At 59.1% G+C, this 461,373-nt stretch carries 386 protein-coding genes, 28 tRNA genes, 5 rRNA genes, 17 pseudogenes and 5 riboswitches (2 of these 441 only partly in view); of the genes and pseudogenes, 315 read left to right on the top strand and 121 right to left on the bottom strand.

All coding sequences use genetic code 11. The features are described 5' to 3' along the window. The 15 genes from PM3016_RS03155 to rnjA form a co-directional block, all read left to right on the top strand. A 23S ribosomal RNA gene (locus tag PM3016_RS03155) occupies nucleotides 1-1,168 on the top strand; it begins 1,762 nt to the left of the window's first position. A 96-nt stretch (nucleotides 1,169-1,264) separates the two neighbouring features. Further along, nucleotides 1,265-1,381 (top strand): 5S ribosomal RNA (rrf, locus tag PM3016_RS03160). A gap of 43 nt (nucleotides 1,382-1,424) precedes the next feature. Further along, a tRNA-Ile gene (locus PM3016_RS03165) sits at nucleotides 1,425-1,498 on the top strand. A gap of 11 nt (nucleotides 1,499-1,509) precedes the next feature. Beyond that, nucleotides 1,510-1,584, top strand: a tRNA-Glu gene (locus tag PM3016_RS03170). Nucleotides 1,585-1,589: 5 nt separating this feature from the next. Then, nucleotides 1,590-1,665 (top strand) — tRNA-Val (locus PM3016_RS03175). Between the two features lie 5 nt (nucleotides 1,666-1,670). After that, a tRNA-Met gene (locus tag PM3016_RS03180) sits at nucleotides 1,671-1,747 on the top strand. Nucleotides 1,748-1,751: 4 nt separating this feature from the next. Further along, a tRNA-Trp gene (locus PM3016_RS03185) sits at nucleotides 1,752-1,825 on the top strand. 9 nt (nucleotides 1,826-1,834) lie between these two features. Further along, nucleotides 1,835-1,909: transfer RNA gene (locus tag PM3016_RS03190), tRNA-Gln, on the top strand. 8 nt (nucleotides 1,910-1,917) lie between these two features. Next, nucleotides 1,918-1,990: transfer RNA gene (locus tag PM3016_RS03195), tRNA-Lys, on the top strand. Between the two features lie 18 nt (nucleotides 1,991-2,008). After that, nucleotides 2,009-2,092: transfer RNA gene (locus PM3016_RS03200), tRNA-Leu, on the top strand. A gap of 7 nt (nucleotides 2,093-2,099) precedes the next feature. Beyond that, a tRNA-Gly gene (locus PM3016_RS03205) sits at nucleotides 2,100-2,174 on the top strand. An 11-nt stretch (nucleotides 2,175-2,185) separates the two neighbouring features. Next, nucleotides 2,186-2,259, top strand: a tRNA-Arg gene (locus PM3016_RS03210). A 12-nt stretch (nucleotides 2,260-2,271) separates the two neighbouring features. Then, nucleotides 2,272-2,348: transfer RNA gene (locus PM3016_RS03215), tRNA-Pro, on the top strand. Between the two features lie 577 nt (nucleotides 2,349-2,925). Beyond that, nucleotides 2,926-3,120 (top strand): helix-turn-helix domain-containing protein, encoded by a 195-nt coding sequence (locus PM3016_RS03220; protein WP_013914441.1) that lies wholly within the window; start codon nucleotides 2,926-2,928, stop codon nucleotides 3,118-3,120. A 24-nt stretch (nucleotides 3,121-3,144) separates the two neighbouring features. Continuing rightward, nucleotides 3,145-4,953, top strand: coding sequence for a ribonuclease J1 (gene rnjA, locus PM3016_RS03225; RefSeq protein WP_014368398.1), 1,809 nt, complete (start codon nucleotides 3,145-3,147; stop codon nucleotides 4,951-4,953). 358 nt (nucleotides 4,954-5,311) lie between these two features. On the opposite strand, the gene PM3016_RS03230 is transcribed toward rnjA, so the two are convergent. Together PM3016_RS03230 and PM3016_RS03235 are read right to left on the bottom strand one after the other, a co-directional pair. Beyond that, nucleotides 5,312-6,775, bottom strand: a complete 1,464-nt coding sequence (locus PM3016_RS03230) for an RICIN domain-containing protein (protein ID WP_014368399.1) — start codon at nucleotides 6,773-6,775, stop codon at nucleotides 5,312-5,314. A gap of 320 nt (nucleotides 6,776-7,095) precedes the next feature. Continuing rightward, on the bottom strand, nucleotides 7,096-7,287 hold the full coding sequence (locus tag PM3016_RS03235; protein ID WP_013914445.1) for a hypothetical protein: 192 nt from the start codon (nucleotides 7,285-7,287) through the stop codon (nucleotides 7,096-7,098). A 175-nt stretch (nucleotides 7,288-7,462) separates the two neighbouring features. Here PM3016_RS03235 and PM3016_RS03240 point away from each other — a divergent pair, with 175 nt between their 5' ends. The 4 genes from PM3016_RS03240 to PM3016_RS03255 all read left to right on the top strand — a co-directional run bounded on the left by PM3016_RS03240 (nucleotide 7,463) and on the right by PM3016_RS03255 (nucleotide 12,197). Continuing rightward, nucleotides 7,463-8,278 (top strand): LytR/AlgR family response regulator transcription factor, encoded by an 816-nt coding sequence (locus PM3016_RS03240; RefSeq protein WP_013914446.1) that lies wholly within the window; start codon nucleotides 7,463-7,465, stop codon nucleotides 8,276-8,278. A 15-nt stretch (nucleotides 8,279-8,293) separates the two neighbouring features. Then, entirely contained in the window at nucleotides 8,294-9,163 is an 870-nt protein-coding gene (locus PM3016_RS03245) for a GGDEF domain-containing response regulator (RefSeq protein WP_014368400.1), read from the top strand. Then, nucleotides 9,160-10,923 (top strand): sensor histidine kinase, encoded by a 1,764-nt coding sequence (locus PM3016_RS03250; RefSeq protein WP_014368401.1) that lies wholly within the window; start codon nucleotides 9,160-9,162, stop codon nucleotides 10,921-10,923. The genes PM3016_RS03245 and PM3016_RS03250 overlap by 4 nt, the downstream gene beginning before the upstream one ends. Nucleotides 10,924-11,075: 152 nt before the next feature. Next, a complete protein-coding gene (locus PM3016_RS03255; protein WP_014368402.1) occupies nucleotides 11,076-12,197 on the top strand; it encodes a DUF4303 domain-containing protein in 1,122 nt (373 codons plus the stop codon). Between the two features lie 139 nt (nucleotides 12,198-12,336). Here the strand turns inward: PM3016_RS03255 and PM3016_RS03260 are convergent, their stop codons facing one another. Then, nucleotides 12,337-12,672 (bottom strand): hypothetical protein, encoded by a 336-nt coding sequence (locus PM3016_RS03260; protein WP_013914450.1) that lies wholly within the window; start codon nucleotides 12,670-12,672, stop codon nucleotides 12,337-12,339. Between the two features lie 255 nt (nucleotides 12,673-12,927). Here PM3016_RS03260 and melA point away from each other — a divergent pair, with 255 nt between their 5' ends. Further along, nucleotides 12,928-14,433, top strand: coding sequence for an alpha-glucosidase/alpha-galactosidase (melA, locus tag PM3016_RS03265; protein ID WP_014368403.1), 1,506 nt, complete (start codon nucleotides 12,928-12,930; stop codon nucleotides 14,431-14,433). Between the two features lie 215 nt (nucleotides 14,434-14,648). Here melA and PM3016_RS36990 read toward each other — a convergent pair. The 4 genes and pseudogenes from PM3016_RS36990 to PM3016_RS03285 form a co-directional block, all read right to left on the bottom strand. Further along, nucleotides 14,649-15,211 (bottom strand): annotated as a pseudogene (locus PM3016_RS36990) (GNAT family N-acetyltransferase). Between the two features lie 100 nt (nucleotides 15,212-15,311). Then, the gene (gene msrA, locus PM3016_RS03275) at nucleotides 15,312-16,274 is read right to left on the bottom strand and encodes a peptide-methionine (S)-S-oxide reductase MsrA (protein ID WP_014368405.1); all 963 of its coding nucleotides are present in this window, start codon (nucleotides 16,272-16,274) and stop codon (nucleotides 15,312-15,314) included. A gap of 173 nt (nucleotides 16,275-16,447) precedes the next feature. Further along, nucleotides 16,448-16,780 carry a DUF1904 family protein gene (locus PM3016_RS03280; protein ID WP_013914454.1) on the bottom strand — a complete coding sequence of 111 codons (333 nt, stop codon included), beginning with the start codon at nucleotides 16,778-16,780 and terminating at the stop codon, nucleotides 16,448-16,450. A gap of 129 nt (nucleotides 16,781-16,909) precedes the next feature. Further along, nucleotides 16,910-17,383: a GNAT family N-acetyltransferase gene (locus PM3016_RS03285; protein ID WP_014368406.1), complete on the bottom strand. Its 474-nt coding sequence runs from the start codon at nucleotides 17,381-17,383 to the stop codon at nucleotides 16,910-16,912. A 121-nt stretch (nucleotides 17,384-17,504) separates the two neighbouring features. Between PM3016_RS03285 and PM3016_RS03290 the strand changes: the two genes are divergently transcribed. Next, on the top strand, nucleotides 17,505-20,177 hold the full coding sequence (locus tag PM3016_RS03290; protein WP_238540424.1) for a putative bifunctional diguanylate cyclase/phosphodiesterase: 2,673 nt from the start codon (nucleotides 17,505-17,507) through the stop codon (nucleotides 20,175-20,177). A 226-nt stretch (nucleotides 20,178-20,403) separates the two neighbouring features. Then, nucleotides 20,404-21,030: an NUDIX hydrolase gene (locus tag PM3016_RS03295; RefSeq protein ID WP_013914457.1), complete on the top strand. Its 627-nt coding sequence runs from the start codon at nucleotides 20,404-20,406 to the stop codon at nucleotides 21,028-21,030. Nucleotides 21,031-21,149: 119 nt separating this feature from the next. Here the strand turns inward: PM3016_RS03295 and PM3016_RS03300 are convergent, their stop codons facing one another. The 3 genes from PM3016_RS03300 to PM3016_RS03310 all read right to left on the bottom strand — a co-directional run bounded on the left by PM3016_RS03300 (nucleotide 21,150) and on the right by PM3016_RS03310 (nucleotide 24,344). Further along, entirely contained in the window at nucleotides 21,150-21,662 is a 513-nt protein-coding gene (locus tag PM3016_RS03300) for a hypothetical protein (RefSeq protein WP_013914458.1), read from the bottom strand. A gap of 164 nt (nucleotides 21,663-21,826) precedes the next feature. Next, nucleotides 21,827-23,398 carry an FAD-dependent oxidoreductase gene (locus PM3016_RS03305; protein WP_014368408.1) on the bottom strand — a complete coding sequence of 524 codons (1,572 nt, stop codon included), beginning with the start codon at nucleotides 23,396-23,398 and terminating at the stop codon, nucleotides 21,827-21,829. A gap of 475 nt (nucleotides 23,399-23,873) precedes the next feature. Continuing rightward, complete coding sequence (locus PM3016_RS03310) at nucleotides 23,874-24,344, bottom strand: MarR family winged helix-turn-helix transcriptional regulator (protein ID WP_013914460.1); 471 nt, start codon at nucleotides 24,342-24,344, stop codon at nucleotides 23,874-23,876. 187 nt (nucleotides 24,345-24,531) lie between these two features. Here PM3016_RS03310 and PM3016_RS03315 point away from each other — a divergent pair, with 187 nt between their 5' ends. Further along, nucleotides 24,532-25,914 carry an MFS transporter gene (locus PM3016_RS03315; protein ID WP_014368409.1) on the top strand — a complete coding sequence of 461 codons (1,383 nt, stop codon included), beginning with the start codon at nucleotides 24,532-24,534 and terminating at the stop codon, nucleotides 25,912-25,914. A gap of 92 nt (nucleotides 25,915-26,006) precedes the next feature. On the opposite strand, the gene PM3016_RS03320 is transcribed toward PM3016_RS03315, so the two are convergent. Beyond that, entirely contained in the window at nucleotides 26,007-26,381 is a 375-nt protein-coding gene (locus tag PM3016_RS03320) for a YkvA family protein (protein WP_013914462.1), read from the bottom strand. A 159-nt stretch (nucleotides 26,382-26,540) separates the two neighbouring features. On the opposite strand from PM3016_RS03320, the gene PM3016_RS03325 reads away from it, so the two are divergent. Beyond that, on the top strand, nucleotides 26,541-27,128 hold the full coding sequence (locus PM3016_RS03325) for a type 1 glutamine amidotransferase family protein (protein ID WP_013914463.1): 588 nt from the start codon (nucleotides 26,541-26,543) through the stop codon (nucleotides 27,126-27,128). A 201-nt stretch (nucleotides 27,129-27,329) separates the two neighbouring features. On the opposite strand, the gene PM3016_RS03330 is transcribed toward PM3016_RS03325, so the two are convergent. The 4 genes from PM3016_RS03330 to PM3016_RS03340 form a co-directional block, all read right to left on the bottom strand. Continuing rightward, nucleotides 27,330-29,906 (bottom strand): rhamnogalacturonan lyase, encoded by a 2,577-nt coding sequence (locus tag PM3016_RS03330; RefSeq protein ID WP_013914464.1) that lies wholly within the window; start codon nucleotides 29,904-29,906, stop codon nucleotides 27,330-27,332. A 243-nt stretch (nucleotides 29,907-30,149) separates the two neighbouring features. Continuing rightward, on the bottom strand, nucleotides 30,150-32,078 hold the full coding sequence (locus PM3016_RS03335) for an LTA synthase family protein (protein ID WP_014368410.1): 1,929 nt from the start codon (nucleotides 32,076-32,078) through the stop codon (nucleotides 30,150-30,152). Continuing rightward, nucleotides 32,006-32,758, bottom strand: a complete 753-nt coding sequence (locus PM3016_RS39270; RefSeq protein WP_238540425.1) for a hypothetical protein — start codon at nucleotides 32,756-32,758, stop codon at nucleotides 32,006-32,008. The genes PM3016_RS03335 and PM3016_RS39270 overlap by 73 nt, the downstream gene beginning before the upstream one ends. Nucleotides 32,759-32,936: 178 nt before the next feature. Then, nucleotides 32,937-33,989 carry an RluA family pseudouridine synthase gene (locus PM3016_RS03340; RefSeq protein ID WP_014368411.1) on the bottom strand — a complete coding sequence of 351 codons (1,053 nt, stop codon included), beginning with the start codon at nucleotides 33,987-33,989 and terminating at the stop codon, nucleotides 32,937-32,939. A gap of 161 nt (nucleotides 33,990-34,150) precedes the next feature. Here PM3016_RS03340 and PM3016_RS03345 point away from each other — a divergent pair, with 161 nt between their 5' ends. The 6 genes and pseudogenes from PM3016_RS03345 to PM3016_RS03370 all read left to right on the top strand — a co-directional run bounded on the left by PM3016_RS03345 (nucleotide 34,151) and on the right by PM3016_RS03370 (nucleotide 41,525). Further along, entirely contained in the window at nucleotides 34,151-34,579 is a 429-nt protein-coding gene (locus PM3016_RS03345; protein ID WP_013914467.1) for a cell wall hydrolase, read from the top strand. 258 nt (nucleotides 34,580-34,837) lie between these two features. Next, nucleotides 34,838-35,756, top strand: a pseudogene (locus PM3016_RS03350) (ABC transporter ATP-binding protein). Then, on the top strand, nucleotides 35,753-36,970 hold the full coding sequence (locus PM3016_RS03355) for an ABC transporter permease (RefSeq protein WP_013914469.1): 1,218 nt from the start codon (nucleotides 35,753-35,755) through the stop codon (nucleotides 36,968-36,970). Before PM3016_RS03350 ends, PM3016_RS03355 begins: the two are co-directional and overlap by 4 nt. 175 nt (nucleotides 36,971-37,145) lie before the next feature. Continuing rightward, nucleotides 37,146-37,376 carry a hypothetical protein gene (locus PM3016_RS03360; protein WP_013914470.1) on the top strand — a complete coding sequence of 77 codons (231 nt, stop codon included), beginning with the start codon at nucleotides 37,146-37,148 and terminating at the stop codon, nucleotides 37,374-37,376. A 574-nt stretch (nucleotides 37,377-37,950) separates the two neighbouring features. Next, on the top strand, nucleotides 37,951-39,579 hold the full coding sequence (locus PM3016_RS03365) for an alpha/beta hydrolase (protein WP_013914471.1): 1,629 nt from the start codon (nucleotides 37,951-37,953) through the stop codon (nucleotides 39,577-39,579). A gap of 179 nt (nucleotides 39,580-39,758) precedes the next feature. Next, entirely contained in the window at nucleotides 39,759-41,525 is a 1,767-nt protein-coding gene (locus PM3016_RS03370; RefSeq protein ID WP_013914472.1) for a B12-binding domain-containing radical SAM protein, read from the top strand. A gap of 232 nt (nucleotides 41,526-41,757) precedes the next feature. Here the strand turns inward: PM3016_RS03370 and PM3016_RS03375 are convergent, their stop codons facing one another. The 4 genes from PM3016_RS03375 to mnmL all read right to left on the bottom strand — a co-directional run bounded on the left by PM3016_RS03375 (nucleotide 41,758) and on the right by mnmL (nucleotide 45,258). Further along, complete coding sequence (locus PM3016_RS03375) at nucleotides 41,758-42,723, bottom strand: type I phosphomannose isomerase catalytic subunit (protein WP_013914473.1); 966 nt, start codon at nucleotides 42,721-42,723, stop codon at nucleotides 41,758-41,760. A gap of 308 nt (nucleotides 42,724-43,031) precedes the next feature. After that, on the bottom strand, nucleotides 43,032-43,613 hold the full coding sequence (gene mnmM / locus PM3016_RS03380; RefSeq protein WP_013914475.1) for a tRNA 5-(aminomethyl)-2-thiouridylate-methyltransferase MnmM: 582 nt from the start codon (nucleotides 43,611-43,613) through the stop codon (nucleotides 43,032-43,034). A 17-nt stretch (nucleotides 43,614-43,630) separates the two neighbouring features. Then, nucleotides 43,631-44,218 carry a hypothetical protein gene (locus tag PM3016_RS03385; RefSeq protein ID WP_014368413.1) on the bottom strand — a complete coding sequence of 196 codons (588 nt, stop codon included), beginning with the start codon at nucleotides 44,216-44,218 and terminating at the stop codon, nucleotides 43,631-43,633. 80 nt (nucleotides 44,219-44,298) lie between these two features. After that, nucleotides 44,299-45,258, bottom strand: coding sequence for a tRNA modification radical SAM protein MnmL/YtqA (gene mnmL / locus PM3016_RS03390; RefSeq protein ID WP_013914479.1), 960 nt, complete (start codon nucleotides 45,256-45,258; stop codon nucleotides 44,299-44,301). 197 nt (nucleotides 45,259-45,455) lie between these two features. Between mnmL and PM3016_RS03395 the strand changes: the two genes are divergently transcribed. From PM3016_RS03395 to trmB, 3 genes are all read left to right on the top strand, one after another. Then, nucleotides 45,456-45,974, top strand: coding sequence for a WGxxGxxG family protein (locus PM3016_RS03395; protein ID WP_014368414.1), 519 nt, complete (start codon nucleotides 45,456-45,458; stop codon nucleotides 45,972-45,974). A gap of 3 nt (nucleotides 45,975-45,977) precedes the next feature. Then, nucleotides 45,978-46,181 (top strand): hypothetical protein, encoded by a 204-nt coding sequence (locus PM3016_RS03400; protein ID WP_013914481.1) that lies wholly within the window; start codon nucleotides 45,978-45,980, stop codon nucleotides 46,179-46,181. A gap of 126 nt (nucleotides 46,182-46,307) precedes the next feature. Beyond that, complete coding sequence (gene trmB, locus PM3016_RS03405; RefSeq protein WP_013914482.1) at nucleotides 46,308-47,072, top strand: tRNA (guanosine(46)-N7)-methyltransferase TrmB; 765 nt, start codon at nucleotides 46,308-46,310, stop codon at nucleotides 47,070-47,072. A 101-nt stretch (nucleotides 47,073-47,173) separates the two neighbouring features. Here trmB and PM3016_RS03410 read toward each other — a convergent pair whose 3' ends face one another. Both PM3016_RS03410 and PM3016_RS03415 read right to left on the bottom strand, forming a co-directional pair. Continuing rightward, nucleotides 47,174-48,295 carry a UDP-N-acetylglucosamine--LPS N-acetylglucosamine transferase gene (locus PM3016_RS03410; RefSeq protein ID WP_014368415.1) on the bottom strand — a complete coding sequence of 374 codons (1,122 nt, stop codon included), beginning with the start codon at nucleotides 48,293-48,295 and terminating at the stop codon, nucleotides 47,174-47,176. A gap of 72 nt (nucleotides 48,296-48,367) precedes the next feature. Further along, nucleotides 48,368-48,895, bottom strand: coding sequence for a phosphatase PAP2 family protein (locus tag PM3016_RS03415; protein WP_014368416.1), 528 nt, complete (start codon nucleotides 48,893-48,895; stop codon nucleotides 48,368-48,370). A gap of 431 nt (nucleotides 48,896-49,326) precedes the next feature. Here PM3016_RS03415 and PM3016_RS03420 point away from each other — a divergent pair, with 431 nt between their 5' ends. The 5 genes from PM3016_RS03420 (at nucleotide 49,327) to rplT (ending at nucleotide 53,472) form a co-directional block, all read left to right on the top strand. Next, nucleotides 49,327-50,499 (top strand): glycosyltransferase family 4 protein, encoded by a 1,173-nt coding sequence (locus PM3016_RS03420; protein WP_013914485.1) that lies wholly within the window; start codon nucleotides 49,327-49,329, stop codon nucleotides 50,497-50,499. Nucleotides 50,500-50,844: 345 nt separating this feature from the next. Further along, nucleotides 50,845-52,080, top strand: coding sequence for a glycosyltransferase family 2 protein (locus tag PM3016_RS03425; protein ID WP_013914486.1), 1,236 nt, complete (start codon nucleotides 50,845-50,847; stop codon nucleotides 52,078-52,080). Nucleotides 52,081-52,321: 241 nt separating this feature from the next. Then, the gene (infC, locus tag PM3016_RS03430; protein ID WP_013914487.1) at nucleotides 52,322-52,822 is read left to right on the top strand and encodes a translation initiation factor IF-3; all 501 of its coding nucleotides are present in this window, start codon (nucleotides 52,322-52,324) and stop codon (nucleotides 52,820-52,822) included. A gap of 31 nt (nucleotides 52,823-52,853) precedes the next feature. Next, on the top strand, nucleotides 52,854-53,051 hold the full coding sequence (rpmI, locus tag PM3016_RS03435) for a 50S ribosomal protein L35 (RefSeq protein WP_013914488.1): 198 nt from the start codon (nucleotides 52,854-52,856) through the stop codon (nucleotides 53,049-53,051). A 61-nt stretch (nucleotides 53,052-53,112) separates the two neighbouring features. Next, nucleotides 53,113-53,472 carry a 50S ribosomal protein L20 gene (rplT, locus tag PM3016_RS03440; RefSeq protein ID WP_013914489.1) on the top strand — a complete coding sequence of 120 codons (360 nt, stop codon included), beginning with the start codon at nucleotides 53,113-53,115 and terminating at the stop codon, nucleotides 53,470-53,472. Between the two features lie 330 nt (nucleotides 53,473-53,802). Here rplT and PM3016_RS03450 read toward each other — a convergent pair whose 3' ends face one another. Beyond that, the gene (locus PM3016_RS03450) at nucleotides 53,803-54,915 is read right to left on the bottom strand and encodes a metallophosphoesterase family protein (protein ID WP_014368419.1); all 1,113 of its coding nucleotides are present in this window, start codon (nucleotides 54,913-54,915) and stop codon (nucleotides 53,803-53,805) included. A gap of 216 nt (nucleotides 54,916-55,131) precedes the next feature. Further along, entirely contained in the window at nucleotides 55,132-56,313 is a 1,182-nt protein-coding gene (locus tag PM3016_RS03455) for a metallophosphoesterase family protein (protein ID WP_238540426.1), read from the bottom strand. 875 nt (nucleotides 56,314-57,188) lie between these two features. Between PM3016_RS03455 and ilvB the strand changes: the two genes are divergently transcribed. From ilvB to PM3016_RS03475, 4 genes are all read left to right on the top strand, one after another. Then, on the top strand, nucleotides 57,189-58,931 hold the full coding sequence (gene ilvB, locus PM3016_RS03460; protein ID WP_014368421.1) for a biosynthetic-type acetolactate synthase large subunit: 1,743 nt from the start codon (nucleotides 57,189-57,191) through the stop codon (nucleotides 58,929-58,931). Further along, entirely contained in the window at nucleotides 58,928-59,410 is a 483-nt protein-coding gene (ilvN, locus tag PM3016_RS03465; protein ID WP_014368422.1) for an acetolactate synthase small subunit, read from the top strand. Before ilvB ends, ilvN begins: the two co-directional genes overlap by 4 nt. A gap of 185 nt (nucleotides 59,411-59,595) precedes the next feature. Further along, nucleotides 59,596-60,588, top strand: a complete 993-nt coding sequence (ilvC, locus tag PM3016_RS03470) for a ketol-acid reductoisomerase (protein WP_014368423.1) — start codon at nucleotides 59,596-59,598, stop codon at nucleotides 60,586-60,588. Between the two features lie 176 nt (nucleotides 60,589-60,764). Next, nucleotides 60,765-62,312, top strand: coding sequence for a 2-isopropylmalate synthase (locus tag PM3016_RS03475; RefSeq protein ID WP_014368424.1), 1,548 nt, complete (start codon nucleotides 60,765-60,767; stop codon nucleotides 62,310-62,312). Between the two features lie 110 nt (nucleotides 62,313-62,422). Here PM3016_RS03475 and PM3016_RS03480 read toward each other — a convergent pair whose 3' ends face one another. Beyond that, the gene (locus PM3016_RS03480; RefSeq protein ID WP_014368425.1) at nucleotides 62,423-63,073 is read right to left on the bottom strand and encodes a glycoside hydrolase domain-containing protein; all 651 of its coding nucleotides are present in this window, start codon (nucleotides 63,071-63,073) and stop codon (nucleotides 62,423-62,425) included. A 287-nt stretch (nucleotides 63,074-63,360) separates the two neighbouring features. Here PM3016_RS03480 and PM3016_RS03485 point away from each other — a divergent pair, with 287 nt between their 5' ends. From PM3016_RS03485 to PM3016_RS36995, 3 genes are all read left to right on the top strand, one after another. Then, nucleotides 63,361-65,112, top strand: coding sequence for a methyl-accepting chemotaxis protein (locus tag PM3016_RS03485; protein ID WP_014368426.1), 1,752 nt, complete (start codon nucleotides 63,361-63,363; stop codon nucleotides 65,110-65,112). 241 nt (nucleotides 65,113-65,353) lie between these two features. Then, on the top strand, nucleotides 65,354-68,923 hold the full coding sequence (locus PM3016_RS03490) for a non-ribosomal peptide synthetase family protein (protein WP_041619024.1): 3,570 nt from the start codon (nucleotides 65,354-65,356) through the stop codon (nucleotides 68,921-68,923). A gap of 149 nt (nucleotides 68,924-69,072) precedes the next feature. Beyond that, the gene (locus PM3016_RS36995; RefSeq protein ID WP_013914500.1) at nucleotides 69,073-69,228 is read left to right on the top strand and encodes a DUF1540 domain-containing protein; all 156 of its coding nucleotides are present in this window, start codon (nucleotides 69,073-69,075) and stop codon (nucleotides 69,226-69,228) included. Nucleotides 69,229-69,468: 240 nt separating this feature from the next. Here the strand turns inward: PM3016_RS36995 and PM3016_RS03495 are convergent, their stop codons facing one another. Next, nucleotides 69,469-70,668, bottom strand: coding sequence for an aminotransferase-like domain-containing protein (locus PM3016_RS03495; RefSeq protein WP_014368428.1), 1,200 nt, complete (start codon nucleotides 70,666-70,668; stop codon nucleotides 69,469-69,471). A gap of 329 nt (nucleotides 70,669-70,997) precedes the next feature. On the opposite strand from PM3016_RS03495, the gene PM3016_RS03500 reads away from it, so the two are divergent. The 4 genes from PM3016_RS03500 to gcvH all read left to right on the top strand — a co-directional run bounded on the left by PM3016_RS03500 (nucleotide 70,998) and on the right by gcvH (nucleotide 74,846). After that, nucleotides 70,998-71,852 (top strand): hypothetical protein, encoded by an 855-nt coding sequence (locus tag PM3016_RS03500; RefSeq protein WP_238540427.1) that lies wholly within the window; start codon nucleotides 70,998-71,000, stop codon nucleotides 71,850-71,852. 603 nt (nucleotides 71,853-72,455) lie between these two features. Then, on the top strand, nucleotides 72,456-73,535 hold the full coding sequence (gene leuB, locus PM3016_RS03505) for a 3-isopropylmalate dehydrogenase (RefSeq protein WP_014368431.1): 1,080 nt from the start codon (nucleotides 72,456-72,458) through the stop codon (nucleotides 73,533-73,535). 258 nt (nucleotides 73,536-73,793) lie between these two features. Next, the gene (locus tag PM3016_RS03510; protein WP_013914506.1) at nucleotides 73,794-74,342 is read left to right on the top strand and encodes a peroxiredoxin; all 549 of its coding nucleotides are present in this window, start codon (nucleotides 73,794-73,796) and stop codon (nucleotides 74,340-74,342) included. A 120-nt stretch (nucleotides 74,343-74,462) separates the two neighbouring features. Further along, a complete protein-coding gene (gene gcvH, locus PM3016_RS03515; RefSeq protein ID WP_014368432.1) occupies nucleotides 74,463-74,846 on the top strand; it encodes a glycine cleavage system protein GcvH in 384 nt (127 codons plus the stop codon). Between the two features lie 126 nt (nucleotides 74,847-74,972). Here gcvH and PM3016_RS03520 read toward each other — a convergent pair. The 5 genes and pseudogenes from PM3016_RS03520 to PM3016_RS03540 form a co-directional block, all read right to left on the bottom strand. Continuing rightward, nucleotides 74,973-76,953, bottom strand: a pseudogene (locus PM3016_RS03520) (glycoside hydrolase family 15 protein). A 352-nt stretch (nucleotides 76,954-77,305) separates the two neighbouring features. Beyond that, nucleotides 77,306-77,515, bottom strand: coding sequence for a KTSC domain-containing protein (locus tag PM3016_RS03525; RefSeq protein ID WP_013914509.1), 210 nt, complete (start codon nucleotides 77,513-77,515; stop codon nucleotides 77,306-77,308). Nucleotides 77,516-77,663: 148 nt separating this feature from the next. Beyond that, a complete protein-coding gene (locus PM3016_RS03530) occupies nucleotides 77,664-80,069 on the bottom strand; it encodes a sugar phosphate nucleotidyltransferase (protein ID WP_014368433.1) in 2,406 nt (801 codons plus the stop codon). A gap of 15 nt (nucleotides 80,070-80,084) precedes the next feature. Continuing rightward, the gene (locus PM3016_RS03535) at nucleotides 80,085-83,075 is read right to left on the bottom strand and encodes a 1,4-alpha-glucan branching protein domain-containing protein (protein WP_014368434.1); all 2,991 of its coding nucleotides are present in this window, start codon (nucleotides 83,073-83,075) and stop codon (nucleotides 80,085-80,087) included. Nucleotides 83,076-83,087: 12 nt separating this feature from the next. Further along, nucleotides 83,088-83,588 carry a DUF4912 domain-containing protein gene (locus PM3016_RS03540; protein ID WP_014649352.1) on the bottom strand — a complete coding sequence of 167 codons (501 nt, stop codon included), beginning with the start codon at nucleotides 83,586-83,588 and terminating at the stop codon, nucleotides 83,088-83,090. A gap of 524 nt (nucleotides 83,589-84,112) precedes the next feature. Between PM3016_RS03540 and PM3016_RS03550 the strand changes: the two genes are divergently transcribed. The 5 genes from PM3016_RS03550 (at nucleotide 84,113) to PM3016_RS03570 (ending at nucleotide 88,258) form a co-directional block, all read left to right on the top strand. Continuing rightward, complete coding sequence (locus PM3016_RS03550) at nucleotides 84,113-84,541, top strand: hypothetical protein (protein WP_014368435.1); 429 nt, start codon at nucleotides 84,113-84,115, stop codon at nucleotides 84,539-84,541. A 428-nt stretch (nucleotides 84,542-84,969) separates the two neighbouring features. Next, nucleotides 84,970-85,767 carry an RNA polymerase sigma factor SigI gene (sigI, locus tag PM3016_RS03555; protein ID WP_013914515.1) on the top strand — a complete coding sequence of 266 codons (798 nt, stop codon included), beginning with the start codon at nucleotides 84,970-84,972 and terminating at the stop codon, nucleotides 85,765-85,767. Then, entirely contained in the window at nucleotides 85,764-87,266 is a 1,503-nt protein-coding gene (locus tag PM3016_RS03560) for an anti-sigma-I factor RsgI family protein (protein ID WP_014368436.1), read from the top strand. The genes sigI and PM3016_RS03560 overlap by 4 nt, the downstream gene beginning before the upstream one ends. A gap of 309 nt (nucleotides 87,267-87,575) precedes the next feature. After that, nucleotides 87,576-87,881 carry an antibiotic biosynthesis monooxygenase family protein gene (locus tag PM3016_RS03565; RefSeq protein ID WP_013914517.1) on the top strand — a complete coding sequence of 102 codons (306 nt, stop codon included), beginning with the start codon at nucleotides 87,576-87,578 and terminating at the stop codon, nucleotides 87,879-87,881. Then, on the top strand, nucleotides 87,878-88,258 hold the full coding sequence (locus PM3016_RS03570) for a hypothetical protein (protein WP_014368437.1): 381 nt from the start codon (nucleotides 87,878-87,880) through the stop codon (nucleotides 88,256-88,258). Before PM3016_RS03565 ends, PM3016_RS03570 begins: the two co-directional genes overlap by 4 nt. Before the next feature lie 86 nt (nucleotides 88,259-88,344). On the opposite strand, the gene PM3016_RS03575 is transcribed toward PM3016_RS03570, so the two are convergent. Next, nucleotides 88,345-88,836, bottom strand: coding sequence for a DinB family protein (locus PM3016_RS03575; protein WP_013914519.1), 492 nt, complete (start codon nucleotides 88,834-88,836; stop codon nucleotides 88,345-88,347). 202 nt (nucleotides 88,837-89,038) lie between these two features. Here PM3016_RS03575 and PM3016_RS03580 point away from each other — a divergent pair, with 202 nt between their 5' ends. The 4 genes from PM3016_RS03580 to PM3016_RS39280 all read left to right on the top strand — a co-directional run bounded on the left by PM3016_RS03580 (nucleotide 89,039) and on the right by PM3016_RS39280 (nucleotide 92,551). Further along, nucleotides 89,039-89,605 carry a CGNR zinc finger domain-containing protein gene (locus PM3016_RS03580; protein WP_014368438.1) on the top strand — a complete coding sequence of 189 codons (567 nt, stop codon included), beginning with the start codon at nucleotides 89,039-89,041 and terminating at the stop codon, nucleotides 89,603-89,605. 243 nt (nucleotides 89,606-89,848) lie between these two features. Next, nucleotides 89,849-90,880, top strand: a complete 1,032-nt coding sequence (locus tag PM3016_RS03585) for an aldo/keto reductase (RefSeq protein ID WP_014368439.1) — start codon at nucleotides 89,849-89,851, stop codon at nucleotides 90,878-90,880. Between the two features lie 95 nt (nucleotides 90,881-90,975). Next, nucleotides 90,976-91,716 carry a M17 family peptidase N-terminal domain-containing protein gene (locus PM3016_RS39275; protein ID WP_238540428.1) on the top strand — a complete coding sequence of 247 codons (741 nt, stop codon included), beginning with the start codon at nucleotides 90,976-90,978 and terminating at the stop codon, nucleotides 91,714-91,716. Continuing rightward, a complete protein-coding gene (locus PM3016_RS39280) occupies nucleotides 91,664-92,551 on the top strand; it encodes a peptidase M17 (protein WP_238540429.1) in 888 nt (295 codons plus the stop codon). Before PM3016_RS39275 ends, PM3016_RS39280 begins: the two co-directional genes overlap by 53 nt. Before the next feature lie 92 nt (nucleotides 92,552-92,643). On the opposite strand, the gene PM3016_RS03595 is transcribed toward PM3016_RS39280, so the two are convergent. After that, nucleotides 92,644-93,222, bottom strand: coding sequence for a hypothetical protein (locus tag PM3016_RS03595; protein ID WP_014368440.1), 579 nt, complete (start codon nucleotides 93,220-93,222; stop codon nucleotides 92,644-92,646). A gap of 328 nt (nucleotides 93,223-93,550) precedes the next feature. On the opposite strand from PM3016_RS03595, the gene PM3016_RS03600 reads away from it, so the two are divergent. The 5 genes from PM3016_RS03600 (at nucleotide 93,551) to PM3016_RS37005 (ending at nucleotide 99,802) form a co-directional block, all read left to right on the top strand. Further along, nucleotides 93,551-94,489, top strand: a complete 939-nt coding sequence (locus PM3016_RS03600) for a Gfo/Idh/MocA family protein (protein ID WP_014368441.1) — start codon at nucleotides 93,551-93,553, stop codon at nucleotides 94,487-94,489. A 95-nt stretch (nucleotides 94,490-94,584) separates the two neighbouring features. Next, the gene (locus PM3016_RS03605) at nucleotides 94,585-96,780 is read left to right on the top strand and encodes a PAS domain S-box protein (RefSeq protein ID WP_014368442.1); all 2,196 of its coding nucleotides are present in this window, start codon (nucleotides 94,585-94,587) and stop codon (nucleotides 96,778-96,780) included. A gap of 79 nt (nucleotides 96,781-96,859) precedes the next feature. Next, the gene (locus PM3016_RS03610; protein WP_013914526.1) at nucleotides 96,860-97,453 is read left to right on the top strand and encodes a sulfite oxidase-like oxidoreductase; all 594 of its coding nucleotides are present in this window, start codon (nucleotides 96,860-96,862) and stop codon (nucleotides 97,451-97,453) included. Between the two features lie 678 nt (nucleotides 97,454-98,131). Further along, nucleotides 98,132-99,094 (top strand): helix-turn-helix transcriptional regulator, encoded by a 963-nt coding sequence (locus PM3016_RS37000; RefSeq protein WP_014368443.1) that lies wholly within the window; start codon nucleotides 98,132-98,134, stop codon nucleotides 99,092-99,094. Nucleotides 99,095-99,169: 75 nt separating this feature from the next. Then, the gene (locus PM3016_RS37005) at nucleotides 99,170-99,802 is read left to right on the top strand and encodes a type 1 glutamine amidotransferase family protein (protein WP_014368444.1); all 633 of its coding nucleotides are present in this window, start codon (nucleotides 99,170-99,172) and stop codon (nucleotides 99,800-99,802) included. Between the two features lie 671 nt (nucleotides 99,803-100,473). Here PM3016_RS37005 and PM3016_RS39285 read toward each other — a convergent pair. Next, nucleotides 100,474-100,953, bottom strand: a complete 480-nt coding sequence (locus PM3016_RS39285) for a transposase (RefSeq protein ID WP_238540430.1) — start codon at nucleotides 100,951-100,953, stop codon at nucleotides 100,474-100,476. Beyond that, entirely contained in the window at nucleotides 100,940-101,701 is a 762-nt protein-coding gene (locus tag PM3016_RS39290; protein WP_337999632.1) for an IS110 family transposase, read from the bottom strand. The genes PM3016_RS39285 and PM3016_RS39290 overlap by 14 nt, the downstream gene beginning before the upstream one ends. Nucleotides 101,702-102,295: 594 nt before the next feature. Here PM3016_RS39290 and PM3016_RS37995 point away from each other — a divergent pair. Further along, on the top strand, nucleotides 102,296-102,520 hold the full coding sequence (locus tag PM3016_RS37995) for a hypothetical protein (protein WP_128758891.1): 225 nt from the start codon (nucleotides 102,296-102,298) through the stop codon (nucleotides 102,518-102,520). Between the two features lie 484 nt (nucleotides 102,521-103,004). Here PM3016_RS37995 and PM3016_RS03635 read toward each other — a convergent pair whose 3' ends face one another. Both PM3016_RS03635 and PM3016_RS41275 read right to left on the bottom strand, forming a co-directional pair. After that, on the bottom strand, nucleotides 103,005-103,523 hold the full coding sequence (locus tag PM3016_RS03635) for a CBO0543 family protein (RefSeq protein WP_014368447.1): 519 nt from the start codon (nucleotides 103,521-103,523) through the stop codon (nucleotides 103,005-103,007). After that, nucleotides 103,520-103,900 carry a CBO0543 family protein gene (locus PM3016_RS41275; protein ID WP_148279658.1) on the bottom strand — a complete coding sequence of 127 codons (381 nt, stop codon included), beginning with the start codon at nucleotides 103,898-103,900 and terminating at the stop codon, nucleotides 103,520-103,522. The genes PM3016_RS03635 and PM3016_RS41275 overlap by 4 nt, the downstream gene beginning before the upstream one ends. Nucleotides 103,901-104,236: 336 nt before the next feature. Between PM3016_RS41275 and PM3016_RS37010 the strand changes: the two are divergent. From PM3016_RS37010 to PM3016_RS03655, 3 genes and pseudogenes are all read left to right on the top strand, one after another. Next, nucleotides 104,237-105,330, top strand: a pseudogene (locus PM3016_RS37010) (L-dopachrome tautomerase-related protein). A gap of 279 nt (nucleotides 105,331-105,609) precedes the next feature. Further along, nucleotides 105,610-105,939 (top strand): PadR family transcriptional regulator, encoded by a 330-nt coding sequence (locus tag PM3016_RS03650; RefSeq protein ID WP_014368450.1) that lies wholly within the window; start codon nucleotides 105,610-105,612, stop codon nucleotides 105,937-105,939. A gap of 14 nt (nucleotides 105,940-105,953) precedes the next feature. Then, nucleotides 105,954-106,820: a pentapeptide repeat-containing protein gene (locus tag PM3016_RS03655; RefSeq protein ID WP_014368451.1), complete on the top strand. Its 867-nt coding sequence runs from the start codon at nucleotides 105,954-105,956 to the stop codon at nucleotides 106,818-106,820. 127 nt (nucleotides 106,821-106,947) lie between these two features. Here the strand turns inward: PM3016_RS03655 and PM3016_RS03660 are convergent, their stop codons facing one another. After that, nucleotides 106,948-108,360, bottom strand: coding sequence for a methyl-accepting chemotaxis protein (locus PM3016_RS03660; protein ID WP_238540431.1), 1,413 nt, complete (start codon nucleotides 108,358-108,360; stop codon nucleotides 106,948-106,950). A gap of 508 nt (nucleotides 108,361-108,868) precedes the next feature. Here PM3016_RS03660 and PM3016_RS03665 point away from each other — a divergent pair. From PM3016_RS03665 to PM3016_RS03685, 5 genes and pseudogenes are all read left to right on the top strand, one after another. Further along, nucleotides 108,869-109,291 (top strand): DMT family transporter, encoded by a 423-nt coding sequence (locus PM3016_RS03665; RefSeq protein ID WP_013914537.1) that lies wholly within the window; start codon nucleotides 108,869-108,871, stop codon nucleotides 109,289-109,291. Nucleotides 109,292-109,305: 14 nt separating this feature from the next. Then, nucleotides 109,306-110,009 (top strand): annotated as a pseudogene (locus PM3016_RS03670) (Crp/Fnr family transcriptional regulator). Between the two features lie 12 nt (nucleotides 110,010-110,021). Further along, the gene (locus PM3016_RS03675) at nucleotides 110,022-110,489 is read left to right on the top strand and encodes a DMT family transporter (protein ID WP_014368454.1); all 468 of its coding nucleotides are present in this window, start codon (nucleotides 110,022-110,024) and stop codon (nucleotides 110,487-110,489) included. An 82-nt stretch (nucleotides 110,490-110,571) separates the two neighbouring features. Next, on the top strand, nucleotides 110,572-110,979 hold the full coding sequence (locus tag PM3016_RS03680) for a GNAT family N-acetyltransferase (protein ID WP_238540432.1): 408 nt from the start codon (nucleotides 110,572-110,574) through the stop codon (nucleotides 110,977-110,979). 36 nt (nucleotides 110,980-111,015) lie between these two features. Beyond that, nucleotides 111,016-111,327: a hypothetical protein gene (locus PM3016_RS03685; protein ID WP_014368456.1), complete on the top strand. Its 312-nt coding sequence runs from the start codon at nucleotides 111,016-111,018 to the stop codon at nucleotides 111,325-111,327. A 103-nt stretch (nucleotides 111,328-111,430) separates the two neighbouring features. On the opposite strand, the gene PM3016_RS03690 is transcribed toward PM3016_RS03685, so the two are convergent. Both PM3016_RS03690 and PM3016_RS03695 read right to left on the bottom strand, forming a co-directional pair. Then, on the bottom strand, nucleotides 111,431-112,708 hold the full coding sequence (locus PM3016_RS03690; protein WP_014368457.1) for a sensor histidine kinase: 1,278 nt from the start codon (nucleotides 112,706-112,708) through the stop codon (nucleotides 111,431-111,433). Next, nucleotides 112,698-113,384, bottom strand: a complete 687-nt coding sequence (locus PM3016_RS03695) for a response regulator transcription factor (protein ID WP_013914543.1) — start codon at nucleotides 113,382-113,384, stop codon at nucleotides 112,698-112,700. The genes PM3016_RS03690 and PM3016_RS03695 overlap by 11 nt, the downstream gene beginning before the upstream one ends. Nucleotides 113,385-113,567: 183 nt before the next feature. On the opposite strand from PM3016_RS03695, the gene PM3016_RS03700 reads away from it, so the two are divergent. The 3 genes from PM3016_RS03700 to PM3016_RS03710 are packed head-to-tail and all read left to right on the top strand — an operon-like array spanning nucleotide 113,568 to nucleotide 116,923. Beyond that, complete coding sequence (locus PM3016_RS03700; protein WP_014368458.1) at nucleotides 113,568-114,308, top strand: polyphosphate polymerase domain-containing protein; 741 nt, start codon at nucleotides 113,568-113,570, stop codon at nucleotides 114,306-114,308. After that, entirely contained in the window at nucleotides 114,301-114,984 is a 684-nt protein-coding gene (locus PM3016_RS03705) for a DUF4956 domain-containing protein (protein WP_014368459.1), read from the top strand. Before PM3016_RS03700 ends, PM3016_RS03705 begins: the two co-directional genes overlap by 8 nt. Before the next feature lie 22 nt (nucleotides 114,985-115,006). Further along, nucleotides 115,007-116,923: a carbohydrate-binding domain-containing protein gene (locus PM3016_RS03710; RefSeq protein ID WP_014368460.1), complete on the top strand. Its 1,917-nt coding sequence runs from the start codon at nucleotides 115,007-115,009 to the stop codon at nucleotides 116,921-116,923. Nucleotides 116,924-117,088: 165 nt separating this feature from the next. Here the strand turns inward: PM3016_RS03710 and PM3016_RS03715 are convergent, their stop codons facing one another. After that, the gene (locus tag PM3016_RS03715) at nucleotides 117,089-117,610 is read right to left on the bottom strand and encodes a GNAT family N-acetyltransferase (protein WP_014368461.1); all 522 of its coding nucleotides are present in this window, start codon (nucleotides 117,608-117,610) and stop codon (nucleotides 117,089-117,091) included. Nucleotides 117,611-117,936: 326 nt separating this feature from the next. Here PM3016_RS03715 and PM3016_RS03720 point away from each other — a divergent pair, with 326 nt between their 5' ends. After that, nucleotides 117,937-118,251 (top strand): hypothetical protein, encoded by a 315-nt coding sequence (locus PM3016_RS03720; protein WP_013914548.1) that lies wholly within the window; start codon nucleotides 117,937-117,939, stop codon nucleotides 118,249-118,251. 397 nt (nucleotides 118,252-118,648) lie between these two features. Beyond that, entirely contained in the window at nucleotides 118,649-119,605 is a 957-nt protein-coding gene (locus PM3016_RS03725; RefSeq protein ID WP_013914551.1) for a GDSL-type esterase/lipase family protein, read from the top strand. Nucleotides 119,606-119,879: 274 nt separating this feature from the next. Here PM3016_RS03725 and PM3016_RS03730 read toward each other — a convergent pair whose 3' ends face one another. The 4 genes from PM3016_RS03730 to PM3016_RS03750 all read right to left on the bottom strand — a co-directional run bounded on the left by PM3016_RS03730 (nucleotide 119,880) and on the right by PM3016_RS03750 (nucleotide 125,908). Beyond that, complete coding sequence (locus tag PM3016_RS03730) at nucleotides 119,880-121,322, bottom strand: sugar porter family MFS transporter (RefSeq protein ID WP_014368462.1); 1,443 nt, start codon at nucleotides 121,320-121,322, stop codon at nucleotides 119,880-119,882. 814 nt (nucleotides 121,323-122,136) lie between these two features. Then, the gene (locus tag PM3016_RS03740) at nucleotides 122,137-123,468 is read right to left on the bottom strand and encodes an AraC family transcriptional regulator (protein ID WP_014368463.1); all 1,332 of its coding nucleotides are present in this window, start codon (nucleotides 123,466-123,468) and stop codon (nucleotides 122,137-122,139) included. Then, nucleotides 123,465-124,895, bottom strand: coding sequence for a sensor histidine kinase (locus tag PM3016_RS03745; protein WP_014368464.1), 1,431 nt, complete (start codon nucleotides 124,893-124,895; stop codon nucleotides 123,465-123,467). Before PM3016_RS03745 ends, PM3016_RS03740 begins: the two co-directional genes overlap by 4 nt. After that, nucleotides 124,892-125,908 (bottom strand): substrate-binding domain-containing protein, encoded by a 1,017-nt coding sequence (locus tag PM3016_RS03750; RefSeq protein ID WP_014368465.1) that lies wholly within the window; start codon nucleotides 125,906-125,908, stop codon nucleotides 124,892-124,894. Before PM3016_RS03750 ends, PM3016_RS03745 begins: the two co-directional genes overlap by 4 nt. 177 nt (nucleotides 125,909-126,085) lie before the next feature. Between PM3016_RS03750 and PM3016_RS03755 the strand changes: the two genes are divergently transcribed. Continuing rightward, nucleotides 126,086-127,288, top strand: a complete 1,203-nt coding sequence (locus tag PM3016_RS03755; RefSeq protein ID WP_013914556.1) for a MerR family transcriptional regulator — start codon at nucleotides 126,086-126,088, stop codon at nucleotides 127,286-127,288. A 19-nt stretch (nucleotides 127,289-127,307) separates the two neighbouring features. Then, nucleotides 127,308-128,261, top strand: coding sequence for a GDP-mannose pyrophosphatase NudK (gene nudK, locus PM3016_RS03760; RefSeq protein ID WP_014368466.1), 954 nt, complete (start codon nucleotides 127,308-127,310; stop codon nucleotides 128,259-128,261). A 189-nt stretch (nucleotides 128,262-128,450) separates the two neighbouring features. Here nudK and PM3016_RS40655 read toward each other — a convergent pair whose 3' ends face one another. Next, complete coding sequence (locus PM3016_RS40655) at nucleotides 128,451-128,582, bottom strand: hypothetical protein (protein ID WP_013914559.1); 132 nt, start codon at nucleotides 128,580-128,582, stop codon at nucleotides 128,451-128,453. A gap of 135 nt (nucleotides 128,583-128,717) precedes the next feature. Here PM3016_RS40655 and PM3016_RS38000 point away from each other — a divergent pair, with 135 nt between their 5' ends. The 16 genes from PM3016_RS38000 to PM3016_RS03835 all read left to right on the top strand — a co-directional run bounded on the left by PM3016_RS38000 (nucleotide 128,718) and on the right by PM3016_RS03835 (nucleotide 143,602). Further along, entirely contained in the window at nucleotides 128,718-128,948 is a 231-nt protein-coding gene (locus PM3016_RS38000; protein ID WP_128758893.1) for a hypothetical protein, read from the top strand. Nucleotides 128,949-129,706: 758 nt separating this feature from the next. Further along, on the top strand, nucleotides 129,707-130,066 hold the full coding sequence (locus PM3016_RS03765; protein WP_014368469.1) for an IDEAL domain-containing protein: 360 nt from the start codon (nucleotides 129,707-129,709) through the stop codon (nucleotides 130,064-130,066). A gap of 96 nt (nucleotides 130,067-130,162) precedes the next feature. After that, nucleotides 130,163-131,287, top strand: coding sequence for an NADH-dependent flavin oxidoreductase (locus PM3016_RS03770; protein ID WP_014368470.1), 1,125 nt, complete (start codon nucleotides 130,163-130,165; stop codon nucleotides 131,285-131,287). Nucleotides 131,288-131,703: 416 nt separating this feature from the next. Then, a complete protein-coding gene (locus PM3016_RS03775) occupies nucleotides 131,704-133,035 on the top strand; it encodes an ABC transporter substrate-binding protein (RefSeq protein ID WP_014368471.1) in 1,332 nt (443 codons plus the stop codon). Continuing rightward, entirely contained in the window at nucleotides 133,032-134,831 is a 1,800-nt protein-coding gene (locus PM3016_RS03780) for a sensor histidine kinase (RefSeq protein WP_014368472.1), read from the top strand. The genes PM3016_RS03775 and PM3016_RS03780 overlap by 4 nt, the downstream gene beginning before the upstream one ends. Further along, complete coding sequence (locus PM3016_RS03785) at nucleotides 134,806-136,434, top strand: response regulator (RefSeq protein ID WP_014368473.1); 1,629 nt, start codon at nucleotides 134,806-134,808, stop codon at nucleotides 136,432-136,434. Before PM3016_RS03780 ends, PM3016_RS03785 begins: the two co-directional genes overlap by 26 nt. Nucleotides 136,435-136,517: 83 nt before the next feature. Further along, the gene (locus PM3016_RS03790) at nucleotides 136,518-137,864 is read left to right on the top strand and encodes a GntP family permease (protein ID WP_014368474.1); all 1,347 of its coding nucleotides are present in this window, start codon (nucleotides 136,518-136,520) and stop codon (nucleotides 137,862-137,864) included. Nucleotides 137,865-137,919: 55 nt separating this feature from the next. Further along, nucleotides 137,920-138,822 (top strand): phosphogluconate dehydrogenase (NAD(+)-dependent, decarboxylating), encoded by a 903-nt coding sequence (gene gnd, locus PM3016_RS03795; protein ID WP_013914568.1) that lies wholly within the window; start codon nucleotides 137,920-137,922, stop codon nucleotides 138,820-138,822. Between the two features lie 21 nt (nucleotides 138,823-138,843). Then, entirely contained in the window at nucleotides 138,844-140,382 is a 1,539-nt protein-coding gene (gntK, locus tag PM3016_RS03800; RefSeq protein WP_014368475.1) for a gluconokinase, read from the top strand. Nucleotides 140,383-140,693: 311 nt separating this feature from the next. Beyond that, nucleotides 140,694-140,918, top strand: a complete 225-nt coding sequence (locus PM3016_RS03805) for a hypothetical protein (protein WP_013914571.1) — start codon at nucleotides 140,694-140,696, stop codon at nucleotides 140,916-140,918. Nucleotides 140,919-140,945: 27 nt separating this feature from the next. Further along, nucleotides 140,946-141,305 carry a spore coat protein gene (locus PM3016_RS03810; RefSeq protein ID WP_013914572.1) on the top strand — a complete coding sequence of 120 codons (360 nt, stop codon included), beginning with the start codon at nucleotides 140,946-140,948 and terminating at the stop codon, nucleotides 141,303-141,305. Nucleotides 141,306-141,325: 20 nt separating this feature from the next. Further along, nucleotides 141,326-142,462 (top strand): zinc-dependent alcohol dehydrogenase, encoded by a 1,137-nt coding sequence (locus PM3016_RS03815; protein ID WP_013914573.1) that lies wholly within the window; start codon nucleotides 141,326-141,328, stop codon nucleotides 142,460-142,462. A 13-nt stretch (nucleotides 142,463-142,475) separates the two neighbouring features. After that, entirely contained in the window at nucleotides 142,476-142,679 is a 204-nt protein-coding gene (locus PM3016_RS03820; RefSeq protein ID WP_013914574.1) for a hypothetical protein, read from the top strand. 17 nt (nucleotides 142,680-142,696) lie between these two features. Further along, entirely contained in the window at nucleotides 142,697-142,990 is a 294-nt protein-coding gene (locus tag PM3016_RS03825; RefSeq protein ID WP_013914575.1) for a spore coat protein, read from the top strand. Between the two features lie 38 nt (nucleotides 142,991-143,028). Continuing rightward, nucleotides 143,029-143,253 (top strand): hypothetical protein, encoded by a 225-nt coding sequence (locus PM3016_RS03830; RefSeq protein WP_014368477.1) that lies wholly within the window; start codon nucleotides 143,029-143,031, stop codon nucleotides 143,251-143,253. Between the two features lie 22 nt (nucleotides 143,254-143,275). Further along, nucleotides 143,276-143,602 carry a spore coat protein gene (locus tag PM3016_RS03835; RefSeq protein WP_013914577.1) on the top strand — a complete coding sequence of 109 codons (327 nt, stop codon included), beginning with the start codon at nucleotides 143,276-143,278 and terminating at the stop codon, nucleotides 143,600-143,602. 68 nt (nucleotides 143,603-143,670) lie between these two features. Here PM3016_RS03835 and PM3016_RS03840 read toward each other — a convergent pair whose 3' ends face one another. Beyond that, on the bottom strand, nucleotides 143,671-144,129 hold the full coding sequence (locus PM3016_RS03840) for an Lrp/AsnC family transcriptional regulator (protein WP_013914578.1): 459 nt from the start codon (nucleotides 144,127-144,129) through the stop codon (nucleotides 143,671-143,673). A gap of 340 nt (nucleotides 144,130-144,469) precedes the next feature. Between PM3016_RS03840 and PM3016_RS03845 the strand changes: the two genes are divergently transcribed. The 7 genes from PM3016_RS03845 (at nucleotide 144,470) to PM3016_RS03875 (ending at nucleotide 153,633) form a co-directional block, all read left to right on the top strand. Continuing rightward, nucleotides 144,470-145,816 (top strand): amidohydrolase family protein, encoded by a 1,347-nt coding sequence (locus PM3016_RS03845; RefSeq protein ID WP_014368478.1) that lies wholly within the window; start codon nucleotides 144,470-144,472, stop codon nucleotides 145,814-145,816. Between the two features lie 39 nt (nucleotides 145,817-145,855). After that, nucleotides 145,856-147,007, top strand: coding sequence for an ABC transporter permease (locus PM3016_RS03850; RefSeq protein ID WP_014368479.1), 1,152 nt, complete (start codon nucleotides 145,856-145,858; stop codon nucleotides 147,005-147,007). Next, nucleotides 147,004-149,574, top strand: coding sequence for an ATP-binding cassette domain-containing protein (locus PM3016_RS39105; RefSeq protein ID WP_014368480.1), 2,571 nt, complete (start codon nucleotides 147,004-147,006; stop codon nucleotides 149,572-149,574). The genes PM3016_RS03850 and PM3016_RS39105 overlap by 4 nt, the downstream gene beginning before the upstream one ends. Before the next feature lie 151 nt (nucleotides 149,575-149,725). Beyond that, a complete protein-coding gene (locus PM3016_RS03860) occupies nucleotides 149,726-150,745 on the top strand; it encodes a BMP family protein (protein ID WP_014368481.1) in 1,020 nt (339 codons plus the stop codon). A gap of 30 nt (nucleotides 150,746-150,775) precedes the next feature. Continuing rightward, entirely contained in the window at nucleotides 150,776-151,774 is a 999-nt protein-coding gene (locus PM3016_RS03865) for an aromatic ring-hydroxylating dioxygenase subunit alpha (RefSeq protein ID WP_014368482.1), read from the top strand. Nucleotides 151,775-151,970: 196 nt separating this feature from the next. Beyond that, nucleotides 151,971-152,534 carry a TetR/AcrR family transcriptional regulator gene (locus PM3016_RS03870; RefSeq protein ID WP_014368483.1) on the top strand — a complete coding sequence of 188 codons (564 nt, stop codon included), beginning with the start codon at nucleotides 151,971-151,973 and terminating at the stop codon, nucleotides 152,532-152,534. 10 nt (nucleotides 152,535-152,544) lie between these two features. Then, nucleotides 152,545-153,633 (top strand): DUF418 domain-containing protein, encoded by a 1,089-nt coding sequence (locus PM3016_RS03875; RefSeq protein ID WP_014368484.1) that lies wholly within the window; start codon nucleotides 152,545-152,547, stop codon nucleotides 153,631-153,633. Between the two features lie 205 nt (nucleotides 153,634-153,838). On the opposite strand, the gene PM3016_RS38385 is transcribed toward PM3016_RS03875, so the two are convergent. Next, nucleotides 153,839-153,985 (bottom strand): hypothetical protein, encoded by a 147-nt coding sequence (locus PM3016_RS38385; protein WP_013914587.1) that lies wholly within the window; start codon nucleotides 153,983-153,985, stop codon nucleotides 153,839-153,841. 231 nt (nucleotides 153,986-154,216) lie between these two features. On the opposite strand from PM3016_RS38385, the gene PM3016_RS03880 reads away from it, so the two are divergent. The 3 genes and pseudogenes from PM3016_RS03880 (at nucleotide 154,217) to PM3016_RS03890 (ending at nucleotide 157,855) form a co-directional block, all read left to right on the top strand. Next, complete coding sequence (locus tag PM3016_RS03880; protein WP_014368485.1) at nucleotides 154,217-155,854, top strand: alkaline phosphatase D family protein; 1,638 nt, start codon at nucleotides 154,217-154,219, stop codon at nucleotides 155,852-155,854. A gap of 122 nt (nucleotides 155,855-155,976) precedes the next feature. Next, nucleotides 155,977-156,767: pseudogene (locus PM3016_RS03885) on the top strand (SDR family oxidoreductase). A gap of 293 nt (nucleotides 156,768-157,060) precedes the next feature. Further along, on the top strand, nucleotides 157,061-157,855 hold the full coding sequence (locus tag PM3016_RS03890) for a CPBP family intramembrane glutamic endopeptidase (RefSeq protein WP_238540433.1): 795 nt from the start codon (nucleotides 157,061-157,063) through the stop codon (nucleotides 157,853-157,855). Nucleotides 157,856-157,959: 104 nt separating this feature from the next. Here PM3016_RS03890 and PM3016_RS03895 read toward each other — a convergent pair whose 3' ends face one another. Further along, nucleotides 157,960-159,405, bottom strand: a complete 1,446-nt coding sequence (locus PM3016_RS03895; RefSeq protein ID WP_014368488.1) for an aminotransferase-like domain-containing protein — start codon at nucleotides 159,403-159,405, stop codon at nucleotides 157,960-157,962. Between the two features lie 125 nt (nucleotides 159,406-159,530). On the opposite strand from PM3016_RS03895, the gene PM3016_RS03900 reads away from it, so the two are divergent. The 3 genes from PM3016_RS03900 to PM3016_RS03910 all read left to right on the top strand — a co-directional run bounded on the left by PM3016_RS03900 (nucleotide 159,531) and on the right by PM3016_RS03910 (nucleotide 164,359). Next, complete coding sequence (locus PM3016_RS03900) at nucleotides 159,531-160,172, top strand: LysE/ArgO family amino acid transporter (protein ID WP_014368489.1); 642 nt, start codon at nucleotides 159,531-159,533, stop codon at nucleotides 160,170-160,172. A gap of 150 nt (nucleotides 160,173-160,322) precedes the next feature. Beyond that, the gene (locus tag PM3016_RS03905) at nucleotides 160,323-162,371 is read left to right on the top strand and encodes a molybdopterin-containing oxidoreductase family protein (RefSeq protein WP_014368490.1); all 2,049 of its coding nucleotides are present in this window, start codon (nucleotides 160,323-160,325) and stop codon (nucleotides 162,369-162,371) included. Nucleotides 162,372-162,928: 557 nt separating this feature from the next. Then, entirely contained in the window at nucleotides 162,929-164,359 is a 1,431-nt protein-coding gene (locus PM3016_RS03910) for a transposase (RefSeq protein WP_014368491.1), read from the top strand. 858 nt (nucleotides 164,360-165,217) lie between these two features. Here the strand turns inward: PM3016_RS03910 and PM3016_RS03915 are convergent. Then, complete coding sequence (locus PM3016_RS03915) at nucleotides 165,218-165,724, bottom strand: methyl-accepting chemotaxis protein (RefSeq protein ID WP_013914596.1); 507 nt, start codon at nucleotides 165,722-165,724, stop codon at nucleotides 165,218-165,220. Between the two features lie 144 nt (nucleotides 165,725-165,868). Next, nucleotides 165,869-167,236 carry an APC family permease gene (locus PM3016_RS03920; RefSeq protein WP_014368492.1) on the bottom strand — a complete coding sequence of 456 codons (1,368 nt, stop codon included), beginning with the start codon at nucleotides 167,234-167,236 and terminating at the stop codon, nucleotides 165,869-165,871. Nucleotides 167,237-167,319: 83 nt separating this feature from the next. Continuing rightward, nucleotides 167,320-167,424: riboswitch (guanidine-I (ykkC/yxkD leader) on the bottom strand. Between the two features lie 160 nt (nucleotides 167,425-167,584). Beyond that, a riboswitch (guanidine-I (ykkC/yxkD leader) is annotated at nucleotides 167,585-167,691 on the top strand. Between the two features lie 65 nt (nucleotides 167,692-167,756). Here PM3016_RS03920 and PM3016_RS03925 point away from each other — a divergent pair. The 10 genes and pseudogenes from PM3016_RS03925 to PM3016_RS03965 all read left to right on the top strand — a co-directional run bounded on the left by PM3016_RS03925 (nucleotide 167,757) and on the right by PM3016_RS03965 (nucleotide 185,403). Continuing rightward, a complete protein-coding gene (locus PM3016_RS03925) occupies nucleotides 167,757-168,473 on the top strand; it encodes an urea amidolyase associated protein UAAP1 (protein WP_014368493.1) in 717 nt (238 codons plus the stop codon). Between the two features lie 86 nt (nucleotides 168,474-168,559). Beyond that, complete coding sequence (locus PM3016_RS03930) at nucleotides 168,560-169,210, top strand: urea amidolyase associated protein UAAP2 (protein WP_014368494.1); 651 nt, start codon at nucleotides 168,560-168,562, stop codon at nucleotides 169,208-169,210. Between the two features lie 29 nt (nucleotides 169,211-169,239). After that, nucleotides 169,240-172,872 carry an urea carboxylase gene (gene uca, locus PM3016_RS03935; protein ID WP_014368495.1) on the top strand — a complete coding sequence of 1,211 codons (3,633 nt, stop codon included), beginning with the start codon at nucleotides 169,240-169,242 and terminating at the stop codon, nucleotides 172,870-172,872. After that, a pseudogene (gene atzF / locus PM3016_RS03940) lies at nucleotides 172,872-174,687 on the top strand (allophanate hydrolase). Before uca ends, atzF begins: the two are co-directional and overlap by 1 nt. Before the next feature lie 464 nt (nucleotides 174,688-175,151). Beyond that, on the top strand, nucleotides 175,152-175,697 hold the full coding sequence (locus PM3016_RS03945; RefSeq protein ID WP_013914603.1) for a hypothetical protein: 546 nt from the start codon (nucleotides 175,152-175,154) through the stop codon (nucleotides 175,695-175,697). 594 nt (nucleotides 175,698-176,291) lie between these two features. Further along, nucleotides 176,292-177,473 (top strand): MFS transporter, encoded by a 1,182-nt coding sequence (locus PM3016_RS03950; RefSeq protein WP_014368496.1) that lies wholly within the window; start codon nucleotides 176,292-176,294, stop codon nucleotides 177,471-177,473. A gap of 99 nt (nucleotides 177,474-177,572) precedes the next feature. Beyond that, nucleotides 177,573-178,616 (top strand): FAD-dependent oxidoreductase, encoded by a 1,044-nt coding sequence (locus PM3016_RS39295; RefSeq protein ID WP_238540434.1) that lies wholly within the window; start codon nucleotides 177,573-177,575, stop codon nucleotides 178,614-178,616. Further along, nucleotides 178,558-179,943 carry a (2Fe-2S)-binding protein gene (locus tag PM3016_RS39300; RefSeq protein WP_238540574.1) on the top strand — a complete coding sequence of 462 codons (1,386 nt, stop codon included), beginning with the start codon at nucleotides 178,558-178,560 and terminating at the stop codon, nucleotides 179,941-179,943. Before PM3016_RS39295 ends, PM3016_RS39300 begins: the two co-directional genes overlap by 59 nt. Nucleotides 179,944-179,948: 5 nt before the next feature. Then, nucleotides 179,949-182,093: an assimilatory nitrate reductase catalytic subunit NasC gene (gene nasC, locus PM3016_RS03960; RefSeq protein ID WP_014368497.1), complete on the top strand. Its 2,145-nt coding sequence runs from the start codon at nucleotides 179,949-179,951 to the stop codon at nucleotides 182,091-182,093. Nucleotides 182,094-183,345: 1,252 nt separating this feature from the next. Continuing rightward, nucleotides 183,346-185,403: an LTA synthase family protein gene (locus tag PM3016_RS03965; RefSeq protein ID WP_016362292.1), complete on the top strand. Its 2,058-nt coding sequence runs from the start codon at nucleotides 183,346-183,348 to the stop codon at nucleotides 185,401-185,403. Between the two features lie 86 nt (nucleotides 185,404-185,489). Here PM3016_RS03965 and PM3016_RS03970 read toward each other — a convergent pair whose 3' ends face one another. Continuing rightward, complete coding sequence (locus tag PM3016_RS03970) at nucleotides 185,490-185,786, bottom strand: hypothetical protein (RefSeq protein WP_014368499.1); 297 nt, start codon at nucleotides 185,784-185,786, stop codon at nucleotides 185,490-185,492. A 111-nt stretch (nucleotides 185,787-185,897) separates the two neighbouring features. On the opposite strand from PM3016_RS03970, the gene PM3016_RS03975 reads away from it, so the two are divergent. After that, a complete protein-coding gene (locus PM3016_RS03975; RefSeq protein WP_014368500.1) occupies nucleotides 185,898-187,463 on the top strand; it encodes a copper amine oxidase N-terminal domain-containing protein in 1,566 nt (521 codons plus the stop codon). A 246-nt stretch (nucleotides 187,464-187,709) separates the two neighbouring features. On the opposite strand, the gene PM3016_RS03980 is transcribed toward PM3016_RS03975, so the two are convergent. After that, nucleotides 187,710-188,834, bottom strand: a complete 1,125-nt coding sequence (locus tag PM3016_RS03980; RefSeq protein WP_014368501.1) for a glycoside hydrolase family 88/105 protein — start codon at nucleotides 188,832-188,834, stop codon at nucleotides 187,710-187,712. Nucleotides 188,835-189,093: 259 nt separating this feature from the next. Here PM3016_RS03980 and PM3016_RS03985 point away from each other — a divergent pair, with 259 nt between their 5' ends. Next, a complete protein-coding gene (locus PM3016_RS03985) occupies nucleotides 189,094-191,064 on the top strand; it encodes a sensor histidine kinase (protein WP_014368502.1) in 1,971 nt (656 codons plus the stop codon). Nucleotides 191,065-191,200: 136 nt separating this feature from the next. On the opposite strand, the pseudogene aspA reads toward PM3016_RS03985, so the two are convergent. Further along, nucleotides 191,201-192,638 (bottom strand): annotated as a pseudogene (aspA, locus tag PM3016_RS03990) (aspartate ammonia-lyase). Between the two features lie 33 nt (nucleotides 192,639-192,671). Next, nucleotides 192,672-193,937: a cation:dicarboxylate symporter family transporter gene (locus tag PM3016_RS03995; protein WP_014368503.1), complete on the bottom strand. Its 1,266-nt coding sequence runs from the start codon at nucleotides 193,935-193,937 to the stop codon at nucleotides 192,672-192,674. A 297-nt stretch (nucleotides 193,938-194,234) separates the two neighbouring features. Between PM3016_RS03995 and PM3016_RS04000 the strand changes: the two genes are divergently transcribed. From PM3016_RS04000 to PM3016_RS04040, 9 genes are all read left to right on the top strand, one after another. Then, on the top strand, nucleotides 194,235-195,518 hold the full coding sequence (locus PM3016_RS04000; RefSeq protein WP_238540437.1) for a sensor histidine kinase: 1,284 nt from the start codon (nucleotides 194,235-194,237) through the stop codon (nucleotides 195,516-195,518). A 6-nt stretch (nucleotides 195,519-195,524) separates the two neighbouring features. After that, nucleotides 195,525-196,460 carry a response regulator gene (locus PM3016_RS04005; RefSeq protein WP_014368505.1) on the top strand — a complete coding sequence of 312 codons (936 nt, stop codon included), beginning with the start codon at nucleotides 195,525-195,527 and terminating at the stop codon, nucleotides 196,458-196,460. 465 nt (nucleotides 196,461-196,925) lie between these two features. Beyond that, nucleotides 196,926-198,371, top strand: coding sequence for a pectate lyase family protein (locus PM3016_RS04010; protein WP_014368506.1), 1,446 nt, complete (start codon nucleotides 196,926-196,928; stop codon nucleotides 198,369-198,371). A gap of 1,351 nt (nucleotides 198,372-199,722) precedes the next feature. Then, a complete protein-coding gene (locus tag PM3016_RS04015; protein WP_014368509.1) occupies nucleotides 199,723-200,697 on the top strand; it encodes an ABC transporter permease in 975 nt (324 codons plus the stop codon). 30 nt (nucleotides 200,698-200,727) lie between these two features. Further along, the gene (locus PM3016_RS04020; RefSeq protein WP_014368510.1) at nucleotides 200,728-201,600 is read left to right on the top strand and encodes a carbohydrate ABC transporter permease; all 873 of its coding nucleotides are present in this window, start codon (nucleotides 200,728-200,730) and stop codon (nucleotides 201,598-201,600) included. A gap of 158 nt (nucleotides 201,601-201,758) precedes the next feature. Continuing rightward, nucleotides 201,759-203,291, top strand: coding sequence for an extracellular solute-binding protein (locus PM3016_RS04025; protein WP_014368511.1), 1,533 nt, complete (start codon nucleotides 201,759-201,761; stop codon nucleotides 203,289-203,291). Nucleotides 203,292-203,525: 234 nt separating this feature from the next. Continuing rightward, the gene (locus tag PM3016_RS04030; protein ID WP_014368512.1) at nucleotides 203,526-204,518 is read left to right on the top strand and encodes a bile acid:sodium symporter family protein; all 993 of its coding nucleotides are present in this window, start codon (nucleotides 203,526-203,528) and stop codon (nucleotides 204,516-204,518) included. 267 nt (nucleotides 204,519-204,785) lie between these two features. Beyond that, nucleotides 204,786-205,562 (top strand): hypothetical protein, encoded by a 777-nt coding sequence (locus PM3016_RS04035; RefSeq protein ID WP_014368513.1) that lies wholly within the window; start codon nucleotides 204,786-204,788, stop codon nucleotides 205,560-205,562. 283 nt (nucleotides 205,563-205,845) lie between these two features. Next, nucleotides 205,846-209,100, top strand: coding sequence for an S-layer homology domain-containing protein (locus PM3016_RS04040; RefSeq protein ID WP_014368514.1), 3,255 nt, complete (start codon nucleotides 205,846-205,848; stop codon nucleotides 209,098-209,100). Between the two features lie 66 nt (nucleotides 209,101-209,166). Here PM3016_RS04040 and PM3016_RS04045 read toward each other — a convergent pair whose 3' ends face one another. The 4 genes from PM3016_RS04045 to PM3016_RS04060 are packed head-to-tail and all read right to left on the bottom strand — an operon-like array spanning nucleotide 209,167 to nucleotide 213,369. Further along, nucleotides 209,167-210,273, bottom strand: coding sequence for a GerAB/ArcD/ProY family transporter (locus tag PM3016_RS04045; protein ID WP_014368515.1), 1,107 nt, complete (start codon nucleotides 210,271-210,273; stop codon nucleotides 209,167-209,169). 18 nt (nucleotides 210,274-210,291) lie between these two features. Continuing rightward, the gene (locus PM3016_RS04050) at nucleotides 210,292-210,534 is read right to left on the bottom strand and encodes a hypothetical protein (protein ID WP_013914630.1); all 243 of its coding nucleotides are present in this window, start codon (nucleotides 210,532-210,534) and stop codon (nucleotides 210,292-210,294) included. Between the two features lie 7 nt (nucleotides 210,535-210,541). After that, entirely contained in the window at nucleotides 210,542-211,789 is a 1,248-nt protein-coding gene (locus PM3016_RS04055; RefSeq protein ID WP_014368516.1) for a Ger(x)C family spore germination protein, read from the bottom strand. Beyond that, nucleotides 211,786-213,369, bottom strand: a complete 1,584-nt coding sequence (locus PM3016_RS04060) for a spore germination protein (protein WP_013914632.1) — start codon at nucleotides 213,367-213,369, stop codon at nucleotides 211,786-211,788. The genes PM3016_RS04055 and PM3016_RS04060 overlap by 4 nt, the downstream gene beginning before the upstream one ends. 117 nt (nucleotides 213,370-213,486) lie before the next feature. Between PM3016_RS04060 and PM3016_RS04065 the strand changes: the two genes are divergently transcribed. From PM3016_RS04065 to PM3016_RS04125, 13 genes are all read left to right on the top strand, one after another. Then, nucleotides 213,487-213,756, top strand: coding sequence for a YciI family protein (locus PM3016_RS04065; protein WP_014368517.1), 270 nt, complete (start codon nucleotides 213,487-213,489; stop codon nucleotides 213,754-213,756). A gap of 299 nt (nucleotides 213,757-214,055) precedes the next feature. Next, nucleotides 214,056-215,141, top strand: coding sequence for a putative 2-aminoethylphosphonate ABC transporter substrate-binding protein (locus tag PM3016_RS04070; RefSeq protein WP_014368518.1), 1,086 nt, complete (start codon nucleotides 214,056-214,058; stop codon nucleotides 215,139-215,141). A 17-nt stretch (nucleotides 215,142-215,158) separates the two neighbouring features. Continuing rightward, complete coding sequence (locus PM3016_RS04075; RefSeq protein ID WP_013914635.1) at nucleotides 215,159-216,223, top strand: ABC transporter ATP-binding protein; 1,065 nt, start codon at nucleotides 215,159-215,161, stop codon at nucleotides 216,221-216,223. Between the two features lie 41 nt (nucleotides 216,224-216,264). Beyond that, nucleotides 216,265-217,992: a putative 2-aminoethylphosphonate ABC transporter permease subunit gene (locus PM3016_RS04080; protein WP_013914636.1), complete on the top strand. Its 1,728-nt coding sequence runs from the start codon at nucleotides 216,265-216,267 to the stop codon at nucleotides 217,990-217,992. Between the two features lie 77 nt (nucleotides 217,993-218,069). Beyond that, nucleotides 218,070-218,867: a phosphonoacetaldehyde hydrolase gene (gene phnX / locus PM3016_RS04085; RefSeq protein WP_013914637.1), complete on the top strand. Its 798-nt coding sequence runs from the start codon at nucleotides 218,070-218,072 to the stop codon at nucleotides 218,865-218,867. Beyond that, the gene (locus tag PM3016_RS04090) at nucleotides 218,864-220,075 is read left to right on the top strand and encodes a 2-aminoethylphosphonate--pyruvate transaminase (RefSeq protein ID WP_014368519.1); all 1,212 of its coding nucleotides are present in this window, start codon (nucleotides 218,864-218,866) and stop codon (nucleotides 220,073-220,075) included. Before phnX ends, PM3016_RS04090 begins: the two co-directional genes overlap by 4 nt. A 44-nt stretch (nucleotides 220,076-220,119) precedes the next feature. Continuing rightward, complete coding sequence (locus PM3016_RS04095; protein WP_014368520.1) at nucleotides 220,120-221,310, top strand: saccharopine dehydrogenase family protein; 1,191 nt, start codon at nucleotides 220,120-220,122, stop codon at nucleotides 221,308-221,310. Nucleotides 221,311-221,450: 140 nt separating this feature from the next. After that, complete coding sequence (locus PM3016_RS04100; protein WP_013914640.1) at nucleotides 221,451-222,245, top strand: DeoR/GlpR family DNA-binding transcription regulator; 795 nt, start codon at nucleotides 221,451-221,453, stop codon at nucleotides 222,243-222,245. A gap of 87 nt (nucleotides 222,246-222,332) precedes the next feature. After that, on the top strand, nucleotides 222,333-222,704 hold the full coding sequence (locus PM3016_RS04105) for a DUF2512 family protein (RefSeq protein WP_013914641.1): 372 nt from the start codon (nucleotides 222,333-222,335) through the stop codon (nucleotides 222,702-222,704). A 309-nt stretch (nucleotides 222,705-223,013) separates the two neighbouring features. Then, the gene (gene motA, locus PM3016_RS04110) at nucleotides 223,014-223,808 is read left to right on the top strand and encodes a flagellar motor stator protein MotA (RefSeq protein WP_013914643.1); all 795 of its coding nucleotides are present in this window, start codon (nucleotides 223,014-223,016) and stop codon (nucleotides 223,806-223,808) included. Next, the gene (gene motB / locus PM3016_RS04115) at nucleotides 223,801-224,643 is read left to right on the top strand and encodes a flagellar motor protein MotB (protein WP_013914644.1); all 843 of its coding nucleotides are present in this window, start codon (nucleotides 223,801-223,803) and stop codon (nucleotides 224,641-224,643) included. The genes motA and motB overlap by 8 nt, the downstream gene beginning before the upstream one ends. Before the next feature lie 354 nt (nucleotides 224,644-224,997). Next, entirely contained in the window at nucleotides 224,998-226,860 is a 1,863-nt protein-coding gene (locus PM3016_RS04120; RefSeq protein ID WP_014368521.1) for a heparinase II/III family protein, read from the top strand. A gap of 88 nt (nucleotides 226,861-226,948) precedes the next feature. Further along, nucleotides 226,949-228,334: a phytase gene (locus PM3016_RS04125; RefSeq protein ID WP_014368522.1), complete on the top strand. Its 1,386-nt coding sequence runs from the start codon at nucleotides 226,949-226,951 to the stop codon at nucleotides 228,332-228,334. 524 nt (nucleotides 228,335-228,858) lie between these two features. Here PM3016_RS04125 and PM3016_RS04130 read toward each other — a convergent pair. The 4 genes from PM3016_RS04130 to PM3016_RS38390 form a co-directional block, all read right to left on the bottom strand. Continuing rightward, nucleotides 228,859-229,536, bottom strand: a complete 678-nt coding sequence (locus PM3016_RS04130; RefSeq protein WP_014368523.1) for a hypothetical protein — start codon at nucleotides 229,534-229,536, stop codon at nucleotides 228,859-228,861. A 342-nt stretch (nucleotides 229,537-229,878) separates the two neighbouring features. After that, complete coding sequence (locus PM3016_RS04135) at nucleotides 229,879-231,852, bottom strand: hypothetical protein (protein ID WP_238540438.1); 1,974 nt, start codon at nucleotides 231,850-231,852, stop codon at nucleotides 229,879-229,881. Between the two features lie 60 nt (nucleotides 231,853-231,912). Continuing rightward, nucleotides 231,913-232,863 carry a hypothetical protein gene (locus tag PM3016_RS04140; RefSeq protein WP_014368525.1) on the bottom strand — a complete coding sequence of 317 codons (951 nt, stop codon included), beginning with the start codon at nucleotides 232,861-232,863 and terminating at the stop codon, nucleotides 231,913-231,915. Then, nucleotides 232,860-233,009: a hypothetical protein gene (locus tag PM3016_RS38390; RefSeq protein WP_013914653.1), complete on the bottom strand. Its 150-nt coding sequence runs from the start codon at nucleotides 233,007-233,009 to the stop codon at nucleotides 232,860-232,862. Before PM3016_RS38390 ends, PM3016_RS04140 begins: the two co-directional genes overlap by 4 nt. Nucleotides 233,010-233,372: 363 nt before the next feature. Between PM3016_RS38390 and PM3016_RS04145 the strand changes: the two genes are divergently transcribed. Continuing rightward, a complete protein-coding gene (locus PM3016_RS04145) occupies nucleotides 233,373-235,142 on the top strand; it encodes a vWA domain-containing protein (protein WP_014368526.1) in 1,770 nt (589 codons plus the stop codon). Between the two features lie 1,077 nt (nucleotides 235,143-236,219). Next, nucleotides 236,220-239,607: pseudogene (locus PM3016_RS04150) on the top strand (tubulin-like doman-containing protein). Between the two features lie 451 nt (nucleotides 239,608-240,058). Here the strand turns inward: PM3016_RS04150 and PM3016_RS39310 are convergent. Further along, the gene (locus PM3016_RS39310; RefSeq protein WP_014368527.1) at nucleotides 240,059-240,703 is read right to left on the bottom strand and encodes a hypothetical protein; all 645 of its coding nucleotides are present in this window, start codon (nucleotides 240,701-240,703) and stop codon (nucleotides 240,059-240,061) included. A 1-nt stretch (nucleotide 240,704) separates the two neighbouring features. On the opposite strand from PM3016_RS39310, the gene PM3016_RS39315 reads away from it, so the two are divergent. From PM3016_RS39315 to PM3016_RS04185, 7 genes are all read left to right on the top strand, one after another. Then, on the top strand, nucleotides 240,705-242,219 hold the full coding sequence (locus PM3016_RS39315) for a hypothetical protein (protein WP_014368528.1): 1,515 nt from the start codon (nucleotides 240,705-240,707) through the stop codon (nucleotides 242,217-242,219). Continuing rightward, the gene (locus tag PM3016_RS04160; protein WP_014368529.1) at nucleotides 242,216-243,505 is read left to right on the top strand and encodes a vWA domain-containing protein; all 1,290 of its coding nucleotides are present in this window, start codon (nucleotides 242,216-242,218) and stop codon (nucleotides 243,503-243,505) included. Before PM3016_RS39315 ends, PM3016_RS04160 begins: the two co-directional genes overlap by 4 nt. A gap of 48 nt (nucleotides 243,506-243,553) precedes the next feature. Further along, nucleotides 243,554-244,189: a hypothetical protein gene (locus tag PM3016_RS04165; RefSeq protein ID WP_013914659.1), complete on the top strand. Its 636-nt coding sequence runs from the start codon at nucleotides 243,554-243,556 to the stop codon at nucleotides 244,187-244,189. A 34-nt stretch (nucleotides 244,190-244,223) separates the two neighbouring features. Then, nucleotides 244,224-245,486 (top strand): TRAFAC clade GTPase domain-containing protein, encoded by a 1,263-nt coding sequence (locus tag PM3016_RS04170; protein WP_014368530.1) that lies wholly within the window; start codon nucleotides 244,224-244,226, stop codon nucleotides 245,484-245,486. Continuing rightward, entirely contained in the window at nucleotides 245,486-248,251 is a 2,766-nt protein-coding gene (locus PM3016_RS04175; RefSeq protein ID WP_014368531.1) for a GAP1-N2 domain-containing protein, read from the top strand. The genes PM3016_RS04170 and PM3016_RS04175 overlap by 1 nt, the downstream gene beginning before the upstream one ends. Nucleotides 248,252-248,563: 312 nt before the next feature. Then, nucleotides 248,564-251,329, top strand: coding sequence for a putative bifunctional diguanylate cyclase/phosphodiesterase (locus tag PM3016_RS04180; RefSeq protein WP_014368532.1), 2,766 nt, complete (start codon nucleotides 248,564-248,566; stop codon nucleotides 251,327-251,329). A gap of 233 nt (nucleotides 251,330-251,562) precedes the next feature. After that, complete coding sequence (locus tag PM3016_RS04185; protein ID WP_013914664.1) at nucleotides 251,563-251,790, top strand: hypothetical protein; 228 nt, start codon at nucleotides 251,563-251,565, stop codon at nucleotides 251,788-251,790. A gap of 170 nt (nucleotides 251,791-251,960) precedes the next feature. Here the strand turns inward: PM3016_RS04185 and PM3016_RS04190 are convergent, their stop codons facing one another. Beyond that, on the bottom strand, nucleotides 251,961-252,791 hold the full coding sequence (locus PM3016_RS04190) for a helix-turn-helix domain-containing protein (protein WP_014368533.1): 831 nt from the start codon (nucleotides 252,789-252,791) through the stop codon (nucleotides 251,961-251,963). 135 nt (nucleotides 252,792-252,926) lie between these two features. Between PM3016_RS04190 and PM3016_RS04195 the strand changes: the two genes are divergently transcribed. Together PM3016_RS04195 and PM3016_RS04200 are read left to right on the top strand one after the other, a co-directional pair. Continuing rightward, a complete protein-coding gene (locus PM3016_RS04195; protein WP_014368534.1) occupies nucleotides 252,927-253,700 on the top strand; it encodes a sugar phosphate isomerase/epimerase family protein in 774 nt (257 codons plus the stop codon). An 80-nt stretch (nucleotides 253,701-253,780) separates the two neighbouring features. After that, nucleotides 253,781-254,800 (top strand): Gfo/Idh/MocA family protein, encoded by a 1,020-nt coding sequence (locus tag PM3016_RS04200; RefSeq protein WP_013914667.1) that lies wholly within the window; start codon nucleotides 253,781-253,783, stop codon nucleotides 254,798-254,800. Nucleotides 254,801-255,030: 230 nt separating this feature from the next. On the opposite strand, the gene PM3016_RS04205 is transcribed toward PM3016_RS04200, so the two are convergent. Next, complete coding sequence (locus PM3016_RS04205) at nucleotides 255,031-255,531, bottom strand: CcdC family protein (RefSeq protein ID WP_014368535.1); 501 nt, start codon at nucleotides 255,529-255,531, stop codon at nucleotides 255,031-255,033. A 136-nt stretch (nucleotides 255,532-255,667) separates the two neighbouring features. Here PM3016_RS04205 and PM3016_RS04210 point away from each other — a divergent pair, with 136 nt between their 5' ends. The 5 genes from PM3016_RS04210 to PM3016_RS04230 all read left to right on the top strand — a co-directional run bounded on the left by PM3016_RS04210 (nucleotide 255,668) and on the right by PM3016_RS04230 (nucleotide 261,055). Next, nucleotides 255,668-256,099, top strand: a complete 432-nt coding sequence (locus PM3016_RS04210; protein ID WP_013914669.1) for a universal stress protein — start codon at nucleotides 255,668-255,670, stop codon at nucleotides 256,097-256,099. 185 nt (nucleotides 256,100-256,284) lie between these two features. Then, the gene (locus tag PM3016_RS04215; RefSeq protein ID WP_014368536.1) at nucleotides 256,285-257,337 is read left to right on the top strand and encodes a BMP family lipoprotein; all 1,053 of its coding nucleotides are present in this window, start codon (nucleotides 256,285-256,287) and stop codon (nucleotides 257,335-257,337) included. Between the two features lie 149 nt (nucleotides 257,338-257,486). Continuing rightward, nucleotides 257,487-259,022 carry an ABC transporter ATP-binding protein gene (locus PM3016_RS04220; RefSeq protein WP_014368537.1) on the top strand — a complete coding sequence of 512 codons (1,536 nt, stop codon included), beginning with the start codon at nucleotides 257,487-257,489 and terminating at the stop codon, nucleotides 259,020-259,022. Continuing rightward, nucleotides 259,015-260,091: an ABC transporter permease gene (locus PM3016_RS04225; RefSeq protein WP_013914672.1), complete on the top strand. Its 1,077-nt coding sequence runs from the start codon at nucleotides 259,015-259,017 to the stop codon at nucleotides 260,089-260,091. The genes PM3016_RS04220 and PM3016_RS04225 overlap by 8 nt, the downstream gene beginning before the upstream one ends. A gap of 1 nt (nucleotide 260,092) precedes the next feature. Then, on the top strand, nucleotides 260,093-261,055 hold the full coding sequence (locus tag PM3016_RS04230) for an ABC transporter permease (RefSeq protein WP_013914673.1): 963 nt from the start codon (nucleotides 260,093-260,095) through the stop codon (nucleotides 261,053-261,055). 162 nt (nucleotides 261,056-261,217) lie between these two features. Here the strand turns inward: PM3016_RS04230 and PM3016_RS04235 are convergent, their stop codons facing one another. Both PM3016_RS04235 and PM3016_RS04240 read right to left on the bottom strand, forming a co-directional pair. Continuing rightward, nucleotides 261,218-261,952: a nucleotidyltransferase domain-containing protein gene (locus PM3016_RS04235; protein WP_014368538.1), complete on the bottom strand. Its 735-nt coding sequence runs from the start codon at nucleotides 261,950-261,952 to the stop codon at nucleotides 261,218-261,220. A gap of 192 nt (nucleotides 261,953-262,144) precedes the next feature. Then, entirely contained in the window at nucleotides 262,145-262,867 is a 723-nt protein-coding gene (locus PM3016_RS04240) for a class I SAM-dependent methyltransferase (RefSeq protein ID WP_013914675.1), read from the bottom strand. A 214-nt stretch (nucleotides 262,868-263,081) separates the two neighbouring features. On the opposite strand from PM3016_RS04240, the gene PM3016_RS04245 reads away from it, so the two are divergent. Together PM3016_RS04245 and PM3016_RS04250 are read left to right on the top strand one after the other, a co-directional pair. Then, on the top strand, nucleotides 263,082-264,230 hold the full coding sequence (locus tag PM3016_RS04245) for a hypothetical protein (protein WP_014368539.1): 1,149 nt from the start codon (nucleotides 263,082-263,084) through the stop codon (nucleotides 264,228-264,230). Nucleotides 264,231-264,529: 299 nt separating this feature from the next. After that, the gene (locus PM3016_RS04250; protein WP_014368540.1) at nucleotides 264,530-265,936 is read left to right on the top strand and encodes an MFS transporter; all 1,407 of its coding nucleotides are present in this window, start codon (nucleotides 264,530-264,532) and stop codon (nucleotides 265,934-265,936) included. 101 nt (nucleotides 265,937-266,037) lie between these two features. Here PM3016_RS04250 and PM3016_RS39320 read toward each other — a convergent pair whose 3' ends face one another. The 8 genes and pseudogenes from PM3016_RS39320 to PM3016_RS04280 form a co-directional block, all read right to left on the bottom strand. After that, nucleotides 266,038-266,622: a DUF3231 family protein gene (locus PM3016_RS39320; RefSeq protein WP_238540439.1), complete on the bottom strand. Its 585-nt coding sequence runs from the start codon at nucleotides 266,620-266,622 to the stop codon at nucleotides 266,038-266,040. 9 nt (nucleotides 266,623-266,631) lie between these two features. Continuing rightward, nucleotides 266,632-266,754 (bottom strand): annotated as a pseudogene (locus PM3016_RS41280) (DUF3231 family protein); the annotation flags it as partial. Nucleotides 266,755-266,876: 122 nt separating this feature from the next. After that, a pseudogene (locus PM3016_RS41055) lies at nucleotides 266,877-267,068 on the bottom strand (DUF3231 family protein); the annotation flags it as partial. Beyond that, nucleotides 267,069-268,172, bottom strand: a complete 1,104-nt coding sequence (locus PM3016_RS04260) for an NAD(P)/FAD-dependent oxidoreductase (protein ID WP_014649433.1) — start codon at nucleotides 268,170-268,172, stop codon at nucleotides 267,069-267,071. Between the two features lie 145 nt (nucleotides 268,173-268,317). After that, nucleotides 268,318-268,857: a hypothetical protein gene (locus PM3016_RS04265; protein WP_014368542.1), complete on the bottom strand. Its 540-nt coding sequence runs from the start codon at nucleotides 268,855-268,857 to the stop codon at nucleotides 268,318-268,320. 193 nt (nucleotides 268,858-269,050) lie between these two features. Then, nucleotides 269,051-269,455: a hypothetical protein gene (locus tag PM3016_RS04270; protein WP_014368543.1), complete on the bottom strand. Its 405-nt coding sequence runs from the start codon at nucleotides 269,453-269,455 to the stop codon at nucleotides 269,051-269,053. 91 nt (nucleotides 269,456-269,546) lie between these two features. Continuing rightward, complete coding sequence (locus PM3016_RS04275; RefSeq protein WP_014368544.1) at nucleotides 269,547-270,959, bottom strand: hypothetical protein; 1,413 nt, start codon at nucleotides 270,957-270,959, stop codon at nucleotides 269,547-269,549. Nucleotides 270,960-271,224: 265 nt separating this feature from the next. Next, the gene (locus PM3016_RS04280; protein ID WP_013914685.1) at nucleotides 271,225-272,028 is read right to left on the bottom strand and encodes a Cof-type HAD-IIB family hydrolase; all 804 of its coding nucleotides are present in this window, start codon (nucleotides 272,026-272,028) and stop codon (nucleotides 271,225-271,227) included. Between the two features lie 210 nt (nucleotides 272,029-272,238). Here PM3016_RS04280 and PM3016_RS04285 point away from each other — a divergent pair, with 210 nt between their 5' ends. Beyond that, nucleotides 272,239-274,581 (top strand): putative bifunctional diguanylate cyclase/phosphodiesterase, encoded by a 2,343-nt coding sequence (locus PM3016_RS04285; protein ID WP_014368546.1) that lies wholly within the window; start codon nucleotides 272,239-272,241, stop codon nucleotides 274,579-274,581. 267 nt (nucleotides 274,582-274,848) lie between these two features. Next, nucleotides 274,849-275,880: an HD-GYP domain-containing protein gene (locus tag PM3016_RS04290; RefSeq protein ID WP_014368547.1), complete on the top strand. Its 1,032-nt coding sequence runs from the start codon at nucleotides 274,849-274,851 to the stop codon at nucleotides 275,878-275,880. Nucleotides 275,881-276,058: 178 nt separating this feature from the next. On the opposite strand, the gene PM3016_RS04295 is transcribed toward PM3016_RS04290, so the two are convergent. Both PM3016_RS04295 and PM3016_RS04300 read right to left on the bottom strand, forming a co-directional pair. Beyond that, complete coding sequence (locus PM3016_RS04295) at nucleotides 276,059-278,233, bottom strand: 5'-nucleotidase C-terminal domain-containing protein (protein ID WP_014368548.1); 2,175 nt, start codon at nucleotides 278,231-278,233, stop codon at nucleotides 276,059-276,061. 202 nt (nucleotides 278,234-278,435) lie between these two features. Further along, entirely contained in the window at nucleotides 278,436-279,827 is a 1,392-nt protein-coding gene (locus PM3016_RS04300) for an MATE family efflux transporter (RefSeq protein ID WP_013914689.1), read from the bottom strand. 174 nt (nucleotides 279,828-280,001) lie between these two features. On the opposite strand from PM3016_RS04300, the gene PM3016_RS04305 reads away from it, so the two are divergent. The 4 genes from PM3016_RS04305 (at nucleotide 280,002) to PM3016_RS04325 (ending at nucleotide 284,512) form a co-directional block, all read left to right on the top strand. After that, nucleotides 280,002-280,871: a helix-turn-helix transcriptional regulator gene (locus PM3016_RS04305; RefSeq protein WP_041617734.1), complete on the top strand. Its 870-nt coding sequence runs from the start codon at nucleotides 280,002-280,004 to the stop codon at nucleotides 280,869-280,871. A 137-nt stretch (nucleotides 280,872-281,008) separates the two neighbouring features. Then, a complete protein-coding gene (locus PM3016_RS04310; protein WP_014368550.1) occupies nucleotides 281,009-281,782 on the top strand; it encodes a DODA-type extradiol aromatic ring-opening family dioxygenase in 774 nt (257 codons plus the stop codon). A gap of 564 nt (nucleotides 281,783-282,346) precedes the next feature. Then, nucleotides 282,347-283,006: a hypothetical protein gene (locus PM3016_RS04320; protein WP_014368552.1), complete on the top strand. Its 660-nt coding sequence runs from the start codon at nucleotides 282,347-282,349 to the stop codon at nucleotides 283,004-283,006. Between the two features lie 187 nt (nucleotides 283,007-283,193). Continuing rightward, nucleotides 283,194-283,279: riboswitch (cyclic di-GMP riboswitch) on the top strand. Between the two features lie 108 nt (nucleotides 283,280-283,387). Further along, nucleotides 283,388-284,512 (top strand): endo-1,4-beta-xylanase, encoded by a 1,125-nt coding sequence (locus tag PM3016_RS04325; protein WP_014368553.1) that lies wholly within the window; start codon nucleotides 283,388-283,390, stop codon nucleotides 284,510-284,512. 104 nt (nucleotides 284,513-284,616) lie between these two features. Here PM3016_RS04325 and PM3016_RS40660 read toward each other — a convergent pair whose 3' ends face one another. Next, on the bottom strand, nucleotides 284,617-285,162 hold the full coding sequence (locus tag PM3016_RS40660; RefSeq protein ID WP_014368554.1) for an acyltransferase: 546 nt from the start codon (nucleotides 285,160-285,162) through the stop codon (nucleotides 284,617-284,619). Between the two features lie 238 nt (nucleotides 285,163-285,400). Here PM3016_RS40660 and PM3016_RS04335 point away from each other — a divergent pair, with 238 nt between their 5' ends. From PM3016_RS04335 to PM3016_RS04420, 19 genes are all read left to right on the top strand, one after another. Continuing rightward, a complete protein-coding gene (locus tag PM3016_RS04335) occupies nucleotides 285,401-286,471 on the top strand; it encodes an acyltransferase family protein (protein WP_014368555.1) in 1,071 nt (356 codons plus the stop codon). 163 nt (nucleotides 286,472-286,634) lie between these two features. After that, complete coding sequence (locus PM3016_RS04340; protein WP_014368556.1) at nucleotides 286,635-287,351, top strand: hypothetical protein; 717 nt, start codon at nucleotides 286,635-286,637, stop codon at nucleotides 287,349-287,351. 281 nt (nucleotides 287,352-287,632) lie between these two features. Further along, nucleotides 287,633-289,030: a sugar transferase gene (locus PM3016_RS04345; protein WP_014368557.1), complete on the top strand. Its 1,398-nt coding sequence runs from the start codon at nucleotides 287,633-287,635 to the stop codon at nucleotides 289,028-289,030. Nucleotides 289,031-289,087: 57 nt separating this feature from the next. After that, entirely contained in the window at nucleotides 289,088-289,969 is an 882-nt protein-coding gene (gene galU, locus PM3016_RS04350; RefSeq protein WP_014368558.1) for a UTP--glucose-1-phosphate uridylyltransferase GalU, read from the top strand. Nucleotides 289,970-290,044: 75 nt separating this feature from the next. Beyond that, nucleotides 290,045-290,251, top strand: coding sequence for a hypothetical protein (locus PM3016_RS39340; protein WP_238540440.1), 207 nt, complete (start codon nucleotides 290,045-290,047; stop codon nucleotides 290,249-290,251). Next, complete coding sequence (locus tag PM3016_RS04355) at nucleotides 290,238-291,350, top strand: alginate lyase family protein (RefSeq protein ID WP_238540441.1); 1,113 nt, start codon at nucleotides 290,238-290,240, stop codon at nucleotides 291,348-291,350. The genes PM3016_RS39340 and PM3016_RS04355 overlap by 14 nt, the downstream gene beginning before the upstream one ends. A gap of 25 nt (nucleotides 291,351-291,375) precedes the next feature. After that, nucleotides 291,376-292,401: a polysaccharide deacetylase family protein gene (locus tag PM3016_RS04360; protein ID WP_014368559.1), complete on the top strand. Its 1,026-nt coding sequence runs from the start codon at nucleotides 291,376-291,378 to the stop codon at nucleotides 292,399-292,401. Nucleotides 292,402-292,415: 14 nt separating this feature from the next. After that, nucleotides 292,416-293,684, top strand: a complete 1,269-nt coding sequence (locus PM3016_RS04365) for a lipopolysaccharide biosynthesis protein (RefSeq protein WP_014368560.1) — start codon at nucleotides 292,416-292,418, stop codon at nucleotides 293,682-293,684. Between the two features lie 26 nt (nucleotides 293,685-293,710). Next, on the top strand, nucleotides 293,711-294,859 hold the full coding sequence (locus PM3016_RS04370; RefSeq protein WP_014368561.1) for a glycosyltransferase: 1,149 nt from the start codon (nucleotides 293,711-293,713) through the stop codon (nucleotides 294,857-294,859). Nucleotide 294,860: 1 nt separating this feature from the next. Continuing rightward, a complete protein-coding gene (locus tag PM3016_RS04375) occupies nucleotides 294,861-296,225 on the top strand; it encodes a hypothetical protein (RefSeq protein ID WP_014368562.1) in 1,365 nt (454 codons plus the stop codon). A gap of 17 nt (nucleotides 296,226-296,242) precedes the next feature. Next, a complete protein-coding gene (locus PM3016_RS04380) occupies nucleotides 296,243-297,307 on the top strand; it encodes a glycosyltransferase family 4 protein (RefSeq protein WP_014368563.1) in 1,065 nt (354 codons plus the stop codon). A 30-nt stretch (nucleotides 297,308-297,337) separates the two neighbouring features. Continuing rightward, complete coding sequence (asnB, locus tag PM3016_RS04385; protein WP_014368564.1) at nucleotides 297,338-299,212, top strand: asparagine synthase (glutamine-hydrolyzing); 1,875 nt, start codon at nucleotides 297,338-297,340, stop codon at nucleotides 299,210-299,212. Nucleotides 299,213-299,234: 22 nt separating this feature from the next. Then, nucleotides 299,235-299,693 (top strand): PssD/Cps14F family polysaccharide biosynthesis glycosyltransferase, encoded by a 459-nt coding sequence (pssD, locus tag PM3016_RS04390; RefSeq protein ID WP_013914706.1) that lies wholly within the window; start codon nucleotides 299,235-299,237, stop codon nucleotides 299,691-299,693. Then, nucleotides 299,690-300,178 carry a PssE/Cps14G family polysaccharide biosynthesis glycosyltransferase gene (gene pssE, locus PM3016_RS04395; protein WP_014368566.1) on the top strand — a complete coding sequence of 163 codons (489 nt, stop codon included), beginning with the start codon at nucleotides 299,690-299,692 and terminating at the stop codon, nucleotides 300,176-300,178. Before pssD ends, pssE begins: the two co-directional genes overlap by 4 nt. A gap of 19 nt (nucleotides 300,179-300,197) precedes the next feature. After that, nucleotides 300,198-301,520 (top strand): UDP-glucose dehydrogenase family protein, encoded by a 1,323-nt coding sequence (locus PM3016_RS04400; protein WP_014368567.1) that lies wholly within the window; start codon nucleotides 300,198-300,200, stop codon nucleotides 301,518-301,520. Nucleotides 301,521-301,541: 21 nt separating this feature from the next. Then, on the top strand, nucleotides 301,542-302,186 hold the full coding sequence (locus tag PM3016_RS04405) for a YveK family protein (protein WP_014368568.1): 645 nt from the start codon (nucleotides 301,542-301,544) through the stop codon (nucleotides 302,184-302,186). A 150-nt stretch (nucleotides 302,187-302,336) separates the two neighbouring features. Beyond that, nucleotides 302,337-303,131, top strand: coding sequence for a thymidylate synthase (gene thyA, locus PM3016_RS04410; RefSeq protein ID WP_014368569.1), 795 nt, complete (start codon nucleotides 302,337-302,339; stop codon nucleotides 303,129-303,131). A gap of 62 nt (nucleotides 303,132-303,193) precedes the next feature. Beyond that, the gene (locus tag PM3016_RS04415) at nucleotides 303,194-303,703 is read left to right on the top strand and encodes a dihydrofolate reductase (RefSeq protein WP_013914711.1); all 510 of its coding nucleotides are present in this window, start codon (nucleotides 303,194-303,196) and stop codon (nucleotides 303,701-303,703) included. Nucleotides 303,704-303,797: 94 nt separating this feature from the next. Continuing rightward, complete coding sequence (locus tag PM3016_RS04420) at nucleotides 303,798-304,121, top strand: hypothetical protein (RefSeq protein WP_014368570.1); 324 nt, start codon at nucleotides 303,798-303,800, stop codon at nucleotides 304,119-304,121. A 118-nt stretch (nucleotides 304,122-304,239) separates the two neighbouring features. Here PM3016_RS04420 and PM3016_RS04425 read toward each other — a convergent pair whose 3' ends face one another. Continuing rightward, on the bottom strand, nucleotides 304,240-305,091 hold the full coding sequence (locus tag PM3016_RS04425; RefSeq protein ID WP_014368572.1) for an AraC family transcriptional regulator: 852 nt from the start codon (nucleotides 305,089-305,091) through the stop codon (nucleotides 304,240-304,242). A 165-nt stretch (nucleotides 305,092-305,256) separates the two neighbouring features. Here PM3016_RS04425 and PM3016_RS04430 point away from each other — a divergent pair, with 165 nt between their 5' ends. From PM3016_RS04430 to PM3016_RS04440, 3 genes are all read left to right on the top strand, one after another. Continuing rightward, complete coding sequence (locus PM3016_RS04430; protein ID WP_014368573.1) at nucleotides 305,257-306,648, top strand: family 4 glycosyl hydrolase; 1,392 nt, start codon at nucleotides 305,257-305,259, stop codon at nucleotides 306,646-306,648. Between the two features lie 155 nt (nucleotides 306,649-306,803). Further along, the gene (locus tag PM3016_RS04435; protein WP_013914715.1) at nucleotides 306,804-307,334 is read left to right on the top strand and encodes a DUF1572 family protein; all 531 of its coding nucleotides are present in this window, start codon (nucleotides 306,804-306,806) and stop codon (nucleotides 307,332-307,334) included. Nucleotides 307,335-307,566: 232 nt separating this feature from the next. Further along, nucleotides 307,567-308,067, top strand: coding sequence for a copper amine oxidase N-terminal domain-containing protein (locus PM3016_RS04440; protein ID WP_013914716.1), 501 nt, complete (start codon nucleotides 307,567-307,569; stop codon nucleotides 308,065-308,067). Between the two features lie 590 nt (nucleotides 308,068-308,657). On the opposite strand, the pseudogene PM3016_RS04445 reads toward PM3016_RS04440, so the two are convergent. Beyond that, a pseudogene (locus PM3016_RS04445) lies at nucleotides 308,658-309,826 on the bottom strand (IS3 family transposase). Nucleotides 309,827-310,334: 508 nt separating this feature from the next. After that, nucleotides 310,335-311,579 carry a glycosyltransferase family 2 protein gene (locus tag PM3016_RS04455; protein ID WP_013914720.1) on the bottom strand — a complete coding sequence of 415 codons (1,245 nt, stop codon included), beginning with the start codon at nucleotides 311,577-311,579 and terminating at the stop codon, nucleotides 310,335-310,337. 176 nt (nucleotides 311,580-311,755) lie between these two features. On the opposite strand from PM3016_RS04455, the gene yyaC reads away from it, so the two are divergent. The 3 genes from yyaC to PM3016_RS04470 all read left to right on the top strand — a co-directional run bounded on the left by yyaC (nucleotide 311,756) and on the right by PM3016_RS04470 (nucleotide 314,727). Continuing rightward, on the top strand, nucleotides 311,756-312,313 hold the full coding sequence (gene yyaC, locus PM3016_RS04460; RefSeq protein ID WP_013914721.1) for a spore protease YyaC: 558 nt from the start codon (nucleotides 311,756-311,758) through the stop codon (nucleotides 312,311-312,313). Beyond that, the gene (locus PM3016_RS04465; protein ID WP_014368577.1) at nucleotides 312,313-314,136 is read left to right on the top strand and encodes an ABC transporter ATP-binding protein; all 1,824 of its coding nucleotides are present in this window, start codon (nucleotides 312,313-312,315) and stop codon (nucleotides 314,134-314,136) included. Before yyaC ends, PM3016_RS04465 begins: the two co-directional genes overlap by 1 nt. A 300-nt stretch (nucleotides 314,137-314,436) precedes the next feature. Beyond that, nucleotides 314,437-314,727, top strand: a complete 291-nt coding sequence (locus PM3016_RS04470; protein ID WP_013914724.1) for a hypothetical protein — start codon at nucleotides 314,437-314,439, stop codon at nucleotides 314,725-314,727. A 259-nt stretch (nucleotides 314,728-314,986) separates the two neighbouring features. Here the strand turns inward: PM3016_RS04470 and PM3016_RS04475 are convergent, their stop codons facing one another. Beyond that, nucleotides 314,987-315,754, bottom strand: a complete 768-nt coding sequence (locus PM3016_RS04475; RefSeq protein WP_013914726.1) for a sulfite exporter TauE/SafE family protein — start codon at nucleotides 315,752-315,754, stop codon at nucleotides 314,987-314,989. A 218-nt stretch (nucleotides 315,755-315,972) separates the two neighbouring features. On the opposite strand from PM3016_RS04475, the gene PM3016_RS04480 reads away from it, so the two are divergent. The 3 genes from PM3016_RS04480 to PM3016_RS04490 all read left to right on the top strand — a co-directional run bounded on the left by PM3016_RS04480 (nucleotide 315,973) and on the right by PM3016_RS04490 (nucleotide 317,986). Continuing rightward, entirely contained in the window at nucleotides 315,973-316,356 is a 384-nt protein-coding gene (locus PM3016_RS04480) for a VOC family protein (RefSeq protein WP_014368578.1), read from the top strand. Between the two features lie 147 nt (nucleotides 316,357-316,503). Next, a complete protein-coding gene (locus PM3016_RS04485; protein WP_013914728.1) occupies nucleotides 316,504-317,127 on the top strand; it encodes a DUF3298 and DUF4163 domain-containing protein in 624 nt (207 codons plus the stop codon). A gap of 187 nt (nucleotides 317,128-317,314) precedes the next feature. Beyond that, nucleotides 317,315-317,986 carry an NAD-dependent epimerase/dehydratase family protein gene (locus tag PM3016_RS04490; RefSeq protein WP_014368579.1) on the top strand — a complete coding sequence of 224 codons (672 nt, stop codon included), beginning with the start codon at nucleotides 317,315-317,317 and terminating at the stop codon, nucleotides 317,984-317,986. Nucleotides 317,987-318,109: 123 nt separating this feature from the next. On the opposite strand, the gene PM3016_RS04495 is transcribed toward PM3016_RS04490, so the two are convergent. The 7 genes from PM3016_RS04495 to PM3016_RS04530 form a co-directional block, all read right to left on the bottom strand. Further along, nucleotides 318,110-318,424, bottom strand: coding sequence for a hypothetical protein (locus PM3016_RS04495; RefSeq protein WP_013914730.1), 315 nt, complete (start codon nucleotides 318,422-318,424; stop codon nucleotides 318,110-318,112). Between the two features lie 72 nt (nucleotides 318,425-318,496). Further along, nucleotides 318,497-319,615 (bottom strand): GerAB/ArcD/ProY family transporter, encoded by a 1,119-nt coding sequence (locus PM3016_RS04500; RefSeq protein ID WP_013914731.1) that lies wholly within the window; start codon nucleotides 319,613-319,615, stop codon nucleotides 318,497-318,499. A gap of 19 nt (nucleotides 319,616-319,634) precedes the next feature. Next, nucleotides 319,635-320,738 (bottom strand): GerAB/ArcD/ProY family transporter, encoded by a 1,104-nt coding sequence (locus tag PM3016_RS04505; RefSeq protein ID WP_013914732.1) that lies wholly within the window; start codon nucleotides 320,736-320,738, stop codon nucleotides 319,635-319,637. Then, nucleotides 320,735-320,983 carry a hypothetical protein gene (locus tag PM3016_RS04510; RefSeq protein ID WP_013914733.1) on the bottom strand — a complete coding sequence of 83 codons (249 nt, stop codon included), beginning with the start codon at nucleotides 320,981-320,983 and terminating at the stop codon, nucleotides 320,735-320,737. Before PM3016_RS04510 ends, PM3016_RS04505 begins: the two co-directional genes overlap by 4 nt. A gap of 3 nt (nucleotides 320,984-320,986) precedes the next feature. Further along, entirely contained in the window at nucleotides 320,987-322,192 is a 1,206-nt protein-coding gene (locus tag PM3016_RS04515; RefSeq protein ID WP_014368580.1) for a Ger(x)C family spore germination protein, read from the bottom strand. A 104-nt stretch (nucleotides 322,193-322,296) separates the two neighbouring features. Beyond that, the gene (locus tag PM3016_RS04520; protein ID WP_014368581.1) at nucleotides 322,297-323,874 is read right to left on the bottom strand and encodes a spore germination protein; all 1,578 of its coding nucleotides are present in this window, start codon (nucleotides 323,872-323,874) and stop codon (nucleotides 322,297-322,299) included. A 358-nt stretch (nucleotides 323,875-324,232) separates the two neighbouring features. Then, a complete protein-coding gene (locus PM3016_RS04530) occupies nucleotides 324,233-324,844 on the bottom strand; it encodes an HPP family protein (RefSeq protein ID WP_013914737.1) in 612 nt (203 codons plus the stop codon). Between the two features lie 161 nt (nucleotides 324,845-325,005). On the opposite strand from PM3016_RS04530, the gene PM3016_RS04535 reads away from it, so the two are divergent. The 10 genes and pseudogenes from PM3016_RS04535 to PM3016_RS04575 all read left to right on the top strand — a co-directional run bounded on the left by PM3016_RS04535 (nucleotide 325,006) and on the right by PM3016_RS04575 (nucleotide 334,198). After that, the gene (locus PM3016_RS04535) at nucleotides 325,006-325,905 is read left to right on the top strand and encodes a LysR family transcriptional regulator (protein WP_014368583.1); all 900 of its coding nucleotides are present in this window, start codon (nucleotides 325,006-325,008) and stop codon (nucleotides 325,903-325,905) included. Nucleotides 325,906-326,185: 280 nt separating this feature from the next. Then, nucleotides 326,186-326,812: an undecaprenyl phosphate transporter UptA gene (gene uptA / locus PM3016_RS04540; protein ID WP_013914740.1), complete on the top strand. Its 627-nt coding sequence runs from the start codon at nucleotides 326,186-326,188 to the stop codon at nucleotides 326,810-326,812. 221 nt (nucleotides 326,813-327,033) lie between these two features. Next, nucleotides 327,034-327,599: pseudogene (locus PM3016_RS04545) on the top strand (thioredoxin family protein). 3 nt (nucleotides 327,600-327,602) lie between these two features. Beyond that, entirely contained in the window at nucleotides 327,603-328,238 is a 636-nt protein-coding gene (locus PM3016_RS04550; protein WP_013914742.1) for an MBL fold metallo-hydrolase, read from the top strand. Nucleotides 328,239-328,534: 296 nt separating this feature from the next. After that, the gene (locus tag PM3016_RS04555) at nucleotides 328,535-328,846 is read left to right on the top strand and encodes a hypothetical protein (protein ID WP_014368584.1); all 312 of its coding nucleotides are present in this window, start codon (nucleotides 328,535-328,537) and stop codon (nucleotides 328,844-328,846) included. Between the two features lie 361 nt (nucleotides 328,847-329,207). Beyond that, entirely contained in the window at nucleotides 329,208-329,465 is a 258-nt protein-coding gene (locus PM3016_RS04560) for a hypothetical protein (RefSeq protein WP_238540442.1), read from the top strand. Further along, nucleotides 329,392-329,700 carry a hypothetical protein gene (locus PM3016_RS38005; RefSeq protein WP_128758897.1) on the top strand — a complete coding sequence of 103 codons (309 nt, stop codon included), beginning with the start codon at nucleotides 329,392-329,394 and terminating at the stop codon, nucleotides 329,698-329,700. Before PM3016_RS04560 ends, PM3016_RS38005 begins: the two co-directional genes overlap by 74 nt. 88 nt (nucleotides 329,701-329,788) lie before the next feature. Continuing rightward, complete coding sequence (locus PM3016_RS04565) at nucleotides 329,789-330,559, top strand: alpha/beta hydrolase (protein WP_013914747.1); 771 nt, start codon at nucleotides 329,789-329,791, stop codon at nucleotides 330,557-330,559. Between the two features lie 247 nt (nucleotides 330,560-330,806). Continuing rightward, on the top strand, nucleotides 330,807-332,390 hold the full coding sequence (locus PM3016_RS04570; RefSeq protein WP_014368586.1) for a response regulator: 1,584 nt from the start codon (nucleotides 330,807-330,809) through the stop codon (nucleotides 332,388-332,390). 5 nt (nucleotides 332,391-332,395) lie between these two features. Beyond that, nucleotides 332,396-334,198: a cache domain-containing sensor histidine kinase gene (locus PM3016_RS04575; RefSeq protein ID WP_014368587.1), complete on the top strand. Its 1,803-nt coding sequence runs from the start codon at nucleotides 332,396-332,398 to the stop codon at nucleotides 334,196-334,198. 225 nt (nucleotides 334,199-334,423) lie between these two features. On the opposite strand, the gene PM3016_RS38400 is transcribed toward PM3016_RS04575, so the two are convergent. Continuing rightward, nucleotides 334,424-334,570 carry a hypothetical protein gene (locus PM3016_RS38400; RefSeq protein ID WP_016362310.1) on the bottom strand — a complete coding sequence of 49 codons (147 nt, stop codon included), beginning with the start codon at nucleotides 334,568-334,570 and terminating at the stop codon, nucleotides 334,424-334,426. Between the two features lie 139 nt (nucleotides 334,571-334,709). On the opposite strand from PM3016_RS38400, the gene PM3016_RS04580 reads away from it, so the two are divergent. From PM3016_RS04580 to PM3016_RS04610, 7 genes are all read left to right on the top strand, one after another. Then, nucleotides 334,710-335,675, top strand: coding sequence for an ABC transporter permease (locus PM3016_RS04580; RefSeq protein ID WP_013914750.1), 966 nt, complete (start codon nucleotides 334,710-334,712; stop codon nucleotides 335,673-335,675). After that, nucleotides 335,669-336,529, top strand: coding sequence for a carbohydrate ABC transporter permease (locus PM3016_RS04585; RefSeq protein WP_013914751.1), 861 nt, complete (start codon nucleotides 335,669-335,671; stop codon nucleotides 336,527-336,529). The genes PM3016_RS04580 and PM3016_RS04585 overlap by 7 nt, the downstream gene beginning before the upstream one ends. A 58-nt stretch (nucleotides 336,530-336,587) precedes the next feature. Continuing rightward, nucleotides 336,588-338,111 carry an extracellular solute-binding protein gene (locus tag PM3016_RS04590; RefSeq protein WP_014368588.1) on the top strand — a complete coding sequence of 508 codons (1,524 nt, stop codon included), beginning with the start codon at nucleotides 336,588-336,590 and terminating at the stop codon, nucleotides 338,109-338,111. Nucleotides 338,112-338,135: 24 nt separating this feature from the next. Then, nucleotides 338,136-338,975: a phytanoyl-CoA dioxygenase family protein gene (locus PM3016_RS04595; RefSeq protein WP_014368589.1), complete on the top strand. Its 840-nt coding sequence runs from the start codon at nucleotides 338,136-338,138 to the stop codon at nucleotides 338,973-338,975. A gap of 327 nt (nucleotides 338,976-339,302) precedes the next feature. Then, nucleotides 339,303-340,580, top strand: coding sequence for a fibronectin type III domain-containing protein (locus PM3016_RS41285; protein ID WP_274379994.1), 1,278 nt, complete (start codon nucleotides 339,303-339,305; stop codon nucleotides 340,578-340,580). Then, on the top strand, nucleotides 340,507-341,343 hold the full coding sequence (locus tag PM3016_RS41290; RefSeq protein ID WP_041619029.1) for a glycoside hydrolase family 18 protein: 837 nt from the start codon (nucleotides 340,507-340,509) through the stop codon (nucleotides 341,341-341,343). The genes PM3016_RS41285 and PM3016_RS41290 overlap by 74 nt, the downstream gene beginning before the upstream one ends. Before the next feature lie 164 nt (nucleotides 341,344-341,507). Further along, a complete protein-coding gene (locus PM3016_RS04610) occupies nucleotides 341,508-342,059 on the top strand; it encodes an acyltransferase (RefSeq protein WP_014368590.1) in 552 nt (183 codons plus the stop codon). 231 nt (nucleotides 342,060-342,290) lie between these two features. Here the strand turns inward: PM3016_RS04610 and PM3016_RS04615 are convergent, their stop codons facing one another. The 3 genes from PM3016_RS04615 to PM3016_RS04625 all read right to left on the bottom strand — a co-directional run bounded on the left by PM3016_RS04615 (nucleotide 342,291) and on the right by PM3016_RS04625 (nucleotide 345,572). Next, on the bottom strand, nucleotides 342,291-343,694 hold the full coding sequence (locus PM3016_RS04615; RefSeq protein ID WP_014368591.1) for an ABC transporter substrate-binding protein: 1,404 nt from the start codon (nucleotides 343,692-343,694) through the stop codon (nucleotides 342,291-342,293). 97 nt (nucleotides 343,695-343,791) lie between these two features. Further along, complete coding sequence (locus tag PM3016_RS04620; RefSeq protein WP_014368592.1) at nucleotides 343,792-344,610, bottom strand: carbohydrate ABC transporter permease; 819 nt, start codon at nucleotides 344,608-344,610, stop codon at nucleotides 343,792-343,794. After that, a complete protein-coding gene (locus tag PM3016_RS04625; RefSeq protein ID WP_013914759.1) occupies nucleotides 344,607-345,572 on the bottom strand; it encodes a carbohydrate ABC transporter permease in 966 nt (321 codons plus the stop codon). Before PM3016_RS04625 ends, PM3016_RS04620 begins: the two co-directional genes overlap by 4 nt. Before the next feature lie 259 nt (nucleotides 345,573-345,831). Here PM3016_RS04625 and PM3016_RS04630 point away from each other — a divergent pair, with 259 nt between their 5' ends. The 12 genes from PM3016_RS04630 (at nucleotide 345,832) to PM3016_RS04670 (ending at nucleotide 355,538) form a co-directional block, all read left to right on the top strand. Then, the gene (locus PM3016_RS04630; RefSeq protein ID WP_014368593.1) at nucleotides 345,832-346,752 is read left to right on the top strand and encodes a serine/threonine-protein kinase; all 921 of its coding nucleotides are present in this window, start codon (nucleotides 345,832-345,834) and stop codon (nucleotides 346,750-346,752) included. A 154-nt stretch (nucleotides 346,753-346,906) separates the two neighbouring features. Then, entirely contained in the window at nucleotides 346,907-347,833 is a 927-nt protein-coding gene (locus tag PM3016_RS04635) for a CpaB family protein (protein WP_014368594.1), read from the top strand. Next, a complete protein-coding gene (locus tag PM3016_RS04640) occupies nucleotides 347,830-349,074 on the top strand; it encodes a CpaE/TadZ family protein (RefSeq protein WP_014368595.1) in 1,245 nt (414 codons plus the stop codon). Before PM3016_RS04635 ends, PM3016_RS04640 begins: the two co-directional genes overlap by 4 nt. A 14-nt stretch (nucleotides 349,075-349,088) precedes the next feature. Further along, nucleotides 349,089-350,525, top strand: coding sequence for an ATPase, T2SS/T4P/T4SS family (locus PM3016_RS04645; RefSeq protein ID WP_014368596.1), 1,437 nt, complete (start codon nucleotides 349,089-349,091; stop codon nucleotides 350,523-350,525). Beyond that, entirely contained in the window at nucleotides 350,513-351,526 is a 1,014-nt protein-coding gene (locus PM3016_RS04650; protein WP_014368597.1) for a type II secretion system F family protein, read from the top strand. The genes PM3016_RS04645 and PM3016_RS04650 overlap by 13 nt, the downstream gene beginning before the upstream one ends. 19 nt (nucleotides 351,527-351,545) lie before the next feature. After that, entirely contained in the window at nucleotides 351,546-352,463 is a 918-nt protein-coding gene (locus PM3016_RS04655) for a hypothetical protein (protein ID WP_014368598.1), read from the top strand. Between the two features lie 40 nt (nucleotides 352,464-352,503). After that, the gene (locus PM3016_RS38405; protein ID WP_013914767.1) at nucleotides 352,504-352,644 is read left to right on the top strand and encodes a hypothetical protein; all 141 of its coding nucleotides are present in this window, start codon (nucleotides 352,504-352,506) and stop codon (nucleotides 352,642-352,644) included. A 65-nt stretch (nucleotides 352,645-352,709) separates the two neighbouring features. Next, on the top strand, nucleotides 352,710-352,886 hold the full coding sequence (locus tag PM3016_RS38410; RefSeq protein ID WP_013914768.1) for a hypothetical protein: 177 nt from the start codon (nucleotides 352,710-352,712) through the stop codon (nucleotides 352,884-352,886). Between the two features lie 7 nt (nucleotides 352,887-352,893). Further along, the gene (locus tag PM3016_RS38415) at nucleotides 352,894-353,055 is read left to right on the top strand and encodes a hypothetical protein (RefSeq protein WP_013914769.1); all 162 of its coding nucleotides are present in this window, start codon (nucleotides 352,894-352,896) and stop codon (nucleotides 353,053-353,055) included. Beyond that, nucleotides 353,042-353,572, top strand: a complete 531-nt coding sequence (locus tag PM3016_RS04660) for a hypothetical protein (RefSeq protein WP_238540443.1) — start codon at nucleotides 353,042-353,044, stop codon at nucleotides 353,570-353,572. The genes PM3016_RS38415 and PM3016_RS04660 overlap by 14 nt, the downstream gene beginning before the upstream one ends. Further along, the gene (locus tag PM3016_RS04665) at nucleotides 353,565-354,131 is read left to right on the top strand and encodes a hypothetical protein (protein ID WP_014368600.1); all 567 of its coding nucleotides are present in this window, start codon (nucleotides 353,565-353,567) and stop codon (nucleotides 354,129-354,131) included. Before PM3016_RS04660 ends, PM3016_RS04665 begins: the two co-directional genes overlap by 8 nt. Nucleotides 354,132-354,356: 225 nt before the next feature. After that, on the top strand, nucleotides 354,357-355,538 hold the full coding sequence (locus PM3016_RS04670) for a M24 family metallopeptidase (RefSeq protein WP_014368601.1): 1,182 nt from the start codon (nucleotides 354,357-354,359) through the stop codon (nucleotides 355,536-355,538). Nucleotides 355,539-355,582: 44 nt separating this feature from the next. On the opposite strand, the gene PM3016_RS41065 is transcribed toward PM3016_RS04670, so the two are convergent. Further along, nucleotides 355,583-356,080, bottom strand: coding sequence for a DinB family protein (locus tag PM3016_RS41065; RefSeq protein ID WP_238540576.1), 498 nt, complete (start codon nucleotides 356,078-356,080; stop codon nucleotides 355,583-355,585). After that, nucleotides 356,069-356,575, bottom strand: a pseudogene (locus PM3016_RS41070) (YfiT family bacillithiol transferase); the annotation flags it as partial. The pseudogene PM3016_RS41070 and the gene PM3016_RS41065, both read right to left, overlap by 12 nt. A gap of 202 nt (nucleotides 356,576-356,777) precedes the next feature. Between PM3016_RS41070 and PM3016_RS04680 the strand changes: the two are divergent. Next, nucleotides 356,778-357,653 carry a LysR family transcriptional regulator gene (locus PM3016_RS04680; protein WP_013914774.1) on the top strand — a complete coding sequence of 292 codons (876 nt, stop codon included), beginning with the start codon at nucleotides 356,778-356,780 and terminating at the stop codon, nucleotides 357,651-357,653. A gap of 197 nt (nucleotides 357,654-357,850) precedes the next feature. Next, nucleotides 357,851-358,225, top strand: coding sequence for a hypothetical protein (locus PM3016_RS04685; RefSeq protein WP_014368603.1), 375 nt, complete (start codon nucleotides 357,851-357,853; stop codon nucleotides 358,223-358,225). A gap of 183 nt (nucleotides 358,226-358,408) precedes the next feature. On the opposite strand, the gene PM3016_RS04690 is transcribed toward PM3016_RS04685, so the two are convergent. Continuing rightward, nucleotides 358,409-359,461, bottom strand: a complete 1,053-nt coding sequence (locus PM3016_RS04690; RefSeq protein WP_014368604.1) for an EAL domain-containing protein — start codon at nucleotides 359,459-359,461, stop codon at nucleotides 358,409-358,411. Nucleotides 359,462-359,639: 178 nt separating this feature from the next. On the opposite strand from PM3016_RS04690, the gene gatC reads away from it, so the two are divergent. The 4 genes from gatC (at nucleotide 359,640) to PM3016_RS04710 (ending at nucleotide 363,520) form a co-directional block, all read left to right on the top strand. Next, entirely contained in the window at nucleotides 359,640-359,927 is a 288-nt protein-coding gene (gatC, locus tag PM3016_RS04695; RefSeq protein WP_014368605.1) for an Asp-tRNA(Asn)/Glu-tRNA(Gln) amidotransferase subunit GatC, read from the top strand. Between the two features lie 30 nt (nucleotides 359,928-359,957). Then, entirely contained in the window at nucleotides 359,958-361,412 is a 1,455-nt protein-coding gene (gene gatA, locus PM3016_RS04700; protein WP_014368606.1) for an Asp-tRNA(Asn)/Glu-tRNA(Gln) amidotransferase subunit GatA, read from the top strand. Nucleotides 361,413-361,430: 18 nt separating this feature from the next. Then, the gene (gene gatB / locus PM3016_RS04705; protein WP_014368607.1) at nucleotides 361,431-362,882 is read left to right on the top strand and encodes an Asp-tRNA(Asn)/Glu-tRNA(Gln) amidotransferase subunit GatB; all 1,452 of its coding nucleotides are present in this window, start codon (nucleotides 361,431-361,433) and stop codon (nucleotides 362,880-362,882) included. A 191-nt stretch (nucleotides 362,883-363,073) separates the two neighbouring features. Continuing rightward, nucleotides 363,074-363,520, top strand: a complete 447-nt coding sequence (locus PM3016_RS04710; RefSeq protein WP_013914780.1) for a GNAT family N-acetyltransferase — start codon at nucleotides 363,074-363,076, stop codon at nucleotides 363,518-363,520. Here PM3016_RS04710 and PM3016_RS04715 read toward each other — a convergent pair. Further along, on the bottom strand, nucleotides 363,495-365,210 hold the full coding sequence (locus tag PM3016_RS04715) for a hypothetical protein (protein ID WP_014368608.1): 1,716 nt from the start codon (nucleotides 365,208-365,210) through the stop codon (nucleotides 363,495-363,497). The genes PM3016_RS04710 and PM3016_RS04715 overlap by 26 nt on opposite strands. 183 nt (nucleotides 365,211-365,393) lie before the next feature. Here PM3016_RS04715 and PM3016_RS04720 point away from each other — a divergent pair, with 183 nt between their 5' ends. From PM3016_RS04720 to PM3016_RS04750, 7 genes are all read left to right on the top strand, one after another. Continuing rightward, on the top strand, nucleotides 365,394-366,086 hold the full coding sequence (locus tag PM3016_RS04720; RefSeq protein ID WP_013914782.1) for an MgtC/SapB family protein: 693 nt from the start codon (nucleotides 365,394-365,396) through the stop codon (nucleotides 366,084-366,086). Nucleotides 366,087-366,195: 109 nt separating this feature from the next. Further along, a complete protein-coding gene (locus PM3016_RS04725; RefSeq protein WP_014368609.1) occupies nucleotides 366,196-366,798 on the top strand; it encodes an RNA polymerase sigma factor in 603 nt (200 codons plus the stop codon). Further along, a complete protein-coding gene (locus PM3016_RS04730; RefSeq protein WP_014368610.1) occupies nucleotides 366,749-367,234 on the top strand; it encodes an anti-sigma factor family protein in 486 nt (161 codons plus the stop codon). The genes PM3016_RS04725 and PM3016_RS04730 overlap by 50 nt, the downstream gene beginning before the upstream one ends. A gap of 14 nt (nucleotides 367,235-367,248) precedes the next feature. Next, entirely contained in the window at nucleotides 367,249-367,884 is a 636-nt protein-coding gene (locus tag PM3016_RS04735; protein WP_013914784.1) for a hypothetical protein, read from the top strand. Nucleotides 367,885-367,896: 12 nt separating this feature from the next. Then, nucleotides 367,897-369,132 (top strand): DUF4097 family beta strand repeat-containing protein, encoded by a 1,236-nt coding sequence (locus tag PM3016_RS04740; RefSeq protein ID WP_014368611.1) that lies wholly within the window; start codon nucleotides 367,897-367,899, stop codon nucleotides 369,130-369,132. A 64-nt stretch (nucleotides 369,133-369,196) separates the two neighbouring features. Continuing rightward, on the top strand, nucleotides 369,197-369,646 hold the full coding sequence (locus PM3016_RS04745; RefSeq protein ID WP_014368612.1) for a Fur family transcriptional regulator: 450 nt from the start codon (nucleotides 369,197-369,199) through the stop codon (nucleotides 369,644-369,646). 134 nt (nucleotides 369,647-369,780) lie between these two features. Further along, entirely contained in the window at nucleotides 369,781-371,505 is a 1,725-nt protein-coding gene (locus PM3016_RS04750) for a glycosyl hydrolase family 18 protein (protein ID WP_014368613.1), read from the top strand. Nucleotides 371,506-371,578: 73 nt separating this feature from the next. On the opposite strand, the gene PM3016_RS04755 is transcribed toward PM3016_RS04750, so the two are convergent. Next, complete coding sequence (locus PM3016_RS04755; protein ID WP_014368614.1) at nucleotides 371,579-371,932, bottom strand: DUF2614 family zinc ribbon-containing protein; 354 nt, start codon at nucleotides 371,930-371,932, stop codon at nucleotides 371,579-371,581. Nucleotides 371,933-372,066: 134 nt separating this feature from the next. Between PM3016_RS04755 and PM3016_RS04760 the strand changes: the two genes are divergently transcribed. From PM3016_RS04760 to PM3016_RS04875, 24 genes are all read left to right on the top strand, one after another. Beyond that, entirely contained in the window at nucleotides 372,067-372,951 is an 885-nt protein-coding gene (locus PM3016_RS04760) for a nucleotidyltransferase-like protein (protein ID WP_013914789.1), read from the top strand. A gap of 20 nt (nucleotides 372,952-372,971) precedes the next feature. Beyond that, nucleotides 372,972-373,112, top strand: a riboswitch (TPP riboswitch). 98 nt (nucleotides 373,113-373,210) lie between these two features. Next, complete coding sequence (gene thiS, locus PM3016_RS04765; protein WP_013914790.1) at nucleotides 373,211-373,411, top strand: sulfur carrier protein ThiS; 201 nt, start codon at nucleotides 373,211-373,213, stop codon at nucleotides 373,409-373,411. Nucleotides 373,412-373,440: 29 nt separating this feature from the next. Further along, a complete protein-coding gene (locus PM3016_RS04770) occupies nucleotides 373,441-374,214 on the top strand; it encodes a thiazole synthase (protein WP_014368615.1) in 774 nt (257 codons plus the stop codon). A gap of 377 nt (nucleotides 374,215-374,591) precedes the next feature. Further along, nucleotides 374,592-376,128: ribosomal RNA gene (locus tag PM3016_RS04775) — 16S ribosomal RNA — on the top strand. Nucleotides 376,129-376,399: 271 nt separating this feature from the next. Beyond that, nucleotides 376,400-379,329, top strand: a 23S ribosomal RNA gene (locus tag PM3016_RS04780). A gap of 170 nt (nucleotides 379,330-379,499) precedes the next feature. Continuing rightward, nucleotides 379,500-379,616: ribosomal RNA gene (gene rrf / locus PM3016_RS04785) — 5S ribosomal RNA — on the top strand. Together the 16S, 23S and 5S rRNA genes with 17 tRNA genes alongside form the textbook arrangement of a ribosomal RNA operon. Before the next feature lie 9 nt (nucleotides 379,617-379,625). Next, nucleotides 379,626-379,701 (top strand) — tRNA-Asn (locus PM3016_RS04790). 6 nt (nucleotides 379,702-379,707) lie between these two features. Further along, nucleotides 379,708-379,796: transfer RNA gene (locus PM3016_RS04795), tRNA-Ser, on the top strand. Between the two features lie 38 nt (nucleotides 379,797-379,834). Further along, a tRNA-Glu gene (locus PM3016_RS04800) sits at nucleotides 379,835-379,906 on the top strand. Between the two features lie 11 nt (nucleotides 379,907-379,917). After that, nucleotides 379,918-379,993 (top strand) — tRNA-Val (locus tag PM3016_RS04805). A 17-nt stretch (nucleotides 379,994-380,010) separates the two neighbouring features. After that, nucleotides 380,011-380,087: transfer RNA gene (locus PM3016_RS04810), tRNA-Met, on the top strand. Between the two features lie 13 nt (nucleotides 380,088-380,100). Beyond that, nucleotides 380,101-380,177 (top strand) — tRNA-Asp (locus tag PM3016_RS04815). A 49-nt stretch (nucleotides 380,178-380,226) separates the two neighbouring features. Next, nucleotides 380,227-380,302: transfer RNA gene (locus tag PM3016_RS04820), tRNA-Phe, on the top strand. Nucleotides 380,303-380,306: 4 nt separating this feature from the next. Then, nucleotides 380,307-380,382 (top strand) — tRNA-Thr (locus PM3016_RS04825). Between the two features lie 13 nt (nucleotides 380,383-380,395). Beyond that, a tRNA-Tyr gene (locus tag PM3016_RS04830) sits at nucleotides 380,396-380,481 on the top strand. Between the two features lie 8 nt (nucleotides 380,482-380,489). After that, a tRNA-Trp gene (locus PM3016_RS04835) sits at nucleotides 380,490-380,560 on the top strand. A 13-nt stretch (nucleotides 380,561-380,573) separates the two neighbouring features. Further along, nucleotides 380,574-380,649, top strand: a tRNA-His gene (locus tag PM3016_RS04840). Nucleotides 380,650-380,675: 26 nt separating this feature from the next. Further along, nucleotides 380,676-380,747, top strand: a tRNA-Gln gene (locus PM3016_RS04845). 9 nt (nucleotides 380,748-380,756) lie between these two features. Next, nucleotides 380,757-380,831, top strand: a tRNA-Gly gene (locus PM3016_RS04850). A gap of 12 nt (nucleotides 380,832-380,843) precedes the next feature. Beyond that, nucleotides 380,844-380,917, top strand: a tRNA-Cys gene (locus PM3016_RS04855). 10 nt (nucleotides 380,918-380,927) lie between these two features. Further along, nucleotides 380,928-381,016 (top strand) — tRNA-Leu (locus PM3016_RS04860). A 20-nt stretch (nucleotides 381,017-381,036) separates the two neighbouring features. Continuing rightward, a tRNA-Arg gene (locus tag PM3016_RS04865) sits at nucleotides 381,037-381,113 on the top strand. A 3-nt stretch (nucleotides 381,114-381,116) separates the two neighbouring features. Further along, a tRNA-Leu gene (locus PM3016_RS04870) sits at nucleotides 381,117-381,196 on the top strand. Between the two features lie 150 nt (nucleotides 381,197-381,346). Continuing rightward, on the top strand, nucleotides 381,347-381,973 hold the full coding sequence (locus PM3016_RS04875; protein ID WP_013917218.1) for an SGNH/GDSL hydrolase family protein: 627 nt from the start codon (nucleotides 381,347-381,349) through the stop codon (nucleotides 381,971-381,973). 85 nt (nucleotides 381,974-382,058) lie between these two features. Here PM3016_RS04875 and PM3016_RS04880 read toward each other — a convergent pair whose 3' ends face one another. From PM3016_RS04880 to glpX, 3 genes are all read right to left on the bottom strand, one after another. After that, the gene (locus tag PM3016_RS04880; protein ID WP_014368616.1) at nucleotides 382,059-383,096 is read right to left on the bottom strand and encodes a polysaccharide deacetylase family protein; all 1,038 of its coding nucleotides are present in this window, start codon (nucleotides 383,094-383,096) and stop codon (nucleotides 382,059-382,061) included. Nucleotides 383,097-383,213: 117 nt separating this feature from the next. Further along, nucleotides 383,214-384,032 (bottom strand): sulfite exporter TauE/SafE family protein, encoded by an 819-nt coding sequence (locus PM3016_RS04885; RefSeq protein ID WP_014368617.1) that lies wholly within the window; start codon nucleotides 384,030-384,032, stop codon nucleotides 383,214-383,216. A gap of 614 nt (nucleotides 384,033-384,646) precedes the next feature. Next, nucleotides 384,647-385,642, bottom strand: a complete 996-nt coding sequence (gene glpX, locus PM3016_RS04890) for a class II fructose-bisphosphatase (RefSeq protein WP_013917221.1) — start codon at nucleotides 385,640-385,642, stop codon at nucleotides 384,647-384,649. 254 nt (nucleotides 385,643-385,896) lie between these two features. On the opposite strand from glpX, the gene PM3016_RS04895 reads away from it, so the two are divergent. The 8 genes and pseudogenes from PM3016_RS04895 to PM3016_RS39360 all read left to right on the top strand — a co-directional run bounded on the left by PM3016_RS04895 (nucleotide 385,897) and on the right by PM3016_RS39360 (nucleotide 392,956). Further along, nucleotides 385,897-386,523 carry a helix-turn-helix transcriptional regulator gene (locus PM3016_RS04895; RefSeq protein ID WP_041619030.1) on the top strand — a complete coding sequence of 209 codons (627 nt, stop codon included), beginning with the start codon at nucleotides 385,897-385,899 and terminating at the stop codon, nucleotides 386,521-386,523. A gap of 25 nt (nucleotides 386,524-386,548) precedes the next feature. Further along, nucleotides 386,549-387,358, top strand: coding sequence for a pyruvate, water dikinase regulatory protein (locus PM3016_RS04900; RefSeq protein ID WP_013917223.1), 810 nt, complete (start codon nucleotides 386,549-386,551; stop codon nucleotides 387,356-387,358). 143 nt (nucleotides 387,359-387,501) lie between these two features. Then, a complete protein-coding gene (locus PM3016_RS04905; protein WP_041619031.1) occupies nucleotides 387,502-388,845 on the top strand; it encodes a molybdopterin-dependent oxidoreductase in 1,344 nt (447 codons plus the stop codon). A gap of 64 nt (nucleotides 388,846-388,909) precedes the next feature. Next, nucleotides 388,910-389,565: pseudogene (locus PM3016_RS04910) on the top strand (MOSC domain-containing protein). A gap of 323 nt (nucleotides 389,566-389,888) precedes the next feature. Next, nucleotides 389,889-390,554, top strand: a complete 666-nt coding sequence (mobA, locus tag PM3016_RS04915; RefSeq protein WP_014368623.1) for a molybdenum cofactor guanylyltransferase — start codon at nucleotides 389,889-389,891, stop codon at nucleotides 390,552-390,554. 124 nt (nucleotides 390,555-390,678) lie between these two features. Beyond that, nucleotides 390,679-391,686 (top strand): GTP 3',8-cyclase MoaA, encoded by a 1,008-nt coding sequence (gene moaA / locus PM3016_RS04920; RefSeq protein WP_013917227.1) that lies wholly within the window; start codon nucleotides 390,679-390,681, stop codon nucleotides 391,684-391,686. A 6-nt stretch (nucleotides 391,687-391,692) separates the two neighbouring features. Continuing rightward, nucleotides 391,693-392,415: a molybdopterin molybdotransferase MoeA gene (locus PM3016_RS39355; RefSeq protein ID WP_238540444.1), complete on the top strand. Its 723-nt coding sequence runs from the start codon at nucleotides 391,693-391,695 to the stop codon at nucleotides 392,413-392,415. After that, nucleotides 392,396-392,956 carry a molybdopterin-binding protein gene (locus tag PM3016_RS39360; protein WP_238540445.1) on the top strand — a complete coding sequence of 187 codons (561 nt, stop codon included), beginning with the start codon at nucleotides 392,396-392,398 and terminating at the stop codon, nucleotides 392,954-392,956. The genes PM3016_RS39355 and PM3016_RS39360 overlap by 20 nt, the downstream gene beginning before the upstream one ends. 125 nt (nucleotides 392,957-393,081) lie before the next feature. Here PM3016_RS39360 and PM3016_RS37020 read toward each other — a convergent pair whose 3' ends face one another. The 3 genes from PM3016_RS37020 to PM3016_RS04935 form a co-directional block, all read right to left on the bottom strand. Beyond that, a complete protein-coding gene (locus PM3016_RS37020) occupies nucleotides 393,082-393,174 on the bottom strand; it encodes a sporulation protein YjcZ (protein ID WP_014368624.1) in 93 nt (30 codons plus the stop codon). Nucleotides 393,175-393,322: 148 nt separating this feature from the next. Then, nucleotides 393,323-394,543 carry a C40 family peptidase gene (locus PM3016_RS04930; RefSeq protein WP_013917229.1) on the bottom strand — a complete coding sequence of 407 codons (1,221 nt, stop codon included), beginning with the start codon at nucleotides 394,541-394,543 and terminating at the stop codon, nucleotides 393,323-393,325. A 606-nt stretch (nucleotides 394,544-395,149) separates the two neighbouring features. Continuing rightward, nucleotides 395,150-396,781, bottom strand: coding sequence for a copper amine oxidase N-terminal domain-containing protein (locus PM3016_RS04935; RefSeq protein ID WP_013917230.1), 1,632 nt, complete (start codon nucleotides 396,779-396,781; stop codon nucleotides 395,150-395,152). Between the two features lie 218 nt (nucleotides 396,782-396,999). Between PM3016_RS04935 and PM3016_RS04940 the strand changes: the two genes are divergently transcribed. The 5 genes from PM3016_RS04940 to PM3016_RS04960 all read left to right on the top strand — a co-directional run bounded on the left by PM3016_RS04940 (nucleotide 397,000) and on the right by PM3016_RS04960 (nucleotide 401,842). Then, on the top strand, nucleotides 397,000-397,581 hold the full coding sequence (locus tag PM3016_RS04940; protein WP_013917231.1) for an RNA polymerase sigma factor: 582 nt from the start codon (nucleotides 397,000-397,002) through the stop codon (nucleotides 397,579-397,581). Next, nucleotides 397,574-397,984: an anti-sigma factor gene (locus tag PM3016_RS04945; RefSeq protein ID WP_014368625.1), complete on the top strand. Its 411-nt coding sequence runs from the start codon at nucleotides 397,574-397,576 to the stop codon at nucleotides 397,982-397,984. Before PM3016_RS04940 ends, PM3016_RS04945 begins: the two co-directional genes overlap by 8 nt. Before the next feature lie 83 nt (nucleotides 397,985-398,067). Then, a complete protein-coding gene (locus PM3016_RS04950) occupies nucleotides 398,068-399,252 on the top strand; it encodes a GNAT family N-acetyltransferase (protein ID WP_014368626.1) in 1,185 nt (394 codons plus the stop codon). A 182-nt stretch (nucleotides 399,253-399,434) separates the two neighbouring features. Further along, nucleotides 399,435-400,856 carry an extracellular solute-binding protein gene (locus tag PM3016_RS04955; RefSeq protein WP_014368627.1) on the top strand — a complete coding sequence of 474 codons (1,422 nt, stop codon included), beginning with the start codon at nucleotides 399,435-399,437 and terminating at the stop codon, nucleotides 400,854-400,856. Nucleotides 400,857-401,050: 194 nt separating this feature from the next. Next, nucleotides 401,051-401,842, top strand: a complete 792-nt coding sequence (locus tag PM3016_RS04960; RefSeq protein ID WP_014368628.1) for a VOC family protein — start codon at nucleotides 401,051-401,053, stop codon at nucleotides 401,840-401,842. A 54-nt stretch (nucleotides 401,843-401,896) separates the two neighbouring features. Here PM3016_RS04960 and PM3016_RS04965 read toward each other — a convergent pair whose 3' ends face one another. Then, nucleotides 401,897-402,391, bottom strand: a complete 495-nt coding sequence (locus tag PM3016_RS04965) for a hypothetical protein (protein ID WP_013917236.1) — start codon at nucleotides 402,389-402,391, stop codon at nucleotides 401,897-401,899. An 856-nt stretch (nucleotides 402,392-403,247) separates the two neighbouring features. On the opposite strand from PM3016_RS04965, the gene PM3016_RS04970 reads away from it, so the two are divergent. The 9 genes from PM3016_RS04970 to PM3016_RS05010 all read left to right on the top strand — a co-directional run bounded on the left by PM3016_RS04970 (nucleotide 403,248) and on the right by PM3016_RS05010 (nucleotide 409,576). Further along, on the top strand, nucleotides 403,248-403,547 hold the full coding sequence (locus PM3016_RS04970; protein ID WP_014368629.1) for a LiaF transmembrane domain-containing protein: 300 nt from the start codon (nucleotides 403,248-403,250) through the stop codon (nucleotides 403,545-403,547). An 85-nt stretch (nucleotides 403,548-403,632) separates the two neighbouring features. Next, nucleotides 403,633-404,313 (top strand): PspA/IM30 family protein, encoded by a 681-nt coding sequence (locus tag PM3016_RS04975; protein WP_013917238.1) that lies wholly within the window; start codon nucleotides 403,633-403,635, stop codon nucleotides 404,311-404,313. After that, nucleotides 404,310-404,807, top strand: coding sequence for a PspC domain-containing protein (locus PM3016_RS04980; RefSeq protein ID WP_014368630.1), 498 nt, complete (start codon nucleotides 404,310-404,312; stop codon nucleotides 404,805-404,807). Before PM3016_RS04975 ends, PM3016_RS04980 begins: the two co-directional genes overlap by 4 nt. A gap of 2 nt (nucleotides 404,808-404,809) precedes the next feature. After that, nucleotides 404,810-405,508 (top strand): PspA/IM30 family protein, encoded by a 699-nt coding sequence (locus PM3016_RS04985; protein ID WP_013917240.1) that lies wholly within the window; start codon nucleotides 404,810-404,812, stop codon nucleotides 405,506-405,508. Between the two features lie 169 nt (nucleotides 405,509-405,677). After that, on the top strand, nucleotides 405,678-406,343 hold the full coding sequence (gene liaF / locus PM3016_RS04990; RefSeq protein ID WP_014368631.1) for a cell wall-active antibiotics response protein LiaF: 666 nt from the start codon (nucleotides 405,678-405,680) through the stop codon (nucleotides 406,341-406,343). Nucleotides 406,344-406,397: 54 nt separating this feature from the next. Beyond that, the gene (locus PM3016_RS04995) at nucleotides 406,398-407,474 is read left to right on the top strand and encodes a sensor histidine kinase (protein ID WP_013917242.1); all 1,077 of its coding nucleotides are present in this window, start codon (nucleotides 406,398-406,400) and stop codon (nucleotides 407,472-407,474) included. Then, nucleotides 407,455-408,102, top strand: coding sequence for a response regulator (locus PM3016_RS05000; RefSeq protein ID WP_013917243.1), 648 nt, complete (start codon nucleotides 407,455-407,457; stop codon nucleotides 408,100-408,102). The genes PM3016_RS04995 and PM3016_RS05000 overlap by 20 nt, the downstream gene beginning before the upstream one ends. 237 nt (nucleotides 408,103-408,339) lie before the next feature. Beyond that, nucleotides 408,340-409,038, top strand: a complete 699-nt coding sequence (locus PM3016_RS05005) for a hypothetical protein (protein WP_014368632.1) — start codon at nucleotides 408,340-408,342, stop codon at nucleotides 409,036-409,038. A gap of 226 nt (nucleotides 409,039-409,264) precedes the next feature. Beyond that, nucleotides 409,265-409,576, top strand: coding sequence for a hypothetical protein (locus tag PM3016_RS05010; RefSeq protein ID WP_013917245.1), 312 nt, complete (start codon nucleotides 409,265-409,267; stop codon nucleotides 409,574-409,576). 244 nt (nucleotides 409,577-409,820) lie between these two features. Here PM3016_RS05010 and PM3016_RS05015 read toward each other — a convergent pair whose 3' ends face one another. Then, the gene (locus tag PM3016_RS05015) at nucleotides 409,821-410,516 is read right to left on the bottom strand and encodes a hypothetical protein (protein WP_014368634.1); all 696 of its coding nucleotides are present in this window, start codon (nucleotides 410,514-410,516) and stop codon (nucleotides 409,821-409,823) included. A gap of 369 nt (nucleotides 410,517-410,885) precedes the next feature. On the opposite strand from PM3016_RS05015, the gene PM3016_RS05020 reads away from it, so the two are divergent. Both PM3016_RS05020 and PM3016_RS05025 read left to right on the top strand, forming a co-directional pair. Beyond that, on the top strand, nucleotides 410,886-411,332 hold the full coding sequence (locus tag PM3016_RS05020; protein ID WP_014368636.1) for a GNAT family N-acetyltransferase: 447 nt from the start codon (nucleotides 410,886-410,888) through the stop codon (nucleotides 411,330-411,332). Nucleotides 411,333-411,617: 285 nt separating this feature from the next. After that, complete coding sequence (locus PM3016_RS05025; protein ID WP_014368637.1) at nucleotides 411,618-415,178, top strand: S-layer homology domain-containing protein; 3,561 nt, start codon at nucleotides 411,618-411,620, stop codon at nucleotides 415,176-415,178. A gap of 345 nt (nucleotides 415,179-415,523) precedes the next feature. Here the strand turns inward: PM3016_RS05025 and PM3016_RS05030 are convergent, their stop codons facing one another. Next, nucleotides 415,524-415,868: a hypothetical protein gene (locus tag PM3016_RS05030; protein WP_013917250.1), complete on the bottom strand. Its 345-nt coding sequence runs from the start codon at nucleotides 415,866-415,868 to the stop codon at nucleotides 415,524-415,526. A 283-nt stretch (nucleotides 415,869-416,151) separates the two neighbouring features. On the opposite strand from PM3016_RS05030, the gene zwf reads away from it, so the two are divergent. From zwf to PM3016_RS05080, 10 genes and pseudogenes are all read left to right on the top strand, one after another. After that, entirely contained in the window at nucleotides 416,152-417,672 is a 1,521-nt protein-coding gene (zwf, locus tag PM3016_RS05035) for a glucose-6-phosphate dehydrogenase (RefSeq protein ID WP_013917252.1), read from the top strand. Nucleotides 417,673-417,721: 49 nt separating this feature from the next. After that, nucleotides 417,722-418,345: a cyclase family protein gene (locus tag PM3016_RS05040; RefSeq protein WP_013917253.1), complete on the top strand. Its 624-nt coding sequence runs from the start codon at nucleotides 417,722-417,724 to the stop codon at nucleotides 418,343-418,345. Nucleotides 418,346-418,719: 374 nt separating this feature from the next. Then, nucleotides 418,720-419,796: a metallophosphoesterase family protein gene (locus tag PM3016_RS05045; protein WP_051044955.1), complete on the top strand. Its 1,077-nt coding sequence runs from the start codon at nucleotides 418,720-418,722 to the stop codon at nucleotides 419,794-419,796. A gap of 55 nt (nucleotides 419,797-419,851) precedes the next feature. Continuing rightward, complete coding sequence (locus PM3016_RS05050) at nucleotides 419,852-421,435, top strand: peptide chain release factor 3 (RefSeq protein ID WP_013917256.1); 1,584 nt, start codon at nucleotides 419,852-419,854, stop codon at nucleotides 421,433-421,435. Between the two features lie 323 nt (nucleotides 421,436-421,758). Continuing rightward, nucleotides 421,759-422,877: a glycosyltransferase family 4 protein gene (locus PM3016_RS05055; protein ID WP_014368639.1), complete on the top strand. Its 1,119-nt coding sequence runs from the start codon at nucleotides 421,759-421,761 to the stop codon at nucleotides 422,875-422,877. A gap of 6 nt (nucleotides 422,878-422,883) precedes the next feature. After that, nucleotides 422,884-423,639, top strand: coding sequence for a YheC/YheD family protein (locus tag PM3016_RS05060; RefSeq protein WP_014368640.1), 756 nt, complete (start codon nucleotides 422,884-422,886; stop codon nucleotides 423,637-423,639). Nucleotides 423,640-423,889: 250 nt separating this feature from the next. After that, nucleotides 423,890-425,042: pseudogene (locus PM3016_RS41295) on the top strand (LacI family DNA-binding transcriptional regulator). A 50-nt stretch (nucleotides 425,043-425,092) separates the two neighbouring features. Continuing rightward, complete coding sequence (locus PM3016_RS05070) at nucleotides 425,093-426,256, top strand: Gfo/Idh/MocA family protein (protein ID WP_013917261.1); 1,164 nt, start codon at nucleotides 425,093-425,095, stop codon at nucleotides 426,254-426,256. Nucleotides 426,257-426,301: 45 nt separating this feature from the next. Further along, nucleotides 426,302-427,024 carry a ThuA domain-containing protein gene (locus tag PM3016_RS05075; RefSeq protein ID WP_014368641.1) on the top strand — a complete coding sequence of 241 codons (723 nt, stop codon included), beginning with the start codon at nucleotides 426,302-426,304 and terminating at the stop codon, nucleotides 427,022-427,024. A gap of 24 nt (nucleotides 427,025-427,048) precedes the next feature. Continuing rightward, the gene (locus PM3016_RS05080; RefSeq protein ID WP_014368642.1) at nucleotides 427,049-428,155 is read left to right on the top strand and encodes a Gfo/Idh/MocA family protein; all 1,107 of its coding nucleotides are present in this window, start codon (nucleotides 427,049-427,051) and stop codon (nucleotides 428,153-428,155) included. Between the two features lie 149 nt (nucleotides 428,156-428,304). Here the strand turns inward: PM3016_RS05080 and sspI are convergent, their stop codons facing one another. Beyond that, nucleotides 428,305-428,508, bottom strand: coding sequence for a small acid-soluble spore protein SspI (gene sspI, locus PM3016_RS05085; protein WP_013917264.1), 204 nt, complete (start codon nucleotides 428,506-428,508; stop codon nucleotides 428,305-428,307). Nucleotides 428,509-428,706: 198 nt separating this feature from the next. Between sspI and PM3016_RS05090 the strand changes: the two genes are divergently transcribed. Together PM3016_RS05090 and PM3016_RS05095 are read left to right on the top strand one after the other, a co-directional pair. Next, nucleotides 428,707-429,366 carry a potassium channel family protein gene (locus tag PM3016_RS05090; RefSeq protein WP_013917265.1) on the top strand — a complete coding sequence of 220 codons (660 nt, stop codon included), beginning with the start codon at nucleotides 428,707-428,709 and terminating at the stop codon, nucleotides 429,364-429,366. Between the two features lie 13 nt (nucleotides 429,367-429,379). Next, nucleotides 429,380-430,216 (top strand): TrmH family RNA methyltransferase, encoded by an 837-nt coding sequence (locus PM3016_RS05095; RefSeq protein WP_013917266.1) that lies wholly within the window; start codon nucleotides 429,380-429,382, stop codon nucleotides 430,214-430,216. Between the two features lie 111 nt (nucleotides 430,217-430,327). Here PM3016_RS05095 and PM3016_RS05100 read toward each other — a convergent pair whose 3' ends face one another. Further along, entirely contained in the window at nucleotides 430,328-431,434 is a 1,107-nt protein-coding gene (locus PM3016_RS05100) for a glycoside hydrolase family 88/105 protein (RefSeq protein WP_014368643.1), read from the bottom strand. Between the two features lie 127 nt (nucleotides 431,435-431,561). Between PM3016_RS05100 and PM3016_RS41300 the strand changes: the two genes are divergently transcribed. Continuing rightward, the gene (locus tag PM3016_RS41300) at nucleotides 431,562-431,798 is read left to right on the top strand and encodes an ATPase P (protein WP_041619032.1); all 237 of its coding nucleotides are present in this window, start codon (nucleotides 431,562-431,564) and stop codon (nucleotides 431,796-431,798) included. A gap of 103 nt (nucleotides 431,799-431,901) precedes the next feature. Here the strand turns inward: PM3016_RS41300 and PM3016_RS05110 are convergent, their stop codons facing one another. Further along, entirely contained in the window at nucleotides 431,902-432,207 is a 306-nt protein-coding gene (locus PM3016_RS05110) for a hypothetical protein (RefSeq protein WP_013917270.1), read from the bottom strand. Then, on the bottom strand, nucleotides 432,197-432,655 hold the full coding sequence (locus PM3016_RS05115; protein ID WP_013917271.1) for a MarR family winged helix-turn-helix transcriptional regulator: 459 nt from the start codon (nucleotides 432,653-432,655) through the stop codon (nucleotides 432,197-432,199). Before PM3016_RS05115 ends, PM3016_RS05110 begins: the two co-directional genes overlap by 11 nt. Nucleotides 432,656-432,785: 130 nt before the next feature. Between PM3016_RS05115 and PM3016_RS05120 the strand changes: the two genes are divergently transcribed. The 5 genes from PM3016_RS05120 to PM3016_RS05140 all read left to right on the top strand — a co-directional run bounded on the left by PM3016_RS05120 (nucleotide 432,786) and on the right by PM3016_RS05140 (nucleotide 437,352). Next, nucleotides 432,786-433,478, top strand: coding sequence for a response regulator transcription factor (locus PM3016_RS05120; RefSeq protein WP_014368645.1), 693 nt, complete (start codon nucleotides 432,786-432,788; stop codon nucleotides 433,476-433,478). Then, nucleotides 433,475-434,602: a sensor histidine kinase gene (locus PM3016_RS05125; RefSeq protein ID WP_014368646.1), complete on the top strand. Its 1,128-nt coding sequence runs from the start codon at nucleotides 433,475-433,477 to the stop codon at nucleotides 434,600-434,602. Before PM3016_RS05120 ends, PM3016_RS05125 begins: the two co-directional genes overlap by 4 nt. Next, nucleotides 434,599-435,597, top strand: a complete 999-nt coding sequence (locus tag PM3016_RS05130) for a F510_1955 family glycosylhydrolase (protein ID WP_014368647.1) — start codon at nucleotides 434,599-434,601, stop codon at nucleotides 435,595-435,597. The genes PM3016_RS05125 and PM3016_RS05130 overlap by 4 nt, the downstream gene beginning before the upstream one ends. Before the next feature lie 14 nt (nucleotides 435,598-435,611). Beyond that, entirely contained in the window at nucleotides 435,612-436,940 is a 1,329-nt protein-coding gene (locus PM3016_RS05135) for a cell wall-binding repeat-containing protein (RefSeq protein WP_013917275.1), read from the top strand. Nucleotides 436,941-437,022: 82 nt separating this feature from the next. Next, nucleotides 437,023-437,352: a four-helix bundle copper-binding protein gene (locus PM3016_RS05140; protein ID WP_013917276.1), complete on the top strand. Its 330-nt coding sequence runs from the start codon at nucleotides 437,023-437,025 to the stop codon at nucleotides 437,350-437,352. A 140-nt stretch (nucleotides 437,353-437,492) separates the two neighbouring features. On the opposite strand, the gene PM3016_RS05145 is transcribed toward PM3016_RS05140, so the two are convergent. Further along, nucleotides 437,493-438,734: an MDR family MFS transporter gene (locus tag PM3016_RS05145; protein ID WP_014368648.1), complete on the bottom strand. Its 1,242-nt coding sequence runs from the start codon at nucleotides 438,732-438,734 to the stop codon at nucleotides 437,493-437,495. Nucleotides 438,735-438,883: 149 nt separating this feature from the next. Here PM3016_RS05145 and cls point away from each other — a divergent pair, with 149 nt between their 5' ends. After that, a complete protein-coding gene (gene cls, locus PM3016_RS05150; RefSeq protein ID WP_014368649.1) occupies nucleotides 438,884-440,332 on the top strand; it encodes a cardiolipin synthase in 1,449 nt (482 codons plus the stop codon). A gap of 89 nt (nucleotides 440,333-440,421) precedes the next feature. Then, nucleotides 440,422-441,747 (top strand): TrkH family potassium uptake protein, encoded by a 1,326-nt coding sequence (locus PM3016_RS05155; RefSeq protein WP_014368650.1) that lies wholly within the window; start codon nucleotides 440,422-440,424, stop codon nucleotides 441,745-441,747. A gap of 107 nt (nucleotides 441,748-441,854) precedes the next feature. Here the strand turns inward: PM3016_RS05155 and PM3016_RS05160 are convergent, their stop codons facing one another. Genes PM3016_RS05160 through PM3016_RS05175 form a run of 4 tightly spaced genes read right to left on the bottom strand, consistent with a single transcriptional unit; the run spans nucleotide 441,855 to nucleotide 444,602 of the window. Further along, nucleotides 441,855-442,721 carry an energy-coupling factor ABC transporter ATP-binding protein gene (locus tag PM3016_RS05160; protein ID WP_014368651.1) on the bottom strand — a complete coding sequence of 289 codons (867 nt, stop codon included), beginning with the start codon at nucleotides 442,719-442,721 and terminating at the stop codon, nucleotides 441,855-441,857. After that, nucleotides 442,722-443,546, bottom strand: coding sequence for a cobalt ECF transporter T component CbiQ (cbiQ, locus tag PM3016_RS05165; RefSeq protein WP_014368652.1), 825 nt, complete (start codon nucleotides 443,544-443,546; stop codon nucleotides 442,722-442,724). It lies immediately after the preceding gene. Further along, complete coding sequence (locus tag PM3016_RS05170; RefSeq protein WP_014368653.1) at nucleotides 443,543-443,839, bottom strand: energy-coupling factor ABC transporter substrate-binding protein; 297 nt, start codon at nucleotides 443,837-443,839, stop codon at nucleotides 443,543-443,545. The genes cbiQ and PM3016_RS05170 overlap by 4 nt, the downstream gene beginning before the upstream one ends. Then, nucleotides 443,832-444,602 (bottom strand): energy-coupling factor ABC transporter permease, encoded by a 771-nt coding sequence (locus PM3016_RS05175; RefSeq protein WP_014368654.1) that lies wholly within the window; start codon nucleotides 444,600-444,602, stop codon nucleotides 443,832-443,834. Before PM3016_RS05175 ends, PM3016_RS05170 begins: the two co-directional genes overlap by 8 nt. 144 nt (nucleotides 444,603-444,746) lie before the next feature. Then, a riboswitch (cobalamin riboswitch) is annotated at nucleotides 444,747-444,941 on the bottom strand. A gap of 94 nt (nucleotides 444,942-445,035) precedes the next feature. Between PM3016_RS05175 and PM3016_RS05180 the strand changes: the two genes are divergently transcribed. From PM3016_RS05180 to PM3016_RS05200, 5 genes and pseudogenes are all read left to right on the top strand, one after another. Next, complete coding sequence (locus tag PM3016_RS05180) at nucleotides 445,036-446,652, top strand: ABC transporter substrate-binding protein (protein WP_014368655.1); 1,617 nt, start codon at nucleotides 445,036-445,038, stop codon at nucleotides 446,650-446,652. Beyond that, the gene (locus tag PM3016_RS05185) at nucleotides 446,640-447,665 is read left to right on the top strand and encodes an ABC transporter permease (RefSeq protein WP_014368656.1); all 1,026 of its coding nucleotides are present in this window, start codon (nucleotides 446,640-446,642) and stop codon (nucleotides 447,663-447,665) included. The genes PM3016_RS05180 and PM3016_RS05185 overlap by 13 nt, the downstream gene beginning before the upstream one ends. Next, nucleotides 447,662-448,516, top strand: a complete 855-nt coding sequence (locus PM3016_RS05190) for an ABC transporter permease (protein WP_014368657.1) — start codon at nucleotides 447,662-447,664, stop codon at nucleotides 448,514-448,516. The genes PM3016_RS05185 and PM3016_RS05190 overlap by 4 nt, the downstream gene beginning before the upstream one ends. 87 nt (nucleotides 448,517-448,603) lie before the next feature. Beyond that, nucleotides 448,604-449,533, top strand: a complete 930-nt coding sequence (locus PM3016_RS05195) for an oligopeptide/dipeptide ABC transporter ATP-binding protein (protein ID WP_014368658.1) — start codon at nucleotides 448,604-448,606, stop codon at nucleotides 449,531-449,533. After that, nucleotides 449,523-450,207, top strand: a pseudogene (locus tag PM3016_RS05200) (ABC transporter ATP-binding protein). The gene PM3016_RS05195 and the pseudogene PM3016_RS05200 overlap by 11 nt, the downstream one beginning before the upstream one ends. Nucleotides 450,208-450,334: 127 nt before the next feature. Here PM3016_RS05200 and PM3016_RS05205 read toward each other — a convergent pair. Both PM3016_RS05205 and PM3016_RS05210 read right to left on the bottom strand, forming a co-directional pair. After that, entirely contained in the window at nucleotides 450,335-450,580 is a 246-nt protein-coding gene (locus PM3016_RS05205) for a hypothetical protein (protein WP_013917289.1), read from the bottom strand. Between the two features lie 87 nt (nucleotides 450,581-450,667). Further along, nucleotides 450,668-453,343, bottom strand: coding sequence for a YhgE/Pip domain-containing protein (locus tag PM3016_RS05210; protein ID WP_014368660.1), 2,676 nt, complete (start codon nucleotides 453,341-453,343; stop codon nucleotides 450,668-450,670). Nucleotides 453,344-453,571: 228 nt separating this feature from the next. Here PM3016_RS05210 and ymzB point away from each other — a divergent pair, with 228 nt between their 5' ends. Next, entirely contained in the window at nucleotides 453,572-453,907 is a 336-nt protein-coding gene (gene ymzB, locus PM3016_RS05215) for a protein YmzB (protein ID WP_013917292.1), read from the top strand. 427 nt (nucleotides 453,908-454,334) lie between these two features. Here ymzB and PM3016_RS05220 read toward each other — a convergent pair whose 3' ends face one another. Beyond that, a complete protein-coding gene (locus tag PM3016_RS05220; protein ID WP_013917294.1) occupies nucleotides 454,335-454,529 on the bottom strand; it encodes a DUF3309 family protein in 195 nt (64 codons plus the stop codon). Nucleotides 454,530-454,635: 106 nt separating this feature from the next. Next, nucleotides 454,636-455,157, bottom strand: a complete 522-nt coding sequence (locus PM3016_RS05225; protein ID WP_013917295.1) for a C40 family peptidase — start codon at nucleotides 455,155-455,157, stop codon at nucleotides 454,636-454,638. A gap of 275 nt (nucleotides 455,158-455,432) precedes the next feature. Between PM3016_RS05225 and PM3016_RS05230 the strand changes: the two genes are divergently transcribed. The 5 genes from PM3016_RS05230 (at nucleotide 455,433) to PM3016_RS05250 (ending at nucleotide 461,271) form a co-directional block, all read left to right on the top strand. Next, nucleotides 455,433-456,410, top strand: a complete 978-nt coding sequence (locus PM3016_RS05230) for a LacI family DNA-binding transcriptional regulator (protein ID WP_014368661.1) — start codon at nucleotides 455,433-455,435, stop codon at nucleotides 456,408-456,410. Nucleotides 456,411-456,593: 183 nt separating this feature from the next. Beyond that, the gene (locus PM3016_RS05235; RefSeq protein WP_014368662.1) at nucleotides 456,594-457,913 is read left to right on the top strand and encodes an ABC transporter substrate-binding protein; all 1,320 of its coding nucleotides are present in this window, start codon (nucleotides 456,594-456,596) and stop codon (nucleotides 457,911-457,913) included. A gap of 135 nt (nucleotides 457,914-458,048) precedes the next feature. Further along, nucleotides 458,049-458,933: a carbohydrate ABC transporter permease gene (locus tag PM3016_RS05240; protein ID WP_013917299.1), complete on the top strand. Its 885-nt coding sequence runs from the start codon at nucleotides 458,049-458,051 to the stop codon at nucleotides 458,931-458,933. Continuing rightward, complete coding sequence (locus PM3016_RS05245) at nucleotides 458,933-459,766, top strand: carbohydrate ABC transporter permease (RefSeq protein ID WP_014368663.1); 834 nt, start codon at nucleotides 458,933-458,935, stop codon at nucleotides 459,764-459,766. Before PM3016_RS05240 ends, PM3016_RS05245 begins: the two co-directional genes overlap by 1 nt. 20 nt (nucleotides 459,767-459,786) lie before the next feature. Further along, nucleotides 459,787-461,271, top strand: coding sequence for a glycoside hydrolase family 32 protein (locus PM3016_RS05250; protein WP_081484358.1), 1,485 nt, complete (start codon nucleotides 459,787-459,789; stop codon nucleotides 461,269-461,271). A gap of 75 nt (nucleotides 461,272-461,346) precedes the next feature. Here PM3016_RS05250 and PM3016_RS05255 read toward each other — a convergent pair whose 3' ends face one another. Then, nucleotides 461,347-461,373, bottom strand: the 3' end of a protein-coding gene (locus tag PM3016_RS05255) for an FMN-dependent NADH-azoreductase (protein ID WP_013917302.1). Its footprint extends 609 nt past the window's final position; the window shows 27 of its 636 coding nt (coding positions 610-636); the start codon falls outside the window, past its right edge — the gene reads right to left on this strand; its stop codon occupies nucleotides 461,347-461,349.

The raw sequence follows: 461,373 nt of genomic DNA on the forward strand, positions 1-461,373 counted from the left end.
CGGTAGGGTGAATAGCCCGAGGGGGCCGCAGTGAAAAGGCCCAAGCGACTGTTTAGCAAAAACACAGGTCTGTGCGAAGCCGCAAGGCGAAGTATACGGGCTGACGCCTGCCCGGTGCTGGAAGGTTAAGGGGAGCGGTTAGGAGCAATCCGAAGCTGTGAACCGAAGCCCCAGTAAACGGCGGCCGTAACTATAACGGTCCTAAGGTAGCGAAATTCCTTGTCAGGTAAATTCTGACCCGCACGAATGGCGTAACGACTTGGGCGCTGTCTCGACGAGAGATCCGGTGAAATTTTAATACCTGTGAAGATGCAGGTTACCCGCGACAAGACGGAAAGACCCCATGGAGCTTTACTGCAGCTTGATATTGGACTTTGGTACGATCTGTACAGGATAGGTGGGAGCCTGAGAAGCCTGAGCGCCAGCTTGGGTGGAGGCGCCGTTGGGATACCACCCTGATCGTATCGGAGTTCTAACCTGGTACCGTGATCCGGTACGGGGACAGTGTCAGGTGGGCAGTTTGACTGGGGCGGTCGCCTCCTAAAGCGTAACGGAGGCGCCCCAAGGTTCCCTCAGAATGGTTGGAAATCATTCGAAGAGTGCAAAGGCATAAGGGAGCTTGACTGCGAGACAAACAGGTCGAGCAGGGACGAAAGTCGGGCTTAGTGATCCGGTGGTACCGAATGGAAGGGCCATCGCTCAACGGATAAAAGCTACCCTGGGGATAACAGGCTTATCTCCCCCAAGAGTCCACATCGACGGGGAGGTTTGGCACCTCGATGTCGGCTCATCGCATCCTGGGGCTGAAGTAGGTCCCAAGGGTTGGGCTGTTCGCCCATTAAAGCGGTACGCGAGCTGGGTTCAGAACGTCGTGAGACAGTTCGGTCCCTATCTGTCGCGGGCGCAGGAAATTTGAGAGGAGCTGTCCTTAGTACGAGAGGACCGGGATGGACGTACCGCTGGTGTACCAGTTGTTCCGCCAGGAGCACGGCTGGATAGCCAAGTACGGACGGGATAAGCGCTGAAAGCATCTAAGCGTGAAGCCCCCCTCAAGATGAGATTTCCCAGTATGTAAGACCCCTTGTAGACGACGAGGTTGATAGGTTCGGGGTGGAAGCGCGGCAACGCGTGGAGCTGACGAATACTAATCGGTCGAGGGCTTATCCACAAGCTTCTGCAAGGAAGCGGTGGCAGTAATATAGATGTTAGGTTTTCAGCTAGCAGTTTCGTTTCCAGTTTTCAAGGTACAAGCCTTGAACAACCGTTTGGTGATGATGGCGGAAGGGAACCACGCGTACCCATCCCGAACACGAACGTTAAGCCTTCCAGCGTCGATGGTACTTGGACCGCAGGGTCCTGGGAGAGTAGAACGTCGCCAAGCGGTCCCGCTTAAGTGGGGAAAAGGTATCAATGAGAATTTATGAGGGCCCTTAGCTCAGCTGGTTAGAGCGCACCCCTGATAAGGGTGAGGTCGGTGGTTCGAGTCCACTAGGGCCCATTTACAAGCAAGGCCCGTTGGTCAAGGGGTTAAGACACCTCCCTTTCACGGAGGTAACAGGGGTTCGAATCCCCTACGGGTCACCATAGATGAACGCTTAGCTCAGCTGGGAGAGCATTACCTTGACAGGGTAAGGGTCGGCGGTTCGATCCCGTCAGCGTTCACCAACTATCGCGGGGTGGAGCAGCCCGGTAGCTCGTCGGGCTCATAACCCGAAGGCCGCAGGTTCAAATCCTGCCCCCGCAACCAATATAGGGGCATAGTTTAAAGGTAGAACAAAGGTCTCCAAAACCTTTGGTGTGGGTTCGATTCCTGCTGCCCCTGCCAACTTTTTATTGGGGATTAGCCAAGCGGTAAGGCAACGGACTTTGACTCCGTCATGCCTAGGTTCGAATCCTAGATCCCCAGCCATTCAGTTTGAGCCATTAGCTCAGTCGGTAGAGCACCTGACTTTTAATCAGGGTGTCGTAGGTTCGAGTCCTACATGGCTCACTTTTTTCTTTACTTCATGCGTTCGTGGCGGAATTGGCAGACGCGCTAGATTCAGGTTCTAGTGGGGTAACAGCCGTGGAGGTTCGAGTCCTCTCGAGCGCATCAAGTTGCGGAAGTGGCTCAGCGGTAGAGCATCGCCTTGCCAAGGCGAGGGTCGCGGGTTCGATTCCCGTCTTCCGCTCCATTTTTTTCTTTGTTCCCTTAGCTCAGCTGGATAGAGCGTTTGACTACGAATCAAAAGGTCGGGAGTTCGAATCTCTCAGGGAACGTTTTTATTTTCTCGGGACGTAGCTCAGCTTGGTAGAGCACCTGGTTTGGGACCAGGGGGTCGCATGTTCAAATCGTGTCGTCCCGACCATCTTTGAACCTTTTGGTCAGCTGATGAGGACCCTGGCATATAGATAGGAAACCACAAACGTGCTCTGTTCATAGGGCACGTTTTTTTGAGTAGATTGGAACCCGGTACATACTGCTGCAAGCCCCTTCCTGATCAGCGTGACAAGCGGTAACGGTTAGGGGTCGCATACTGCCGCGTAAGACGCCTTAGGAGTTCCGGCGATTCATGGATCCTTGGTCTGGTGAAGGAAAGGTAATGGGGGAAAGCGGCATTTAATTTGTAAGCGCTTCTTGGGCAGATATAAAAGATCCGCAGCCGGATTGGCACAGGGAAAAACAGGGAAGACTAAGAACATGCTGGCCCTTGAGGCCATAGGCTCGGATCCAGGGAGTTCGTACATCGGTTAAGCGAATCAGAGCCCGATTCTGCGCACTTTCAGTCGATTGTTTTTATCCTCATTATAACTGAGTATAAGGCTTTGAAATGTAAATATCTCTTTTTAGCCGGGGGCCTGTCGGATTTACTTTGACGTTGTCCAATTAAACCCATATAATGAAATGGTATTGTTACAGGTACGTACGAAAGGGTGCTCCCCCCGATGGATCAGGATCACGAAATCATGACGGTTGCCCAGGTAGCCAAATACTTGCAAATCAGTGAAATAACCACATATAAGCTGGTGAATGAAGGAGCCATCCCCGGATTCAAGATCGGTAGACACTGGAGAGTGAAGAAAGAAGACTTACAGGAAGTCATTGAGAAATTGAAGCGAGGCGAACGGCTCTCATACTAAATAGAGCAGGTGAAAGGATTGCACATGGACGAGATCAGCGCAAAGGCTCAAAACGCAGAAGAACGCGGAACACCGAAACATAACGTAAAAATCATCGCTCTCGGCGGTTTGGGCGAAATCGGAAAGAACATGTATGTCATCGAGTACGGCGAAGAGATTGTTGTCGTGGATGCGGGAGTCAAATTCCCAAGAAGCGACCTGCCCGGTGTCGACTATGTGATTCCGAATATCGAGTATTTGGTGCAGCATCAGGATAAGGTGAAGGGAATCTTCCTGACGCACGGCCATGAGGATCATATCGGCGGTCTGCCATTCATCCTCAGGGAGCTGAAGGTGCCGGTCTATGGCGCTCCTCTTACCATCGGCTTGGTAAGAGCCAAGCTTGAAGAACACAAGCTAGACAAGCTGGTGCATCTGCAGGTCGTGAAGGAAGAGACTGTGATCCAGCTCGATAAGCTGCGGGTGCATTTCTTCCACACCAACCACAGTATTCCCGATTCGCTCGGGGTGGCTGTAGATACACCGGAAGGTATTATTGTCCATACGGGGGACTTCAAGTTCGATATGACACCGGTAGGGCACCGGGCCAACATCTTTAAGATGTCGGAGCTCGGCAGCCAAGGAGTTTTGGCTCTGCTGGCGGACAGCACGAACAGTGAGAAGCCGGGCTATACGCCGTCCGAGAAATCCGTCGGCGCGGCCGTGTATGACACATTCCGGACGTGCGAAGGCCGGATCTTGTTCGCAACCTTTGCGTCGAACGTCCACAGGCTTCAGCAGGTTGTCGAAGCCGCGGAAGCAACCGGCCGGAAGATTGCTATTCAGGGACGGAGCATGGAACGCGTATTCCGCATCGCGCAGGAGCTGGGGTATATCCGCATCCCTCAGGGAATGCAGATCGATATCCAGCAGCTGGACAAGTTTGAAGACCGCCGCATCGTCATTATCTGTACGGGCAGCCAGGGTGAGCCTAATGCAGCCCTGTCCCGGATTGCCAGCGGTGCTCATTCCAAGGTGCAGATCCATCCGGGCGATACGGTGATTTTCTCTTCCTCGCCGATTCCGGGGAATACCCAGAACATCAATAAAAATATCGATCTCCTGTTCCGTGCAGGAGCAAACGTGATTTACGGCTCGGTAATCGATATCCACGCTTCCGGTCACGGCTGCCAAGAGGATCTGAAGCTGATGCTCAGCCTGATCAAGCCGAAGTACCTCGTTCCGATTCACGGCGAATACCGGATGCTGCTCAAGCATGCACAGCTGGCAGAAGAGCTGGGCATAACGCAGGACCGTTCGTTCGTACTCGATATCGGGGAAGTCCTGCACTTGAACCGCAGACAAGCGCGTAAGGGCCGCAAGGTGCCTGCCGGGGAGATGCTTGTCAGCGGGAACAAAGTAGGTCAGGTGCGCAGCGATATTCTCGCCGACCGCCGCCACATGTCGAACAACGGGGTTATACTGGTGCTTATGGTCGTGAATGAGGATTGGACCGCAGTCCTCTCGGGGCCCGAGCTCATCTCCCGCGGCTTCGTCTTCGTGAAGGAAGCCAGCGAGATTATCCAGAGAGCCACGGCGCTGACCCGCAGGGCCGTCTCGCGTCTCATCAAGCAGGGCGTGAATACGGAGGAAGGCTGGAAATCGAGAATCACCGAGGTCCTGTCGTCCCACTTGGAGAAGACGATGCAGCGCACCCCGCTGATCGTGCCGATCCTCACTCACCTGGAGCGTCAGGAGAAGGGGCCGAGCCGCAAGCCGTCCCGTCCAAGAAGAAAGCGGGCCACGATTGCTCCGGCTGCCGCACAGGAGCCGACAGGAACGCCGCAGAAGTAGGGGACCATCCCCCCAGGCTGCGGCTTCAAGTAGACAAGCACCTGCTGCAAACCAAAGAACCTTCAATCCACTAGAAGTGGAGCTGAAGGTTCTTTTTTGCATAGGGAAGTGCAGCGGCAGTCATAGCGAGTTGGAGCAGAAGTCCCAAACCAAACGGTAAGCTACAACAAAACCGTAAGCCGCATTGGCTATAGGGATCTCACGAGGAATCCGGTTCACAAGCGGCAGAGAAAATCCGGTAAGCCGGCAGCTCCACTACTGAAGTGGTCGATAGTGCCCATATTCATATGGGCAGTCCGGTTGCTTGGGCATTTCTGAAGGAGAGCCAGACCGCAGGCTTATAGATAGCGGGTGTGGGCTACTCGCTTTTGACAATCTGGAACTGCTGGTTGGTCCCGCCGTTATCGGTCCACTGGATGGCGTTGGCTCCATCACTGAGGGAGGCGTCCGAGATATCAATCAGTTTACCTGTGGCACGGTTCTTGAGCTTATAGTAGCCGCCGCCGACATGGATAGGCTGCCAGTGCTGGCTGGTCCAATTGCCGTCGGTCCATTGAACGATGGCCGTTCCATCGGTGGTCGCTCCATTGGAAACTCCGGCGATCTTGCCGGTGAGTACATTCTTCAGCTTGTAGTACCCGCCGCCCGCATCGACCAGCTGCCAGTGCGGACTGCCGGCGGTGTTTTCGTTCCACTGTTCAAGCGCTGCTCCGTTCGTGGCCGACCCGTTCTCGACGATGAGGGCTTTGCCGCTCTTGCGGGAGATCAGCTTGTAGACCGCATTCGGCTCCCAGCTGTGAGGGAGGCCCTGAACGATGCCGGCTGCGGCATCCATGGAGAGGCTGTGGGAGAAATCCATAGCGAGCGTCGTATTCGACGGGAAACGCAGCGGAAGCCACACATACTTGGAATCGATGACCGGCCCGCTCCAAGCGCCCGCCCAACGGTCACCCATGTACAGATACGTAGTGGACTGCGTTCCTTCGACAGGGATGACGTAAGCCGATTGGGAGCCGTACGTCGTGCTGTCCGCAAAGTTGGCGAGGGCGCTCCACGGGCCGGAAATGCTGGAAGCGGTTGCGTACTTGGCCTGGTTCGGATTCCAGCCTGTCGCACCGGAGGTAACAAGGAAGTAGACGCTGCCGCGCTTGAAGAGTGCTGGAGCTTCACGGTAGGCCCCGGGCCACAGGGTCTGCACAAGTGATTCCACTCCGAGAAAGTCCGGCGTCAACTTGTAGATGTTGAGGTCGGCATTCACCTTGGTCGCCGAGATCAGGTAAGCCGTGCCGTTGTCGTTATACACTGTCATATCCCGCGAATCATAGCCCAGCGGACGGAAGCTGCCGTGGTACGAATAATTCCCATCGACGGTTGGGGACGAGGCAACGGCAACGCGGGCTTCCCCATAGTCGGAGCCGTTTTCCTTGTGCATCCACAGCACATATTGGCCGGTTGCCTGATTATACAGAAGTTTGGGGCGTTCGATATTCGAGATGTTGAGCTCGGCTGCCGAGGCGCTCGTTAGAATATTCGAACGGAATTCCCAGTTCTTCAGGTCGGTGGAACGGTACATCGAAACGGCCTTGAAGGTACCATTCGGGTTGCGGTTCTCACCGTACCAGTAGTAGTAGCTGCCGACCTTGATCATCCCGCCGCCATGCGCATGGATGGCCGTGCCGTCGGCGGCTTTGAACTGGATGGCGTTCGTTACGGTTACCGCGGCGGCATTCGCCTGATGGGGCAGAACGCTGCAGAACGTGAGCAGCAGGCACAGCCACAGGGCTGCCGCGCGGGACATCCATCGTACCTTCATTTGGACCATAAAACAGCCTCCTCATCTCTTTGAGCGTTGCACCAGCATTCTAACGTTCGGTGTACAGGGTATATCAGAGCGTTTCCCGCTGTAAAGAAAGCACCTCCTTCGAATGGGAATGAAGCCATTGTAGTAAAAAGAGGGAGGACGGGGTAGTGAACAATGAAGATATTCGTGTACATTCCGGAGCATCAGAGTAAATCATTTGGGGAAATGTCTGAACCATGACGGCAGATTCTCCGGTGCCTGCTGGAACAAGGGAGATCAGGGGGATAAAGTGAAAAACGCAAAAAAAAGCCTCCATCCTGTCGGATCGAGGGGAGCTTTCGTTAGGCCAATAGATCGTTCCTAATGGTGAGCAGCTGAATCGCGACACTCACTTCCAATTCCGACAGTTTGCTGAGAGCGGCAATCTGGGCAACATCGTTCGTCGTTAAGTGCGGATGGCCCACCATGATATCATATACGATTCGTTCAGCAGCGGAAACTTCCCCCGGCCGCAGCCTGCTCACTTTGTCCATTGATTCACCTTCTTGTTGTCAAAAGTACGCTTGCTTAAGAGTTCATTACCCGATTAGGGACATGTCGAAACAGCTCGGAAATCCACAAAATGGAAACCGAATCTCGCCCGCAAAACTTTACATTTTTCTGGTATACTAGATTCCGGTTGATAGATGCAGAGAGGAACACAGGCAGATGGATCAATACAAATACCGCGTTGTGATCGCTGATATGAACCGGGAAAACCGGGAAGCGATCGAGAGACACATCAAGTCCAGGCATCCGGATCTGTACGTGATCAGATCCGTCAGCTCGGGAAACCGGCTGGTTGAGGTATGCGACCGTCATCAGCCGGAAATCGTGATCCTGAATGTGAAGCTGAAGGCCAAGGACGGCCTCTCCGCCGCCAAGGAAGTCATCTCCCGGGGACATTCTCCAGAGTGGATCGGCATGGCGGATCAGGAGCATCTTCCCGTCCTGCTGGGCAACCATGAACTTAAATTCGCCGATTATCTCATGGTCCCCTGGATCGGAGAACGGCTGTCGAAGTCTCTGGGAGAGGCGGTTGCCCGCTGCGGGACGGCATCCGGGAGGCCCTTCCTCCAAGAAGGAGGAGGGTTCGTCAATACGGTGAAGAGCTATTACAAGGCCAAACCGATTGAAATCCCCGAACGGGTACTGGTTTTCGCCCAAAAGAAGGACAAATACGTTACGCGCTTGTTCCTGTCCAACGGCAAGGTGCACCACATTAATTCCACACTAAAGGACATCCAGAGCCAGTGTACCCTGGGCGTATTCAAGGCTCACAAGAGTTTTCTCGTTAACATCAAGTATATCGAATATGTCGTTGCGAGTACGCAGGTATCGGGTAATTATGATATCCACCTGGTCAAGAACCATTACGGGCTTGCCATCCCGCTCTCGAAGAAAATGTACCCGAACTTCGTCCGGGCGAAGGAATTCTCGAACACACTCATGAGCCGGATTCTGCTCGACGGCATTGCGCACTAAAAGGAGCGAACAACCTTGCAAAGAAGCGAAGAAGTAATGAAGGGTACAGGCAGGCAGCCGACGATCCTGGTCGTCGATGATGAGCGAAGCAATCTGGAGATTCTCCGGGTATTTCTTTCTTCACTCGGGTACCGGGTGCTGCTTGCGGACTATCCGCTGGATGCGGTGCGAATGGTTCACCACGACAGGCCGGATATCCTTCTGCTGGATGTGATGATGCCGGATGTGGACGGCTTCGCCCTGGCCAGGGTGCTGGGGGATTTCGGCATCCCGATCCTGTTCATCTCGGCCAAATCGCAGAAGGAGGATATTCTGCTGGGTCTCTCCTCCGGCGGCCTGGATTATATCACCAAACCGTTCGATCTCGACATCCTGTCCCATAAAATCGCGCTGCATCTGGAATCGGCCCAACAGATGAGAGCGCTGCAGCGGGAGAATGACCAGCTTAAGCAGCGGATGTACATGGACCCGGAGACCGGATTGTTCAACCGGACCTACTTGGAAGGCGTGCTCGGTGCGCTTAACGAAAAATACAATGCGGTGCTGACCCTGCAGCTGGGCAATCTGGAAACCCATTCAGAGATGGAGCGGGAGGAACACAGCGGGTTCTTGAAGGAAATCGGCGGGCTCTGTTCGGCTCATATCAAAAAGCATCAGGGCATCTTGTTCCGGCTCAGTCCGGATGTCTGCTGCGCCATTCTCCGCACAAGCCGGCAGGGCTGCGAAGAGCTGGCGGTACGCGTCCGCGCCGAAATCAGTCAGTACAACGAGAGCCGGCTGCTTGCGGGCCTCCGCCCGGTAGAAGCTTCCGTCGAAGCCAAGCTGATTCCCTATGCGTCCATGAGGAGCTTTCTTCTGGGCGGCGGTTCGGAGGCGAACATATGAGCACGGCCCAGCTGCGCAATGTCATCGACATGACCAAGGTGATTCACTCGCGCTTTGACATCGCGGAGATCATCCAGGTGCTTGTGAATACCCTGGCTGCCGAGATTACCCAGGCGGATCTGGTCAGTTTTTTCGTCAGGGAGGGACGGGGTTACAGGGGATTCAAATGCAACATCCTCCATGACGTGGTGGTGCAGCAGTATATTGATCCGGAGCTGGACGTCTTCGCCCGGGGGATTCTTGACACCCGAAGAACGGATTATATTCCTCATGTGGCCGCCGATGACCGGATCGACAGCACGAAGAAGAAGAACTTCGATATCCAATCGATCCTCGGCATTCCGCTGATTCTGGATGACGAAGTCTGGGGGATGGCCTTCGCCCATGATTTCGGCCGGCCGATGAATATCACCCGGGAGCAGATTGAACTGGCCGAAGCCTTCGTCAGCATGGCAGGCGTCGCGATCCGCAATCATTATATGTTCGAGCAGAAGAAGAGATGGATTCAGCAGCAGCAGAATCTCCTCGACCTGTCGGGCCGGCTTTCCGTATCGACCACCATCGAGCAGGTGGTTAAGGTGTGCGCCGAGGGGATGCTGCAGGAGGACCGGGCTACCAGCCTGTTCGTTCATTTGTATGATGAGCCGACGGAGAGCCTGAGGCCCTTGTTCCATGGGACAGGGAGCGGGCAGGAGGCACTGTTCTGGAGAGAGAGCAGCGAGGAGCTGTTCGAGAGAATCCCGCGGCTGAGCGAAGTGCCTTATATGGAGCGCTACAATCCCTGGGCGGAAGGGGCTGCACTCCCGCTTCGACAAGGATTCTGTTCCAAGCATGGGGTAGAGAGCGCCATGCATCTTCCCTTGATCACGAAGGACCGGACGATCGGACTGCTGACTCTGCTTGGGCCGGCCGATACGTCAGGAACGCCCGAGGAGCTGGAGGTCTGCAAGCTGATCTCCGAGCTGACGGCGGCCGCCCTCTCCAATGTCATGCATACTGCCCAGCTCGACCAAGCGGTCAAGCTGAGCACATCCGAGCTCGTCCAAGCCAACATGAAGCTCGAAGAGCTGGTCCGTGAGCTGCGCAGCGCAGATGAGATCAAGAACGGCTTCATCTCCTCGCTGTCCCATGAGCTTCGCACGCCGATTACTTCGATCAAGGGCACCATCGATATTCTGCTGCGCGATATTCTCGGGGAAGTGAACCGGGAACAGAGAGAGCTGCTCCAGATGGCCGCAGGTTCGGTGACCCATCTGCTTGAACAGATCAATGACCTGCTGGACTTCGCCAAGCTCGGCAGCGGCAGGCTGGATCTGACATGGAGCGAGACGGCATTCGATGAGGTCGTGAAGGAGGCGGTGACGATGCTCGAGCCCCTCTTCCTAAAGAAAGAGCAGCAGATCCGGGTTATGGGGAGGCCGGGGATCCGGGTGAGGCTCGACCGGCTGCGCATCCGGCAGGTGCTGATCAACCTGCTGTCGAACGCGAACAAATTCACACCGCATTACGGCCGGATCGAAGTGGTCTACGAAGAGCAGGACGGGATGCTGAAGGTGGCGGTACGGGATAACGGCATCGGCATTCCTCACTCGAAGCAGCCGTTGATCTTCACCAAATTTTATCAGGTGGATAATGGGGCGCATGGGACAGGCATCGGGCTGTCCTTCTCGAAGGAGCTGGCCGAGCTCCACGGGGGATGCCTGACGTTCGAAAGCCTGGAGGGTGCAGGCAGCACGTTCACGCTCACACTGCCCATATAAGGATATTTTTTCCTGTTTTTCGACATGGGCTTGCATTATCCTATCCAAACTGCGTATTATTCCGAGGTGCTTCCCTATCCATCCGGAATGGATATGATGGAGGTAACAACCATTAGGCTGCCTCCACCCGGAAGGCTTCAGGAGGACTGCACGTGAACAGGCAGGATATTGCTGTATCCCGGATTTTTAAAGGAAAATGGGAAAGAGACGAACACCTGTTCCTGGTGGTTACACATGCCAGGGACGTCTATATGACAAATGCAGTGCCCAAAGGCCACCAGGCGATCGGAAGACAAGGCTTCGAAACGGCCTTAACTGACGCTTTCTATGAGCATATCCGTTCTTTCGCCCGTACGGCTCATAACCGGAATGTGTATGCGCTGTCGGTCTACACCGACGAACGGCATAGCTTCCTGCTGTATCTCAATACCCTGGAAGGGTTCGAACGGACGATCACGGAGAGTCCTTATTATTGCAGCTATTCTGAAGAACAAAAGCATGATCTGAAGTATTCGCTGGGCGATTTTGCCTTCAGCTATGCCACGTTCCAGGGACCGTTCGCCTCGCAGTATGCGGCTTATCATGATGCCGTGAAGGCGCTGTCAGCCGCAGGAGGCCCGGATGGCCTGGAACCGTACAAGGGCAGCCCGGACCTGGTGCGCTATGTCTACAAGGCGGAACTGTTCGAAGGCGGACAGTTCTTGACGGCGCTGCACGTGACGAAGCGGCTGCTGGCCCAGTCGGTATGGCTGCTGCAGACGACGCCCGACTTTGCAGCCTTCGCGAGCAGCGGCAGCGAGTATATCGATTACAGCGTGGTTATGCGGCAGACGATCGATACGGAACGGTTCTATCGGATATTCCCTGAGATGAAAAGCTGCGATGAAGCGTTCCAGGCGGCTGTCGAGGAGGCCAAGGGTCTGCCGTACGGCGAACAGGTGACATACTGGTGGCAATGCGTCAGAGAGAACCGGAACCGGCAGCCGGACGCATTGCTGACCGCGACGGTTCGAACCGATTACCAGGCGGTGGAGGCGCTGGCCGATGTCGGAGCTCCCATTCTGCCGGCCGTCATGCAGGCGCTGAGATCCTCGGTACAGCAGGGGGATCAGGAAAAGGCCGCTTTCCTGTGCGAGGTGCTGCTGGAATCAGGCGGTCTGAGCAGGGAGGTCCTCGGAGAGATGGCGGCGGCTGTCGAATATGCTCCGCCGGGCGATCAGGAGATCCGTTCCCTGCTCACCCGAACCCGGCAGAAGCTGACCGGACGCTTATAGTTTGAGGCGCAGACACCAAAAGACCATGATGCCGAAGAGGCTCATGGTCTTTTTTTGGAGTGCGAGTAAGTATAACCCGCATGAGCTCAGAGCTGCAGGGGCGAGGAGTGCCGCTGCTTGGCGCACTCTCATGAGAAGGTTATCCCGGTGCGCTGCCGGATTCTCCGGGAAGCGGAAGCAATCGAAAGCGGCGCACGTGTTCCGTCAGCCCTTCCTTCATAAGAATCTGCCGCTGTCTGGGGCCGATCAGATCGAAGTGGGGATACGGAGGGCGGTGATGAATATAACGCGGGTCCAGGTCATGAGAGAGGCACCAGGCGGCAAGGCGGTCCAGATCGCTGCATCCGACCTTGGTCACGGTGGTAATGCCGGGAAAGCGCGGGTCCAGCCAATAGTGGGTCAAATAGGCGATATCGCCCCGCGAGACGGTTTTTTTCCACTCGGTAAGCTCAGCTCGGGTGATCCCGAAAGCCATAGGGCCATGCCTCCTTCTGCGGACTCCTGTTGTTGGATTCATTATAGCAGGAGCGGAAGGTGAATTCACGCACCCCGGCAAGAGGGGCACCGGTTGAGAAGCAGAGAGGGCGCCTCACCAAAAAGCTAGGATTCTTTCCATGGCCGCCGCGAAGGAGTCACGATATTGATAACGCTTACGCATTTCCGCTGATACAATGAAGGACAGACGGACCCATTGTGGATGCCGGGTCCATATCGTGAAGGGGGAAATCGTATGAGCTTCAAAATTGCTTTTATCGGTGCCGGCAGTGTCGGATTTACTCGGGGGCTGCTGCGTGATCTGCTGTCCGTGCCGGAGTTCCATGAGGTGGAGATCGCTTTTATGGATACGAGTGAACGGAACCTGGAGATGGTCCGCCAGCTCTGTCAGCGGGATATTCTGGAGAACGGGCTTCAAATCCAAATCCAGGCGACTACAGACCGCAGGGAAGCGCTGAGGGATGCCAAGTATGTGCTGTGCACGATCCGGGTCGGCGGGCTGGAGGCGTTCGCGACGGATGTGGACATCCCGCTGAGGTACGGGATCGACCAGTGCGTCGGGGACACGCTCTGTGCGGGCGGCATTATGTACGGTCAGCGGGGCATTGCCGAGATGCTGAAGATCTGCAAGGACATCCGGGAGGTGGCGCGGGAGGACGTGCTGCTGCTCAACTATGCCAACCCGATGGCCATGCTGACCTGGGCCTGCAATGCGTACGGCGGCGTGCGGACCGTCGGTCTGTGCCATGGCGTGCAGAATGGACACCGGCAGATTGCGGAGGCCTTCGGGCTGGAGAAGGAAGAGGTCGATATCATCTGCGCGGGCATCAACCACCAAACCTGGTATGTGCAGATCCGCCATAACGGAGAAGATCTTACCGGCCGGCTGCTGGAGGCCTTCGAGGCGCATCCGGAATTCAACCGAACGGAGAAGGTGCGCATCGATATGCTGAGGCGCTTCGGTTATTACAGCACGGAATCGAACGGCCACCTCAGCGAGTACGTGCCGTGGTACCGCAAGCGTCCGGAGGAGATCGGGGAGTGGATCGACCTCGGCTCCTGGATCAACGGGGAGACCGGCGGTTATCTTCGCGTCTGCACGGAAGGGCGGCGCTGGTTCGAGACGGACTTCCCGAACTGGCTGAAAGAGCCCGCACTGGAATATACGCCGGAGAAGCGCGGGGAGGAGCACGGTTCTTATATCATCGAGGGCCTCGAGACCGGCCGGGTCTACCGGGGGCACTTCAACGTAGTCAACCGGGGCGTAATCTCCAATCTGCCGGACGATGCCGTCATCGAAGCGCCGGGCTATGTCGACCGCAGCGGCATCTCGATGGCGCATGTCGGAAGCTTGCCGCTGGGGCCGGCCGCCGTATGCAATGCAAGCATCTCCGTTCAGCGGCTTGCTGTGGAAGCGGCGGTCCACGGGGATGATCAGCTGCTGCGGCAGGCGATGCTGCTGGACCCCCTCGTGGGGGCGGTCTGCAACCCGCGGGAAGTGTGGCAGATGACCGACGAGCTGCTGGTCGCCCAGGAGGCGTGGCTGCCGCAGTACGGCGCAGCGATCGCCGAGGCCAAAGCGCGGCTCGCCGAGGGACTGAAGGTGCCCGTACGCGACTACCGCGGAGCGGCCCGCCTCCACGTGAAGACCGTGGAGGAGATGGAAGCGAACCGCGAGCAGGCCAGCCGGAATGCGGGAGAGTCCGACAAGGGCAAGGAGCGGGCGGCAGCGGCGCAGTAAGGGGCGGCGGGCTGGCGGGCGAAGCCGTCTTGGCGCTCAAGCGCCAGGATGCGCAGCAGCCGGGCCAGCAGCAGTCAGCCAGCAGCAGGAGACGGTGGCGGCCGGATACAAACCAAAAGAGCAGGAAATCCGATGTCTTCGGATTCCTGCTCTTTTGGTTTTGCAGGGCAGCGGCTGCCCAAGCGCCCTGGGCTTCTCCCGGGACAGCGCACGCCTTAGGCTGGGCCGCCCGCTTCGGCAACGGCCACTCCGTGGCGAGCATGCTGTAGACGGCGAGGTCGATATACACGCCGTACAGCCGCTGGGCGCCCCGGGCCACGCCCTCCAGCGTGAAGCCAAGCCGCTCAGGGACGGCCCGGCTGCGCCGGTTGTCGACACCGGCGCGGATCTCGATCCGGTGCAGGCCGAGGCTGCGGAAGGCATAATCGACCATCCCGCGGCAGGCGCGCGTCATAATGCCGCGGCCCTGGTGGGATTCCGCCAGCCAGTAGCCGATCGCCGCCGACCGGTTCAGCGGACTCAGCCCGTGATGGTCGATCACGCCGCACAGGCTCCCGTCCGCGAGGATCCCGGCCGTAATGCCTTCGCCCCGGGCCCACCGCTGGCGGGCATGTTCGATGAAGGCGCGGGTGTCTTCCACGGTCTGGGTGCCGTCGATCCAAGGCATCCACTGCCGCAGGCAGCGCCGGTTGGCGTCTGTAAGCAGGAACAGTTCCTCGGCGTCTCCGGTCTCGAGAACTTTGAGCTCCACTTCGCGGTCAATCCGGTAGTTGAACATGCGTCAGACCTCCTTGGATGATCTCCGGCCGGCTTCAACCGGTTCAGCAGGATACCTATTCGGGCCTCCGCAGGCGCTATAGCAGCCGTTCCACGGTTCCTTATTCGAAGAGGGAGAGGTAGGCGCCGTAGCCTTCCTTCTCGAGATCCTCCTTCGGGATGAACCGCAGGGCGGCAGAGTTGATGCAGTAGCGCAGTCCCCCGGTTTCGCGGGGGCCGTCGTTGAACACATGCCCGAGATGGGCATCGGCCTTGGAGCTGCGTACTTCCGTCCGTACCATGAAGTGGCTGTAGTCCGCTTTCTCCGTCACGCCTGCCGCGCGGACAGGGCGGGTGAAGCTTGGCCAGCCGCAGCCGGAGTCGAACTTGTCTCGCGAGCTGAAGAGAGGCTCCCCGGAGACGATATCGACGTAGAGGCCCTCGCCCTTGTGGTTCCAGAACTCATTCTGGAACGGAGGCTCGGTGCCGTTCTCCTGCGTGACCTTCCACTGGATCGGCGTCAGCCGCTGGCGCAGGGCTTCCTTGTCTTCTTCCGTGTTCCAATGATTGCGGATGAAATCGACGCGGCCCGACGCCTTGCTGTAGGCGTTGTAGCGCTGCGGATTGGTTTTATAGAAACCCTGATGATACTCCTCGGCCGGATAGAACACGGAGGCGGGCAGAATCGGCGTAACAATCGGGGCGTCGAACCTTCCGCTGGCATCCAGGCGGGCCTTGGACGCTTCGGCGATCTGGCGCTGCTCCTCCGAATGATAGAAGATGGCCGTCTGGTAAGAGGTGCCGCGGTCAGCGAACTGGCCGCTCGGATCGGTCGGATCGATCTGCTGCCAGAAGATCTCGACCAGCTCTTCATAAGGAAAGACCTCCGGTTCGAACGTGATCTGTACCGCTTCCAGATGACCTGTCGTTTCGGAGCAGACCTCCTGGTAGGTCGGATTCTCCTTATGCCCGCCGGTATAACCGGAGATGACGCTGTGAATGCCGGGCTGTTCATCGAACGGCTTGACCATGCACCAGAAGCAGCCTCCGGCAAAGGTAGCAAGTTCGGTACGTTTATCCGTCATGGGATCACCTCATGGATTAGAAATTAGAGGGGGAAGGAGGAAAAAGGAATCCGCCTGGCCGCCCTGTTCTTCCATTATAACGCAGGAAAGGAGGGGAACCCAAACCTTCGGGCGGCCGGCGGGTCCGTCCACCGTGTAAAGAAGCGGGCATGCGCAGCTGCCCCGCCTTAACTCTATTTGGAGCAGGGCACCCCGTTGATGTAATAGCTCTCCTCCCGGTAGGCCGTGAACACCGTCTCCACTTCGGGGTAGCCGAGCGAGAGAATATGGCGGGTGACGGTCTGGGCGAAGCGGTCACGTACGTCCGTTCCCCGCTCGAACCAGCCTACCTCAACAAAGGGAAAGGAGGGGACGATCTCTCCGCCGGCGACGGCTGTCGTTTGCATGCATTCGAGCGTGAAGTTGTCCGTTCCGCAGTCGCAGAGGGCGGCGAGTTCTTCAAGGAGCGGGATGCTGACGGTGCGCAGGCGTTCGGCGGGAACGCCGCGGAACAGCAGATGGGGCATGATAAGTTCCTCCTGTTCAGGAATAGGTACGGACGAAGCCGTTCTTTTTACAATCGGGGATGAGCGGTCCGAAGGCCGCATTCCGGCCGGAAGCAGGTCAAGCGGCCGCCGGGTTTTGCACAGACGCGCTTAAGGTGCGGGAAGCAGTTCTTTTTCCATACACACACTGCTGGGGCAGTCCACATACTCCCCGAAACGGTCGATATGCTTGTAGCCGCACTTGATGTACAGCGCAATGGCCTCGGGCTGCTCCCACCCGGTCTCCAGCCGGATGAAGCGGAAGCCGCCCCTTCTCGCATGATCTTCGAGGGTACCGATCATCCGTGATGCAATACCCCGGTTGCGGTAAGCAGGGTCCACATAGAAACGCTTCAGTTCCGTGCATTCGGCATCCAGGGGACGGACCGCACCGCATCCGGCAGGCGTGCCGTCCATATAAGCGACGACAAAGGTGGCCTGCGCGACACCCGGATCGTTGAAGTCGATCACGTGAACCTGATCGCTCGGGTAACGGCTCAGCAGGTCCTCGTCCAGGCGGGCAATCAGGCCGTGCAGTACGGCATCGGTATGGCTGACTTGCTTAATCTCCAATAAAGCTTCCACGGGTTCTTCACTCCTTAGACGCTAAACTTGATCATTGACAGGATGGAAAGGGGGCTACATATTTCCAGCGTATGAAGGCTACCCTATACCAAGGTGGATTGTGCCTGCGGGTGCCGGGGGAGTGCAGCGGTTTGCGGACCGTGTTACCGAAAGAGCCGTCCGGTCAAAGATCGAGAGGAAGGATTCTTGGCCCGCAGGCAACCCGCCGATCCGGCCGGAGCCGCCCTACCATCCGCAGTTATGCAGGAAAGTGAGGCACGGGGTGCTGATGTCGATCCGGTTCAAATTGTCCATGGTGTTCTCGATTACAGTGGCCGTCATCCTGATCATACAAAATGTACTCTCTTACTTCACCGTAAAGGATCTGCTGCGCGACAACCTGGCCCGCCAGCATGAAGTCCTCTCGAAGCAGCTCAGCCTGGCCATTGAACAGGCGGAGTATTCGGCACGGGCGGTCGAGGACCGGGTCGGCGAGCAGATCCGCTCGGCTTCCGTTGCCGCTCTTCATGCCCTGCCTCCGGACTACCGCGAGGTATCGAATGAGCAGCTTGCCGCATTGAGCAGGAAGGTGGGCGTCTCCCATATTACCCTGCTCGCACGCACCGAAGGGGATATTGTCGGGGTCAAATCCTCGGATCCCCTGGAGCTCAACCTCAGCACGAAGGAGTGGGGATACTGGTACACCGCTTTCGAACAGCTCTTCGACAAGCATGAGGTCACGATTGCGGAAGGCCAAAAGCTCCCTCACTACTGGGCCGGACCCGCGGAGGTATCCTCGTCGGACCCGAACTATGTAGATAAGTGGGGATACTATTATGACGGCACGACCAATTATATCATCAATCCCTATGTGAGGGATGAGGGGATTGTCTCTTTCCGGCAGTCCGTCGGACCGGACCATTACGTCCGGGAGCAGCTCAAATACAGTCCTTATACATTGGAAATTACGGGAATGAACCCCCGCACCTTCGGCCAGCCGCCGGTGTATTCGGAGAACAACGGCCGCAGATTCATCGAGCTTGCCAACCGGGCCATCCGGTTTGGGACTTACGAATACAAGGATGAGGGCCGGGACCTGGAAGGCGTCCGCAGTGCCATGGCTGCCGGCCAGCCGGTGAGCTTCATTACCCGGGCGCAGGGCCTGCGGGTGCTCAAGAGCTTTATTCCGGTGCTGGATGCTCCCGATCCGTTCGTGATCTCAATCGTGGCCGCTTACCGGATGATCGATGAGGTGGTGAACCACCAGCTGCTCCATGACCTGATGCTGTCCGCGCTGGTGCTGGCTGTCGTATCGGCCGGGAGCTATGTGCTCTGCGGCTATCTGATCCGCCCGCTGAGTGTCATTATCCGGAAGGTGAACGAGATTGCCCACGGTGACTTTGACGCCCAAATCCGCATCGACCGGAAGGATGAGCTGGGTCTGCTGGCCGGCAGGGTGAACGCCATGGCGGGCAGTCTGGCCTCCTATACCCGGGAGCTGCAGGAGAAGAACCGGGAGATCGGGCGGCAGGCCTCCTATGATCCTCTGACAGGGGCCAAGAACCGCTTCGCTTTCAATGCGGACATGGAACAGCAGCTGGCCAGGCTTCGTCACGAAGGGGGGAGCCTGTCCCTGGTGTTCATCGACTTTGACCGCTTCAAGGAAGTCAACGACATCTTCGGCCACTCCCTAGGGGACCGGCTGCTCACGGAGGCTGCTGCCCGCATGGAAGGGGTAGTGGGAAGCGCGGGCGGCGTGTACCGGATGGGCGGGGACGAATTCATCCTGCTGCTTCCGGAGCTGGGCCCGGAAAAGTCGGCAGCCTTGGTCCGGCGGGTCATGGAGGCGCTGGCAGGGACTTATCTCTACGAAGGCAGCGAGATCCTGCTGACCCCGAGCATGGGCATGAGCACGTATCCGCAGGATGGGGATACTGCGGATCTCCTGGTCCGGTCGGCGGACGCGGCCATGTACAGGTCCAAGCTCGGCGGAGGCAATGACTTTCAGCTCTTCTCCTCCGAGATGAAGGAGGAGATTCAGCGCCGCGTCCAGCTGGAGCTTGGCCTGCGCCGGGCCCTGGAACGGGAGGAGCTCTTCCTCCTCTACCAGCCGCTGCTTGATCTCGATGCGGGCCGGATCCAAGGGCACGAGGCGCTGATGCGCTGGAATCACCCGGAGCTGGGGATCATCGTGCCGGCCGAGTTCATTCCCATCGCGGAAGAAACCGGCCTCATCGTACCGATCGGGCAGTGGGCGCTGCGTGAGGCCTGCCTGCAGAACCGGAGGTGGGAGGCGGAGGGGGGCCAGGGGCTCGGAATCTCCGTCAATTTGTCCGCACGACAGTTCCAGCAGCGCGGTCTGGTGGAGGACATTCGGGGGATCCTGGAGGAGACCGGAATCGACCCGGGCCTGGTGACCCTGGAGATTACCGAGAATCTGGCGATGAACAAGGAGGAGTACATGATCTCCAGGCTTCGGGCGCTCCGGGAGACCGGCGTGCGTATGGCCATCGACGACTTCGGTACCGGTTATTCCTCCCTCATGTACCTCAAGAAGTTCCCGGTCCAGATCCTCAAGATCGACCGTTCCTTCGTCAGCGATATGCTGAGGGATGAGGACGACGCGGAGATCGTGCGGACCATCATCGCGATGGCCCATCAGCTGAAGCTCCGGGTAACCGCCGAAGGGGTGGAAACCGAAGGACAGCTTCAATATCTGAGAGGACTCGGCTGCGATATGGTACAGGGGTATTACATCTCCCGCCCTCTGCCGGCCGAGCAGTGCATCCGCCTGGTCAAGCAGTATGACGAGTAAACGCCGGGCTCACCCCGGTGTAAACGGCCGAAGCGGGAGCCGGAAGGGGCTTCTCCTCCGAGGGAGAGCTCAAACGGGCTGTTTCGGGACGAATGAGCTTCTGCGGTTCTGAGGCTTTCCCGGCCGCCAGATTAGGTAGATTGGCAGAAGCTGGATGGACAGCCCTGCGGTATAATGGGTCCTATAAGGGAGTCCTACAGGACCCATCCGCAGAGGAGGAAGCAAGATGGAACCCCAGTGGCTGACATGGGCCAAGCAGATTCAATCGATCGCTCAGGCGGGCCTCGCCTATTCCAGGGACGTGTATGATCTCGAACGGTTCGGCATGCTGCGGGACCTGGCTGTGGAGATCGTGGAGAATCATACGAAGGCCGGGAGGGAGCCGATCCGGCTTGCCTTCGCAAGCGAGGAGGGGTACGCCACCCCGAAGGTCGACGTCCGCGGCGTGGTATTCCGGGAAGGGCGGATCCTTCTCGTCCGCGAGAAAATCGACGGCGCCTGGTCGCTGCCGGGAGGCTGGGCCGATATCGGGCTGTCTCCCTCGGAGATTGCCGTGAAGGAGATCCGGGAGGAAGCCGGTTACGATACCGAAGCGGTGCGGCTGCTCGCGGTGATGGACAAGAAGTTCCACGACCACCCGCCGGACCTCTGGCACATCTACAAAATCTTCATTCTCTGCCGTCTCACCGGGGGAGAGGGGATCGGCAGCGAGGGCACTCTGGAAACCTCGGATGTCGGCTTCTTCGGACCGGACGAGCTTCCGGAGCTCTCGGTCGGCCGGAACACCAAGGCACAGATTCTCACGATGTTCGAGTTTCTTCACGATCCCCACAAAGCGGTTCTGCTCGATTAGCTGCTGCTCCTCAGGGCCTGTCGTCCGATTGGACCGGATCACCTGGACATGACAATACCCCAGTCTCTCCTGAAGGGAGACTGGGGTGTCTTGTTTTTTCGCCGCTGGATCGGCCTGTGCTACTTGTTGACTTCGTGAACGATCGTTACGTTCGTCGTCCGGTCGGACTCCATATCCTTGGACACCGTAAAGTGAAGACTGAGCCCTTCTTTCTTGCCGGCAATCAGGAAAATGGCCTCATCCGTCAGGCGTGTGGACTCCGTATAGCCGGAGCTTTTGAAGAACGATTCCACCCCGCTCTTGGTCTCCTCGAAAGGCTGTTCGATCTCGTAGGCTACGGTGTATACCTCACCGCCCTCCTTACCCTCGGATTTCATCGAGGCCTGAATGGCGGCTTTGCCCGGGATGGGAATGTCCTTCGGAAAGCCCTCCGGAAGCTGGTTCTCGCTGGACAGGGTGACCTTTCCCTGGTCCGTCGTGATGGTGGATACTTCCTTGTCACCGCTGATCACGGCTTTGCCTCCGTCAGGGGTGGGGATCGTAACGCTATCTCCGGTACAGCCGGCGGCAAGAACAGCGGCTCCTGCCAGGACCAGCGCGAGGGTGAAGGTTCTATGTGTTCTTTTTGTCATGGGGAAATGACTCCTATCTGAAGGGTAGAAATGGATTAAGCTTCTCTCTTCATGATAGGGAGACATCCGTCATATGACCAGTGTTCAGGGTCATCCTCTTGTCATGTGACCGTCGTTAAGGCGCTCTGTCATTGAGGGGCCGTCCCTCCAGAAAACAGCATCGGTCAGACGGCGCCGATCTTCGGCCAGGCGAGCTCCACCCCGAAACCCGTCAGCAGGCTCTGGAAAGCTTCCAGCTTGGAGGCATCGCGGCGGACCTGAAGAGGCTCCGTCTTCTGATCCAGGCAGTAAGCGGCCAGCGCCCCGGTGGACTCCCCGATGTTCCATTCGACCGGATGAAGCCGGTAGCAGCCGTTCGTGATGTGGGTCGTGCCGATATTCTTGCAGGCCGGCAGCAGGTTGCGGACCCGTATGGGCAGCAGGCTGCCGAGCGGGATCTGGAAGGGAAGGGACGAGATGTCCAGATAGTTCCGGCCAGCGGTGCTCGGATGAAGATCGATCCGGTAGCAGCCGACGCCGACGCTGTCAGGAAAGGGCACGGCTCCCTGCTCCCCGCGTACCGCCGCACTGACATGCTGCTCCAGGACCGTGAATTGGGCCCGGATGCGGCGGGACTCCCGGATATATGGGGCTTTGGCGAGCCCATCGGGGGTTCCGATCACGTCCGGGCGCAGCCGCAGTCCCGGGTAGCCTGTCCCGCCGTCCGGCCGGGGAGCCTCGGTCTGCAGCCAGTACAAGAGAGAGAGGCTGAGCTGCCGGGAGCCCTCGAGATGCCGCTGCGCCTCGTGCGGCGGCACATCGTAGATCCGCCCGAGCCAATAGTCGTTCTGGGACCAGTTCACGACCGAGATATCGCTCGGATAGGTCCCCGGGACGAAATTGGATCTGTCGAGGATCCGCCGGTAAATGAAGAGAGGGTACTTCTCCGTGCCCCAGAAGAGTGTTTCTTCGGTAGGCTCCAGCGTCACGGGATTCGGCGATACCCAGCTCAGCTGCCGGTCCGGCCAGAAGTCGGCCTGATAGCTCCGCCAGAACGCATAATCCCGGGGCTTGTCGATGATATGGTTCTCCCCTTCGAGATAATCCATGGCCAGGCACCAGGTGAAGGCTTGGATATCGTGAGGGTCGGCCGGCCCTTCCAGAGCATGGGGCTCATTCGTATCGCTCCGGGATTCCGCTCCCGTCACATATTCCACGCCGGCCAGCGGCAGAAGGTCTCCGCATTCGGTGGCGTCCAGGAAGTAAGGGGCGCGGAGGGTCAGACGGGACCCGAAGGCTTCCTGTACGGTGACGGATCGAATCCGGTCCCCGTCGGTCTCCGCATGGACAGGCCGGTAGCGCAGCAGCACGGTCAGACGGCCGCTGTGCACGTAAGGGGCGATCATCCCTTGCAGCACCTCCAGCATGGCACGCGGCTCCGCGCAAAGGCGGCTGACCCCGCCGTTGCCGGGGTTCAGATGATAAACGGCACGGGCTTCGGCCGTGAGAGGGAAGTGCTGTCTGTAGAAGGCGCGTACGCCTTCGCGGAACTGACGGTAGCTGCGCGTGCAGCCGAACTGCTCGATCCACCGGTGCTCATCCGGGGGAACGGCCTGGCTTGTCAGCTGTCCGCCGATCCAGTCGGTCTCCTCGGTCAGGACAACCCGTTTGCCCATGCGGCAGGCCGAGAGCGCAGCGGCAAAGCCGCCTACGCCGCCGCCGATGATGGCAATATCCGTTTCGGTTTCGCGATGCATGTCGAGCAGCCTCCTTGGTAGTGGGATGAAAGGAAGGGTAGTATGCAATGGTTGCTGCATACACCCTTTAGACTTCAATCCATCCCAAAAAGTTACAGATCATGGGAGAAAAGAAGGTGGAATCCCTTTTCGCGGGAGAATTAGGATTGAAGGGAGGATTAGGATAGAAGGAATCACTCGGGCATCGCTTAGCGAAGATGCGGATAAGACAAAGAGAAGGCTGGGCTTCCTGATGGGAAGCTCCGGCCTTGAAGGCTGTACTGCAAGCTGGAGGCGTTCGGCCGCCGGGAAGAGAAAAAACAAACCTGCCGGCACTGTATAAAGTGTGGATGCCAGCAGGAGCACCCGGCCGGCTGCAGGAGGCAGGCCGTCTCTTTTGATTCGTACTGCTCGTCATCGGGGGCTTCGGCTATCTCGCCGGAGCGAAGACTTGCCCGTGTTGTGGGATTTACAGCCACAGGCAGGGTTCAAGCGTTCACTTGGTGTTCTTCCCCTCTTCGTAGGACGCATTATATTCGCTTAAGTAGAGGGAGATATCGCTTACAGCCTCAGCCAGCGCTTCAATCCGCTGCGGGTCGAGCTTCCCGAAGATCGCTTCCGCATGGCCGGCGAAGCGGCTCCTCCAGGCCAGCAGCTGTTCCATCCCCTGCGGGGTCAGGTTCACATAAGTGATGCGGCGGTCCTCTTCGGAACGCAGGCGCTGGGTCCAGCCCTTCTCCTCCAAGCGGTCGAGCAGGTTGGAAGCGGCACCGATGGTCATGCCGAGGTATTCGGCCACGCAGTTGATTTTCATGCCGGTATCGTGCTCCATTTTGAAAATGAGGGAAACGGCCGAAGGCGGAACTTCCGCTTCCGTACTCAGCAGGCAGAGTGTCTGCTTCAGGGTGCGGTTCAATTCCAGCAGTGAGCGCCAGAAGGGATTGATCAGGTTCGGGTTGGAAGTCATAGGAGAGAACCACCTTTAATCATTCATACCCCGATTGTACTACAGCCTCCCGCAAAGCAAAAGGGAAGGAGGCGGTGCAGCAGAGGGAGGGATTGACAGCAGGGAACAATTGGGATATATTTCGATAATACTATTATTATAATACTATTATGGGAAAAGTAAATGTACGCCAAAGGAGGCCTTCCCCGTGAGTTCCCCCATCTCCTCTTCGTTCAAGGAATCGCTCATTATTCCGCTCTGGAGTCTGACGGTTCTGCTGGTGGTGATGAATACCACCATGTTCAATGTGGCGCTGCCCACGGTAGCTGCCGATCTCGGTCTGTCGACCACGAGTGCCTCATGGATTGTGACCGGCTATTCCATTCTGTTCGCCATCGCTTCCATCACGTACAGCCGCCTGTCGGATTTCCTGCCGATCCGCACCCTGCTTACCGCCGGTCTGCTGCTGCTCGGTACAGGGTCGATCGTAGGCCTGCTCTCGCACCACTTCTACGGCGTACTGGCCGCGAGACTGCTGCAGGCAGTCGGGGCAGCGTCGGCTCCCGGTCTGGGTGTCGTGCTCGTTACCCGGTACGTCCCCCTGGAGCGCCGGGGCAAGGCGATGTCCACCATCATCTCGGCGGCCTCGTTCGGTTTCGGTCTCGGTCCGATCGTGGGCGGCACGATGTCGCAGTATATGGGATGGAATATGCTGTTCATCGTGACGGCTATGGTGCTTCTGCTGCTGCCGGTGTTCTACCGGAACCTGCCTCAGCAGACGGCGGCCCCGGTACGCTTCGACTGGACCGGCGCTCTGCTGATCGGCGCCGGTGTAACCGGCCTGCTGCTCTTCCTGACGAATCGCCAGTGGTTGACCCTGGCGGTCGGGGCCGCTGCACTGGCGGGCTTCTGGGTTCGGATTCACCGGACCGACGCTCCGTTCGTGCAGCCCTCGCTGCTGCGAAACCGGAACTATCTCGGCCTGCTCTCCATGGGCTTTATCGCTTACATCCTGAACTTCTCCTCCCTGTTCCTGATGCCGATGATGCTCTCGCGTCTCTTCGGCACCAGTTCTACGGTTACGGGGTTCCTCATCTTCCCGGGGGCCATCCTCACCGCCCTGCTGTCCCCAAGGATCGGCAGGTGGATCGACCGTGCCGGGAATACGCCGGTCATCGCTGCCGGCCATGCGGGCCTGATCCTGGCGGCAGCCGGGTTCGCGATGTTCTCCGCCCAATCCGTGTACGCCATCGCGGGCGCGTATGTGGTGCTGAGTGTCTCGGTCTCCGCCATCGGCTCCAGCGCTTCCAATGAAATGTCGCGGATCCTGGCCTCCAGCGAGATTGGTGCGGGCATGGGCCTGTCCCAGCTCACGCAGTTCTTTGGCGGAGCCCTTGGAGTCGCCCTGACGAGCACGGTACTCGCCTGGCCGACTTCCCGGCCCCTTGCCTCTGTCTTCTCCGGCCTGTACTGGGTGATGGCGGCGGCAGCTGTAGGCTCAGCCGTGCTCTGCTTCCGGTACATCAAGCGCCGGAAGGGGAGCGGGGCCCTGCCTGAAGGAGCCGAGGCCGCAGAGCCCGCCCGGGGCTGAACCGCAAACAGCCTTGATCCTTTCCCCAAGGGGGAGGATCAAGGCTGTTTATGTTATCCACCGGAGCACAGCCGGCCTTCCGCTGTCCACGGTCAAAAGAAGCGGAGCAGCCAGCGAAAGAACCAGAAGGCGAGGAAGATCCAGACCAGGATGAACAGTGCACCGGTTATCCAGTTCGTCGGTCGGTTCTTCAGTTCTTCCGCCCGCCGGCGGTTATCCTCCAGCACGTGCTTCGGGATCCAGCGCAGCACAAGCATGATGCCGAGAGGCACCAGGATCAGGTCATCAAGGTAACCGAGCACCGGAATGAAGTCGGGGATCAGATCGATGGGGCTGAAGGCGTAAGCGGCGACGAGCAGGGCGAAGAGGCGTACCCCGGCCGGTACCCGGGGGTCTTTGGCACAGAGATAGAGCGTCATGAGCTGTGATTTGAGGCGGCGGGCTTCCTGTTTCATCCGGTTAAGCATCGGACTCCTCCTTGGCTGTAGTAAGTTGAATGGTCTCCTAGCAGTCAGTCGTACTTTATTGTCTATGAGCCTTGTTTTGCTGACACCCTGTTGTCAGGGTAGGGGTGTTACAATCAATCATAAGAACTATAACCCAAGAGGTACAGGGAGGATATAAATATGAAAGATGTACTGCTGCTGCTTACCGACGGATTCGCGGATTGGGAGGCTTCGTATGTTACGGCGGTGCTCAACAAGCCCGGCACAGGCTTCCGGATCCGCACGATTGCACTTGATCTGGAACCGAAAGTGTCGATGGGCGGTCTTCGTGTGCTGCCCGAATACAGTGTAAAGGATTACCAACCGGATGCCAAGCCGGCGATGCTCATCCTGCCGGGCGGAACCACCTGGTTAGAGGAGAGGAATGTGCCGGTCAAGGAGCTGGTAGCTTTCTGTGTCCGTGAGTCTGTTCCGGTCGCGGCGATCTGTGATGCCACCACGTTCCTGGCCCGGTATGGATTCCTTGACCATGACCGGCACACAGGCAACTCTCTTGCTTATCTCAAGGAAGGGGCGCCGGAGTACCAGGGGGAGGCGCGGTATGTCGATGCCCAGTCGGTCAGCGACGGGAATTGGATTACCGCCAACGGCACGGCGGCCGTGGAATTCGCGGCGCATATTCTGGAGAAGCTCGGCGTGATGGAAGGCGAGGGCTTGCAGGAGTGGTATACCATTTTCAAAAAGGGGTACGTTCCACAGCCTGAGTAAGGAGCAGCGGGCTTTGGTTCTCTCGGAAAGAGTCGGTGAGGTGACAGGACGCCAAAAAAAGCCGTCCTTGGTCGATGCCAAGGGCGGCTTTGCTGCAAGTATAAGAAATAATGTGTCACCGAGGCTAAATTCTGTAATCTTCTATTTCTTATAAACGTGCATTTTCCTTATAGGACGGCGAAGCCGTTTACTTGGTTATGATTAGTTCTTCGCGTTCCATGTCTGGAGGAACAGGTTCGCATGGTAGATCAGGTTCTTCTCCGCCTCTTCGGAGAGGGCTGCCTTATTTCCGTGCTTGCGCAGCTGCTCGAGGAATTTCTCCACGTGCCTGGCGGCTGCACCGGCAGAGCCCTTGCCGAACTGGTGCTCAGCCTGCTTCAGCGTCTCTTTGAGCTGGGAAGCGAGGGAACCCTGCAGCTCGCCCGAAGCTTCGTACTTGTCTAGGAGTCCCTTCAGCACGTTCAACAGCCCGGGTGTCCAGTAGGAAGGAACCGGCACCTTGCGGAAATCCGTATCCGACGCAAAATAGAAGCTGGTGTACGACGGCTGATTGTAGCCGGTGTTCTGGCGGGCGACTTCCGCGCGGTACTGCGGATCGTGCATCAGGGTGTACAGCTTGCGGTTCGTAACTTCCGTGCTGAGGTAGATGCGGATCGCCGTACTGTCGGCGGTGCGTACCAGCAGCTCTTCGCGCCAGTCCCCGAAGATGTCGGCGACCAGGCCGGGGTTGCCCTTGGTGTAGTTGTTGGTCCGGGTGCCTTCCGCAGTCAGCAGGCGGCCCCGCGTCCAATCGTCGATGGACGGCGTCGCTTCAATGGCTCCGTTCACGATCTGGGTCGTCATGTCCGCGGCCCATTTGATGTTCATGTTCGTACCCGGCGCCGTCGTGCCGATCTTCTCGCCTTGGGCCGTCCAGAGACCTACCGCCCACGTCTCCAGTCCCCGCCGGGCAGGATCCACGTCGCCGACCATGCCGCGTCCGGTATCTTTGCCGGTGTAACCGCCGTAGATGACTTTGCCGGTCTTGGCATCTTTCAAGGCATAGCCGTAGGGAGCATAGGCGCCGCCTTCGTGCACCATGAAGATCTCCTGGCCCGGGCGGTCCGGATCGATGTCCGTGACATGCAGCGCATCCCCGTGGCCGAGTCGGGCTGTGGTGCCCGGCGTGGCACTACCTTCCGGCATGATGTCCATCGAGCTGTACAGCAGCCTGCCGTCGTGGTCGATCGTCGCGGAGCCGTAGACGATCTCCTGCGCGCCGTCCCCGTCCACATCGGCCGCACTCAGGGTATGGGCGCCTTGCGTGGTCAGGGTACCGTATACCGGATCCCGTCCGTCACGGCCGTGCGGGCCGTCGTTGAACGGATTGGTCATCGGCACCCAGCCGCTGTCCACGTTCCAGTGCTCCTTAAGCTGCTTGCCGTCCCAGCTGTAGGAGATAAGCGTCGAGCGGGTGTAGTAGCCGCGCGCGAGCACCGCATAAGGCTTCTTGCCGTCCAGGTAAGCAACGCCTGCAAGGAACCGGTCCACCCGGTTGCCCGGCTCGATCCGGCCCATGGCATAGTCGCCCCACATAAGGCCGTCGTCCGTTCTGCCCGGTTTGTATGGAATCGTCCGAAGCTCCTCACCTGTGGCGCCGCTGAACACGGACAGGTACTCCGGACCGCTCAGGATGAAGCCTTCGAAGTTCCGCAGGTTGTTGCGGGCGCTGCGGCTCGGAGCATACACATCCATGAAGTAGTCCGTCAGGCTCTGTGCATCAACGCGGGACAACGGGTAATCGTACTTTTGGGGAAGGCTGAAGCATTCTTCGAGCGTGGCAGGCCAGTTCCCGGCCACCACTTCTTCGTGCTTGTGCCAGTTCATGAACATGTTCACGACATGCTCATAGTAGCCCTGCTTGCTCAGGCGGTAGTCATCCGTGTTGCTGTATCCGGCGAGCAGGTCCTCCTGCGGCATGGTGATATAGGTGGAGGAAGTGACGGTGCCCTGGCTGTCATACTGATGTACCTTGGTACCGGGAGCTGTCTTGAACATCAGCTCCGCTTTGCCGTCGCCGTCGAAGTCATACACCATGAAGTCGGTATAGTGTGCACCTGCACGGATGTTTACGCCAAGGTCAATGCGGTACAGCAGGGTGCCGTCAAAGCGGTAGCAGTCGATGTAGGTTTGGCCGGTGTAGCCGACCTGCGAGACGTCCTTGGAATTGGAAGGATCCCATTTGACAAAAAACTCATACTGCCCGTCCCCATCCACGTCGCCGACGCTCATGTCGTTGGCCGAGTAAGTATACGCTTCCCCGGCAGGGGTGACGCCGTCAGCCGGCTTGTTAAGCTTGAGGTCGTAGTAAGCCTGCGCCCAGGGCGAGACGGATTCGCTGCGGTCCACTTCCCGTCCGTTCACCACGGCTGCCACCTCATAACGGGAGGCGGAGGAGCCGGACGCGTCGAGGAAGTTCGTGCTGTCCGTAACGGCTGCAAGCTTCTGGCCGTCGCGGTAGACATGGAACGTGGCGCCGGTCAGGCCGCTGGCGGAAGCACCGGTCACTTCACCGGCACGCAGCCGCCAGCTGAGAAATACGCCTTGGGAGGTCGAGGCGGCCACGAGCCCGCGGTCCAGGTATTCGAGCTGTACTCCCTTGCCTTGAACGGCCGGGGCGGGCTTGCCGCCCACGACCTCGGCTGCGGAGGCGCCGCTCACGCCGCTGAACAAGAGGGGGAGTGCGGCAGAGATCGCCAGAGCGCGGCGGGCCAGAAGAGATTTATTTTTGGGAGACATGAAGAGTCACCATCCTTGAAAGAGTTTGAAAGCCTGCATTTGATTGCGCTTACAATATGTCGTCTGCGGTCCCCCTTTCTTCTTTGGAAGCTGCGGTCCGGTGTTGAAAATTCTTCCTCATTATAGGGGAAACCCCGGACAATCCCCACTCAAAAATCAGTCATGTTTCGTTTAAAATTCAGTGGTTTTCATAGAGAAAAACCGACTCCTGCTGTATGCATGAGCCGGTTTGTAGGGAAGTCATTAGGGCTGTCTTTCGGTTGTTATGCCCTCTATGGTCAAGTTAAGGCTGCGGAGCTCCCTGAGACGGAATTCCATGTTCTCTCGCTGGTGTAATTCGGAAACAATTTCAAATGGTACTTGCGCTGTGTAATATTCTCCGTCATATTCCAATTGATTGAATGTGAAGATTTTTTCCGTTAGTGGCGGACCACTCGCACCATCCGTTTGTACATCAATCGCAAATAAAGGATGGTCGTCTTTAACTGCTTCGTCCATTTTGAATTTATATCTAAGCACATACCGGCCGTTCGGATAAGTAAGATAAGGACCATACACCATGATTTCGTTCTGGTTTGAAGATTTAACTCGAATTTCTGTATTCGAAGCTGGGTAAGCACCTATTCCTGTCGTATGCATCAACGGAATTAAGTTTCCACCGTTAACCAGACTGTTCTTATCATAGGTTTCAAAACTATCCGTAGTATCAATTGCAAAATGCACAGATAAATTGGAAATATGAATCTTACCCAGATTGTTGTTAGTTTCCTTTGTATTTCCGTAAGGATGAAGTGCCAAATAAAAGGAATATCTAACGATTTCATTCGGATTATAAAATTTATATATGAGCGTGCCCTTTTTATTGTTTCCATCTACTATTTTGGTGAGTTCTTTACTGGGGTCATTGACGCCCAAGTTAAACTTGATCGTATTCAATTGATCGGACTCTATCTCGTAATCAAACTTCAGAGTCACCATACTTTTAGCTGGGAGCGTCAAGTACTGTCCATCCGTCACTCTTACCGGCTTGTTGCGCTCCAGGTCGAAGATCGCATGTTCAATAATCGATATATCACTCGGTGTTCCTTCTTTAATTACAGATTGGTCGGCCATTTCTTTATAGGTTTCAATGTCGGACTTTAGCTCAACATCGGTTGATTTTTCTGTATTGTACTTATCAGAGAACATTTGGCCATTTGACGAAGTCAGGGTATAAAGTTCCCCACGATTATTAATTTGGTTGATGGTTCCTTTCTTGTTCGAAAAATAAAGATCACCGGAGTAGTGACTGGAGAACAATATGGATCTCTCATCCGGATAACTTCGGAATATGCTTCGACCTGGAAGGTCTTTAGACTTTTCAGGTGCAACATAATCCACAATGGACGGCAAAAGATCTAGGTGTCCGAAAACGCCCTCGTTGGTAATAGAAGTTGTAAAGTCCGGTGAGTAGGCCAGACATAACCCCCAATTGGAGCCCAAAGTTTGATTATCCACCCCATGCGACTCATCCGAAATAAACATGACCAAAGTATCTTTGGCGATACCGGAAGTATTTAAAAAATCGATAAAGCTATCTAAAGCCCTATCCAAATTGCGTACAGCCGCTTCTTTGCGGTCAGGGTACTCTTTTTCTAAATCCTCTGGCACGGCATAAGGATGATGAGTGCCTACTGTTAATAAAGTTGCAAACCAGGGTTCCGTTTTCTGGTTGAGTTCCTTCAGGTAATTCTGACTCTGTTCAAAGAATGCTTTATCATCAATACCCCAAGCAAAGGGGATATAATGGTGTGGGAATCCTTCCTGCCCGACGACTTGGCTGAAACCGGAAGCCTTCATAAAGCGATCCTTTGACATGAACTCTAACGGGGAGGCCTGGATAAAAGCCGTATTATAGCCTTGTTCTTTTAAAAGAACAGGAAGATGCTTATCTCTGCTGTTTTCGGCTATCTGATCATATTCATAAGCTTTAGGGGTGGAGGCATCCAGTTTGGGGTAATCCCCGCTAAGAATGGAATATAGGCCTCGAATCGTTTGATTATTATGTGTTATAAAATTGGGCACCACCAGGGAATGATCGACAATCTTATTCAAGCTGTTCAGTTTGATCGGATTTTGAATGCCGGTATAAATCTGGTTCTTCTCGAGGTAAACACCGGGTATTCCTTCCATGACCACGAAGAGAACATTTTTTTTCCTACTTTGATTTGCTGTAGCTGGTAATAATGATTCACCGGCCTGCAGCTTATCCGAAAGGAAGGTCTCTTGGTAGCGTTTTTGATCCTGAAGGTCCAAGGATTTCTTGTTTTGGCTTCAGACATGGAATATAATGTATTGCTGAATGATTCAACTGTGAAGTTGCTCTCTTTCCATGATGCAGCGGAAGGAAAGACGATGGCATGGAACAATAAAAATACAATAGAAATGCCGGATACTACCAAGGAACGTTTCATAAAGATCTTGGAAGCCGGTCTTGCAAAAATACTCAGCAAACCACTTAAAATAAGCAGTACACTATACAATGGGAAGTTAAAATGAGATAACGTACCAGCTAGAAACTGTTTATCACCCAAAAATTTAAAGTCTGAGAGATTGATCGTATGATCCATTGCGAATATGTATTCCATGTTGGCAATATGAAACAGGCTGAAGACAAGCATGAAAACGATCCCTGCTAAAGAATGCAGTTTTTTTAATAATAAGCTTACAACGATAATCAGTACGCCAAGGAGCAGGTCAAGGATCAACGGAATAAAAGAAAGCTTTATGTCTTCGACCAATAAATATCGCCCCGAAATATAAACCCCAATATAGACCAACATTGAAAATAAAGATAAATCATCTCGTTTCATAATCCACACCTTATATAGTTAGTCTTGGTACCCTGTTGTTTTACATGGGGGCTACTGAAAAAAGGTTTGTCTGCTACGTAAATGTAGCACATTATAAAGGTTTTATAAAGATTTCGTAAAGATTTCATGAGCATGTATATATAAAAAAAGAGCAGGTTCCCGGCACCTGCTTCTTCTTCTATTTAAGAGAACTGCCCTTGAGCGGCCCGAGAAACGCCTTCGGTATCTCGGTCTCAAACCGCATCAGCTCCCCTGTCATGGGGTGGGTGAAAGCAATGACCCGCGCATGCAGGCCGAGACGGTTCAGCGTCCGCGACTTCGAGCCGTATTTGCGGTCGCCTGCGATCGGGTGGCCGATATCCTGCATGTGCACGCGGATCTGGTTTTTGCGTCCGGTTTCGAGGTTGACCTCGAGCAGAGAGAAATCCTTTGCCGCCTGCAGCACCTTGTAGTGCGTGATGGCCAGCTGCCCGTCGTTCGGGTACGGGCTCGAATACATCTTGAGCGTGCTGCTCTCCTTCAGCCACGACTTCACGGTGCCTTCCGGCTTCTTCACCATGCCGTCGACCAAGGCGACATAGGTGCGCTCCTGCACCATCTCCTGCCACGCATTCTGCAGGGTCTGCTGCGCCTGCTCGCTCTTGGCGAAGAGCATGACACCGGAGGTGTCCCGGTCGAGCCGGTGTACGACGAAGATACGGCCCGAAGGGTCCTGGTGGCGGACATGGGCCATCAGCTGGCGGTACGCCGTCAGCTCCTCCTCCTGTGCCTGGGCCGAAGCAATGGAGAGCAGGCCCGCCTCCTTCCGCACAACGATAATGTCGCTGTCCTCGTGAAGGATGGTCAGCCCGATCAGCGGAGGGGCTTCCACGATCCGCTCCTTACTGACGGTCACACTTTGCCCGGGGAGCAGGGGATGGTTGTATACTGTTACGGTCCGGCCGTTCACTGAGACCTGCCCGCGGGCGAGCAGCGATTTGACGGCATTGCGTCCCATGTTGAGATGGGCGAGCAGGAAGTTCAGCAGTTCTCCCGCTTCCTGGACGGGCAGGATCCGGGCTTTGGGCGCCTGCCGCGGGGCTCCCGTACCGGCGGCGGCCTGCCGGGCGCCGGTGGATCTGGCTGCCGGGCGGGACGGACGGGCGGGACGCGCCGGCTTGCCGCCGCGGCGTTCCTTGGAGCCGCCCGAAGGGCGGCCTGTCCAGCGGGAGGATGTAGGTTTGTTGGTCACAGCAGGTTCACTCCGTTCTGTAGTTCAGGCTGCCTTTACTATACCACGACCGGCCGCCGATCGTGAAACCGGGGGAATTTCCCCGTGAGTGGTATCAATTCCTTAGGCCCTTAATAATCTATGGTAGAAACCGAATCCCCACATCGAATGAGGTGAGAACGATGGCGGTAGTAAAAGCCAGAGAGCAGGACATCGATCTGCTGGCAAGGCTGCTCCGGGCGGAAGCGGAAGGCGAAGGCGAACCGGGCATGCTGATGGTCGGCAACGTGGGCATTAACCGGATCCGCTCCAACTGTTCCGATTTTAAAGGCATCCGTACGATCGAACAGATGGTTTATCAGCCTCATGCCTTTGAGGCTACACAGCATGGGTATTTCTACCAGAGGCCCAGGGAGAGAGAGAAGCGTCTGGCCCGCCGTGCGGTGAACGGGGAGAGAATCTGGCCGGCCAAGTACAGCCTGTGGTACTGGCGTCCGCCGGGTGATTGTCCGCCCACCTGGTATACCCAGCCTCATGTGGCGCGGTATAAGAAGCACTGCTTCTATGAACCGCGGGCGGGGATTTGCGATGCGATTTACAGTACGTATTAATGAAGAAAAGCTGCTCAAACGGAGGAGCCGGAAGGCTCCTTTGGTTTGAAATATAAGAATTTTCGCCCAAGCTCGGCCCCGTTATATTGTTAATAAACGCGAATCGTCCATTAAGGACGGGCGAAGCCGTGTATCTCAATCCCGCGGAAGATGCACCCTCCGGCAGCCGAATGGTATACTTCAAGATATGCTTGGCGATATCTGGACAGCAAAGGAGTTGAGTATGTGACGGAAGCAGTCATCCGGGCCCTGGGCCTGATGAAGCGGTATGGGAATTTTACGGCGGTACGGGGGGTGAGCTTTGACGTATACCGCGGGGAAGTGTTCGGGCTGCTCGGTCCGAACGGCGCGGGCAAAACAACGACGATGGAAATGATCGAAGGGCTTCGCCGTCCCGATGAGGGACATGCCCTGGTTGCCGGATACGATACCCGGACACAGCAGGATAAAGTCAAGGAAGCGATCGGTGTCCAGCTGCAGTCGACCTCGCTGTTCGATCTGCTCACGGTGCGTGAGATGGTGCGTATGTACGCCAGCTTCTATCCGAAGAGCGTGCCGGTGGATCCGCTGCTGGAGGATATGATCCTGACGGAAAAAGCGGAAGACCGCGTGAAGCATCTTTCCGGCGGGCAGAAGCAGCGGCTGGCCATTGCGCTGGCGCTGGTGAACGACCCGCAGGTCGTTTTCCTCGACGAGCCGACGACAGGGGCTGGACCCCCAGGCGCGCCGCACCCTGTGGGATATCGTCCTGCGGCTGAAGGAGCGGGGCAAGACGGTCGTGCTCTCGACGCATTACATGGACGAAGCGCATGTGCTATGTGACCGGATCTGTCTGATGGACAGCGGTCAGGTGATCGCCTTGGACACGCCCCGGAGCCTGGTCCGCAGCCTGCAGTCGGAAAGTGCGGTGGAGTTCCGTTTGGCGGGGGCCGAGGGAGCCGAGGCGGAGGAACAGGAGCGCAGACGGCGGCGTCTGCAGGCGGTGGCTGAAGTGAAGCAGGTGCAGCAGCGGGGCGAGGTGTTCGTCCTCTACACCGACGCGCTGCAGCCGACGCTGGTGGACCTGATTGCCGCGGCGGAGGCCGAAGCGTGGAGCGTGCTCGACCTGCAGACCCGTACGGCAACACTTGAAGACGTATTCATCCATATGACCGGAAGGAGCTTGAGGGAAGCATGAGAGCCTACATCCAGTTAACCCTCGCCCAGCTCCGGCTGTTCTCCCGCAACCGGCAGGTGCTGATCTGGTCGCTGGCGTTTCCGGTGTTCTTCATGGTGATGCTCGGCACCTTCCTCGGCAAGGGGAATCCCGTATCGGTGAACGGCGCGGTAGTGGATCTGGACCGGACCCTGGCTTCGCAGAAGCTGGTGACGGCCCTGCGGGAGAGCCCGGTTCTGAAGCTGAAGGAGGGCGGGGCGGTGGAAGCGGAATTGGACGCCCTGAAGAAAGGGGACAACCAGCTCGTCATCGTCATTCCGCAGGGGTACGCCATGGCCGTGGGCGCGGCTGCAACGTCTGTAGATCTGCCGGAAGAGCCAGTAAGCTCGGAGCGGGGCTCCAAGATCAAGCTGGAGGACGGAACTGTGGTAACGGTTAGTAGTTCGCAGGTCACGACTCTAATCATACGGGAAGAAGGCGCAGCTTTCCCGCTGAAGGTCTATTATGACGAAACGAATGCGACCGTATCGACCGTGGGCCTGCAGCTGCTTGGACCGATTGTCGACGGCATCGACAAGGAGCTGTCCGGCTATAAGCCGAGGCTTGCCCTCGAGCCTGAGGGTGTGCAGGCGCTGAAGCTGGCGTATATCGACTTTCTGGTGCCGGGCATTCTGGCGATGATGATCATGTCGAACAATCTGAACGGGGTCGCCGGCCAGATTGCTTCATGGAGGGAACGAGGCATCCTGAGGCGGATGCAGAGCACTCCGCTGCGCGCCTCGACCTTCATCGCCGCACAGATTACGGCCCGGCTGCTGATGAACGGCGCGCAGGCCCTGATCGTCCTGCTCGTCGGGGCGCTGGCTTTCGGCACCCAGGTTCGCGGCTCGTGGCTGCTGCTCCTGGGCTTCGTGGTCCTGGGCACGCTGGCCTTCATGTCCATCGGTTTCATTATCGCCGGACTGGCCAAGACGCCGGAGAGCGCAGGGCCGCTGGCAGGGGTGATCTCCTTCCCGCTGCTGTTCCTCGGCGGCGTGTTCTTCCCGATCGGCAGCATGCCGGGGATCGTCCAGAGCATCGTGAAGCTGCTGCCGATCGCCCACCTCACGACGGCACTCCGCCAGGTGATGAACGTCGGCGCCGGCCTCGATACGCTTTGGGGCGAGGCGCTGCTGCTCGGCGGATGGATGGCGGCCGCCTTTTTGCTGGCGAGCTTTACGTTCAAGTGGGAGTAAAACGGGCGGAATGAGCCGCATGATTTACACAATTATGGGAAATGCTACTTCTTGAAGCTGCATATCGTGCTATGGGGAATTTTAACGGTAGGTTTATGTTCCTCTAATCTTGTCTTAATGTTCGCAAGGTACAGTAAGGACAAGAAAATATGAAGCGAAGGGAAGTAGGACGCGCATGATCTTGTATCAAATGGCCAAGAGGCTCGCGGAGCGCAGCCGCCTGAAGAACACCATCGAGCGGTCCGAAGGCAGCGTGGCGGATGAGCTCCGGACACAGAAAGACCAAGTGGAAGAGCAGCTGATGAGCCAGGCGAGCATCTGGACGGAGGAAGGGCAGGACGAATTCATGCTGACCGAGCTGCCTCCGGAAGGCGAATGGAATGACATGCAGCAGGCCTGGACATAAGTCCCCGGAGGTTACGGGGATGGGTAGAGAACGGAGCGGTCACCCCGGATTGGGGCAGCCGCTCCGTTTTTGTGTGCGGGGGAGAGCGAGTGCAGCCGGCAGTTGCTCGTTTCTATCCTGTACCCATCCACACGCGACGTGTCTCTTATAAGGAAGGCGAAGCAGTCAGTCTTCCGGGGCAGGAGCACTCCCATCACGAACGGCTCGCCGTGAAGCCGTCAGGCGGGTTATCTGATGTTTTACATCGCATCATCTCTTTCGGCCGGTCCCAAGGACGGATCTCCTCACATTTATGATGTTTTGAATCATATACCGTTCACTTTACACTTATCAAGCCGGTTATCTGATGTTTCACATCACATCATCTCTTTGGGCTACTCTCAACCGGCGGATCTCCTTTCACTTTCATCACATCATGCCACTCGGTCTACTCCTCGGAGGACACCCAATATCCCGCATCGAGTAATCCGTTTACAAAAAATTAAGTCCCCCCGTATACAGCGAAAATACATTTCCCTTATACTATGAGAGGAAGTTATTCCAAATTAAGGAATAGTTGAGAGGAGATGTATTCATGTTTCGCCGTCCTGTCCTTCGCACCGCCATCGTCCTGATGACCGCCGCCGCGCTCGCCGTTCCCTCGGCCGCCGGGGCCGCCGCCCCCACTCCCGTTCTCCACGATGAGAACCCGAGCGGGAATTTTGGAGATTGGTACACCGGGGCCGTCCCTCCCGGAGCAACGGCGGACAAGCCGGTCATTCTCTTCGTCCAGGGCCTTCATTCCGACTACTCCACATGGCTCGGCACGGACAAATACTACGAAGCGGCATACAATGCGGGTTACCGCACGGCCTTCGTCCAGCTCAAGGATGCGGACGGGACCGGCGGTAATATGTGGACCAACGGCGCTAAGCTGGCGGAGGTCATCCGCAAGGTCGCACAGCATTACGGCGTGTCCAAAATCAACATCATCGCGCACTCCAAGGGCGGCATCGATACGCAGACGGCTCTCGTGCACTACGGCGCCGCTTCTTACGTGAATGTGGTGCATCAGCTCTCGACGCCGAACAAGGGCTCGGAGCTTGCCGATCTGGCGTACAGCTCCTGGGCATCCTGGCTGGCCGATCTTCTTGGCAAAAACGACGACGCCGTATATTCGCTGCAAACTTCGTATATGGCGAACTTCCGCTCCCAGACGGATGCAAGGACAGAGAACAAGGCGACTGTTACATATATGTCGGGCGGCATGGGAGATGACGGCTGGTTCACGAGCTACTGGTTCGCCCATGCGATTCTTCCGGGAGAAGACGATGGGGCGGTCTCGCTCGATTCGGCCTTCGGGCTGCCGTACGGCATCCGCAGCTTCACCAAGGACATCTCGCACAGTGCGATGGTAAAAGCCTCGGAGACGTGGTCGCTGGTACGGCCGAAGCTGAGCACGGGCAGTGCTGTACAAGCCATGGCGCTGACTTCGGCGGAAGGCGGCAAGCTTCCGGTAGCTCCGCGCCTTGGCGGCACCAACACCGCATCCGAAGCGAATGGTGAGGTCGGCTTCATCTTCCGCGGCGGCGAGGTGAACGGCACGGTAGAAGCCCAGCTGCCGCTGGAGAGCGGCCTGCAGTCCATGACCTTGGAAGTGCTGACGGCCAAAGCAGATACGGCTCTCGTGCTGCGGGCTCCGTCCGGCCGCACCTACAGCCCGTCCGACGCGCCTGCCGCGCCGGAAGCGGATGACGTGTTCCAAGGGGCAATCCGCCGCACATTCCAGGTGGAGAAGCCGGAAGCCGGCAGCTGGACGCTGGAGGTGTCGGGAACAGGCGACGCGTATTTCGCTGCGGCGCGCCTTGTCGAAGGCGGCCAAGTGAAGACCCGCGTGACAGCGGGCAAGAAGGTCTACCGCCAGGGAGAGCGCGCCCAGCTGAACGTGGATCTCGGCAGCCGGGTTCAAGGCTCGCTGAAGCGGGCGGACCTGCATGCCGCAGGCGAAGGCAAGTCGGCGCAGCGCAAGCGCCAGGACGGGGAGCTTCAGGGATCGGGCGAGCTGAAGGACGGCAAGCTGGCCGTTTCGTTCGAGACACCGCAGCAGCCCGGTGTGTACAACCTCTCGCTGGACGTGGAAGGCACGAACGAGCGCGGGGAGAAGGTAACACGGTCCGTTATCTATAATTTTGCGGTGACGGATGCGGCGGGCAAGCTGAAGTAAGCTGACCGGCGGGCGCCGGGTATTTTCTTAAGGTACATGCATGATGATGAACTAAGCACAGAGGGAGCCGGCGTACGGCTTCTTCTTTGTGTTCCCTGGGGATTCGGTGTAGAATAAAAGGCATACTGTTCAGCAAAACGCGCCAACAAAAACGGGAACGAAGAGGTATGACCAAACCCATGAAATCCATCGTCTTATCGACGCTTAACGCCAAGTATATTCACACGTCCCTGGCCCTGCGCTATCTGAAGTCGTTCAGTGAGAAGGACTTCCCGGACATCCGCATTGCCGAGTACACGATCAAGGATCCCGCGATGAACATCGTAATGGATCTGTACCAGAAGCAGCCGGATGTGGTGGGCTTCTCCTGTTATATATGGAACATCGAAGAGACCATCGTGGTCGTCTCCATGCTGAAGAAGATCATGCCGCAGGTTACGGTCGTGCTCGGCGGTCCTGAGGTCTCTTACGACACCGAGTATTGGATGAACCGGATTCCCGAAGTGGACTTTATCGTCGTCGGCGAAGGGGAAGAAACCTTCCATCATCTTCTGACGGAGCTCTCGGGCAGCCGATCTTTTTACAGTGTGTTCGGAACGGCCTACCGCAAGGAGGGCCGGGTGATCATCAACCCGCCGCGTCCGAAGCTGGATCTCAATGCGATCCCTTCTCCGCACCGGTTCCCGGAGGACATTGCGTCCCTGGCCAACCGCGTGGTTTACTTCGAAACTAGCCGGGGCTGTCCGTTCTCCTGTCAATTCTGCCTCTCTTCCATCGAAGTCGGGGTCCGTTACTTCGATATCGATCGGACGAAGAGCGATCTGCTCTATCTGATCGACTCGGGGGCGAAGCTGATCAAGTTCGTAGACCGCACATTCAACATCAAGCGGGATTACGCGATGGACATGTTCCAGTTCCTCATCGAGAACCACCGGGGCTGTGTGTTCCAGTTCGAGATCACCGCGGACATCATGCGCCCCGAGGTGCTCGACTACCTGGCCGAGCATGCGCCGCCGGGCATCTTCCGCTTCGAGATCGGCGTCCAGTCGACGAACGACCTGACGAACTCACTGGTGAAGCGCCGGCAGAATTTCACCAAGCTGACTCGCACCGTGACCAAGGTCAAGGAGAGCGGCAAGATCGATCAGCATCTTGATTTGATCGCCGGCCTGCCCGAAGAGGATTACAACTCCTTCCGCAAAACGTTCAACGACGTGTTCGAGCTCGGTCCCGAAGAGCTGCAGCTCGGCTTCCTGAAGATGCTGCGCGGTACGGGGATGCGGCACGATGCGGAGAAGTACGGCTACATTTACATGGACCACGCGCCTTACGAGATTCTCGGCAACGACATCCTGCCGTTCTCCGATCTTGTGCGGATCAAGCGGGTGGAGGATGTGCTGGAGAAATATTGGAATGCCCACCGGATGGACTATACGGTAGGCTACCTGATCCGCCGGGAATTCGCCTCGGCCTTCGACTTCTTCCAGGAGTTCGGGGATTATTGGGAGGCGCGCGGCTGGCAGAAGATCGGTCACCAGCTCGAGGATCTGTTCACCCGCCTTCATGCGTTCCTGAAGGACCGCGGGACGAAGGAGCTGCAGGTGATCGAGGGGCTCATGAAGCTGGATTACTACGGCAATCACAAGTACAAGCCGCGCAAAATCTGGTGGGACTTCTCACTGGACAAGGCGAGACAGGCCGACCTATACCGTCTGCTTGCCGAGCAGCCTGCTCTGGTCTCGCAGACGTTCGCTGAGCTTCGGATCAGCGAGAAGGATCTCCACAAGCACGTGATGGTCGAAGTGCTCCCCTTCCGCCTCGAGACTTATCTGCAGTCCGGCGAGACCGATCCGGCCGAGCAGCTGCTCATCGTGTACTTCCCGCCGGATACATCGCTTGGCGTGCAGTACTTTACGATGGATCTGCAGGAAACCTTCGCGCTGTAATGCGGCTGGAGGCAGCTGCGCTTCGAAGTCATTAGAGGCATCGATCTTTCACCGTGTGAAGCATGCCGCAGGGGGATAGCCCATGCCCGGAATGGTTTGGCTCCCTAATCCTTTGTGCCACGAATCAGCCTGAGATCGGGCTGCCCGCCCATACCAAATACCCCATGGCTCCGCGTCCGGCGGATCGATGGGGTATTTGCTTTAGAGCCTATGGGCGAAGCGGGAAAGTGGCTTATGGCAGATAGCTGCGAAGAATCGTCAGGGAGCCTTCGAAGGAATATTCGCCGAGATTGGCAGGGAGGAGGTAGCACTCGCCCGGCTTTACGTTCAGCTCGCCGTCAGCCCAGCGCAGTTTGCCGGTACCTTCGCATACGATGTGGATCACGAAGCTCTCCGGCGACGTCTGCAGACTCCAGGAGCCCTCGACTTGTCCTTTTTCGGTTACGAAGAAGGGGGATTGGGCCAGGGTCAGCCATTCATTCGAGGAAGTGAGGTTCGTCTTCATGTAAGTGGAACCGGCATTCTCATAAGCAATGACATTCAGGGAATCTTCGATGTGCAGCTCGCGGGGCTTGCCGTCCAGTCCGAGGCGGCCGTAATCGTACAGCCGGTAAGTGCTGTCGGAGTTCTGCTGGATTTCCGCTACGAGTACGCCTGCGCCAAGCGCGTGAACCGTACCGGAAGGGATATAGAAGGAGTCGCCGGCTTCGACAGTAATCTCATTGAGGGCGTCCATGATGCGGTTTTCTTCGATAGCGGCGGCGAGGGATTCGCGGGTAACGCCGTCTTTCAGGCCGTAAATGATTTTGGCGCCCGGCTTGGCATCCAGGATGTACCACATTTCGGTCTTGCCAAGCTCACCTTCGGGAAGACGGTCGTAATGGTCATTCGGGTGCACCTGTACGGACAGGTCGTCCTGGCAGTCGAGCAGCTTGATCAGCAGCGGGAAGCGCCCATTTTTCTTCGAGAAGCCTTTGCTTCCGAAGAAGGCTTCGCCGTACTGCTCGCGAATCTGGTCGAGGCCCAGGCCGGCGAGCTCGCCGTTGACCACTTTGGTCGTGCCGTTCGGGTGGTCGCCGATCATCCAGCCCTCACCGATCGGTCCTTCGGGCAGCTCGTGTCCGAATTGTTCGAGGGCCCGGCCGCCCCATACGCGTTCCTTGAATTCCGGTTGGCATTGCAGCGGATATGGTTTCATCTATTCCACTCTCCTGATTCTATTGGGGTTTAAGACCACCGGGTACAGAACCCGGCAGACTCCCCATGTTTTTCTATCAAGCATTATATCAACCCCTGCCCGGGTTTGGCTATAGGAGAGAAGCCGTAAGAATGCGGGGCGGGGATGTCGGGTTCTGCGGACGGGAGGCAGGAAGCGCAGAATGCATGAGAATGGAGAAGAGGGCGGGTCAGCCGGTAATAGATTTACAACGAATACAATAAAAGCCCGGTTCCCGTGTGCGGTGCACATCGACGGAACGCCGGGCTTTGCTGCTTACTTTTGGTTCTTCATACCCGCTTCTCAACGGCGATCAGGTAAGGGGGCGAATGCACCTGATTCACAAACCGGTACTGCAGCACCTGAAACTCGCGCTGGGACAGCCCGGCTGCCCACTTTTCCACGGCATCGGCTTCTTCGCGGCCGCCCGGGTGTCCGGTGTACAGGACCGCGGTGATGATGCCCCCGCGGCGCAGCAGTTTGGCGGAGGCCTGAAGCGCCTCCAGCGTCGATTCCGGCAGGGTCACAGTGGCATGATCATCGCCGGGAAGGTAGCCGAGGTTGAACATGACGGCAGCCACCCGGCCGCGGGCCTCCTCCGGCAGCACCCGCTCCATCTCCCCGTGGCTGCGCAGGTGCAGGTGCACCCGCTGCTGGCCCTCCGGCAGCTCCCGGCCGAGCCGCAGTGCCGTCTGTTCCAGGGCCCGCGGCTGAACATCGAAGGCATGCACCGTTCCGGTACCGCCGACGAGACGGGCCAGGAAGAGCGTGTCATTGCCGTTGCCGGCGGTGGCATCCACGGCGGTGTCGCCGGGATGCAGCCGTTCTTCCACAAGCTTGTGGGCAAAGCTAAGTATCGAAAGAAATCCCAATGGGGCGAAGCCTCCTTCTAGTTGGCGGTGGGCGGCTCCATGAGCTCCCCGGTCGGCACTTCGATGACGGCGTCGCCCGGAGGCGCTGCGGCTGTCGGGCCGGCAGTCGCCGGGTCGCTGACGCCCGCTGCCGGGGGCTGTGCCGGCTCCTGCGGCGTCACGGGAGGCGCCGGCTGAACCGCCGGGGGCTTCGGCGCGGTCGGCTTCTTCGTTCCGCCGCTGCTCGTGCCGCCCCCGGCGGCGGGCTTGCTGCCGGTCCCGCTTCCGCCGGACGTACTGCCGCCGCTGCCCGCTGCCGGGGCGGTACTCGTCCCGCTTCCGCCCGCCGCCGTGCCGGAACCTTCGCTGCCGTCCGCAGGCGGCGCTGTGCTGCCGCTTCCCGCGGCACCCGCATCCGCGTTCGTGCCGTCTTCTCCGGGCTGCACCGCCCCGCTTCCGTTCTCCGGGGCGCCGCTCCCGGCGGGAGCGCTGCCTTCCTCCGGCTTCCCGGTCTGCGGGGAGGGGGCAGGCGGCACTTCCACTGCGGGGGTGTTCGGCGTCGGTTCCTTGCTGCAGGCCGGTGCCGCCAGCAGGGCTGCCATCAGCAGCCAGTGCACCTTCTTCATCCTGTCTCCTCCTCCGCATATCCGGTGTTATCTATTTAACCATGTATTTCTACTATAATCATCGTCGCCTGAAGGGTAAGCTAGCCGACGACCGGCTGCCACTTCTTGCCCTGCCAGGTATTCCGGCGGCGGAGCTCTTCATCGAAGCTGTTGAGCACTTCCCACTTCTTCAGGCTCCACATCGGGCCGATGAGCAGGTCGCGCGGCGCGTCCCCGGTCAACCGGTGCACGATCATCTCCGGCGGCAGGAACTCCAGCGTATCGACGACAAGGTTCACATACTCGTCCTTATCCAGGAAGCGGAGCAGCCCGGCCTCGTACTGTTTGACCATGGGCGTCTTGCGCATAAGGTGAAGCAGATGGATCTTGATGCCCTGCACGTCCATGGCGGCCACGGCACGTCCGGTATCCAGCATCATCTCGTGGGTTTCCTGCGGCAGGCCATAGATGATATGGGCGCATATCCGAATGCCGCGGGCTCTGAGCTTCGCAACGGCCTCAAGATAACAATCGGTATCGTGAGCCCGATTGATGAGCTGGGACGTCGATTCGTGCACGGTCTGCAGCCCCATCTCCACCCAGAGGTAGGTGCGTTCGTTCAGCTCCGCAAGATAATCGATCACGTCATCGGGCAGACAGTCCGGGCGGGTGGCGATCGATAAGCCGACGACTCCGGGCTGGGCGAGAATCGCTTCATAGTACTCACGCAGTTCCTCGACGGGAGCGTACGTATTGGTGTAAGCCTGGAAGTAGCCGATATATTTGGCCTCCGGCCATTTGCGGTGCTGCAGATCCCGGATCTTATTGAACTGCGTTACGAGATCGTCGCGGCGCGAGCCCGCGAAGTCGCCCGACCCCCTGGCACTGCAGAAGGTGCAGCCGCCTGTGGCGATCTTCCCGTCACGGTTCGGGCAGGTAAAGCCGGCGTCGAGCATGACCTTGAATACTTTGGTGCCGAACTGCTCGCGCATTTCATAGTTCCATGTATGAAAACGTTTATCTCCCCACAACTGCTGCGGGAGCTCCATCGTTTTTTCCATAAAGAATACTCCTTCTATAGGCCTGAGCCATGCTGATCGTACCTTCTTATTCTACCGAAAAATGACCCCAAAAGCGAACCTTTCCCTTGACAACATACACCTGCGGCGCACACCGGATAAGAAGCAGGTCCCGTGTCCATGCTATGGTTGCAAGGCGGCAACACCATTCCAGCTTGAGAAGGGAGAATACTCACGACATGAACAAGTTCGGTAAAACGGTGGTTGCACTGGCGTTGACGGCGTCTATCGGCTTTAGCGGTCAGGCACTGGCATCGACTACGACTGGCACGGGCACAGGGACAACGTCGACTTACGGTACAACCGGCACGGGCACCACGGGTACGACTACGGGCACGGGTACGACAACCGGCACAGGTACGTATGGTACGGGTACGGGAACAACCGGCACAGGTACGGGAACATACGGAACCGGCATGGGCACGGGGACTACCGGCACGTACGGAACCGGTACGGGTACGACAGGTACAGGTACCGGGACGAACCGCGGCGGCCTGCTTGACCGCATGAACATGAACACCAACGCCAACGACCGTACGGGCTACGGCTACGGCGGCAACTACGGCACCAACACTTACCGTACGGCAGCTGCCAACAACAATGACGACGGTATGGATTGGGGCTGGCTGGGTCTGATCGGTCTTCTGGGTCTTGCCGGCATGCGCGGCAAAAACCAAAATCAACAGCAGCAGCGTTAAGCCATGCTCAACTCACGGACCCTGAACGGGGAGCAGCGGATCATGGTGGAGCTTACGCTTAAGGAAGCCATGGCCCTGGCCTCGGGCATTCATTTTCATGCCCAGCCGCAGATCGCGGCCGGTGCCCGCAGGAAAGTGCGTTCCAAGCTGGAGACGATCCTTCTTCCGGAAGCCGATAAGCTTGCTTATCAGCTGCTTGAAGTCTAGCAGTCCGCCTTGTAGGCCGTTATCAGGCCGGCCCCTCTGCCTACCTGCAGGGTGGGCCGGTCTTTTCATTCCCCGGAATAGAGAGTATAATCGAGCCATATCAAGAGCACCTGGAGGAGCAATTCAATGCGGTTAAGAGGACGTAAGGGGATCAAGGAAGCACTGGAGGCCCAGCCGGAGCTGGTCGTACTGGAACCGGAAATGTATAAAGGGAAATGGTCCGAGGTATTCGGCAACGACAGACCGATTCACGTGGAATTCGGCATGGGCAAAGGGCGGTTCATCTCCCAGCTCAGCGCCTTGAACCCGGAGATCAATTACATAGGCGTCGACATGTACGACGAACTGATCCGAAGGGGCAGCGAAAAAGCTAAGGAATCGCGCGAGGAACACGGCGGAGATCTCAGCAACCTTCGGTTGGTCCGGTTTAACATAGAGCATATCGAGAACATGTTCGAGGCCGGCGAGATTGAGCGGATCTATCTCAATTTCAGCGATCCGTGGCCGAAGAAGCGCCATGCCAGACGCCGATTGACCCATGCCGGCTTTGTGAACAAATACCGGGTGATCCTGAACGAGCGGGGAGAGATTCATTTTAAGACGGACTCGCGTTCCTTGTTTGAATTCTCTTTGAATTCCTTCTGCGATCTCGGTATCCGGCTGCGTAACATCTCTCTGGACTTGCATGCCGAAGGGCTGCGGACGGACCTCGTGATGACCGAGTATGAGACCAAGTTCTCTGGCAAAGGAATGCCGATCTTCCGCCTTGAGGCGGTCATCGGCCAGCAGGCGCTGGACCAGCATCTGGATTCTCTGCAGCGGCGCGAACGGGAAGAAGCGGATGAAGCCGCCCGCAGGGGCACCGACGACGAGCAGAACGACGAAGAATAAGCCGCGTCGGTCTGCCGCGTGCGAGCGGATAGATTCAAAGTACAAGCCCCCGTCTTTCCTATTGGGAAGGGCGGGGGCTTTTGCTGTGCAGCCTGGGGGACTCAGGGCACCATCTCCATAATGGCCTGTGAGCACAGGGAAGGGGAATAGGCGGCCCCGCCGGCGGCTGACCGCGACGACCTGGCTTGCTCGATCTCGGGGTAATGGTCGATGAGCTGCCGGAACCAGAGGTCGACGGTCTCGGCCGACCGGATCGCTTCGCCGAAGCCCATCTGCGTGAAGTATTGAAGATTGCGCTCTTCCTGTCCGGGAATCGGCTTGTGGAACAGCATCGGTATTCCCTTGGCGAGGGCTTCGGTACAGGTCATGCCGCCCGGCTTTGTGATCAGCAGGTCCGACACGTCCATCCACTGCGAGACTTCTTTGGTGAAGCCGAGCAGACGAATGTTCGGATGGCGGAAGCGCGGGTCTTCTGCGAGTTCACGGAGCGACGAGTGATTGGAGCCGAGGCAGAGAACGAGCTGGATCTGTTCCCGCCACCGGAGCAGATGATGGAGGAAATTGCGGTCCTTGAGCAGCCCCCAGCCTCCACCCATCACAAGTACGGTCGGAAGCTGCCGAAGCCCGAAACGGGCACGCAGCTCATCCCGGTTATGCGGCTGCCAGAAATTCGGGTGGACGGGAATACCGGTCACCTGAACCGCCTCGGGGGGAATGCCGAGACTCTCCAGCTTATGCTTGACTCCGGGGGTGGAGACAAGGTACGTATTGACCTCACTGCTGACCCAGGTGCCGTGCGCATCGTAATCCGTAATGACGGTGTACAGCGGCACCTCGAGCCCGAACCGTTTGAGCCGCGAGATCACGGCGCTGGGAAAAGGGTGGGTGCAGACGATGGCATCCGGCTTCAGCTGCCTGACGATCGCCGCCGTCTGGGCGTAACAGATCCGGTGAAGGGCGAGCCGGGTGAGGCGGTTCAGCGTCTTCCTGTCCTGGGATCGATAGACCAGGCCGTAGAGCTTCGGCTGTGTCGTCACCGTCCTGCGGTAGGCGCCGATCACCAGCGGGGCGAGTGTGGGATGGAGGAAGGTGCCGAGCTCCAGGACCCGGCTCTGGATGTGCGGGGCCAGGAGGCGAAGGCTGTCGGACAGGGCATAGGCGGCCTGGGTATGGCCGGCACCGAAGCCTTCGGACAGAATCAGAATCCTCTTCTTTTTGCGCATGATCCTTACCACACCTCATCTAACCGTAATAGTCATTGAGTCATGCAGCCGCAGGCCCGGCAGGCCGCGGGATTAACCGATGAACGCTGCGGCCGCAAACGCGGCGCCCGTACCGATCACCGAGCCGGCCAGGCAGTCGGAAGGGTAGTGAAGTCCGAGATACATCCGCGATACGCCGACCAGTATGGCGATCGGCAGGAGCAATGCTACGCACCAGGGAGACATCAGCATAAGCGGGACGGTCACCGAGAAGATCGCGGTGGTATGGCCCGACGGGAAGGAATGATCTTTCAGCGGATTCTTGTATGTGATGGTATCCGGCAGAACAAGATAAGGGCGGAGCCTCGGGTATTTCTTCTTGATGACGGCTACCGGGATATGGCTTACGGCGAGCGCGATGCAGCTCTCCAGACCTGCGAGCTTCCAGGAGCCCCTTCCGAAGATGGCCATGCTCAGCGCGATCACAATCATGGCGGTTGCGCCACCCAGATGGGTAATGCCGTTAAAAAACAGATCCAGCCTCCGGTGCTGCATCCGGCGGTTCACAAAGTTGAACATCCGCCTCTCATGCCGCACCAGCCACGAAACGACGCGATCCATTCGAACCCCTCCTTTGGAAAGTGGGATAAGCTCCTCTTCGGATTCATATACATTCATTGTACATAGATTTGTTATAGGAGTATCAACCGGATATGAAACCCTCGAAAGCAAAAAATTAACGCTCCCTTGACGCTCCCTTAACAATATTCCGTTACGATGGCATGGAATCCGGGCGCTACCGTGTGCCCGCATATTAATTATAGTAAGAAGGCGTTTTCGGCGTACAGGCAATAAGGAGATTTTCGTTCCCTCAGCCATGTTCTACGTGCAAAGTCTCCCTGTGTTTCATTAACTCAAAAGGACAGGAAACGAAGCACTTTCTCCGCAGCTCTTCACGATCCCAGGTGCCAAAGCGCACAGCTTCCGATGCAGTTTTGTTCACAATCTCATCACATTAGAGGTGTTTCAACAAAACTTGTGGGAGGTTAATCATGAGAGTAGCCCTGTTTACGGATACGTTCGTGCCGGATGTGAACGGTGTGGCGAAGACGCTCGGCCGGTGGGTGAAGTATCTTGAAGCGAGGGGAGCGCAGTGCCGGGTGTTCGCGCCTCAGAGCCCTGCCGCTGCCGAAGCGGACCAGTGGATGGTAGAGCGGTTCTACAGCATTCCATTCTCCCTGTATCCGGAATGCCGGATGGCCATTCCCAATCCCATGAACCTGAAGAAAGCGCTGAAGGCTTTCTCGCCGGACCTGATTCATCTGGCGACGCCGTTCAATCTGGGACTTGTGGGCCTTCACTATGCGAGGCGCAAAGGCATTCCCGCGGTGGCCTCTTACCACACTCATTTTGATCAATACCTTGCCTACTATAAGCTGCAGTGGATGGAGCCCATGCTGTGGAAGTACATGCTTTGGTTTCATCAGGACTGCCGCCGTATTTTTGTACCGTCCCATTCGACGATGAAGCACCTGCAGAACAAAGGGCTCAAGGAATTGGAGATTTGGTCTCGGGGGGTGGATGTCAAACGGTTCCACCCGGTGGTGAACCGGGAGGAGGTGCTCCGGACATGCAACATTCCGCCGGAGAAGTTCGTCTTGCTCTATGTGGGAAGGCTTGCTGTCGAGAAAAGCGTGGATCTGCTCTTCAGCACCTTCGATTCGCTTCCGGAACCCATCCGGAGCCGGGCCCATCTGGCGGTGGCCGGGGACGGTCCTCTGCTGCGCCCCCTTCAGGAGCAGTACGCAGCGAGAAGCGATGTGACCTTCACCGGCTTCCGGGAAGGAAAGGCCTTAAGCGACCTGTATGCCGCAGCGGATCTCTTCCTGTTCCCTTCGGCAACGGAGACGTTCGGCAACGTGGTGCTTGAAGCCATGGCATCGGGAACGCCCGTCGTCGGTGCCGATGCGGGGGGCGTCGCAGATACGGTCCGGCATGGTTCGACAGGCATACTCTGCCGTCCGGGAAGTCTATCGGATTTTGTCGAAGCGGTGGAGCGGCTGTATAATAACCCTAGTCAGCGTGCCGAGCTGGCCGGTGCGGCGAGAGCCTACAGCCTGGAGCAGTCGTGGGACTCCATATTCGACAGGTTGTATGCGAGCTGCAGGGAAGTTTTGGCGGCCGGCACCGCCCAGGAGAGCCCGAATGAGGCCCTGCCGAAGTAACGGAGGGAACGTCCCGGATTCCCTGGAGGCTGAACTTGCGGTGTACCCCTGAGTTCCTTATGCAGAAAGTTTTTTCCAGCGGCGGCTTATAAAATGATTGAAAATCGATGAAAATAAGACGTAAAAAGCTGGATGCCGGAGCGTCCGAGGGGAATAACGGCCAATTTTGCCTGAAAAGCCCCGCTTTGAGGGCTGGAAGGTCTCTGAAGCTTTTGACAAATGCATGCAAAGAGAGGAAAATCATATTCGGCGACCCTCGCAGCGGGGGATTCCCTATCGAAATGGATGTAAAGGCGCTATCAAAAAAAGACATAAGGGGTACATACAAAAAAAGGGGGATGTTGCATGTTAGACAGTTTACTGTTAGGCCTGCAGATTGTGCTGGCTTGCATCGGGGCCTATCAGCTGGTTCTGACGTTTTTCGGCTGGTATCGCCGCAGAAACCGGGCCGAACACGCTCCGCAAAAGTCGTTTGCCGTATTGGTCGCCGCTCACAACGAGGAGCAGGTGGTTGGAGCGCTGATTGAGAATCTCAAAAACCTTGACTATCCGAAAGAGCTTTATGATATATTCGTCATCTGCGACAATTGTACGGACCAGACGGCTCAGATCGCCAGGGATGCCGGCGTGCATGCCTGCGAGCGCCACAATCCGCAGCTTCGCGGTAAGGGCTTTGCCATCGAGTGGATGCTGAAGGAGCTTTGGAAGATGCCCCGCCAGTATGACGCGGTGGTCATGTTCGACGCCGACAACCTTGTCAATCCGGACTATCTGAGTCATATGAACAACGATCTGTGCAACGGTTCCCGGGTTATCCAGGCGTATCTCGATACGAAGAATCCTCATGATTCCTGGATTACGGCCGCTTACGCGATCACGTACTGGTACTGCAACCGTCTGTGGCAGCTGCCCCGTACGAACCTCGGCCTCGCCAATTATCTCGGCGGGACGGGCATGTGCTTTGAGACCAACCTGCTCAAGGAGATCGGCTGGGGGGCGACAAGCCTGGTCGAAGACCTGGAGTTCACGATGCGCTGCGTAATGCGGGGCATTAACCCGACCTTCAACTACGATGCGAAGGTGTATGACGAGAAGCCGCTGACCTTCAAGGCTTCGGCTCGCCAGCGCCTGCGCTGGATGCAGGGTCACTTCGATGTCGCCAGACGCTACTTTTTCCCGCTGTTCTGGAGAGGGATCAAAGAAGGTAGCTGGGCGAAAATCGATACGGCCGTCTACGCGCTGAACGTTTACAACCTGTTCATCGGTTCGATCGTTACGGTCATCCTCTGGATCAATACCGTTCTTCCGAATGTGGAGAAGTTCCCGTCTTTGTACGAGATGGCGCCTTATGCGTTCGGTATTTTCTCTGTTCTTACTTACGCCCAGTTCCTGGTCGCGCTCGTTCTTGAGAAGGCGCCGCTCAAAACTTACAAGTACCTCTTCGCATTCCCGGTTTATCTGCTGTCCTGGTGGCCGATTACGTTCTATGCTTTCTTCACCCAGAACAACAAGCAGTGGAGCCATACCGAGCATACCCGCGTCATCCGTCTGGAAGAGATGCAGAGCAAGCAGGCTTCCTAAAATCAGGTTGACATCGATTGGTTCAGTGTGATATATTGTTTTGGTGCGAAAGAAGAAGCGCCCGCTTCTCACCTGTCCGACCCCGGTTGGCTGGTTATGTTAGAGTGACCTTGAACAGTCTGTCTGCTATTGTTTGTGCCGGACAGCGATCACTTGAAACCAAACCGACGTGGGCGTACCAAGCGCCCACGTCTTTTTTTATAATCCCTTTTGGAGGTGGCAGGTTATCAGTACAGAGCACATGATTAACGAAGAAATTCGGGCGAGAGAAGTTCGTATGATTGGTGCGGACGGAGAGCAGCTGGGCATCATGCCGATTCGCGAAGCGCTTCAAATGGCGCAGGACTTGAATCTGGACCTGGTGAACGTGGCTCCTACGGCCAAACCACCGGTATGCCGGGTGATGGACTACGGGAAGTTCCGCTATGAAACGCAGAAGAAAGAGAAGGAAGCCCGTAAGAACCAGAAGATCGTCGACCTGAAGGAAATCCGTCTGAGTGCAACGATCGACGAGCACGACTTCCAGACGAAGCTGCGCAATGTCGAGAAGTTCCTGAGCGATGGTGACAAGGTCAAGCTGTCGGTCCGTTTCCGCGGCCGGGAAATTGCCCATGCATCCATCGGTCAGAAGGTTCTGGAACGTATGGCAGCCACAGTGGAAGAACTCTGCGTAGTAGAGCGCAGACCGAAGCTCGAAGGACGCAGCATGATCATGATTCTGGCTCCGAAGCAACAGCAGTAGCATTTACTTATTCTTTAAGGAGGAACACCCCATGCCTAAGATGAAGACCCACAGCAGCTTGAAAGACCGTTTCAAAATTACCGGTACCGGTAAAGTAAAACGCTATAAAGCGTACAAAAACCACCTGCTGTCCGGCAAGTCCGGCCGTCAGAAGCGCGTACTGGGTACGAACCCGGTTATGGCTCCCGGCGATGTAAGACGCCTGAAGCAGCAGCTCGGCAACATCTAATTCATATCCGCTTTACGTTTGCACGTTTTAGATACTTAGACCACTTTGGAGGTAGAATTTCATGGCAAGAGTGAAAGGCGGTTTCATCCGCACGCGTCGTCGCAAGAAGATCCTGAAACTTGCAAAAGGTTACTTCGGTTCCAAACATAGATTATTTAAAACAGCTAAAGAACAGGTTATGAAATCCCTGGTCTACGCATACCGTGACCGCCGTCAGAACAAGCGTGACTTCCGCAGACTGTGGATCGTGCGGATCAACGCGGCTGCTCGTCAGAACGGCCTGTCCTACAGCAAGCTGATGCACGGCCTGAAGCTGGCTGAAGTACAAGTAAACCGCAAGATGCTCGCTGACCTCGCAGTCAACGACATCACGGCGTTCAACTCCCTCGCTGATACGGCGAAGCAAAAGCTGAACGCTTAATTTCAGCTCAGAACAATCCCCCGCAGAGGTGCTCCCGAGAGTGCCGGATGCGGGGGATTTTTTGCGTTCGGGAAGGGGGCGAAAGCCGTCGTGCCCGCAGACGAGGAGGGAGCCACAGGATGGAGAAAGCCGTGGGTGCGCGCAGACGAAGAAGGATCCGCAGGATGGAGAAAAAGCCGTCGTGCGTGCAGACGAAGAAGGATCATCAGAATGGGCTTGGCCCTGGCGGAACAAACGGTAAAGAGCCCCTGCGGCCCGGCCGACAGGAATCTCAGGATTCGTTTCGACCGGGGCCCGCAGGGGCTGGGCTGCTCAGGGAGAGCTATGGTATCAAGATTCCGGGGTCACGGTAAACTGGGCCTCGGGAACCCAGCTGTGGCGGTAAAAATCGCGTCCCTTGATCTGCACGCGGTCGGGATAGACCTCCACATAGAGCCCTTCGCTTTCCTCGGGCCCGTTGATCTGGTCTCCGCCGCCCGGTTTTTCTCTCCACGTCTCTATCACGGCGGACGAATTCACCATCGTAAATTTGTCCTGCACAAGGGTCTGCGGATGCTTCAGCTCCCAGTGGGTATGACCGGAGAACAGAATGACCTGCGGATATCCCGAGAGGATCTTCTTCAGCTCTTCATGCTGGATGACGGCACGGTTATTCGTGCAGCAGAAGTGGGTCCCCGATACGGTGTAGGGGAGGGGCTGGTGCAGGAAGACGAAGATCGGCCTGCCGGGCTCCGAGCTCTTCAGGGTGCTCTTCAGCCAGTTGAGCTGCGCATCCGACAAGTAGGCGTCTTCCCCGTTGTTCGGGTCGGACTGGCGGTACCGCTCCGAGCCCAGGAAGATGAATTGATAGCCGCTCAATACCTGGCTCGTGTAGATCTGCTCCCGGCCCGCGAACGTAAGGAAGCGGGAGATCGAAGCCTGCTCGGTCTCGCCATTCGGAAACGTGCTGCCGTTCCACTCCCGGTTTCCGTCGTACCAGGCCTTGAAGAACTCGTGATTACCGATTGAGGTGAAGATGGTATCCGGGTGAGGGTTGTCCTGCAGCAGGTCCTGGAGCTTCACGTAATCTTCCGTCAGGCCTTCGGTCAGGTCGCCGTTCAGGATCAGGGCGGCCGTGTCCGGATTGATCGCTTCGATATCGTTCAGGGCCTGGCTCAGCTTACGGTGTGAAGCCTTGTTCCATGCCTGGACATGAACGTCGCTGAGAACGGCGAATGTAAATGACGGCTGCGCTTGAGGGATGGGCGGCGCGGGCACACCCGGTTTGCCGGCGGAAGCCGAGAGGGTCTGGACGGAGCGGGAATCCGGCTTCAGGCTCCCGGTCCCGCTGCCGGCCTGGGCAAGTATACCTGGACTATGCAGAAGAGGAGCGGCTGCAGAGGAGGCGATGAGGGCGGGCAGCAGGGAAATGGACAGCATGGTGTTTTTAAAGAAACGTCGCAATGGGAAATCACTCCTTCTGTTGATGTTAGGATGCTTCTATCCAATAACCTTTAATCTCGGGGTAAGAATCATCCTTCGGAGAGGCCGGGCTTCAAAAGCGGCCAGGTCAGCAGGTCACTCTATGGGCATCGGACGCCGGCCTTGGCAGGACAAAGAGAGAGCCGAAGGGCTGCGGCTCCTTCGGCTCTGCCTTGACATTCCACCCTGTGCCTTGCACTACCGCTCCATAGGAATCGTGAAGTCCGCTTCGGGGATCCAGCGGTGGCGGTAGAAGTCGCGTCCCTTAATGGTGACACGGTCTTTGTACACCTCGACGTACAGACCTTCGCTCTCCTCCGGAGCGGTCAGCATCTCTCCTCCGCTGCCGTTGTCGGTCCAGGGCTGCACGACCGAGGAAGTATTCACCATGGTAAACTTCTCCTGCACAAGCGTGCCGGACAGCTTCAGTTCCCAGTGGCTGTGACCGGAGAAGAAGACGACCTGCGGATATTCGGAGAGAATGGCTTTGAGCTCTTCGTGCTGCACGACGGCCCGGTTGTTCACGCAGCAGAAGTGCGTGCCGGCCACCGTGTAGGGAAGCGGCTGATGCAGGAAGACGAAGATCGGCTTGTCGGACGAGGCTCCCTTGCGCAGCGTCTTCTTGAGCCAGTCGAGCTGTTCGCTGGAGAGATAGGCGTCCTCGAGGTTGGCCGGGTCGGATTGGCGGTATTGTTCGGAGCCGAGGAAAATAAAGTGATAACCTTTGACCATTTGGTCATAATACACTTTGTTCTTCTGCCCGGTCAAATCCAGGAAGCGGGCGATCGAGGCTTCCTCGGTTTCTCCGTTCGGGAACGTGGCGGGATTCCAGTAGCCGTCCGCATCGAACCACGCTTTATAGAACTCATGGTTGCCGATCGTGTAGAAGACGCTCCTCGGATGCGGCTGCTGACCGATCAGCTCCTGAAGCTTGGCGTAATCGGCCGGCATGCCGTTCGTCAGATCACCGTTAATGACGAGCGCATCGGACGCGGGATTGACAGCGTTCAGGTCCTGCAGTGCCTGGGTGAACTTCATATGCGACTCGGTATGCCAGGACTGAATATGAATATCGCTGATAACCGGGAAGGAAAGCTTCGGCTTCTCGCCCGGCTCGCCGGTGCCGCCCGGGGAAGGGTCCGCGTCCCTGCCGGATGCCGCTGCAGACTCCTTGCTGCCGGCCGGGGCGTTCTTAGGCAGGCGGGAAGCATCACGGGCCGGTTCGGCAGCTCCCGGGTTCTCAAGGGCCTTGCTGCCGCCGGCCGGTCCGGAGTTCGGCTGGGAGGCCGGCGGGGCTGCGGAAGCTGAGGCGAGGACACCGCCCAGCAGGACGGCGGTCATAGCGGCGGACAGGAACATTTTGCGCACGATGGATTTCACTCCTTGGATTCTTCTTGGCTTTCCGGTCACTTCCGGTAACTCCTGGTAACCTTCGGGTTCAGCTCTACCTTAACGGTTCATTGTCATAAGGAGGTTAAGGCGGGGAGAAGGTTTTGTGAAGAAACGGCGGGTGTCCACATGCGCTTAACGCAAGCCGACAGGGTACGACAGCCGTTTCGTCCGGATCGGACGGTAGGAATGTCCCCCGGAACGGCAGCGGCTGCGGCCTGGACGAAAGGGTCCGCAGGGCCAGGCAGGGCTTTCCAACCGGATGCGAAGTGCCGCTTTCTGAAGGGCTCCGACTGCAAAATGACGCCGTCAATGTCCTGCAGACTGCAGAATGAAGCTTGGTGTTGTTTGGAAGGGCCAGATTGACCCTTGACTAAACGGGGGATAGGGCATATAATTAGCAAAAAGTACAACAGTACTAACGGCTATGAAGAGGACGAAGTGATAGGGGCTCTTATGCTCAGAGAGCAAATGGAGATGCTGAAACCATTGCCATAATCCCTTATATACGAGCTCACCTCGGAGCTGTTTTCCTGAAAGGTACTCGTTTTTTTAAATGCGGGCTTTACCGCTGGAAAGCGATGTAGTTATTAGGGAGAATCGGAAGGGCACACGTTACCGTGCCGAAGGTTCCTTGAAGCGTTCTTTGCGCTGTCTCTATCGTGCTAGCCGGTAGCTGCAGCTGTGACGAACGGTCTTTAAGACCTGCTAAGGTTGGATGCTGAGAGGCGTCTGACAAACTTTGGGTGGTACCACGGAAGATCAACCCCTTTCGTCCCTTCAAATGCACATGCTGCATTTGGGACGAAAGGGGTTTTTTGATGCATATTTGTCGGACTGTCGGAATATCGAGAGGAGGCCATAAGATGATCGTTCAAACAACACAGAAGTCAAAGGAGCAGCTGCGAGAAGAGCTGCTGAAGCCTGATGTCATCACCGGATCCGAAGCACTCCTGAGGAGCCTGCTGCTGGAGGACGTGGACTGCGTCTTCGGCTATCCGGGCGGTGCGGTATTATATATTTACGATGCGATGCACGGCAATCCGGATTTCAACCACCTGCTGACAAGACATGAGCAGGGCGCGATTCACGCGGCGGACGGCTACGCCCGTTCCACCGGTAAGGTGGGGGTCTGTATCGCCACCTCCGGACCGGGTGCGACGAACCTGGTCACGGGGATTGCAACGGCGTACATGGACTCGGTACCGCTCGTAGTTATCACAGGCAACGTGGCGACGACGGTGATCGGAACGGATGCATTCCAGGAAGCGGACATTACGGGGATCACGATGCCGATCACGAAGCACAGCTACCTGGTCCGCGATGTAAGGGACCTGCCGCGCATCATCAAAGAGGCGTTCCATATCGCCTCGACGGGACGCAAAGGGCCGGTGCTCATCGATATTCCGAAGGACGTCTCCAACGACGCTTCTCCGTTCTACTATCCGGAGAAGGTCGAGATCCGCGGCTACAACCCGACGGTGCAGCCGAACCGCCTTCAGGTGGACCGGATGCTCGAGGCGATCGCGGAAGCGGAGCGCCCGGTTATCCTGGCCGGCGGCGGCGTAGTGTACTCCGGTGCGGCGGATGAGCTCATCAAGTTCGTAAATGCCACACGGATTCCGGTGACCACGACCCTGCTCGGTCTCGGCGGCTTCCCAAGCGCCCATGAGCTGTGGCTCGGTATGCCGGGCATGCACGGAACGCACACGGCGAACCACGCGCTGCAGAACTGCGATCTGCTCATCGGCATCGGCGCCCGCTTCGACGACCGGGTGACGATGAAGGTCAACGGCTTCGCTCCCAAGGCGAAGAAGATCGTTCATATCGACGTGGATCCGGCGGAGATCGGCAAGATTGTCGAAACGGCGATTCCGGTTGTCGGCGACGTGAAGATCGTTCTCGAGATGGCGAACCAGAAGGTGAAAGCCGGCGACACCTCCGCCTGGGTGGACTGGGTGAAGGAGAATAAGGCTAAATATCCGCTGACCTACAAGGACTCGGATACGGAGCTCAAGCCGCAGTACGTCATCGAGATGCTGCATGAGACGACAAATGGCGAGGCGATCGTCACGACGGACGTAGGCCAGCATCAGATGTGGTCGGCACAGTACTACAAGTTCAACAAGCCGCGCTCCTGGATTACTTCCGGCGGCCTCGGCACGATGGGCTTCGGCTTCCCTTCGGCGATCGGCGCCCAGGTGGCCAACCCGGACCGTCTCGTCATCTCGATCAACGGCGACGGCGGCATGCAGATGTGCTCCCAGGAGCTCGCGATCTGCGCCATCAACAAGATCCCGGTGAAGATCGTCGTCATCAACAACCAGGTGCTCGGCATGGTTCGCCAGTGGCAGGAGATCATCTACGACAACCGCTACAGCCACATCGACCTCGCGGGCTCCCCGGACTTCGTGAAGCTGGCTGAGGCCTACGGCGTGAAGGGTCTGCGCGCAACGAACAAAGATGAAGCACGCACCGCATGGAAGGAAGCGCTGGATACCCCAGGTCCGGTCCTCGTCGAATTCGTCGTCCGCAAGCACGAGAATGTGTTCCCGATGGTTACACAGGGCTCGACGATAGACCAAATGATAATGGGGGATTCGGAATGAGTTACAAACACACCATATCCGTACTAGTGAACAACCAGCCCGGTGTGCTGCAGCGTGTGTCCGGCCTGTTCGGCCGCCGGGGCTTCAATATCGAGAGCATCACGGTCGGGGAGTCCGAAGAGAAAGGGCTCTCCCGGATGGTCATCGTCACCACCGGGGACGATAAGACGCTCGAGCAGGTATCGAAGCAGCTCTACAAGCTCATCGATGTCATCAAGGTCGTCGACCTCAGCGCCAACCCGATGGTCGGCCGCGAGCTCGCGCTGATCAAGGTGAACGCCGAACCGAGTGCCCGTCCCGAGATTCTCGGCGTCGTCGAGACGTTCCGCGCCGCGGTGGTCGACATCGGCCCTAGCTCGCTGATCGTGCAGGTGGTGGGCGACTCCGAGAAGATCGACGCGATGACCGAGCTGCTCAAGCCTTACGGTATCAAGGAATTGTCCCGCACCGGCGTTACCGCCATGATCCGGGGCAAGTAACCGGTTCAGGCAAGCGGGCCGGCCGGATGTAACGAAGCGAAGTACCAGCAGCACCCCAATTCATGATCGATCCCGTGTGAGCGGGAGCCCAAGCGGATGGCCGCAGATGGCTCAAAGCAAGAGGCCGGGCAGTCCCTTTGGGCACCCGCTCACAGGGTTTAACTAAAAGGAGGAGCAATTATCCCATGGCAGTTACTATGTACTATGAAAAAGACGCAGACCTGAACGTTCTGAAGGGCAAGACCATTGCAATCATCGGTTACGGAAGCCAAGGCCACGCTCAAGCGCAAAACCTTCGCGACAGCGGCCTGAAAGTAGTCATCGGCCTTCGCCAGGGACGCTCTTTCGAGCAGGCGAAAAACGACGGTTTCGACGTATACTCCGTTGCGGAAGCTACGAAGATCGCCGACGTGGTTCAAATCCTGATGCCGGATGAGACGCAAGCAAGCGTATACCGCAACGAGATCGAGCCGAACCTGAAGCAGGGCGCAACCATCATGTTCTCCCACGGCTTCAACGTTCACTTCGGCCAAATCAAGCCGTCCCCGGACAAGGACGTACTCCTCGTCGCTCCGAAGTCCCCGGGCCACATGGTTCGCCGCGTATACGTGGAAGGCTTCGGCGTTCCTGGTCTGATCGCTATCCAGCAGAACGCAACAGGCCAAGCTCAGGCTATCGGTCTGGCGTATGCCAAAGGGATCGGCTGCACCCGTGCAGGCGTTATCGAAACCTCCTTCCGTGAAGAAACCGAAACCGATCTGTTCGGTGAGCAGGCCGTACTGTGCGGCGGCGCATCCGAGCTCGTTAAAGCCGGCTTCGAAACGCTCGTGGAAGCGGGCTATGCTCCGGAGATGGCTTACTTCGAGTGTCTGCATGAGCTCAAGCTGATCGTGGACCTGATGTATGAAGGCGGTCTGGCTTCCATGAGAAGCTCGATCTCCAACACAGCCGAATACGGTGACTATGTAACGGGTCCTCGCATCATCACAAGCGAAACCAAAGCCGAAATGAAGCGCGTACTGTCCGACATCCAGCAGGGCAAGTTCGCCCGCGACTTCATCCTCGAGAACCAATCCGGCTTCGCCTTCATGACGGCAACCCGCCGCCTGGAGTCCGAGCACGGCATCGAGAAAGTCGGTTCCCAACTGCGTGAACTGATGCACTGGATCAAGAAGTAATCGGCCAATACCGTTTCCCCTCAGGGGATCCCAGAAGAAGGTCGGTTTTGGAGCGGGCAGGAAGCGAACGGGCAGCCGGGGCGTTTCCCCTCGCCCGGGCCGTACCTTTTTCTGCTTCATGAAGGCCAGTCCATACAGAAAGAAATGAAACCAATATAAAGCGCAGGTGAAACCTTATGAGGAAAATTTATATTTTTGACACGACGCTGCGTGACGGAGAGCAGTCTCCCGGCGTGAACCTGAATATGCAGGAGAAGGTGGAGATCGCGCTGCAGCTAGAGAAGCTCGGCGTGGACCGGATCGAGGCCGGCTTCCCGGCAGCATCCCCAGGCGACCTGGCCGGCGTGAACGCCGTGGCACGGGCGGTCAAGAATGCGACCATCGTCGGACTCTCCCGCTCCCGCACCCAGGATATCGATGCCGTACGGGAGGCGCTCAAGGATGCGCAGGATCCATGTATCCACCTGTTCCTGGCATCGTCGCCGATTCACCGCAAGCACAAGCTGCGGATGGAGAAGCACCAGGTGCTGGAGGCGGCGGAAGCGGCGATCCGCTATGCGAAGCAGTACTTCAGCAAAGTGGAGTTCTCGCCGGAGGATGCAGGCCGGACGGAGCTCGACTTCCTCTGCGAAGTCACGGAGATGGCCATCCGCGCCGGAGCTACGGTCGTCAATATTCCGGATACGGTCGGTTACCTGACGCCTTACGAATACGGCAACATCTTCAAGACCCTCAAGGAGAATGTGAACGGCATTGAGAAAATTCAGCTCAGCGCCCACTGTCACGATGACCTGGGGATGGCTACGGCCAATGCCTTGGCGGCTATCCTGAACGGGGCCGACCAGATCGAGGGCACGATCAACGGGATCGGCGAGCGGGCCGGCAACACGGCCATCGAGGAAGTGGCCCTGGCGCTTGAGACGCGTCAGGACTTCTTCCAGGCGAAGACGGGCCTGGTCCTCTCGGAGATCGCGCGCACGAGCCGTCTGGTCAGCAAGCTGACCGGTATGCCGGTGCCCGGCAACAAGGCGATCGTCGGCGCCAACGCCTTCGCGCATGAGTCCGGTATCCACCAGGACGGCATGCTCAAGGAGAAGACGACGTACGAGATCATGTCGCCGGAGACGATCGGCCTCAAGGAAAGCAAGCTCACGCTCGGCAAGCTGTCCGGCCGCCACGCGTTCCGCGAGAAGCTCGTCGATCTCGGATATGACCTCGGGGACGAGCAGCTCAACACGGCGTTCGGCAAGTTCAAGGCACTTGCCGACAAGAAGAAGAACGTCACGGACGAGGATATTCTCGCCCTGATCGAAGAGAAGCTGATCGAGACGCCGGAAGTGTATGTGCTCGAGACGATTCAGGTGTCCTACGGCAACCAGTCGACGCCTACGGCGACGGTGCGCCTGAAGCTCCAGGACGGCAGCTATCTGGACGAAGCGGCTGTCGGCAACGGCTCCGTCGATGCGATCTACAAAGCAATCGACAAGGCGACCCAGGAAGAAGTGGAGCTTGGCGACTACTCCATCCAGTCGGTCACCCAGGGCAAGGACGCGCTCGGCGAGGTCCATGTCGTGCTCAGCCAGGGCGATTATTCCGTCCAGGGCCGGGGCGTCAGCACGGACATTCTGGAAGCCAGCGCCCGCGCGTATGTCGATGCGCTGAACCGTTTGATCGAGAAGCGCAAGACACCGGCCCGCGGCCGCGACAACGTAACCCTGATCTAACGATATCATCCTGTGAGGATGCCTTAACGGCGCCCTCCGGATTCCTTGACGGCTGTGGCCGTGGAGGGAACCGGAGGGCTTTTTTGTTGTGGGTGCAAGGCCCTCGGTCCTCAGAACAACTGGCCGAACAGCCGGGTATCCATCAGATTCGTATCCACGGGGCAGCCCTGCACGTCCCGGCTGTACTGCCAAGCCCAGACATTCGCGCTGCAGTGAGGCTTCTTCGGCGCATAGATCGGCGGCGCATCGGGACCGGATGCCGGGCGCTGAGGCTCGGCGCTCCAGAGCGCCGTCTCCGAGGTGACGCGGTAGTCGCGGCGGACGGCTTCGCAGAAAGCGGCCGAGAACCCGCCCTGTACGGGATCATGATAGATGCCGGATTTGTACCCGGTGGTTCGGATCGTATTCACCCATCCGAGAATCCACAAGGTATCGACCGCGAAGAACCGCTCCACGTTCGCGAAGAGGAACGTGCCGCGCGGGATACCAAGGCGCCGCGCCTGCTGTGCCGCCTCCTGGGCGGTTTTTTTGCCGTTCTCATAGCCCGTTGCGGCCCGGAACTCATTATAGATCGGCAGGATCCGAATGCCCTGCCGGTGCAGCAGCGAAATCTCCCCCTTGCTTAGTCCGGAGGCGACACCTTGGATGGTCGTCAAATATCTCCCCCAGAACCGCGGCTTCCCGAACTGCTCCGTCACACAACGCAGCAGCTTCTCATCCACCGGCGAAGCCGAATCCACTCCCCATACGTAGGTTGCCATCGTTCACTCCTCCATTAGGCAGGCTATCACAGCATATTCAGCTGCTGTCACGGCAGTCCCTAGTCAAACGTCCAAATTGTATCCTAAGGTCATAGGGATATAGGTCCGCGGACTCATGCATTAGAACTGGGATCGGATGGTTATTGTCGAAAAACATAGTCTTCCTCTAACGTTTGGGAGCTCCCTGAACGATATATATACAGGAAGCATGATAGAGGACTTGAAGGAGGCAGCGGAGCCTCCCGGTTCCACAAAAAAGTCAAATTGATACTTGGAGGATGAAGTACATGCAAAGAAGGCGAATGTCGTTTTTTGCCAAGAACTTCTTGTTTACTTCGATCAATATCGCATTGATCGCCGTTATTCTCATCGCATCAAGCTATTTCATCCAAAGAAACGTCCTGGTCGGCCAGCTGCACAACTCCATCGAAACGGTCACCGGCAGCTGGAACAAGCAGATTGTTCCTTCTGATGTCGAAGCGGCTGTCAAGGAGAAGAGCTACGAAGGGACGGTTCAAGCGAAGATCCGCGAGCTGATGGATCAGGTAAGCAAGTTCAATCCGAATATTGCTCAAGCGTACATCTTCGGAACCGAACTGCAGGACGGCAACAAAACCTCGGTAGTCGCCATGCCGAGCCACATTATGGAAGTGTTCAAGAAGGATAACCTGCTGGTCGGCACGATGTACGAGCAGCCGGCTGAGATTGCCCGCACCGTGCAGAAGATGCTGGATTCCGGGAAGCCGGAGCTGTCGGATTTTTATAAGGACGATTACGGAACTTGGGTTACCATCGTATATCCGATCAAAGACAGCAGCGGCAAAGTCTTCGCTTACTTCGGGGTAGACACGGATGCAAGCATGGTGGCCAAGGGGATGAACTCCCTGATCATCAACAGCAGCCTGATCCTGGCCGTCTTCATGATTCTCACGCTGATCGCCCAGTATCTCATCGCGCGCAAGACCTTGTCGCCGATCAAAGATCTCATCAACGGGATTGACCAAGTCAGTGAAGGCCGTCTCGATGTGGAGATCAAGACAGGCAACGACGATCTTGGAATTATCAACGATAAGTTCAACCTCATGGTCAAAAAGATGAACGATACGATGCTGAAGGTTCAGGAGACTTCGCACCAGGTTGCCGACTCCGCAAAGGCACTTTACACGAACTCCGACCAGAGCAGCAAGAGCGCGGAAAGCATCAACGGCAACATCAAGGAAATTGCCGGCAGCATCAAAATTCAGGAGCAGTCCAGCCTTGAGACTTCCCGTTCCATCACGGAGATGGCCGCGGTCATTCAGATGATTGCTACCAATTCGGCCGATGTATCCGACGAGGCATACGCGGTAGAGAAGAAGTCGATTCAAGGAGACGAAGTCGTTCAGACGATGGCTGACCAGATGGCGCTCATTACGGAGACGGTGAAAAGCACATCCACCGCAGTGAACTCCCTGGAGAAGCGTTCGCAGGAGATCGGCAGCATCCTCGAGATGATCACGGGCATTGCCAACCAGACGAACCTGCTGGCGCTGAATGCTGCGATCGAAGCGGCTCGTGTAGGTGAACACGGCAAAGGGTTTGCCGTTGTAGCCGGCGAAGTGCGCAAGCTTGCAGAGCAGTCCCAAACTTCGGCCAACCAGATCTCGGTGCTCATCAAGGAAATCCAGAACGAAATCCGCAGTGCAGCCGTGGCTATGGATCAAGGCACACAGGTAGTGGAGAAAGGGATGCAGGTGGCGGAAGCGACCGGCCAGCTGTTCACCGAAATCCGCAACGCCACGAAGCGCGTGTCCTCGCAGATTCAGGAGGTTTCCGCGGCAGCCCAAGAAATCTCGGCAGGTACCGACCAAATCTCGGCTACAGCCGGCGAGCTGACCTCTTCGGTGAGCAAAACGGCAGCGAATGCGGAACAAATCGCGCAGTCGGTCGACGATCAGAAGGGATACATGGAGTCAATCGTAGAGGCTTCGAACACGCTCTCCAGCATGTCCGAAGAACTGAAAGAGCTGCTTGAGCAGTTCCATGTAAAGAAGAATTAAAACAGATCCACCCACAAGAACCCCTCCTCCGTTTGGGGGAGGGTTTTTGCTGACTGTACCATCTCTATAGTTCGTTATCCATCCATTCTCAAGGTTACCCATAGAACTTATATCAAGGGAGACAAGCATCATGATACCCACATTCCATTCTAAGCTGCCCCAAGCGGCTGAACGGGCCCTGCTGCCTTTTCCTGCTGATTATCCTCGGCGCGGCCGAACTTTCACTTATGGAAGTCTTACCATGGAGCTGCCAGGCCGATTGAACGAACGATGCCTTGTGGAAAGCCCGCAGGTCCCGTTCTACCGATCGCTCACGGTCTTTGCAGCCTGGTTGTACCGTCTGTCCGGTGAGAAGGATCTGACCATCGGAGTCGATCCCGGTACGGGGGAGACGGCAGAGCTTGTGCTGGAATTGACCTCAGGTCAGTCATTCACTTCTCTCGAGCAAACGGTGCGGGATCTGCTTTCTTATGCCCAAAAGAGTGATGCCGCCGCTTACGATACCGTGTTTCATTGGAATGGGGCGGAGGGGCAGTTCTCTTCGCAATCGCTTCGATTCGGGATTGTGAGACGGGAAGACCGTTTCCTGCTTCTAGCCGAATTCGATGCCTCGCTCCTTAAGGAAACGACGGTCCGGCGGTATGCCGGATATTACGTGACGCTGCTCGAGGCAGCCTTGGATACGCCTGAGGTTCCGTTCGGCGCTGTTCCCATACTTACGGCAGAAGATGCCGAACTTTACCGGCGGATGAATGACACCGCGGCGGCCTATCCGGAGGAAATGACGATACACGGTATGATCGAGGAGGCCGCGGTCAAGTTCGGCAGCCGTCCGGCTCTGTCCTCAAGGGAAGGCCGCTATACTTACGAGGAACTGAACACCCGGGCGAACCAGGTGGCCCATCTGCTTCTCGCCAAGGGTCTGCGCAAAGGAGACTGCGTTGCGATCTATATGGAGCGCAGCCTGGATACGGTCGTATCGCTCCTCGGCATTCTGAAGGCCGGGGGTGCTTATGTACCTGTCGATCCCGAGCATCCGGAAGAGCGGTGCCGGTATATCCTGGAGGATACGGCAGCCCCTCTGGTGCTGACGAAAGCCGCGCTGCTGGACAAAGCGGTAAGTCTCGCATCTTCGCTCGGCAGCATCCGGGAGCTTGTAGCTGTGGACACGGAGGAAGTCGGACGGTACGAAGGCACCGATCCGGATGCAGGCACCCAGCCTGACGACCTGGCTTATATCATCTATACTTCCGGTTCCACAGGCAAGCCCAAAGGGGCGTTGATCGCGCACCGCGGAGCCGTCAATCTCGGGGCTGCCATCCGGCGGGATTACGGGATTACGGAGCGGGACGTGCTCACGCAGTTCGCGACCTACAGCTTCGACGCATCCGTATGGGATACGATCGGTGCGCTCTTCACCGGGGCGGAGCTGTATCTGCTCTCTCCCGAGGAGCGGATCTCGGCGGAAGCTTTCGCCGAGGCGGTGGAGCGGACCGGAACCACGATCATTGCCATTCTGCCGACGGTCTTCTTCAATCAGCTGGCGGCCTACCTGTCCGAGGAAGGGTTCCGGAAGCTGTCCGGGGTACGGACGATCATGGTCGGCGGCGAAGCGCTCTACGGCGAGCAGGTTCGGGCGTTTCAGTCCAAGTCCGATACGGGGATCCAAGTGGTGAACCTGTATGGACCGACCGAAACGACGGTGGTCGCCACTTCTTACAAGGTGAATGGTCGGATCGAGGAGGGGATAGCCAATGTTCCGATCGGGCGCCCGCTGCCGAATTACCGGATCTATCTCGTCAACGAGGAAGAGCAGCTCTGTCCTGTGGGCGTGCCCGGAGAGATGTACATCGCTTCGGTGGGCTTGGCCCAAGGGTATCTCAAGCAGCCGGAGAAGACGGCGGAGGCCTTCCGCATCAGCCCGGCAGCCGGCGGAGAACGGGTCTATCGTTCGGGCGATATCGCGAAGCTGCTGGCGGACGGCTCCATCGAGTATGTCTCCCGCCGCGATACCCAGATCAAGATCCGCGGGCAGCGGATCGAGATCGGGGAGATCGAGGACAGCTTCGCCCAGATGCCGAACGTGAAGGATGCCGTGGTGGTGCCGAAGAAGGACGCCGACGGACAGAACATGCTCGTCGGCTACTTCACCTCGAAGGATGGGGCGGCCGTCGAACCGGCGGAAGTGAAGGGCTTCCTGGCGACAAAGCTGCCGGCCAGCTATGTGCCGAAGCTCGTATGCCAGCTGGAGGCCATGCCGCTGTCGCCCACCGGCAAGATTGACCGGAAGAAGCTGGCGACCTATGAGCATGCGGAAGCTGCGGAAACCAGGGAGGTGTCCGCTGTTCCGGTGACTCCGATGCAGAAGCTGGCGGCCGAAGCCTGGAAGGAGACCCTGCACATGAATCAGGTGGGGCTGCATGATTCCTTCTTCGAGATCGGCGGCGACTCGCTGATGGTCATCCAGGTGCTCGTGCTCCTGAAGCCGCAGGTGCCGGGTCTGACCATCGGCGATCTGTTCCAGTACAAGACACTCGAAGAGCTGGCGGCGCGGATGGAAGAGCTGGCCGGAGTCATGGAGGAAGAAGAGCAGGAGCAGGCGGTCTGGCAGGTCACCGACCTCGGCGAGCACCCGGCCGCCGCACCGGTTCCTGCCGATTGGAGAGGAACCGCCGCACCGTCGCACATCCTGCTGACCGGCGGCACCGGCTATCTCGGCTCCCACCTGCTGTATGATCTGCTGCAAAACAGCAGCGCGAAGATCTATGCCCTGGTGCGCAGGCCTTCCGCGGGAAGCGCCCGTGAGAAGCTCAAGCAGCTCATGAGCTGGTACTTCGGGGGCAGCGTGCTGCAGGCGATGATGGGCCGGGTGGCCGTCATTGAAGGCGATCTGGAGCAGCCGGGCCTCGGCTTGTCGGCAGAGGACCGGCGGGTGCTGGAGAAGCACGTCGATGCCATCCTGCATGCGGCGGCCGATGTGCGCCACTTCGGGGACAGCGCCCAGTTCGAGAAGACGAATGTGCGCGGGACGAAGTCGCTGCTCGAGCTGGCCGAGTCGAAGCCGGGCGTACGGTTCCATCATGTGTCGACCCTCGGGGTGCCGGAGGATCTGTTCCTGAGCGGGCAGTGGGACCGCGTGCTCGATCAGGGGGGATTCGCACCGGAGCTGAGGCTCGACAATCTGTACACGAACAGCAAGCTGGAAGCGGAGAAGCTGGTCTTCGAGGCGGCGGAACGCGGGCTGGCCGTCAACATCTACCGGGCGGGCAATCTGACCTGCCACTCCGTTACAGGGAAATTCCAAAAGAACATCGACAGCAACGCGTTCTACCGGATGTTCAAGGCGATGTTCCTGCTCGGCAGGGCGCCGAAGGCCAATTGGTACGTGGATTTTACGCCGATTGATTATGCGAGCCGCGCAGTCGTGAGCCTCGCGACCCGCACGGATACCGTCGGCCGGACGTTTCATATCTGCAACCCGGAACAGATTCTCTACTCCGATCTGATCGGGATGATCCGTGAATGCGGTTATGAGGTGGAGACCCTGGAATTCCGCCGGTATATGGACTGGCTGTTCGATGCGGCGGTTCCGAAGCCGGCCGAAGCGCTGCAGCTGGCCATGGCTCAGCTGGAAGGCGATGGAGCGAAGGATTCGGATGTCCGTTACGGCTGTACCGTAACGGCAGCCTTCCTCCGTGAGGAGGGCATCACCTGTCCTCCGGCCGACAGGGAGTTTATCCGGCGGATGCTCGCTTATGCCGCAGGAATCGGGTATTTCCCGGCCGGAACGGGACGTCTGCAGCAGGCCTGAGCCCCACGGGGCCGGGTGACCACGAATGCAGCAAAAAAGGCATGCTTCCGGCATGCCTTTTTTGCGTTATTTTGGGGCTGCGGAGGCTGGGCAGGTATGAAATGCCGGGGGAAAAGCCCATCCTAGAGAGTAGAAAGGAGGTGTATCCCATGGCACAAGACGTACTTTGCGAAGTCAACTCCTGTAAATACTGGGCCAACGGCAACAAGTGCAACGCGTCCTCGATCTATGTCGTAAGCCACCGCGGCAGACAAGCGAGAGATTCGGAAGAAACGGATTGCAAGACGTTCGAACCGAAGCTGTAGTTCACATCAGCGGCGTTTGGATCTAACGGGAACCTAATCTTGACAGCGGCAGCCTGAGGGCTGCCGTTTTTTTTGTATGATCAGCAAAGGATGGACGGGTATAGGATTTTATCTTGCTTGGCGTGATGTTGTTCCCGGCTGTCCTCTCCTAGTTTAACCAAGAATGATTCTTATTATCATCTGCGGATCTAAAAAGCCCCGTTCCTGCAGGCAGCAGGCACGGGGCCAGGAGGAGCGGGATCAGCTGACGGCGGCCTGCATCTTCTGCAGCGCGCGGTCGAGACGGTCGAAGGCTTCCACCATCTGCTGGCTGTCCGTGTGCGTAAAGTTGAGCCGCATCGTATTGTGCTGAGGCTGGTCGGCGAAGAAAGGAATGCCCGGCACGAAGGCGACGCCTTCTTCGACGGCGTACTTCATGAGCACCCCGGTATCGACCGACTCCGGCATTTCGACCCATACGAACATGCCGCCCTGCGGCTCGATGAACTGCATGCCCTCCCAGTTCTTCGAGCGGAGGAGGCCGACCATCTGGCGCATCCGTGCTTCATACTCGGTGCGGATCAGGTCGATGTGGGCGTAGAGATCGAAGTTCTCCAGGAGCACATGGAGCGCCTGCTGGTCCATCGTGCTCGAGTGCAGGTCGGCCGCCTGCTTGGCGCGGGTCATATGGGTGATCACGTTCTGATCGCCCACGACCCAGCCGGTACGCAGCGCGGGAGCGACGATTTTGGAGAAGGTGCTCGTATACACGACCGGAGAGCCGTTCGCTTCGCCGGCCAGCGAGAAGATGGACGGGAACGTGTCTCCGCCGCCGAACCGCAGTTCGCCGTAGGGGTCATCCTCGAGGATGAGCACGCCGTGGCGGGAGCAGATGTCAAGCGTCCCCTGGCGCCGCTCCAGGCTCCAGGCCTTGCCGGTCGGGTTGGCGAAGGTGGGGATGACATAGACCATCTTCGGCGCCTGCTCGAGAATTTTGCTCTCGAGATCCTGAAGGTTCATTCCGTCCGCATCGCAGTCTACGGAGATGATCCGGGCCTTGCGGGACTGGAACACCTGAATGGCGGCCAGGTATGTCGGCTTCTCGACGAGGATCACGTCGCCCGGATCGATGTATACGCGGGTAAGCAGGTCAATCGCCTGCTGGGAGCCCGTAGTCAGCAGCATGTTGTCGACGGAGGCACGGATGCCCTTACGCTCAAGGTGCTTCGACAAGCTTTGGCGCAGGGGAGTGAATCCTTCGGTCAGTCCGTACTGCAGGACGCCTTTGCCCTGATCGAACACCTGGGCGAAAGCCGATTTGACCGCATCAATGGGGAAGAACTGCTCGTTGGGCAGCCCGCCCGCCAGGGAGATGATCGATTTGCCCTGCGTCAGCTTTAGAATTTCGCGCACGGCGGAGGATTTGAAGCTCTCGATGGTATCGGAGAAACGGTATTCCATGGCGTAAGGCTCCTTTATTGTGACTTTACGTAGCGTCAGAGAGAATGGGTTCGTTCATCGGTTTGGCATATGAGTATCATTTTAAAGCTTTCCCTGGGGAAAGACAACTTGCCCCGCGGCGCCGCAGCCCGTCCTTCCTAAAGCCCGCGGGGCTCTCTTGGAGAAGGAGGTAAGGATGCGGGCATCCATCCGATGGTGGTACAATAGCAGCATATTCGGCGGCCGGCCCAGGGGAAACCAAGCAGGGTCAGGCTCCATAGGAGGTGCGGAAGAGCATGGCTGCGGACAATGTGCAGGGAAGTCGGTTTTGGGAACTTGGAAGGGGTTACATGCGGATGAAGGCCCGTCCGCTGGAGCGGGCCCTGTTCGCATATGAGTTCGAGGGAGGACCTGCCTCGGAAGTCATCGCAGCGCTTGGAGCCTACCGCAATGAGGACGGAGGCTTCGGGAGAGGCCTTGAGCCTGATATCCGCTGCCGGGCCTCCTCCGTCCTGGCCACGACCGTGGCCCTGCAGCATCTGGCGCTGCTGCCCAAGCAGGACGGGGAGGAGCTGATCCGCGGGGCGCTCGGGTACCTTACGGCCGTGTATGATCCCCACCTCCCGGGCTGGGAGAAGGTGCCGCCGGCCGTCCATTCGGCCCCGCGGGCTCCGTGGTGGGACTATCGGGCGCCCGGGACCGACTGGGGGAACCCGAACGCGGAGATTGCCGGTTACTTCAAGGCGTACGAGGAATGGGCCGTATCGTCCGAGTGGGTGGACGGGCTGGTGGAGCAGGCGGTCCGCCATCTGAACGAGAACTCGACGCTGGACGAGTTTCATGAGCTGCTGTGCTATCTGCGGATGGCGGAGCGGGTGCCGCTGGCGGTGCAGGCCCGCATGTCCGGCAAGCTCGGAGAGATGGTGGAGCGCTGCACGGTGAAGGAGCCGCAGGGCTGGGAGGGCTACGAGCTCCAGCCGGTGGGAGCCGTCCCTACGCCGCAGTCCCCATACTATGAGCGGTTTGCGGACGTACTTCCCGCCAATCTGGATTGGCTGCTTGACCGGCAGACGGAGGAGGGGGCCTGGGAGCCGGCCTGGTCCTGGGGCAGAGACGAAGACGAATGGGCTGCCGCAAGGGAAGAGTGGAAGAGTGTGATTACACTGAACAACCTGCGAATCCTCCGCGCTTACGGCAGAGGCTGATGAGCCCATGCCGGACCGACAGGCTCTATCAGCATTCCTATGACTCCAATGTATCTGCCTGTAAAGTAGTGTGTGGTATAAATTATCCTTGATAGGAGGAGAACAAGATGGATGTGCAGGACCGGAAGGACTTAGCGGCTGCCATCTTCTGCGCAGGGGGAGGCAGCTCCACATCCATCAGCCTGTGATGAAGAATATCCAATACACGGATTACATGTTTTTCTTGCTTGCCGTCATGTATCTTCTGGATACGGATTTCAATGAAATGACGGGGGTCACATGGGCTGCGGTCATCGCCATAGGACTCTGGCTTGTCCTTACCATCAGTAGACTTATTCTTAGGAAGCGGCCGAAATGAAGCTCAAGCTTAAGGCGGTTAAAATGTTGGACAAGGGCCGGTTATTTCTCCGGTCCGACGTCCTGCCCGAAAAGCTGAAATTGTGATGACAAGCGTCGATATAAACCCCAATTGATATAACTCCCAATAGAAATAAAATAGAATTATAGCTTTTGTCTATGAAGATGATAGATTTTATATCTTTGTCAGCCCGGGCTGAAGTATGCTACAACTGAGGTAATGACAACCATTAGGAGTTGAATCGCATGGCAGAAGTAAAGAAAATCGCCGTGATCGCAGGGGACGGCATCGGTCCTGAAGTGGTCGCGGAAGCAATCAAGGTCATGAAGAAAACCGAGGAAGTGTTCGGTCTTTCCTTCGAATTCGAGCACGGTCTCTTCGGCGGGATCGCGATCGACGAGAAGGGTACTCCGCTTCCTGAAGATACGCTTGAGATGTGCAAGAAGTCCGATGCCGTACTGCTCGGCGCCGTAGGCGGACCGAAGTGGGACAACAACTCGAAGGAGCTTCGTCCGGAAACCGGCCTGCTCGGCATCCGCAAGGCGCTCGGCCTGTTCTCCAACATCCGTCCGGCGAACGTATTCGACTGCCTCAAGGAAGCTTCCACGCTGAAGCCGGAAGTGCTTGAGGGCACGGACCTCATCGTCGTGCGCGAGCTTACGGGCGGCATCTACTTCGGGGAGAAGTTCCGCCGTGAAGGCGAGAACGGTCAGGAAGCCGTAGATACCTGCGTATACAACGTAGCCGAGATCGAGCGGATCGTCCGCCAGGCCTTCGAGATCGCCCGCACGCGCAGCAAGCGTCTGGCATCCGTAGACAAGGCCAACGTGCTGGAGACCTCCCGTCTGTGGAGAGAAACGGTGAACCGTCTGGCTTCCGACTATCCGGATGTGGAAGTGGAGCACGTGCTCGTCGACAACTGTGCGATGCAGCTGCTTCGCCGTCCTTCGTCCTTCGACGTCATCGTGACGGAGAACATGTTCGGCGATATTCTCAGCGACGAAGCGGCGATGCTGACGGGCTCCATCGGCATGCTGTCCTCCGCTTCCCTCGGCGAAGGCGCGTTCGGTCTCTATGAGCCGGTCCACGGCTCCGCGCCGGACATCGCGGGCCAGGGCATCGCGAACCCGATCGCGACGATTCTGTCCGTTGCGCTCATGTACCGCCTGACGTTCGGCTACCATGAGGCGGCGGAAGCGATCGAGCGTGCGGTGAAGGAAGTGCTGGATGCCGGCCACCGTACGGGCGATATCGCCGTTGACAAGGCTTCGGCCATCGGCACCACAGCGATGGGCGACCTGATCGTTAACACGGTCCGCAAGTAAGACAGACAAGGGTTAGGGCTGCGAACCGTTAACGCCGTGAGTCATTAACCTTCTATAGAAACAGCAGGAAAAACTCTTGAGAACGAAGGTTCTTGAGAGTTTTTCTGTTTAGGGATAATTGTGTCAAAAGTGTGCCAGATTATAATTATTATCAAAATAAAATGACTATAAGAATTGACTGGCATTCATGGATAGTGGTAGGATTTATATCGTGATCACCACATCGGTAAATCTTATATTCCAAGGAGGAATTTACTCATGACTCAACGTTTGGTTGGTAAAACAGCTCCGGACTTCACTATGCAAACCGTATCCGGCGACGGTAAAGAATTCGGCCAAGTCTCCCTGTCCGATTACAAAGGCAAATGGCTCGTTCTGTTCTTCTACCCGCTCGACTTCACGTTCGTTTGCCCAACGGAAATCACGGCAATCAGCGATGCGGCTGCACAGTTCAAAGAAGTGGACGCTGAGATCCTCGGCGTATCCGTGGACAGCATCCACTCCCACCGCGCTTGGATCAACACGCCTGTTGACCAGAACGGTCTCGGCCAGCTGAACTTCCCACTGGCTTCCGACATCACGAAGCAAGTTGCCCGTGACTACGGCGTACTGATCGAAGAAGAAGGCATCGCGCTTCGCGGTCTGTTCATCATCAACCCAGAAGGCGAGCTGCAGTACCAAGTGGTACACCACAACAACGTGGGCCGCAGCGTAGAAGAAACGCTCCGCGTTCTGGAAGCTCTGCAGTCCGGCGGCCTGTGCCCGATCGGCTGGAAGAAAGGCGACCAGCACCTGGTTGCGAAGTAAGACAAGCCTTCCCATATAGGTACCGATCTCCCTCGGCCTGCCCTTTTTTGAAAGGGGCGGGTCTGAGGGTTTTTGGCTTCAAGCTGGTTAAGATAGAAGAGAAGGGAGCGGTGCCACCATATGGAAATCATACCGGGATTAAAGTACAGTGAGACTCATGAATGGATTCGCGTCGAAGGCAACCGTGCGGTCATCGGCCTGACGGATTTCGCCCAAGAGGAGTTCGGGATGATCGTCTTCGTCGAGCTGCCGGAGCCGGGAGACGAACTGAAGGCGGGAGAGCCGATCGGCAGCATGGAATCGGTAAAAACGGTGACGGAGATGTACGCGCCGGTCAGCGGAAAAGTACTGGAGATCAATCCGAAGCTGACCGCCAATCCGAGCCTCATTAACATGTCGCCTTACGGTGAGGGGTGGCTGGTCATCGTGGAGATGAGTGATCCGGCCGAGCTGGAACGCCTCTGGGATGCGGACAAGTACGAACAAACCTATGTGCATGAGTAAAGAGCAGCCTGACCCTCGGTCGGGTTGCTTTTTTTAGTGCGCAAAATGCCCCAGCTCCAAGTAAGGCTCGGAACTGGGGCAGGAGGCATTGCGTCAGGCGGGCAGAGAGCCTTCTGATGTGGCTCCTTACGCCTGCTTGCCGGCGGCGGCCAGCAGCTTGTTGTACTTCTCCGTGTACTTCACCACGCTGAGGACGTAGGTCGCATGCGACCAGGTCAGCGGGGCGACGGATACCGGCCCGCCGTCGAACGGGTCCAGCTGCTCGGGGAGCACGCCGCTCTCCATCGCGTGCTTCACGACCCACTCCAGTGTCCTGCGCGGGGACTCGAGATCATCGAGCGTCTTCGCGCATTCGATCTCCCATTCGGCGATCCACAGGGTGCAGATGATCCAGGGGTTGCCGGGGATGTTCTCGATATCCGAGGAGCGCTGGAAGTAGTAATCGTGATGGTAGCGCGCCACGCCGCCGATGTCCGTCTTGATGGTGAGGCCTTCGCGGTTCGCCTTCATCGTGGAGACGACGCGGGGGTCATCGGCCGGCAGCACGCCGAACTCGAAGATGCCGTACACGCTGCTCTCGAGCGTCTTATCCTTGGTCCATACGCCGCCGTCGAGATACAGCCCCCGGACGAACCGGCATTCTTCCTCGTCGTACAGATGCTTCAGGATGCCGGTCTTGATCTTCTCCGCCGTGTGGCGGTACCGGCTCGAGCGTTCCTCGTCGCCGAACAGGGAGCAGAAGTTCGCTGCGGCAATCAGGCCGCCGTACACCGCAGAGGCCGTGAAGGTGAAGATGCCGTAGCGTTCCTCCCACAGGTCGTAGCTCGGCTTCGGCAGGCCCAGATCGTGCTCCATGTAGCTGGACATGAACCGTGCCGCACGCCGGATCAGGGTCCGGTAGAGCGACTGGGGCAGCTCGATCACGCCGTGCCGCTCATAGTCCTGCCACAGGGCGAACAGTACGAGCGCCGTTTCGTCCTCCTGGATCGGCAGCTGCATGTTGCCTCCGTTGAGGTAAGGATGCCAGGACGAGCCGACCGTTCCGTCCGGATTGTATTTGTGGTGCAGATAGCCTTCGGGGGAGAGGGCGTTCGCACAGAAGTGGAAGAACGGCGTAATCATGCCCTGGTAGCCGGCCATCGACATCGCATACGCGATCAGGGCGCCGTCCCGGGGCCACGATGTAGCTGTAATGGTCGCGGTTCGACTGCATGATGTCCGAGTCGTTGGCGGCGATGATCGCCCCGTTGACATCCGTCTGTGTCCGGACCATGAGCAGGCTGAACTTGTAGAGACGGATGACCTCCTCCGGCAGGTTGCCGTAATCGCGCTCGGACTTGTTCACCCAGCGCTGCCAGTAGATCTGCGTCCGGTCGAGCAGCTTGCCGGGATGGCTGTCTTTGACGTAGGCGTCGAGCTTCTTGACCTCTTCGAGGTTCTTGCCCGCCGTCATCCAGTAATACAGCGTCTCTTCCTGCCGGGGCGGCACATGCATCCGCACGGAGACCGTGCTGTCCACGGAGCCCTGCGCAATGGCATTGCCCATGAGGTGGCCGTCCTCGGCATCGCGCCAGGTGCCTTCGGCATTATAGAAGCGCTTGACGCCTGTCGTATATTGAAAGAGTCCTTCCGTTCCGGCCAGGCCGTTGAACATGAAGTACCGGTCTTTTTTATAATGAAACACGGTGTTGTTCTGGGGGTAATAGGCCGCCGTATCGCCGACTTCGGTCTCGTTGATGACCAGATCCTGGTTGAAGAACATGCGCACCTCGCGCACTTTGTCCCAGTGGTTATAGACCGAGATGCGCTTGAGATAGATGTCCTCCCGCTGGTGGACGCCGTCATTGATCACAAGCGAGATCCCGAGGTGGTAGTGCGACGCCTTGACCTGCGTCACGAGCGAATCCTCGACGTACGAAAGCTCGAAGCTCCAGTCCGGGTCCGACAGCCAGCTGAACGCGCCGTCCACCCAGAGACCGACTCTGCATTGATAGCCGCCGATGTGGTTCAATTGCCCTACATAAGGATAATACAGGTCGCGCATATACGTATTGCGGTCCAGGTTGATCAAAAACTTCCCGTTTCCGATGACTAAATGTCTAGGCAATGGATCCACATCCTTTTCTATCGCGAATGCTTTCTCTCTCATAGAGTACCTTTTTATGACAATCGGGTCAATGTATGAAACCCGGATGAAAACGTGCGGTATCAGGCCTTTCAGGCCGCCTGCGGATGTGCGGCAGTCCGGAACGAGGCCCGCAGCCGTGCCTATTCTTCCACGCTTACCTTTCCCTATTAACCTACTATTGCCCCTTTGAAGAAAACTATACCGGCGAAAAAAAGAATCCCCGGTCCGTGAGCGGGGATTCAGGCGGGGAGCGGCGGCTTCCTCCCCGAACGCGCCTCAACTGTGATGGAGCCCCCTCGGAAGCCGATGCCCGCAGGAAGAGGCGGCGCCTTCAGCCTTGGCGGAGCGAACCGTCTACAGCGGTCATCTTCATCACGAGGTCGTAGCGGTTGGGGGACTGCAGCAGGAGCTGGTACTGGTCCGGCATCACGCCGCTGCAGGTGTACGTCTGGCCGGTATGATACTGGATGTGCATTTGCGAAGCCTGGTCGTCGTACCTCACATAAGCAATCTGCTTGGAGGGGATCGGAATCAGCTTCATGAAGCCATCTCCTTCCGGGGACTCTGGAATTCTTCCGTACGTGCGCTAGGGCATGGCAAACAGGCAGGACAGCGGGAACGAGCGCTTCCGCCTCCCCGGCAGCGGCAGAAGCCGCCCGCCGCGGTCGCCAGGTTACTATACCGTATGCTTACTGAAGAAAATTTAGAATATGGTCCCGGTACCGCTCCAGCAGTTCGGCGGCATGGGCTTCATGCTCTCCCTGGGCGACGACATTAAAGTGGGGCTCGTCCGAATCGGGCAGCAGCAGCACCCAGCCTCCGTCATCATAGAACTTGATGCCGTCGATGAGCTCGACCCGGCGGCCCCGGGTCCGCTCCATCATGCGCCGCATGACCTGTCCCTTGCGGTCCCAGGGGCAGTCCACCGTCTCCCGCTGCAGGTATACCGAGGGGATGAGCCCCAGCAGGCCGTGGAGCGCAGCACCGCTGCGGTGGAGGTTGCGGAGCACGAGGCCGGCGGCAAAGAGCGCGTCATAGAGCGGGTGGAGCGCCATCGCTTCCGAGACCTCCATGATGCTGCGGAGGTTCTCCTTGGTGCGGACCACCCGGCATCCCAGCCCGGCGGCCAGGCTCTCCAGCAGCTGTGGGGCGCTGACCGGCACACCGATGGCGCTGCCGGGGTAGCTGTGGAAGAACGAGAGATACTGCAGCAGGGTGAGCCGGTCCCCGGTGACAGGCGTACCTTCGGCGGTCACGAGGCCCATCCCGCGCCCGTCGCTGTCGACCCACAGCCCCAGGTCCGCCTCAAGGCGGGGAACCAGGGAGGCGAGCTGACCGCGCTGCGCGGCCTCCGGCAGGTGGATGGGTTCGCAGGCCAGGGCCCGCAGCAGCGGATGCAGCAGGCGGAACACGTCGGCCCGTGCCGCCACCGCCACCCGCAGGGGGGCCAGGCCGTCCGGCTGGCTCTCCAGGGCGGTGGAGCCGGCCACGGACTGGACATACAGCCCGCTGAGCGAATCATCTTCATGATAGCTGCCGACCGCTTCATGCGGCGCTCTGCCGTAGTCCTCCTGCCAGAAGGCGTTATCGACCTTGCGTTCGGCGCTTCTCGTCAGCGGCAGTCCGGTGCCGTCGAAGCATTCGAAGGTGCAGCGGCTGCCGTCTTCGCTGAGCCGGATATGGATGCCGCCGGCTGTGCTCAGCTGCCGGACGGCGAACCGGGCCACGGGCGGAAGCACCACGCCGAGGTCGATGACATGGACGCCGACCGAGCGGAATGCCGCGGTCGCGGCGTCCTTCATCACCTCCGCGAAGCCGTCCTCCGAGCTCGAGACCGTCAGCGCCCGGCCGGCCGCCAGTACCGAGCCGTAAGCGGTGGCGAAGCGGGCGGCGAACTCCGGCGTGATCTCCACGTTCGGGGTGCCCGATACGCTCCCCGAGCGATACAGGGAGCTCCGCGCCGCGTCGCCCCAGATCAGCGAGGCATTCAGCTGCGTATTTTCCCCAATGCTTTTCTTGGGCCAGATCTTGACGCCGGGATGCACGACCGCCTTCGGGCCGATAATGCAGTGGCTGCCCACTACGCTGCCGTCCGACAGCCGGGCGGCTTCACGGCAGACGATGCGGGAGGCCAGCGTGGAGCCGAGCAGCTCGCTGCCTTCCGCAACCCGGTTGTGGTCCCACAGCACGGTGCGGGAGAGCACGGTGCCGCGCGCCACCTTGTTCCCTCGGCCGAGAATGCAGTATTCACCGATCTCCGCTCCGTCCTCGACCTCCGTCCCGTCTCCCAGATACGCCGGTCCGCGCAGCGAGGCGTCCGGAGAGACGGACACCGAGCCTTCCGCGAAGACGCCCGGAGCAATCTCACGGCCCCGGATACGCACCTTCGCCCGTCCGTCCAGCATATCGAACTGGGTCTGCCGGTACTGCTGGAGACTGCCGATATCCGACCAGTAGCCGTCCGCCACGTAGGCATACAGCGGCAGTCCTTCGCTGAGCAGGGAGGGGAAGAGCTGGTTGCTGAAGTCATATTCGATGCCGGCCTCGAAGCGGTCCAGCACCTCCGGCTCGAGAATATAGATGCCGGTATTCACCGTGTCGCTGAACACTTCCCCCCAGCCCGGCTTCTCCAGGAACCGGACCACCCGGCCGTCTTCTCCGGCCATGACCACCCCGTACTCCAGTGGATGCTCCACCGAGGTCAGCACCAGGGTGGCAAGCGCCCCTTTCTCCTTATGGAAGGCGACCGCCGCGGAGAGATCGAAATCCGTCAGGGCGTCGCCGCTGATCACCACGAACGGTTCGTCCAGAAACTCCTGCGCATTTTTGACGCTGCCGGCAGTGCCGAGTGGCGCCGTCTCCTCGAAATAATGCAGAGAGACCCCGTGGGCTTGTCCATCCCCGAAGTGGTCCCGGATGACATCGGGAAGATACTGGATCGTGACGGCAATCTCTCCAATCCCGTGCTGCTTGAGCAGCTCGATAATATATTCCATGCAGGGGCGGCCGGCCAGAGGCACCATGGGCTTCGGGACGTGACAGGTCAGGGGGCGCAGCCTCGTCCCTTTGCCCCCTGCCATAATGACGGCTTTCATTCGCAAACACTCCCTTTACGGATTTGGTGCCAGAGCCGCTTCCGTCTCGGAGGGCTCAGACGGTTCAGCCGGCTCGGAAGCGGCGGTACGGGTGCCGGCCCTTACCGGCGTCTGGTCATGGGTCAGGCTGCGGTAAGCCAGGGCGGTGTCTTCAGCGATCCGGTCCCACGTGTAGGCGGCCTTGAGCTTGGCGAAGGCTCGGTCCGCCATGCGCGCGCCCAGCTCAGGATGAAGCAGCAGCTCGCTGACATGCCAGGAGAGCGAATCCACATGGCCCGGCAGCGCCCGGTACCCGTCGATGCCGTGTTCGACCATATCGGCGAGGCCGCCCGTATCCGAAAGAACGACGGGGCGCCGGTGCTTCATCGCTTCCAGCGCCACGATGCCGAACGGTTCATAGTGGCTCGGAATGACACATACATCCGCCGCCCGGTAGAGCAGCTCCTTCGTTTCGTCATCGACGAAGCCCAGGAAGCGGACCTTCTCGCCAAGGGGGGCGGCCAGCGCCCGCAGCTGATCTTCCATCGGCCCGGCACCGCCGATGAACAGCACGGTGTCCGGGGCGGCGGAGAGGATCGCGGGCATGGCGTGAATCAGCGTCTGCACGCCCTTCTCGAAGACCAGCCGCCCGATGAAGAAGAGAACGCGCCGGCCCTCGGCGCCGAGCCGCTTTTTGGCGTCTGCTGCGTCATTCTTCGAGGCTCCCGGTGCAACCTTATCCAGCCGCACCCCGTTAGGGAAGACATAGAGCTTGTCGTCCGGCAGATGGAACAGTCCCTGTACTTCGCGCTTCATATAAGGACTGCAGACGATCACCCGGTCGGCGTCATAGGTCAGCCCTCCCTCCAGGCGGTGGATCGCTTCGGACAGGGGGGAGCTGAGGCGCCCGTGATTGCGTCCCCATTCGGTCGCATGGACGGTCGCCACCATCGGCACGGCGTAGCTCATCTTGATCTCGCGGGCCGTGTGGTAGACCATCCAGTCATGGGCATGAAGCAGATCGATCCGTCCGCCGTGTTCTTTCCAATTCACAAGATAATCGGTCATCGCCAGATTCATCTCGAAGGTCCAATGATAAAAGTCGGTATCGTAAGAGTGCTGTACCGGAACCCGGTGGATATACACGCCGTTCTTCCGCTCGAAGTAAGGAGCGCCATAATGTGAGCTGGTGAGGACATGGACGATCTCCCCTTGGGCGGCCAAGGCCTCCGACAGGTCGCACACGGCGCGGGAGAGCCCGCCGACAGACTTCGGCGGATATTCCCAGGCGAGCATGAAGATGTTCGGCCGGCGGGCTGTGTCTGCCAGGATCTCCTGCCACTGCCCGGGATCCGGGATCAGCGGATTCGGCGACGTGCGGCAGATGCTGGCGTAATCGCGATAATCGATCACCGGGAAGGGGTTATCCTTCTTCTCGAGCTCAGTCACGTAGGCTTCGTCGAGGCGTCCGGCTTCGATCCCGTCGCACAGGAGATGGAAGCAGCCGAGATGATCCTTAGTCCGGCGGCAGGCATACTCCACGACGGTCTTCGAATCCATGATGAACGCCCAGTCGCTGCTCTGCGCGAGCATCAGCTCGCGGGCCGCCTGGTTCAGCGCCCGCTTCAGGAGCCCGGCGCTGAGACCTCTGCGGCTCTCCAGGTGCTCATGCTGTGAAGCCAGTTTCACCATCCGCATCTCCGCCTCGTGCAGGTGGGGGTAGATCCAGTCGTTCGCCCCCTGCAGCCAGACTTCGGCCGTGGAGCTGCGGCCCCAGCTCGATTCGTTCAGCTTACCGGTATCGGCCACAGGATATTCCTTGAGATAGCCCGAAGGGGTAATGAGGGCGAGCTCGTGCTGGTCATGGAAGATTTTGCGGCAGAGCATCTCGATCCACAGCGGCCCTTCGTACCACCAGTGGCCGAACAATTCGGCGTCATAGGGGGAGACGATCATCGGACGACGGTCCAGATGGGCATACCAATGCTCCGCCTGCTTCCGGCGGTTCAATAGAAAGTTGCCGGCGTGCTCGGCGGCCCGCTCCCGGGCCCAGTCGGGGTTATACGGCTCCTTGTGGCTGCCCCTGCCTGTAATACGGTAGTACTTGATGCCCGTATTGACGCGTTCGTGGGTAGGCAGGACATAGGGGCGGATGTACTCCCATTGCTCGGGGTCGTTCCAGCCGAGATCCCAGCCGATGTCCCGGTAGTATTCACGGTAGTTAAAATCGCCCGGATATCCGTTCTGCGAGCTCCACACCTGCTGGGACGATTCGGGATCCCGCGGGAAGGCCGTCACCCCGTACGGCGTCATCAGCGGCGCATAGAGCTCCCGGTTCGGCCGCGGGGTGGCATAAGCCACCGCCGAGGAGTCCGAGATGAAGAAGTCGATGCCGCAGTTCTTCAGGATCCGGTCGATGCCGGGGGTGAAGCCGCACTCCGGCAGCCAGATCCCCCGGGGGCTGCGCCCGAAGTGGCGCTCGTAATCCCGTACGGCGGTCAGGAGCTGGGCGCGGATCGCTTCTTCGGTCTTCATCAGCGGCAGGAAGCCGTGGGTGGCCGCGCAGGTGAGGATCTCTATCTTCCCGAGATCCTGATACTCCCTGAAGCGCCGGATGATATTGCGGCCGGCGTGCTCGTAGACCCGCTTCAGGGTCCGGAACCGGTCCGCATACATCCGGGCAAGCGGCAGCAGGCGAGGATCCTTCTGCAGCCGGACCTTCTCCTTATCCGCGAGCTCGATCAGCTTGTCGAGATGGCCGGCGTACCGCTGCTGCATCAGCGGATCCTCACACAGCGACAGCAGGGTAGGGGTCATGGAGAAGGTAAGCCGGAAGTCGACGCCGTCCGCACTGAGGCGGTCAAACATCTCGACGAGCGGCAGATAGGTCTCCGTCATCGCTTCATGGAACCAGCGCTCCTCGAGATAATCATCCTTGTCGTAGTGGCGTATGTAGGGCAGATGGGCATGCAGAACCAAAGCCAGGTAGCCTTTCAGCTCAGGCTTCGGCTTGACGCGGTTGATCATAAACGCACGACCTCATTTCATACAGTTGGAGTAAGCGTTAAAGTTCTCGAAGTCGTGCGGCCGGATCGGCACATGAATCACCCCGGGCTCGCGGACTTCAGGGACGGTGGATACGAGCGGGGCTCCCCATCCGGCGGCGCTGTCCCTGGGCGTCATGACGGCATTCGAGCGCAGGAGGGGGACAAACTGGCCTTCGGGTGTGGAGATGCCGAAGTCGGCCATATACGTGGTACCGGCCTGGACCCCGTGGATATACCATGAGGAGGCTTCCGGGGTCGTTCCCAATTCCCGGAACCCGTTCGCATTGTTTCCGTTGAAATAAACGGCGGTGACGTCATAGATTCTCAGCGTCTTGGGGAGTGCCCCGTAATCGCATGCGAAGTGCTGCGAGCAGAGCCAGCGCTTGCGGTTGCTTACTTCCCAGTAGGTGAAAAGGGTGTGCGGTCCCTGTACGAGCAGCTGAAGCCTGTCCTGATGATACCTCTCCGGCAGTTCAAAGCCTGAAACAGGCATGGAGTTCACTTGAGGTCCTCCTTATTCCTTCCGTCCGGGGAAGGCCATCCGAAAATGAATAACGGTCCCTTACAGAATTTGCAGGCGGATGGCAATTTATACAGGGCGGCTGTCCGTCTCGTCGGGGCAACCGGGACATCGGATGAGAGGCTGAAGGGGATGAAGTCCCGGGAAAACGGGACGGCAGTACCTCATTGGATGGTTTTCCCAGTCTCATTTTTGGCATAAAAAGAGGATTTTTGGAGGGGGAAGTCGAATACGTGTGACGGTGCCCAGTTCAGGCGGGACTCTATCCAGAATCTAGACCCGCGTTTGCTCTGAAAGAACCTGCCGACTTGTCCGATATAAATAGTGAGAGCAATCACGGAACGCGGGAGCAGCCAAGGGCTGCTTGCCGGGACCGGGACGGACTCATGCAAAGTCCGCCGGAGTTCTCATAAACCAAATCAATCGATCAGGGATTCCGGAAGAAGCTTGAGGCTTCTCCTGCATGACCTGTCATAGAAGAACAGGGGGCAATATCGATGAGTTTCTGCTGTGGCGCCAGTATGCTTGGAACGAAGGGGACACTGAAGCACATCCGTACCCAAATTCACAATGTGCCGCTTTTATTTTGCCCGGTATGCCACCGTGTAGAGGTACACCATCTGGTAGAGAACGAATATGAGATTCTGGCCGAGTACGCGCATGGCGACGGGGCGCCGGAAGTTGATTTTCACGAATATGTGGAACAGAGGGACCACACGGAGCTGTATGAGAACTGTGTGAACCATGAGAACGAGGATCCGCTCGAGGTGGTCCGCAGCCAAATCGATATGGCCCTGGACCTGCTCACCGTAGCCAAAGAGATTGGGGATGCGGAGTGGGAAGAGCAGCTCAAGAAGAGATTGAACGTGCTGAGCCAGCGGCGCAGCCGATTGAAGAACAAGAAAACCATGCGGGGCCTCTCTTAGGATTCCCGCAGGATCCTGACATATGTCCCTTCCGATCGCCTGTCTGTGGGGCGGACGGGCAGCGGCCCAAGAAGGGCTTCTGCACGTCCGTCCGCTCTGCGCTTCCGGAGCATTCATGACAGCCATGATGCCCGTCTGCGTATTCAGCGGCCCTGCCCATCCAGACCAGCGGCCGAAAAGGGACATTTTTGTTTGTGTAAAGAAGGGACATTGTTTCTGTAGGGAGTCCCACCTCCCTTGACGCTTGAGACATACCGACACGGCCGCGCCTTCGGGCAGGAGGAACGCTTCCTGCAAGCAGAGAAGGCGGCAACCGGCCCAGGCGGAGGACGGCCGATTCCAGCTTTAAAATATTGGCCGTGCCCCCGCCCGCTGACCCCCGTAATCGACATCGGGCCAGCGAAAATCTGTAGTGTGAGGTGGAACGATTGCTGCTCGTTTTATTCAAGAAATTCTTAGGAAAACGCCAGTCTCACCACCCGGAACCCGCGGATACACCGGAGGAAATCGTCATTCGCATTCAAGAGGGTGATTTGCGCCTGCGCAACCAGTTCATCACGGATTATCAGCCGTATGTTGCGAAGGTAACCAGTCGATTCTGTAAACGCTACGTGGACCCGTCCCGGGACGATGAATTCAGCATCGCGCTCAGCGCGTTCAACGAAGCGATCAATCAATTCTCTCCGCAGGCCGGGCGTTCGTTCCTCGGATTTGCGGAGCAGGTGATGCGCCGCAGGCTCATTGACTATGTCCGCAAGGAACAGCGCTTCTCCCAGCAGCTGCCGTACAGCGCCTTCGAGGTGGAGGACGAGGAAGACAACATCGTCAACCCGGTCGAAGTGCATCAGGCGATCGAGCAGTACGAGAAGCAGCGGGGCATGGAAGAGCGCCGCGGCGAGATTATGGATCTGAACCGGGCCCTGTCCGATTTCGGCATCCAGTTCGCAGATCTCGTCGACGCTTCCCCGAAGCACGACGACTCGCGGCAGGCGCTGTTCGGCATTGCGAAGAAGCTGTCGGCAGACACGGAACTGATGCGCCTCATGCTGACGAAGCGGATGCTCCCGATCAAGGAGCTGCTCGACATGGTGAGCGTATCGCGCAAAACGCTGGAACGCAACCGCAAGTTCATTATTGCCGTTGCGCTGGTCTATCACGGACCGTTCCCGTACCTTAGAGATTATCTGCACATCAAAGACGAAGAAGAAGGGGGGGACGCACATTGAACAAAGGAATCGTGATGGAAATCACGGGGAAAGACCTGATCGTTATGCGCCGGGACGGCAAGTTCGACCGGGTGCCGCGCCGGGGGCGCTCCTGTGAGATCGGGGAAGAGATCGTATACGCCGAGGAAAGCCGGGGCTGGCTCAGACCGTCGGTGGCTGCCCGCTCGGCCATGGCTGCCGCAGTGGTCTTCTGTATCGTGCTTTTCGCTTCCTGGGGCGGCAAGCTCGGCAGCCCGAGTGTGGTTGCCTACGTATCGATGGATATCAATCCGAGCGTGGAGATGGGCATCGACAAACAAGAGAACGTGCTCGAGCTCCGCGGGCTTAACGATGACGGCAAAGCATTAATCCAAGGGCTAGAGTACGAAGGCAAGCCGCTGAGCAGCGTCACCGAGGAGCTGCTGGACCAGGCGGAAGCCAAGGTGCTTGCCGCAGGCGAGGCGGAGATCGTCATTGCTTCTACCGTAGTCGATGCCGATGCAGCAGTAGACGATACCGTCATCGCCGAGAAGGTCAAGCAGCAGGTGACGAAGCATATGGAGGCCGCCCATCCGGAGCAGGCGCAGGCCTATCAGGTGGCCGCCTTCGCGGCACCGCAGGAAGTTAGGAAAGCCGCCGAAGAGAGCGGAGTCTCCACAGGCAAATACACGGTTTATCTCCATGCCAAGAGCAATGGGGCGGATGTGACCCTGGACGAGATCAAGCAAAAGTCCGTATTGAGCATCTCGAAGGAGAAGCCGGAGGTGGCTGAGGTCATCAAGCCAACCCGTCTGCCGAACAAGTCGGATATGAAAAAGCTGGTTGAGGAAGAGAAGGCCGGCGAGCTGGACAAGAAGCTCAAGGAGAAGAAGAGCGGCTCCAAGAACGGTTCTACGGCCAAGCCGGTGACGGACAAAGAGGAAGAGGACGACGAGAAGAACAATTCGGCGAAAAAGCCGGAAAACTCCGGCTCGTCCGGCTCCTCGAACGGCAAGCCGAAGGCCACTGAGAAGGAAGAGGAGAAGAAGAGCAGCGGCACCAAGAACGGTGCGGGCTCTTCCTCCGGCAAACCGAGCGGCAAAGCGGAAGATGAGAAGGAAACCAGCGGCAGCAGCAAGACGGATGCAAAGAAGGAAGAGGAACGCCGGAAGGAAGAGGAACGCCGGAAGGAAGAAGCCGCGCGTTCCGAAGCATTGAAGAAGAAGCAGGAAGAGCAGGACAAGAAAGCGGAAGAAGCCCGTGAAAAAGCGGCGGAAGCGCTGAAGAAGCAGCAGGAAGAAGCGCGCAAGGAGCTCGAGAAAAAGAAAGAGGAGCTCAAGAAGCAGGAAGAGAAGAAGAAAGAAGAGCAGCAAATGAAGGAAGAGCAGCAGAAGAAGGAAGAGCAGAGCAAAAAGAACGAGGAAAAAGAAAGCAAGAAGAAGGAAACAGAGGGAAAGAACGAGGATTCCAAGAAAGAGAAAGAGGAATCGAAGAAAAGCATGAGCTTGTCCGAACGGCTGAATCTCTTATTCAGCAGTTAGAAACCGGGGTATCGCGTTGGACGATCCAGCCCGGTTGGAAGGCGGCGCAAGTTCCTGGATGGATAGCGAAGCCGCTGTTCCCAGCCTCCCTCTGATTCTGTTTTTTGACGGCCTGTCGGTGCTTTAAGTGCTTCTTTATCCCTTACCCCCTCCTTGGCCCTGTACAGGGAGGATAGGGGTAATTTTATTTGAAAGCGGTTTCAATCCATCGCGACTATCTCTTGTCATGAAGTGCATGAAGACCTGTGATAGAATAATAGGAAGAAACGCACGGACAGGCGGGTTGTTCAGGAAAAGGAGAGATGGCTGATGTATATTGTGCATTCCATGGTGGAGGTGCCGGAGGGTAAGGCTGACGAGGTCATCGGGCTGTACCGCAATCGATCCCGTCTCGTGGACCAGGCTCCAGGCTTCGTCGGATTCCAGCTCTGGCAGAATGAAGTGAAACCCGGTGAGCTTACGGTGCATATGCAGTGGGAGAACAAAGAGAGCTACGTCGCATGGGTGACCAGCGATGATTTCAAACGGATTCATGAGCTCGAGAAGAAATATCCGGATCAGGAGCTCGCCTCGATCAAGCCGGTGGTCCGGCGCTTCGAAGTGGTAGCCGAGTGAACGGGGTTATCGGGCGTCTGATCGATGAGGTCACGTCGGCGGTCTATGAGAACGATCCTCAGCTGCTTGAGAGGTATGGAGAGAGAGGCAGGGTCAAATGCAGGGAGGATAACGAACATCACTTCCGTCATTTGGAGACGGCCTACCTCATGAAGGAAAAGGCGATCTTTACGGACTATGCGCTCTGGCTCAGCGAGATCCTCAGCCGGCACGGCATGGAGCCAGGGCATCTCATCGACAATTTTCGGGAGATCGACGCGGCGCTTCAGCGGACCCCCGAGCTCTCCGTGGAGCTGAGGGAAGGCTACGGTCTTCTGCTCGATGCGGCCGTCCACCGGCTCCGGCAGCTGGAGCGGCAGCCGGGCGGAGGAAGCTGACGAAGCTCCCGAAGCTCACAAAGCGGAGGCGGACAAGCGGGCCGGTATTTCTGTGGTTCTCTGCAGAAACACCGGCCTCCCGTCCATTATTCGAAGGAGCGGCGGGCCGGCCAGGAGCCGCGGAGCTTGCGGAGGAGCACAATCTGGCCGGTATGGTATGCGTCATGGAGGGTCAGGGCTTTGACCCACAGGTCCAGCGGCTTGCCCGGAGTGCGGTTCTCCCAATCGCCGTCGCTCAGGGAAGCGATCTCCTGCCGGATGGCGGCATGGACTTTCTCAAGCCGCGAGAACACGGCATCCCACGACGCTTCCCCGGATGTCTCCGGCCGGAAGGTGTCGTCATTGGTCACCCCGTCCGGATATTCGGTTTCTTCGCCGGTCAGACGCTTCAGGAGGCGTTCCTTGTAGAAGAGCAGGTGTTCCAGGTTCTCGCGGATCGTATTGGCCGCTGCGCCCTCGGGACGCCAGGAGGCCTCTTCCTCGGTCATATCCTTGAGTACGTCGCGGAGAGGAGGGTACCAATCCTCCCGGTCGATACAGTGATCCCATCCGTGAAGCAGCAGGTCGGTTTTGTTCATGGCTCAGTTACCTCCTTGGCTTAAATAAAAGAATGGATGATGAAGACCTTGCGGTTGCGGTTGTGTAACTTGTCATATTGAATTATGATCGTTACACAGTGAGTTTAGCATAATTTGGAACAGGGATTCAAGTAACGATTGTAATTATTTTTTGGTCGTTACAACAGAGGTGTACATCAAGTATAAACGGGGATGAAGGCAGATGTTGTGGGATGACTTTCTGAACAGCGAGTGGCATGACTGGCGGGGCAGCGGGAGAAGCGAGGACCGGCTGGATCAGCCGGAGTGGATCCGGAAGTGGCAGGAAGCGCACGGGCTTGCGGTGGAGCGGCTGCCGGACGCCCGGCAGCTCGAGGCGCTCAAGCGGCTGAGGAGCCTGATGCAGAGCATGGTGAAGCTCCTGGCGGCGGAGGAGCCGGTTCCGGAGCTTCTGATTGAAGAGCTCAACCAAGTGATGGAGGGCGGGCCGGTGCTCCGGCGCCTCGTGTGGAACGGGGAGCAGTACCGGGTGCGGCTGGAAGCGCAGCGCTCCACCTGGGAGGCCGTCATGGCGGAGACGGCAGCCTCGCTTGCCCGTACGCTGGCCGAAGGCGATCCGACGCGGATCCGGATCTGCGAGAACCGGGACTGCTTGTGGATCTACTACGACGATACACGCAACCGCTCCAAGCGCTACTGCGATGACAAGCTGTGCGGCAATCTCATGAAGGTGCGCCGGTTCCGGGCGAAGAAGAAAGCGGAGGCGGAGGAGCCGGAGGAGCCGGAGTAGGCGGGTAGAGCCGCGGATGTCCCGGCAGCAGTCCTGCCCTGCGGCCGGAGGATTGACGAGCTTCAGGGCGGCGGGCGCACAGGGTCCTGAAGGGCGGCGAGGCCGTTTATCTTAAGGCAGGGAAGCGGGAACCGCCCGGACCTCCGGGCTCGGCAGCGTCTGTTTTTTTGGCATGGATTGGACTATAATGAGGTCAAGAGTGCACGGGCACATGCAAGCGGAGAGAAAAGGAGCGTTGTCTACATGCGTTACACGATGTTCGGGAACACGGGATTCCGCGTATCCTCCCTCGGTTTCGGGGCGATGAATCTGCCCGGCGTGCCGCTGGAGCAGGCCAGAGAGACACTGAATTATGCGCTGGACCACGGCATTAACTATATCGATACGGCGGCGGGGTACCGCAACAGCGAAGAGATTATCGGCGAATGCATCTCGCACCGCCGAACTGAATATTTCCTGGCGACGAAGACGGCGAGGCGGGACTATGCCGGGGCAATGGAAGAGATCGAACGCAGCTTGACCCGTATGAAAACGGATGTCATCGATCTGCTGCAGATTCATTATGTCAACACAGTTCAGGATTTTAAAGCGGCAATGGGGGAGAATGGAGCTTACCAGGCTGCTCTTGAGATGAAGCGCATGGGGCATGTCCGGTTCATCGGTCTTACGGGACACCGTCCGGATCTGCTCACGAAATGGATTGCCAAGGACCAGTTCGATCAGGTGCTGTTCCACCTCAGCCTCGTGCAGCCGTTCGCCCTGGACGAATTGATTCCGGAGCTCATTCGGCGGAATATGGGACGCACGGCCATGAAACCGCTCTCCGGCGGCTTCGTGCAGCCGGTATCGAAGGCGATCCGGTATCCGTACAGCCAGGACGTACATACGACGATCTCGGGCATGGTCTCCATTGCAGAAGTGAAGGAGAACATGGCAGCGATGGAAGCGGAGATCGGTGAGAGGGAGAAAATCGAGCTGGAGGCGCTGGCTAAGGAGCTCGGCAGCCATAACTGCCGCCGGTGCAACTACTGCTCCTGTCCGGTCGAAGTGAAGATTCCGGACGTGATGATCTCGAGCCAAGTGCGGCGCACCTTCGGTCTGCTCCCGAAGGGCAATGAATTCTACGAGAAGCAGCAGGGGCCTATTCTCTCCTGTGCGGAGCATGAACCCTGTAAGGAGAAGCCGCTCTGTGAGCAGCAGTGCCCGTATCACCTGCCGATCCAGCAGATGGTGACGGAAGCGTCCCTTCTCTATAACAAAGTAAGCCCTGCTTAGGCGTCATCATAAAGGCGGCGCGGATGGGGCATACGAACCCATAAACTATATACAGCAAGGCCCGTCAGCAGACGGATGGGCCGAGGAGGAAGGGCATGCAGCAGCAGGAGCTGAAACGTTTGGTTACACAGGAGCTTGAGCTGGGCATCCGGATCATCCCGGATGCGTCCCATCTCACAGAAGGGGAGGAGCCGGGCACAGCCCGGGTTCTCTTCCTGGCGCAGGGCGAAGGCGAATCGCTGGCAGCCGCGGCCGAAGGCCTGCCGGCGGCGCTGCAGCGCGAGGTCCGCTCGCTTGCCGCGCGCGGCGTGTTCTCGGGCCGCCTGGGTCAGACGGCGGCCGTGCCGACCCTGGGCCTGATGCCGGGCTATCAGGCCGTGCTGCTCTGCGGGCTGGGCGAAGCCGCCCGCAGCGAGGGCACCGACGCCTGGCGCGACGCAGGCGTCTACGCGGTCCGCGCCGCGCACGGGCAGGGCCTCGTGCGCCTCGCGGTGCCGCTGCCGCGCGCCGGGCGCGCGGTCTGCCGCCGGCGCACGCAGGCGCTGGCGGAAGGGCTCTGGCTCGGCGCGTACCGCATGCCGAGCTATGCCCGCGGCAGCGGGGCGCCGCAGCCGCCCGCCCTGCGGGAGGCCGTCCTGCTCGCCGGCACAGCCGAGCAGGACGCGCCCGGCGGGCTGGAGCCCGCGCTTCGCGCCGCAAGGGCCAAGGCGCTGGCGGTGTACGCCGCGCGCGACCTGACCAACCTGCCCGGCAACTATCTGGTGCCGGACACGGCTGGCCGGGGTGGCGCAGGGCCTCGCCGCCCGTTACGGGCTCGAATGCACGGTGCTCGATGAGCGCGCAATCGAAGAGCACGGCATGGGCGGACTCGCCGGTGTCGGCGCGGGCAGTGCGAACCCGCCGCGCATGGTAGCCGTGCGGGTGCGCGGTACGGCCGGAGGCGGGGAAGTGCTCGGTCTGGTCGGCAAGGGGATTACCTTCGACACCGGCGGCATCTCGCTGAAAAAGCCGGAGGGCATGGAGGAGATGATCAGCGATATGGGCGGCGCGGCCGTTCTGCTCGGCCTGCTCCATGTGCTGGGGACGCAGCCGCCGCGCGACGATGTGGTCATCGTGATCCCGTGTGCCGAGAACATGCCGTCGGGCACGGCCTTCAAGCCGGGCGACATCCTCACCGTGATGAACGGCCAGACGATCGAGGTGCTGAACACGGATGCCGAAGGCCGGGTCGTCCTGGCGGACGGCGTACTGTATGCCAAGCAGCTGGGGGCGACGCGGCTGATCGATGTCGCAACCCTGACCGGCTCCGTGCTCATGAGCTTCGCGGATGTGGCCACAGGGGCTGTAGCCAACAACGAAGGGCTGCTCGGCGAGGTGCTCTCGGCGGCCCAGCGGGCCGGGGAGAAGGTGTGGCCCCTGCCGAACTATCCGGAGTACCATGAGATGCTCCGCAGCTCGGTGGCCGATATCAAGAACGCGCCGTCGAAGGACCGCTGGGCGGGCTGCATTACCGCCGGTCTGTTTATTGGCTACTTCGCAGGTGAAACTCCGTGGGTTCACCTCGATACGGGCGGTACCGCCTGGCTGTGGAGCCCGCGGGGGACCGAGCCCGTCGGCGGGACCGGCGTTATGGTGCGGACCCTGGCCGAATACATCTACCCGGAAGCGTAGGAACAGAGCCGGCTGAGCGGTTTGGATGGAAAAGAAAAACAGCGGACCCGGTCACGCCCTATCGCGTAAAACCGAATCCGCTGTTCAGGGGGCTAGGCCTGCAGGCGCTCGCCCGCCGAAGCCGGCTGGGGACGGGCCCCTTCTTTGGCCGCTGCCGCCGCATCCAGATCGCTGACCCGAATGACAAGCCTCGAGACTTCATGCGTTGTAAAGGATAAGCTGCGGGTTCTCTCGGCCAGCTGGCCGAGATCGATGCCTACCCATCCCTTCTTGGACGGGTGGGGCGCCAGATCGTAGGCGAGTACGGGGAGGGAGGCGGCAGGTTCGCCGTTCCCTTCCCGGGCAGCCTGCTCTCTGCCGGCAGCCGTTGGGTTCAGCTTGCGGAGGGACTTCAGCGGCAGATACAGCCTGCCGCGAGTCCAGCGCAGATCCTCCGGCTCGAAGGAGACGGAGAGGACAGGCTCTTCACCCAAAGACTCCAGCCGGAAACGGAAGCGCTTGGAGGGCTTGATGTATTGGTACGCTTTTCTCTCCGGAAGCAGCATCGTAATAACGAGCGGCATGGCGCTGGCCGCGTACAGGAAGTAGATCGATTCAAAACGGTACGACAATCCGAGCAGGGACAGGAAGACCAGCACGGACAACGCAAAATACATATTTAATTTGGACATGGTTTGTTTTTTCCTCCAGGTCGATTCGGACGAGAAATCAAAAGGGTTTGAGCATCATAGGCTTGATATACAGGCCATTTATACGGCAGCCCGCTGCATCCGGGCAGCATTCCTATTTTACCACACGGGTCAGTGGCTTGAAAGCAGGATAAAGCCGGCCTGGATGTCAATTTTTTGTAAGGGCGGGGGACTATCGGACCCTGCCGCGAGGCTCATTTTATTATCTATATCGGCCGGCCCGGCTGCAAGCGTTAGCGGTTACCGGCAGGTGGACCCAGAGACGACGTGCAGCTGGAGGAACGGTTCGTTCAGGCAAAGGGGAACTGAGATGCGTACGAGAATCGGAATCATAGGATTAGGGGATATCGCCCGCAAAGTATACCTGCCGCTGCTCTCGACCGACGAGTCCGTCGAGATCGCAGGGATCGCCTCCCGGTCGGAGGCTACGGTCGAACGGCTGGGAGACCAGTACCGGATCGCGGGCCGCTTCGGGTCCGTGTCCGAGCTGCTGGAGCGCGCTCAGCCGGAGGCGGTATTCGTACACAGTCCGACAGGGACGCATGAGGAGATCGTTACGGCGTGTCTGCAGGCCGGGGTCCACGTCTATGTGGACAAGCCGCTGTCGTATGAACTGCAGGCTTCGGAGCGGATGGCCGCCTTGGCGGAAGAGAGGGGGCTGCTGCTCGGCGTAGGGTTTAACCGCCGGTTCGCGCCGCTGTATACGGCGGCCAAAGCGTGGCTGGAGGAAGCGGGCGGCTTCGATCAGGCGGTCGCCGTGAAGCACCGGACGAAGCTGCAGAGCTTGAGCGCCAAGGAGACGCTGTACGACGACCTCATCCACATGCTCGACCTGCTGCTCTGGCTCGACGGTGAGGAAGCGGAAACCGCCGCTTACCTGGAACGGTGCAATGCGGCTGGACAGCTGCTGCACTGCACGGGGACCTTGTCCTTCGGCAGGCCGGATGGGCGGGGGCGCGTCGGACAATTCGGCATGGTACGGGAGGCGGGCAGTGACCTGGAACGGCTTGAGCTGCACGGCGCATACCGCTCGGCCGAGGTGGTCAATCTGGAGCAGGCGGTATGGATGGAGGCCGGGTCGTCTCCCAGGCACCAGTCGTTCGGGACATGGGATACGATTCTGCACCGCCGGGGCTTTGCGGGGGTTGTCTCGCATTTTCTGGAATCGCTGTCCGACCCGCAGGGCTGTACGATTCGGGCGGACCGGGTGCTTGCGGTCCACAGGCTGGTCGAGAAGCTGCATCCATAGGCACTCGGGAAGACGGGACGAAGCCAGTCGCGAGGAACTGGGGCGAAGACAAGCATCATGAGAAGAGGATAACCGGGGAGGCAGATCGGGTGGAGATGCAATCTTTATTCGAACGGGTATTTACGCAGTTGTCTTCGGGCGCAGCGCTGCTGACCGGGGACGGGAAGTTCGTTCGTGCGAACAAGGCCTTCTGTGCCCTGCTGGGCTATCCCGAAGGCGGCCTTCAGGGGGTGTGGGAGGCGGAGGTGACGGCCGGTGGAGAAGAGGCTGCTGCCCGTCAGCCCGGAGCCTGGGCTCCGGACAGCTTGACGCCGTCTTGTACCATGGAGAAAAGGTACCTGCACCGCCTTGGACACCAAGTTTGTCTTTCTGTGCAGCAGACCCTGCTGACCCAGGCTGCGGAGCTGCCGGAAGGCTTCGAGGCGGGGAGCGGAAGCGTCTATCTGCTCGAAGCACGCGAAGTGAAGGCTCTTCCTTCGGCTGGACCGTCCGCCTGTGCCTCGGAGCTCCACCACCTGATCTCCGGCTACTCCAGAGATATTATCGCCTATGGCGTGAACGGTATCCTCGAGTATGTGTCTCCTGCTTCTCTGCACGGGCTGCTCGGTTATACGCCCGAGGAGATCGCGGGGGTTCATGTGACGGAACTGGTGCATCCCGACGACTGCAGGAAGCTGCACAGGGAAAATTTCCGGGACTCCGTTCTCATCAACTGCCGGCTCCGCCACAAGAAAGGACGCTACATCCCCTTTGAAGTGGCTGTCAATCGGATGCCTACTGCCATTGACGGATTCCATAAGGATGTCTACATCGGACGGGATATGACCGAGTCCGAGCGGGTGCAGCGGGCTCTTCGTACCAGTGAACGCCGTCTGGCGCAGACCCAGGAGCTGGCGCGGATCGGTGGCTGGGAAGGGGATCTGGCCGCAGGAGAAGTCATTTTGTCCCCGGAACTGCTCCGGATTCTGGATCGGCCGTTCTCCTTCCGTCCCAGCTTCCGGGGACTCGTGAATCTGCTTCACCCGGAGGACCGCTCGCACGCCATTGGCAGCCTGCGCAAGACGCTCGAAGGGGCGGCCTTCCACTTCGAGGGACGGGTTCTGAACCGCGACGGCTCGGTGAAGTACATCCGGGCCCAAGGGACAGCCGCAGCCTGGGAAGAGGGCAGCCCGCCCCGACTGCAGGGCACCGTCCAGGACGTCTCCGGGCAGAAGCTGATGCTGCAGATGCTGGAGGAGAGCGTGGACCGTTACACGTCGCTGAAGCGATATAACCTGGACGGTATCGTCTCCTTAAATGTAAGCGGTATTATTACTTCGGCCAACCCGGCTGCCGAGCGGATCACCGGCTACTCAACCCTGGAGCTGATCGGGATGCACTTCAAGGATCTGCTCCACGAGAGCGAGCATGACCGGGTTCAGTCCGTGTTTCCTCGCATCATGAATGCGGAGACGCTCGAGGCCAGCGAGATCCGGATCCGGCACCGGACCGGCCGGACGCTTCATCTGCTGGTGACCCCGGCGCCGATCTTCGTGAGCCGCAAACAGGTGGGCTGCTATATTCTCGCCAAGGACATTACCGAGCAGAAGCGCAAAGACGAGCTGCTGCTCAAGTCCGAGAAGCTGTCCATTGCCGGGCAGCTGGCGGCGGGGGTGGCCCACGAGATCCGCAACCCGCTCACCGCCCTCAAGGGCTTCGTCCAGCTGATGGGCCGCGGCTGCGGCAGCGCCGATCTGTACCTGAGAATTATGGCGGAGGAGCTGGAGCGGATCGAGAGCATCATCAGCGAGCTGCTCATGCTGGCGAAGCCGCAGGCGCTGCGGATGAAGGACTGCGATCTGGGGACGCTCGTGCAGGAGGTGGTCCTGCTGCTCGGAACGCAGGCATCGCTGCAGAATATCGAGATTGACCTACAGCGCCCTGCCGGTTCGGGACCCTGGATCCGGGGCAATTCCAATCAGATCAAACAGGTGTTCATCAACCTCCTGAAGAATGCCATGGAGGCGATGCCCCGGGGCGGAGTGATCCGTGTGGGAGTGGAGGAGACCGGAGAGACGGATGCGGCTCCTCTGTCTTTAGTCCGCATTATCGATCAGGGCGGCGGGATCGCGGAAGAGCAGCTGCGGGTCCTCGGAGAGCCGTTCTATTCCACGAAAGAAGCGGGGACGGGGCTCGGGCTGATGGTCAGCCACAAAATCGTCGAGCATCACGGCGGCAGCATCCGCATCACCAGCGAGATGGGCGTCGGCACTTCGATTGAGGTAGTGCTGCCGGCCGCAGCAGGGGCATGAGAGAGGCAGACCGGGGGCAGCCGCCCCTTTTTGGGGTATACTGAGAAGAGGAGACCTTTACCAGGGGAGGGAAGAAAGCATGAGCAATGAAGAAAAGGGCGTAGAGGCCGCCGATCGCGTACCGCCGGGCCAAACGGTAACAGAGGGCTTTCCGGTGCTGCACTATGGGAATGTCCCCTACTATAACGATATGGGGCGGTGGAATCTGCGGGTCTTCGGCCTCGTTGAAGAGGAAGTGACTTTCGGATACCACGAATTCCTGGCCCTGCCTCAGCGGGAGTTCCGCAATGACATTCACTGCGTGACGACCTGGTCGAAGCTGGATAATGTCTGGGAAGGCGTGCCGGTTTCGGCGGTGATGGAGCGGGTGAAGCTGAAGCCCGAGGCGAAGTATGTCATGCTGCACGCGGAGGAAGGCTGGACCACGAACCTGCCGCTTGAGGATTTCGTGCGGGACACCTCGTTCCTGGCCCTGCGCCATAACGGGGAGCGGCTGACGCCCGAGCACGGATATCCGGTCCGTGCCGTCGTGCCTCATCTGTACTTTTGGAAGAGCGCCAAGTGGCTTCGCGGTATTGAGTTTATGGAGAAAGACAAACCGGGCTTCTGGGAAGTCAACGGGTATCACATGTACGGCGATCCCTGGCAGGAGCAGAGGTACGATTTTGATTAACGAAGAAGAGGGGACGATATGTCCCCTCATTCATTAAACTCACATCCAGTAATAGAGATGGGTACCTTTCTGCCAGGGCTGCCGATCGCCACGATTACGTCCGTATCTATGGTTATGCTCGAAAAGACTTCTTGAATAAAATTCTTTTTAGCCACATCATCCTCGATTTGATACCAGACCTCGTTTATTTGTTTCAGTTGCTCTATGATTTCTTCTCGGGTCCATGAAGCTTTCGGCTTCCTGTGTTCTATTGAGAGCAATTCCGATTTAATGTAATCTTCCTTTGCTCGGTCATCCTCAGTACATGCCGGGGGAGAGGGAGAAGAGGCCCCACCGATGGTGGGGTCTTTTCTCGTTCTGTTGGTTCCATCAACAACGGGTTTCGCGGCTTAGTTGCTAACGGGAGACCGATACCACAACAGCTAGGGAGCAGTTCGCCGCGCGGCAGCTGCTCCCTTCTTCATTGAAGTAATGGGCAGGATACTTCCAATTAGTTGTATGATTAGGAGACGTAATCGAGCTATCTAATCACAGGGGAAGGAACAGCAACCAGACATATTCACAAATGTGTCTAGGGCCTCATTGTATAGAAAGCTATCGGAAAGGAACAGTTGATGAGTTATACCAAAAATCGGAAATGTATAAGAGAAAATAAATTTCATATAGAGGTGGAATTATATGCCTAAAATTGACAATATGTTAGCAATTCTTTGGATGCTTCGTTCAGGTGAAAAAATTACTGCAAAACAAATTTCAGAAAAGTTAGAGATGAATATAAGGACTGTGTATCGTTATATTGATACAATTTCAACAAGTGGCGTACCTATAATTTCAGAACCAGGACATAACGGTGGATACACTTTATTGAACAATTTTATTGAGGCTCCTCTTTTTTTTGATATTGAGGAGCAAATTTCACTATTTCACGCTGCTGTTTTTGCAGAAGAAGCCGGATATTATGGAGGTGAAGCACTAAATAGGGCCATTTCAAAACTAAGTAAATACTCAAATCAAGAGCAGGAAACAAAGATAAACCAACATTTAACTAGTCTTGAAGTAATAAGTCGATTAAGTTCATTCTCTAGGGAACCTTTTTTGAAGGAGTTGGAGCAGGCCGTAGCTGACGGGTACTCAGTGAAAATTCTTCACCATAAAAGTGGCGAAAAGCAATTAAATTATAGATTGGTCGATCCGTACAGAATTATCTATTGGAATAATAAGTGGTATGTGATTGGATTTTGTCATCTTAGGAATGATATCCGTAGTTTTAGAGTAGATCGAATTGAAAGTCTAATGCTAACCGAAAATAAGTTTAACCGGCCAGAAAATTTTTCAGCACGTGTCTTTTTTATGAAAAATCTTCTTCCAACTATAGAAGATAAGGAAGGGATTATTTCTTTGGTTATTAATGGGGATAAAAGTGTATTAGCTGATATTTGCCAACATTGGTTTTTAGGACATTATTTACAAGAGTGGACTTCAAATCAAGCAGTATTTCTTCTTGAGAAAGATACTTTACATACATATGTACCTTATTTACTTTTAACGTACGGTAAATCTATTCGAGTTATTGAGCCAATCAGCCTTAAGAAAAGAATGATTGAAGTTTTGTCGGAATTAATTAAATTTCATCAAATTTGATTACTTCCCTGACGCTAGGTGTCAGGGAAGTAATGTTATAGTTGGCTATATCATTTGTGATTGGAGTGTTATTGGATGCAAACAAAAAAAGTTTTTTTATATGTATTTAATACAATGTCGGACTGGGAATATGGATATTTAATTGCTGAACTAAACTCAGGAAGATACTTCAAAAAAGAATTAGTACCTTTAAAAGTAATTACAGTAGGAGCTAATAAAGAAATGATTACTACTATGGGAGGACTGAACATAAAACCAGATATTTCCCTTGATGAATGTACTCTTGAGAGTAAAGATCTTTTAATTTTACCAGGAGGGACTACTTGGAATGAAGAAATTCATCAACCTATCTTGGAAAGAATTGGCCAAGCTTTAAAGTTTGGCACTATTGTTGCTGCAATTTGTGGTGCAACTGAGGCCCTTGCGAATATGGGATACTTAGATACTAGAAAGCATACAAGTAATAATTTAGAATACACTAAAATGATATGTCCTAACTATAAAGGAGAAAAGTTCTATGAGGGGGGAACTGCGGTGTCTGATGCGAATTTAGTTACTGCATCAGGAATAGCTCCTCTGGAATTTGCGATGGAAGTACTGAAAAAATTAGATGTATTTGCACCAGATACATTACATTCATGGTATAACCTAAATAAGACTCATAAACCCGAATACTTCTTCCAGCTAATGAATTCAATAAATAGCTGAGCTAAAAAATCAACTTAGCAGTTCTATATTAGTTCAAATAAAAATAATGAAGTAACTGAAAAGCTCACTTTCTCTATTTTGTTTTGCAGAGAAGTTGGGCTTTTTAATTTGGAATTTCCTTATTGTTGTAAATTCGCATTTTCCTGTCGTTATCCCTACCTGAGCATAAGTTTTTCATTGGTACGTTATTTGTTCCTCAGTTAAGTTCCACCGTAGATTACTCACACTGCATCATTGACTCCTTTATTACCACTGGGTTAAAAGAGAGTTAAGCTCCCTCAAAGAATAAGGATTTTCACACGAATGCTCGCTCATTCGCAGGATTTCACATGGAAGTTTCACATAGGAACTCAGATGAGTGGAGAGTAAGGGCCAGGAAATCCGTTTGAGTGCATGCGGGAACAGAAGGTGTTGATTCATTTTACAACATCTTCCATAAAATAATTCTGCTGCACGCTTCTCTCCACAAGGTCCTTGGGGATTTACTCTCCCAAATCTCGACGGGTCTATGCCCTCACATTCCTTCGTCCTATCTATCCAAGGTGTGGAGTCCGATCAACGTTAACGGAACGGGTCTTTGCCCTAAAGCGTAAAGATCTCGGTACTCCGTGCTTTCTTTGTGAAATCCTGCGAATGAGCCAATCTACGTGTCTGGGTTACAAGTCTTAATTTTAAGCTGCTAATGGTGGCTGGGCCTTATCGGGGGAAAATGCCTGTCCTTCCCTCGCCAAGGCTACAAGAATTCGAGCCAGTTTCCCAATCAACTTCATCATGGACTGCATTTTCATCATTCGTTTCACTTCGGTATTGTGTACATGCATGGCTTGGAAAGCTCCATTAAAAGATAACAGGTGAAACACAGTGAAGTATAAATGCTTACGTAATAATGAGTTGCCTCGTTTGGTGAGCTTAATTTGTCCCTTATACTTGCCAGAACTTCGTTCTGCTAAGTTCAATCCTGCTTTTCGTAATAACTGCTTCCCGTGAGACAGCTTACGTAAGTCCCCGCCAAATGCTAATATGGCAGCCGTTGCAGGAACGGAGGCACCTACAGATCGAATGAGATCCGAACAAGGTATTTCAGGCAGCGCCTTTTCAATCATCTGGTCTGCTTCATCAATGATTCGGCGTATTCTCTCATATTCTCTCATATTCCTCAATGAGGTCCCTCAATTCCCATTTGTCTTCTTCAAGGGCACTCGTGTCTCCCACGCTATGTCTGGCGAGTGATTGAAGCTCTAACGCCTTGTTCTTACCGCGCTCACCGCCAGGTCTGGTCATGTACTCACTCCAGATTTGCACTATTTGCTCCGAGGTTAGCTGCAATATGTCAGAAGGGGCTGGAAACCGGCGCAAGGTGGCCAATGAGCGATCACTAAAAATGTCATCAAATGCTTGTCTGTATTCGGGAAAACGGATATCGAGCCAGCGGTGGATTCTGTTTTTAATACGTCCAGATTTAACAACCCAGTGCTCTCTGTTTGTAACCATAACCCGTATACGGCGGAATGCTTCATCCTTTGGAGCAAAGGGCGTGTAAAACCCGCGGCTCACTGCATCGGCAATGACCAAGGCGTCCTTTGGGTCACTCTTGGAAGGAGAGTTATCTCTGTTTTCCTTATTGCGTTTGGTTGTCATTGGATTGACAAGGGCCACATCAATTCCTTGACCCACCAACCAGTTGGCGATATTGAACCAATAATGGCCGGTGCTCTCCATACCCACAACGACGTCATTCATGCCGTGCATCTTCTGTAATTTCCGAATGCTCTGTTCTAAATGCTCGAAACCAGCAAGGTCATTCGAAAATAAAATGGGGCCCTTGGTGAGGACAATTCCTCGAAAATTAATGGCTTGTGCAGCGTGTTTTTCCTTGGCAATGTCAATGCCTATAACCAGAGTGGAGTAGAGATTCGTTCTACACGTTGATTTTGAGACTTTATTAGATTAGACTTCATGATAACGCCTCCTAAGGTGAGTTCTGAGGGCTGCAACCCAGTACATACTCATCCTAGCGAGGCGTCCATTTTTCTGCAAATCGGATCTCTTAAGACCTACAGGAATGTTAACTGGGAACGTTAGTTCCATCAAGCAATCCTGGACGAAGCTGGCGGCACTGGGCAGTTTCACGCTCAGTTTCTATGATGTAGATTGAGGTGGAATATGTCACAGTTTCAAGTAGCGCAAACGTTGAGGACAGAACAAGCTTTTATCATCAAAGGAATTCTGCTGGAGGGACAATTAAGTAAGGGAATGTATGTTCATGTGCCCCTGAATAATTCCCTACAAGTAAACGGCTGTATAACGGAGATCAGGAAAGATAAGGACCATTATGACATCGTAGTTGGATGCTCAGATCAAGATGAGATAGAACTATGGGAAATGTTGAATTTGAATGGTGATGTGATTTGTATTCAGTAGTCACGATTAAGCTATATGGGAACGTTAGTTGATTGCCTTTCCTCAAAACAAATATCGAGAAGAGGTCATTGTTTGCATACCAACGAAAGACTGCCAATCATCAATTTAAGGTTGAACGTGAATCAAGAAAACGAAGGCATGGTAATTGTAAGTACTCTGGGGAGTAATCTTCTCCTTAGTGTATCTGAATGTAAGGCCGGAGATGCAGAAGTATCAATGAATATACGCGAAGCAAGAGCTCTTTTAAATGCCCTTTCTGAAGCAATTGGGAAAATGGATGTAGAACGAGTTGACTGAACTATCGGGGAATGTTAGTTGAATACAGAGATATGGTGAAGCGCCGCGGCATACAGTTAATAATGGTTACTTTGCATCACGTATGGCGATCCCTGGCAGGAGCAGAGGTACGATTTTGATTAAAACCGCTGCTTTGTATCATGCATGGGAATCCCCTCTAGAGCAGCAATAAGCTCATTAGAAGGGGAGGAACACGAGATCCGCTGCAACCGGGTGATTTGATTGAGGTGCTTTACGAAATGGATAAAGGTAAAGCGCAGCTGCAGGCTCGATTTGTTGAATACGATATCATAACAGAGGATACGGCAGGTGTAAGTTTCATTCGTATCTGAAGACGGCAAAGAGAAGACTTGGATCAACCTAGATGCTGTTGAGATTATCCGGAGAATTGAGCTGGACCCGCGCAGCGAATCATGACAAGCAAGAGGGAGGCCCTTAAGGGCCTCCCTCTTGCTTTTGCTTCCTAGGGGGCATAGCCCCACATTTAGGAACGTGTCGTACTGGCTGCGTTTTTTTGTTTTGCCGTTTCCACTCGTGTCATGGTTCCAAAGTAGATCACGCAGAACGCTCGAGTTATCAGGAATGTGAGGAAAATCGTAGCCCACGACCAGAACCAGTTCCAACGAACATATCGTATCAGATCTGTATATTGTACGAGCAGCAACTCAACTATCGTCAGTACAGTAGTGAATAACACGTAATAGCTGAATTGAATCCAGCCACTCCGATGGCTCGGATAATACGAGTTAAACACCGCACATGTCATCGGATAGGCCATATACTCGTAGGTGAAGCTCGTCCGGCTAACGTCGGCAAGCTCCCTTACGGGATAGGCGAGAAGTTTGAGTTCGACCACGGCATGACCGAAAATACACGTAATATACTGTTTGAACAAAAAAGCGACCATCGCCAATCGGCGTTTCTGCCGCGGAATGATAAGAATCAATAACAAGGAAAGGATCCACACTGAAACGATAATGCCGTATTGCAGCAGCAAACTCATCGCTCATTCGCTTCCTTCCTGAAAACTTTGCGGTCCCTAAAGAACCAACCCGCTAGGCCGCGGACGGATAGGAATATAATCGATAACACGATCGCCATCAAACTCCAGTGAAAATGTACATAATCCACCAAGTCGGTATTTGCGGCTAGCAACCCGTCAATTAAGGTGAGCAGTGAAATCCAGGCGGCAAAGTAAAAACACTTTGTTAACTTATTCGCACGAGGCCTATAGATGTAATACAGACCGCTCGCAACAGGTGTCCACAACACTTTGAACGTGATATTCAAATCCGAAGCTTTGGGGAACTCACGTAACGGGTAGGCCACCAAATCAAATTGAACGAGCAGCACTTCTACTATCCATCCAACAGCTGACATACAAGAAAGCAAAGCACAAATTCATGAGCTTTTGCTCTTGGAACAAGAAAATAGATGGTGGTGATACACACAAACCAGACTAGCAGCAATAAATTTCGTTCCATGTCCATGTCCATAACTTGTACAAGGAAGGAGGCTCCTATGTATATAAGTGTACTTCTTTTTATCCATGCTCTTGTGGGCGGTGATGCTTAGGCAAAAACACAACGCCGTTTACTCGTTGTCCGTCATAGACACGAACTTGCGGGGTTGTCATAAAAATATTTTATTATCCGGGCACTTGAACCACATTCAGTCATATAAATAGGTGAAAGTAGTCCTATTGAGGAGGATTTAATACAAGTGATGTTACCGAGTGAAAAGTATTTCGGTAAGTTTGAGGCGGTTTTTTATTTTACGGAGCCATGCCTACAGGCGTTGCTGTTTCTGAAACCGGGCGTACTTTCATTTGCTTTCCGAAATGGGGAGACGACGTTAAATTTACGGTGGCTGAAATCGTTAGCGGTACATTACAGCCTTATCCTAATTTAGACGCTAATGTGGTAAGCCTATCGAATATCACAACGTCCTTCATTAGTGTCCAAAGTGTCGTTGCTGATGGAAAGGGAACGCTTTGGGTACTGGATACGGGGGCTCCTGATTTCTCAGAACCCATTAAAGGGGGGGCGAAGTTAGTCGCTGTAGATTTAAATTCAAATACCATAAGAAGCGTATTTACATTTACAGAGGATGTTGTCCTGCCAACCACTTATCTGAATGATGTCCGATTTGATTTTCGTGTTGGTAAAGCAGGTTATGCTTATATAACGGATTCGTCTTCCCGAGGACCAGGAGCCATTATTGTCGTTGATTTAGAAACGGGTTATTCCTGGAGACGGTTAAACGGGGCAAATTCAACTTCGCCCGATCTCTTTCTCTTACCGAAAGTTGAAGGTAAAATCCTGATGAATCGAAACAAAGACGGATCTACTTCACCCTTTAGATTGGCATCCGATGGTATAGCGATTTCCCCGGACGGCAAGATGTTGTATTTTTGTCCTCTCACCAGTCGTCATCTGTACTCGATTTCAACGGAAGCCCTTAGAGACCGAACGATACCGGATATGAATTTACCGTATCACGTGAAGTATGTGGGGGAAAAAGGTGCTTCAGATGGAATGATCACCGATGCAAAAGGAAACGTTTATGCTGGAGATTATGAAAACAATAGTATTCGAAAGATATTGCCGAATGGATTAATAGAAACCATCGCACATGATCCGAGAATTTTATGGCCGGATACTTTTTCGATTGGTCCAGATCAATACTTATATTTCATCGTGAACCAATTACATCGGCAGGCAAGATTTCATTATGGAAAGGACCTGCGGCAGAAGCCTTATAGTTTACTCCGTATGAAAATAGACGAACCACCTGCTCCTACCTTTTAGTAAATATCACTTTACTTTACAAAGTTGATTTTGAGTACAGATATATGGTGATGCGCCGTGGCATACAGTTAGTAATGGTTACTTTACATCACGTATGGTGATCTCTGGCAGGAGCAGAGGTACGATTTTGATTAAATGGTGTATGGTGTACGGAAACCGCGCTCTGCGCGGTTTTTTATTTTGTCAGGGGTGAATTATTTCAGATAAAGTATTTAAATTAAAACACTACCTTGACAGACATAGTATCATGTCTTATCATGCAGATATGGAGGTGATTGAATGAGCGAGAACAAAATCACATCCGACCTGTTACGCGGACATACGGATACGATGATTTTACGGCTGTTGTCCGAAGCCGATCGTTACGGTTACGAGATTGTCAAGCTGATTGCCGAGCGTTCGGGCGGCGATTATGAACTAAAGGAAGCCACGATGTACTCCAGCTTCCGGCGTCTGGAAGCGGACGGCGATATCGAGTGGTACTGGGGCGATGAATCACAGGGCGGACGTCGCAAGTATTTTAGGATTACCGAAAAGGGCAAGGCTACATACGCCCGCAACAAAGGCAATTGGGAGTATGCCAAACGCGTGTTGGAAAATTTATTATAAGGAGATTTGAGATGATGAATCCGAAATTGACGGATTATCTGAACAGCGTTTTTACCCCATACGATGGGGTAAAAAGCGTCACCGAATTAAAGGCCGACCTGCTCTCCGATCTGCAGGAGCGATACCGTGAACTCAGAGCGGAAGGGAAAGACGATGAAACGGCGTTTAGGATGACCGTTGAAAGTATCGGCGACATCGAACAAACGATCCTGGAGGTCGCCAACCTCTCCCGCTCGCTGGAACGGCAAGCAGTAACAAACTTTAGCGGAAGCAACCTGGCCCAAAGCGACTTTGCAGGCGTGACGGCCCATAAAGGCCAGTTTACAGGCAGCGTGCTGCACGGTTCCGACTTTTCGGGCGCAGATTTGACCGGCAGTTCGTTTAAGAGCAGCGACGTACGCGAAGCCAATTTTGACGGTGCGAATCTGACGGACTGCAGCCTGTCCACGCTCGATCTGGCCAATGCTAGCTTCCATAAGACGATCCTTGTACGCACCAATTTCAGCAAGTCGGGCCTGGATGGAGCCCAATTCACAGGAGTGAGACTGACCGACGTCACGCTAACGATGACCGATCTTAGAAAAACGATCTTTGAAGGTTGTGTATTCGATGGGGTTGACTTCTCGTACTCCGACCTGAGCGGGCAACGTTTGGACGGACAGACGTTTATCGGCGTTAAGTTTGACAAAGCGGCATTAAACGAAGTTTCGTTCAAGGGTGCAACACTCAAGAATGTGTCCTTTCAGTCGGCGTCTATCTTCTCTAAGAAGTATTATCGCGCGATCCAAACCATTGGCTTTGACGGCGCAATGATGGATAAACTGACCTTTGCTCTGCTGAAAGGCATGGAAGCCGATTTGTCAAAAGTTACAGTCATTTAATGTTTGGGAGAGAATCCGATGCAAACCGTAACAAAGACCGGTGTCTGCTTCAGCAGTCACCGGTCTTAGCTTGGATTCCGATCCAAGGGTATCCCGTTTGCACGTCGATTCAAATTCCGTGATATTACTACTTCTGATTTTGAGCCAGCAGGCTGAGATTCGCGATCATCTGATCGAGCTTATCGAATTCTTCGACAATGCCCTCGATCCGCCGGGTCTGCTCCATATTGGATTCCAGGGTTTGTTCCACCCCGGCGGAGCTCTCCTCCGTTACGGCCGCCACTGTCTCTGTCTGGGCGGACACTTCCTTCAGCGTAGAATCCAGGCTTTCCGATTTGGCCTTCACCGATTCGGTGGTTTCCGAGACGCCTTGGATATGGCGATGAATCGTGCGGAAGCTTTCTTCCACCTCTCCCATGGCCAGTACACACTTCTCCACGGACTGATTGCTCAGCTGGATTTGGGCCGAGACGTTATTCGACTGAGCTCTTAGTTGACCCATGATCCCGGAAATATCCTTGGCACTGCGCTCGGAGTGCTCCGCTAATTTGCGGATTTCCGCTGCGACCACCGAAAAGCCTTTGCCCGCCTCTCCTGCGCGTGCCGCTTCAATGCTGGCATTCAGGGACAGCAGATTGGTCTGGCTGGCAATTTCCTGAATGGCCGACAGAATGGTGTCAATTTCGCCCATTTTCGAATTCAGCTGCTCCATCACCTGGGAAGTTGAGGCGGCCGTTTCTTCTACCGTCTGGATATTCGTGAACAGAGTCTTCACGTTCCCGTTCCCCTTCTCCGTTTCCTGTCGGGCTGTGCCGGCTAGCTCTGTCACATAAGTATTGACTCTCAGCACATCGCCTACATACGAATCGATCCGGTTCATCGAATCGCTGATCTCGGAAATACTGGTGGCCTGCAGCTCGGCTCCTTTGGAGATCTCGTGGAAGGTGACCGCAATATCCCGGGCTGTTCTGCCTGTTACTTCGATATTCTGGCGCAGCTGGCTGCTGAAATCGGTCAAATATTCGATGGAGCTTCTCAGTTCTCCGAGAAGCTTTTCATTTTGCTCCTTCTGCTCCTGATTTTCCTTCAGCATAGCGCTTGTCTGGACCAGCGTGCGGATATTGTTTTTGGATAACATATAAAGCGCCAGGGTCACGAGGAAAAACACTTGAATGACATTCACCCGGGCTCCGCTGACCCTCTCGGCCGGCAGTCCGACGAATACCTGATCCGGGTAACCAAAACTCAGCACCGCAACGTATCCGATAATCACCGCCCCGATGAACAGGACCGGCTTGGAGTCCGGGTAGTTCATGGTGAGCACCAGCGGTATGAACACGAGCAGGAGGGCATAGATGCTCTTGGTCGTCCACACAATCGAACACAGATAGACAGCGAGGGAGAGCAGGATGAGGTACTTCAGATTGACTGCGAAGATGTTCTTTTTGTACAGATAAGTAAGTACGGCAATCGGGAGCATGCCCAGCGATATAATCTTCCACAGCTCCTGCAGGAAAAAGCCCGTCCCGATGGTTCCCAAGGCTCCAACTCCAAGCAATACCCAGGCAGTGACAATCAGGGTTCGATTTCGTTCGTTATAAATCCGTTCCAGTTCCAATAGCGGTTCCTCTTTTCTTTCGTAGGATGAACAGCAGACCAGTAGATATATATTCAATATCGTCAAAAGCCCGAAAGGTTTTTAATTTTTCAGGCCTTGGGGATTCCATCCTAGCCGCCATTTTTGCAGGCTTATATGGTCTTATGGATTGTGATTAATGAACAACAAAATCCATTACCATGGAAGTCCATACGTGGATATACTATATGCGGACGGTACGGTACTAGAGTGGAGTGGAGAAGGTCAGAACGTCGCCGCTAGATTGCGGGAAGGGAGCGGCTTGTAACAGGCGTAGAGGACATCATTCAAAGGCCGCTGCAATCATCCGTGCGGGCGGCTTTTTTTGCATAAGGACATATGTCCTATCCCTGCGGCCGAAAAGCAACGTTTAATAAAGGTATGGATTTGCGTAGGGAAGAGGAGGAAGATCATGAAAGGCATTATATTTGCGTGTCTGGCCGGGGCATTCATCACCCTGCAGGGAGTGGCCAATGCAAGGATCGGTGAAGCGCTCGGCACGTGGCAGGCGGCTGCGCTGACACAGGGTACCGGTTTTGTAGTCGCGGTGATGATTCTCCTGATGGTCAAGGACCGTTCGTGGAAGAACTTCAGAAAGGTGAAGCCGGTGTATTTGTTCGGAGGCGCGTTCGCGGCACTCGTGATTTTTAGCAATATCACATCGATGAACAGAGTCGGCGCTACCTTGACGGTCTCCGGCGTGCTGATCGCCCAAATTAGTATAACGCTACTCATGGAGCGCAAAGGCTGGTTCGGACCGGACAAGCCTGAGATCAGGCTCTCCCATCTCGCCGGCATCGGCATGATGATTCTGGGCGTAGTCCTGCTGGCATAGGAGGAGAACCGGGGATGAGAGAACTGCAAGAGAGAGACAAGCTGCAAGGCTACCTGGCGGAATTCAGGCTGGAGGGGTCTTTCCGGAACCGCTCCATGAGCATCTGGCCCTCTACCGATTCGAGCCCGGAGAGCCGATTTGTTCCCAAGGGGAGAAGGCTGATCATTTATTCGTGCTCGTTCACGGCAAAATCAAGGTCCACACCACTACCCCTGAAGGGAACACGCTTATCATTTCCTTCAAAACGCCGCTGGAGGTCATTGGGGATATTGAATATATCCGCGGCGGAGTGAACATGAACACGGTAACGGCCGTGACTCCGGTGGAGATGATCGGTGTCCGCCACCACTGGCTGCAGAAGTACGGGAAGGAAGTTCGGCTGCTGCAATTTTTGCTTGAAATCATTACGAACAAATTCTATATGAAATCCGTCACGATGAGCTTTAACCTGATGCATCCGGTGGAGGTCCGGCTGGCCAGCTACCTGCTGTCCGTCTCTTATGAGAACGGCGGCGCGGAAGGGCCTTATCCCGGGGAGCTCAGCGCCGAAAGCTTGAAGGATATGGCGGGCTTCATCGGCACCAGCTACCGGCATCTTCACCGGGTGATTCAGCGGTTCTGTGCCGAGGGGCTTCTCGAACGCAACCGGGGGACGCTGATCGTCAAGGACAGAGCCGGGTTGAAAGCGGTCGCCGGCTATAATATATATGAACCCTAGGGGGAGTAAGTCATGCTCATAGGCATCATTCTTGCACTCGCGGCGGGAGCGCTGGTCGGGGTGCAGAATATGTTCAACAATAAAGTGAACCAGGCGTCAGGCGGCTGGTCAACCACGGCTCTGGTGCTCGGAATGGGCTTTGCCGCATCACTAGTTATGGGCCTCGTGTTCGAGGGGACGGAGCTCTTCACCGTACAGCCCATGCAAACCTGGTTCTGGTTCAGCGGCATCCTTGGCGTAGGGGTCGTTACCTGTCTGGTGCAGGGGGTTAGACGGCTCGGAGCGACCTTGGCCACCGCGATCGCCATGGCCTCTCAGCTCATCTGCGCTTTATGGTGGGATTCGCTCGGCTGGTTCGGTCTGGAGCAAGTGCCGTTTACCATGCAAAAAGGGCTCGGCGCCCTTCTGTTAATCGGCGGTGTCCTTGTCTTCAAATTCGGCGGCGTGTCCAGGGCCAAAGAAACCTCCGAAGCGGTGTGAGGGCTCAAGGGCTCCAAAACATGGTATAATGAGTACACCGATTACCCCGGAGGACAGTCTCGCAGACGGAGCTGATGAATTGGTGAACATACAACCCATAAGGAAAGAACAGGCATGGCAGCTGCGCCATGAGGTCATGTGGCCTGACAAGGACTACGACTATGTGAAGCTCGCGGATGACGACGAAGGAGCTCACTATGGTCTGTTTGAAGGAGCGGAGCTCCTCTCGGTGGTGTCGCTCTTTGTCCGCGGAGGAGAAGCGCAGTTCCGGAAGTTTGCGACATCCGCTTCTCGTCAGAAGATGGGCTATGGGAGCAGGCTCCTGACCCATGTGCTCGGCGAAGCGGAGCGTGCAGGCGTGAAGCGGATTTACTGCAATGCCAGGGTCGAGAAGGCTGGTTTCTATGAAAAATTCGGACTTTCCCCAACAGAGGACACCTTCACGAAAAGCGGCAAAACGTATGTGGTGATGGAACGGTACTTCGGGTAAGCAGCCAAGTCAGGAGCAACCAGAACGGAGGTTATCATGAGTCAGCTTTACCGGATTACAAGAGCGTTTCAGGAGAATGGGGAGTCGGAGGCGCCCGAGATCTCCCTGGAGGAGTGCAAGGCGTACTTCGCTTCGAAGCCGGATTTTACGTATACCACGGTATTCACGGTGAAGGGTCAAACCACGATGTCCATTGAAGGGGAATTCTTCATGTGGAGCTTCGGTGAGGCCCAGATTCCGTTCCGTCATTTCCAGGGGGATATCTATGTCTCCGGCACGAACAAAGCGGTGATCCCCATCATGATGGAGGTCGCTGGTGATTTAAGGGCGGATGTAGCCGAAGCGTAACCGCCCTCCTGTCTCACGTGATGCACATGCAACAGCTCAAACCCACATCTGCCGGCAGATGTGGGTTTTTGGGTTTTTCTTATAAAGCTGTAGGGCTGCAAGCTCACGAGGACAGCGGCAGCTCGACGTAGAACGCCACTTCCTGCTCCTTCCCGTTCTTGGCGTAGATGCTGCCCTTGTGCTTATCCACGATGGTCTTGGCAATCGCGAGTCCCAGGCCATACCCTCCCTGGCTGCGGGCCCGGGACGGATCGGTACGGTAGAACCGGTCGAAGATCCGCCCGAGGTGCTCCGGCGGGATAGGGTCGCCTGTATTGGTCACCTTCAGCACGATGTGCTGGTGGCGCTTCTTCAGCGTGATCCCGACCGCCCCGCGGGGATGGGTATACTTCAGCGCATTGTCGAGCAGGATCATGACCACCTGCTTGAACTGCTCGATGCTGCCGCGGGCGGTCAGGCCCGGTTCGATCTCGTAGGAGAGCCGGATGTCGCGCTCGAAGATGACCGCTTCCATCGTAAGCACCACCTGCTCGACCGCTTCGCTGGCCTCGAAGGGCACCGACAGCACCTCCGTACCGGCCTGATCGATCTGAGCCAGATAGAGCAGGTCGTTCGTCAGCTTCGCCATGCGCTCGGATTCCGATTTGATATAGGTGACCCACCTCGACTGATTGCGGATCGTATCGTCCGGATGAGCAAGCAGCACGTCCACATTGGTATTAATGACGGTAAGCGGCGTTTTCAGCTCGTGCGAAGCGTCCGCAATGAACTGCTTCTGCTTGTCGAACGCCTCCTGTACCGGCTCGATCGAACGGTCGGCGAAGTAGCGGCTGATGAAGAAGATGATGACCAGCATGATTGCGGCAACAAGCAGGAAGGCATACACCAGATTCGTCAGGAAGGCCATCTGGGAGGTGATGTCGAGATACGAAATCGTATAGCCTCCTCCCGGCATCGGCTGAAGGGCATAGGCCCAGCGGGCATCGTTCAGGGTGAACTTGCCCTGCGGCTTGCCATCGGCCAGAGCCGCCGCGGCGAGCCCTCCTGATAATTCGTCCGTCAGCTCGAGGCGGGAAATCACGGATTGAACCGTACCCTCGGCATCCGTAACGAGCGAGAAGGAGTTGGAGCGCCCGAAAGCGGGCTTGCCCCCGTTATTGTCCCCCATTTCGAACGAACGGGGGCCGCCGGGACCGGACTTCGGACCTTCGTTCCCGGCGGCCTTGCGTGCCAGCTCCACTTCCCGGCGCAGCTCCTGGTCGGTCCCGCGGCTTGTATTTTGATACATGATGGCATAAATACAGGCGAATGCGATCAGCAGCATCACGGAGATCGTGACCATATTCAGCAGCAGAAACTTATTGCGGAGCTTACGAAACATCCCCCTTCACCTCCAGTACATAGCCTACGCCGCGGATCGTGCTGATCCCCACGTTCGACTGCAGATGAACGAGCTTTTTCCTCAAAAAAGAAATGTAAACCTCCACATTGTTATGCTCCGCTTCGGAATCAAAGCCCCACAGCTTCTCAATGATCAGTTCTTTGGGCGTCACCGCCTGTTTCCTTGTCATCAGGAGCTGCAGCAGCTCGCTCTCCTTCAGGATCAGCTTGATTTCCTTGCCCCCGCAGGTGAGCTTCAATGTAGACGTATTGAGCTCAATATCGCCGTAACGCAGGGCGTGGTCCGCGACCACTTCCCCTTTGCGCCGGAGCGCCGCCCGGATGCGGGCCAGCAGTTCCTCCGTCACGAACGGCTTTGCAATATAATCATCCGCCCCATAATCGAGCCCGGAGACCTTGTCCGCCGTCTCTCCCCTGGCGGTTAGCAGGATCACCGGTGTGGCCATGCCTTCCCTGCGGATCGTCTGCAGGATCGTCAGGCCGCTCATGCCGGGAAGCATGATATCGAGCAGCAGCAGATCATAGATCCCGCTCTGGGCGTAATCCAGGCCGGAGGTGCCGTCATGGACCACATCCACGGAATAATGATGCTTCCGCAGGATCTGCGCGAGGGCTTCCGCCAGATGGGCTTCATCTTCCACGATCAGGATTCTCATGGTGTTCTTCCTTTCTCGTGCCGCCGGAACTTAAGCAGCAGTAGTAGTAGGAACAGTATAGCACCCCGAACCTTAAAGAAACCTGAAATCTCCGTTTAAGGTTCGTTAAAGGTTCGCGCCCTAAGATAAAGCCATCCGATACAGAAGAACACAAAGACAAGATGACAGAAGGGGGCAGCGAGAATGGCTATTGAGGTGTTCAACCGCTACGAGAACAAGTATCTGCTTGATGAAACGGGCTTTCGCCGGATTCATGACCGGCTTCTGGAGTATATGGAGCTTGATGAATATAACCGCAAGCATACCTTTTACTCTATCAGTAATATTTACTTCGACACGAAGGACCATGCCCTGATCCGGCATTCGATATCGAAGCCCAAGTACAAGGAGAAGCTGAGGCTGCGCGCATACGGGGTTCCTGAACCAGGGGCCAAGGTATACCTGGAGCTGAAGAAGAAGGTGCACGGACTCGTGAACAAAAGAAGAACGGCGCTGCGGACGGACGAGGCTTATGATTTTGTCCGTACAGGGGTTAAGCCTGAGCTTGCAAGCTATATGAACAAGCAGGTGCTCAGCGAGATCGAGTACTTCGTGGGGCGGTATGCGCTGGAGCCTAAGGTGTATCTGGCCTACGACCGGATCGCGATGTTCAGCAAGGAAAGCCGGGATCTGCGGGTGACCTTCGACTGCAATATCCGGTCGAGGCGGCATGATCTGATGCTGGAGAGCGGAGACCACGGGGAGCCGCTGCTCGAAGACGGACGGTGGCTCATGGAAGTGAAGGCGGAGAAGACGGTTCCGGTCTGGCTTGCCAGACTGCTGTCGGAGCACCGGATGTTCCGGACGAGTTTCTCGAAGTATGGCAGTGAATATATCAAAATGCGAACAGGGCAGCAGCCGGGAGGAGAACGAGCATATGCTTGACACATTATTTGCAGCAGCGACAACGGATAACACACTTACATTTACCCACGCGATACTTACGATTGTAGTCTCATTCCTGCTTGGGGGCGTCATTTCCCTGACTTATATGAAAACGAGCAAGCAGGCGCATTCACAGAATTTTGCGCTGACGATGATTCTGATTCCTTCGATTATCGCCATCATCATCCTGCTCATCGGCAACAACGTGGCCCGGGCCTTCAGCCTCGCCGGAGCCTTCTCGATCATCCGCTTCCGGAGCGCGCCCGGCGATCCGAAGGATATCTCTTATGTCCTCTTCACCATGGCAACGGGTCTGGCCTGCGGCGTCGGGATGTTCGGCTATGCGGTCCTCTTCACCCTCATTCTGTGTGTGCTGATGATCGTGCTTCACAAGATCAAATTCGGCGAGAAGCGCAGCGATCAGAAGCTGCTCAAGATTACCGTGCCTGAAGACCTCGGATATGAGGAAGTGTTCGAGGAAGTGTTCCGCCAGTTCAATGTGGTCCACGATCTCAAGAAAGTCAAAACAACCGAGCTGGGCAGCCTTTTCGAACTGGTATATGCCATCACGCTCCGTCCGGGCACCAGCCAGAAGGAATTGATCGATGCGCTGCGGTGCCGCAACGGGAATTTGAATATTACGTTGTCCATGAGTCCTGAGACAACAGACTATTAAACCTACGGAGGATTGATCTCATATGAAAAACAAACATGTAAAGCAAATCGTTATGCTCGCACTCTTGGCCGCGGTGGCCCTGCCGGCCTGTCAGAGCCTGACACCGGCTCAAACGGCCGCATCGACTGAATCGGCAGCCTCCCAGACAGGCGCTGCGGCAGCTTCGACCGCCGCGGCAGCGGCCACGGCGCCGGCTGCGGTGACGCCGGTGGAATACAGCGACAATGACCTGTACAGCGACTGGAAGAGCGCGAATCCGAACTATATCGAGCTCAGCGCGGAAGGCGCCAGCATCAAGGGGACGGGAGCCGAGGTGAAGGACCGTACCGTCACCATCACCGCGGGAGGCACCTATGTGCTCAGCGGCGTCTGGGAGCAGGGGCAGATCGTGGTGAATGCTTCGAAGGAGGATAAGGTCCGGATCGTTCTGAACGGCGTCCAGATTCACAGCAAGACCTCTTCGGCGATCCAGGTCATGCAGGCGGACAAAACCGTCATTACCGTTCAGGAAGGCACGGCGAATGCCGTCTCCGACGGGACGCAGTATGCAGCGGTCGATGATTCGGGTGAACCGAATGCGGCGATCTTCAGCAAGGACGATCTGACCTTCAACGGCAGCGGGACCCTGACCGTCCAGGGGAATTATAACAACGGGATTACGAGCAAGGACGATCTGAAAATCACCGGGGGCACGATTAAGGTTACCGCGGTTGACGACGGAGTCCAGGGCAAGGATCTTGTGGCCGTCAAGGAGGGCACCCTCACGATCGAAGCCGCGGGAGACGGCATCAAAGCAACCAACGATACGGATGCTTCCAAAGGGTTCGTCAGCATAGAGACGGGTACCTTCTCGATTCAGGCGGGCAAGGATGGCATTCAAGCGGAGACCGCCGTCCAGGTGAACGGAGGCACGTTCACGATCTCCTCCGGCGGGGGCAGTGCGAATGCTCCGGCGAAGGCCAAAGAAGAGATGGGCGGCATGCGGAGCGCTCCGGCAGCAGCGGCATCGACATCGGCCGGGACAACTGCGGCAGCCGAAGAAACGGAAAGCGGCAAAGCGATCAAAGCCGGCAGCCTGATCTCCATTGCCGGCGGGACGATCCGGATCGATTCGGCGGATGACGCCGTACACAGCAATAACAGCGTCACGATAGCGGGAGGCGAGCTCTCGATCACGTCCGGAGACGACGGCATTCATGCGGATGCGAGCACGGTAATCAGCGGCGGGAAGACGGTCATCACGAAGAGCTATGAAGGGATCGAGGGCTCGGCGGTGACCATCTCCGGAGGGGAAACGCAGGTGACGGCAAGCGATGACGGCATCAATGTGGCCGGCGGGGCGGACGGCTCGGCGACGAACCGTCCGGGACAGAACAGCTTCAGCTCCACGGGCTCGGGCAATCTGCTCACTATTGCGGGCGGCACTGTACGGGTGGACTCTGCAGGTGACGGACTGGATGCCAACGGTTCGATCCAGATGTCGGGCGGTACGGTCTATGTCAGCGGCCCGTCGGCGAACGGCAACGGCGCACTGGATTATGACGGCTCCTTCGACTATACCGGCGGCCTGCTGGCAGCGGCGGGAAGCTCCGGCATGGCACAGGCTCCATCCGATCAGTCCACTGCTTATTCCACCCTCATGACGTACTCGCAGGCCCAGCCGGCCGGCACGGTAGTCGAACTGAAGGATAAGGATGGCAAGGTCGTTGCCAGCTTCACATCGGAGAAGAGCTTCCAGGCGATTGTCCTGGGCTCGCCGGACCTTCGGAAGGACGGGACGTATGCGATCTATACCGGCGGAGCCAAGACGGTGGAATTCACTATTGCCAATCCGACGACATGGCTCAATGAGTCCGGAGTGACGACGGCAAGAACCGGCGGCCCGGGCAGAATGGGCGGCGGCGGCAGCCGCGTGCGTCCTGAAGCGGGTACGCCTTAAGCAGAAGCGGGAGGACAGGCGATGCACATGTATTACAAATAAATTCTTATATTTGAACAGGACCTGCAGGCATGCTGCATTAACAGCATACCTGCAGGTTTTTGGCCGTTGTCCGCCGGCACAAGGACAGGACAAGACAGGGCGCGGCGGAATGGTGCGGTGTGACTAGGATTCCCTGCGAAGGTCCAGACGCCAGTCGCTGCAGCGCATAAAGGTGCCGGGCGGGTACTCGAAGGAGCATTCACCGGCCAGGGAGAAGCCGAGCTTCCGGCAGATGGCGTTCGATGCCGGATTATCGACGGAGGGGAATGCGTGAAGAACCTGCACCTTGGGGTGCTCTACGGCGATGGCGATCGCTGCGGCACCTGCCGCGGTGGCAATGCCTCTGCCCTGATAGGGAGGGAGGATGCCCCAGCCCATCTCCCAGACGGTCTCCTCGTTCCAGACCCGTTCCCAGTAACCGATGTTCCCGACGGCTTCCCGCTCCGGCAGCAGGACGATGCGGAACATCCGGCCGATTCCTTTCTCCTCAAGTCCAAGATAACGCTTGTGGCGGCTCAGGAGCTGCTCTTCCCTCTCCGTTCCCCCCAGGTGGTCAAGCATCTCGGGGATATTCATGTGATGGAGCAGATCCAGATCGGTATCGCTCCAGGGTTCAATCCCGACCTTTACTTCCGTACGAGTCATGTGCTTCTCATCCCTCCTTGGGGTAGTTCATCCAAGAACATTTGTTCCTTTTGATAGTATACTTCCTTTGCATGAAGATGTCTTGTGCTCTATATCGCACGTCCGCCGTTTTGGATTTAATCCCCCGGGGGAAAAATGGATTAGGTAAGATTCCAAATTTAAGGTAAGATAGTAGTTATGGTCCAGGGCATAATATAGAAAGGGAAGTACCGGTTGGTGTTTCATGCAGGAGTGGCCCAAATCGCCAGGAGGATTTGGTTTTTTAACTACAGTTCAAGGGACGGCTTCCGCTCTTTACGGCTGCCGGGAAAGAGGGCGAAGAGAGAATGAATATTCATCTGAATTTTACGAACAAAGGGCAGGCGGCTATCGCCAATTTCAACAACGATGAACTGCTCGAGATTTTCAGACGGTACATGAACACGCTGACAAAGAAGTATGCTGTGGATGTAAAGGTTCCTTCGGAAACGAACCAGAGCATTGTGGAGGACGGTGTATTGAAGGTCGAGCTTTCGAATATCGACTGCAATGTGGATGCCTTCTTCCGGGAGCTTGGGACGGATATCAAGGTTCCGCTGAAGAAGCGGATTGGTGAAGGCAAGCTCGATAATGTATTCAAGGCGGTTCAGGCCAAAGCCTGAGGACGGGTTACACAAGATTGCGGGTTCAACCCAGGGCGTCTCTTTGCGATAAGGGCAGAGAGACGCTCTTTTTTGTGGCTGAGAACGGTCCCGCAGGGGGATGCAGCGGGGCAGGGGAGGAGCTGGCAGACCGGATGCAGATAGGCCGGTGTACGGCTGCCTGGGAACCGCTGCGGACCGGCCGGACCGCAGGCTTGGAGTAGGAAGGCTGTGCAGCAAAGGGATGCAGCCAAGCACCCTCCGGGCAGCGCCGGGAAGCTGTGCAGGAACCTCTCCGCGAGAGGCGGTTTTTGTCGCAGGGTCCCGAATTTAGGAACATCAGGGGATGGACAGGTCTTCCCCCCGAGGTATAAGATTGAGTTATAACCATACATATAGACAGCAAGGAGATTCGGATATGAAGAAAATCAGTCTCATTGCAGCAGGCATACTGTTGTTCACGGCCGGTGTGGCCAGCGGTTCGAGTATCAACGGAGATTATAAAGGCAACCCGATCGTGAAGCTGACGGTCAACGGGAAGGAAGTCGTCAGCGAGATTCCGGCGCAGATTATCGATGGAACGACAATGCTGCCGCTGCGGGCCATCTCGGAAGCGCTGGGCGCGGAGCAGTCGAAGATCTCGTGGAAGCCGGGCACGTACGCGGTGGATCTGCTGGTCCGTACGCCGGATATCCCTGAAGCGCTCGACCAGCAGATCGGATCGCTCTATCAGCATTCCAAGGACCTGTTCCAGGAACGCAAGGCAAGCAAGGGCAAGGTGGTCTTCGGCACCCTGGGCAGCAGCGTAACGGTGGGAGCAGGCTCTACCGGACCGACGAAGACATGGTCTTATGCGGTGTTCGACAAGTTCAACAAAGATATCGCTGCGGGTTCGACCCGATATGAGAATACAGGGTTCGGCGGTTATACCACCGCACTGCTCCTTAAGGAGAACAAAGCTGATGTGATTGCGAAGCAGAAGCTGGACTTCCTCCTCTTCGAAACATGCCTCATCAACGATTACGGATCCCATATTCCGATCGAGCAGACCAAGAGCAACATCCGCGAGATCGTCAAGCAGATTCAGACGAAGAGCCCGAACACCCGCATTGTGCTCACCTCGGCGAACCCGATCAAGAAAACGGCGCCGAACGGCCAGGGGCTGACGTACGAGGACTATGTCAACCAGGTGGGCGCGTTCATTCAGGACAACGGCTGGACGTACTTCGATATCTACCATCCGTTCGTTGAGGAGATTCAGAAACAAGGGCTTGCACTCGATGACCTGCTTTCGGACGAGGCGCATCCGAATGACAAGGGCTATGCGATCTGGGGCAATATTCTGCTCGATTATGTATACGGCAAGCGCTCGTAAGCAGATGGAACCGCGGCGCTTGTAAACGGAAAGAACGCCTTCGTTCGGGTTAACGAAGGCGTTCTTTTTGCTGCGGCTGGAGCATGGGACGGGTGAACATTTAGCGTTAGCGGCCCATCGGGGCGTATCACCGATTACGCTATTCATTTTTATACGAAGATCAAAGACTGCCTTCGAGATTTCGATAGGCGCTCTTTGTTGGATAAGAACGAAACAAGGGCGGCCCTGGGGGCGCCCTTGTTTGTATTGTGCCGCAGGATCGACGCGGTCTGCCCTACTTCACGGCCCACATCGACTCGATCTCTTCGAGCGACTTGCCCTTCGTCTCCGGGATGGAACGCCAGGTGAAGATCACTGTAATCAGCGACATCAGGGCGAACAGCCAGAAGGTCAGTGCCGGGCCGGCCGAAGCGAGCAGCGGCGGGAAGGAGTGGGACACGACATAGTCCGCCACCCACAGCGCCATCGTACCGATCGCCATGGCTCTGCCGCGGATGCGGCTCGGGAAAATCTCGGAGAGCACGACCCAGAGGACGGCACCCAGCGAGACGGCGAAGGAAGCGACATAGAGCAGGATGAAGATGAGGACGAGCGGTCCGGACGTTTGGCCGGTGTGGAAGGCGAGACCGATGACCGTCAGGCAGACGGTCATCGAAGCGGAGCCGATGAGCAGCAGCGCTTTGCGGCCGACCTTATCGACCAGCCACAGGGACAGAATCGTGAAGACCAGATTGACGAAACCGATCAGGATGGTCTGCAGCAGGGAGGCATCCGTGCCGGTGCCGGCTTCCTTGAAGATGATCGGAGCGTAGTACATGATCGCGTTGATCCCGGTAATCTGCTGCAGGACCGCGAGAATCACGCCGATGAGCAGAGCCGCTCTGGCGCCGGGCATGAACAGCTGTCCGAAGGAGCCGGATTCTTCCTTGGAGGAAGCCTTGATCGCGAGCACCTCTTTGCGGGCCAGTTCTTCGCCGTGGATCTTGAGCAGGGTCGCCAGCGCTTCCTGCGGACGGCCCTGCTTGATCAGCCAGCGGGGGCTTTCGGGCACGAAGAACAGGAGGATGAAGAACAGCAGGCCGGGAACGGCGCCTGCACCGAACATCCAGCGCCATGCCGTGGAGACGTCCCAGGCATCATCGCCCTGGCCGGCGATCCAGGAGTTCACGAAGTAGACCAGGAAAATCCCCGTGACGATGGCGAGCTGATTCAGTGCGACCAGACGGCCGCGGTACTTCGCCGGGGCAATCTCTGCGTTGTAAAGAGGGCAGAGCGCCGAGGTGATGCCGATCCCGACCCCGCCGATGATACGGGCGAGAATATACCCGTTGAACGTATCGGGCAGCGCCGAACCGACCGTGCCTCCGATGAAGAGGAGGGAGGCGGCGATGAGCACTTTCTTGCGGCCGAACTTGTCGCCGAGCGAGCCGGAGAAGGCCGACCCTGCGATGCAGCCGATGATGATGCTGGAGACGGCCCAGCCGAGCTGCGCCTGGCTGAGGTCGAAGCGCTGCTCGAGGAAGCCGAGCGCCCCGGAGACGACGGCGGTATCGAAGCCGAACAGCACGCCTCCTAGCGCGGCGACGATCGAGACCAGCGTGACGAACAGCATGTTGGGTTTTTCCGCTGTCTGCTCGAGAGGGAGCGGTTCGCCGTTCTTGGGTTGAGTCTGTTCTTCTATCTGACCTTCCGTTTCTTGTTGAATGACAAGGGACAAGATGATCCTCTCCTTTCCATGATTTCCATGGGATTGCGAAGCTTGTGAGAGGATTATATCACCGGTGGGAGCGGCGCTGGGCGGCAACCGTCTGCACTAATCCGTGGTCTTCCTTCACATAATTGTCCAGGGCAGAACCGGACCCGCCGGAGGGGAGCGACTAGCACAAACTTAACCCCCGCAGCACAAAAAAGTCCATGCCGGAAGGCGTGGACCGACTGGAAGTACGTGTAAGGGAAGTGGAGTGGGAGGGGCGGTACGAGCTCGAAGCGTCGAAAGTGAAGCGCCCCGGGTGAAAAAGGAAATAGCGGAACTACGATGCGCTATCTGCCCTTTCAAAGGGGGCGGTTTCAAAATAGAGGAACTGAGGTTCGCTATTTTGATCAAAGGGACCACCTGTTGAGGATATGGGGACCAATAACGCATCTGAGTTCCGTTATCTGGCCGAAGGGGGTGGAACATATTCAAATAAGGAATCTGAGTTCCGTTATTCAAAATCAGGGAGTAAGCTGCCAGGGAGGCTCACGGCCGCCACAAGATCATGGAAGCCCAATACCAAGCCGGCGGGAAGGCTCGATGCCAAGGCAGCCTGGGAGCAAGCGGGAAGGCGCGATGCCAAGGCAGTCGGAGAGTTAGCGGGAAGGCTCGATGCCAAGGCAGTCGGAGAGTTAGCGGGAAGGTTCGATGCCAAGGCAGCCTGAGGGCCAGCGGGAAGGCTTGATGCCAAAGGCAGCGGGAGAGTTAGCGGGAAGGCTCGATGCCAAGGCAGCCGTATGGCGTGCCGCAAAGCCCGCCGCTCCTCCCGCAGCCCGGCTTACCCGCCTCCGCTGCGGTACTCGGTCGGGGTCACGCCGGTGACCTTTTTGAACACGCGGCTGAAGTAGTTCGGGTCCTTGTACCCGACCTCGAAGCAGACCTCCTTGAGGCTGAGCTGCTGCGAGGCCATCAGCGCCTTGGCCTTGTCGATCCGCAGCCGGGTGACGAAGTCGATGAAGGTCTCGCCGGTGCCCTGTTTGAAGATTTTGCTGAGATAGTGGGGGTTGAGATGGACATGGTCCGCGACCTCTTCGAGCGAGAGCTCCTCCGTGAACCGCTCCCGGATATAGCTCTTCGCCCGGTCCAGCACGCTGAGGGTCTGCTGCTCGCGCTCTTCCCGGATCCGGTGCAGGGCCGACACCACGTAGGAGCGGTGCAGCGCATCCTCGTTCGGGGAGCCGCCCCCCGCGGTGCCCTGCTGCAGCTCCTCGAAGCGGCACACCCGGGTGCCGGGACCTTCGTAGGCCGAGGCGAGCACCGCCTGAAAGTACGATCGCCGCAGGCCTTCCTCCCCGAGGCCGGCAGAGCCGATGCCGACGGAGACCGGGAGGCCCAGCTGGCGCTCCACGAGCGAGCACAGCTGCTCGGCCGTCCGCCGGATGTCGGCCATCCGCGCTTCCTCCCGCGGGCCGGAGGGCAGCGGGAGGAAGACCGCCATGTGGCGGTCGATGAGCGAGCTGACGATGCAGTCCGGCGCGCTGCTTTTGGCGAAGGTGCGGACGGTGTCATAGATGCGCTTCTGGTCGGGAGCGGGAATGCCCTCAGGGAAGGCGGCGACCAAGGCACAGCCTCCGTCCAGCGGAAAATCGAGCCACCCGGCCAGCTGGGTGCTGTCCGCTTCCGCCACCTGATCGACCATCAGCATGAGGGCGAGCTCGTTCTCGGCGAGGGGAAGCAGCCGGGATACCTGGTGCCGCAGGCCGAGCTCCTCGGCCCGTTTGCGCTTCTCGAGCTCCAGCTCGCCGACAAGCGACTGCAGGGTCTCCACAACCTGAGTCCGCTTCGCAGGCTTCACGATATAGTCCCTTGCGCCGAGCAGGAGGGCCTCCTTGGCGTAGGAGAAATAATCGTACGCCGTCACCAGGACGAATTTGGCGTGGGGCAGGCGCTGCTTGATCTCCCGGAGCGCCTCCAGCCCCTGGATGCCGGGCATATTGACATCCATGAGGATGATATGCGGCCGGTGCTCTTCCGCCCGCTCGATCGCGAGGCGGCCGTTCTCCGCATGAATGACTTCGAACACGCCCGGCATCATCTGCCGGACGATCCATTCGAGACCTTCTCTCTCCAGCGCCTCGTCATCAGCGATCAGGAGCCTGTACATGCTCATGCTGTTTCCTCCTTTCCTATAGGGATGTGCAGTGTTATCCGTGTCCCCTGGCCGGGTGCGCTTTCGATCGTGACCAGATCGTCCCTCCCGTAATACAGGGCCAGCCGCTTGAAGACATTGCGGGTGCCGAGCCCGGTGGACTGCTTCGGCTCCGGTACGCCTTCGAGCCGGAGCAGGCTCTGCCGGACCTCCTCGCTCATGCCGGCTCCGTTGTCCGCCACCGTTATCGATACCTCGTCCGCCGGATGGCGTGCAATGGTCACGCGGATGACCGCCCCCTGCTCGAGATCGGCAATGCCGTGCTGGAACGCATTCTCGACGAGCGGCTGCAGGGTCAGGGAAGGAATCCCGGCCTGCAGCGCGTCTTCATCGATCTCGAGTTCGAAGCGGACCCGGTCGCGGAAGCGGGCCTGCTGGATCGTCACGTATTCCTGCAGGTGCTGCAGCTCGTCCCGCAGCGTCACGGGCCGGTCGAGCCGGCCGAGGTTGTACCGCAGCAGGTTCGACATCGAGACGATGAGATCGCTGGTCCGCTCCGCTCCCTCCAGGAGCGCCAGCTTCGAGAGTACATTGAGCGTATTGAACAGGAAGTGCGGGTTGATCTGGCTCTGCAGGGCCTGCAGCTCGAGCTCCTTCAGCAGGCGGTCCTTCTCCAGGCTTTCCTTCTCCTTGCCGATGAGCACGGCCAGATCGGCGAGCATCGCCTGGAATGCGTCCGACAGGATGCCGAGCTCGTCCCCGGTAGGGGGGGGAGGCTCCGGCCGGAGATTGCCCCTCGCGATCTCCCGGGCCATGGCGACCAGTCGGCTGACCGGCCCGGTGATGCTGCGGGAGATCCATACGGCGGCGGCGAGGCTCAGCAGCGTGTTCACGGCGATGATCGCCGCCCCGAGCCGGTTGATGCGCCCGTTCTCCTCCCGGATCTCCCGGTAGACCGGCTGGTAGGAGCTCAGCTCCAGATCGACGAGGTGGAGCCCCTCTTCGCGGATGAAGCCGGCGGTACGCTCCGCCTCCCCATAGGCGACCAGAGCCGTGGAAGCGCCCGGCCCCGGAGGCTTGGCGGCCGTCAGGGCAGCCTGTTCCTGTTCCATCAGTGTGCCGAGCAGATTGGTGTAGGCGTTCACAGCCGGGGCCAACGGGGAGGTGGCAGAGGCTTCCGCCAGCAGTGAGCGGGCTTCGGCGAGCCCCGCCCTGGCCTCTGTAAGCGCAGCCCCGTTCCGCTCGGCCGGGTCCAGTAGGTACGTGTACAGCCGGCTCAGGTGCGTTTCGGCGGCCTGGACCGACTGCTTGTAGAGCAGGATCCGGCTCATCATCTCGTCATAGCTCCGCTGGACGACCTTGCCGCTCTCGAAGAGGAAGTACGTGACCGTATTCATCAGGAGCACGAGCAGCGGCAGGAAGAGGAGCAGCTTGCGTCGGATCGTCATGGACACGCGCCTCCCCCGGACGCCCGGCCGGCTTGCTCTGCCGCATCCGTATCCCTCGTATAGACCTCAGCGGCCGTAAAATGCTCGGAGGCCGGCATCCGCCCCTCCCAGTAGTCGCGGAGCAGGGTGACCGCATCATAGCCCATCCGGTACGGCTGCTGGACAAGCGTCGCGGTGATCCGGCAGCCCAGGATGGCCTCCTTGGTCTCGGCAAGGTCGTCAAAAGCGAAGATGCCGAGACCGCCCTGCGGGCGGGTGCGTTCGGCGGCATTCAGGGCGCCGAGGCCGTCCAGGGCGCTGAAGCCGATGATGTACCCGATGTCCGGATGTGCACTGAGCAGCTCCTCCGCCTGCTGGGCTGCCTGAAGGCGGGAGGGCTCGGTCGAGCGCACGCCCGCGATTTGCAGCCCGGGATAACGGGCTGCCACGGTCTGGAAGCCCTCCAGCCGCAGCTGCTGGCTGTAGGCCTGCGTGCCGATGAGCACCCCGATGCGGCCCCGGCCTCCGGTCTGCCGGGCGACGAGCTCGCCCATCGTCTCGCCGGCCTTCCGGTTGTCCGTGCCGATGTAGGCGAGCCGGCGGCTGCCCGGCTCGTCCGCATCGACGGCGATCACCGGAATGCCCTCGCCGGCGGCCCGATCGATCAGAGCCCGGTGCTCCGCGCTGTTGATGCCCTGGACGAGGACAGCGTCGGGCCTTGCCGCCAAGGCTTTCTCGAGGAGCCGGATCTGCTCCTGCGGGTTGATGCGCAGCGGTCCCCGGTAGTCGAAGCTCATCCCGTAAGAGGCGGCGGCCTCCCGGGCGCCGCGTTCGATCGTGCGCCAGAACGGGTTGTCCTCGACCTGCCCGATCAGGACGATCTGCTTCGGAGGCTTGCCGCCGGGGGCGCCGGTCTCCGGGGAATGGGCGAGCTCCCGGATCCGCAGGGTGGCCAGCAGAAACTGCAGGAGCAGTCCGAGCAGCACGATCAGAAGAAGGACGATGCCTCCGTTCCACAAGTTGCGTGAGCGCATGCGGTTCTCCTTTTCGGTTCATTGGAAGTAGACCCATTATACAAGAACGCGGCCCAACGAGAAAATCGGCTTCCGGGCCCACGCCAAAATAATGCTTGCAGGTGACGCAGCGTCACCCGCTATAATCGGAATCAGTCAGGAAATCAGGCGGAAAAGGCAGAAAGGCGGGCATACCCCATGAAAGAACCGCGCCAGGCATTCTTAACAACCGGCCAGATTGCTAAGCGCACCGGGCTCACGCTCCGGACGCTGCGGTACTATGACGCGATCGGTCTGCTCAAGCCGGCCCATCACGACGACACGGCCGCACGCCTGTACAGCAGGGAGGATCTCATCCGTCTGCAGCGCATCCAGACGCTGAAATATATCGGCTTGTCCCTGGCGGAAATCGCACAGATTCTCTCCCGGGACACGCTGCCCGAGCAGGATCTGAGGGCTTCCCTGCGGATGCAGAAGGAGCTCATGCGCAAGAAAATGGCCCATATGCAATATGTTACGAAGGCGATCGACGAGGCGCTGACCATGCTGGAGGGCGGCGAGCAGGAGGTCGGTTGGGACGAGCTGACGGCCATGATCCAGACCGTCCATACGGAGAAGGACTGGGGCGAGCAGTACCGCAGTGCGGCCAGGCTGCAGGCGAGAATGGCCTTGTATGACCGGTACAGCGCCAACGGGACCGGCTGGCACCGCTGGTTCTTCAGCCGGCTGCCGGAGGAAGGCGGCCTGAAGGTGCTCGAGCTCGGCTGCGGGGACGGCGCCTTGTGGGAGCGCAGCAGGGAGCGGATCCCGCAGGACTGGAGCGTCACGCTGACGGACCTCTCGCCGGGCATGCTGGAGGAAGCGCGCAGCCGGCTCGCGGGGGTTCCGGGGAGGTTCCGGTTCCTGGCCGCGGATGCGGAGGAGATCCCTTTTCACGACGGGGAGTTCGATATCGTGATCGCCAATCACATGCTGTACCATGTGATGGACATCCCCCGCGCGGCCGCCGAGATGCACCGGGTGCTGAAGCCGGGAGGCCGGCTCTATGCTTCCACGATGAGCCTGCGGCACCTCCGGGAGGTCGAGGAGCTCGCAAAGGCGTTCGATCCGCAGATCGAAGTGCTGGATCCGGTGCTGGAGCGCTTCCACCTGGAGAACGGGGCGGCCCATCTGTCTCCGCCGTTTCGCACGGTGGAATGCATCCGCTATGATGACCATCTGCTGGTGGACGAGGCGGAGCCCCTCATTGCTTACATCACCTCGACGCCGATGAACGCCAAGGAGCGGCTTGTCGGCGAAGCGCTGCAGCGGTTCCGAAGCGAGCTGAAGGCCCGGCTGGAGAGGGAAGGCAGCTTGTATATCACGAAGGACACGGGTTTTTTCCTGGCCGTCAAATCCTAAACAGAGAAGAGGAATATCCATGAATCCGCGGATCCGGATCGAGAAGGAAGAAATTTTGTCGGACAACTGGTATGTGCTCAAAAAAATGACGTTCCGCTACCAGCGGGGCGACGGGACATGGGAGACGCAGGTGAGAGAAGCCTATGACCGGGGCAACGGGGCCGCGATCCTCCTGTATGATGCGAAGCGGGGGACGGTCGTCCTGACCCGGCAGTTCCGGATGCCGACGTATATGAACGGCAATGCGAGCGGGATGCTCATTGAGGCCTGTGCGGGCCTGCTCGACGGGCAGAATCCGGACGACTGCATCCGCCGGGAAGCGGAGGAAGAGACCGGTTACCGGGTGACGAACGTGCGGAAGCTCCGTGAAGCGTACATGTCGCCTGGTTCCGTGACGGAGATTCTGCACCTGTATGCGGCCGAGTACGATCCGCAGATGCGGACCGGCGGGGGCGGGGGGCTGGAGGAAGAACAGGAGCATATCGAGGTGCTCGAGCTTCCGTTCGCCCGTGCGCTGGCGATGGTGGATTCCGGCGAGATCCGGGACGCCAAGACGATCATGCTCCTGCAGCAGGCTCAGCTTGAAGGGCTGCTCACCCCGCCGGCAAGGAGGCGTCTGCAGATTCTCGTGGCGGGTCCGTACCGCTCGGGCACCGGCGATGACCCGGAGCGGATCGAAGCGAACCTGCGGGCAATGAACGAGACGGCGCTGCGGGTCTACGAGCTGGGGCATCTGCCGGTGCTCGGCGAATGGCTGGCGCTGCCGCTGCTCGAGACGGCAGGCTCCCGGCACATGGGCGACGAGGTGTGGGAGCGCATGTTCCACCCGTCGGCGATCAGGCTCATCTCCTGCTGCGATGGGGTGCTGCGGATCGGCGGGCCGTCCGCCGGTGCGGACGAGATGGTGAGGGCGGCCGAGGCCGCGGGCAAGCGGGTCTACCGCAGCATCGGGGAACTGCCCGAGCTGCAATAGAAGGACATGCAAAAATGAGGGCTGCCGCTTCGGCTGCCCTTTTTCCGCTGCCCTTTTTCACAAACCGATCAAAAAGGGATACCGTATCCGTCTGCTTGGTCCTGTCCTGCCGGACAACGAACCCTCTTTATGCATGACAGAGCATGACAGAGCCATTCATGGGCGACTTTGGTTCGTGCGCTCCGCCATTCAAAACAATTCCTCATCCTCACTCGGCTCGGGTTCGGCAGAGGAGACTCCTTCGATCAGCACATACAGGAAGAACACGACCGTCAGGGCAATGAGAAAGTTGATATTCCAGTACACCGAGTTCAAAGGCATCGTTCATCATCCTCCTGATCCTGGGTTCGTCTGTTCGTTATATCCCTTTATTACCCCCAAATTCAGGAAATGCGACGCGCTTGTCCGGGCATTTTTTGCTGAGAGAATCGGAGGGCGGATGTGGGGTGGAGCAGGATGCTTGGGGATCGCAGTAAGAAGATTCTTAAGAATGGAAAGACAGGTTCTTTAGGAGATAAAGGAAGTGCTTTAGGTGCTAAAACAAAAATAATAAGCTCAACCAATATTAATAAAGTAAAACAAATTTTAACCATTGTAACGCTTGCAAAGTGGTTAATTTCACGTTTTTCCTTTCTTTCAGATGATACAATTACTTCATATTATGGAAGAAAGGTGGAAGGTCTATGAGAGATGGCCCGTATCCTGGGCGTACCGAAAAGGGGAGTGGCGAAGACGCTCCGGGATGCGCGGGTCCTGCTGCTGCAGAAGCTGATCCGGCAGGTGAACTGACAGGAGGCTCCGTTCCGGTGCCAAAAGAAAGAACCCGCTGCGGCACCGGTGCCTGCGGCGGGTTATGCAGTTCAAGGAAAGGGCGCCGTACGCCTCCTGCCTTGGATAAGGAACTAGTATAGATCGTCGAGATCTTCCCGGGTGTCGCCGGGATCGGGAGGGACACGGCGGATGAAATAGACGGCGGATACGATGCCGAGTCCGATCATGATCGCTATCGGCCATACGCTCATCGGGTGGTCCTCCCTTCCGGCATGTCCGGTAGAGACGACGGGCGAGGCGGCAGCATAACGGTCAAAGAGCAGAGACCATGAGGATAGTGGAGAGTCAAGGAGACCGCGGCTTCCTTTCGCTTGGAGGTTGGCAATCATTAGGTATTCCAAGTATAACACCTGCCTCTGCCGCGGAAGCTAAAGATTGTCTAAAATTTAAGATAAAAAGGCAGGTCAGCCCCGCGGAGATGCCTTGACATCCATAACTGTATTCGATATGATTACAGTCATAAGCGGGAAGTGAACATGAAGGACCTGGGAATGCCTCTGTCCGGAGGACGCTTCATTCTTTCTTGTGTTTCAAATGTAATTATTTTTATTACAGTTAAGAAGTTATAACACTTAGTGCGCGGTCCAATAACTGAAGTCAGGTGGTGCAGGAGCATGAAATTCGAAGAAGGCCAATGGGTGCAGGGGCGCACCGCAGAAGGGGAACTGATTCAGGGCTGGGTGGAGTCGTCCGATTCCCTGGATCGGATTGTGAGGGTCCATGTCGTGAATTCGGATCACGTGGACATACTGGGAAAGCGTGTTACCGTGCGTGAAGCCTGGCTGAAGGCTCTTCCGGCCAACCCGTTCGGCGGGACAGAGGGCGTGCGCGATGTGATTGACCTGGCCTTATCGACGAGAGACCGGGACTGGTTCCTTGAGCTGACGGAGCAGCTTGGCGGCTCCCGGCGGCCGGCGGAGCGGGAAGCCTCCTCTTCCGCCGCCGCCTGCCGCCACATGAAGACCCTCGCCTGATGAGAGGAATCTGCACCAGATATTCTTAGTCAGATCCTGCAGTCAGACCCGATATTCAATGAGCATCCTACACAATGATATGGAGTGATTCGAGAGATGAAACCAAGCTATCAACCGTTATTCGAAACCTTTACACTGGGCCAGGGCCTTCGGCTCAAAAACCGGATCGTGCTCGCTCCGATGACCAACTTCGCCTCGAACGAGGACGGCACCGTATCCGAGGCGGAGCTTCAGTACTACGCCCGCCGTTCCGGAGGGGCCGGCATGGTCATTACGGCCTGCACCTATGTCACCGAGAATGGCAAGGGCTTCCCGGGCGAGTTCGCCGCTCACACCGACGAGATGATCCCAAGCCTGCGCTCTCTGGCCGATACGATCAAGGGCAAGGGGGCCAAAGCGATCCTGCAGATCTTCCACGTCGGCCGCAACCTGGCTCCAGGCTTCGTACCTGACGGCGATGTGGTCAGTGCAAGCGCCGTTCCGACCGAAGAAAACCCGGGCCTCACTCCGAGGGCGCTGACGGACGAGGAGATTGTGTCCATCATCCGCGACTTCGGCGAGACGACCCGCCGCGCGATCGAGGCAGGCTATGACGGCGTGGAGATCCACGGTGCCAACGGCTACCTCATCCATCAGTTCTTCTCTCCGCACTCGAACCGGCGCGAAGACCGCTGGGGCGGCGACGTCCACGGCCGTCTGGCCTTCCCTCTGGCTGTCCTGCGGGAAGTGAAGCGGGTCGCGGCGGAGCACGCCAAGCAGCCGTTCATCGTCGGCTACCGCTTCTCGCCGGAAGAAGCCGAGACGCCGGGCATCACGATGGAGGACACGTTCGTCCTCATCGATGCGCTGACGGGCGAAGGGCTGGACTACCTGCACGTCTCGCTGATGGATTACCGTTCGGAGCCCCGCCGCGGCGCCGACGCCTCCAAGACGCGCCTCGAGTGGCTGCAGGAGCGCATCGGCGGTAAGGTACCGCTGATCGGCGTAGGTTCCATCCACCGTCCGGAAGAAGCCGTTGAAGTGCTGGAGAAGGGCGTGCCGCTCGTTGCGGTAGGCCGGGAGCTCATCATGGAGCCGGACTGGGTCGAGAAGATCGAGAGCGGCCGTGAAGCGGAGATTCGCACGACGCTCAGCAGAAGTGCCCAGCAGGAGCTCGTGGTTCCGGACGGCCTCTGGCAGGCGATCATGAACGCACCGGGCTGGTTCCCGGTCGAAGACTAAGACCAGCCGGCGGCAAGCAGCCGTTCCGAACGAACATCACAGCAGTGTGTACAGCGATACCGATCCCCACAGGCAGAAGCCTGTGGGGATTTTTGGTTTGGCATGGGTTGACCTAACAAGAAGCATAACTCTCATCGTCCTGAATAGTCGGGGCTGGGGGGGGGCCTTGGCCGGCGTTATGCCGCGGCTCCGCATCCGGTCAGGATTGAACGGACCGGCGTGTGGGATCGCGTACGCGAAAGACACCCTGGACAACCGGAGAGCGGCACCGGAGGCGCGGAGACCGTTTTCGTCTCATCCGCTTCCCGAGGGGTTAACATCGGGTTATGGATGTTTAGTCTTCGTTATTTCGGTAGTTCCGGGGGTAAAGTAAGCTAATAGAGCAAGGCCGTAAGAGGCAGTGGAGGATTCGAACTATGAGAGGTTTCCATATAAACCGCCGGGTCCGGCGGGTGGCGGAAGGAGCGCTGCTGCTCCTGCTGCTCATGGCGGCGGGCTGCGGAGAGCAGGAGGAGAAGACCGGCCAGGCGTCCGCCAGACCCTACGAGGGCAAAAGCATTACTCTGATCACGGCGAACCACCCGTGGGCCGACGAGATCAAGCCGCTGCTGCCGGATTTCGAGGCGGAGACGGGGATGAGCGTGCTGATCCAGTCCCACTTCGAGGATCAGCTTACCCAGAAGCTCACCGTTCAGTTCACGTCCGGCGCCGAGAAGCCGGATGTGTTCATGTACCGGCCGCTGCAGGAGGGCAAGGCCTTCTACCGCAACGGCTGGCTGCAGCCGCTGGATGAATACGCCGCACGGGAAACCGGATACGGGCTGTCGGATTTCTCCGCCCAGGCGATCCGGTCGGCGACGGTCGACGGCAAGCTTACGGGCATCCCGATCATCACGGAGCAGGGCGTCCTGTACTACCGCAAGGACCTGCTGGAGCAGGCGGGGATTCCCGTGCCGCGGACCATCGGTGAGCTGACGGAGGCGGCACGGAAGCTGCATGACCCCCAGCGCGGGGTGTACGGCTTCGTTGCCAGGGGCCAGCGGTCGCCGCTGGTCACGCAGGTCTCCTCCTTCCTGTACTCGGAGGGAGGAGACTTCACGGTGAACGGCCGCGCCGCGATCAACTCGCCCCAGGCGCTCAAGGCCTTCACCGCGTACGGGACGCTCCTGCGGGAGTACGGGCCGCCGGAGGCCATTCACATGTCGTGGCCGCAGGCGGGACGCCTGTTTGCCGCAGGGCATGCGGCCTTCTACACGGACGCGAACTCGCTCTACCGCAGCGTGACCGACCCGGCCCATTCGAAGATCGCGGACCGCGTGGGCTTCGCTCCATTTCCGGCGGGGGATGCCGGTTCCCGGACTTACAACATCACGTCCTGGGGCCTGGCCATCAACCCCAAATCGCCGGACCGGGACGCCGCCTGGGCCTTCATTGCGTGGGCGACCTCGCAGGAGACGGTCCTGCACACGCAGAGCAAGGGCCATCCCGGCGCGCGGCGTTCCGTTTGGAACCTGCCGGAGGGAACCGCTGGCTTCCCTCCCGAGCTGGTGGAGGCGGTCAGGGAAAGCAGCCGGGAAGGCGTCGATCATGACCGGCCCACCACCGTCGATGTGGCGGGGGCTCGGGAGGCGGTCGGGGAGATCGTCCAGCGGGTGATCAGCGGAGAGACGGACATCCGGGAGACGGCGGATAGGGCGAACGCGGCCCTTCAGGCGATCCTGGATAAGGAAGCGGAGGGGAGGCCATGAAGAGGCAGTCCCGGAGAATGACGCTCTTTGGCCGGATGCTGCTGACCCTGGTGCTCCTCCTGGTTCCGGTGCTGCTCCTGTACGCTTACTCCAACCGGATTGCCGGCGGCGTCGTGGAGGAGCAGCTGCGCTCCTCCAACCTGAATCAGCTCATCTTCTTCGCATACCAGCTTGACGGGCACATCGAGAACCTTTCCATGCTGCCGGTCGTGCTGGGGAACGACCCGCATATCCGGGAGTTCATCCAGGGCGGGGCGGCGGGAACGGACGGCAGCCGGCTCAAGGCACAGTCCCGCATCACGGAGAAGCTGGGGCTGCAGAGCGTATCGAGCGCCTGGTCCAATGATGTCACCTTCGTGATCCCTTCCGGCCGGAGGGTGTTCTCCTCGAACATCTTCATCAACGGGAGCGGGGACTGGCCCTGGAATGAAGCCGTGCACACCGTCTGGACCTACGGGGAAGACGAATCCCGCGGGCGCCGGGTGCCGACGTTCTACCGCGAGATCGGGGAGCCGGCCGCGGCACGGACGGCGGCGGAGGCCGATGCGCTCTTCCAGGTGCGCTTCCCGGTACAGAATATCAGCGACCTGCTCGATGTCTACAAGAAGGAGCAGAGCAACGATCCGTTCCTCTACCACCCGGACTATCCGCTCATCCTGAGCAGCACGCCTTCCCGGGCGGTCACGGAATCGATTATCCGCGAGGTGATGGGGGGCGTACTGCCGGACGCGGGCCAGCAGACTGTAGAGGTCGGCGGGGAAGCCTACCTCGTCAGCTACGTGAAGTCGCGGCAGCTCGGCTGGCATCTCGTGGACTACGTGCCGCTGCAGCAGATTCTCGCACCGATCGCGTCCACGCGCAGCTGGTTCTACGGCTCCGCGGCCGTCCTGCTGGCCGCCGGCGCAGCCGCCTCTTTCCTGCTGTACCGCAATGTACAGCTGCCGATCTTCAATCTGACCCGCGGCATCCGGCGGATGAAGCAGGGGGATCTGTCCTCCCGCATCGAGTACCGCGCGCACAATGAGTTCGACGATCTCATCGTGCATTTCAACGAGATGTCGGAGCAGATGCAGCGGCTGATCGAGGATGTCTACACGGAGAAGCTCCGGTCGCGGGAAGCGACGCTGAAGCAGCTGCAGTCGCAGATCAATCCGCATTTTCTGTACAACTCGCTCTTCTTTATCATCAATTCCGCCATGCTCGAAGACAAGGACAGTGTGACGGCGATGGCTCATCACCTGGCGGAGTACTACCGGTACACCACCCGGGTGGAGCATCAGCAGGTGACGCTCAAGGACGAGCTGGAGCTCGTGGGCCATTATCTCGGCATCCACCATCTGCGGATGCAGCGGCTCGACTACGCGGTCGACGTGCCGGAAGCGATGATGAAGGAAGAGGTGCCGCGCCTGCTCCTGCAGCCGCTGGTGGAGAACGCGATCGTCCACGGCATCGAGCCCCGGGCGGGCGGCGGCTTCATCCGCATTACCGGTGAGCAGGACGCGGAGTTCAACCGCATCGTCGTCGAGGACAACGGGGGCGGCCTGACGGACGCGGAGCTTCGCAGACTCCAGGCTGGTCTTCGGGAGGAAGCCGCGGACGACTCCAGCCTCGGCTGCGGGACCTGGAACGTGCACCGGCGGCTGCAGATCGGCTTCGGGGAGGGCTCGGGCATTACCTTCGCCCATGCCCCGGGAGGCGGCCTACGGGCCACCCTGGTCTGGAGCCGGACGAACATGCGCCGCGGGGAGCGGCAGGAAGGAGGAGACGGGGATGGCACAGCTGCTGATCGTAGATGACGAGGCGCATGTCGTCGATCGCTTCGCGGCGACGATCGACTGGGCGGGCCACGGCGTGGAGCAGGTGTACAAAGCCTACTCCGGACCGGAAGCGCTCGAGCTGCTCGAGCAGTTCTCCATCGAAATCGTCATTACGGACATCAAGATGCCCGGCATGACGGGACTGGAGCTGATCGCAGAGATCCGAAGCCGTTGGCCGCGGACCAAATGCGTGCTGCTGTCGGGCTATTCCGACTTCAATTACGCGAAGGAGGCCATCCTTTACCAGACGGAGGACTATCTGCTGAAGCCCGTGAAGGAAGAGGATCTCCTGGCTACGGTGAAGCGGGCGCTGGACAAGCTGCGCAGCGAGTGGGAGGAAGTCATCTCCCTGCAGCGCCTGAACTATACGCTGAAGGAGAACCTCCCGCTGCTGCGCGCGAATCTGCTTCATGAGCTCCTGCAGGGGAGAAGGTGGTCCGAATCCGTCCTCCTCGGCAAAATGAAAACGCTCGGGCTGCCGGAGTTCGAGGGCAGCACGTTCGACCTGATGATGATCCGGCTCGAAGAGCCGTTCACGGAGCGGGACCCCCAGGACCGCTACTGGATTGAGTATGCGATCGGCAACATGGCCGAGGAGCTGTTCGGCGGCCGTTACGCGATCTGGCATACGAAGGATGCCCACGATTACCTTGTGTTCGTCATGGCGCCGAAGCAGGGGGACGGGGGACGCGCCGAAGGGGCAGAGGAGCCCCTCTGGTTCGAGAGGACGGCGGCCTCCCTGCAGTCGGCGGTCAGCACGTACCTGAGAGGGAGGATCTCCATCCTGGTCGGCTCCCGCGGAAGCTTCCCCCTGGAGGTGCCGGATCTCTATAACCGCTCGATCGCGGCCTTCCGTCGAAGGATCGGCAGCGAAAGGGAGCTGTTCACCCGGCTGGAGGATGATCCGCCGCCGAAGGAGGTCCGCTCGCTGCAGAGTCTCTACGAGCCGCCGACACTGGTCCATCTGCTCGAAGCCGCGCGGTGGGACGAGATCGAAGAGAAGCTTCAGGCCATCTTCGGCGCGATGGATTCGGAAGGCTCCGCCGCGCAGGAGCACGTGCTCGAGGTGTACTTCACGATCGCTTCGGCTTACGCGTATATCGCGCACAAGAACGGGCGGGCCCTGTCCGCGCTGATCGGGGATGACTTCGACCGCATGGCGGAAGGCGAGCCGTTCCGCTCCGCAGGCGCTCTGAAGGAGTGGACGCTGCGGGCGCTCGGGCGCATCCGCGGGGACATGGAGCAGGAGGCCAAGGATACGCGGACCTCCCTGATCCGCTGGATCCAGGGCTTCGTGGAAGAGCACATGGACCGCGATGTGTCCCTGCAGACGATCGCCGATCACGTGAACCGGCATCCGGTCTACGTTTCGAAGATCTACAAGCTGGAGACCGGGGAGAACCTGAGCGACTATGTGAACCGGGTCCGGATGGAGAAGGCGGAATATCTGCTGAAGAACACGCCGGACAAAATCTATGAAATCGCGGAGCGGGTAGGCTATCTCCGTCCGCATTCTTTCAATCATGCGTTCAAGAAGGCGTTCGGGATGACGCCCCAGGAATACCGCGAACGGCATACTTGAACGGGACTGCGGGCGCAAGGCAGCACACACAAGCTCATGACATCTTTGTTCCATACAACATTTCGTAATCAGGAGGTATTCCCATGCTGTTAGTTATTGTACTGGCCGGAATCGCAGCTCTGCTGCTGCTGATCACCGTAGTGAAGCTGAATCCGTTCGTCTCCCTGATCCTCACCGCCATCGGTGTGGGACTGGCTGCCGGCATGCCGCTGTTTGCGGTGGACAAGACGCCGGGCATCATCGATTCGATCAAGACCGGGATGGGCAACACGCTGGGCTTCCTGGCGATCGTGCTCGCGCTTGGAACGATGCTCGGCAAGATGATGGCCGAATCCGGCGGCGCCGAGCGCATCGCCAAGACCCTCATCGGCCTCTTCGGCGAGCGCAACGTCCACTGGGCGATGATGTTCGTCGCGTTCATCGTCGGGATTCCCGTCTTTTTCCAGGTGGGCTTCGTTCTGCTGATTCCGCTGGTCTTCACCATTGCCAGACAAACTGGCGTATCGCTGGTGAAGATCGGCGTGCCGCTGGTAGCCGGACTGTCCGTGGTGCACGGCCTCGTTCCGCCGCATCCGGCGGCGATGGCTGCGGTGGATATCTTCAAGGCCGATGTCGGCCGCACGATTCTGTACTCCCTGATCGTCGGGCTTCCGACGGCGATTGTCGCAGGTCCCCTCTACGGTAACTGGATCGGGAACCGCATCCATAAAGAAGTGCCCAAGGAGATGGGCGAGCAGCTGACCGAGAATGTCGAGGCCAAAGCGCTTCCGGGCTTCTGGAACACCGTCTTCACGATTCTGGTTCCCGTCTTCCTGATGCTGATCGCAACGCTTGCGGATCTGTTCCTCACGAAGGGCACCCCCTTGTTCCAGGCCTCCAAGTTTGTCGGAGATCCGGTCGTCGCCCTGCTCATTGCCACCGTGTACTCCTTCTTCAGCCTCGGGTACGCCAGAGGCGTGAGCCGCGAGAAGGTGCTGAAGTTCACGAACGACTGTCTTGCTCCGACGGCTACGATCCTGCTCGTGATCGGGGCGGGCGGCGCCTTCAACCGGGTGCTGCTCGACTCGGGCATCGGGAACTACATTGCCGAGCTGGCCAAGGCTTCCGCTATCTCGCCGATTCTGCTCGGCTGGGGGATTGCGGCCATGATCCGCGTGGCTACCGGCTCCGCGACCGTGTCGATGATGACGGCGGCGGGGATCGTCGCACCGATCGCCGCTTCGCTGCCGGGCGTCAGCCCCGAGCTGCTCGTCCTGGCGACCGGTGCCGGCTCGCTGATCCTCTCGCACGTGAATGATTCGGGTTTCTGGCTCATCAAGGAATATTTCGGGATGACCGTGAAGGAGACGCTGCTGACATGGACGGCGCTCGAGACGATCATTTCGGTGGTCGCCCTGACCCTCATCATGGTATTGAACATGTTCGTATAGTGCAAGATTGGGTATATATAAAGAACCGGAGTGTTCGGAAGGAGAAGGAAACGAAATGAAACTGGGATTAGTGGGACTTGGCAAAATGGGCCTGAACCTTGCTTATAATCTGCTGGATCACGGTCATGAGGTAGCCGCCTTCGATGTGAATACAGGCGCCGTGATGCAGGCCTCACAGGCAGGAGCGCAGGGCGCCGCTTCCTTGAAGGAACTCGTGGAGGCGCTGGAAGCGCCCCGGATCGTCTGGCTGATGGTGCCGGCGGGCGAGCTGACGGAGAAGGTGACCCGGGAGCTGGCTCCCCTGCTCTCCTCCGGAGATATCATCCTGGACGGGGGCAACTCGCACTACAAAGACTCGATCCGCCGGGCCGGAGAGCTTCGGGAACGGGGCATTTTCTTCCTTGATGTCGGCACGAGCGGAGGCACGGAAGGGGCGCGGCACGGGATCTGCGCCATGGTCGGCGGAGACAAGGAAGCGTTCGGCCGCGTCGAGCCGCTCTTCCGTGATCTCAGCGTCGAGAACGGCTGGCTGTATGCGGGAGAGAGCGGCAGCGGGCACTTCCTGAAGATGATCCACAACGGGATCGAATACGGCATGATGCAGTCGATCGCCGAAGGCTTCGAGCTGCTGGACAAGAGTCCGTTCGGCTTCGACTTCGAGAAGGTGGCCCGGGTGTGGAACCACGGCTCGGTCATCCGTTCGTGGCTCATGGAGCTGACGGAGCGGGCCTTCTCGAAGGATTCGGATCTCAGCGGACTGAAGGGCGTCGCCCATTCCTCCGGGGAGGGACGCTGGACGGTCGAGACGGCGCTTGATTACGGAGCCGCCGCGCCGGTCATTACGCTGTCCCTCATGATGCGCTACCGCTCGCAGGAGGAGGATACCTTCTCGGGGAAGGTCGTCGCTGCGCTGCGTAATGAGTTCGGAGGCCACGCGGTGGTGCGGTCGGAAGAGTAGCGGTCAAGGAGGAGAAGCCTTATGAGCAAGAAGTATGTCATCGGCGTCGATATCGGGACGACGAGCACGAAGTCCGTTCTCTTCACTACGAAGGGAGCCCTGGTAGCGAGCCATAATATCGAATATCCGCTTCATTCCCCGAAGCCGGAAATCGCGGAGCAGGACCCGGACGAGATCTTCCGGGCCGTCACTTCGACGATCAAATATACCCTGCAGAAGAGCGGGATTGTGCCTGCCGATCTGCTCTGCATCTCGTTCAGCTCCGCCATGCACAGCGTCATCGCCGTGGATGAGGCCGGGCAGCCGCTGACCCGCTGCATCACCTGGGCGGACAACCGGAGCGCCGCCTGGACGGAGCGGATCCGCAGCGAGATGAACGGCCACGAGATCTACCTGCGGACCGGCACGCCGCTGCATCCGATGTCTCCGCTGTCGAAGCTGACCTGGCTGAGGCACGAGGATCCGGATCTCTTCGCGAAGACGTACAAGTTCGTCTCGATCAAGGAGTATGTCTTCTTCCGGCTGTTCGGACGCTATGTGATCGACCACTCCATCGCCTCGGCGACCGGCCTCTTCAACCTGGAGGCGCTGGACTGGGACGCCGAGGCGCTGGCCGTGGCCGGCGTTACACCGGAGCGGCTGTCCGAGCCGGTGCCGACCACGCACGCGCTCTCCGGCCTTCCGGTGGAATGGGCTGCCGAGATGGGCGTGCCTGTGGACCTGCCGTTCGTGGTGGGGGCCAGCGACGGCGTGCTGTCGAACCTCGGCGTCGACGCGATCGCCCCGGGAACGGTGGCCGTCACGATCGGCACGAGCGGCGCGATCCGCAGCGTAACGGACCGGCCGGTGACCGATCCCAAGGGGCGGATCTTCTGCTACGCCCTGACGGAGAAGCACTGGGTGATCGGCGGCCCGGTCAACAACGGCGGCATGATCTTCCGCTGGGTGCGGGACCAGCTTTGCGTCTCCGAGATGGAGACCGCTTCGCTGCTCGGCAGGGACCCTTACGAGGTGCTCACCGAGATTGCCGCCCGGGTGAAGCCGGGGGCGGACGGGCTGCTCTTCCACCCGTATCTTGCGGGTGAACGGGCGCCCCTGTGGGATGCCAACGCCCGGGGCTCCTTCTTTGGGCTCGGGCTGCACCACAAGAAGCAGCACATGATCCGCGCCGTGCTTGAAGGGGTCATCTATAACCTGTACACGGTGTTCATGGCCCTGCAGGAGCTCATCGGCCAGCCGAGCCGCATCCAGGCGACGGGCGGCTTCGCCCGCTCGGAGCTGTGGCGCCAGATGATGGCCGACATCTTCGACAGGGACGTGCACGTGCCCGTCAGCGTCGAGAGCTCATGCCTCGGCGCGGCGGTCCTCGGCATGTACGCCCTCGGCGAGATCGACTCGCTCGAAGCGGTATCGGAGATGGTCGGCGGCTCGCACCATCATACGCCGAACCCGGCCCATGTGCCGGCCTACCAGGAGCTGAGCCGCATCTACGTGCGCCTCTCCCGCCTGCTCAAGGAAGAGTACGGGCACATCGCCGCCTTCCAGAAGAAGTGGATGTAGCTCATACAGCCCGAAACACAGCCAAAAGGCTATCCACCGGATCCCTCAATGGGGCGTCCGGCACGGATAGCCTTTTTGAAATTTCAGAAAGTATGACACGCATCAGCTCGTACCCGTCATCTGATGCCGCCGCTCCGTTTCACCGTAGTTGTGCGTCAGTATATCATTTTCCACATCATCCGGTGATGGCAGTCGACCGCTATGATTTTTTGGCAATCCATCTGCAGCCTCCCTGCCCTGCCGCAAGCCGTATGAGCAGGTAATACAAGGGTATAATACCAATGCTGCATGCCATGGAGGTGAACATAGATATGATCCAGAACCGTTTGGCGCCGCACGAATCGCTGGAGGTTCATGAGCTGCTGAATTTCAAGACGCTCTGCCTGGCCAAGTCCAAGATGATGCAGGGACTCGTCTTCGATCAGGAGCTGAGGGCTCTTATGCAAAAGGATGTGGAGCAGTCCATTCAGGCCATCAAGGCACTGCAGAGCCTGTATACCAAAGCTCCATTCGCCTCGGATGCTCCGGTTCACTAACATACGACAGCAGGAGGTGTAAAGCTCATGGAAGATTTCCTTGACCCCCGGAACGCCGAAGGAATGCCGAAGATGACGGACAGCATGCTGTCGCTGGATTTCCTTATGGCCGCCAAGAATGGGGTGCGCAACTGCGCGATTGCGCTGACGGAGTGCATTACCCCCGAAGCACGGACCCTGATCCGGGAACAGCTCAATCAGGCGCTGGCCCTGCACGAAGAAATCTCCCAGCTCATGCTGAGCAAGGGATGGCTTCATGTCTACAATCTGCCCGAGCAGCACGAGATGGACATGCGGTCGGCCCGGACGACGGTGCAGATCGCGGGTCTTGACCTGTTCCCGGGGGATACTTCACGGCTCGGGATGTTCGCTACGCCTAACAAATAACTATCGGAGGATACGCCGCCATGAAAGCCGTAACGTATCAAGGGATCAAAACGATCGAGGTCAAGGAAGTGGCCGATCCGAAGATCGAGAAGCCGGATGACATGATCATCCGCCTCACGGCTACGGCCATCTGCGGATCCGACCTGCATCTGCTTCATGGAATGATCCCGAACATGCCGACCGACTTTATTATCGGGCACGAGCCGTTGGGCGTTGTGGAGGAAGTGGGGCCCGAGGTAACCAAGCTGAGGAAGGGCGACCGCGTCATCATTCCTTTTAACGTCGCCTGCGGCCACTGCCATTACTGCACGCATGATCTGGAAAGCCAGTGCGACAACTCGAATCCGCACGGGGATATGGGCGCATACTTCGGCTATTCGGAGACCACGGGAGGCTACGCGGGAGGACAGGCGGAATACCTGCGGGTGCCCTACGCGAACTTCTCCTCCTTCAAGATCCCGGAGAGCAACGAGGTCGAGGATGAGAAGCTCGTCGTGATCGCCGACGCCATGTCGACGGCCTTCTGGTCCGTGGACAATGCGGGAGTCAAGAACGGGGATACGGTGATTGTCCTGGGCTGCGGCCCGGTAGGGCTGTTCGCGCAGAAGTTCGCCTGGCTGAAGGGAGCGAAGCGGGTCATTGCCGTCGACTATGTCGGCTACCGCCTCGAGCATGCCAAGCGGGTGAACAAGGTGGAGATCGTGAACTTCGAGTCCGAAGAGAACATCGGCAATCATCTGAAGGAGATCACCAAGGGCGGGGCCGACGTCGTCATTGACTGCGTGGGGATGAGCGGCAAGATGTCGCCACTGGAGTTCCTGGCTTCGGGGGTCAAGCTGCAGGGGGGAGCGATGGGCGGCCTCGTCATCGCCTCCCAGGCCGTTCGCAAAGGGGGAACGATTCAGGTGACGGGCGTCTACGGAGGACGCTATAACGCATTCCCGCTCGGCGACATTTTCCAGCGCAACGTTAATCTGCGGACCGGACAGGCCCCGGTGATCCACTATATGCCGCATATGTATGAGCTTGTGGCCTCGGGGAAGATCGATCCGGGCGATGTGGTCACGCATGTGCTTCCGCTCTCCGATGCGAAGCACGGCTACGAGATCTTCGATACCAAGACGGACGACTGCATCAAGGTCGTCTTGAAGCCATAGGAGGCGGGGGGACATGGACCAGCAGAAGTATGCACTGCACGAAGTCCTGGAACTGCATGAGATTGCCGCATTCAAGACGAACTGCATGACCAAGTCGCAGACGATGCAGATGCTTGTATCCGACGAGGCGCTGAAGAGCATCATGCAGCAGGATGTCGCCCTGTCGGTGCGCCAGCTGCAGGATCTGAACGAATTGTTGTCCAAGGCGACGACATAGGAGGGGAGTAGGCCGATATGAATACGATTCTCGAGCGTATGACGGGACTGCATACGATGACCGACCAGGTGATCGCGATGGATCTGCTCATCGCCGCCAAGAGCGGGGTGCGCAACTATGCCATGGCGGTGACCGAGACGGCCACTCCGGAAATCAAGTCGATCCTGACACAGCATCTCAATGAGGCGATTCTGCTCCATGAGCAGATCTCCGCGTATATGGTGGAGCGGGGCTTCTATCATCCTCATGATGTGAACGAGCAGGTCAAGCTGGATCTGACGAACATACAGACGGCGCTGAAACTGACCTAGCCGGCGCCATAGCCCGATAACGAGGAGGGAAGATGACCATGCCTGGACAGGAAAACCAACAGCAAATGACCTCCGACCGCAGCTTGCTGTCGGACAAGGAGCTGCATTACCTTAAGGACTTCATGTCCTGGGAGCTGCTTGCCATGAAGAAATGCGCCGATCTGGCGAACCGCTGCCAGGATCCGGAGATCCAGTCGCTGATACGCGAGACGGGGAAGAAGCACCTCAGCCACTACCAGCAGCTGCTGGGTCATTTACACTAAGGCGTCCAGGGAGGATCAGAAGATGACAGTGGAGATTGCGAATCCGCAGACGGGCCAGCTTCCGAAGGTGAAGACTCCGGAGATGAATGACAGGGATTATATCAACGACCTGCTGAGCTTTGAGAAATACCTCTCCGGCGGGTTCAACACAGGGCTGCAGGAGATGCAGAACCCGAAGCTCCACGAGACGGTGCAGGGCATCCTGAGCGACATTCACAACAGCCAGTTCCAGGTGTTCGATACGATGTTCCGCAAGGGCTGGTACAAGATGAAAGCGGCCGATGCGGCCGAGATCGAGAAGATCCGCACCCAATTCGCCAATTACAGCAGCCAGTTCCCCGAATTCTAAAAAAGGGATTGTCAAAGGCCTCACGAAGCTCCCATAGGGGATCTTGTGGGGCTTTTTGGCGTGCGTGCTTAGAGCTCCAGACCCGTTCCCTGCTTGAACCGCTTGATCACCATATGGGTATCGACGTTCACCACGCCTTCGAGCGTGTAGATTTTCTGGAACAGGAACGTCTCCAGCGCCTCCTCATCCTTCAGCAGGGCGTGCATGTGAAGCGTGCTGGGCCCGGTCATCTGGTAGATGCTGATGACTTCGGGCTCTTCGGCAAGAGCATTGCCGGCCTGCTCCACGAACCGCGGCTCCACCCGGACTTCGAAGAAGGCGGAGATGTATTTCCCAAGCCGGGCGGAGTTCAGGCGTACCGTGAAATTCTCGATGATGCCGTCCGCGATCAGCCCTTCCACCCGTTTTTGGATGGCGACCCGGGAGAGATTGAGGGTTTCGCCGATCTTGGCGTAAGACATTCGTCCATTGTCATGGAGAAGGCGGATAATTTCCTGATCGATCGGGTCGATTTGGGGGAGAAGCATGGTCACAACCTCCAGAAGGCCAAATTTTACGAGTTGTTCGTTTAAGCGTGCGGAAGAATGGTGTAAGGTTTCAATTTGTATAATAATTTTGTCAATAATCATACCATTCGTAATCTGAATTCGTCTATGACTATTCTTTCATGCTGATTTTAATGGAAAATGGTTTACACAAGGGATTGACTGGCATGAAGGGTGCCAGTATACTTGCGTCATAAAAACTAACACAATGTTCTGAAAAAGCAGATGGAGATCGTGTTATCTTGTTGTTTGAGTCTTATTCATGTTAGGGTGGTGTTAATTATTGGGTAGAATGTTGATCCGAAACGGAACGATTCTCACTATGAATGGCGTTAACGAAGTCATTCCGGGAGGATATCTGTACCTGGAGGGGGACCGGATCTCCGAGGTGGGGGCTTGGCCGGCGGATGGCAGCAAAGAGGAGCTCGCTTCGCGGGCGGATGTGCTCATCGACGCGGGAGGGAAGGCGGTGCTCCCGGGTCTGATCAATGGGCATACGCACCTGTTCCAGACATACCTTCGCGGCGTGTCGGATGATCTGCCGCTCTCGCAGTGGCTGCGCCAGATCATCTGGCCGGGGGCGCTGGCGATGGAGGAGGAGGATTTTTATCTGGCGGCGCTGGTCGGATGCATCGAGAACCTGAAGTCGGGCGCCACCTATATTATGGACCATCATTACATTCATACGCATGCCGGCAGCGACGAAGGGGTGCTGCGGGCGATGGCCGAGTCGGGAATCCGCGGACAGATGGCGCGGGGCGGCGTCGACCTCAGCTACGAGCCCCGGCTCAGCGAGCGGATCGGCGACATCTTCGCCAATACAGACGCGCTGCTGGACCGCTGGCAGGGAGCGGCTTCGGGGAGGATCGGCATCGCGATGGGTCCGCTCAACCTGTACGGCTGCTCCCGGGAGTTCCTCGAACAGTCGGCCCGGTACAGCGAACGCCACGGGCTCATCACGCACATCCACGTGGCGGAGACGAGAGACCAGATCGACAACACGATGAGCCGCTTCGGGCTGCGGAATCTCGAGCTGGTGGAGGCCGTCGGGCTGCTCGGCAGCCGCACACAGGTCGTGCATGGCATCTGGCTCGACGACAGGGAGCTGGAGCTCCTCTCGGACAGCGGGGCGTCGGTGATGCACTGTCCGGTGTCGAACATGTATCTGGCCTCCGGGGTGGCCCGGGTGCCGGAGATGCTGGAGCGGGGGATCAATGTGGCGCTCGGCACCGACGGGCCCGGCAGCAACAACTGCCAGGATAATCTCGAGGTGCTGAAGTTCGCCGCCTGCCTGCACAAGGTGAACGGGATGGATTCGACGCTGCTGCCTCCGATGCAGGTGCTCGAATTGGCTACGAAGAACGGCGCCCGGGCCGTCGGCAGGGGACATGATCTCGGAAGCCTCGAGGCGGGCCGGAAGGCGGATGTGGTCATCGTCGACCTCCAGAAGGCGCATATCGCCCCTGTCCACCGCTGCTCCTCCGCGCTGGTCTATAACGCCAACGGCAACGATGTTGATACGGTGATCGTGGACGGCCGGGTGGTGGTGGAGCGGGGGAGGTGCACCCTGGTGGACGAGGACGAGGTGCTGCGCCGGGCGCAGGCGAGGGTGGACCGGCTCCGGGAGCGGCTGTCGGCCGCGTATCCCGTGTTCGGTATAGTGGAATAAAGCGGGTCGGACGAAGGAAGCGAAGGGGGTTCGGGAGGCATGCAGGAGCTGCTTGGGGACAAAAGGGGAACGCCGCCCCGCTGGGTGGAGGCCGGGGTGGAGGTACTGTTCTATGCAGGTGCCGTTCTGGCGGCACTGCTCGCCGGCGGACTGGTGATGCTGGCGGCGGGGGTATCGCCGCTTGCGGCTTACCACCTGATCTGGGACGGGGCGGCGGGAAGTGCGAATGCCTGGAAGGAAACACTGGTCAAAGCCACCCCGCTGCTCTTCGCGGGACTGGCGTATACCTTCGCTTACCGGTGCGGGCTCTTCAACATCGGGGCGGAAGGTCAGATCTACATGGGGGCGCTGCTCGGGACGATCACGGCCCTGTATGTGCCGGGGCTCCCGCTGTACGTGCACCTGCCGCTCTGCCTGCTGGGCGGCATACTCGGGGGTGCCCTGTGGGCCGGGATCGCGGGTGCGCTTAAGGTCGGCCGGGGGGCCAGCGAGATCATCAATACGATCATGCTGAACTACGCCGCCATCTATCTCGTGAGCTATATGGTCACAGGACCGCTGAAGCAGGCCGGCGCAAACCTGCCGCAGACGGCCCGGCTGCCGGAGACCGCCGTCCTCGGCAAGCTGTTCGACTCCCGGCTGCATTACGGCTTTGTCATCGCCATCGCGCTCGCCGTGCTGCTCTATGTGGTGCTGCAGCATACGGTCTGGGGCTATGAGATCCGCTCCGCCGGCTATAATGCCAAGGCCGCAAGGGTGATGGGGATGCCGGTGAAGCGCAATCTGCTGCTCGTCATGATGCTGAGCGGAGCGGCGGCCGGCATCGGCGGCTTCGTCGAAATCTCGGGCGTGCAGAGCCGGCTCTTCCAGAACTTTTCGCCGGGCTTTGGCTATGACGGGATTGCCGTGGCGCTGGTGGGCGGCGCGCACCCGATCGGCAATATCGGGTCGGCGCTGCTCTTCGGCGGCCTGCGCAGCGGGGCCAATGCCATGCAGCGGCTGACCGGCACGTCGACCTCGCTGGTCTATGTGATCCAGGCGGTCATCATCATCCTGGTCGTATGCAACCGCTACTGGTTCGGGGGACTCAGGGCGAAGCTGGTGGACGTGCTGTCGCAGCGCCTGTCCGGCGGTGCCGTGAAGCCCGCCGCCATCGTGCTGCCGCTGAAGGAACGGGAGGGACAATCATGAGTGAAGAAGTCATCGTCAGCTATCTGGCCGCCGCGATCCGGCTCTGCGTGCCGCTGCTGCTCGCCGGCATAGGGCTCCTGTATATGTCCCGCAGCGGTATCCTCAACATCGGCATGGAGGGGATGATGCTGATCGGCGCCCTGGCCGGAGTGTTCGGAGCGCACACCTACGGCAGCGCTGGGGCGGGCCTGCTGTTCGCCGTCACTGTCGGAGCCGTAGTAGGGCTGCTCTTCGGCTTCCTGGTGATTACGACGGGGGCCGACCAGGTTGTCATCGGTACGGCGCTGAACCTGCTCGGGCTGGGTCTGACCACCGTCTTCGGCCGGAGTCTGCTCGGGATGGGCCAGGAGGCCGTCAAGGTCGAAGGGTTCCCGGTCGTCCCCCTTCCGCTGCTCAGCGGCATTCCCTTCCTCGGGGAGGCGCTGTTCCGGCAGAATGTGCTCGCCTACGCCGCCTTCCTGCTTGTGCCCTTGACGGCCTTCCTCTTCTACCGGACCCGCTGGGGGCTGCAGGTCCGGGCGGTCGGGGAGAATCCGCTGGCGGCGGATACGCTGGGCGTGAAGGTGCACCGGGTCCGCTACCTCTGTTCCGTCATCGGCGGCATCATGGCGGGTGTGGCCGGGAGCTCGATCTCACTGGGCATTCTGAACCAGTTCACGGAGAACATGGTCGCCGGCCGGGGGTTCATCGCGCTGTCCGCGGTGATCTTCGGCAGATGGACTCCCGGCGGGACGATGTCGGCCGCCGTGCTGTTCGGCGGGCCGACGCGCTGCAGCTGCGGTTCCAGTCGCTGGGCATCGAGCTGCCCTACCAGTTCATGCTCATGTTCCCGTACCTCCTCACGATGGCTGCCCTGGCCTGGTTCTCCGGACGCAGCAGGCAGCCGGCGGCGACGGGTGCGGCATACAAGAGTCTGGCGAACCGCAGCGGCTGAATGGATAGGGGAAGCGGTGAAAGGGGAGGAAACGATGAGAACGATGGATGCGATGAATGCGATGAATGCGATGGATGCGATGGATGCCATGGATAGAGAGAGTGCGGCGGATTGCGGGCATAAGCCGGACACGATTCTCGAGACGAGGAGCCTGGTGAAGCGGTTCGGGGCTTTCTTGGCCAATGAAGGCATCTCCCTGTCGATCCGCAGGGGCGAGATTCATGCGATCCTCGGGGAGAACGGCGCGGGCAAAAGCACCTTGATGAACATGCTCTGCGGCATGCTTGTTCCCGATGAGGGCGAGATCCGGTTCCGCGGGCGCCCGGTCCGCTTCACCTCGCCGGGACAGGCGATGGAAGCGGGGATCGGCATGGTGCACCAGCACTTCATGCTTATTCCGGCGCTTACGGTGGCCGAGAATGTGGTGCTGGGCATGAAGGGGCGCAGTCCTCTCTTCCGTCTGAAGGAGGCCTGTGCGGAGATCCGGCGCCTCTCCGAGCGGTTCGGCCTGGAGGTGGAGCCGGAGCGCCTTCTCGGCGACCTGTCGGTCGGGCAGCAGCAGCGGGTCGAGATCGTCAAGACACTGTACCGCGGAGCGGAGTTCATCGTGCTGGACGAACCGACCGCCGTACTCACCCCGCCGGAGGTGCAGGATCTGTTCCGTGTGCTGTCTGCGCTCAAAGCGCAGGGCAAGACGATCATCTTCATCTCGCACAAGCTGCAGGAGGTACAGGCGATCTGCGACCGGGTGACGGTGCTGCGGCTGGGCCGCCTGGCCGGCACGCTGGAGATGAAGGATACGAACCCCGCCGAGATTGCAAGGCTGATGATCGGGCGGGACGTGCGGGCACCGGTCCGCACGGGAGCGGCCTCCGGCACGGCCGTGCGGCTCCGGGTGGAGGGGATCTGCGCCTCGGAGCGGGGCGTGCCGCTGCTGCGGGATCTCTCGCTGCGCATCCGGGAAGGCGAGATCCTCGGGATCGCGGGCGTTGACGGCAACGGACAGCGGGAGCTCGCCGAGGTGCTGTTCGGCCTGCGGGGGCGGGATGCGGGGGAGATCCGGCTCGAAGGCCGGGAGCTCGACCGGCCGCATCCCCGGCTCATGACGGAGCTCGGTGCCGCCTATATCCCCGAGGATCGGCACAAGGAAGGGCTGATGCTTCAGATGAGTATCGCCGAGAATCTGATCGCGAAGCAGTACCGGGGGAAGCGGTTCTCGCTTGGCGGGTTCCTGCGCCGCCGGAGAATGCGGGCCTGTGCGGAGGAAAGCATCCGCGACTTCGCCGTGAGGGCGACGGGGCCGGGGCACCGGGTCGGCGGCTTGTCCGGCGGGAACCAGCAGAAGGTCATCCTGGCGCGGGAGCTCATGCTTCATCCGCGGGTCATGGTGGCGATGCAGCCGACCCGGGGCATGGATGTCGGGGCGGCGGAATATGTGCACCGTCGCCTGCTCGAGGCGCGGGAGCAGGGATGCGCCATCCTGCTCATCTCGACGGAGCTCGAGGAGATTATGGCGCTCTCGGACCGGATCGCCGTGATCTACAAGGGACGGCTGCTCGAGACGATGGACCGGGAGGAGGCGGATCTCGACCGGATCGGCCTGCTCATGGCCGGCGTGGAATCCGGCGCCTGATCCACTGAGGTTCTCGGGAGAGGCTGTACAGCGGCGCTTCCTGATCTCAACCACAGGGTGCCGGACCGCCAATGAACCTTTTTCACGTATCGTGAACTTAGAGGTTATACCGGATCACCAACTTACAATGAGGACGGGCGGGGGATGAACGATGGGAACGAAGCGGAGCATGGTGCTGGGATTGTGTATGGTGTTGGCGATGGGCGTGCTTGCCGCGTGCGGCGGCAGCGCTCCTGCGGGCGGGGCGGCGGCTGAGGAAGGGGCGCCGAAGAAGGAGGAGTTCAAGGTGGCGCTGCTGACGCCGGGACCGGTGAACGACAACGGCTGGAACGCGACGGCGCATGCGGGTCTGATGAAGATCAAGGAGGAGCTCGGGGCAGCCACGGTCTTCTCGGAGAAGGTGGGCAACTCCGACTCGGCGGAATTCATCCGGGGGTACGCGCAGGACGGGTATGACGTGATCATCGGGCATGGGTTCGAGTATGGCGATGTCATGAAAGAAATTGCGCCGGAGTTTCCCGATACCTGGTTCCTGGTGAACTCCTCGACGATCACGCAGGCTCCGAACGTCACATCGCTGAGCGTGAACGACCGGGAGCAGGGCTATCTCATGGGCGCGGTGGCGGCGCTGATGTCGAAGTCGAAGACGGTCGCTGCGATCGGGGGCTCCAATATTCCTCCGATCGCCAACTCGGTGAAGGGCTTCGCCGAAGGGGCCCGGGCGGTCGAGCCCTCGATCAACGTGCTGACGGCCATGACCGGAGATGACAGCGACGTCGCGAAGGCGAAGGAGATGGCGATCTCCTTCATCGAGAAGGGGGCCGATGTCGTCATGACGAACGCCAACCAGGCGGGTCTTGGGGGCATTGAAGCGGCGAAGCAGAAGGGGGTGCTTGCGGTCGGCTCCAATCAGGACCAGAACCCGAGCGCTCCGGATACCGTCGTCACAAGCGTGATCAAGGACTATCCGAAGGCCATGACGGTGGTCGTCAAGCAGATGATGGAGAAGAAGATGAAGCCGGAGGCCCAGACGATCGGTGTGAAGGACGGTGCCGTCTACCTTGCCCCGTTCCACGGCTTCGAGAGCAAGGTGCCGCAGGAGGTCAAGGACCGGATTGCGGAAGTGACCCGCAAGCTGTCCGACGGTACGGTAAAGCTGGTCAACGAATAACCCTATTCCCATCCCGAGGAGGAACTTCCCATGAATACGGCTGAGATGTTAAGAGATACGGTGCTCGAGAATGAATGGCATCCGGTATGCATTGCCGGGGAGCTGAACGATAAGCCTTTGTCCGTGACCGTGCTGGGCGAACGGGTCGCTGTCTTCCGCACGAAGCGGGGGGTGCATGCGCTCAGGGACCTGTGTGTCCACCGGGGGGCCATGCTGTCGAAGGGCTGGGTGGAAGGGGAGACGCTCGTCTGTCCTTACCACGGATGGAAGTATGAAGGGAATGGGGCCTGCGTCTGCATTCCCGCCCAGAGCAAGGAGGACAAGATCCCGGCGCGGGCCCGGGCGGAGCAATACCGCTGCATGGAAAAGTACGGGCTGGTCTGGGTCTGTATCGGCGAACCCTCGGCCCCGCTGCCGGATTTCGAGGAGTTCGAGAATCCCGGCTACCGTCCGCTCCCCTGCGGGCCGTACCAGGTGAAGGCGGCCGGAACCCGCGTCATCGAGAATTTCACGGATTTTGCCCACCTGATGTTCGTGCACGGCGGGCTGCTCGGCCATCCTGACTATGCGGAGCTGCCGGACTTTAAGGTCTACAAGGAGAAAGGCCGGGTCTATACCGGCGATGTGCCGATCTTCCAGCCGGTAGCCCACTCGGGCTCCGAGGCGAAGGAGGGAACGACGTACGTATACGTCAAGGAGGTATTTCGGCCGCTCGCGGCCCGTCTGTCCAAGCGGGATGCGGCCACCGGGCAGACTCTCTGGATCCTGCTCACGGTGCTGCCGGTAACCGAGAAGGAGTGCACCGTCTACATGGCCGTCTCCCGCAATTATGGCTTTGATGTGGACGACAGGCAGTTCATCGAATTCCAGAACACCGTCTTCGAGCAGGACGTCTGGATCATCGAGACGCAGAAGCCGGAGCTGCTGCCGCTGGACCTGCAGGCGGAGCTGAACCATAAGGCCGACGTGCTCTCGGTTGCTTACCGCCGGTGGCTGATCGAGCTCGGCGTGAAGATCGGTACGGCGTGAGAGCGGGCGTTGAATGAACGGTGCCTCCGCTGTCTGCTTCGCGATTCGCTATGACTGGCCCTGCCGCAGGCAGGGAGGTTCCTCCTCGTGAAGAACCTCCTGTTCTTTTTTGTTTCTGGAAAATACTTGATTATTTTACAGGTTGGCGCTATGATTTGTTTACTTACCAGTAAGTAAATTAAGTGGAGGGATCCCGATGTCAACGCAGGAGCTGATTTTGGAATCGGCATACCGATTATTTGCCCGTCACGGGTTTGAGAAGACGAGCCTGTCGATGATCGCCAAGGAGGTCGGCATCTCGAAGCCGGCGGTTTATTACTATTTTCCGTCCAAAGAGGCCTTGTTCGGTGCTCTGCTTGAGGCGGTCTGCAGCGAGATCCGGTTCGGAAAGTATTTTCCCCTCGCTTCGTTTACGGTCGACAATTATAAGGAGCAGCTGACCGGCTGCGGACTTCGCATGATCGGGGAACAGCGCAGCGACCCGCATTATTCGCTGCTGATGAAAGAGTTCATGATTCAGAGCACACGGGAGGAAAGCATTCTGTCCGCCATGATGGCTGTGATCCAAACCTATGTGGAGGGGTTTCATGAGCTTCTCCGCCACGGTGCCGATCTAGGCATCGTACAAGGGGAGGACCTGCGGGCCAAAGCGGAGCAGCTCACCATGATCGTGGACGGGATCGACAATTATATGGGGCTGGGCGTGGCCTTCGATTATGAGCGGTTGTGGAGCTATACCGTGGAACAAGTGTTGAGATAAGAGGTGACGTATGGTAAAAGATGAGGCCAAGGGGGCGGCCGAACGCCTGACCGGCCTGGATCTGGCCCGTTCGCTCGCGGTCTTCGGCATGATCCTGGTGAACTACAGGATTGCGATGGGGGCCGAAGCCGGCGGTCCGCCTTGGCTGGCTGGGGCAGCCGGGCTGCTCGAGGGCCGGTCCTCCGCCGTGTTCGTGATGCTCGCAGGGATCGGCCTGTCGCTGATGACCCGCCGGGCCCGGCAGGGGGAGGCGGGGGAACGGAGGCGGAGCCGGACGGTGATCCGCAAGCGGGCCCTGTATCTGTTCCTGCTCGGCATCGGACTTCTCCTGGCGGGGTGGAGCGCGGATATTCTGCATTATTATGCCTTGTATTTGTTCCTGGGCTCCTTTCTGATCCGGGCTCCGTCCGGGGCGCTGCTGGTCTGGACGGCCGGGCTGCTCGTGTGCGCCCAGGGCCAGCTTCTCCTGCTCGATTACCGCACAGGGTGGGACCCGGCGTTTCACCAATACCTTGATTTTTGGACGCCGGAGGGCTTCCTGCGGAACCTGTGGTTCAACGGCTATCATCCCATGCTGCCCTGGTTCGCTTTCTTCGTCTTCGGGATGTGGCTCGGCAGGCTGTCCCTGAGGGATGAGGCGGTCCGGCGCAGGGGGCTGCTCGTCTCTCTGGGGGTGGGGTTCCTGAGCGAGGCGACGGCCTTCGCGGCACGCAGCGCTTCCATCCCCTACCTTGACGAGGAGGGGGCGGCCTATCTGTTCGGCACGAAGCCGATGCCTCCGGGCTTATTCTACATGCTCTCGGCCGGCGGGATGGCGGCGGCCGTGATTCTGCTCTGCCTCTATGCGGCTGACCGGCTGCAGGGAAGCGCCCTTGCGGCCCGTCTGATTCCTGCAGGGCAGATGGCTCTTACCCATTATGTCTTGCATGTGATCGCAGGGCTCGGCCTGCTGGAATTTCTCGGTGCGCTGGAGAACGGCTCGCTGCCTTTTGCCCTGCTGTACGGCACAGGCTATTATGCGGCGGCCCTGCTGCTCTCGGGGAGATGGCTGAATCGGTTCGGAAGGGGCCCGTTCGAGTCGCTGATGCGCAGGTTGTGAATGTTCTGCCGCCCCATGCGGCCGGGGCGCCCCTGGAGCGGCGGCCTGCTCCGGTAGGCCCGGCGCCGGAGCGGGAGCGGGCACCCCAAAACGGCCGGCAGACCCGCCGAGGAGATTCTCCCCGCGGGTCTGCCGGCCGTTTGCTTATAGCGGGCGGATGCCTCTTATGTAAAACGGATGAGGGCCCGTACGCCCCGGCGGCGGCTTAGTCCGGCCGGTTGGCGCCTGCCTCTGTATGGGAATCCAGGTCCGTCTCTTTGCTGTCTGCGCTCTGATGCTGGCTGGAGTAAAAGTTAATGATGTCATCGATGCTCGTGAAAAAGGCCTCGCTGTTCGAATTGGATGTAATCATGTCCTGACCTCTCTTTCTGGTTGTGTCCATCCTTCAAGATGTCCGGCTGTTCCTTGCTCGCTTCCCTCTTTTATTTACACTTCCCTTCCAGTTTTGAAACAGGCCGGGTGCCGGTGCCGGCTTCTTTACAGAATCCATACATGGGGCTGATGTCCTTCTAACATTGGAGTTCTATATTGTTAAACGTATGTATTTGATTCTATAACCGTGACGCCAAAAGGAGTGGAATTCATGGAACAGGACAAGCTTGGCCTGCTGCAGCAGATGATGGAGAAGCTCGGGGCTTCCTCCATGGACCGGAGGGGGTTCCTCCGCGCAACCGGCAAGGTGGCAGCGGTTTCATTCGGACTTACGCTGGCGAGTGCGCTGCAGTCACCGCCGAAGATCGGTGCGGAGGCGTTCTTCAAGAGCTATCCTTTTACCCTCGGGATTGCTTCGGGTGACCCGCTTCCGGACGGCGTAGTCTTGTGGACCCGGCTCGCACCGGACCCTCTGAACGGCGGGGGCATGCCGTCTCATGACGTGCCCGTACGCTGGGAAGTGGCGCTCGACAAGGAGTTCCGCCGCATAGTCAAGCATGGCGTGGAGTTCGCGCGGACGGCACTTGCGCATTCGGTACACGTGGAAGTGGAAGGGCTGGAGCCGAATCAGGTGTACTACTACCGGTTCCATGCAGGGAATGTGGAGAGTCCGGTGGGCAGGACCAAGACGCTCCCGCCTTACGGCAGCGCGGTAGCGGGAATGACCTTTGCTTTTGCCTCCTGTCAGAACTGGCAGGACGGATATTACACCGCTTACAAGCATATGAGCAAAGAGAACCTCGATCTTGTGTTCCACCTCGGCGATTATATCTACGAAGGCGGCGTCGGCACGGACAAGGTCCGCTATCACAACAGTCCGGAGATTGTGACGCTGGAGGATTACCGGAACCGGTACGCCCTGTACAAGTCGGATGCGGACCTGCGGGCCGCTCACGAGGCGTTCCCTTGGGTCGTCACTACGGATGATCATGAAGTGGAAAATAACTACGCGGGGCCGATCCCGGAGAAGGACCAGCCGGTCGAGCCGTTCGTACAGCGCCGGGCGGCGGCCTACCAGGCTTATTACGAGCACATGCCGCTTCGCCGCTCCTCGCTGCCGTACGGGACCGAGATGCAGCTGTACCGCCGGGTGACTTACGGCAATCTGGCGGAATTCAGCGTGCTGGATACCCGCCAATACCGCGACGACCAGGCGAACGGCGACGGCTCGAAGGAGCCGAACGAGGCGTCGATGGATCCGAACCGGACCCTGATGGGTGCCGCGCAGGAGCGCTGGCTGCTGGAGGGGCTCGGTGCCTCCGCCGCACGCTGGAACGTGATTCCGCAGCAGGTGTTTTTCGCCAAACGGGACTTCAAGCAGGGGGATGCGGAGCTTGTCAGCATGGATGCCTGGGACGGCTACTCGGCGAACCGGGACCGGATCGTGAACTTCATCAAGGAACGCGGGGTCCGCAACGTGGTGGTGCTTACCGGCGACGTCCACGCGAATTATGCCAATGAGATCAAGGCGGATTACCATGATCCGGCGTCCCCGGTGATCGGGGTGGAGTTCGTGGGCACTTCGATCTCTTCGGGGGGCGACGGTGCGGATACGGCGGCCAATACGGCGACAATCCTGGCGGAGAATCCGCATATCCGCTTCCACAACACCCAGCGCGGCTATGTCCGCTGCACGCTGACGCCGGACCGGTTCCAGGCGGATTATCTCGTGCTTCCTTATGTGAGCCGGCCGGATGCGCCGATCGAGACCCGCGTTTCCTTCGAGGTGGAGGACGGCAGACCGGGCCTGAAGAAAATCTACGACAGCGCGCTGGTGGTAACAGGCTGATCCTGCGCATGCTGCGTCCCGCGTGAAGACTTTCGGCATCGGCATGATTCATTTCCCTTCCTCTAAAGGTAATGACAGCGTGTAAGTCCAATTCGGTTGCGCCTGAAGGGGGAGTAGGGGAGATGAGCGGGCAGCGTGTAAAAGGAAGGGCGGCGGTTGTCACCGGAGGCGCTTCCGGCATCGGACGGGCTTCGGCCCTCCGGCTGGCGGAGCATGGGGCGAAGGTCTGTCTCCTGGATCGTTCGGTGGAGGAAGCTGAAGAAGTGCGGCAGGCCATTGAGCGTGCAGGCGGCGAGGCGATGGTGGTGGAGTGCGATGTCTCCCGCCCGGAGCAGATCCAGGCGGGCATCGAGCAGGCTGCCGCCCGCTGGGGGCGGCTGGATATCGTGTTCGCCAATGCAGGCGTGAACGGCACGGTGGCCCCGATCGAGACGATGGAGACCGGCGACTGGGACGAGACGATCGCCATCAATCTGCGGGGCACCTTCGCCGCCGTCAAATATGCGATTCCTCATCTGAAAGAGGGAGGCGGCAGCATTGTCATTACGAGCTCCATCAACGGCAACCGCGTGTTCTCCGGCTTTGGCTTCGGTGCCTACAGCACGACCAAGGCGGGGCAGGTGGCGTTCATGAAGATGGCCGCCCTGGAGCTGGCGCAGTTCAAGATCCGGGTGAATGCCGTGTGCCCGGAGCCATCGAGACGAATATCGGCCGCAATACCCATCCGGTGCCGGAGCTTGAGGAGATCCGGATTCCGGTCGAGTTTCCGGAGGGCGGGCAGCCGCTCGAAGGCGGCCCGGGCCGGCCGGAGCAGGTGGCCGATCTCGTCCTGTTCCTGGCTTCGGACGAATCCAGCCATATTACCGGGACGGCCGTTTATATTGACGTCGCCGAATCTCTGCTGCACGGCTAGAGGCAAGGAGTCTATGCTGCGGAACGGGCGTGCGGGTCTGTCGTTCTTCGTTCTTCGCAGGGACAGGCTGTTTTATCCGCTTCTGTGGATCTTACTGTGTTGGACCGGCTGTGAGGAGGACCTCGCGGCCCGGTCTTTTTTTTCTGCTTTCCCCTCCGCGTCCTTCTCTTGAATCGATAGTCTTCCTTTTCTTTCCTGAGAGGGGGTGCTACACTGGGTTACACATCGTATGGGTCGAAGCTTCGTCAGTACCTGGCTGCCCCGTGCCGAATTCACTGTTGTTCCGGGAGATTATGAATTTGAACCGAGACCGATCTGCTTATCTGATGGCCTGCTTATTCGTGGGAGCCGTTATTGGGGTGCAGGTTCTGCCCCTGGGTTATACTGCGGCGGGGGCTGCGGGCCTGCTGCTTCTTTCCATGTTCCGGCCCCATGCGTCTTACCGTGGGGCGGCGGCTGCAACTGCCGCTTACATGGCCGGTTATGTGATCTATACCTGTTTGGTTCCGCTGTTCCATGCCCTGCCGGGGGATCGGGAAGCGGTCATTTCCCTTTCGCGGCTCAGCCTGATAGGGTTTCTGGTGCCGTTTTACTTTGCCAACCGGATGGACCCGCCCCGGGTGAACTATCTGAAGCGGGGAAGCTTCCGGGAGACGATCTATTTTCCGTTCATCTTCAGCGGCTTCCTTCGGGACCCGATCTGGAGGTTTTTGCTTATTTTTGCCGCGGTAACGCTAACCGCTTTCGTCTGGGTGATGGACTGGAAGCAGGCGAATCTGGGGCGGATTCTGCTGTATGCCCTTCTGTTTGCGGCAATCAACGCTCCGCTCGAGGAAGTGCTCTGGAGGGGGTATGTCCTCAGCCGGTTCACGGATCGGCTAGGCGAGACAAGGGGGCTGCTGGCCATGGCCCTGGGCTTCGGATTCTACCATTATTCCCTGGGCTTCCCATGGAGCATCTGCGCCTTGTTCTCGTTCTTCGGGCTGCTGATGGGCGGGGTGGCGGTGAGGTCAAGGGGACTCCTGCCTGTGATCCTGCTGCACTTCTGGATGAACGTTCTGTTCGTGCTTGGCGGGATCGTGTTCTGACTGATCATCTATCTGTGTGGTACAGCTTAGGTGAGGCCCGCCGTTCTTCGGGGACGGCGGGCTGTTTGCATTTGGGGCGGGCAGACTCCTTTCCTGAGTCTGCTTTACTGACGCAGCAGAGCGCCCAGCTCGCGAATGCCCCGCTGCATGTCGGGGATCGGGGCATAGGCGTATGACAGCCGCAGATACGCCCCGCACGAGGGGCCGTAGACATAGCCGGGGTTCAGGAGGAAGCCCTTCTTCAGCATGCGCTGAAACAGGGGCTTGGCCCCGGACCGGGCCGGCACCTTGGCCCAAATGTAGAAGCCGCCCTGGGGCGTGCTCCACTCGAGCAGACCTTGGCAGTGCTGCTCCAGCGCTTCCTGCATGGCGCTGCGGCGGATGAGGAGCTGCTCCCGCACCCGGAGCAGATGCTCCTCGTAGAGGCCGCCGGCAAGGCATTCGCGGGCCAGCGCCTGGGAGATCGAGCTTGTGCCGTAATCGGTCTGCATCTTGATGTCGGCGAGGCGCTCGACCACCGGCTGCGGACCGACGACCCAGCCGACCCGCAGGCCGGGGGAGAGCGTCTTGGACAGGCTTCCGATATAGAGGGTGATCCCTCCGGCATCCATCGACTTGATCGGCGGCGGAGGCGGGGCATCGAGCCACAGGTCCCGGTAGACGTCGTCCTCGAGCAGGGGGAGACCGTGTTCCGTGCAGAAGCGCAGCAGCTCGGCGCGGCGTGGCCCCGACATGACGATCCCGGAAGGGTTATGGAACGAGGGGATCGTATACAGGACGGCGCCATTCATGTCTTCTGCGTGTTCGGACAAGCGGTCGACGCGCAGGCCCTCCCCGTCCATGGGGATGCCGGCCATTCTCGTGTGGACGGCCGGCATGGCATGGATGGAATGCAGGTACGACGGGTTCTCGAGGAAGACGGTCGCACCCTGCCTGAGAATGCCCATCGAGATCAGGTGCAGCGCCTGAAGGGCACCGGAGACGATCAGGATCGACGAAGGGGAGGCCGTGATGCCGTATCCCGCCAGGTGCCGGCTGACCTCGCTGCGCAGTGCCGGGGAGCCGAGCGGCTCCTCGTAGCCGCCGGGCAGAGGCTGCCGGGCGAGGCGCCCCAGCATGCGTTGGAGCATCCCGGATGGGATCAGCTCCGGCGCCAGCTCCCCTGTGCCGAGCCGCACTACCGCAGGGTCGGCTTCCGCCCGGTTGATCGCCTGCACGGCAGGGAGGTTCGGCATGTGGATGCCGCGGCGGATGTAGGCGTCCCAGTCGAGGGAGCGGGAGGAGTCCGGGCCGGCGGCGGGGGTGCTGCGCACCCGGGTGCCCGAGCCGGTGATTCCCTCCAGCAGCCCCTCGGCCTTGAGCTCCTCGAGGGCGGTGACGATCGTGCTCCGGTTGACGCCGAACTGCCCGGCAAGCTGCCGCTGCGCAGGGATCCGGGAGCCGGCCGTCCATTCGCCGGAGAGAATTCTCTCCTTCAGATGGCCGGCGATCTGCTTGAAAATGGGAATCTTTGAGGTTTGATCGGGCTTCCAACGGAGGCTCCCTTTCATGCAATCACCCTTTTCTGCGCCGGAATTGGTCGGGCTGAAACTCCGGAATTGGTTGATGCAATTGTATCAGCTTGTTCCTATGATAGAAAGGTCGACAATATCACGGCTCGGTGGAGGGATTCGATTTGGCTTTTGTTCATGGCGTACTGCTGGCGTTCGGGTTGATTCTGCCGCTCGGCGTCCAGAATGTCTTTATTTTTAACCAGGGGGCGGTTCAGCCCCGGTTCGTGCGGGCGCTACCCGCGGTGCTCACCGCGGCGCTCTGCGACATGCTGCTGATTCTGGCTGCGGTGCTCGGCGTCTCGCTGCTTATCCTGACGGTCTCCTGGATCAAGACCGTCTTGGTCCTTGCAGGCATCCTCTTCCTGCTGTATATGGGGCTCGTGACCTGGCGGACACCTGCTGCGGCTGCACCCGCAGGCACGGAAGGAAATCCGGCACAGCCGGAGGGTGACGGGGCAGGGAGTGCTGCGGTCATGGGTCCCCGCAGGCAGATGCTGTTCGCGGCCTCCGTCTCGCTGTTCAATCCGCACGCGATCCTCGATACGATCGGTGTTATCGGCACGAGCTCCCTCCGGTATGCGGGGGCGGACAAGGTGCTTTTTGCAGCGGCGGCCATCGGCGTCTCGCTTGTGTGGTTCCTGTTCCTGGCCGGTGCGGGGCGTCTGGCGGGCCGGCTTCACTCCCCGCTGCGTCTGTATCTGAACAAGGCGTCCGCGCTGATTATGTGGGGGAGCGCATTGTATCTGGGATGGTCCTTCTCGTGAGGGGGAGAGGAGAAAGACTCTTGTTCAGCAGGAGGGAATCCCCTATGATGAGGAGAGGCAGGAGTGGTTCGGGGATTATTTTAACCATGGTCAAATAGGGTGGAGATCCCGCCGCCGGATGATAATTCTGAATCGGAAGAAGGAATCCTCATGAATTCATATACACTGCAGCCGGACGGGGTCTTCCCGTCGGTCTGCTCTCTGGACTGTCCCGACCAGTGCGGGCTGCTCGTTCATAAAAAAGAAGGCCGCATCGTCAAGATCGAAGGCGATCCGTCCCATCCCGTGACCCAGGGGGCGATCTGCAACAAGGTCCGGCATATGGCTCACCGGATCTACGACGAGAAGCGGCTGCAGTATCCGCTGAAGCGGGTGGGCCGCAAGGGCGAGGGGCGGTTCGAGCGCATTACGTGGGACGAGGCGATCGACACGATCGTCGCCCGTTGGAACAAGATTATCGCTGAGCAGGGTGCGGAAGCGATCCTGCCGTACAGCTTCTATGGGAATATGGGCCGGCTCGGGACGGAAGGCATGGACCGCCGGTTTTTCCACCGTCTGGGTGCGAGTCGGCTCCAGTACACGATCTGCCAGGCCGCGGGCACGGAAGGCTATAACTATACGATGGGCGGAGGCTTCGGGATCGATCCCGAGGACACGGTGCACGCCGAGCTTATTATCATGTGGGGCATCAATGCGGTCAGCACGAATATGCATCAGGTGGTCCTGGCCGAGAAGGCCCGCAAGAGAGGAGCCAAGATCGTCGTGATCGACGTGCACAAGAACCAGACCGGCCGGTGGGCGGATTGGTTCATTCCGGTACGCCCGGGGACCGACGCGGCGCTGGCGCTCGGGCTGATGCATATCCTGTTCGCCGAAGGGCTCACGGACGAGTCGTTCCTGGAGCGGTACACGGTCGGTCACGCGGAGCTCCGGGAGCATGTGCGCTCGTACGATCCGGACTCGGTGGCGGAGATTACCGGTGTGCCGGTGGAGGATATTTATCGTCTGGCACGGATGTACGGCGCTGCGAAGGCATCGTTCCTGCGGATCGGCAACGGCCCGCAGCATCATGACAACGGCGGCATGTGCATCCGCACGATCGCCTGTCTGCCTGCGCTGACGGGGGCCTGGCTGTATCCCGGCGGCGGGGCGATCAAGGGCAACGGCTCCTATCTCGAGCACAACGCCCAGGCGCTGCAGCGTCCGGACCTGCTGCCGAAGCAGACGCGGCGCATCAACATGAATCTGCTCGGCAGCGCGCTGCTTGAGCTCGATCCGCCGGTCGCCTCTCTGTTTGTATACAACTCCAATCCGGCGGTTGTGGCTCCGCATGCCAACAAGGTGCGGGAAGGGCTGGCGCGGGAGGATCTGTTCACTGTCGTGCATGAGCTCTTCCTGACGGAGACGGCTGCGTATGCAGACCTCGTGCTTCCGGCGACCTCGGCGTTCGAGAACACGGACTTCTACCGATCCTACTGGCACCATTACGTCCAGATTCAGGAGCCGGTTATTGAGGCCTACGGAGAGAGCAAGTCGAACGTCGAGGTGTTCCGGCTGCTGGCTGCGGCGATGGGGTTCGAGGACGAGGCGCTGCGCGACACCGAAGCGGATATGATCCGGCAGGCGCTCGATTATCCGCGCAACGAGGTGCTCGAAGGCATGACCTACGAGAAGCTGGCGGAGCAGCAGTTCCTCAAGGGCAAGGTGAAGCCTCTCTTCCCGGGCCGGCTGCATACGCCGAGCGGCAAAATCGAGCTCTACTCCAAGACAATGGAGCGCAGGGGCTATCCGCCGCTGCCGACCTACATCCCGCTGCCGGTCGAGGATGAGGGGGATCTGCCGTTCCTCTTCATCCCGGCACCGAACCATAACTTCCTGAACTCGACGTTCGCCCACAATGACAAGCATGTGCGGATGGAGCGGGAGCCGAAGCTCCATATGAATGATGCGGATGCTGCGGCGCTGGGGATCGCAAACGGCGACCGCGTGCGCGTGTGGAATGCCCGCGGCGAATGCGAGCTGACCGCGGCGGTGGGCACGGATGTGCTGCCCGGCGTGGCAGTCAGCCAAGGCCTGTGGGCCGACGGCAAGGACGGCAAAGCGCTCGTGAACGCGCTGACGCCGGACCGCGTGGCCGATATGGGAGGCGGAGCGGTCTTCTTCTCGGGCCGTGTGCGGATCGAGAAGTGCGCCGGTTAGCGGCGGAGGATGCTGTGTGGGCCGCTTAGGCTGAAGGTTGTCAGCTTTTTTGAACGGGAACCGGGTGACGTTCAATGGAAAGTGCCCGCGGCACGAAGGGTCATTATCCTAAACCATACATGGGCTTAATAGTTGCGGTGGTTGAATACGGGATGGAACGGGTCTGGCTGACATCTGAGGTGGTCTGAAACTTCCCTATCGGTATAACGGATTGAATGGGTGGGATGGTGCTGTACCGGGCTTTCTCGGGTAATATGAATGCACTCGATCCGGGAGAGGAGCATTCCGCCGCCGCTCCAATTTGAAATAGCGGAACTCCGATGCTTTATTTGATTATTTCCCAACATTTCCCGAACAATAGCGGAACTCAGGTATCTTATTCTTCATTATCTCTACCTCAAGCGGCCTTGGTCATGGGAATAGCGAACCTCAGGAGTCACTTTCATAATTCAAAACCCATGCCGTAACTGGCTTTCAGGGCAGAAAAAAAAGGAGTACCTACCCAAGTTATTGAATGTATGGTTACCACACCACACTCAAACGAAGGAGGTACTCTTTTGTATACTATTCGTCAAGAAGAGCTGTTTTCCCTGCAAGAGCTTATGGAAATGGCACCAGAAAATAAATACAGCATCGTTTTCAAAACGCTTGACCTCTTACCTGCACTGCGCGTGCTCAACAAGAGAACGCACAGAGGCCGGCCAGAAGAGCTGAACTATGCGGCCATGGTATACGCTATGCTCATTGGGACCATTGAACGTATTCCGACCACAAAAGATTTGCTGAAGCGCTTGCGGACAAATGAAGAGTTCCGCAGGACTTGCCGTTTTCGCGGATCCGACGCTATTCCTAGTGAAGCTTCATTTTCACGGTTGTATACAAAACTCGCCGACTCCGGTGTGCTGTGGGAGCTGCAGCGCCAAGTCATTTCCCTCGCCGCTGCGGCGGGATTCGTCTCTCCCAGTTTTATTAGCTTTGACTCCACCCATGTAGAGGCAGAGGAACGCCAACCGCGTAAAGAACAGGAAGTGGAATCGAAGGCCGAGTCTAACGAACAACCTGTCCTTGAAATGGAACACTCCCCATCCACCAGCGCTAAGCGTCTGGAAGACCCGCGGAAGAAATATAAAAGGGGTGCGCCTACGAAGGCAGAGGCGGAGCGCCGCCGTTTGGAAAGAGAAGCATGGGAAGCTTCTTTGCCCCTGTTCGAACGTAAACTCGAGGATATGCTCCCTTACACATTTGAGCAGCTCAAACCGCTGATTCCTATACATCCAAGTACGAGCAGTAAAAAAGGCTCCAATGGAAAACTCATGTGGTGGCATGGATACAAACTGCATATTCTCGCAGACAGTAAAGGGCATTACATTTTGAGCGCCCTCTTCAGTTCCGCTCACGTAAATGACGGACGGCTGGCGATTCCGCTGCTAAAGAAGTTTCAAACCGATTTTCCTGACTGGAAGGTCAAACACGCCTTGGCTGATGCTGGATATGATGTTATGGCCGTCTACAAACAAGTAAGGAGCTTGGGAGCCTGGCCTCTAATTGACTATAACGAGCGAGCGAAAAAGCCGCCGGAAGGATTGAATGAGAATTTTCACCCGGTGTGTCAGGAAGGGCACTCTTACGTATATGACAGCTTCGATGCCAAGAACAAAAGCTTAAAATTCACTAGGCCCCAAGAGTGCAAAGCATGCCCGCTAGAAAAAAGCGGCAGGTGTCAAAGGGTCTATAAAATCAAGGTAGAGAAGGATCTCAGACGATTTACCGTACCAGCCAGGGGCAGTAAATCTTACAAAAAAATATACAAGAAACGGACAACGGTTGAGCGAATCTTTGCCTATCTGAAGGGTTACTACGGACTGGGGGCGTCTAGGAAGCGCGGTAAAAGAGCTGAGGTTGACGCCGCCCTGAGTGTTCTTAGCTACACGCTTTGTCAATATGCTGTTGATTGCATGCGCCAAAAACAACAAAAACAGGCAGCCTAAAATTTAGCCACCTGTTTTAAAAATAGCGTTTTAGAAATTCTGCCTTTTCGAAGACAGAGTGAAACAATTATGAAATACCCTCCTCAGTTCCGCTATTTCAAAAATGGCCCTGCTTGAAAGGGAGATAGCGAACCTGAGTTCCGCTATTTTCTTGCCCGGAAAACAGAGCTTCAAGGGGCCCTTACCGGAGCCGGCAGCCCATTGGTGCGGGGCTTTTTGGACTGCCGTCCTGAGTGGTCTGCCCCGGATGCAGAGCGTTTGGGATGCCTCTGCTTTCCTTACTAAGCCAGTACCAGCCGCTTGGTTTCCTTGCAGCGAAGGCGCAGGGCATGCCAAATCCCCCGGATCAAGAACGAATCCGGGGTGGCTGCAGCAGGTACTCCTTGTCCGACCTGCCAGTGTGACGCTTGCGATGCATGCCTCTCTCTCGCCATCAGGTACCGGTTAGCGGTACGGGTACAGGATACGCTATTTTCTTGCCCGGGACAGAGTTTCAAGCGGCCCTTACCGGAGCCGGCAGCCCATGGGTGCGGGGCTTTTTGGGCTGCCGTCCTGAGTGGTCTGCCCCGGATGCAGAGCGTTTGGGATGCCTCTGCTTTCCTTGCTAAGCCAGCGCCCGCCGCTGGGTTTCCTTGCAGCGTAGGCGCGGCATGCCAAATCCCCCGGATCGGGAACGAATCCGGGGTGGCTGCAGCAGGTACTCCTTGTCCGACCTGACAGTGTGACGCTTGCGACGGCTGCTTCCATCTCGCCATCAGGTGCCGGTTAGCGGTACGGGTACAGGATACGCGAATTCGATGCCGGGGGCTCCAACGGCAACGTTCCTGCACGATCTCCGGCTCGCCGACGCGCCTCCCGCTACAGCCTGGAGACAAAAGTGCTGAGCTGCCGGGACATCGCTTCGATCTCCCGCATGGACGCTTCGATACCGGCAGCCGAAGTCACCTGCCGCTGGCCGATGGTGTGGATCTCGCGCACGGTGCTCGAGATGCTGTCGGTCGTCTGGCGGATGTTGCTCAGGATATCCTGGATCTTCTCTGCGGAGGAGATCGTATCGAGCGAGAGCTTGCGGATCTCGCTGGCGACGACGGCGAAGCCGCGGCCCATCTCGCCGGCCCGGGCGGACTCGATGGAGGCGTTCAGTCCGAGCAGGTTGGTCTGCCCGGCCACGTGCCGGATGAAGGCGAGCACTTCGTCGGTCTTTTTGGCATCCTCATTCGAGGTCTGGGACTGGGCAAGCAGCTGCTGGGAGATGCGGGCCAGCGAATCGGAATCCTGGGCGACCGAGGAGAGTCTCTCGGTGGCCTGTGCGAGAGTATCGGCCATCTGTCCTACGATGGTCATGAGTTCATTCTTGTTTGTCATGTCGGATCGCGTCCTCCCGGAGCGGATGAACCGGAACCCCCTAGGCGTCTTCCCGCAGGAACACGGATCAGGCCCGGCGCACCACGCCAATGATTTCTATCGGGAGTAGTATTTGGCGTTGCGGGTGATTTTAAACAGCGCGGATCAGCCCAGACGGTCGGCTCCGATCCGTGTGGGTGACGGATGGGCCGCGGCGGGTGTGCTTTTGTCTTCCGAGCGGCGCAGGGAGAGGCCGCGCAGGTAATGGTAGACGGCGCCGAAGGCAACCCAGGCGCCGCCCATGAGCAGGGCGGATGCGTCCAGCAGCGACAGCAGCCAGCCGATGAAGCCGGCGCCGATCAGCGGGAACAGCAGGTACCTGCACGTTTCCAGCGGGGAGCGGAGCTTTTCACGGACATATTTTTGGGCGATGACGGACAGGTTGACGAAGATGAAGGCGGTGAGGGCGCCGAAGCTCACGAATTTGACGGCGGTCTCGAGCGAAATCACCAGAGCCAGCAGAGAGACCAGGGACACCAGGACGATGTTGGCGACCGGCGTCTGGAACCGCGGGTGCAGGGAGCCGAAGAACCGGCGCGGCAGGGTGGTATCACGCCCCATGACGAAGAGCAGGCGGGATACCGTGGTGAGGGAGGAGAGGCCCTGGGTGAAGATGGCCAGAACGAGCACGGTAATGAACAAGGAGGAGAGTGCGGCGCCGCCGACCAGCTTCACGACCTCGAAGCCCGCCGAATCCGCATTCTCGAAGGTCATGGCCTGAGGAAAGGCCAGCTGCGTCAGGTAGGATGGGGCCAGATACAGGGCGCCGGCCATGAGAATAATGATCCGGATGGCGCGCGGAATCGTGGTCTGGGCGTGGTGAGTCTCCTCGGACATGGTCGTCACCGAGTCGAAGCCGAGGAAGCAGAAGCAGATGATCGAAGCGCCGGCGAAGATGACGGACGGCGGCACGTCGGTCTGCAGCAGGGGCTGAAGAGGGTGTACGGCGGCGCCTGACAGATTCTTGAGCAGGAAGAGGCAGAAGACGCCGATGAAGGCCATCTGAATCCAGACGAAGACTTTGCTGAGCTGGGCGGAGAAGTTCACGCCGAGGGAGGCGATGACGGCCAGCACGATATTCAGCAGCACGATCCAGACCCCTGCGGGAACGGAGGGGAATTGGGCGTTCAGGTAGATCCCGAAGGTCAGGCAGGCAATGAGCGGGGAAAAGAGATAATCGAGCAGCAGCGCCCAGCCTACCAGAAAACCGGGGTAGGGATGAATGCTCTTTTTGACATAAGTATAAGCGGAGCCGGAGGCCGGGAAGGTCCGTGCCATGATACCATAGCTGCTCGCCGTGAAGAAGATCGCCAGGAACGCGACCAGATAAGCTTGGGTAAGCATGCCCTGTGAGGTGTCGTAAGCAATGCCGTAAACGGAGAAATAAATCATGGGCGTCATCCAGGCGAGGCCCAGGTAGACAACCCCGAACAGGGTCAGTGATTTCTTCAGCGTTACCTCTTGATTCATCATCGTGCAGACACTCCCTCCGTATTAGGGCAGGCTGTGTGCGCCGGAGCAAACAAAAAAGCCCGGGAGAGATATCGACGTTGATATCCTCCCGGGCTTTTGTCCCTCCGTGTACACGGCCGTGCCGTGCGTTTTCTCTCGGACCAGTCCGGCAGGTGCATGGCCGCCGCGGAACCCTAGAAAACAAGCTGTAAACCAAATATTCAATTGTTGTGGCTATACGATCGATCGATATGTCAGTTAATATAACACAAGGATTTCGATTTGAGAAGATGTGTCTTTACATGTTATTTTATTTGAACATGTTGACACGGAATCAAATCAGTGTTAGTTTAATTAACATAACCGCATATCGAAGTTTACTAGGGTTCCGCCGGCAGCAAGCCGGGGCTGGTCCGAGAGTAAACCGCCCTGCGGCCAGCCGCGCGGCGACACGGAAGGATAAAAACCTGGGAGATATCATCAAGACGCCAGTCTTGCGATGTCTCCCTTTTTGTTTACCCACGATGAGGAGGTAGGGAGAATGAACGGTGTATGGCAGATCACGATTCCTGCAGGAGGCAAATGGTCGGGGGTTGTCGGGCGCGGCCGGCTGGTGCGCTTTACGGCCCTTGAGGAAGGTGCGAATCTGACGGTGCTTCTATATAACGCAAAGGATCCTTCGGAGCGCTACAATATGCCGGATACGCTCAAGGCGCAGCATACCTCCCACCTGACGAGAGGGCATGTGCTCATGAGCGACAACGGCAGGGTGCTGGCCAGTCTGACCGAAGATACGCTGGGCTGGCATGATCCGATCGGCGGCTACAGCACGCGGGCGGGTACCGATGCCCGCTACGGCCTGACGAATTACCAGGAGCTGCGCAATAATTGGCTCCGAAGCGGGGAAGAAAACCTGACGGTCGAGCTCGTGCGCGCAGGCCTTGGACGAAGGGATCTTGTGCCGCCGGTTAATCTGTTCTCCAAGATTTCGTGTGACGAGCAGGGGGATATGCACTTTGTTCCGCGCCATTGCCCGAAGGGGGCCCAAGTGACGCTGCGGACCGAGATGGATACCCTGGTGCTGCTCTCGAACACGCCGAATCCGATGGATCCTTCCCCGTCTTATCCCTCGGTGCCCGTGCTGGTGGAGGTGCTGGCGGCCGAGCCTGTGAACGAAGACGACTACTGCCTGAATTTCCGGCCGGAGAACACCCGTGCCTTTGAGAATACATGGGCCTATTACGCCCTGCTTGGCTGAACGTGCCGCTGAACGGACGCTGGTCTAGGTTGGCAGAGTGTCCAAGAAAGTCAACACACACTTGTATCGCAAGGAGGAGCTAAAAGATGGCTGTATTCAACCGGGTGGAGAGTCCGCGGAAAATCGAGGATGCCGTATATGACGTGATTGTTCCGGCGGGGGACGGGTGGATGAAGGAGCTGGAGCCGGGCCAGGTGCTGCGGATCGTCGACCTGGAAGGCAACCAGGCGGCGGATACCCTGTTCTATGATGCGGAGAATCCGGAGGACCATTACAGTGCCATTGCCACCATGACGGGGCAGGGCAACATTTATCTCACGGCCGGATCCGTCCTGCGGACCGAGTCCGGCAAAGCGCTGCTGACCATCGTGGCCGACACGTGCGGCCGGCATGACACCCTGGGCGGTGCCTGCTCGGCCCAGAGCAATACGGTGCGCTACTCGCACGATACGCTGCCGATGCACAACTGCCGGGATACGTTCCTGCTGCAGATGGCGAAGTTTGACAAGGGGTATCTCAAGCGGGATCTGGCGCCGAACATCAACTTTTTCATGAACGTGCCGGTGACGCCGGAGGGCGGGCTGAAGTTCGACGACGGCGTGTCTTCGCCGGGGGCCTACGTGGAGATGCAGGCGCACGGCCGTACGACGGCCCTGGTCTCGAACTGCCCGCAGCTGAACAATCCCTGCAACGCTTATAACCCGACGCCGATCCGGATTCTGATCTGGGACAACTGACCATTATACGATAGCGAGGAGAGGTTCTTATGTTCAGCAAAGTGCTTATCGCCAACCGCGGGGCCATCGCGGTCCGCATCGAGCGTACACTCCGGAGGCTCGGGATTGCATCGGTTGCGGTCTATACGCAGGCCGATCAGGACAGCCTTCATGTCGACGGGGCGGATGAAGCCGTCTATATCGGGGAAGGGGCGGCGAAGGACAGTTACCTCAATACGGAACTGATTCTGGAGACCGCCATCCGGACAGGAGCGCAGGCGATCCATCCGGGCTACGGATTTCTTAGTGAGAATGCAGACTTCGCCCGGGCCTGCCGGGAGCGTGGGATCGCTTTCATCGGCCCGACACCCGAGCAGATGGAGGCCTTCGGCCTGAAGCATTCGGCACGTGAGATCGCAGGCCGTGCCGGCGTGCCGATGCTGCCGGGGACCGAGCTCATCACGGAGCTGGGGGAGGCGCTTGTACAGGCGGCAGCCATCGGCTACCCCGTGATCCTGAAGAGCACGGCGGGTGGAGGCGGGATCGGGATGCGCGTATGTGCTGACGAAGAGGCGCTGCGTTCCGCTTATGACGGCGTACGCCACCTGGCCGAGACGAACTTTAAGAACGGAGACCTGTTCCTCGAAAAATACATTGCCAAGGCGCGCCACGTGGAGGTGCAGATCTTCGGCAACGCCTTTGGAGAGGTGGTCACGCTCGGGGAACGGGACTGCTCGATCCAGCGCCGCAACCAGAAGGTAGTGGAGGAGAGTCCGGCGCCGAACTTCCCGGAGGAAGTGCGGGCGGCCATGCTGGGTGCCGCAGGACGCCTGGCCGCCGAAGTCGGCTACCGGAGTGCGGGGACCGTAGAATTCCTCTACGATCCCGAGACGTGCGAGTTCTATTTCCTCGAAGTGAATACGCGTCTGCAGGTGGAGCATGGGGTCACGGAAGAAGTGCTCGGGATCGACCTCGTGGAGTGGATGGTGCGCGAGGCGGCAGACGAGCTGACAGGGCTGCAGGCGCTCGTTCCCGAGCCGCAGGGCCACAGCATCCAGGCGCGGATCTATGCGGAGGACTGCCTGCATGATTTTCGTCCCAGTGCGGGGCAGCTCGATCGCGCGGTCTTCCCGGAAGGGGCGCGGGTCGAGACCTGGGTGCGGGATGGGCTCACTGTCACGACGCTGTACGATCCGATGCTGGCCAAAATCATCGTGCATGCGGCCACGCGGGAAGAGGCGCTGGCTAAGCTGGCGGCTGCACTGGAGGAGGCGCGGCTGTACGGCCTGACGACGAACCTGCAGTACCTGCAGGCACTGCTGCAGGAGCCGGACTGCCGCGAAGGCCGCGTGTTCACGCGCATGCTGAACGGCTTCGCGCCCGAGGAGCGGGCGGTCGAGGTGCTTGACGGCGGCGTCCAGACGACGGTGCAGGACTATCCGGGCCGGACGGGGCACTGGGATGTCGGCGTGCCGCCGTGCGGGCCGATGGACCCGCTCTCGTTCCGCATCGGCAACAAGCTGCTTGGCAATCCGGATGACGCTAGCGGATTGGAGCTGACCCTGCGCGGAGGCTCCTACACCTTCCGCAGTGAGGTGTGGTTCTGCATCACCGGGGCGGATATGGAGGCGAAGCTGGACGATAAGCATGTGCCACGCTATCAGGCCGTATGCGCCGGGCGGGGCCAGGTGCTGAGCTTCGGTGAAGCTAAGGAGGGTATGCGGGCTTATCTGCTTGTCGCCGGCGGCTTCGACATGCCGAAGGTGCTTGGCAGCAGCGCGACCTTCACGCTGGGCGGCTTCGGCGGCCACGGCGGCCGGGCCCTCCGCGCGGGCGATGTGCTCGGCGTGAACGCCTCGGCGGTGCCGGCCGTGCCTGAAGGGCTGCCGCCCGTGCAGCAGCCGCAGCTCTCCCGGGAGTGGACGATCGGCGTTGTTCCGGGGCCGCACTGCACGGAGGAATTTCTGCGGCCGGAGTACCTGCCGCAGCTCACCTCCACTTCGTGGGAAGTGCATTTCAATTCCTCGCGAACGGGGGTGCGGCTCATCGGACCGGCGCCGCTCTGGACGCGGGAGGACGGGGGAGAGGCGGGGCTGCACCCCTCCAATATCCACGACAACGCGTACGCGGTCGGCACGCTGGATCTCACCGGCGACATGCCGATTCTCCTCGGACCTGACGGTCCGAGTCTCGGCGGCTTTGTCTGCCCGGTGACGACGGCTTCGGCCGAGTTCTGGAAGATCGGCCAGCTGCATGCCGGCGACAAGGTCCGCTTCCGGCTGCTGACGCTGGAGGAAGCGGAGGCGCTGCGCGAGGCGCAGGAAGAAGATTTGGCGTCCATCGGAGCCGGTGAGCGCATCGGGCGGGCTCCCGCAGTACTGCCGGAGCCGGTGGAGTTCGCCCCTTCTTATCCGGTGCTCATCCGGCAGGAAGAGGGGCGGATATTCCCGATCACCATCCGCTGCAGCGGAGACCGGAATCTGCTCGTGGAGTACGGTGCCTTGGAGCTGGACCTGCTGCTGCGATTCCAGGTGCATGCCCTGATGCAGGCGATCCGTGATGATGGCGGCATTCCGGTGCTCGATCTGACACCGGGCATCCGCTCGCTGCAGGTGCACATCGACCCTTCGCAGATGACGGTGAGGGAGGCGGCGCGCCGCATTCTTGCCATTGACGCTGCCCTGCCGCCGCTCGAATCGATCCGGGTGCCGTCGCGGATCGTGCGCCTGCCGCTGTCGTGGGATGACCCGGCGACGCGGCTGGCCATTGAGCGCTACCAGCAGAACGTGCGTCCGGATGCGCCTTGGTGCCCGAGCAACCTGGAGTTCATCCGCCGGGTGAACGGGCTGGATTCCATCGAAGAGGTGCAGCGGATCGTGTTCGATGCGAACTATCTTGTCCTCGGTCTCGGCGACGTGTATCTCGGGGCGCCGGTGGCGACGCCGACCGATCCGCGCCACCGCCTCGTGACGACGAAGTACAATCCGGCCCGGACCTGGACGCCGGAGAATGCGGTGGGGATCGGCGGAGCGTACATGTGCGTCTACGGGATGGAGGGGCCGGGAGGCTACCAGTTCGTCGGCCGCACGATCCAGATGTGGAACAAGCTGCGGGAGACGGAGAGCTTCAAGCCCGGCCATCCTTGGCTGCTGCGCTTCTTCGACCAGATCCGCTTCTACCCGGTGGAGGCTGACGAACTGCTGCGGCTGCGGGAAGACTTCCTGCGCGGACGCTATGAGGCGGACATTACGGAGACGACCTTCGACCTGGGTGAGTACCTCACGTTCCTCGACTCGATCAAGGAGAGTGCCGATGTCTTCCGTGCGGGCCAGCAGGCGGCCTTCCAGGCGGAGCGTGAGAGCTGGAAGAGGCTGGGGCTTGCGGAATACGTGTCCGAGCACGAAGTGGCGGAGCCGCAGGAGGAAGAGGTGCTTCCTCCCGGTGCCGTAGGGGTGCGCTGCATGATGCCGGGCAGTGTGTGGAAGGTGCTGGTCGAACCGGGCCAGTATGTGAAGAAAGGTGACGTCATTATCATCGAGGAGAGTATGAAAATGGAATTCCCGCAGCAGGCTCCGTGCGACGGTTATGTGCTGTCCGTCTATGTGAGTCCGGGGGATGAAGTCCACGCGGGCCAGCTGATTGCGGGACTGCAAACCGAACTGGAAAGCGAGGGGGGTGCCTGATGGCACATCTGGAGATACCTGAGGTGCTGACGGCGGCTTGGCTGCGGGAAAAATACAGGGCCCGCGAGCTGACGCCGGAGTCGGTGATCGCGGAGGTGTTGAAGCGCTCGGCAGCGGATGCCCTGATGAACATCTGGATCACGCCGCCGGCCCTTGAGACTCTTCGTCCCTATCTTGAACGTCTTGCGGAGCTGGATCCGGAGCTCTATCCGCTGTGGGGCATCCCCTTCGCGGTGAAGGACAACATCGACGTAGCGGGCGTGCCGACGACGGCAGCCTGCGCCGAATTCGCTTACACGCCGGACGCGCATGCCGCTGTTGTCGAGCGGCTCGTGGCCGCGGGGGCCATCCCGCTTGGCAAGACGAACCTCGACCAGTTCGCGACAGGCCTGGTCGGCACGCGCAGCCCTTACGGCGAGACGCGCAACGCGCTGCGCCCCGAGCTCATCAGCGGCGGCTCCTCGTCCGGCTCGGCGGTGGCTGTGGCACGCGGGCAGGCTGTCTTCGCGCTTGGCACGGACACGGCAGGCTCGGGCCGCGTGCCGGCCGCGCTGCACGGCCTCGTCGGCTGGAAGCCGAGTCTCGGGGCCTGGCCGACGCTGGGCGTCGTGCCGGCCTGCGCCAGCCTCGACTGCGTGACCGTATTCGCGCACAGCCTGGATGACGCGCTGCTCGTGGACCGCGCGGTGCGCGGCGTCCATGACGCGGACCCGTGGTCCCGCGAGCTGCCTGATCCGCTGCCGAAGCTTCCTGCGAGGCTGCTCCTGCCGAAGGGTGAGCTCGGCTTCTACGGCCCCTTCGCGGAGGGCTACCGCGCAGCTTGGGGGGGCAGCACGGGAGCGGGCGCTCTCGCTGGGTCTGGTGGTGGAAGAGGTCGAGACGGAGCTCTTCGCCCAAGCGGCGGCGATCCTCTACGAAGGGCCTTGGGTGGCCGAGCGCTGGGCGGACCTTGGGGGCTTCGTGGAGTCCCATCCGGGAGCGGCCTTCCCGGTGACGGAGAAGATTCTGCGGACAGGGGCTTCCGCCGAGTATGACGCCGCTTCCGTGTTCCGGGCCATGCACCGGCTCCAGTCTTATAAGCTGGAAGCTCGGCGGCTGCTGCAGGATGCGGTGCTCCTCATGCCGACGGCCGGAGGTACCTGGACCCGTGACGCAGTCCGGGAGGATCCGGTAGGTGCCAACCGCGACATGGGGCGCTACACGAACCACTGCAACCTGCTCGATCTGTGCGCGATCGCTGTTCCGGCCGGAGAAGCCGAGGAGCGGACGCCGTTCGGTGTGACGCTTTTCGCGCTCGCGGAGAATGAAGGGCTGATCGGGGCGGCGGCTGAGGCTTTCCTGGCCGGTAGTGCGGGCGGGGAACGGGATGCTGCTCGCGATGCTGCGTCGTCTGCGGCCGGCACTGCAGCGTCAACCGGTGAGCCGCGCCCGGGAACGACGCTGGTGGCCGTCTGCGGCCTCCACATGCGGGGCTTCCCGCTGGAGAAGCAGATGCTGGAGTGCGGCGCGGTCTTCATCCGTGAGGCGCTGAGTGCGCCGAAGTATCAGCTTGTGAAGTTGCCGACCGTACCGGCGAAGCCGGGGATGATCAAGCGGCCGGCGGGCGGGGCTGCCATTCAGTTGGAGGTTTGGGAGATGCCGCTGGTGTCGTTCGGTTCCTTCACAGCCGGGATTCCCGCGCCGCTCGGCATTGGCAAGGTGGAGCTGGAGGACGGGACCGAGGTGCCGGGCTTCGTGTGCGAGGCTTATGCCGCAGCGGATGCCGAGGATATCACAGCCTCAGGCGGATGGCGTTTTGTGACTGCAGCGGGCTGAGCCGGTTTGTTTTGGAGGACCGGCGGACCACCCTGCGAAAAGGAATACAGAGCTTCAATGGGTAGAATGGCGGGATGCGGATCAACGAGTCTGCATCCTGGAATGCCTCCGGCTGCGGCGGGAGGCTTTTTGAACGATCAGAAAGGATATCTCGCTTTAGCTCGATTCGGCAATCGGATATTTTTATCAATGTGCATGGTCTTTGATGGACGGCGATGCCGTTTATCCTGGCTGCGGCGTATGGGTTTCGGGTCTCTTTGGCTTGGGATGTAGGGACGCGGCTATTTTATGAAGAAAGGCAGAGGCGTTGTTCTTCTCTGCTGTCTGTTTGCGTTCGGACTCTCTGCCGCTGCCTTGCGAGCGGTGCGCCGGGGCGGTGCCTTTTGTGCCGAAACTTGCTACAATAAGGGCAAGGAAGCCGCGGCACGGGCGGCGGCAGGAGACAGAAGGAGAATGATTCGCAGATGAACAGCACCCCGCAGGATAGAGCAGTATTGGAAGAGCAGGCACGCCGGACCTTGGCATTGAACCCGGATGTCGTATTCGGCGAAGTGATGACGATGGAGATTGCGCCGGAGGACGCGCCGTTATGGCTCCGCTTCACCTCGGAATGGGGAGGGGCGCTCTACCTCCTTGACGAGACGAATGCCAAGCGGCATGAGAGAGGCATGATCGGCGACGAGGCTTTCGAGTATAACCGGCGGACGTACCGGCTCGGTTTGATTACGCTGAGCGGTCTCTATGACCGTCTTAAGGGATGGCAGGAAGGGGAGGGGAAGGTGCGTCCGTTTGCCTTTGCGATGAACAGCCTGGACTGCTATTTCGTGCCGGCCTACCTGGCCGATTACAGCCGGGTGCACGAGGCGGGCAAGGAGGTCTGCGATGCGTTCATCGCGGAAGTCATGCACAGGCTGGACGGCGGTGACGAGGTGCGTAAGGAATTCGAGGCGCTCGACGTGCTGGTGGGCGAGTATGTCCGCGGCATTCATCTGTATGCCCGGGGCCAATGACGGTTCGGTCGGAAGGCAGGTATGCGGGTTTGCAGGCAGGTACGCTCCCGTTGGATGAGTCTGAACGGTTGTCCCATTAGTAGAGTATCCCTTTGGTAAAGGGGTGCTCTTTCTTTTGTTTGGGCCGTGGAGACGGGGGGCAGGTATGCAGGCAGGCGCGGCTCTCCTTTGGATGAGCTTGAACGGTTGTCCCATTAGTAGAGTATCCCTTTGGTAAAGGGATGCTCTTTTTTTGTTGGGCCGTGGAGACGGGAGGGGACACGTTCGTTGGAGTGAACTAATATAACACAAGTTCGCGATTTTTAGGATGAAGATGGGACTAATGGGTATTAGATTTTTGATTAAGAAATCGCTTACCATCGTTATAAACGAATTATAAATGGTCTTAAACTGTTAAATGTTCGCTTTTAATAATTCTTTTATATTTATAGGCTAAATTTTAATCCGACAGTATTGAAAAAAGTGAACAATTCCATTAGAGTAAAGGGTAATTATTTCTGTAATGTTTTCTGACATAAATAAATGGCTTGTCCACAAAGCTAGGAATTACATGACATGAAGTGTAATAAATCATCTGCAAAGGGGATTCGATTCATGAAACAGCGACGCCCGGCCTTGGCTTTAGGATTGTCCACGCTCGCCATGGCTTCTTCCTTTATGGTGTGGAATGTATTCTCGCCGATCGCAGGCTCCCTGCGGGAGGCGTTCGGTCTTACCGCTCTGCAGCAGAGTGTGCTCGTTGCAGCGCCCGTGCTGCTCGGATCGGTCATGCGCTTTCCGATGGGCATCTTCACGGACCGCTTCGGCGGGCGCAGGGTGTTCACGTCGCTGCTTCTGTTTCTGGTGCTGCCGCTGCTGCTCACTCCTTTCGTTTCCTCTTATGCGACGCTTCTGCTCTCCGCTTTTCTCCTGGGGATGGCGGGCACGGCTTTCTCCGTCTCGATGACCTATGTCTCGAAGTGGTATCCGCCGCAGAAGCAGGGCCTGGTGCTGGGTCTTGCGGGTCTTGGCAACCTGGGCGTGGCGATGTCGAGCTTCCTCGTTCCGCTCGTCTACAGGCAGTACGGACTGCCCGGCGTGTTCTACGGTCTGGCCGGATTGATTCTCGTCACCGCCGCTCTCTTCCGCTGGGGAGCCGGGGAACTCCCGCTTCCGGAGAAGAAACAGACGGTGCAGGAGTCTCTGAAGGTGCTGCGGTTCCGCTCGACGTGGCTGCTGTCCTTGTTTTATTTTCTGACCTTCGGCGGATTCGTGGCTTTCAGCGTGTACCTTCCGACCTTGCTCAAGGAGCTGTTCGGCATGGCGGCGGCGGATGCGGGACTTGCAACGGCAGGCTTTGTAGCGGCAGCGACGTTCATCCGGCCGCTCGGGGGATACCTGGCCGACCGGATCGGTTCGCGGCAGGTGCTGCTGGGCGTGTTCATAGGGATAGCGGGAGCCGCGCTGCTGCTGGCTTTCTCGCTCAAGGACTTCCGGATCTTCGCGGCAGGCTGTCTGCTGGCCGGCCTGTGCTTCGGACTCGGGAACGGTGCGGTGTTCAAAATGGTGCCGGAGATCGCTCCCGGACATACCGGGGCGGTGACCGGGGTGGTGGGAGCCGCGGGCGGTGTAGGCGGATTTTTCCCTCCGATTGTGCTTGGGCTGCTGCGGGACAGCGGCGGGACCTATATGCCGGGCTTCGTTCTGCTGGCGCTGTTCGCATGTATCTGTCTATGGTTGAACGGGGCAGGACGCCGGATGAAGGAGCGCGAGCCTGCGAAGGTATCGGCGGCTTGAAGCGTGAGGGTTCAACGCGTTAGTACGGGTGTGACGTAAAGAAACCTGACCTATAGATAGAAGAACGGATAAGAGATGGATCAACGGGAGGCGATGAAGATGAGTAAACCCAGAATTGTGCTTGTCGGCGGCGGGATGGCAGGCGTGCGCTGTCTTGAAGAGATTCTGAAGCTGGCGCCGGGACGCTTTGATATGACGGTGATCGGCAGCGAGATTCACCCGAACTACAACCGGATTCTGCTCTCCAAGGTGCTGCAGGGCGATACGCGGGTGGAGGACATTACCTTGAACAGCCGGGAGTGGTTCGAGGCCAATGGCATCCGGCTCATCACGGGGGAGACCGTGGTCCAGGCGGATACGAAGCGGCGCCGCATCCTGACCGACAAAGGCCGGACGGCGGAGTACGATTATCTCATCCTCGCGACAGGTTCCCTGCCCTTCATGCTCCCGATTCCGGGGGCGGCGAAGCAGGGGGTGACGGCCTTCCGGGATATCGAAGACTGCCGGCGCATGATCGAGGCGGCGAAGACGTGCCGCAAGGCGGTTGTCATCGGCGGCGGTCTGCTCGGGCTGGAAGCGGCCCGCGGACTGCTTAATCTCGGGATGGAGGTCGATGTGGTCCACCTCAATCCGTATCTGATGGAGCGGCAGCTCGACCCTACGGCATCCCGGATGCTGAAGAAAGAGCTGGAAGGACAGGGCATGCGGTTCCTGCTCGAGAAGTCGTCCCAGGAGATTCTCGGCAGCGAGCGTGTGACGGGCTTGAAGTTCACGGACGGCACCCAGACGGCGGCCGACCTGATCGTTATGGCGGTTGGTGTGAGACCGAACGTGGGCTTGGCCAAAGACAGCGGTATTGAGACGGGACGCGGAATTCTCGTCAACGACTATATGGAGACCGGCACGCCGGGCGTCTATGCGGTCGGCGAATGCGCGGAGCACCGCGGCATCGTGTACGGGCTCGTGGCCCCGCTGTACGAGCAGGGCAAGGGTGCTGGCGCAGCGGATCTGCGGCACCGCTTCGGAGGAGGAGGGGTACCAGGGCTCAATTCTGGCGACCCAGCTGAAGGTGTCCGGCGTCGAGGTGTTCTCGGCCGGGGACATCGCCGATACGGACGAAACGGAGTCTCTGCAGCACTATGACGGCATCCGGGGCGTGTACCGCAAAATCTGGGTGCGCGGACGGCGGATCACCGGTGCGGTGCTCTATGGGGATGCCAGTGAAGGCACAAAGCTGCTTGGGTATATCAAGCAGGGGGCGGATGTGTCCGTCCTTGAGGAGAAGCCGGCCGGAGCTGCGGAAGGCGCACAGGATGCCTATCTCTGCGCGATGGCGGACAGCGAGACGGTCTGCTCCTGCAACGGGGTGACCAAGGGCAGCATCGTCCGGGCGGTGCGTGAGCAGGGGCTCGAGACCTTCGAGGAGGTCCGCAGCTGTACGAAGGCATCCAGCTCCTGCGGGGGCTGCAAGCCGCTCGTCTCAGCGCTGCTGGCCTACACCCTGGCGAATGCGGAAGGGCCCGGGGCCGAGGCGGAGCCGGTCTGCGGCTGCACGGATCTGAGCCGGGAAGCGCTGCGCGAAGCGGTTACGGCGCAGACCTGGACGTCGGCTGCCGAGGCGATGCAGGCGCTCGGCTGGCGGACGCCGGACGGCTGCGCGGACTGCCGCCCGGCCGTACGCTACTACGCGGGGCTCGGGCAGCCGGCTGCAGCCGAAGTGCCTGCCGCCGGCAGGCTGGCGGACGGCACCTATGCCGTCATCCCTCGCCTCTACGGCGGGCAGGCCGGTGCCAAGGAGCTGCGGCGCATTGCGGAGGCGATGGAACGCCACGGCATCCCGCGCGCCAAGCTCTCCGGCGACGGGCAGCTTCAGCTGCTGGGCGTTCCGGCGGCGAAGGTGCGCGAGGTGGCCTCGGACCTGAAGCTGCCGACGGTCGTATCCGCGTCGGGCCTGGCGGTAGGCTCCGTCACCTCCTGCACCGGCCTCGGGCATGACCCGTCCGCGATGCAGGACTCGGCGGGCATGGCCGCGGGGCTCGAGGAGGCGGTGGAAGGGCTGCAGCTGCCGGCCAGGGTGCGTATTGCCGTATCCGGCAGCCCGCTGCACCGGGCCGAGACGCTGACCCGGGATCTCGGCCTCGCCGGCACGCCGGATGGCTGGGAGATCTATGTCGGGGGCAGCGCGCAGGCGCAGGTGAAGGGCGGCCAGCTGCTCTGCACGGAGAGCAGCGGGGAGCGGGCGGTGGAGATCGCCGCCGCTTTCCTGCAGTGGTACCGCGAAGAGGCTTACTATGGCGAGACAGCCGGGGAGTGGGTCGACCGGGTCGGTCTGCTGCCGCTGAGGGAAGGCCTCTTCCATCCGGAGCGCCGCGGGGAGCTGGTCCAGCGGCTGCTCGAAGAGCGGCTGCGGGCCGCAGCCGCGGAAGCACGGCATTCGAATAAGCGGAATGAAGCCGCAGTAGGCAGGTGATCGGAATGAAACCCATCGGACCGGTATTGGAAGCGGGGAGGAGCACATCTCCCCTGGTCATGGATACGCAGTGCCCTTTCTGCAGCGTGCAGTGCAAGATGCGGATCACTGGGGAATTCGACGGCAAACGGATGAATTATACGGTCGAGGGGCAGCCCAATGCGGCTTCGGAGGGACGGCTCTGCGTCAAAGGGATGAATGCCTACCAGCATGCCTTGAGCAGCGAGCGGATTCTCCATCCGATGCGCCGTCTGCCGGACGGCACCTTCGAGCGCATAACCTGGAAAGAGGCGTACCAGGAGATCGCCCGCCGTTTTTACGAGATTCAGCGCGGTTTCGGCAGCGATGCCGTCGGAGTGTACGGCGGCGGGTCCCTGACGAACGAGTCCGCCTACCTGCTGGGCAAGTTCGCCCGGGTCGCCCTGCGGACGAAGTATATCGATTATAACGGCCGGTTCTGTATGTCGGCGGCGGCCTCGGCGGGGAACAAGGCGCTCGGCATGGACCGGGGGCTGACGAATCCGCTCTCCGACATCCCGCTGGCGAAGTGCATCATCCTGGCCGGCACCAACATTGCCGAATGCCAGCCGACCCTGATGCCTTACTTCACGAGAGCGAAGGAGCAGGGGGCGTTCATTATCGCCATCGATCCGCGGGAAACGGCAACGACGCAGATGGCCGATCTTCACCTGCAGGTGAAGCCGGGCATGGATGCCGCACTGGCCAACGGGCTGCTCAAAGTCATCCTGGACGAGGGCTTGACCGACCCGGCATTCGTAGAGGGCCGCACGCGCGGCTTCACGGAGCTGGCGGCGCATCTGGAAGCCATGGATCTCGGCGTCATCGCTGGGATGACCGGCGTTCCGGCGGAGCTTATCCGCCGTGCCGCTTCCGCTTATGGCCGGGCTTCTACCGGCATGGTGTTCACCGCCCGCGGCGTGGAGCAGCAGACGGACGGCTATATGGCAGTCCGTAACTTCCTGAATCTGGTGCTCGTCACAGGCAAAATCGGCCGTCCGGGCTGCGGCTACGGCGCCGTTACCGGCCAAGGCAACGGGCAGGGGGGACGCGAGCACGGGCAGAAGGCGGACCAGCTGCCGGGCTACCGGCTCATCGAGAATGCGGCGGACCGGGCCTATGTGGCCGGTGTCTGGGGCATTGATCCTTCTGAGCTGCCCGGCAAGGGTGTGTCGGCCTACGAGATGATGGAGAAGGTGCATGACAGGGAGATCCGGGCCCTGTTCCTGATGGGCTCGAACCCGATCGTCTCCAACCCCAATGCAGTCTTCGTCGAAGAAGGCTTGAAGAAGCTCGACTTCCTGGTGGTCGCGGACATGCTTATGTCCGAAACCGCGAAGATGGCGGACATCCTCCTGCCGGCCTCGGCCTATCTCGAGAACGAAGGAACCCTGACGAATCTCGAAGGCCGCGTTCTTCTGCGGGAAGCCGCCCGCGAGGTGCCGGGGGAAGTGCAGCATGACTGGCAGATCCTGTGCGGGGTGGCCTCGGTGCTCGGCAGGGGCCGGTACTTCGGGTTCCGTTCGGCAGAGGAGATCTTCGATGAGCTGCGGCATGCGTCCCGCGGCGGGGCGGCGGACTATTACGGCATCACGTACGACCGGCTGCGCCGGGAAGGCGGCGTCTACTGGCCGTGTCCTTCTCCGGACGAAGCGAACTCGGGGCGTCTGTTCGAGGAGACGTTCGCCCATGGCGACGGGCTCGCTGAGCTGCTGCCGGTGGACAGCCGCTTCCCGGTGGAGACGGCCTGCAGCGAGTATCCCCTTTACCTGACGACAGGAAGGGTGCTCTCCCATTATTTGACCGGGGTGCAGACCCGCCGCAGCCCGTCTCTTGCCGCAAGGGAGATCGAGACGTTCGCGGAGCTGCATCCACGCACGGCCCGCCGCTTCAAGATTGGCGAGGGGGCGCTCATTGTGCTGGAGACCCGCAGGGGAACCATGACGGCGCGCACCCGGCTCCATACGGGCATCCGCGAGGATACGGTATTCGTGCCGATGCACTGGGGGGACGGCCAGAACGTGAACCGGCTCACCCATCCGGCGCTCGATCCGGTGTGCCGCATGCCGGGCTTCAAGGTCTGCGCCGTGCGGGTGGAGCCGCTGGTGACCGCGCGTGCCGATGATTTGTAACGCTTGGAGAGGGACATAGGGAAGGCCGTACCGGAAGTAAATCCGGTACGGCTTTTTTTGGGCGTTGATGAGTAAAGGGAAGTAGGAGACGGTACACGGCACCAGCACCGGCGAACCAAGGCCGCCACTGGAGCGCGGCTTTCACTCCAGCGGCCGATCACGACACGCATCACCATAACCGTAAGAACCCGTGCCTGGCCCGCTCGCGACCCAGATATCTCACATCTGGCCCCATACCGCGGGATGAAATCACAGGTGCCTGGCCACTCACACCGGCGAGATGAAATTACAGGTGCCCAGCCACCCACAGCGGCGGGATGAAATCACAGTTACCCAGCCACCCACAGCGGCGGGATGAAATCACAGGTGCCCGGCCACTCACAACGGCGAGATGAAATCACAGGTGCCCGGCCACCCACACCGGCGAGATGAAATCACAGGTGCCCAGCCACCCACAGCAGCGAGATGAAATCACAGGTGCCCAGCCACCCACAGCGGCGACCCCAAACCACCGACGCCCGGCGTCCACACCAGTCCCCACGCATGGTTCCCAAATTTTTTTGAGATAGCGGAACTGAAGTTCGCTATGGGGGTATTTCCCATGATTTCCCGACAAATAACGGAACTCAGATGCCTTATGCAGACCAAATTCACAGGATCCCCCTGAATTATATGCAATAGCGAACCTGAGTTCCTCTATCTCTCACAAAGGGACCCTTATTCGTGAAATAACGCATCTGAGTTCCTCTATTGCTCCAACTGGCCTTACTACTCGACTGGCCATTGGGGCAAAAACAATGGCGCTGACACTGCGGCCGGAGAATGGCCCTTCAGCAATGCGGCAATCCAGCTGGAACCCTACGGGACCGGCTGCTTCTGTAACCACGGCGTCACCGGGGCCGAGGGTGAACGACGAAGCGGCGCGGTCCGAAAACTTGGCCCAAGCGGGTCGGACAAGCCTTTACCGGAGAGCTTCTGCGGGAGCGCAAGATCCGCCCTTTTTGGCAGTCGCGAACCGCTCTAGAGGGACGATGGAAGCCGCTTATTCAGGGTTCATACAGAAGCCGCCTTGGGAACATTTTCGCCCAAGATTGTTGCGGACATTCCGCGGATTTCTTGCTATACTAAAGTGAATGTTTACAAATCATTAATAATGAAGAATGTGGTGAAGATAAATATGGGGGAACTGCAATTGGCAATCCTAAATCTCGGACGGAAAATTTCCGCACTAGGGCGGAAAGCGTCCTACAGGATGCGCCTTTTTTTCGGTGCGTTCTGGATTGTGTTCCTGGTGGAGCTGATGAGCCGCGGCCAATGGGAGAAGGCCTTCGGATGGACCTTCCAGTCCCTGCCTGCGCTTACGCTTAATGCCCTGGCGGTCTTCGGGTTCCTGCTGCTGCTCACCGCGCTTACGGCCAGCATCCGTCTGTCATTCTGGCTCGTTGCGACGTTCTGTCTGGCGCTGGGGCTGATCAGCGGCATCAAGCTTGATATTCTCGGCGTACCGCTGCTCCCGTGGGACCTGCTGTTAACCAGCGAATCCTCCGACATGGTGCAGTATATCAAGGGACTGCTCAGCTTTACGATTATTTCGGGACTGGTCGTATTCATCGGACTGAGCATGCTGCTGCTGTATAAGCTGCCGCGGCTTGCGATGTCGATCAATTGGAAGCAGCGGCTTGTGATGGGCATTGTCTCCGTTATGCTGCTGAGCTCTATCTATACGGACGGCATGGCTTCGATCAAGAAGTGGGCCAATATCCAGAACATCGCTTGGGATCAGTCGCTCAACGTGGACACGAACGGGTTCCTGCTCTCGACGATCATGAACCTCAAGTTCCTGTTCCTGGCACAGCCTGAGGGCTACGATGCGGATAAGGTTCGTGCGCTGGCATCCTCCCATGTCCCGGCGGCTCCCGCCCAAGTGAAGCCGAATGTGATCGTCGTGCTGAGCGAATCGTTCTGGGATCCGACGCAGATCAAGGGCATTCAGTTCAGCCGCGACCCGATTCCGTTCTACCATGAGCTTGCGGAGAAATACACCAGCGGCACGATGCTCTCCCCGCAGTATGGCGGAGGGACGGCCAATGTGGAGTTTGAGGTGCTTACAGGCAATTCGATGCGTTTCCTGCCTCCGGGGTCCGTCCCCTACAACCAGTATGTCGACAAGGGAATTGATTCCCTGGCTTCCATCCTGGCGCGGCAGGACTACACATCGACGGCCATTAACCCGTTCCACAGCTGGTTCTACAGCAGCAAGAAGGTATACAAGAATTTCGGGTTCTCCAAATACATTTCGCAGGAATTTTTCGAGCCGGATTATGAAGGTCCTTATCTGGCCGACCGCCAGGTAGCGAAGCAGATTATCGATGCTTCGGCACGCAGTGAAGGTCCTGATTTTATTTTTGCCAATACGATGGAGAATCATTACCATTATTACCCGGGGAAGTTCAAAGAAAACACGATCAAGGTAACCGGCGTAACGGGAGAATCCCAAGGACTCCTCGAAACCTACGCCCAGGGGCTGATCGGCGCAGACGATATGCTGAAGCGTCTGGTCACGCACTATGAGCAGTCGGAAGAGCCGACGATCGTCGTCTTCTTCGGCGACCACCTGCCGAGTCTCGGAGACAATTATCAGGCGTACAAGGATTCGGGCTTCCTGCAGGAGAATGACCCGGATTCTCTGAACAAGCTGTACCGTGTGCCTGTGCTCGTCTGGAACAATTATCTGCCGGAACGCAAGGAAGAGCTGAACATGAGCCCATCGTTTCTTACCCCGTACATTCTGAAGCTTGCGGAACAGCCGGGGACATATTACACGGATTACCTGTACCAGCTCTATCAGACGACGCCTGTGATTCCTCCGAGCAACTACTACGCCCAGATGGGGATTGAGCCGGAGGAGCTCAAGACGTATGAGAACCTGCAGTACGATATTCTCTTCGGTGAGCAGTACGGCTACGCTGAGACGAAGACCGTGGTGAAGGATGAGCATTATATCCTGGGTCCGGGCCCAATGAAGATTAATGAAGTGCGCAGCGAGACGGCGGGAGAAAAGACGGTGCTTACGGTAACCGGGGAAGATCTTCCGAAGACGAGCGTGCTGGAGGTCAACGGCAAGGCCGTCACGACCCATTGGAGCGAGGAGCAATCGGCGCTGAAGGCGGAAGTCCCGTCGGAGACGCTGGACGAGAAGAAGCCCTGCAAGGTCAAGGTGCTTGTCAAGGATTCCAAGGATAAGCTCGTCGCGGCATCGAATGAATATCAATATGCTGCACTCGCTGTAAGCGGCAGTGCGGCTCCGTAACAGCCCAAGCGGCTGTCTGCCTTTCGAGGCGGACAGCCTTTTTTTGTTGGCTGGGGGATGACGTTTGAGAAGAGATCGGTTGGATGTTATAAAAAAGGATCCGGTTTGTGGAACGTGCCGGCAAGCTTCTCGGCATGGAGATCGCGAGTAGGGGCTTCATAGTCCTCCAGCACATCGATGGTGTATTCCTCGCCGGCCTTGAAGGCCCGGAAGATCATCCGCTGCGGATCGATGAGCGTCACATCATGGCCTGCATGGCGCAGGCACTGCTCATAGTCGGCGGCCGTCGGTATCTGCCCTTCCTCCAGGAAGATCAGCCCCCGAAGCTTCGTTACCTGCTTGTGGCGGTGGATATTGAAATAAACCGTATGCTCTTGTGTCATAATAGAGCTCCTTTCCCTTCCGCGTGATCTTTGTCCTTTCCAACGGCAGGCAGTCCCTATATACTCTTGGTATCGCCTATCCAAACTATACCACATCCGGGAGAGAACCAAATGAAGAACAAACGCATACCTGCCCTTGTCCTGTTAGGAGCAGCCGTCACCGGACTGCTCGGAGGGACTGCCGGCGCCGCGGAAGCGGACGCTGCGATTCAGCTGAGACTGAACGATACCGCAGCGCTGAAGAACGGCCAGCCGGTGATCCTGGAGACGCCGCCTGAGCTGAAGGGCGACACGACGATGGTGCCGCTGCGTTTCGTCAGCGAGTCCCTTGGCGCTGCGGTGGAGTGGGACGGGACCGCACGCACCATCACCCTGAAGCAGGACGGGCGTAACATCCGGCTGACGATTGACCGGCCGGAGGCAGAGGTGGACGGCCAGCCCGCCGCCCTCGAGCAGCCTGCGTTCATCCGCAGCGGCACGACCCTGGTGCCCCTGCGGTTCGTGGCGGAGCAGCTGCACCAGGACGTGGCGTACGACGCGGCGACGAAGACAATCACTCTGACGCCGGCCGCAGGGCAGGGGACGCCTCCGGCGCTGCCGCCCGAGAAGAAGCCGACGTATCCGCCGCCAAGAGATACGCCGGCAGCCGAGCCGGTGCGGCAGAAGCTGGAGACGCCGACAGTGGATAATCTGACGGTCGATCCGAATGCGGGCAAGGTCAGAACGGTCATGATGTTCACGTCCTCCGGTATGAAGGTCGAGGTTCACAGCATCGTATCCGACAAGAAAGATCACGTATACGTTCTCCATAATGACAAGAACAACGGGGGCATTATCGGATACGGGGAGTTCAGTATTTTGAAGTATGATACCGCCGTTCCCGGACCTTCCATGAGTCTGGTCCGGTCGTTCGACCAGAAGTTTAGCTTTACCTACAAGGATCAGCAGGGAACGAACCGCAAATTCGATTACGGGAGCTTCATTCCCACCGGCCTCCACTACAGCGAAGGAACCGGCAAGCTGTATGTGATGGGAGAGAGCATTGACACGGATTATCCGCGTATTCTCACATATGAGGTGTATCCGGAAGTCAAGCTCGTGGCCGTATCTCCGGACAAGGGGACGAATTATCATACCGGACGCAACTTCTTTGCGGCTTCAGCGGATGGGGGGATCTACTACACGGACCTGTATCACCAGTCCTATTATTCGGCGGGGGCAGAGGGGGCCAGCACCTTCATCGGCAGCACACCCACGGATACCTCCAGTGAGATGGTTTCACTTGAGCAGGATGGGCAGCATTATGTTCTGGACAAGAATTCCAAGTCGGTTTATAAAGCGGGTCCGAAGGGCTTCGAACTCCAAGGCCGGGTGGAATTGGAGAAGATCAAGGGGATGGCTGCTTCCGGCGGATTCTTCTATGTGACCGATGGAGCGAAGGTGTATCAGATCAATCTCAAGGGTGAAGCCTCCGTTTATGTCACCCTCGATAAGCTGACTTACAACAAAGGTTTCTACAACCCGCAGACCAAGCAGTATGAGGAGCTCTACCGAACCGAACCCGGCAAGCTGACGGCGATTGACGAGGCGAACCGATTCACGGTGGACGAAGCGGGGAGCATTTACCTTTTTGACAACGTCAATCAAATTCTGCGCCGGATTAATGTGTATCCTTAACCTTATACAGCGTTAAAAAAGCAGTTGGACAAGGCGAGAGGGACATCGGCTCCATGCCGGAAAGTAAGAGCTGCCGCGACCGGGCCGAACGTGTAAACCGGAGAGCCTTATCCTTTGCTGCCAGCCGTTTTCCTTGCTATTGCCAAACCAACACAAAAGCCTCCGCTCCCGGACAAGGGATTGGAGGCTTTTGTGCAGCGGCAGATGCGGAGTGCAGAGCATCGTCTGCCGCAGGCCGCAGGGAAGTTACTTCTTCGCTTCGTCTGCAGCTTCGATCTCGAGGCAGGCCATGACGAACGGGGCGAAGCCCTTCGGATCGTCGCGGCGGATCGGCTCGCTGAGATAGTACTCGTAGGAGCCGTCGCGGTATGGCTTGTTGCCGAGACCGGCCACGCTGCAGATGCCGTTCAGGTGCATCGTGCCGTCTTCGTCGCGCTCGAAGTAGCGGTCAAGCAGGCCTTGGTAGCCGCGGCGGGCCGATTCGAGAGCCCAGCCGCCGAGGTAGCCCTTGTTGGCGCCCTTGGCAAATGCACACGTGAACATGGAAGACGCAGAGGCTTCCAGATAATTTCCTTTCTCGCCGCCCTTGTTCAGTACCTGGTACCAGAGGCCGCTTTCTTCGTCCTGTACGGCGACAATGGCTTCCGCCAAGCGGTAGAAGATCCCGATGATCTGTCCGCGCTTCGGATGGTCCACCGGAAGGTAGTCGAGCACATCCACGATGGCCATGACGTACCAGCCGACGGCGCGGCCCCAGAATTCCGGCGAGCAGCCGGTTACCGGGTCGGCCCAGCGCTGTTCGCGGCTCTCATCCCAGCCGTGGTAGAGCAGCCCGGTCTTCGGATCGCGGGATACGCGCTCCATGAGCAGAATTTCGTTCGCAATGTCGTCGTACCATTCGTGCTCGTCGAATTGGCTTGCATATTGGGCGAGCAGCGGGGAAGTCATATATACGCCGTCGAGCCACATTTGGAACGGATAAATTTTCTTGTGCCACAGTCCGCCTTCGCTCGTGCGCGGGTGCCCCTTGAGCTGGGTTACAAGCAGGTCGAGCGCCTTGCGGTACTTGGCTTCGCCGGTCCGCTCGTACATGAAGAACAGCGTCTTGCCCTGGTTGATCATGTCCACATTGTATTCTTCCAGGGAGTAGGTGTCGATCGTTCCATCCTCGCGGATGAACAGATCCATGTTCTCCCGGATATAGTTCCAATAACGGTCATCGCCGGTCTTGCGCCACATGCGCTCGAACGCGGTCAGGATGCATCCGTTTTCATAATTCCAGCAGCGTCTTTTCTGAAACGGCATGTCGGACACCAGAGGATACTGCTCCATGAAGGATTCCGACATGATTTGGGACCAAGGCTTGCTCACTTCCAACGCCTCCTTCTTCTATTCTTCTCTAGCATAGCATATGGCCCGTCTTAATTCTAACCCTTTTGTTAACGTGTGCGACCGGAAATTGATTCCTCTTGTCTTTTTGAATGAAGGCCGCTGCGCTCAGGTGCCGCAAGTGCTCATTGTCAGCCTCAGGGAGCGGAAGGTATACTGTAGTCGACCCGGATGAACGTGCGTTTGCCTTCATTCGAACTGCGATAAAAACGAAAAGCTTTCAACGATGGAGTGATACCTGATGAATTCAACCGACGGGCTGCAGCGTCCGGCGTTCCGGCTGTGGCCGTACGCCGTGTTCGTCCTGCTGGCGGTGCTGCTGCTGGCGGCGGCTTCCCTGCTCCTGGCCGGCGATCTTCGGCGTTCTTCTTCAGCCGCAGGCACGGCCGTGCTGGATGCCGGAGCGCCGTGGGAGGCTGTGCTCGGGGATCTGCCGGTGTCCGGCGGGCGTCCGGACCCGGCTTCAGCCGCATGGCGTCCCCTGCGCGAGGTCCAGCAGTCCCCGGAAGGGCAGTCCCACACGGGGAACTTCTGGATCCGGACCACGCTCCCGGCCAAAGAAGGCGGCTGGCGCGATCCTTACCTGCAGGTGCAGCGGCAGTTCAATTATGAAGTGTACGCGGACGGTGTACGGTTAGGCGGACGGAATCCGAACGGGGAGGACCGATACACGCATGGCGGCTTCGGCTGGAAAATGTACCGGCTGCCGGCGGACCCTGCGCCGCAGACCCTGATGGTGCGGATTACCCGTTTCAGCCCGGGCACTACGATCGGGGACTTTACACTGGGAGAAGGAAGCGCCCTGCTCGCCGAGATGATCCGGCATGATGTAGTCGGGCTTCTGTATGTGCTTTTCTTTGTTCTGCTCGGCAGCGGCTCGCTCTTCTTCTGGATCCGGTCGCACCGGGACCCGTCCTATCTCAGCTTTGCGCTTCTGTCCTGGACTGCGGGGCTTGCCTATCTGCTGCGCCTGGAGACGTTCCAGCTGCTTCCGCATACGGCCCTGCCCGTCTATATGGCCGATCTGCCGGGAGTCACGGCGACAGGCGCTTTCTTTCTGTTCCTGCATCACTTTGCCGGAGAGAAGGGGAACAGGCTGTTCCGCCTGCAGGCCTATGCCTTGTTCGCGTTCAGCGCGGCCACGGTGCCGCTCGTCTTCCTGATGGATGTGCAGACCTTCGGCAGCTTCTACAATAATGGACTGCTGGTTCAGCTGGCGTTCGGGGCGGTCACCTCCTTACTTTTCATTATCCGGAGTTTCCGTGCGAATGTGGACGGGGAGGGCGCCTGGATTCTGACAGGCATGTTCTCCGCTGTCTTCTTCACCGTCCTGCATGTGGGCGGGGCGATCATTACGGCCGTTCCCGGTCTGAGATCGCTGAGAACTTCACCCTCCTACGAGTATTTCACGCAGAATGCGGCAGGTCTCGGCGTGCTGCTGCTTGTGGCTTCGTTCAGCATGGCGCTGATGACACGGATGGCCCGGATCCGCCGGGAGCATCAGGCCTTCACGGAATCGCTCGAAGTCATGGTGAAAGATCGGACCGCCGAGCTGCAGGAGGCTTACCGGCTGCTGCAGCTTACCGTGCAGGAGCGCTCCGAGGCGATCGCCGCGCTGTCGGTCATGGAAGAGCGCAACCGCATTGCGGGCGATATCCATGACGTGGTGGGCCACACGCTGACGTCGACCCTGATGCAGATCGAAGCGGCCCGGCGGCTGATCCAGCGCCAGGATGAGCGGGGGATGGAAAGGCTGGAGCTGGTAGGGGAGCTCGTGCGCAAAAGCCTGCAGGATATCCGCGAGTCCGTGCATATGATGCAGTCGGCCAGCAGCGACTATGACCTGGAGCGGATCATCCCCGGCCTGCTGGCCCGGACCGAGTCGGCGGCCGGCGTGGAGGTGCAGGGCAGCATGGGGAAGCTGCCGCCGCTGTCCATGCAGCAGAAGAAGGTGCTCTTCCATACGCTGCAGGAAGGGCTTACGAACGGCATCCGCCATGGCCAGGCCCGCCGCTTCCGGTATGAGCTGCAGCACGAAGACGGGCAGGTTCGTTTCGCCCTCTGGAACGACGGCCGCCCCCATGCCGGGGAGAAGTACGGGTTCGGCCTGACCACGATGCTGGAGCGGGTGCAGCAGGTAGGGGGAACACTCGAGGTATCGTCCCCCGGCGGCAGCGACTACCTGCTGTCCATTCGCTTCCCGGTGGCGTAAGACGGCCATCACTGCTGTTCAAGCAGGCTGATCCGAACAGCGTGTCGACGCTGCAGAAAAAAAACGTCCCGCAAGCCAGGCAAAAGCCTTGGCAGGCGGGACGTTTTTTTGCTGATCTATCGTGATCCTGACCTTCCTACTTGTCGTGATCCCCGCGGTGGAGCAGCTGCGCTCCGGCGATGCCGGGATTCGTCATCTCGTAAGGGTCGAGGATCGTGTTCAGCTCCTCTTCGGTGAGCACATTGTACAGGAGGCACAGCTCGCGGACCGGACGGCCGGTGACGATCGCCTCCCGGGCGATCCGGGCGACGACTTCGTAGCCGAGGTGCGGATTGAGCGCGGTGATGACGCCGACGCTCTTCTCCACATACTCCCGGCAGCGGTCCGCATCGGCCTGCAGGTCCTCGAGGAGGAATTTGCGGAACACATCGAACACCTGGTTCATCATGCCGAGAGACTGCAGCAGGTTGAAGACGAGCACAGGCTCCATGACATTCAGTTCAAGCTGTCCGGCTTCGGCGGCGAGGCAGATCGTATGATCGTTGCCGAACACCTGGAATGCGACCTGGTTCACGACCTCGGCCATGACCGGGTTCACCTTGCCCGGCATGATGGAGGATCCGGGCTGGCCGTGGCGGCAGCAGCAGCTCGCCGAGACCGGCGCGCGGTCCGGAGGCCAGAAGACGGATGTCGTTGGCGATCTTCGACATGTTGATCATGCACACCTTGAGCGCCGCCGACACCTCGGTGTAGGCATCCGTATTCTGCGTCGCGTCGACGAGGTGCTCGGCCCCCTTGATCGGCAGGCCGACCAGCTCGGCCAGATGCTCCACGACCCGCTTGATGTAGCGGGGGTCGGCGTTAAGGCCGGTGCCGACTGCGGTGGCGCCCATGTTCACCTCGTAGAGATGCTCACGCGTTGCCTTGATGCGCTTGATGTCCCGGGCGAGCACCCGGCTGTAGGCCTCGAACTCCTGCCCGAGCCGGATCGGCACGCCGTCCTGCAGATGGGTGCGGCCCATTTTGATGATGGGATCGAATTCGAGCGCCTTGCGCTGGAACGTGGTGAGCAGCTCCTCCATCGTGACGGTGAGCTTCCCGATCAGGGTCAGCGTCGACAGATGGATGGCGGTCGGGAACGCATCGTTGGTCGATTGGGCCATGTTGACGTGCGTGTTGGGGCTGACGGTGAAATAATCACCCTTCGTGCCGCCCAGCAGCTCGATGGCCCGGTTGGCGATGACCTCGTTGGCGTTCATATTAATGGAAGTGCCCGCGCCGCCCTGGATCGGATCCACGATGAACTGGTCATGCCACTTGCCTTCGATGATCTCCTGCGCGGCCTGGGCGATCGCTTCGCCAATCCGCTTATTGAGCTGCCCGGTCTCCATGTTGGCGAGCGCGGCCGCCTTCTTCACGTAAGCCATGGCCCGGATCAATTCCTGATGGATCCGGTAGCCCGTAATCGGGAAGTTCTCCACGGCCCGCAGCGTCTGGATGCCGTAATAGGCGTCGACCGGGACCTCCCGGGAACCGAGAAAATCTTTTTCTATCCGCACCTGACCTGATCTCATCCCATTCTCCCCCTGCCAGCGGAATTCTTGTGATTAAGCCGCCTGTTTGATGGAATCCAAGTATTGATTACCCTTCTTCTGGTCGTAATGCCCTTCCCACTTCGCCATTACAACCGTAGCCAGCGAGTTGCCGAGCACGTTGACGACCGTGCGGGCCATATCGAGAATCCGGTCAATGCCCGCAATGAAGGCAAGGCCTTCCAGCGGAATCCCTACGGAGCCCAGTGTTGCCAGAAGGACGACGAACGATACGCCCGGCACGCCGGCGATTCCCTTCGATGTTACCATAAGCACGAGCATCAGGGTAACCTGCTGGGAGATCGAGAGATCGATGCCGTACATCTGGGCGATGAACAGGGCCGCCAGTGCCTGGTACAGGGTCGAGCCGTCGAGATTGAACGAGTAGCCGGTCGGTACGACGAAGGAGGTAATGGCCTTCGGCACGCCGAACTTCTCCATCTTCTCGATGACCTTCGGCAGCACGCTCTCGGAGCTTGCCGTAGAGTAAGCGAGAATGAGCTCGTCTTTCAGAATCCGGATGAACATCATGATGCTCGTTCCACAGAGCTTGGCGATCGCTCCGAGGATGACGAAGACGAACAGGAACATGGCGGCATATACGGAGATGACCAGCTTGCCGAGCGGGAGCAGGGAAGCCACACCGAACTTCGAGACGGTGATCCCGATGAGTCCGAAGACGCCGATCGGCGCAAAACGCATAATGAGGTTCGTCACCCAGAACATCGCATCCGCCACGCCGTGGAAGAAGGCGAGCACCGGCTTGCCTCTCTCGCCGATGGCGGCTACGCCGAGACCGAAGATGACGGAGAAGAAAATGATTGCGAGCATGTCACCGGCCACGAAGGACTCAAAGATGTTCTTCGGCACGATGTTCACGAAGGTATCCGTGAAGCTGTGGTTCGTCGCTTTCTCAGTCGTATCCACGTACTTTGAGATATCGCTCTTCGTCAGCTGCTCCATGTTCAGGCCGGCACCGGGCTTCACGACATTGGCGACGAGGAGGCCGAAAATGATGGCGATGGTCGTTACGATTTCAAAATACAGAATCGTTTTGCCGCCCAGCTTGCCGAGCTTCTTGATGTCGCCTACGCCGGCTACCCCTACGATGAGCGAGGAGATGACGATCGGCACGACGATCATTTTGATCAGACGCAGGAAAATATCGCCGAGCGGCTGCAGATAAGCCCCTATGGCCGGATTGCCGTAGAAGACGGCGCCGACGATGATACCGAGAATCAGGCCCACCAGAATTTGAAACGCCAGACCGAATTTTTTCAAGAGGATCCCACCTTATCGTATAATTTTAAAACGCTTTCTTTTCTTTTCCCTCCCATAGTTGCGAGGATTGTTCTTTAAACCTATTGTAAAAGGGGGGCTACGCGCTCCTACACAATCCTACACGTTTTTCGTGTCATGAAAATTATCATGGGTTTTTGCAGAGGATATAGCTTAAGCGGCCTTTTTTTCCTTGGGAAGGAGCCGCCCTGTACGCAGAGGGGCTTGGAAAGCGCCGTCCGTCGGGTTATACTGGTCGAATCATTACGATTCAGGAATGGACCGGAGGTGGAGGCCGTGGTGGCCATAAACGAAAAGGGGCTGCTGCTGCTCCTCATGGCAGTCATGGTTCCGCTGGCAGGCGAGCTTCACTTCTATCCGTTCGGCGATGACTTCCGGATCTCGCTGGGCACGCCGGCCTTCTTCTTCTTCCTGCTCTGGATCCGGGGGGTTCCCGCGGTACTCTCGGGGCTGCTTGCCGGCGTGTGTGTGATGCTCTTCCGTATGGGTCTTGGGGCTCTTACCGGGGGAGAGGCCGATTGGGGCCGCCTGCTGCAGCTGCATTTTCCCGCGCTGTTCTATTACCTGGCTTACGGCACCGCCTTCTTCGTCATGCAGGTCAGCCGCCTGGACAGGCCGCTGCTGCTCGGGGTGCTCGGCGTGCCGCTCGAGCTGACGGCCGCGGTGACCGAGCTGCTGCTGCGCTATGCCGGAACTGCCCGGACGATTACGCTCTCGACCCTGAACGTGATCGCCATTATCGCGCTCTTCCGCAGCTTCTTCGTGATCGGCTTCGTCAACCTGCTGAAGCTGAGGGAGTCGCAGGCCGCCGCAGAGCTGCAGCGCCGGCGCAACGAGGAGATGCTGATGCTGGTCTCCGAGCTCTATGAAGAATCGCTTCATCTGCAGAAGACGCTGCAGGATGCGGAGCAGATGACGCAGATGAGCTATGCGCTGTATAAGTCACTGAAGGGGCTGCAGCTTGGCGAGGGAACGGAAGGGCTGGCCCAGAAGGCGCTGGCGCTGGCTGGAGGCGTGCATGAGATCAAGAAGGACAACCAGCGCATTCACGCCGGGCTGGCCCGCCTCATCACGGATGACGGGCTGCCGGATTACATGGCGGTGGAGGAGCTGGCAGACGTCGTGCTGCGGTCGAACGGCCGGGTCGCACGGATGCTCGGCAAGGAGATCGATATGCAGCTGCAGGCGGACGGGCCGTTCCCGCTCTGCCACGCCTATACGCTGCTGTCGCTGCTGAACAACGCCGTCGTGAACAGTGTAGAGGCGATCGCGGAGAGGGGTACCGTGCGGATTACGGCGGAGCGAAGCGGTGAGAGCCTCGTGCTCCGCGTGGCCGACGACGGTCCGGGCATCCCGCCGAAGCTGCGGGAGCTGGTGTTCCAGCCCGGCTTTACGACGAAGTACGATAAGGCCGGCCGGCCTTCGACAGGCATCGGGCTCGGCTACGTGAAGCAGACTGTGGAAGCGATGGATGGAACGGTGACCCTGCTTCCGGGGATCGGGGGCCGGGGAACGGAAGTCTGCATGACACTGCCTCTCGGGCAGGTAGGAAAGGGAGAATAAGGGAAGATGATGCGATTTTTTATAGTGGATGACGATCCCGCAGTCCGCTTCATGCTGGCGCAGATTATCGAGGATGAGGACCTTGGAGAGGTGGCCGGGGAAGCGGAGGACGGGGCTCTGGTGGACGGCGGAGTGCTCGCTCTCAAAAAGGTGGACGTGGTGCTGATCGACCTGCTGATGCCGCGGCGCGACGGGATTGAAACGGTAAAGAGCTTGTCGGGGAGCTTCGACGGCCTCTTCGTCATGATCTCCCAGGTCGAATCGAAGGATCTGATCGGTGAGGCGTATGCGGCGGGCATTGAATATTACATCACGAAGCCGGTCAACCGGCTGGAGGTGATCGGGGTGATCCGGAAGGTGGAGCAGCACCTGCTGCTTCACCAGTCGATCCGCGATATCCGCCGCTCGCTCAGCGTTATCGGCATGGACCCGCAGCAGGAGAAGCGGAGCCAGGGCTTCGGCGACCGGAGCCTGCTCTCGGCCGCGAACGATGTGCTGTCCGAGCTCGGTATGCTCGGCGAGAGCGGCAGCCGGGACCTGCTCGACATGGTGCAGTACCTGGAGCGCTGGGAGAGGGCACGGGGCTCGGACTATGCGTTCCCCTCCCTCGGCGAGGTGTTCGAGGAGGTGGCCTTGGCCAGGCTGGGCGCCTCGGTGTCCCCGGCGGACCTGCGCAAGGAGGTCAAGGCGGCGGAGCAGCGGGTGCGGCGGGCTGTAGCGGAAGCGCAGTCCCACCTGGCCTCCCTCGGCCTCATCGATTACTCGCATCCGAAGTTCGAGCAGTATGCGGCGAGCCTCTTCGATCTCAGCGAGATCCGCAAGAAGATGAAGGAGATGGAGGAGGGGGACTCCTCCGCGGCCGGCAGCAGCGTGCGCACCAATACGAAGAAGTTCGTTCAGGGGCTGTACCTGGAGTCGAAGCGGCTGATCTCACGCATGTAGCATGCGGTTGGAGAAGCATCCTCCTTCTGGCTGCGGTGCGGTGGGAGGGAAGCGCAGGAGATTGGCTGAGGCGGCGGAGTACAGCCAGGTCGGCGCAGAGCCCCGGGGCGATCATGTATATGAACGAGGAGCGGACCGGGGGATGGAAGTTACGGGGGCGGATCGTTCCCCGTTTTTTACAGTGCGTGACGGAAAAAGGGTGAAGCGGGGGCGTCCAGGGGCTGGGTTTCCATGAACTGGGATGTGCTCCTTTCAACCGGCTTGTCCCGCTTCGCGCCAATAGTGCCTGCGGCGAGCCGTTTTTTTCGCATTCCATGAGCCTTGAAGACATTCCGAAAGACACCTGCTCAGATGATTATTGCTGTAACGCTCCTTCCGCCTGTACGATGATCCCACTGCCTGTATTTGCCGTACAGACAAATCGAGACATCAGGGTTCATCTACCAGGGGAGGTTTGTGTTCATTATGTTCAAAGAATGGAAAGTGCTGCTCAGCTGCATGCTCATCGGATCGCTTCTGCCCGGCGGGGCCGCCGTGGCGGGATCCGCATCTACATCCAAGGAGGCCGGGGCTGACAAAAAGAGTTTATCGCCTTTTGTGCAAACGCTTCCGGATGGGGTAACCTGGGCTGCCTATGATAGCGGCGGGCTGGGCGTAACGGGCGGCAATACGGCTGCGCAGGAGAACGTCTATGTCGTCCATAACCTCAGTGAGCTGGTGCAGGCGCTCGGCGGAGATAATGCGGCGAACGGTGCCAACGGGGTGCCGAAGCTGATTTTCGTGCAGGGGACTATCGATATGAACGTCGATGCGGATAACCGGCCTCTGGGCCTCGAAGCGTATGCTCAGCTGGCCTACGAAGAAGCGCTTCTGGCGGAGGCTGCAGCCCCAACGGGCAGGACGATCGTAAAGTATGATGAAGCCGCTTACGTGGCTGCCTACGATCCTGCGGTCTACGGCAGGAAGGCGCCGGCCGGTCCGCTGGAAGAAGCAAGGGCGGCCGCGCAGAAGAAGCAGTCCGCCAATATCAAGATCAATGTCGGCTCCAACACTACGATCATCGGCCTCGGCAAGGATGCAAAGATTCTCGGAGGCAACCTGGTGATCAAGAGCGACAATGTCATCGTCCGCAATATCGAATTCCAGGATGCGTATGACTTTTTCCCGCAGTGGGACCCTACGGACGGCAGCAGCGGCAACTGGAATTCCCAATACGACTCGATCTCCATCATTGGCGGCACGCATGTGTGGATCGACCATAACACGTTCAACGACGGGGACCGTCCGGATCATACCTTCCCGCTGTACTACGGGCGGAAGTTCCAGCACCATGACGGGGCGGTGGATATCACGACCGACTCCAAAGTGAAGAAATCGTCGAACTACATCACCGTCTCCTACAACCACTTCGCGGAGCATGACAAAACGTCCCTGATCGGTTCCAGCGACTCGGCGACCTATGATGCGAACAACCTGCGGGTGACGATGCATCACAACCACTTCGAAGGCACGGACCAGCGGGTTCCTCGCGTGAGGTTCGGCCAGGTGCATGTCTACAATAATTATTACAGCGAGTCCACGCTGTATGCCATCGGGGTTGGCGTATCGGCGCAGGTCGTCTCCGAAGCCAACGTCTTCGAGTCGGTAAGCTCGCCGGTCGCTTATTACGACAAGGCGGCGCTGCCGGGCAGTGTGAGCGATGCCGGCAGCCTGTACCTGAACAGCGGGACGCCGGTGCTGAAGGGCGTGCCGAACTGGGTGCCGCAAAAGACCTACGCGTATAAGCTTGATCCGGCGCAGGCCGTGAAGGCGAAGGTGCTCGCACAGGCGGGAGCTGGCCGGATGGCGCCGGGCACTGAGCAACTGCGTGAGCAGGGGCAGGCTGCCTTTGCGGCGGCGAGGCCTGCCTAGCGGCGGCTGATGGGCCGGGCAGCGGCCTGATGGCTGAAGGCGAAGGTGCTCGCCCAAGCGGGCGCGGGCCGAATGGTGCCAGCCGGACACTGAGCAACTGCGTGAGCAGGGGCAGGCTGCCTTGGGAGGCGGTGGTCCCGTGTGATGGCCGGGAATGCCGAAGTGGCTCGTCGCCTGCCGCGGTCAGCGCTGTATTGGTGTAGAGCATCATGGCGGTTTGACCGGCAAGCTGGAAAGGACAGGTCCCTCACAGTGACATGGAGGGGCTTGTCCTTTTTGGGCGTTCGCGGCTGACAGCTTCGGACCCCGGATACGGCGATCCCTCCTGGGCCCAACGATGAGTGGACGAGCTCTCAGAGGTAAGCGATGGTTGCACCAACGCTTCGTCAAAGGAGGGGCATGCCATGGTACCGTCCTTGGGGATCGCGGGGGAAGAGCTGGAACGGAACGGTTGGAGGGGGAAAAGGCAAAATAACGGAACTACGATGCGTTATGAACTGCTTTGAAGAGGAGATTTTGAGAATAGAGGAACTGAGATTCGCTATTTCGCCGAATGAGGCGCTTTTTCCATGCCGTGGGGATCAATAAGGCATCTGAGTTCCTTTATATTGAGGGAAATGATGGGAAATATTCCGATAAGGCATCTGAGTTCCGTTAATTCAAAATGCCTCCTCATGGGCTAATCGGATTTTGCAGTTGGGATGCTGGATTTGTGGAATGTGCCGCTAACGAACCTGTTCGGTTCTCGACCACACTTCAGCTGGACGGAGGCTTTATGCAGCCGGTGCTCAATTGGCAAAGAACTCGACTGGGACCGCCCCCATGCCAACTGCCCCGCATGCACACCGCCCCGCATCGCCACTGTCCAGCATCGCCACCGCCCGCATGCACACCGCTCCGCATCGCCACAACCCACGGCCTCGCAAGCCAGCCGCGCCGCATATCCGCAGTGTTGCATGTCCTGCGCCTCGCAAGCCGCTGTTCTGCAAGCCCGCCCCCGCATCCCCACGGCCTTGTAAGCCCACCGTCCAGCATCGCCACCGCCCCGCATCGCCACCGCCCCGCATCGCCACCGCCCCGCATCGCCACCGCTCAGCATCACCACTGCTCAGCATCGCCACCGTGCAGCACCCCCCTCGCTCAGAGGCGGACAAAGCCGCTCATGCCGGACCCGGTCATGGGCGGTCATCAGGTTGGCTGCGGCATACGGGGAGTTAACGCCGGCACACTGCCTTTAATGAAAACCCTTACATTCATACCGCCTTAGGAAACAGGTTAAAATCGGCGCATAGATGTTCCTGGGGTCCGGGTCCATAATGGGGGTATTCCCAGGGCAGGAGGTAGCGGCAATATGGAAACGGATTACGCAGACGGAAAAGCGGCCGGGAACAAGACCCCGGCGGCGGCGGGAAGAGCGGGCCTCGGCGCCCTGGCCAGAGAGCTTCTGCGGGACAGGTGGCTGTATCTCATGGCCCTGCCGGGAGTGCTTTATTTTATCGTCTTCAAGTATGTGCCGATGTACGGCCTCGTGATGGCTTTCCAGGACTACAAGCCGCATCTTGGCTTTCTGGATTCGCCATGGGCCGGGCTGAAGCACTTCCGCCGGTTCTTCGGGGAGCCGGCCTTCTGGACGCTGTTCAACAACACGGTGCTGCTCGCCGTGTACAACCTGATTTTCTTTTTCCCGCTGCCGATCGTGCTCGCCTTGATGCTCAATGAAGTGAGGCAGGAGCGGTTCAAGCGCTGGGTCCAGACGATGGTGTACATTCCGCATTTTGTCTCCTGGGTCGTCGTGGTGGGGATCTTCTACATGCTGCTCACCACCGAGGGCGGCGTGATCAACGAGCTGATCTTCGCGCTGACGGGGGAGAAGATCGCCTTCCTGCTTGAGCCGGGCTGGTTCCGGACGATGATTGTCTCGCAGTCGATCTGGAAAGAGGTCGGCTGGGGCACGATCATCTTCCTCGCAGCTCTTGCCGGCGTGGATATGCAGCTCTATGAGGCGGCGCGCATGGACGGGGCGAACCGCTGGCGCCAGCTCTGGCATATTACGCTGCCGGCCATACGCAGTACGATCGTGATCCTGCTGATCCTGCGGCTCGGTTCCTTTCTTGACAGCGGCTTCGAGCACATTTTCCTCATGCTGACCCCGACCAACCGCGATGTCGGCGAGGTGTTCGATACCTATGTGTACATGAAGGGTCTGACGCAGGCGCAGTACAGCTACAGTGCGGCGGTCGGGCTGTTCAAATCGGCCGTGGGGCTCATCCTCGTGCTTGGTGCGAACTGGCTGGCCAAGCGCTTCGGCGAAGAAGGCGTGTATTGATGATTCTTGACTCAAGGAGGGAGAAAAGTCATGATACAAGACCGGACCTTCGGCAACCGGTTGTTCGATACGGTCAATGCGGCGGTGCTCATTCTGGTGGCCCTTTGTACGGTGCTGCCTTTCGTCTACGTGCTTGCGGTGTCGTTTACCGATCCCCATGAAGTGGCCAAGGGGGGAATGATCCTGTTCCCGACGAAGTTCTCGCTGGCGGCTTACGAGTACATTTTCTCCACGGATACGCTGGTCAAAAGCCTCGGGGTGTCGATCTATGTGACGGTCGTCGGCACGTTCATCAACCTGCTGTTCACCTCGCTGCTTGCCTACCCGCTGGCCAAGCCCCACTTCCGCGGGCGGCAGGTGATCCTGCTCGGCGTGCTGTTCACGATGCTGTTCTCGGGCGGGATGATTCCATCCTACTTCGTGGTGAAAGAGCTCGGCATGACGAACACGCTGTGGTCGCTCATGATTCCGTCGGCGATCTCGGCATTCAATCTGATCGTGCTGCGCAACTTCTTCCAGCAGATCCCGGACGGTCTCGAGGATTCGGCGAAGATCGACGGCTGCAGCGATCTCGATATCCTGTTCCGCATCGTGCTGCCGCTCTCGCTGCCTGCGATGGCCACCTTCGGCCTCTTCTACGCGGTGGCGCACTGGAACACCTTCTTCAGCGCCATTCTTTACATCAACGACCATAACAAATGGCCGGTGCAGGTGCTCCTGCGGGAGATCGTCATCCTGGCGCAGAGCCGGATCGGGGAGACCTCCTTCGAGGAGTCTCTGATCCAGCCGCTGACGATCCGCATGGCGGTGATCGTGTTCGCCACGGTGCCGATCTTGCTCGTATATCCGTTTTTGCAGAAGCATTTTGCCAAGGGAGTACTGCTCGGTTCGGTGAAAGGATGACGTTCCTTCGCTATCGGAAGTGCGGGCGGCGGCGATGTAACTGCGGCTCGGACAGCTTCCTGCGGAGGACGGAATCTTTCCATATACAAATACGCTTAACACGCTAGGGGTTCTATAGTTCGTTCGATGCTTTCTGATCATCTCAAGGAGGGGTTACGATGAAAAGAAAAAAGAAAAGCAAACGCTGGATCGCCGGGATGTGCGCCGCGGTGATGACTACAGGGGTCCTTGCAGGCTGCGGGGGAGAGTCCGGTGAGGCCACGCCTGAAGCAGCGGCAGGGGACGCGGGGAGCAGCGCACCGTTCCGCATCACGCTGGCAACCGCCCAGGTGGGGGATGTGCCGGCCGCGGACAACGAGGTCGAGAAGGCGATTGAGAGCTACACGAACACCCAGCTGGATATCCAATGGATCCCGAGCGCGGCCTACGACGAGAAGGTCAATGTCATGGTCGCGGCGGACGAGATGCCGATGATGCTGCGGGTGAAGTACGTCCCGACGACGATTTCCTCCATCCAGTCGGACCTGTTTTGGGAAGTGGGGCCGCTGCTGGGGGACTACAAGAACCTCTCTGCGCTGAACAAGCAGTATTATGAGAACATCTCGGTCGACGGCAAAATCTACGGCATCCCGCAGTTCCGCGATATTGCGCGCTCGGCAGTGATTTACCGGGAGGATTGGCTGAAAAAGCTTGGCATGAAGCCCCCGGTGACCGTGGATGAGTGGTATAATGTCCTTAAAGCCATGACCCTGAACGATCCGGACGGCAACGGCAAGAACGATACGTACGGCATGGTGCTCGGCAAAAAGTACAACGAAGGCGTCTCCGCCATGACGACCCGGATGGCCGTGGCGCTCGGCGCACCGAACAAGTGGGCGGTCGATTCTGCGGGCAAGTTCACCCCCGAATTCGTGACGCCGGAGTTCAACGAGATTCTGAAGCTGTTCCGCAAGCTCTTCGCCGAGAAGCTCATCAACCAGGACTTCGCGGCGTTCGAGGATGCCGATGCCGAGAAGATGTATGACTCGGGCCGCGTAGGCATCCGGATCGCAGTGGCCCAGAATGCGAAGAGCATGCAGGACCGGCTCTCGAAGACGGTGCCGGAAGGCATCTACGACGTCATGCCGCCGACCGGGCCGAAGGGCGTACGCGCCGCGGGGGAGAGCGGGAACAACGGCTTCTTCGTGTTCCCGAAGTCGAAGGTGAAGAATGAAGCGGAGTTGAAGAAGCTGCTCGCGTTCGCCGACAAGATGCTTGACGAGCCGATGGCCACGCTTCAGCTGCGCGGCGTCGAAGGCAAGCATTACACCAAGGTCGACGGGGGCAAAACGGAGTTCAAGGACTTCAGCGCCTTCCAGCGCGAAGTGAAGCCGTACCGTGACTCGCTCTTCAACGTCGAAGGCTTCAATGTCGCTCCGCTGAAGGACACGCCGCTCGGCGAGAAGGGCACGAAGATCCCGCCGGAGAACCTGAAGACGGCGGTGCTCAACCCGGCGCTCAACCTGACATCGGCCACGTACTCCGAACGCGGCAAAGAGCTCGAGCAGATGATGTACGACGCGCAGACGAAGTACATCATGGGCAAGATCGACGACGCCGGCCTGCTGGCGGAGATCGAGAAGTGGCGCAAGGCGGGCGGCGACCAGGTCGCGAAGGAATACGAGGCGGCTTATGCGAAGCTGAAGAAGTAAGGCGGCTGTAAGCCGGAGCCGGCCGGCGGGCGGATCCCATGGAGACAAGTGCCGTTTCGCGGCAGGGGCACAGGGAATAAGATGGCTGTGTACTAAGGCCCGAGAAGGCGAATGATTGAAACGTTTTAACAAATGAAGAGAAAAAGAATAACAAAAGGCCCAGACAGGCTCAGGGAGCTTCACGCACCCGGAGCCTGTCTTCCTGCATCAGATGCGGGATAGAAGGCCAACCGGATGGGAGAGGAACCTATGCTGCAGCGAATCAACAAGACGATGGAAACCTGGATGCCCCTGATTACCCCGAGCAGCGTATTGATCGGGATGCTCTGCGCGGCTTGGTTCTCCCCTTTTACGGCGTGGGTGCCGTGGATCTTCGCATTCATGACGTTCTCGGGGAGCCTCAGCCTGAACTTCGGGGATCTGAAACGGGTGCTGTCACACCCGATGCCGATCTTCGTGTTCCTGATTGTACTCCACGGCGTGATGCCGCTCATGGCCTGGGGCGTTGGCCACCTGGCATTCCCGGATGATCCCCTGACGGTCACGGGCCTCATCCTCCTGCTCTCCATCCCCACCGGGATCGTCAGCTTCATGTGGGTATCGATGTACAAGGGCCACATTGCGCTGACGCTGTCCATGATTCTGGTGGATACGATGCTGTCCCCGTTCCTGGTGCCCTTCACCTTGTCGCTCATGGTTGGCACGAAGGTGGAGATGGACGTATGGGGCATGATGGAAGGGCTCGCCTGGATGGTTGTGGTGCCTTCCCTGCTTGGCATGGCGCTGAACCAGTGGACCCGCGGTGCGGTCAAAACCAAGCTCGGGCCCAAGCTGGCACCTTTTTCCAAGATCGGCCTGGCTGTGGTTATCATGATCAATTCTTCGGTCATTGCCGGCTACTTGACCGGGTTCACGGCGGAGCTGCTGTTCTTGGCTGCAATCTGCGTGCTCGTCGTGGCGCTCGGTTATGGGATCGGGCGCGGGACGGCTTCCCTGTTCGGCTGGGACCGCAGCGTCGCCGTCACGATGACGTTCAACTGCGGCATGCGCAACATCTCGGCGGGCGCGGTGCTCGCCATCGCCTACTTCCCGCCGCCGGTGGCGCTTCCAGCGATCATCGGTATGGTGTTCCAGCAGATGATGGCTTCCCTGTTCGCTTACATGTTCTTCGGCCGGAAGGCGGCTGCGGGTACGGCCGGCGCCGCGGCAACCAAACATTCTGCTTAAAGGAATAGGGCTTCCTTCAAACCTTTTGAGAGGCAGCATTCTGAAGCTATTATATGAGAGTACGAAGGCGGGTTCCCGAGGGGGCCTGCTTTTTGTTTTGCTTGCAGTGTTCCTTTTTGGGGTCATGTACTTGAAGTGAAGGGTTTTAAGGAAACGCAAAGCGGGCGCTCAGGATGCATTCAGCTTGGGGCGGTAAGATGATCTTGTAAGCAGCAAGGACAACAACCTACTTAAAAAACAAAACCCAACTTACAGGAGGAATCACCCATGAAAAACTTCAACAAGAAAGTCATCGCCACTACACTCGGAACGGTATTCGCACTGGGCGCCATGGGCTCCGCTTTTGCAGCAGAAACGACAACAACGACAACAACCGACCAAGCCGTTGTTAAATCCATAACCTACAAGAAGGACCGCGGCGGAAAGAACCTCGAAGCCCTCGCAGCCGAGAAAGGCATTACGGTAGAGGAACTCCAAGCACAGCTGGAGCAGGAGCGCCAGGCGAAGCTGGAGGCTGAAGCAGCGGAGAAAGGAATCACCGTGGATGAGCTGAAAGCCCAGAAAGAACAGGAGCGTGCAGAGCGCGGCGGTAAGGGCGGCAAGAACTTGGAGGCACTTGCTGCCGAGAAGGGCATCACCGTAGACGAGCTGAAAGCGCAGCTGGAGCAGGAGCGCCAGGCGAAGCTTGAGGCTGAAGCAGCGGAGAAAGGCATCACCGTAGACGAACTCAAAGCACAAATGGAAGAAGGACGCGGACACAGAGGCGGCCATGGCCCGCTGGACCTTGAAGCGTTGGCTGCGGAGAAAGGCATTACGGTGGATGAGCTGAAGGCCCAAATGGAACAGGAGCGCGAAGCGAAGCTGGCGGAACGTGCAGCGGAGAAGGGCATCACGGTTGACGAGCTGAAAGCGCAAATGGAGCAGGAGCGTCAGGCGAAGCTGGAGCAGCGTGCAGCCGAGCTGGGCATCACGGTAGATGAGCTGGAAGCGCAGATGGAACAGAAGCGTGCAGAACGTCAGGCTCAGACTACAGCAACGAACTAAACATAAGCGCAGGTAGACCTCAGAGAGGGCGGTAAATCCGCCCTTTTTGTGCTGCTCTGCATGAATTCCGCCGCAGTGTTCAACCTATAGGAACGGAGGACGCCATCCGACCGGGTGACGGGGTGGAGGGAGGAGTGCGCCTTTTGTCAATAAATACAAGGAGCATTTCGCAAATCTTTCGGATGATCGCATGAAATTCTGGTAAAAGTAATAAAGAAATCTCCTGTCACATGTTTGCTCAGCAGAGATTCATCAATTCAGATGAAAAATGGAGGTTACCGACGTGAACATTTTACGTGACGAGCTTAAGAAAACTCGCGACGGGTACGTCATCACGATCTACCTGTCAGAGGACCGGGCCGAGTTCGCCAAAGAGCTTGGCGATAACCCGGAGCAGCAGCGTGAGCTTCAAAAAGACGTAGAAAGCTACGTCCGGAAGAAGTACCCGAACCTGAAAGTAACGACGGCGAAAGTCCTGCTCGGCGGACTTCTGATATCGACGATCCCGCTGGGCGGCCAAGCTCAAGCTGCTACGCCGACAGGTGGTCCGAAAGATATCGACAAGAGCTCCTCCTGGGCTCAAACGGCAATCTGGAACCTCGTCGACAAGAAGATTATCGAAGGCGATGAGCAGGGCAACTTCAACCCGCAGGGCACAATGACGCGCGACGCGTTCACGGCTATGCTAGTACGCGCCTTGGTTCCAGCCGACCAAATGGTCACGCCGGAAACACCAACGTTCAAGGATATCCCGAAAGACCACTGGGCTTATGCTTACGTAGAAACAGCGGTAGCGAAGGGCCTCGTCAACGGTACGACCGACACGACGTTCTCCCCTACAGACAACGTAACGCGTGAGCAGATGGCGACCATCTTCGTCCGTGCGCTGAATGTACCGGCTGATGAGCTCAAAGGTATGGGCGACAAGCTGACCTTCACGGATGCGGGATCGATTGCCGACTATGCGAAGGATGCAGTTGGCTACGCCGTATCTAAGGGATTGATGCAGGGTACGAGCGACACGACGTTCGACCCAGGGAAGAACGCTACTCGCGAGCAGGTGGCCGTGGTTATGGACCGCTACCTGACAGGCGGCGTAGTAACGCCTCCTACGGAGCAAACGGGCAAAGTATCCGTATCCGAAGCAAAAGCTACTGGCGTTCAGACGGTTACAGTAACCTTCAACCGCGACGTTACGGATGCCGAGAAGGCTACGCTGGCTCTGACGAAGGGCAATGTCGCAGTAGCAACAACGGCCAAGTGGTCCGACGACAAAAAGTCCGCCGTACTTACGCTGACCGACACCAGACTTTCCGCAGGTACTTACACAGTAACACTTGGCGGCCTGGCTGCAGATGCGGTTGAGAAGACGACGGCTGAGTTTACGGCTGAGAACGAGACGGTCTCGAAGATTGAGTTCGTGAATGCGAACGATACAATCGCGAAGGGCAGCAAAGTCCTGGTCAATATCAAAGCGTCGAACCAATACGGCGAGAATGCTTCCTTCTCTTCCGCTTCCTATACGGTATATTCAGACGATGCAGCCAATGCTCAATTGAAGAAGCTTGACAATGGCGAACTGCAGCTTTCCTTGGATACCAGCTCTGAGGACTTCAAATCCGGAATCTCTGTGGTTCCTGTAAACATTTATCATACAGATACCCGGGTTACGGCTACGAAGAACTTCAAAGTGGGTACGGATGCGTTCATCTCCAAGGTCGAGCTCGGTACCGTTAAATACAGCACCGGCGGAGACTCCATCTCTGGCAAGGGAGAAACCGCAACCGTCGATTTGCTGCAGTATGACCAATACGGCAACATCATGGACAAAGATTCGGTTAATGCAGAAGACATCAATATCACAGTAACACCTTACGAGGAAAACCTGAAGCATGAGATTGGTGACTTCAATAACGACGATGTTACGGACATCCGGTTCTCCTTGGCCAATAATGTTGACCGTACCGGCGATTTTACGTTCAATGTCTACAGTCAAGCAGGTACGGCTACAGGTACAGTCAAAGTTTCCTCTACTAAGCTGGCTACCAAAGTTGAGATTGGTGATATGAATAATGTTATCGCCGCAGGAGACGAGGATGCTTACATCCCGATCGTCGCCTATGATGCAGCGGGTAACAAGCTCAGCACCGAGGATCTTATTAGCGATGAGAATGCTGTCGGAGTTAATGGAGAGGACCCACAGATCACGTTCAGCGTAGCTGGTGCCACATCGCAAGGGATTCAGACGACAGGCGAACATAAAGGCATGCTGAAGCTGACGGATATCAATGACTCTTCTCAAGGAGTCGTTACGGTAACAGCCATGATTGCCACACCGAATGCTAACAGCGTGGCAACCAAATCGTATACGCTGCAGGATGCACGCACACCGGACACCATCAAGGTCAAAACGGATCTGGCCAAGAAAATCCTGCCTGGGGCGGAAGCCAAGTTCGAGTATGCCGTTTATGACCAATATGGTCAAGAACTCGATACAATCCAGCAGGTGGACAATAATGGTAATGTATCGGTCAACGGCTTCCTTTATCGGGTAGCGGTAGTAACATCTAATAACGGAGTAGAAGGATCTCTTCCAACCGGCTTTACACTTGAGAATGCTACCGCAACATATACAGGCGACCTTGATGCTTTCAATGATGAAAATAAACTCATTCTTGACAAAGCAACAGCTGTTCCGGGAGATATTGCCCGCGTGAAGGTTGTCCTCCAAAAAGCTACTGAGGCTGGAGCTGGTGTCGCTACCTTTACGGATATCGCCCACGTAACGCGCGATGTGGAAGTCGTAGCAGCTGATGCAGATCTCTCTTACTCGATCTCGCCAATGGGTGATCTGTATAATACCCTTGACAGTGACGCGGTTTCCGACACAGATGTAACTTATGCCGGAGGCACGTTAACAGTAGCGGAGCAAAAAGATCCTACACTTAGCAAACTGGCCAAAGAAATCGAGCTGGTTGCTACTGATGCAGCGGGTGATAAAGTTGCCCTGCCGGATTCCATTCAAGCCGTTTACACGGATAATCCGGCCATTGCCCGTGCGGGTGTGGCTGGTGACAACACGGCTTATGTCATCGGTAACCAAAAAGGTACGGCTAAAGTCAGCGTCTCCTTCTTGAATAACGAAGGCGAAACGGTAACGAAGAACTTCTCTGTTACGGTTAAGGACGATGCTCTCACAGCCACGAAGATTGAAGCCGGCGAAACCGAAGCAACCGTGGCTCAGGCGACTCCAGGAAATGCCTTTAACGTCATGAACCTAAAGATTACGGATAACTATGGGATCACCTATGAGAACGAAACAGGCGGCGACCAAGACGCATCCAAGTACAACTACCTGTTCGGTACTACGTTTGGCGTTACCAACGTGAAGAGCAATGGTGCGGACAACACTGTATCCGTTGACCAATACGGTAATCTCACGATTGGTGCTAACGTAACAGGCTTTGAACTCACAGCTACAACCGCTGCAGGCCTCACAACTACGACATCGGTTATCGTAACTCCCCCTGCACCATAAATAAGAAAATTGGATCAAAAGAGAAAGGCTGCCGTAACCGGCAGCCTTTCTCTTTTTCCATACTCACTACCTAAACTTCCTCCCCCGCACCTTCCCCGCCACCAGCAGCCCCGCTGGAAACAGAATGCACACCGTAAAGGCGTATAGCGGCCAGACCGAAGCGGTAAAATCATAATACTCAATGGTGTTCGGAGTAATGAGCTGGGCCAGAATGACCAGCAGCGTACCGAACGGCATCAGCAGAGGGCGATAGCTCTTCAGCCGGCTCAGCTTCGCTGTGGCTACAACGACAGCGAACATGGTCACGATCAGCTTGAAGTACATGGTGATCATCCACATGATCGTGATAATGATCTCCATCCGCTCGAGGAAGTTGCCGATGCGAATCTTTTTCGCCATGACATAGGTCGGGTAGATGCTGCGGGCTGTCACGTCAGGGCCCAGGGACATCAGCGACAGCACGATAACGAAGACCACGATAAATCCGCCGAGGGCGATGCTCAGCGTGAACTGCCGTACAGCTTTATCCGATGCACCGCTGACGTAAGGCAGAAGCATCAGGAGCGTGAACACTTCCATGAAAGGGATGGCCAGCATGGCATAGCTGCCCTTGAGTACCGGTTCCCAGCCGTGGGCCATCACAGGCTCCACATTGACGGCTTTGAACTCCGGCAGCAGGAAGAGCGTCAGCAGGCCGAAGAGGCCGAAGACCCAGGGAAACAGGATCTCGCCGCTCCGGACGACAGGTTCAAGCCCCAGGTTCAAGCCGTAGAGCACCACGATCACAATAATGATATAGAACGCTTGTACCGGCGTTTCGGGCATCACTTGTGTGGTCATGAAGTCGCTGAGTTCCCGGAGGAGGCTGGCCGAGAGGAGAATCCAGAACGGCAGCAGGACCAGAAGCGCGGCACCGCGCCCGAGCATTCGTCCTAGAGCCGTCTCGCACATTTCAATGACCCCCATGCCGGGGAAGGTTCTGGCCAAAGCCCGGTAAAGCAGAAGGAATCCGAGCCCGCCGCCCCAAGCGAGCAGGGCGGAGACCCAGGCATCCCCCTGGGCGCGGTCAGCGAGAATGGAAGGGACGATGAGGATCGGATCGCCGATCGTATACAGGATTCCGATGATCAGGAGCTGCCGGTCAGCTATTTTACCCGTCTCGATCTGCTGCATGCGCTGCACTTCCCTTCCTCATGATGAAATTCGGGCCCCCGGGAAAATCGCCTCGTAGACGGGCCGGTACATGGCATTGAGCCACTCGAAGGGGCTGGGCAGCTCGACCCGCACTGCCCACAGCACATGCAGCAGGACGCCTGCACCGAGCACAAGAAAGGAGAGCACGAGCTCCCTCAGCATGCGCCGCTTCCAAAGATACAGGCCGTGGCCCAGGAAGGCGGCGGCAGCATACAGCAGGATCGCAGACATAACCCACATGCGGCATCTACTCCTTGATTTCCTCGATAAAAGATTGGGACGTGGTCCCCGTACGGCGAAGCCTGGTCTCGACCCGGATTTCGTAAGGGATCTCGGGGTACATCTCCGGCCACTGTCCCTGCACCTTGCTCCAGAGCTCCGGCTGCTTGCGCCGGACCGTATCGCCGAATCCGAAGACGTCACTCTTGAATTTGGTCTGGGAGGCCCTTAGGGCCGCTTCGACCAACGACCGGATCTTGCCGTTGATGGACTGCTCCAGTTCCCCGATCACCTTCGTTTTGTGCAGATCGATTGAGCATTCCACATCGGACACGTTGGCTTCCGATTCGATTTCAATGACAATCAGGGGCTTATCCCCTTCCTTGCGCACCTTCATCTCGGTTTGAGAACGGATAATCTCGGAGCCCAGTTTACCTGTGCCCCCGGGACAGGAGGTGCCAATGACCGTGCTCTTGATCTTGTTCAGAATGAAATTCGCCCCCGTCCCTTCCTGCTCGTTCATCCAGCCCAGCATTTTGTCTTTCTTGAATACCGCCAGTCCCTTCAGGTCAAGTCTTGCGGGCGCATCAATCTGTTCCACGTTCGATTTCTTCGAGCCCACCTTGGGGCTCCCGAGAATGCCGATGCCTGGCACCAGCGGCGATATACCGGCATGCACCAGTCGGCCGATCAGGTCCTCGAGATTCGTGCCGAGCACCGGTCCCCAGTTCTCTTCGGCGACTTTGACCGAATTGAACATTTTGTTGGCGGGGATCTTCTCGATCGTGGTCATCGTATTGAGAACATCGCGGGCCGAGCCGCGGGCAATGAGGATATAGAAATCGCGGCGCAATTCATGATCCCTCGACAAAAAATCGATGATATTGCGGATCCCCTTGCGGGCCAGCTTCTCGCTGATCACGACAATGCGCAGATGGGACAAATAAATCTTCCGCGGCGACTTCGTCGTAATCGACCGGATGGCCTGGAATACCGTCTCCTCGTTAGCATCGTAGAGGGTGACAGGGGCTCTTCCGGCCGTAGAGCCGCCGCTCTTGTTCGTAATCTCGCCGGGATCGATGATCTGGATGGAGACGGTCACGCCTTTTTCTCCTACATCGAATCCCATCGATGAAGCGATAGCCAGCTCGTTGAGCTCCCGGCGGTTCCAGCACCCCGTCGTGAGCAGGGAGATGGCCAGCACCCCCGCGAGGGTGCAGGGCCAGGAGCGGCGGAGGCCTCGGAATGGATGTCCTGACCGCTTGGGCCTCTTCATGAAGGATCCCCCCCTCCGTTTTTTTGCCGGGCCTTATTCCGGCTGAAGAATTTGGGTCGCGTGCTCATGCGCTTCCAGCTCAGCCGGCCCAGGAAGGAGTCCTTGATGTCTCCCGGAATCATTGGGGCGTAAGGAGCCATATACGGCACGCCGAAGGAATAGAGAGAGCACAGATGCTGGATCAGGAAGATGACCCCGAAGAGAATACCGAACAGCCCAAAGCCTGCCGCCAGTGCCATGAATACAAACCGCAGCATTCGAACCGATATTGCCATGCTGTAGTGGGGAATGACAAAGTTGGTGATGGCCGTAAGCGAAACGACGATGACCATGGCGGGTGAGACGAGCCCCGCTTGAATGGCGGCCTGCCCGAGGACAAGCGCACCGACGATGGACATGGCCTGTCCGACCATGCGGGGCATGCGGACGCCGGCTTCGCGCAGAATCTCGAAGATGACTTCCATAATGAGCGCCTCGATGAAAGCCGGGAAGGGGATGCCTTCTCTTGAAGAGGCCAGGCCGATGAGCAGCTCCGTCGGAAGCATCTCCTGGTGAAACGTCGTGATGGCGATATAAGCCGATGGGCCGATCAGGGCGATGAAAAAGCACACCAGGCGAAGGTAGCGGATGCCGGTAGAGATATCCGCCCGTTCATAATAGTCCTCCGCTGACATGTAGAACTCATTGAAGAGGCACGGGACAAGCAGGACGAACGGCGTCCCGTCCACGATGATGGCAACCCGGCCTTCCAGCAGTCCGGCCGCCGCTACGTCAGGCCGCTCCGTATTGGCCATGGTGGGAAAAGGCGTAAGCGCCTCATCCTGAATGAGCTCTTCGATGTAGCCGCTCTCCAGGATGGCATCGATATCGATGCTGCGGAGCCTGCGCCGCACCTCCTGGATCACGCGCTCTTCGGCGATGCCTTCGATGAACATGATCCCTATATCCGTTTTGCTGACCCGCCCGATCTTCATCATCTCAAGCCGCAGCTTCGTGTCCTTGATCCGGCGGCGGATGAGCATCGTATTGGAACGGAGTGTCTCGGTGAAGCCGTCCCGCGGGCCGCGGATGACGGTCTCGGTCTGGGGCTCGGGAATCCCGCGGTCTTTCCACCCGCGGGTGCCCACAATGAAGGCTTGAGGATAACCGTCCACGAAGAGCGCAGTGTCCCCCGACAGGACCGCATCGCACACTTCATAGAGCGTATGGGCTTCACGCATTTCCGATACCGTCAGCAGCGTCTGGCGCAGGAACGCGGGAAGTTCACCGGGGGCTAAGGGAGCCTCACCGCTCCGGAATTCCCGTACGTCGAGCATCAGGGCGCGCATCATGACCTGCTGGACGATGGCCTTGTCCGCGAGGCCGTCCGAGTGCACGATGCCGGCCGGCACCCCGCCGGCCGCCCCGATCTGGAAATCCCGGACGAGGATATCCGGTGAGGAGCCGAATTCCTTGCCGATCCGCAGCAGGTTCTCCTGCAGGCGGGAGGAGAGCATGGGGCCGGTAGGCGGAGCCGGCGCAGGTTTTTGGCTTGGCAGGGGGGGCAGAGCGATCTCCAGCAGCCGGCGCAGGAAGCCCATGCTGTTCCTCCTTTATCCAGGGAATAAGAATAGTAGTAAGTTATCCCAAATCTTGTGTTTCTATGAAGGGTCGGGCGATAATGGGGAGGAAGTGAAGCGGAAGAGGAGAGTGGACGAATGGGGTACTATGTGGTGATGCTGCCGATGCTCGACGAAGAGAAGAGCAGGGTATACCGGCCGGAGCATCTGGCCTATCTGGAAGAGCAGCGCGGGAAGGGCCGGATCTTTGCCAACGGACGCTTCCCGGACGGATCGGGCGGCATGGTCATCTACAAGGCGGACAATCTGGAGCAGGCGCAGCAGTGGGCCGCAGAGGATCCGTACGTGCTCCATGGCGCACGCCGCGCGGAAGTGCGGGAGTGGGAGATGGTGCCGGGAGCGCTGTAAGGCGTCCATAGAGCAGCTCTGCGGATAAGCGAATGCAAGCAAGAGCAGTAGGAATCACACGAAGGAACAGCAGCAGGAATAACAAGCAAGCCGGGAAACAGCCTTACTCACGGGCCTGAACTGTGGGGAAGGTTGTTTTTTTGATGTTCATAGAACCAAGATAATCCAACAAAAAACAAATAAACACACAATCTTAAAATGGAGTTAACACAGATTTTACACAAGATTTTTATAGTGAAGAAAGCAAATCAAATGCAAATCAAAAACAACCTAACCCACGGAAAAGGGGAATTTCATTTATGAATGCATGGAGAAAGTGGTTAACCGCCTCGCTGATACTGAGTACCCTGACGATCGGCTGCGGTGTGAAGGAAGAGCATTCTCCGCAGGCCGCGGGAGCTTCCAAGCCGGAGACCCAGATTACGAAGAACGGTGAGATCACCGTCTATACGGCGCTCGAAGACGATCTGATCCAATCCTACCTCACCTCCTTCAAAGCGAAGTATCCGCAGACCAAGGTGAATATCGTGCGCGATTCGACGGGCGTCATTACGGCCAAGCTGCTCGCCGAGAAGGAGAATCCCGTGGCGGACGTCGTGTGGGGCACGGCGGCGACGAGCCTGCTTGTCCTGGATCAGGCCGGGCTGCTGGAAGGGTACTCCCCGCAGGGTGTCGAGCGGATTCTCCCCGAGTTCAAGGATGCCGGCCGGCCGGAGAAGTGGGTGGGCATCGACGCCTGGGAAACGGCGTTCGTCGTCAATACGAAGGAGCTCGAGAAGAAGAATCTCCCCGTCCCGCGGAGCTACGAGGACCTGCTGAAGCCGGAGTACCAAGGCATGATCGTGATGCCGCATCCGGCTTCCTCCGGTACAGGCTATCTGGATGTGGCGGGCTGGCTGCAGCTGATGGGAACGGACAAGGCGTGGAGCTACATGGACAAGCTTCACCAGAATATTGCGATCTACACGCATTCCGGGTCGAAGCCCGCCAAGATGGCGGCTGCAGGGGAATACGCGATCGGGATCTCCTTCGGCTACCGGGGGATTCAGGAGAAGAAGAAGGGGGCGCCGCTCGAGGTCGTCTTCCCGGCGGAAGGCTCGGGCTGGGATGTCGAGGCCAATGCGCTCGTGAAGAAGAAGGACATCAAGCCGGAGAGCAAGCTCTTCCTTGACTGGGCGATCTCCGAGGAAGCGATGAAAGAGTACAACAAGAACTATGCGATTCTGGCGGTCAAAAACGAGGGCGGTGCCATTCCGGAGGGTTACACGAAGAACCCGTTAGAACAGCTCATCAAGTATGACTTGAACCGTTCGGCGAAGGAGCGGGAGAGCATTCTCGCCGAGTGGGAGAAGCGGTACAGCACCAAGGCCGAGGCCAAAAAGTAGAAGAGGAAGTGAGAGCGGTGTCTTCACCCCCCTATGTATCCGTAAGAGGAGTAACCAAGTCGTTCGGGTCCCATCAGGCGCTCGGCGGGGTAAGTCTGGACGTGGACCGGGGAGAGTTCGTTTGTCTTCTCGGCCCGAGCGGCTGCGGCAAAACGACCCTGCTGCGCATCCTGGCCGGATTGGAAGCGCCGGACCGCGGCGGTGTATGGCTTCAGGACCGCGAAGTGACCGGACTCCCGCCGGGGGAGCGCGGCATCGGCATGGTGTTCCAGTCGTATGCCCTGTTCCCCAACCTGAGCGCCGCGGAGAATATCGCTTACGGCCTCAAGGGGCGGGTGCCGAAGAAGGATATCGCCGAGCGGGTGCGAGAGGCCCTGGAGCTCATCGGCCTGCCTTCGGCCGCCAGCCGCTATCCGTCCGAGCTCTCCGGCGGCCAGCAGCAGCGGGTGGCCCTGGCCCGGGCGGTGGTCACCCGGCCGCAGCTGCTGCTGCTCGACGAGCCGCTGTCCGCGCTCGACGCGAAGGTGCGGCAGAAGCTGCGGCTGGAGCTGCGCTCCCTGCAGGAGGAGCTCGGCCTCACGACGATCATGGTCACCCATGATCAGGAGGAAGCGCTGACGATGGCCGACCGGATCATCCTCATGAACGAGGCGCGGATCGTCCAGGCGGGCACGCCGCAGGAAGTGTACGAACGCCCGGCTTCGCCGTTCGCGGCCGATTTCATCGGCGCCGTCAATTTCTTCCCCGCGGGCCGGTTCCGGGGGGGCCCTGACCGAGAGGAACTGCTGGCCATCCGGCCGGAGCACATCCGCATCGTGGGTCCCGGCGAGCGGACAGAAACGGCGCCTATCCGGTGCCGGGTACGCCATGTGGAGTTCCGCGGCCCGTTCTACCGGGCGGCCGTCCAGCCTTTGGATGATGCCTATGCTTCCACAGAGGGCCTCATTACAGTGGATATCCCGGCTCCGCAGGCAGACCTCTTGCGCCTCGCCAAGGACAGTCTCCTGAGTGTGCATCTTCCTCAGGAGCGGCTGATCGCATTCGACGGGAGGGCGCCCTTGCCCGGCTCCAACGCTTCTTGATGCATCGCCCGAAGCCTGAATTCACGAAGGAGAGTTACGTTATGCAGACCGTAAGGCCGGCCCGCCGGCTTTCCCTTTTCTCCCGCCGCACCTTCCTGAATCCCACCCGGCTGTGGATGCTGTTCCTGCTCGCGCTGCTCGGCGTAAGCCTGGTGCTTCCGCTGTATGAGCTGTTCCGCCAGGCTTTCCTGGGGCCTCAAGGGGAGTTCGCAGGGCTGACGCACTTTGCCAGGTTCCTGGAGTCTCCGGCCCTGATGCAGTCCATCGGCAACACGCTGCTGGTGGCGGGCTGCACGACGGTGGTCTCCGTAGTGCTGGCTTTCGGCTTCGCTTTTGCCGTGACCCGGACCGACCTGCGGGGCAGGGGCTTCTACCGGGCACTCGTGCTCCTGCCCCTCTTCGCACCGACGATGATGCACGGTATCGGACTGGTCTATCTGCTGGGCAACCAGGGACTGATCACGACCGGCTTGTTCGGCCTGCTTCCGTGGGCGCCCAAGGTAGAGCTGTACGGTCCGCTCGGGATCATCCTGGCGGAGATCGTCTACACCTTCCCTCAGGCGTACCTGATTCTGGCCGCAGCCCTGGGCTCCAGCGACCAGCGATTGTATGAGGCGGCTTCGGTCATGGGGGCGGGACCGCTGCGCCGGTTCTTCACCCTGACGCTGCCCAGCGCTAAGCTCGGGCTGCTCTCCGCCGCTTTCGTCTGCTTCACGATGAGCTTCACCGACTTCGGGGCGCCGAAGATTGTCGGCGGCCAGTATGCCGTGCTTGCTACGGACATCTACAAGCAGGTTATCGGTCAGCAGAATATAGCCATGGGAGCGGTGGTCGGCCTGCTGCTCACCATTCCTTCCGTGCTGGCGTTCATCGTGGACCGTCTTATCGCCCGGAAGCAGCAGGCGTTCGTCAGCGCCAGATCGGTGGCCTACCGGCCTGCTCCGAACCGGCTGCGCAATCTCTTATGCCACCTCTACTGCGCCGGTGTGTGCGGTGCGATTCTGCTTCTCATGGGGGCGGTCGTGCTCGCTTCGCTGGTCAAGGTATGGCCGTACAACCTGAGCTTGTCCCTGCAGCATTACGACTTCTCGCAGGTGGCGGGGGAGGGTCTGGGACCGTATTGGACGAGCCTGAAGATCGCGCTCTGGACCGCCCTTGCCGGAACGGTGGTTACCTACTTCTTCGCTTATCTTCAGGAGAAGACGAGAGGAATGCACCTGCTCCGCAGCGGGGCTTACTTCCTGTCGATTCTGCCGATGGCGCTGCCTGGCATGGTGATCGGCCTTGGGTTCATCTTCTTCTTCAACCGGCCCGAGAACCCGCTTCATGTGATGTATGGAACGGCGGCGATCCTGGTGCTGGCGAATGTCGTTCATTTTTTCTCGGTCCCATTCCTGACGGCACTTGAGGCACTGAAGAAGCTCGACAAAGACTTCGAGCATGTCTCCGAGTCGATGAATGTTCCGTTCTACCGCACCCTGTGGAGGGTGACGCTGCCGATGACGCTGCCGGCCCTGCTGGAGATGGCGCTCTATTATTTCGTCAATGCGATGGTGACGGTATCCGCGGTGGTCTTCCTCTATACGGCGGAGCTCAAGCCCGCATCGGTAGCGGTGGTGAACATGGACGATGCGGGAGACGTCGCCCCGGCGGCAGCCATGTCGGTGCTCATCCTTCTGACGAACGCCGGGGTTCGTCTGCTGTACGAGACGGCCGGGGTCAGGTGGCTCCGCCGGCGGCAGGCTTGGCTGAAGCGGGACAGAGCGTGAGAAGAAGCTTGGAATAGAAGCTTGGAACTGAAAAACTGAAACATGACATACCAATTCGAAAGGCAGGAGTGGGAACGATGGTACAGGCAGTGATTTTGGATTGGGCCGGAACGACGGTCGATTACGGGAGCTTTGCTCCGGTCAAGGCATTCATGGACACGTTCGCTGAAGAGGGGGTCGAAGTGACGGCGGAGGAAGTGCGTAAACCTATGGGGCGGCTCAAAATCGACCATCTGCGTGCGATCTGTGCCCTGGACCGGGTGGCCGCACGATGGCGTGAGGTGCATGGTGCCGAGCCCGGGGAGGCGGACGTGCAGCGGATGTATGCGGCGTTCGAAGAGAGGCTGCTCGGGATTCTCCCGCAGTATGCGGAGCCCGTACCGGGAGCCGTCGCTCTCGCGGAGAGGCTGAGGGAGCGCGGAATCCGCATCGGCTCCACGACAGGCTATACAGCGGAGATGATGGACATTGTGGCGCCGGAGGCGCAAAAACGGGGCTATGCCCCCGACGTGCTCGTTACCCCGTCGGAGGTGGCGGCCGGCCGGCCGGCTCCGTGGATGATCTACCGCAACGCCGAGAAGCTGGGTGTGCAGGAAATGCACGGAATGGTGAAGTGCGGCGACACCTTCAGCGATATTGAAGAAGGCCGCAGGGCCGGGGTGTGGACGGCCGCCGTGCTGCTCGGCAGCAGCGAGCTCGGGCTGACGCAGCCGGAAGTGCTGGCGGAAGATCCTGCAGCGCTCGCCGGGCGGATGGAGAGGCTGGCGGAGGCCTACCGCGAGGCCGGGGCACATTATGTGATCGACACGATCGGAGACCTGGACGCTGTCGTCACGGACATCTCTGCGCGGCTGGCCCGCGGGGAGCGCCCATGATGCGCGCCGGGAACCCGGGGGACGCCGTGCGGCTCCCGGGAGGGGAAGCCGATCTGCCGGAGGCGCCGTACCTGCTGCTGACACCGGGGCCGCTGACGACGACGAAGACGGTCAAGGCGTCGATGCTCCGCGACTGGTGCACGTGGGACCGCGACTACAACGGGCTCGTCCAGTCGGTGCGTGAGCGGCTGGTGGAGCTGGCGGCACCGGGCGGTGCCCGCGAGTTCACCGCGGTCCTCATGCAGGGCAGCGGCACGTTCGCGGTCGAGAGCGCCGTGGGCACCTTCCTGCCGCGGGAGGGCGGCAAGCTGGCCGTGCTCTGCAATGGGGCCTACGGCGAACGGATTGCGCGCATCGCAGAGGTGCTGGGCATCGAGCTCGCGCTGCTCCGCAGCGAAGAGACCGAGCCGGCCGATGCCGAAGCGCTGGCCCGGCTGCTCGAAGCCGACCCGGCCATCACGCACGTGGCCGCGGTGCACTGCGAGACGACGACGGGGATGCTCAATCCCGTCCGGGACATTGCAGCGGCGGCCAAACGGTACGGCCGGACGGTGATCATCGACGCGATGAGCTCCTTCGGCGGCATTCCGCTCGATATGCGGGAGCTCGGTATCGATGTGCTGGTCTCCTCCAGCAACAAGTGCATCCAGGGCGTCCCCGGCTTCGGGTTCGTCATCGCGCGCCGCGGGCTGCTGGCCGGCTGCCGGGGGCACGCCCGCTCCCACGCGCTCGATCTCTTCGACCAGTGGGAGACGATGGAGCGGCACGGGGGCAAGTGGCGCTTCACCTCGCCGACGCATGTGGTCCGCGCGTTCGACCAGGCGCTGCAGGAGCTGGAAGCGGAGGGCGGTCCGGCCGCGCGTCACGCCCGGTACCTCGAGAGCCACCGCACGCTGGTGGATGGAATGGAAGCGCTGGGCTTCCTTCCCCTGCTGCCGGAGGCGCTGCGGTCGCCGTTCATTACCACATTCCGTTACCCGGCATCGGATGGGTTTGATTTTGACGAGTGGTATCTGCGGCTGAAGGCAGCCGGCTTTGTAATCTATCCGGGGAAGCTGTCCTCGGCGGACACGTTCCGCATCGGAACGATCGGCGAGGTGTACCCGGAGGATATGAGGCGGCTGACGGAGGCGGTGAAGAGGAGCCGGTTCTGGCTGGAGGCAGGGGCTTCGGAGGAAGATGTGCCGGAGCATTCACCCGTACGGTAACGATACCGGCCGATCCTGTCCTACAACTATAAAGGAGACAGCCCATGAATATCTTATGCCTTGGAGGCGCGGGACGGATCTGCCGCGAAGCGGTGCTGGATCTCGTAGAGCACTCCTCGTTCTCACGGATTACGGTTGCCGATTACAATGAAGAGGAAGGCCGGAAGGTGGCCGCCTCCATGAACGATCCGCGGGTCGACTTTGTTCGCGTGAATGTGCACGATCATGAGGCGACCGTGGACCTGATGCGCGGCTTCGATATCGTGATGGACGGGACGACGATCACACTGAACGGGCTGACGACGGCCTGCATCGCCGAAGCCGGCTGCCACGGCATCAACCTGAACGGCTTCGGCGAAGAAGATCCCTTCCATGAACGGTTCGTCCGCAGCGGACGAGTCTGCGTGCCGGGCTTCGGCATGACGCCGGGCGTTACACAGATGATGGCCATGCATGCGGCCGCCGGTATGGAGCGGGTCGACGAGGTTCGCGTCTCGCACGGCTCGTTCCGTCCGATCGCCTTCTCCCGCTCAATTACGGAGACGACAACGTATGAATATGATCCACAGCTGCCCGGCCGCGTCGTATATGAGGACGGCGAGTTCATCCAGGTGCCCCCGTTCGCCCGGCCGCGGGAGATCGAGCTGCCGGCCCCTTACGGGCCGACCGTGCAGTACATCATCCCGCATGCGGAGACGAGGACGCTGGCCAAGGCTCTGGCACCGAAGGGCGTCCGCATGATCGAGGTGCGCGGCACCTGGCCGCAGATGAACATGCGGCTAGTGAGGGCCCTGTACGAGTACGGCTTCCTGCGCAATGACAAGATCCGGGTGAACGGGGCGGAGGTTGGCATTCTTGACTGCATCGGGGAATATTTGTACCATGCCCCAGAAGGCCGGGAAACCGAATTGTACGGCTATGCCCTTCATGTCGAGGTCACCGGGATGGAACAGGGTAGAGCCGTATGCCGCACGCTGACGCACACGCATCCCGCCTCCGACGGCTCCGTACCGGGCTGGGAGGGCCTGCGTGCCTATACGCGCAGTGTGGGCATCCCTATGGCGGTGGCTGCGGAGCTGATCGCCCAAGGCCGTCTACTGGAGCCGGCCCGCAGCGGAATCCTGACGCCGGAGGAGGCGTTCGATCCGGGGACCGTCTTCGGCGCGCTGGAGAAGAGGGACATCCGCGTGCATGAACGCGTAGAAGCGGTGCCGGGAACCGGAATGGCCGGCTGAGGGGAAGGCGCGGCAGGGAGCCCCATAGTTTGCACGGCAGCATCTATACCCAATTTTTTACACAGTCTTCATAATGGATACGTTACAATGATAGATAATCATGTCTTACGGGGCACTACAGAAGCGGAGGGCAAGGACCGATGTCGCTCGTCGGAGAGGAACGCAAGCAAATCATAATGAATCTGCTGCTCGGTCAGGGCAAGGTGCGCACCCCGGAACTGGTGGAGAAGCTCGAGGTCTCCTCCGAGACGGTGCGGCGCTATCTCGAAGAGCTCGAGAGCGAGAACAAGCTGAGGCGCGTCTACGGGGGGGCCGTCCGGGTGGACCACGGCCGGGAAGAGCCGGCGATCTATAAGCGCGAGGTGCTCCGCCTCCACGAGAAGAAGCGGATCGGCTTCGCGGCGGCCCAGTGCGTGCAGGACAAGGAAGTCATCGTACTTGATGACGGGACGACGACGATGCAGATGGTGGAGTTTCTCCTCGTGAAAAAGGGGCTCACCGTGCTGACCTCGTCCATTCCGGCCATGACGATGCTTGTCGAGCATAAGAGCAAGGGCCTGTTCGACGGCGATGTGATCTTCATCGGCGGACGGGTCAATGCGACGCACTACCGGACGTCCGGCGCGCTGGCCCAGCTCTTCATGGAGTCGATCCATGTGGACAAGGCCTTTCTCGTGGCTGACGGGCTGCAGGCCGACCGGGGCGTCACCAGCTACGACGACGAGCGGGGCATGCTCTCCCGCACGTTCCTGAAGCAGTCGGGCCAGAGCATCGTGCTGGCCGATCATTCGAAGCTGGGCACAAGCCAGCTGTACCGGATCGCGGGGCTGGAGGAGATCGATATGATTGTCTGCGATGTGCCTCCGCCGGCGGAATGGCAGGGGAAGCTGGATCAGTTCGATGTGCACTGGATCGAGGCGCCGCCGCTGGATTGAAGGGTGGTGGACGGCATAAGAGAGGGCGCGTTAGGGCATCGTATGGGATAGAACACTAGCTTTTTCTATTCCAGGGAGGCATGCGACATGCTGCTGCGATTTGCCGTCAAGCTTCTGATGAACAGTGCGGTACTCATACCGCTGTTATACCTGCTGACCGAAGGCGCGGCTTCACCGGGCCAGCTTGTCACCGCCGCGGGCCTGCTGACCGTTATCGCTTTTGTGATCGGCGACCAGTGGATCCTGAGGGAGAGCAATAACGGGCTCGCCACAATTGCCGATATGGGTCTCGGCGGACTGTATTTTTGGGGGGTATCCCGGTACTACGACTGGAATTTGTCCATGAGCGATCTGCTCATTCTGGCCGGGATGCTCGGCGTGGTGGAGTTCATGTATCATGTCATTCTGCAGAAGTGGGACAAGCGGAAGAACGCCTTCTCCTACGACGAGATCGAATAGTGCTGCCTGGCGCCAAGCGGCCCGGGCCTGAGCGCTGTCCTAAAGCGGACAGTGCTTTTTATTTTGACCCGCCAAGCAAATATACGTCAATCCGTCGGCTTGGATCTGCCCTAGACCGATATGCGAACCGTCCCCAAAGGACGGCGAAGCCGTTTAACTTGCGTCCTGCCCCTTCCGGCATCGGGTCTGTTTTCCTGCCATTTTTAACTCGAACCGGCGGCGTGTTTCTCCTCTAATCTTTTTGTCGATATCTGCCGAAATAAAAATTATGAAATCGGATATCAAGCGAGTTGGAGGGTGCATATAGTTATGGACAAGTCGTCTTATCTTGGCGTTGCATTAGGACTTATTGCAGTATTGGTCGGTATGGTTCTGAAAGGAGCCTCCATCGGCGCACTTCTTAACCCGGCAGCCTTCATGATCATCCTGGTGGGTACCGCCGCGGCTGTTATTATCGCGTTTCCCATGAACGATCTGAAGAAATTTCCTAAGCTGCTCGGCATTCTCTTCAAGGAACAAGTGCTTCCGGACAAAAAAGAGCTGATGGACATGTTCATCGAGTGGGTATCGATTACCCGCCGTGAAGGCCTGCTTGCTCTCGAAAGCAAGGTGGATGCCATCGAAGAGCCGTTCCTGAGAAACGGCATGCGGATGATCATTGACGGAAACGATCAGGACTTCGTCCGCGACGTGCTTCTTGAAGAGATCTCGGCGGCGGAAGAGCGTCACCGGACCGGCGCACTGATCTTCACCCAAGCCGGTACCTATGCGCCGACCCTCGGGGTGCTCGGGGCCGTTATCGGTCTCGTTGCGGCACTCGGTAACCTGAGCGAAGTAGACAAGCTCGGACACCTGATCTCTGCAGCTTTTATCGCAACAATGCTCGGGATTTTCTTCGGCTACGTTATCTTCCACCCGATGTCCAACAAGCTGAAGCAGAAGGCGAAGAAGGAAGCGGAAGTGAAAATGATGATGGTGGAGGGTCTGCTCTCCATCCAGTCCGGGATCTCGGCGATTGCCGTAAAGCAGAAGCTGACGGTCTTCATCTCGCCGTCCCAGCGTGACGCCGAGGACGGTGAAAAGGGAGGAGCCGGCGGTGAGTAAGCACCATAAGAAGCATCACCATGAGGAGCATGTGGATGAGTCCTGGCTCATTCCCTATGCCGACCTGCTGACCCTGCTGCTTGCCCTGTTCATCATCTTGTTTGCCTCGAGCCAGACGGACTCCAAGAAGTATAACGCCATCATGCAGTCGCTCAATGCGGCGTTCACCAGCGGTACCGGATTCTTCGAGATGTCCAACGTCGTGCCGATGACCGACCCGAATCCGGGCGCGAAAAAGAATGACGGCGCGGACGGACAGCAGCAGAACCCGGAGACGCCTCAGACGCCTGCCGAGCAGAAGACCGAGGAAGAGAAGCAGAAGGCGCTGGAGGTGGCGTTCCAGGAAGAGAAGCGCCAGCTCGAGGAACTGAAGCAGAAGCTTGATGATTATATCCAGAACAACAACCTGTCGACCCAGCTGGAGACGAAGCTGACGAACGACATGCTCATGATTACGATCCGCGATAATGCGCTCTTCGCATCCGGCTCGGCCACAGTGAAGCCGGAGGCCCAGGCGCTGGCCGTCTCGATGTCGAACATGCTGGCCCAGTATCCCGGCTACAACATCGAAGTGGCGGGCCACACGGACAATGTGCCGATCTCCCGCCGCGATTTTGAGAGCAACTGGGATCTCAGCGGCGTGCGCGCCATGAATTTCATGAAGATTCTGCTCCGCAACACGGCCCTGTCCCCGGAGAAGTTTCGCACGATCGGCTACGGGGAGTTCCAGCCGGTGGATACGAACGATACGCCGGAAGGCCGGGCGAAGAACCGCCGCGTGGAAGTCAGCATCATCCGCAACCTGAAGCCTGCCCAGTCGGCTCAGGTTCAGTAAGCGCGGGTAATCAGGCAAGTGATCAGTGAATCGATTTGAAAACGGCACTGTCCCTCTGGAAGAGGAGGCGGTGCCGTTTTTTTATGATAATGGAAAGATAAGTTGAATCCCCTCGGCCATCAGAGACAGGAGCTGCTCGCCGAAGGGGGTCCGGTTGTACAGGCCGGTCAGCGGGTCAGCGGGTGCTTTTGAGAAGAAGGTTCTCCCGGTCCGCTTCCCAGCCGAGCGCCGCTTCCTTTATCGGTAAATAACGGCATCGGTGATACCGCTCAATCGGCTTGCGCAAAAAATAGATCTCCATTACAATGAAGACAATATTACATTTAAACGTTTAAACTAATGGAGGTTGCCATCATGATCCGTTTCAATGTACTGCGCAGCAGCGTTCCGTCCGGTGAAGCCAAACCGCCGGGGCTCGCCGGAGGGGCCTGGGGGCCGGAGCGTCTCGAACAGATCCGGCGGGACCCCATGCTGGCGGGCCTGCTGGACGAAATCCGTGCAGAGGCCGGGCGTGCTGCTTTGGAACCTTTGCCCCGGCTGCCGTTTCATCTCTTCATCCAATTTGCGGATGAGGGAAGCCGGCTGGGATTTGAGGGGCCGTATTTTGCCCGGCGGGGACGGCTGCTGGCGCTGGCTATGGCCACCCTGGTGGACGAAACGGATGCCTACCTTCCTGCCCTGAATGACCTGCTGTGGGAGCTGTGCTCCGAATATTCCTGGGCCCTGCCGGCGCATCTGCCACCGAGCTTCGATGCGGTACCGGGAGCAAGGGTAAGGCCGGAGGCGACTGTGGATCTGTTCGCCGCCGAGACAGCGCATGCGCTCGCCGAAACGCTGTATCTTCTGGAGGAGCGGCTGCATCCCTGGGTGGCCTACCGTGTCCGCGAAGAGATCGAGCGGCGTGTGTTCCGGCCCCTCTTTGAGAATTCGCAGTCCTTCCACTGGGAGACGGCCGAGCACAACTGGTCGGCGGTATGTGCAGGGGCGGCGGGCATGGCCGCAATGCTGCTGGTGGACGATGCGAACCGGCTGTCCGGGATGCTCGACCGGTGTCTTCGCGCGATGGAGTGCTTCCTCGAAGGCTATGCGTCGGACGGATGCTGCCTGGAGGGCATCGCGTACTGGAATTACGGGTTCGGGTATTTCGTGTATTTTGCCGAGATGCTGGAGGCCCTGACCGCTGGAGAGGTAAGCCTGCTGCAGGGAGAGAAAATCGAGCGGATCGCCGCTTTCCCGGAGAGCGTGGCGCTGACCGTTCCCCAGTTCATCAACTACTCGGATGCTTCGCCCGCGCATGAGCTGCAGCCGGGACTGAACTGCCGCCTCGCAGCGCGGTTCGGACATCCCCTGCCTCCGATGGCGGGCCGGCCGTCCCTGCACAGCGACCACTGCTACCGGTGGCCCCATACGGTGAGGAACCTGCAGTGGACAAGTGCAGGCGCCGCGGACCGGGCTGCTGCCGCGGGCCGTACGTATTTCAATGACGCGGCCTGGCTCATCGACCGCAGCGCTCACGAAGGCCGGATCGTCGCCTTCTCGGCGAAGGGCGGACATAACGACGAGCCGCACAACCATAACGACCTTGGGCATTTTATCGTGCATCTGGCGGGGGAGACTCTCCTGGCGGATCTCGGGGCGGGAGAGTACACCAAGGACTATTTCGGCAGCGGCCGGTACGGCTACCTCCATAATTCTTCCGAGGGTCATTCGGTCCCCCTCATTAATGGGGCTGCACAGCAGGCGGGCCTGCAGGCGAGGGCGGAGGTCCTCCGGCAGGAGGAGCAGGACGGTGCAGCGCATTTCGAGCTGGACCTGACGAAGGCCTACGGGCAGGAGGCCGGCCTGTCGTCCTTCATCCGCTCGTTCGAATGGCGGCGGGGCGCAGGGGAAGGGCTGGACGCCGGGGAGCTGCGGCTGACGGATCATTTTGCCTTCACGGGGGATGGGAACCGGGTGGAAGAACGGCTGATCTCCCTGGTCGAGCCGCGCATCGGACATGGGCTGGTGACCTGGCAGGGCGAGCACGCCTCGCTGGAGCTGTCGTTCGATGCCGAAGTGTGGCAGGCACAGAGCGAAGTGATCGATACGAAGGACCATCACGGCAATCCGCTGCGTGTCTGCAGGACCCGGCTGACGGCAGAGGGAGTAGGCAGTTCGTTCCAGGGCCTTTTGTCGATTCGGTGCCGAATGGGGCGTCTTTCCACCCAGTCTTCATAATATATTAAAATGCTTCATACATTCCCATAACAAAACTCCCGTATACTCGTCCTGTGATCCTATTATGAGACGGGAGTTAATGATCTGCATGAAATTGCTGCATGTTTTGAATGCTACTGTATTTACGGCAGCGCTGCTGCTGCCTTCCGCCGCTTACGGTGCGGCCGAAGAAGGGTATGCGCCCCTGCGCGCAGGGCTTGAGAATCTGGGAGCGGAGCTGGACTGGGACGATGAGGACCGGACCGTCGTGTTCAAGCTGAAGAACGGCATCAGCGGCACGGTCACGATCGGCGAGAAAGAGTATCGGCTGGCCGGCAAGAAGGGCGAGCTCGACAGCGAAGTGAAGCTGGTGAACGAGAGCACGCAGGTACCGGCTGCGCTCTGGAAGGCGATTGAAGAGGAGAACGGGAAGTATGCGGATGACCCGAAGGCTCCGAAGTTCTTCGAGGTCCGGGCGGATGCGGAGACCGACGCCGTGGCGGACGGCGAAGATGCGGCGGACGATCCGGCGATCTGGGTGGACGGCGCGGACCCGTCGCAGAGCAAGCTCATTGCGACGAACAAAGCCGGCGGCGTACTGGTCTATGACCTGGCGGGCAAGCAGCTGCAGTCGTACCCTACGGGCAAAATGAACAATATCGACCTCCGGTACGATTTTCCGCTGGGCGGCTCCAAGGTGGACATCGTGGCGGCGACGAACCGGACGACGAATACGATTGACGTGTGGGCGGTCTCGGGTGCGACCGGCGAGCTGAAGGACATTGTGGCGGAGCCGATCAAGTCCAAGATGGGCGAAGTCTACGGCTTCAGCCTCTACCACAGCCTGCGCAGCGGCAAATTCTATGCGCTGGTGCTCGGCAAAGACGGCGAGTTCGAGCAGTACGAGCTCGCGGACAATGGCAGCGGCAAGGTCGCCGGCAAGCTCGTGCGCGAGTTCACGCTGGAGTCCCAGTCGGAGGGCCTCGCGGCCGATGACGAGTACGGCACGATGTACATCGCCGAAGAGGATGCGGGCATCTGGAAGTACAGCGCCGAGCCGGAGGGCGGCGTGGAGCCGCTCGCCCAGGTCGACATCGCGGACGGACGCCGCCTGCAGGACGACGTGGAAGGCCTCACGCTCTATTACGGCGCGGAGGGACAGGGCTACCTGATCGCTTCGAGCCAGGGCAGCAACTCTTACGCGGTCTACAAGCGTGAGGGCGCCAACGAGTATGTATCGAGCTTCACGATCGAAGACGGCGAGTCCGTTGACGGCACGACGGAGACCGACGGCATCGACGTGATCGGCTTCGGCCTCGGTGTGAAGTACCCGCAGGGCATCTTCGTCGCCCAGGACGACGCCAACGAGAAGGATGGCGAGGAGCTCAACCAGAACTTCAAGATCGTTCCTTGGGAGGCGGTCGCGAAGGGGTTGAACGCGCCCGCGGCCGCTGCGCAGGTCGATCCGCGCCAGCTGGTGAAGCGCGGGGAGTAAGGCTCGTGCCGCGCGGGGGGAGCAGGCAGAGCGAAGGCGCGCGGCCGCTGCCTGCGTAGAGCGGCGCCTGCAGGCGCCGCGTAAGAGAGGGCGAAGACCGTAAGTGCGGCTCTTTATGCTTCATTTAGATTAGCAGGCCCCGCCCCCCTCTATCAATTCGGGATGGCAGTCTCGGAGAATCGAGTTACAAGAGGAATTAAGTAACGAATGCAGGTTATAGGAGCCCGTCCCTCCTATAACCTGCATTCTTTTTTTTGTATCAAGCCCAATTGGGTTACCTAGGAGATCAATCGGTGCCAGCTAACACGGAAAATCCGCGTTCGGGAGGCTCGCAGAAGGAAAAGAGCTCATTTAACACGGATTTTCCGTGTAAGAAGTTCGAAAGAAGCCCAGATAAGCTTCCTTTGCGTCAATTAACACGGAAAATCCGTGTTCGGGAGGCTCGCAGAAGGAGAAAGAGCTCATTTAACACGGATTTTCCGTGTAAGAAGTTCGAAAGACAGAAACGATGATCCGTGACGCTCCTATAGCCCCAAATCCTCAACCTTGATTGAATCTGCCAGAACATAGCGGGTAATTCGTTTTTGTCCTATCCCGCCTGAACGGAAAAAACCTTTATCTAGCAGACTATGAAGCAGTTTGCGGGACTTTTCTTGGTGACAGTTAAGTAAGGAGCATACATCTTTCACCTTGATGACTCCATTCTCCCTTAAAACAAATCGCAGGATATCCTTCTCCTCCGAAGTCAGCTTGGCGGCGTGCATGCCGGTGCCTCCGAACCAGCGCCCCATGTACTGGGAGAGCAGGCTCTGGCACATCCGTGGTTTCTCGGCGACATCGTCGTAGGAGAAACGGAGGATCTTCCAGCCGTCGAGAATCAGGTGATTCTGGCGCATCCACTGGTCGGCGAATTGGGTGCGGCTGATTCGCTGCAGGTGGGGACCGTACCCGTCGATCTCAATAGCGAGCCGGTGGCGCCTGCGGATCAGTGCAAAGTCAAGATAGCGCCTGCCGTCCCGGAAGTCGGAGATCTCGTACTCCGGATGCAGGTCATGAAACTGGCCGAAGGCGGGCCACCAAACCTGCTCGGCAAAGGTACGTTCCGCATGACCGTGCCCCTCCTGCAGCCGGCGCAGCCGTTCGCCTGTACGGCGCGCAGAGTGGCTCTCCAGCCAGTGCTCGTATGTGGTTTTAAAGCTCATAACGAAATGGATTCCTTTCCCCGTGGGATGCAAAAAGCCGCTTTCCCTTCAGCGCAATGGCTGAGAAGAAAGCGGCGTGTGCTTCACGACCGTGATTTATTACTGATCATAGCACAGGGAGGTGAGGCGGGAAAGAAGTTTTTGTGCCTGCCCTCAGCTGGAAAGAATCCTGTTGAACATCCTGGCAGTGATAGTTGGGGCCAGGTCCAGGCGCTTCCTCATGAGGCCCTTTCATGGGAGAGGAGAAACCGGACGAAGCGCCGGGCATAGGTCATCCCCCCAGGCATAATCCAACCCACAGCATATAAGGAACCCCTTTCGTCTCATCCCCCAAACCCAAACTTAATCTACCGGCTGTTTCGCATCAGATACCTTCACAGCATAAGCCTTGACCCTTCCGCCGTTAACTCGGACTTCCTCTTCACCGGTATACGTACCGGTAATCAGAATGCTGCCGGCTTTGTACGAGGACAGCCCCTTAAGCAGCAGGGTGCGGTTGCCGGCCCGAACCACGGCGGAACCCTCGCCGTCTGCAGGCAGAGTTACTTGAAAACGGACCAGCTGGCCTGGATGTTCTGTGAGCTGGTCCACCTGGATGGTGAGAGGCTCCTCTGCCGAGGGTTCAACAGCGCTGCTTACCGAATCAAGGCCGGTTTGGCCGTTCTCGTTCATGCCGGTCTCCTGATCCACCGCTGACTGTGCCAGCTCGGTGCGGACGAGCTCGTAACTGCCGTTTTTATACTCAAAATCCCCCTTCGCGACCTCTCCCTGGGGGACCGTATCCTCGTTCGCATTCCTTCGCGGGCTGCGGTCGCTGCCGTTCGCTCGTTCTTCCTGAACGCTGGAGTCCAGCAGCGGGCGTACGGCGGTCAGCTTGCCTTTACCGAATGCCGTCAGCTTGTCGGCCTCCACATCCAGCACGAGCTCCAGCCCGGCGTCTTCCTCCGGCAGCTCATACAGCAGGTAGTGCGTCGCGCGCTCCGCCGACTCCGCCTCCGCTGCGAGCAGCGGCCGCCCCTGCGGGCTGAACTCGCCTGCGAAGCGCAGGCTGCGCAGCTTCAGCCCCGGCGGCAGCTGGCCTTCGCTCAGCCGCACCTCGCCGCCCGCGCCGCCCGCGGGCCTGTCAGCGTCCGCCGTCCCGCCCGCGGCTCCGCCAGCAACGGCAAGCCGCGCGAGCACGAGCCGCGGCCGCTCGCCGGCGATCGCCCCGGCGGCCATCGCGCTGCCGTCCGCCGCCTTGCCGGACGCCGTCAGCGCCGGCTTCTCGCTCACGCCGGCCTTCGCCAACAGCGCCGCCGGGTCGCCTTCGAGCCGCCGCAGCTCCAGCGCGGCGATCTCCTTCGCCGTGTCGCGGTAGCTCCCGAGCGTGCGGTACAGCTCCAGCGCCTCGTCGTACTTGCGGGCGCCCGCCAGCTGCTCCGCCCGGGCGAACTGCCGCTTTACGGCAGCTTCCGCATAGGCGCCGGCCTTACCGCCTCCGCTGCCGAGCAGCGCCGCGTGCGCCTGTACAGCCTTGCCTGCCGCGAGGAAGGCCGGCAGGTCTTTTTTCTCCAGCGCGGTGAGCTCGGCCACCGCGTACTTATCCAGCTTCGACGCGAGCCAAGGCGCCTCCCAAGGCACGGCCGCGTACCAGCTGCGGATCGACTCGCCGAGCTGGAGCACCGCCTCCAGCTCCTGCGTTTTCGCCGCGGCGTCGATCCGCGCATTGTCGTAGCGCTGGAGCAGCGCATTCGCCTCCTTGCGCTTCGCCGCCTCGCTGCCGTAGACGGCCGCGGGCAGCCGCAGCAGGTCGGCCGCCGCGACCGCGGCCGCTTTGCCGCCGTCGGCGCCCGGCTCGCCCTTGGCCGCAATCGCCGCCTCGAGCTGCTGCGCCGCGCGCTTTCGTGCCGCCGCGTACGCCTCGGTGAGCTTCGCCTCGACGCCGGCGGCCTGGGCCGCTTCCGCGAAGCGCTGCTTCGCATCCTCGCCGGCCTTGGCGGCCGCCGCCTGCGCCGCGCGGTAGCGCTCATGCGCCTGCAGCAGCGCCGGCACGTCGCCCGCGGCGGAGGCGGCCTCCACCTCGGCGGCGATCTCAGCCGTCACGCGCTTGGCCTGCGTGACCGGCTGCAGCGCCAGCAGGGCGGCGTCGATCTCGCCGCGGTGCTCGCCGAAGGCCCACGGCACGGCCAATGCGCGGTTGTACAGCTCCTCCGCCGCAAGGAGGTCGCCCGCCGTCTGGGCGGTGCGGGCCTGCGTCAGGAGCGACAGATGCTCGCGGACGTAGTGGATTTTGGCGGCCGCGGCAAGGGTGGCTGCAAAAAGTAAGAAAATTGCCACATTTCTGAAACGGCCCGCCCGCCTATACGTAAAGTGGATCATGAAGCACCGCCGCCTTTTCTACAAAATGGGAGCAAATTCGGCATCCGACGGGTAGCGCCGCTTCGCGGTTTCGAGCACTTTCGCATGGAGCTCCGGGTACTGTCCTGGCCGCTCCGTAAGGAGCCGGTGCAGCCGCAGCAGCCGGTCCTTCGGCAGATGCTCGGCCTGCTCTGCGATCAGGTCGTAGTAGACCGGAAGATGCTCTTTGACTCGAAGCGCGGCACCGGCCGCGGCAGCCAGCACGTCGGGACCGACGGCCATCTCCCGGATGATCGTGCGGTACTTCATGCAGTAGTCCAGCACATCCCTGCCGATCAGCTGCGGACGCACCCTGCCAACCTCGTGAAGGTAGAGGATGAAGTCCTTGTCGAAGCGGCTCGGGAGCAGAGAGGAGAGCTCGAGATCCATGTCACTGCGAAGAATAAACCGGCTCAGGCACAGGAGGCGGAGCACCTTGATCGGGTCGTTCCGCAAAAAATAACCGATTTCGCGGAATTTTTCATAGGCCGATTTGTAGTCGTCCTGCTTCAGGTCCTGCTCCGCATCGTCAATGTCGCTGAGGAGCCCCTCACGAATTTGTTTGCCGTCCTGCAGGAGTAACCGGTGAAGTGTACGTCTATAGATATAAGGCTCGAACCGTCTGCCGAGAAGATAGCGGGCACCCATCAGCACGATGGCGCCGATCAGCGAAGCGGCCATCTCGTTGAAGGAGCCGGCCAGGGCAAACGCGGTAAGGCCCAGCGCCGCCAGAACAAGCAGATCCGTCTGCAGGCTGCGCTTCATCACCGTGCGTGCCGCCTGTTCGACAGGAATGCGCGTCCCTTCGGCCCCGCAGGACAAGCAGCTCTCATGCCACAGGCACGAGTAGCGGCCGCATTTGCGGCAGAGCTGAAGCCGCTGAAACAAATGGGCCGTAGGATTCGTCTTACGAAAGTGGACGGGAATTTTTGTCAAAGGTTTGTCGCTCACGGTCGATCCTCCTTCTGTTCGAGCCTCGAGGCAAAATCGCTGTCAATCTGCGTCAGCGCTGCGTCCTTGCGCCGCAGGAGCAGGAAGCTTATCACACGGTACAGCACGAATAGGGCCGCCAGCAGCAGCACCAGGGTGGTCATCATCGGTCGGGTCCTCCTTTGTCGGGAAAATGGGGGCTGCCGGGAGAGGTTTCACCGGATTTTCACCCCGGAAGCGTAGAATTGGAGAGCCCGGCCCGGCGAATATCGATGAACTGGAATGTGCTTTCTACCATACCAAAGCCTTGTCCCGAAGGCCAGAGAACGAAGGGAAAGCGAGCATTTCTTAAGAATTCTATAAGAATTGGCGAGTGGAATTTTGAATTCCCACCAGTTACTATAAAGTCTAGTAGATGGCAGCCACTGCTATTTTACTATCTGTGCAACTAAAATACTACTTCAGCCCCCGCCCCTATTCGTCCGGGTTCGACAGGGCGGGGAGATTCGCTAGATGGAGGAAGGAACGCCGTGAAACATACGATCAAGCTGCTTTTTACCCTCTTCATGGCCATGGCGCTTCTGGTTCCGGGGGTACCCGCCGGTGCAGCAGGTACAGCGGCCGGCAGCTCCCCGATGGATGCGGTCATGGCGGTGGATGTGTCCCTGTCGATGAACGACAGCGACGGCAAGAAGATCAGCTACGAGGCGGTCAAAATGTTCGTCGACATGGCCTCAGCCCAGGGAGACAAGGTGGGCGTGGTTGCCTATACGGATCAGGTGATGCGCGAGAAAGCGCTCCTGAACTTGAATACCGCTGCGGACAAGCAGGATGTCAAAACGTTCATCGACGGGCTGGTGCGGGGACCCCGTACCGATATCGCCATTGGGGTGAGCGAAGCGGTCAAGGTGCTGCAGAACGGCACGGAACCGGGGCACATCCCGATCATCGTGCTGCTGACCGACGGCAACAACGATCTGCCGGACGGCCGGACGCAGGCACAGTCGGACCAAATGCTGAATAACGCGCTGAAGCAGGCCAAGGACAAAGGCATTCCGGTCTACACGATCGGGCTCAACGCGGACGGGCAGCTGAACAAAACCGTGCTCGAGCGGATCGCAGCCGAGACGAACGCCAAATCGTTCGTGACCTCGTCGGCGGACGACCTGCCGCGCATCCTCAGTGAAATCTATGCGAGCCACCTGAAGCTGAAGGTGGTGCCGCTGCAGGGTATTACGGCGAATGGCCAGTATCAGGATGTGGCCATCGACATTCCGAATGCAAGCGTCCAGGAAGCGAACATTTCGATCATGTCGCCGAATCCGGTGGAGGTGAAGCTGTTCGATCCGAGCGGCCAGCCGCAGACGATTCCGTCGAATTCGCTGATCTATACGTCTTCGAATGCGTACTCCCTGCTCAAGATCCTGAACCCCGCACAGGGCTCCTGGAAGCTGCAGGTGAAGGGCGTGCCGAAGGATAAAATCAACATCAATCTCGTCTACAATTATGACCTGAAGCTGACCTTGGAGCCTTTGAAGTCCACGGCGTTTAAGCCGGGAGACGAGGTGGGTCTGAAGGCGTACCTCGAGTCCGGCGGCCAGAAGGTCAGCGACGCGAGTCTGTACAAGAACTTGAAGGCTGCGCTGGTCGTAACCGATCTCGATACGAAGCAAACGGTGGAGCAGCCGTTGACTGCTGGGGCGGAGGGCATTGCAGGAAGCTACAAGATTCCGGAAGCCCATGATTATGAGCTCAAAATCAAGGTCGAAGACGCCAACCTTGTCCGCGAAACCGCACCTGTGAAAATCACGGCGAAGTCCGGCGCTCCGGCGCCGGTTCAAACGGTGACGGAGGCTCCTGCTGAGAAGCCGGGCCTTGGGGCAGGTGTCTGGGCCGGCATCATTGCCGCCGTGCTGGCCGTGATCGCTGCCGTCCTGTTCGCTTTGGTCCAGTGGCGCAAGGCCAACCGGGGCTTCTTCGGCCAGATGGTCATTGAGATTAAGGATGAAGACACCGGCGAGCGGACCAGCCCGCAGTACCGCAAGCTCAATACTTTTAAGGGCAAGGTCACCCTTCACCAGCTGCTGCAGCTTGCGCCCGAGTTCGCCGAAACCGGCGACCTGGTGCTCCGCCCGGGTCCGTCCGATACGCTGCTGCTGCAGAACCGCACGCCTGCCGTCATCGAGAAAGGCGGCCGCGTCTTCGACGCAGCCCAGCCGAAGGAAGTGCGCGCCGGCGACCGGCTCCGCGTCACGCTGAGCCAGGTGAACAAGTCGATCATGCTGGAGTATATCAAGTAAGCGGGGAAGCGGGCGGGAACCGGGCATGCGGTGAAGCTCAGGCGATTAGACGGCCAAGGGTTCTCAGATTCCTTACCTTGAAGGATGGGGCAGCAGCTCCATGGCGTTGGTGACTCAAAAACGTCGGTTTCTGGGCGCCTCTGGGAGCGGCCGCACCCAAACGCCATTAAATATGCAGCTGGCCTGCCATTTGGGGGCTTAAAGGTTAAGGTCCCAAGGTTTGTGCCGCTAACTTCTCGCTTCCTAATAAGATTAGCCGGTTTAACCGTTGTTTTAGTTGGTTCAGTGTTCCACCGCGCCCCCATTGTAGTCAGCACGCAGGGGGCAGGGGGCAAATAAAGGAACTGCGATGCCTTATTTGGGTAAATATCAAGATGATCCAACAAATAGCGGAACGGAGATTCGCTATTCATCTTTAAAGTGGCTCACGAGGCACCAATCCGACCTAATAAGGCATCCGAGTTCCGCTATTTCTCAAAAGTACCCGCAAAACAAGCCAATAAGGAACCGTAGTTCCTCTATTTTGAGTGAAGGTGAAAAAGACGCCCCTCAAGCTCGTTTCAGAGACATGACTTAGACGAGGTAGAGGGGCTCATGAAAGGCAGCGCCCTCGGTGATTAGGGGGGACAGTCCTCAGGCTCGGGAGTGAGCCTACGTCTTTGAGTCACACCGGGTGGTTTCGGGGGCCCCAAGGAATGGGGGAGAACCACCCGCCGAAGTAAAGCGTGTCCCTGAAAGGGACAAAGCGATCTAAGCACAACGTATCGTTAACGCGTATCCATCCCGTCCCCGCCAACCTTTCCGCGAGTCCAGAGGGCCGGAGCCCTTTGGGGTCCCCCTATAGGGGGATTTAGGGGGTAAATAGCCCTTAGGCTTGGTGCATGAAATAGCCCTTAGGGTTCGTGGGTGAAATACCCTCAGGGTACGGGGGAACAGCCTCGGGGTCTTGAGATAAGCAGCCCTCCGGGGATGGGAAAGCACCCATGCCAATGAAGAACTAAAGTTCGGGGGGCAAAGGGGCCCCCCAACTACAGGGGCCCTCCCCTTAGCCCATCACCTACACAAGGAGTGATCCATTTGAAAGCCATTGTCCGCGAACACATCCAGCAGCTGGACGTCTCCCTCGGGGGAGGCATCGTATCCGAGAAAATCCGTGTCGACACCATCGACAACCCGATGCTCGTCATCGGCCTCGGGGGTACGGGCATCGACGCCCTGCTGCGGCTCAAATACCAGGTCAACCGGCGCTTCAAGCTGCCGCAGGACCCGTTCACGAAGAAGAAGGCCGAGAAGCCGGCCAATATCGAATTCCTGGCGTTCGAGACGAACGAGCACGACCGGGGCAAGCGCTACAAGGGCGTAGGCCTGGATCCGATGACGGAGTTCGTGCTGCTCTCGAACCCGGAGATCGGCAGCGTGCTGCAGAACCGCAGCATCCTCGAGCCGTACATCAAGGAATGGCTGTCGCCGGAGCTGACGATCACCGACGGGATCAACGGCGCCTCGGGCATCCGCCAGGCGGGCCGCCTGCTTCTTTTTACGAAGATCAACCAGGTCGTACAGACGATTGAGCGCAAGATCAAATCGCTGTCCGTCGGCACGAACAAGAAGCTCATGGTGTTCATCCTGACGGGCCTCTCCGGCGGGACGGGGAGCGGCTGCTTCCTCGATATTTCGTACATCGTCCGCGGGATTCTGGAGCGGGATTACGGCACGGCGGGCGTCGATAAGGTCGCGCTGCTCGGGTATCTGTTTACCCCGGACGTGAACCTGGCGAACAAGAGCCTGACCGAGCACTCGCGCGAATATATTAAGAAGAACGGCTACGCCGCCCTCAAGGAGCTTGACTACTGGATGAACGTGGACGAGCGGGGCGACCGGTTCCGGCAGCAGTACGGGAACATCCTGACGGTGAACTCGCCGATGCCGCCGTACAACCTGGCGCACCTGATCTCGGCGACCAACCTGGAAGGCAAGCTGCTCGAGAATGCGTATGACTACTGCATGAACGTGACGGCGGAGAACATCACGAACTTCATGGCGAGCGAGCAGAAGGCCTCGGGCGAAGAGTTCGCGATCCACGACTATATCAGCAACATCCGCACGAACATCAACCAGATGCCGAAGGCCTATGCGGCGAACTACCAGTACAACATTCTGGGCGCCTCCTCGGCGGTGCTGCCGATCGAAGAGATGACGACGTACCTGGCGTACCGGGTGTTCACCCGCATGGAGACGATGTTCAAGGTCGGCCCGACGCAGGAGGATGTGGAGAAGCTCGCGCACAAGCTGGCGATCGACCCGGATTCGATCCACCGCGCATTCGACAAGAATGTACCGGAGCCGCTGCCGGGCTACCAGAACTCCGAGCGTCTCTCGTACACCAACGTGATCAAGCAGCAGGTCGTGCATGTCGATACGGAGCTCGAGCAGAGCTACCTGTCGCGGCCGCGAGGAGTACATCAAGGCACGCCGGCAGCTGCCGGGCCAGCTCAAGGAAGCGTTCAGCGAGCAGGCGACACGCATGTTCCGCCATCCGGAGCAGGGGCCGTTCTATGTGTCGCGGATCATCCTGCAGGACGGGGGCTTTTGTCTCCTGAAGCTGATCTCCTCGTACATCGAGGCGCTCAAGGAGAGCCTGTACCGCATTCCGCGCGATATTGACGCCGCCAAGGAAAGCGCGCAGCAGAAGATGACCGAGGCGAAGAGCGCGTTCATCTCCAAGGACCGCAAGAAGGACGCTTATATCGAGGCCAAAATCCAGGAGTACCTGCTGTACGCCGACCGTGAGCGGATGGAGCAGATGATCGAGTTCTACGAGGACCTCTACACGCTGATCAACGACGAGAACTCCCGGATCTACCAGGTGTTCACGGAGATTCTTAGCGAGCTTAACAAGATTTTTGAGAAAAACGGCTCCATCCTCATGAACGGCGAGGAGTCCGTCGACCACCGCGGCAACAAGACCTACTACTGGAACGTGGTTTCCGTACCGGACATGTCCAGACTGATCGAAGAGATGACGAATGAGAAGAATGTGTCCGAGCTCATCCGCGACTTCACGCAGACGCTGCTCGAGAAGTCGAACCAATGGGTGAAGGAGCAGGAAGTGGACGTCGTCTCGTCGATTTCGGACTTCCTCACCGAACAGTTCGGCGAGCTCATCACGAAGTCGATGGAAGAGTATCTCGTGATCAAATTCGGCCACGAGGATTCGATCGAGAAGATCGTCGAGCAGAAGCTGGCCGCCCGCCTGTACGAAGAGGCGAAGCCGGTGTTCCACCTGACGAACTCCTCCGGCAACTTCAACTTCCCGTCGTGGGGCTTCGTGTCCGTGCCGGTGAAGTCGCCGAGTATTTTTAAGGGCATCCGGAACTTCCAGGATAACGCGATCGCGAACTCGCGCTTCACGATCAAGGAGAGCGAAGTCAAGAACCGCATCTTCTGGCTCAACACGCAGAACGGGGTGCCGCTGTTCCTCTATACGCCGCTGAAGGTGTACGAAGAAAGCTACGAACGCACGATTCTCGAGCCGGAGGGCATCGGACGCCACCTGGTGCAGACGGACAAGGTCAACTGGACGTATCTTCCGTCGCCGATCCCGGAGAAATCCTGGGGCGATACGTACATCAACCCGCGGGTGCGCAGCTACAACGGCGAAGTGCGCGGGGTGTTCGCCACGGCACAGACGTATGGCATTGTCCGGGAGAAAACGGCGGATAACGGATCGGTCGGACGCTACGAGGTCGTATTGACGAAGCCGCTGGAGCTGGAGCGACATTTGTCCTCCTACCAGCTGGGGCTTGGGGCCGCAAGACCGAACCTCGGGGAAGTCAAAAGAGCGGTACAGGAGCTTCGCGGACTGGTGGAAAACGGGCTGGAGCCGGATGCGGTAAAAGACATCTACGGCTCGGTGAGCGAAGAGATGGCCAAGGAGAACCTGATCCGCTCGCCGGAGCTCCTGAAGCGGGTGCGCGAGGAGATCGCGAAGTACCGCGGGCTGCAGGCGAAGATCGACGAGCTCGAAGCGGTGCTGAACGCCCACCAGGATGAGGAGAAGTTCATCAGCCTCTTCATCGAGAGCCTCTACACGGGAACGATCACCAAGCGCGGTGCGCTGTACGTCTACGATCACGATCCGGAGGAGGACCCGTGGGAGCCGTTCGTGAACCTGATGCAGGGAAGCAAGTTCCCGGATTACGAAATCTACAGCAAGCTCCGCGGCCTGGATCCGAAGCGCCTCAGCCTGCTGCAGCGCAAATCGTCCAGACGGAGCGGCGAAGTGACGGCCTCCGAGGACGTCACCCCGCTGGTGGACAAGCTGAAGGGCATGAGCGCGGCTTATCTGGACGCGAAGGCGATGCTGGATTATGACCGCGGCGAATACGTGAACGGGGAAGAGCTGTACCAGTTCTACAAGCAGGTGGCCGGCCGCGTGAACGACATGGTCAGAAGCCTGAAGTAGGCTGCTGCAAGCTAAGAAAGCTTGAAGCTGAGCTTGATACAGCGGTCAAAAGAAGGAGCCAAGCAGGAGTCAAGCCGGATCGCACAGGCTGGAAACCGAACTGTTGACCGGTGACCCCGCTGCAGCAGGAGGCGTACCAACCGCTGCCCGGCTGCACCCCTGTCGAAATGAGGGAAAGACCATGAAACAACTACTGCGTGATTTTGCCGCAGCTTATGCCGCCGAGGCGGAGCGCTCGGGGGAACGGGGGGAGGAGCCGCGGAGCCTGCGCCATCCCCTGCTGTTCCTGATCGTGGGCGACCGCTCGAGTGACGTGCTGGAGCATCTCTATGAAGGCAACCGGCGGAAGTGGAGCAACCACGAAGGGGTGCTCTACTTCTATGCCGGGCAGGAGGACCTCGCTCCGCGCGAGAACCTCGTGACCTGGAAGCCTCCGGTCCCGGAAGCCGGCTCAGCGGACAAAAAGAATCTTCGCGCCGGAATCTCCCGCCGGTTCTACAGCACGGAGGCCAAGCTGCTCGAGCTGAACCTCCTGGTGCGCGGGCTGCACAACCGCCTGGCGGAGCTCGGCAGGCTCTACGCCTCGCTGGACCGGCTGCACATCGCCGTCGTAACCCGGGCGGACGATCCGTACAGCGTGCTCGTGCCCGAGCTGACAACCCTGCTCAGCGTCACGCTGGGCGAGCGGTTCCGCTCGGTGCAGGCGGACGGCTATGCGCTGCTGCAGGAGCGCCAGGAGGGCGAAGACTTCGCCTACGAGGCTGCGCTGGGCGTGGCCTTCCTCCGGGAGCTGGACGCGTGCCAGCGGCGGACGTACCGGTTCGAGGCGAACCTGCAGGTGACCGGTGACGGGCTCAAGCTGCCCGTCAGCCACCAGGGCCCGCTGTTCGACACGGCCTACCTGCTCGGCGACAAGGACGAGCGCGGACTGTTCGCTCCCCCGGGCAGGGCCGGCCACATCCTGGCCGAGACCGCGGCGCAGGTCATCCTGCTGAAGAACCGGCGGACCTCCGGCGACCCGGACCCGCGGCACAACGATTACCATCACGGGCAGTTCAAGCAGAACCTGCTCCCGGCGGGGGCGGCGGACGGCCACTATGCGTCGGCCGGCTTCGCCCGCGTGTCACGGCCAAGCGGCGCCATCGCACTGGCGGTGCTCCAGGCGGTCTACAGCCGGCTGCTGCAGCGCCAGCGGGGACCAGGCGGCCGCACTCGGCCAGCGGGAGCTGCTCGAGCTGCTGGAGCTGGACCCGGCCGGGCCGGACGCCGACGCGGGCGCGCTGCTCGCTGGGCTGCCGCATCCCGTGGAGGACATGCACGGGCTGATGAGCGCGCCGGTGCCCGCCGGCGAGCTGCAGCGCATGTCGCTCCGGGATGCGGAACGCGCCCTCTACGGCGGGCACGCGCACGCTTTCTTCGAGGCGAACACCGCCTCGAAGGCCCGGGCGGCGCTGCAGGCTGCAAGGCTCGACCGCCGGCTGGAGCGCCTGCTCGCGGCGAAGGTGACGGACGACCCGCACTACGGGCCGTGGTGCACCTTCGCCTGGACGCAGCCGGACGCCAGGCCAAGCCTCGCCGCCGTGATCCGCGATTGGCGCGCCGAGGCGGAGCGCGACCTCGCCGGGGCGCTGGCGGAGCTCGAAGCCGCCTGCGAGGAGCGGGTCTCCTCGCTCGGTGCCGGGCGCTCGTCCTGGCTCGGCGGGCTGCTCGGCGGCGGACGGGGCACGGCCAAGGCGGCCGCTTCCGCGCTGCTCGGCCGGATCTACGGCCAGAAGCTCGAGGTGCTGCGCCGGGAGCTGAAGGTGGAGCTGCTGCGCAGCTATGAAGACCGGCTGGACGCGGTCCACCGGCGCATGGCGGCCTATGTGCAGCGGCTCCAGTCGCTCGGCGACCTGCTCCGTGAAGAGAGCCGGCGCACGATCACAGAGGCCGGGGAAGAGGCCGGACGCAACATCCCCGAGTACTACGGCCAGGTGGCAGGCGTGATCGAAGCCGAGCTGGAGAGCCGCCGGGGGCCGGGCTTTTATACCGACGAGCGGGGCCTGGGTTCCCTGGCGAAGGGGCTCGAGGAGGGAGACGAAGCGCTGCTTCACCGCCTCATTGCCTTCGTGCGCAGGGATTGGTTCCCCCATGCGCTCTTCCGCCAGTCGTTCGAGCAGGAACTGCTCGAGCGGGCCAACGTGGCGGTTCCCTACGACCACCGCGAGGTGCTGTCGAAGGAAGAGCTGTACCGCGACCTGTACCGGACACTCGAGAATGAAGCGGCGGTACGGGCGGACGTGTACCGCTTCACCCATACCCACCGGTATGAGGAGAAGTATTATTTTGGCGACTATGACAGTGAACTGATCCGGTATGCGCTTGAGGCGGAGAGCGGGAACCGCTCCTACAAGCTCGGCTGCGTGCACGAAAAACGGGCGAGCGGAGTGGCCAAGCTCAACCTGATGGGCGGCTTCCGCCTCAGCGACCTCATGTACTATCGGAGCGGATTGCGTTACTATGATACCTATACGGCCGGCGGCTACGTGTTTCATGGCACGGCGGTGCCGGTGCTTCAGGAAGTACCTGAGAGCGGCAGGCTGCCGGAGGAAGAGAGAGGAGGGGCCGTATGACATCACGACGCCTATGGAATCCCCTGCTGACGGTGTTCTGTCTGATCGGCGGCGGTGCGGGCTTTCTGGTTGGCGAATGGCTGCTAGCCCGTTACCAGGGGGTGCTTCACGAAACGCTGCTGATGGGGATCTACTTCGGCCAGCTGGCCTTGTGGATCGGCCTCGGCGCCCTGCTGGCCGAGACCCTGTCCCCGAAGCTCAACGGGCAGAACTGGCGGCTGCGCTACGCTTCGGACGGCTGGAAGCTGCTCGTTCCCGCAACGCTGCTGATGCTTTTTGCGGCGGGGACCTTGTTCCAGTGGGGCTACGGTTTTCAGCCGGAGAAGAGGCAGATCCTGCGGGATTATGTGCTTGTGCTCGACATCTCAGCGAGCATGAAGCGCAACGACCCGCAGGAAGAGAGCCTTCATGCGGCACAGTCGCTGATTCAGCGGATCGATGAAGGCACGCGGTTCGGCGTGCTCACCTTTAACGAGAAATTCTCCTGGGTGCAGCCGATCACGGAGCTGAAGGATGCGGCGGCGAAGCAGGATCTCAGCCGGAGGCTTGGGGAAGCGGCCAAGCCCAATGGCGAGACGGATATCGGCCGGGCGCTGACCGAGGCGGCCCGGGGCATGCAGGAGGCGGGAACGCCGCCCCAAGCGGGAACGGTCATCCTGTTCTCGGACGGGCATTCGCCGATGGATGTGGCCTCCGTCACCGCGCCGTTCGTCCAGAACGGCTTCAAGATCCACACGGTCGGTCTGGAAGGCGCCGACGAAGAGGGAGGCCGCCTGCTGCAGAGCATTGCGGCGGCAGCGGGCGGCACGTTCCAGCAGGTGAAGAGCGCCGAGCTTCTGAATGAAGCGATCGGCAGCCTCTACACGGAACGGAAGACGACCTGGCACCTGATGGGCGAGCGGCCGGAGGGCACGATGGAAGGCCTCTTCCTTCCGATCCTGCGTACAGTTCTGCTTCTGCTGCTCGGTGCGCTGCTCGGGCTGTCGCTTGGCATCGTGTTCGACAACCGGTTCCTGGCCCGGAGCTTCCTGGCCGGGGGAGCGGTCGCCGGTCTGCTGGCCGGACTGCTCCTGGAGTACGGCCTACCGTCCGCGGATTCGTGGGTGGTCCGCGGAGAAGCGGATCTCGTGCTGGCACTCGTACTCTCCCTCTCCACGCTGCTTTTCGGCGTGGCCCAGGGCAGCGTGAACGCGGGCTTCCGCGGGAGCCGTACGCGTGAGCTTCCGGAGCGCGGAGGCGATTACGGACGCAGCCGTACGCCGGGAGGCGGGAAGCAGTTCCGGTAACGTCCGGAGGCTGCATGGAACTTGAGTCGCAAGGAGAGAGGCGGGCTTATGCAGTGGCAGGAAGGGTCTGAAGGACAGCGCATCACGAAGGCATCCTCCCTGGTGGAGGATGCCCGCTGCGTCGTCACCTGGCAGTGGCCGAAAGACATTCAGTATGTGTACATCTACAGCTTTGCTTCCGGGGAGGAGGACCCGCCCGAAGGGCTGACCGCCAGGGAGCTCAAGCTCTATACGCGGGAGGAATATAAGGTGCATGGAGGGTACCGGGTGCCGGCTGATTTTACCGGCGCCCGGTGCTTCCGCATCTTTCCCTGCGTGATGGGGGCCGGAGGGCTCACACCGGTGAGACAGCTTGATGCCGGCAACCTGACCCGCCTCAGCGGAAGCAGGGCGAAGATCCGCTGTTCGGTCGAATACGGGGCGAGCCTCTTCAGCCGCCACCGTCCGGTGCGGATCCGGCTGTTCTGCGAGGTGCCCGTGCCCCGTGAGGCCTTATGCTACGTGAAGAAGGAAGGCGGCGTGCCCCTGAACAAGGATGACGGGACGGTCTACCCGCTGGTCAGCGATCTGCCGGCGGGCCGCACGGATCTGCCGGAGATCCGGATCGGGCGCAGCGAACGCATCCGGATTTTCTTCACGGACGGGCCGAAGTACGGGGAGCTGTTCGAGATCGTCCCGGAGTAGAAGCATCATTTTTGGCAGGAGAGGAGGGAAACCCATGCTCGGTTTCATCAAAGGGCTGTTCGACAAAAAGCCCGCGCCGCCGCAGCGGCCGTCGTATTACAGTATCGTCTGCCCGCACTGCTTCTCGCGCTTCGAGCCCGAGGAGGTGGTCTTCCGGGCGGCGCATACGAAGGAGAACGACAGCGAATTCGCGCTGCAGGAGGACGAGAGGCTCAATGCCTGGCGGCGCAAGTTCCGGCTCTCGCAGCCGGATATGGAGGCGGTCCTCGACCCTACGACCATACCGCCGGAGAACCGGACCTACACCGAGAATGTGCTGACGGCCGTCACGGACCGGTACGGCGTGCTGACGCGCAGGCGGCTGTGTCCAGGCTGTCATAACGAACTGCCGGTCTCGGCCGGCCGGACGCCAAGCAACATCATCTCGATCGTCGGTGCGTCCCAAGTCGGCAAGTCGGTGTACATGACCTCGCTGATCCACACGCTGCAGACGACGACGGCGGCGAATTTCGACGCCGCCTGCATGCCGCTGACCGCCGACATTTCCCGCAAATTCCGGCAGAATTATCACGAGCCGATCTTCGAGCGGGGCACAATGCTCGGCTCGACCAACCCGAACGAGCAGCAGGAGCCGTTCATTTTTCAATTCGTCTTCAAGGACAGCCGGCGCGCTCCGCTGACGCTCGTCTTCTTCGACGTGGCGGGTGAAGGCATGGTCGAACGGGATTATCTCGACATCTATGCTTCGCATATTCAGAACTCATCCGGTATTCTGTTCCTGGTCGACCCGCTGCAGATCCGCACGATCCGGGACAAAATCCGGCTGGGCGTGGGGGAAGAGGAAGGCGAATTCGCGAGCCGCTACGACGAGCCGCGGGAGGTCATCATCTCCTTGTTCGAGAATTTCATTGCGCATCAGCAGGGGAGCCGGACCCCGATTCCGACCGCAGTCGTGCTGACCAAGAGCGACATGCTGCAGTATCTCAAAGAGGACGACAGCGAATACATCCGGGGGAACAGCAACGTCTTCCGGCCCGTCGTTCATAAGGGCGCGCTGAACCAGACGGAGTTCGAGAATATCAACGGCGAGATCCGCCGGTTCATCGAGAAGGTTGACCGTCCGTTCGTGGATGCACTTGACGTCTATTTCGAGAATACCGCCTACTTCGCGGTCTCGGCGCTCGGCACCAATCCCGTGAAGGGGCAGGTCGGAGGCGTGATCCAGCCGCTGCGGGTCGACGAGCCGTTCATCTGGCTGCTGCAGCAGCTTCAGTATATCGATAGGAGAGATGTGTAGTGTACCGGGAGCAAGGCATACAGCAGCAGGTCTTCACCAGGGACCGGGAAGGCGTGTTCCGGACGAATGAAGGATTCGACACCGTGGCCAAATCCCCGGGGCTGGAGGCTGCTTTCATCAAAAACTCGCTCCACCCCTACTGCGTCTATAAAGCGCCTCAGGAACTGCTGGCCCGGGGAGAAGCGGAGGCGGACAGGTATCCGGCTGCCTTCGGTGTGTTCCGGGCGGAGAGCGGGGAGCTGGTCCTGGGCCGGACACTGTATGTTCCGGTCGATTTTACGGGCCAGCGGAGCGCCTTCTTCACGCACCAGTTCGTCGTGCCGGCTCAGCGGGCGGAGGATTGGTTCCGGGAGCCGGCGCGCCTCTTCCATATCACCGGCTTCCGCGGGTCCTACGATATCCTGGAGGGTAAGGAGCTGCCCGAGCTCGCCGATATCGAATACGATGCGGAAGCGGGTCCGGGCGGGGTGGACGAGCTGCTCTCCCGCACCGGCTTTGGCCGGGAGAGCTTCCGCCAGCTCCTGCATGCGGTGATGAGCTCGCCGTTCACGAGGCGCAAGGTTTACATTACCTTGGATGGGGAGCCCGCCCAGGCGGCGGAGGATGCCAAGCGCCTGATGGAGCTCGTATACGCCTGCCTGCCGTATGCCATCCGGCGGGTGCTCGGCTTCCTGACGTACAGCCAGGAGCCGGAGGGCAAGGCGGACATCCACGTCACGTTCGTGGAGCGGGGCAGTCTCAAGCAGCCGGACCGGCAGCTCGAGAAGGATATGCTGTTCGACATGCCTGGAGGCCGGATCACCGGGGCGGAGCTGCCGCCGGAAGATCATCCTTACTTCAGGCATGTCTGGCAGCTCCGGCATGATCTGCACCGGCTTGAGTCCCTGCTCGACTTCTGCGAAGAGGCGCTTCAGGGACTCGAGCCGGGGGCAGCCTTGGCGCCGGCGGCTTATGGCGAGCTCTGCACGCTGTACGAAATCGAGCAGGGCCGCGACAGCCTGTACGCAGCCGACCGCTTCGGGACGATGGAGCGGATCGTGAGCTATCTGCACCCGGTGGAGGCCGCCTCCGGGAAGGTGAGGCTTCAACAGTTGTTCGAGCGCCTGCTCCGCAAAGAGGCGGGCGACAGCAGCGGCCGGACGCAGGCCGACTATGTCGGCCTTGTAGTGAAATACAGCGGGCTGGCAGGCGATGCGGTGCAGCCCCAGCTGGCCCGCGGCTTGTCCTATCTGCTGGAGCGGGCCGCGAAGCAGCACGAGGATGACCAGACCGGGAGCGTGCTGCCCCTGCTGGAACCGCTGCAGGGTCACGACGCACTGCTTAGGGATGTCTTCGAGGAGCTGTATGAGCGCAGCCCTGCGCTGGTTCAGCGGATTGTGGCGGGGCGTCTCGACCAGACCGCCAGCGCCAAGGGCTTAGCCCTGGAGCTGGGGCTTCTGCTGAGCGCAGCCGGCGGGGTGCCGATGCGTTTCTTCGCCGAAGAGTCGCTGAAGAAGGTGCGGCAGCTGCTGCGGGGCGACGCCAGAAGGCGGACCGAAACCGCACAGTCCCTGTACACGGCGGTCGATGAACTCTCCCGCCGGGAGGGAGCGCGGTCTTATGCGAGCCTCTGCGAGCTGATCCTGCTCGACATCCAGTTGTCGCTGCTCGAAGACCTCGAGCCGGACAAGCTGACCTACGAGGACATCGTCCGTCTCGATTTCATGCTGGCCTCGCCGCGTCCCGAGCTGCTGCCCCATCTTGATACGGGGATGAAGCTGACGCTGGGCTGGCTGAGTGCCGTCTTCCGCGTGCTCACGCTGGAGCGCGGAGGGGAGGGCACGGCGGCCGCCGCCATGGAGGGGCTCGGGCCATGGGAGCTGGAGCGGGTGCAGAGCGTGCTGAAGCGTGCGCTCGAAGACCGCATCACCGCAGAGCATTTCCCGAGAATTCCCTATGCTTTCTACCACCCCGACGGCGATGCCGGAGCCGGGGCCGCCGGACGGGCGCGCTTCGAGTTCGGGGCGATGCTCGATTATGTATCCTCGCACAGCCGGGGCACCGGGGTCGTGTACGACTTTATCGCATGGAGCGCGGGGGATGAGCGGTTCGCCCCGCCGAAGGCAGGGATCGACCCGCACTACCGCGCGGCGCTGAGCCGCTATTTCGAGGGCCAGGGGAGCGGAGCCTTCCGCCAGAAGGACGTGAAGGACCGGCTGCTCCGTGTGCCGAACGAGGCGTTCCAGCGGGTCTTCCGGGAGGCCCGCCAGCAGCAGGCTCCGGCCTGGCTGCGGCTTGCCATCAGCAAGCGGCGGACGCTGCTTATGGCCGGCGTTCCGCTGCTTCTGCTGCTGATTGTCATCACGGCATACGGCAAGGCGATGATGGGGGCGATCCTCCAGCCTGCGCCGGAGCTGAAAGTGGAGAAGGTGCCGGAGACATCCCAGAGCGGCACTGTGACGGTGAGAGCCGAGGCGGCGGATGAATACGATCCGAAGCCCAAGATTTATGTGAATGATGTGCTTGCCGGGGAGAGCAGCATCACCAAAGAGATTCCTCTGGCTTCCGGAGGCAATGAGATTGTCGTCAAAGCCGAGAACAAGTACGGCGAGTTCAGCGAACCGTTCAAGCTGACCGTGCAGTTCGAGGCTCCGGCTCCGCTGCCGGCCATCCCGGTGGAGCAGCCGGCGGGACCCAGCCTCCCTGCGTCAACCAAGGAAACGACGCAGGTCCCGGCAGGTCCGGCGCTTCCCGGGACCTCAGCGGGCAAGTCCAAGACGCCTTAAACCTGGGCGGCATACTGGAACTGCCAGCCGTTTCATTTCGGCGGCTGCCCGCGTTCAGGCCTGTTCTCTTGAGAGCCTGTCACCTTTTTTGAAGGTGACAGGCTTTTTTGAGCATACCCAAATTTCCCGGGAAATCGACAGGGGAATGAAAATAAAGGAAGTCGAAATCGAAGAAGGGAATTCGACAAAAACAGCGAATACGTATTAGGATAATAGACCTATTCGGCTCCATCTGCCCAAACGACTTCTTTATGCCTGCCAAGCCTTGGGCAGAGAGGCGTGTTCTACATATGTAGGGAGGTTCACACCTTGATGCTGTCACAATCCGCCGCTCCCGTTCTTCTTTTTCTGCTGCCTGCCTTCGCGCTCTTTTATATCGCCGCCGAGATCTATCTGCGTCATCCGCAGCATCCTTCCAACCGTGCGGCTTCGGCCTTTATCTTGTGCTTTGTCGTGATCTTTGCGGGCTTTTACTTGTCTATGGTGATGTCCCTGGAGAGTGCGAGGCGGCTGCATTTTCATCTGATTGAGCCTGCGGCTTTTATGAGTGCGGGGTTCGGCATGAAGTTTTATTTGTCGGTCACCCGCCTGGAACAGCGGATTTCCCGGCCGGTTAGAGCCGTACTGTACTTCCTGCCGGCTGTGGCGGCCTACATTCTGCTGCAGATCGGGGGAACCCTTCTGGCCGATGTGGTCGAGAGCCCGTCCGGCTGGCGGTATGCCAGGTACGGAGTGGTATTCGAAATCATGGTCTCCAGTCTGCTGCTGTATATCAGCGCGGGGACCCTGCTTCTCCTGTACGCCCGGCGGAAAGCCGGTTCGTCAAGAGCACGCGCCATGTATACCGTGCTGCTGGCCAACGGCTTTTTTTCCATTCTGTGGGGATTCGGGATTGCGATGATCTCCCGATGGGTGGAAGGGCTGTCATGGACCGTCTCACTGGCCTTTCACTGTACGATCGTATGGGCGGTCACCGTCAGATATGTGGTGCTCAAATATGATTTTCTTCCCCACTACTCCCGCAAGTTCGAAGCCCTGTTCAATCTCTCCCCGTTCGGGATCGCACTGCTCGACGGGAATGCGGACATCAAGGAGATGAATCGGGCTGCCCGCCGCATGATGATCCGCCATGGGGGAGACGGTACGGAAGCTTCGGTGCTGGATGTCCTCCCGGCCGCCCACCGGCCGGCGGCCATGGAGAACTACCGCAGGAGGTTTGCCGCTCCCCAAGGGGAAAGCGGGTTCGAATATACGATGCTGGATGTCAAAGGGGAGGAGACGACCCTGTTGGTCGAAGCGGACTTTCTCGAGGTGGACGGGGAACGGCTCATGCTGCTCATCATCCGGGATATTACCGAAGAGAAGAAGCGGATGGCGGAGCATCTGGAAGCGAAGGACCGCTACAGAGAGATCGCCGAGCTGCTGCAGGTCGTCTCCCGCACGACGAACGACGGCATCTGGGAGCTCGATCTCGCGACGAACCGGCTGCGCTTCGGCATTCTGGGGGGACAGGAGCTTGGAGGCCGCCAAGGGGCGGACATGAGCATGAACGACATTATGGAGTTCGTGCATCCCGAGGACCGGGATGCAGTGCAGGGGATTTGCGAGTCGCACCGGCTGCTCGGCACGCCGTTTGAATGCGAATTCCGCTTTCTCCATGAGGACGGCACCTATATCTGGGTCTACTGTGCGGCCGAGGCCACACGGGACGACAGTGGACAGCCGCTGCGTCTCATCGGCTCCATCAAGGATATTACGGAGCGCCGCAGAGCCCAGGAGGAGATAGCGTATCTGGCCTATCACGACAGTCTTACCGGATTGCCCAACCGCCTGCTCTTCCACAAGCGCCTGTCCGAAGCGCAGCAGGATGTACGGGGACGGAAGAAGAAGGGCTTGGCCGTTCTGATGCTCGATCTCGACCAGTTCAAGCTGATTAACGACTCGCTCGGTCACCACACAGGAGATGTCATGCTCCAGTACGCTGCAGGGGAGCTGCAGCATCTCCTTCGTCCGGGCGATCTGGCGGCGAGAATGGGCGGTGACGAGTTTGCCGTGCTGCTGACAGATATAGCGGACGTTGAGGAAGCAATGGCGGCGGCGGAGGTCATTCTGTACCGGTTCCAGCTCCCGCTGCGGGCCGGCGGCCTGGAGCTCTTCAGCACGGCGAGCATCGGCGTCGCATTCGGGCTGGGCGGAGACTGCAACGCCGACCTGCTGATCCGCGGAGCGGATATGGCCATGTATGCGGCCAAGGAGCAGGGGAGAGACCGGGTGGCGGTTTATTCGCCCGGCATGACCGACCTGGTCAATGAGCGGATGGAGCTCGAAAACGGGCTCCGCCGCGCGCTGGAGCGGGAAGAATTCGTCCTGCATTACCAGCCGCAGACCGATGCGGCCACCGGCCGGCTTGTCGGCATGGAGGCGCTGATCCGCTGGGAGTCGCCGGAGCGGGGCAGGGTGGCACCGGACCGCTTCATCCCGGTGGCGGAGGAGAGCGGGCTGATCGCCCAGATCGGCTCCTGGGTGCTGCGCACAGCCTGCAGGCAGAACCGGGAGTGGCAGTGCATGGGACTGCCAAAGGTCACCGTATCGGTGAACATCTCCGTGCTTCAGCTTAAGCGCCGTCCCTTCGTGGAGGAGGTCCAGAGCATTCTGAAGGAAACGGGACTGAGTCCGCAGTATCTGTGCCTGGAAGTAACGGAGAGCGTTGCCTTCCGGGACGAAGCTATCATGGAGGTGCTCGGGCAGCTGACGGCCCTCGGGATCCGCATTGCGATCGACGATTTCGGTACGGGCTATTCTTCGCTCTCGCTGCTGAACCGGATGCCGGTCCATATTCTCAAGATTGACCGGTCCTTTATCTCGGGGCTTCCGGAGCAGCCGTCATCCGTGGTTCAGGCGATAATCTCCATGTCCCATCACATGGACTTAGCCGTCGTGGCCGAAGGGGTCGAGACGGAGGAGCAGCTGGAGCTGCTCCGGCTGCTTGGATGCGACGAGATCCAGGGCTATTATATTTCGCCTCCGCTGCCCCCGGAGCGCTTCGTCCGGTTTCTCTCCGGAATCGAGTCCGCCTGAGAACCGCACTAAAATGTTTTGAAACGCAATCGAGGCTGCCCCGTACTACCGGGTGCAGCCTTTTGGGTTTTGGCGCCTATTTGTACTAGGTTGGAACTCCTTTAGGAGTGCCGGGCCGAGTTATTCACAAAAAGTTGTTGACAATTTGTAATAATTTTTTAAGCTTAATTTAATGATCGTAATTTATCCTAATAGTAATGAGCCAATTTGATAAAGTAGGGACGGTGTTAGGGATGAAAGTGTTCGTGACCATTCAAAACAAAGAAATCCCCGTTTTCGCCGACAGCTTGAATAAGAAAACGTTGAAATTGCTGAAAACGGCGCTGGATAAGAAAGTCCAAACCGGGAGACATACACTTAAGAAATGCCTGCAGACTTTGATCAGTATCGAAGTGGTCGGCTGTGAAGCCATTCTCCATTCCTTGAACGAAAAGGATTCGCTTGCCCTGTCTCTCTACTAGAGAGACTTTTTTTTATGTGTCTTCTTCGGTCCTTAAAGGATGGGGAAGCCGGTTATCTCCATTATATGGGACAACGGCGCCCTTCATGACAGCAAAGCGGAAGCAGCGGGGCATCCCGCAGGCCTCCGCCTTTTTGGGTTATTCGGCTGTCGTGGAGCCTCAGGCCGGGGCTATGCCTGCTCGGCGGCCAGCAGAGGGCCGGACCCGTTCGCGCTCCGGTAAGCCCCCGGGGAAATCCCGTACTTTTCCTTGAACACGCGGTGAAAGTACGTATACCCGCCAAAACCGCACGTCTCCGCGATCTGGTCGAGGGTCATGGAGGTATATTTCATCCGCTCGAGCGCGGCCGTCAGACGGATTTCCTGGGCGTATTCCATCATCGTCTTGCCGTAGCTCTCCTTGAAGAGATGCACGGCCCGGGAGACGCTGAGCCCTGCGTGGCGGGCGACTTCCTCCACCCGGAAGGTGCGGGTCGCATGCTCTTCGATGAACCGCTTCATCCGCGTAACGCTGAAGGGACGGCCGCTGGCCGGGGCCGTGTCGGTGGCGGCCCTCTCGAGATAGAGGCAGAGGGCGCGCAGCAGGTAGCCGGTGAGCTCGGGGCTGCCGCCGTCCTCGAGTCTGCGCTTCTCGGCGATAATCTGCTGCCAGAGGCCGAGGAGCTTCTCGTCGAGGTCGATGCGCGTGACGGTCGGCTTCGGGGTACGATCCCACCACTCGCGCACCCAGGAACCCTCGCAGCCGATATAGTAATCGCCGGAGGAAATGATCGACCCCTTGGCCCCGGCGGCACGCTCTTCAATCCGGAGCTCGTAGGTGTCTCCCGGCTTCAGGAGCAGCAGGTCGCCCTGCTCGAGCTCACAGGTTCTGCCCCCGGCCACTACGGTCGAAGAGCCTTCGGTTTGAAGCCGGAAGAGATAGGAGGGAACGCCATGCTTATAGTGCGTGTAGAAGCGCTCCCGGTGGTATGAGTATCCGCATAGCAGTACGTTTGCCTTCATATCAACTTGGGTCCCCCGTAAATTAATAGCAAAATCGTTGATGTTTCGATTATATCGTGGATTTTCTTTTTGGGCTATGTCCGGTACGATGAATGACATAGGGAACACACAACTGCACAGGGAGAGTGAGTGTCAATGAGAAGACTCGGAATCGGGCTCCAACTCTATACGCTTCGCAATGAAACCGCTGCCGATTTTGCCGGTACGCTTCGCAAGGTGGCTCAGCTTGGATACGAAGGTGTGGAATTCGCCGGCTACGGCGGTCTTCAGGCGGAAGAACTCGGTGCGCTGCTGAACGAAATCGGTCTGAAGGCGATTGGCGCGCACGTGTCGCTGCAGAGCCTCGAGGAAGATCTGCAGGGCCAGATCGACTACATCAAAGCGATCGGCGGCCAGTATCTCATCTGCCCTTATGTAGGGGATGACCGCCGTGGTACCCCGGAAGACTGGCAGAAGCTCTTCTCCTTCTTCGAGGAAGTAGGGGCGGAAGCGCGCAAGCAGGGGCTGACGTTCGCTTATCATAACCACGCGTTTGAGTTCGAACTGAAGGTCGGCGACGAGTACGTATTCGACGCCATGTACTCTTCCACCTCGCCGGAATCGGTACAGGTGGAGATGGACGTATGCTGGGTGCAGTTCGCCGGACAGGATCCGCTGGCCTATATTCCTCGCTATGCGGGACGTCTGCCGCTGCTCCACCTCAAGGACTTCAACAAGGACGAACAGGGCGGCATGCAGACGCTGGAGCTGGGCCAGGGCGTGGTAGATCTCAAGGGCGTGATCGCCGCTGCTTCGGACGCAGGTGTCGAATGGCTCATCGTCGAGCAGGACAACTGTCAGAACCCGCCGCTGCAGAGCGTGGAGAACAGCTTGAACTGGGTCAAAGAGAACTATCTGCTCAGCCTGTAATCCTTAACCGGTATCACCCTAATAGAGAAGGACCTTTTCTTGAATAAAAAAAAGAACCCACCCCAAAGGAGTAGTTGAACGTGAGCAAATTGAGAGTTGCCGTCATCGGCTGCGGTTCCATTTCGAAGCACCGTCACATCCCCGAATATGCGGCGAACCCGCATGTGGAGCTTGTCGCTTTCGTCGATCCGGTAGGCGAGCGTGCGGAGCACTACGCCTCCCTGCACGGAGGCAAGGCCTTCTCGGATTACGAGACGATGCTGAGCGAGATCAAGCCGGATGCCGTAAGCGTCTGCACGCCGAACGCCACCCACGCGCCGATCTCCATCGCCGCAGCCAAAGCGGGCGCGCACGTGCTTGTCGAGAAACCGATGGCCGCCACCGAAGAAGAGGGCCTCGCCATGATCGAAGCCGCCAAGGCGGCTGGCGTCTACCTGATGGTCGGCCACAACCAGCGCTTCATGCCTCCGCATGTGAAGGCCAAGGAAGTGCTGAGCTCCGGCCGCCTCGGCAAGGTGCTGACCTTCCGCACGTCGTTCGGCCACCCGGGACCGGAAGGCTGGAGCGTCGACGGGCGCGAGAGCTGGTTCTTCCGCAAGCCGGAAGCAGTTATGGGCGCCATGGGTGACCTTGGCGTGCACAAGTCCGACTTCATCCGCTGGCTGCTCGGCGAGGAAGTGGCTGATGTGACGGGCTTCATCGGCACCCAGCACAAAGAAGGCACGGAAGTGGACGACAACGCCATCTGCGTGCTGCGGATGAAGAGCGGCATCATTGGTTCCCTGGTCGCCTCCTGGACGTACTACAAGGGCGAAGACAACGGTACGATCCTGTGGTGCGAGAACGGCGTCCTGAAGATCGGTACGGACCCGAACGACCAGGTGATCGTCGAGCTGCGCGACGGCACGGTCGAGCGCTACAAGGTGGGAGCTATCGCTACCAACGAGAAGCAGGTGGCGAGCGGAGTCATCGATGCGTTCGTGGAGTCGATCGTGACGAAGACGCCTCCAAGCGTATCCGGCGAAGAAGGCCTGCGTTCGCTTAAGGTCATTCTGGCGGCCTTCGAATCGCAGAACACCGGCCGGGTGATCTCGCTGTAATCCCATCTCCCCGGACAGGGCGGGGCAGGGCTGAGAGCCCTGAGCCGCCCGTCACCAAGAGGACGCTCCTGCGAAGGAGCGTCCTTGTTTAAGATATGATGAAAACTTCCTCGAAAGGACCCCGCTCAGGGGTTTTTTCTTATGTTGGTTAAACTGCATGCGCCGGGAACGGGTTGTCCGAAGTACCGAAGAGGTGAAACCTGGGGAACGCCCATCCCCTGCATCTTAGGTCACTGGAGCCTTGGGAGGCTGGTTTCCTCCTTGAGCCGGCGGTATTGACTCAGCATGGACAGCCGCCACGGAACGATGCTGCCGAAGGCGAGCAGGAAGAACAGCGCCCCGGTCTGCGGGATCGAGATGTGCCGCTCAATATAGGTATGCAGGGCGATCCGCAGGCAGAGCAGCCCCAGAAGAACGAACATGAACGCCTTGGAGCGCCTTACATAGATGGCCCCCTCCCTGTATTCCAGTTTCGAGCTGGAGATCAAGGGGTAAGAAAACAGTAAAGCTCCGGCCCCCAAGGCCAATAATGCCCAGCTGACGGGCAGGTGGAAGTAGGGGGAGACGAACATCAGGAAACCCGTACTCATTCCGAGCGGCGGCATGATGATCGCTGCAAGGGAGACCGGCCGGCGTCCCGCCCTGCTTCGCACGAAGATTGCGAGAAGAGCCATGACGAGCATCCCGATGCCGGACAGCGCCTGAAGGTGAAGAGCTCCGAATTGAACCATAGCCGATTCCTCTCTTTCCTCCTCATTATACCACTCCCGGGCGGTGATAACCAAAGGGAGCGTTTGGTGTTTCCGGCGGAAGGAGAGGGGACAAGCTCCATGGTTCCCAAAAAATCCAATCCGAGAGGTGATTCCCATGCTGTATGCCCATATCCTGGTTGCTTATGACGGCTCGAACGAGTCGGATCTCGCCTTGTCCCATGCGGTACAGCTCTGCGATCTGCTGCCCGGCGCGAAGCTGGAGGTGGTGCACGTATTCAATGTGCCCAGCCTGATGTTCGGGGAGGCGCTGGTGACGGCGCCGGCGGACGTGTCGAGGATCGAGTACGAGCATGCCGAGTCGATCGTGGACAAGGCGCGCACGAGGCTGGCGGGCCGGAACGGAGCGGAGGCCAGACTGCTGCAGGGGGCTCCGGGCAAGGTGATCCTGGCTCATGCCGAGGAAGCGGGGTGCGACCTGATTATTCTGGGCTCCAGGGGACTGAGCACCCTCGGTGAATTCATGCTCGGCAGCGTCAGCCACCATGTCGTCCAGCATGCGAAGGTGCCCGTATTGATCGTCAAGTGACGCGCGGGGCGATCCCTTGGGTCCTGTGACGGAATTATGACAGAAAAAACGTTCACGAACCCTGAAAAAATTGTCGAAGAGTCTGGACGATGGTCAAAAAAAGCTTTATAATAAATCTGTTTTCTTTTATTACTTGTGTCTTACATATAATGTGGGATTTATTAACATGGGGGGGTTCATCAATCATGAGATCATGGATGAAGACAACGGCAGGCCTGATGCTCGCTGCCACGCTCGTGCTTACGGGCTGTGGCTCCAAACCGGCGCAGGAAGGCGCAGCGGGAGACAAGCCGGCGGCAGAGAAGCCGTCCGGCAGCAAGAAGGCGGAAGGCTTCAAGGTAGGTATGGTTACGGACATCGGCGGCGTTAACGACAAGTCGTTCAACCAGAGCGCCTGGGAAGGCCTGAAGAAAGTCGAAGCGGACACCGGCGCATCCGTGAAGTACCTGCAGAGCAAGAGCGATGCCGATTTCATCCCGAACCTGAACCAGTATATCAAAGATAAATACAACCTCACCTGGGGGATCGGCTTCCTGATGGGCGACGCGATCAAGACGGTAGCTACCCAGAACCCGGATGCGAAGCTCGCCATCATCGACAACGTGGTGGAAGCTCCTAACGTCGAGTCCGTTACGTTCGCCGAGCACGAAGGCGCGTACCTCGTCGGCGTCGTAGCCGGTCTGACCACGAAGACGAACAACATCGGCTTCGTCGGCGGTCTGGACATCCCGGTCATCAAGCGCTTCGAAGCGGGTTTCCGCGAAGGCGTGAAGGCCGTGAATCCGAACGCGAAGCTGACGATCAACTACACGGGTGCCTTCGACAAGCCGGACCTCGGCAAGGCGGCGGCAGCGACCATCTACAACGACGGCGCGGACATCGTGTTCCATGCGGCGGGCGCAACCGGCAACGGGGTCTTCAACGAAGCGAAGGACCGCGTGAAGTCGGGCAAGAAGGTATGGGTTATCGGCGTGGACAAAGACCAGTCGCTTGAGTTCGGCGATGACGTTACGCTGACTTCGATGATCAAGCGCGTCGACCAGGCGGTCATCCGCGTAACGACGGACCTGATCGACGGCAAGTTCCAGGGCGGCAAGGTCGTTACGCTCGGCCTTAAGGACGACGGTGTAGGCCTGCCGGAGACATCCACGAAGAACGTACCCGCAGATGTGCTGAAGAAAGTAGATGAGTACAAAGCCAAAATCATCAGCGGCGAGATCAAAGTTCCGGAGAAGTAAGCCGAAGCGTTCGGTCCTTGCAGCTGCGCGGATTTTGGGATCCGTCCAAGATTACCAACATCATAGTCCATGCACACACTCCGACAAGGCTGGTGTAATCACCGGCCTTGTCGTTTGATTTGAGCGCTGACAACAGAGGAGGAACGCCCATGAGTACACCGGAAATGGCGGTTGAACTGCAGGGAATCACGAAGCGTTTTCCCGGCATCACAGCCAATGACGGCATCTCCTTCCAGCTGAGGAAGGGGGAAATCCACGCACTGCTCGGCGAGAACGGAGCGGGTAAATCGACGCTGATGAACATCCTGTTCGGCCTCTACCAGCCGGACGAGGGACAGATTCGTGTCCAAGGCAGGGAAGTGGCCATCGACTCCCCGACGAAAGCGATCGAGCTCGGGATCGGGATGGTGCACCAGCATTTCAAGCTGGTTCAGCCGTTCACCGTAACGGAGAACATCATCCTCGGCAGCGAGCCTCGCAAGGGGACCTCGATTAACTATAAAGCGGCCGAAGAGAAGGTCGCCCAGATCTCGGCGCAGTACGGCCTGATGGTCGACCCGAAGGCGAAGATTGAGGATATCTCGGTCGGCATGCAGCAGCGCGTGGAGATCTTGAAAACGCTCTATCGCGGAGCCGAGATTCTGATCTTCGACGAACCGACGGCGGTATTGACCCCGCAGGAGATCGGGGAGCTCATGGAGATTCTCCGCCTGCTGGCCCGGGAAGGCAAGTCGATTATTCTCATTACCCATAAGCTGAAAGAAATCATGGCGATTGCGGATACGTGTACGATCATCCGCAGGGGCAAGGTGATCGACTCCGTCAACGTCGCAGCGAGCTCGCCGCAGGAGCTGGCGGAGAAGATGGTCGGCCGCAGCGTATCGTTCCGGGTGGAGAAGAGCAAGGCGCAGCCGGGCGAGAAGGTGCTCGAGGTGACGGATCTGCACGCGCTCGATAACCGGAAGGTGCCGGCGCTGAACGGCATCTCGCTGCAGGTGCGCGCAGGCGAGATTCTCGGCCTCGCCGGTGTCGACGGCAACGGGCAGAGCGAGCTCATCGAGGCGCTGACGGGGCTGCGTCCCGCCGTATCCGGCGAGATTCGGCTGAAGGGGCAGTCCCTGACGAATCTGCCGCCGCGAACGATCACTGAAGCGGGCGTATCGCATATTCCGGAGGACCGCCACAAGCACGGCCTCGTGCTCGACTTCACGATGAGCGAGAACATGGTGCTCGAGACGTATTACAAGCCGCCGTACAACCGGGGCGGTTTCCTGGACCGCAGCGCGATCGACCGGCAGGCGGAGCGCCTGATCCGCGATTTCGACGTGCGGACGCCGAGCATCTACAACAAGGCGCGGTCGCTCTCCGGGGGCAACCAGCAGAAGGCGATCATCGCCCGGGAGCTCGACAAGCAGCCGCAGCTGCTCATTGCGGCGCAGCCTACGCGGGGCCTGGACGTCGGTGCGATCGAGTTCGTGCACCGCAAGCTGATTGAGGCGCGGGATGAGGGCAAGGCCGTACTGCTCATCTCCTTCGAGCTCGATGAGATCCGCAACGTGTCCGACCGGATCGCGGTCATCTCCGGCGGCCGGATCGTCGGCGAAGTGGATCCGGAGCTGACGAATGAAGAGGAGCTTGGCCTGCTCATGGCAGGCAGTGAAGGTAAAGGAGGCGCCCATGGATAAACTGATGCGCATCATGACAAAAGACTCGGCCCTCGTGCCCCTGGGAGCGATCCTGCTCGGTCTCCTGTTCGGCGCTCTGGTCATGCTGGTCGGAGGCTACAACCCCATCGTCGCATATGCTGCGCTGCTCGACAAAGTGTTCGGCAGCGCGTATGACTTCGGTGAAGCGGTACGTGAGATTACGCCGCTTATTCTGACCGGTCTGGCCGTAGCGTTCGCGAACCGGACAGGTCTGTTCAATATCGGCGCCGAAGGCCAGTTCATCATGGGGATGACCGGCGCTTCGATCGTCGGGATCAAATTCGATCTCCCGTGGATCATCCACATGCCGCTGGCCGTCATCGCCGGTGCGGTGCTCGGCGGCCTGTGGGGCGGGCTGGCCGGTTATCTCAAGGCCAAGCGCGGCGTGAACGAGGTGATCACGTCCATCATGCTGAACTGGACGGCGCTGTTCCTGGCGAACTACATTGTGAATGCATTCCTGCTCCAGCCGGGGCAGCAGCGTTCCTATGAGATCCATGAGTCGGCCTCCCTCACGATCGGATGGCTCTCCGAGCTCATGGGCAATGCCCGGGTTCACTGGGGGACGCTCATCGCACTCGCCGGTGCGGCGATCTTCTATATCGTGCTGTGGCGGACGCGGCAGGGGTACGAGCTCCGCGCCGTAGGCCACAACCCGGAGGCCGCAAGGTATGCCGGGATGAACGTCAACAGCAACATTGTCCGCGCCATGTTCATCGGCGGCGTATTCGCGGGACTGGCCGGCGTGGTCGATGTGCTGGGGGTCTTCCACTACCAGACCGTGATGGCCGGTTCACCGGGCTACGGGTTCGACGGGGTGGCGGTCGCGCTGCTCGGCGGGAACAATCCGATCGGCGTCGTACTGGCCGCGATCCTCTTCGGATCGCTGACGTACGGCTCGGCGGGCATGAGCTTCGCCGCGGACGTACCGCCGGAGATCATCCGCGTCGTCATCGGCTCCGTGATCTTCTTCATCGCTGCCCATGGCATTGTACGCGGGCTGATCCGCCCGCTGAAGGGCAAATCCAAGAAAGAGGGGGCGGCTTAACATGGATCTGCTGCTGAAGCTCGGCGAGCTGATCAATATCACACTGGTGTTCTCCACCGCCCTCATCTTCACCGCAATGGGCGGGATCTTCTCGGAGAAGTCCGGCGTCGTCAACATCGGTCTCGAAGGACTGATGGTCTCCGGCGCCTTCGCTGCGGCGGTGGCTACGTATACGGCCGAGGAAGCGGGCATGGGGGCGGCGTCCCCTTGGGTCGGGCTGATCGCGGCCCTGCTCTTCGGCGTCATATTCTCCTTAATCCATGCGGTTGCCACGGTGACCTTCAAGGCCGATCAGGTGGTCAGCGGGGTCGTCATCAACTTCCTCGCGGCCGGTCTGACGGTTTATCTCGTCAAAATTATGTATGACGGTGCGGGACAGACCGAGACGCTGAACGAAGTGTTCAGCAAGGTGAAGATTCCGTTCCTGTCGGACATTCCGGTCATCGGCAAAGGTTTCTTCGAGGCTTACCCGACGACCTATCTGGCCATTTTCATTGTAGCGCTGACCTATTATGTGCTCTATAAAACGCCCTTCGGCCTCCGGCTGCGTTCGGTCGGCGAGCATCCGGGCGCAGCGGATACGATGGGGATCCGCGTCTCCCGCTACCGGTACCTCGGCGTCATGATCTCCGGTGCCTTGGCGGGTCTCGGCGGAGCAACTATCACGCTGACAACGACGAGTTCCTTCTCGCATAACACGGTATCGGGCCAGGGCTTCATCGCTCTGGCGGCGATGATCTTCGGCAAATGGCATCCGCTCGGCGCCCTGGGTGCGGCGATGTTCTTCGGCTTCTCCCAGGCGATCCGCAACTTCGTGCAGCTGTTCGACTTTGCCAAGGGAATTCCGATGGAGTTCCTGTACATGCTGCCGTATGTGCTGACGATCCTGGTGCTGGCCGGAGCGGTCGGCCGGGCGAAGGCGCCGTCGGCCCTCGGCGAAGCTTACGATCCGGGCAAGCGGTAATAACGCAAATACCGAAAGGCGGCTCCCGCTCTGTATGACAGAGCGGGAGCCGCCTTTTTTGGGTATCACGGGCCGATAGGCTGCGCTGTGCCAAGCCCCGTCACAGAGCGTGCCGGTGGGGCCGCCGGATCAGCGGTGCAGCGGAGAACACCCGCCGCAGGCTCACAGCTCCTCCGTCTCCTCTTCCTCGCCGGAGCCGCCCTCGGCATAGCCTTCGGACAGGATCCCGCCGAAGGGCGTGAGCCAGCGGCGGGTGAGCGCGGCCAGCGGCTCCTTGTGACCGGAGCCGTAGTACGCCTCCAGCGCCGCATGCAGCTCGCCGGCGGCCGCCGCATCGCAGCGCTGCAGGCCCCGCTGCAGCCACTTGCCGTCGCCGAGCCACTCGCCCCGCGTGCGCAGAGCGAAGGCGGCGAGCTGCTCCGCCAGCTTCGCGGCGATGAAGAGCGCTTCCTCGCGCCGCGGGCAGCCCTCGAAGTCGGCCAGGGATTCGCCAAGCCCGTAGCGGGCCTGGCGCAGCTCCTGCCGGCTCCAGGGCGGCGGGCCCGCGAGCAGGTCGCTCCGCGCTTCGGCGACGATGCCCCGCACCTCCTCCGCGCCGAAGAGGATCCTCCCCTCGGCACACATCCGCAGGAGGGAGGGGATGGCTGTCTCGACCGCGAGGTCGAAGAAGTAGCGGTAGGTCTCCTTCGTCAGGACGAAAGCCTCGATGATCCAGCCTTCCGACTGATAGGTTCGCCGGAAGGGGCTCTGCTGGCTCTCGTCGAAGATCACGAGATCGAGATCCGAGGAGGGGGTGGCTTCCCCCTGGACGGTGCTGCCTGCCAGCAGAGCCGCTTCACAGGCGGGAAATTCCCGCCGGATGAATCTTCGGGCCGTCTCCTCTGCGCTGCCTCTCATGTTACGCACCTCCTGCCGAATTGCTGCGGGCGCCGTACAACCGTTCACCCTGGTGCAGACAGCATATGCGCACAGGGGCCGATCCATGCCCGAAGGCGCTGCCAAGGGGGAGGGGGGAGCCCGCCCCGCCCGGCGGACACTGCACAGTCGAGAGTCCGTGCAGGCCGACGAATGCGAAGGCCAAGCGCGCTCCTATTTGCGCGCAAGAAACAGGGCGTGGGCCAGCGAGGCCTGATGAGCCTCCAGCAGCTCGTCGTGGGCCAGGGAGGTCTGCCATACGGCGGCATCCAGGATCGCTCCCTGATCCATGAGCTGATGGGGGTCGGGATGCTCCGCCAGATCGTCGCCGGGCGGCCGGCCGAACGGCAGGCGGTCCCACGACTCGGCCGCGGAGAACCCGGCGCGGAGCAGCTCTTCCTTCCAGGCCTCCTCGTCAAGAAGGCCGCCGAAGCCGAAGAAGCCTGCCAGCTGGTCGTAAGCCTCCCGGGTGATAGGGCCGGCGAGAATCAGTTCGCGGTCGTACAGAAGACCGCCCGGGGCCAGGACCCGGCAGTACTCGCGCAGCGCGTCGGGAATGGAGGCGAAATTCGTCACCGATTCGGCGAGCACGACATCGAATGAGCCCTCTTCGAACGGAAGGGCCGTAATGCTGCCTTCCGCAAAATGCACCTGTACACCTTGCAGCTCCGCGCGCCGCACCGCCTTCGCCAGCATCTCCGGGCGGATATCTAGGCCGGTGACCCGCATGCCCAGCCCGGCGAGATGGCAGGCGGTCCGTCCCGTCCCGCAGCCGACTTCCAGCACCCGGCTGCCGGAGGGCAGGGGGAAGCGGCGCAGCTGGGACAGCGTGGCCGAGAAGCCGCCGGGATGGGCGCTCGAGGCGCCAAGGCGGGTAAGCATATCCAAATAATCCATAGGAATTCCTCCTGTCAGGCCGCTTAGACGTTTTTCCATTGTATGCGGGAGGAGTACCGCTGGATAGGGATGGGTGTCCCGGCCCGCGGCATGAATTCCCGCTTCACCTTATTTGCATCAGAGCAGGACCTCAGCTGCAACTTTTTTCCGGGAATGGGATGCGCGGCGGAATGAAAGGCTACCATGGTAGTCTTTTCATTGGAGGGTTCATGGCATGACAGCAGGCAAGATCAGAAGGCTTCTGCAGGTGCTTCTCGGGTTTTCGGCTCTGCTGCTGGCGGCGAATGCCGCATCGGCAGGGGGAAGAGCCAAGGAGGCGCCGGGGCCTGTAACCATTACAATCCAATCGTCACCGGAGAGCGGCCTTGTCACCGAGCTTGTCGTCCGCTCCCCGGCCGTCACCAGAGCACTATCCAAGGCGAAAAAGGAGCCGGATTCCCGCTCCCCGCTGACCGATACGTATATCACCTGGAAGGATGGCGGGACGAGCCGGCGGTTCGCCGTGGATGAGAGCGGGAACTGGCACGAAGAGGCAGCCGGATTGCGCTGGGAACTGTCCGGGGCCGAGCTCGAGGCGTACATTGAAGCAGCGCGGGCGGCACATTACGGCAGACTCCTTCCCTGGGAGGAAGCCAAGAAGACGGTGGCGATGAAAAGCATCTGCACCGTTACGGATCTCGAAACGGGGCTGAGCTTCAAGGCGCAGCGGCGTGCGGGCCGCAGTCATGCCGATATGCAGCCGGTCACGAAGGCAGACACCGCCATCATGAAGGAGATCTACGGCGGCTCGTGGAGCTGGCACCGCCGGGCGGTACTGGTGAGCAGGGAAGGCGGTCCTGCGATCGCCGCTTCGATGCACGGCATGCCCCATGGAGGGGACGGCATTCCGGGGAACGGGTTCTCGGGGCACTTCTGCATTCATTTCCTGGGCAGCTCCACACACGGATCGAAGAATGTGGACCCCGATCATCAGTGGATGGTGTATAAAGCCGCGGGACGCTTGGACGAGGCGCTGCGCGAAGCAAGCCCTTACGGGGTGGCGCAGGCTTTTCTGGTTGCCCTGAACCAGCAAGAGACCGGCCTGCTGCAGCGGATCTTTGCGGATCCGAAGCACCCGCAGCTCCTGCATTTTCAGGCGGCCATGAAGGAGATTCAAGGCATCAGGGCCAAGGAGCCGAAGGAGCTTCCGGAGCCTCCGGGGGAGGATGCGACGACGGCGGAGATCCTCTTGGACACGACCGTTTACCGGGAAGGCCACAAGCCCGAGCATCAGGTCTTCCACTTCCGGATGAAACGCGGCGGCAAGGACGCCCCTTGGCAGATTGAGGATCTGTCGATTACCGCATCAGCCCCTTCCATGTGAAGGGGTTTTTCTCGTCGGGACGGGAGACTATGACGGAAGCTGTCAAGGTTAGGCCTTATAGTGGTTGCATACGAGCTTTGAGCACAGGGAATGGATGGGTTGCATTTCCGTATGGAGGGAGAGTTTGGATAAAATAAAATTCTCCGGTACTGCTGTGGGGACTTCCAGGATATAGTAAGAGCAGCGCCAATACTTACGAACCATTATTAACTTACATGGAGTAATTGCCAGGGATGTATTGGAGGCTCCCATAGAGAGAGACGAATCATTCGGATATCGCCAAAAAGGAGAGTGTAATCATGCAGTCGCCGGCAGCTCCCGCGTCCGCTTCGGGCGTGTCTCTTGACGTACGCCGTACCGCACCCTGGATTATCTTCATCATATTCTTCGGCGTCTTGAACGAAACGGTCTTCAATGTCTCCACGCCAAGCATTGCCGCCCAATACGGACTGTCTTCCTCAGGGGTCAGCTGGGTGGTCACGACCTTCATCCTGTTCTTCGGGATCGGTTCGGTTATTTACGGCAAGCTGTCAGACATCTACAGCCTCAAGAAGCTGATTGTGATCGGCATTGTCATCTATAACGCGGGATCCGTTCTCGGGATTCTGCTTCAGTCTTCCTATGCCATGGTCATTGCGGCCAGAGCCATCCAGGGGGCCGGTGCTTCGGCGATTCCAGCCCTCATCATGGTGGTAGTCGCGCGGTACTTCTCCATGGAGGACCGGGGCAAGGTCTTCGGCATCCTGAACTCGACCGTTGCGTTCGCAGTGGGCGTGGGTCCGGTAATCGGCGGCCTGGTATCGGCCCGGCTCCACTGGTCCCTGCTGTTCCTTATCCCGCTGTTCACGCTGATCTCCATTCCGTTCTTCCGTAAAGTGCTTCCCGAAGAGAAGCCCGCCGGCGGCCGTGTCGATGTGCTGGGGGCAGGACTGATCGGACTCGGCATCGCCGGACTGATTCTCTTCCTGACGGAGCCGCGCTGGTACTGGCTGGCTGGCGGGATCGGGCTGCTGGTCTGGTTCGCCGTCCATATCCGGCGGACTTCCCAGCCGTTCATCGAGCCCTCGCTGCTGCGCAGCCCTTTGTTCCGCAGCGGTCTGATCGTGGCTTTTATCATGTTCAGCACGGTGATGGGCATCATGTTCGCCCTGCCGTTCATATTGACCGGACTCAAGGGGCTCACGACGAGCGGGGTAGGCTGGGTGCTGTTCCCGGGAGCCATCTCGGCCGTTGTGTTTGGTCCGATCGGCGGGACGCTGGCCGATAAGCAGGGCAACCCGAAGGTGGTGCTGCTCGGCGCACTGCTGCTCAGCGGATCGCTGCTCCTGCTGTCGTTTCTGCTGCCTTTGGCCCCCTGGGTCATTGCCGTTCCGCTCGTGCTTCTGTATATCGGCCTCTCCTTCATCCAGACGGCTCTGGCGAACAGTGTATCCCAGACCTTGTCCCTGCAGGAGACGGGGATCGGCATGGGACTGTTCAACCTGGTCGGCTTTATCTCCGGAGCGGTGGGGTCGGCGCTCGTGGGCCGGGTCCTGGACCAGGGGCTGCTGGGATTCCGCCTGAATCCGCTTGTGGCGGATCCCGGTGCATGGGCTTACAGCAATCTCATGCTGGTCTTCGCCCTTGCGATTCTGCTCGGAACTCTCCTGTACTTCCGGGCTTACGGGTTCAAGCTGCGCCGCCCCCGGACTTCCCCTTCGGGCTGACTGCCACAACGAGGCTTCCCCCGTGCCAAGAGGCGCGGGGGTTTTTGTTATGCTGCATGCATGATGGGGGAAAAGATGGAGATGCCGGGCTCCTGCACCGATTACTTCGGATGCTCCAGAAGCGACTCCCTGTCCAGAGCCCCCGGCGTCTTCTCCAGCCACTCGTTCCTGATGAGTGCTTCGGTTACATCCTCCGTATAATTTCCGGCTCCAGCAATCAGGGCGAGGAAGGCGGCGACAACATCATGCTTCATCGCCGAGCCGAGGGCCTGCCCGTAATGCGTGATCAGCGAGCCGAACAAACCCGAGATGTGGCAGAGCATGAGGCGTTCCGAGAACAAGGGGGTCTGCGAGCCTGACACATCGCTCAGAAGGGAAGGCGGCAGCGGGAGGTCATCCCGTTCCAGCAGGCCTCCCAGCCGCTCCAGATGCTCCACGGCGGTCTGCGCTCCCTGGGTGCACAGCGACTGCAGGTCCTTGCGCTCCATGGTCTGGGCGAAGGCTGTACAGATCGCATGGATCAGGCCGGCCAGCTCCATGCCCTTGTAGACGTTGGCGATCTCCACGCTGTGCAGCGGCCTGGTATCGCCGAACCATCCCTGCAGGAAGCTCGGCTTCTGTATTTGCTCGGGCGCTTCGGGCACGGGAATGACAGGGGGGCGAATATATAAGCCCTTGGAAAGCATGGTATCTAGGATCTCCCCGTAGAGACGGGAAGCTGCCGACAGGCGCTCCGCACAAAAAGATCGGACATCTTGACGGATTGAAACCGAGAGCGATTCCGCATAGAAGTGGAGCCCCAACCGTGCTCCCAGCAATAAGTAGTAAAGGAAGAAGCGTTCGCCGAAGAGGGCCGGGAGGGAGGCCGCGCAATCCGATTCCGCGAATCCGCGGGGCAGCGGAAACCCCTCCCGGTGAGCAGTGCGGTTCGCTCCTGGTTATTGGAGCGGGCGAGATTCAAGGCGAGCGCTATGCTCCGCAGCACATCGGGATCGCCGGCCTGCTGCTCGAAGACGCCAAGGACGCACTGCGACATGTCGTCGATCATATAGCCTGTCCACAGATATCCGATTTCGGAACCGGTGAGCCGGGGCGTGGGGGTAGACATGAGCTTTTCATCTCCGCTTTCCATTTATGAGGTGACACCTTGCTTCCATTTGATATAGGGGCGCAGCAGAAAACTGATCGTCTTGAGCGGATTGAGATGTTCGTTCTCGATCAGTCTGCCGCCAAGCCGGCCGCCGAGCATCCGGACGATCCGGTCATAATCCGAATCGCAGAGCCGCTCCATGGCCCGCCGAAGGACCAGAGAATCCTCATAGCTCTGCCGCAGCGGTGCGGTCAACTCCTCGTAATGGCCCTGACCGGCCAAGTCGAAGGCTGCATAAACCCCGGTCAGCAGGGCGGAGAATTGGCCGAAGCCGAGATAAGGCATCAGGCTCCCGAAGCAGTTGCCGACATAGAAGGTGTTGCCGATCCGGGCGGAACGGCAGATGCCGACCGGATAGCCGGTAATCTGGAATTGATCGGTGATCCGGAGGGGCTGATTCAAGTCCCTGCAGGCTCTCTCGTAAAAGCGGTCCCAGAGAAGCTCGGGGTCCGGCGGCTCTTTGTGCGGGTCATCCGGATAAGCGATGACGATCGTCGCTTCCGTATCCGAGAGCGGGATGCAGAAGCTGTATCCGCTGGGAGCCATATCGTTATCCAACCAGGCGGAGACGGCGTAGCGGTCGAAGGTGCCCTCTACCGTGGCTCCCCGCAGGGACACCGTGAGATCTTCTCGGAAGTTCCTAGTTTGCTTCGCATACTCGCCGTCTCCTGCAGCCATCACCACATGCGTGTAATGGCTGAGAAGCCCCTCATACGTTTCTTCGGAGTGGAACCGGATGGGGCTTTTCACCTGACGGCTCAGCTGGGCTTCGAACGCGTTATGCTCCCTGCCGCGCACATTCGTGAACCCAAGATGTCCTTCGAAGACCGCCTTCTCCTGGGGCGAATACAGGGTCATCTTCTGGAGATTGGCCGTGGGGTGCAGATAGATGCCGTGCTTCTCCGACAGGTAGGCGATGCAATCGCGAACCGGGCGGGTCAGCAGCGAGAAGAGAATTTCCCCGTTGACGAAGCGGTCGCCCACCCGGCTGCGCTTCTCGAAGATGGCCGGCTCGATTCCGAATTTCTCCAGAGTAATGGCACAGGCGAGCCCGGACAGCCCGGCTCCCATGATGGCGACCTTCAAGAGGACACATCCTTTCAGAGTGGATTCCCTACAGGATAGCGTCGTTCAAAGGAGTCCTTTTTATGCAGGGGAGGGAATCGGCGCTGCCGCAGGAAACAGAATGAAGAGCCCTGTGCCTGAAGCACAGAGCTCTTCATTCAACCCGTCAATAGCAGAGGAACTGATCCACCCGGTCAATGTCGAGGCCGAAGAACACCCACGTTCCATAAGGGCCGAAGCCGTACCAGCGGAAGCCGCCGATGGAGTTGCGGCCGACCCGTGTCAGATAAATCCAGTACTGGTCGCCGTTGCGCTGCCATATGTACACATAGCGGTACAGGCACCGACGGATGTTACCGGGGTCCACGGCATACAGCGAGGGCTGCTGCTGCTGTTTCTGGGGAATGAACGACGGGGGCGGGGAAGAGGGCGCTCCTCCCGGACCACCGCCCGGTCCGCCGCCGGGGAAACCGCCGGGTCCGCCCGGGAAGCCTCCCGGAGGCCCGCCTGGGAAGCCGCCCGGAGGTCCACCAGGGAAGCCGCCCGGAGGCCCGCCAGGGAAGCCGCCCGGAGGTCCACCAGGGAAGCCGCCCGGAGGCCCACCGGGGAAGCCGCCTGGGGGTCCACCGGGGAAGCTGCCCGGTCCGCCGGGAAACCCGGGGAACAGGCTGCGGTAGGGATCGAAGTAATAGACGGGATACGTCATGACGGATCTCTCCTTTTGGGACGGAAGTAGGAGGCATCCACGCCATGTGAATGCCTGTGTCTCCCTACCATGATATGACCGCCGCGCCCAAAGCTGACCTACAAAAGAAGGAAGCTTGGTTCTAAAAGCCGTCTGGCTGACGGACCTTTGAAGCCAAGCTTCCTTCGTTGTATTCCCCCATGCTCACCTTGAACTAGCGTCTGTTGCCCGCATCGATGGCTTCATTCGCGTCGTCCGGACTGTAACCGGGCAGATCGTAATCCGTGTTCCCGAGCTTCTTGAGAATGCCCATCTTCTCGATGTGTCCTTTGGTCTCCGCCGTACCGATCCGGTACAAAAGGGTGTACAGGTCCTTCATGCGGTCGTTGAACTGTTCCGTAGCCGGGTCGTGATCGGCCGATTTGTAAGGAATCGGCGCCCGGGCGAAGGTTCCGTCCTGCGTCTCTTCCGTGGACTGAAGCAGCCGGCGCAGCTCCTGATATTCTTCTTCGGAGGCTTCCACCTGATAGTCGTACGTATAGTTGCGCTGATCGGCGAGCGTCTGCTGATCTTCGATCGTCCCGGGACCTACGGAGATATAATAGATTTTCTTCGGCATGGCAATCGCCTCCAGGGTAAGTAGTACTATTCATTAACCGGGAGGGTAAGGCCTGAACCAAGCCCCGGGGGCCGGGCCGGCCGGCAGCCGCTCAGATCAGGAAGATGGCCGCGGCCGTCGTCACGGCGAGGCCGACCGCCACCGGCAGCAGATTGCGCCGGGCGAGCTCGAAGGGACTGACGCCGCAGATGGCGGCGGCAGGGATCAGCGCCCAGGGGACGAGCGTGCCTCCGCCGACCCAGATGGCCGCGATCTGGCCCAGGGCCGTGAGGGTCGCCAGCCCCGTCCCGATGGCGGCGGCGAACAGCTGCGCGATCGAGCCGGCCAGCGAGATGCCGGAGAAGCCCGAGCCGTCGAGGCCGGTAATGGCGCCGACGGCCGTCAGGGTCACGGCGCCGACGGCGGGGCTGAGGGGCACAACCCCGGCCAGAGCGGTGCCGAGGTCATTGACCAGGCCGTGCGAGCCGGAGGGCAGCACTTTGCCGTAGAGCTCCGTGAAGGCCGAATCGCCGAGGTAGAAGAAGGCGGCGATCGGAATGACGGGCGCGAAGACGCGGAAGCCGAACAGCAGGCCTCCCGTCAGGTAGGAGGTCGCCTGTTCGAGCCCCCGGCCGCGGTGGGCGCAGAGCGAGATGAGCAGCATAGCGAGCAGGGCGGTGCCGCCGATCAGCGCGGTTGCATCGCCGCCCTGCAGATCGAGCGCGATCATCACGGCTACATCGGCTGCGAAGAGCAGCGGCAGCAGCAGGGCGAAGGCGCGCCGTGCGGCCGGGCTCAAGCGGGAGGGCGCCGAGGGCGGCGTCAGCTCGGCGGCTGCGGAGGCATCCGCTGCGAAGGGCGTGCTGCCGGTGCCCAGCCGGCCGAGCCGCATGTCGCGGCGGAGCAGCCAGAACGCCGTCAGCGTGGTCACCGCGCCCATGATGAGCACGAGCGGCACGCTGGCCTGCACGACTTCGGCGACGGGGAGGCCTGCGGCGTCCGCCGTCAGCTTGGGGGCGCCCTGGATGACGAAGTCGCCGGAGAGGGCGATGCCGTGGCCGAACAGGTTCATGGCCACGGCGGCTCCGATGGCCGGCAGGCCGACCCGCTGGGCCGCCGGGAGCAGGACAGCTCCGAGCAGGGCGACCGCCGGCGAAGGCCAGAAGAAGAAGGAGATGGCCATCATGACGAGGCCGATGACCCAGAAGGCCAGGCCGGGGGTGCGGATCAGCCGGGCGAAGGGCCGGATCATCACTTCATTGATCCCGGTGGATGTCATCGAGCGGCTGAGCGAAACGACGATGGAAATGATGAGGATGGTGCCAAGCAGTTCCCGGATGGCATAGATGAAGGAGGAGAATACGCCGCTGACCGAAGCGGGCAGGGAGTGGGTGGCGAGCAGCCCGAGAGTCAGGATGCCGGCCGTGCAGAGGATGGTCGTATCCCTGCGCATCGCCATGAAGCCGATCATCGCAAGAATCAGAAGCAGGTAAGCCCAGTGCAGGGAAACCAGGGTAATGTCCATAAACCGTCTACCTCCGTTAGATGCCGGGCCCGAAAGCGCGGGGGAACCGCTTCTGCCGGTCATCGCTGTCGCGATAGTCATCCGCCTATCGTGGTGCCTACAGCTTATGCACCGGCCGGCAGGGAGGTGAGAACATGCTGTCAGGAATAACGTACAGGTTGTCCGGCCGCGGAGCCGCATGAGATAAACGCTTCGCGAGATATCCATTCTTATATTCAAAAAGCAGCGGCCCCCTTTCCAGGAGGCCGCTGCTTTTTTGGGGGTTTCAGGATACGGTCTGGAGAATGTACTTCTCCACAACATGCTTCACGCCTTCTTCATTATTGCCGTACGTCACATAGTCGGCAATGTCCTTGAGTGATTCCACTGCGTTGCCCATGGCTACGCCGAGTCCGGCGACCTCGAGCATTTCGCGGTCGTTCCAGCTGTCCCCGATGGCAATGGCGCCCGAGAGCTCAAGGCCGAAGTGCTCCGCGAGATAGGTGAGCGCATGGCCCTTGGTGCCCTCCGGATGCATGATCTCCAGGAAGTGCGGCTTGGACTTCGTAATATGTACCGCAGCGCCGAGCAGGGAACGCAGCTCCAGGGCCACTTCATCCAGGCGGGCCGGATCATCGATCAGGAGCAGCTTGGTGGAAGGCTTTGACGCCAGCTCCCGGAAGTCCGGATGGACGGTGTATGGAATATTGGACAGCTGGGCATAAGCCCTCGCTTTATCGTTGTCTTCCTTGACGTAGAGTACGTCATCCAGATACGTCTGCAGATGCAGACCGTTCGCTTCGCAGTAGTCGAAGATCTGCTTGGCGGCGTCCTCCGGTACCGTGCGCTCGTAGAGCACCCGGCCGTCGATCGCATTTTTGACCAGGGCGCCCTGGTAGGTGATGATCGGCACATTCAGCCCGAGCTGGTCCGCCAGCTGCTTCGCGGAAGCGTACATGCGGCCCGTCGCGAGGGTCACTTTCACCCCCTGCGCCACGGCAGCGGCAAGCGCCTGCTTCGTTCCCTCGGTAATTTCTTTCTCATCCGTAATCAGGGTGTCGTCGATATCGATTGCCAGCATGGTATACATTTCTCTAGTCTCACTCCGTTTCTTCCACATTGCCCCCATTATACCTTAGAGCTTCCCTTATTTGTAACTAAAAAAAATCGGATGTCCAGCCGATGAAGGGGTATGGAGGCGGCTTCACGGCCGGATGGAAAGCGCCCTATCCCATAAAGCTTCCATGCTTTTTCTCTTACATCTGCTGCGGTGCCTACATGACGGAGAGGCTGGATGAATATGAAATCATTACAATCTTGGACGCATATCCGTTGGGCGTACCTCCTGACGTTTCTTTACATAGCCGGTCTATGGGGAATGCTTCTTGGTGCGGATGCCGGTGAGGGGATAATCTCCCTGGCGGAGCTGCTGTCCCCCCTGGCGGCGACCCTGCTTGGACTCCGGGCGGTCTTCGGCCAGCGGGGGCTGCTCCGCATCTTCTGGAGCTTGATTACCCTGGGAGCTTGCTTCTATACGGCTGCCCAGTCCATCTGGTGCTATTACCATATCGAGGGCGGGGAGATGCCCGTTCTGGCGGCCGGGATGGCCGACGTTCTCTGGAACCTGCAGACCGCCTTCTTTGTCTGTGCCCTGTTCTATGTGATGTACAAGCAGGTCAGTGCCGTCCGTGGCATGCGGTTTCTTTTTGATATTGCGATTGTGGTCCTGTTCCTCTGTACACTGGCCTGGGAATTCATTATTTCTCCGAATCTGACAAAGCTGGTGGCGGAGCCGGACTGGATTCTGGTGATGAGCGGTGTACTGTATCCGGCCAGCGATCTGGGGCTGGTCCTCGGTCTGCTCATGCTGCATTATCAGCAGCAGAGCGTGCTGTCTCCGCAGGTCATGCGGTCTCTGACCGTGGGCTTCGCCTCCTTTGTGATAGGGGATATCCTGTACTTTTTTGATATTCTGGCCGGCACCTATGCGGTGGGGAGCTGGTATGATCCGTTCTGGAACATCGGGCTCCTGCTCTCCGGGATCGCGGCTCTGCATTCTCAGCGGGAGAAAGGGGACAGGGATACGGGGCAGCTCCTGTATGAGGATGGCGGCTGGGAGGCGAAAAACAAGCGTCTCCGCTATTTCGTCCCCTACCTGTCGCTGCTCCTGCTCTGCTTCCTGATGCTGCAGCGGCTGAGTGAAGTGGATGGCATTGTGATTGGCACGATCCTGATGATCCTGCTGATTCTCGTGCGCCAGCTGTCGATTCTCTTCGAGAACGAAGACCTGGTACGGCGGCTTAAGCATATGCTGCACAGCAGTGAGTATCAGGCGATGCATGATGAGCTGTCGGGTCTCCCGAACAAGCGGATGTTCGAGCGCAGCTTGTCGGCGGCGGTAGAAGAAGCTGCAGGGGACGGCAAGAAGCTGGCTGTGCTGTTCATGGACCTCGACCGCTTCAAATACATCAACGACTCGCTGGGCCATGCGGTCGGCGATGAACTGATCCGGCAGGTGGCCCGCCGTCTTGCGGCCATCGTGGAGGGCCGAGGCCTGGTGGCGCGGCTCGGCGGGGATGAATTCACCATCCTGCTGACCGGCTGGAGAGAGAAGCGGGAGCTGGAAAGCTTGTCCGCCCGGCTTCTCCAGGAGATCGCAAAGCCTTACAAGATCGAGCTCCATGAGATTCTGACGACGACCAGTATCGGGATTGCCCTGTATCCGTCGGATGGGGGTGACGGGGCCGAGCTCATGAAGCACGCCGATGCCGCTATGTATAAAGCGAAGGAGAAGGGCAAGGGCAGGGCCCAATTCTACGAGCCGGTCTTGAGCGGCGAGATTCTGAAGCGCATGGCGATGGAGCATGCGCTGCGGCAGGCCCTTCCGCGCGGGGAGCTGTATCTGGTTTATCAGCCGCAGGTATGCACCAAGTCGGAGGAGATTATGGGGGTCGAGGCGCTGCTGCGGTGGAAGCTGGAGGATGGGCGGCCCGTCTCCCCGGCCGACTTCATCCCGCTGGCGGAAGAGACGGGACTCATCGTCTCGATCGGGGAATGGGTGCTCCGGACGGCCTGCAGACAGGCGGCGGATTGGGAGCGGAGAGGGCTGCCCCTGTTCAAAGTGGCGGTGAACGTCTCTCCGAAGCAGCTTGTGCAGAACCGGTTCGTGCAGCGCGTGGCCGCCATCCTGGAGGAGACGGGCGTACAGCCTGAACGGCTGGTTGTCGAGATTACCGAGGGCATTGCGCTGCTGAACACAGCCGAAACGATCGAAACGCTCCAGGGGCTCAAGAAGCTCGGGATCGAGATCTCCATGGACGACTTCGGCACGGGATACTCATCGCTTGGCTACCTGCGGACCTTCCAGGTCGATTCGCTGAAGATCGCGCAGTCCTTCATCTCCCGGATTACCGTCGGGGCCGAGCATGAGGGGATTGTCCGGGCGATCATGGCCATGGCAGACAGCCTGCAGCTGGAGGTCATTGTTGAAGGGGTGGAGACGGAGCAGCAGCTGCAGCTGCTGAAGGGCATCGCTGAGTGTCTGGTGCAGGGCTATTATTACTACAAGCCGCTGCCTCCGGAGGAAGTGACGGCGGTTCTCGAGAAGCAGGCAGGCCGGAGGGCATCGCAGCGTCATTCATAGGACAGCTGCTGGAGCGGCAGGTTCGGGGATTCCCGGGCCTGCTTTTTTGCTGGTAAGGCTGGTGAGTGCAGGCGGTATATCCTTGGTGCTACTTACCATACAAAAGGTCTATAGTCCTAGGACGTATGGTGTGGTATAGTGGTTGTAATATGGAATATACGTATAGTGGTTGTAATATGGAATATACATAGTGATCCTTAATTGATATTGCTTCTGATCTTCATCTCCATCATTCTCAATTTTGATTCATATGCGGGGGAAACATGCATGCGCGACGGTCTCGGAAAACAACTGAAACACGATGTGTTTAATCACGCCGGAGTGGTGATCGTACCGGCAGGGACGCTCCTGACAGAGGAGCATCTGGAGCTCTTCGGCAAGCACGGGATCGAGCCCGGGCAGATTGTCGTATCGGCAACGGCCCCGAAGTCGTACCCGAAGTCTGCCCGCCGGGCATCCGGCTCCTTGGTTCAGTCGGTACGGAAAGCGGCGGAGCAGTCGAAGATGCTGTTTGAGCAGACGGCCCTCACCAAAAAAATTCCGGTCATGGAACTGCGGGGAACCATCCTTCCCGCTGTCCGGCAGATTGCCGCAAATGACGATGTGTTTGCTTTGTTCGAGGCCGTGAAAGCGCAGGATGAGTATACGTATCAGCACAACATCGGTGTGGGGGTTCTATCGACGTTGATCGGAAAATGGATGGGTCTGGATGAGATGGAACTGAACATCCTGAGTCTCGGCGCGACGCTCCATGACGTAGGCAAGGTGAACATTCCGCTGGAGATTCTGAACAAGCCGGGGAAGCTGACTCCTGAGGAGTATGCGCTGATCAAGAAGCACACCGTATACGGGTATGAGCTTCTCAAGGATACGGTGGGGCTGAGCTACCGGATCGCGCTGATTGCCCTTCAGCATCATGAGCGGGGGGACGGGAAGGGATACCCTCTTGGCCTGCGGAAGGACCAGACCGATCCGCTCAGCAAGATCGTCGCCGTCGCCGATGTGTTCCATGCCATGTCTTCCAAGCGGCCGTATCATGATCCGATGCCGTTCACGGAGGTGGTCGGACAGATGCGGCAGGGGGTATTCGGGCAGCTCGATCCGGAGATTGTTACGGTCTTCCTGAACGGCATGGCCCAGCGGCTCCTCGGGCGGGAAGTGCTCTTGACCGATGGCCGGGTGGGCGAAGTCGTGCTCATTCATCCGCATGACAAGACCTCGCCGCTTATAAGGACGGGCTCTTCCTTCGTCGATCTCAGCAAGGAGCGGCATGTGGCCATCCGGTCCGTTGCCGTATGACCTCGGTTTAGGGAGGATTGGCGAACGGTATCCTTCCGATCCTCCTGTTCATCACAGACGGCTCGAGCATCCCGGTCGTCTGCATTTCCGTTTTCGCGCCTGAACAACAAAAGCCGCCTCCCATGCAGCATGGGGAGGCGGCTTTTGTTAGTTATAACGAGAATGAGGGCCGAACATTTTATTTCAGATCCAGACGAACCTCGCGGTCATCTTGCGGAAGGGAGATCGGCTTGCCGGAAGCTCCCTGTTCCTTCAGGTATTCCACCCAAGCGTCGAGCATAATCCGGCCGTCCTTCCAGTCGGTCACTTCACCGAATGCGGTGAAGCCGTCGCCTTGGCCTGTAGCCATGAAGTCGTTGGTGGTTACCGAGAACGTGCGGGCTTCATTGTACTTGCCGTCGACGAAGACCGGAGTGCCGTCAAGCAGCGTAATCTTCGTGTATTTCTCGCCGGCCGGCTTCGTGTTGTCCCACTCTACCTTGAGACCGGAGAATTGAATTGCAGGCAGCTGCGAGTACTTGTCGGTGACTTCCAGCAGAGCCTTGATCTGCTTGGCGGTCATCGTACCCGTCCGGTTGTAGTTGCCGAACGGCAGCACTTCGAACAGCTTGCCGTACGTGACGTCGCCGGCTTCGATCTCGGCACGGAGGCCGCCGATGTTCGTGAAGGCGATGTCGGACTTCTCCGACCAGCGCATCGCATCCGTGACGGAGTTGCCGATCGGCGTCACGCCGTCACGTACCTGATTGCCGTTTACGGCATAGCGGAAGGACTGGGTCGACCACTTCCCGGCCGCTACGGCAATCTTCTCATTCGTCTTTTCTGCGATCTTCGCCTGGTAATCGGCTACGGTCTTCTTCACTTCTTCGTCAGCGGTCGTCAGATTCGTATACGTCTCGAGCATGGAGACGTTCGAGGAGACGACCTTCTTCGTATCGCGGTCAACGAACAGCTGGATATGGCCGACGGCATACAGCCAGCTCTGCGCTTCCACAACCGGAACGCCGTTCACGTGGCCTGCTACCCGGCGGTGGGAGTGGCCTCCGACGATCGCATCCAGCAGGGTAGTGCCGGTGCCGTTCGCCAGGTCGACGAGCTCGCCCATGATTTCCTGGGACTTCGTATCCTGTTCGCCCGGAAGGTGGGAGGTGACGATGACGAGATCGGCCCCCTGCGCCCGGAGCTCAGCCGCGAGTTCCTTCGCATAAGGCACGGGATCGGCGAACGTCAGGCCTTCGATGTTCGTCGATTTCGTCGTGGTCTTCGTCTGCGGCGTAGCGAGGCCGATGATGCCGATTTTGAGGCCCGCCTTCTCGACGATCGCGTAAGGCTGAGCCCACTCTACGCGCTTGCCGGTCTTGTCGTCGATAATGTTGGCGCCGAGAATCGGGAATTCGGCTTTCTTGATATTCTCGATGAGCACGTCGCGCCCGAAGTCGAATTCATGGTTGCCGATTGCCGCGGCATCATATTCCACATCCGCCATCGAGTCCATGACCGATTGGCCGTTCGTCGTGTTGGAGATCAGCGTCCCCTGCCATGCGTCGCCGCCGTCTACAACCACGGTGCCTTCAGGGTTGACGGAACGGAAGTCGTTCACAATGCCGCCGAGGGTTTCGATGCCGCCCTGCGCCTGCTTGCGCTTCGTGTCGAAGCCGACTTCAATGTGGCCGTGGATGTCGTTGGTGGTGAGAATGTCGATGAGCTGGAACGCCAGCGGTTTCAGCGCTTTGACCGCTTCGTCGCGGGTGACGGCGGCCTGCGGCTCGAAATTGCCGTCGAGCGCAGGCTGGAAGAGACCGGCCAGCACGCCGTAGGCCACGAACGGACGGGCGGATTCGCTGATCGAAGCCCCGTCCTTAAAATAATTCAGCACTTCCGTATGTACTTCAGGCGCTTTGCCTTTGGTCATGGCGCGGCCGATCATGACAGCGAGTTCTTCGCGGGTCACCGCGGCGTTCGGCTTGAACTCTCCGCTCCCGGTCACGATTCCTGCGGCTGCGGCGCTTATCACCGCGGGACGCTGCCAAGCCTCCAGGTCGGAGAAAGGCGTCTGGGAGCTGTCGGACGGCACCAGCTTGGCTGCACGCGCGATCATCGTCACGAGCTCGGCACGGGTGACCGTGCGGCTGCCGGCGAGGTCCGAGGTGCCCGGATAGCCTTCGACAATGCCTTTGTCGAACGCGAGCTTCATGTCGGAGTTCAGAGCGGCAGCGGCAGCTGCGGTGCCTTCGGCTGCATAAGCGGCAGGCAGGGTGGAACTGCTTCCGGAGAATGCCGTTCCTCCAAGAATGATGGCCGCCAGCAGCGCCTTGGCTGCTTTGGGCTGCATGCGGAATCGGTTGTTGCTCATAGTGTGGCCTCCTTGACCGTCTTCTTGTGGATGAGTCTAGTAAATGAGAACAAATCTAGTATAGCGTATGGGACGTGAACGGTGTGTAAAGAAATAGGACTTCAGGGTGAAAAAAGTCGAAAAAACCGCCCTCCTTGAGGGCGGAGGGCGGCAGTCTTTTTTGCTTGAAATGCAGCGTGCCGGTAAACCGGCTTTCGAGCCGTTAGCCCTGGATCATCAGCGATTCGTTCCTGGGCTGCGCGAGCGGGGCGGGCTGCTGCAGCAGCTTCCAGCGGCGGAGCATCAGGACGCCGCGGATGAGCTCGTCGCTGATCATGGCGATGTAGATGCCGTGGATCCCGAGCCCGAGCGGAATTGATAAGTAATAGCCGAGGCCGGTGGCCACCAGCCAGATGGAGAACAGGCCGATGGTCATCATGTAGCGGGTATCCCCGATGGCGGTCAGCGCTCCGTTCATGGCCATATTGAGCATTTTGAAGGGCTGCAGCGCGAGGTTCAGCCCAAGCAGCGAGACGCCGATGGCGATGATGGCGGCGTCTGCCGTGAACAGCGGCAGAATCCGGTCGCCGAGGACGAAGAGCAGCAGGGCATTGATCATCACGAGTGCAAGCCCGATCCACAGGGCGCTGAAGGCGCTGCGGTTCGCCTCCTTCCGCATCCCGGCCCCGTACAAGTGGGCGACGCGGATCTGGGCGGCCATCGCGAGGGAGTTGCCAAGAATAAAGCAGAACGACTCGAGTGTATTCATGTAGGTCCGGGCCGCGAGCTCCGCCGCGCCGAGCATGGCGACGAAGGAGAAGAGAAGCAGCTGGGAGAACACCCAGGAGGCCATATTCACGCCCATCGGCCACCCGATCTTCAGCACTTCCCTGAACAGCGGACGGTCGAACAGCCGCAGGTCCGCCCAGCCGATCCGGCGGTGGAAGGCGTGCAGGAAGACGTAGGCAAGCACCAGGGTGCCGAGCAGGCGGGAGACCAGCGTCGAGATCGCTACGCCGGTCAGTCCCCAGGCGGGAAGCCCCAGCTCCCCGAAAATAAATCCGTAGTTGAGCACAAGGTGGATGACGTTCATGCCGATGGCAATATACATCGGGCTGCGCGTGTTGCCCGTGTTGCGCACCGCGGTACTGAGGATCGCCATGGCCGCGGTCAGGACCATGCCGCCGCCTACAATGGAGATGTAGGTGACCGCCAGCGGAATCAGCTTCTCTTCGAGCTGCATGAGCCGGGCGATCGGCTCGGCGCCGAAGAACAGGAGGGCGCTCATCGCGAGGCCGATCCCTACGGATATTTTGGCCGCCATAACGGCGATCGTCCGGGCTTCTTCGGGCCGCTGGGCCCCGAGCTTCTGGGCGATGAGCACGCCGGCGCCGCCGGCAACGGTCATGAACAGGATCGTCATGGCGTTGAACAGCTGGGTCGAGATGCCCACGACGGCTACGGCATCATCCGAGATGCGGGAAACCATCAGGGTGTCGGCTGTGCCGAGCAGGAACTGCAGGAACATTTCGATAAAGATAGGCCATGTCAGGATCCACAGGGATGGGATTCGTTTGGTTTCATTATCCGGGGGTGACGCTTTCTCTCTAAACATAGGGGTTCTCCACTGCCTTTCTTTCATGGAACTGATGCCGGTGTGCTGCTTTGATACCTTGAGGAACACGGCCGCTTGCTATTTCACATTGTAGAAGGTATTCTGGGGGCGATGTTGCAGATTCCGAACGAAAACTATCACAATTCCAACCTGAGTCAGACAGGGGGAGAGGTCATGACCATTCTCGAGTTCACGGCACCGCCGCTGCCGTATTACATTGCGAGCGGCTTCGAGCCGATGAGGCCCGGCCGCAAGCATCCGAACCGCCGGAGCATCGGTGTCTTCGATCTGCTTGTCGTCACCTCAGGCTGTCTCTACATGGGGGAAGAAGACCGCCATTATGACGTGACGGCAGGACACGCGCTGATCCTGAGGCCTGACTGCCACCACTATCCGGTTCAGCCCTGTCTCGAGCCGACGGAGCACTACTGGCTGCACTTTGGCACCACGGGGGCCTGGAGCGCGGCAGAGACGCTCCCAAGCCAGCCGGCAGGGGAGCGGGAGGAGAAAAAATATTTCACGATGGAAACCTTTCCCATGCGGCTTCCGCAGTTTATTCGTCTGCCGCGCCCGGCGGCGGTCTACGAGCCGCTCCGGCAGCTGACCGAGCTGGAGCCCGAATCCCACCGCAGCTGGGCGCGCTGGAAGCTGCAGCTCACGTTCCAATCGGTGCTGGAGCAGCTCAGCGGAGCATTGGAGGCCCAGGCCGCGGTGCCGGGCGCCAAGGTGGCCGAACGGGCGGCCTCTTACCTGCGCGCCCATTACCGGGAGGCGGTGACGGCCCCGATGCTCGGGGAGGCGCTTAACTTTCACCCCGTCTATATCGCCCGCTGCATGCAGCAGGAATTCGGGTGCTCCCCCTTTGAGTACCTGATGCATTACCGGCTCGAACAGGCGAAGCTGAAGCTGCTGCAGACGGACCTGTCGATCGCCCGAATCGCCGAGGAAGTGGGCTTTAACCAGCCGGCCTATTTCACCTCCTGCTTTACGAAGCAGGAAGGGGTCACCCCCCGGATGTACCGCAAGCGGTTCTCCCACGAATAAGTGGAAGGGGAGGGAGGGGATAGTAACTGCGGACTGGCCGCCGGACAGACACTCGAATATTGTTGACAGCAATATAATATCGTTATATACTAACTTACATAAAGTAACTATATGAAAATAGTAAAGGAGATGCTGTCATGATTCCGTCCTCGATGTTCCTTGCCCACGGTTCTCCCATGCTTGCGATCGAAGATACGGAGTATGCGCGTTTTTTGGGAAGGCTTGCCAAAGGCATCCGGCCCAAAGCGATTGTTATTTTTACAGCCCACTGGGAGAGCGAGATAACAACGGTATCCTCTTCCGATGAAGTGTACGAGACGATCTATGATTTCGGCGGGTTCCCGGACGAGCTCTATGAGGTTCGCTACAACGCCAGGGGATCCTCGATTGTGGCCGGCTTGGTAACGGATCGCCTGAAGGCGGCCGGCATTCCGGTCCGTCAGGATACGCAGCGGGGGCTCGACCACGGGTCCTGGACGCTGCTCCACCGGATGTATCCGGAGGCGGACATCCCGGTCGTACAGGTGTCGGTGAACCCTTACCTCGCGCCGAAGGACCAATTCCGCATCGGCGAAGCCCTTCGCGGCCTGAACCGCGAGGAGATCCTTGTGATCGGCAGCGGAGTAACGGTCCACAACCTGCGGATGCTCCGCTGGGGCCAGAGCACGCCCGAAGCATGGGCGGTCGAGTTCGATGACTGGCTGCTCGCCCGGCTGGAAGAGCAGGATTACGAGAGCCTCTTCCGCTACGCCGAGCTTGCGCCGCATGCCCGCCAGGCCGTCCCCCGGGCGGAGCACTTCGTGCCTTTCTTCATCGCACTGGGCGCAGGGGCGGAGGGCAGCGAGCCGGAAGTCATTCACCGCAGCTATGATCTGGGCACGCTGAGCTATCTCAGCTTGCAGCAGGCGTAAGGCACACCACCGCGCATACCAAAGAAGGAGCGTTTTCCCGGGGGGAGGACGCTCCTTCTTTTTTTGAAAAATAATAAACACGCATCGTCCTTAAAGGACGGTGAAGCCGTTTATCTCACCCTCCGCTCGTCTCCGAATCGGAATCGGCTGCGATCGCCGTCAGCTCGGCCACCAGGTCATCGAGCTTGTGACGCTGTTTTGCCGTTCGGTCCGATAGGTCAGGAACGCACATCCCCGTGCAAACACGGCACCGGTAACGAGTACACTGAGAGCCATGAGGGTATTCCTTATGGCGAACTGAGGCAGGATCCCGATCATCAGGAGAAAGGAATACATTTTGAGCATAAGTTTGTTGCGCGCTTGCAGGGGGGGGTTCCCGCCTTTCGATAGCTGGAATGGATAACGATCCATGCTCTTTTTGTCTGTATTGGAGGGTGGTGATGTTAGAGATAATTTCGGGTGCGGCGGTACAAGATCATGCAAGGGGTGCAGGATTGTCTTATTGCTGAATGCCGCTGCTTATAGTATGAATGAATCATTCGGGGAAAAAGGGAGCGGATGTTCATGAAACGAATGATCTATAGAGGACAGTTGGCCAAAGGCAGGGAAAGCGAGGGGCTCGCCTTCCTGCGGGACAACGAGGGAGCACGCCGGCTGGTTTCCGGCGGCAGGCTGATGACGGCGGCAGCGTTTCATTGGGAGGGCCGGCTGTTCCTGTATTATGAATGTACCGGAGCGGATGTGGCGCCGGAGGAGCTGGCGGGGGAAGCCGGCCCCTTTCTCATGGACTGGCCCGGGGGCGAAGAGCTTCGGAAATGGGTGCCGATGATTGACGTCTTTCACTTCAACGAGCCCGTCTCCCGGGAGCATTGGCTGCGCAAGGCGCCGGTGGAGCAGAGAGTGGGGCGTGTCGCCCATCTGCGGCCGGAGATGATGAGCAGCTATATCTACTATCACTACCAGCTGCAGGAGGAGCGGGCTTTCCTCGGGAACAAGTACGAGATGATCGCCATGCATGAGAACCTGCTCTTCGGGTATCAGGAATTCCCCAAGGTGGTGGAGGAACCGCTGAGCCCGCGCAAGCTCCATACCTCGGGCACCCCCGAGAACTGGGAGGATTCGCGGATGGATCTGCACTTCCAAGCCTGGCCGGACGGACACCTGTATTTTAAGCCGATCGAGACGGTGTTCGCTTATTATGCGGGGGATGAAGGAGAAGCATAGGGACAGATAGTTCATGGTACTTTTGGCATCTGTGTGCAGAGAGCTGTTCACTGCATCCGTGGAATGCAGGACTGACAAGCAAAATCAAGGTCGATATTTGTGGAAAAATGCGTATAAAGTACTATACATTTCGGGGTTCGGATGTTATAATCCTACTCAGATAGTACCTTAACGAACAAAAATAAATATCCGACAAAGGCAAAACTGGTGAAAGCCAGTGACGCAAAGCTACAGGGGCTACAGTCTTTAGGACCATGCCAGCCAGTTGCCGGTTGAAAGTAAGTTATTTGTGAAACTGCAAATAGGCTTATCCGGCTCAATGGATAAGTCTATTTTTCGTTCCGCTAAGGATATCCTTTAAACCATTTAGAGGTGATCCCGATGAAGAGAACATGGAACATTGCAGTTACTTCCCTGCTTACGATAAATCTGCTTGCCGCGGCTTCCTTTGCTGACTTTACCGCTTCGACAGCCATGGCTGCCACCGCAGTCAAATCTTCCGCCGCCACATCTTCCGTTGCCAAGACTTCGAACAAGAAGGAACAGAAGGCGGTTACGCTCAAGGAAGCGGCTCAAGCGAAAGGAAAGCATATCGGTGTAGCGACGCAGAGCTGGCTCGTTAACAAAAGCGAATATGCGGCCGTGCTCAATCAAGAGTTCGATACGATCACACCGGAGTACCAGATGAAGATGGGTGTGATTCAGAAGCAAAAAGGAATCTATAACTTCAGCGAAGCCGATGCGCTGGTGGACTTCGCGCTGAAGAACAATAAAATTGTAAGAGGCCATACGCTGGTATGGCATAGTTCCCTCCCATCCTGGGTGGAAAACGGCAAGTTTACAAGGGAAGAATGGATCGCCATTCTCAAGGACCACATCACAAAGACCGTTCAGCACTTCAAAGGCAAGGTTTACGGATGGGACGTAGTGAACGAAGCCTTCTGGCAGAACGGCCAGTACCGTCCGACCGTGTGGTACAACAATATCGGACCGGAGTACATCGAGATGGCATTCCGCTTTGCCCATGAAGTAGACCCGCAGGCGAAGCTGTACTACAACGACTTCAGCTCGGAAGTGAAGAATGAAAAGTCCGACGCGATCTACAAGATGCTGAAGGATCTGAAGAGCAAAGGGGTACCGATCGACGGAATCGGATTCCAGACGCACCTGACAATTGACGGCCTGAACTACAATGACATGAAAACCAACTTCCAGCGCTTCGCGGCACTCGGGCTCGACACCGATATTACGGAGATGGATCTCGTGACTCATACGTTCCAGGGGACGATGGAACAGAAGATGAATGCGGCCGCAGCGGTATATGGTAACGTCATGAAAGTGGCACTCAGCCTGCCGAGCTGCAAATTCTTTATCGCGTGGGGCCTGAACGACAGCCAAAGCTGGCTGAATGAGGATACCGGCTTCAGTGAGTACCCTCTGCTCTTCGACGATTCCTTCGGGAAGAAGCCGGCTTACAATGCGGTTATGGAGCAGCTCAGAAAATAATAGAACACAAGATGGGGACCGGCAAATTTTGCCGGTTTCTTTTATTATATCATCACTAAAAAGCTCCCTTGCTTATTAGGGCAGAGGGAGCTTGGCTATTCTTTCTATTCGATGAATCCAATTTTGTTTCTAAGATCTTCTTTCATTTTTCTCTTTTGCTCTGGAGTTATTCCGTGTGACAGCGTCCACGTATGGTCGTATACGGGGCTTAGTGTCATAAGCTCTTTATTCTTTTCGATATACTCCGCTGTGTTTCCAACAACACGCGCCGGGCTTCCGGCCACGATCGATCCTGCAGGCACATCTTTGGTGACGACAGCACCCGCTCCGATGATCGCGTCATTTCCGATCTTTACGTTAGGCAGGACAATCGCCCCGGCGCCAATGAATACGCGGTCGCCAATCTCGACGAGACCTATTTTGGTGTAATTGAGATGCACCTTTGTTGAAGCGTCATGGGCCAAGATATGCACACGTGGTGCAAAAGTAACGTCATCCCCAATGGTGATGAGAAAGCAATGGGAATAATCAATAATACATCCCGGCCTGCGGTTGAAGTTTTTTCCTACGGTCAAGCCCATTTTGATCAATTGCTCCGTTGATATTTCCCCGCGTGCTTTTTTGAGGAGCTCCTTCATTTTTCGTATCATTTTCAATGCCTCCAGTTTCGTTCCAGCGTTAACATGATTCTATTGATTGTAATGGCACAGGACGATATAGGCAATAAGTAACATCAACTTTGGTTGAATCTATAAAAATATGTTGAAAAATGTAGAATTTTAATTCAAAATGAACAAGTCATTTGAACTTGATAGGAAAGTAGTGTAAAGCAAATGAAAGAAAAGAGATTGAATTTATATCCCAATAGTTATCAGGAGGCTCATCGGTTTGAAAAAACGACTGCATTTTCTGCAATTTCTGCGGTGTCTGGCTGCCTTAATGGTGGTCATTCATCATACGGACCGGATCTTGCTTCAGAAGTACAACATCGAAGCTTTGATCTACGAGCCCTTTGATTATCCATATGCGAGAGTCGATTTATTTTTTGTACTTAGCGGATTCATCATTTACTACATTCACCGGCAAGATTTTAACCGTCCTGAGAAGGTTAAGACCTTCCTGCTCAAACGCTTCATTCGGCTTATCCCGCTTTACTGGGTTGTTACCATGGGTTATCTGGTCTTACTAATATTCGCTGGCGAACAGCTGAATGCTCCCCATATTTTGAAGTCTTTCTTGCTGCTGCCTGATACCGCCCAGCCTATTCTTGGAGTGGCATGGACTTTGAGGTATGAGGTCTTCTTGTATTTGGTGTTCTGCCTTCTATTAATGAGCAGGAAATGGTTTGGCCCATGGGTTTTAGTTTGGATAGCCAGCATGCTTATTTTATTGGGTGTGGGTATTTCGTTTGAAAACCGTCCGTATCTCGATTTGGTATTAAATCCATTAAATGTGGAGTTTGCAGCAGGCTGTTTGGCGGCACATATCATCCTCCATACCAAACGTGATTTAACCAAATTCAGTTATCTGGGGGGAGCCATACTTGCTCTTTCTTTAATTTCTCAAGAAATTTGGACGCTTACGCTTAACCATGTGTTCTTGTGGGGGGTTCCTTTCTTTTTTATCATTCTAGGCTTTGCTAGCTATGAGATGAAACGAGAGGTTTCGGTAAATAAGTGGCTTGTGAAAATTGGCGACGCATCATATTCCATTTTTTTGACTCACATTATCGTGATCCTTTCCTTCCGAACAGTTAGCGATAAGCTGCACCTCTATCAGAAGCTGGGCCATCCCATACTTTTGTCTGTGTTTGTCTGCATAGCTGCGGTTATTTTTGGATGCCTATTTTATAAATTTGTGGAGAAGCCGCTCCTACAGTGGATTCGGGCAACTCTAGTCGACCGAAGAAAATCAGAGGTCACTTACTCTGAATCGGCCGTACCGAAAGGGACGAACTAGGCTCGATGTCATGCTGTTTTTTCTTTTTCATGAAAATAAGATTGAAAATTAGATCGAAAGGTAATATAATCTGAGAGAAAGATCACGGATATAGTTCAAATGTACTACTTACTCGGCGTCCGGGAGGAAACCTCGTGTTCACTATAAAGATGAAAAAACATCCATGCTCTCTATATTGCTGTTAACCTGCTCCTTGGGAACAGCTGCAGCCGCGCTGGCATCCGAAGCCAGCCGTGCCCCTCAGCCTGATTCCATTGCGGTCTACAGCGACCATGACCGGGTGCTGCAGTCGGTAAGAGTCAGCAGTGTTGAGGCCGGGGATACGGTTACCGTATACGATGGCGAGCATGAAGGAAGGATTCTCGGTACTTCCCGTGTTCCTTCGGGCGAGCAGAGTGTGGATGTCGAGGTATCCGAGAAGGGCCGGACCGCGTTGAAAGTATATGTGAGTGTAGCACAGCCGGGAAAAGCGGAAAGTACCAGAACAGATAAGGAAGCCGTCGCCGCTTTTGCTCCGGTTATGGAAGCCGCTGAAGTCAACAGCTCGAAGGCCCAAGCGGGAGATTCGGTCAAAGTGGCTCTGGATCTTGCCGAAGATCAGGCGGTTTCCTCCGTAACCCTCCTGTATGCCGTTGAATCCAAGAGCGGCAGACTGACAGAGCAGCAGGTGGTCCTGGTTAAGAATGATGTGACGGGTAAGTATGAAGGTTGGTTCGCGGCAGATTCCCTGACACGCAGAGGAGAATGGCACGTACAGCAGATCTCCTTCCAGAGCGAACGGGGAGAGCGGTTTGTCATTTCGAACGCCCATGAAGAACAGTGGATTAGCGGCACTACGGAACATATGAATTTGGAAGGTATGAATATTACCGTACAATAAACGCTTTTCATCCGATATAAGCTCTTTGGAGTCGGCCCTCAGCTGTGTCTGCTTTTGGTATACATAGCGGGGGCTTTTTTATGGAAAGTTTCCTCTCCTCGCCTAAAATGCAATCCCCTTTTTGAAAAATAATTCTAAAGATATGATTAAAATTATTGCACGAACTCTACCACTTCTATAAAATGAAGAAAAAACGGCCATTTTCGACAAAATTCTCCCTCATCTCTCTTTCTTCATTCTTCTACATACCAATCTACCCATTCTGAGCTAAGGAGATTCGCATGCACAAATTTAATAAGAGTTCTTACGTCCATCTCGAGATGTTGTTTTTCGACATTATCGGGCTGATCCTTTCGTTCGTCATGTCGTACTTTATAACGAACGATGTAACCTTGCTTCACCCGATGGAATCTTATGTTTGGCTGCTCGTTATCTATGTACCGATCTTTTTCTTCTCAATGTCTCTCTCCAACATGTATCATAAGCTGACATTCAATTACTATGACCGAATCGTCCGCAATGTATTTAAGGCCTCCTTCCTATCAGCATTGTTTGTAGCCGCCATGATTTTTTATACGAATGATGAGCTGGAGTACAGCCGTATGTTCTACTCGATCTTCATGCTCAGTGCGTTCGTTATAACGGTTGTTCAGCGGATTGCGGTTTATCGCTCTAAAGGCAGTGCCGTCATGAACGGAGTGAAGAAGACCATCATCATCGGGGTGCCGAGCGTCATCCACAAGTTCGAGTATTTTATTACGAAAACCAACGTGAAGATGGACCTTGCCGGATACATTCACGTCGAGAGTGATGAGGAGGAGCTTGCGGCACCGACGCTGGGCCGGTTGGACGAGCTCGAAGAGATTCTGAAGCGGCATGTCGTCGATGAAGTGATCTTTGCGGTTGGGGACCAGCATATCGCCAAGGTGGAACATGCGGTTGCCCTGTGTGAGGATATGGGGATTACGACGCGTCTGGTGCTCAATATCTACAATCTGAACATCTCCAAAACGCACTTTACGGCCGTCGGTACCCTTCCGATGCTGACTCTGCACACCGTCAGCTTGAATGTGGTTGAGCTCATGATGAAGCGGACGCTGGATATTCTCGGGGCACTCGTTGGACTGCTCATCACGGGTCTTGCGTCCCTGATCATTATCCCCCTGATCAAGCTGGATTCCCCCGGCCCCGTACTGTTTGCCCAAGACCGAGTCGGTGTCAACGGCCGGGTGTTCAAGATCTATAAATTCCGCTCGATGTACCTGGATGCGGAAGAACGCAAGAAAGAGCTTATGAAGCAGAACAAGGTGCAGGGCGGATTCATGTTCAAGATGGATGATGATCCGCGCATTACTCCTATTGGACGCTTTCTCCGGAAGACCAGTTTGGACGAGCTGCCCCAGTTCCTGAACATTCTCAAGGGGGAGATGAGTCTGGTCGGCACACGGCCCCCGACGGTCGATGAAGTCAGCCGCTATAAGACTCACCACTATAGAAGAATCAGCATCAAGCCAGGGTTGACAGGCATGTGGCAGATCAAGGGCAGGAGTGAGGTCACGAATTTTGATCAGGTGGTTCAGCTCGACACAGCCTATATCGATCAGTGGTCCGTATGGCTCGATATCAAAATCATCTTTAGAACCATCATTGTCGTACTGACCAGCAAAGGGGCGTACTAAATCCATATACCCTGCTTCATTCCATATAGAGATTATCACTTTAAAGGAGAGAGTTCATTGAAGATCAAGAAGGCCATCATTCCCGCAGCAGGACTTGGAACCCGGTTCCTGCCTGCAACCAAAGCCATGCCGAAGGAAATGCTTCCGATCGTGGACAAGCCCACGATCCAATACATTGTAGAGGAAGCCGTTGCCTCGGGTATTGAGGATATCATTATCGTAACAGGAAAAGGCAAGCGGGCGATCGAGGATCATTTCGATAACTATTTTGAACTCGAAGCCAATCTGCAGGAGAAGGGCAAGCTGGATCTGCTTGCCGAAGTCCGTTATCCGACCTCCATGGCGGATATCCATTATATCCGGCAGAAGGAGCCCAAAGGACTGGGACATGCCATCTGGTGCGCACGGAAGTTTATCGGCGACGAGCCGTTTGCGGTCCTGCTGGGAGATGACATTGTCGTCTCCGAGAAGCCCTGCCTGCAGCAGATGATCGAAATCTTCGATACTTACCAGGTATCCGTACTGGGTGTTCAGAATGTGGAGCCTGAGACGGTATCCCGGTATGGGATCGTAGACGGTATGCAGCTTGAGGACCGCGTTACCCGTGTAACCCGGCTTGTCGAGAAGCCGAAGCGCGAGGAGGCCCCGTCCACTCAGGCGATCCTCGGACGCTATATTTTAACGCCGCGGATTTTCGATGTGCTCGAGAATCAGGCTACGGGTGCAGGCGGAGAAATTCAGCTCACGGATGCGATCGCAGCGCTGAACCGGATGGAAGCCGTCTATGCTTACGAGTTTGAAGGCACGCGGTATGACGTGGGCGAGAAGCTGGGCTTTATCCAGACGATGCTGGATTTCTCCCTGCAGCGGCCGGATCTGCGCGATGATGTTCTGGCTTATATGCAGAAGATCGTGGAACAGGCCGCCCAATTGAAGTAAAGATTCGCCTTGCAGCACACAGAGAGAGAAAGAGGCTGAAAGGGCTTACTATTTTGGCAGGATGAGGGAATTTGTGTGAATGTGGCCTATAAAAAAGCAGCCGTTGCCGTGATTCTTCTTGCTGCAGCCCTGGGGGCCTGCAGCAGGATCTCCGGCCTTATTTCGGAAGCACCGGATACCGAATCGAAAACCGTGGAACGAACCGCTGTGCAGGAAACAGGTGCGGTTCCGGAGCAGGTAAGCAGCCCGCGGAAAGAGTTTATTTTTATTGGAAAAAAATGAAGTCGAAAGCATGAAGCTCCGGCTGGCGGAACAGGACGCCGCCCTGCTGCCCGGTTTTCAATATCTAATGAAAGAGGCGGATAAAGCGCTTGGTCTAACTCCCCCTTCCGTTATGGATAAGACGGGTATCGCACCGACCGGGGATAAGCATGACTATTGGAGCTTATCGCCTCACAGCTGGCCGGATCCTGCCATGCCGGGAGGAATGCCTTACAAGGAGATTCCTGATGCGGTTAACTCCCAATCCATGTCCGGGGATTACGATAAAGCGGCTCTTTCCAAGATGACCGAGGCCGTGAACACCTTGGCCCTTGCTTATTACTATACGGGAGACGAGCGTTACGCCCATCAGGCCTCCTTATTCCTGAAAACCTGGTTCCTGCATCCGGAGACCCGGATGAATCCGAACCTGAACTTCGGGCAGACCTTCCCGGGCCGGAACGGGGGAGGCAATATTATTGATGCGGCTCTCTTGATTCATCTTCCGGACAGCTTGCTGATGCTGGAGGGATCTCCTTCCTGGACGCAGCAAAATGACGAAGGGGTCAGAGAGTGGATGAGGCAGTTCTCCGAATGGATGATGAGCAGCGAGGTCGGGAGGAAGGGAAAGAGTGCCGCTAATAACCACAGCACCTGGTTTGATGTGGAATACATCACCTTCTTGCTGGCAACGGGACAGAACCAAGCGGCTTTCCACCATTTGCAGGATCACTCCATGAGACTGATCGACCTGCAAATCGACAGTGAAGGCCGAATGCCCAATGAGCTGAACGGGCCGAAGGCCTTCCATCATTCGCTCTATAACCTGAAGGCCTTCTCTTTATTGGCTGCGGCGGCAGAGCATGTCGGAGTTGACTTGTGGCATTACCAAGGGAGCCGGGGACAGAGTCTGAATGCAGCTTACAGCTATATGGCTGAATATCTGCTTGGCAAGCCTTGGCCTTATACCGGAAGCCGGGATGAGTTGAAATCGGAAGTGATGAGCGGGATGATCGCTGCCGGAAGCATATACGATACAGCGGCTGTTCGAAGCGCTGCCGAGCTGCTGAGAGATAAAGCGGGCTTTAAACTCCCGATCTATGGTGTGAGAGGTTCTTGAATTAATCAGTAAAGGAGGATCGATTATGAGATTAGCCGGAATGAAGAGGACGGTTAAAGAATGGGGAATGCGCTTGTTCTATTATTCTGGCGCTTATTTCATAGCCAATCGCCTGCTCGGACGCGGCGGCCTGTACATAGTCGGCTATCACAGAATATCGGAGAATCTGAATGCTGACGATGTTCATGTTCTGGCAGTCACCCGCCGTAACCTCGAGAACCATTTCCGCTTCTATGCGAAGGGCTTCGAGCTCATATCCATGGATGAAGTGGAGCCGCTTCTAAGGCAGGGCAAGCTGACCAAGGATTATATGGTCGTTACTTTTGATGACGGCTACAGGGATAATTACACACTTGGAATAGACTTGTTCCGGAAGTACGGAGTCGTTCCAACGATCTACCTGACAGCGGGGGCTGTCGACCGGCGAAGCGTATTGTGGACTGATGTCATTGATACCCTTGTCGCTTCGACCCGTTTGAACGAAATCCGGCTGTCGATTCTGAATGTCTCGGGCACGTTTCCCTTGACCACCCAGACGGAGCGAGTCTCGCTGAGCGAAGTTCTCAAGAATGAGATCAAACGGTACGATGAGCAGGTCAAGAAAGATACGTTAGAGAGGCTCAGCCGTTTGTTCGGCGTACCCTTGGCAGTGGAGGATTCCCTCCTGATCGAGTGGCATGAAGTGAAGGAATTGGTCCGCTCCGGTGCCATTATGGGAAGCCACACCCTGAACCATCCCACATTGAGCAAAATTGCGCATGAAGATGCGGTTCAGGAGGTAACGGAGTCCCGGCATCTGATCGAGGAGAGGCTCGGCAGCAGGGTACATCATTTTGCATACCCGTATGGGAAGCAGGAAGATTACACACAGGCCATCAAGAGGGAGCTGGCCGGGATCTATACGACCTCGGTCACGGCGATCGACGGCATTAATCAACCGGGGCAGGATGTGCACCAGTTGAAGAGGATTATCGTTGAAAATATCAGCGTACACCAGCTCCGGATCCGGCTGTTAAAGCATAAGATGGGCAGTCCTCTTATCACTCTTTGAAAGGTTTGTACATCATGAGGACGTTGGAGAAATACCGGAACAGCCGCCTTCTGAAAAATCTGGGGATCGTATTCTCCGAAAGTATCGCTACGAAGGCATTGAATTTTGTTGTCATCTTATTATTGTCGAGACATCTGGGGGCAGGGGATTACGGGAAGTATTCCTACATTTTTGTAGCGATCGCCTTCTGCAGCGCCTTTTTCGATTTTGGCATGGAGAATACGGCCGTCCGGTTCTCCTCCAAGGATAAACCGAGCCTGAACGGCATCTTCGGATTATATGTAATCGTCAAGCTGATCATCATGCTTCTGTTTGTTCTTGTTCTTGTTCTTTTCGGGGAAGAGATATTTGAGCTGCTGGGCCAGCAGGAGATCACCGAATATATCCCCTATCTGATCATCGGCTTTATCGGAGAATCCCTGCTGTTTGTAAACGATACGTATCTGCAGGCGGTCCAGCGCTTTCAGCTTCGGGCTCTGATCAATATCTGCAGGTACATCGTATTGGTGGCGTGCGTGATTCTGCTGTTGTTCAGCGAAGCACTTCTGCTGCAGTATGCTCTCCTGCTGTATCTCATTCCAGTGATGTTCTCACTTGCGTTCCTTCCAAAGTACGTTCTTCTTGTCCGAAGCTTCCTGGACCGGCGTTTGACGGCCGTGCAGCTGAAGGAGATGCTCGGCTACCAGAAGTGGATGCTGATGGTATCGATACCCACCAATACCCTCGGTCGGATTGATTTTTTTATGATTTCTCTTTGGGTGTCCTACGAGCAAATTGGGATTTATAATGCGGCCTTCCAGCTGTCCGCCATTGTCTCCTTCATTCCTTTCGCCTTTGGGAAGGTCATGCTGCCCAAAATGTCGGAGCTCGAAGAAGACAAGGTGATGGCCTATACCAATAAGGTTATGAAGGCTACGGCCGCCATCTCTCTTGTCATGATTTGCTGCATTCCACTGGTGAATGTAGTGGTGCCTTGGATCTTGGGGAGCGAGTATCTGGACTCGATTCCGGTTCTGCAGGTTATGCTGCTATCGGCGATCCTGGTCTTTGCGATTACCCCGGTAGAGCAGGCCATTTATTCGCTGGGAAAGCCGGGGTTCATTACGGTAGGCAAGTATATTCAAATTGCAGCCATTGTTCTGCTTATCTATGCTACCGTCCCTTACTTAGGCGTGGTCTGGGCGGCCATCAGTGTAGCAGCGGCGAGGCTGATCTATGGGCTGATCTTGATGCTGCTGTACTTGAATTACAGAAAGAACAGGTTACGTCCTGTAACTGCGTGAATTCAGCTTAAGAAAGGAGGGTATTCGTGACTGCTAATCGTAATCCAATTCGTGTGCTTCATCTGATCTCCTCCTTTGAGATGGGAGGAGCGGAGAAGCTTCTCCTTGACTTGCTGGTGGAGAGCAAGAACACAAATACGGCTGATTTTGTCGTGGTCGTCATGAACGATCTCGTGAATGAAGCCATGAAGAAAGAACTGCTGGAGACGGGACGTCCGGTGTATTTTCTGGACAGGCCCCCATCCCACAAGCATCCGAAGTATTTATTGCAGCTGCTCGGGATTGTGCGCAGGCACCGGATCCCATTGATCCATTCTCATACTTACGGAAGCAAGGTTTGGGCGATTCTCTGCAAGGCGGTGATGCCGCGGTTGAAAATTGCATTCACCATTCATGACATGTCCGTCGTTCGCAGCTTGTCTCCTCTGCACATCCTGCTTCACCGCAAGATCATCAACCGCAATGTGGCGATCTCCGAGTCGGTGCTGGTGGACGCCGTACAGCGTGGAGTGGACAACTGCGTGAGAATCTATAACGGCATCAAAACCTCGAGCTTCCTGCAGTACAGAAAACAGGACTACTCCCGCACGGCCGCGAACAGCATCCGTCTGGTGAATGTAGCCCGGATCACGCACCGGAAGAAAGGCCAGGACCTGCTCATCCGTGCGGTGAAGGAGTGCAAGGATCGGGGCCTGAACGTATCCTGCTCCTTTGTTGGCGGCGTCTACGATTATGACCGTGAATCGTTCGATTACCTGACCGGTCTGGTCAGTGAACTGGGGCTGCAGGAGGAGATCCGGTTCCTCGGGAACCGCCAGGACGTGAACCGGCTGCTGGCCGACTATGATGTGTTCGTTCTCCCATCCCGTTTTGAAGGCCTCGGGCTGGTTGTACTTGAGGCGATGGCGGCTGGCGTACCGGTGATAGCCTCAAATATCGACGGACCGGCCGAGTTGGTCCAGGATGGCGTCAATGGCTATCTCTTCGAGAATGACAATGCTTCGAGTCTTGCGGACAAGATTCTTCAGGCTGCCGGGAATCCACAGGAGGTTGAACGGATGGCGGAGCGGGCGCTGGAGATCAGCCGGAACTTCGATATTTCCGTCATGATGGAAGCCTATGTATCGCTGTACGAAGAACTGGTCTTCAATCCAAGAAGAAGTAAGCAGGGATAATATGACAACGACCCAAATCAAAACCTACTCCATCATTCTCGGGCTTCCCCTTCTTTGCGGAGCGGCATTCGCCGTGCTGCTGAACACCCATTTTTACGCCTACCTGATCTACATCCTGCTGGGCTTTGTCTTTTATCTGCTGATGAAGCTGCTGGGGAAGGAATCGTCGTTTGCTTTCTGGATTCCTTTGTTCGTCGTTGCGCTTGTAGCCGTGGGCCGATTCTTTCTCTTGGACTTTTATGATCATAATGGATTGAATCCATTGAAGATTCACCCCTTCGTTGTAGCGTGGCTCATTGCGTTCGCTTTAACCCTGCTGGAGGATCTGCTTCAACGCAACGTGAAGTTTGATAAGGTGGTTATTACCAGTCTGCTAGTTATAGGGGTATTCTTCCTGGTTACGTTCCTGTTCCGGGGCTTCAGCGGATTCTCCATGCTGATCCACAACTATATTGCTCCGATCAGCTTCTTCCTGTACTTCTACTACCAGAAGACGAAAGTGGATGCAGCGAAGGTACAGCGGATCGTCAGGGTGCTCATCTGGATAGCCGCGATTATCGGACTTATCGGTATCTTCGAGTATATGGTGGAATCCAATCCGCTGCAGCACATCTATGATGAAGAAACGCCGACCTGGCTGGACTCGACGTTCCGGGAGGGGTACCGGATCAAGACGATCATCGGGCATCCGCTCGATAACGGGCTGTTCTTTCTCTTCTCGATGATGATCGTCCAATTGAACATCAAGAGCGCGAAGATCAAATATCCGCTGCTCCTGCTGTTCGCCGTAGATCTCCTGCTGACCGGATCCCGGAGCTTCTTCCTGATTTCGTTCCTGGTGTTCTTCTACAGTAAGGATATGTTCTCGGGAGGGCTGAAGTCGCTGAAGCAGTCCTCGACGGCCCTGGTGCTTTCGGCGGTGATCGGTCTGGTTACCCTGGCCACTCCGCTTGGCACGACGTTCCTGAACCGGGTAGGCAGTGCAGAAGATTCTTCGGAAGCAAGATGGTTGATTCTTGATTACTTTGCCAAGCATGTCTTTTCGTTTCAAATGATGGGGCTGGGGGGAGCGACCGAAACGATCACACTTGTCGACCAGTTCAATAATACGGTCTATCTCGAAAATCCCTGGGTCATCCTCTTTTTTGACGTAGGATACCTGATCCTCCTTTATATCTTCTTGCTGTTCCTCATTCTCCGCAGGGTACAGGGCACGTTCCTTGTTCTGGTGATGCTGCTCGCCCTGTCGGGATACAACTCCTTCGGAGTGAGGAACAACGCGAATTTCTTCTTGTTCTACCTTCTGGCTTACGGCTATGTTCTCGCACAAGAGCAGCCGGATGCCCGGAAGCTTAAGGAAGCGTAACGGAGAGTGAGCCACAGATGAAAATCATGACAGTAGCCAATGCCAAAACAGTGAAAGGTGGGATCACCTCTGTTGTTAATTCGTTAATCGAAGGGATCACCGCGGCGCATCCCGGTTGTACGATGGCCCGGCACGCTTCCTATATCGATTCCGTCCATCCGCTTCTCAGGATCATATATTCGCTGTGGGCGATGCTTCTGCTGCTGTTCAAACTTCCATTCTATAAGATCTACCATCTTCACTCCGCAGCGGACGGCAGCTTTTATCGTAAAGCCCTATATACCTTTCTGCTGAGGCTGTTCGGCAAAAAAGTCATCTTTCATATTCACGGGTCGAGTTTCCAGGAATTCCATGACCGGAGCCGGTTTAATGCATGGCTGATCCGCCGGACATTGAACCGCTCGAATGGAATTATCGTGCTGTCCGAGCAGATGAAAGGGCTGGTCCTGACGTACTGCGGCAACGAGAAGATCTGGATTCTGCCGAACCCCATCCAGGTTCCTGCGGCATGGAACGCGGCCGGTGAAGGGGAGGACAGGCCGGTGCAGCTGCTGTTCATGGGAGAGATCGGGCCGAGAAAAGGGATTTACGATCTGGTGGAGGCGCTGTCCCGCCTGGATCAATCTGCAAGGCAGCGAACGCTGCTGCACGTATGCGGCAATCATGAGATCGAGAAGCTGAAGAGGCTTATAGAAGAGAAGCAGTTGACGGATACCTGCATTGTCCACGGTTGGATCGACGGCGAGACGAAAGCGGCCATGCTGAAGAATGCCGATGTCTATATTCTTCCTTCCTATCAGGAGGGGCTGCCGGTATCGATTCTGGAAGCGATGGCCTATGAACTGCCGATTATCAGTACGAATGTGGGAGGCATCCCGGAAGTTGTTCTTAATAACGAAAATGGCTTTGTCATTACCCCGGGGGATGTGGAGGCTTTGGGCCGCGCGGTAACCCGGTTGACGGAGGACGCCGAGCTTCGCCGCCGGTTCGGACAGAAGAGCCGTTCGCTTGTAGCTCCCCATGATTTGGGGCTGGTTGTAGGAAATCTTCATCAAATTTATAAATCGGTGGCATCCGGGTAGGCGGTTGTCCGCCCGAAAGGAGTCTTATCAGTGTGTGGTATCGCAGGTTTTTGTACCTCTGATGCGAATCAGGCCCGTCCTGAAATTTTGCAGGCGATGATCGAGGAAATCCATCATCGGGGGCCGGACAATCATGGGATCCGCTTCTATCCAGGTGACCGGCAGGAGGTGATCGGCCTCGGGCATAAGAGGCTGAGCATCATTGATCTCAGCGACAATGGTAAACAGCCCATGGCTTCGGTCAGCGGGAATACGTCGATTGTTTTTAACGGAGAGATCTATAATTACCACACTATAAGGCGCGAGCTGGAAGCGGAAGGCTGGACCTTTCGGACGGGAACCGATACGGAAGTCATCCTGAACTTGTATGAAAAGTATGGTGAAGGCTGCCTCCGGCATCTCAACGGCATGTTCGCCTTTGCAATATACGATCACCGGAAGAAACAACTGTTCATCGCCAGAGACCGTTTTGGGGTCAGACCCCTGTATTATTCGCTGCGGGGGGGGAAGGGGCTGGCGTTCGCATCCGAACTCAAGGCTCTGTGGAAATTCCCGGGCGTAAAGAAAGAAGTGCGGTTCGGGGCGCTCTACCAATATGCCCGGAAGCGCTACGTGGATCATCCGGACACGATCTTTGAGGGCATTGAGAAGCTGAAGCCGGGCCACTACCTGATCTATAAGGAAGGCAAGGCGGAGCTCAAGGAGTACTGGGATATCGACAATTTCGAAGAGCTTCCCCTGTCGTTCGATGATGCCGTAGAGGAGCTTGATGCGCTCCTGCTGGATTCGATCCGGCTTCGGATGATCAGCGACGTACCGGTAGGAGCCTTCCTGAGCGGCGGTCTCGATTCGAGTCTGATTGTGGCCATGATGGCGAAGTACAGCGCGCTGCCGATCAAGACTTACTCCGTCGGGTTCGAAGACGAAAGGTACAGCGAACTGGGCTTTGCCCGGCAAGTGGCGGAGCGCTTCGGAACCGATCATACGGAGCTCAAGGTGAGCGCGTCCGACTTCGCACAGCACCTGTATCAGGCGGTAACTTACAGGGATGCGCCGCTTTCCGAGTCGGCGGATGTACCGATGTATATGCTGTCCCGGATGGCCAAGAAGGATGTCAGCGTCATCCTGACCGGGGAAGGGAGCGACGAGCTGTTCGCCGGTTATCCGAAGTATGCCTATGACCGGTTTGCCAAGGCTCCGTGGTTCCGCGGTCTGCTCAAGAATCCGCTCGCAGCCGCGGCGATCAACGCGCTTCCCTATTCTGCACGCAAAGCCAAGCTCGCTTACCATACCTTATGCATTGACGATGACCGGCAGCGTTACGACCGCTGGTTCTCCTCCATCGGGGAAGAGGCGGCACGCACGCTGTTCACCCGGGAGTTCCAGGAACAGTACCTCGGAAGCAGGGAAGAGCGGCAGCCTTCCGTGCTCAAGGGAACAACCAACATGAACCGGATGCAGTATCAGGATGTGAAGTACTGGCTTTCGGACAACCTGCTCGAGAGAGGCGACCGGATGGTGATGGCCGCCTCGGTGGAAGGACGTCTTCCTTTCCTCGATTACCGTGTGGGAGAGTTCGCTTTCCGTCTGCCGGAGCACTACCGGATTCGGGGCATGGAGCGCAAGTACATCGTCAAGAAGCTTGCGGAGCGGTATTTGCCGAAGGAGCTCATTTACCGCAAGAAGATTGGCTTCTACGTACCGGTAGGGGATTGGTTCCGAAACGAGCTCAAGGACTTCGTAGGCGAGCATCTCCTGTCGGATACCTTCCGCAGCAGAGGGATCTTCGAGGCCGGGAAAGTGGAGGAGATGTTCTCCGCCCACAGCCGCGGTACGGTCAACTATGAGAAAGAGCTGTGGACGCTGCTGAATTTGGAAATATGGTTTCGGGCTTGTATAGACTAGATTGATGCCTGGGGTGACATACATGAAAATTGCTCTGGCCTGCTCGGTAGGCGGACACTTTACTCAAATGAGACAGCTTGAAAAAATGTACAAGCGGTTCGACCACTTCTTCATCACGGAAGACACGCTGATGACACGCGAGTTTGCAGAGAAGGAGCGAATTTACTTTCTCCGGCTCATCAACCGCAAAAAGTGGAATTTCCTTTATCTGTTCCTGGTGAACCTGCTCCTGTCGGTGCAGGTTCTGCTGAAGGAAAAGCCGGACGTGATTATCTGCACCGGTGCGCTGAGCTCCATTCCGTTCTGCGTCATCGGCAAGATGCTCGGGATCAAACTGATCTTCATCGAGAGCTTCGCGAAGATGGACACGCCGACGATGACAGGGAAGCTCATGTACAAGTTCGCCGACTTGTTCATTGTGCAGTGGGAGAAGATGCTGGAACATTATCCAAAAGCTGTGTATGGGGGGAGCATCTATTGATACTGGTCTCGCTTGGTACTCAGGACTTTCCGTTCAACCGTCTGCTCGAGAAGATCGATGAACTGATCGAGAAAAAAGTGATTCAGGAAGAAGTCATCGCCCAGACCGGCTATTCAAGCTATGTGCCGCGGCATTTCAAGTATACGAAATTCACGACGTTCGACGAGTTTGAAGACCTGCTGGACCAGTGCCGCATCCTCATCACGCATGGGGGAACGGGCACGATCGTCGGCGGGCTCAGGAAGAAGAAACGGATCATTGCGGTTCCCCGCCTGAAGAAATACGCGGAACATGTGGATGATCATCAGACCGAGATTATCAATCTGTTCTCAGATAAGAACTTCATTATCGGTCTGGAGGATGTGAGCGGACTGGAGCAGGCGCTCCGGGCGATCGAGACCTTCGAACCGATAGACTACGTCAGCGGCAACCAGAAGATCGTCAGCCTGATCGATAACTTCCTCGGCCGGACAGTGCGTAATTAATAAAAAACAGGGGTGCGAAATGCAAAAGATTGCTGTGGTAGGGACCGGTTATGTAGGTCTTGTTACCGGTACATGCTTGTCTGACTTCGGTCTTGAGACCATTTGCGTCGATATTGACGAGACGAAGATCAAGAGGCTCAAGGAAGGCCATATACCTATCTATGAACCGGGTCTTGAGGAAATGGTAACGCGCAATATTCAGTACCGCCGTCTTGAATTTACGACGGATATTCAGTCCGCGGTAGAGCAGGCCGAGGTCATTTTCATTGCCGTCGGGACGCCGGCGCGGGAAGACGGAAGCGCCGATCTCAAATATGTGCTCACCGTAGCCGAGCAGATTGCCCGCAGCATGAACGGCTACAAGGTGATCGTAAATAAGAGCACCGTACCGGTCGGCACGGGCCAGAAGGTCAAAGAAGTGGTCCAGCAGGTGCTGGATGAAACCGGCAAGTCCTTCGAATTCGACGTGGTCTCGAACCCTGAGTTTCTGCGTGAGGGCAATGCGCTGCATGACTTCACGCACCCGGACAAAGTCGTGGTGGGCACGGAGTCGCAGCGGGCGAAGGATATCATGAAGCAGGTATACCGCGTGCTGTACCTGAACGAGACGCCGTTTATTTTCACCAATATCGAAACGGCCGAGATGATCAAGTACGCGAACAACGCCTTCCTGGCCGTCAAGATCTCGTTCATCAACGAAATCGCCAACCTGTGCGAGAAGGTCGGTGCGAATGTGCAGCAGCTCGCTCAGGCGATCGGGAAGGACGGAAGGATCGGCTCCAAGTTTCTGCACGCGGGTCCGGGCTACGGCGGAAGCTGCTTCCCCAAGGATACGCTGGCACTGGCGCATATCGGGCAGGCATACGATTCGCCGATGCGTCTCGTGGAGACGACCATTGAGGTGAACGAGAGGCAGAAGCTGAACATGGTCGAGAAGATTGAGACCGCCTATGAAGGCGGACTGGCCGGCAGGAAGCTGGCGATCCTCGGGCTGACCTTCAAGCCGAAGACCGACGATATGAGGGACGCTCCTTCGCTTACCATCATCAGAGAGCTCGAGAAGCGCGGCGTCTCCTTCCGGGTGTATGATCCCGCAGGAATGGAAGAGGGCCGATGGAGACTCGAAGGAGTCCGCGGCATAGAGTTCTGCACGGATGAATACTCGGCCATGGAGGGCTGTGACGGAGTCGTCATCGTAACGGAGTGGCATCAATTCCGGAATCTGGATCTGAAGCGGGTGCAGGAGCTGCTGGTCAGCCCCAACTTCTTCGATCTTCGCAACATATACGATAAGGCCGAAATGGCGAACCAAGGATTCGCGTACTACGGTGTCGGTGTTTAAGCCGTCTAAATGGAGGAACCAATGGAACTGTCCGAATTGATTAGTATCATCCTCAGAAGAATATGGATCCTGTTGATCGCCGTATTGGTCTGCGTGGGTGCCGCCGCATACGTCAGTTATTTTCATATGGAGAAAGAGTACGAGGCTTCGGCATCGATGTACGTGCTGAAGTCGAACAAAACCCCGTCGAACAATCTCTATCAAGAGCTGCTCGCGGGCTCGAGCCTTGTTAAGGATTACAAGGAACTGATTAAATCCAAGACGGTCCTGAAGCAGGTGAAAGATCAGCTGGAACGCAGCCATACCTGGGCGGCACAGATGACGGTGGAAGAGCTCAGCCAGAAGCTTGAGATCTCGAACAAAAACGACACCCATATTCTTGTCGCTGCGGCAAAGGACGCCAGTCCTGAGCGTGCCGCCGTCATTGCCAATCAGGTAGCGGTGGTGTTCATCGAATATTCGCGGCAGATTACCGTGGACGAGAGCGTACAGCTCATCGATGCGGCGGAAGCGGCCGATGCGCCATCCCAGCCGAAGCCATTGATCAATATGGCGGTTGCCGCTGTAGTGGGAGTGCTCGTGGGCCTGCTGGCCATCTTCCTGCAGGTTCAATCGCAGAGAAGCACAACGGCCAGAAGGGGCAAGAAGCCTCTCGAATTCAGCTGATCGCGCGCCTTTCTTTAGGAACGAGAAGAGCCTGTCCCCACCTGACTGGTGGCGGCAGGCTTTTCGTATGGAGGCGTTGCCGCTGCTCTGGTATAATGGACAACAAAAACTTCTTTCGCTGGCGGAAGAAATGGTTATTTGAGGTGACCGATGAAAGCTTATTTGGAACTGCTCGAAGATATATTGGAACATGGTGTGAGTAAGGAGGACCGTACCGGTACGGGAACGCTGTCCGTCTTTGGCAGACAGCTCCGCTTCAATCTGGCCGAGGGCTTTCCGCTGCTGACCACCAAGAAAATGCATATCAAGTCGATCCTGCACGAGCTCTTGTGGTTCTTAAGCGGAGATACGAATATCAACTATCTCAAGGAAAACGGAGTAACGATCTGGGACGAGTGGGCGGATGAGAACGGCGACCTCGGACCGGTCTACGGCTCCCAGTGGCGTTCGTGGCCAGCACCGGATGGCCGCAGCATCGACCAGATTAGCGCGGTTGTGGAGGCGCTGAAGAAGAATCCGGATTCGCGCCGCCATCTGGTGAGTGCCTGGAACCCCGCCGAAGTGGATCAGATGGCGCTGCCGCCGTGCCATTATGCCTTCCAGTTCTATGTGGCCGGCGGCAAGCTCTCCTGCATGTTCCAGATGCGTTCGGTCGACACGTTCCTGGGCCTGCCATTCAATATCGCGAGCTACGCCTTCCTGACGCATATGGTAGCCCAGCAGTGCGACCTCGAGGTCGGCGAGCTGATCTGGACCGGAGGCGACGTGCATATCTATTCCAACCACCTCGAGCAGGTGAAGCTGCAGCTGACCCGTGAACCGTATCCGCAGCCGCAGCTCGTTATCAAGCGCAAGCCGGACTCCATTCTTGGCTACCGCTATGAAGATTTTGAGATTACCGGATACCAGAGCCACCCGGCCATCAAGGCGCCGATTGCGGTTTAATCGCAGGGCGCTGTGCCCGGTTGGAGTAATGGACGGACACGATATGGAAGGGGGAGTGCCTCATGACGGTTTCTTATATGTTCGCAATGGATGAAGCCCGGGGGCTGGGGTACCAGAATAGGATGCCCTGGTATTTGCCGGCCGATTTTGCCTATTTTAAGCAGACCACCCTGGAGCATACGGTGCTCATGGGACGCAAAACCTTCGATTCGCTGGGAGGCAAATCGCTTCCGCGGCGCCGCAACGTGATTCTCACAAGGGACAAGTCCTTCGAGGCACCGGGCTGTGAGACCGTAACGTCTCCAGAGGATGCGGTGAAGCCGTACCGCCCCGGAGGAGAACAAGCGGACGAGGAGCTGTTCGTTATCGGCGGAGCGGAGATTTTCTCCCTGCTGATGCCGTACGCCGACCGCATGTACATCACGGAGATTCACCATACATTCGAGGTGGACACTTACTTCCCGGAGCTTGACCGGACGGAGTGGAAGGAAGTGTCCCGCACGAAAGGGCCCAAGGATGAGAGGAACCCTTACGATTATGAATTTGTCATCTACGAACGGGCGGCGAACTAGCGGGTAAATCCGTTTGGTGCCGGCTTCCGGGAATGAAGCGGCTCTCTTTGGCACATGTTAAGGCTTGACGAAGATCCGAGAGGAGATGCCGAACATGACCGAAGTGAATCAGCATCAGATGCCGAACCGGCATGTCATCGACAACGTAGAGAAGGCCATTCAGGTAGCCAAGGATGCCGAGATGGCGGTCCGGCATGCCCAGCTGGAGTCGAATCCTCAGAAGCTGCGGACGGCGCTGGCCCAGCTCGAGACCGCACAGCATGCCCTCGGCAATGCCCAAGCCCAGCTGAAGCTGAATTCCCGCGACCGTGAGCATCATGGGCAGGAATTCGTTCAGGTGCAGAACGAGCTCACCCAGTCGGAGCAGAGCCTGGATATCACGTCGCAGAATACCGAGCTGCCGAAGCAGGTTCGATAGCTTTCGGCTGCCCATAGCTTAGGAGTCGCTGCCCAACCATGGGCGTGGCCCTGAGCTTTTTTTCTTTATTAAGCATGCGACAGGACCAGACGCAGAAACAGCCCCCTATCCGGTCACATTACACGAACTTGGACGGGGGGACGTCATAATACTTTTTAAAGGCCTTGGAAAAGGTGAAGGGGTCGGGATATCCGAGAAAGCCGGCAATTTGGTGGACCGTATACTTTTTTTCGTACAGATAATCTCTCGCCCGGTTCATTTTAATCTGGTAAATGTACTGCCCTGGAGTAAGGCCCAGGGCCTTTTTGAAATAAGAGATAAAATACTTTTCGGATATGCCGACCAGCGAGGCAAGCTCGCTCATTCGAATCGATTGATGCAGATGGTTATGGATGTATTGGAACACCGGCTGCAGAAGATCGAGTTTCCCTTGGGAATGTCCTGGCATTCTTTCCTTCGGAAAGGTGCCGTGATAGTGCCCTTTCCCATAGAGTTCAATGATTTTGGCAATAAGGGCGGTCATGCAGGCCTTGAGGTGTAACCGGTTGCCGGAGGTACCGCCAAAGCGCTCTACTTGTCTGAACGAGTTATCGAACAGGATGGCTTCGTCCTGGATCAGCTCCCTCGTTATGATGCCCGACAGCCGAAAATCGTTCAATATTCGCTGCTGCGTTCCCATCCCAAAATCAAAATGAGCATAAATGAACCGGCAGCCCTTATCCGTGGATGCTGCCCGATAGGGAACCCCCGGATAAAAGAAGACGACATCTCCAGGGTTTGCCGTATGCTCGGTTTCACCGATATGAATTTGGACGGTACCCGATTGAATGAACCAGAGATCATAGTCCGAATGTGCTTTATGTTCATGCCAATCCCTGTCGTGAGTAAGCTCTTTGCAGGATTTCATTCGAAGGGTTATGAACTCTGACAATTCATTAAAAATGTCCATGACCGGCATGGTTGAATTCATGGGTCCACCTCTACTTAAAGACATAGGACGTGCCGGAGTATTATACCATGGAATCGGAAGGAGCGTCGAAAGCGTACTATTTGACATGTTTCTGAAACCGCCTCCCATTCTGTTTTGAACCCCTGTTCTTATAATGAGGATATAACCTATGAGGAGGGCTTTATCATGGAAGAGACGAGAATATCGAAGCCGAAGGTCGTAGTCATCGGAGCGGGCAGTTTATTCTTTGGGCGCCAGTCGATTTGGCAGATGGTGCAATCCCCCTATTTGAACAATGGGACCCTTGCCTTGGTAGACTCGGACGAAGAAAGGCTGTCCAAGATGGTCACGCTTGCTAAGATGGTGGCAAAGGAAAACGGCGTGCCGCTTCAGGTGGAAGGCTCGACGAACCGGAGAGAGGTTCTGCAGGGCGCTGATTTCGTCGTGCTCAGTTTCGCCAAGGATTCGGTCAAATATCGGGGCATCGACTGCGAAGTTTCTTTACAATACGGAATTCGCATGTGTTCCGGGGATACGATCGGTCCGGGCGGGATCTTCAGGGCGATGAGAGAGCTGCCGGTCATTATGGAATGCGCCAAGGATATCGAAGAAATTTGTCCGGATGCCTGGGTGATCAACTACATTAATCCCTCCACCGTGCATGGGATCGCCTTAAGCCGATATGCCCCCAAACTCAAATCGTTTGCGCTGTGCGACAGCCATCACATGCCGCATAAGAAAGCACATTACGCGATTCGGGCAGGCATCATTCAGCATCCAAGCGAATTCACCGAAGAGATCGACCGCCGATTCGATTGTCGCATAGCGGGTGTCAATCATTTTACCTGGCTGCTGAAAGCGGAGTATGACGGAAAGGATGTCATGTCTCTGATTGCCGAAGCCTTGCGGAGGTCGGCGGGAACGGAAAATGACGGCGGGGATAAAGGAGCGAAGGCCCTCCATAACGACGCCATCACCTATGAGCTTTATGATATTTTCGGATCGATCCCGACCTGCACGGCCCACACCAAGGAATACGTCCGCTACTGGCAGGGGCTCGGGAAGACGGAGGACGCCATCCCGCCTTTATCGATCTGGGAGACGGAGGACCGCTATAAGCGTCATGAGGAGATGTGGCGGCAGGTGGACGACTTCATCTCCGGCCGAATTCCTATCGCTGACTATATGAAGATCATGGGCCCCGATCATGCGACGGATATCATTGAAAGCATGGTGGGCAATCTGGGCAAACGGTTCTTTATCAATACGCTTAATAACGGTGCGGTAACCAACATGAATGATGACGCCTTCCTGGAGCTGCTAAGTGAAGTCAGCTTATCGGATGGAATCAAGCCGCTTCCTGTGGGCGACATGCCGAGGGGCATTCGGGGGATGCAGGAACTGGTACTGGACACGCACGAATTAACGGCCGAGGCGGTGGTGGAGCGCAGCTTTACGAAGTTGAGACGAGCGTTCATGACCGACCCGCTGGTGAATTCCATCCATGATGCGGATCTGATCATTAAGGAGCTGTTGGAGCGGGAAAAGGATATCATCCCGAGCTATTGGTATGAGTAGGTGATTGGATAAACCCTACCCTAATAAAGATGTGAAGGTGGAAAGCGCGGGACCTACAGAGGCGTCCGAGTATCACCCTGATAAAAAATATTGAAATATACAACCGCCTGCCCGCTGCGGTAAAGTGGAAGAAATTAGGCGGAGGCGGTGCAGGTATGGGAGAAGCGCAAGAACTGGGAAAGGTCATGCTGGAAGAATCGATCCAGGCATTCCGGAGCATGAAAGCGCTGGGAGACCGGACGCTGGCCCAGCTTGAGGACGTACAATTCGGGGAAGCGCTGGATCCGGAATCGAACTCCATGGAAGTTCTGATCCGGCATATGCACGGCAATATGGTCTCCCGCTGGACCGACTTTCTCACCACGGACGGGGAGAAGCCGGACCGCGACCGTGACGGCGAGTTCGAAGGAGCGGGAGCCGGCCGGGAAGAGCTGCTGGCCTTGTGGGAAGCGGGCTGGGCCGTGGTGTTCGGCACCTTGGAGTCGCTGCAGCCGGCCGATCTGCTGCGGACCGTCACGATCCGGGGCGAGGCCCACACCGTCGTGAAGGCGATCCAGCGCCAGGTGTCCCACTATGGCTACCACGTGGGGCAGATGGTGTTTCTCGGCAAGCACCTGCGCAGCGAGAGCTGGCAGACCTTGAGTATTGCGAGAGGCCAATCCCGCGCTTTCCGGCCGGGGACGTGACTCCGCTGCTGTTAGGGATGCGCTGCAAGGTTCAAGCATGGCAAGATCCATAATATAGGCTGTATCCGCTGACGTGAGAGCTGGTTGGCGGTGCAGCCTTTTTGGGGTATCCGCGAGGTGAGATGAAAGGGCTTGCCGGAGGGTCAGGCCCGGTGATAGAGTAATAGAACAACGAATTCATAGAGACCCCGGCTGAATGGGGTGCTGATCCATACGGAAGGAAGGTGCTGGAATGAAGAGAAAGATGCTGGGTATATGGGCAGGGCTGCTGCTGTTCGCAGCACCGGTCCATGCCCGGGAGGAGGCGCCTGTTGTGCGCGTCTTCGTGGACGGCGAGCAGGTGATCTTCGAGCACCCGCCGATCCTGGAGCAGGGAACCACCCTTGTCCCTTTCCGGGCGATCAGCGAGAAGCTGGGCTTCGAGGTGGCCTACCGCGTCGAGAACGGCGAGCAGTCGGTGACAGCGGTCAAAGGCGGAGAGACGGTCACGATGTACATCGGCAACCGGATTGCGAACTCCGCCGAAGGGCGCGTACTGCTCGAGCAGGCGCCCCGGATCGAGCACGATCTGGCGTACGTGCCGCTGCGGTTTCTGGCGGAAGCGATGCATGTCGAGGTGGAGTGGGACGGCGAGCAGACGGCCGTGCGGCTCCATACGCAAGCTCCGGCAGACGGGGGAGCCCCGCCGGAGGAGAAGGCGGCGGATCCGGAGCCGGAAGCGGCGGGGGCTTAAGGCGCCTAGCAGAGGCGGCGTTGTGAGGCCGCGGCGGTGGGATGCGGCGGCTGCACGGCTTGAGCCTGCTGCGCAGGGAACTGGGCTGTTTAGTCGGCAGCCGTCCAGCCGCTGGCCACTTCAGCGAATCGCGCTGCAGCAAGATCCAGAGCGGGCCCTTTGCCTGAAGAAGCTGAGCCCGGGAGGCCGATCCCGGGCTTTTTGGTCTGCGGCAGGGAGAGCAAAGCGAGACGACTCGCGTTGCCGCCGCGGTTCTCTAACACGGAAAAACCGTGTAAAACCTGTGTGAGCAGCGCTCTACGGTGTTGCAGCGGCGGATTAGCACGGAAAATCCGTGTTAGGTAGTGAGCAGCCGTTCTTCGGTGGCCCCGGAACACGGAAAAACCGTGTAAAACGAGCGGGAGTGCGCCCCGAGGAGCGCAGCAGCGGCTGGGTTAACACGGAAAATCCGTGTTAGGTAGTGAGCAGCCGGTCTTCGGTGGCTCCGGAACACGGATAATCCGTGTAAGATGAGCGGGAGTGCGCCCCGAGGAGCAGCAGCGGCTGGGTTAACACGGAAAATGGACCTCCGTCAAGAAAGTGGACACAAATTATGCCGCTTTTTTCGTAGAAATTTGAGCAGCAAAGCGAACTGGTGACAAGTAGCCCAGAGCCCCATGAATTCTTTTTCGGTTGTAGAAGAATTCGATATACTCAAAGATCTCATTATAAGCCTGCTGCTTTGTCTTGAACTTGGTACAATAAATTAACTCCTTCTTGAGCACGCTGTGGAACGACTCAATACAAGCATTGTCGTAACAGTTCCCCTTGCGGCTCATACTGGCTTTCATCTTGTATGCAGCGAGCTGCTTTCTGTAGTCGGCAGACGCATATTGTGAACCGCGATCAGAATGGTGAATAAGCCCCTTCTTGGGCTTTTTGGCTGCATAGGCGTTCTTCAAAGCGTCAAGCACCAGGTCTGTCGTCATCCGGTCACTGAGACGCCATCCCACGATTTCGCGGGTACAGAGACCCAACACGCTGGCTAAATATAAACGTCCCTCGCGGCAAGGGATGTAAGTAATATCGGCTACCCAAACCTTGCCGGGTTGAGCGACTTTGAACTCCTGGTTCAAGATGTTTGGGGCAATCGGATGATCATGATTCGAATCCGTCGTTATCACTCTGAACTTGCGAGCAACACAAGAGCGCAGACCCAGTTCCTTCATGTAGATGCCCACAGTCCGTTCGGCTATTTTGTATCCTTCGAGTCCTAGAAGATGTGTAATTTTGGGGCTTCCATACCGGCCCTCATTGTCATAAAAATGGAACTTGATCCGCTCCATAACTTTGGCTCTGCGAAGCTCTTGCTCACTTGGCTCTGCAGTTCTCCACTTGTAATAACCGCTCCGGGAAACGCCCAATGTATCGCACATCTTCTCCACTCGAAACTCGGAGCGGTGATTTTCGATGAACTGAAAGGTCAGTTCTTTGGCTTGCTGAAGATGTGCAATGCTTTTTTTAGGATGGCCAGCTCCTCTTCCAAATCGGCGATCCGACGCTCTTTTTCCTTGTCAGACTGTTCCAGTTCACGTATTCTTTCGCCACTGTTTACAGGCTCACTTTCGAAGTCCCTGTACTTGGCTATCCATTGATGTACAGTATTTGCCGGGATGTTGAGTTCTTGAGCAATGTCCGCCACTGTTTTCGTTTGGTTTTGTATAAACTTAACCGTCCGTTGCTTGAACTCTTCATTGTATCTCTGCCGCTGTTCACCCATGTGAACACCTCCTCGTTAAGATCCATTATTTCAAATTCTCTTAACGGGTGTCCACTATCTATACTAGCTCTAAAATCCGTGTTGGGGAGGAAGCAGCCTTTCTTCGGTGGCTCCGGAACACGGATAATCCGTGTAAGATGAGCGGGAGTGCGCCCCGAGGAGCGCAGCAGCGGCCAATTAACACGAAAAATCCGTGTTAATGCAGGCCTGGCCGGTCCACGCCTCCACAGCGCAGTGGCCCGAATACAACAAGAAGGCGGATCCGGCTTTTCGTACCTGCGGTACGTCAGCCTGATCCGCCCTATTTATTATAGGCATGTGCTCCTCTATTACATCGACCCGGCGTATTGATAAATGACAATCAGAGCGAACGTGATCAGCATGCTCAGCATGGCATACTTCAATTGTCTCAAACTGAAATTCATCATCGATCTCTCCTTTGTTCGTGAGAATCTGAAATCTATTGTAGCTCAGGAGGGGGCGGTGCAGTGTTAAGGTTTGATGAAATCTAGTTTTCTTCCTGCATCCGCCGCAGCTCCTTAAGCGAATAGAACGTGCCTCTCCAGTAGATGCCGCCCTGCTTGAGGGTCAGCCAGACCGAACGGACGACGACGTAGCACAGAAGGCCTGTCGTCAGCGGAAGCAGCAGGACCGTCCAGCCGGCCTTGCCGGTCAGGGAGCGGATCAGCAGCAGGTAGACGGCGGCCATCGTCACCACGGCCAGCGCACAGATCCAGGCCGTGCCTCCGGGAATCAGCAGCATGCCGAGCACGGGATACAGGAACAGGGCCAGCTGCCCGAGCACTGCAAGGATGGCGAGGCCTGTCCGGTAGCCGAAGCCCGAGAAGATGTTCTTCTCGAGGCCCTCGACCGCGCCGCCGAGGCTCTTGTACCACTCCACGCCGATGTGGTGATGGCCGGAGGCAAGACGCTGGCGCAGCCGGGCCTGCTTGACATGGCGGCCGAGCTGCAGATCGTCGTCCGGGCGCATCGCGATGGCGCGGTGGGTGCCGATCTTCTCATACCCGTAACGGGTCATGAGATTGAAGGCGCCGATGCCCATGCCGGCCTTGAACTGGAAGTCGTCGTTGGCCCGCCACGGGCGCAGATACAGGCAGAGGGTGAAGAAGAAATAGTCAACGAACGCCTTCAGCCAGAGGCCCTTAACCATCATATCCGGGGACAGGGTGAGGTGATCGGCCTGCTCTTCCTGCAGATAGCGGACGGCGTCCGCCACCGTATCCGGGTGAAACCGCACGTCGGCATCCGTGAAGAGCAGCAGCTTCCCCCTGGCCTGCAGGTATCCTTGGTAAAGGGCGTGGTTCTTGCCGAGCCAGCCCTGCGGAAGCGTGGTAATATGGATCACCCGCAGCGGCACCGTGATGTCCGCCTTGCTCTCGGACCAGCGCCTAAGCTCGTCCAGCTTGCGGCCGGTGGCGTCTCGGGAGCGGTCATTCACCGCGATAATCTCCAGGCGCGGATAGTTCTGGCTGAGCAGATGCCGGACCGTCTCGGTGATCGAAGACTCTTCCTCCTTGGCCGCGATAATGACCGAAACCAGAGGAGCATCCGTCAAGGAAGCCCGACGCGTGGAGGAATCCGGTGAACCCTGTATGTTTGATTGATGATTTATCCGTGTATTACCCGCCGAGGGGGGGAGCGTAAACATCCATTTTTTGGCCCGCAGGGTATCCCAGAGCAGGACCAGCCAATAGCCCAGTGCGGCGAGCGCCCACAGCAAGAGAAAGCGCACCCGGCAACCTCCTTTCGACCCGCTTGGGGCCGCGTGTAAGCATGCGTTGGTTTTACGAATTATAGCATGCCCGCCCAGCCCGTTCCAAATCTTGAAAGAGCCACCTGGGCTGCAGTATGCTACAATGGAGAGAATGCGGGCTGAGGACGAATGATGAGTGTGGGGGGAGAACAAGAATGACGGGAGAGCAGGCGAAACCCCTGTTCCGCAAGAAGATAAGAGCCGCCGAGCTGCCGGAGTTTCTGCGGATGATCCGCAGCGAAGGCGTGTCGGCGGAGAACCTGCAGTTCCTGTGCATCGGCACGGACCGTTCGACCGGTGACGCCCTCGGGCCGCTGGTCGGCACGATGCTGGAGGAGGCCGGCTTCCGCGGGGTCATCGGCACACTGGCCCGCCCCTTCGACGCGAGCAACATGAGGGAGCGGCTCGCCGAGATCCCGCCGGGCCGCAAGGTGATCGCGATCGATGCCTGTCTGGGGCAGCCGGCGTCGCTCGGCTGGTATCAGGTATCGAACCGGCCGATCGAGCCGGGCAAATCGGTAGGCAAGCAGCTGCCCCATGTCGGCGATTATTCCATAGCGGCCATCGTGAACGTGGATGCGGGACAGAAGTATGCGATTCTGCAGAGCACATCCCTGCACAGGGTGATGAATATGGCCCGGGAAATCACGGCGGGCATTCTCGGCACCTTCCTGCCGGGCCCCCTCCCCGCCGGGCCGCAGGAGGAAGAGTGATGCGGCAGGGAGGCGGCTTCGGCGAAGGCGGACCGATGCACCGGGTCCAGAATCGGGGAAGGGCCAAGCTGGAAGACGTGTCGACGGCACGCATTTACCGGCTGTTCCGGGGGTACCGTTGGCAGCTGGCGGCCATTCTTGTGATGGCACTTGGAGGGGCCGTATTGGGACTGATTCCCCCGCTGGTGATGAAGGAGATCATCGACCATGCGCTGCCGGACGGGGACCGCCGCCAGCTGGTCCTGCTCACGGTGCTCATGGTCCTGCTGCCGCTCCTGAGCGGTCTGCTCGGGGTGTGGCAGAACCATGAGAATACGAAGGTCGGACAAGGCGTGATGCGCGATCTGCGCCAATCCCTGTTCGGCAACCTGCAGAGGCAGGCGATGAGTTTTTTTACTGACGCGAAGTCCGGGGAGATCATCCAGCGGCTGACCGGCGATGTACAGGCGGTGCAGAACGTGGTTACGACGCTTGTCGTGTCGGCGGTCACCCAGTCGGTCATCGTGCTGACGACCGTGGTGATTCTCTTTGCGCTGGATTGGCAGCTGGCCATCCTGTCGGTGGCCGTCCTGCCGCTGTTCCTGCTGCCGGTGCGCCGGGTGTCGGCCGTGCGCAAGAAGCTGCGGGGCGAGGCCCAGCGGGTGCGGGGCGATATGTCGGCCCGGCTCGGCGAGCTCTTCGGTGTGTCCGGAGCGATGCTCACCCGCATCTTCCAGGGCGAGCGGCGGCAGCAGGAGCAGTTCGCCGTGCTCAACGAGAAGGTCATGGATCTGGAGCTGCGGCTCAACCTCGTAGGCCGCTGGTACGGGATGGTGATCGGCGTGCTGGGGCCGCTCGGCACGGCGCTGATCTATCTCTACGGCGGCTGGAAGGTCATCGACGGCTCGATGACCATCGGGAGCATCGTAGCCTTCGCCGCTTATCTGGGCCGCCTGTACGGACCGGTCGGCACCCTGCTCAACCTGCGGGTGGAGGTCGGTACGGCGCTCGGGGTATTCCAGCGCCTCTTTGAATACCAGGATCTGGTGCCGGAGGTCCGGGAGGCGGAGAACGCCAAAGTGCTGCCGCCGGTCCGGGGGCACATCGCCTACCGGAGCGTATCGTATGCCTACCAGCCGGGCCAGTATGCGCTGCGCGGGGTTTCCTTCGAAGCCGCGCCCGGCGAGGTGGTGGCGATCGTCGGGCCGAGCGGCGCCGGCAAGTCGACGCTGATCGGCATGCTGGCCCGGCTCTATGACCCGACGGAAGGGGAAGTCACCGTCGACGGCCAGGACATCCGCAGCGTGACGCTGGAGAGCCTGCGGTCGCAGGTGGCCTTCGTCACGCAGGAGTCGTTCCTCTTCCACGCGAGCGTGCGGGACAATCTGCTCTTCGCCCGGGCGGATGCTTCGCCCGAAGAGCTGGAGGAAGCCTGCCGCCAGGCGTATATCCATGAGGTGATCGCTTCGCTGCCGGCCGGCTATGACACGGAGGTCGGCGAGCGGGGGCACCGGCTCTCGGGCGGCGAGCGCCAGCGGCTGGCGATTGCGCGGGCGATCCTGAAGAACCCGCGCATTCTCATCCTCGACGAGGCGACGAGCCACCTCGATTCGGCTTCCGAGGCTTACGTGCAGGCGGCGCTGGATGAGCTGATGCGCGGGCGCACGACGCTTGTCATCGCCCACCGGCTGTCGACGATCCTCTCGGCTGACCGGATTGTCGTGCTCGAAGGCGGCAGAGTGGCTGAGAGCGGGCGGCATGAGGAGCTGCTGGAGAAGAGGGGCTTGTACGCCAAGCTGTTCCACACCCAATTTGCTGCAGGAGGAACTCCACTGTCGTCCTGAGCGGAATATAGAGCGCAGACGCCTTACGAATGCATCAAGAATAACGGAACCTGTCCCTATCGGACTTCCGGGGTATCCCCGGCGCCCGGTCTGGACAGGTTCCGTTTTTTTAGGCCCCCCAGGAATAGTCTTCCAGAAGCTTGGAAAACTTTTTTGGCGGGGCGGGCGGATATCTTACATAGAAAGATTCAGGATTGAATATAATGGGTATTACTCTTTTATGGAAATTCACAAACAGCGGTACGAAGGAACAAAAGAGAATCCACTTCATCATCAGACATCGGAAAGGAGCGCATGCATATGCGTCAAATCAACCACATCAATATCACCGATACGAACGGCAAGATTTACTGCTGTCTTCGCAATAAAATCGTCACGCTCGATGATCATCAGAAACAGAAATTCTGCGGGGGCTGCAAAATGTTTGCGGGCGATGCGGGAGGCCGCGGCGTGGAATGCGTCTGGGACGATATCCGTCCGGTAGCCAACCCTCATATCGTCAACAACCCGTTCACGGAGATGCTGAGCAATCAGGCACGCCGCGTGAACCTCACGGATCATCTGTCCACCGTCGCCGTTTTCGGCGTTTGACCACAGCTTGGATGACAGGTCTATTGAAATTCAGCGGGACCGGCAGCCGGGAATGGTGGGAAGTGTGCCGCCGTTCTTGTCTCTGAGCGCAACAGGGACAAGCCCCCATATGATGCCTGCCTGATTTCCTTCTCCAGCCGCACCCTGCCCCCGTTTACTCCACTCGCTCTCGTCCGAGAGCATGCAGCCTTTTGGCGTCCAATCCTTATTTGTCCATCCGTTCGACTCACCTTCACTGCACGCAAGCGGAACTGTCGGGTCAGCCGGCAGCCAGGTCCCAGAGCTGTTTGCCGATCAGGATGCCGGTCACGATGATGAACAGCGGCTTGACGTAAGTCGATCCTTTGCGGATGGCGAGCTGCGAGCCGACCAGAGCGCCGGCGATCATGGACAGGCCCATGGGAATCCCGTAGCCGAGATGTACGGAATCAAGGAGGAAGAACGCGGCCAGGCTGGCGATGTTGCTTGCGAAGTTCAGCACCTTGGCATTGGCGCTTGCCCCTACGAAGTCGAAGCCGAACAGCAGGAAAACGAAGAGCAGGAAGGATCCGGTTCCGGGGCCGAAGAAGCCGTCGTAGAATCCGATGACCAGGGCTGCGAGGCCGATCACGAGCCGGCGCGGGCCGGTCCACTTCAGCTGCACGCCGGTGCCGTCCCAGTTCTTCTTGAACAAGGTATAGACCAGGACGGCGATCAGCATCACGACAACAAGCGGTCGCATGAAGGACGAGGGTACGAGATGGACCGTGTACGTCCCGAATGCCGACCCTATGAACGCCAGGGGGAAAAGCAGCAGCACCAGCCTGCCGCTGACCTTGCCCGAAGCGAGGAAGGAGGCTGTGCTCGTCAGGGAGGACAGTGTGCCGCCCAGCTTATTCGTCCCGAGCACCATGCTGGGGGGCAGTCCCGTGAGCATCAGTGCCGGAACGGAAACCAGTCCGCCGCCGCCTACCACCGAATCGATGAACGAGGCCACGAATCCGGCAGCGATCAGGAACAAGAGCATATCCGTTGAAGGCCATTCCATGGTTACGACTCCTTTGAATATTCGAGAATGATGTTCGGCGCCTTCCGCGCTGAGAACATTTTTTCAGTATAGACCCGGAAGCTGCCCTGGGCAATCTTTTCGGATGCAACGTCACAGCGTTACTGCGGCGTTGCATTTTTGCTTTCCGGCGTGATATGTTGGGGCCGTATACCCTGAACCACAGCAACCATTCGATGGACGAAAGGTGTGTGACGTCAATGATTCACAAGCTTGAGCATATTGGCATTATGGTCAGCAATATGGATGCATCCATCCGCTTCTATACGGAGGTGCTCGGACTGCAGCTGGCCCGCAGAGAGCAGATCGACAACGGGCCGGAGCTCGGCTTCCTGTCCTTCCCCGGCTCGGAGCATATCGAGATCGAGCTGATCGGCCGGGGAACGGAGGGCCTGTCGGGCAGCGGCATCGTCAACCATGTGGCTTTCACGGTAAGCGACATCGAAGGGGAGATGGCGCGGCTGCAGGACTTGGGCGTACGGTTCGAGGAGGGGAGTTCGAAGGTCATTCTGAACGGAGTCCGCATCGCCTTCTTCCAGGGGCCGGACGGGGAGCGGCTCGAATTGTTCCAGCCGGCTCCGTGACCCCGGCCGGAGAAGGCCGTGAGCCGCTGCTCCGCCTCCGGGCTGTCACCCATGGGCATTCACCCGCATATCGTATCGTAACCGGGAAAGGGGCATCCGCAAGGGTGCCGAGTCCATCCCGAAACGAGGGCAGGGGAGAAGAATACCATGGAATGGATCAGCGGCGAGGACCGGGCACCGCGGGAGCGAATCATGACGCGCCGGCTCGTCAAACCCAGACTTGATGTCAAATACCCGCAGGTAGCCGGGCTGAGGAACGGATTCGTGCAGCGGATGGTGAATCATGCCATTCTCGATGCGGTCTATGATCTGATCCGCATCCAGGGCTACGTGCAGGATAAGACGAAGACGATTACCGGTACTTATCACGTCAAGCTGCACCAAAAAGAGCTGCTGAGCCTGCTCTATGAGAACTACGGCTATGCGGAGAAGGCGGCCCACGGCATCACCTACCAGAGCTCGCAGACCTTCGATCTTGAAGACGGCCGTCTGTATGCGCTGGCCGATCTGTTCAAGCCGGGCAGCGATTACATCGGCCGGTTATCGAAGATTATTGCGCGGGAGTTCAAGGAGCGCGATATCCCGATGATCGCCGAGTTCAAGACGATCACACCGGAGCAGCCCTACTATTTGACGGACAAAGCGATTGGCATCTATTTTCAGCTGTATGAATACACGCCTTATGTCTACGGATTCCCGACGTTCGAAATTCCGTTCGCCGAGGTGAAGGACATCATCGATCCGCAGGGCCCGATCGGCCGGCTGATGTAACCGCAGCCCGGACCGCTAGTGCCGGAGGGCCCGGCCCGAAGTGCAACCCTCGTGGCCGTGCAGCCGGTTCCGCGGGCCCGGCCGGCGGACAAGCTGCGGCAGCACGGGAACAAGGCAGCATAGGCAGCATAGGTAGCAGAGGCGCAGCCCCAGAACAACAGATGGCAGGCAGGAGGGAGCACACCGCATGAACAAGACAGCAATCGTAGCGGGAGCAACAGGATTAATCGGCAGGGAGCTGGTCCGGCAGCTCAAGCAGGATGCGGCGTGCGGAAGAGTCATTGCGCTCGTCCGCAGCCGCACGGACTGGGAGGGCGGGCAGCCGGAGGAGCTCGTGACCGACTGGAGTGAGGCGCAGCTGGAGCCGCTGCTCCGGGACAAGCTGCCGGGGGCGGACGTGTACTGCGCACTAGGCACAACAATCAGGAAGGCCGGCTCGAAGGAGCAGTTCCGGCGCGTCGACCTGGAGTATCCGCTGACGCTCGGACGTCTGGCGTGCGCTCACGGGGCTTCGCGGCTGCTCGTCGTCTCCTCCACCGGTGCCGATTCGTCGTCCCGGTTCTTCTACAGCCGGGTCAAGGGGGAGATGGAGGAGGCCCTCCGCGCGCTGGGGCTTCCCGAGCTTCACTTCTTCAGGCCCTCGCTGCTGCTCGGACAGCGGAAGAACGACCACCGCCCGGGAGAGAAGTTCGCCGAAGCCGTAAGCGGCGCCATGCCGTTCCTGTTCCGGGGGCCGCTGCAGAGGTACAAGCCCATTCAGGCGGCTGCCGTGGCCCGGGGCATGATCCGCGCAGCCCTCAGGGAGCACGGGGGCGAGCAGGTGTGGGAGTCCGAGCGGATTGCAGAGCTGTCCCGCTGACCGGCGTGCACCGAAGGAATCCATGAAGCACGGAAGCTTTTCCAAACAATCACCAAAAAAGCTCCTAAGACCGGGAACCCTTGCAGTCCCGAAGCTTATGGAGCTTTTTGGCATGCGGTTCTTTCAACCGCCGAACGATTCGCGGAAGGCGCGGCCGAGCGCCTCCGGCTCCACGCTCCACAGCTCGGCGATCTCCCCGCAGACGTTCTCGTCGAACCAGTCCGCAAGCAGCTTGCGGTTGCTGCCGTTCTCGGCAATGTAGGGCAGGTTCAGCAGCACTTTCTTGTAATAGAGCTCTTCGGCCTGGCTTACCTTCTCGGGGGGAATCCATCCGCCGAGCTTCTTCCGCGCCCGGTACAGCTCGCGGCTGCACGTGCGCCGGATTTGGCGGGCGGAGGGCAGCGGCTGGCTGTGCTTCATTTTGTTGCCGGGATTCATGGGGCCCACTCTCCTTCCATACAGCATCGTATGCAAGGAAGGGCGGAGTGGGTACAGGGGAACGGGACGGCTTTACGCCGAGGGATACGGCCTCTTGCGGCGGGAGAACACCAGCGCGAGCAGAGCGAGCAGCACGGGAACCCCCACCTGCAGCGGCAGATGCATCTGATAAGGGACCTTCTTGAGCCCGACATCGATATGCTCGGGGAAGCTCGCACTCATGCCGACCGAAGCCGCCAGGATCAAAAGCCCTATCGCAGCCAGCTGGGCAAGCTCCGCTTTGCGTCCGCTCGTGCGGGTCAGCTCCGACAAGCCGCGTACGCCGGCGTAGGTGAAGATCGTGATCTTGAAGTAGCCGCCCAGGATCAGGGTGCTGAGGGCCACGGCATCCAGCCGCTGGATGACTTCGCCGACCTGGATTTTGCCCAGGGCGGCGAGCAGGGGGAACTGCTCGGCGGCCGCGCGGCCGGGCCCCAGAACAGCGATATCGAGGGAGACGACGGCGGTCAGCGTAAGTCCGGCGGTCAGCATTGCCAGGAGGAAAGGTCTCGCCGCCTTCCGGCTGCTGCACAGGTGCGGCAGGACCATCAGGAAGACGATGGTTTCGCCGAAGGGGAAGGTCAGGGTCAGCGGGAACGCTGTCTGCAGGACGGGCATCAGCCCCTTCTCGAGTACCGGCAGGAACCGGCGCGGCTCGAGGATGTCGGAGGCGAGGATGGCCGGTACGGTGACGATGGCCATAAAGCTCACGAGCCGGATGATGATCTCCGCCGACCGGCCGATCACCTCCATCCCGAGCGACAAGGACCAGCAGATGATGACGACCATCAGGGCATTCACCGACAGCAGCGGCGTCTGGTTGAGGATGGTCGTCACCAGCACCTCTCCGAAATCCCGGAGCACCCGGGCCGCGATATAGAGGAAGTAGGCGACGTAGATTCCGCCGACCAGACGGCCTGCCGCCGGGCCCAGCCGCAGCTGCAGAATGCCGATGAGCGAGTGCCCTTCATGACGGCGGTACACATACAGGAACACGACCGCCAGAAGAAGGCCGGCGCTCATGCCGATCAGGATGGCAAGCCAGGCATCCCGCTCGGCCTGCATGCCGAGACCGACAATGACGGCGCTGCCGAGCTCGAACAGAAATACAAGGCAGTAGAGCTGCCGGGCATTCAGAATCGGTGCCTTCATGGCGTGAACTCCTTTCTTCCTACGACTCCCCTTTTCGGGCGGAACGCTGTTTCCATGCATGTACGGCAAGCAGCAGGAGCGGAAGCAGAAGACCGTAGGGGAGGGTGCTGACCGTCCAGATCTCCCGGATAAAGTCCAGGAAGTAGACGGAGCTTGGGGCGATGATCATGGCCAGTACCCAGATGATCAGGCCGAGCGGATACGTGATCTCCCGGTAGCCCCTCAGTCCGAAGAGCTGGGCGGCACAGAGGGCGCAGGCATACAGGCAAACGGTAATTTTGAAAAATAAGGAGATGAACCAGAGCCCGCCCACCAGCACCTCGATGCGCTGAATGAAATTACCTATATTCACCTTCTGCGCCATCTGGAACAGGGGATAGACCGACCGTTCCGTCGTATGGGGCCCGAGCACCAGAATCGAACACAGCGTGAAGAGCAGGACGATCCCCCCGCCCGAGAGCATGGCGAAGCGGAAGGCCTTCCCTGATTTCTCCGGACGCCGGAGATGGGGGAGGAGCATCAGGAAGACGACCAGATCGAGATAAGGGATGCCGATCAGGGTGAGGGTGCCTTTGATAACCGGCGGCAGCCCGTGCTCCATCACTGGAAGCAGGTGGTTGATTTCGATCTCGGGTGCCAGGAATATCAGGAAGCAGAGGATGAAGAGCAGCACCCAGGGAAGAAAAATTTCCGCCGACCGGCCGACCGGCTCCAGTCCCCGCCGTACCGAGAAGACCAGCAGGAGCACCATGACGGCGTGGATGGCCTGGATCGGGGTCTGGGGCAGGGTTAGCGTCGTAATCATCTCGCCGAGCTGCCGCAGAAGGCCTGAGGTCAGGATGAGCAGGTAGGCCCAAAACAGCAGGCCCACGGCTTTGCCCGGCAGCCTGCCGAGAATTACCTCGGAATACTGCATCAGTGTCATTCCCGGGTAGGTGCCGCTCAGCTTCGTGTATAGCGGCACCAGCAGGCAGGAGAGAGCGATCCCTGCGGTGACGGCAATCCAGGCATCCTGCTTGGCCTGCGAGGCAAGATATGTGGGAATGAGCAGGGTCGATGAGCTGATGATGAACATACACATCAGGGCGGACAGCTGGGAGACCGAGATCTGTTCCCGTTTCATTGGGGCTCCCTCCATCCGATCAAGGCGTCTACCCCCTGGCTGACGGGTCTGTAGACCATCGTCATCCAGTCAAGCGGGTTCGGCAGAGGGACCCGGGCGGACTGAAGAATCCCCAGAATGGTACCGGCAAGGAGCATGACGGTGAACACGAGAAGATCCCGGTGTCTGCGAGCCCTCCGCATCCGGGGGATTTCCTTGTACGCAATACAGGCGGCCAGCAGAAGCAGGGCGATGCTGTCCATCATTTTTTATCCCCCTCCTTTCATCTGGCCCAGATAGGATTTGTTGGTCGTGCCGGTCCGGCGGATATGAGCCTCTACCTCGACGGTGACAGGCAGCTTGACGAAGTGGGCATCCCAGTCCTCCTTGAGGACGGCCCAGGCCTTCGGATCCTTTTGATGAATCATTTCCCCGAAGCCAAAGATATCCGACTTCAATTTTTTGGCCTTTTGGATCGAGGAATTCACCACCTCTTTCGTCCGCTTCACCGCTTCCTGCTCCAGCATCTCCACCGCTTCCTGCTTACTGAGGTCGACATCACAGTTGACTTCGGTTACGTTGCTCTCGGTTGTCAGGCTTACCAAGATGGACGGCGCCCCGTCCCGGATGATGGCCTTGATGCTGGATTTGCTGTTATAGACCTCCAGGGATACGGTTCCGCTGCCTCCGCAGCCGATGGTGCCGACGGTATTCTTGACATCTCCTTTGATATAGTTGTAACCCTTGCTCTCCTGCTCGTTCAGCCAGCCCGCCAGACGGTCCTTGCGCATCACGGCCAGGTTGGCATACTCCAGCATCCCTGAGGGGGTGATGGAAGACAGGCCTTCCCGGGTTTTTCCTTTCGATTTGCTGCCTTCGATCTTCACACCGGTCAGAACCGCGCTTCGGCCGGGCTCCACCATGTCCGTGATCAGCTCGTCGAGCTGGACGGTATGGGTCGGAGCCCAGATTTTCTCCGAGGTTTCGAGCGATTTGCGCAGCTTCTGGGACGGGATCTTCTCCAGCGGCGTCAGGACATTCAGGATGTCGCCGGCTTTGGCGCCCTTGGAGAGCACCACGAAGAAGTCCGAGCGCACCTCATGATTGCGGGAGAGGAATTCCAGGGATTCGGCGATGCCCCGGTCCGCCAGCGCTTCCCCAAGGACCAGAATCTGCAGATGGGAAAGGTAAATCTTCCTCGGCAGCACGGTGGTCATCTTTCGGAGTGCCTCCGACACGGATTGGTTGCGCGCTTCGTAGGTGGATACCGTGGTGGCGGTGCCGCCCCCCTTCCGGGGAGCCACCTCTCCCGGGTCGACGATCTGCGCGGTAATCACATATTGGCCGCTCGGGTCCCAATCGATGGCCAGACCCACGGCAATGGCAATATCGTTCAGCTCGCGCCGGTTCCAGCAGCCGGCAGAGCCCAGCACGAGCAGGAGACAGAGAGCTGACCTCAGCAGGAGTCGGATCATGTTGTACCACCCGTTACCGTCAGATTGGTTTGCTGCTTTACGGGCCGGAGCGGCTAAGCCGAAGGCCCAAGGGAGCGGAATTGGAGCAGGCAGCGGAAGCGTGGTCAGTTCTCCGGTTCCCAGTCCGGTGTCCGGTCACGCACGGCGTCGGACGTATTGACCATCTGCGGCCGCTTGTTCAGCATGCGGTGCGGCAGACGGAAGATGGCGTCCTCCTGGTCCTGGGTATTGTAAGGTCCGAACGGGGCCATGTACGGCACGCCGAACGAACGCAGCGAGCACAAGTGGATGACCAGGGCGAGCAGACCGATCGTGACCCCGAAAAAGCCGAAGGTCGCCGCGAGCAGCATCATGCCGAAGCGCAGGATGCGGACGGAGATCGCCATGTTGAACGACGGGAACACGAAGTTCGAGATCGCCGTCAGCGAGACGACGATGACCATCGCGGCGGAGACAATGCCCGCTTCCACGGCGGCCTGCCCGATGACGAGTGCGCCTACGATCGACACGGCTTGTCCGATCGCTTTGGGCATGCGGATTCCCGCTTCGCGCAGAATCTCAAAGGCGATCTCCATCATCATCGCCTCCACGAAGGCGGGAAACGGAATACCTTCGCGCTGGGAGGCGAGGGAGATCAGGAGCTGGGTCGGCAGCAGATCCTGATGGAACGTCGTTACAGCAATATAGAGGGACGGCCCCAGCAGGGCAATAAAAAAACTCAGATAGCGCAGAATGCGCAGGAAAATGGCGATATCGGCCCGCTGGTAATAATCCTCCGCCGACTGAAAGAACTGGTTGAAGAGGGCGGGAACGAGCAGTACGAACGGCGTGCCGTCGATCAGGATCGCCACCCGGCCTTCCAGCAGCCCGGCGGCGATAACATCCGGGCGTTCGGAGTTGAACAGGGTCGGGAAGGGGGTCAGCGTTTTGTCCTGAATGAATTCTTCAATATAGCCGCCCTCCAGGATGGCGTCCGTACGGATCCGTCCCAGCCTTTCGTCAATCTCCTGCAGCACCGAAGGGTCGGCGAGGCCGTCGACATACATGATCGCGATCTCGGTATGGGTGACGCTGCCGATGGCCCGCTGCTCGCAGCGCAGGCGCTCGTCCCGGATGCGCCGGCGGACGAGTGCCGTATTGGTCCGGAGCGTCTCGGTGAAGCTCTCCCGCGGCCCGCGGATGACGTTCTGGACGGCGGGCTCCGATATGGCCCTGTCCTTCCAGCCGGGCGTTCCTACCGAGAGTGCGGACTGCACTCCGTCGACGAGGACGACGGTATTGCCGGAGAGCATCTCGCGGAGCACGCCCGCCAGGTCCGGAACGGCTTTGAGCTCCCCCACCTGCAGCACGGTATCCTGGATGCGGGCCAGGAGAGCGGCTCCCGTTTCCGGAAGCAGCGGCTCGGCGGAGTGCGGGGCCGAGACCGTCATCAGGGAAGGAAGGATGGATTCATGGATAATCTGCTTGTCGGCGAGACCGTCGGTATACAGGACGGCGGCCCGGATGGGCTGCGGGCTGCCCAGGGTAATCTCGCGGATCACGATGTCCCCGCTGGCGCCCAGCTGTTTGCGGATTCGCTTGAGGTTGTCGGCTAGCGCCGGTACCAGCGCTCCGCGGTCACCCGAAGACGGAGGAGGAGCGCTTCCCTGCCCGGTCGTCCCTTGCCCGGCCGTCCTTTGCATAGAGGTCTCTCCTCCTTTTGAGCTCGCATCGTATACAGGTTGAACACATCGTAGTTTTACCACAGACACCAATATTTACTCGGAATGGAAACATGACCGCGGGTAACAGGGGATTCGGAAGCATGAACCGAGCGCAGGAGAAGCGGCAAGGCGAGGGGAAGGAGGTTGGGAATAAGGTGATCAACCGGTCGGAAGGGAATCCGGCAGAGGGGACGGAAAGGAGTGGAGATCAGGGAAAGGAAGGGAAACAGGCGGTTGGAAGGGAAGCAGGCCGGGCAGGGGAACGGCGGCGGGAGGATCAAGCGGGAACGGAAAAAAGCCGGCGGCAATGCCGGCTGGCCGGGCGGGGCTGCAGGGGCTACCACCAGCGCTGGGGATAGTGCCGGCCGGATGCCCGGTGGAAGGCCCAGGCCGCCGCCGTGATCCACAGCGCTCCGAGCACCGCAGGCGCCCAGAGGAAGCTCCAGGAGGCCCCGCCGAGCAGGACGAGGAGCGGATCGGCCCCAGCGGGCGGGTGCAGGGTGCGCGTCACGCCCATCAGGAAGATGGCCAGGGCCACACCGAGGGCGGCGCTCCAGGGATGGAAGCCTGCCGTATGCAGGAGCAGGAGGCCGATGGCGGTGGACAGCGCATGGCCGCCGATGATGCTTCGGGGCTGGGCCAGCGGACTGTCCGGCAGGGCGAAGGCAAGGACGCAGGAAGCGCCGAAGGGCGCCATGAGCAGCGGCAGCCCGCTCCATCCTCCGAGGAGCAGGGCGAAGAAGACGGCCAGGAAGGCTCCGCCTGCCTGGAGGGCAAGCGTGAAGACGCGGGCCCGGGCGGCGGGCACAAGCGGTACGGGAGCCGGCAGCGGGCCCGGGTCAGCAGAAGCCAGGAGCCGTGACTGCGGAAGTCCGGAGGGGGCCTCCCCGGCATAGGTGCTCTCCTGCTTGGTTTCTGCTTGAGGCAGCGGGTGTGATGGGAGACTCATGTGCTTATCTTCCTCTCTGGAATCGGATGTGGGCGGTCCGGATGACAGCCCCGATGGAGCTATGCTACCATGGGATGAGGAATTTGAATAACGAATGAAATCGATGTTTGCTATTCGCATTTTCGATAGGTAATGGAATCGCAATCAAAGGGGGAGTCCGCATGTGGGAACGGCTGGAGGGAAGAGCTTTCCGCACCTTCCTTGCGGTAGTCGAAGAAGGCAGCTTCAGCCGGGCGGCGGAGCGGCTCGGGTATGTGCAGTCCACTGTCACGACGCAGATCCGTCAGCTGGAGGAGGCTGCGGGCCGGCGGCTGTTCGACCGGCTGCCCCGCGGGGTGGAACCGACGGAAGCCGGCCGCAAGCTCGCGCTGTACGCCCGGCGTTTCCTCGAGCTTGGGGAGGAGCTCGCCGGGGAGCTGCAGGAAGAGGGCGAGCCGCGGGGCGCCGTCAGGCTGCAGGTGCTCGAATCCTTTGCCGCCGGGCATCTGTGGGGGCCGCTCCGCCGGTTCATGGAGCTCTATCCGGGCATCGATCTGCGGATCGAGACGGGCTTTCAGCAGGAGACCGTGGAGGCGGTCCGTTCGAGGGGGGCGGAGCTCGGTCTGGTGCCCCGCGACCCGGAGCGGCCGGACCTGCGCTTCGATGCGCTCTTCGAAGACGAGCTCGTCTGGGCGGCTGTCCCCGGCGTGGCTTCCCGGCTGGAGCGCGGGGGCTACGACGTCCTCGGGGGCTGCCGGGTCGTCGGCTTCGGCCCCGGCTGCCTCTACACGGCTGAGGCGGAGTCCCTGCTCGGGATTCACGGGGCCGCGGTCCGCACCCGCGCGGAGTTCTCGTCGCCGGATATGATCCGGCAGGCGCTGCTCAGCGGGTGGGGGCGGCCTATGTGCCGCGCAGCACGATCGAGGGGGGAGCTGGAACGGGGAGAGCTGGCCGCCGTAACGGCACTGGGCAGCCGGCCCCTTACGCATGGACTGATTTCTTCCCGCCACCGCGAGCTCACCCGGGCGGGGGAGATGCTGCGCCGGTTCCTGGTTGAAACCTTCAGAGGCCTTCAGACGTAATAAGATGGGCCCCTGCGCGGCTCTGCCCGCTTGGCGGCCGCCGGCGGAAGGGCGGAGCCGCCGTTTCGGCGCACACCCTTTTCTCTAAATATCACAAAGGATAACTCGCATTGGCTCGTTACGGTCATCTGATATTTTTAATCAACGCGCGCATCATCCTTAAGAGGACGGCATAGGCGTTGATCTCAGGGTGCGGCATAGGGGTGGATATGGTAGAATAGGTTAGACATAGAGAGACAAGACTTCGAATAATTGAGTGGAGAGGAAGAGGCTGGAAACCATGAGTGAGATGCTGCATGACTTGATCGCATCGGCGCTGCATTTTATCGAGCAGCTCGGTGTCTGGGGGATTCTCCTGGGCCTCATGCTGGAGGTCATCCCGAGCGAGATCGTCCTGGCTTACGGGGGCTACCTCGTGTACAAGGGCGAAGTATCCCTGTTCGGCGCCATTGTTTTCGGCACCATCGGTTGTCTGTTCCAACAGGTGATCCTGTACTGGATCGGGCGATACGGCGGCCGGCCCGTAGTCGAGAAGTTCGGCAAATACCTGCATATGAAACCGAAGCACTTGGACATCGCGGAAGGCTGGTTCAACAAGTACGGCCCCGTCATGGTCTTCCTGGCCCGGTTCGTCCCGGTGCTCCGCCAGGCGATCTCCATTCCCGCAGGGATGGCGCGTATGCCGATGTGGCAGTTCCTGTTCTACACGACGCTCGGTACGATTCCATGGGCGATTCTCTTCGTGGTGCTCGGCCGTTCCCTCGGCGACAACTGGCAGAAGATCGAAGAAGTCGCCGGTCCGTTCACGAAGCCTCTGCTGATCGGGGTCGTGGTGATTGCAGTGCTGTATCTGATCTGGAAGCTGATGAAGCGCAGAAGCACGCGCAAGAAGGATCTGCGGGTTTGACGGGAGAAGCTGTCTGCGCATAGAGGGCTGTTCAGGTTCTATACATAAGCGGAGGAGAACTGTCCCGACGAAAGTTCTGACTTCTCCGGATTCAGTGGACGCACCGAAGCGGAGGGCGGATTCCCGCAAGGTGCCTAAGGAGCCGATTCCTGTTGGAGCCGGCTCCTTTTTTTGGTACAATCAATCATAGTAAACCGAGTTCCCTAAGGAGGATGACCCTAATGAGCACGAATCTGAGCAGCAAGCTGCGCAAAGGCCTCACCCCGCAGCAGTTCATCGACGGGATGACCAAGAACCAAGAGAAGTTCAAGGAATGGTACGATGCGTTCACGTGGGAGAACGAGGAGGACAAGGAGTTCTTCGAGTCTCTGAACAACCGCGATGATCTGCGCTGCCTGATTCTCTGCGCCGACTGGTGCGGAGATGTGGTCCGCAACGTGCCGGCCGTCTTCCGTGCGCTGGAGATCTCCGGCATTCCGACGGAGGTGCTGATCAAGGAAGAGCATCCGGATGTTATGGCCCAGTTCCTGACCGGGGGGGGCAAGCGATTCCGATAGTGATCTTCACCGACTTCAGCGGGCATGTGCTCGGACACTGGGGTCCCCGCCCGGCTCACGTCCAGGCGGTCATGACGAAGTTCAAGGCGGAGAACCCGGACCGCGAGGCGGCGGATTACCAGGACAAGATCAAGGTGGCCCGTGAAGAGATGGGCCGTCAATACGGGGAAGGCACCGGCTACCAGACCGTCATCGTACGCGAGCTGCGCGAGCTGCTCTCCTCGTTCTAAGCTATGACCACCAGAGAATTGCAAGTCGAATCGTTCTCGCTCGGCCCCCTGCAGACGAACGCCTACCTGCTGACCGTACCGGGCGAGAACCGGGGGATCGTCATCGATCCCGGCATGAATCCCCAGCCGCTGCTGAAGCGGGTGGCGAATCTCGAGATCGAAGCGATTCTGCTCACCCATGCGCACTTCGATCATATCGGCGGGGTGGACGAGCTGCGGAAGCTGAAGGGCTGCCCCGTCTATCTGCATGACGCGGAAGCGGAATGGCTCACGAACCCGAAGCGCAACGGGTCCCTGAACTGGCCGGAGCTCGGCGGCCCGATTACGACGGAGCCTGCCGAGTATGCGCTGGAGGAGGGCATGAAGCTGGAGCTGCTCGGCCTTCCGTTCCAGGTGCTGCACACGCCGGGGCATTCCCCAGGCAGCGTCTCTTTCCTGCACGGGAACAAGCTGTTCGGCGGAGATGTGCTGTTCAAGCTCTCCGTCGGCCGGACGGACCTGGCGGGCGGAAGCGAGAACGAGCTGTTGAACTCCATCCACAGCAAGCTGTTCCGGCTGCCGGACGATACGATCGTCTACTCGGGACACGGTCCCAAGACCTCCATCGGGTATGAGAAAGAGAACAACCCTTACGTGTAAAAATTCTGCGTTGCGAGCCGTCCTGCAAGGGACGGCTCTTTGGCATGCCCATTGGCGGTGCGGGCCACTACAGGTGGGCAGAGCAGGGGAGATCAGGTGGAGTTACGCAGGGTCCGCAGAGGGGGGGCGGCCGTCTATTTTTGGCGGGGACTGGGTGAATACCGTGCCCGGTTGGGTGAACTCCCATAGACTGTTGGTGTGCCCTGAGCGGCAGCGTTCCGCAGCAGCGGAAGGCGGTGCGGCGGCGGAGGATCTTCCGCAGGCCGGCCGTCCCAAATTCACGGAGGTGCTCTTTCATGGAAAAATACCAACCGATGCCCATGCCGGCTCCCATGCCAGCCCAAATGCCCGCTTCCATGCCGAACATGATGCCTAATATGATGCCGAATATGATGCCAACCGCCACCGCACCGGTCTCGATGCCGAAGCCGATGGCTTACCCGCCGGTCAATGTTAACGCCATGTTCGATGAGGTCAACATTTATGGCCCCAAGAAGCCCCACTACCCCGTGAAGGGCGTGTGGAGTTCCGCAGGCTACATTCTCGTACTGTATATTCTCCTCGTCATCATCCTGCGCAGCGGAGGCAAGTGCGGCAAACCCTGCTGATCCCTGGAGAGAATGCAGGGGCTGAACCCGGCGATCCGCCCAGCCCGCTCCTGCATGAGGCTCCCTGCTGCCGAGAGGTCCGCGCTCTGCCGCCCGGAACTCCGGTTCGCGTTCGCCAGGCCTGTTCCGCGGCTCCGCAGCCGGTCCCGGTGAAGCCCGATACGGTAAGCAGGGAGCCCTTTCGGAGGGTGAAGGCGGCATTCGCGCCAGCCGTAGAGGCCGGCCGCAGCCTTGGACCCTCCGGACGGTCCGTCCTCCGGCCAAGTACATATCGCTTTAAGCGCGGGCAGGGACATCTGCCCAAACCGACCGGGCGCCTCCCTGCATACGATAGAAGAGAAAGCATAGGCGAAAGGGGAGGATGCCCGTGAGCAGATTACCGCTCTTCATGCGAAGCGTCAATGAGAGCCTGGATGAACTGATGGTGGCGATCGAGAAGGTGAACACGATCTGCCAATCGGCGGAGCACATGTCGCCGGCCGTACGGCAGCTCGCGAAGCTGGTGGCGGAGGCGAAGACCACGGTGGCACAGCCGGTAGGGATTCATGAAGCGAAGCGATCGCCGGGCAAGCGCAAAAGCCGTAGAGGCCGCAGACCCGCTTCGAGGGGGCTGCGCTGACATCCGGCTGTCCGGCAGAAGGCGGGGCGGAGAGCGGCGGGCAGCGAGGGCGGCAGGCTGGCGGAGGAACGGGCAGGGACGCACGGCCCCGGACTTCGGGCAGCCGGGAGGGCTGACGGTGAAGGGCAAGCGGCAGTCGTCCCCGCGCAGGAAGCCGCTTGCGCCGGGCGCCTGCATCTGCAGCTCAGTCCCTCCCCGCGAAGCCCGCAAGCCCTATTGGCAGCGTTTCCTTTAAGGGATATACTGGAAGCTGGAAAGGGCCTGCCTTCAGGTTAGACAGGCTTCCCGTTTCCTACCTGAGCGAGCAAAGGAGCTGGCTTCCCATGGCATTTATCGATTGTCATTTTTTCTCGGACACCCTGGGCATCTCCTCATCCATGTATGTGATTCTCCCTCAAGCGGCCCAAGGCCAGATCGGCATGGACGCCGTTGGAAGGAACGGGCGCCATCCGGTACTGTTCCTGCTGCACGGCCTGTCGGATGACCACACGATCTGGATGCGGCGCACCTCCATCGAGCGTTATGCCGCTTCGCTCGGCCTGGCGGTCGTTATGCCCAACGTGCACCGCAGTTTTTATACCGACATGGCCCAGGGCGGCCGCTATTTTACGTTCGTCAGCGAGGAGCTGCCGGCCTTGGCACGCTCGTTCTTCCCGCTGGCGGAAGAGGCCGAGCGCACCTTCGTAGCCGGCTTGTCCATGGGCGGCTACGGTGCGATGAAGCTGGCGCTGACCCGGCCCGACCGCTTCGGGGCGGCGGCAAGCCTCTCGGGCGCGTTGGACGCCGAGGACTGCGCCCGGACACTGCTCGTGCCGGAGGAGACGGCCCGCATCTTCGGTTCGGCGGACGCGGTTCCCGGCAGCGGCAGCGACTTGTTCCACCTGGCCAGCCGGCTGGCGGCATCCGGCGGCCCGCGGCCGAAGCTGTACCAGTGCTGCGGCACCGAGGATTTTCTCTACGGCAGCAATATCCGTTTCCGAGATCACTGCAGGACGCTCGGGATCGAGCTGACGTACGAGGAGGAGCCGGGAACGCATGAATGGGGCTATTGGGACCGCAAGATCCAGTCGGTGCTGGGCTGGCTGCCGTTATAATCGGTGGCTGCCTGGCCGGTCCATGACCCGGGAGGGAAGGGTCCAGCTCTATCGTCAGGCCGCCGGCGGAGCCTCCGCACGGCGGCCTTTTGTAATGAACCTGCGGATATCCGGACACGCATACGGAACCTCCAGCCGGCAGGCTGCCAAATTCAGATGACGCGGAAGCGCCCGGCTGTGCTATGCTGGGGTTAAACGGAACGGCTATAATGTAAACGATTACAAAATGTGGCGGAGGTGCAGGCCGATGGACCGTGAACTGCTGACTGTACTGATCGTGGACGATGAAGAACCACTGCGCCAGGAGCTGCGTTCGTTCCCTTGGGGGGATTACGGGGCGGAGCTGGCGGGAGAAGCCGAGAACGGGGAGGAAGCTCTGGAGCTCTGCGGCCGTATCCGGCCCGACGTGATCGTCACCGACATTACGATGCCGCGGATGGACGGGCTGGAGCTCGTCAGGCAGGTGCGGGAGCAGGGGCTGCCCGTGCAGGTCATCCTGCTCACCTGCCACAGCGAGTTCGGCTATGCGCGTGAGGCGCTGAAGCTGGGGGCCCTGGAATACCTCGTCAAGGTGTCGTTGGACGAGGAGGACCTGGGCCAGGCCCTGGGCCGGGCCCGGGAGGCGCTCGCCCGGGAGCAGGCCCGCCGCCGCAGCGAGAGCGGGCAGCACCGGGCGGAGCTGTCGCGGCTGCTCGTCCGTGCGCTGGCCGGGCCGGAAGCCGGCGATGCGGCCTCGGACGGCGTGCCGAGCCCAGTCGGCTACCCGCTTAGCGCCGCACGCCTGCTGTGCCTGGCCGGGAAAGGCAGCCGGCTGCAGGTGCTGCACGAGCTGCAGGAGGAGCTCGCGCAGCTGACGCTGGGCCGGACCGCAGACAGCCGCTATGCCGGCGTCGACTGGGCCCCGCTCAGCGAGTCGGAGCTGCTGCTGTTCCTCGGTCCGGACGCCGGGGGCGCCGCCGAAGACGGCCGGGAGGGCGCTGCGGCCCTGCTGTGCGGGCTGGTCGACCGGCTGGAGGCACGCTTGGAGCGCGAACGGCCGCAGACCGCAGGCCGTGTCCGCCTGTTCGCCCTGCTGAAGGGGCCGGCCGCCTCGCCGGAGGAGCTCCTGGCCGCTGTCCGGGAGACGGAGCGGGCGGCTTTTCACTGTTTCTACGAGGAGAACAGCCGGGTCGTTCACGACGGGGCTCCCGGGAAGCCGTCCCCGGCTGTCAGCTCCCCTCGGAGTCCTGCCGCTCTTGCTTCCATGGAGGCGGAGTGGAGAGAGGCCACGCGGGATCCGGCCCGGCTGGCGTCTTATCTTCAGGAGGTCTGGGTTCCCTGGGCCAAAGGCAGCGGCATGGAGCCGGCGGAGCTGAAGCGCTGGGTGTGCCGCCGATGGGAAGAGTCGCTTCCCGCGCCCCTGGACCCGGAGAAGAAAGCGGCGGTACTTGAGGGTCTCACTGCGGCGGAGTCTCTGACCGGGCTGGTCCGTCTGCTGGTGCAGAGCGGGGAAGTCACCGGGGGGGGCCGGCCGAAGATCCGGCGGGAAGTGCAGCAGGCCCAGGCGCTGATCCGGCAGAAGCTGGCGGAGCCGATCACCCTGACCACCATCGCAGGGGAGGTGGGGCTCAGTCCCTCCTACCTCAGCCGGCTGTTCCGCGAAGAAGCCGGAGAGCCGTTCAATGAATATGTGACCCGGGTGCGGATCGACCGGGCGGTGGAGCTGCTGCAGTCGGCACCGCTGAAGGTCTACGAGGTCGCCGAGCAGGTAGGTATTCCGAGCTACCGCTATTTCTCGCAGCTGTTCCGCAGCCGCACCGGCGTGTCGCCAACTGAATACAAGAGGAGCTGAAGAGCATGCGGCACAGACTCAGGGAATTCAGCCGGTGGAGCATGGCACTCAAGCATTTTTTGTTTCTCTTCACAGGCACTTCCGTACTCTTCGGCGTACTGGCCTGGAATAACCTGCGCGATGCGGAGAGCCTGTTCCGCAAGCAGGTGCTGGGGGATGCCCAGCTCATCATCGACCGGACGAATCTGTATCTGGATGCCTACCTGGACAGCGTACAGAATATTCTCCTGCTGCTCTCCACCCGGGAAGACCTGCTGGAGCCGGGAGCGGAGGAGAAGGCGGCCGAGGTGCTCCGGCGCTATGCGGAGAAGAACGGCTCGCTGTACCGGACGATGTACCTGGTCCGTGCGGACGGAAGGGTGCTGACGAACGCGCAGGTCAACTACGAAATCATCGGCAACGCGCACCTGCTGCCGCTCGCCGATAAAGCACGGTCCTCCTACGGCATGTTCATCAGCGAGCCGTACGATTCGCCGCTGTCCGGGCGGACCGCCGCCTTCGTGCTGCCGTTGACGGGGGCGGACGGCAGCTTCCGCGGGGCGGCCGTCGTGGAGGCGGATCTGACGCGGCTGACTTCCTCGCTGGCCTCCGTCATGAATTCGCGCAACCAGACGTTTGCGATCATCACCGGGAAGGGGGCGCCGGTCCATGCCTTCGATGCGGGCCTGCCGCTCAGTGCCTACCGGCTGCTGCCTTACCAGAGCGGCGTCTTTCCGCCGCAGCTGCAGGCGGACTTTCTGGCTGCGGCGGCCGAGCTGCCGGTCGGCACGGCGGAGCTGGACGGGCCGCAGGGACGGCTGGTCGCGGTGAAGTCGGGGATGAACCGCCTCGGCTGGCATTTTATCGCCTTCTACGAGACGGACTATTTCTACCAGAACATCCTCTCCCTCTACGACAACTACAAGACGGCAGCCGCCGTATGGATCGTGCTTCTCTTCCTCAGCTCGCTCTTTCTGAGCCGCTATATTACCCATCCGCTGCGGACCCTGGTCGCCAAAATGGACCGGGTGCGCGACATGGAGGTGCTGCCGAGCATCTCCGCGACCCGGGAAGATGAGATCGGGCGCCTCGCCCGGAGCTACAACGCCATGATGGAACGGATTCACGGCCTCGTGCAGGAGATCAAGGAGGCGGAGCACGCCAAGCGGCAGCTCACCCTCAAGATGCTGCAGAGCCAGATCGCGCCGCATTTTCTCTACAATACGCTGGCCTGCATCTCGTCGCTTGCCAAGCAGCAGAAGATCGAGGAGGTGCGAGAGACCGTCAAGGCGCTGGTCGGCCTGCTCTCCTTCTCGTTCGACAAAAGCACGGAGTTCGTCACGCTCGAGGAAGAGCTTGAAGGGCTGCGGATGTACGCGTACATCCAGCAGGTGCGTTACGGGGACAAATTCACGCTGGAGTGCGAGGCGTCCTCCGAGACGCTGGCCTGCGGCATGCTGAAGCTGACCCTGCAGCCGCTCGTCGAGAACGCGATCTTCCACGGCCTGGCCTCGCTGAAGCGGACGGGGCGCATCCGGCTGCGGACGAAGCGGGTGCGGGGCCGGCTCGTCATCCTGCTGCGCGATGACGGCGTGGGCATGGACCCCGAGCAGCTGCAGAGCCTCTTCGCGGAGCGGCACAAAGCGCCGAGCCGGCACCGGTTCACCGGCATCGGCGTCATGAACGTGCACGAGCGGATCCGGCTGCATTACGGCACGGACTACGGTCTGCAGGTGTTCAGCCGCCCGGGGCAGGGCACCCTGATCCGCATGGAGCTGCCCTCACAGCCGCCGCCGGCCCCTGTGAGGCAGGAGACTGCGGCTTCCTGAACCGTGCCGTCGCCGCCAGACGTGAGCGAGAGGGCCTGCGGTTCCCTGGCCTCCAGGCCGCGCCGCCGGCCCCATGGCGACAGTAGCCAGCGGTTGCCTGGCCCCCGGCCACTACCGCCGGCCCCATGGCGACAGTAGCCAGCGGCTCCCTGACCCCCGGCCGCGCCGCCGACCCTACGTGACAGTAGCCAGCGGCTTCCTGACCCCCCGGCCGCGCCGCCGGCCCTACGCGTCAGTAGCCAGCGCTTCCCTGACCCCCGGCCGCGCCGCCGGCCCCATGGCGACAGGAACCGGCGGCTCCCTGGCCCCGGCTGCCGTACCCCCGAACCTGGCTCCCGGACCGCCTCCCGGCAGCATCTCCCGCCGGTTCATTCCTCCATCGCAAAAATCCGTACATTTTTGGGGAATCCCTGCATAGAAACGCATGAGAGCGCTTGCTATACTGAATCCAACAGAATGAAAGCGCAAACATCGAACTCAAAAATCTCATGCGAGAGAGGTGATCTCCCTGATGGAAAGGCATCTGGCCGGGAGCTCTCTGCCCCTCGCCCGCCCACGCGAATCGAAGACGCGGCTGCTGGGCAGGCGGGTCTGGAGCTTCCGGGCGTTCTATCTCATGCTGCTGCCCGGCGTGCTGTACTATCTCATTTTCCGCTATCTCCCGATGTACGGGGTGGTCATTGCCTTCAAGGACTTCAGCATGCTGGACGGCATCCTGGGCAGCCCCTGGGCGGACCCCTGGCACAAGCATTTTACCGCGTTCTTCCAGTCTCCTTACTTCTCCCAGCTCATGGTCAACACGTTGCTCATCTCCGTCTACAAGCTCGTCTTCGGCACCGTACCTCCGATCCTGATGGCGCTGCTGCTGAACGAATGCCGGGTGAAGTGGTTCAAGACGATCGTGCAGACGCTGACGTACATGCCGCATTTTCTCTCCTGGGTCATCATCTACGGCATTCTCATCGCTTTCTTCTCCCAGAGCTCGGGCCTCGTGAACCGGTGGATCGAGGAGCTGGGGGGCAGCTCGATCGGCTTCCTGACCTCGGTGGATTACTTCCGGAGCATCCTGGTCGGCTCGGAGATCTGGAAGGACCTCGGCTGGGGGGCGATCATCTACCTGGCGGCGATGGCCTCGATCGATCCGACGCTGTACGAAGCGGCGAAGGTGGACGGGGCGGGACGGCTGCGCATGATCTGGCACATTACGCTGCCGGGCATCCGGAGCGTGATCATCCTGCTGCTCATCCTGAAGCTCGGCCACATCATGGATGCGGGCTTCGACCAGATTTACATCCTGTACAACATCCAGGTGTACCAGGTGGCGGACATTCTCGACACGTGGGTATTCCGGACGGGGCTGCAGCAGCTGAACTTCAGTCTCGGAGCGGCCGTAGGGCTGTTCAAGTCGCTGATCGGCCTGGTGCTCGTGCTGGGCTCGAATCATCTCTCGAAGAAGTGGGGGGAGGGCATATGGTAAAAAGCCTCGAAGACCGCCTGATGAACGCCGCCGTCCTGCTCATCCTGGGACTGGCGGGGGCAGCCGCCGTGTTTCCGCTGATGTATGTCGTCTCCGTCTCCGTGACGCCGTTCTCCGAGGTGCTGAAGAACGGGGGCTTCATCCTCATCCCCCGGAGTTTTACATTCAGCGCGTATACGCAGCTGTTCACGGAATCGGCGATTCCCCGGGCGTTCGCGGTTACGGTATTCATCACGGTTGTGGGGACGCTGATCAATCTCGTGCTGACCGCCTTAATGGCTTACCCGCTCAGCCGCAAGGGACTGCCGGGCCGCAGCTTTTTCCTCCTTATGGTCGTCTTCACGATGCTGTTCAGCGGGGGGATCATCCCTACGTATCTCATCGTCAAAGCGCTGGGGCTGGTGGATTCCGTCTGGTCGATGATTCTCCCGAATGCGGTGTGGAGCTTCAATGTTCTGATTATGAAAAGCTTCTACGAAAGCCTGCCCGAAGAGCTGTTCGAGTCCGCCCGGATGGACGGGGCGAGGGAGTTCCGCATCCTGCTGCAGCTGGTGGTCCCGCTCTCCATTCCTTCGATGCTTACCGTCGGCCTGTTCTACATGGTGGGGCACTGGAACGAATTCTTCCAGGCGGTCATGTATGTCACGGACCGCTCGCTGTTCCCGCTGCAGGTGATCATCCGGGAGCTCCTCATGATGACCCAGCAGCCGCTCGAGAATGCGGAGAACATGCTGCCGACCGAGACGATGCAGATGGCTTCGGTCGTTACGGCCAGCCTGCCGATTATTCTCGTGTATCCGTTTATCCAGAAGCATTTTACCAAGGGGATGCTCCTGGGCTCTGTGAAGGGTTGACGCTCCATGTGCAATAGATGGGTTCAATCTTAATCAAGAAAGATGGGGGACGATGGCTATGGAACAAAAAAGAAAGCTGGCGGCCGTGCTGGCGGTCATGCTCACGGCGGGATCGGTACTTGCAGGCTGCGGCAGCGAGGAAGCGGCAAAGGCACCGGCCGGTGGGGCAGCCGGAGGGGACGGCAAGCCCGTCAAGCTCGATATCATCGAGACGGGCAGCGGCCTGCCGTCGCCGGACCAGGACATCATCAAGAGCGAGCTCGACAAGGCGCTGAAGACGGAGATCAATCTCACGGTGTACGCGTCGATGGACGATTACAAGAACCAGCTCAACGTGCGGATGGCCTCCTCGAACTATCCGGACCTCTTCCTGGTCGACAAGCAGCAGTTGAAGCAGTTCTCCGAGCAGGGGCTGCTGCTCGACCTCACGCCCTACAAGGAGAAGCTGAAGCCTACGCTGGATTTCATCGGGGAAGAGTCGGTGAAGAAAGCGGTGCTGGGCGGCAAGCAGTTTGCGATCGCCAAGTCGCCGCAGGTGCCTTATGACACCTATTGGGTCCGCAAGGACTGGCTCGACAAGCTGGGGCTGAAGGTGCCGGTGACGCCGGAGGAGCTTCTCGAGGTATCGAAGGCCTTCAAGGAAAAGGACCCGGACGGCAACGGCAAGGCGGATACGTTCGGGCTGACGGGGGGCAAGCTGGGCGCCTTCAGCACGCTGTTCGGAGCCTACGGCGTCGGCTTTGAAGGCGGCGCTCCAAGCGTCTATGTGAAGGACGGGAAGATGGTCCATGCCCTGTACGACGGGAACATCAAGGCGGCACTGGGTTTCATCCGGGAGTTCGTAGCCTCCGGCTCGGTCGATCCCGAGCTGCTGGCGAACTCGGGCCTGCAGCACCGGCAGAAGGCGATCAAGGGCGAAGCGGGCATCATCTACGTCGACTGGCCGAACATGACCAAGGAGCAGTTCGTGGAGCAGATGAAGGCCGTGTCCGCGAATGTGAACTGGGTGCAGGTCGGCGCGCTGAAGGGGCCCGGCGGAGCTTATGCCAGCGGCTGGGATACCGGCAAGACGGCAGGGCTGTACGCCATCCCGAGAGCGCTCGAGAAGAATCCGGAGAAGCTGCAGAAGGTGTTCGACCTCCTGAACTATGTCTCCACGAAGGAAGGGTCCCTCCTTGTGCAGTACGGCGTGAAAGGGAAGCACTACAACCTGGAAGGGGAGAAGGTCGTCCCCACCGAGCTCATGGGCAAGGAAGGCGGCTACTTCTGGCTGTACCAGTTCACGGGCCGGCCGGAGCTTGAATACCTGAAGGTCAAATTCGAGAAACAGGCTCCTTATGTGGAGTTCGCCTCGAAGCAGCCGCGGATTGAGGCATATAATGGTTTTATCAATTATCCTGCAGGCTACAATGCGGCGGATGCCGACCGGTACATCGAAGAGGAGCTGGCGAAGTTCATCTACGGCAAGCGGCCGCTGGAGGAGTACGATGCGTTCCTGAAGACGCTGGAAGGGTCGATGAACTACAAGGCGTATCTGGCGGAAGCGGAGAAGCGGCTCAAGGAGCTCGGCTATCTGAAGTAAGCAGCCCATGAAGGAGGAAGAGCAATGGCAGCGCATAAGCTGGATATTCCGGCGCTTAAGAGGCAGTTCGAAGAGGATGGGTATCTCCTGCTCAAAGGGGTCCTGACACCGGAAAAGGTACAGCGGCTGAATGCGGCCGTGGATGAAATTCTCGCCGCAGAGCCCGAGTCGCTTGCTTACAATATCTACAACAGCGTGGAACGCCATGACGAGATCGCTTCGCTGATCGACGAGGAGACGGTGCTGCCGCTGGTCGTGAATCTGCTCGGCTTCAATATTCAGCTGCACATCTCGCATTTGACGATCCGCCGGCCGAACCCGCAGGATCTCCAGACGGATTCCCACAGCTTCATCAACTGGCACCAGGACGGACCGCATCCCCAGTTTCCGAAGCAAAGCGGCATCACTTCCACCTATTACATCAAAACCTGCTACATTCTCAGCGACATGTCGGCGCCCGACCGGGGCAACACGAAGGTGATCCCGGGATCGCATAACCGCCCGTTCGAGCCGGAGCATCAGAACGTGGACGGGGTCGTGCCGGGAGAGGTGCAGGTATGTGGCGAGCCGGGCGATGTATTCATTTTCGCGCAGAACCTGTGGCATGCCGGAGCGCCGAACCGCTCCGAGCATACGCGCCGGCAGCTGTTCCTCGGCTACAGCCCGATCTGGATGCGGCCGATCGACTACCGGACGGCGTCCCCGCGTCTGCTGGAAGGGGCTTCGCCGTACCGCCGCCAGCTGCTCGGCGTCATCGACGACAATCCGTTCAAGTACTACGTTCCGGAGGAACGGATGCTGCCCCTCAAAGCGATGTATGCTGCCCCGCCGGTACAGGACGCTTCGGGCGGCGCGCAGATTTAATACGGCTTCAGAACCCATTCGCACAGCCGGTCCCTTAAGGGGCCGGTTGTTTATTGTTTTTGGATTTTCCTGCTGCGATGACTGCGGCTGTTGGAGGCACCGGGCTTGGGGCCATTTTGTTGGAATTTGTCCCCGCTTTGGAGGATGTTATCCGTTACAATTCCCCGGGCTTTCCCTGATAATGGAACCAAGGAAGAACATAGGGCTTCCGGGACCGGGAAGCCCGCAGGAGTGAGGTGGCACACGAAGAGGTCATCTTCCCTCAGCATGATCCGCACAATGAATTGACCGTTGTTTAATTAAAATGAAGGAGCGTGTAATGAGAAGATGAAGAGAAGCAAACCATGGACGATCGTGCTCACGACTGCCTTGCTGGCATCGCTTGTCCCCGCTGCAGCCTTCGGCGCCGCCGCGTGGGCTCCGAACGTAACTTACAAGGTCGGCGACCTCGCCGATTACTCCGGTTCCACCTATCAGGTGCTGCAGAACCATACCTCCCAGACAGGCTGGGAGCCGTCGAACGTACCGGCTCTCTGGAAGCTCGTATCGAGCGGCGGAACGGCCGATACCCAGGCGCCGAGCGCACCGGCGAACCTGATCTCCTCCGCCAAGACGTCGACCTCCGTGACCTTATCCTGGGGAGCTTCCACCGATAACGTCGGCGTGGCCGGCTATGACGTCTACCGCGGGACGGCCCTGGCCGGCACAGCCACGGGAACCGGCTTCACGGTGAGCGGCCTGACGGCGAACACCGCCTATAGCTTCACGGTGAAGGCGAAGGATGCGGCAGGGAACGTATCGCCTTCGAGCAATGTGCTGTCGGTGACGACAAGCCCGGCATCCGCTGCGGATACGCAGGCGCCGACCGTGCCGGCAGGGCTCAAGGCTTCGGGCGTGACGAGCAGCTCCGTTTCGCTGTCCTGGACGGCTTCGACGGACAACGTGGGCGTGACCGGTTATGAGGTGTATCGCGGCACCGTACTGGCAGGTACGGCGGCGGGCACCACCTTTACCGTCAGCGGTCTTGCGGCCAGCACGGCGTATTCCTTTACCGTGAAGGCGAAGGATGCGGCGGGCAACGTGTCGGCGGCGAGCACGGCCGTATCCGCCACGACCTCCGCACCGCCTACAGGCGGCAGCGGCGGCTACAAGATCGTGACCTATTATCCGGCTTGGGCCGTGTATGCCCGGAACTTCAAGGTGCCGGACATCGATGCGAGCAAGATCACGCACATCAACTATGCGTTTGCGGACATCTGCTGGAACGGCCGGCACGGCAACCCGGACCCGTCCAGCCCGAACCCGCAGACCTGGGCTTGTGCCGACGAGACCGGCAATATCAACGTGCCGAACGGGACGATCGTGCAGGGCGACCCTTGGGCCGACACGGGCATGTCCTATCCCGGCGATACCTGGGACGAGCCGATCAAGGGCAGCTTCAAGCAGCTCATCAAGCTGAAGCAGGCGAACCCGCACCTGAAGACGATCATCTCCGTGGGAGGCTGGTCGTGGTCCAACCGCTTCTCCGATCGTGGCGGCCGATCCGGCGGCGCGCGCCGTCTTCGCCAAGTCGGCGGTGGATTTTCTCCGCAAGTACCAGTTTGACGGCGTGGATCTGGACTGGGAGTATCCGGTGAGCGGCGGTCTGGCCGGCAATACCTACCGGCCGGAAGACAAGCAGAATTACACGCTTCTGCTGCAGACGATCCGTGCCGAGCTGGACAAGGCCGGAACGGCGGACGGCAGGAAGTACCTTCTGACGATCGCTTCGGGTGCAGGACCGGCGTTTGTCGCCAACACGGAGCTCGGCAAGATCTCCCAGACGCTCGACTGGATCAACATCATGACCTATGATTTCCACGGGGGCTGGGATCCGAAAGCGGGACAGAATGCGCCGCTCTATTTCGATCCGGCCGATCCGAGCACCGATCCCGTGAACTTCAACGTGGACAAAGCGGTCGCGAATCATCTGAACGCGGGCGTGGCACCATCCAAGCTGGTCATGGGCCTGCCTTACTACGGACGCGGGATGCAGGGCTGCGCGAACGTGAACGGCGGCTTGTACCAGACGTGCTCCGGTACGGCGGCCAAAGGCACATGGGAGAACGGCTCGTTCGACTTCTATGATCTGGAGGCCAATTACATCAACAAGAACGGCTACACCCGCTACTGGAACAGCGTGACGAAGACGCCTTACCTCTATAATCCATCCGGCGGCATCTTCATTTCTTACGACGATGCGCAGTCGATCACGGAGAAGGTCAACTACATCAAGAGCAGAGGGCTTGGCGGCGCCATGTCCTGGGAAGTGACGCAGGACCGCAACCGAACGCTTCAGACGGCAGTCAAAAACGGACTTAATCCATAATTGATCCGGATGCTTCAGGGCCTCCTTCCTTCGGGACGGGGGCCATTTTTATGGGGGGTTAGGAAATTTCAGGGCGGAGATGTAGGCGCTGGAAAGGGGTTTGGGGGGAAGGGGGCGAAGTAGAAGGAGTAAGACCCAATCTCACTTTTGGAGGAATCCGCTTCATGTCGATTATCCACAAGGTAGCAACAAGAACTAAGGGATATCTGTCGTTCGGAGGTGGACACGGGGGGCTGTCCGATATGCCCCGGGTCCGGGGCAAGGTATACGTCAACCGCAGGGGGGAGCTCAAGATCGGCAGGAACCTGTCGATTATCGCAAAGCCGTGGCCTGTCCAGCTGACCGTAGTGAAGGGAGCGAAGCTGACGATCGGGGACAATGTATTGATCAACGCTGGTGTGGGCATCGCTTCCAATCTGGAGGTGACCATTGGCAATGATGTCAAGATCGGTCCGCGGACCAGCATCTTCGACTCCCAATATCATCCGCTGGACAGCAGCGATACGGGGAATCTCTGCAAAAAAATCGTCATCGAAGACAATGTTTGGATCGGCACGGGATGCCTGATCCTGCCCGGCGTGCGGATCGGCCGCAACTCGGTGGTGGCGGCGGGGAGCACGGTCACCCGGGATGTGCCGGAGAATGTTGTGGTGGCGGGCAGCCCGGCCAAGGTGCTCCGGGAGCTCCAGATCGAGAAGGATTGGATCCGGTCTTAGCCGTGTCTGTTTATGGAGCCGCTTCTTCTCCTCTCGAGGCACAGCCATGCACTACCGTGCACACGATGAGATAAACGTCTATGCGTTCCTTTTTAAGGACGATGCGCGTTTATTAAAAATATCAGATGACTGAAACGAGCTGTAGCGAGTTATACCTTCTGATATGTAAAATAAAAGGCCGCCAGTCCTCCCGAAGGGGAACCGGCAGCCTGTGCAAAACAGGAACATCTCTTATTTCGCTGTCGTTTTGTTATACTCGGCGATTTTCGCCGTAATTTCTTTGGCAGCCGCGTCGAGCGCTTCTTTCGGCGCTTTTTTGCCGTTGAGCACTTCTTCGATCGCTCCTTCGGTCAGCTGGCGCGCTTGAGGGAAGATGCCCATCACGGCGCCCTGGGTGGCCAGGTTGGCTTTGGTCTGGTGCAGCTGGTCGACGGCCGTTTTGAACTGGGGGTATTTCGTCAGGTTATCCTTCACAAGCTGCTCGTCGTAGGCCTTCTTCGTGATCGGGAAGTAGCCCGTGTTCACGTGCCAGTATGCCTGCTGCTTCGGATCGGCGAGGAACTTGATGAACGCCCAGGCGCCCTTCTGCTCCGCTTCGGACTTGTTGTTCATGATGTAGTTGGACGCGCCGCCCACGATCACGCCGCCTTCCTTGGCATCCGATGGCTTCGGAAGGAAGCCGGTACCGACCTCGAACTTGCCTTCTGCGGCGGAAACGATGCCCCGCAGGGAAGCCGTGGAGTCGAGGGTCATAGCGATTTGGCCGGCGGCGAAGGCTTTCTTCGTGTCGTCGGTCTTGCGGCCGAGGTTCATCATCGACTTGTCGTCGATCATGCCCTTCCACCACGTCAGCGTCTTCACGCCTGCATCACTGGCAAGCAGCGATTCCGTCGCCAGGCTCGTCCGCCCGTTGCCGTTGTTGAGCAGCTCGGCGCCCTGGTTCGCAAAGAACTGCTCCATGAACCAGCCGTAGATGGCGAACGAGGCGCCGGCTTGGCCGTCCTTCGTAAGCTTTTTGGCCGCTTCCGCGACTTCCTCATACGTAGCCGGCGGCTTCTCGGGATCGAGACCTGCGGCTTTGAACAGATCCTTGTTGTAATAGAGGATCGGGTTGGACGTATTAAACGGCATGGAGTAGAGCTTGCCGTCGACCTTGTAGTAGTTCAGGATGTTCTCCTCGAGCTGGGAGATGTCGTACTTGTCCGCATCGATGAACTGCTGAATCGGCGTGATCGCCTTGGAGTCGATCATGAAACGGGAGCCGATCTCGTACACCTGGATCAGGGTCGGGCCGCTCTTCGAATCCATGGAAGCCTTCAGCTTGTTCAGGCTCTCGTCGTACGTACCCTGGAATACGGCTTCTACGACAACGTCTTTCTGGGAAGCGTTAAAATCCGCAACAAGCTTGTCCACCGCTTTGCCGAGCTCGCCGCCCATGGCATGCCAGTAGACGACTTTGACAGGGCCTTCCGTTTTGGCGGCTTCTTTGCCGCTCTCTGCTGCTCCGGCTGCCGCTGGCTTGCTCTCGCCGGCCGCGCCGCCGCCGCTGTTGCCTCCGCAGGCCGCCGTGAAGGTCATGGTCATGGCGAGGGGCAGGATAAGCGACAGGTGTTTCTTGGATTTGCTTTGAAGCATGGGGTGATCTCTCCCTTTTTATGGTTGGTTTGTGTATATCACAGCGGGGCCGGTTAGGCCCACGCGTCATGCCGGATGGATAGAAAGAGGCACGGTGTCAGCCCTTGACGGCGCCGGCCGTCATCCCGCGAACGAGCTGCTTGAGACCGAGCACGAGCAGGAGCAGGGAGGGCAGCAGCACCAGCACGACGCCGGCGAGCACCAGGTTCCAGGAGGTCATCTCCTCGAACTGGAGCATCGAGATGCCGATCTGCACCGTGCGCATCTCTTCCCCGTTGGTGACGAGCAACGGCCACAGGTACATGTTCCAGTGATTCAGGAACGAGTAGACGCCGAGGGTGGCCAGTGCCGGCTTCGAGAGGGGCAGCACGATCCGCAGGAAGATGCGGATGTGCCCGCAGCCGTCGATCCGGGCGGCCTCGAACAGCTCGCGGGGCAGCTGCAGGAAGAACTGGCGGAGCAGGAAGACGCCGAAGGCGGACGCAAGGAACGGCACAATCAGCGCCTTATAGGAATCGAGCCAATCCCAGCTTTTGACCGTGAGGTAGTTGGGGATGACGGTGACCTCCCACGGAATCATCATCGTGGAGAGGAAGAGGCCGAACAGCAGGCTCCTTCCGGCGAACCGGAGGAAGGAGAAGGCGTAGGCGGCCATGCTGGCTGTCAGAAGCTGCCCCAGCATGATGGCGGTGGAGATCAGGAAGGAATTGCCGATGAACCTTCCGATCGGCAGGAGATCCGTGACTTCCGCATAGTTGCCGAGATAGAGGGAGGACGGCAGCAGCTTCGGCGGAGAGGTGGCGGCCTCCCCGCTCGTCATGAAGGAGGCCGAGACGGTATACAGGATCGGATACAGGGTCAGTACCGCAGCGCACAGCAGCAGTCCGTAGATGATTCCTTTCTGCAGGCTTGTCATTGGTAGTGAACCTTCCTTTCGAACATGCGGAATTGAACGATGGTGAGCAGCAGGATCACGGCGAACAGAACCAGGGCCTGCGCGCTGCCGATGCCGAACCGGAAATTGACGAAGGCGTCCTCGTAAATGTTGAATACGATGACATCCGTGCTGTTCATCGGACCGCCCTTGGTGAGAATATGGATCTGGCCGAACGACTGGAACGCCCCGATGACGGAGACGATGCCGCTGAAGAACAGGGTCGGCGAGATCAGCGGAAGCGTCAGGCCGAAGAACGTGCGGAGAGGGCCGGAGCCGTCGATTTTGGCGCTGTCGTAGATCTCTTCCGGCACGCTCTGCAGGCCGCTAAGCAGGACGATATAGTTGAATCCGAGATTCATCCACACGGTCATGATCGAGACGGAATACAGCGCCCAGGCAGGATCGGACAGCCAGCGGATGCCTTCCACCCCGAGGAGCGACAGGAAATAATTCAGGGTGCCGAGCGTCGGGTGGAACAGCATCATCCAGATTACCGAGCCGGTGCCGACGGAGATGGCCACAGGCAGCGAGAAAATGAACTGGAACACCTTCATGCCCCGCAGCTTGTTGTGGGACAAGGCGGCCAGCAGGAGCGCCAGCGCGATCCCTGTCGGTACCGTCAGCAGGGTGAAGGACAGCGTCACCTGCAGGCTCTGGTAGAATTTGTCTGAGGTGAACAGCTCGGTGAAGTTATCGAGTCCGGCATAGGCGGCGATGCGCCCCCGGGGATCGGTAAGATGCAGGGAGAGATAGACCGACTTCAGCAGCGGATAGAACAGGAAGACGGCGAACAGCGCCAGGGACGGGGCCAGAAAGCCGTAGGCCAGCAGGTGCTCCCGCAGGGCGGCGCTGCGCAGCGTCCGGCGCCCGGTGCGTTCCGCTGTAGAGGGGCGTTCGCTCTTCGGGTGAGGGGGACGCAGGTGATCTTGCACGGTGGACATGGGGATTCCCCTTTCGGTCGGTTGTGAGACTTGCTCAGTATAAGGGCCGCTTGTTATCCGAAGGTTAAAAAGAAATGAAGAATTTGTATAGGGAAAGCCGGCGTTTACAAAAAGCTAAAATTACCTCTTGCAGGTTTGGAAAATATATGATAATTTATAATACATAACCAATCACGTGCGGAAGAACCGCCTTATCGTATGCCCCTTGGGGTGTTCGCTAAGGCGGTTTTTTGTATTGCACCCAAAGAAGGCTGAAGTTATGAATGGAAACGGACGGGGTTTGGCGCCCGGTGAAGTGCTGGATGACCGGTACCGCGTGGTCCGGCGTCTGGGCAGCGGAGGCATGAGCAGTGTGCTGCTGGCCGAGGATCTGAAGCTGAAAGGTAAATATTGGGCGATTAAAGAGAGCTGGACCGGCCGTGCGGAAGAGGCGGGAGAAGCTTCGGAGGAAGAGCGGGCCCGACGCCGGGCGGTGATGGCCGAGGCGGAGACGATGAGCAGGCTCAGCCATCCGAACCTGCCGGATATCGTCGATGTCAAGGGCCCGGACCGGCAGGGGTATCTGTATCTCGTCATGGATTACATCGAGGGAGAGACGCTGCAGCAGCGCTTCGAGAGGCAGGGGCGCCGGGCCGGTGAGGAGGAAGTGGCGGACTGGGCCCTGCAGCTCTGTACGCTGCTGGACTATCTGCATTCCCTGCAGCCGGCGCCGCTGATCCACCGCGACCTGAAGCCGGCGAATCTGATGCTTGACGGCAGCGGCCGGCTCCGGCTGATCGACTTCGGCACGGCCCGCAGCTTCAAGCCTGAGCAGCCCGCCGACACGGTCTGTCTCGGCACGGTAGGCTTCGCGGCTCCTGAGCAGCTCGAAGGCCGACAGAGCGACGCGCGCACCGACCTGTACGGGCTCGGCGCGCTGATGTACTACCTGCTCTGCGGCGGCCGCTACTACCGGCCCGGCGCCGGGGCCGAAGCCGCCCTGCCGGCGGGGCTGGCGCCGCTCGTGCTGCGGCTGCTGCGGGCCCGCCCGGCGGAGCCGGTGCGGGCGGCCCTCCGCCGGGCGATGGCGCCGTGGCTGCGGTCGTGGCTGCCGGAGGGCTTTGACAGCCCGGCTGCCCGGGATGCGCGGCAGGCACAGGCCCGTTTCGGCGGCGGCTGGCTGCAGCGGCTGTTTTTCTGAGCGGATGCCCGAAGAGGCGGAGCCTGGGGCTTGCTCTTCCCAGGCCGACAGCGGGGTTGGATTGATTCAGGAGCGGGGCATTTGTTCTGTAGATATGTTCTTAATAAAGAACAACCCAACATAGAGGCTTTTATTTACGAGAGGAGAGAATGAGGTGCAGAAGGCATGGATCGCCGGCACGCTCGGCTGCCTGCTGATGGGCGGCTCGGTGACGGGATATTGGCATTTCATGAAACATACGGAATTTCGCGTGCAGACGATGGAGACCGTCAAGCCCGTCCGCATGCTCCACAGCGGCGAAGTCGTGCAGGCGTCCCTGCTCCGCAAGGAAATCATCCCGGTCGCAGCCCATCAGGCGGACGCGGTCACACGGATGGAGGACGTCATCGGGAAGACGGTGCTGGTTCCGCTGGCCAGCAGCGAGGAGCTCGTCGCCTGGAAGCTGGATGACCGGCGGATGGTGCCCGGGGAGGGCGAGCGGTATTTCAGCTTCCGGACGGATGCGGCCGCCAACGTGAACAATATGGTGCGGCGCGGCGACCGGGTCGATGTCTGGGTGGAGTTCGACCAGCCCAAGGGGGTTGCCACGCCCGGCGGAGCGCTGTATACCGTCGGTGCGGTAAAGATTATCGAAGGGCTTCCGGTCACCGGCGTGAAGACGCCCGAGGGCGTTGAGGTGACGGATACCGGCGGACTCGAGGCCGTGGTGGAACCGGCACGCTCCCAATACAGGGAGGCCCGGTCGAAGGCGGCCGGCAAGCCGGAGCTCAACACCTACATTATGAGCGACGAAGTGTTCGAGGCTTACTCGCTCGGAGGCATGGGGGGACGGATCAAGCTGGCGCTTCCCGATCTCACGGCTCCGGCCGGCGCCTCAGGCACCGTTACACCGCTGTTCCGCCAGCTGAAGGAAGCGGACGCGTTTACCAAAACAAAGCCCCAGGTCCGGTTGAACGGGGAGCCGGACCCGGGCCATATGACAGGGGCCGCAGGCGGGGGCGCGAAGGCCGGCGCGGAAGCCGCACCCGCTTCTCCTGCCGGTTCCCCGGTCCCCCAAGCGAAGGAGGTTAACCCACAATGATAAAAATCCTGGCAGGACTGCCTGCCATTGAACTCGCGGAACGGTGGAAAAGCAAGCTGGGCGGAGCGGGGGAGACTGACGTGGTCAACGTTTACGGTGCCGAGGCTCTGCTCTCCAGGCTGCGCGAGCCGTTCGATCGGATCGTGGTCCATACCGGCCTCTTTTATGACCGGTACCCCTGGGAATGGATGGAGGAGATCCGCAGAACCCAGCCGCAGGCGGAAGTCACCGTAGTGCTCGATGAGGGCGTCTGCGACTCCTTTGGGCTTGAAGCGGTCTGCCGGCTGGCCGCGGTGCTCGATTACCGCACCGTCCCCGCCGGGAGCCGGGAGGAGGAGATGCTCGATATTCTCGCCGCTCTTACGCTCGGCGGGACGCCGGAACGCGCTCCGGCTGCCGAAGGGCAGGGGCTCGTAGCGGCCGTGTGGTCAGCGGCCAGCAAGGACGGGGCCACGACGGTGGCGATCAATACGGCCCTCGCCTTGGCATCCGCCGGCCGCCTGCAGGTCGGCCTGATCGACGCCAATCTGCGCAACCCGGAGATCCGGCCCCATCTCAACCTGATGGACCGCGGGCAGAGCCACTTCAAGCTGCGCCCGAAGATGCATACCGGTACGCTGCAGGCCGATGAGCTGCTCGAGGGCTGCACCTCCTACCGCAGCCTGCCGGGTCTCCACATTCTGACGGGTTCGCCGCGCCGGGACACGGCGCAGGACGTGACGCCGGATATGATGGGCGGGCTGCTCGATGCCGCCCGCCGGGCGTTCGATATCACGATTGTCGACGTCAACGCCTACCCGGACAATGCGGCCACGGTCTGCAGCGTGAGGGAGGCGGATGTCCGCTGGCTTGTCACCCAGAACAACTATGCGTCCTACCAGACGAGCTGGAACGAGTGGTACAACTGCTATTGGCGCTACTGCGGCCTGCAGCCTTCGGACATCTCGCTGATCGTCAACCGCTGCTCTGCGGGCGACAAGCCGGAGCGGATCGCCGATGTGCTCGGCATGCCGCTCGCGGGGACCGTGCCGAATGTCGGCAGCGGGCTCGGCCTGCAGTCCGTGCACGAAGGCGTGCCGCTCTATCTCCGCCCGAAGGCGGAGGCCTTCTCGGAGGCGGTGGAGCGCCTGGCCGCCCTGCTGTCCCCGGAAGCGGCTGCCGAACCGGCGCTGCACGCGAAGTCCGCCGCCGTGCCGAGGCTTGCCCGCTGGGCGGCGCGGTTCACCGCGATGTTCGGATAGGGGGCGGGGTAGCGATGAGTGCAAGGAACACCGCTTCGCCCCGCATGGCGCCAAGGGTCCGCTTCGATGCCGGCCGGTATGTCAAGGACCTGCTGCAGGCGCAGCAGTCCCTGCCCGGTCCGGGCCACTTCCCGGGGCCGGCGTCGCAGGGCTCGCGGGGCTTCCGCCGGCTGGCGCTTTCGGAAGCGGTCGGCGTCGTGTACGAGCATCTGACGGAACGCTCCCAGAACGACCAGGAGCTGTACCACGATATCCTGCAGGCGGGTCTCGGGGAACCGATGGCCCAGGCCCGGATGAAGGCGGTCATCGATACGCTGCTGCTCGAGTACCGGATTGAGGTCGACCCGCGCACGCTGATCTCTCCGCTGAGCGCGACCGACTGTGTATTTGCCCAGACCTGCGGAGCCAGCCTCCTTGAGGATTTGTACCGTCAGCCCGACGTGGAGGAGGTGCAGGTCATCGGCTGCGACATCTACCTCCTGAAGCAGGGGGAGATGGTACGGCATCCGAGACGGTTCGCGGCACTGTCGGATGTCGTGCTGCTGCAGGACCGGCTGTCGCTCTGCGGCAAGAAGCCGATCAACGAACGCCAGCCGTTCGTCCAGTCCTACATGTGGAACCGGTCGCGCCTGGTGATGACCCGCGCGCCTTACTCCGACGTGCCGAGCATCCATATCCGCAACTTCATCGTGAAGGACGTGACGCTGGAGGTGCTGACGGAGCTCGGCACGGTCGATGCGCGGATGGCCCGGCTGCTGTCGCTGCTGGTCCGCTACCATGCGAGCATCCTGATCGGCGGCGGGACGGCCACGGGCAAGACGACCTTACTGTTCGCCCTCGCGCAGGAGATCCCGGAGAACGAGCGGATCCGTACGCTCGAGAAAGAGTTTGAGGTGGCGCTGCGCGAGCGGCTGCGGGGCAGCCGCAATATTCTGGCTGTCCGTGAGGTGGAGGAGATCGGCCTGTCGATGGAAGAGTCGTTCAAGCCGCTGCTTGTGATGAGTCCGCACTGGGTGATCGTGGGGGAAGCGAAGGGCTCCGAGGTGTCCCAGATGGTTCAGGGGGCCCTGAGGGGACACGACATGATGGGGACGATGCATACCAAATACCGCGAATCGTTCATCAGCGATGTCGTCGACATGATCAAGCAGGACGGCCGCCAGCATGATTCGGCCGATACGGTGCGCCGGGTGGCGCGCGCCTTCAATATCATTATCTTTTTGCGTGTTGTGCGGATCGGCGGTCGGGCGGTGCGCATCGCCACCGAGATTACCGAACTGTCGGTGGATGACGGAGGGCAGGTGCGGATCAGCCCTCTGGTGGAGTGGGATTACGGGGCAGGCACCTGGCACTTCACAGGACATACGCTCTCGCGTCCCCTCAGGGAGCATCTGATCGCCGGCGGCGCCCGGCCGGAGGAATTCCGGGAGCTGGGGGTATGGGAGCCATGAGCGGCGGGTCCTTTCTGCTGCAGCACTTGCTCCAGGGCTTGTTTCTCGGCGCGTGGGCCGGCGGATCGCTGCTTCTGCTGCTTCCGCTGATCCGGGCGGTCCGAAGAGGGGCGGTGCGCTACCGCCGTCTGCAGTCCCTGAATGCGGGAACCGCTCTGCCTTCGGTCCGGAGGGAGAGGGGTCTATGGAGCAGGCTCGTTTCCCGGGGTCCCCTGAAGCATCTCAGGGAAGAGATGGAGATTGCCGAGATGCGGGCAGGGGTCGAACCGGTTCTGGCGCTGATGCTGATTCTCGCCTTCGGCGGCTGGTTCGGGGCCGAAGCGGCGGTGAAGCTGCTGCAGGCCAAGTTCGCCGTGGGTGCCGACCGGCAGATTCCAATTCAGGCCTGGCTCTTAAGCTCGGGGGCCGCCTTGTTCCTGGCCTCCCTGCCTTACTTCTGGATCCGGTTCCGGGTTCAGCAGAAACGCCAGCGCATCGCGCTTCGGATGATTGCCGTCGTGCAGAATCTCATCGGCCATTACCGTCCCCGGCTCACGCTGGCCGAGGTGATCGTGAAGTCATCGGATTCCATGCCTTACGAGGTGCGCAGCGAATGGCGGCGCCTGGAGCTTGCCCTTCATATGAAGGGCGTGCAGGAGGCGCTCTACGACTTCGCCCGGCGGGTGGATAACGAGTGGGGCGACGATCTGGCGGATCTGCTTCTGATCGGCTCGCACTACGGCACCGATGTGACGGAGGCGCTGCATCACCTCACGCTGCGCATGCAGACGGCGAAGCGTCTTGAAGAGAACCGGCTGGCCATGATTACGGTCTACCGGCTCGGCACGACCTTTATGGCCGGCTTCGCCTTCTTCGTGGTGGGCTTCAATATATACGCGGACGGCACGAATTACAGGCACTATTTTGTGGATCCGGCAGGCCGGATGCTCCTGCTGGCCTCCTTCGCGGTGATGTTCGTCTCCATGGTCATGGTGGTCCGTTCGGGCCGCAGAGCGTTTTAGACAAAAAGGGGGTTAGGCCTTGTTACCCGGTGTCTCTGGTTTATTACTGTGGAATGCGGCATTCCTGCTGGCCTTTGCCGCCGGCAGTGCGATGCTGTGGCTTCCCCTGCTCGGCCGGCTGCGGCTGGGAAGGGGAAGCCGGCTGGCACTCCTGCTGGAGCGGGCGAAACAGGCCAAGGAGCGGCGGCGTTTTGTCGGGGGCGGGGAGCGCAGCATCACGATGGCGGAACGGAATTTCCGGGAAAAGGCGCGGCTTGCCGGCCTGCCCCGGGAGTGCACCTATGCCCGCTTCCAGCTGCTGCGCGCAGGCATGGCCGCCTCCCTCCCGCTGATGGCTTTCGCGGCACAGCCGCCTTCGGCCGTGCCCCTCTCCGAATGGAGCGGCGGCACCTGGCTGGGCCAGCTTCTGCTGTATGCCGTGTGCCTGGCGTTCGGCTGGTGGCTCCCCATGCTGCTTGTCCTCGGCGCCGCCGGTCATAAACGGACACAGCTGCTGCTCGAGATTGCAAAGCTGTCGCACCGGCTGTCGGTCTGCGTCAGCGACAAGGCGGACCTGCGCGACATGCTGGTGCGGGCGGGACGGCCGCTGAAGCTGCTGCAGCCGCATATTCAGGAGCTGGCGGTGCTGTGGGGCAAGGACCGGCACGAGGCCATCGCCCGGTTCCGCGACGCGGTCGGCATCACGGAGGTCTATCCGCTGGTGAACGCCCTGGAGGCCATTTCCCTGGCGGAGGCCAAGGAAGTGGCGCTGGTGCTCAAGGAGCAGACGGCGGGGATCGAGGCCGCCCTGTCGTCGGAGGTGACCCGCAGGCTCGAGAATGCGCCGGTATGGATTTCGTTTTATATCATGATTCCCTTCGCGATGATCGTGCTCTTGTTTCTGTATCCCTGGGTCATCACGATCTCTTCGCAGCTGATGACTTCGTTTCAGGGCTGAAGAGGGCGGCCAAGCTGAAGGCAGAAAGGATCGCACCGCAATGTCCAAGCTTATCATTACTGTTCTTGTCTCGGTGCTGCTTGGGGGTTCGGCCCTGTATGTGGTCGGGGGCCAACTGGTGCCGGCGGTCGGAACGGCGGGCGTCCATACCCGCTCGAATATCGAGGATGCGTTTCAGTAAGAATTTATGGTTTCTTTCATGCTTTACACCCTATCACAACATACACGAGAGGATGGAATCACATCATGGGAAAATTGGTAATTGCTTGTTTGATGACGGTACTGCTTGGAGGAGCCGCGATGTTCCTGGCCGGTTCGAAGGTGGGACCTGCCGTGGGCACGAAGGCGGGCAACCTCAATACGAGCATCTCTACCGCGACGGTCAACCAGACGAGCGGCACGGTCACCGCGACGGCACCGTAAACGCGCCATGGGCAAGCTGATCACGCTGTGTCTGACAGTGGTGCTGATCTTCGGCATCTGCACGTACATCTTTCGTCCGCAGGGCGGCAGCGGATTGACGGAAGAGGTCCGGGACGGTCATGAGACCGTCACCGGCACCCTGCGGGGCTTTGATTATGTTACGGATTAACGGTCTGCCGTCGTGTATTTTCGGAGCAGGCCGGCCCTTTAGCTCCGGTTGGGTTCAGAGGCTTGCTGCCCTATTCAGAGATGAACGGGGCGTCTCCAACCTGCTCGTGACGCTTTTCCTGCTGCCCCTGCTGCTGTTCCTGATGTTCGCCATCGTACCGGTTTTCGTCTATTCCATGAAAGGGGCCCATATGAACACGGCCGTCAGCCATGCGCTTAAAGAAGCGGAGGCGGTCGGCTACGTTTCGCCGGAGGTCGCCGCGAGGCTGAATGACCGGCTGGCCGCGCTGGGGATGGGCGGCGTTACCGTGAACGGCACGGGATACCCTTCCTATGCCGGCAGTACGGCAGGCAAGGTGCTGCGCGACGCTGCCGATCCGACGGTGAAGCTCGCCGTCAAGTATCCTGCACCCAATCTCTCCCGTATGCTGAGGGCGATCGGAGGCCAGGGAGGCGGGGAAGCCGCCGAGGGCTTTTATTACATTGTTCTTTATGGAAGAAGCGAGGCTTATGAGTAAAAAAGGAGGACGGCTCCGGCGGACCCTCAAAAGGGAAGAGGGCGGCGTCCACATCCTGCTGCTGGGCTTCTTCGGCATCGCGTTTGCCGTGCTGCTCTGGGTCACGGTGTTCAACTGGCTGATGCAGACGGGCAGCCTCGGCAAAGCAAAGTCCGTGCTGAACCACGCAGCTCATGCCGCTTCTTTATCCATCGATGAGGCGGAGGCCGCCCACGGGCGGCTGGTGTGGGATGAAGCGGCGGGGACCGAATCGTTTTACCGGTCCCTGCGCCTGAACCTGAAGCTGGATGAGGAGCTGCGGCCCGAGGCCGGCAGCATGCTGCAGGAAGCCCCGGCGGTACAGCTGCTCGAATTCGTGACGAATCCGACCTATCCCTATGTGGTGCGGCGCTCCGTGACGATTCAGGAGGGCGGAGCGGGCCGGACCACCAGGAACGTGGAGGTAACGGTGTACGGCCCCTCCGTCGTGGCGGTGCTGGAGATCCACCGGCCGCTGCTGGGAAAGGGACGGAGCGAGCCTTCGCTGATTTCCTCCGTCGCCAGTGTCCGGATGCGGTAACCGGCCGGGATGCTTCCATGCACTCTTCCCTAGCGCGTATAGTTATTGGGGGCGGCTGTTATTCGACGCCGTACCGGGCGCCGAGCTTCCCGGTGCGAAGGGCCGCTCCTGCCGGCTTCCCTGCGATTCTCCGGGCAAAGGCGGAGAAGCCTTTGCAATCTGCCTCTTCAGCGCGTAAGGTAAAAGGTAACTGATTTTATATTACCGCTGACGGAGGCTGGGGACATGAGCGAATATCGGATGCGTATCGAGCGGCTGCAGCAGAAGCTGCTGGCGGAAGGCCTGGATGCCTTTGTCGTCACGCAGAATGTGGATTTGTATTATTTGACGGGTTCCATGCAGACGGGCTATCTTCTTGTGCCCGCCGCGGGGGAGCCTCGTTTTTTTGTCCGGCGCAGTGTGCACCGGGCGCAGGAGGAGTCGGCGGTGCCTGTGGAAGCGCTCGGTTCGTTCCGTTCGCTGGGACAGCAGATTACGGAGGCTTTTCCGGCCCTTGGGTCGGCGGGGAAGATCCGGCTTGCGGCGGAGTATGACGTACTCCCCGTGCAGCAGTTCCTCCGGCTTCAGGACCTGCTTCCCCATGCCGAGTGGGCGGACGGCTCACTTCTGATCCGCGAGCTCCGGATGATCAAGTCCCCCTATGAGCTTGGATGCATCCGGGAAGCAGCCAGGCTGATCGACGAGGCGCTTGAAGATGCGCTGGGCCGGCTGCAGGCCGGGATGACCGAGGTGGAGGTTATGAGCGGCGTGGAGCACTTTATCCGCCGCCGCGGCCATCTCGGATTGATGCGGGTGCGGGGCTATAACCAGGAGATCATTACAGGTATGCTCGGTGCCGGTGAGGCGGCGGCTGAGCCGACTTACTTCGACGGGCCTGCCGGCGGCCGCGGCCTCAGCCCGGCGAGTCCGCAGAGCGCCAGCCGCCGGCCGATCGGAGCGGGGGAGCCGATCCTGATCGACATCGGCTGCTGCGTGGACGGGTATGTCATCGACCAGACCCGGACGGCCGTCATCGGAGAGCTTCCAGAGGATCTGGAGCGCGCGTATGCGGTGTCCGAGGACATTCTCCGACGTACCGAGGGGATGCTGAAGCCGGGAACGCCCTGCGACAAGCTGTATACCCAGTCGGTCCAGTGGGCGAAGGAAGCCGGGCTTGCCGAGCATTACATGGGCTTCGGCGGCGATCAGGTCAAGTTCCTCGGCCACGGCATCGGACTTGAGATCGATGAGCTCCCCGTTCTGGCGCGGGGCTTCAAGTACGGTCTGGAGCCGGGCATGGTGATCGCCATCGAACCGAAGTTTACGTTTCCGAAGCGGGGAGTGGTCGGGATCGAGAATTCCTATGTGATTACGCCGGACGGCTTCGAGAAGCTGACGATCTCCCGTGAGGGGCTGCTGCGTCTGTAGACGGGGAGGCTCCGATGGATGGCCCTTGGCCTTATAAGAAGCGTTTATGCAAAGCCGAGACGTTCCCGGAATCCCTCCTGAATCTGCTCCATATGGTGCAGCAGATGGTTCACATAATCATCGAGAAGCCAGGAGAAGGTCGCTTCCGTTCCGTCCGGAAGAATGCAGGGCTTCGCATACTCTTCCTCGAGGGCACCCGATACGGCGCTGAGCACCCGCTCGTTGCTCCGGACCCAGTAATCGAGCAGCTCACCTGGCGTGAAGAGGGTCTGGTATTGATTCCTCCGGACCCACTCGTCCTGCTGGTAGCCGGGGAGGCTGACCGGTGAATCGGACACCAGAATGCTCTGGAAGCGGGTATGGTTCACGCCGGCCGAGTCACACAGGTGCCCGAGGATTTCGTGCTTCGACCAGCTCGCCGGGGCCGGCTTGCGGAGGAAGTCCTCCTCAGGAATGCTGCGGACCGTGCGGGGGACGGCATGAAGCAGCTCCCTGAGCTTGCTGACGGAGGGGGTACCGGTGACCAGGCGGATATGCGCCAGATGGTGCCGGCCGTGCCAGGCGTAGATGCCGATGTTGGCGTAGAGGGGGACGATCCCGCTCTCAGGGTGGCGGAACGTGCGCGAGAGCTGATCGCCTGACAGGCTGCGCAGCAGCAGGGTCCAGCGGGCATGCAGCTGCTCCAGCAGCACCAGGGAGAGCTCGACGGGAGCGTCCAGCGCATCGTCGAGCTCCGCCCAGCGGTCCTCGCGGTACGGCTTGATCGTCGGCTCCTCCTCGGTCAGCGCGAGCTTGAAGCGGACATAGGAGTTCATATGGCTGTCGGCCATGTGATGCACGACCTGCCGGACCGTCCAGCCGCCCTCGCGGTAGGGGGTATTCAGAAGCTTCTCGTCGGCACCGGACAGCGCAGCGCGCAGCTCGGAAGGAAGCCTTTCTATCTCGTCGATCCATGCACGGACTTGGGACGGTTCGGCTTCTGCCGGTGGTGTGAAAGTGCCGATCGGAAATTGTCTGGAAATGAGGGAGTTTGTCATCAAGGGATCCCGCCTTTGGCTTTGGAATGGGGCGCAGCCCGCTCTTCGGGAAGAGACACGCTTTGGGTGCCGCCGGTTGTTAATTACAACGATACCATGATCATGGCATCGAAGTTAGCTATTGTTTTCGATGCATCTAATCGATAATATCGATACATAGAGGCGTGCACGGTCGGCGTTGTTTTTGCGAAGGAGAATGATCATGGATCTTACTTATCTTCACACCTTCTGTCTGGTGGCAAGGCTGCGGAGCTTCACGAAGGCGGCCGAAGAGCTCGGCTATGTGCAGTCCAGCGTAACGGCACAGATCCAGAAGCTGGAGCGGGAATACGGCGCTGCGCTGTTCGAACGCTTCGGGCGCGGCATCCGCTTGACGCAGGCCGGGGAAGAGCTGCTGAAGTACGCGCGGGAGATGCTGCAGCTGCACGAGGAGGCGAAAGCGGCCGTCTCCGCCCAGGCTTCCGGGCGGATCGTGATCGGTACGATCGAGACGCTGGCCGCATTCTTCCTGCCGCCGCTGCTCCAGCGCTTCCGCAGGCTGTACCCGGGGGTTCAGGTGGTGCTTCAGCCGGGCTCGGAGGCGGAGATCATCGCCCGGGTCCGTGAAGGCGAATGCGATGTCGGCCTGATGCTGGACCGGGCCTACACGGGCGGAGAGTTCGTCTGCCTGCAGCTGCGGGAGGAAGAACTCGTCCTGCTGGCCGCCCCGGATCATCCGCTCGCCGGCTCGGCCGAACCCCTGAAGACTCAAGCGCTTGGCGGCCACCCGATGATCGTGACGGAAGAGAGCTGCACGTACCGGTCCGCTCTGGAGCGGGAACTGCGCGGGGAGGGCGTGCCTTACTTGTTCGCGTATGAGCTGGGGAGCGTGGAGGCTATCAAGCAGTGTCTGGTCCACGGGCTGGGGGTCGGGCTTCTGCCGGCTATCGCCGTCAGAGAGGAGCTGGCTTCGGGCAAGCTGGCCGTCCTTCCTTACCGGCTGCCGGGACCGCCCTTTTACACGCAGCTGATCCATCATCCGAAGAAATGGGTCTCCGCTTCCCTGCAGTCTTTTATAGGACTATTATCCTCCAGGTAGTCTTGTCGGAATAAGGCGGTTTCTATCATTGCCTATCCTCTCAAATAATGATAATATGATTAGAATCATAATGAAGCTCTGCCACCATTGCAGGTAAGATTCATGGGCATTTACTATCGGATACTCTATGATTTATATACAAGATATCATTCATGAATCAGAAGCAAGGGCCGGTTGAACCAGGAGGGGGAACGTCCATGCTGCGTTTGGGACAAAAGGTTTATATCGTCGGAGACAGCTTTGAGCAGCATCTGCCGATCGGTGAGTATGGGTATGTCATCGCTTATGAACGCAATGCAGACAACGTATTCGATTATGTCATTCGCATCCCGAAGCTGAATAAGCATGTGTTTGTTCCGGCATCCGATGTGGAGATGGAAGAAGTGCTGGTGCAGCAGGAGGTAGACCGTCTTGAGCGCGAGTCCCTCATCGATTTCGCCCTGGCGACGAAGAATGAGGAGCTGTTCCGCCGCATCATGAACGGGGACGGCGAGATCGCCGAAGAGCCGGTCAAGGACGTGCAGTCCAATGAGGATTTTATCAAACAAATCGGCCTCAAGGCCTGGATTTAACACATAAATAACCGGCAGCGGGCAGCCCTTAACGGGATGCGCGAAGCCGGTTTTTCTTTTGCCGGTAAGGCACGGTGCAGTGAATCCGGCATCCATGGTTGCGGCTAACCCCACAATCCTCCGACCTCGGGCTTGGGACCGCCTGATGCCGGGGAATGTGGCTGCTGCCGTGCGGCCTTGCCGTCACAGCCACGGAGCGGGACGGGCTCCGCCGGCAAGAGGCGCCGCCGCCGGCTTGCCGAGCAGGTAGCCCTGGGCCAGGCGGATGCCTGCGCTGCGGCAGTATTCCCACTCCTCGCGGCGTTCCATGCCTTCGGCCAGCACGGAGGCGCCGAAGGAGGCGGCCCGCTCCAGAATTTCGCGGATGCGCTCCTGCTTCCCTTCGTCCTGGTCGCAGCGGTCCACGAGGCCGCGGTCGATCTTGACGAAGTCCGGCTGAAGGGCGGTCAGGACTTCGAGGGTGGAGAAGCCGGAGCCGACATCGTCGAGCGCCACCTTCATGCCGTGCTCCCGGTATACCTTGAAGATGCTGCGCAGATGTGCAATATCCTCAATGCGCTCGGTTTCCACCACCTCGAACACAAAATCCGCCGGATCCAGCGAGCAGCGGTCGATGGCCGCGAACGTGTGGCTCAGGCAGTAATTCGGATTGTAGATCGAGGAAGGCAGGAAGTTTACGAAGCGTTTCGTTCCGGGAGACAGATGCCTGGCGCTGACTTCGATGGCGGAGATGCGGGCGGCGCGGTCCAGGAACGAATGCAGTCCGGTTGCCTGGGCGGTCCGGAACAGCTGATACGGCTGGAACGACGGACCGTCCTCGGCTGCGCGGAGCAGGAATTCGTAGGCAAAGACCTCTCCGGTCTCCATCTCTACGATCGGCTGCATGTGGCTTGTGAAGTCCGCTTCCATGATGAGCCGGACAAGGCCGTGATTCTCCAGCCGGGCAAAAAAGTGGTTCAGAGACACGGCCGCAGGCTTGCCTTCGCCTTGGCCATGCCCTCCGGCGATGGTAAGAAGCACTTGCTCCCTTTCTTCCGGGGAGAGGGCGAGCTGCAGCTCGTGCAGCTTCCCGAGCAGCTCCTCCTGTGATTCGTAGCGGAAGGTAACGGGTGAGAAGGAGCCGCCGGTTCTTACGTGCCCGTTGATTTTATGCTGCACCTCGGGGCGGCCGGAACGGACGGTAACGATACCTCGGTCCTCGATCGGTGCAACCCGGCTGCACGCGGAGCATTCCATAACTGTTCTCTCCTTTATGAAGGGTGGCAGGCTTGCTGCTCTTCTCTTATTTTTATCGGAGGGCGGCTCTTCATTTGTTATCTGCAATCCCTTCCTGCACCTTGAACGGTCATTGAGTTTCCCGGTGCATCTGGGCTATAATAATAAGAATGATTTGGAAGAGAGTGAGGTGCAGACCATGAGTGTCACCATCAAGGATGTCGAACATGTAGCGGGTCTGGCGAGGCTTGCGCTGTCGGAGGAAGAGAAGGAACGCTTCACCGAGCAGCTCAACGCGATTCTGAAGTATGCCGAACAGCTGAATCAGCTCGATACGGACGGCGTCGAGCCGACCAGTCATGCCATGCCGCTGGTGAATGTGCTGCGGGAGGATGAGCGGCGGGAATCGCTGCCGATCGAGAAAGTGCTGCTGAACGCACCGGATGAAGAAGACGGCCAGATCAAAGTGCCGGCTGTGCTTGAATAAAGGAAGGGTCAGGGAAGGGAGGATGTCCGCTTGTCTTTGTTAACATTACGTTTGCAGGAAATACATAACAAGCTTCATGCCAAGGAAATTACGGTCTCGGACCTGGTGGACGAGTCCTATAAGCGGATCGCCGCGGTGGATGGCCAGGTACGCGCATTCCTTACACTGGATGAGGAGAATGCCCGCGCGGCGGCGAGAACGCTGGACGGACAAGCATCGGGCGGAACCCGGGGGCTGCTTTTCGGGCTGCCGATCGGGATCAAGGATAACATCGTTACCGAAGGCGTTACGACGACTTGTGCCAGCCAATTTCTCAAGAATTACAACCCCATTTACGACGCGACGGTGGTCCGCAAGCTGAAGGCCGCCGAGGCGGTATCGGTAGGCAAGCTCAACATGGACGAGTTCGCGATGGGCGGCTCGAACGAGAACTCGAGCTTCCACGCGACCACGAACCCGTGGAACGCCGAGTATGTGCCGGGCGGCTCTAGCGGCGGTTCGGCCGCGGCGGTGGCGGCAGGCGAAGTGTTCTTCTCTCTGGGCTCCGACACGGGCGGCTCCATCCGCCAGCCGGCCGCTTACTGCGGCATTGTCGGCATGAAGCCGACCTACGGCCTTGTGTCCCGCTTCGGTCTCGTGGCATTCGCGTCCTCGCTGGACCAGATCGGCCCGCTGACCAAGAACGTTGAAGACAGCGCGTATCTGCTTCAGGCGATCGCAGGTCACGACCCGCAGGATTCGACCTCGCTGAATACGGAGATTCCGGACTACGTGAGCGCACTTACGGGTGATGTGACGGGGCTGCGTGTAGCCGTACCGAAGGAATACCTTGGCGAAGGCATCGATCCGAAGGTGAAGGATGCCGTACTTTCGGCACTCAAGGTGCTCGAAGGCCTTGGGGCGGTGGTGGAGGAAGTCTCCCTGCCGCATTCCGAATATGCGGTAGCCACTTATTATCTGCTCGCTTCCTCGGAAGCTTCTTCGAACCTCGCCCGCTTTGACGGGGTGCGCTACGGCGTGCGTGCGGAGAACCCGAAGAACCTCATTGATATGTACACGAAGTCCCGAAGCGAAGGCTTCGGCGATGAAGTCAAGCGCCGGATCATGCTCGGCACTTATGCCCTGTCCTCCGGCTACTATGATGCTTACTACCTTAAGGCTCAGAAGGTACGCACGCTGATCAAGCGCGACTTCGATCAGGTGTTCGAGAAGTACGATGTGGTGATCGGCCCGACGGCTCCGACGCCTGCGTTCAAGCTCGGCTCCCAGGTGGACGATCCGCTGACGATGTACCTCAACGATATTCTGACGATTCCGGTGAACCTGGCCGGCATCCCGGCGATTTCGGTGCCTTGCGGCTTTGCGGACGGTCTGCCGGTCGGCCTGCAGATCATCGGCAAAGCGCTGGACGAGTCCACGGTCCTCCGTGTGGCCCACGCGTTCGAGCAGAACACCGACTTCCACAAGCAGCGCCCGTCGCTGTAACCGAAAGGAGCAACCTACGTGACAGCAGCAACCGACAAGAAGTATGAAACGGTCATCGGACTCGAGGTGCACGTCGAACTGCATACGCAGTCCAAAATTTTCTGCGGCTGCTCCACCGCATTCGGGGCCCCGGCGAACACGCATACGTGTCCCGTCTGTCTCGGTCACCCGGGCGTGCTTCCCGTCCTGAACAAACAGGCGGTGGAGTATGCGATGAAGGCGGCCATGGCGCTGAACTGCCAGGTGGCAACGGAGAGCAAGTTTGACCGCAAAAACTATTTTTACCCGGATTCCCCGAAGGCTTATCAGATCTCGCAGTACGACAAGCCGGTCGGCGAGCACGGCTGGATCGACATCGAAGTGAACGGCGAGACGAAGCGCATCGGCATCACCCGCGTCCATCTCGAGGAAGACGCCGGCAAGCTGACGCACGTGGACGGCGGCTATGCGTCCCTCGTGGACTTCAACCGCGTCGGCACCCCGCTCATCGAGATCGTCTCGGAGCCGGATCTGCGTTCGCCGGAGGAAGCCCGCGCGTATCTCGAGAAGATCCGTGCGATCATGCAGTACTGCGACGTGTCGGACGTGAAGATGGAAGAGGGCTCGCTGCGCTGCGACGCGAACATTTCCCTGCGTCCTTACGGGCAGGAGAAGTTCGGCACGAAGGCCGAGCTCAAGAACATGAACTCGTTCCGCGGCGTACAGCGCGGTCTGGAGTATGAAGAGTGGCGCCAGGCGGATGTGCTGGAGAACGGCGGCGAAGTGGTGCAGGAGACGCGCCGCTGGGATGAAGCCCAGGGCAAGACGCTCAGCATGCGCGGCAAGGAGCAGGCGCATGACTACCGCTATTTCCCGGATCCGGATCTTGTGGCGCTGCATATCAGCGACGAGTGGAAGGACCGCGTGCGCGCCTCGATTCCGGAGCTGCCGGATGCCCGCAAGAAGCGCTATGTCGGCGAGTACAATCTGCCGAGCTACGATGCGGAGGTCATTACCTCGCAGATGAAGCTGGCGGACTTCTTCGAGGAGAGTCTGAAGTATACGCAGGACGCCAAGGCCATGTCGAACTGGATTATGGGCGAACTGCTCGGCTATCTGAATGCGAACGGGCTGGAGCTCGAAGACGTGAAGATCACGGGCAAGGGCCTCGGTGAGATGATCGGCCTGATCGAGAAGGGCACGATCTCGAGCAAGATCGCGAAGACGGTGTTCAAAGCGATGCTGGAGTCGGGCAAGGATCCTCAGGTGATCGTCGAAGAGCAGGGGCTCGTGCAGATCAGCGACGAAGGCGCCATCGCGGCTATCGTCGATACGATCATTGCGAACAACCCGCAGTCGGTTGCCGACTATAAGGCGGGCAAGGAGAAGGCCGTTGGCTTCCTGGTCGGACAAGCGATGAAGGAAACCAAAGGCAAGGCCAACCCGGGTATGCTCAATAAGCTGATTCTGGAGAAGCTGAACGGAGCATAATCATAGCATTCAAAGAAGTGGTATACCGGCTGGAGAGAGGGCATAAGGCTCCCTTTCCGCGCAGGGATACCACTTTTTTAAAAGTCTAAGCATAGGATATCTCGCCAGGGCTCAAAGCCCTTTATCGCGAATAACAGGGAACGCATCACTCGCGGACGCTCGTCTCGCGCTGGAGGATCGGAGGCTTCGGGATGATACGAAACATCGACCTGAACAAGATGTCGGAGGTGCTGCCGCTGTTGGAGCTCCAGCAGACGGCCTACCGCCTGGAAGCGGAACTGATGGGCATGGAGGATGCGCCTCCGCTGCTGGATTCCCCTTTGACCCTGAAGGACTCCGGGGAATCCTTCTTCGGATATTACGAGGGGGAGCAGCTTGTGGGAGCGGGCGCCTGCAAGCAGTGCCGCAAAGAGTTTTTCATCTGCCGCATGATGGTGCATCCCGATTTTTTCCGGCGGGGGATCGCTTCCCGGCTGCTGCAGCATATGGAGACGTTCGCTCCGCCGGGCATGCCCATACGCGTAGCCACCGGGACCAGGAACGAGCCGGCCGTCAAGCTCTACGAGAAGCATGGCTACGTGCCCCACAAGGTGCACGTAGTCGCCCCCGGCGTTACCCTGATGCAGTTCCAGAAATGAGGTAAGCCGCAAGCTCCGGCGGTGATCCTTCTATCGTGCGGCTCTTCAGCCGGCCTTCCTCCAATTCGAGGAACAGCCGGCTGTCGTCATGTGCGTTATAACACACCGACAGGGATCCGGGGCCTGCCGTCCTCCATTGGGGGATGCGGCTGGCATCCTCCGTATACGCGGCCCACTCCTCGCCGGTTCGTATCCCGAGCAGTGCTGCCTCCGGAGTGCTCAGAACCTCCAGGATCACTCCGCCGGCTCCGCCTCTCAGTGGGGAGGACAGCGAGAAACGATCCAGCTTCTCGGTAACGGTGTACCCGTGGAGCAGCCGGAAGGAGAGGAACACGCCGCTGTCCAGCCGGGCCGAACCGCCGCTCTCCGTAAAGTGCCACGCCCCCTTGGGGAGGCATCCGACCAGGAAGTCCGCTGTATCCCCGGGGCAGCCGACAGGGAGAGACCACAGCTGAACTACCGTTCCCCGGTGGAAGAGGACCTCTCCATAAGGGCTGGCGTGACGGTCATCCCCTTCCCGGTAGTCCGCGCCGGGATGGAAGAAGAGGAGCTGGTTTACCGACTCCTGTGACCGGCGGCCGGATAAAGGAAGCGTGAGGGCCCAGCGGATCTGTTCGTTATCGAATTCCTCCCTGCGTTCCCAGATCCCGCCGAGGGCGTAATCCGGGGTACGGTACAGGTACGTGTGCGCCCAAGCTTCGGCCGGTCCTTCTACACCCGCGAACCCGATCCTGCGGCAGATCTCATGCGGCCGGACGGAAGCCGCCGCCGTATTCCGGACCGCCCCGGAGACTTCATACGTGAACAGCGCCGCGCCTTCCAGCCGTGGAAAAGCCGTGGGTGCAGGGAAATCGCCGAATTGAATGTAATCGTGAGACGTATTTCTGTCCCGCGGGGCATCATGCGGCCATACCCTCGAACGGGCGCCGGCCCAGGCTCCCGGCACATACGCCTCGGCCCGCAGAAGCCAGAGCTTCTCGAGCAGCTGCTCCACAAGGCTCCGCGTTTCAGGATCTTCAGCGAGCTCCCAGACGCAGGTGAAGGCCTGAATCCAGTGCCAATGCCAGGGAAGGCAGCCGTATTCTTTGAACCCGAACCTTTCGATCTGCTCCAGGATCCGGAGCGTGCAGGCTTTGCCCTCCTGCAGGAGGGACTCGTCTGAGAACCGCTCGCCAAGCAGAAGCTTCTGAGCCGTGTGCTTTGCCTCATGGTGGTTCAAGGCATGCAGGCGATGCCTGTATACCGGGCTCCGGTACAGATGCTCGAGTGAGGCGCTCATCATATTTGCCAAATCTTCAGGAAGTCTGGAGCCGTACCGCTCATAGAATAAAAGGAGCAGACAGCCCATCAGCTCCACCGGAAGCGGATGGGGCTTTGCTTCCGTTGAGGTTTCACCAAGATGCAGCGGCCAATGGCCGTACGTAGCACTGGAGGAATCGCGGTCCTGCAGGAGCAGAACCCGTCTTAATACGTCGGCTGCAAGGTCCCGGCCCGAGCTTCGGAGGGAGGGCGCCCAAGACTCCGCTCCGTCTGCTGTATAGGCGAACAAATGGGTCGCAAAATAAAAGTTGTCACGCAGATCGGAGTGAAACCATAAGCCGCTGGACAGGAGCGGAAGCGTCAAAGCTTGTTCCGCAGCATGCCGGAGGACCTGCTGTCTTCTCTCTTGTACGGGTGTTACAGGCGTCATAGGGTTCCTGCCTTCCTGAAACGGAGTTGAGTTTACGAAGGAAATTCGCATTTAAACGTTTCATTTTTATTTCTCAGTGTAATACAGCCTGCTGTCTTGTCAATGTTTTTTTGCCGCGGTCTGCGGTGAAGGGCGCGCGCATGGTACAATAAGGGTTCAACATCCAGAAGGAGGCGACTGCTTATGTACGATCCCTGGTCTATCGATTATCTTCATATCGCCCTGCGGCTAATTTTGTCGGTCATTCTTGGCGGGATCATCGGTTTCGAGAGGGAACAGAGCAGTCATGCGGCAGGGCTTCGGACCCACATTCTCGTCTGCCTCGGCTCTACGCTCGTCATGCTTCTTTCCATGTACGGCTTCTCCGATTTCGCCAAGCTGGATAATGTCCGGCTTGATCCGGCCCGTTTGGCTGCACAGGTCATCAGCGGCATCGGCTTCCTGGGGGCGGGCACCATCCTGTATACGGGGAAGACGATTACCGGACTGACGACCGCGGCCTCGCTCTGGGTAGTGGCGGCGATCGGACTTGCGAACGGCGCGGGGTTCTATTTTGCAGCGGCTCTGGCGTGCCTTCTTTCATTGATCAGCCTGTTTGTGCTCAATCAGGTGGAGAAGAAGTATTTCCGTGCGAAGAAGCTCCGCCACTTCAAGCTGGTGGCTTTGGACCGACCCAGCCTCATCGGTCAGATTTCCGGGGTGCTAGGCAAGGAGGGGAACACCATCCAGAAGCTTTCCGTGGAGGAAGTCTCGACTGAGGAAGAGGAGCAGCTCCTGATCCATTTCACCGTCCGGCTCAGCAAGGATGCGAAGATCGCCGATACGGTCGAGGATCTGAAGCATTTATCCGGTGTCAGATCGGTGTCCTGCGATTGATGTGAGGATCCCTTGCCTGAGGAACGCAAATATTTTTTGCGCAGGTGAAGGGGTCCTTTGCTTTGCGGCGTCTAATAGGGTGTATAACGAAAAGCAGGGCGGTGAATCGATGGAAGACATGACGGATGAACAGCTGGTCGACCTGGTCCGTCAGCACGATGAAGATGCGTATCGGATACTCATGGAGCGTCATAAGGATTACATCTATACGCTGATCTATCGTATGGTCGAACATCGGGAAACCGCCGAGGATTTGACGCAGGAAGTGTTTATCAAGCTGTATCGGAATCTGGACCGGTTCCGCGGCGACTCGCAGCTGAAGACCTGGCTTTACCGGCTGACGGTCAATCTCGTGACTGACTACCGGCGATCCAGGCAGCGCCGGCCCGTTGAAGCGATTCTGGATAAAGTGAAGGGCTGGTTCGGAGACCGGAGGGAAGAGCCGGAGGCCCGTCTTCTCCAGTCGGAGGACCGGGAGACCGTTCAGAGCCTGCTGGCCGGACTGCCCGACAAGTATAAACTGATTCTGTATTTGTATCATTACAAGCAGCTGTCCTATCAGGAAATCTCGGAAGTGACAGGCCTGGGTCTCAAGACGGTGGAGACCCGGCTGTACCGCGGCAAATCGCTGCTCAAGGAAAAATGGCTGGAGGTGCGGGGTCATGAACATCATGCATCCAAACGAACAAGATCTGCAACGTTACCTGAATAATCATATGACCGAGCTGGAGAACCGGCGCGTCCGGCGCCACCTGGCGAGCTGCCCTCCATGCCGAAGGAAGCTCTCCGCCCTGCTTGCCGTCGAACTCGAGCTCGCAGACCTGGAGCTGCTTGAGGCACCGGCCGGCCTGAGCGACCGTGTGATGGCCGCTCTCCGGGAGGAAGGGCTTGGCAATGCGGAAGCCGAAGCTTCCCGCGGCAGCGGCCCACCGGGAAACGCCCCGACCGCTAAACCGGCTAAGCCGTACTGGAGGAGAGAACTTGTGCACGGGGCCATCGCAATGGCCGCAACGCTGATGTTCGTGTCCTCGGGTCTTGTCGGCCGCCTGGCTGCACTGGACTCCGACCGGCTGGAGGCGGGAGTCCGGCAGGGCACCATGGTTTGGCTTCAGACCGTCCAAACGTTTTCGCAGCAATTGCTGTCTTAAGGAGGCGCTCCCCAATGTTTGAACAACCTGACCACCCGCAGCGGCGTGAGGAAGACGAAGAAGATGTATTTTTGAGAGAGCGGATGGAGCGGTGGAACGGAAGCGGGTCAAGGCGCGAGCCCTTCGATCCCTTATTCGCCCCCCGTCCCTACAAACGCAAGTGGATCGCAGGACTCCTCTCGTTTCTGATCCCGGGAACCGGGCAGCTGTATCTCGGGCTGATGCAGCGCGGGATGGGCATGATGCTGCTCTTTATCATGAACATTTTCGCGATCGTATTCTTTGCCGTGAACGCGGAGACGAATATCCCGCTGATCGTGCTGTTCTCGCTGCTTGTGCCGGTCATCTATTTTTACAATATTTTCGACGCCCTGCAGCAGACCGACCGGGTTAACGGATATGACGGTCCGGGTCCGCTTGGCCGTACAGCTTCTGCGGATCCACTGGCTCCGCCGGAAGCGAGGCGTTCCCATGCCGGCGGCCGTGGCTTCGGGTACCTGCTGATCGGCGCCGGGGCGCTCCTGTTCCTGACTGCAGGCAAGCCGGAGTGGCTGAACCGCCTTATGGAGCTGCTCGGCACTTCTGCGGGGGCGCTCGTTCTGATCGGCGCCGGCCTTTATATGCTCATCAAAGAAACCATGAAAAAGTAAGGGGAGAACCTTATGCACAAGGCCGGCCGTTATACGGCAGCGCTGCTGCTCATTGGCGTAGGAACGGCTGTTATTGCCGACAAAACGACGGGAACCTCGTGGACCCCGCAGCTGGCCGAGTGGTGGCCTGTCCTGTTCATCACCCTGGGGCTCGAATATATCCTGTACAACCGGAAGGGAGCGGAGCAGCCGATCCGTCTGGATGTGGGAGGATTGATCTTCTCTGTCCTTCTTTCCGCTGTCGTTATTGCGGGTACGCAGTCTCCGGAGCTCTTCCGGAATTGGACCGGTTTCCGGCTGGCCGAATCGTTCGGGCAGGGTACGGGAACGAATAAGATGGATAAAGAGACGGTTCGCATTCCGCTGCAGGCGGAGCTGGAGACTCTTCGGATCGAAAACCGGCTGGGGAGCGTCAAGCTCGAGCAGGGCAGTGCGGGCAGCCAAGTGGAAGCGACCCTTTCGGTTCATCTGAAGGAGAGCGATGAAGAAGCCCGGCAGATCGCCGAGGCGTCCCGTCTCGAGTATCACGCCGCGGACAAAGTGCTCGTCCTCAAGACCATCGGAGAGGAGGAGGGCGGTCTGGTGTGGCTTCAGAACAAGCCGCGGCTCGACCTGACCGTGACGGTACCGGCGGATCACCCTCTGAATGTCGAGCTGGCCCTTGAGAACGGCAGCATCGAAGCCGAAGAACTGCCGCTCCGGCAGTGGATGCGGGGGGAGACGACCAACGGTTCGGTTACACTCACATCCTTGAAGGGGGATCTTCAGCTGAAGACGTCGAACGGCAGGATGGAGGCCGGGAATACCCAGGGGAACCTGAATCTTCAGAGCACCAATGGACGGATTGACGTGAAGGGGCACAGCGGGAATGCGGTTCTGCGTACAACCAACGGCAAGCTCAGCGCCGAATCGATAACGGGGAGTCTGGAAGCGGCAACGACGAACGGGACCATTACGGTGGAGGGGGTAACCCAGGGATTCATGGCCCGTACGACAAATGGTACGGTCGAGGCCTCTTCACCAGAAGTAGGAGGGAACTGGGAGGTCCGTACCAGCAACGGAAAAGTGGAACTGGAATTCCCGGCGCAGGGGGACTACCGGGTGGAGAGCGAGGGACGGCATAGCAGGGTCGAAAGCGAGCTTCCGTTAACGGTACAGGAGGATATGGTTCAAGGCAGCATTGGAACAGGCAAGCACACGGTTCGGATCGAAACCGATGGCTCGGTCACCCTGAAAGAGGCTCATTGACAATTTCATGGCAGTCCGGGTAGAATTAAAAGATATACCTTCTTGAAATATGGCGGTGAACACCATGAACACCATGAACCATCGATTGGAAGAAGCGCTGAATACCCTTAAGAATATGGGCGTCCGTATGACTCCGCAGAGACACGCCATTTTGTCCTTCCTGCTCAGTACGATGGGGCATCCGACGGCGGATGAGATCTATAAGGCTCTGTCACCCCGTTTTCCCAGCATGAGTGTGGCTACGGTTTATAATAATCTCAAAGTTTTTATAGAAGCCAAGCTTGTCCGTGAGATGACGTACGGAGATCAGTCCAGCCGTTTTGATGCGGACCTCTCGGACCATTATCACTGTCTGTGCGAGCAGTGCGGCAAATTGGTTGATTTTGCTTATGAGCCGCTGCATGAGCTGGAACAGGTTGCCGGAGAGAAGACGGGATTTCACGTGAAGAGTCACCGGGTCGAGCTGTACGGCGTTTGTGCGGATTGTGCGCAGGCGGGCAGTGCGAACGTGTGATGAAGATTGACTTATGATTTTTAGGGACGTATTCGGTTATTCCGCCAGAGGGCGGGGCGGATGCGTCCTTTTCTTTTGCAGCATCGTCTATATCTATATGAACGCAGATTAGAGAGGTGACCCCGGGAGTGGGAATGTTCGGAGGATCAAGAACTGGACGCAGCAGGGCTCCGTGGAAGCTTGCGTTTCTGGCGCTGCTCTGCGGCGCGCTGCTTGGAACGTATGTATGGATTCGGTATGTCCCGAATTTCCTTCACGAGAAGCCGGATTTTCAAGGAATCGAGAAACCCGTATTCCATCAGGGACAGCAGCTTGAGCTGGGAGCCATGGGGAAGCAGGAAAGCCTGAAGCTTGCACTCGACACGGTAAAAGAAACGATTGATGAAGCACTCCTATACGAGTCATCCAGCGATTCCGCCATTATTACAACGAAGGACAAAGTAGTCCGTTTGCGCACAAGCGAGCTTACGGCCAAGATTAATGAGAAGCCGTTCCAGCTCCGTTTTCCCATGGTCAAGTCCGAGGAGGGGGTTCTCTATCTGCCGATGGACCCGCTCAAAGAGCTATACGGCATTGAACTTAGGGAATCGGGCCAGACCGGTGCCGTCATCTTGGTGAAGCCTGGAGACGAGATCCGGTGGCACAAAACCGTCTCCTGGCCGGATAAACCCGAGCGCACAATCTCTATGCGAAAGGAACCGTCAGTCAAGGCGGCCATCTACAGCGACCTTCCGCAGGGTGAGCGGGTCATGGTATGGGGGGAAGAAGGGGACTGGTACCGGATTCAGCTGACGAACGGCTATCTGGGTTATGTGCCCAGAGATACGCTGGTTGATGACGGGACAGAGGTGCTTCCCGAGCCCAAGGCGGCGGCCCAATTTGAACCTCAGAAACCGCTCACGGGTCCCATTCATGTGACATGGGAGCACGTGCTGACGAAGAATCCGGATACGTCCGCCATCGGACCGATGCCGGGACTGGATGTCATCTCGCCTACCTGGTTCCATCTTCAGGACGGGGAAGGGAATCTCAAGAACCTTGGGGATGCGGCTTATGCGAATTGGGCGCATGAGCGGGGGTATCATATCTGGGGGCTCTTCAGCAACGGGTTCGATCCCAAACGGACTACCGCGGCGCTGGCCACTTATGATAAGCGGATGAAGATGATCAAGCAGCTTCTCTCCTACGCCGCGCTGTACAAGCTTCAAGGGATTAATATTGACTTTGAGAATGTCAATCTGTCGGACAAGCAGAACCTGGTCCAGTTCGTCCGCGAGCTGACGCCGCTGCTGCATGAACAGGGACTTGTCGTATCGATGGATGTCACACCGCGGTCGGAAAGCCCGAATTGGTCCAAATTCTATGATCGCAAGGCACTGGCCCAAACGATCGATTACATGATGCTGATGGCCTATGACGAGCATTGGGACAGCAGTCCGGTAGCCGGGTCTGTAGCCTCGCTGCCTTGGGTGGAGAAGTCGCTTCTCGGGCTGCTTGAGGAAGATGAGGTCCCGCCTTCCAAGCTGATCCTGGGCATTCCTTTTTACACGAGGGTCTGGACGGAGACCGTCAAGAATGGCAAGACGGTAGTCGACGCGAAAGCGGTATTCATGGATATGCCGCAGCGGATCACGAAGGAGAAGAAGCTGACGCAGACCTTCTCCAAGGAGACGGGACAGAACTATATCGAGTATAAGGAAGACGGCAAGCGCAACCGGATCTGGATCGAGGACGAAACCTCCGTGAAAGCCCGTGTGGCCTTGGCTCAGAAATACAAGTTGGCGGGAGTCGCTTCCTGGCGCAGAGGGTACGAGAATCCGAATGCCTGGGAGTGGATCCGCAGCACGCTCAAGCCTTAATCGGTGCTGCAGCAAAAGAAAGGGCTGTCCCAAGCAGATAGATCTGCTAGCGGGACAGCCCTTGTTTGTGTATTTACAGCGTTCCGCTGCCGCTCTCGGCAGGGGCGTGCTTCGGATCAAGCGACAGGATCGTTTTGCAGTACATGCAGCGGTCCGTTTTGCCGAGAATCTTGGTCGGTTTGCCGCATTCGGGGCATTCCACCACCGTGGCACTTGTGGACATCATGCCAGCCGCAAAATATATCCCCATGGATACCAGCATGGCGATGGCGCCGATCACCATACTGACCGCGGCGATCCACCGGCCTGCAATGCCCCATTCGAATACGATGCCGGCGAGGCCTACGATCATCAGAGCCATGCCCCCCATGGTCAGCAGCAGCCCCCAGAGCCGGAATTCGTTCACTTTACTGGATTTTAATCTCATGCCCATTCACTACTTTCATGCGAGATATAGAAGATTGTGAGGTTTGTCATCGGACGATGGCAGGAAACCGCGTGTCAATGTAGAACTAAACAATATCGAACTATGTGTCCTATTGTCAGGAGGCTTTCTCGTTCATGGAATCCATAAAAAAAGATTGGGTGCAGCGGTTCCGGCAGGACCAGACGGTAATCAGCGTTTCAGCGGTGGACAACCCTTCTTCGTTTTCGGCCGTAACCGACGGATTTGATATCTTGCTGTTGATCGTCTGCCGCGACAATGAGCGCAGTCATCAACAGATTCATTATATAAGAGACGACCGGCGTATACAAGAACGTTGGGTCAGTCCGGATACGCTTACCGATTTGATTCTTCATGGAGAACACCGGAACATTATCTATTGGATTCTAAAAGGGGAGATTCTATTGGACCGGGAGATGTACCTGGAGAGTTTGCGGCACAAAGTCCTTGAATTCCCCGTCGATCTCAGGGAGCATAAGCTGCTGATCGAATTCTCCAAGTTCTTGAGAAGCTATCTGCAGAGCAAGGAATATATACTCGAAGACCACCTGCTCGATGCCTATAATAATATTCTGGAAGCCCTGCATCACTGGGCCCATATTGTCATTATTGAATCCGGCAGTCATCCGGAAGTCACCGTGTGGCGTCAGGTGAAGAACATCAATCCTGGCGTATACAAACTGTACGAAGAACTGACGCTCAGCAAAGAAACGCTGAAACAGCGGGTGCAGCTGGTTCTGCTTGCCTGCGAATTCTCGATCATGTCGAAGATGGAGCGGTGCTGCAAGCTTCTTCTTGAAGTTTTGGCCAGCCGCGAGGAGGCTTGGAGTCTGCAGGAGCTGCAGCAGCAGCCCAAATTGGCGGATATCCGCACCGAGCTTCCGCTGCTCATGAACAAGCTGGTGAAGAAATCACTGGCCAAAGAAGTCGCTTATACGATGGATGAAGACCTTACACTGCTGGAACTCCGATATAAGGATGTTAAAAGCGCAAACGTGTGATATAATGGCAGTAACAACCAAATAGCCACTAGGGGAGCCTCTGACATGCGGGGCTGAGAAAAAGAAGCGGATTCTTTGACCCTTGGAACCTGATACGGCAGCCCGAAGAAGTAAGGGCGTCACTGGATTATGCCAGCGTAGGGAAGTGGTCGAATGCTAGCAATCTCTATGGCCGCATAACGCCATGTTGACATTCGGTCAGCCCTGCTCCGGGCTGGCCTTTTTTTGTTGTCCGGCTATGGCTGAAGGGGGTGAAGCAGTGAATCTGATCGTAAACGGGGAGTCGAGAGAAGTGGAGGGCGCAGCGACGGTTGCGGAGCTGCTGTCCGTGTTTAAGCTGCAGAACAAGATTCTTGTGGTTGAATTGAACCGCGAGATTGTGGACCGCAGCCGATACGAAGATGCCAGGCTGAACGACGGCGACCGAATTGAGATCGTCCATTTTGTCGGCGGGGGCTGACAGACTGACCAGTACAGGGGGAAATGACCATGAGCGAAACGTTAAAAATCGGACCTTATGAATTTCAATCGAGGCTTCTGCTCGGCACGGGAAAATTCAATGATCTCGGTGTTCAAAACAGAGCGGTGCAGGCTTCTGGGGCGGAAGTCCTAACCTTTGCCATTCGCCGTCTGCCGATCGATAATCCGGAAGCACCGAACTTCCTGGAAACGCTGGATCTAAAGAAGTTCACTTTGCTGCCGAATACGGCAGGGGCTTATTCGGTGGAAGAGGCGGTCCGCATCGCGCGGCTTGCCAAGGCTACCGGATTATGCGACATGATTAAGGTGGAAGTGATCGGTGATCCGCGTACACTGCTTCCAGACCCTGTCGGAACCTTGGAGGCAACCAAGATTCTTGTGGAAGAAGGGTTCATCGTTCTTCCGTATACTTCTGATGACCCGATTCTGGCACGCAAACTTCAGGAGGCGGGAGCGGCCGCTGTGATGCCCGGGGCTTCCCCGATCGGTTCCGGACAAGGCATCATTAATCCGAACTATCTGCGCTTTATCATTGAGGAGGCGAAGGTCCCTGTCATCGTCGATGCGGGTATCGGCGGTCCGGCGGACGCGGCGCTTGCCATGGAGCTCGGGGCGGATGGGGTTTTGCTTAACACGGCCGTTGCGGGGGCGGAGGATCCGGTATTGATGGCGGAGGCCTTCAAGCTGGCCGTTGAAGCGGGACGCAAAGGATTTCTTGCGGGCCGGATTCCGAAGAAGCGCTATGCTTCCGCCAGCAGTCCTGAGATCGGAATGATTGAGTAGAACAAGGGAATCCTAACTATAGGCCGTGGGTGGACTTCCATACACGGCTTTTCTTTTTTGTTTACAAAAGCTTGACATCTAAAAAGGGGATATGATAAATTAACTCTCGCCGCTTCAAACCGCTTGTCCGAAACTCTTCGACAAGCCGCAGGCCGAAAATAAATTTTTAAAAAAAGCTTGCAATTGAATAGGCAGATGTGATACATTATAAAAGTCGCCGCTAAACGAGGTGACAACAAACGACAAAACTTCAAATGTTTGTAAATGAGGATTGTTGTCGGAATTGCCCTTTGAAAACTGAACAACGAGTGAGTGTTAAATATAGAGACTCAGCGATGAGTTTCTGCCAAGCTTCAAAATGAGTCATCAGCTTTCCTTTAATGGAGAGTTTGATCCTGGCTCAGGACGAACGCTGGCGGCGTGCCTAATACATGCAAGTCGAGCGGAGCACTTCGGTGCTTAGCGGCGGACGGGTGAGTAACACGTAGGCAACCTGCCTGTAAGATCGGGATAACTACCGGAAACGGTAGCTAAGACCGGATAGCTGGTTTCGGTGCATGCCGGAATCATGAAACACGGGGCAACCTGTGGCTTACGGATGGGCCTGCGGCGCATTAGCTAGTTGGCGGGGTAACGGCCCACCAAGGCGACGATGCGTAGCCGACCTGAGAGGGTGATCGGCCACACTGGGACTGAGACACGGCCCAGACTCCTACGGGAGGCAGCAGTAGGGAATCTTCCGCAATGGGCGCAAGCCTGACGGAGCAACGCCGCGTGAGTGATGAAGGTTTTCGGATCGTAAAGCTCTGTTGCCAGGGAAGAATGTCGTGGAGAGTAACTGCTCTGCGAATGACGGTACCTGAGAAGAAAGCCCCGGCTAACTACGTGCCAGCAGCCGCGGTAATACGTAGGGGGCAAGCGTTGTCCGGAATTATTGGGCGTAAAGCGCGCGCAGGCGGTCTTTTAAGTCTGGTGTTTAAGCCCGGGGCTCAACCCCGGTTCGCACCGGAAACTGGAAGACTTGAGTGCAGGAGAGGAAAGCGGAATTCCACGTGTAGCGGTGAAATGCGTAGAGATGTGGAGGAACACCAGTGGCGAAGGCGGCTTTCTGGACTGTAACTGACGCTGAGGCGCGAAAGCGTGGGGAGCAAACAGGATTAGATACCCTGGTAGTCCACGCCGTAAACGATGAGTGCTAGGTGTTAGGGGTTTCGATACCCTTGGTGCCGAAGTAAACACAATAAGCACTCCGCCTGGGGAGTACGCTCGCAAGAGTGAAACTCAAAGGAATTGACGGGGACCCGCACAAGCAGTGGAGTATGTGGTTTAATTCGAAGCAACGCGAAGAACCTTACCAGGTCTTGACATCCCTCTGAAAGCCCTAGAGATAGGGTCCTCCTTCGGGACAGAGGTGACAGGTGGTGCATGGTTGTCGTCAGCTCGTGTCGTGAGATGTTGGGTTAAGTCCCGCAACGAGCGCAACCCTTGACTTTAGTTGCCAGCATTGAGTTGGGCACTCTAGAGTGACTGCCGGTGACAAACCGGAGGAAGGTGGGGATGACGTCAAATCATCATGCCCCTTATGACCTGGGCTACACACGTACTACAATGGCCGGTACAACGGGAAGCGAAGTCGCGAGATGGAGCGAATCCTTAGAAGCCGGTCTCAGTTCGGATTGCAGGCTGCAACTCGCCTGCATGAAGTCGGAATTGCTAGTAATCGCGGATCAGCATGCCGCGGTGAATACGTTCCCGGGTCTTGTACACACCGCCCGTCACACCACGAGAGTTTACAACACCCGAAGCCGGTGGGGTAACCCGCAAGGGAGCCAGCCGTCGAAGGTGGGGTAGATGATTGGGGTGAAGTCGTAACAAGGTAGCCGTATCGGAAGGTGCGGCTGGATCACCTCCTTTCTATGGAGTCCATGTCACCTGCAGGGTGGCGGACAAATCTTATAGCAGCCCTTGAGCTGCGGACACTCACTCGTGTTCAGTTTTGAAAAGGTGCAATGCCTTTCAAACTTGGCTAGGCTGTCAAAAGCTGATACTTGTATCGGCCGCGGCGCCATGCTAAGATAACGTTCCTGCCAGTGAAACGGCGGTGAACATGGTTTGTTCCTTGAAAACTGGATAGCGAAACAAAGCAAATAAAGCTGAAACATCCAATGTTTCGAATAGCTGATTAGGTTAAGCTATTAAGAGCACACGGAGGATGCCTAGGCACCAGGAGCCGAAGAAGGACGTGGCGAACAACGATAATGCCTCGGGGAGCCGTAAGCAGGCTTTGATCCGGGGATGTCCGAATGGGGAAACCCACATGTGGTAATTCGCATGTACCATGCAGTGAATACATAGCTGCATTGGAGGCATACGAGGGGAACTGAAACATCTAAGTACCCTCAGGAAAAGAAAACAATAGTGATTCCGTCAGTAGCGGCGAGCGAAAGCGGAACAGCCCAAACCAAGGAGCTTGCTCCTTGGGGTTGTAGGACGTCAATGTGGGTTAAGCAGAGTAGGCGAACAGGTCTGGAAAGGCCGGCCAGAGTGGGTAAAAGCCCCGTAACTGAAATTCTGCGAACACCCTAGACGGATCCTGAGTACCGCGAGACACGTGAAACCTCGTGGGAAACCGGCAGGACCATCTGCCAAGGCTAAATACTCCCTGGTGACCGATAGTGAAGCAGTACCGTGAGGGAAAGGTGAAAAGAACCGCGGGAGCGGAGTGAAAAAGAACCTGAAACCGTGTGCTTACAAGAAGTCAGAGCCCGTTAATGGGTGATGGCGTGCCTTTTGTAGAATGAACCGGCGAGTTACGTTCCCGTGCGAGGTTAAGGTGAGAAGCCGCAGCCGCAGCGAAAGCGAGTCTGAATAGGGCGACATAGTACGTGGACGTAGACCCGAAACCGTGTGATCTACCCCTGTCCAGGGTGAAGGTGCGGTAACACGCACTGGAGGCCCGAACCCACGAATGTTGAAAAATTCGGGGATGAGGTGGGGGTAGCGGAGAAATTCCAATCGAACTCGGAGATAGCTGGTTCTCCCCGAAATAGCTTTAGGGCTAGCCTCGGGTTAGCGTTGCGGAGGTAAAGCACTGATTGGGTGCGGGGCCCGCCAAGGGTTACCAAGTCCAGTCAAACTCTGAATGCCGCAAACGTGATGCCCGGGAGTCAGACAGTGAGTGCTAAGATCCATTGTCAAGAGGGAAACAGCCCAGATCATCAGCTAAGGTCCCCAAGTGTGTGTTAAGTGGGAAAGGATGTGGAGTTGCACAGACAACCAGGATGTTGGCTTAGAAGCAGCCACCATTGAAAGAGTGCGTAATAGCTCACTGGTCGAGTGACTCTGCGCCGAAAATGTAACGGGGCTAAACACACCACCGAAGCTATGAGTCCAAGGTGCAAACTTGTTTGCACCCGGGCAGTAGGGGAGCGTTGTATGCGGGTTGAAGGTTGATCGTGAGGACAGCTGGACTGCATACAAGTGAGAATGCCGGTATGAGTAACGAAAAGATCAGTGAGAATCTGATCCGCCGAAAGCCTAAGGGTTCCTGAGGAAGGCTCGTCCGCTCAGGGTAAGTCGGGACCTAAGGCGAGGCCGAAAGGCGTAGTCGAAGGACAACAGGTTGAAATTCCTGTACCACCGTGAACCGTTATGAGCAATGGGGTGACGCAGAAGGATAGTGACGCGAGCTGATGGATGCTCGTCCAAGCAGTAAGGCTGATGTGTAGGCAAATCCGCACATCGTAAGGCTAAGCTGTGATGGGGAGGGAAATTTAAGTACCGAAGGTCATGAGTTCAGGCTGCCAAGAAAAGCCTCTAGCCAGGGAGAAGGTGCCCGTACCGCAAACCGACACAGGTAGGCGAGCAGAGCATGCTAAGGCGCGCGGAAGAACTCTCGTTAAGGAACTCGGCAAAATGACCCCGTAACTTCGGGAGAAGGGGTGCCTCGGTAGGGTGAATAGCCCGAGGGGGCCGCAGTGAAAAGGCCCAAGCGACTGTTTAGCAAAAACACAGGTCTGTGCGAAGCCGCAAGGCGAAGTATACGGGCTGACGCCTGCCCGGTGCTGGAAGGTTAAGGGGAGCGGTTAGGAGCAATCCGAAGCTGTGAACCGAAGCCCCAGTAAACGGCGGCCGTAACTATAACGGTCCTAAGGTAGCGAAATTCCTTGTCAGGTAAATTCTGACCCGCACGAATGGCGTAACGACTTGGGCGCTGTCTCGACGAGAGATCCGGTGAAATTTTAATACCTGTGAAGATGCAGGTTACCCGCGACAAGACGGAAAGACCCCATGGAGCTTTACTGCAGCTTGATATTGGACTTTGGTACGATCTGTACAGGATAGGTGGGAGCCTGAGAAGCCTGAGCGCCAGCTTGGGTGGAGGCGCCGTTGGGATACCACCCTGATCGTATCGGAGTTCTAACCTGGTACCGTGATCCGGTACGGGGACAGTGTCAGGTGGGCAGTTTGACTGGGGCGGTCGCCTCCTAAAGCGTAACGGAGGCGCCCCAAGGTTCCCTCAGAATGGTTGGAAATCATTCGAAGAGTGCAAAGGCATAAGGGAGCTTGACTGCGAGACAAACAGGTCGAGCAGGGACGAAAGTCGGGCTTAGTGATCCGGTGGTACCGAATGGAAGGGCCATCGCTCAACGGATAAAAGCTACCCTGGGGATAACAGGCTTATCTCCCCCAAGAGTCCACATCGACGGGGAGGTTTGGCACCTCGATGTCGGCTCATCGCATCCTGGGGCTGAAGTAGGTCCCAAGGGTTGGGCTGTTCGCCCATTAAAGCGGTACGCGAGCTGGGTTCAGAACGTCGTGAGACAGTTCGGTCCCTATCTGTCGCGGGCGCAGGAAATTTGAGAGGAGCTGTCCTTAGTACGAGAGGACCGGGATGGACGTACCGCTGGTGTACCAGTTGTTCCGCCAGGAGCACGGCTGGATAGCCAAGTACGGACGGGATAAGCGCTGAAAGCATCTAAGCGTGAAGCCCCCCTCAAGATGAGATTTCCCAGTATGTAAGACCCCTTGTAGACGACGAGGTTGATAGGTTCGGGGTGGAAGCGCGGCAACGCGTGGAGCTGACGAATACTAATCGGTCGAGGGCTTATCCACAAGCTTCCTGAGGGAAGCGGCGGCAGTAATATAGATGTTTGATCTTTAGCTAGTAAGCGAGGAGATATCTTTTTGAAAGCGACCTTTATGCGAAGCATAACGGAGCGCAAAAAGATATGCCCGAGCGCTGTTTCGTTTCCAGTTTTCAAGGTGCAAGCCTTGAACAACCGTTTGGTGATGATGGCGGAAGGGAACCACGCGTACCCATCCCGAACACGAACGTTAAGCCTTCCAGCGTCGATGGTACTTGGACCGCAGGGTCCTGGGAGAGTAGAACGTCGCCAAGCTCTCAGTATTCCCTGATAGCTCAGTTGGTAGAGCACTCGACTGTTAATCGAGTTGTCACAGGTTCGAGTCCTGTTCGGGGAGCCATATCTTGGAGAGGTGTCCGAGCTGGCCGAAGGAGCACGATTGGAAATCGTGTAGGCGTCACAAGCGTCTCGAGGGTTCGAATCCCTCTCTCTCCGTAGATTTATTTTTAGATTAATGCACTTATTACTGGTTTGGCCCGTTGGTCAAGGGGTTAAGACACCTCCCTTTCACGGAGGTAACAGGGGTTCGAATCCCCTACGGGTCATTTTATCCCATGGAGGCTTAGCTCAGCTGGGAGAGCATCTGCCTTACAAGCAGAGGGTCGGCGGTTCGATCCCGTCAGCCTCCACCATAAAGACTTTTTACTGACGCGGGGTGGAGCAGCCCGGTAGCTCGTCGGGCTCATAACCCGAAGGCCGCAGGTTCAAATCCTGCCCCCGCAACCAATTTACTTAGTGTGGAGCCGTGGTGTAGAGGCCTAACATGCCTGCCTGTCACGCAGGAGACCGCGGGTTCGAATCCCGTCGGCTCCGCCATTTACTTTTCGTTCAGAGTAAGCTATAATGTTATTATGTTTTTTCAGAAGGCTCGGTAGCTCAGTTGGTAGAGCAGAGGACTGAAAATCCTCGTGTCGGCGGTTCGATTCCGTCCCGAGCCACCATTACGCCGCTGTAGCTCAATTGGTAGAGCAACTGACTTGTAATCAGTAGGTTGGGGGTTCAAGTCCTCTCGGCGGCACCATGCAATTTCATATGGAGGCTTAGCGAAGTGGCCAAACGCAGCAGACTGTAAATCTGTTCTCGTACGAGTTCGGTGGTTCGAATCCATCAGCCTCCACCAGTTTTTATAGGGGCATAGTTTAAAGGTAGAACAAAGGTCTCCAAAACCTTTGGTGTGGGTTCGATTCCTGCTGCCCCTGTTTTCTTGCCATGGCGGTCGTGGCGAAGTGGTTAACGCACCGGTTTGTGGATCCGGCATTCGAGGGTTCAATTCCCTTCGACCGCCCCATATCTTTTAAAAAAGAATTCAAGCATTGGGGATTAGCCAAGCGGTAAGGCAACGGACTTTGACTCCGTCATGCCTAGGTTCGAATCCTAGATCCCCAGTTTTATTATGCGGAAGTGGCTCAGCGGTAGAGCATCGCCTTGCCAAGGCGAGGGTCGCGGGTTCGATTCCCGTCTTCCGCTCCATTTTAGTACTGAGGCGCCATAGCCAAGTGGTAAGGCAGAGCTCTGCAAAAGCTTTACCCCCAGTTCGAGTCTGGGTGGCGCCTCCATTTTTTGTTCGCCGGAGTGGCGGAATCGGCAGACGCACAGGACTTAAAATCCTGCGGTGGGTGACCACCGTACCAGTTCAAGTCTGGTCTTCGGCACCACTCCAATTGTTTTATAGCATGTGCCCTTAGCTCAGCTGGATAGAGCGTTTGACTACGAATCAAAAGGTCAGGAGTTCGAATCTCTTAGGGCACGCCACTAGCCGGTATGGCGGAATTGGCAGACGCGCGCGACTCAAAATCGTGAGGGAAACCGTGTGGGTTCGAGTCCCTCTACCGGCATCAAAGCAAAAGCTTAGAAGACTTCAGGTCTTCTAAGCTTTTTTGTTTATTTTGCGGATATACAAAGACCTTCCCTTTCTAGTATCTTTGAGGTACAGATAGTGTGCGCAATTGGATATGATTGGTGACCGATAGGGAGGAGAAGTCGGCATGACGAAGATCGAAGATGGAGCGGTGGTCCTTTTTCAAGGGGACAGCATTACGGACTGTGGAAGGAACAGACAGAACGGACATGACCTCGGCGTAGGATACGCCTTAATGGCGGCCGCTCGCTTTGGGCACTTGTATCCGCAAAAGGAAGTTCGATTCCTGAACAGGGGAATCGGAGGAAACCGGGTGGTTAATCTGCTGGACCGGTGGCAGGAGGATTGTATTGATCTCAAGCCTACATGGGTTTCCATCTACATAGGGATTAATGATACCTGGCGGCGGTATGACCGGGACGATCCAACGTCAACGGAAGAGTTCGCTGAGCGTTACCACCGTTTGATCCTGCAGACCAAGGAGCAGCTGAACGCTAAGATTATTTTGGTGGAGCCCTTCGTTCTTCCGGTGCCTGAAGACCGGAGGAGTTGGAGAGAGGACCTTGACCCTAAGATCCAGGTGGTACGGCGGTTGGCCAGCGAGTTTCAAACGCTGTACGTTCCCTTGGACGGCCTGTTTGCTGCCGCGAGTGCACAGACAGCTCCGGATTATTGGGCACCGGATGGAGTTCATCCTTCCCCTGCCGGGCATGCGCTTATTGCAGATGCATGGTTGAAGGCCGTCCAGGCGTAGAACGAGCTGAAGCTAGGTTCGGGCTGCAATGTGAGCAAGCGGAAAGAACTCCTTTGTTTAAGGGAGTTCTTTTTTTATATAGGCGCTACTTCAGCTGCTTGGAGACCTGCAGAAGTTCCGGAAGGGTCACAAGCTGATAGCCTTGGGCGCGAAGGGAGGCAATGACACCGGGCAGGGCAGCAACGGTTCCGCTGAGATCTTGTCCGGGTCCGCCGCCGGAGTGCTGCAGGATGATCGAACCGGCTTCCACTCCACGAAGTATGTTGGCCGTCACCTGCTCCTTCCCCAGCTGTTTCCAATCCAGAGAATCCACATTCCAGTTCACGATCTTCAGGCCGCGCTCGCCTGCCCACAGCAGCTGGCTCTCCGTAATCTCACCGTAGGGAGGGCGAAGCAGCCTCGGTTTGTAGCCTACCAGTTTCAGCAGCGTCTGCTCCGTATCTTCAATCTGAGAATGGAAACGTTCATCAGTCAGCTTGGGAAAGAGAGCATGCTGATACGAATGGCTGCCGATAACATGACCCTCTCTTGCCATACGTCTGACCACATCAGGATATTTGGAAGCCTGAGAGCCCAGCACGAAAAAGGTAGCCTTAACCCCAGAGGCGGCAAGGGTGTCCAGGACCTGCTCCGTGTAGCGGTCATCAGGAGCATCGTCGAAGGTGAGTGCAGCCTTTTTGGAGGAGGTCGGTCCTCTGCGCACAAGCAGGTTCGGGTACTTGCGGGTGAGCTGGGACAACGTTAGCTGCTGACGAACGGATACCGTTTCTTTGGCCGGCTTTGTTGGGGCGGTGGGTTGACTCTTGGGCTTCGCCTTGGTACGCGGGATGGGTGCCGCAGGAGGAATGACCGGTGCAGGTGCAGATAACGACTGAGGTACGGGTGTAGGCAGAGTTGGAGTTATAGTTGGCGAGGGATTCAATGCAGCCGGAGGAAGGATGACGGTAGGGGCATTTCCGGCATTCGCGCTCTTGGGCATGAATTCCTCATCTCTTGGAGGCTCCGCTGCAGGGGACTCCGTAAGGGGAGCGGCTGATTTAGGAGCGGCTGGGGCGCAGGAGCTGAGAAGCAGCGATCCGCCTAACAGGAATGCAGCGGTTATGGCCGGCAGCGTCCGGTTCATGATGTTCCCTCCTCCCTTTGACTGCAGTAATATTCCTCTGCCTTAGTTTGGTTTGGACCAGGGGGGATTATGCTGAACCGGATGACCTTGCAAGCTGCCATGTCCCAAAGGGGTTGCCTAGGGGGAGGTGAGTCCCTCCCAGATCATTTTGATGGCGACGAGGATGAACGTTATCCGTAGCACCCACATCAGCTTACGTGAGCTGAGACGGCTTGCGATGAGCGCACCCAGCCAGCCGCCCACAATGGCGGTCGGGGCCAGACCGGCAACCATCCACAGATTGACCTCGCCGAGTCCCAGATGAGTTAAACTGCCGAGGATCGAGGAAAGCAGGATGACAAACATGGATGTCGCTGTGGCCACATGGGGCGGATAACGGAAGAGCAGCACCATAGCCGGTACGAACAGTGATCCGCCGCCGATGCCGAACAGCCCCGAAATGAACCCGACGGCAAGTCCGATACAGAGGGCAGGCAGGACACTGTAGCCGTACTGGAAGGTTTGGCCTTGTCCGTCCGTATAGGTACGTTTAATAGACCATTGGATATTGATTGGCTTCATGGCATCTCTCAGAATCAGCAGAATGGCCATGAGAAGCATGAAGATGCCGAAGCTGAGCTGGAAGGATGAGGCGTCTACGAACTGCGTGACATAGGAGCCGAGCATCGCCCCCGGGCCGCAGGTCAGAAAGTAGAGCCAGCCGCTTTTGAAATCGACTCGCTTCTGTTTAACAAAGGTCAGCGTAGAAGAGAGAGCGGTGAAGATGAGTACGGCCAGGGACGTCCCTACAGCCGTGGCCACGGAAATGGATTCACCGACAAAATAAGGCCCCAGGTACACCAGGGCCGGGACAATAATAATACCGCCGCCAAGCCCCACCAAGCTGCCGAACGTGGCAGAGAGAAGACCGACTGCGGTATAAAATAAAATGCTCATGGGGGCCGCCTGCTTTCCTTTTTTGGAGTCAAATCTGTGCAAGGCTATTGTACTGCAGGAAGGCAGGAGCAGCAAACCGCAAGGTGGGTAATTGCAGCTGCCGGCAATCATGAGGCGGTGCAGCACTCGAAAGCAGTGGCGGGGGAAACGGCCAGGTTTGGATAGATCATTTGCAGAGGGGGACCGGGATTAAACGTGAGAGCAGCAGCCTGGGGCGGCACTGATAAAGGCAGTGGGCTGGGGGAGAACAGGCAGCGAGGTCCGGAGCGATAAGGGACGAACGGGCAGCGAAGGTCGGGAGAGTTAAGGGGAGAACAGGCAGCGAGGGGCAGGAGAGTTAAGGGGAGAACAGGCAGCGAGGGTCAGGAGAGCTGGGGAGAGCAGGTAGCGAGGTTCGTGGAGAACGTAAGGGGCGAACAGGTAGCGAGGTTCTGGAGAGAGCTAAGGGGAGAACAGGCAGGCAAGGGGCGGGAGAGTTAAGGGGCGAACAGTCTGCTGGAGCTGCAGCCTGGAGCTGCCCTGTGGCCTCCGGCAGACAGAAAAAAACAAAGGCGCCTTTTCAAAAGGCGCCTTGTCGAGGTGACTAAACCAAATGCGTAACGGCAGGGAGGGAGTTAAGCCCGCGAGGCAGCGGCTTCGCTCTGCACCTGGCCAAAGATGGGTTTGTTCGGCAGATAGTGATTAGACTGGATAAAGCGGATGGTCCGCGTTTTGGCCCGCATCACGATTGAGTGGGTCTCGGCCCGGTTGCCGGGCAGGTAACGGACTCCGCTGAGGATCTCCCCGGGGGTGATGCCGGTTGCCGCAAAGATGACGTCTTCCGTACCCACCATATCCTCCATGGTGAGGATGCGGTGCGGATCGGTCAGCCCCATGGCAATGCAGCGGTTCTCCTCCTCTTGGGAGGACGGGCGCAGCCTGCCCTGCAGCTCGCCGCCAAGGCAGCGCAGCGCCGCGGCCGCAATCACGCCTTCGGGAGCACCGCCGGAGCCCACATACAGGTCGATGCCCGAATCGGCCATCGCCGGCGCCATAGCGCCCGCTACATCGCCATCGCTGAGCAGCTTGATCCGAACGCCGACGCGGCGCAGAATCTCGATCTGCTGACGGTGCCGGTCGCGGTCGAGGATCATGACGGTCAGGTTGCTGAGCGGTTTGCCGAGCAGCTCAGCGGCTTTGGTCAGCGTCGTCTCCAGCGGATCTTCCAGGCTGAGACGGCCTGCGAGTTCAGGTCCCACCGCGAGCTTATCCATATACATATCCGGCGCGTGGAGCAGGTTGCCTTTGCCGGCAATGGCTAGAACGGCGAGGGCATTGTTCAGTCCCTTGGCAACGAGCTCGGTTCCTTCGAGGGGATCCACGGCTACATCAACTTCAGGCCCTGTTCCGTTGCCGACCTGTTCACCTATATAGAGCATGGGGGCCTCGTCCATCTCGCCTTCCCCGATGACGACGGTCCCCCGGATCGAAACCGTATCGAACATAGCCCGCATAGCGGCCGTAGCCGCGCCGTCCGCGCCGATCTTATCCCCTCGTCCCATCCATCCGGCTGCCGATAATGCGGCCAATTCCGTAATGCGTACGAACTCCAGTGCCAGTTCTCTCTCCATTCCGAACTCCACCTTTCGGCCAATATATGGTCTTTTATGTTTAAATAGAGTATAATAAATAAAGTTATAATGCGCAATAAATAATTATTAATTTTATATTAAGTCACACATAATGAGATATATGAGGCGGAAAGCAGGATGTTCTATCAGAAGGTAGCGCTTTTTGGTACAATTGTTACAGGAAGCCGCAAAGGACCGCCGATGCCGCTGAAGATTGTAAGGAGGGACCGGTCATCGAACTGACTGCGCGCCAATTGCAAATTGTGGAGCTTGTGAAAAAACATGCGCCGATTACCGGCGAAGGAATAGCCGAAATGCTCGGATTAAGCCGTCCGACCCTGCGCTCGGACCTGGCTCTGCTTGTCATGCTGGGGCTGGTGGATGCGAAGCCCAAGGTCGGATATACACCAGGCTCGGCCGTATCGGCCGGATCGCAGGCGGGGCGCAAGCTGCTCGGCCTCAAGGTGAGTGAAGTGCAGGCGATGCCTGTGATCGTACGCGAAACCGCTTCGGTGAACGACGCGGTGGTCTCGCTTTTTCTGGAGAATGTGGGGAGCCTGATTGTCGTGGATGAGGACGGGTGCCTGTCGGGGGTCATCTCCCGCAAAGACCTGCTGAAGGTTACGCTGGGCAATCCGGGAGCTTCGACCATGCCGGTATCCATGGCCATGACGCGGGGAGCGAACGTCGTCCATGTATCTCCGGATGACTCGGTAATCGATGCGGCACGCAAAATGATTCACCACCAGGTGGACTCGCTGCCGGTTGTCGTGCCGTCGAAAGCCGATCCGGTCAATGGAAGAACGAGATGGGACGTTGTCGGCCGGATGACGAAGACCATCATGACGCAGATCCTGCTCGACCTCGTAGCGGACCGTTAGGGATAAGTAAAGGAGAAGAAACCGGATGAAGGATGAGCAGCTGTATGAGATCACGATCTGTTCGGATGCCCTGGGGGAAACGGCCGAGGCGGTCGTCAGGGCGACGATGCGCCAATTCGACGCGCACCAGGTCCGGACCAAACGGATCTCCCACATCAAGACGGAGGATGAAATCCGGGCTATCATGGAAGAAGCGGCCAGCCGCGGCGGTTTCGTAGCTTATACGCTCGTTCAGCCGGAGCTGCGCGAGATGATGAAGGAAGAGGCAATCCGGCTTGGCGTACGGGCGGTCGATGTGATGGGGCCGATGATGGAGGCCTTCATCGATACGTGGGGGGACGCGCCGAAACGCAAGCCGGGCCTGCTCCACCAGCTCGACGAAGACTACTTCCGCCGCGTGGAGGCGGTGGAGTTCGCCGTGAAGTGCGATGACGGCCGGGATACGGGAGCCCTGCTGAAGGCGCAGCTGGTGCTGATCGGGGTGTCGCGGACTTCGAAAACGCCGCTGAGTATTTTTTTGGCGCACAAGGGGATTAAGGTCTCGAATCTGCCGCTGGTTCCTGAGGTGAAGCTGCCGAGGGAGCTCTTCCTGCTGCCCAGCTCGCGGATCGTGGGACTGACGATGGATGCGGAGAAATTGTACAAGATCCGCACCGAGCGCCTGAAGGCGGTCGGGCTGCCGTTCGGCTCTAAGTATGCGGAGCTCGACCGGATCCAGGAGGAGCTGCAGTATGCCGAAGGCTTGATGAAGCAGGTCGGTTGCCTGGTGGTGAACGTGACGGACCGGGCGATCGAGGAGACCGCCGGGCTGATTATGGACTACCTGCAGAGGTAAAAGGAGAGGATTTCAAGAGCTTGAGCCGCGGGGTTCAGGCTCTTGGTGTCTTTTATGGGGGCTGGGGACGATGTGCAGCATCTTTTGCGTGCGTCAAGTGATCTCTCCGGTGGAATCCGCCGTATACATTGGTAACAGGAACATTGACGAACATCGTGATCAAGGAGGAGGCGGAGCGATCCGTGAAACCATGGAAAGCATGGCTGGGCAGCGTGCCCTACGGCAAAAGGCTGGTCCAGCTCCACCGGTGGAATGCCTGGCTCGTGACGGTGCTGGCCGTAAGCGGTATCCTGCTCTTCGTCGAGCCGGTGCGGGAGCTGGGGCAGGGAAGAATCTGGCTCAAAGATGCCCATGTCTGGTTGGGCTTCTTGTCCATCGTCGTGATGGTGCTGTATCTGCCCCTCCTGCGCAAGCACTGGCGTCAGCTGGCACAGCGGCCCGCACAGCGCTGGAACCTTGGCGGCGTGCTGTTCCTGCTCGCCGGCTGGAGCTTCACCGGCGTGCTGCTGTGGCAGCTCCGCCGCCTGGACCCGGCATGGGGCAATGCAGCGCTGCTGCTGCACGATGCCTTCACTTGGGTAGGCGTGCCCTATGCCGTCTACCATTCGATCTCGCGCAGCCGCTGGGTGAAGGCGGCGAAGGGAAGGCCGCAGCAGGTGCAGGAGCCGCAGGCAGAGGCGGGGGCTGTAGGCGAAGGCGGGCTGCACGCCGCTTCGGAGAGTGGTGGACAGCGCCTGCTGCGGCAGCTGCAGGAGGCTCCGATCTCGCGGGCGGCGTTTCTGCGGCTGGGCGCAGGCCTGCTGCTGGTGCTGGGCGTCGGGCCGGCCTTTTACCGGTGGGTGAAGCAGTCTGCGGACACCGGAGGGACGGCGCTCGAACGTCTGGCGGAGTCGGACGGCAACCGGATGCTGCCGGAGCCGGTGCCGCTTCCGGCGTCCAGCCCTCCTGCCGGCGGAGGAAGCCAAGGGAACTTCCGCGTGTATACGGTGACGGGAATCCCCTCTTTTACGAGTGAGGATTGGAAGTTCGCCCTGACGGGGCTGGTCGACAAGGAGCAGCTCTGGGATTGGAGCGCCTTCACCGGGCTCAAGCGGACGGTGCAGGTGAGTGACTTTCACTGCATTACGGGATGGTCGGTGTACAAGGTAACCTGGGAAGGCATCCCCCTCCGGGAGCTTCTGGATCTCGCGGGGGTCAAGGACCGGGCGAAGTTCGTGAAGCTGTACTCGGGAGACGGCGTCTACACCAGCGGCCTGTCCCTGGAGCAGGCCCGGATGGACGATGTCATGGTCGCCGTTCTCATGGACGGCAAGCCGATTCCCCAGCAGCTGGGCGGGCCGGTCCGCCTCGTCGTACCGCAGATGTATGCCTATAAATCGGTGAAGTGGCTGCAGGCCATCGAGCTGGTGGAGAAGGAGCATATCGGGTATTGGGAGCTGCGGGGCTATGAACAAAATGCGTGGGTCAAGGGGGGCGGGCTGTCGTAGACAGCACCGCTCCTTTGCTCTATAGTAGAGAAAACTGGAAATCGCGGAAGGAGTTATTGTACCTATGCAGCTTGTTTCATTGAATATTGCGATGCCGGCTGTCGTCACGTATGGGGCTCAATCGGTGGAAACCGGCATTTATAAAGAGGCGGTTAACGGACCGCTGCGGCTTGGACGGGAGCAGCTGGAAGGCGATGGCCAGGGAGACCGGGTCCATCACGGAGGACCGGATAAGGCGATCTGCGTCTATGCCGCCGACCATTATCCGTTATTGGCGCGATCAGCTTGGCAAAGAGCTGCCTTACGGGCGCGTTCGGAGAGAATTTTACGGTTACCGGGTGGACGGAGGATCAGGTTCATATCGGGGATATTTTTGCTGTCGGATCGGCCAAGGTCCAGGTGACGCAGCCCCGGCAGCCCTGCTACAAGCTGGCGGCCAAGCATGAAGTGAAGGATCTCGCCCTGCAGGTGCAGGACACCGGGTATACGGGATATTATTTTCGCGTGATTGAGGAAGGTACGGTGGAAGCGGGGCAGGCGGTTCAGCTTCTCGAGCGGCATCCGCTCGGAATATCGGTCGCCGAGGCGAACCGGCTGCAGTATCGGGATAAGCGGGATTATGAGGGCATCCGCCGTCTGCTGGAGGTCGAAGCGCTGTCGGACAGCTGGCGCGAGAGCTTCGAGAAGCGGCTGGAGGCCGCGCAGGAGGAGCAGGGCTGACTTGGGATTGGGAATCCGGCAGCCTGGAGGGAAAGTATGCAGGTGGCTTGGGGCTAAGTGTGAAGCGCAGGTGTGAGGCATAAGTGTGAAGCACAAGTGAACACAAGCACAGGTGAGAAGACATGTGGTGAACCACGAGTGTTAGAACGCAAGTCCTAATGCAATAGTGAAAGACAGAGGTATGGCAGCAAAGATAAGGTAGTCACAGGTACTAAAGCATGATGAATTTCGTAAGGAAGTGACGGTCTGGACCGGTTTCAGGAAGCCGGAGGGCCATGCATGCAGGGCGATATGCTTGAGAAGCAGAAGGGAGGAATAGGGGAGTGGAAACAGACGTGCAGACAGGGCAGGCAAACGCGGCGGCACCGCTGACCGGCGCCATTCTGGCCGGGGGACAGAACCGGAGGATGGGAGGCCGGAGCAAGGCACTGCTCGCTGTGGAAGGGGAGACCTTCCTGCAGCGGCAGGTGAAGGAAATGTCGGGAGTCTGCAGCGACATTCTGCTCCTGACCCAGAATGCCTCATTGTATGCTGAGGAGCTGGCAGCTCTGAGGGAGGAAGGGATCGCCGTCCGGGTCGTACCGGATCTTGTACCTGCCAGAGGCCCTCTCGGCGGGCTTCAGTCTGCTCTGCATGCGTCTTCTTCCGACCTGCTGTGGGTCGTAGGCTGCGATATGCCGTTCGTCTCCTCCCAGGCGGCCGCCGAGCTGGCGGCCGTCTGCCTTCACACGGATGCCGCGGCGGCAGTTCCCTGCATTGCCGGCCGGATCCATCCCCTCCACGGCGTATACCGGAAGAAAATCCTCCCTTTGGCAGAACGTATGCTCGAGGAGAGCGATTATCGGATGATGGGTGTGCTCCATCTCACATCCTGGGAGCCGGTAGATGAGGTAGTATGGAACAGGCTGGGCATCCGTACGGATTTTGTACGAAATATCAATACGCCGGATGAATACCAGGAGCTGCTTCGGGAACGTTCGTCATTTTAGTGAGATATTTGTCAGGAATCATAACATAAAGTGCCCTCGATACTAGGAATCGGTCACTTTTTGTGACATAATAAGAGGAAAACCAACGCATAAACACAGCGTTCACATACAGGAGGTGAGGGGAATGACACAACTGCTCGTGGACCGCTTCGGCCGTGTGCATGATTATCTTCGGATCTCGGTCACGGACCGGTGCAATCTTCGCTGCGTGTACTGCATGCCGGAAGAAGGAATGGAGTTCGAACCGGATGAGAAGCTGTTGACCTTCGACGAAATTGCATCCGTTGTCCGGGTGCTCGCCGGTTACGGGGTGAGAAAGATCCGTCTGACCGGAGGAGAACCGCTTGTGCGCAAGAACCTGGAGGTCCTTGTCGGTATGCTGTCAGCCATCCCCGGCATCGAAGACATAGCGCTGACAACCAACGGTATCTATTTTGCTTCCCGTGCGGAGAAGCTGCGGGAGGCCGGACTGACCCGGATCAACGTGTCGCTGGATTCGCTGCGGCCGGACCGCTTCTCCCTGATCACCCGCGGGGGAGACCTGAAACGCGTGCTGCAGGGACTGGAAGCCGCTTACCGGGTCGGGCTCGATCCGGTTAAGCTGAATGTCGTGCTGATGAAGGGCATGAATGACGATGAGATCGGGGATTTCCTCGCCATGACCCTGGAGCGGAATATTCACGTCCGTTTCATTGAATATATGCCGATCGGACACGAGGACGAAGGCTGGCGGGCCCGGTACCTGCCGCTGACGACCGTTCTGGAGAGGTGCGCGGAGCGCGGCTGGAAGGTCGATGCCCTCGAGAAGCCGATCTCCGGCAACGGACCGTCCCAGAATTACCGGATCGCCGGTGCTGCGGGAACGTTCGGGCTGATCCATCCGGTGAGCGATCACTTCTGCCAAACGTGCAACCGGCTTCGGCTGACGGCGGACGGCAACATCAAACCGTGCCTGTACTGGTCCGACGAGTTCAACGTGCGCCGGTATATCGGAGATGATGAGGCGCTGGCCGCCATGTTCTTCCGTGCGCTGGACGTCAAGCCGGAAAGCCATGAGATGGCCCAGGCGCTTCTGAAGCAGTCGCAGAGCCATACGCCTACCATACGGCGGATGTCACAGATCGGGGGATAAGCAGCGGTGAACGGACTTCGATTCGGACGCCGGGCGGTCACGCTGGAGGCTGCCCAGGCGATGATCATAGAGCAGGCGAGGGTGTTGGAAACAGAGGAAGCGGAGCTCACCGAAGCGTACGGACGGCGGCTGGCCTGCCCGGTCGCAGCGGCTTCCCCGGTGCCCCACTTCCGCCGTTCCGGCGTGGACGGCTATGCCGTAAGAGCAGAGGACACGGCGGGGGCCGCGGGAGACCGTCCCCTTCGGCTGCAGGTCACTGAGACCATTCCCGCGGGAGCCGTGCCGCAGCAGCGGGTGGAAGCCGGCCAGGCGGCCCGGATCATGACCGGCGCGGTCGTGCCCGAGGGGGCGGACACGGTCATCATGCTCGAGATGACCGACGCCATGGAAGGGGCGCGGGCATGCGGTACGGTAGCCCTGCACCGGGCAATGAAACGCGGCGAGAATATTACCGAGATCGGGGAGGAAACCGCTCCCGGAGAGCCGCTGCTCGAAACGGGACGCGTCATCGGGCCCGGAGAGGCCGCCATCCTGGCTACCTTCGGCTGGAGCCGGGTGCCGGTGTTCCGCAGACCGAACGTGGCGGTATTCTCGACCGGCTCGGAGCTGCTTCCTGTGGAAGCGGAGCTGGAGCCCGGACGAATCCGATGCAGCAATTCGTACATGCTGGCCTGCCAGGTACAGGAAGCCGGAGGCACGGCCCGCATCCATGTCCATCCTGCCGGATGACGCCGCTCAGGTGGAAGCGGAGCTGCTGAAGGCCATAGAATGGGCGGATGTGGTGGTGACGACCGGCGGGGTCTCCGTAGGGGACAAGGATGTGCTTGTAGAGCTCTTCGAGCGGTGGGACGGGGAGCTGTGGTTTAACAAAATCGCCATGCGGCCCGGCAGTCCCACTTCCGCCGGCAGATGGCGGGGCAAGCCGCTGTTTGCACTGTCCGGGAATCCCGGAGCCTGCTATGTAGGCTTCGAACTGCTCGTAAGGCCGTACCTGAGGGCAGTCATGGGAGCCGCCTCGCCGCTGCCTGCCGAGAGCACAGCGCAGCTGGGGTGCACCTACGGCAAAGGCTCGGCCTACCCCCGCTATGTCCGGGGAACAACCTATGTGGAGGACGGCCTGCTGCAGGCGGTTCCCGCAGGACATGACAAGTCCAGTATTATGGTGTCCATCAAGGATGCCGACTGCCTGATCCATCTTCCGGCCGGCGGACGCGGCACGGAAAAGGGGACCCAGGTGCGGATTCTTCATATCGGCAGGGGAACCGGTTGACGGGTTCTCTGCCGCAGCATGCCAAAAACCCCCGGGGACGCTTACGCGTTCCGGGGGTTTTTGAGTGCGGCATGGTCCCTGCCGCGCAGCTCCGAAAGCCGCCGCGGCAGGATCAGCCTATGCAATTAGATTACCAGTGCACGGGAAACGATTACGAGCAGGATAAAGAGAACCAGAATAACGCCCGTCGTAGTGTAGTATCCGCCAACAGCGCTCATGTGACATCCCCCTTTCAGAAGACTTGATATAACATATGTCTCCCTTGCTCCTGCTGATTGGACGTCAGCCCGGTTTCAGGCAAGAAAAAACACCTGTATTCCCGGAGGAAACAGGTGCAGGCATGAATCGGGATTCCCGTATGGGCGCTTAGTAAGTGGAGCCGCCGAAGAGGAAGCGCTTCTCCCACTGGGAGCCCGCGACCGTATCGATACGGACTCCGCCGGATTCAACCGAGTACGTGTGCAGCACACGGCCGTCTCCGAGGTAGATACCGACGTGGGTGATCGTCTCGGTGGACTTGTCGATACCTTCATAGCTCGATGCGCTCGAGCCTTTGTAGGACATGAAGAACATGAGATCGCCGGCCTTCAGCTGTCTCCATTCGCCCGAGGTTTTGCCGATCGATTTCACATATGCTCCCTGGCTGCGGGAATCGCCCGGCAGCAGCTGGCCCGTTCCGTCGAGGAAGCTCTGACGGACAAAATCGGAGCAGTCGAACGTCGACAGGTCGTAGCGGCTCGAGCCGAACTCGTACGGCACGCCGATATATTTCATGCCGGCATCGATCACTTGCTGTGCCGCCACCGAAGGGCTGAGGAGCTTGTACGGTTCAACGAATGTCGTGCTGATATACTGGGAGCTCGTGCTCACATAGCCGATGACTCCATACTGGTCCTGAACGTTGTACCAGTAGCTGTTCACTTTGTTCAGGACGAGCAGCTTCTCGCCTTTGGCCAGATAGCGGATCCGCGAAGAGTCGGTGGAAGGTCCGCTGCGGAACGATACGGAAGCCAGGGCGGTTGCATTCGGCTCCGATTGGAACAAAGCTTCAACCGGCTCGGCTTCGATTACCTCTTCGGCCGCTCCGGCGAAGGTCGTCGTAATGTACTGTGAAGAAGAGCTGACGTAGCCTTCGACCCCGCTCGCATCCTGTACTTTGTACCAGTAATCATTGGTTCGTTCAAGGACGAGGACCTTCTCGCCTTCCTGGAAATAGCGGATCCGGGCGTCGTTCGTGGAAGGGCCTGTCCGGAAGGAAACGGAAGCGGTGATCTCGCCGTTCGGCTCCGTGTCGACCTGCACCGTAGTCATCCGCACGTACGTGGAGGAAGAGGATACGTAGCCTACTTGCCCGGACGCATCCTTGACCTGCAGCCAGTAGCTGTTGTAGACGCTGACGAGGTCCAGCAGCTCGCCGGCTTTCAGATAGCGGATGCGCTCACCGGAGGTGGAAGGCTGGGTGCGGAAGCTGACGCTGGAGACGACTTTGACTTTGGATACTTCATAAGAGAAAGCAAGGGCTTGATAAGGGATCGATGAGAAAGCCACGGCGGCGCCGAGTACGATGGCGAGCAGCTGTTTTTTCATGATGCAGGACTCCTCCGTTGTCGATAGATTCCTCCGGTTATGTAAGAGGATTGCTTGTTATTATGAATTGATCATAGCACAGAGAAAACGACAAACGCATCGGGAAAAGCTGTCATAAAAATGCTGGAAAACGAGGGGGCTGTAGGCTGTTCGGCACACTCGTCGGCTGGGGATCACCGATATTTTAGAGCATCTGGAATCATTATCTTGGGATATTGCGCTTGAGGGACATGTAAGTTCTACCAAACGCGAGCGGTCCGAAGGCAAAGATCGTGCCGGAGTCACGGACCGAAGAAAGCAGGAGCGGGATAAAATCAGCCGGGGGATCGGCCTATTGGAAAAGCAAGAAAAGGTTGGACAGGGGATCGGGCAGTTATAACGGCGTCAAGGAACGATTAGGGCCTTGAGGCCTGGATGGGGCATCCGTAAGTCCTGTCCCTATGGCAGAGGGGCAATGGCTTAGGAGAGATGCAAGGAACCCATGGGGAAAAGCGGGAAGTCACAAGTAACCCCACAGGTAAAGGGCGGGATAGGCCCGCAGGGAAACAATAGGAAAAAGAGCGGAGGCCCGCTCTTCGAGTAAAGCTATCTAATGGGCTGCAGCGCTTAATGGCTGTGCGCCGGGGAGGAGGTCATGGACATCGCCTTGGTCAGCGTGATGGACCAATCACTCTCATTCCACTTCACATCCCAGCCGAGGAGTTCCGTGATGAAACGCAGAGGCACCTGGGTCCGGCCGTCTTTCATCATGACCGGGGAGCCGATCGCTTGGGGCTCGCCGTTCAGCTCCATGTAATCCTTGTCAATCCAGAAGGTGGCCGTATTGCCGCCCGTCATCACCCGGATCGTGCGGGCAGCTTCCTCCCACTTCACTTCGGCGCCGATGGCCTCAGCGAGGTAGCGCAGGGGGATATAGGTGTGGGTGCCGGACATGTACGGAGCGGTATCCATCACCACGGTCTTGTCGTCAATCATGAGCTCGCTGCCGCCGATCTTCATCCATACCTTCGGGGAGGCCGCCATCCCGGCGTCATGGAATTTCTCATTGAACTGGGTTACAATGGCACCAGATAAGGAATCGCCCGTCATGTACATGTGGGAGTAAGCGGTGCGCAGGCTGCTGTAAGCGCTCGCGTAGTCTTTGGCCGCGTAGGAATCGAATGCTTTTTGCAGGTGTCCTACATGATTATCAAGCTCTTTGGCAAGGGAATCCTTGCTCAGGTTCGGGTTGGCTCCCGCGAGGAAAGCGGCGAATTCACCGGCATATTCGGTCAGCTCGTCGATAGCTTCTTTGCGTCCCGCTTCGTCCATCTTGGCTGCCGCTGTCACATAGTCTACGAAGAAGCCGATATGCTTCTTCCAGAGGACCCGGAACTGATCGCCGGCTTCTTTGCCGTACACGGAACCGATCGCGTCCGACAGCTCGTCGCTGTTCTGATCAAGCGCCGCAGCGGCTGCCGCAAAGTCCGGAGCGCCGTCCAGGCCCTTCTGCATGGTGAGTGCGGCCAGGAAGCCGTGTTCGGCCAGGAGGCGGTCTACGGCGATACGCAGGTCGGAAGCTTTCTGCGAAGTTCCGCTCCAGTTGAACTGGTCAGGATACTGCTTGGCGATGCCCGAGGCCAGGTAATCCCCGGTCATGAACATGTGGCCGTAAGCTTCACGCACGGAAGCGTAGGCGGCGGTGTAATCTTTGGCATTGTATTTGTCAAAGGCAGTGATCAGCGTGCTGACGTGGCCCTTGAGCGATGCGACGATGTCGGCCTGCTTGAAGTTCGGGTTAGCCGACTCGAGGAAAGCGCCGAACTCGCCGGCGTACTCCACAAGCTCATCGACCGCGGTTTTGCGGCCCGCTTCGTCGTTCGCCGCGGTGGCTTTGACATAGTCGACGAAGAACGGAATGTGCTTTTTCCAGAGGACGCGGAACTGATCGCCCGCCTCCTTGCCGTACACGGAGCCGATCGCATCGGAGAGCTCGTCGCTGTTCTTGTCGAGGGCGGCGGCAGCATCGTTGAAGTCGGCGGCGCCGTCGATTCCTTTTTGCATGGCGAGGATCGCAAGCAGGGCATGTTCACCAAGCAGACGATCCACAGTGGCCCGCAGGTCGGAAGCCGGGCTGTTCACGCTCAGCGTATGGGCGCTGGCGACATTCGTTATATATGGAAGGGAAGCCGCAGCAACCGGAAGCGTCAGGGCAAGGCTCAGGGCGAGCGGAAGCACTTTTGCGGACAAGGTTTTCATGGGATCAACACTCCTTGGAAGTTTATGATAGGCTTATCGTTATGGTTAGGATGAATAGGTAAGCTGGCCAGCTCCCATTGTTGTGCTTCTCAGTGAGTGTAACGAGGGGGATGGGAATTTGGATCACACTTTGCCAAATCAATTGGGGGGCACGTCATCCGAAGCGGAGGATTGTGCGATTTACATAGCAGGGGGAGCAGGGAGAAAGGGGGGCCTTCATGTACGGAACTTTAACCGATCAGGAGCTGATCGAGCGCATAACGGCCAGGGATGAAGAAGCGCTGACGATGCTGTATGACCGATATGAGAAGGCTGTATACGCGTTTGCCTACCGGATGGTTCAGGATCCGATGATGGCCGAGGAGGTCGTGCAGGAGCTGTTCCTGCGCATCTGGAATGCGGCAGCGAGATATGACAGCGGCCAAGGGAAGCTGACGACGTGGATGTTCACGCTGACCCGCAATATTACCATCGATGCCCTGCGCAAAAAACGGCGGCGAAGCCCGCAGCAGCCGGCGGAGCCGGAGGCGCTCGCTTTCGTGGCGGATGACCGTGCCGATACCGAAGGCGAAGTGGAGAGCCGGTGGGTCGGGGAGGAAATCCAGGCCGCGCTGCAGGTGCTGAACCAGGACCAGAAGCAGGTGCTGGAGTGGATCTATTACCAAGGCTACACGCAGCAGGAAGTGTCGGAACGCTACGCGATCCCGCTGGGCACGGTCAAAAGCCGGGTCCGGCTGGCGCTGAAGCAGCTTCAGCAGCGGCTGTCGCATATAGGAAGGAGGGAGATCGGCCATGACTAACCACCAGGAAGAAGCATGCTGCGAAGGGGTCGAGCTCTACGTATTGGATGCCCTGACGCCGGAGGCGGCAAAGATGGAGAAGATGGTGCAGCTCCAGCCGGCGGCGGAGCAGCTGGTGTCCAAGGGTCTCGCCTCGATCGTCATCGACGATAAGGGCACCCATCTCATCGTGACGGCGGAGAACCTGCCGGCGGTGCAGAAGGAGCAGGCCTTCCAGGTCTGGCTGATCAAAGGGGAGCAGAAGGTCAATGCCGGCACGTTCTATCCGCATGACGGCAAGGGCTCCATCTCCTACACCTTCCAGCCGCAGGATTATGACATGGTTGCCATTACACTGGAGCCGGACGCGCACGGGGAGCAGCCCCGGGGCGCGATGGTGATGATGGCCGGGCTCAAGAGCTAGGCGGCTGCCGAAGCCGCAGGAAGCGCCGGAGTTTCCCCGCTGCGGGAGCTCCGGCTCACTACCCTTGGGAAAGGATGATAACCATGAGCGGGAACATAAACATACGACGCATGGGAAGAGAAGATTGGAACGAGAGTCTGGATCTCTCGTCGTTCGCTTTTCAATATCCGTTGACACCGGAGGAGCGCGAGGAGCGCCTGGCCCAGATGGTGCCGGAAGAGCAGTGGGGCGCTTACGTGGAAGATAAGCTGGCGGCGCGGATGACGGTGCTGAACCTGGAAACCTGGATTCAGGGCAAGGTGTATGCCATGGGCGGCATTGCCGGTGTGGCGACCTGGCCGGAATACCGCAGGGGCGGCCTTGTGTCCAAGCTGCTGTGCAACGCGCTCTCCGTCATGAGGGAGCAGGGGCAGACGGTATCCTTCCTGCACCCGTTCCAATTCGCCTTCTACCGCCGCTACGGCTGGGAAACTTATGCGGAGTACAAACAGTATGAGATCGCCGTGGGGCAGCTGCCCAGGTTTGAGCCGCAGGGGGGGAGAGTCGTACGGGGAGAGCCCGACATCGCTCTGCTCGACAGCCTGTACGAGACCTATGCCCAGTGTTATAACGGGATGCTGAAGAGAACGGAATCCTGGTGGAAGAACCGGATTCTGGAGCGCAAAAAAGGAACGACCGCCGTGTACTACGGGGCGGACGGCGAGGCGGCGGGGTACGTGCATTACCAGGTGAAGGACCGTGTCTGTACGGTACATGAGCTTGTGCACCTGAAACGGGAGGCCCGCCTGGCCTTGTGGAGGTTCCTGGCGGACCATGATTCCATGATCGACAAGCTGGTGATCCGGGTGCCGAATGATGACCGGCTGCCGTTCCTGCTGGACGATCCGCGGATCAAGCAGGAAACCATCCCTTATTTCATGGCGAGAATTGTGGATGTGAAGTCCTTTATCGAGAAATACCCGTTCGTCTCCGGGGCGGAAGCGGCCTTCCTGCTGGAGATTCAGGATGAGCATGCCGATTGGAACAACGGGGTATTCACGGTCACCGTGGATGAATCCGGCACAGCCCGTGTAGCCGCAGAACCGCTTCAGGTGAGCGATCTGCCGAGCGTATCCTGCAGCATCCAAACCTTGACCGCACTGCTCACCGGATATCAGCGTCCGTCGTTCCTCCAGGATATCGGGCGGCTGCAGGGTACGCTGCAGGGACTGGGGATGCTGGAGCGGCTCGTTCCTGCACGGACAACCTATCTGGCGGACTTTTTCTAGATCAGTTGATCCCATCGAAAGACTCCGATTCGCTCAAGTGGGCGAGTCGGAGTTTTTTCCATTTGCCTGGAACATTCCAGCCTGCTCTATCGTTTAGTATTACATAATATGTAAAATAAGGATAGAATGGGTGATCGTTTGTGAGAGGGAGCAAAGCAGTCTTCTGTGGAGCTCTGGCCGGCATGCTGATGCTGTCCGGATGCACGCTGGGGCAGGGGAAAGAAGGAGCAGGGGCACTGAAGCCGCTCGGCAAAGACGAAAAAGCGGTGATCAAGGTCATGTATTATGAAAAAAGCAGCTTGTTCCAGCAGTATGGGGCGCTGTTCATGGCCAAATATCCGAATGTGGATATCGAGGTCGTCTCCACGCAGAGCATATACGGGCGGGATAAAGATCCGGTGAAGGCGTTCGAGGAGCTGGTCGAGGCGGAAAAGCCGGATGTGCTGTATTTCGAATCACCGAATGCCTTCGTCAAGTGGGCGGGAGAAGGGAAGCTGCTCCCCTTGGATGACGTCATTCAAGCGGACAAGTTCGACATCGAGAATATGCTGCCCGCCGTAACCGAGACGCTTCGCGCGCAGGGGGGAGGCAAGCTGTACGGACTCAGCCCGTCCTTCTACAGCAGCGCTCTGTTCTACAATAAAGGTTTGTTCGAAAAGCATGGCGTGCCTCTCCCCAAGGATGGGATGAGCTGGGCCGAGGTGTTGGAGCTGGCCAAAAGGTTCCCGACGGATGGACAGAGTGAGGAACGGGTATACGGGTATGGAGAGAATAACTCGTTTATGGGAGGTGGCGACGATCCGATGGGCTTCCGGTATTTTACGATGATCGGGCATACCCAAGGGCTGTCCTATCTGGATCCGAAACGCGAGAAGGTTACCCTGCAGACGGAGGGCTGGAAGCAGGCCCTGCAGCTTGCCGTGGACGGCATCCAATCCGGTGCGCTGTATGACCCGGCCAAGGGGCCGCAGATCGACTTCAGTAAAGGCGTCAGCAGGGAAGAGATGCTGGAGCGCAATCCGTTCGTCTCCGGCCGAATCGCGATGACCGTCGAGGGAACCTATCTGATCAGCGAGCTGGAGCGGGCCAAGGACATCCGCAAGGACAAAGAGCCCGTCAACTGGGACATTGTCACGGTTCCGGTCGATCCGCAAAACCCGGGGACATCGAATGCCCTCTCAATCTCCGAAGTGTTCTCCGTACGTTCCGATTCCCCCAATGCCAGAGCGGCCTGGGAGTTCGTCAAGTACATCAACTCCGAGGAAATGGCAAGGGTCAAGAGCAAGATGGATGAGGGAAGACTGCTGTCCCGGACCGCCTATGTCAAGGACAAGGACGGACGGAGCCTAGAGCCCTTCTATAAGCTCGGGGTGAGCGAGAAGGTGACCGAGCAGGCGACGGAGGCTGCAGCCGTTCCCATGTCGTTCTACTCCGAATTCTCCAGGATCGGCGGACAAGAGGTTGGGGCGGTGGTAGACGGCAAAAAAACGGCCGATGAGGCGCTTGCGGCCATGCAGAACGGGCTCCAGGAAGCGCTGACGAGGACAAAGCAGGAAGAGGCGGCGAAGGAGCAGCAGGAAGCGGCTTCGAAGCCGGCAGGGTAGCATATAGTGACGGCCGATCTCCGGGAGGGGACGGCCTTCTTTTTTGTGCGCATTGTCCTTAAAAGGACGGCCTGGGCGTTGATCTCACCGCCAACCCCCAAAATATTTACTGATCCTTAGCGAAACAGGCAGGAAATGGAGAATGAAATGCGAATATATGTTTGTATATTGTATTCGAGAGGGGATGCAGAGGGATGGCGGAAAGGAAACAAATCGGCAGCTCGCTTACCGTGCTGATGGTGTCAGATGTGGAGCGGTCCAAGGCTTACTACCGGGAAGTACTGGGATTTCAGGTGACCGACTGGTGGGCGGAGCGGGACGGACTCGGAGGACTGGCGCTGAAGCTGCTTCAGGCACCGGACCCGTCGGCCGTGCGACCGAATCCGCCCCAGGCGGGAGATACGCAGGCCTATGACGTCTATGCCTACGTGGATAGCTGGGAGGCGCTGGATTCCCTGTATGAGGAATTCCGGAGCAGGGGCGCCGTCTTCAGCGGCGAGCCGGTAATTTATCCGGACGGCGGACCCTGGAAGGAATTTGTGGTCCGTGACGGTGACGGCTACGGGCTGGCGTTCGGCGGCATCGAAGGCTCCAAGGGCGGGCAGGATGCCGTGACTTCGCCGGTCGAGAGCCGGATCGATTCGGTGATCCTCTGGGTGCGGGACCTGGAGCGTTCCGCTGACCAGTACGGCCGGCTGCTCGGCGTCGAGGTGCGCACCGAGGACCGGCAGGAGCACCTGCACATCTTCCGGCTGGAAAACGGCACCGACCTGATCCTCGACAGCAGCGGCGAGCTGAGCTCTGCAGGAGCGGGGAGGGGAGGCGCGCTGTTCAAGCTGGAGACCCGTGACATCGACGCGGCCTACCGGAGAGCGCAGGAGCTCGAATTCGAAGCGGTCTTCGGGATCTCCCGCCACTCCCGCGTTTCCTTCTTCAATCTCCGCGACGGAGATGGCAATATTCTCACGATCTCGCAGAGCCGCTGATGCTATGGAGATCAGCGGACGCTTTTTGCGGGCGGGCAGGGAGATGTTTGCCTTTTAATGATAGGAGAGGTCCTCGAGTCCGTATTGTTTCCAAAAAGGGCGCAGCGTCTCCCATGTACATTCGAAGATATACGTTCCATCCCCAGTGCTGAAGGCCAGCAGCTGGGGATTTTCTTTTATCTCCGGAAGGGGTACCAGAAGGAAGAGCTCCCTGCAGTGGAAGATCAGCCCGGCCTTGGAGACGGGCAGCGGCGGATGCATCGGAATCCGGAGGACGAGGCGGCTCTCCTCCTGGATCCGCAGACGGGGGGAGAGCCCTCCGGCCGCGGCCAGCCATGTCTCAGCGCTCCTGCGGATGTCCCGTGTGTTCGGAAGCGTCCGTACCACCTGGTCCAAGGCGGGAGCATAAATCTGGACGGGAGGCACGAAGGCCCCGTCCCTGATCGAGGCGGCCCTGGCCAAGGGCGGGGAGCTTGGCAGAGCGGCCGACAGGAAGACGGCGGCAGCCACCGCCGCAAGGACAGCCGTACGGAACAGGAGGTTTGGCATGTATGAAGCTCCTTTCATCCGGTTAATCTGGTGCGCGCTTGTCAGCGGTGTGCGCAGGCGAACCCCAGCGGCACAGCTTGGTTTGAGCTGTTGAGTGAGGCTGCAGTGTTTTGAAGTGGTGACCTTAATGCGAAGCGCAGCGAAACGCAAACATAGTATGCCCGAACGTCAAAACGCCATTTCCGCCCAAGGCAACGCGGCCAAGGACGGGGAGCCGGGTTCGCGTTAGCAAGCAAGGTTGTATGGTTTGCCCTTACAGCAGGTACCCAACAACAGTGTGTTGTTTCGAACTTGGCCTTTTGTGCGAAGCACAGCGGAACGTGTCTAGCCGGGCGATACTCATCAGCGAGGGTTGGCATTGTTTACTCGTAGGCGCAGCGGAACGCCCGCACAGCAGCTCCTTAATTTAGCCAGCGAAGGTGTATTGTTTCGAAAGTGACCTTTGTGCGAAGCACAGCAGAACGCGTCTAGCCGGGCGATACTCATCAGTGAGGGTTGACATTGTTTACTCGTAGGCGCAGCGGAACGCCCGCACAGAAGCTCCTTAATTTAGCCAGCGAGGGTGTATTGTTTCGAAAGTGACCTTTGTGCGAAGCACAACGGAACGAGAAACAATACACCTGAGCGCCCAACGGAACGAGAAACAATACACCCGAGCGCCCACTACACCCGAGCGTGGAGTTTCCACTCCTTCCGCCGCCCGGTCCGGGGTGCCTCTGCACCTGGGCCGGGCAGGGGACTGGACTTAGGTCCAGTTCCAAAAACCGCCGCAGGTCCGTTTTGGCAGAGCCCGGTTTAACCTAGAATAAGGACATAAGCAAGCGACAATGAAATGCGAAAGGCGGTGAATGCTTACATGAGAATGAACCGGCATACGGGTCTCGCGCTTCTCTTCATCGGATTCGGCGCCATGATCCTTGCAAGCAGGATGGGACTGCACATCGGACATCACGTAATGAGCTTCCTCTTTCCGGCGGCCCTCGTCGGCCTCGGCTTCGTTGGGATGAAGAACGGCAGAACGTTTATCGGTGCCGCACTGATCCTGATCGGCGGCGGGGTGCTCCTCGGCAAGATGTCCGGCGTGTTCGCGATCCTGATCGCGGTGGGGCTGATCTGCTACGGATTCTCCCTGCTCCGCGGCAAATCGGCGTGCTAGTCTTCTACCAGAGCCCATGCACAGTAACCGAAGCAGCCCGGCTTCCGGCCCGGCGGCTATTCCAAACAAAGGTGGTTGAACAAGAATGAGTCTTGGCAAACGATTCCGTGACCTGACCGTCGCCCATTTTAACGAAATGCTGGAACAGTCGGAAGATCCGGTTCGCCTGATCGACAAATACCTGGCTTCCCAGTCCGAGCAAATCCGCGAGTCGGAGCGGCTCCTGCAGCAGTGCCTCTCGCACGCTTCCTCCCTCCGTCAGCAGTACATGTCGGCGGAGCAGCTCAAGGAGCGGCGCGAAGGTCAGGCGCTGCTGGCCCTGAAGGCCGGCGAAGAAGAGGTAGCACGTATGGCCCTGCAGGAGAAGATGCAGCAGGAGGAGAAAGCGGCGCAGTACAAAGCGCTGTACGAACAGAGCAAGCACGGGATCGTGGAGCTCGAAGCGCAGCTGCAGCAGTTCAAGGCCGATTTCGATGAAGTGGCATCGAAGCGCAGCTACTATATCGCCCGGCTCGAGAGCGTACGGCTGCAGCAGCGGATGAACGAACGGCTGCGTTCGATGGGCGGCGGCGTGAGCCCGCGGATGTTCGACCGGCTCGAGGAGCGGGTCAGCGACATGGAGCTGACCGCACGCACCCTCCGGGAGGTCCGCGGACAGGTAAGAGACGCGTGGAACGCGGCTTCCAGCGCGGCAGGCTCCGCGGTGGAGCAGGAGCTGGCGAAGCTGCGCAGCAAACTACAAGAGGAAGGATGGAACCGTCGATGACGAGATTATTCCGATCCCGCACGGACCGCAAGATTACCGGTCTCTGCGGCGGGCTTGGCGAAGTAATGAATGTGGATCCTACCCTGCTTCGGTTGACTCTGGTAGTAACCACGGTATTTACGGGCGGAGCGGTGATCCCCCTTTACTTTATTGCGACACTGGTTATTCCGAACGAGCCATGGAACGGCGGCTTCGGCGTAGGGTACGGCGGTCCGCAGGGACACGGTCTTGGACCGGGGCACGGCTCCTATCACTCCTGGAAGGACTGGCGGCGCGCCGAGAAGCACTACCGCAAGGCACAGAAATACGGCTGGGGTGCGCATCAGGAGGCAGAATATGCCCAGGCGGCCGGACAGCAGGGCCCGCAGGCGAGTGACCTGGACGACATGATGAAGGATATCGAGAAGAAGGCCATGTGGAAAGAGCTGGAGGAGCTGCGCTCCAAAGTGGCGATGTACGAAAAACAACAAAACCAAACTAAGGGAGATGTGTAATCATGGGTGTTTTTTCTAGAATCAAGGATATGACGAAGGCTTCGCTGCACGAGCTGCTCGACAAGGTCGAGGATCCGATCATCATGCTGAACCAGTACCTCCGCGATATGGAAGAAGAGATTGCGACGGCGGAAGTTACCGTAGCCCGCCAGATCGCATCGGAGCGCAAGCTCAAGGAACGCCTGGAAGAGTCGGTCCGTCTGTCGGCCCAAGCGGAAGCCGGCGCCAAGGAAGCGCTGAAGGCCGGCCAGGAAGCCGCAGCACGTCAGGCACTGGAGCAGAAGCTCCACCACGAAGGCAAAGTAACGGAGTACACGGACCTCTACGAAAGCGCGAAAGCCCAGGCCGCCGAGCTGGTACAGCAGCTGCATGAGATGAAGGATGCGTACTACCAGATGCGCAATAAGCGCAGCGAGCTCGTATCCCGTGCCCAGCTGGCCAAGGCGAAGAAGCAGATGGCCGAAGTGACGGCCAGCAACGTGATTGAAGGCGGCAGTGCCGTCAAGGGCTTCCGCCGCATGGAAGAGAAGATCATGTCGCTCGAGGTGGAAGCCGAAATCGCCCGCAAGCCTTATGTCGGCGCAGGCTATACAAGCTCGGTGTTCACGGCGGCTCCGGCGGCCGACGCAGCCAAGCAGCAAAAGATCGACGATCAGCTCGCACAGCTTAAAGAAAAGCTGACTTCGGAGCAGGGCCAATAAGGAGTACCGGCTCAGGGAACGAGTGGTAAAAACAGGCTTGGAGCGGCCAGCCCGTTATGATATGCTATGAAAGGTCAAAGCCATGGCGGAACGTGCGCCGTGGCTTTTGGCGGAATAGCGGAACCTGCCATCGCTTGGCATCCAGAATCCACGAAAGGGGGCGGCACGGATGTACCGCAAAAGAAACCGCAACATGGCGCTGATGCTCATCGGCGCGGGGTTATTCCTGCTCGCGGACAATCATCTCAGTTTTTTCACCGTCCTGGCCCTCTTTCTTCTTCTTATGGGGGTTCACAAGATCCGTTCGGGCGCGGAGCGCAAAGGCTACCTGCTGCTGCTGATCGGCGGGCTGCTGCTCCTGGGGGGGAATCTGCCTCTCATTGCGGCCGTCATCCTGATCTCGCTCGGATTCTTCTATAATAAAATGCGCAAAGTCCACAAGGATGACCGCCACGTGCGGAAACAGAGTCTCATTGAGAGCATCCGCTGGGGCCGGGAGCCCTGGATTCTCCGCAACATGTCGATCTGGAACGTGCTGGGGGAGCTTCAGATGGACTTCAGCTACGCGATTACCGAGCAGAAAGAGACGACGATCGTCCTGCAGGGGGTCATTGCCGACATCGATCTCATCGTTCCCGAGGATATGGGGGTCACCGTGACGGCTTCCGTGCTCTTCGGCCAAACGAGCGTGGGGTATGACAAGGAAGCCGGCGTGCTGAACAAGATGGTCTGGCAGTCGCCGAACTATTGGACGGCCGAGAGGCAGCTGAAGCTTGAAATTTCATATATTGTAGCGGACATTGATATAAAAAATCGTCTAGATCCGGTCTTATAACATAGATATATCCGGTAGAGTACGGAAGGCCAATACGCTGTAAGGAGAAACGCAATGGACGGACAAGGCAAAAGGCTGGTCAACATGATTTGGCGGAGCATGGCGGAGTCGATCGGACTCAGCCTTGTTTTGTTTGCCGTCCTGATCTACTTCCTTCAATCGGGCGGTTACTTGAGGCCGTTTGAGACGTGGAGGGAGGGCATCCTGATCTCCCTCTCCATGATTGCTGTGGCGGTGTTCATCGGCGGCTCCTACGGCCTCTGGTACAGCTCCCGGATGAAGCACCGGCTCGAGACGCTGCGCGAGGTGATGATCTCGCTCGAGAAGGGCAACCTGAGCCGGTCCGTCCCGCCGCTCGGCGAGGATGAGATCGGCCGCCTCGGCGAGCAGCTCAACGCCATCACGAAGAAGTGGGAGGAGCAGGTCTCCTCCCTGCAGCGGCTGTCGAGCAACAATGCCCAGCTGGCGCAGAAGGCCAAGTACTCGGCGATCGTCGAGGAGCGGCAGCGGCTGGCCCGCGAGCTGCACGATGCGGTGTCCCAGCAGCTCTTCGCGATCTCCATGACCGCGACGGCGGCCCTGCGCACCCTGGACAAGGACTTCGACAAGGCCCAGCGGCAGATCTACCTCATCGAGGAGATGGCTTCGGTGGCGCAGTCGGAGATGCGGGCGCTTCTGCTGCATCTGCGGCCCGTCCATCTCGAAGGCAAGCGGCTCTCCGAAGGCATTATTGAGCTCATGCAGGAGCTGGCGTCCAAGGTGCCGATCCAGATGGACTGGGAGCTCTCAGAGGACATCCGGCTGCCGAAAGGGATCGAGGACCATCTCTTCCGGATCGCGCAGGAAGCCATGTCCAACGCCCTGCGGCATTCCAAGGCGTCACGCCTGGAGGTGCGGCTCGTGAAACCTTCTCCCGATGCGGTTCGTATGTTGATTCGTGACGACGGCGTCGGCTTCGACCTTGATATGAAGAAGCAGGCTTCTTACGGGATCGTGACCATGAAGGAACGGGTGAACGAAATCGGGGGCTCGATGAACCTGATCACGGCTCCCGGCAAGGGCACACGAATTGAAATACGGATACCGATCGTAGCGGAAGGAGGGCCTCTGGATGGAGGAGACGACGATTAAGGTGCTGCTTGTGGACGACCACGAGATGGTTCGCATCGGACTGGCAGCCGTGCTCGGCACGGAAGACGGCATCGAAGTGGTGGGGGAAGCGAGCGGCGGACAGGAAGGCATCCGGCTGGCGATGGAATACAAGCCGGATGTCGTGCTGATGGATCTCGTCATGGACGGGATGGACGGCATCGAGACGACGCGCCGGCTGCTGCAGCAGCATCCGGACTGCAAGGTCATCGTACTGACCAGCTTCATCGACGACGAGAAGATCTACCCGGTCATTGAAGCGGGGGCGTTCAGCTATCTGCTGAAAACCTCACGGGCGGCCGAGATTGCCCAGGCGATCCGGGCGGCGGTGAACGGACAGTCGGTGCTCGAATCGCAGGTGGCCTCGAAGCTCATGAACCGCTTCCGCCAGCCGAAGCCGGCCCATATGCCGCATGAGGAGCTCACCGAGCGCGAGATGGAAGTGCTGCGGCTGATTGCCTCGGGCAAGTCCAACCAGGACGTGGCCGACGAGCTGTTCATCGGCGTCAAGACGGTCAAATTCCATGTGACGAACATTCTCGCCAAGCTGGGCGTGGAGGACCGGACCCAGGCGGCCATCTATGCGTTCAAGCAGGGCCTGGTCGAGTAGGGACCACGAGGGACCGTTAGAAGGAATAAGGACGCAGACCGCTGCCGGCTTAGGCTGAGCAGTGGTTTTTTTGTTTTTGGTAAGATCAGGCGGTAAGAGAGAAATCTTCGATGATTCCAAGATTTAGAGGGGTGTTTATAGGTCTTAAGATCTATTTTCCAGTTGAGTGTTGAGGGGGCCACCGATTACAATAGAGGCAGGAAGACATCACGATCAGTCACCGGGAGAGGATACATTATGGCACTGGGAATCGTTCCGCTAACGGCCGTACATACAAGGAAGAATGCGTTCGACTTATATCAGACGGGCGACGGATATCCCGCTTACCCGCAGCAGAACCAGGGGCCGGAATACGGCGATATGAAGCCGGTCGAGCCGTTCGATGAGATAGAGAAGAAGAAGCAGGAAGCGAAGGAGCTCCAAGAGCAGGAGCAGCGGCGCAAGGAAAGCGATCCGGACAAAGAAGAGAAGAAGAAGATGCTTCAGCAGCTCGATATGCTGAAATCCTTCTACACGAACTTTACGCCGGAGGGCATGGCCATCACGGCGGACCAGACGAAGGAAGGCCTGAAACAGCTGCTGAGCAAAGCGATCGAACAGAAGGTTCAGAACGACAAGATGGTGTGGGACTCGAAGCTGCATCAATTCCGGATGGAAATCTCCCGCGAGGCCTATGAGAAGCAGACGGCGGCGCTGAAAGAGGAGGAACAGAAGCTTACGGCTTCCCAGACGGTCACGACGAAAGAAGAGACGGCGGCAGCCGGCAGTGCGACGGCAGCGGGGAGTACGGCAGTTGTGGCCGCGGACGGCCGTGCGGACAGTCTGACGGCCGGTACCACCACAGAGACGACCGGCGGCACCAAGGATAAGACCAAAGAGCACGGGAGCACCGCGGATTCAGGCCTGATGGCTGACACAGCAGCGGTCGGGGGGTAAGTCCGCGCAGGAAAGTTCAGCAGAAGCAAAGTTCAACGGAATAAAGAAGAGCAGGGGACCTCTCAGGGGGCCGCCTGCTTTTTTGCTTATTTTCTTAAAATTTTCTTAAGGGGTGAGAGGCAGCAGGGGGCTGCGTCGTCTATATCTATAGGACGTAAATCAGTGCGGATACAGCGGCCGCCGGGGGAGTGCGGAACCCGGGCAGCCAAGGAGAGGGGACCAGGGAATGACGGGAGCGGCAGTCATCAAAGAGAAGGAGCAGCCAGAGATGAGGTGGACCTTCGGAGCCAAAACGGAAGTGCTGAAGCGGTATGAGGGCTATGCTTATCAGGTGGTCTTCTATCTGCTGCAAAGGGAAGAGGATGCGCTTGCGGCGGCCCAGGAGGTGCTGCTGGAATTGTACGGCTGCGATGAGTTCTACAGGGCTGCGCCGGAGGAACAGCAGAAGAGGGTGAAGGCGGCGGCGATGCGGCATGCCCTGAAGGCGCTCGGGCGCCGGACGGCTGCAGGGGCGAAGGAGCCGGATCGGGGGGAATAAGCAGTGAAGCGCAGGGCCCCGTACGAGTGTGCGGAGACCTGCGCTTCTGTCTGGACCAGCCGGTATCACATGGGCTGGAGCTGCTGCCATGACCAACGGGAACCGCTCTCAAAGGACGGCGGTGCCGTTGATCCTTGCATATCCGAAAGCCTAACTTGCATTAGCTTGATTGTGTCATCTGAAATGCTAAACAAACGCGCACCGCCCTTAATCAGGACGATGCGCGTTTGTTCAGGGCGGCGGTTCAGACGAAGGTATCGAGGAGCAGTCCGGTGAAGGAGACGGGAAGCCCCTGCTCATACGGGTTCAGCTTCCGGCGCTCCACCGCCGAGCCGGCGTCCGGGCGGTAAGGCCCGCTGCGGCGTTCGAGCAGCTCGGCGGGCCGTGCCTCGGTAAGGCGCCGTACCGCTTCCGTGAAGCCGGTCTCCGCCGCCCGGAAGGTCTTCGCCAGGGAGGCGCCGTCCCCCTGCAGCAGCTGCTGCAGCTTGGATTCATCCACGGCAAGCGCGCCGTCTTCCCCCAGCGAGATGCCGAGCCCGGTCCATGCCGAAGAGGGCAGGGACTCCTGCAGCGCCAGACGGACCTCCGGCTGGATCATCCCGCCGGCCTGGTCCAATGCGGAGGCGAGCCGGTTATAGCGCCCGGCAAGCTCCGTGAGTTCCTGATGCACCGCAGCCGCGTCACCGCCGGCCAGGCGGCGTTCTGCCGAGGCTGCCTCCGGGAGGCTGCCGAGTGCCTCTGCGGCGCTGTAGACGTCCGCCATCTTCCTGGCCGCTGATTCGGCTTGACGGTCGTACGTGTAACGAAGCGGCGGTGTCTGAACCGGTTTCCGCCGTGCGGCAGCCGCATCGGCGATATGAAGCAGGCGGCGTTCCTCCGCCTCCTGCCACTGGGCCTGCGACCGGTAGATGCCTGTAACCTGTCCCACTGCTGTAATCATATCTGCCGGCCTCCGTTCGAGTGATTTCTTGTCTCTATTATACTCCCGGGGGGCACCGTCAGGCAATGACGGATCGCTTGACACCCCGGGGGAGATGAGCGTATGATTGTCTATCAATTATCCCTTACCCGAAGGAGCTCGTGTCCCTGATGAATTGGGTTCACCTGATTGTCATCGCCGCCGTACTGGCTGTAAGCCTCGCTTTTTTGTCTTTTGTCGCCAAAAAATATATGAAATGACCTCTTCACCGCGGTTCCTCTTCGCTGCTTCCCCCTCGGTCTTCTCCCTCTTCCTCTGCGGCGTCAACCTTCCTCCCCTTTCTTCATAAGATATGAAGAGTGAAGCTATAACAGGAAGGGCGGTACCGCCATGATCCGCAAACGAATTCCACGCCAGGACGACACCACCATCTACCGGCTGATCGAAGAACTGCTCGCCCCTTACGCGCGCCAGACGAAGCCCGGGCTGCTCCTGACGCCGGCGCTTATCCGCAAGAGGCTGGCCGGAGGCATCACCTACGTGGATACGGCAGCCGGGCGCAAGCCGGCCGGATTCATTCTCCTGAAGCCAAAGGAGAGAGAACGGCTGCGTGTCGACCTGCTTGCCGTACACCGCAGCTATCAGGGGCACGGGATCGGGCGGCGTCTCATGGAGAAGGCCGAACGGACGGCTGCCATGCACGGCTGCAGAGAGGTGGAGCTGTGGGTGGACGAAGCGAACGTGAATGCCCAGCGTTTCTATCACCGGCTTGGCTATGGAGCCGTCTATTACGATGTCAGGCTCCGCTGCTACCTGATGGTCAAGCCGCTGGCCTAAAATCGGGAGGAAGGGCCTGCCGGACCGCTGCAAAAGCGTCTGCCCGAGAAGCCTCCGTGGCGAAACGGGGGCTTTTTTTACGCAAAATCCCTGATCGACAAGGTTCGAGAGTGTGTTATTTTTTTGTAAATTAAGTTCAGAGTACCTATTGACGGATCCCACATTCTGGTAAAATAGAGTAAGCGTTATCATTGCAGCCTCTGCAGCCTTTTTCATGCTTGGATAAGCCGCAGTTTCCCGGCAGCCGTTATAACCTTACACCTATGGAATTGGAGGGATGAGTTGATGAAACAGTGGATGGCACTGCTGCTCTTAACGCTGGGATTGGGAATGGCGGGTTCGATCGGACTCACTTCTTCCGCTTCTGCGGAAGTGCCGGTATCGCAAGGAAAGAAGGCTGCGGCGAGCAGCGTGACCGGGGCTACGTACGGTCCGGCCCGGGCTGTCGACGGGAATATGGGGACGTATTGGGCGCCGGGAGGCAGCCAGACACCCTCTTGGCTCACGGTGGACCTGGGGCAGCGCTACGAGGTAAGGGAGGTCCGGACGGCTTACCTGGAGCGGAGCGGCATTTATAAATATCTCATCGAGTTCTCCAGCGACAGCCAAACCTGGTATCCCTATGCGAGCCGGATGAAGAATACGACCCTGCCGGCGGGTTCCGGTTATGTGGATGCCGGCAATGTGACCGCACGGTATTTCCGGATCACGACATCCGGAAGTACGGGGGGCAAGCGGGCCATCACGGAGTTCCAGGTATACGGCACCGCTGCGGACGCCCCGCCGGAGGCTGAGCTGGCCTCGATTGAGGTGGACGAAACGGAGCTTGAGCTCCAGCAGGGGGACTCCCATGGGCTGGAAGTGCTGGCCGTGTATACGGACGGACATACGGAGGATGTGACGGCTTCCGCCACGTTCACCTCGAGCAAGCCGAAGACCGCCTCGGTTACGGCGGCCGGTGTGGTGAAGGCCAAGGCCGAAGGGCAGGCGGCGATTACGGTGGCCTACGGCGGCAAAAAGGCCAAAGTCCAAGTAACCGTAGGGGCGGCCACGGAGCTGGAGGCGCTGGAGACGAACGCGCCGCAGCGCCTTGGCGTAGGGGAGACGCACCAGCTGGAGGTCACGGCGCTGTACGATGACGGTACGTCGGAAGCGGTAACGACAGGCGTCAAGTACGCGAGCTCCCGCCCCTCGGTCGTATCCGTCTCCTCGAAGGGCGTATTAACCGCCCGCACGGAAGGGGAGGCGGTGATCACCGTCTCTTATGGCGGCATCTCGACCAAAGTGGAGCTGACGGCAGGAGCTGCGCGGGAGCTGCAGTCGATCGGCGTGGATGCCCCCGGCCAGCTCGCCGTAGGCGACGTTCAGGAGCTCACCGTAACGGCCTTCTACTCGGACGGTTCGACCGAGGAGCTCGGCAGCGGGGTTACCTTCACGAGCTCGGATCCGGCCGTCGCTTCCATCTCGTCGAAAGGTGTACTCCGTGCCCTGACGGAAGGCCAAACCGTCCTGACGGTCAGCTACGGCGGGAAGAGCACCACCGCCGATCTAACCGTGGGGGATGCCCACACGACGCTCGATTCGCTGTCGGTCGATGTCCCGGCGAATCTGTACCGCGGGCAGAGCTATTCGCTGACCGTAACCGCTTATTATGCGGACGGCACCTCGAAGGACGTCACGGACGAAGCGACCTTCACAAGCAGCTCGACGCGGATCGCCACCGTCTCTTCATCAGGCGTGCTCAAGGGCGGGAACACGTCGGGTACGACGACCATCACAGTGAGCTACGGCGGATTGACCTATGACGGATCGGTGTATGTCAGCGGTTCCAGCTACAACAGCGTTTCTTCGCTTTCGTTCAGCCCGAGCTCCTTCTCGCTCAACGCGGGAGGCAGCAGCTATTTCTCGCTGACGGCCTATAATAACAGTTCTTATTACGATGATGATGATTACAGTACGGTAGTGACCTCCTCGGCGAGCTATACGAGCTCGAACCCGTCGGTGGCGACAGCCGATACCAGCGGGTATGTGCGGGGGCATGCGGCCGGAAGCGCAACGATCACGGCATCCTATGGCGGGACTACGGCAACGGCCTATGTCACCGTCACCGGAGGAACCGATACGGAGGATCCGACCTGGGACTACGGAGCCGAATTGACGGCGGCGGAATCCGGAGATACCGAGGTGACGCTCTCTTGGGGAGAAGCTTCCGATAACGTGGGCGTCACGGCCTATAAGCTGCTGAAGGATGGCACCGAGATTCAATCCCTGTCATCGTACACGCGCAGCTATACGGTATCGGGGCTGACCGCAGGTCAAAATTATACCTTCGTTGTCGAGGCGGCGGATGCTGCCGGAAACCGCTCAACGCAGCTGAGTGTTACGGCTTCGCCGGGCGGTGTGACTGCCGATGGAACCGGTACGGGGAACGTCCTGCAGCAGCAGCCTTATGAGGAGTATGACTACGGTACCGGCTCCGGCACAGGGTATACACCGGCTCCCGCCGGGCAGGAGCAGACGGTCACGGCCGTGATGCAGCCGGAGACGACGCCTGACGGCGTGGTACAGAGCAAAGGCACGGTAGACGAGGCCGCACTCGCTCAAGCGCTGAGCGGCGTAGGGACCGGCACGGTGGTGATTCAGGCCTCCGGGGCCGGCGATTCGGTCGTCGTGAACATGCCGGCAGCCCCCTTCCTGAACGGTGCAGCAGCCCCGGGCAGCCGGGTTGCGGTTCAGCTGCCGGAGTTCACCGGCAGCCTGCCTTCCGCACTGCTGCAGAAGGCCGCAGGAAGCGGAGACGGCTCGGGGCAGCTCTCGGTCGTGACCCGTGTCCGGACGGATGAAGCCAGCAATCTCGCCCAGGAATTGGCAGCCGAAGAGGGGGCGACCCTGCTTCTGCCTTATCCTGTGGAGATGAAGCTGATGAGCGGAAGCGTTGAGGTGACCGATTACGAAGGCCAGTATGTCGAGCGGACGGTCACGCTCGATGGGGCGGCGGCCGGAGCCGGCGGCATTCCATCCGCGATGTGGCTCGATCCGCAGACGGGCCGGTGGGGCTACCTGCCGGCGAAGACCGGCACCGCCCCGGACGGGCGGCAGACGCTGACGGTGAAGGCGCCGCAGGGCGGGATCTTCACCGTGAAGGCCGCCGCCAAGTCCTTCGCGGATACGGCGGCCCACTGGGCGAAAGCGGACATCGAGGAGCTCGCGGCCAAAGGCGTCGTCACCGGGCTCGACGACCAGCGCTTCGCGCCGGACCAGGCGATCACGAGAGCCGAATTGTCGGTGCTGCTCGTGCGGGCGATCGGTCTCGAGCAGCCAGCGCCAAACGGCGGCGATACGGGCTTCCGTGACGTCGGGCCGGAGGCCTGGTATGCGGGAGCCGTAGCCGAGGCGGTCAAGGCGGGGCTCATTGACGGGTACGAGGACGGCACGTTCCGTCCGATGCTCGAGGTGACCCGGGAGCAGGCGGCGGCCCTGTTCCGGCGGGCGATCCGGTTCGCATCCGGCGAAGGCACGGCCGCCCGGGCGGATGCGGGAGCCGTGCCGCAGGAGGGCATGCAGCCCGGCATGGACGAGAGCTTCGAAGGCGAAGCCGCGGCCGGAGGCGCTGCAGGCGGAGCGCCGGTGATCGGCGGCACGCAGGGGGCCGGCAGCGCGGGTGCGCTGAGCCGGTTCCGCGACGGGGCGAAGGTGGCCCCGTGGGCGCAGGAGGCGGTAGCCTTCGCCCTGCAGCAGGGCTTCATGCAGGGCGTGTCCGAGCGGATGCTGCAGCCGCAGGCGAATACGACGCGGGCGCAGGCCACGGCCATGCTCAAGCGGCTTCTGCAGCATCTGGATTTTTGAGCCGGCGCAGGAATAGCCTGCGGCGGCGGCAAGGCGCACGACAAAGGGCTGTTTCCCGTAAGGGGAACAGCCCTTTGTAATGGCACACTCGCGGTGCAGCAGATCGTGCGCTTCGGAGAGAAGTTCTATGGTCTGGAAAGTACCGGTAAATAACTCGATAAGGCATCGAAGTTCTTTTATTGCTACGGAGTGAAGGAACATGTCGGTGCAGGTACAGCAGGTTGGCAAACGGATGTACTTGAAGCCGGCCCAGCGGGCTGGAGGGCGACTCACGCCCGAGCCTGCCAGCCAGGCCAACTCCTGTTCGGGGAGCGGAGCGGCAGTCCTTCCCGGTCCCCGTCCGGATCAGATCAGGACGAAGAGCAGGGCGATCAGCGCCAGGTCGAGGAGGATGGGCGCGAATGGGTACACCGGGCCGTAGGGGGAAGGACCCGGATACGTGCCGAAGGCCTGCGTCGAGGCTTCCGTTTTGCCCGCTGCCTTGGGAGCCGTCCCTTTTTTGGACTTCTTCTGGTTCAGCGTCACGTTCCCTGCGGCCCCGTTCTCCGCCGTCTCATTCAGGATCAGCTGGCCGCCGTGGATGCGGCTCAGGGTGCCGTATACCTCTGTGCCGTCCCGCAGCAGCAGGACGACGGGCTTGCCGTAATGGGGCTTGCATTCTTCCTCGCAGATGTTATGAATCCGTTTCATGGGAATACCTCCGTGGTTTTGACATGCTACAGTGCAGTTTATGCGGCATCTGTCCCGGGTGTACGGACGAATGCCCAGTCCCCGCCCGCCCATTCTCTTCCATGTATTAGGAGGTCATCCGATGTAAAGCGCTTTAACCTAGTTTTCCGCCCGATTTATAATTGAGAATCTTTCTCGCAGTATTGAATCTGCTTCCGGTTTTGTATATGCTAAGGGATGAAGAAGGACAGGCAGCATTTGCCTGTACCGCCACCATTCCAATCCAAGAAAGAATGAGGTAAACATGACCAGTGCCGTGTACTTGATTTTCGGAGCGACCGGGGATTTGGCCCGGCGCAAGCTTTTTCCCGCGTTCTACAGCCTGTACCGGGAGCGTAAGCTGGGCGACCGCTTTGCCGTAATCGGCCTCGCCCGCCGGCCCCGGACGAACGAGCAGTTTCGCGATGACCTGCATCAGTCCATCGAGGAGTTCGCCCGTTATAAAGTGACGAAGGACGAGCAGTGGGATTCGTTTGCCGAGCATTTCCAATACATGTCCCTTGATATCAACAATGTGGACGGCTTTAAGCAGCTGCGGGAGCTGACCGATACCCTCGACGCCAAATTCGATGTGGGCGGCAACCGCCTCTACTACCTCGCGCTGGCGCCCGAGCTGTTCGGCAGCGTGTCTCACAACCTGAAGGAAGGCGGGCTGCTGGAATCCGCCGGCTGGAACCGCCTTGTGATCGAGAAGCCGTTCGGCTACGACCTGCAGTCGGCCGAGAAGCTCAATGCGGAGATCCGCCAGGTGTTCGAGGAGCAGGACATCTACCGGATCGACCACTACCTCGGCAAAGAGATGGTGCAGAACATCAACGTCGTGCGGTTCGCGAACGCGTTCTTCGAGCCGCTGTGGAACAACAAATACATCGCGAACATCCAGATCACGCTCAGCGAAACCGTCGGCGTGGAAGAGCGCGGCGGATATTACGACCACTCGGGCGCGCTGCGTGACATGGGCCAGAACCATATGCTGCAGATGCTGGCGATCATGGCCATGGAGCCGCCGAGCCGCATGCATCCGGAGGATATCCGCGACGAGAAGGTGAAGGTGTTCCGCAGTCTCCGCGGCTTCCAGACCGGCGCCGAGGTGCGGGCGAATACCGTGCGCGGCCAATATGCCGGAGGCACGGTGAAGGGGCAGCAGGTACGCGCTTACCGCGATGAGGATTCGGTGAATCCGGAATCGACGACCGAGACGTATTTCGCCGCCCGGGTATTCGTGGACAACTTCCGCTGGGCCGGCGTGCCGTTCTACATCCGTACGGGCAAGCGCCTGCCGGTGAAGACGACCGAGGTGGTCGTGGAATTCAAGAACGTGCCGGACAACGTGTATCTCTCCCGTAAGCACAAGCTGGAGCCGAACCTGCTCGTGTTCCGCGTCAACCCGATGGAAGGCATTTATTTCAAAATGAATGCGAAGCAGCCGGGCTCCGAAGGGACGGTCGTGCCTGTGGCGATGGACTTCTGCCAGAGCTGCCAGGTCGGCCTCAACACGCCGGAAGCGTACGAGCGGCTGATCTACGACGCCGCCCGCGGCGATTCCACTTACTTCACCCGCTGGGATGAAGTGGCGCTCGCCTGGAAGTATGTCGACAAGATTGCCGCCGAGTGGGGGGCCGACGGTCTGCAGCTCTACGGTGCAGGAACCTGGGGACCGGAGAAGGCCCAGCAGCTGCTTGCCGAAGACGGCTTCCGCTGGTGGCCGGTGAACGGACAGGACGAAGGCGAAGTGGCCTGGGAGACCGGCCGCACCCTGACGTAAGACCGGGAGAATTCCGGGAAAGTTCAGTATAGAAGAGGAGGCGGCTCCGGTGTTCAAGCTCTATGACATTTCCTCGGTCATCCGGCCGCAGATGCAGGTGTGGAAGGATCTCGAACACAACCGCCCCGTCTTCGAGACGGTGCGCAGCCATGACAGCGGGGAGACCCACGAGACGCGGATCTCGCTGGACGCCCATACGGGCACCCATCTCGATGCGCCGCTGCATATGCTGCCGGGCGGGGAGAAGATCGAAGCCATCCCGCTCGGGGATCTGATCGGCCCTGCAAGGGTGCTGGATCTGACCGGGGCAGAGGATGGGATTACCCGTCAGGACCTCGAACCGTTCGCGATTCAGCCCGGCGAGTGGATTCTGCTCAAGACGAAGAATTCGTATACGGACGAGTGGCGCGACGACTTCATCTATGTGAAGCAGGACGGGGCGGAGTATTTGGCCGGGCTCGGGATCAAGGGTGTCGGCGTAGACGGCCTCGGGATCGAGCGGTCCCAGGAGGGATACCCGACCCACCGTACGCTGATGCGCAGCGGTGTGCTGATCCTGGAGGGTCTTCGCCTCAAGGAAGTGTCCGGCGGAAGCTACTTCTTCGTTCTGGCACCGCTGAAGCTCGAGGGCATCGAAGCCGCTCCGGCACGGGCCTTTCTTATGGGCTCGTAGCTGCTGCTCCGCTTGGCGGGCCGGCAGCGGCTTAACCCTAACGGTACAGTGAAGTGAAAGCCCGGTGTGGGAATGCACCGGGCTTTTCGCCGTGAACCGGTGGAATGCCCGAGATGAGAATTCTCGGGAAGGGAAGGAAGAGGCAGCGGCCGGTCCGGGGATTTGCAGAAGAGGCGGCCTAGGGCACCGCGGGATACACATACGGTGCTTCATCCGTCCCAAGAGTCCCGGGGAGGGGAAGAGGCCTTCCTCCGGCTGCCTCCGGGCTTTCCGCCGTTGTAAGGAAACTCCGCCCGGAAGAAGCCTGCTATTTTTTGCCGCCCAGTATGCAATGCGCGGCAAAACACGGTATAATATAGGGATGAATGAAAGCCATGCACCACAGGAAGGACCGGGAGGCTGAAACCATTGTGACACGGAGAACATTTATACGCTTCCTGCTCGGAATCCTGGTGATTCTCGGAGCGGCGGGCACCGGTCTGTACAAACTGCTGAAAGCGCAAGAGGAAGATCTGGTACTGCAGCAGCCTGAGTCGCCCGTATCGCCGCAGCCTGCGGATCCGGGAACGGATACGGGAGAACCGCTTTTTTCCATGATGATATTCAGTGACCTCCATATCTCCGAGAATGATCCCAACACGATCAAGCATCTGAAGCAGGGGATGGATGACCTGCAGCGGCTGGGCTCGCCCGTGGACGCGCTTGTCATCACCGGGGATCTGACCGAGTACGGACGGGAGAAGGACTACCGGGAGCTCAAGGAGATTCTGTCGGCTTACCCGCTTCCCCCCGTTCTCGCGAATATGGGCAATCACGATTATTATGATATCTGGATTGACAAATTCGGGGCATTCAACAAGGAATCGATGCCGAACGGCAAGACCGACCAGGGATCGCGCGAGCGGTTCCAGACCTTCTTCGGTCTGCAGAAGCCGTACCACGACGCGTGGATCAACAATCACCACGTGATTCTGCTGTCACAGGAAACTTATGTGCAGGAGAAGCCGGAGGTCGGCGAAGGAGCCTGGTATTCGGAGGAGCAGCTGAACTGGCTGCGTGAGAAGCTGGAGGCGCACAAGGACGGCAGGCCCGTCTTCGTCATGACCCACCAGCCGCTGCCCCCGGCCGGAGAAGACGGCGGCTCGCACCGGCTCATCCCTGCGAAGAAGTTCCGGGAGATTCTGCGGCCCTACAAGAACGTCTTCGTCTTTGCCGGGCACCGTCATCAGGATTTTCAGGGGACGACAGAGCATTATGTCAAGGAAGGGTTTCATTATTTTCACAACTCCTCGGTCGGACGCGTGCTGAACCGCAATTTCCAGAACGCCGCCAAAGAGAAGGCGCAGGGGCTGTACGTTCAGGTGTACCGGAACCGGGTTACACTGCGGGGCAGGGATCTCGTAGGAGGCGCCTGGCTCAAAGAGGCCGATTGGACCGTCAAGCTAACTTAATCTCCGGGGCCGCCCGGGAGATCCAATACAAGTTCAGAGAGGAACACACAAGGTTATGAGCAACGGAATATCCGAAAAATTAAAAGAAGAAGTACAGAAGCGCCGCACGTTCGCGATCATCTCCCACCCGGATGCGGGGAAAACGACCCTCACGGAAAAGCTGCTCCTCTTCGGGGGTGCGATCCGTCTGGCGGGAACGGTCAAAGGACGCAAGGCAAACCGCCACGCGACCAGCGACTGGATGGAAATCGAGAAGCAGCGGGGAATCTCCGTTACTTCGTCGGTCATGCAGTTCGATTATAACGGCCACCGGGTGAACATTCTCGATACCCCGGGCCACCAGGATTTCAGTGAGGACACCTACCGCACGCTGACCGCCGCCGACAGCGCTGTGATGCTGATCGACTCCGCCAAAGGGGTCGAGGCCCAGACGAAGAAGCTGTTCCAGGTGTGCCGCAAGCGGGGCATTCCGATCTTCACTTTCATCAACAAGCTCGACCGCGAAGGGCAGAACCCGTTCGACCTGCTCGAGGAGCTGGAACAGGTGCTCGGGATCCGCTCGTACCCGATGAACTGGCCGATCGGCTCGGGCAAGCAGTTCTGCGGCGTCTATGACCGCAAGCTGACGCAGGTGGAGCTGTTCCAGGGGGACGACCACCGGGAGATCAAGGTGCGCAAGGTCAGCGGCTACGATGATCCGGTCGTCAAGGAGATCGCCGGCGAGTTCTTCTATGACCAGCTCGTGCAGGATCTGGAGCTGCTCGATGTGGCCGGCGACGAGTTCGATTACGAGAAGGTACGCACGGGGGAGCTCACGCCTGTCTTCTTCGGCTCGGCGATCAACAACTTCGGCGTGCAGACCTTCCTGGAGAACTTCCTGCAGCTCGCACCTATTCCGACCACGCGCAGGAGCAATGTCGGGGAGATCGACCCGCTGAGTGAGAAGTTCTCGGGCTACATCTTCAAGATTCAAGCGAACATGAACCCGGCTCACCGCGACCGGATCGCCTTCCTGCGGATCTGCTCCGGCAAGTTCGAGCGCGGGATGTCCGTGAAGCATGTCCGGGCAGGCAAGGACATCAAGCTGTCCCAGCCGCAGCAGTTCCTGGCCCAGGACCGCGATATTGTCGAAGATGCTTATCCGGGCGATATCATCGGTCTGTTCGATCCGGGCATCTTCCGGATCGGCGATTCGCTGGCCCAGGGCGGCGGTATCGAATTCGACGAGCTGCCGACGTTCTCGCCCGAGATCTTCTCTAAGGTAACGGTGAAGAACGCCCTGAAGCACAAGCAGTTCCAGAAGGGGGTCGACCAGCTGACGGAAGAAGGCACGATTCAGGTCTTCAAAACGATCGGGTTCGAGGATCTCATCCTTGGTGTCGTCGGGCAGCTCCAGTTCGAGGTGTTCGAATACCGGATGAAGGGCGAATACGGCGTCGACGTGCAGCTCTCGCGGATGAGCTACCAGTTCGCCCGCTGGCTCGTAGGCGATGACATCGATCCGTCGAAGTTCCGGATCAACTCCCAGCTCGTGAAGGACAAGAAAGGCAACCATGTGGCCCTCTTCGAGAACGAGTACGCGCTCCGTACGTCGATGGAGAAGAACCCGAACCTCAAATTCCTGGAGATGGCTCCGTAAGCCTAAGTTCCAATTCAAAAACCCTGCCCAGCAGCGCAGCCCCGTACCGGTCGGATGACCGGGACGGGGCTTTTTTGTGCTTGATTGGCTGCGCATTCACCGAGGCTGGAACCTTACCCGGCGGCTCTATCCGCACAACTGGAAGGTAAGCGGAAAGGAATGATTCCGGGCGGGGAGCAGTAGGCGGCAGTGAATCGGCAGGATTGCGGGATCGCGCCCAAGCCGTCCCTGCGTAGGCCGCTATCCCTGACCGTGCAGGCCGAAGGGGCATACAATAAGGTGGGTTGCAGGACGTCAGTAGAGGATAAAGGCAGGGGGTTGCCATGCGGATATTAATTGTAGCGCCGGAGCAGCTTCCGGTTCCGACCATCAGCGGGTCAGTGGAAATCTGCATTCTGGCCGCAGCCCGGCAGCTGGCTAAGCGGCATCAGGTTACGGTCATCTCCAGGGAGGGCTCGGGGCTTCCCCGCCGTACGGTGGAAGGCAGCCTGACGATCGAACGGGTGAGGACGGGATCGCCGGAACGATACCTCCGCGCTGTGCTGCACGCCGTCAAGGGCCGGCACTATGATGTGATCCAAGTGGATAACCGCCCAAGGTTCATCCCTCCGTTCAAATCGCAGTTTCCGGGAACGCCGGTGGTTCTGTTTCTTCATTCCTTGAATTTTGTATCAAAAAAACGGATTCCGCACCGCAGGGCTGCCGCGTGCCTGGCGGCCGCCGACCGGGTGCTGGTCAACAGCACTTCCCTCCGCCGGGAGATCGTCCGGCGGTTTCCCGGCGCCTCGGGCAAGATCCGCCGCATCACGCTCGGGGTCGATCCGGCGCGCTTCTCGCCATCGGGCCGCACCGGGAAGAGCCGCACCGGGCGGCGCAGCTATACCGTGCTCTACACCGGCCGTCTTATCCGGCGCAAGGGCATCCCGGTACTGATGCGCGCCGTACGGCTTGTGGCCCGCAGCGGACCGAAGCAGGTACAGCTGGTCGTGGCCGGAGGTTCGGGGAAGCCCGCTTACGCGGCGCAGCTCAAGCGGCTGGCCCGGGGGCTCGGGATCCGGGCCCGGTTCCTCGGCACGGTGCCGCACGGCCGGATGCCGGGGGTATATGCCCAGGCGGACTGCTTCGTCTGCCCGTCCCAAGGGCATGAAGCCTTTGGCCTTGTGAACGCCGAGGCCATGGCCTGCGAGATTCCGGTTATCGCGGCGGCGAACGGGGGCATCCGGGAGCTGGTCCGGCACCGCCGCACGGGGCTGCTCGTGAAGGCTTACCGCAGGCCGGAGGGATACGCGGCCGCGATCCGGGTCCTGATGGGTTCTCCGGAGCTGGCCGGCCGGCTCGCCGCAGCGGGAAGGCGGGAAGTACTGCGCCGGTTCACCTGGGCGCGGACGGCCCGGCTGCTCTCCCGTGCCTATGAAGCCGTCCGGAGCAAACAGGAAAGGTAGGTTGCCATGAAGAAGCGTAAGTTTACAAGACATGTGACGAGCAAATGGGCCAAGACGCGGGTGCTGCTGAAATGCGGAACACTGCGTTCCTATATCCCCGAGACGAGGAAGATGTCCAGGCAGACCCTGCAGGAGATGCTGCAGCACTACGGTATGGTATACGTAAAACCGAACAGCGGTACCTACGGCAACGGGGTCATCAAGGTGGAGCAGGGTGCATCCGGGTACGGATTCCATGCAGGCACCAAGGTGCGTTCGTTCGACGGCTACGATGAGCTGTACGAGGCGCTGGGAAGACGGATCAAATCCCGGTTCTACCTGGTGCAGAAGGGAATTCACCTGCTGAAGTATAAGGAACGGAAGTTCGATCTGCGGGTCATGGTGCAAAAAAATCTGTCGGGCCGATGGGAATGCACGGGGATGATCGGCAGGGTGGCGGCACCGGGCAAGGCGGTAACGAACGTGCATAACGGCGGCAAGCTGGTATCCGTGGAGCAGCTGCTCTCCGGGCATGCCTCTTCCGCCCGGGTCAAATCGCTGCAGCGCCGGCTCCGGGGCATAGGGCTCACCGCAGCGAAGAAGCTTCATGCCAAATACCCGGGGATCAAGGAAGTCGGGCTGGATGTGGCTCTGGACAGCGGGCTGCACCCGTGGATTCTCGAAGCCAATACGCGCCCGGATCCGTTCATCTTCCGGAAGCTGAAGGACCGGCGGATCTTCTCCCGCATCTACCGGTACGCCAAGGCTTACGGGAGAGTGTGATGAAGGGAGGCGGCGATCCGGAGCACCGGACCGCCGCCTCCCGAAACCGCTTGAGCGGGAGAGCGGCAGCGGATCGATGGCTTGATCCAAGCCTTGATCCCGGCAGCACCTGTGTGACTCAGAACATTCTGCTGAAGCAGGGGGCGGGGATAACGCGTCGTCTGCCTGCACCGGACAAGCCCGACAGGCAGGTCTGTCCCTGAAGAAAGACAGAAATGGGTATTGACACCCGATAGGCGCCCGTGAGACAATGTACACGCGTACAGAACGCGCGTACATTAGTGAGCTTTGTGTGAAAGGAAGGTGCCGACATATCGTTACCCGAAAGGAAGTTGCTGAGTTAGCGGGAGTATCCGAAGCGACCGTCTCCCGTGTATTCAACGGGGTTGGCCCGATGAAAGAGGAGACGAAAACGAGGGTGCTTCAGGCAGCCACGAAATTAAACTATCATCCGAACGCGATTGCTCAGAGCTTTGCCCGACGTCGCAGCGGCAACTTGGGCGTAGTGCTTCCTTACGTGCCGAAGGTACATATATTCTCGACCTATTACTTCTCCGAAGTGCTGAGCGGGATCGGTGAGGCGGTGAAAGCCTCGGGATATGACATGCTGCTCATGTTCCGCACGCCCGGAGAAGACAGCGATTACAGCGCGATGTTCCGCTCACAGAAGGTGGACGCCTGCATTATCCTTGGTGCTACCGATACGCCGGGGGAGAGGGCGCAGCTTCAGAAACTGCAGCAGAGCGGGTTCCCGTTCTGCCTGGTCAACCAGCATTTCCAAGGCGAAAGCTTCAATGAAGTGGACGCCGACCACGAAGGCGGAAGCTACCAGGCCGTGCAGCACCTGATTGCCAGCGGCTGCCGGCGGATCGCCTTCCTGAGCGGATCGCCCGAGTATTCGAACTCGGACGACCGGCTGCGCGGCTATACGGCCGCCCTGCGCGAGGCCGGCATCGGCCGCCCTGCGCGAGGCCGGCATCCTCCCTGAGGGGGCCAGCCGCCGGGAGGATCTTCCTCCGCACTGGTACTACGAGGGCAATTACAGCCGCACCTCCGGCTACAGGGCCGCTTCCGAGCTCTACCCCCATCTCGGGGAGCTGGATGCCGTCTTCGCTTCCAACGACCGGATGGCGATCGGTCTGCTTCAGGGGCTGCGGGAGCTGGGTGTGCAGCCGGGCCAGGAGCCGCCGATTATCGGCTACGACGATTCCGTCGAAGCCCGGGTGACGGACCCTCCGCTGACCTCGGTCGCGGTGCCGTTCTTCGACATGGGCAAGCTGGCCGCCCAGACGCTGCTCCGCCGTGTGACCGGCAGCGCTGAAGAGACGGCTTCCGCGCCTCAGCGCCACAAGCTGGATACGAAGCTGGTGATCCGCCTGTCGAGCCGGGTGAACCGGGGGTAAGTAGTTTTATGCATTTTTTTTATATCTGAGATCCAAAGGAGCTGCTGATCGTGACGAAAGAGTTCGGCATTGGAATGATCGGATACAAATTCATGGGCAAAGCGCACAGCCATGCCTACCGGGATCTCCCGATGTTCTTCCCGCAGGTCGCAAGACCGGTGATGCGGGCCATCTGCGGGCGTGATGCGGAGGGCGTTGCCCAGGCTGCCCGCCAGTTCGGCTGGGAGAGCTTCGAGACCGACTGGAGAAAGCTGCTGGAGCGCGACGATATCGATCTGATCGATATCAATGCCCCGAGCGACGCGCACAAGGACATTGCGCTGGCTGCGGCTGCGGCGGGCAAGCACGTCTTCTGCGAGAAGCCGCTGGCGCTGACGCTGGCCGACTCGCGGGAGATGCTGCAGGCCGTCGAGGCCGCCGGCGTCAAACACATGGTTGGCTTCAACTACCGCTTCGCTCCGGCCGTCCAGCTGGCGAAGAAGCTGGTCGAGGACGGCCGGCTCGGGCAGATCTACCACTTCCGCGCCTGGTTCCTGCAGGACTGGATCGTCGATCCGGAGTTTCCGCTCGTATGGCGGCTGCAGAAAGAAATCGCCGGTTCCGGCTCGCACGGGGACCTGGGCGCGCACCTGATTGACCTGGCGCACTTCCTGGTGGGCGACATGCAGGAGGTCATCGGCATGAGTGAGACGTTCATTAAGGAACGTCCGGTACCGAGCTCCATGACCGGCCTCAGCGCCAAGGGCAGCAAGGATGCGCCGAAGGGACCGGTCACCGTGGACGATGCGACACTGTTCCTGACCCGCTTCGCGAACGGGGCGCTGGGCAGCTTCGAGGCTACGCGCTTCGCACCGGGGCACCGCTGCACGAACTCCTTTGAGATTAACGGAAGCAAGGGCTCCGTCAAATTCGACTTCGAGCGGATGAACGAGCTGCAGGTCTACTTCACGGACGATGCCGAGGATGTGCAGGGCTTCCGCCGCGTGCTGGCCACCGACCCGGCCCACGCCTACGCTGAGGCCTGGTGGCCGCCGGGCCACACGATCGGGTATGAGCATACGTTCATCCATGAGACGGTGGAGCTTATGCAGGCGCTTGCGGAAGACCGCCAGCCCGTCCCGAACTTCCACGACGGCGTGAAGTGCCAGCAGGTGCTCGAGGCCGTGGACCTCTCGATCGAACAGCGGCGCTGGGTGCGCATAGAAGAGCTGTAACCGCTTTATCTGAAAGTCCAAACCAGGGGAAGAGGAGAGATCCTTGTGAGTAAAGCATTGATCGTATGGGGCGGCTGGCTCGGCCACCAGCCCGAGGAAGTCGCAGGCGTATTCCGCCGTGTGCTGGAGCAGGAAGGCTATGAGGTGGAGGTATCCGATACCCTCGAGGCTTTCGCGGATGCGGAGAAGCTCAAGGGGCTGGATCTCATCATCCCATGCTGGACGATGGGAGAAATCTCCCAGGAGCTTGTGAAGAACGTCTCGGCTGCGGTTCAAAGCGGCGTAGGGCTGGCGGGCTGCCACGGCGGTATGTGCGATTCCTTCCGGACGAACGTGGACTGGCAGTTCATGACCGGGGGACAGTGGGTGGCGCATCCGGGCAATGACGGCGTGGAATACACGGTGAACATCAAGAACAGCTCCTCTACGCTGCTCGAAGACATGGAGGATTTCTCCGTCAAAACGGAGCAGTACTATCTGCACGTTGATCCGGCGGTAGAGGTGCTGGCGACCACCCGGTTCCCGGTCGTTCCGGGGCCGCATTCGCCGAACGGCGCAGTGGACATGCCGGTCGTATGGACGAAGCGCTGGGGCGCAGGGCGCGTATTCTACAATGCCCTTGGCCATCAGGCCGACATTGTGGAGCTGCCGCAGGTAACCGAGATCATGCGCCGCGGATTCCTGTGGGCGGCCGAAGGCAGGCGGAAAGCGGCGGCGGGACGGCAGGGCGAATCGGTGTATACGGGCATGGCTGACAGCCAGCTGTAATTGTGGACGATGGGGGAGAAAAGCATGGAGAAGAAGCTGAAAGTCGGCATCGTGGGCTGCGGGAAAATCAGCGGCATTTATTTTGAGAACTGCCGCACGTATCCGGTTCTGGAAGTGGCCGCGTGTGCGGATTTGAACGTAAGCCGGGCTCAGGCCAGCGCGGAGCAGTACGGGGTGCCCAAAGCCTACTCGGTATCGGAGCTGCTGGCCGATCCGGAGATCGATATCGTGATCAACCTGACGATCCCTGCGGCGCATGCCGAGGTGTGTCTGGCGGCCCTGGAGGCCGGCAAGCACGTCTATGTGGAGAAGCCGCTCGCCGTCACGCGCGAGGAAGGGAAGGCCATCCTGGCGAAAGCTCAGGAGAAGGGCCGGCTGGTCGGCAGCGCGCCGGACACGTTCCTCGGCGGAGGCATCCAGACCTGCATCAAGCTGATCGATGACGGCTGGATCGGGACGCCGGTCGCCGCTTCGGCCTTCATGATCGGCCGCGGGCACGAGCACTGGCATCCGGATCCGGAATTTTATTACGCCAAGGGAGGCGGCCCGATGTTCGATATGGGGCCGTATTACCTGACGGCACTCGTAGCCATGCTGGGGCCCATCCGGCGTGTGACAGGCTCCGCCAAGATCTCGTATCCGGAGCGCACGATCCTCAGCCAGCCGAAGTTCGGCCAGGTGATTCCCGTGGAGACTCCGACCCATGTGGCCGGTGTCATCGACTTCCACGGCGGGGCGATCGGCACGATCATCACTTCGTTCGACGCCTTCGGCGGAGCGGATGTGCCCCGCATCGAGATCTATGGAAGCCAGGGCACCCTCAGCGTACCCGATCCGAACACCTTCGGCGGCCCGGTCCGGCTGCGGCGTTACGACAGCAAGGAATGGGCTGAGATCCCGCTGACGCACGGGTACACCGAGAACAGCCGCGGCCTGGGCGTTCTGGATCTCGCCTACGCGGTGAAGAACGGCCGGGCCAACCGGGCCGGCGGAGAGCTGGCCTATCACGTGCTGGAGGCGATGCACGGCTTCCATGACGCATCCGAGGAAGGCCGCCATTATGTCATGGAAAGCTCCTGCGAGCGTCCGGCTCCAATGCCGCTGGATCTGGTCAAGGGAGTGCTCGACTAGGACAGCGCAAAGCCAACTCATAACAGACAAAGAGCGCAGGGGCTCCGCCCTTGCGCTCTTGCTTTGCGGGTAAGAATTACGTCCTATCGGGCTTGGGATCCTGCCGGAAACACAGCTGACCGGAGTCCCCTGACCGCAGCTCCAGCAACCTAAGCCAAGTGCTCCCGCAGCGTGGTCACGAGCTGGTTCTGCACATCGCTTCCGCTGTTCTTCCAGATGATCTCGAACAGCACGCCGAGTCCCGGAAGGACACGTTCTTCCCCATCCACCGAATCCGCTATAATCTCGAAGATTTCTTCGTCGGTCTTGTCAGTCACCCGTTGAACAATCGCCTGCCGCAGATTTAAGTTCATGGCTATTCCTCACTTTTCTCTATTTCGTCACTTCCACTCCCTTTACTATGCGCATTGCGGGCGGGTTTCATGCCGGGCCGCCATGTTTTGATGAAGACAGGCGGTAATGAAGAGGTTTTGGTCCAGAGGTTTCCTTTTGCTATAATGAGGATAATCGTACATAGGGGTCAAAGCTGCAGGTGTGAAGGGGGAGAGACCATGAAAAAACAATTTGTCGTCATCGGGATGGGCCGCTTCGGTACTTCCGTAGCCAAAACGCTGTCCAATCTGGGATTCGAAGTGCTTGCGATCGACAGCGATGAGATCCGGACACAGGAGATTTCGAACATCGTCACGCATGTGGTACAGGCGGATTCAACGGACGAAGAAGCGCTGCGGGCGCTCGGACTGCGAAATTTCGACGTGGTGGTGGTTGCCATCGGCGAAGATATCCAGGCGAGCATCCTTACGACTATCATACTCAAAGAAATGGGCGTACCGAAGGTCATCGTCAAGGCGCAGACCGAGCTTCACGGCAAAGTGCTCCGAAAGGTTGGTGCCGACAAGGTGGTCTTCCCGGAGCGCGACATGGGCCAGCGGGTCGCTCATCACTTGATCTCATCCAATATCATCGATTATATTGAACTGTCGGAAGATTACAGCATCGTCGAGATCCTGGCTTCGGGGCAGCTGGTCGGCAAAACCCTGCGCCAGCTCGATATCCGGGCGAAGTTCGGGTGCAACGTAATGGGAATCAAGACCGGCGACCGGATGAATATCGCCCCTTATGCGGATGATATGATCAAGGAGAATGACATTCTGGTCGTGGTCGGGAAGAATACGGATCTGCAGCATTTTGAAATGACGTTCGGAGAGTAGGGATCGGAGAAGCATGGAGCGAAAAGGAACAGGGAGAACGGGAGCGGAGGAAGTCATCCGCTCTCTTCAGAATCCGCGGGTCAAGCAGTGGACTGAGCTGCAGAGCCGCAAGGGGCGGGAGAAAACGGGACGCTTCGTAGTCGAAGGGCATCATCTCGTGCAGGAAGCGCTGCAGTCCGATGCCATGCCGGACACGGTGGTCTATTCGGCGGAGCGGCGGGACAGCTGCCGGGAGCTGCTCGAGGAAGCGGAGCGGCAGGGCATCGAATGTGTGGCGGTCGGCGAAGAGGTGCTCGCCAAGTGCACGGATACGGGGACGCCGCAGCCGGTCTTCGCGGTGGTGCCGAAGCTGTCGTGGCGGCCGCAGGACCTGCTCAAGGCCAGCGAGCAGGGCGGCCTGGTTGCCGTCGTGGACGGCATGCAGGACCCGGGCAACCTCGGCACGATTATTCGCAGCGCGGATGCTGTGGGGGCCTCGGGCGTGCTGCTCGGCAAGGGCACCGTGGACTTGTACAACCCCAAGACGGTCCGCTCGACGATGGGATCGATGTTCCACCTGCCTGTTGTGCAGGGGGACCTCACGGAGTGGCTGCCTGCCGCGGCGGAGCGCGGGGTACAGGTCGTGAGCACGTCGCTCCAGGGAGCGGTCTCGTGCTACGAGCATGACTTCCGCAAGCCGACGTGGTTCGTCATCGGCAACGAAGGGCAGGGCGTCTCACCGGAGGTGCAGGCTCTGGCGCAGCATAACGTGCTGATCCCGATGAGCGGACGTGCCGAATCGCTCAATGCGGCGATGGCCGCCACGGTCGTGCTGTTCGAGGCGATGAGGCAGAGGCGCATGGGCCTGTAAGGGCCGGCTGCTGAGAATACAGAACACCCCTTAGATCGATTGGACACCTTGGGAGTTCCCAGGGCAGCCTTTTCTAAGGGGTGTATTTTTCATTTTCTGCAAATGTGTTCTTTAAAGTTCAGCATGATACAGCGCTTCGGCCAAGAGCACGATCACTAAGGCCTGACCGTAGGCCGTCGGTGCGAAGACAATGTTTTTATAGTCTTCCTTCCGGGCGCAGATCGGGGTTCCGGCCGAGACGTTTGACACCGTGCCATCCTCGGAGATGTTCTTCAGTACCGCGGCAATCGCTTTGCGGCACGGTGCCAGGTAACCCGAATCGAGCAAGCCCAGGCGGATCCCTTTCAATATGCCCGCCGTAATTGCAGCCGAGCCGGATACCTCCGTGTAGCTGTCCCGGTCGTCGAGGAGGGTGTGCCAAAGTCCGTTCTCATGCTGCAGTTCCACCAATTTGTCGACTTGAGCCTTATAGGTACGCAGAATAAGGTCACGGGTTTGGGCCGGGATCGAATCCTGCATAATTTCAAACAATTCAGGGGCGGCCAAGGTAAACCAGCTGTTGCCCCGGCACCAATGCGCTTCGCTGAAATTGTTCCCGTGATTGAAATCGTATCCATGGAAGAAGAGGGAGTTATCCGGGTTGAAAATACGCTGGATATGAAGCTCGAATTGATAAGCAGCCTCATTCATCCATACCGGGTTATCGTAGGTTTTGCCCATTTTGGCGGTGAACAGTACAACCATAAACAAAGTATCGATCCAGATTTCCTGATCGTGCAGGTTTAACTCGTATTTCGAAGTATTGCCGGAGGTGACATGCTGAATCCCGTTTTCTTTCGTCCGCGGACACTCGTTGATCACCCACTGCATCCATTCTTGAGCAAGCGCTTCCACCTCAGGCAGGTCCATCAGGGTAAGCAGCGGCGCAGTCGTATTCACATTCTTGAGGGGGAGCCCGCGCTCCATTTGTTCCTTCGTCCACTTCACGAAGAAGTCCCGGTATCCGTCAAAGCCTTCCTGGTTTGTAAGTTTATTCAGGCCATACAAGCCGATGCCCTGCGGCCAGTCCCATTCGTCCATACCGAAGTCGCGCGGAAAGTAACCCAGAGCCGTGCCCTCATCGGACAATTCTTTCAAATGAACCTCGTTATCCGGTCTTTTCAGATGCAGCAGCTGATTGATGACTTTTTTTAATTCGTGTTGGATGATTTCCCGCATGTGGCATGGTCTCCTTTTGTTTTTGTTTGTTTTCGTCGGTGTATCCAATGAATCAAAAAATAAACAACAAAATAACAGATTCCTTTAGCCATTGTACCTTCTTTCCTCCTGCCGGGCAACGACAAAGATGGATGATTTGCTGAAATCAGATAAAAACGGAAGCAAGGTGGAATTCGAGTTCACCTTCAACGGGACGGCCATGTTCGCAGCCGTTGACGGTTCTTATGCAGGCCCGGTGGCTGTGATCGATACGCTCAAGGAAAAGTCGAAGGAATCGGTCGGCCGGCTGAAGGAGCTCGGCATCGAAGTCATCATGATCACCGGCGACAACCGGCGACGGCGGAAACCATCGTGGGAGAAGTAAACATCGATAGGGTACATTCCAGTTGAGCAAGAAGACGATGGCGAACATCAAGACGAACCTGTCTTGCGGGAGCAGCCCATGGCGTTTAGCTCGCCGCCCATCTTTACCAGCCCATCCGCAGCAGCGTGGCTCCGGCAAAGCCCAAGGACAGCACGATGGAGCCCAAGGTGATCCAGAGCGTCGAGCGCTTGCGGGAGGGATGCTTGAGGAGCCGGTAGAGCGAGAAGCCTGCCGTAACCAGAGTGGCGGCAATCATCCACCGACGGACCCCGGTCACGGTGGACATCAGGTTGGCCGAGCCTCCCATCAGCATAAGGACGCCCATGTGAATCCAGTGGTGGGAGGAGGCGAGAAGAGCGAAGAGGAAGGACAATACGCCGGCTGCAGCCCCGCTTCTCTTAGGTTCCATGAGGCCCCTCCTTGCCTTGATGGCGGGAGAGGGCGGCATTTAATGCGGCGAGTGCCGCACAGACGGAAGCATGCTCCTCGTCCGAGAAACCGCCGAAGACCCGGCCGAAGAACTGCAGGGACTGCTCCCGTACCTGGCCGAGGACCCGCACGCCCTTATCCGTCAAGGAGAGGAGGGTTTCCCGCCGGTTCGCTTCGTTGACGGCCCGGCTGACGAATCCCTCCTTGACGAGTCCGTCGGCCAGCCGGCTGACCGAGCTCCGTTCCAGATGCAGGCAGCCGGCCAGTTCCGTAACCGACATCTGCCGGTTCTCCAGCTCCTGCAGGGCATAGACCTGGGATACGGATAAGGGATACCCGCAGGGGGTGACATGTCCCTCCAGCAGGCCAAACTGCCGGACGAACTGCTGAATATGCGCTCTCAGCTCCAAGATTTGATCCGACTCCAATTGAGAACCCTCCAATACGTGTATCATACATATGTTGTATTATACACGGGTATGTCCGGTTAGGAAAGCCCCGGCTCGCGAATGGATACAGGGGGATAGTATAATGGGGGCGAGTTAGGGGGGAGAGCTGATGAAAACGATTCTGGTAGTAGATGATGAAGATAAAATTCGGGATGTCGTCGTGTCGTATCTTCAGAAGGAAGGCTTCCGGACGCTGGAAGCCGGTGCGGGCAGGGAAGCACTCGGGATCCTGCAGCGCGAGCATGTCGATCTGATCGTTCTCGACCTGATGCTGCCCGATATGGACGGGGAGCAGGTATGCCAGGCGGTCCGCGCCGTGAATTCGGTGCCGATCCTCATGCTGACGGCGAAGGTGTCGGAGAACAGCCGGATCCGGGGGCTGTCCCTCGGGGCGGACGACTACGTGGTCAAGCCGTTCGATCCCCGCGAGGTCGTCGCCCGGGTCCGGACGATCCTGCGGCGCTCCGATGACACCCAGCTGCTGGCGGACCGGCTGGTCTTCGGCGGGGGGGAGCTCGTCATCGATTCCTTGAAGCGCCTGGTCCTCCGGCAGGGTGAGCCGGTCAATCTGACGCCGAACGAATACAAGCTGCTGCTCAGTCTCGCCAAGTATCCGCAGCGGCATTTTACAAGGGAAGAATTGATCCAAAAGGTACTGGGCTATGAGTTCGAAGGGGATATGCGGACGATTGACCAGCATGTGAAGAACCTCCGGCAGAAGCTGGAGGAGGATCCCAGGAATCCGAGATATATCGTTACGGTGTATGGTGCCGGCTACCGCTTCACGGGAGGTGCCCGGTGAACAGGCTGCATACCCGCTTTGCCCTGCTCATCGTGTCGATTGCGGCGGGGATTCTGCTGATCTCTACGGTCAGCATCATGCTTGGCACCCATTACCATCTGTCCATGTATCAGGGGCAGACGCAGGGGATGAACCATGATCTGCCGCAGCTTGACTATCATCTGGAGCAGGCGCTGCTCCAGTCGATCCTGTGGACCTTCGCCGGCTCGGTCATTCTCTCCATTCTGATTGCGGTGTATACGGCAAGGCGCCTCTCGGCGCCTCTGGTCAACATGAAGCGGGTCGCGGAGCAGATGACGGACGGGCAGCTGGATGTCCGGGCCCGGGTCCGCGGGCGGGACGAGCTGGCGGAGCTGGGGGCGTCGCTCAACAAGCTGGCGGAGCAGCTCAGCATCCAGAACCGACTGCGCAAGACGATGACGGAGGATATCGCCCACGAGCTGCGTACCCCGCTGACCACACTGAAGAGCCACATGCGCGCCTTCGAGGACGGCGTCTGGGAGCCTACGCCGGAGCGCATTCACTCGTGCTACGAAGAGATCGAACGGCTGACCCGGCTTGTTGCCGAGCTGGAGGAGCTTACGTATATGGAGTCGCCGGAGTTCCGGATGGAGTGCAGGGACGAGAATCTGCATTACCTCCTTGCCAACGGGGTGGAGCTGGTGTCTGCGGCTTATCTGGAGAAGAAGGTCGAGCTCTCCCTCAGCTGTCCTGCGGACCTGAAGCTGGAAGCGGACCGGGGCCGGATCACCCAGATTCTGGTCAATCTGCTGTCCAATGCGCTGGCCTTTACCCCGCCGGGGGGAGCCGTCCGTGTCCATGCCGAAGAGAGCTTTGTTCATGGGAAGCCTTCCATTCATCTGAGGGTGGAAGACACCGGTACCGGGATTCCGGAGGAGGATCTGCCTTATATTTTCGAGCGGCTGTACAGGGGCGAAAAGTCGCGCAGCCGGAGAACCGGAGGCAGCGGGCTGGGTCTTACGATCGTCAAGAGGCTGGTTGCGGCACACGGCGGACAAGTGTGGGCGGAGAACGGCCAAGGGGCCGTCTTTCATATCCGGCTGCCGCGGAAGAAAGAGACTTCACAGGAGCCAAGCCGTTCTACACAGGATCTTCAAAAGTGAACGGTATACTGGGTCTGGAGAACGGAAGGACAGGAACATACCTGACTACGAAAGGAGGAGCCATTCTGAAAAAGATCATCATCCTGGCGCTGGCGGCTGCCATGTCGGCCGGCGTCACCGCCTGTGCCAAAAAGCCGGCGGCAGAAGAACACGGAGCCCACGAGCATGAGGCGGCGGAAGGTACGGCCTTCCTGCATATTCACGGACTGGGCTATTCCCGGGACGGGGAGCGGCTCTATATCCCGGTACATAACGGCATCAAGATCTATGCAGGCGGGGCATGGAGCGACGCACCGGGCGACAAGCATGATTATATGGGCTTCTCGGCGGCCGACAACGGATTCTACAGCAGCGGCCACCCGGCGGAGGGAACGCGGTACAAGAATCCGCTCGGCCTGATCCGGAGCACGGATGAGGGCCAATCCATTACCGTATTGGCTCTGGAAGGCGAAGTCGATCTGCACGGCATGGCGGTAAGCTACCGGACGCATACCCTGTATGCGCTGAACCCGGAGCCGAATTCGAAGATGAAGCAGCAGGGCTTGTTCTACAGCAGGGACGAAGGAAAGACCTGGACGCCTGCTGCCATGGCGGGCGTATCCGGTCAGATCACGTCGCTGGCGGTTCATCCGTCCGACGATAAGATCTCAGCCATCGGGACAACGGCAGGCACCTATGTATCCCGCGACTACGGACAGACCTACGCGCAGCTCGATCCGAAGCCGGCAAGCGCGCTGACGTTCACGGATCAGGGGGAACTGCTCATCGGGAGCACGGGGGCGGTGGAGCTGAGGAAGGTCAACCCCGGCACCGGGCAGGCCGAGAGCTGGAAGCCCGCTTCCGCAGGGGAGGCGATCACGTATATCTCGGCGAACCCTGCCGACCCGAAGAAAGCGGCTTACACCACGGAGAAGAAGAATGTCTACGTGACTTCGGACGGAGGAGCCACCTGGACGCAGATCGCCGAAGAAGGACAGGCAGCAGACGGTAAATAAACTTGAGGGAGAGGATGAAAATCATGAAAAGGATGCTCCAGGCAGGGATGATGACGGCCGCGGCGGTATTGGTGCTGACGGGGTGCCTGAAGGCGGCGGATTCGGCCTCGCAGCATGAGGGGCATAACATGGGGAACACGGGGCAGCAGGGCGCCGCGGCTCCGGCAAGCACCGGACAGCCCTGGATTGCTTCCAAGAACACGACGCGGATCAACACAAGCGATCCGGCGGAAGCCGCGGTGCTCGTCTCCCGAACCCTCTGGCCGGCGACCGGTGACGCGAACCGGCCGGGCGGCATCGTCCTGGCGAATGCGGACGAGTGGCAGACGGCGCTGGCCAGTGCGGACCTGATTCATCATCCGAACAACGGGCCTGTGCTGTTCGTGAAGAAGGACGGCATCCCGGAGGTTACGCTCAATGAGCTGAAGCGGCTGAAGCCTGCCGGTGTAGAGATGAACGGCGGCATTCAGGTGGTGCTGGTCGGTGACCTGGAGGCCAAGGTGGAGGAGCAGGTGAAGGGGCTGGGGTTCAAGACGGACAAGATCCCGGGCGGTACGCCGGCTGCCGTCGCGAAGGCCATCGATGCGTACTATTCGAAGGTGACGAAGGAGGTTCCCCCATCGGTGATCGTCGGTTCGATGGACAGCCAGGAGTACACGATGCCGGCTGTGAACTGGATCGCCCATATGCCGGAGCCGCTGCTCTATGTGAAGAAGGATGAGGTCCCGCAGGAGACCGCAGACGCCCTGAAGGCCCGCGGCGGCAAGGCGAACGTGTACATTCTCGGTCCCGAATCGGTCGTGTCCGCGAAGGTGGAGCAGGAGCTCGGCCAGTACGGCAGGGTCGTCCGGATCGCAGGGAACGATCCGTATGAGAACGCCGTCGCCTTCGCGAAGTACAAGGATCCGGCCACCGATTTTGGCTGGGGGATTACGACACCTGGGCATAACTTCTCCTTCGTGAGCAAGGCGGCGCCCGGGCTGGCGCTGGCGGCGGCACCGTTCTCACATCTGGGCAAGCATGCGCCCCTGCTCTGGACGGACAAGGAGAAGATGCCGGAGAGCGTGCACCAGTATGTGATGTCCCTGCAGCCGAAGTTCAAGAAGTCGCCGACCGAGGGGCCGTACAACCATGCGTGGCTCACGGGCGGCGAGGATGTGCTGAGCGCCGCGGCGCAGGGCGAGATCGATACGATGCTCGAGATCGTATCGGAGTCCGGCGAGGGCCATGGAGCGCATGGCGCGGGAAGTGCAGCCGGGGCAGCGTCCGAAGCACGCACGCCGGCAGAGACGCCGAAGGCGGACGCTGCAGGCGCCGGCGGGCATGAGGGAATGCATCACTGATGCACGAACAGGTCGGATGCCGTGTAGCAGGCCTGCCGGAAGGGTAAGGAATAGGGACTACCTTTCCGAAGGAGGCTGACCCATGTCACACGAGCGGTTCCATGCGTGTATTGAAGAATGCATCCGCTGCATGCAGGCGTGCAACCACTGTTATTACGCCTGTCTGGAGGAAGAGCATGCCGCGATGATGAAGGAATGCATCCGGCTCGACCGGGAGTGCGCGGAGCTCTGCGCTTTCGCCGCGCAGGCGATGTCCATGAGCGCTTCGTACGCCATGGACGTCTGCCGGCTCTGTGCGCAGGCCTGCGAAGCCTGCGCGGAGGAATGCCGCAGGCACGATCATGCCCACTGCCGGCGCTGTGCCGAAGCCTGCCTCTCCTGCGCGGAGGCGTGCCGCACCATGCTGGCATGAGGCTGTGCGGCCCACCCAGGCATGGGCGTCTTCCCTCAGCCCGATCGCTTGGCGGCACGCACAACGCGCCAAAAACCAACCGGCTACCAGCCTCCGGTTGGTTTTTGGCGTTCCTGCCGTCCGAAGAGAGAAGAAGCGGATCAGTCGGCCTGCTCTCTTCGGGCGGCTTCGAACAGCCGGTATCCCCGCCAGTAGAAGACAAGGCCGCCCAGCGTCACAGCGGCCATCAGCGCGAAGAGGGTCTCTCCCCCGTAAGCCGTCAGCAGGAAGCCTCCAAGGACCGGCCCGATGAAGTGTCCGAGTCCGGAGAACGACTGGGCGCCGTAGTAGGTCCCCCTCATCTCCTCGGGCGCAAGCTTGTCGATCAGCACGTTCCCGGCCGGGTAGGTGAGGATCTCCCCGAGCGTGAAGAGGAACATGGAGAACATGAACGCCCACCAGGAGCCTGCGAGCGCGTAGCCCACATCTCCGAGGGCGAACAGGAGCGTCCCGGCCGTAATGGTCAGGAGCGGGCCTCTCGGCTGAAACAGGCGGGTGAGCGGCACCTGCAGTGCGACGACCGTGACGGCATTCAGGGTCATGAGCAGGGCAAACAGCGCGGCACCCTCGGCGACCTTGCCTTCCACGTACTGGGAGAGGGTCACCATCATCTGGGAGTAGCTGAGCGCGCCGATGACGGAAGCGGCGATATAATAGCGGAAGACAGTATCCCGGGTGATGACGCGCCATGCCGAACGGACCGTCACCGGGCTGCGGCGCTCCCCTTCGATCCGGCGGATGCCGAAGGTCTGCAGCAGCACATACAGTGCGGCCGCGTAGAGGAGATAGATGAGGCCGGTGAGCAGAAACGGCAGCCAGGCCTGCGCCGCCCCGGCATAGGCGCCAAGCAGCGGGCCGATGGCCACGCCGATATTGATGGCCAGGTAGCGCAGCGAGAACATGTTCAGCCGCTTCTCCGGCGGCGTGATGTCCGCCATCAGCGCCTGGGACACCGGCTCATAGAGCGAACGGGCGAGGCCGTTCAGAATATTGAGCAGCATGAAGGCCAGCGGCGCCTTGGCCAGCGCGAAGCCGGTGAAGACCGCCGCCCATGCCAGCAGGGCGGCCATGAGAATGCTCTTGCGGCCGAAACGGTCGGATAGTGCGCCGCCGACGAAGCCGCCGATCGTGCCGGCCAGCGAGCCGAGGCCGATAATGGCGCCGATAAGCAGGGGGCTGAGGCCCGACTGCTTGGCCAGGTAGATCGCAAGGAAAGGCATGCTCATGGAGGAAGCGACCCGGGCCATAATCGTGCCGAGGAGCAGCACGTGGACGATAGGGTGGTACTCCCTGAGGAACAGGGTGGTACGGTCTCGTCCGGACCGCAGCAGGTTTGCGAGCATAGTGAAGCGGCCCCCTTTTTAACCTTGGGTCAGTAGTTGAACCGGATTACATTATACCGGAAAGCCCACGGGCTGCCTAGCAAGAACTGGAACCGACGGCAGGGCGTGGTATACTACAGAGTAGGCGTCATAAATGCAGGAGGCTGACCATGAACCTTCCTTCCGTACTGCTCGGCTTGGTGTTTGTACTTAATATGGTCTCGGCGGTCGTCGTCATCTTCAAGGAAAGACGCGATGTGGGATCGACCTGGGCATGGCTGCTCGTCCTGTTCTTCGTTCCCCTGCTGGGCTTCATTCTCTACCTGTTCTTCGCCCAGAATTTCAGAAGGCACCGCCTGTTTCAATGGGACGACCTGAACAAGCTGGGGATCGACGAGATTGTCGGGGAGCAGCTGGCCCGGATGAGCAGGCGGGAATTCGAATTCAGGAGCGAAGCGGCCCGGGCGAACCGGGACCTGATCTACATGCATCTGATCAACAATCAGGCGCTGCTCACGGAAGAGAACCGGGTGGACCTGTTCACCGACGGCCGGGAGAAGTTCGAACGGCTCTTCCGGGATATCGCGGAGGCGCGGGAGTATATCCATCTCCAGTATTACATCATTCAGAACGATGAGCTTGGCCGGCGGCTGATCCGCGCCCTGACGAAGAAGGCGAATGAGGGGCTTAAGGTCCGCGTGCTGTATGACGAGCTGGGCTCGAGGAACCTCGGCCGGGCGTTCTTCCGCGAATTCCGGCAGGCCGGCGGGGAAGTGGAGGCCTTTTTTCCATCCCGATTCCGTCTCATCAACTTCCGGATGAACTACCGGAACCACCGCAAGCTGGTCATTATCGACGGAACGACGGGGTATGTCGGCGGCTTCAATGTAGGGGACGAATACCTGGGACTGCATCCGCGGTTCGGGTATTGGCGGGATACCCATGTCCGCATTCAGGGCCCGGCGGTCTATGCGATGCAGATCCGCTTCATCCTGGATTGGAACCAGGCGTCTCGGGACTACGATATCATCTACGTGCCGAATCTGTTTCCGGCGCTGAGGTCCGAGGGGAACGTCGGCGCCCAGATCGTGACGAGCGGGCCCGATACCGAATTCGAGCATATCAAGAACGGTTACCTGAAAATGATCTCTTCAGCGTCCGAGTCGATTTACATCCAGACGCCCTATTTCGTGCCGGATGCGAGCATTCTGGATGCGCTGCGGATCGCCTCCCTCTCCGGCGTGAAGGTGAACATCATGATTCCGGATAAGCCGGATCATCCGTTTGTCTATTGGGCATCCCTATCTCATATAGGAGAACTGCTGAAGACGGGGGCGACCGTTTATCTCTACGGGAACGGCTTTATCCATGCGAAGACGCTGGTGGTTGACGGGCAGGCCGCCTCGGTCGGAACGGCGAATATCGACGTGCGCAGCTTCAGGCTGAACTTTGAAGTCAACGCTTTCCTCTACGACGAGGGGATCTGCCGCGAGCTGACGGAGGCGTTCCACCGGGATATCGCGGTGTCCCGCATTCTCACGCTGCAGGAGTACCGGCGCAGACCCGCCTGGATCCGCTTCAAGGAATCGATCTCGAGGCTGCTGTCGCCGATTTTGTAAAAGGAACGGACCGTGCCGCCCCGGAACAGCGTTGTCTCGCTGCCGGGCGGTGCGATCCCTACAACTGAATAGAAGGAGGTGGAAGCCCTTTGGTTGGAAACAAATCGTTCATTACTCCGCCGCGCATCCTGGCCGCGGGCTTCGCTCTGATCATCGCGGTCGGAACGTTCCTGCTGGCCCTGCCGGCGGCTTCACAGAGCGGCCAGCGCATCCCGCTGATGGATGCGCTGTTCACCGCCGTGTCGGCAACCTGTGTCACCGGCCTGGTGGTGATGGATACGGGCAGGACCTTCTCCCTGTTCGGGGAGATCGTCATTCTCGTGATGATCCAGCTGGGCGGGATCGGATTCATGACTACGGCAACCTGGATCGCCCTGGCGCTCCGGCGCCGAATCTCGCTGAGAGACCGCCTCGTGCTCAAGGAATCGCTGAACCAGGACAGCGTGGAGGGCATTGTCCGGCTGATCATCAAAGTGTTCATCTATGCGTTTACGGTGGAAGCGGGGGCTTCCCTTGTTTTTGCGGCGCAGTGGGCGGAGGAGGTGCCCTGGAAACAGGCTCTCTATTATGGGGTATTCCACGCGGTTTCCCTGTTCAATAATGCGGGATTCGAGATTATCGGCGGCTTTGTTCCCTATGTGCATGATGTGGGCATCAATTTCGTCTCGATGTTCCTCATTGTGGCGGGAGGACTCGGCTTTATCGTGATGTCCGACCTCGTGGACTATCCGCGTACGAGGAGGCTGTCCCTGCACAGCAAAGTGGTCCTGTCGGTGTCGGGGCTGCTGACGTTAACCAGTGCGGTGATCTTCCTTGTATTCGAGTTTGCGAATGAGCGTACGCTGGGCCCTATGGCGCTGGAGGACAAGCTGCTCGTCTCCGTGTTCCACGCCATCAGCCTGCGCTCGGGGGGGATCAATACCGTGGATATCGCCGGACTGCATGCCGCCACCCAGTTCATGATGGTGATCATGATGTTCATCGGGGCGGCTCCGGGCTCGACGGGAGGCGGGTTGAAGATTACGACCTTCGCGCTTCTTGTAGGGGCCGTCAGGGCTGTACTTACGGGCAAGGAGGATGTGGTGCTGTTCCGGTACCGCATGCCGAAGCGGCTGATCCAGAAGGCGGTTACCATGGCACTGATCGCCGTAGGGGTGATTGTGTCGGCCACGATGATTCTGCTGACGCTGCAGGACCGGGATTTCATGACCGTCCTGTTCGAGGCGACGTCCGCCTTCGGTACAGTGGGGCTCAGCATGGGACTGACACCGGAGCTTACGCCGGCCGGACAGGGCGTCATCATCCTGCTGATGTTCGTCGGACGGGTCGGGCTGGTCACGCTTGCGTTTGCGCTGCAGAGCCGGCCGCCGAAGGAGCTGTACCGGTATCCGGAAGGCCGGATCATTATCGGCTGAGCTGAATTGAAAGGGATGCCCAAAAAGAAGCTGACGACCGCAGGAGTGCGGAGGTCAGCTTCTTTGGGCTGCATCGGGGGCGTAAGCCGGCTGTGGAGCGGTTCCGGTCAGAAGCCGGCCAGGAGCCGCTTGAACTCCGCGGTGCTGCGCGGGGGAGGGGCGCTGCCGCGCACGGAGGCGGGGAGCGCTTCCCACAGCTCAAGCAGGCAGGGGAGTGTGATGCCGATCGAGCGAAGGTCTTCCCTGCGGCCGAAGACCTCCTCCGCCGTGCCTTCGAGCAGGCAGCGGCCGCCGTCCATCACGAGCACCCGGTCGGCCCAGGCATAGGCGAGGTTCGTATCATGCGTCGCCATCACCACCGTCACGCCGCTCTCGTGGATCCGGTCAAGCTCACCGACCAGCCGCTGTTCCGAGGCCGGGTCCAGGTAGGCCGTCGGCTCGTCGAGCAGAAGCAGCTCGGGCTCCAGCACCAGGACCCCGGCGAGGGCGGTGCGCTTCTTCTGGCCGAGGCTCAGGTGGTGGATCGGCGTGTCGGCCAGGGCCGTGAGCCCCATGGACTCCAGGATGGCGCCGGTGCGCCGGCGGATCTCGGCTTCCGGGATGCCGGCGTTCCGCAGCCCGTACGTAATGTCCTCATACGGGGTGTTCAGGATCAGCTGATGCTCGGGATCCTGGAATACCAGGCCCGCCCGCTGCCGCCACTCCCGCAGGGCGGAGGGCTGGTAGGAGACCGGCTGTCCCTTCCACAGCAGCTGTCCGGCTGCCGGGCGGTGAATGCCGACGGCATGCAGGAGGAAGGTTGATTTGCCGGAGCCGTTGTGGCCGCAGATGGCGGTTTTGCGTCCGGCGGCAATGGACAGCGTCAGCCCGTGCAGCGCATTCTGCCGTGTGCCCGGGTAGTTGAAAGCAAGACCGCGTGCTTCCAGTAGGGGCGGGGAGACATTGCTCCGCTCACGCTCAGGCAAGATGCTCATTCAGGCGCCCCCTCCCCAGCGAAGTCCGGCCTCTGCGGTGAGGAGCAGGAGCAGCCCCGCCCATCCTTCCCGCCGGAAGCGCGGCGGCACGAATCTGCCGATCTCGGATGCCGGCAGGATGTCCCCCGTATAGCCTCGTGAGGCAAGGCCTTGGGACAGGCCTTTGTAGCGCTCCATCGTCCGGCCGAAGAGGCGGAATACCAGCGCCGCCGTGTCCTGCAGCCGTCGCCGGAAGCCGGTTTGGCCTCCTCTGGCCCGCTGGGCGGTATAGAGCTGCTGGGCCGTCTCCGTCAGCAGGAAGAGGAACCGGTAGGTGATCTGCATAAGCTCGATCACAAGCAATGGCACCCGCAGGGTTCTCAGGACGAGCAGCAGCTTCGGGAAGGGCGTCGTCAGCATCAGGAAGAACATGCAGCAGAGCCCGGCCAGCATCCGCAGGAACAGGGTGGCAGCCGTGTGGAGTCCGTTTCCTGTTACATACACCGTCCAGGAAGGCAGGGAGAGAAGGGTCCACCTGCTCTCTGCTGCGGCGCCGGCGTCAGAGGCCGCAGGCAGAGTGGCCGACGGTACGAATTCGATGAGAAGCGCCGGCAGGCTGGCGGCATAGAACACACAGGCGCTGCCGAGGAGCGTCAAGTAGAAGAGCGGCGGCACCCCGGCATGGCGGAGGGTCCAGCGGAGCATCCAGAGGATGACCAGCAGCTGGACCGGTCCATGTGCGGCGTAGGCGAGCAGGAGCAGGGCGGCGGCAAGCCCGGATTTCCACAGGGGGGAGACGTCCTCCATCCGGTTCGTGCAGGCAATCGTATCGATCTGCCGGATCATGATGCGTCCTTGCCCTCCTTGCTTTTGGTGGCCCGGCCCTTGAAGTAGCCGAAGACATAGCCGATGAACCCCGCGCCCGCCGCCGCCTGAAGGGCGAACAGCATGCTCTCCGTCTCGGCCGGGGGCTCCAGCAGAGGGGCGATCCAGGGGACGTAGGCGGGGGCGATGGTGCCGATGAGCTCTTCGGCGGCGCCGTCCGCACCGCCGAAGTCTCCCTCCACCAGGAGGAGGGGGACGGCGGACAGCAGGATGACGGCGGTCAGGATGAGCAGGTTTTTGGCCGTATTAGTCATGGGTACGGACTCCTTTCATTCGGCTCTGCAGCAGGGAGAGCTCCGAGGGGCTGTGGGCCTGCAGCCAGTTCCAGATGAGTACGGTGAGCAGTCCTTCCGTAACAGCCAGAGGAACCTGTGTCACAGCGAAGATCCCTCCGAATTTGGCCAGCGAGCCGAGGACCCCGCCGCTTTCGGCAGGGAAAGCGAGGGCCAGCTGAACGGATGTCACAATGTAGGTAGTGAGATCGGCTGCGGCTGCCGCGGCGAAGATGGAGAGCTTCGGGCGGCCCGAGACGCGGGACAGGGAGCGGTACACCGCATAGCCTGCCATAGGACCAGCGACCGCCATGGAAAAGGCGTTCGCGCCGAGGGTCGTCAGCCCGCCGTGGGCGAGGAGCAGGGCCTGAAAGAGCAGGACGATCGAGCCGAGCACGCTCATGGGCAGCGGGCCGAACATCACGGCCCCGAGGCCGGTTCCGGTAGGATGCGAGGAGCTGCCGGTCACCGACGGAATCTTGAGAGCCGACAGCACGAACGTAAAGGCGCCGGCGAGGCCGAGCAGGAGCTTGAGCTCGGGGGCCTCCCGGGTAATCCGCTGCAGGGACCGGAGCCCCAGCACGAAGAACGGAATGAACGCCGCCCACCAGAACAGCGTCCACCCGAGGGGAAGGAAGCCCTCCATGATGTGCATGGCGTATGCGGACTGCGGTGAGCCGGCCAGCAGGTATACCGTGAGTCCGAGGACAAGCAGCAGCGTGGCAGCAGGTTTGGATGATGGCATGTTCTTTTGAATTCCTCCCGTGTCAAAATAGGTATGCACAAAAAAACCAATCCCAAGGGATTGGTCACGGGTACGTCGCAATAGACGGCAACGGGCTGCCCCTGCCGCATCATGTCTCGTACACCTCTCCTCTCCGCGAAGGCATCTGGGTGCTCGGATTAGGTAGGTCTCCTGGCTCTCGGCTCATCATCTTCGCCCGTCTTCCCTGATGTCTTGCGTCATCAAGTGACATGGGTGGGCGGGACTCCCCGAATACAGTGGCGGGACCGCTCGGGAGTTGCACCCGATTCCCTGTTACCCCCGGTCTTATCCCGGGGCACCTAATCTTTTCCTCCTCAACGTAACACAAAGCGATGACTTTGTCCATGATCTGTGTTACTATTTAAACGTTTTGTGTTACGGATTACCTGATGGTGGAAGGAGGGTGGACGTTGTGAAAATCCAATGGCAATGGGCCCTGGGGGCTGTGCTGGCCGGGGCCCTGATGCTCTCCGGCTGTACGGCCGGCAAGGCTGTGGTGCCCGCCGCAGGAGAGGGCGCTGGGGCCCTCCCCAAGGAGGAGCTGGTGCTGGCGATCGGCGGTGAGCCGGAAGCGGGCTTCGACCCGACCACCGGCTGGGGACGGTACGGCTCACCGCTGTTCCAGAGCACCCTGCTGAAGCGGGATAGCGACCTTCAGATCGTGAATGATCTCGCGGAGAGCTATGAGACCGGAGGGGGCGGCCGGGTCTGGACGGTCAAGCTGCGCCGGGACGTCCGCTTCTCTGACGGAAAGCCGCTGACGGCGGCGGATGTGAAGTATACGTTCGATACGGCGGCCAAGAGCGGAGCCGCCCTGGATCTTGGCAATCTGCAGGAGACGGCCGCACCGGATGACTACACGGTCGTGTTCACCTTGAAGGAGCCCCAGTCTGCTTTCGTGGGGATGCTGGTGTCCACGGGTATTGTACCGAAGCATGCCCACGGTCCGGCGTACGGGGAGCGGCCGGTGGGATCGGGACCCTACAAGCTTGTGCAGTGGGACAAAGGACAGCAGCTGATCGCCGAGCTCAACCCTGAATACTACGGGGCCAAACCGTCGTTCAAGAAGCTGACGTTCCTCTTCCTGAACGAGGATGCGGCCTTCGCGGCGGCGAAGGCGGGCCAAGCGGACATCGTGTCGGTCCCTCCGGCGTTCAGCAAAGGGCTGCCGGCCGGCATGCGGCTGGAGGCGGTTCATTCCGTGGATAACCGGGGCATCCTGTTCCCGTTCGTGAAGTCGGGAGGCCGTACGCCTGAAGGATATCCCATCGGCAACGACGTTACGGCCGATCCGGCCATCCGGCAGGCCGTCAACAAGGCGCTTGACCGCAAGGCGCTGGTGGAAGGCATTCTGGAAGGCTACGGCACTCCGGCTTACACGCTGAATGACGGGCTTCCCTGGTTCAACAAGGAGGCGGTGGTGGCCGACGGGGACCTGCCGGGGGCCCGGAAGCTGCTCGAGGCTGCAGGCTGGCAGGACAGCGACGGAGACGGTGTGCGGGAGAAGGGCGGCCTGAAGGCGGAATTCCCCCTGCTCTACCCCTCCGGCGACGTGACCCGCCAGTCGCTTGCGATCGCGTCCGCCGACATGCTGAAGGGGCTGGGCGTCCGCATCACGGTGCATGGCAAGAGCTGGGACGATATCGAGAAGGAAATGCATGCGAGCGCGGTGCTCTTCGGCTTCGGCAGCCATGACCCGCTGGAGATGTACCATGTGTACGGCAGCCGGTTCAGCGGCGTGGACTACTACAACCCGGGCTATTACAGCAATCCCGCCGTGGATGCCTATATGAATCAGGCCCTGCGGGCGGGCAGCGAGAATGAAGCGCTGGAATACTGGCGCAAAGCCCAATGGGACGGCACGACGGGCCTTAGCGGCAGGGGGGACGCCCCGTGGGCCTGGCTGGTGAATCTCGACCACCTGTATCTGGTGAAGCAGGGGCTCGACATCGGGCGGCAGCAGATTCATCCGCACGGCCACGGCTGGCCTGTGACGGCGAACATCGAGGCTTGGCGATGGAAGCCTTAAGGGAGAGCCGGCAGCAGCCGGCGGCTCGGGCCGACCTGCCGCTTCTGCTGCTGCGGCAGGCGGCGAAGCTGGTGCTGCTCCTGCTCACCGTAAGTGTCATCTCATTCGCGCTTGTGGAGATCTCGCCGGTGGATCCGGTGCAGGCTTATATCGGCGCCGATCTGATGCGGGTGGGCAGCGAGCAGCGGGAAGCGATCGCCGCACACTGGGGGCTGGACCGCCCGCCGGCGGAGCGCTTCGCGAAGTGGCTGACCTCGCTGGCCTCCGGCGATCTCGGCGAGTCCATGATCTACCGTCAGCCGGTGGCCGAGGTGATCGCCGAGCGGTTCCGGAGCTCGGCCGCGCTGATGGGCACGGCCTGGCTGTTCTCCGGCGCTCTGGGCTTCAGCGCCGGCGTGCTGGCCGCCATGCGGCGGGGAACCTGGACGGACCGGTTCATCCGCTGGTTCTGCTATACGCTGGCGGCGACACCGGCCTTCTGGCTCGGGCTCCTGCTGCTGCTCCTCTTCGCTGTCCGGCTGGGCTGGTTCCCTGTCGGACTCAGCGTGCCTGCGGGAGTGCCGGCCTCTGAGGTGACGCTGGCCGAGCGCATTCACCATATGATTCTCCCTGCACTGACCCTGAGCATCGTAGGGATTGCGCCCATCGCCCTTCATACACGGGAGAAGCTGCTCGAGGTGCTCGGCACCGACTATATCCTCTTCGCCAGAGCGCGGGGGGACCACGGCTTCAGGCTCTTCTTCCGCCATGGGCTGCGCAATGTAGCCCTGCCGGCGGTGACGCTGCTGTTCGCCTCGTTCAGCGAATTGTTCGGCGGCGCGGTGCTGGCCGAGCAGGTCTTCTCCTATCCCGGCCTCGGGCAGGCCACGGTGGAGGCCGGGCTGCGGGGCGATGTGCCGCTGCTGCTCGGGATCGTGCTCTTCAGCACCGTGTTCGTCTTCAGCGGCAACCTGCTCGCAGAGCTGGCTTACCGCGGGATCGATCCGAGACTCCGGGAAGGGGGAGAGGGATGAATCCTGGAACACAGAATCCTGTCTCGGCGCCCATACACCGGCAGCCTAAGCGGGCTTGGCCGGGGGCCGTTACGGCGGCCGTTCTGCTCGTCCTCCTCATCCTGGGGGCCTTGCTTCTGGACGGCAGCGGGCTGGAGAGCCGGCTGGACCGGCGCAACCTGCCTCCAAGCATCGCTCATCCCTTTGGGACGGATTGGCTCGGCCGGGATATGCTGACGCGTACGCTCAAGGGGCTGCTGCTCAGCACCCAGGTGGGCTTGACGGCCGGGGCCGTCAGCGTCCTGATCGCCGCAGCGCTGGGTCTGCTGGCCGCGGCGGGCGGCCGAGCCGCGGACCGGCTCGTCACGTGGCTGGTCGATCTGTTCCTGAGCGTGCCGCATCTGGTGGCCCTGATCCTGATCGCCTTTGTCCTCGGGGGCGGTGCCAAAGGAGTCATTGTGGGGGTGGCCCTGACGCACTGGCCGTCCCTCTCCCGGGTTATCCGGGCGGAAGTGCTCTATCTGCGGTCGGCCGAATTCGTGCAGGTGTCCGCGCGCCTCGGACGCTCGAGATGGTGGATCGCGACGCGGCATATGCTGCCGCATCTCGTACCGCAGCTGCTGGTAGGGCTGCTGCTGGTCTTTCCCCATGCGGTCCTCCATGAAGCGGCGGTTACCTTCGTCGGCCTGGGCCTGTCCCCGCACGAGCCGGCGATCGGCATCATCCTGTCGGAGTCCATGCGGCATCTGTCGACGGGGATGTGGTGGCTCGCCTTGTTTCCGGGCCTCTGCCTGCTCCTGACGGTGCTGGCCTTCGGCCGGCTGGGGGAGGCCCTGCGGCAGCTTGCCGATCTGCCGGGCAGGCAGGAGTAGAGCCGGACAAGAGCGGAGCCCCAAATGGGGGCGTACACCCTTGTTTTGGGCGCTTCTCATGAAAGTGAAAAGAAGGAGAGGAAGGAAATGACGGCATTGCTCCAGGTGGAAAACTTGACCATCCGCTTCCCGGCGCCCGGCAGGGGGCTGGGCTCTCGGAAAGAGCTGACCCCCGTGCAGGGGCTGAGCCTGAGCGTTGGGACAGGAGAGATCTTGGCGGTGGTCGGCTCCAGCGGGTCGGGCAAGAGTCTGCTGGCCCATGCGGTTCTCGGCATTCTGCCCCGCCAGACGAAGGTCACCGGCACCCTCCGGTTCCGGGGGGAGGAGCTGACGCCGGCGAGGCAGGCGGCGGTCCGCGGTCGGGAGATAGCGCTGGTCCCGCAGTCCGTCACGTTCCTGGATCCCCTGCTGCAGGCCGGACGGCAGGTCCGCTACGGCGTGAACGAGGGGGATCCGGCCGCGGTCCAGCGCAGCCTCTTCCGCCGGTACCGCCTGGCCGAGGCGGTGGAGAAGCTCTTCCCGTTCCAGCTCTCCGGCGGGATGGCGAGGCGCGTGCTCCTGGCGGCGGCCACGGCCGGCGGCGCCGGGCTTGTCATCGCCGACGAGCCGACCCCGGGGCTCGACAGCGAAGCGGTGAGGGAGGCGCTTGGACGGCTTCGGGAGCTGGCGGACGGGGGCTGCGGGGTCATGCTCATCACGCACGACATCGAGTCCGCGCTGACGGTGGCGGACCGGGTGGCGGTGCTCTACTCCGGCACCGTGGTGGAGACGGCGGCCGCCGCCGAGTTCGCCGGCCGGGGGGAGGCGCTGCGCCACCCGTACACGCGGGCCTTATGGCGGGCGCTCCCGGGCAGCGGCTTCACTCCGCTGCCGGGCTTCCAGCCGGCGGCCGGCGAGCTGCCTCCCGGCTGTGCCTTTGCCCCGCGCTGCGGTCAGGCGGACACCGCCTGCGGGCAGGAACGGCCTCCGCTGCGGGAGCTGCGGGGCGGAACGGTGAGGTGCGTCCATGCGACATGAGCCTGACGTTCGGTTGAAAGCGGAGGCCCCCGGACCGGCCGCCGCCGGCCTGCAGGGGACGGGGCTGGCCTACGGCTATGTCCGGGGCGGGCTGCTCTTCCGCAGACTGGACTGCCGGATCGGCCCGGGCGAGGTCGTCGGGCTGGGCGGACCCAGCGGAAGCGGCAAATCGACGCTCGGCCGCCTTCTGGCCGGGTACCTCCAGCCGCACGAAGGGCAGGTGACCCTGGACGGCGGGAAGCTGCCGGACAAGGGATACCACCCGGTGCAGCTGGTGTTCCAGCATCCGGAGCAGGCAGTCAACCCGCGCTGGACCATGAAGAAGGTGCTGGAAGAGGGCGGAGGAAGCGAGGAGAGCCTGCTCCAGGCCCTGGGCATCGCACCGCAGTGGCTGGACCGGCGGCCGGCCGAGCTCTCGGGCGGGGAGCTGCAGCGCTTCTGCGTGGCCCCGGGCGCTCGGCCCGCGCACCCGCTTCCTGATCGCCGACGAGATGACGGCGATGCTGGATGCGATCACCCAGGCCCAGATCTGGCAGGTGGTGCTGGAGCAGGTGGAGCGCAGGGGCCTCGGCGTTCTGGCTATTTCTCACGATCCACAGCTGCTCCGGCAGGTGTGCACGAGAATGATGGACTGGAGAGGGCCTGCCCCGGAAGGCTCAGGCGGAGGCTCGTGACGCTGCGAAGGCCGGGCTTGTCCCGGCAAGCCGGCGGCCTTAGCACAGACATACGCGGTTCAGACACAAACCAAACAGGCTGACGGAACTCCTCCGTCAGCCTGTTTCATTTTGCAGGCGTTTCGCCTTATTTGCGTTTCGCCTTTTTCTTCTTCGACAGGACCTGCGCTTCAGCCGCGCCCGTCAGAGGGGAAGGGCAGAACTCATCGCGGACCGTATACGTGACGATGTGGCACGGAACCGGAACGCAGTGATGCCGGTTGACGATCTCGACGTTGTGGATCACCTCGACGATCTGCGGATGATAGAAGTCACGGTACACTTTGCGCGGAGGATCGAATACCCGCTGGGTCGGACATTTCGGACAAGACATGATGTTTCACTCCTCTTCTTGAATTGAACCTCACCCCCAGTATATGTACCCCCGGGACATCCGGTCTGTTTGTTTGTCCCGCCCCGGTCACGAGATCACCTTGGTCATTTTCGCTTTCTCCGCAGCCCGTTTGGTATAAGGGGCCAGCGGCTTCTTCAATCCGAGGGCAAGCGCATAGCTGGCCGGGATGAAGGCGAGCAGGCAGAGCGCATCCCGTATGACGGTTTTGGGCAGCATGCCGCCCACCGTCTCCCGCAGCAGAGAGATCGCATAGGTGAACGGGACGAAGGGATTGACGCTCTGAAAAAAGGGCGAGGCCGTAGCGATCGGGAACGTGCCGCCCGAGCTTGTGAACTGCAGCACCATGAAGATGATCGCAATCCCTTTCCCGGTATTGCCGAAGACGGACACGAGGGTGTAGGTAATCGTCACGAACACTGCACTGATCAGAACCGAGAAGAGAACGAACCAGCCCTTGTCCACCACATAGACGCCGAGCAGGTAAATATCGCCGAGCGTCAGGAACAGCGACTGCAGGGCGCCGATCGTCAGGAAGGTCAGCAGCCGGCCGAGATAGAGCTCATAGCCCTTATAATGACCGTACGACTCATCGACATCGATTCGAAGAAGCGAGATGAGCAGGGTGGCGCCGACCCACAGGGACAGCACGGCATAAAAAGGGGCCATCGCCGAGCCGTAGTTGGGCACCGGGTACTTGCGGTTCTCTTCAAGGACCACAGGGTTCGCGAGAAAGTCGCTCTCCCGCTGAATGTCCCCGCGGAGCAGCCGGGCGAGCTCTTCGATATCGCCCCGGTGCCCTTTGACCGCCCGGATCTGATCCGCCGCCTTGCGGACGGCGCTGTCCAGCGCGGGCAGCTCCGTGCGCACCAGGTCTGCGGCCATGTGCACGCCGGACTCCACGAGCGGGAGCTTCTCGCGGATCAGGGCGGACATGCGCCGGATGTCCGCTTCGGTCTTCGGCAGGTCGCTGCGCACGTAATCGGCTGCCTCATGAACCCGCTGCTCGACTTTCGGCAGATCGTTCCGGATGAACGGGACCGCTCGGTTCACGGCGTCCGTGAAGCGGGTCATGTTCTCGCCGATGGCGGCTGCCGCTTCGCTGAGGCCGGTGCGGATCCGCGGAAGATCGCCCTGCAGGGCGGCGAGCTGCTCCTGCCCGAAGGCGATGCCGGCCTGGGCGTCCCGGAGCAGCGCTTCGATATTCGGCAGCTGCCCGGAGGCCGCCTGGAGCACAGCGGCGGCATTCTTCGCCGTCCGCTCCAGGAGCGCCAGCGCTTCGGCCGCCGCCGGTACGATCTCGCTGTCGTAGCGGGCGAGAATGGACCCGAGGCCCGCGCTGACCTCCTTGGAGAGGGCGTTCAGCGAAGCAACAAGCTCCTTGGCCGGCTGGGCCCCCTGACGGAGGGCGGCCGAGATCCCCTGGACGAGCTCCGCCTGCCGGCTGAGCTTCGTCCGGATCTCCTCAAGCCGCGAAACCGCCTCGGTGAGCGCAGGGCTCTGGACGCTCCCGTTCAGCCGGGTCAGCAGATCGATCGTCGTCCCGAGCGCCTGCGTGCCGGCGGCAAGCCGATCCTGCACGAACGAGAGCAGGGCCAGCGCGGCTTCGGGGTCAAGGTCGGCAGCCTGCAGGGCCTCCGTCAGCTGGGTTACGCTGTCCGCCGTCTGCTGCAGAAGCAGCAGATTCTGCTTCACGACGGGCGGGAGGGCCGCAAGCGCGTCATGATGCTTCTCGAGGAAGCCGGAGAGCCCTGCGGCGAAGGCTCCTCCGTCCTCGGCAATGGCGGCAAGCTTGGGCAGCGCCGCCAGGGCGGCATCGACGACGGCGCCTGCCTTCCGGGCATCCTCCGCGGCCTTCACCAGGACATCCTCGACCTTGTAGAAATTGCGGTCGAGCTCCGTGACGATGCCTGCGGCCCGCTGCAGCTCGGGAAGCTTCTCCTGCAGCCGAACGATGCTGCCGGCCGCCGTCTGAATCTCCGGCCAGTGCTCTTCCACCCGGAGGATGGCGGCGCCGGCCTCCTGCAGCTCCGGAATCCGCTCCTCGAGGCCGGCAACCCTCTCCGCTTTGGAGCGGATGGCCGGAAGCTTCGCTTCGAGCTCGAGCACCTTCTGCCCCAGGGCGGCGATCTCCGGCAGCCGGGCTTCCAGGGCGAGCACGCCGTCTTCCACACGCCGGATGCTCGGCAGCTGCTCCTCCAGCCGGATGCCGGCTTCCCGCAGCTGTGTCAGGATCGCCTCGCTGACCGAAGCGATGAAGTTCTCGCGGATCTGGCCGGCGACGGAAGAGGCCCCGCTGCCGGTGATTTTGGGGGCCACGGCATTGATTTTTTCATTGACGGTATAGACGATGGCGGGTTTCTGGGGGTCTCCGCTGAGAATGCTGGTCAGCTTGGCGGAGAAGTCGCGCGGAATGAGCAGGGACGCGTAGTAGTCCCCCTCATCCACCCCTCGCTCGGCTTCCTGTTCATCCACGAAGGTCCAGCCGAGCTTCGTGTTCTTCTTCAGGCTCTCTATGACCTCGGCGCCCACATTGATCGTCCGGCCCTGCACTGAGGCCCCCTCATCCTGGCTGGTCACGGCGATCCGGATGCCGGAGGTATTGGAGTAAGGGTCCCATACGGCCACGAGATTCACCCAGTCGTAGACGGAAGGCAGAAGGACAAGTGCGATCATCAGAAAGATGCCGGTAGGCACCTTGGCGATATTGCGCCAGTCCCGGGCATAAATGTTGAGGATGTTCATGGCTTGAGGTTTCCTTTCCTTCTCTCTATTGGTTTACTTTATCCATCGGCAGCAGGGCTGATGCAGTGAAGAGCAGGCAGCGGCAGGCGGGGGGGCACTTCGTTTGTTCCCCGCAGCCCCGGGGTAAAAAGAGTCATGGCTGCGTGTAGAATCGGCGGCATTCTGCTCATACTAGCCTTATGTTCAGAGGCAGGGATGAGAAATCCGAACCAGGGAGGATGAGAAGCAATGTCACAGCTCGATGAGATCACGGCATGGCTGGATTCGCACAAGGGACAAACGCTGCAGATCGAGAAGAGGGAGCAGGAGGATCTCGATCTCACAAGCATCCGGCTCGAGCAGGTGAGCTTCCGGGACGGGATTCCGAACCGGGGCGACGAGTACATTCCGCGCAGGGAGCTTGTCCTGCATGGAAGCGGTACGATCCTGAACGGGGACGAGAACCCGCCGCTGCCGCAGGATCAGTATGAGATTCCGCTGCTCGGGCAATGGCACGGAACCCCCCAGGGCGAAGCGCTGCAGCTTGTTACCGAGCGGGCTACGTATCAGATCCGGGCCGAATAAGAGCGAAGCCATCCGAACCGACCGGCAGGGAGTGATCCCGCCGGTTTTTTTGATTCTTCCGAAAGGATGACTCGATCCTGTGCTGCGATGCCGCTTCCGCTTGGAGTCCAGCCAGAATGATCCACCTTATCCGGAGAGTGCTTTGGAGATAACTACATAAGATGTGCGGCGGGGAAGAGGTCTCTGAAAAAAAGGAATCCCCCATCTCCCTGTCCTGGAGAGAGGGGGATGAGGGCGAGGACATCGCTCGGGTTTCTCTCCGGCGGGAAGGGGTTATCGGACCACCGGCAGCCGGAATGTGGTGCTATGTACGCGTGAGGAAGGAACGATTCCGTGACGGACAGACCGGCCGGCCGCTGGCAGCAAGCCAGCCGGTCTGCAGCCGCCTTCACCCGATGTTACCGGGGGCGTGGCGGCGTCGGCTTTCTTAGATGAAAGCGCGGGTCACGATGACCAGAAGGATGAACAGTACGAGGATGACGCCAACGGTTGTGAAGCCGCCGTAGCCGTAGCCATGACCGTGGCCGTAACCTGCACCAACCCCTGTGTGCGCGTTGAGATGCGCGTTCGCGTGAAGCCCTGCGTCCAAACCAAATCCTGCGTCTACACCAAATCCTGCCATCGTGTAACCACTCCTTATTAGTTATTTCTGTATATCCTATGCGGCAGGAGTGGAGGTGCCCTGGGCCGGTGTCCTGAAGCGGCCTAACTTGGGTGGATGCCCCGGGTTACGAATCGATAAGGAAGTGGAAGTCAGGATGCCGGTACACGCACAGGAAGTTCGGGTCCCGGCTGAGGAAGGTGTCGATATCTTCGGGTGTGAAGAGCCCGTGATCGTTGGGCAGGGCCATGCCTGCACCGTAATAGTAGCTGATCCATACGAGCTTGGAGCAGTAGACCGAAGTCCACGGATCCTCCAGCGGCACCTGGGGGGAGAAGGAGAACGGGGGACGGACGATGCCGCTCCTGCGGTTGCGCTCACTTTGCTCGAAGTAGGAGTAAGCAAGGGAGGCCGCTTTCCTTCCGGTCTCAGGGTCTCGGGGGCGATATACCGCCGACGTGGGATGCGGCTCGAAGAAGTCCTTCTTGGGCACAACCCGGATATACGGATAATTCATGACGGCTTCCACCAGATGCTGCGGCCCGATGGCAATGGCGCTGTGGCCGAGGTAGCCCGTCGGGATCATCAGCTCGTTGTCGCACGCAGCGAGAATGTCTCCCGCCTGCAGCTCGATCTGCTCATAGCTCATGTTCGCTCACCTGCCTTGTAATGCCATTGTATTCGGGACGGCTGTCGATTAGATGCCTGCGCCGACGTGGAAATTTTGTAAAATTCCGTTTCCTGCTGTGTTACAATAATCTTGAAAGCGGGTATTAGACCCTGCATGGTACAAGGCAGAGGGGCGGGATGGAAGCCCGACTGCAGTTTTTTCAAAATATAAGAATTGAATAAACGCGCATCGTCCATAGAGGACGGCGAAGCCGTTTATCTTATTTCAGGACGGGTTCACACGAAGGGGCAGGTATGGCAACGATAAACGATGTAGCTGCAATGGCGGGTGTGTCCGTAACGACGGTATCCCGCGTGCTGAATAACCGGGGATATATCAGCGAAGCGACCCGGCGCAAGGTATACGGAGCGATGGAAACGCTCCATTACCAGCCGAACGAGATTGCGCGTTCGCTCCTCAAGAAGCAGTCCAACCTGATCGGACTCATAGTTCCGAACGTCTCGCATCCCTTCTTCGGCGAGCTGGCGAGTCACGTGGAATTCCATGCCCATCGCAGCGGCTTCAAGGTGCTGCTGTGCAACTCCCACCTTGATCCGGTCAAGGAGCGGGATTATATCGAGATGATGAAGCGCAACCGGGTGGACGGCATCATCATGGGCTCCCATACGCTGGAGGTAGAGGAATACCGCAACCTCCGGCATCCGATCGTGACGGTCGACCGGCTCATCGACGAGAGCATCCCGTATATCTCGGCGGACAACTACCGGGGCGGCGAGCTCGCGGCGCAGCATCTGGTGGACAGGGGCTGCCGCAAAATCGCGCATATCTGCGGCAACCTGGAGCTGCAGCTGCTGGCCAACCGGAGAACGGACGCGTTCCTGGAAACCGTACGGCGGCATGGAGTCCAGCATGTCGTCGTGCAGACGGACATGAACGTGTTCGACCAGAATCAATACGAGGAGAAGCTCGAAGCGGTGCTCAGGGAGCATCCCGACATCGACGGGGTGTTCGCCACCTCCGATATCATTGCGGCCTTCGCGGTCAAGATCTGCCGCAGGCTGGGTAAAGAAATACCGCAAGACGTGCGGATCGTCGGCTATGACGACGTCAATGCGGCCTCGTGGCTGCATCCTGCACTGACGACCATCCGGCAGCCGATCGGCGAGATCGGACGGCTGGCCGTGGAGCTGATTCTGAAGCAGATGGACGAGGAGCTGATCGTCCGCGAGCACATCCTGTCGGTTGAACTGGTGCAAAGGGAAACGACATAAGCTTTTTTTTCAAGCGCAAACCCTTGCTGCATAAGGGTTTGCGTTTTTTTTAGCCAATATGTCAAAGGTTTGATATGTCAAACGATTGACATATTGTCATGGCGCGAACTATAATACGTTTGAAAGCGGTACTCATCATGATCTGATACTTAACGAAACCATTCGTCGAACGGGGGAAGCAGCATGAAAAGTAGAAAGAGACTGAGCGCATGGATCTTATCTTTGGCATTGGTGACAACGGTTACAGCCTGCAGTTCATCCGCACCTGAGGGGGATTCGGCCGCTGCGGGCGGCACATCCAAGGAAGTGAAGATCACCTTACTGAACTCCAAAGGTGAAATCCAGCAGCAGCTCGAAGAAGCCGCCAAAGCGTTCAAGACGGATCATCCTGATATTGCGATGGAGATCATTCCGGTTCCTGCCGGACAGTCGCCGTTCGAGAAGGCATCCGCCCTCTACGCCTCGGGCAACCCTGCTACCATCACGATGCTGGACCCGTCCGACGTGATCAAATTCAAGGACCGCATCGCCGACCTCTCGGGGGAGAAGTGGAAGGCGGACGCCGTGGACAAGAGCCTGGACGGCTCCACCCTGGACGGCAAGGTGATGGCATTCCCGCTGGCCATCGAAGGGTTCGGGTTGATCTATAACAAGGCGGTGCTGGACAAGGCGGCCGGCGGCAGCTTCGACCCGTCTTCGGTCAAGACGAGGCAGGATCTGGAGAAGCTCATGGGCCAGGTCAAGGCCTCGGGTACAGCTCCGCTGGTCATCTCGCCGATGGACTGGTCTCTCGGCGCTCACTATCTGTCTCTTGCTTACTCGGCCCAATCGCCGGATACGGCCAAGGTGGCGGCATGGATTGAAGAACTCAAGGCAGGGAAGGGCGACCTGGCGAACAATAAGGTGTTCGGCGGCCTGATGGATACGTTTGATCTCATGATGAAGAACAACATCGACGAGGCATCCGCTTTATCAGGTACATACGAGCGGGGGCCGGAGCTACTCGGCAAGGGCGAAGTCGGCCTGTGGTTCATGGGCAACTGGGCGTGGCCGCAGATTCAGAGCTTTGATACGGCCGGCGGCCAATACGGCTTCCTGCCGGTTCCGCTGAGCGATAACCCGGAAGACTTCGGCAACTCGCAGATCGCGGCTGCAGTCTCCAAGCGGCTTGTGCTCGACAAGGAGAAGAGCACGCCGGAGCAGCTGGCTGCCGCCAAGACGTTCCTGAACTGGATGGTCTATGAGGAGAAAGGGCAGGATTTCCTGGTGAACAAGGCGAGCTTGATTCCGGCCTTCGGGAATATCAAGCTGGAGCCGCAGGATCCGCTGGCGAAGTCCATTAAGGATTACATTGCACGCGGGAAGACGCAGGAAGCGATGGGAACCCTGCCTGCAGACCACTGGGCGAAGAATGGGGCCGCCATGCAGAAGTATTTGTCCAAGACGGGGGACCGTGCCGAGCTCATCAAGGATATCGAGAGCTACTGGAAGTCCGTCAAGTAGGTCCGGGTAAGCGTCTGTGCCTTAAGTGAAGTGAGTGAACTCATCAAGACTGGCGGCAATGGATAAGACGCACAGCGTCTTATCCATTGCTTTTATCCGCGGACATCCGCATTGATCCGGAAAGGAAGGGAAGTCATGATAGCTGAGAAAGGGCGCCTCAACCGGATCCGTACCCGGCTCCTGTTCACCGGCCCCACGTTGTTTGCATTTACGACCGTTATGATTCTGCCGTTTGTGTTCGGGATCTATCTCACCTTTACGAACTGGGACGGCATCTCGACGGAGCTGACCTTCGTTGCCTTCGAGAATTACGTCTCGGTGTTTCAGGATACGGAATTCTGGAAATCATTTTACCTTACGCTGAAGTTCGTTGGAGCCACCGTGGTGGGTATCAACGTGGTGGCGTTCGGGCTGGCCTATCTGCTGACCAGCGGACTCAAGGGGCAGAGCGTCTTCCGTGCGGGCTTCTTCGTTCCGAATCTGATCGGCGGGATCGTACTCGGCTTTATCTGGCAGTTTATTTTCTCCAATGTGCTGGTCTATCTCGGGAAAACCTACGATATCGGACTGTTCCGGGCTTCGTGGCTCTCCACGCCGGACAAGGCGCTCTGGGCTCTCATCATCGTCACGGTCTGGCAGTATGCCGGGTATATGATGGTGATCTATGTGGCGGGGCTGATGAACGTGCCGAAGGACATTCTCGAGGCGGCATCCATCGACGGCGCCAGCGGCTGGACCCGTCTACGCCGCATGGTGCTGCCGATGATCGTCCCGTCGTTCATCGTCTGCATCTTCCTGTCGCTGCAGCGGGGCTTCCTGGTGTATGACGTGAATTTCGCCCTGACGAAGGGCGGGCCGTTCAAGAGCACCGAGATGGTCGCCATGCATGTCTACGAGAAAGCGTTCCGCTCTCACGATTACGGGGTAGGCCAGGCGGAAGCCTTCATCCTGTTCCTGCTCGTTACGGCTGTGACGCTGGTGCAGGTCTACTTCAGCAAGAAGATGGAGGTGGAAGCGTAATGAAAGCCGCAGGGGATAAAGCTTCCGTATCATGGGCCCCGCTCACGCTGCTGACCGCAGGCCTTTTCCTGTTTATCGTTCCGTTCATTCTGCTCTTCGTCAATTCGTTCAAGGCCAACAAGCACATCACGTCCAGCCCGCTGTCGCTGCCGACCGACTGGAATCTGTCCAATTATACCAGCGCTTTTGCCAAAATGAATTATATGGACGCGTTCGTAAACTCGGTGATCATCACGGCCTGCAGCGTGCTGCTCCTGGCGCTGTTCTCCTCCATGACGGCACACTACTTTGTCCGCCACCAGACCCGGTTCAATCAATACACGTTCTTCCTCATGCTCTCCTCGATGATCATTCCATTCCAGGCGCTGATGATTCCGCTTGTGAAGATCTACGGCTCCATCGGCATGCTCGACAGCAAATGGTCCTTGATCTACATGTACATCGGGTTCGGAAGCGCGATGGCGGTGTTCATCTACCACGGATTCGTGAAGGGCATTCCGGCCGAGCTGGAGGAAGCGGCGATGATGGACGGGTGCACCCGTACGCAGACGTTCTTCCGCATCGTCTTTCCGGTGCTCACGCCGACCACCACGACGATCGCCATTCTGAATGTCATCTGGATCTGGAACGACTTTCTGCTCCCGTCGCTGGTGCTCGTCGAACCGGAGGAGCGGACGCTGCCTTTGTCGACCTTTTACTTCTTCGGCACCTATACCGTGGACTACGGTCCGCTGATGGCGGGGCTGATGCTGACGATTCTGCCGGTCATCGTGGTTTATTTGTTCGCACAGCGGTACATTATTCAAGGGGTTATGCAGGGTTCCATCAAATAAAATGCAGGGGAGGGCTCTTTATCCAATACACAGCAGAGCAAGCCGAACACTATATTTCCGAACACAAGTCTGAAGTCCGGCAGGAGTACCGCCTGAATTATCATCTCATGGCCGAGCTCGGCTGGATGAACGACCCGAACGGATTCATCCAGTTCGGCGGAGCCTACCATCTGTTCTATCAGCATTACCCTTACGCCTCAGTCTGGGGACCGATGCACTGGGGCCACGCGGTCAGCCGGGACCTCATCTCGTGGGAGTACCTTCCGGTCTCCCTGGCGCCGGACCGGCCGTATGACAGCGGAGGCTGCTTCTCCGGCAGCGCGGTGGAGAAGGACGGCAGGCTGGTCCTGATGTACACGGGGCATGTCGTGACGGGGCCGGACAAAGACAACGATTATTACCAGACCCAGTGCCTTGCCGTCTCGGAGGACGGGGTGAATTTCATCAAGCCGGAGGCGAATCCGGTGATCGGGCTCTCCCAGATCCCGGAGGGCGTCTCCCGCAAGGACTTCCGCGACCCGAAGGTTTTCACCCGGGACGGGATGTATTATGCCGTGCTGGGCTCCAATGACGGGCAGGGCAGCGGCCTTGTGCTGCTCTACCGGTCCGCGGATCTGCAGACATGGGAGTTCGCGGGCATCCCTGCGAAGAGTGACGGGACGCTCGGTGACAATTGGGAATGTCCGGATTTCTTCCGTCTCGGCGGCAGGGACGTACTCCTCATGTCACCGCAGCGGGTGCCGGCGCAGGGAGAGGACTTCCGCAATCTGCATTCCACGACCTATATGATCGGCAGTCTGGACCCGGAGCAGGGACGCTTCGACTACAGCGGTTATCATCCGGCGGACTATGGCTTTGACTTCTATGCTCCCCAGACGACCGAAGACGCGCAGGGCCGCCGGATCCTGATCGGATGGATGGATATGTGGGAGAGCGCGATGCCTACCCAGGACGGCCACCACTGGGCGGGCGCCATGACGCTTCCTAGAGAGGTGCTGCTGCAGGAAGATCGGCTGGTGTTCCGTCCGGTTCAGGAGATTGAAGCTTACCGGACGAACCCGTATGAGCTCCAGGCAAAGGCCCTTCAGGGGGAATGGGAGCTGGAAACGGGCGGGGACAGCTACGAGCTGCAGGTGGTATTCGAAGCAGGAGCCGCATCCGCGTTCGGCCTGAAGCTGCGGACTCACGGCAGCGAAGAAACGGTCCTGACGTACCTGGCCGCGGAGCAGACGCTGGTGCTGAACAGGGACCGTTCGGGCAATGGACCGGGCGGGGAGCGCCGCACCCAGGTCAGCCTGGACGGCGGTGCGCTGACGCTCCGGATCTTCGTGGACCGCTCCTCCGTGGAAGTGTTCATCCAGGACGGCCATAAGGTCATGACCGCCCGGATCTACCCGGGAGCGAAGTCCACGGGGATCAAGCTGTTCTCCGAAGGCGAGTGCTTCGTGGCCGGCCTGCGGAAGTGGGATCTCGACGTGCCGGGGGCCGAGGCATCCGGAGAGTAAGAAAGAGAGAAGACAAATCCCCCATACGACGGAGCCTGTCTCCGTGGTATGGGGGATTTTGGCCTGGAAGGCTGCTTAGAAGGTGCGTGCGAGCTCGCGGGC

Origin of the sequence: Paenibacillus mucilaginosus 3016 (assembly GCF_000250655.1) — a bacterium.
In the GTDB taxonomy this organism is placed as follows: domain Bacteria; phylum Bacillota; class Bacilli; order Paenibacillales; family NBRC-103111; genus Paenibacillus_G; species Paenibacillus_G mucilaginosus.

Coding starts and splice junctions, on each gene's coding strand:
- PM3016_RS05145 (WP_014368648.1), bottom strand. CDS start 438,734: ATGCTCGCAAACCTGCTGCGGTCCGGACGAGACCGTACCACCCTGTTC.
- PM3016_RS03300 (WP_013914458.1), bottom strand. CDS start 21,662: ATGACAAAAAGAACACATAGAACCTTCACCCTCGCGCTGGTCCTGGCA.
- PM3016_RS03780 (WP_014368472.1), top strand. CDS start 133,032: ATGAAGAGGCAGTCCCGGAGAATGACGCTCTTTGGCCGGATGCTGCTG.
- PM3016_RS04690 (WP_014368604.1), bottom strand. CDS start 359,461: ATGGAATGCTCCGCGTGCAGCCGGGTTGCACCGATCGAGGACCGAGGT.
- PM3016_RS04430 (WP_014368573.1), top strand. CDS start 305,257: ATGGAAGAGACGAGAATATCGAAGCCGAAGGTCGTAGTCATCGGAGCG.
- msrA (WP_014368405.1), bottom strand. CDS start 16,274: ATGACGGATAAACGTACCGAACTTGCTACCTTTGCCGGAGGCTGCTTC.
- PM3016_RS04100 (WP_013914640.1), top strand. CDS start 221,451: ATGTCGCTCGTCGGAGAGGAACGCAAGCAAATCATAATGAATCTGCTG.
- PM3016_RS04475 (WP_013914726.1), bottom strand. CDS start 315,754: ATGGAATGGCCTTCAACGGATATGCTCTTGTTCCTGATCGCTGCCGGA.
- PM3016_RS03575 (WP_013914519.1), bottom strand. CDS start 88,836: ATGAACAAAACCGACCTGCTGCTTCACGGATGGGATCACTGTATCGAC.
- PM3016_RS39315 (WP_014368528.1), top strand. CDS start 240,705: ATGCGTCGGCCGGCTTCGCCCGCGTGTCACGGCCAAGCGGCGCCATCG.
- PM3016_RS05060 (WP_014368640.1), top strand. CDS start 422,884: ATGAAGAAGCGTAAGTTTACAAGACATGTGACGAGCAAATGGGCCAAG.
- PM3016_RS03950 (WP_014368496.1), top strand. CDS start 176,292: ATGAAACAGCGACGCCCGGCCTTGGCTTTAGGATTGTCCACGCTCGCC.
- PM3016_RS03610 (WP_013914526.1), top strand. CDS start 96,860: ATGAGCAATGAAGAAAAGGGCGTAGAGGCCGCCGATCGCGTACCGCCG.
- PM3016_RS03345 (WP_013914467.1), top strand. CDS start 34,151: ATGGCGGTAGTAAAAGCCAGAGAGCAGGACATCGATCTGCTGGCAAGG.
- PM3016_RS04030 (WP_014368512.1), top strand. CDS start 203,526: ATGGGAGAGGAACCTATGCTGCAGCGAATCAACAAGACGATGGAAACC.
- rnjA (WP_014368398.1), top strand. CDS start 3,145: ATGGACGAGATCAGCGCAAAGGCTCAAAACGCAGAAGAACGCGGAACA.
- moaA (WP_013917227.1), top strand. CDS start 390,679: ATGACACAACTGCTCGTGGACCGCTTCGGCCGTGTGCATGATTATCTT.
- ilvB (WP_014368421.1), top strand. CDS start 57,189: ATGATCGTTCAAACAACACAGAAGTCAAAGGAGCAGCTGCGAGAAGAG.
- PM3016_RS03605 (WP_014368442.1), top strand. CDS start 94,585: ATGCAATCTTTATTCGAACGGGTATTTACGCAGTTGTCTTCGGGCGCA.
- PM3016_RS03500 (WP_238540427.1), top strand. CDS start 70,998: ATGCGGATGAAGGCCCGTCCGCTGGAGCGGGCCCTGTTCGCATATGAG.
- PM3016_RS05015 (WP_014368634.1), bottom strand. CDS start 410,516: ATGATTACAGCAGTGGGACAGGTTACAGGCATCTACCGGTCGCAGGCC.
- PM3016_RS04170 (WP_014368530.1), top strand. CDS start 244,224: ATGCTCGGTTTCATCAAAGGGCTGTTCGACAAAAAGCCCGCGCCGCCG.
- PM3016_RS04360 (WP_014368559.1), top strand. CDS start 291,376: ATGAGATTAGCCGGAATGAAGAGGACGGTTAAAGAATGGGGAATGCGC.
- PM3016_RS04515 (WP_014368580.1), bottom strand. CDS start 322,192: ATGATCCGACTCCTGCTGAGGTCAGCTCTCTGTCTCCTGCTCGTGCTG.
- PM3016_RS39320 (WP_238540439.1), bottom strand. CDS start 266,622: ATGCTTTCCAAGGGCTTATATATTCGCCCCCCTGTCATTCCCGTGCCC.
- PM3016_RS04280 (WP_013914685.1), bottom strand. CDS start 272,028: ATGTATACCATGCTGGCAATCGATATCGACGACACCCTGATTACGGAT.
- PM3016_RS04555 (WP_014368584.1), top strand. CDS start 328,535: ATGGAAAAATACCAACCGATGCCCATGCCGGCTCCCATGCCAGCCCAA.
- PM3016_RS03410 (WP_014368415.1), bottom strand. CDS start 48,295: ATGCGCAAAAAGAAGAGGATTCTGATTCTGTCCGAAGGCTTCGGTGCC.
- PM3016_RS05220 (WP_013917294.1), bottom strand. CDS start 454,529: ATGGCAGGATTTGGTGTAGACGCAGGATTTGGTTTGGACGCAGGGCTT.
- PM3016_RS03725 (WP_013914551.1), top strand. CDS start 118,649: ATGAAGAAAATCAGTCTCATTGCAGCAGGCATACTGTTGTTCACGGCC.
- PM3016_RS03875 (WP_014368484.1), top strand. CDS start 152,545: ATGGTAAAAGATGAGGCCAAGGGGGCGGCCGAACGCCTGACCGGCCTG.
- PM3016_RS03705 (WP_014368459.1), top strand. CDS start 114,301: ATGCTTGACACATTATTTGCAGCAGCGACAACGGATAACACACTTACA.
- PM3016_RS38005 (WP_128758897.1), top strand. CDS start 329,392: ATGAAGCGAAGCGATCGCCGGGCAAGCGCAAAAGCCGTAGAGGCCGCA.
- PM3016_RS03755 (WP_013914556.1), top strand. CDS start 126,086: ATGAAAGAACCGCGCCAGGCATTCTTAACAACCGGCCAGATTGCTAAG.
- PM3016_RS03595 (WP_014368440.1), bottom strand. CDS start 93,222: ATGTCCAAATTAAATATGTATTTTGCGTTGTCCGTGCTGGTCTTCCTG.
- PM3016_RS03305 (WP_014368408.1), bottom strand. CDS start 23,398: ATGCATCGCGAAACCGAAACGGATATTGCCATCATCGGCGGCGGCGTA.
- PM3016_RS04250 (WP_014368540.1), top strand. CDS start 264,530: ATGCAGTCGCCGGCAGCTCCCGCGTCCGCTTCGGGCGTGTCTCTTGAC.
- PM3016_RS03240 (WP_013914446.1), top strand. CDS start 7,463: ATGGATCAATACAAATACCGCGTTGTGATCGCTGATATGAACCGGGAA.
- PM3016_RS04585 (WP_013914751.1), top strand. CDS start 335,669: ATGGTAAAAAGCCTCGAAGACCGCCTGATGAACGCCGCCGTCCTGCTC.
- PM3016_RS04480 (WP_014368578.1), top strand. CDS start 315,973: ATGATTCACAAGCTTGAGCATATTGGCATTATGGTCAGCAATATGGAT.
- PM3016_RS04575 (WP_014368587.1), top strand. CDS start 332,396: ATGCGGCACAGACTCAGGGAATTCAGCCGGTGGAGCATGGCACTCAAG.
- PM3016_RS03655 (WP_014368451.1), top strand. CDS start 105,954: ATGAATCCGAAATTGACGGATTATCTGAACAGCGTTTTTACCCCATAC.
- PM3016_RS03425 (WP_013914486.1), top strand. CDS start 50,845: ATGTTAGACAGTTTACTGTTAGGCCTGCAGATTGTGCTGGCTTGCATC.
- PM3016_RS04205 (WP_014368535.1), bottom strand. CDS start 255,531: ATGGTTCAATTCGGAGCTCTTCACCTTCAGGCGCTGTCCGGCATCGGG.
- PM3016_RS03395 (WP_014368414.1), top strand. CDS start 45,456: ATGAACAAGTTCGGTAAAACGGTGGTTGCACTGGCGTTGACGGCGTCT.
- uptA (WP_013914740.1), top strand. CDS start 326,186: ATGAGTGAGATGCTGCATGACTTGATCGCATCGGCGCTGCATTTTATC.
- PM3016_RS03635 (WP_014368447.1), bottom strand. CDS start 103,523: ATGAGTTTGCTGCTGCAATACGGCATTATCGTTTCAGTGTGGATCCTT.
- PM3016_RS38415 (WP_013914769.1), top strand. CDS start 352,894: ATGGGCAAGCTGATCACGCTGTGTCTGACAGTGGTGCTGATCTTCGGC.
- pssD (WP_013914706.1), top strand. CDS start 299,235: ATGAAAATTGCTCTGGCCTGCTCGGTAGGCGGACACTTTACTCAAATG.
- PM3016_RS04065 (WP_014368517.1), top strand. CDS start 213,487: ATGGGGTACTATGTGGTGATGCTGCCGATGCTCGACGAAGAGAAGAGC.
- PM3016_RS04510 (WP_013914733.1), bottom strand. CDS start 320,983: ATGATGGACAGCATCGCCCTGCTTCTGCTGGCCGCCTGTATTGCGTAC.
- PM3016_RS04190 (WP_014368533.1), bottom strand. CDS start 252,791: ATGAAGGCAAACGTACTGCTATGCGGATACTCATACCACCGGGAGCGC.
- PM3016_RS03360 (WP_013914470.1), top strand. CDS start 37,146: ATGATCTTGTATCAAATGGCCAAGAGGCTCGCGGAGCGCAGCCGCCTG.
- PM3016_RS04935 (WP_013917230.1), bottom strand. CDS start 396,781: ATGAAAACCTTGTCCGCAAAAGTGCTTCCGCTCGCCCTGAGCCTTGCC.
- PM3016_RS03665 (WP_013914537.1), top strand. CDS start 108,869: ATGAAAGGCATTATATTTGCGTGTCTGGCCGGGGCATTCATCACCCTG.
- PM3016_RS04440 (WP_013914716.1), top strand. CDS start 307,567: ATGAAGAGAAAGATGCTGGGTATATGGGCAGGGCTGCTGCTGTTCGCA.
- nudK (WP_014368466.1), top strand. CDS start 127,308: ATGAATCCGCGGATCCGGATCGAGAAGGAAGAAATTTTGTCGGACAAC.
- PM3016_RS03420 (WP_013914485.1), top strand. CDS start 49,327: ATGAGAGTAGCCCTGTTTACGGATACGTTCGTGCCGGATGTGAACGGT.
- PM3016_RS04665 (WP_014368600.1), top strand. CDS start 353,565: ATGAGTAAAAAAGGAGGACGGCTCCGGCGGACCCTCAAAAGGGAAGAG.
- PM3016_RS03480 (WP_014368425.1), bottom strand. CDS start 63,073: ATGGCAACCTACGTATGGGGAGTGGATTCGGCTTCGCCGGTGGATGAG.
- PM3016_RS03930 (WP_014368494.1), top strand. CDS start 168,560: ATGGCTGTATTCAACCGGGTGGAGAGTCCGCGGAAAATCGAGGATGCC.
- PM3016_RS04220 (WP_014368537.1), top strand. CDS start 257,487: ATGAGTACACCGGAAATGGCGGTTGAACTGCAGGGAATCACGAAGCGT.
- PM3016_RS38405 (WP_013914767.1), top strand. CDS start 352,504: ATGTCCAAGCTTATCATTACTGTTCTTGTCTCGGTGCTGCTTGGGGGT.
- PM3016_RS04560 (WP_238540442.1), top strand. CDS start 329,208: ATGCCCGTGAGCAGATTACCGCTCTTCATGCGAAGCGTCAATGAGAGC.
- PM3016_RS03585 (WP_014368439.1), top strand. CDS start 89,849: ATGCGTTACACGATGTTCGGGAACACGGGATTCCGCGTATCCTCCCTC.
- PM3016_RS03330 (WP_013914464.1), bottom strand. CDS start 29,906: ATGTCTCCCAAAAATAAATCTCTTCTGGCCCGCCGCGCTCTGGCGATC.
- gcvH (WP_014368432.1), top strand. CDS start 74,463: ATGGAAATCATACCGGGATTAAAGTACAGTGAGACTCATGAATGGATT.
- PM3016_RS04470 (WP_013914724.1), top strand. CDS start 314,437: ATGCGTCAAATCAACCACATCAATATCACCGATACGAACGGCAAGATT.
- PM3016_RS03675 (WP_014368454.1), top strand. CDS start 110,022: ATGCTCATAGGCATCATTCTTGCACTCGCGGCGGGAGCGCTGGTCGGG.
- PM3016_RS04950 (WP_014368626.1), top strand. CDS start 398,068: ATGAGCGGGAACATAAACATACGACGCATGGGAAGAGAAGATTGGAAC.
- PM3016_RS03880 (WP_014368485.1), top strand. CDS start 154,217: ATGGAACAGGACAAGCTTGGCCTGCTGCAGCAGATGATGGAGAAGCTC.
- PM3016_RS03295 (WP_013914457.1), top strand. CDS start 20,404: ATGGAACCCCAGTGGCTGACATGGGCCAAGCAGATTCAATCGATCGCT.
- PM3016_RS04495 (WP_013914730.1), bottom strand. CDS start 318,424: ATGAATCCCGGCAACAAAATGAAGCACAGCCAGCCGCTGCCCTCCGCC.
- PM3016_RS03400 (WP_013914481.1), top strand. CDS start 45,978: ATGCTCAACTCACGGACCCTGAACGGGGAGCAGCGGATCATGGTGGAG.
- PM3016_RS04245 (WP_014368539.1), top strand. CDS start 263,082: ATGACAGCAGGCAAGATCAGAAGGCTTCTGCAGGTGCTTCTCGGGTTT.
- PM3016_RS04340 (WP_014368556.1), top strand. CDS start 286,635: ATGCTCTCTATATTGCTGTTAACCTGCTCCTTGGGAACAGCTGCAGCC.
- PM3016_RS04295 (WP_014368548.1), bottom strand. CDS start 278,233: ATGAGCAACAACCGATTCCGCATGCAGCCCAAAGCAGCCAAGGCGCTG.
- PM3016_RS03580 (WP_014368438.1), top strand. CDS start 89,039: ATGTTGTGGGATGACTTTCTGAACAGCGAGTGGCATGACTGGCGGGGC.
- phnX (WP_013914637.1), top strand. CDS start 218,070: ATGGTACAGGCAGTGATTTTGGATTGGGCCGGAACGACGGTCGATTAC.
- PM3016_RS05190 (WP_014368657.1), top strand. CDS start 447,662: ATGAATCCTGGAACACAGAATCCTGTCTCGGCGCCCATACACCGGCAG.
- PM3016_RS05030 (WP_013917250.1), bottom strand. CDS start 415,868: ATGAAACGGATTCATAACATCTGCGAGGAAGAATGCAAGCCCCATTAC.
- PM3016_RS03650 (WP_014368450.1), top strand. CDS start 105,610: ATGAGCGAGAACAAAATCACATCCGACCTGTTACGCGGACATACGGAT.
- PM3016_RS05210 (WP_014368660.1), bottom strand. CDS start 453,343: ATGAACATCCTCAACATTTATGCCCGGGACTGGCGCAATATCGCCAAG.
- PM3016_RS04375 (WP_014368562.1), top strand. CDS start 294,861: ATGACAACGACCCAAATCAAAACCTACTCCATCATTCTCGGGCTTCCC.
- PM3016_RS04035 (WP_014368513.1), top strand. CDS start 204,786: ATGAAAAACTTCAACAAGAAAGTCATCGCCACTACACTCGGAACGGTA.
- PM3016_RS04025 (WP_014368511.1), top strand. CDS start 201,759: ATGAAAAGAAAAAAGAAAAGCAAACGCTGGATCGCCGGGATGTGCGCC.
- PM3016_RS40660 (WP_014368554.1), bottom strand. CDS start 285,162: ATGATACGAAAAATGAAGGAGCTCCTCAAAAAAGCACGCGGGGAAATA.
- PM3016_RS04265 (WP_014368542.1), bottom strand. CDS start 268,857: ATGACGTATCCCGTCTATTACTTCGATCCCTACCGCAGCCTGTTCCCC.
- PM3016_RS05005 (WP_014368632.1), top strand. CDS start 408,340: ATGGCACTGGGAATCGTTCCGCTAACGGCCGTACATACAAGGAAGAAT.
- PM3016_RS03485 (WP_014368426.1), top strand. CDS start 63,361: ATGCAAAGAAGGCGAATGTCGTTTTTTGCCAAGAACTTCTTGTTTACT.
- PM3016_RS03860 (WP_014368481.1), top strand. CDS start 149,726: ATGGGAACGAAGCGGAGCATGGTGCTGGGATTGTGTATGGTGTTGGCG.
- PM3016_RS04980 (WP_014368630.1), top strand. CDS start 404,310: ATGACGAGATTATTCCGATCCCGCACGGACCGCAAGATTACCGGTCTC.
- PM3016_RS03770 (WP_014368470.1), top strand. CDS start 130,163: ATGAAACCAAGCTATCAACCGTTATTCGAAACCTTTACACTGGGCCAG.
- PM3016_RS04595 (WP_014368589.1), top strand. CDS start 338,136: ATGGCAGCGCATAAGCTGGATATTCCGGCGCTTAAGAGGCAGTTCGAA.
- PM3016_RS05095 (WP_013917266.1), top strand. CDS start 429,380: ATGGAGCGAAAAGGAACAGGGAGAACGGGAGCGGAGGAAGTCATCCGC.
- PM3016_RS03415 (WP_014368416.1), bottom strand. CDS start 48,895: ATGGATCGCGTCGTTTCGTGGCTGGTGCGGCATGAGAGGCGGATGTTC.
- PM3016_RS04735 (WP_013914784.1), top strand. CDS start 367,249: ATGTTTGAACAACCTGACCACCCGCAGCGGCGTGAGGAAGACGAAGAA.
- PM3016_RS04570 (WP_014368586.1), top strand. CDS start 330,807: ATGGACCGTGAACTGCTGACTGTACTGATCGTGGACGATGAAGAACCA.
- PM3016_RS05205 (WP_013917289.1), bottom strand. CDS start 450,580: ATGTCTTGTCCGAAATGTCCGACCCAGCGGGTATTCGATCCTCCGCGC.
- PM3016_RS03530 (WP_014368433.1), bottom strand. CDS start 80,069: ATGAAAGCCGTCATTATGGCAGGGGGCAAAGGGACGAGGCTGCGCCCC.
- PM3016_RS04055 (WP_014368516.1), bottom strand. CDS start 211,789: ATGAAGAGGCCCAAGCGGTCAGGACATCCATTCCGAGGCCTCCGCCGC.
- PM3016_RS04660 (WP_238540443.1), top strand. CDS start 353,042: ATGTTACGGATTAACGGTCTGCCGTCGTGTATTTTCGGAGCAGGCCGG.
- PM3016_RS04365 (WP_014368560.1), top strand. CDS start 292,416: ATGAGGACGTTGGAGAAATACCGGAACAGCCGCCTTCTGAAAAATCTG.
- PM3016_RS38000 (WP_128758893.1), top strand. CDS start 128,718: ATGCTTGGGGATCGCAGTAAGAAGATTCTTAAGAATGGAAAGACAGGT.
- PM3016_RS04045 (WP_014368515.1), bottom strand. CDS start 210,273: ATGCAGCAGATCGAGACGGGTAAAATAGCTGACCGGCAGCTCCTGATC.
- PM3016_RS05245 (WP_014368663.1), top strand. CDS start 458,933: ATGAAAGCCGCAGGGGATAAAGCTTCCGTATCATGGGCCCCGCTCACG.
- PM3016_RS05160 (WP_014368651.1), bottom strand. CDS start 442,721: ATGAGCATCTTGCCTGAGCGTGAGCGGAGCAATGTCTCCCCGCCCCTA.
- PM3016_RS05000 (WP_013917243.1), top strand. CDS start 407,455: ATGGAGGAGACGACGATTAAGGTGCTGCTTGTGGACGACCACGAGATG.
- PM3016_RS38410 (WP_013914768.1), top strand. CDS start 352,710: ATGGGAAAATTGGTAATTGCTTGTTTGATGACGGTACTGCTTGGAGGA.
- PM3016_RS05135 (WP_013917275.1), top strand. CDS start 435,612: ATGAAAATCATGAAAAGGATGCTCCAGGCAGGGATGATGACGGCCGCG.
- PM3016_RS04325 (WP_014368553.1), top strand. CDS start 283,388: ATGAAGAGAACATGGAACATTGCAGTTACTTCCCTGCTTACGATAAAT.
- PM3016_RS04995 (WP_013917242.1), top strand. CDS start 406,398: ATGGACGGACAAGGCAAAAGGCTGGTCAACATGATTTGGCGGAGCATG.
- ilvC (WP_014368423.1), top strand. CDS start 59,596: ATGGCAGTTACTATGTACTATGAAAAAGACGCAGACCTGAACGTTCTG.
- PM3016_RS04670 (WP_014368601.1), top strand. CDS start 354,357: ATGAGCGAATATCGGATGCGTATCGAGCGGCTGCAGCAGAAGCTGCTG.
- melA (WP_014368403.1), top strand. CDS start 12,928: ATGAGCTTCAAAATTGCTTTTATCGGTGCCGGCAGTGTCGGATTTACT.
- trmB (WP_013914482.1), top strand. CDS start 46,308: ATGCGGTTAAGAGGACGTAAGGGGATCAAGGAAGCACTGGAGGCCCAG.
- PM3016_RS04955 (WP_014368627.1), top strand. CDS start 399,435: ATGCTGATGCTGTCCGGATGCACGCTGGGGCAGGGGAAAGAAGGAGCA.
- PM3016_RS04615 (WP_014368591.1), bottom strand. CDS start 343,694: ATGCTTCAAAGCAAATCCAAGAAACACCTGTCGCTTATCCTGCCCCTC.
- PM3016_RS04590 (WP_014368588.1), top strand. CDS start 336,588: ATGGAACAAAAAAGAAAGCTGGCGGCCGTGCTGGCGGTCATGCTCACG.
- PM3016_RS04720 (WP_013914782.1), top strand. CDS start 365,394: ATGTACGATCCCTGGTCTATCGATTATCTTCATATCGCCCTGCGGCTA.
- PM3016_RS39295 (WP_238540434.1), top strand. CDS start 177,573: ATGAGTAAACCCAGAATTGTGCTTGTCGGCGGCGGGATGGCAGGCGTG.
- thyA (WP_014368569.1), top strand. CDS start 302,337: ATGAAAGCTTATTTGGAACTGCTCGAAGATATATTGGAACATGGTGTG.
- PM3016_RS04310 (WP_014368550.1), top strand. CDS start 281,009: ATGATTCCGTCCTCGATGTTCCTTGCCCACGGTTCTCCCATGCTTGCG.
- PM3016_RS03905 (WP_014368490.1), top strand. CDS start 160,323: ATGAATTCATATACACTGCAGCCGGACGGGGTCTTCCCGTCGGTCTGC.
- PM3016_RS38400 (WP_016362310.1), bottom strand. CDS start 334,570: ATGAACCGGCGGGAGATGCTGCCGGGAGGCGGTCCGGGAGCCAGGTTC.
- PM3016_RS04945 (WP_014368625.1), top strand. CDS start 397,574: ATGACTAACCACCAGGAAGAAGCATGCTGCGAAGGGGTCGAGCTCTAC.
- PM3016_RS04270 (WP_014368543.1), bottom strand. CDS start 269,455: ATGCCGAAGAAAATCTATTATATCTCCGTAGGTCCCGGGACGATCGAA.
- PM3016_RS04875 (WP_013917218.1), top strand. CDS start 381,347: ATGACGAAGATCGAAGATGGAGCGGTGGTCCTTTTTCAAGGGGACAGC.
- PM3016_RS05025 (WP_014368637.1), top strand. CDS start 411,618: ATGAAACAGTGGATGGCACTGCTGCTCTTAACGCTGGGATTGGGAATG.
- PM3016_RS03690 (WP_014368457.1), bottom strand. CDS start 112,708: ATGTTTCGTAAGCTCCGCAATAAGTTTCTGCTGCTGAATATGGTCACG.
- PM3016_RS04195 (WP_014368534.1), top strand. CDS start 252,927: ATGAGAAGACTCGGAATCGGGCTCCAACTCTATACGCTTCGCAATGAA.
- nasC (WP_014368497.1), top strand. CDS start 179,949: ATGAAACCCATCGGACCGGTATTGGAAGCGGGGAGGAGCACATCTCCC.
- PM3016_RS39360 (WP_238540445.1), top strand. CDS start 392,396: ATGTCCATCCTGCCGGATGACGCCGCTCAGGTGGAAGCGGAGCTGCTG.
- PM3016_RS03325 (WP_013914463.1), top strand. CDS start 26,541: ATGAAAGATGTACTGCTGCTGCTTACCGACGGATTCGCGGATTGGGAG.
- PM3016_RS03220 (WP_013914441.1), top strand. CDS start 2,926: ATGGATCAGGATCACGAAATCATGACGGTTGCCCAGGTAGCCAAATAC.
- PM3016_RS03785 (WP_014368473.1), top strand. CDS start 134,806: ATGGCACAGCTGCTGATCGTAGATGACGAGGCGCATGTCGTCGATCGC.
- PM3016_RS03375 (WP_013914473.1), bottom strand. CDS start 42,723: ATGAAACCATATCCGCTGCAATGCCAACCGGAATTCAAGGAACGCGTA.
- PM3016_RS04680 (WP_013914774.1), top strand. CDS start 356,778: ATGGATCTTACTTATCTTCACACCTTCTGTCTGGTGGCAAGGCTGCGG.
- cls (WP_014368649.1), top strand. CDS start 438,884: ATGAACCTTCCTTCCGTACTGCTCGGCTTGGTGTTTGTACTTAATATG.
- PM3016_RS05055 (WP_014368639.1), top strand. CDS start 421,759: ATGCGGATATTAATTGTAGCGCCGGAGCAGCTTCCGGTTCCGACCATC.
- PM3016_RS39105 (WP_014368480.1), top strand. CDS start 147,004: ATGAGTGAAGAAGTCATCGTCAGCTATCTGGCCGCCGCGATCCGGCTC.
- PM3016_RS05080 (WP_014368642.1), top strand. CDS start 427,049: ATGGAGAAGAAGCTGAAAGTCGGCATCGTGGGCTGCGGGAAAATCAGC.
- PM3016_RS37020 (WP_014368624.1), bottom strand. CDS start 393,174: ATGAGCGCTGTTGGCGGATACTACACTACGACGGGCGTTATTCTGGTT.
- PM3016_RS04095 (WP_014368520.1), top strand. CDS start 220,120: ATGAATATCTTATGCCTTGGAGGCGCGGGACGGATCTGCCGCGAAGCG.
- PM3016_RS05235 (WP_014368662.1), top strand. CDS start 456,594: ATGAAAAGTAGAAAGAGACTGAGCGCATGGATCTTATCTTTGGCATTG.
- PM3016_RS03565 (WP_013914517.1), top strand. CDS start 87,576: ATGTATATTGTGCATTCCATGGTGGAGGTGCCGGAGGGTAAGGCTGAC.
- glpX (WP_013917221.1), bottom strand. CDS start 385,642: ATGGAGAGAGAACTGGCACTGGAGTTCGTACGCATTACGGAATTGGCC.
- PM3016_RS03230 (WP_014368399.1), bottom strand. CDS start 6,775: ATGGTCCAAATGAAGGTACGATGGATGTCCCGCGCGGCAGCCCTGTGG.
- PM3016_RS03740 (WP_014368463.1), bottom strand. CDS start 123,468: ATGAGCATGTACAGGCTCCTGATCGCTGATGACGAGGCGCTGGAGAGA.
- PM3016_RS04165 (WP_013914659.1), top strand. CDS start 243,554: ATGCAGTGGCAGGAAGGGTCTGAAGGACAGCGCATCACGAAGGCATCC.
- PM3016_RS04290 (WP_014368547.1), top strand. CDS start 274,849: ATGCGCGACGGTCTCGGAAAACAACTGAAACACGATGTGTTTAATCAC.
- PM3016_RS03550 (WP_014368435.1), top strand. CDS start 84,113: ATGAGTTTCTGCTGTGGCGCCAGTATGCTTGGAACGAAGGGGACACTG.
- PM3016_RS04105 (WP_013914641.1), top strand. CDS start 222,333: ATGCTGCTGCGATTTGCCGTCAAGCTTCTGATGAACAGTGCGGTACTC.
- ilvN (WP_014368422.1), top strand. CDS start 58,928: ATGAGTTACAAACACACCATATCCGTACTAGTGAACAACCAGCCCGGT.
- PM3016_RS04520 (WP_014368581.1), bottom strand. CDS start 323,874: ATGCAAAGGACGGCCGGGCAAGGGACGACCGGGCAGGGAAGCGCTCCT.
- PM3016_RS04300 (WP_013914689.1), bottom strand. CDS start 279,827: ATGTTTAGAGAGAAAGCGTCACCCCCGGATAATGAAACCAAACGAATC.
- yyaC (WP_013914721.1), top strand. CDS start 311,756: ATGACGGGAGAGCAGGCGAAACCCCTGTTCCGCAAGAAGATAAGAGCC.
- PM3016_RS03825 (WP_013914575.1), top strand. CDS start 142,697: ATGAATACGATTCTCGAGCGTATGACGGGACTGCATACGATGACCGAC.
- PM3016_RS03355 (WP_013914469.1), top strand. CDS start 35,753: ATGAGAGCCTACATCCAGTTAACCCTCGCCCAGCTCCGGCTGTTCTCC.
- PM3016_RS04130 (WP_014368523.1), bottom strand. CDS start 229,536: ATGAGCTTTAAAACCACATACGAGCACTGGCTGGAGAGCCACTCTGCG.
- PM3016_RS03510 (WP_013914506.1), top strand. CDS start 73,794: ATGACTCAACGTTTGGTTGGTAAAACAGCTCCGGACTTCACTATGCAA.
- PM3016_RS04415 (WP_013914711.1), top strand. CDS start 303,194: ATGACGGTTTCTTATATGTTCGCAATGGATGAAGCCCGGGGGCTGGGG.
- PM3016_RS03370 (WP_013914472.1), top strand. CDS start 39,759: ATGAAATCCATCGTCTTATCGACGCTTAACGCCAAGTATATTCACACG.
- PM3016_RS05230 (WP_014368661.1), top strand. CDS start 455,433: ATGGCAACGATAAACGATGTAGCTGCAATGGCGGGTGTGTCCGTAACG.
- PM3016_RS05175 (WP_014368654.1), bottom strand. CDS start 444,602: ATGCCATCATCCAAACCTGCTGCCACGCTGCTGCTTGTCCTCGGACTC.
- PM3016_RS04900 (WP_013917223.1), top strand. CDS start 386,549: ATGAAGGATGAGCAGCTGTATGAGATCACGATCTGTTCGGATGCCCTG.
- PM3016_RS04685 (WP_014368603.1), top strand. CDS start 357,851: ATGCTGCGTTTGGGACAAAAGGTTTATATCGTCGGAGACAGCTTTGAG.
- PM3016_RS05050 (WP_013917256.1), top strand. CDS start 419,852: ATGAGCAACGGAATATCCGAAAAATTAAAAGAAGAAGTACAGAAGCGC.
- motA (WP_013914643.1), top strand. CDS start 223,014: ATGGACAAGTCGTCTTATCTTGGCGTTGCATTAGGACTTATTGCAGTA.
- PM3016_RS38385 (WP_013914587.1), bottom strand. CDS start 153,985: ATGATTACATCCAATTCGAACAGCGAGGCCTTTTTCACGAGCATCGAT.
- PM3016_RS03985 (WP_014368502.1), top strand. CDS start 189,094: ATGAATTCAACCGACGGGCTGCAGCGTCCGGCGTTCCGGCTGTGGCCG.
- PM3016_RS03820 (WP_013914574.1), top strand. CDS start 142,476: ATGGACCAGCAGAAGTATGCACTGCACGAAGTCCTGGAACTGCATGAG.
- PM3016_RS04760 (WP_013914789.1), top strand. CDS start 372,067: ATGGAATCCATAAAAAAAGATTGGGTGCAGCGGTTCCGGCAGGACCAG.
- PM3016_RS04120 (WP_014368521.1), top strand. CDS start 224,998: ATGATCCGTTTCAATGTACTGCGCAGCAGCGTTCCGTCCGGTGAAGCC.
- PM3016_RS03840 (WP_013914578.1), bottom strand. CDS start 144,129: ATGCTTCTCCCCCAAATCGACCCGATCGATCAGGAAATTATCCGCCTT.
- PM3016_RS39270 (WP_238540425.1), bottom strand. CDS start 32,758: ATGAAACGAGATGATTTATCTTTATTTTCAATGTTGGTCTATATTGGG.
- gatC (WP_014368605.1), top strand. CDS start 359,640: ATGAGTGTCACCATCAAGGATGTCGAACATGTAGCGGGTCTGGCGAGG.
- PM3016_RS03750 (WP_014368465.1), bottom strand. CDS start 125,908: ATGCGCTCACGCAACTTGTGGAACGGAGGCATCGTCCTTCTTCTGATC.
- PM3016_RS04535 (WP_014368583.1), top strand. CDS start 325,006: ATGTGGGAACGGCTGGAGGGAAGAGCTTTCCGCACCTTCCTTGCGGTA.
- PM3016_RS03320 (WP_013914462.1), bottom strand. CDS start 26,381: ATGCTTAACCGGATGAAACAGGAAGCCCGCCGCCTCAAATCACAGCTC.
- PM3016_RS03250 (WP_014368401.1), top strand. CDS start 9,160: ATGAGCACGGCCCAGCTGCGCAATGTCATCGACATGACCAAGGTGATT.
- ymzB (WP_013917292.1), top strand. CDS start 453,572: ATGTCACAGCTCGATGAGATCACGGCATGGCTGGATTCGCACAAGGGA.
- PM3016_RS03850 (WP_014368479.1), top strand. CDS start 145,856: ATGCAGGAGCTGCTTGGGGACAAAAGGGGAACGCCGCCCCGCTGGGTG.
- PM3016_RS04505 (WP_013914732.1), bottom strand. CDS start 320,738: ATGAAACGGGAACAGATCTCGGTCTCCCAGCTGTCCGCCCTGATGTGT.
- PM3016_RS04405 (WP_014368568.1), top strand. CDS start 301,542: ATGGAACTGTCCGAATTGATTAGTATCATCCTCAGAAGAATATGGATC.
- PM3016_RS04550 (WP_013914742.1), top strand. CDS start 327,603: ATGACCACCAGAGAATTGCAAGTCGAATCGTTCTCGCTCGGCCCCCTG.
- rplT (WP_013914489.1), top strand. CDS start 53,113: ATGGCAAGAGTGAAAGGCGGTTTCATCCGCACGCGTCGTCGCAAGAAG.
- PM3016_RS04740 (WP_014368611.1), top strand. CDS start 367,897: ATGCACAAGGCCGGCCGTTATACGGCAGCGCTGCTGCTCATTGGCGTA.
- PM3016_RS04090 (WP_014368519.1), top strand. CDS start 218,864: ATGATGCGCGCCGGGAACCCGGGGGACGCCGTGCGGCTCCCGGGAGGG.
- PM3016_RS04580 (WP_013914750.1), top strand. CDS start 334,710: ATGGAAAGGCATCTGGCCGGGAGCTCTCTGCCCCTCGCCCGCCCACGC.
- PM3016_RS03235 (WP_013914445.1), bottom strand. CDS start 7,287: ATGGACAAAGTGAGCAGGCTGCGGCCGGGGGAAGTTTCCGCTGCTGAA.
- PM3016_RS03385 (WP_014368413.1), bottom strand. CDS start 44,218: ATGAAGAAGGTGCACTGGCTGCTGATGGCAGCCCTGCTGGCGGCACCG.
- PM3016_RS04985 (WP_013917240.1), top strand. CDS start 404,810: ATGGGTGTTTTTTCTAGAATCAAGGATATGACGAAGGCTTCGCTGCAC.
- PM3016_RS04225 (WP_013914672.1), top strand. CDS start 259,015: ATGGATAAACTGATGCGCATCATGACAAAAGACTCGGCCCTCGTGCCC.
- PM3016_RS41275 (WP_148279658.1), bottom strand. CDS start 103,900: ATGTCAGCTGTTGGATGGATAGTAGAAGTGCTGCTCGTTCAATTTGAT.
- PM3016_RS05120 (WP_014368645.1), top strand. CDS start 432,786: ATGAAAACGATTCTGGTAGTAGATGATGAAGATAAAATTCGGGATGTC.
- PM3016_RS04425 (WP_014368572.1), bottom strand. CDS start 305,091: ATGAATTCAACCATGCCGGTCATGGACATTTTTAATGAATTGTCAGAG.
- PM3016_RS04730 (WP_014368610.1), top strand. CDS start 366,749: ATGAACATCATGCATCCAAACGAACAAGATCTGCAACGTTACCTGAAT.
- PM3016_RS03495 (WP_014368428.1), bottom strand. CDS start 70,668: ATGGAATACCGTTTCTCCGATACCATCGAGAGCTTCAAATCCTCCGCC.
- PM3016_RS04080 (WP_013914636.1), top strand. CDS start 216,265: ATGCAGACCGTAAGGCCGGCCCGCCGGCTTTCCCTTTTCTCCCGCCGC.
- PM3016_RS04645 (WP_014368596.1), top strand. CDS start 349,089: ATGAGTGCAAGGAACACCGCTTCGCCCCGCATGGCGCCAAGGGTCCGC.
- PM3016_RS03525 (WP_013914509.1), bottom strand. CDS start 77,515: ATGAAGCTGATTCCGATCCCCTCCAAGCAGATTGCTTATGTGAGGTAC.
- PM3016_RS05010 (WP_013917245.1), top strand. CDS start 409,265: ATGACGGGAGCGGCAGTCATCAAAGAGAAGGAGCAGCCAGAGATGAGG.
- PM3016_RS04285 (WP_014368546.1), top strand. CDS start 272,239: ATGAAATCATTACAATCTTGGACGCATATCCGTTGGGCGTACCTCCTG.
- PM3016_RS05240 (WP_013917299.1), top strand. CDS start 458,049: ATGATAGCTGAGAAAGGGCGCCTCAACCGGATCCGTACCCGGCTCCTG.
- PM3016_RS04400 (WP_014368567.1), top strand. CDS start 300,198: ATGCAAAAGATTGCTGTGGTAGGGACCGGTTATGTAGGTCTTGTTACC.
- PM3016_RS36995 (WP_013914500.1), top strand. CDS start 69,073: ATGGCACAAGACGTACTTTGCGAAGTCAACTCCTGTAAATACTGGGCC.
- PM3016_RS04160 (WP_014368529.1), top strand. CDS start 242,216: ATGACATCACGACGCCTATGGAATCCCCTGCTGACGGTGTTCTGTCTG.
- PM3016_RS38390 (WP_013914653.1), bottom strand. CDS start 233,009: ATGATGACCACCCTGGTGCTGCTGCTGGCGGCCCTATTCGTGCTGTAC.
- PM3016_RS41285 (WP_274379994.1), top strand. CDS start 339,303: ATGAAGAGAAGCAAACCATGGACGATCGTGCTCACGACTGCCTTGCTG.
- PM3016_RS04565 (WP_013914747.1), top strand. CDS start 329,789: ATGGCATTTATCGATTGTCATTTTTTCTCGGACACCCTGGGCATCTCC.
- PM3016_RS04070 (WP_014368518.1), top strand. CDS start 214,056: ATGAATGCATGGAGAAAGTGGTTAACCGCCTCGCTGATACTGAGTACC.
- leuB (WP_014368431.1), top strand. CDS start 72,456: ATGGCAGAAGTAAAGAAAATCGCCGTGATCGCAGGGGACGGCATCGGT.
- PM3016_RS03540 (WP_014649352.1), bottom strand. CDS start 83,588: ATGCCTGTTTCAGGCTTTGAACTGCCGGAGAGGTATCATCAGGACAGG.
- PM3016_RS04215 (WP_014368536.1), top strand. CDS start 256,285: ATGAGATCATGGATGAAGACAACGGCAGGCCTGATGCTCGCTGCCACG.
- PM3016_RS04320 (WP_014368552.1), top strand. CDS start 282,347: ATGAAACGAATGATCTATAGAGGACAGTTGGCCAAAGGCAGGGAAAGC.
- PM3016_RS04435 (WP_013914715.1), top strand. CDS start 306,804: ATGGGAGAAGCGCAAGAACTGGGAAAGGTCATGCTGGAAGAATCGATC.
- mnmL (WP_013914479.1), bottom strand. CDS start 45,258: ATGGAAAAAACGATGGAGCTCCCGCAGCAGTTGTGGGGAGATAAACGT.
- PM3016_RS37000 (WP_014368443.1), top strand. CDS start 98,132: ATGCCTAAAATTGACAATATGTTAGCAATTCTTTGGATGCTTCGTTCA.
- PM3016_RS03720 (WP_013914548.1), top strand. CDS start 117,937: ATGAATATTCATCTGAATTTTACGAACAAAGGGCAGGCGGCTATCGCC.
- PM3016_RS05225 (WP_013917295.1), bottom strand. CDS start 455,157: ATGAGCTATGAGCAGATCGAGCTGCAGGCGGGAGACATTCTCGCTGCG.
- PM3016_RS05195 (WP_014368658.1), top strand. CDS start 448,604: ATGACGGCATTGCTCCAGGTGGAAAACTTGACCATCCGCTTCCCGGCG.
- PM3016_RS03865 (WP_014368482.1), top strand. CDS start 150,776: ATGAATACGGCTGAGATGTTAAGAGATACGGTGCTCGAGAATGAATGG.
- PM3016_RS04715 (WP_014368608.1), bottom strand. CDS start 365,210: ATGACGCCTGTAACACCCGTACAAGAGAGAAGACAGCAGGTCCTCCGG.
- PM3016_RS04465 (WP_014368577.1), top strand. CDS start 312,313: ATGCGGCAGGGAGGCGGCTTCGGCGAAGGCGGACCGATGCACCGGGTC.
- infC (WP_013914487.1), top strand. CDS start 52,322: ATGATTAACGAAGAAATTCGGGCGAGAGAAGTTCGTATGATTGGTGCG.
- PM3016_RS04630 (WP_014368593.1), top strand. CDS start 345,832: ATGAATGGAAACGGACGGGGTTTGGCGCCCGGTGAAGTGCTGGATGAC.
- PM3016_RS39285 (WP_238540430.1), bottom strand. CDS start 100,953: ATGAGAGAATATGAGAGAATACGCCGAATCATTGATGAAGCAGACCAG.
- sspI (WP_013917264.1), bottom strand. CDS start 428,508: ATGAACTTAAATCTGCGGCAGGCGATTGTTCAACGGGTGACTGACAAG.
- PM3016_RS03715 (WP_014368461.1), bottom strand. CDS start 117,610: ATGACTCGTACGGAAGTAAAGGTCGGGATTGAACCCTGGAGCGATACC.
- liaF (WP_014368631.1), top strand. CDS start 405,678: ATGTACCGCAAAAGAAACCGCAACATGGCGCTGATGCTCATCGGCGCG.
- PM3016_RS04230 (WP_013914673.1), top strand. CDS start 260,093: ATGGATCTGCTGCTGAAGCTCGGCGAGCTGATCAATATCACACTGGTG.
- PM3016_RS03845 (WP_014368478.1), top strand. CDS start 144,470: ATGAATGGCGTTAACGAAGTCATTCCGGGAGGATATCTGTACCTGGAG.
- PM3016_RS04345 (WP_014368557.1), top strand. CDS start 287,633: ATGCACAAATTTAATAAGAGTTCTTACGTCCATCTCGAGATGTTGTTT.
- PM3016_RS04625 (WP_013914759.1), bottom strand. CDS start 345,572: ATGTCCACCGTGCAAGATCACCTGCGTCCCCCTCACCCGAAGAGCGAA.
- PM3016_RS03685 (WP_014368456.1), top strand. CDS start 111,016: ATGAGTCAGCTTTACCGGATTACAAGAGCGTTTCAGGAGAATGGGGAG.
- PM3016_RS03810 (WP_013914572.1), top strand. CDS start 140,946: ATGGAAGATTTCCTTGACCCCCGGAACGCCGAAGGAATGCCGAAGATG.
- PM3016_RS03765 (WP_014368469.1), top strand. CDS start 129,707: ATGAAATTCGAAGAAGGCCAATGGGTGCAGGGGCGCACCGCAGAAGGG.
- PM3016_RS04960 (WP_014368628.1), top strand. CDS start 401,051: ATGGCGGAAAGGAAACAAATCGGCAGCTCGCTTACCGTGCTGATGGTG.
- PM3016_RS03535 (WP_014368434.1), bottom strand. CDS start 83,075: ATGATCAACCGCGTCAAGCCGAAGCCTGAGCTGAAAGGCTACCTGGCT.
- PM3016_RS04380 (WP_014368563.1), top strand. CDS start 296,243: ATGAAAATCATGACAGTAGCCAATGCCAAAACAGTGAAAGGTGGGATC.
- PM3016_RS03335 (WP_014368410.1), bottom strand. CDS start 32,078: ATGGAAGGAATACCCGGTGTTTACCTCGAGAAGAACCAGATTTATACC.
- PM3016_RS04305 (WP_041617734.1), top strand. CDS start 280,002: ATGACCATTCTCGAGTTCACGGCACCGCCGCTGCCGTATTACATTGCG.
- PM3016_RS03915 (WP_013914596.1), bottom strand. CDS start 165,724: ATGACAAACAAGAATGAACTCATGACCATCGTAGGACAGATGGCCGAT.
- PM3016_RS03695 (WP_013914543.1), bottom strand. CDS start 113,384: ATGAGAATCCTGATCGTGGAAGATGAAGCCCATCTGGCGGAAGCCCTC.
- PM3016_RS04750 (WP_014368613.1), top strand. CDS start 369,781: ATGTTCGGAGGATCAAGAACTGGACGCAGCAGGGCTCCGTGGAAGCTT.
- PM3016_RS03310 (WP_013914460.1), bottom strand. CDS start 24,344: ATGACTTCCAACCCGAACCTGATCAATCCCTTCTGGCGCTCACTGCTG.
- PM3016_RS04180 (WP_014368532.1), top strand. CDS start 248,564: ATGCTGTCACAATCCGCCGCTCCCGTTCTTCTTTTTCTGCTGCCTGCC.
- zwf (WP_013917252.1), top strand. CDS start 416,152: ATGACCAGTGCCGTGTACTTGATTTTCGGAGCGACCGGGGATTTGGCC.
- PM3016_RS04530 (WP_013914737.1), bottom strand. CDS start 324,844: ATGAGTCTCCCATCACACCCGCTGCCTCAAGCAGAAACCAAGCAGGAG.
- PM3016_RS04930 (WP_013917229.1), bottom strand. CDS start 394,543: ATGAAAAAACAGCTGCTCGCCATCGTACTCGGCGCCGCCGTGGCTTTC.
- PM3016_RS04885 (WP_014368617.1), bottom strand. CDS start 384,032: ATGAGCATTTTATTTTATACCGCAGTCGGTCTTCTCTCTGCCACGTTC.
- PM3016_RS04010 (WP_014368506.1), top strand. CDS start 196,926: ATGTTCAAAGAATGGAAAGTGCTGCTCAGCTGCATGCTCATCGGATCG.
- PM3016_RS04620 (WP_014368592.1), bottom strand. CDS start 344,610: ATGACAAGCCTGCAGAAAGGAATCATCTACGGACTGCTGCTGTGCGCT.
- PM3016_RS04210 (WP_013914669.1), top strand. CDS start 255,668: ATGCTGTATGCCCATATCCTGGTTGCTTATGACGGCTCGAACGAGTCG.
- PM3016_RS03925 (WP_014368493.1), top strand. CDS start 167,757: ATGAACGGTGTATGGCAGATCACGATTCCTGCAGGAGGCAAATGGTCG.
- PM3016_RS03490 (WP_041619024.1), top strand. CDS start 65,354: ATGGAGCTGCCAGGCCGATTGAACGAACGATGCCTTGTGGAAAGCCCG.
- PM3016_RS04125 (WP_014368522.1), top strand. CDS start 226,949: ATGAAATTGCTGCATGTTTTGAATGCTACTGTATTTACGGCAGCGCTG.
- PM3016_RS04610 (WP_014368590.1), top strand. CDS start 341,508: ATGTCGATTATCCACAAGGTAGCAACAAGAACTAAGGGATATCTGTCG.
- PM3016_RS03975 (WP_014368500.1), top strand. CDS start 185,898: ATGAAGAACAAACGCATACCTGCCCTTGTCCTGTTAGGAGCAGCCGTC.
- PM3016_RS03890 (WP_238540433.1), top strand. CDS start 157,061: ATGAATTTGAACCGAGACCGATCTGCTTATCTGATGGCCTGCTTATTC.
- PM3016_RS04020 (WP_014368510.1), top strand. CDS start 200,728: ATGATACAAGACCGGACCTTCGGCAACCGGTTGTTCGATACGGTCAAT.
- PM3016_RS03600 (WP_014368441.1), top strand. CDS start 93,551: ATGCGTACGAGAATCGGAATCATAGGATTAGGGGATATCGCCCGCAAA.
- PM3016_RS03805 (WP_013914571.1), top strand. CDS start 140,694: ATGATCCAGAACCGTTTGGCGCCGCACGAATCGCTGGAGGTTCATGAG.
- PM3016_RS05110 (WP_013917270.1), bottom strand. CDS start 432,207: ATGGAACCTAAGAGAAGCGGGGCTGCAGCCGGCGTATTGTCCTTCCTC.
- PM3016_RS03945 (WP_013914603.1), top strand. CDS start 175,152: ATGAACAGCACCCCGCAGGATAGAGCAGTATTGGAAGAGCAGGCACGC.
- PM3016_RS04650 (WP_014368597.1), top strand. CDS start 350,513: ATGGGAGCCATGAGCGGCGGGTCCTTTCTGCTGCAGCACTTGCTCCAG.
- PM3016_RS03920 (WP_014368492.1), bottom strand. CDS start 167,236: ATGATGAATCAAGAGGTAACGCTGAAGAAATCACTGACCCTGTTCGGG.
- gnd (WP_013914568.1), top strand. CDS start 137,920: ATGAAACTGGGATTAGTGGGACTTGGCAAAATGGGCCTGAACCTTGCT.
- PM3016_RS04745 (WP_014368612.1), top strand. CDS start 369,197: ATGAACACCATGAACCATCGATTGGAAGAAGCGCTGAATACCCTTAAG.
- PM3016_RS04970 (WP_014368629.1), top strand. CDS start 403,248: ATGAGAATGAACCGGCATACGGGTCTCGCGCTTCTCTTCATCGGATTC.
- PM3016_RS05140 (WP_013917276.1), top strand. CDS start 437,023: ATGTCACACGAGCGGTTCCATGCGTGTATTGAAGAATGCATCCGCTGC.
- gntK (WP_014368475.1), top strand. CDS start 138,844: ATGAGCAAGAAGTATGTCATCGGCGTCGATATCGGGACGACGAGCACG.
- PM3016_RS04275 (WP_014368544.1), bottom strand. CDS start 270,959: ATGGACATTACCCTGGTTTCCCTGCACTGGGCTTACCTGCTTCTGATT.
- PM3016_RS03280 (WP_013914454.1), bottom strand. CDS start 16,780: ATGCCCCATCTGCTGTTCCGCGGCGTTCCCGCCGAACGCCTGCGCACC.
- PM3016_RS05090 (WP_013917265.1), top strand. CDS start 428,707: ATGAAAAAACAATTTGTCGTCATCGGGATGGGCCGCTTCGGTACTTCC.
- PM3016_RS39275 (WP_238540428.1), top strand. CDS start 90,976: ATGCAGCAGCAGGAGCTGAAACGTTTGGTTACACAGGAGCTTGAGCTG.
- PM3016_RS37005 (WP_014368444.1), top strand. CDS start 99,170: ATGCAAACAAAAAAAGTTTTTTTATATGTATTTAATACAATGTCGGAC.
- PM3016_RS04880 (WP_014368616.1), bottom strand. CDS start 383,096: ATGAACCGGACGCTGCCGGCCATAACCGCTGCATTCCTGTTAGGCGGA.
- PM3016_RS03970 (WP_014368499.1), bottom strand. CDS start 185,786: ATGACACAAGAGCATACGGTTTATTTCAATATCCACCGCCACAAGCAG.
- PM3016_RS03790 (WP_014368474.1), top strand. CDS start 136,518: ATGCTGTTAGTTATTGTACTGGCCGGAATCGCAGCTCTGCTGCTGCTG.
- PM3016_RS03710 (WP_014368460.1), top strand. CDS start 115,007: ATGAAAAACAAACATGTAAAGCAAATCGTTATGCTCGCACTCTTGGCC.
- PM3016_RS04485 (WP_013914728.1), top strand. CDS start 316,504: ATGGAATGGATCAGCGGCGAGGACCGGGCACCGCGGGAGCGAATCATG.
- PM3016_RS41300 (WP_041619032.1), top strand. CDS start 431,562: ATGGATGATTTGCTGAAATCAGATAAAAACGGAAGCAAGGTGGAATTC.
- PM3016_RS03365 (WP_013914471.1), top strand. CDS start 37,951: ATGTTTCGCCGTCCTGTCCTTCGCACCGCCATCGTCCTGATGACCGCC.
- rpmI (WP_013914488.1), top strand. CDS start 52,854: ATGCCTAAGATGAAGACCCACAGCAGCTTGAAAGACCGTTTCAAAATT.
- PM3016_RS05045 (WP_051044955.1), top strand. CDS start 418,720: ATGCACCACAGGAAGGACCGGGAGGCTGAAACCATTGTGACACGGAGA.
- PM3016_RS04015 (WP_014368509.1), top strand. CDS start 199,723: ATGGAAACGGATTACGCAGACGGAAAAGCGGCCGGGAACAAGACCCCG.
- PM3016_RS03815 (WP_013914573.1), top strand. CDS start 141,326: ATGAAAGCCGTAACGTATCAAGGGATCAAAACGATCGAGGTCAAGGAA.
- PM3016_RS05020 (WP_014368636.1), top strand. CDS start 410,886: ATGATCCGCAAACGAATTCCACGCCAGGACGACACCACCATCTACCGG.
- PM3016_RS04940 (WP_013917231.1), top strand. CDS start 397,000: ATGTACGGAACTTTAACCGATCAGGAGCTGATCGAGCGCATAACGGCC.
- PM3016_RS04060 (WP_013914632.1), bottom strand. CDS start 213,369: ATGGGCTTCCTGCGCCGGCTGCTGGAGATCGCTCTGCCCCCCCTGCCA.
- PM3016_RS03835 (WP_013914577.1), top strand. CDS start 143,276: ATGACAGTGGAGATTGCGAATCCGCAGACGGGCCAGCTTCCGAAGGTG.
- PM3016_RS03870 (WP_014368483.1), top strand. CDS start 151,971: ATGTCAACGCAGGAGCTGATTTTGGAATCGGCATACCGATTATTTGCC.
- PM3016_RS03475 (WP_014368424.1), top strand. CDS start 60,765: ATGAGGAAAATTTATATTTTTGACACGACGCTGCGTGACGGAGAGCAG.
- PM3016_RS04965 (WP_013917236.1), bottom strand. CDS start 402,391: ATGCCAAACCTCCTGTTCCGTACGGCTGTCCTTGCGGCGGTGGCTGCC.
- PM3016_RS03895 (WP_014368488.1), bottom strand. CDS start 159,405: ATGAAAGGGAGCCTCCGTTGGAAGCCCGATCAAACCTCAAAGATTCCC.
- PM3016_RS04235 (WP_014368538.1), bottom strand. CDS start 261,952: ATGAGAGGCAGCGCAGAGGAGACGGCCCGAAGATTCATCCGGCGGGAA.
- PM3016_RS04770 (WP_014368615.1), top strand. CDS start 373,441: ATGAGCGAAACGTTAAAAATCGGACCTTATGAATTTCAATCGAGGCTT.
- PM3016_RS03260 (WP_013914450.1), bottom strand. CDS start 12,672: ATGGCTTTCGGGATCACCCGAGCTGAGCTTACCGAGTGGAAAAAAACC.
- PM3016_RS03830 (WP_014368477.1), top strand. CDS start 143,029: ATGCCTGGACAGGAAAACCAACAGCAAATGACCTCCGACCGCAGCTTG.
- cbiQ (WP_014368652.1), bottom strand. CDS start 443,546: ATGATCCGGCAGATCGATACGATTGCCTGCACGAACCGGATGGAGGAC.
- PM3016_RS03965 (WP_016362292.1), top strand. CDS start 183,346: ATGCGCCTTTTTTTCGGTGCGTTCTGGATTGTGTTCCTGGTGGAGCTG.
- PM3016_RS03745 (WP_014368464.1), bottom strand. CDS start 124,895: ATGACGATCCGACGCAAGCTGCTCCTCTTCCTGCCGCTGCTCGTGCTC.
- PM3016_RS04640 (WP_014368595.1), top strand. CDS start 347,830: ATGATAAAAATCCTGGCAGGACTGCCTGCCATTGAACTCGCGGAACGG.
- PM3016_RS04005 (WP_014368505.1), top strand. CDS start 195,525: ATGATGCGATTTTTTATAGTGGATGACGATCCCGCAGTCCGCTTCATG.
- PM3016_RS05170 (WP_014368653.1), bottom strand. CDS start 443,839: ATGACTAATACGGCCAAAAACCTGCTCATCCTGACCGCCGTCATCCTG.
- uca (WP_014368495.1), top strand. CDS start 169,240: ATGTTCAGCAAAGTGCTTATCGCCAACCGCGGGGCCATCGCGGTCCGC.
- PM3016_RS04710 (WP_013914780.1), top strand. CDS start 363,074: ATGATACGAAACATCGACCTGAACAAGATGTCGGAGGTGCTGCCGCTG.
- PM3016_RS40655 (WP_013914559.1), bottom strand. CDS start 128,582: ATGCCTTTGAACTCGGTGTACTGGAATATCAACTTTCTCATTGCCCTG.
- PM3016_RS03775 (WP_014368471.1), top strand. CDS start 131,704: ATGAGAGGTTTCCATATAAACCGCCGGGTCCGGCGGGTGGCGGAAGGA.
- PM3016_RS05185 (WP_014368656.1), top strand. CDS start 446,640: ATGGAAGCCTTAAGGGAGAGCCGGCAGCAGCCGGCGGCTCGGGCCGAC.
- PM3016_RS04975 (WP_013917238.1), top strand. CDS start 403,633: ATGAGTCTTGGCAAACGATTCCGTGACCTGACCGTCGCCCATTTTAAC.
- PM3016_RS04050 (WP_013914630.1), bottom strand. CDS start 210,534: ATGTGGGTTATGTCTGCGATCCTGCTGTATGCTGCCGCCGCCTTCCTG.
- PM3016_RS04240 (WP_013914675.1), bottom strand. CDS start 262,867: ATGGATTATTTGGATATGCTTACCCGCCTTGGCGCCTCGAGCGCCCAT.
- PM3016_RS04755 (WP_014368614.1), bottom strand. CDS start 371,932: ATGAGATTAAAATCCAGTAAAGTGAACGAATTCCGGCTCTGGGGGCTG.
- PM3016_RS05100 (WP_014368643.1), bottom strand. CDS start 431,434: ATGCGGGAAATCATCCAACACGAATTAAAAAAAGTCATCAATCAGCTG.
- PM3016_RS04420 (WP_014368570.1), top strand. CDS start 303,798: ATGACCGAAGTGAATCAGCATCAGATGCCGAACCGGCATGTCATCGAC.
- PM3016_RS04490 (WP_014368579.1), top strand. CDS start 317,315: ATGAACAAGACAGCAATCGTAGCGGGAGCAACAGGATTAATCGGCAGG.
- PM3016_RS04500 (WP_013914731.1), bottom strand. CDS start 319,615: ATGAAGGCACCGATTCTGAATGCCCGGCAGCTCTACTGCCTTGTATTT.
- PM3016_RS03700 (WP_014368458.1), top strand. CDS start 113,568: ATGGCTATTGAGGTGTTCAACCGCTACGAGAACAAGTATCTGCTTGAT.
- PM3016_RS04725 (WP_014368609.1), top strand. CDS start 366,196: ATGGAAGACATGACGGATGAACAGCTGGTCGACCTGGTCCGTCAGCAC.
- PM3016_RS04185 (WP_013914664.1), top strand. CDS start 251,563: ATGAAAGTGTTCGTGACCATTCAAAACAAAGAAATCCCCGTTTTCGCC.